This window comes from Comamonas fluminis (assembly GCF_019186805.1).
Lineage (GTDB): Bacteria > Pseudomonadota > Gammaproteobacteria > Burkholderiales > Burkholderiaceae_C > Comamonas > Comamonas fluminis.
Window position 1 is genome coordinate 1,952,979 of sequence record NZ_CP066783.1, and the last position, 457,996, is coordinate 2,410,974.

The 457,996-nt window shown below is 60.4% G+C and carries 401 protein-coding genes, 4 tRNA genes, 3 pseudogenes and 1 riboswitch (2 of these 409 only partly in view); of the genes and pseudogenes, 226 read left to right on the top strand and 182 right to left on the bottom strand.

Features of this window, described 5'->3' with window-relative positions:
• Positions 1-1,998: the 3' portion of a penicillin acylase family protein gene (locus tag JDW18_RS09355; protein ID WP_218243349.1), read on the top strand. Its footprint begins 546 nt before the window's first position; only the last 1,998 of its 2,544 coding nucleotides appear in the window; the start codon falls outside the window, past its left edge; its stop codon occupies positions 1,996-1,998.
• Between the two features lie 89 nt (positions 1,999-2,087).
• Here the strand turns inward: JDW18_RS09355 and JDW18_RS09360 are convergent, their stop codons facing one another.
• Positions 2,088-3,053 (bottom strand): alpha/beta fold hydrolase, encoded by a 966-nt coding sequence (locus JDW18_RS09360; protein WP_218243350.1) that lies wholly within the window; start codon positions 3,051-3,053, stop codon positions 2,088-2,090.
• Positions 3,054-3,220: 167 nt separating this feature from the next.
• Here JDW18_RS09360 and JDW18_RS09365 point away from each other — a divergent pair, with 167 nt between their 5' ends.
• The 7 genes from JDW18_RS09365 to JDW18_RS09395 all read left to right on the top strand — a co-directional run bounded on the left by JDW18_RS09365 (position 3,221) and on the right by JDW18_RS09395 (position 10,980).
• The gene (locus JDW18_RS09365) at positions 3,221-4,282 is read left to right on the top strand and encodes an aldo/keto reductase (protein WP_218243838.1); all 1,062 of its coding nucleotides are present in this window, start codon (positions 3,221-3,223) and stop codon (positions 4,280-4,282) included.
• Positions 4,283-4,341: 59 nt separating this feature from the next.
• Positions 4,342-4,842, top strand: a complete 501-nt coding sequence (ybaK, locus tag JDW18_RS09370) for a Cys-tRNA(Pro) deacylase (RefSeq protein ID WP_218243351.1) — start codon at positions 4,342-4,344, stop codon at positions 4,840-4,842.
• 86 nt (positions 4,843-4,928) lie between these two features.
• Positions 4,929-5,615 (top strand): glycerol-3-phosphate 1-O-acyltransferase PlsY, encoded by a 687-nt coding sequence (gene plsY, locus JDW18_RS09375; RefSeq protein WP_218243352.1) that lies wholly within the window; start codon positions 4,929-4,931, stop codon positions 5,613-5,615.
• A gap of 132 nt (positions 5,616-5,747) precedes the next feature.
• Positions 5,748-7,274: a DUF4178 domain-containing protein gene (locus tag JDW18_RS09380; protein WP_218243353.1), complete on the top strand. Its 1,527-nt coding sequence runs from the start codon at positions 5,748-5,750 to the stop codon at positions 7,272-7,274.
• Between the two features lie 30 nt (positions 7,275-7,304).
• Positions 7,305-7,520, top strand: coding sequence for a DUF350 domain-containing protein (locus JDW18_RS09385; RefSeq protein ID WP_218243354.1), 216 nt, complete (start codon positions 7,305-7,307; stop codon positions 7,518-7,520).
• 164 nt (positions 7,521-7,684) lie between these two features.
• Entirely contained in the window at positions 7,685-9,235 is a 1,551-nt protein-coding gene (locus JDW18_RS09390; RefSeq protein WP_218243355.1) for a polyamine aminopropyltransferase, read from the top strand.
• Positions 9,235-10,980: an FAD-dependent oxidoreductase gene (locus JDW18_RS09395; RefSeq protein ID WP_218243839.1), complete on the top strand. Its 1,746-nt coding sequence runs from the start codon at positions 9,235-9,237 to the stop codon at positions 10,978-10,980. The genes JDW18_RS09390 and JDW18_RS09395 overlap by 1 nt, the downstream gene beginning before the upstream one ends.
• Here the strand turns inward: JDW18_RS09395 and JDW18_RS09400 are convergent.
• From JDW18_RS09400 to JDW18_RS09410, 3 genes are all read right to left on the bottom strand, one after another.
• Positions 10,975-11,979 carry an HD-GYP domain-containing protein gene (locus JDW18_RS09400; protein ID WP_218243356.1) on the bottom strand — a complete coding sequence of 335 codons (1,005 nt, stop codon included), beginning with the start codon at positions 11,977-11,979 and terminating at the stop codon, positions 10,975-10,977. The genes JDW18_RS09395 and JDW18_RS09400 overlap by 6 nt on opposite strands.
• A gap of 27 nt (positions 11,980-12,006) precedes the next feature.
• Positions 12,007-12,621: a retropepsin-like aspartic protease family protein gene (locus tag JDW18_RS09405; protein WP_218243840.1), complete on the bottom strand. Its 615-nt coding sequence runs from the start codon at positions 12,619-12,621 to the stop codon at positions 12,007-12,009.
• A gap of 135 nt (positions 12,622-12,756) precedes the next feature.
• Positions 12,757-13,242, bottom strand: coding sequence for a YajQ family cyclic di-GMP-binding protein (locus JDW18_RS09410; RefSeq protein WP_218243357.1), 486 nt, complete (start codon positions 13,240-13,242; stop codon positions 12,757-12,759).
• Between the two features lie 104 nt (positions 13,243-13,346).
• Between JDW18_RS09410 and murB the strand changes: the two genes are divergently transcribed.
• The gene (murB, locus tag JDW18_RS09415) at positions 13,347-14,444 is read left to right on the top strand and encodes a UDP-N-acetylmuramate dehydrogenase (protein WP_218243358.1); all 1,098 of its coding nucleotides are present in this window, start codon (positions 13,347-13,349) and stop codon (positions 14,442-14,444) included.
• A gap of 58 nt (positions 14,445-14,502) precedes the next feature.
• On the opposite strand, the gene JDW18_RS09420 is transcribed toward murB, so the two are convergent.
• Positions 14,503-14,979, bottom strand: coding sequence for a hypothetical protein (locus tag JDW18_RS09420; protein WP_218243359.1), 477 nt, complete (start codon positions 14,977-14,979; stop codon positions 14,503-14,505).
• A 225-nt stretch (positions 14,980-15,204) separates the two neighbouring features.
• On the opposite strand from JDW18_RS09420, the gene phaR reads away from it, so the two are divergent.
• From phaR to JDW18_RS09435, 3 genes are all read left to right on the top strand, one after another.
• Positions 15,205-15,729, top strand: coding sequence for a polyhydroxyalkanoate synthesis repressor PhaR (phaR, locus tag JDW18_RS09425; protein ID WP_218243360.1), 525 nt, complete (start codon positions 15,205-15,207; stop codon positions 15,727-15,729).
• A 213-nt stretch (positions 15,730-15,942) separates the two neighbouring features.
• Positions 15,943-17,322, top strand: coding sequence for a DUF1329 domain-containing protein (locus JDW18_RS09430; RefSeq protein WP_218243361.1), 1,380 nt, complete (start codon positions 15,943-15,945; stop codon positions 17,320-17,322).
• A gap of 130 nt (positions 17,323-17,452) precedes the next feature.
• A complete protein-coding gene (locus JDW18_RS09435; protein ID WP_218243362.1) occupies positions 17,453-18,217 on the top strand; it encodes an SDR family oxidoreductase in 765 nt (254 codons plus the stop codon).
• Positions 18,218-18,269: 52 nt separating this feature from the next.
• On the opposite strand, the gene JDW18_RS09440 is transcribed toward JDW18_RS09435, so the two are convergent.
• Positions 18,270-18,360, bottom strand: a tRNA-Ser gene (locus JDW18_RS09440).
• A gap of 236 nt (positions 18,361-18,596) precedes the next feature.
• Here JDW18_RS09440 and JDW18_RS09445 point away from each other — a divergent pair.
• Complete coding sequence (locus tag JDW18_RS09445) at positions 18,597-19,217, top strand: hypothetical protein (protein WP_218243363.1); 621 nt, start codon at positions 18,597-18,599, stop codon at positions 19,215-19,217.
• A 166-nt stretch (positions 19,218-19,383) separates the two neighbouring features.
• Here JDW18_RS09445 and JDW18_RS09450 read toward each other — a convergent pair.
• The 3 genes from JDW18_RS09450 to JDW18_RS09460 all read right to left on the bottom strand — a co-directional run bounded on the left by JDW18_RS09450 (position 19,384) and on the right by JDW18_RS09460 (position 21,004).
• Positions 19,384-19,474 (bottom strand) — tRNA-Ser (locus JDW18_RS09450).
• A gap of 92 nt (positions 19,475-19,566) precedes the next feature.
• Positions 19,567-20,487, bottom strand: coding sequence for an SPFH domain-containing protein (locus tag JDW18_RS09455; protein ID WP_218243364.1), 921 nt, complete (start codon positions 20,485-20,487; stop codon positions 19,567-19,569).
• Positions 20,488-20,578: 91 nt separating this feature from the next.
• Positions 20,579-21,004, bottom strand: a complete 426-nt coding sequence (locus tag JDW18_RS09460) for an NfeD family protein (protein WP_218243365.1) — start codon at positions 21,002-21,004, stop codon at positions 20,579-20,581.
• Positions 21,005-21,145: 141 nt separating this feature from the next.
• On the opposite strand from JDW18_RS09460, the gene JDW18_RS09465 reads away from it, so the two are divergent.
• Together JDW18_RS09465 and JDW18_RS09470 are read left to right on the top strand one after the other, a co-directional pair.
• Positions 21,146-23,629: an arginine/lysine/ornithine decarboxylase gene (locus JDW18_RS09465; RefSeq protein ID WP_218243366.1), complete on the top strand. Its 2,484-nt coding sequence runs from the start codon at positions 21,146-21,148 to the stop codon at positions 23,627-23,629.
• Between the two features lie 158 nt (positions 23,630-23,787).
• Positions 23,788-24,237, top strand: coding sequence for a VanZ family protein (locus JDW18_RS09470; RefSeq protein ID WP_246610411.1), 450 nt, complete (start codon positions 23,788-23,790; stop codon positions 24,235-24,237).
• Positions 24,238-24,312: 75 nt separating this feature from the next.
• On the opposite strand, the gene JDW18_RS09475 is transcribed toward JDW18_RS09470, so the two are convergent.
• Together JDW18_RS09475 and JDW18_RS09480 are read right to left on the bottom strand one after the other, a co-directional pair.
• Positions 24,313-25,536, bottom strand: coding sequence for a CaiB/BaiF CoA transferase family protein (locus JDW18_RS09475; protein WP_218243368.1), 1,224 nt, complete (start codon positions 25,534-25,536; stop codon positions 24,313-24,315).
• Positions 25,537-25,562: 26 nt separating this feature from the next.
• Positions 25,563-26,516 (bottom strand): hydroxymethylglutaryl-CoA lyase, encoded by a 954-nt coding sequence (locus tag JDW18_RS09480; RefSeq protein ID WP_218243369.1) that lies wholly within the window; start codon positions 26,514-26,516, stop codon positions 25,563-25,565.
• Positions 26,517-26,697: 181 nt separating this feature from the next.
• Here JDW18_RS09480 and JDW18_RS09485 point away from each other — a divergent pair, with 181 nt between their 5' ends.
• The gene (locus tag JDW18_RS09485) at positions 26,698-27,423 is read left to right on the top strand and encodes an IclR family transcriptional regulator (protein ID WP_218243370.1); all 726 of its coding nucleotides are present in this window, start codon (positions 26,698-26,700) and stop codon (positions 27,421-27,423) included.
• Between the two features lie 73 nt (positions 27,424-27,496).
• Here the strand turns inward: JDW18_RS09485 and JDW18_RS09490 are convergent, their stop codons facing one another.
• The 3 genes from JDW18_RS09490 to fabI all read right to left on the bottom strand — a co-directional run bounded on the left by JDW18_RS09490 (position 27,497) and on the right by fabI (position 30,021).
• Positions 27,497-28,372: a DNA ligase gene (locus JDW18_RS09490; RefSeq protein ID WP_218243371.1), complete on the bottom strand. Its 876-nt coding sequence runs from the start codon at positions 28,370-28,372 to the stop codon at positions 27,497-27,499.
• 121 nt (positions 28,373-28,493) lie between these two features.
• Positions 28,494-29,027 (bottom strand): superoxide dismutase family protein, encoded by a 534-nt coding sequence (locus JDW18_RS09495; RefSeq protein WP_218243372.1) that lies wholly within the window; start codon positions 29,025-29,027, stop codon positions 28,494-28,496.
• A gap of 193 nt (positions 29,028-29,220) precedes the next feature.
• Positions 29,221-30,021, bottom strand: a complete 801-nt coding sequence (fabI, locus tag JDW18_RS09500; RefSeq protein ID WP_218243373.1) for an enoyl-ACP reductase FabI — start codon at positions 30,019-30,021, stop codon at positions 29,221-29,223.
• 120 nt (positions 30,022-30,141) lie between these two features.
• Between fabI and JDW18_RS09505 the strand changes: the two genes are divergently transcribed.
• The 5 genes from JDW18_RS09505 to JDW18_RS09525 all read left to right on the top strand — a co-directional run bounded on the left by JDW18_RS09505 (position 30,142) and on the right by JDW18_RS09525 (position 36,150).
• The gene (locus JDW18_RS09505; protein WP_218243374.1) at positions 30,142-32,007 is read left to right on the top strand and encodes an extracellular solute-binding protein; all 1,866 of its coding nucleotides are present in this window, start codon (positions 30,142-30,144) and stop codon (positions 32,005-32,007) included.
• A gap of 12 nt (positions 32,008-32,019) precedes the next feature.
• Complete coding sequence (locus JDW18_RS09510; RefSeq protein ID WP_218243375.1) at positions 32,020-33,048, top strand: microcin C ABC transporter permease YejB; 1,029 nt, start codon at positions 32,020-32,022, stop codon at positions 33,046-33,048.
• A 49-nt stretch (positions 33,049-33,097) separates the two neighbouring features.
• Positions 33,098-34,168 carry an ABC transporter permease gene (locus JDW18_RS09515; protein WP_218243376.1) on the top strand — a complete coding sequence of 357 codons (1,071 nt, stop codon included), beginning with the start codon at positions 33,098-33,100 and terminating at the stop codon, positions 34,166-34,168.
• Positions 34,165-35,793, top strand: a complete 1,629-nt coding sequence (locus JDW18_RS09520) for an ABC transporter ATP-binding protein (RefSeq protein ID WP_218243377.1) — start codon at positions 34,165-34,167, stop codon at positions 35,791-35,793. The genes JDW18_RS09515 and JDW18_RS09520 overlap by 4 nt, the downstream gene beginning before the upstream one ends.
• Positions 35,794-35,988: 195 nt before the next feature.
• A complete protein-coding gene (locus tag JDW18_RS09525) occupies positions 35,989-36,150 on the top strand; it encodes a hypothetical protein (RefSeq protein ID WP_003056362.1) in 162 nt (53 codons plus the stop codon).
• 95 nt (positions 36,151-36,245) lie between these two features.
• On the opposite strand, the gene JDW18_RS09530 is transcribed toward JDW18_RS09525, so the two are convergent.
• Positions 36,246-36,584, bottom strand: coding sequence for a chaperone modulator CbpM (locus JDW18_RS09530; protein ID WP_218243378.1), 339 nt, complete (start codon positions 36,582-36,584; stop codon positions 36,246-36,248).
• A 10-nt stretch (positions 36,585-36,594) separates the two neighbouring features.
• The gene (locus JDW18_RS09535) at positions 36,595-37,581 is read right to left on the bottom strand and encodes a DnaJ C-terminal domain-containing protein (RefSeq protein ID WP_218243379.1); all 987 of its coding nucleotides are present in this window, start codon (positions 37,579-37,581) and stop codon (positions 36,595-36,597) included.
• A 199-nt stretch (positions 37,582-37,780) separates the two neighbouring features.
• Between JDW18_RS09535 and JDW18_RS09540 the strand changes: the two genes are divergently transcribed.
• The 7 genes from JDW18_RS09540 (at position 37,781) to typA (ending at position 46,659) form a co-directional block, all read left to right on the top strand.
• Positions 37,781-38,161 carry a thioredoxin family protein gene (locus tag JDW18_RS09540; protein ID WP_218243380.1) on the top strand — a complete coding sequence of 127 codons (381 nt, stop codon included), beginning with the start codon at positions 37,781-37,783 and terminating at the stop codon, positions 38,159-38,161.
• 181 nt (positions 38,162-38,342) lie between these two features.
• Positions 38,343-38,939, top strand: coding sequence for a ribosome maturation factor RimP (gene rimP / locus JDW18_RS09545; RefSeq protein WP_218243381.1), 597 nt, complete (start codon positions 38,343-38,345; stop codon positions 38,937-38,939).
• An 84-nt stretch (positions 38,940-39,023) separates the two neighbouring features.
• Complete coding sequence (nusA, locus tag JDW18_RS09550; RefSeq protein WP_218243382.1) at positions 39,024-40,511, top strand: transcription termination factor NusA; 1,488 nt, start codon at positions 39,024-39,026, stop codon at positions 40,509-40,511.
• A gap of 23 nt (positions 40,512-40,534) precedes the next feature.
• A complete protein-coding gene (gene infB, locus JDW18_RS09555; protein ID WP_218243383.1) occupies positions 40,535-43,366 on the top strand; it encodes a translation initiation factor IF-2 in 2,832 nt (943 codons plus the stop codon).
• 96 nt (positions 43,367-43,462) lie between these two features.
• Positions 43,463-43,840 (top strand): 30S ribosome-binding factor RbfA, encoded by a 378-nt coding sequence (gene rbfA, locus JDW18_RS09560; RefSeq protein ID WP_218243384.1) that lies wholly within the window; start codon positions 43,463-43,465, stop codon positions 43,838-43,840.
• 3 nt (positions 43,841-43,843) lie between these two features.
• Positions 43,844-44,836, top strand: coding sequence for a tRNA pseudouridine(55) synthase TruB (truB, locus tag JDW18_RS09565; protein ID WP_218243385.1), 993 nt, complete (start codon positions 43,844-43,846; stop codon positions 44,834-44,836).
• Positions 44,833-46,659, top strand: a complete 1,827-nt coding sequence (gene typA / locus JDW18_RS09570) for a translational GTPase TypA (protein ID WP_218243386.1) — start codon at positions 44,833-44,835, stop codon at positions 46,657-46,659. Before truB ends, typA begins: the two co-directional genes overlap by 4 nt.
• Before the next feature lie 190 nt (positions 46,660-46,849).
• Here the strand turns inward: typA and JDW18_RS09575 are convergent, their stop codons facing one another.
• Positions 46,850-47,155: a c-type cytochrome gene (locus JDW18_RS09575; protein ID WP_218243387.1), complete on the bottom strand. Its 306-nt coding sequence runs from the start codon at positions 47,153-47,155 to the stop codon at positions 46,850-46,852.
• 109 nt (positions 47,156-47,264) lie between these two features.
• Here JDW18_RS09575 and JDW18_RS09580 point away from each other — a divergent pair, with 109 nt between their 5' ends.
• Complete coding sequence (locus JDW18_RS09580) at positions 47,265-47,501, top strand: TIGR04438 family Trp-rich protein (RefSeq protein WP_218243388.1); 237 nt, start codon at positions 47,265-47,267, stop codon at positions 47,499-47,501.
• A gap of 78 nt (positions 47,502-47,579) precedes the next feature.
• Here the strand turns inward: JDW18_RS09580 and JDW18_RS09585 are convergent, their stop codons facing one another.
• The 5 genes from JDW18_RS09585 to JDW18_RS09605 form a co-directional block, all read right to left on the bottom strand.
• On the bottom strand, positions 47,580-49,031 hold the full coding sequence (locus JDW18_RS09585) for an efflux transporter outer membrane subunit (RefSeq protein WP_218243389.1): 1,452 nt from the start codon (positions 49,029-49,031) through the stop codon (positions 47,580-47,582).
• Positions 49,024-52,209: an efflux RND transporter permease subunit gene (locus JDW18_RS09590; RefSeq protein ID WP_218243390.1), complete on the bottom strand. Its 3,186-nt coding sequence runs from the start codon at positions 52,207-52,209 to the stop codon at positions 49,024-49,026. Before JDW18_RS09590 ends, JDW18_RS09585 begins: the two co-directional genes overlap by 8 nt.
• Before the next feature lie 27 nt (positions 52,210-52,236).
• A complete protein-coding gene (locus tag JDW18_RS09595; protein ID WP_218243391.1) occupies positions 52,237-53,472 on the bottom strand; it encodes an efflux RND transporter periplasmic adaptor subunit in 1,236 nt (411 codons plus the stop codon).
• 115 nt (positions 53,473-53,587) lie between these two features.
• Entirely contained in the window at positions 53,588-55,069 is a 1,482-nt protein-coding gene (locus JDW18_RS09600) for a sensor histidine kinase (RefSeq protein WP_218243392.1), read from the bottom strand.
• Positions 55,066-55,731, bottom strand: a complete 666-nt coding sequence (locus JDW18_RS09605) for a response regulator transcription factor (RefSeq protein ID WP_218243393.1) — start codon at positions 55,729-55,731, stop codon at positions 55,066-55,068. Before JDW18_RS09605 ends, JDW18_RS09600 begins: the two co-directional genes overlap by 4 nt.
• 162 nt (positions 55,732-55,893) lie before the next feature.
• On the opposite strand from JDW18_RS09605, the gene ilvD reads away from it, so the two are divergent.
• The 8 genes from ilvD to JDW18_RS09645 all read left to right on the top strand — a co-directional run bounded on the left by ilvD (position 55,894) and on the right by JDW18_RS09645 (position 66,078).
• Positions 55,894-57,753: a dihydroxy-acid dehydratase gene (gene ilvD / locus JDW18_RS09610; RefSeq protein WP_218243394.1), complete on the top strand. Its 1,860-nt coding sequence runs from the start codon at positions 55,894-55,896 to the stop codon at positions 57,751-57,753.
• A gap of 115 nt (positions 57,754-57,868) precedes the next feature.
• Positions 57,869-58,882, top strand: a complete 1,014-nt coding sequence (locus tag JDW18_RS09615; protein ID WP_218243395.1) for a Bug family tripartite tricarboxylate transporter substrate binding protein — start codon at positions 57,869-57,871, stop codon at positions 58,880-58,882.
• Between the two features lie 261 nt (positions 58,883-59,143).
• Positions 59,144-60,298 carry an SGNH/GDSL hydrolase family protein gene (locus tag JDW18_RS09620; RefSeq protein WP_218243396.1) on the top strand — a complete coding sequence of 385 codons (1,155 nt, stop codon included), beginning with the start codon at positions 59,144-59,146 and terminating at the stop codon, positions 60,296-60,298.
• A gap of 150 nt (positions 60,299-60,448) precedes the next feature.
• Positions 60,449-61,291: a prolipoprotein diacylglyceryl transferase gene (gene lgt, locus JDW18_RS09625; protein WP_218243397.1), complete on the top strand. Its 843-nt coding sequence runs from the start codon at positions 60,449-60,451 to the stop codon at positions 61,289-61,291.
• 149 nt (positions 61,292-61,440) lie between these two features.
• Positions 61,441-62,856 (top strand): malonyl-CoA decarboxylase, encoded by a 1,416-nt coding sequence (locus JDW18_RS09630; RefSeq protein WP_218243398.1) that lies wholly within the window; start codon positions 61,441-61,443, stop codon positions 62,854-62,856.
• A 159-nt stretch (positions 62,857-63,015) separates the two neighbouring features.
• Positions 63,016-63,975: a Bug family tripartite tricarboxylate transporter substrate binding protein gene (locus JDW18_RS09635; RefSeq protein WP_246610523.1), complete on the top strand. Its 960-nt coding sequence runs from the start codon at positions 63,016-63,018 to the stop codon at positions 63,973-63,975.
• Between the two features lie 191 nt (positions 63,976-64,166).
• Entirely contained in the window at positions 64,167-65,720 is a 1,554-nt protein-coding gene (locus JDW18_RS09640; RefSeq protein WP_218243842.1) for a malonate--CoA ligase, read from the top strand.
• A gap of 13 nt (positions 65,721-65,733) precedes the next feature.
• Entirely contained in the window at positions 65,734-66,078 is a 345-nt protein-coding gene (locus tag JDW18_RS09645) for a hypothetical protein (RefSeq protein WP_218243399.1), read from the top strand.
• A 268-nt stretch (positions 66,079-66,346) separates the two neighbouring features.
• Here JDW18_RS09645 and JDW18_RS09650 read toward each other — a convergent pair whose 3' ends face one another.
• Positions 66,347-66,790, bottom strand: coding sequence for a universal stress protein (locus tag JDW18_RS09650; protein ID WP_218243400.1), 444 nt, complete (start codon positions 66,788-66,790; stop codon positions 66,347-66,349).
• 112 nt (positions 66,791-66,902) lie between these two features.
• Between JDW18_RS09650 and JDW18_RS09655 the strand changes: the two genes are divergently transcribed.
• From JDW18_RS09655 to JDW18_RS09695, 9 genes are all read left to right on the top strand, one after another.
• Positions 66,903-69,362, top strand: coding sequence for a heavy metal translocating P-type ATPase (locus tag JDW18_RS09655; RefSeq protein ID WP_218243401.1), 2,460 nt, complete (start codon positions 66,903-66,905; stop codon positions 69,360-69,362).
• Complete coding sequence (ccoS, locus tag JDW18_RS09660; protein ID WP_158385622.1) at positions 69,362-69,499, top strand: cbb3-type cytochrome oxidase assembly protein CcoS; 138 nt, start codon at positions 69,362-69,364, stop codon at positions 69,497-69,499. Before JDW18_RS09655 ends, ccoS begins: the two co-directional genes overlap by 1 nt.
• A gap of 126 nt (positions 69,500-69,625) precedes the next feature.
• Positions 69,626-70,999: a cytochrome-c oxidase, cbb3-type subunit I gene (ccoN, locus tag JDW18_RS09665; protein WP_425514799.1), complete on the top strand. Its 1,374-nt coding sequence runs from the start codon at positions 69,626-69,628 to the stop codon at positions 70,997-70,999.
• A 19-nt stretch (positions 71,000-71,018) separates the two neighbouring features.
• Positions 71,019-71,651 (top strand): cytochrome-c oxidase, cbb3-type subunit II, encoded by a 633-nt coding sequence (ccoO, locus tag JDW18_RS09670; RefSeq protein ID WP_218243403.1) that lies wholly within the window; start codon positions 71,019-71,021, stop codon positions 71,649-71,651.
• A 16-nt stretch (positions 71,652-71,667) separates the two neighbouring features.
• Positions 71,668-71,808 (top strand): cbb3-type cytochrome oxidase subunit 3, encoded by a 141-nt coding sequence (locus tag JDW18_RS09675; RefSeq protein WP_218243404.1) that lies wholly within the window; start codon positions 71,668-71,670, stop codon positions 71,806-71,808.
• 27 nt (positions 71,809-71,835) lie between these two features.
• The gene (gene ccoP, locus JDW18_RS09680) at positions 71,836-72,747 is read left to right on the top strand and encodes a cytochrome-c oxidase, cbb3-type subunit III (RefSeq protein WP_218243405.1); all 912 of its coding nucleotides are present in this window, start codon (positions 71,836-71,838) and stop codon (positions 72,745-72,747) included.
• Between the two features lie 82 nt (positions 72,748-72,829).
• Positions 72,830-74,275, top strand: a complete 1,446-nt coding sequence (gene ccoG / locus JDW18_RS09685) for a cytochrome c oxidase accessory protein CcoG (RefSeq protein WP_218243406.1) — start codon at positions 72,830-72,832, stop codon at positions 74,273-74,275.
• Between the two features lie 84 nt (positions 74,276-74,359).
• On the top strand, positions 74,360-74,665 hold the full coding sequence (locus JDW18_RS09690) for a FixH family protein (protein WP_218243407.1): 306 nt from the start codon (positions 74,360-74,362) through the stop codon (positions 74,663-74,665).
• 287 nt (positions 74,666-74,952) lie between these two features.
• Complete coding sequence (locus JDW18_RS09695) at positions 74,953-75,216, top strand: hypothetical protein (protein ID WP_218243408.1); 264 nt, start codon at positions 74,953-74,955, stop codon at positions 75,214-75,216.
• An 85-nt stretch (positions 75,217-75,301) separates the two neighbouring features.
• Here the strand turns inward: JDW18_RS09695 and fnr are convergent, their stop codons facing one another.
• Positions 75,302-76,024, bottom strand: coding sequence for a fumarate/nitrate reduction transcriptional regulator Fnr (gene fnr / locus JDW18_RS09700; RefSeq protein WP_218243409.1), 723 nt, complete (start codon positions 76,022-76,024; stop codon positions 75,302-75,304).
• A 272-nt stretch (positions 76,025-76,296) separates the two neighbouring features.
• Here fnr and hemN point away from each other — a divergent pair, with 272 nt between their 5' ends.
• From hemN to JDW18_RS09725, 5 genes are all read left to right on the top strand, one after another.
• Positions 76,297-77,679: an oxygen-independent coproporphyrinogen III oxidase gene (gene hemN / locus JDW18_RS09705; RefSeq protein ID WP_218243410.1), complete on the top strand. Its 1,383-nt coding sequence runs from the start codon at positions 76,297-76,299 to the stop codon at positions 77,677-77,679.
• 3 nt (positions 77,680-77,682) lie between these two features.
• Positions 77,683-78,399 (top strand): sulfite exporter TauE/SafE family protein, encoded by a 717-nt coding sequence (locus tag JDW18_RS09710; protein WP_218243411.1) that lies wholly within the window; start codon positions 77,683-77,685, stop codon positions 78,397-78,399.
• Between the two features lie 88 nt (positions 78,400-78,487).
• On the top strand, positions 78,488-79,753 hold the full coding sequence (locus tag JDW18_RS09715; RefSeq protein ID WP_246610414.1) for a cyclic di-GMP phosphodiesterase: 1,266 nt from the start codon (positions 78,488-78,490) through the stop codon (positions 79,751-79,753).
• A complete protein-coding gene (locus JDW18_RS09720; protein ID WP_246610415.1) occupies positions 79,750-82,257 on the top strand; it encodes a sensor domain-containing protein in 2,508 nt (835 codons plus the stop codon). Before JDW18_RS09715 ends, JDW18_RS09720 begins: the two co-directional genes overlap by 4 nt.
• 222 nt (positions 82,258-82,479) lie before the next feature.
• Positions 82,480-83,733, top strand: a complete 1,254-nt coding sequence (locus tag JDW18_RS09725) for a helix-turn-helix transcriptional regulator (protein ID WP_218243412.1) — start codon at positions 82,480-82,482, stop codon at positions 83,731-83,733.
• Between the two features lie 390 nt (positions 83,734-84,123).
• Here JDW18_RS09725 and JDW18_RS09730 read toward each other — a convergent pair whose 3' ends face one another.
• Both JDW18_RS09730 and JDW18_RS09735 read right to left on the bottom strand, forming a co-directional pair.
• A complete protein-coding gene (locus JDW18_RS09730; RefSeq protein WP_218243413.1) occupies positions 84,124-84,504 on the bottom strand; it encodes a cell division protein ZapA in 381 nt (126 codons plus the stop codon).
• A 40-nt stretch (positions 84,505-84,544) separates the two neighbouring features.
• Complete coding sequence (locus JDW18_RS09735) at positions 84,545-84,754, bottom strand: DUF904 domain-containing protein (RefSeq protein WP_158385648.1); 210 nt, start codon at positions 84,752-84,754, stop codon at positions 84,545-84,547.
• Positions 84,755-85,009: 255 nt separating this feature from the next.
• A riboswitch (cobalamin riboswitch) is annotated at positions 85,010-85,252 on the top strand.
• A gap of 68 nt (positions 85,253-85,320) precedes the next feature.
• Between JDW18_RS09735 and JDW18_RS09740 the strand changes: the two genes are divergently transcribed.
• The 15 genes from JDW18_RS09740 (at position 85,321) to cobT (ending at position 100,005) form a co-directional block, all read left to right on the top strand.
• Complete coding sequence (locus tag JDW18_RS09740) at positions 85,321-87,195, top strand: TonB-dependent receptor domain-containing protein (RefSeq protein ID WP_246610417.1); 1,875 nt, start codon at positions 85,321-85,323, stop codon at positions 87,193-87,195.
• 3 nt (positions 87,196-87,198) lie between these two features.
• Positions 87,199-88,620: a cobyrinic acid a,c-diamide synthase CobB gene (locus JDW18_RS09745; RefSeq protein ID WP_246610419.1), complete on the top strand. Its 1,422-nt coding sequence runs from the start codon at positions 87,199-87,201 to the stop codon at positions 88,618-88,620.
• Positions 88,621-88,640: 20 nt separating this feature from the next.
• Positions 88,641-89,252, top strand: a complete 612-nt coding sequence (locus JDW18_RS09750; protein ID WP_218243414.1) for a bifunctional adenosylcobinamide kinase/adenosylcobinamide-phosphate guanylyltransferase — start codon at positions 88,641-88,643, stop codon at positions 89,250-89,252.
• Positions 89,249-90,163: an ABC transporter substrate-binding protein gene (locus JDW18_RS09755; protein ID WP_218243415.1), complete on the top strand. Its 915-nt coding sequence runs from the start codon at positions 89,249-89,251 to the stop codon at positions 90,161-90,163. Before JDW18_RS09750 ends, JDW18_RS09755 begins: the two co-directional genes overlap by 4 nt.
• A gap of 20 nt (positions 90,164-90,183) precedes the next feature.
• Positions 90,184-91,191 carry a FecCD family ABC transporter permease gene (locus JDW18_RS09760; RefSeq protein WP_246610525.1) on the top strand — a complete coding sequence of 336 codons (1,008 nt, stop codon included), beginning with the start codon at positions 90,184-90,186 and terminating at the stop codon, positions 91,189-91,191.
• Positions 91,188-91,976, top strand: a complete 789-nt coding sequence (locus tag JDW18_RS09765) for an ABC transporter ATP-binding protein (RefSeq protein ID WP_218243417.1) — start codon at positions 91,188-91,190, stop codon at positions 91,974-91,976. Before JDW18_RS09760 ends, JDW18_RS09765 begins: the two co-directional genes overlap by 4 nt.
• A 50-nt stretch (positions 91,977-92,026) precedes the next feature.
• The gene (gene cobO, locus JDW18_RS09770) at positions 92,027-92,596 is read left to right on the top strand and encodes a cob(I)yrinic acid a,c-diamide adenosyltransferase (RefSeq protein WP_218243418.1); all 570 of its coding nucleotides are present in this window, start codon (positions 92,027-92,029) and stop codon (positions 92,594-92,596) included.
• Between the two features lie 36 nt (positions 92,597-92,632).
• Positions 92,633-93,388, top strand: coding sequence for a 5,6-dimethylbenzimidazole synthase (gene bluB, locus JDW18_RS09775; protein WP_218243419.1), 756 nt, complete (start codon positions 92,633-92,635; stop codon positions 93,386-93,388).
• Positions 93,385-94,470 (top strand): adenosylcobinamide-phosphate synthase CbiB, encoded by a 1,086-nt coding sequence (gene cbiB / locus JDW18_RS09780; protein ID WP_218243420.1) that lies wholly within the window; start codon positions 93,385-93,387, stop codon positions 94,468-94,470. Before bluB ends, cbiB begins: the two co-directional genes overlap by 4 nt.
• Positions 94,463-95,458: an aminotransferase class I/II-fold pyridoxal phosphate-dependent enzyme gene (locus JDW18_RS09785; protein WP_218243421.1), complete on the top strand. Its 996-nt coding sequence runs from the start codon at positions 94,463-94,465 to the stop codon at positions 95,456-95,458. The genes cbiB and JDW18_RS09785 overlap by 8 nt, the downstream gene beginning before the upstream one ends.
• A gap of 46 nt (positions 95,459-95,504) precedes the next feature.
• Complete coding sequence (locus JDW18_RS09790; protein WP_218243422.1) at positions 95,505-96,317, top strand: HipA family kinase; 813 nt, start codon at positions 95,505-95,507, stop codon at positions 96,315-96,317.
• Positions 96,304-96,717, top strand: a complete 414-nt coding sequence (locus JDW18_RS09795) for a DUF3037 domain-containing protein (RefSeq protein WP_218243423.1) — start codon at positions 96,304-96,306, stop codon at positions 96,715-96,717. Before JDW18_RS09790 ends, JDW18_RS09795 begins: the two co-directional genes overlap by 14 nt.
• Positions 96,718-96,720: 3 nt before the next feature.
• Entirely contained in the window at positions 96,721-98,196 is a 1,476-nt protein-coding gene (locus JDW18_RS09800) for a cobyric acid synthase (protein WP_218243424.1), read from the top strand.
• A 108-nt stretch (positions 98,197-98,304) separates the two neighbouring features.
• Positions 98,305-98,724, top strand: coding sequence for a hypothetical protein (locus JDW18_RS09805; protein WP_218243425.1), 420 nt, complete (start codon positions 98,305-98,307; stop codon positions 98,722-98,724).
• 159 nt (positions 98,725-98,883) lie between these two features.
• A complete protein-coding gene (gene cobT / locus JDW18_RS09810; RefSeq protein WP_218243426.1) occupies positions 98,884-100,005 on the top strand; it encodes a nicotinate-nucleotide--dimethylbenzimidazole phosphoribosyltransferase in 1,122 nt (373 codons plus the stop codon).
• Positions 100,006-100,058: 53 nt separating this feature from the next.
• Here the strand turns inward: cobT and nth are convergent, their stop codons facing one another.
• The 3 genes from nth to JDW18_RS09825 all read right to left on the bottom strand — a co-directional run bounded on the left by nth (position 100,059) and on the right by JDW18_RS09825 (position 104,581).
• Positions 100,059-100,715, bottom strand: coding sequence for an endonuclease III (nth, locus tag JDW18_RS09815; protein WP_218243427.1), 657 nt, complete (start codon positions 100,713-100,715; stop codon positions 100,059-100,061).
• Positions 100,716-100,807: 92 nt separating this feature from the next.
• A complete protein-coding gene (locus JDW18_RS09820; RefSeq protein ID WP_246610421.1) occupies positions 100,808-102,472 on the bottom strand; it encodes a ShlB/FhaC/HecB family hemolysin secretion/activation protein in 1,665 nt (554 codons plus the stop codon).
• Between the two features lie 207 nt (positions 102,473-102,679).
• Positions 102,680-104,581 (bottom strand): collagen-like triple helix repeat-containing protein, encoded by a 1,902-nt coding sequence (locus tag JDW18_RS09825; protein WP_218243429.1) that lies wholly within the window; start codon positions 104,579-104,581, stop codon positions 102,680-102,682.
• Positions 104,582-104,885: 304 nt separating this feature from the next.
• Between JDW18_RS09825 and JDW18_RS09830 the strand changes: the two genes are divergently transcribed.
• Both JDW18_RS09830 and JDW18_RS09835 read left to right on the top strand, forming a co-directional pair.
• The gene (locus tag JDW18_RS09830; RefSeq protein WP_218243430.1) at positions 104,886-106,082 is read left to right on the top strand and encodes an aminotransferase-like domain-containing protein; all 1,197 of its coding nucleotides are present in this window, start codon (positions 104,886-104,888) and stop codon (positions 106,080-106,082) included.
• Positions 106,079-106,321, top strand: a complete 243-nt coding sequence (locus JDW18_RS09835; protein ID WP_425514788.1) for a SlyX family protein — start codon at positions 106,079-106,081, stop codon at positions 106,319-106,321. Before JDW18_RS09830 ends, JDW18_RS09835 begins: the two co-directional genes overlap by 4 nt.
• 114 nt (positions 106,322-106,435) lie before the next feature.
• Here the strand turns inward: JDW18_RS09835 and JDW18_RS09840 are convergent, their stop codons facing one another.
• Positions 106,436-106,585: a DUF3149 domain-containing protein gene (locus tag JDW18_RS09840; protein WP_218243431.1), complete on the bottom strand. Its 150-nt coding sequence runs from the start codon at positions 106,583-106,585 to the stop codon at positions 106,436-106,438.
• A gap of 235 nt (positions 106,586-106,820) precedes the next feature.
• On the opposite strand from JDW18_RS09840, the gene JDW18_RS09845 reads away from it, so the two are divergent.
• A complete protein-coding gene (locus JDW18_RS09845) occupies positions 106,821-107,309 on the top strand; it encodes a DUF2721 domain-containing protein (RefSeq protein ID WP_218243848.1) in 489 nt (162 codons plus the stop codon).
• Between the two features lie 123 nt (positions 107,310-107,432).
• Here the strand turns inward: JDW18_RS09845 and JDW18_RS09850 are convergent, their stop codons facing one another.
• Positions 107,433-108,341 (bottom strand): HTH-type transcriptional regulator ArgP, encoded by a 909-nt coding sequence (locus JDW18_RS09850; protein ID WP_218243432.1) that lies wholly within the window; start codon positions 108,339-108,341, stop codon positions 107,433-107,435.
• A gap of 68 nt (positions 108,342-108,409) precedes the next feature.
• On the opposite strand from JDW18_RS09850, the gene JDW18_RS09855 reads away from it, so the two are divergent.
• Positions 108,410-109,054 carry a LysE/ArgO family amino acid transporter gene (locus tag JDW18_RS09855; RefSeq protein ID WP_218243433.1) on the top strand — a complete coding sequence of 215 codons (645 nt, stop codon included), beginning with the start codon at positions 108,410-108,412 and terminating at the stop codon, positions 109,052-109,054.
• A 26-nt stretch (positions 109,055-109,080) separates the two neighbouring features.
• Here the strand turns inward: JDW18_RS09855 and JDW18_RS09860 are convergent, their stop codons facing one another.
• Both JDW18_RS09860 and JDW18_RS09865 read right to left on the bottom strand, forming a co-directional pair.
• Positions 109,081-109,392, bottom strand: coding sequence for a hypothetical protein (locus tag JDW18_RS09860; RefSeq protein ID WP_218243434.1), 312 nt, complete (start codon positions 109,390-109,392; stop codon positions 109,081-109,083).
• An 81-nt stretch (positions 109,393-109,473) separates the two neighbouring features.
• A complete protein-coding gene (locus JDW18_RS09865) occupies positions 109,474-109,962 on the bottom strand; it encodes an Lrp/AsnC family transcriptional regulator (RefSeq protein ID WP_218243435.1) in 489 nt (162 codons plus the stop codon).
• Positions 109,963-110,049: 87 nt separating this feature from the next.
• On the opposite strand from JDW18_RS09865, the gene JDW18_RS09870 reads away from it, so the two are divergent.
• Positions 110,050-110,949, top strand: coding sequence for an EamA family transporter (locus tag JDW18_RS09870; RefSeq protein WP_218243436.1), 900 nt, complete (start codon positions 110,050-110,052; stop codon positions 110,947-110,949).
• On the opposite strand, the gene JDW18_RS09875 is transcribed toward JDW18_RS09870, so the two are convergent.
• Positions 110,891-111,244: a hypothetical protein gene (locus JDW18_RS09875; protein WP_218243437.1), complete on the bottom strand. Its 354-nt coding sequence runs from the start codon at positions 111,242-111,244 to the stop codon at positions 110,891-110,893. The two genes, JDW18_RS09870 and JDW18_RS09875, sit on opposite strands and share 59 nt — an antisense overlap.
• A gap of 163 nt (positions 111,245-111,407) precedes the next feature.
• Between JDW18_RS09875 and JDW18_RS09880 the strand changes: the two genes are divergently transcribed.
• The 3 genes from JDW18_RS09880 to JDW18_RS09890 all read left to right on the top strand — a co-directional run bounded on the left by JDW18_RS09880 (position 111,408) and on the right by JDW18_RS09890 (position 116,298).
• Positions 111,408-113,330 carry a PrkA family serine protein kinase gene (locus JDW18_RS09880; protein ID WP_218243438.1) on the top strand — a complete coding sequence of 641 codons (1,923 nt, stop codon included), beginning with the start codon at positions 111,408-111,410 and terminating at the stop codon, positions 113,328-113,330.
• Positions 113,331-113,407: 77 nt separating this feature from the next.
• The gene (locus JDW18_RS09885; protein WP_218243439.1) at positions 113,408-114,676 is read left to right on the top strand and encodes a YeaH/YhbH family protein; all 1,269 of its coding nucleotides are present in this window, start codon (positions 113,408-113,410) and stop codon (positions 114,674-114,676) included.
• On the top strand, positions 114,673-116,298 hold the full coding sequence (locus tag JDW18_RS09890; protein ID WP_218243440.1) for a SpoVR family protein: 1,626 nt from the start codon (positions 114,673-114,675) through the stop codon (positions 116,296-116,298). Before JDW18_RS09885 ends, JDW18_RS09890 begins: the two co-directional genes overlap by 4 nt.
• 125 nt (positions 116,299-116,423) lie before the next feature.
• Here the strand turns inward: JDW18_RS09890 and JDW18_RS09895 are convergent, their stop codons facing one another.
• Positions 116,424-117,206: a MetQ/NlpA family ABC transporter substrate-binding protein gene (locus JDW18_RS09895; RefSeq protein WP_218243441.1), complete on the bottom strand. Its 783-nt coding sequence runs from the start codon at positions 117,204-117,206 to the stop codon at positions 116,424-116,426.
• A 159-nt stretch (positions 117,207-117,365) separates the two neighbouring features.
• On the opposite strand from JDW18_RS09895, the gene JDW18_RS09900 reads away from it, so the two are divergent.
• On the top strand, positions 117,366-117,605 hold the full coding sequence (locus tag JDW18_RS09900; protein WP_218243442.1) for a DUF3820 family protein: 240 nt from the start codon (positions 117,366-117,368) through the stop codon (positions 117,603-117,605).
• Positions 117,606-117,675: 70 nt separating this feature from the next.
• On the opposite strand, the gene JDW18_RS09905 is transcribed toward JDW18_RS09900, so the two are convergent.
• The 6 genes from JDW18_RS09905 to mfd form a co-directional block, all read right to left on the bottom strand.
• On the bottom strand, positions 117,676-118,197 hold the full coding sequence (locus tag JDW18_RS09905; protein ID WP_218243443.1) for an ABC transporter substrate-binding protein: 522 nt from the start codon (positions 118,195-118,197) through the stop codon (positions 117,676-117,678).
• Between the two features lie 316 nt (positions 118,198-118,513).
• Positions 118,514-119,071, bottom strand: a complete 558-nt coding sequence (locus JDW18_RS09910; RefSeq protein WP_218243444.1) for an NADPH-dependent FMN reductase — start codon at positions 119,069-119,071, stop codon at positions 118,514-118,516.
• Between the two features lie 148 nt (positions 119,072-119,219).
• Positions 119,220-119,933 carry a phosphoserine phosphatase SerB gene (serB, locus tag JDW18_RS09915; protein ID WP_218243445.1) on the bottom strand — a complete coding sequence of 238 codons (714 nt, stop codon included), beginning with the start codon at positions 119,931-119,933 and terminating at the stop codon, positions 119,220-119,222.
• Positions 119,934-120,101: 168 nt separating this feature from the next.
• A complete protein-coding gene (locus JDW18_RS09920; RefSeq protein WP_246610423.1) occupies positions 120,102-121,100 on the bottom strand; it encodes a Bug family tripartite tricarboxylate transporter substrate binding protein in 999 nt (332 codons plus the stop codon).
• A 147-nt stretch (positions 121,101-121,247) separates the two neighbouring features.
• Positions 121,248-121,919: a hypothetical protein gene (locus JDW18_RS09925; protein ID WP_218243446.1), complete on the bottom strand. Its 672-nt coding sequence runs from the start codon at positions 121,917-121,919 to the stop codon at positions 121,248-121,250.
• A gap of 116 nt (positions 121,920-122,035) precedes the next feature.
• Positions 122,036-125,527: a transcription-repair coupling factor gene (gene mfd, locus JDW18_RS09930; protein WP_218243447.1), complete on the bottom strand. Its 3,492-nt coding sequence runs from the start codon at positions 125,525-125,527 to the stop codon at positions 122,036-122,038.
• A gap of 235 nt (positions 125,528-125,762) precedes the next feature.
• On the opposite strand from mfd, the gene ispD reads away from it, so the two are divergent.
• Positions 125,763-126,563 carry a 2-C-methyl-D-erythritol 4-phosphate cytidylyltransferase gene (ispD, locus tag JDW18_RS09935; protein WP_218243448.1) on the top strand — a complete coding sequence of 267 codons (801 nt, stop codon included), beginning with the start codon at positions 125,763-125,765 and terminating at the stop codon, positions 126,561-126,563.
• A gap of 66 nt (positions 126,564-126,629) precedes the next feature.
• The gene (ispF, locus tag JDW18_RS09940; protein ID WP_218243449.1) at positions 126,630-127,109 is read left to right on the top strand and encodes a 2-C-methyl-D-erythritol 2,4-cyclodiphosphate synthase; all 480 of its coding nucleotides are present in this window, start codon (positions 126,630-126,632) and stop codon (positions 127,107-127,109) included.
• 48 nt (positions 127,110-127,157) lie between these two features.
• Here the strand turns inward: ispF and JDW18_RS09945 are convergent, their stop codons facing one another.
• Positions 127,158-128,657 (bottom strand): sensor histidine kinase, encoded by a 1,500-nt coding sequence (locus JDW18_RS09945; protein WP_218243450.1) that lies wholly within the window; start codon positions 128,655-128,657, stop codon positions 127,158-127,160.
• A 193-nt stretch (positions 128,658-128,850) separates the two neighbouring features.
• Entirely contained in the window at positions 128,851-129,582 is a 732-nt protein-coding gene (gene ompR / locus JDW18_RS09950) for an osmolarity response regulator transcription factor OmpR (RefSeq protein ID WP_218243451.1), read from the bottom strand.
• A 312-nt stretch (positions 129,583-129,894) separates the two neighbouring features.
• On the opposite strand from ompR, the gene JDW18_RS09955 reads away from it, so the two are divergent.
• Positions 129,895-130,653: an SIMPL domain-containing protein gene (locus tag JDW18_RS09955; protein ID WP_218243452.1), complete on the top strand. Its 759-nt coding sequence runs from the start codon at positions 129,895-129,897 to the stop codon at positions 130,651-130,653.
• 143 nt (positions 130,654-130,796) lie between these two features.
• Here JDW18_RS09955 and JDW18_RS09960 read toward each other — a convergent pair whose 3' ends face one another.
• Entirely contained in the window at positions 130,797-131,579 is a 783-nt protein-coding gene (locus JDW18_RS09960; protein ID WP_218243850.1) for a 3-hydroxybutyrate dehydrogenase, read from the bottom strand.
• A gap of 75 nt (positions 131,580-131,654) precedes the next feature.
• Here JDW18_RS09960 and JDW18_RS09965 point away from each other — a divergent pair, with 75 nt between their 5' ends.
• The 9 genes from JDW18_RS09965 to JDW18_RS10005 all read left to right on the top strand — a co-directional run bounded on the left by JDW18_RS09965 (position 131,655) and on the right by JDW18_RS10005 (position 142,378).
• Positions 131,655-132,671 carry an alpha/beta fold hydrolase gene (locus tag JDW18_RS09965; protein ID WP_218243453.1) on the top strand — a complete coding sequence of 339 codons (1,017 nt, stop codon included), beginning with the start codon at positions 131,655-131,657 and terminating at the stop codon, positions 132,669-132,671.
• Positions 132,668-134,899 carry a RelA/SpoT family protein gene (locus tag JDW18_RS09970; protein ID WP_218243454.1) on the top strand — a complete coding sequence of 744 codons (2,232 nt, stop codon included), beginning with the start codon at positions 132,668-132,670 and terminating at the stop codon, positions 134,897-134,899. The genes JDW18_RS09965 and JDW18_RS09970 overlap by 4 nt, the downstream gene beginning before the upstream one ends.
• 80 nt (positions 134,900-134,979) lie before the next feature.
• Positions 134,980-135,056: transfer RNA gene (locus JDW18_RS09975), tRNA-Val, on the top strand.
• Between the two features lie 554 nt (positions 135,057-135,610).
• On the top strand, positions 135,611-136,486 hold the full coding sequence (locus tag JDW18_RS09980; protein ID WP_218243455.1) for a branched-chain amino acid ABC transporter permease: 876 nt from the start codon (positions 135,611-135,613) through the stop codon (positions 136,484-136,486).
• A gap of 62 nt (positions 136,487-136,548) precedes the next feature.
• Positions 136,549-137,625 carry a branched-chain amino acid ABC transporter permease gene (locus JDW18_RS09985; protein WP_218243456.1) on the top strand — a complete coding sequence of 359 codons (1,077 nt, stop codon included), beginning with the start codon at positions 136,549-136,551 and terminating at the stop codon, positions 137,623-137,625.
• On the top strand, positions 137,622-138,443 hold the full coding sequence (locus JDW18_RS09990) for an ABC transporter ATP-binding protein (RefSeq protein ID WP_218243457.1): 822 nt from the start codon (positions 137,622-137,624) through the stop codon (positions 138,441-138,443). The genes JDW18_RS09985 and JDW18_RS09990 overlap by 4 nt, the downstream gene beginning before the upstream one ends.
• Entirely contained in the window at positions 138,440-139,210 is a 771-nt protein-coding gene (locus tag JDW18_RS09995) for an ABC transporter ATP-binding protein (protein WP_218243458.1), read from the top strand. The genes JDW18_RS09990 and JDW18_RS09995 overlap by 4 nt, the downstream gene beginning before the upstream one ends.
• A gap of 7 nt (positions 139,211-139,217) precedes the next feature.
• Positions 139,218-141,089, top strand: coding sequence for an AMP-dependent synthetase/ligase (locus JDW18_RS10000; RefSeq protein ID WP_218243459.1), 1,872 nt, complete (start codon positions 139,218-139,220; stop codon positions 141,087-141,089).
• 128 nt (positions 141,090-141,217) lie between these two features.
• The gene (locus JDW18_RS10005) at positions 141,218-142,378 is read left to right on the top strand and encodes an ABC transporter substrate-binding protein (RefSeq protein ID WP_218243460.1); all 1,161 of its coding nucleotides are present in this window, start codon (positions 141,218-141,220) and stop codon (positions 142,376-142,378) included.
• A gap of 99 nt (positions 142,379-142,477) precedes the next feature.
• Here JDW18_RS10005 and JDW18_RS10010 read toward each other — a convergent pair whose 3' ends face one another.
• The 4 genes from JDW18_RS10010 to JDW18_RS10025 all read right to left on the bottom strand — a co-directional run bounded on the left by JDW18_RS10010 (position 142,478) and on the right by JDW18_RS10025 (position 144,316).
• Positions 142,478-142,867 carry a hypothetical protein gene (locus tag JDW18_RS10010; protein ID WP_218243461.1) on the bottom strand — a complete coding sequence of 130 codons (390 nt, stop codon included), beginning with the start codon at positions 142,865-142,867 and terminating at the stop codon, positions 142,478-142,480.
• 213 nt (positions 142,868-143,080) lie between these two features.
• Positions 143,081-143,512 carry a YeeE/YedE family protein gene (locus tag JDW18_RS10015; RefSeq protein WP_218243462.1) on the bottom strand — a complete coding sequence of 144 codons (432 nt, stop codon included), beginning with the start codon at positions 143,510-143,512 and terminating at the stop codon, positions 143,081-143,083.
• Between the two features lie 19 nt (positions 143,513-143,531).
• Positions 143,532-143,975, bottom strand: a complete 444-nt coding sequence (locus JDW18_RS10020) for a YeeE/YedE family protein (protein ID WP_218243463.1) — start codon at positions 143,973-143,975, stop codon at positions 143,532-143,534.
• A complete protein-coding gene (locus JDW18_RS10025) occupies positions 143,972-144,316 on the bottom strand; it encodes an ArsR/SmtB family transcription factor (RefSeq protein ID WP_218243464.1) in 345 nt (114 codons plus the stop codon). Before JDW18_RS10025 ends, JDW18_RS10020 begins: the two co-directional genes overlap by 4 nt.
• Before the next feature lie 104 nt (positions 144,317-144,420).
• On the opposite strand from JDW18_RS10025, the gene JDW18_RS10030 reads away from it, so the two are divergent.
• A complete protein-coding gene (locus JDW18_RS10030; protein ID WP_218243465.1) occupies positions 144,421-145,344 on the top strand; it encodes an MBL fold metallo-hydrolase in 924 nt (307 codons plus the stop codon).
• Positions 145,345-145,437: 93 nt separating this feature from the next.
• Here the strand turns inward: JDW18_RS10030 and JDW18_RS10035 are convergent, their stop codons facing one another.
• Both JDW18_RS10035 and JDW18_RS10040 read right to left on the bottom strand, forming a co-directional pair.
• Positions 145,438-146,847: a DUF1254 domain-containing protein gene (locus JDW18_RS10035; RefSeq protein ID WP_218243466.1), complete on the bottom strand. Its 1,410-nt coding sequence runs from the start codon at positions 146,845-146,847 to the stop codon at positions 145,438-145,440.
• Between the two features lie 187 nt (positions 146,848-147,034).
• The gene (locus JDW18_RS10040) at positions 147,035-147,442 is read right to left on the bottom strand and encodes a hypothetical protein (protein ID WP_218243467.1); all 408 of its coding nucleotides are present in this window, start codon (positions 147,440-147,442) and stop codon (positions 147,035-147,037) included.
• A 346-nt stretch (positions 147,443-147,788) separates the two neighbouring features.
• Here JDW18_RS10040 and JDW18_RS10045 point away from each other — a divergent pair, with 346 nt between their 5' ends.
• From JDW18_RS10045 to JDW18_RS10060, 4 genes are all read left to right on the top strand, one after another.
• Complete coding sequence (locus tag JDW18_RS10045) at positions 147,789-148,835, top strand: methionine ABC transporter ATP-binding protein (protein WP_218243468.1); 1,047 nt, start codon at positions 147,789-147,791, stop codon at positions 148,833-148,835.
• 5 nt (positions 148,836-148,840) lie between these two features.
• Positions 148,841-149,506 (top strand): methionine ABC transporter permease, encoded by a 666-nt coding sequence (locus JDW18_RS10050; protein WP_218243469.1) that lies wholly within the window; start codon positions 148,841-148,843, stop codon positions 149,504-149,506.
• 144 nt (positions 149,507-149,650) lie between these two features.
• Positions 149,651-149,959: a single stranded DNA-binding domain-containing protein gene (locus JDW18_RS10055; RefSeq protein ID WP_218243470.1), complete on the top strand. Its 309-nt coding sequence runs from the start codon at positions 149,651-149,653 to the stop codon at positions 149,957-149,959.
• Between the two features lie 181 nt (positions 149,960-150,140).
• Entirely contained in the window at positions 150,141-150,941 is an 801-nt protein-coding gene (locus JDW18_RS10060) for a MetQ/NlpA family ABC transporter substrate-binding protein (RefSeq protein ID WP_218243471.1), read from the top strand.
• 254 nt (positions 150,942-151,195) lie between these two features.
• Here JDW18_RS10060 and JDW18_RS10065 read toward each other — a convergent pair whose 3' ends face one another.
• Genes JDW18_RS10065 through JDW18_RS10090 form a run of 6 tightly spaced genes read right to left on the bottom strand, consistent with a single transcriptional unit; the run spans position 151,196 to position 156,574 of the window.
• Entirely contained in the window at positions 151,196-151,909 is a 714-nt protein-coding gene (locus JDW18_RS10065; RefSeq protein ID WP_218243472.1) for a nitroreductase, read from the bottom strand.
• A gap of 27 nt (positions 151,910-151,936) precedes the next feature.
• On the bottom strand, positions 151,937-153,154 hold the full coding sequence (locus JDW18_RS10070; RefSeq protein WP_218243473.1) for a thiolase family protein: 1,218 nt from the start codon (positions 153,152-153,154) through the stop codon (positions 151,937-151,939).
• Positions 153,142-154,635 (bottom strand): AMP-binding protein, encoded by a 1,494-nt coding sequence (locus tag JDW18_RS10075; protein WP_218243474.1) that lies wholly within the window; start codon positions 154,633-154,635, stop codon positions 153,142-153,144. Before JDW18_RS10075 ends, JDW18_RS10070 begins: the two co-directional genes overlap by 13 nt.
• Positions 154,635-155,237 (bottom strand): biotin transporter BioY, encoded by a 603-nt coding sequence (locus tag JDW18_RS10080; RefSeq protein ID WP_218243475.1) that lies wholly within the window; start codon positions 155,235-155,237, stop codon positions 154,635-154,637. The genes JDW18_RS10075 and JDW18_RS10080 overlap by 1 nt, the downstream gene beginning before the upstream one ends.
• 10 nt (positions 155,238-155,247) lie before the next feature.
• On the bottom strand, positions 155,248-155,841 hold the full coding sequence (locus tag JDW18_RS10085) for an energy-coupling factor transporter transmembrane component T family protein (protein WP_218243476.1): 594 nt from the start codon (positions 155,839-155,841) through the stop codon (positions 155,248-155,250).
• Complete coding sequence (locus JDW18_RS10090; protein WP_218243477.1) at positions 155,834-156,574, bottom strand: energy-coupling factor ABC transporter ATP-binding protein; 741 nt, start codon at positions 156,572-156,574, stop codon at positions 155,834-155,836. The genes JDW18_RS10085 and JDW18_RS10090 overlap by 8 nt, the downstream gene beginning before the upstream one ends.
• Positions 156,575-156,816: 242 nt before the next feature.
• Here JDW18_RS10090 and JDW18_RS10095 point away from each other — a divergent pair, with 242 nt between their 5' ends.
• Entirely contained in the window at positions 156,817-157,002 is a 186-nt protein-coding gene (locus tag JDW18_RS10095; RefSeq protein ID WP_218243478.1) for a hypothetical protein, read from the top strand.
• A 195-nt stretch (positions 157,003-157,197) separates the two neighbouring features.
• Here the strand turns inward: JDW18_RS10095 and JDW18_RS10100 are convergent, their stop codons facing one another.
• From JDW18_RS10100 to JDW18_RS10110, 3 genes are all read right to left on the bottom strand, one after another.
• On the bottom strand, positions 157,198-159,327 hold the full coding sequence (locus tag JDW18_RS10100; protein WP_218243479.1) for a TonB-dependent receptor family protein: 2,130 nt from the start codon (positions 159,325-159,327) through the stop codon (positions 157,198-157,200).
• Between the two features lie 115 nt (positions 159,328-159,442).
• A complete protein-coding gene (locus JDW18_RS10105) occupies positions 159,443-159,901 on the bottom strand; it encodes a hypothetical protein (RefSeq protein WP_218243480.1) in 459 nt (152 codons plus the stop codon).
• 221 nt (positions 159,902-160,122) lie between these two features.
• On the bottom strand, positions 160,123-160,740 hold the full coding sequence (locus JDW18_RS10110) for an FMN-dependent NADH-azoreductase (RefSeq protein ID WP_218243481.1): 618 nt from the start codon (positions 160,738-160,740) through the stop codon (positions 160,123-160,125).
• Between the two features lie 201 nt (positions 160,741-160,941).
• Between JDW18_RS10110 and JDW18_RS10115 the strand changes: the two genes are divergently transcribed.
• The 7 genes from JDW18_RS10115 (at position 160,942) to JDW18_RS10145 (ending at position 167,778) form a co-directional block, all read left to right on the top strand.
• Positions 160,942-161,856, top strand: a complete 915-nt coding sequence (locus JDW18_RS10115; RefSeq protein WP_218243482.1) for a LysR family transcriptional regulator — start codon at positions 160,942-160,944, stop codon at positions 161,854-161,856.
• Between the two features lie 164 nt (positions 161,857-162,020).
• Entirely contained in the window at positions 162,021-162,614 is a 594-nt protein-coding gene (locus JDW18_RS10120) for an RBBP9/YdeN family alpha/beta hydrolase (protein WP_218243483.1), read from the top strand.
• Between the two features lie 250 nt (positions 162,615-162,864).
• Entirely contained in the window at positions 162,865-163,860 is a 996-nt protein-coding gene (locus JDW18_RS10125; RefSeq protein WP_218243484.1) for a sulfate ABC transporter substrate-binding protein, read from the top strand.
• Positions 163,861-164,025: 165 nt separating this feature from the next.
• Positions 164,026-164,883 (top strand): sulfate ABC transporter permease subunit CysT, encoded by an 858-nt coding sequence (gene cysT / locus JDW18_RS10130; protein WP_218243485.1) that lies wholly within the window; start codon positions 164,026-164,028, stop codon positions 164,881-164,883.
• 149 nt (positions 164,884-165,032) lie between these two features.
• A complete protein-coding gene (cysW, locus tag JDW18_RS10135; RefSeq protein ID WP_425514800.1) occupies positions 165,033-165,923 on the top strand; it encodes a sulfate ABC transporter permease subunit CysW in 891 nt (296 codons plus the stop codon).
• Between the two features lie 29 nt (positions 165,924-165,952).
• Positions 165,953-167,080 (top strand): sulfate/molybdate ABC transporter ATP-binding protein, encoded by a 1,128-nt coding sequence (locus tag JDW18_RS10140; RefSeq protein WP_218243487.1) that lies wholly within the window; start codon positions 165,953-165,955, stop codon positions 167,078-167,080.
• 194 nt (positions 167,081-167,274) lie between these two features.
• Entirely contained in the window at positions 167,275-167,778 is a 504-nt protein-coding gene (locus tag JDW18_RS10145; protein WP_218243488.1) for a disulfide bond formation protein B, read from the top strand.
• Positions 167,779-167,849: 71 nt separating this feature from the next.
• Here the strand turns inward: JDW18_RS10145 and JDW18_RS10150 are convergent, their stop codons facing one another.
• Positions 167,850-168,527 (bottom strand): glutathione S-transferase, encoded by a 678-nt coding sequence (locus JDW18_RS10150; protein ID WP_218243489.1) that lies wholly within the window; start codon positions 168,525-168,527, stop codon positions 167,850-167,852.
• 121 nt (positions 168,528-168,648) lie between these two features.
• The gene (locus JDW18_RS10155) at positions 168,649-169,578 is read right to left on the bottom strand and encodes a LysR family transcriptional regulator (RefSeq protein ID WP_218243490.1); all 930 of its coding nucleotides are present in this window, start codon (positions 169,576-169,578) and stop codon (positions 168,649-168,651) included.
• 108 nt (positions 169,579-169,686) lie between these two features.
• Between JDW18_RS10155 and bla the strand changes: the two genes are divergently transcribed.
• Entirely contained in the window at positions 169,687-170,592 is a 906-nt protein-coding gene (gene bla, locus JDW18_RS10160) for a class A beta-lactamase (RefSeq protein ID WP_218243491.1), read from the top strand.
• Positions 170,593-170,752: 160 nt separating this feature from the next.
• Positions 170,753-172,291 (top strand): chloride channel protein, encoded by a 1,539-nt coding sequence (locus JDW18_RS10165; RefSeq protein ID WP_246610427.1) that lies wholly within the window; start codon positions 170,753-170,755, stop codon positions 172,289-172,291.
• Positions 172,292-172,349: 58 nt separating this feature from the next.
• On the opposite strand, the gene JDW18_RS10170 is transcribed toward JDW18_RS10165, so the two are convergent.
• From JDW18_RS10170 to JDW18_RS10190, 5 genes are all read right to left on the bottom strand, one after another.
• On the bottom strand, positions 172,350-172,673 hold the full coding sequence (locus JDW18_RS10170) for a hypothetical protein (RefSeq protein WP_218243492.1): 324 nt from the start codon (positions 172,671-172,673) through the stop codon (positions 172,350-172,352).
• A gap of 30 nt (positions 172,674-172,703) precedes the next feature.
• Positions 172,704-175,109, bottom strand: a complete 2,406-nt coding sequence (locus JDW18_RS10175; protein WP_218243493.1) for an adenosylcobalamin-dependent ribonucleoside-diphosphate reductase — start codon at positions 175,107-175,109, stop codon at positions 172,704-172,706.
• 184 nt (positions 175,110-175,293) lie between these two features.
• Positions 175,294-176,988 carry a hypothetical protein gene (locus tag JDW18_RS10180; RefSeq protein ID WP_218243494.1) on the bottom strand — a complete coding sequence of 565 codons (1,695 nt, stop codon included), beginning with the start codon at positions 176,986-176,988 and terminating at the stop codon, positions 175,294-175,296.
• Positions 176,989-177,283: 295 nt separating this feature from the next.
• Complete coding sequence (argA, locus tag JDW18_RS10185) at positions 177,284-178,630, bottom strand: amino-acid N-acetyltransferase (protein WP_218243495.1); 1,347 nt, start codon at positions 178,628-178,630, stop codon at positions 177,284-177,286.
• A gap of 282 nt (positions 178,631-178,912) precedes the next feature.
• Positions 178,913-179,371 (bottom strand): hypothetical protein, encoded by a 459-nt coding sequence (locus tag JDW18_RS10190; RefSeq protein ID WP_218243496.1) that lies wholly within the window; start codon positions 179,369-179,371, stop codon positions 178,913-178,915.
• Between the two features lie 234 nt (positions 179,372-179,605).
• Between JDW18_RS10190 and JDW18_RS10195 the strand changes: the two genes are divergently transcribed.
• Genes JDW18_RS10195 through JDW18_RS10210 form a run of 4 tightly spaced genes read left to right on the top strand, consistent with a single transcriptional unit; the run spans position 179,606 to position 184,454 of the window.
• Positions 179,606-181,039, top strand: coding sequence for a TolC family protein (locus JDW18_RS10195; RefSeq protein WP_218243497.1), 1,434 nt, complete (start codon positions 179,606-179,608; stop codon positions 181,037-181,039).
• Complete coding sequence (locus JDW18_RS10200) at positions 181,036-182,115, top strand: HlyD family secretion protein (RefSeq protein ID WP_218243498.1); 1,080 nt, start codon at positions 181,036-181,038, stop codon at positions 182,113-182,115. Before JDW18_RS10195 ends, JDW18_RS10200 begins: the two co-directional genes overlap by 4 nt.
• Positions 182,112-183,296, top strand: coding sequence for an ABC transporter permease (locus JDW18_RS10205; RefSeq protein ID WP_246610429.1), 1,185 nt, complete (start codon positions 182,112-182,114; stop codon positions 183,294-183,296). The genes JDW18_RS10200 and JDW18_RS10205 overlap by 4 nt, the downstream gene beginning before the upstream one ends.
• Before the next feature lie 3 nt (positions 183,297-183,299).
• Positions 183,300-184,454, top strand: coding sequence for an ABC transporter permease (locus tag JDW18_RS10210; RefSeq protein WP_218243499.1), 1,155 nt, complete (start codon positions 183,300-183,302; stop codon positions 184,452-184,454).
• Between the two features lie 55 nt (positions 184,455-184,509).
• On the opposite strand, the gene JDW18_RS10215 is transcribed toward JDW18_RS10210, so the two are convergent.
• A complete protein-coding gene (locus tag JDW18_RS10215; RefSeq protein ID WP_218243500.1) occupies positions 184,510-185,706 on the bottom strand; it encodes an MFS transporter in 1,197 nt (398 codons plus the stop codon).
• 121 nt (positions 185,707-185,827) lie between these two features.
• Between JDW18_RS10215 and JDW18_RS10220 the strand changes: the two genes are divergently transcribed.
• Positions 185,828-187,120, top strand: a complete 1,293-nt coding sequence (locus tag JDW18_RS10220; RefSeq protein WP_246610431.1) for an XAC2610-related protein — start codon at positions 185,828-185,830, stop codon at positions 187,118-187,120.
• 81 nt (positions 187,121-187,201) lie between these two features.
• Here JDW18_RS10220 and JDW18_RS10225 read toward each other — a convergent pair whose 3' ends face one another.
• On the bottom strand, positions 187,202-188,992 hold the full coding sequence (locus JDW18_RS10225; RefSeq protein ID WP_218243501.1) for an acyl-CoA dehydrogenase: 1,791 nt from the start codon (positions 188,990-188,992) through the stop codon (positions 187,202-187,204).
• A 184-nt stretch (positions 188,993-189,176) separates the two neighbouring features.
• Positions 189,177-189,797, bottom strand: coding sequence for a TetR/AcrR family transcriptional regulator (locus tag JDW18_RS10230; RefSeq protein ID WP_218243502.1), 621 nt, complete (start codon positions 189,795-189,797; stop codon positions 189,177-189,179).
• 182 nt (positions 189,798-189,979) lie between these two features.
• On the opposite strand from JDW18_RS10230, the gene JDW18_RS10235 reads away from it, so the two are divergent.
• The 7 genes from JDW18_RS10235 to JDW18_RS10265 all read left to right on the top strand — a co-directional run bounded on the left by JDW18_RS10235 (position 189,980) and on the right by JDW18_RS10265 (position 199,516).
• The gene (locus tag JDW18_RS10235; protein ID WP_218243503.1) at positions 189,980-191,758 is read left to right on the top strand and encodes an ABC transporter ATP-binding protein; all 1,779 of its coding nucleotides are present in this window, start codon (positions 189,980-189,982) and stop codon (positions 191,756-191,758) included.
• Positions 191,752-193,527 carry an ABC transporter ATP-binding protein gene (locus JDW18_RS10240; protein WP_218243504.1) on the top strand — a complete coding sequence of 592 codons (1,776 nt, stop codon included), beginning with the start codon at positions 191,752-191,754 and terminating at the stop codon, positions 193,525-193,527. The genes JDW18_RS10235 and JDW18_RS10240 overlap by 7 nt, the downstream gene beginning before the upstream one ends.
• Complete coding sequence (locus tag JDW18_RS10245) at positions 193,527-194,468, top strand: ABC transporter permease (RefSeq protein WP_218243505.1); 942 nt, start codon at positions 193,527-193,529, stop codon at positions 194,466-194,468. The genes JDW18_RS10240 and JDW18_RS10245 overlap by 1 nt, the downstream gene beginning before the upstream one ends.
• Entirely contained in the window at positions 194,468-195,427 is a 960-nt protein-coding gene (locus JDW18_RS10250; RefSeq protein WP_218243506.1) for an iron chelate uptake ABC transporter family permease subunit, read from the top strand. Before JDW18_RS10245 ends, JDW18_RS10250 begins: the two co-directional genes overlap by 1 nt.
• Positions 195,424-196,191, top strand: coding sequence for an iron ABC transporter ATP-binding protein (locus JDW18_RS10255; protein ID WP_218243507.1), 768 nt, complete (start codon positions 195,424-195,426; stop codon positions 196,189-196,191). Before JDW18_RS10250 ends, JDW18_RS10255 begins: the two co-directional genes overlap by 4 nt.
• A gap of 3 nt (positions 196,192-196,194) precedes the next feature.
• Entirely contained in the window at positions 196,195-197,136 is a 942-nt protein-coding gene (locus tag JDW18_RS10260; RefSeq protein WP_218243508.1) for a siderophore ABC transporter substrate-binding protein, read from the top strand.
• Positions 197,137-197,371: 235 nt separating this feature from the next.
• Positions 197,372-199,516 carry a TonB-dependent receptor gene (locus JDW18_RS10265; protein ID WP_218243509.1) on the top strand — a complete coding sequence of 715 codons (2,145 nt, stop codon included), beginning with the start codon at positions 197,372-197,374 and terminating at the stop codon, positions 199,514-199,516.
• Between the two features lie 195 nt (positions 199,517-199,711).
• Here JDW18_RS10265 and JDW18_RS22570 read toward each other — a convergent pair whose 3' ends face one another.
• From JDW18_RS22570 to JDW18_RS10280, 3 genes are all read right to left on the bottom strand, one after another.
• The gene (locus tag JDW18_RS22570) at positions 199,712-200,440 is read right to left on the bottom strand and encodes a hypothetical protein (protein ID WP_246610433.1); all 729 of its coding nucleotides are present in this window, start codon (positions 200,438-200,440) and stop codon (positions 199,712-199,714) included.
• Between the two features lie 34 nt (positions 200,441-200,474).
• Positions 200,475-200,551: transfer RNA gene (locus JDW18_RS10275), tRNA-Val, on the bottom strand.
• Positions 200,552-200,633: 82 nt separating this feature from the next.
• On the bottom strand, positions 200,634-201,557 hold the full coding sequence (locus JDW18_RS10280) for a Dyp-type peroxidase (RefSeq protein ID WP_218243510.1): 924 nt from the start codon (positions 201,555-201,557) through the stop codon (positions 200,634-200,636).
• A 139-nt stretch (positions 201,558-201,696) separates the two neighbouring features.
• Between JDW18_RS10280 and JDW18_RS10285 the strand changes: the two genes are divergently transcribed.
• A complete protein-coding gene (locus JDW18_RS10285; protein ID WP_218243511.1) occupies positions 201,697-202,284 on the top strand; it encodes an NUDIX domain-containing protein in 588 nt (195 codons plus the stop codon).
• Positions 202,285-202,398: 114 nt separating this feature from the next.
• On the opposite strand, the gene JDW18_RS10290 is transcribed toward JDW18_RS10285, so the two are convergent.
• The 5 genes from JDW18_RS10290 to lptF are packed head-to-tail and all read right to left on the bottom strand — an operon-like array spanning position 202,399 to position 207,242.
• Complete coding sequence (locus JDW18_RS10290) at positions 202,399-203,565, bottom strand: pyridoxal phosphate-dependent aminotransferase (protein ID WP_218243512.1); 1,167 nt, start codon at positions 203,563-203,565, stop codon at positions 202,399-202,401.
• A gap of 37 nt (positions 203,566-203,602) precedes the next feature.
• The gene (locus tag JDW18_RS10295) at positions 203,603-204,544 is read right to left on the bottom strand and encodes a CysB family HTH-type transcriptional regulator (RefSeq protein WP_218243513.1); all 942 of its coding nucleotides are present in this window, start codon (positions 204,542-204,544) and stop codon (positions 203,603-203,605) included.
• A gap of 51 nt (positions 204,545-204,595) precedes the next feature.
• Positions 204,596-205,030 (bottom strand): sirohydrochlorin chelatase, encoded by a 435-nt coding sequence (locus JDW18_RS10300; protein WP_218243514.1) that lies wholly within the window; start codon positions 205,028-205,030, stop codon positions 204,596-204,598.
• Between the two features lie 2 nt (positions 205,031-205,032).
• Positions 205,033-206,136 carry an LPS export ABC transporter permease LptG gene (gene lptG, locus JDW18_RS10305; RefSeq protein WP_218243515.1) on the bottom strand — a complete coding sequence of 368 codons (1,104 nt, stop codon included), beginning with the start codon at positions 206,134-206,136 and terminating at the stop codon, positions 205,033-205,035.
• Positions 206,133-207,242: an LPS export ABC transporter permease LptF gene (lptF, locus tag JDW18_RS10310; protein ID WP_218243516.1), complete on the bottom strand. Its 1,110-nt coding sequence runs from the start codon at positions 207,240-207,242 to the stop codon at positions 206,133-206,135. Before lptF ends, lptG begins: the two co-directional genes overlap by 4 nt.
• Positions 207,243-207,265: 23 nt before the next feature.
• Here lptF and JDW18_RS10315 point away from each other — a divergent pair, with 23 nt between their 5' ends.
• The 3 genes from JDW18_RS10315 to JDW18_RS10325 are packed head-to-tail and all read left to right on the top strand — an operon-like array spanning position 207,266 to position 210,160.
• On the top strand, positions 207,266-208,813 hold the full coding sequence (locus JDW18_RS10315) for a leucyl aminopeptidase (protein WP_218243517.1): 1,548 nt from the start codon (positions 207,266-207,268) through the stop codon (positions 208,811-208,813).
• A 51-nt stretch (positions 208,814-208,864) separates the two neighbouring features.
• Positions 208,865-209,296, top strand: a complete 432-nt coding sequence (locus tag JDW18_RS10320) for a DNA polymerase III subunit chi (RefSeq protein ID WP_218243518.1) — start codon at positions 208,865-208,867, stop codon at positions 209,294-209,296.
• Between the two features lie 3 nt (positions 209,297-209,299).
• On the top strand, positions 209,300-210,160 hold the full coding sequence (locus JDW18_RS10325) for a hypothetical protein (protein WP_218243519.1): 861 nt from the start codon (positions 209,300-209,302) through the stop codon (positions 210,158-210,160).
• 49 nt (positions 210,161-210,209) lie between these two features.
• On the opposite strand, the gene JDW18_RS10330 is transcribed toward JDW18_RS10325, so the two are convergent.
• Complete coding sequence (locus JDW18_RS10330) at positions 210,210-211,229, bottom strand: D-2-hydroxyacid dehydrogenase family protein (protein WP_218243520.1); 1,020 nt, start codon at positions 211,227-211,229, stop codon at positions 210,210-210,212.
• 310 nt (positions 211,230-211,539) lie between these two features.
• Here JDW18_RS10330 and JDW18_RS10335 point away from each other — a divergent pair, with 310 nt between their 5' ends.
• Entirely contained in the window at positions 211,540-212,766 is a 1,227-nt protein-coding gene (locus JDW18_RS10335; RefSeq protein WP_218239608.1) for an IS256 family transposase, read from the top strand.
• A gap of 251 nt (positions 212,767-213,017) precedes the next feature.
• Here the strand turns inward: JDW18_RS10335 and JDW18_RS10340 are convergent, their stop codons facing one another.
• The 3 genes from JDW18_RS10340 to lexA all read right to left on the bottom strand — a co-directional run bounded on the left by JDW18_RS10340 (position 213,018) and on the right by lexA (position 214,901).
• Positions 213,018-213,473: a universal stress protein gene (locus JDW18_RS10340; RefSeq protein ID WP_218243521.1), complete on the bottom strand. Its 456-nt coding sequence runs from the start codon at positions 213,471-213,473 to the stop codon at positions 213,018-213,020.
• A gap of 151 nt (positions 213,474-213,624) precedes the next feature.
• On the bottom strand, positions 213,625-214,071 hold the full coding sequence (locus JDW18_RS10345; RefSeq protein WP_218243522.1) for a hypothetical protein: 447 nt from the start codon (positions 214,069-214,071) through the stop codon (positions 213,625-213,627).
• Between the two features lie 155 nt (positions 214,072-214,226).
• Complete coding sequence (gene lexA / locus JDW18_RS10350; protein ID WP_218243523.1) at positions 214,227-214,901, bottom strand: transcriptional repressor LexA; 675 nt, start codon at positions 214,899-214,901, stop codon at positions 214,227-214,229.
• Positions 214,902-214,980: 79 nt separating this feature from the next.
• Here lexA and JDW18_RS10355 point away from each other — a divergent pair, with 79 nt between their 5' ends.
• A complete protein-coding gene (locus JDW18_RS10355; RefSeq protein ID WP_218243524.1) occupies positions 214,981-215,997 on the top strand; it encodes an asparaginase in 1,017 nt (338 codons plus the stop codon).
• Positions 215,998-216,086: 89 nt separating this feature from the next.
• Here the strand turns inward: JDW18_RS10355 and adk are convergent, their stop codons facing one another.
• The 7 genes from adk to JDW18_RS10390 form a co-directional block, all read right to left on the bottom strand.
• Positions 216,087-216,743, bottom strand: a complete 657-nt coding sequence (gene adk, locus JDW18_RS10360) for an adenylate kinase (RefSeq protein ID WP_218243525.1) — start codon at positions 216,741-216,743, stop codon at positions 216,087-216,089.
• Between the two features lie 533 nt (positions 216,744-217,276).
• Positions 217,277-218,053, bottom strand: a complete 777-nt coding sequence (kdsB, locus tag JDW18_RS10365; protein WP_218243526.1) for a 3-deoxy-manno-octulosonate cytidylyltransferase — start codon at positions 218,051-218,053, stop codon at positions 217,277-217,279.
• Between the two features lie 52 nt (positions 218,054-218,105).
• Entirely contained in the window at positions 218,106-218,294 is a 189-nt protein-coding gene (locus JDW18_RS10370) for a Trm112 family protein (RefSeq protein ID WP_218243527.1), read from the bottom strand.
• A 107-nt stretch (positions 218,295-218,401) separates the two neighbouring features.
• Positions 218,402-219,412 carry a tetraacyldisaccharide 4'-kinase gene (lpxK, locus tag JDW18_RS10375; RefSeq protein ID WP_218243528.1) on the bottom strand — a complete coding sequence of 337 codons (1,011 nt, stop codon included), beginning with the start codon at positions 219,410-219,412 and terminating at the stop codon, positions 218,402-218,404.
• 171 nt (positions 219,413-219,583) lie between these two features.
• Positions 219,584-220,999, bottom strand: a complete 1,416-nt coding sequence (locus JDW18_RS10380; protein ID WP_218243529.1) for a hypothetical protein — start codon at positions 220,997-220,999, stop codon at positions 219,584-219,586.
• A 50-nt stretch (positions 221,000-221,049) separates the two neighbouring features.
• A complete protein-coding gene (locus JDW18_RS10385; RefSeq protein ID WP_218243530.1) occupies positions 221,050-221,475 on the bottom strand; it encodes an ExbD/TolR family protein in 426 nt (141 codons plus the stop codon).
• Between the two features lie 16 nt (positions 221,476-221,491).
• Positions 221,492-222,127: a MotA/TolQ/ExbB proton channel family protein gene (locus JDW18_RS10390; protein WP_218243531.1), complete on the bottom strand. Its 636-nt coding sequence runs from the start codon at positions 222,125-222,127 to the stop codon at positions 221,492-221,494.
• Between the two features lie 424 nt (positions 222,128-222,551).
• Between JDW18_RS10390 and xseA the strand changes: the two genes are divergently transcribed.
• Both xseA and JDW18_RS10400 read left to right on the top strand, forming a co-directional pair.
• Complete coding sequence (gene xseA / locus JDW18_RS10395; protein ID WP_218243532.1) at positions 222,552-223,886, top strand: exodeoxyribonuclease VII large subunit; 1,335 nt, start codon at positions 222,552-222,554, stop codon at positions 223,884-223,886.
• Positions 223,887-224,234: 348 nt separating this feature from the next.
• Positions 224,235-224,819, top strand: coding sequence for a superoxide dismutase (locus tag JDW18_RS10400; protein WP_218243533.1), 585 nt, complete (start codon positions 224,235-224,237; stop codon positions 224,817-224,819).
• 146 nt (positions 224,820-224,965) lie between these two features.
• On the opposite strand, the gene JDW18_RS10405 is transcribed toward JDW18_RS10400, so the two are convergent.
• Complete coding sequence (locus tag JDW18_RS10405; RefSeq protein WP_218243534.1) at positions 224,966-225,283, bottom strand: hypothetical protein; 318 nt, start codon at positions 225,281-225,283, stop codon at positions 224,966-224,968.
• Positions 225,284-225,486: 203 nt separating this feature from the next.
• Between JDW18_RS10405 and JDW18_RS10410 the strand changes: the two genes are divergently transcribed.
• Positions 225,487-226,347, top strand: coding sequence for a DODA-type extradiol aromatic ring-opening family dioxygenase (locus tag JDW18_RS10410; RefSeq protein ID WP_425514789.1), 861 nt, complete (start codon positions 225,487-225,489; stop codon positions 226,345-226,347).
• A 125-nt stretch (positions 226,348-226,472) separates the two neighbouring features.
• Here the strand turns inward: JDW18_RS10410 and JDW18_RS10415 are convergent, their stop codons facing one another.
• From JDW18_RS10415 to JDW18_RS10430, 5 genes and pseudogenes are all read right to left on the bottom strand, one after another.
• Positions 226,473-228,383 carry a zinc ribbon domain-containing protein gene (locus JDW18_RS10415; protein ID WP_218243535.1) on the bottom strand — a complete coding sequence of 637 codons (1,911 nt, stop codon included), beginning with the start codon at positions 228,381-228,383 and terminating at the stop codon, positions 226,473-226,475.
• A 130-nt stretch (positions 228,384-228,513) separates the two neighbouring features.
• Positions 228,514-229,209, bottom strand: coding sequence for a hypothetical protein (locus JDW18_RS10420; protein WP_218243536.1), 696 nt, complete (start codon positions 229,207-229,209; stop codon positions 228,514-228,516).
• A gap of 17 nt (positions 229,210-229,226) precedes the next feature.
• Positions 229,227-229,850, bottom strand: coding sequence for a zinc ribbon domain-containing protein (locus JDW18_RS22575; RefSeq protein WP_246610593.1), 624 nt, complete (start codon positions 229,848-229,850; stop codon positions 229,227-229,229).
• Positions 229,851-230,264: 414 nt separating this feature from the next.
• Positions 230,265-230,444: pseudogene (locus JDW18_RS22580) on the bottom strand (zinc-ribbon domain-containing protein); the annotation flags it as partial.
• Positions 230,445-230,925: 481 nt separating this feature from the next.
• Positions 230,926-232,002 carry a metallophosphoesterase gene (locus JDW18_RS10430; RefSeq protein WP_246610435.1) on the bottom strand — a complete coding sequence of 359 codons (1,077 nt, stop codon included), beginning with the start codon at positions 232,000-232,002 and terminating at the stop codon, positions 230,926-230,928.
• Positions 232,003-232,400: 398 nt separating this feature from the next.
• On the opposite strand from JDW18_RS10430, the gene JDW18_RS10435 reads away from it, so the two are divergent.
• The 4 genes from JDW18_RS10435 to JDW18_RS10450 all read left to right on the top strand — a co-directional run bounded on the left by JDW18_RS10435 (position 232,401) and on the right by JDW18_RS10450 (position 239,082).
• Positions 232,401-232,781, top strand: coding sequence for a YXWGXW repeat-containing protein (locus JDW18_RS10435; RefSeq protein WP_218243538.1), 381 nt, complete (start codon positions 232,401-232,403; stop codon positions 232,779-232,781).
• A 74-nt stretch (positions 232,782-232,855) separates the two neighbouring features.
• Positions 232,856-236,935 (top strand): ATP-dependent RNA helicase HrpA, encoded by a 4,080-nt coding sequence (hrpA, locus tag JDW18_RS10440; RefSeq protein WP_218243539.1) that lies wholly within the window; start codon positions 232,856-232,858, stop codon positions 236,933-236,935.
• Between the two features lie 92 nt (positions 236,936-237,027).
• Positions 237,028-238,452, top strand: coding sequence for an MBL fold metallo-hydrolase RNA specificity domain-containing protein (locus JDW18_RS10445; protein ID WP_218243540.1), 1,425 nt, complete (start codon positions 237,028-237,030; stop codon positions 238,450-238,452).
• A gap of 96 nt (positions 238,453-238,548) precedes the next feature.
• Positions 238,549-239,082 carry a hypothetical protein gene (locus JDW18_RS10450; protein WP_218243541.1) on the top strand — a complete coding sequence of 178 codons (534 nt, stop codon included), beginning with the start codon at positions 238,549-238,551 and terminating at the stop codon, positions 239,080-239,082.
• Here JDW18_RS10450 and JDW18_RS10455 read toward each other — a convergent pair.
• Entirely contained in the window at positions 239,048-239,578 is a 531-nt protein-coding gene (locus JDW18_RS10455) for a pyridoxamine 5'-phosphate oxidase (RefSeq protein WP_218243542.1), read from the bottom strand. The genes JDW18_RS10450 and JDW18_RS10455 overlap by 35 nt on opposite strands.
• Positions 239,579-239,753: 175 nt before the next feature.
• On the opposite strand from JDW18_RS10455, the gene JDW18_RS10460 reads away from it, so the two are divergent.
• The 11 genes from JDW18_RS10460 to JDW18_RS10510 all read left to right on the top strand — a co-directional run bounded on the left by JDW18_RS10460 (position 239,754) and on the right by JDW18_RS10510 (position 251,157).
• Positions 239,754-241,442: a long-chain fatty acid--CoA ligase gene (locus JDW18_RS10460; protein ID WP_218243543.1), complete on the top strand. Its 1,689-nt coding sequence runs from the start codon at positions 239,754-239,756 to the stop codon at positions 241,440-241,442.
• 182 nt (positions 241,443-241,624) lie between these two features.
• The gene (locus JDW18_RS10465) at positions 241,625-242,131 is read left to right on the top strand and encodes a hypothetical protein (RefSeq protein ID WP_218243544.1); all 507 of its coding nucleotides are present in this window, start codon (positions 241,625-241,627) and stop codon (positions 242,129-242,131) included.
• A gap of 360 nt (positions 242,132-242,491) precedes the next feature.
• Complete coding sequence (locus JDW18_RS10470) at positions 242,492-243,169, top strand: substrate-binding domain-containing protein (RefSeq protein ID WP_246610437.1); 678 nt, start codon at positions 242,492-242,494, stop codon at positions 243,167-243,169.
• 163 nt (positions 243,170-243,332) lie between these two features.
• Positions 243,333-244,688: an MFS transporter gene (locus JDW18_RS10475; protein WP_218243545.1), complete on the top strand. Its 1,356-nt coding sequence runs from the start codon at positions 243,333-243,335 to the stop codon at positions 244,686-244,688.
• 100 nt (positions 244,689-244,788) lie between these two features.
• On the top strand, positions 244,789-245,817 hold the full coding sequence (locus tag JDW18_RS10480; RefSeq protein ID WP_218243546.1) for an amidohydrolase family protein: 1,029 nt from the start codon (positions 244,789-244,791) through the stop codon (positions 245,815-245,817).
• Between the two features lie 137 nt (positions 245,818-245,954).
• The gene (gene ligK, locus JDW18_RS10485; RefSeq protein ID WP_218243547.1) at positions 245,955-246,638 is read left to right on the top strand and encodes a 4-carboxy-4-hydroxy-2-oxoadipate aldolase/oxaloacetate decarboxylase; all 684 of its coding nucleotides are present in this window, start codon (positions 245,955-245,957) and stop codon (positions 246,636-246,638) included.
• Between the two features lie 58 nt (positions 246,639-246,696).
• Positions 246,697-247,614 (top strand): amidohydrolase family protein, encoded by a 918-nt coding sequence (locus tag JDW18_RS10490; RefSeq protein ID WP_218243548.1) that lies wholly within the window; start codon positions 246,697-246,699, stop codon positions 247,612-247,614.
• A gap of 83 nt (positions 247,615-247,697) precedes the next feature.
• Positions 247,698-248,156, top strand: a complete 459-nt coding sequence (gene ligA, locus JDW18_RS10495) for a protocatechuate 4,5-dioxygenase subunit alpha (protein ID WP_218243549.1) — start codon at positions 247,698-247,700, stop codon at positions 248,154-248,156.
• Positions 248,157-248,159: 3 nt separating this feature from the next.
• On the top strand, positions 248,160-249,029 hold the full coding sequence (locus JDW18_RS10500) for a class III extradiol dioxygenase subunit beta (RefSeq protein ID WP_218243550.1): 870 nt from the start codon (positions 248,160-248,162) through the stop codon (positions 249,027-249,029).
• A complete protein-coding gene (locus JDW18_RS10505) occupies positions 249,029-249,988 on the top strand; it encodes a Gfo/Idh/MocA family oxidoreductase (RefSeq protein ID WP_218243551.1) in 960 nt (319 codons plus the stop codon). Before JDW18_RS10500 ends, JDW18_RS10505 begins: the two co-directional genes overlap by 1 nt.
• 146 nt (positions 249,989-250,134) lie before the next feature.
• Entirely contained in the window at positions 250,135-251,157 is a 1,023-nt protein-coding gene (locus JDW18_RS10510) for an aldo/keto reductase (protein WP_218243552.1), read from the top strand.
• Between the two features lie 13 nt (positions 251,158-251,170).
• Here the strand turns inward: JDW18_RS10510 and JDW18_RS10515 are convergent, their stop codons facing one another.
• The 4 genes from JDW18_RS10515 to JDW18_RS10530 form a co-directional block, all read right to left on the bottom strand.
• Positions 251,171-252,343: a tetratricopeptide repeat protein gene (locus JDW18_RS10515; protein WP_218243553.1), complete on the bottom strand. Its 1,173-nt coding sequence runs from the start codon at positions 252,341-252,343 to the stop codon at positions 251,171-251,173.
• Between the two features lie 46 nt (positions 252,344-252,389).
• A complete protein-coding gene (locus JDW18_RS10520) occupies positions 252,390-254,099 on the bottom strand; it encodes a DUF4384 domain-containing protein (RefSeq protein WP_218243554.1) in 1,710 nt (569 codons plus the stop codon).
• Positions 254,100-254,191: 92 nt separating this feature from the next.
• A complete protein-coding gene (locus JDW18_RS10525; protein WP_218243555.1) occupies positions 254,192-254,590 on the bottom strand; it encodes a hypothetical protein in 399 nt (132 codons plus the stop codon).
• A gap of 98 nt (positions 254,591-254,688) precedes the next feature.
• Positions 254,689-255,465, bottom strand: coding sequence for a hypothetical protein (locus JDW18_RS10530; RefSeq protein WP_218243556.1), 777 nt, complete (start codon positions 255,463-255,465; stop codon positions 254,689-254,691).
• Between the two features lie 367 nt (positions 255,466-255,832).
• Between JDW18_RS10530 and JDW18_RS10535 the strand changes: the two genes are divergently transcribed.
• The gene (locus JDW18_RS10535; RefSeq protein WP_218243557.1) at positions 255,833-256,633 is read left to right on the top strand and encodes a LuxR C-terminal-related transcriptional regulator; all 801 of its coding nucleotides are present in this window, start codon (positions 255,833-255,835) and stop codon (positions 256,631-256,633) included.
• Positions 256,634-256,650: 17 nt separating this feature from the next.
• Here the strand turns inward: JDW18_RS10535 and JDW18_RS10540 are convergent, their stop codons facing one another.
• On the bottom strand, positions 256,651-257,538 hold the full coding sequence (locus tag JDW18_RS10540) for a CoA transferase (protein WP_218243558.1): 888 nt from the start codon (positions 257,536-257,538) through the stop codon (positions 256,651-256,653).
• Positions 257,539-257,801: 263 nt separating this feature from the next.
• Here JDW18_RS10540 and ygiD point away from each other — a divergent pair, with 263 nt between their 5' ends.
• Complete coding sequence (gene ygiD, locus JDW18_RS10545; protein ID WP_246610439.1) at positions 257,802-258,677, top strand: 4,5-DOPA-extradiol-dioxygenase; 876 nt, start codon at positions 257,802-257,804, stop codon at positions 258,675-258,677.
• Between the two features lie 174 nt (positions 258,678-258,851).
• On the opposite strand, the gene JDW18_RS10550 is transcribed toward ygiD, so the two are convergent.
• On the bottom strand, positions 258,852-260,048 hold the full coding sequence (locus JDW18_RS10550; RefSeq protein ID WP_218243560.1) for an amino acid aminotransferase: 1,197 nt from the start codon (positions 260,046-260,048) through the stop codon (positions 258,852-258,854).
• 177 nt (positions 260,049-260,225) lie between these two features.
• Between JDW18_RS10550 and uvrB the strand changes: the two genes are divergently transcribed.
• The 11 genes from uvrB to JDW18_RS10605 all read left to right on the top strand — a co-directional run bounded on the left by uvrB (position 260,226) and on the right by JDW18_RS10605 (position 270,690).
• A complete protein-coding gene (gene uvrB / locus JDW18_RS10555; protein ID WP_281421616.1) occupies positions 260,226-262,292 on the top strand; it encodes an excinuclease ABC subunit UvrB in 2,067 nt (688 codons plus the stop codon).
• A gap of 227 nt (positions 262,293-262,519) precedes the next feature.
• Positions 262,520-263,056: a Fe-S cluster assembly transcriptional regulator IscR gene (gene iscR / locus JDW18_RS10560; protein ID WP_003054211.1), complete on the top strand. Its 537-nt coding sequence runs from the start codon at positions 262,520-262,522 to the stop codon at positions 263,054-263,056.
• 178 nt (positions 263,057-263,234) lie between these two features.
• A complete protein-coding gene (locus JDW18_RS10565) occupies positions 263,235-264,455 on the top strand; it encodes an IscS subfamily cysteine desulfurase (protein ID WP_218243561.1) in 1,221 nt (406 codons plus the stop codon).
• Positions 264,456-264,489: 34 nt separating this feature from the next.
• Positions 264,490-264,885 carry a Fe-S cluster assembly scaffold IscU gene (gene iscU / locus JDW18_RS10570; protein ID WP_099736699.1) on the top strand — a complete coding sequence of 132 codons (396 nt, stop codon included), beginning with the start codon at positions 264,490-264,492 and terminating at the stop codon, positions 264,883-264,885.
• Between the two features lie 2 nt (positions 264,886-264,887).
• Entirely contained in the window at positions 264,888-265,211 is a 324-nt protein-coding gene (iscA, locus tag JDW18_RS10575; protein WP_218243562.1) for an iron-sulfur cluster assembly protein IscA, read from the top strand.
• Between the two features lie 156 nt (positions 265,212-265,367).
• Complete coding sequence (gene hscB / locus JDW18_RS10580) at positions 265,368-265,886, top strand: Fe-S protein assembly co-chaperone HscB (protein ID WP_218243563.1); 519 nt, start codon at positions 265,368-265,370, stop codon at positions 265,884-265,886.
• A gap of 93 nt (positions 265,887-265,979) precedes the next feature.
• Entirely contained in the window at positions 265,980-267,842 is a 1,863-nt protein-coding gene (gene hscA, locus JDW18_RS10585) for a Fe-S protein assembly chaperone HscA (protein ID WP_218243564.1), read from the top strand.
• Between the two features lie 17 nt (positions 267,843-267,859).
• The gene (fdx, locus tag JDW18_RS10590; RefSeq protein WP_218243565.1) at positions 267,860-268,198 is read left to right on the top strand and encodes an ISC system 2Fe-2S type ferredoxin; all 339 of its coding nucleotides are present in this window, start codon (positions 267,860-267,862) and stop codon (positions 268,196-268,198) included.
• A 153-nt stretch (positions 268,199-268,351) separates the two neighbouring features.
• Positions 268,352-269,083 (top strand): DNA polymerase III subunit epsilon, encoded by a 732-nt coding sequence (gene dnaQ / locus JDW18_RS10595; RefSeq protein ID WP_218243566.1) that lies wholly within the window; start codon positions 268,352-268,354, stop codon positions 269,081-269,083.
• A gap of 265 nt (positions 269,084-269,348) precedes the next feature.
• The gene (locus tag JDW18_RS10600) at positions 269,349-269,909 is read left to right on the top strand and encodes a hypothetical protein (protein WP_218243567.1); all 561 of its coding nucleotides are present in this window, start codon (positions 269,349-269,351) and stop codon (positions 269,907-269,909) included.
• 325 nt (positions 269,910-270,234) lie between these two features.
• Positions 270,235-270,690 (top strand): Lrp/AsnC family transcriptional regulator, encoded by a 456-nt coding sequence (locus tag JDW18_RS10605; RefSeq protein ID WP_218243568.1) that lies wholly within the window; start codon positions 270,235-270,237, stop codon positions 270,688-270,690.
• A gap of 20 nt (positions 270,691-270,710) precedes the next feature.
• Here JDW18_RS10605 and JDW18_RS10610 read toward each other — a convergent pair whose 3' ends face one another.
• The 4 genes from JDW18_RS10610 to JDW18_RS10625 all read right to left on the bottom strand — a co-directional run bounded on the left by JDW18_RS10610 (position 270,711) and on the right by JDW18_RS10625 (position 276,416).
• Positions 270,711-271,700 (bottom strand): TauD/TfdA family dioxygenase, encoded by a 990-nt coding sequence (locus tag JDW18_RS10610; protein ID WP_218243569.1) that lies wholly within the window; start codon positions 271,698-271,700, stop codon positions 270,711-270,713.
• A 238-nt stretch (positions 271,701-271,938) separates the two neighbouring features.
• Positions 271,939-273,315: a DUF1329 domain-containing protein gene (locus JDW18_RS10615; RefSeq protein ID WP_218243570.1), complete on the bottom strand. Its 1,377-nt coding sequence runs from the start codon at positions 273,313-273,315 to the stop codon at positions 271,939-271,941.
• 179 nt (positions 273,316-273,494) lie between these two features.
• Positions 273,495-274,970: an amino acid permease gene (locus JDW18_RS10620; RefSeq protein WP_218243571.1), complete on the bottom strand. Its 1,476-nt coding sequence runs from the start codon at positions 274,968-274,970 to the stop codon at positions 273,495-273,497.
• A 555-nt stretch (positions 274,971-275,525) separates the two neighbouring features.
• A complete protein-coding gene (locus tag JDW18_RS10625) occupies positions 275,526-276,416 on the bottom strand; it encodes a LysR family transcriptional regulator (protein WP_218243572.1) in 891 nt (296 codons plus the stop codon).
• Between the two features lie 332 nt (positions 276,417-276,748).
• Here JDW18_RS10625 and JDW18_RS10630 point away from each other — a divergent pair, with 332 nt between their 5' ends.
• Positions 276,749-278,242, top strand: coding sequence for an MFS transporter (locus tag JDW18_RS10630; RefSeq protein ID WP_218243573.1), 1,494 nt, complete (start codon positions 276,749-276,751; stop codon positions 278,240-278,242).
• 87 nt (positions 278,243-278,329) lie between these two features.
• Here the strand turns inward: JDW18_RS10630 and JDW18_RS10635 are convergent, their stop codons facing one another.
• From JDW18_RS10635 to JDW18_RS10650, 4 genes are all read right to left on the bottom strand, one after another.
• Positions 278,330-279,124, bottom strand: coding sequence for an ABC transporter ATP-binding protein (locus JDW18_RS10635; protein WP_218243574.1), 795 nt, complete (start codon positions 279,122-279,124; stop codon positions 278,330-278,332).
• 21 nt (positions 279,125-279,145) lie between these two features.
• Entirely contained in the window at positions 279,146-280,030 is an 885-nt protein-coding gene (locus JDW18_RS10640) for an ABC transporter permease (protein WP_218243575.1), read from the bottom strand.
• 113 nt (positions 280,031-280,143) lie between these two features.
• Entirely contained in the window at positions 280,144-281,112 is a 969-nt protein-coding gene (locus tag JDW18_RS10645; RefSeq protein WP_218243576.1) for an ABC transporter substrate-binding protein, read from the bottom strand.
• A 545-nt stretch (positions 281,113-281,657) separates the two neighbouring features.
• Positions 281,658-283,361 carry an electron transfer flavoprotein-ubiquinone oxidoreductase gene (locus JDW18_RS10650; protein WP_218243577.1) on the bottom strand — a complete coding sequence of 568 codons (1,704 nt, stop codon included), beginning with the start codon at positions 283,359-283,361 and terminating at the stop codon, positions 281,658-281,660.
• 261 nt (positions 283,362-283,622) lie between these two features.
• Between JDW18_RS10650 and JDW18_RS10655 the strand changes: the two genes are divergently transcribed.
• The 7 genes from JDW18_RS10655 to JDW18_RS10685 all read left to right on the top strand — a co-directional run bounded on the left by JDW18_RS10655 (position 283,623) and on the right by JDW18_RS10685 (position 291,016).
• Positions 283,623-284,048 carry an acyl-CoA thioesterase gene (locus tag JDW18_RS10655; RefSeq protein WP_218243578.1) on the top strand — a complete coding sequence of 142 codons (426 nt, stop codon included), beginning with the start codon at positions 283,623-283,625 and terminating at the stop codon, positions 284,046-284,048.
• Positions 284,049-284,398: 350 nt separating this feature from the next.
• Complete coding sequence (locus tag JDW18_RS10660) at positions 284,399-285,691, top strand: dicarboxylate/amino acid:cation symporter (RefSeq protein WP_218243579.1); 1,293 nt, start codon at positions 284,399-284,401, stop codon at positions 285,689-285,691.
• Positions 285,692-285,732: 41 nt separating this feature from the next.
• Positions 285,733-287,604 carry a sensor histidine kinase gene (locus tag JDW18_RS10665; RefSeq protein WP_246610441.1) on the top strand — a complete coding sequence of 624 codons (1,872 nt, stop codon included), beginning with the start codon at positions 285,733-285,735 and terminating at the stop codon, positions 287,602-287,604.
• A gap of 13 nt (positions 287,605-287,617) precedes the next feature.
• Positions 287,618-288,937 carry a sigma-54-dependent transcriptional regulator gene (locus tag JDW18_RS10670; RefSeq protein ID WP_218243581.1) on the top strand — a complete coding sequence of 440 codons (1,320 nt, stop codon included), beginning with the start codon at positions 287,618-287,620 and terminating at the stop codon, positions 288,935-288,937.
• Positions 288,938-288,972: 35 nt separating this feature from the next.
• Positions 288,973-290,088, top strand: coding sequence for a saccharopine dehydrogenase family protein (locus tag JDW18_RS10675; protein ID WP_218243582.1), 1,116 nt, complete (start codon positions 288,973-288,975; stop codon positions 290,086-290,088).
• Positions 290,085-290,630, top strand: coding sequence for a DUF4166 domain-containing protein (locus JDW18_RS10680; RefSeq protein WP_218243583.1), 546 nt, complete (start codon positions 290,085-290,087; stop codon positions 290,628-290,630). Before JDW18_RS10675 ends, JDW18_RS10680 begins: the two co-directional genes overlap by 4 nt.
• Positions 290,627-291,016: a thiol-disulfide oxidoreductase DCC family protein gene (locus JDW18_RS10685; protein ID WP_218243584.1), complete on the top strand. Its 390-nt coding sequence runs from the start codon at positions 290,627-290,629 to the stop codon at positions 291,014-291,016. Before JDW18_RS10680 ends, JDW18_RS10685 begins: the two co-directional genes overlap by 4 nt.
• Before the next feature lie 91 nt (positions 291,017-291,107).
• Here the strand turns inward: JDW18_RS10685 and JDW18_RS10690 are convergent, their stop codons facing one another.
• On the bottom strand, positions 291,108-291,668 hold the full coding sequence (locus JDW18_RS10690) for a hypothetical protein (protein WP_218243585.1): 561 nt from the start codon (positions 291,666-291,668) through the stop codon (positions 291,108-291,110).
• A 150-nt stretch (positions 291,669-291,818) separates the two neighbouring features.
• Between JDW18_RS10690 and JDW18_RS10695 the strand changes: the two genes are divergently transcribed.
• A complete protein-coding gene (locus tag JDW18_RS10695) occupies positions 291,819-293,222 on the top strand; it encodes an RtcB family protein (protein ID WP_218243586.1) in 1,404 nt (467 codons plus the stop codon).
• A gap of 50 nt (positions 293,223-293,272) precedes the next feature.
• On the opposite strand, the gene JDW18_RS10700 is transcribed toward JDW18_RS10695, so the two are convergent.
• The 5 genes from JDW18_RS10700 to JDW18_RS10720 form a co-directional block, all read right to left on the bottom strand.
• Positions 293,273-293,590 carry a hypothetical protein gene (locus tag JDW18_RS10700; protein ID WP_218243587.1) on the bottom strand — a complete coding sequence of 106 codons (318 nt, stop codon included), beginning with the start codon at positions 293,588-293,590 and terminating at the stop codon, positions 293,273-293,275.
• A 210-nt stretch (positions 293,591-293,800) separates the two neighbouring features.
• A complete protein-coding gene (locus JDW18_RS10705; protein ID WP_218243588.1) occupies positions 293,801-294,046 on the bottom strand; it encodes a hypothetical protein in 246 nt (81 codons plus the stop codon).
• Positions 294,047-294,076: 30 nt separating this feature from the next.
• A complete protein-coding gene (locus JDW18_RS10710; protein ID WP_218243589.1) occupies positions 294,077-294,394 on the bottom strand; it encodes a MafI2 family immunity protein in 318 nt (105 codons plus the stop codon).
• The gene (locus JDW18_RS10715; protein ID WP_218243590.1) at positions 294,394-294,975 is read right to left on the bottom strand and encodes a peroxidase-related enzyme; all 582 of its coding nucleotides are present in this window, start codon (positions 294,973-294,975) and stop codon (positions 294,394-294,396) included. Before JDW18_RS10715 ends, JDW18_RS10710 begins: the two co-directional genes overlap by 1 nt.
• Positions 294,976-295,109: 134 nt before the next feature.
• A complete protein-coding gene (locus JDW18_RS10720) occupies positions 295,110-295,781 on the bottom strand; it encodes a LysE family translocator (protein ID WP_218243591.1) in 672 nt (223 codons plus the stop codon).
• A 114-nt stretch (positions 295,782-295,895) separates the two neighbouring features.
• Between JDW18_RS10720 and JDW18_RS10725 the strand changes: the two genes are divergently transcribed.
• Positions 295,896-296,876 carry a LysR family transcriptional regulator gene (locus JDW18_RS10725; protein ID WP_246610443.1) on the top strand — a complete coding sequence of 327 codons (981 nt, stop codon included), beginning with the start codon at positions 295,896-295,898 and terminating at the stop codon, positions 296,874-296,876.
• A gap of 53 nt (positions 296,877-296,929) precedes the next feature.
• Here JDW18_RS10725 and JDW18_RS10730 read toward each other — a convergent pair whose 3' ends face one another.
• A complete protein-coding gene (locus JDW18_RS10730; protein ID WP_218243592.1) occupies positions 296,930-297,385 on the bottom strand; it encodes a helix-turn-helix domain-containing protein in 456 nt (151 codons plus the stop codon).
• 81 nt (positions 297,386-297,466) lie between these two features.
• On the opposite strand from JDW18_RS10730, the gene JDW18_RS10735 reads away from it, so the two are divergent.
• Together JDW18_RS10735 and JDW18_RS10740 are read left to right on the top strand one after the other, a co-directional pair.
• Positions 297,467-297,958, top strand: coding sequence for a DUF2938 family protein (locus JDW18_RS10735; protein ID WP_246610445.1), 492 nt, complete (start codon positions 297,467-297,469; stop codon positions 297,956-297,958).
• A gap of 79 nt (positions 297,959-298,037) precedes the next feature.
• Entirely contained in the window at positions 298,038-298,529 is a 492-nt protein-coding gene (locus JDW18_RS10740) for a DUF6882 domain-containing protein (RefSeq protein WP_218243593.1), read from the top strand.
• A gap of 61 nt (positions 298,530-298,590) precedes the next feature.
• Here the strand turns inward: JDW18_RS10740 and JDW18_RS10745 are convergent, their stop codons facing one another.
• Positions 298,591-300,486 carry an esterase/lipase family protein gene (locus JDW18_RS10745; protein ID WP_246610447.1) on the bottom strand — a complete coding sequence of 632 codons (1,896 nt, stop codon included), beginning with the start codon at positions 300,484-300,486 and terminating at the stop codon, positions 298,591-298,593.
• A 103-nt stretch (positions 300,487-300,589) separates the two neighbouring features.
• Between JDW18_RS10745 and JDW18_RS10750 the strand changes: the two genes are divergently transcribed.
• A complete protein-coding gene (locus JDW18_RS10750; protein WP_218243595.1) occupies positions 300,590-301,702 on the top strand; it encodes a DUF6892 domain-containing protein in 1,113 nt (370 codons plus the stop codon).
• A gap of 3 nt (positions 301,703-301,705) precedes the next feature.
• Positions 301,706-302,029, top strand: coding sequence for a low molecular weight protein tyrosine phosphatase family protein (locus tag JDW18_RS10755; protein ID WP_218243596.1), 324 nt, complete (start codon positions 301,706-301,708; stop codon positions 302,027-302,029).
• A 105-nt stretch (positions 302,030-302,134) separates the two neighbouring features.
• On the opposite strand, the gene katG is transcribed toward JDW18_RS10755, so the two are convergent.
• Together katG and JDW18_RS10765 are read right to left on the bottom strand one after the other, a co-directional pair.
• Positions 302,135-304,336: a catalase/peroxidase HPI gene (gene katG, locus JDW18_RS10760; RefSeq protein ID WP_218243597.1), complete on the bottom strand. Its 2,202-nt coding sequence runs from the start codon at positions 304,334-304,336 to the stop codon at positions 302,135-302,137.
• A 306-nt stretch (positions 304,337-304,642) separates the two neighbouring features.
• Positions 304,643-305,185, bottom strand: coding sequence for a PAS and helix-turn-helix domain-containing protein (locus tag JDW18_RS10765; protein WP_218243598.1), 543 nt, complete (start codon positions 305,183-305,185; stop codon positions 304,643-304,645).
• Positions 305,186-305,259: 74 nt separating this feature from the next.
• Between JDW18_RS10765 and JDW18_RS10770 the strand changes: the two genes are divergently transcribed.
• Positions 305,260-305,967, top strand: coding sequence for a CoA transferase subunit A (locus JDW18_RS10770; RefSeq protein WP_218243599.1), 708 nt, complete (start codon positions 305,260-305,262; stop codon positions 305,965-305,967).
• Between the two features lie 2 nt (positions 305,968-305,969).
• A complete protein-coding gene (locus tag JDW18_RS10775; protein ID WP_218243600.1) occupies positions 305,970-306,608 on the top strand; it encodes a 3-oxoacid CoA-transferase subunit B in 639 nt (212 codons plus the stop codon).
• 112 nt (positions 306,609-306,720) lie between these two features.
• Here JDW18_RS10775 and JDW18_RS10780 read toward each other — a convergent pair whose 3' ends face one another.
• From JDW18_RS10780 to JDW18_RS10795, 4 genes are all read right to left on the bottom strand, one after another.
• Positions 306,721-307,572 carry a hypothetical protein gene (locus JDW18_RS10780; protein ID WP_218243601.1) on the bottom strand — a complete coding sequence of 284 codons (852 nt, stop codon included), beginning with the start codon at positions 307,570-307,572 and terminating at the stop codon, positions 306,721-306,723.
• Positions 307,569-309,155, bottom strand: a complete 1,587-nt coding sequence (locus JDW18_RS10785; RefSeq protein WP_218243602.1) for a hypothetical protein — start codon at positions 309,153-309,155, stop codon at positions 307,569-307,571. Before JDW18_RS10785 ends, JDW18_RS10780 begins: the two co-directional genes overlap by 4 nt.
• A 24-nt stretch (positions 309,156-309,179) precedes the next feature.
• Entirely contained in the window at positions 309,180-310,901 is a 1,722-nt protein-coding gene (locus JDW18_RS10790) for an OmpA family protein (RefSeq protein WP_218243603.1), read from the bottom strand.
• 466 nt (positions 310,902-311,367) lie between these two features.
• A complete protein-coding gene (locus JDW18_RS10795; protein WP_218243604.1) occupies positions 311,368-311,907 on the bottom strand; it encodes a hypothetical protein in 540 nt (179 codons plus the stop codon).
• 129 nt (positions 311,908-312,036) lie between these two features.
• On the opposite strand from JDW18_RS10795, the gene JDW18_RS10800 reads away from it, so the two are divergent.
• On the top strand, positions 312,037-313,002 hold the full coding sequence (locus tag JDW18_RS10800; RefSeq protein WP_218239880.1) for an IS481 family transposase: 966 nt from the start codon (positions 312,037-312,039) through the stop codon (positions 313,000-313,002).
• Here JDW18_RS10800 and JDW18_RS10805 read toward each other — a convergent pair.
• On the bottom strand, positions 312,958-313,344 hold the full coding sequence (locus JDW18_RS10805) for a glycosyltransferase family 25 protein (protein ID WP_218243605.1): 387 nt from the start codon (positions 313,342-313,344) through the stop codon (positions 312,958-312,960). The genes JDW18_RS10800 and JDW18_RS10805 overlap by 45 nt on opposite strands.
• Positions 313,345-313,502: 158 nt before the next feature.
• Here JDW18_RS10805 and JDW18_RS10810 point away from each other — a divergent pair, with 158 nt between their 5' ends.
• Positions 313,503-314,822 carry an HD-GYP domain-containing protein gene (locus tag JDW18_RS10810; protein WP_218243606.1) on the top strand — a complete coding sequence of 440 codons (1,320 nt, stop codon included), beginning with the start codon at positions 313,503-313,505 and terminating at the stop codon, positions 314,820-314,822.
• 11 nt (positions 314,823-314,833) lie between these two features.
• Here JDW18_RS10810 and JDW18_RS10815 read toward each other — a convergent pair whose 3' ends face one another.
• Positions 314,834-315,439 (bottom strand): hypothetical protein, encoded by a 606-nt coding sequence (locus JDW18_RS10815; RefSeq protein ID WP_218243607.1) that lies wholly within the window; start codon positions 315,437-315,439, stop codon positions 314,834-314,836.
• A gap of 172 nt (positions 315,440-315,611) precedes the next feature.
• Between JDW18_RS10815 and imuA the strand changes: the two genes are divergently transcribed.
• The 4 genes from imuA (at position 315,612) to JDW18_RS10835 (ending at position 323,171) form a co-directional block, all read left to right on the top strand.
• Positions 315,612-316,481, top strand: coding sequence for a translesion DNA synthesis-associated protein ImuA (gene imuA / locus JDW18_RS10820; RefSeq protein ID WP_246610449.1), 870 nt, complete (start codon positions 315,612-315,614; stop codon positions 316,479-316,481).
• A 2-nt stretch (positions 316,482-316,483) separates the two neighbouring features.
• Complete coding sequence (locus JDW18_RS10825) at positions 316,484-317,923, top strand: DNA polymerase Y subunit UmuC family protein (protein WP_218243609.1); 1,440 nt, start codon at positions 316,484-316,486, stop codon at positions 317,921-317,923.
• Positions 317,916-321,344: a DNA polymerase III subunit alpha gene (gene dnaE, locus JDW18_RS10830; protein ID WP_218243859.1), complete on the top strand. Its 3,429-nt coding sequence runs from the start codon at positions 317,916-317,918 to the stop codon at positions 321,342-321,344. The genes JDW18_RS10825 and dnaE overlap by 8 nt, the downstream gene beginning before the upstream one ends.
• A gap of 276 nt (positions 321,345-321,620) precedes the next feature.
• The gene (locus JDW18_RS10835) at positions 321,621-323,171 is read left to right on the top strand and encodes a methyl-accepting chemotaxis protein (protein WP_218243610.1); all 1,551 of its coding nucleotides are present in this window, start codon (positions 321,621-321,623) and stop codon (positions 323,169-323,171) included.
• A gap of 124 nt (positions 323,172-323,295) precedes the next feature.
• Here JDW18_RS10835 and JDW18_RS10840 read toward each other — a convergent pair whose 3' ends face one another.
• The 3 genes from JDW18_RS10840 to JDW18_RS10850 all read right to left on the bottom strand — a co-directional run bounded on the left by JDW18_RS10840 (position 323,296) and on the right by JDW18_RS10850 (position 327,939).
• On the bottom strand, positions 323,296-325,539 hold the full coding sequence (locus JDW18_RS10840) for an AsmA family protein (RefSeq protein WP_218243611.1): 2,244 nt from the start codon (positions 325,537-325,539) through the stop codon (positions 323,296-323,298).
• A gap of 151 nt (positions 325,540-325,690) precedes the next feature.
• A complete protein-coding gene (locus JDW18_RS10845) occupies positions 325,691-326,110 on the bottom strand; it encodes a hypothetical protein (RefSeq protein WP_218243612.1) in 420 nt (139 codons plus the stop codon).
• Between the two features lie 125 nt (positions 326,111-326,235).
• Positions 326,236-327,939 (bottom strand): amidohydrolase, encoded by a 1,704-nt coding sequence (locus JDW18_RS10850; protein ID WP_218243613.1) that lies wholly within the window; start codon positions 327,937-327,939, stop codon positions 326,236-326,238.
• 227 nt (positions 327,940-328,166) lie between these two features.
• Between JDW18_RS10850 and JDW18_RS10855 the strand changes: the two genes are divergently transcribed.
• The 5 genes from JDW18_RS10855 (at position 328,167) to JDW18_RS10875 (ending at position 334,780) form a co-directional block, all read left to right on the top strand.
• Complete coding sequence (locus JDW18_RS10855) at positions 328,167-329,078, top strand: pseudouridine synthase (protein ID WP_218243614.1); 912 nt, start codon at positions 328,167-328,169, stop codon at positions 329,076-329,078.
• Between the two features lie 94 nt (positions 329,079-329,172).
• Complete coding sequence (locus JDW18_RS10860) at positions 329,173-329,721, top strand: TetR/AcrR family transcriptional regulator (protein WP_218243615.1); 549 nt, start codon at positions 329,173-329,175, stop codon at positions 329,719-329,721.
• Positions 329,722-329,726: 5 nt separating this feature from the next.
• Positions 329,727-331,988: an MFS transporter gene (locus tag JDW18_RS10865; RefSeq protein WP_218243616.1), complete on the top strand. Its 2,262-nt coding sequence runs from the start codon at positions 329,727-329,729 to the stop codon at positions 331,986-331,988.
• Between the two features lie 30 nt (positions 331,989-332,018).
• On the top strand, positions 332,019-333,251 hold the full coding sequence (locus tag JDW18_RS10870) for an HlyD family secretion protein (RefSeq protein WP_218243617.1): 1,233 nt from the start codon (positions 332,019-332,021) through the stop codon (positions 333,249-333,251).
• Between the two features lie 56 nt (positions 333,252-333,307).
• A complete protein-coding gene (locus JDW18_RS10875) occupies positions 333,308-334,780 on the top strand; it encodes an efflux transporter outer membrane subunit (protein ID WP_218243618.1) in 1,473 nt (490 codons plus the stop codon).
• Between the two features lie 89 nt (positions 334,781-334,869).
• Here the strand turns inward: JDW18_RS10875 and JDW18_RS10880 are convergent, their stop codons facing one another.
• Positions 334,870-335,505, bottom strand: coding sequence for an SDR family oxidoreductase (locus tag JDW18_RS10880; protein ID WP_218243619.1), 636 nt, complete (start codon positions 335,503-335,505; stop codon positions 334,870-334,872).
• Positions 335,506-335,557: 52 nt separating this feature from the next.
• On the bottom strand, positions 335,558-336,478 hold the full coding sequence (locus JDW18_RS10885; protein WP_218243620.1) for an alpha/beta hydrolase: 921 nt from the start codon (positions 336,476-336,478) through the stop codon (positions 335,558-335,560).
• A 103-nt stretch (positions 336,479-336,581) separates the two neighbouring features.
• Between JDW18_RS10885 and JDW18_RS10890 the strand changes: the two genes are divergently transcribed.
• Positions 336,582-337,487, top strand: coding sequence for a LysR family transcriptional regulator (locus JDW18_RS10890; protein WP_218243621.1), 906 nt, complete (start codon positions 336,582-336,584; stop codon positions 337,485-337,487).
• Between the two features lie 95 nt (positions 337,488-337,582).
• Here JDW18_RS10890 and JDW18_RS10895 read toward each other — a convergent pair whose 3' ends face one another.
• From JDW18_RS10895 to JDW18_RS10910, 4 genes are all read right to left on the bottom strand, one after another.
• Positions 337,583-337,894, bottom strand: coding sequence for a YdhR family protein (locus JDW18_RS10895; RefSeq protein ID WP_218243622.1), 312 nt, complete (start codon positions 337,892-337,894; stop codon positions 337,583-337,585).
• Positions 337,895-338,038: 144 nt separating this feature from the next.
• Positions 338,039-339,484 (bottom strand): efflux transporter outer membrane subunit, encoded by a 1,446-nt coding sequence (locus JDW18_RS10900; RefSeq protein WP_218243623.1) that lies wholly within the window; start codon positions 339,482-339,484, stop codon positions 338,039-338,041.
• Between the two features lie 33 nt (positions 339,485-339,517).
• A complete protein-coding gene (locus tag JDW18_RS10905; protein ID WP_218243860.1) occupies positions 339,518-340,975 on the bottom strand; it encodes an MDR family MFS transporter in 1,458 nt (485 codons plus the stop codon).
• A gap of 92 nt (positions 340,976-341,067) precedes the next feature.
• Positions 341,068-342,213 (bottom strand): HlyD family secretion protein, encoded by a 1,146-nt coding sequence (locus JDW18_RS10910; RefSeq protein ID WP_218243624.1) that lies wholly within the window; start codon positions 342,211-342,213, stop codon positions 341,068-341,070.
• 76 nt (positions 342,214-342,289) lie between these two features.
• Between JDW18_RS10910 and JDW18_RS10915 the strand changes: the two genes are divergently transcribed.
• A complete protein-coding gene (locus JDW18_RS10915; RefSeq protein ID WP_218243625.1) occupies positions 342,290-342,913 on the top strand; it encodes a TetR/AcrR family transcriptional regulator in 624 nt (207 codons plus the stop codon).
• Between the two features lie 26 nt (positions 342,914-342,939).
• On the opposite strand, the gene JDW18_RS10920 is transcribed toward JDW18_RS10915, so the two are convergent.
• From JDW18_RS10920 to JDW18_RS10930, 4 genes are all read right to left on the bottom strand, one after another.
• A complete protein-coding gene (locus tag JDW18_RS10920) occupies positions 342,940-343,674 on the bottom strand; it encodes a ribosomal protein L7/L12 (protein ID WP_218243626.1) in 735 nt (244 codons plus the stop codon).
• Positions 343,675-343,704: 30 nt separating this feature from the next.
• Positions 343,705-344,097: a DUF1963 domain-containing protein gene (locus tag JDW18_RS22780; protein WP_343216765.1), complete on the bottom strand. Its 393-nt coding sequence runs from the start codon at positions 344,095-344,097 to the stop codon at positions 343,705-343,707.
• Between the two features lie 78 nt (positions 344,098-344,175).
• A complete protein-coding gene (locus JDW18_RS22785; protein ID WP_343216766.1) occupies positions 344,176-344,469 on the bottom strand; it encodes a DUF1963 domain-containing protein in 294 nt (97 codons plus the stop codon).
• 131 nt (positions 344,470-344,600) lie between these two features.
• On the bottom strand, positions 344,601-345,425 hold the full coding sequence (locus tag JDW18_RS10930) for a type 1 glutamine amidotransferase (protein ID WP_218243627.1): 825 nt from the start codon (positions 345,423-345,425) through the stop codon (positions 344,601-344,603).
• Between the two features lie 187 nt (positions 345,426-345,612).
• On the opposite strand from JDW18_RS10930, the gene JDW18_RS10935 reads away from it, so the two are divergent.
• Entirely contained in the window at positions 345,613-347,511 is a 1,899-nt protein-coding gene (locus JDW18_RS10935; RefSeq protein ID WP_218243628.1) for a potassium transporter Kup, read from the top strand.
• A gap of 83 nt (positions 347,512-347,594) precedes the next feature.
• Here the strand turns inward: JDW18_RS10935 and JDW18_RS10940 are convergent, their stop codons facing one another.
• Positions 347,595-347,924 (bottom strand): carboxymuconolactone decarboxylase family protein, encoded by a 330-nt coding sequence (locus JDW18_RS10940; protein ID WP_218243629.1) that lies wholly within the window; start codon positions 347,922-347,924, stop codon positions 347,595-347,597.
• A gap of 132 nt (positions 347,925-348,056) precedes the next feature.
• Here JDW18_RS10940 and JDW18_RS10945 point away from each other — a divergent pair, with 132 nt between their 5' ends.
• From JDW18_RS10945 to JDW18_RS10965, 5 genes are all read left to right on the top strand, one after another.
• Positions 348,057-348,665 (top strand): hypothetical protein, encoded by a 609-nt coding sequence (locus JDW18_RS10945; RefSeq protein ID WP_218243630.1) that lies wholly within the window; start codon positions 348,057-348,059, stop codon positions 348,663-348,665.
• 63 nt (positions 348,666-348,728) lie between these two features.
• Positions 348,729-350,462, top strand: coding sequence for a VRR-NUC domain-containing protein (locus JDW18_RS10950; protein WP_246610451.1), 1,734 nt, complete (start codon positions 348,729-348,731; stop codon positions 350,460-350,462).
• Positions 350,459-352,957, top strand: coding sequence for an ATP-dependent DNA helicase (locus JDW18_RS10955; protein WP_218243631.1), 2,499 nt, complete (start codon positions 350,459-350,461; stop codon positions 352,955-352,957). The genes JDW18_RS10950 and JDW18_RS10955 overlap by 4 nt, the downstream gene beginning before the upstream one ends.
• A gap of 126 nt (positions 352,958-353,083) precedes the next feature.
• Positions 353,084-354,214 carry a suppressor of fused domain protein gene (locus tag JDW18_RS10960; RefSeq protein WP_218243632.1) on the top strand — a complete coding sequence of 377 codons (1,131 nt, stop codon included), beginning with the start codon at positions 353,084-353,086 and terminating at the stop codon, positions 354,212-354,214.
• A gap of 78 nt (positions 354,215-354,292) precedes the next feature.
• Complete coding sequence (locus tag JDW18_RS10965) at positions 354,293-354,553, top strand: hypothetical protein (protein ID WP_218243633.1); 261 nt, start codon at positions 354,293-354,295, stop codon at positions 354,551-354,553.
• Between the two features lie 6 nt (positions 354,554-354,559).
• Here the strand turns inward: JDW18_RS10965 and tsaA are convergent, their stop codons facing one another.
• Positions 354,560-355,060, bottom strand: coding sequence for a tRNA (N6-threonylcarbamoyladenosine(37)-N6)-methyltransferase TrmO (gene tsaA / locus JDW18_RS10970; protein WP_218243634.1), 501 nt, complete (start codon positions 355,058-355,060; stop codon positions 354,560-354,562).
• 10 nt (positions 355,061-355,070) lie between these two features.
• A complete protein-coding gene (locus JDW18_RS10975) occupies positions 355,071-355,496 on the bottom strand; it encodes a TOBE domain-containing protein (protein ID WP_218243635.1) in 426 nt (141 codons plus the stop codon).
• A 152-nt stretch (positions 355,497-355,648) separates the two neighbouring features.
• Here JDW18_RS10975 and JDW18_RS10980 point away from each other — a divergent pair, with 152 nt between their 5' ends.
• Both JDW18_RS10980 and JDW18_RS10985 read left to right on the top strand, forming a co-directional pair.
• A complete protein-coding gene (locus JDW18_RS10980; RefSeq protein WP_218243636.1) occupies positions 355,649-356,182 on the top strand; it encodes a GNAT family N-acetyltransferase in 534 nt (177 codons plus the stop codon).
• Between the two features lie 151 nt (positions 356,183-356,333).
• Entirely contained in the window at positions 356,334-356,621 is a 288-nt protein-coding gene (locus JDW18_RS10985) for a YkvA family protein (protein ID WP_218243637.1), read from the top strand.
• A 63-nt stretch (positions 356,622-356,684) separates the two neighbouring features.
• On the opposite strand, the gene JDW18_RS10990 is transcribed toward JDW18_RS10985, so the two are convergent.
• A complete protein-coding gene (locus JDW18_RS10990; protein ID WP_218243638.1) occupies positions 356,685-358,358 on the bottom strand; it encodes a 2-isopropylmalate synthase in 1,674 nt (557 codons plus the stop codon).
• A 307-nt stretch (positions 358,359-358,665) separates the two neighbouring features.
• On the opposite strand from JDW18_RS10990, the gene JDW18_RS10995 reads away from it, so the two are divergent.
• Entirely contained in the window at positions 358,666-359,481 is an 816-nt protein-coding gene (locus JDW18_RS10995) for an AraC family transcriptional regulator (RefSeq protein ID WP_218243639.1), read from the top strand.
• Here the strand turns inward: JDW18_RS10995 and JDW18_RS11000 are convergent.
• On the bottom strand, positions 359,478-360,551 hold the full coding sequence (locus JDW18_RS11000; RefSeq protein ID WP_218243640.1) for a linear amide C-N hydrolase: 1,074 nt from the start codon (positions 360,549-360,551) through the stop codon (positions 359,478-359,480). The genes JDW18_RS10995 and JDW18_RS11000 overlap by 4 nt on opposite strands.
• A gap of 144 nt (positions 360,552-360,695) precedes the next feature.
• On the opposite strand from JDW18_RS11000, the gene JDW18_RS11005 reads away from it, so the two are divergent.
• The 3 genes from JDW18_RS11005 to JDW18_RS11015 all read left to right on the top strand — a co-directional run bounded on the left by JDW18_RS11005 (position 360,696) and on the right by JDW18_RS11015 (position 362,629).
• Positions 360,696-361,490 (top strand): hypothetical protein, encoded by a 795-nt coding sequence (locus JDW18_RS11005; protein ID WP_218243641.1) that lies wholly within the window; start codon positions 360,696-360,698, stop codon positions 361,488-361,490.
• A gap of 93 nt (positions 361,491-361,583) precedes the next feature.
• On the top strand, positions 361,584-362,051 hold the full coding sequence (locus tag JDW18_RS11010) for a hypothetical protein (protein ID WP_218243642.1): 468 nt from the start codon (positions 361,584-361,586) through the stop codon (positions 362,049-362,051).
• 71 nt (positions 362,052-362,122) lie between these two features.
• Positions 362,123-362,629 carry a GNAT family N-acetyltransferase gene (locus JDW18_RS11015; RefSeq protein WP_218243643.1) on the top strand — a complete coding sequence of 169 codons (507 nt, stop codon included), beginning with the start codon at positions 362,123-362,125 and terminating at the stop codon, positions 362,627-362,629.
• On the opposite strand, the gene JDW18_RS11020 is transcribed toward JDW18_RS11015, so the two are convergent.
• The 5 genes from JDW18_RS11020 to JDW18_RS11040 form a co-directional block, all read right to left on the bottom strand.
• Positions 362,568-363,245 carry a TetR/AcrR family transcriptional regulator gene (locus JDW18_RS11020; protein WP_218243644.1) on the bottom strand — a complete coding sequence of 226 codons (678 nt, stop codon included), beginning with the start codon at positions 363,243-363,245 and terminating at the stop codon, positions 362,568-362,570. The genes JDW18_RS11015 and JDW18_RS11020 overlap by 62 nt on opposite strands.
• A gap of 54 nt (positions 363,246-363,299) precedes the next feature.
• A complete protein-coding gene (locus JDW18_RS11025) occupies positions 363,300-364,493 on the bottom strand; it encodes an aromatic ring-hydroxylating oxygenase subunit alpha (RefSeq protein WP_218243645.1) in 1,194 nt (397 codons plus the stop codon).
• Between the two features lie 162 nt (positions 364,494-364,655).
• A complete protein-coding gene (locus JDW18_RS11030; protein WP_218243646.1) occupies positions 364,656-365,042 on the bottom strand; it encodes a hypothetical protein in 387 nt (128 codons plus the stop codon).
• A gap of 29 nt (positions 365,043-365,071) precedes the next feature.
• Positions 365,072-366,124 (bottom strand): aldo/keto reductase, encoded by a 1,053-nt coding sequence (locus JDW18_RS11035; RefSeq protein WP_218243647.1) that lies wholly within the window; start codon positions 366,122-366,124, stop codon positions 365,072-365,074.
• Positions 366,125-366,155: 31 nt separating this feature from the next.
• Positions 366,156-367,331 (bottom strand): MFS transporter, encoded by a 1,176-nt coding sequence (locus tag JDW18_RS11040; protein ID WP_218243648.1) that lies wholly within the window; start codon positions 367,329-367,331, stop codon positions 366,156-366,158.
• A 274-nt stretch (positions 367,332-367,605) separates the two neighbouring features.
• On the opposite strand from JDW18_RS11040, the gene JDW18_RS11045 reads away from it, so the two are divergent.
• On the top strand, positions 367,606-368,559 hold the full coding sequence (locus JDW18_RS11045) for a LysR family transcriptional regulator (protein WP_218243649.1): 954 nt from the start codon (positions 367,606-367,608) through the stop codon (positions 368,557-368,559).
• A gap of 201 nt (positions 368,560-368,760) precedes the next feature.
• On the opposite strand, the gene JDW18_RS11050 is transcribed toward JDW18_RS11045, so the two are convergent.
• Positions 368,761-369,516 carry an alpha/beta hydrolase gene (locus JDW18_RS11050; RefSeq protein ID WP_218243650.1) on the bottom strand — a complete coding sequence of 252 codons (756 nt, stop codon included), beginning with the start codon at positions 369,514-369,516 and terminating at the stop codon, positions 368,761-368,763.
• A 595-nt stretch (positions 369,517-370,111) separates the two neighbouring features.
• Entirely contained in the window at positions 370,112-370,624 is a 513-nt protein-coding gene (locus JDW18_RS11055; RefSeq protein WP_218243651.1) for a DUF1697 domain-containing protein, read from the bottom strand.
• Positions 370,625-371,820: 1,196 nt separating this feature from the next.
• On the opposite strand from JDW18_RS11055, the gene JDW18_RS11060 reads away from it, so the two are divergent.
• Complete coding sequence (locus tag JDW18_RS11060) at positions 371,821-372,750, top strand: hypothetical protein (protein ID WP_218243652.1); 930 nt, start codon at positions 371,821-371,823, stop codon at positions 372,748-372,750.
• A gap of 150 nt (positions 372,751-372,900) precedes the next feature.
• Here the strand turns inward: JDW18_RS11060 and JDW18_RS11065 are convergent, their stop codons facing one another.
• From JDW18_RS11065 to dsrO, 3 genes are all read right to left on the bottom strand, one after another.
• A complete protein-coding gene (locus JDW18_RS11065; RefSeq protein WP_218243653.1) occupies positions 372,901-376,092 on the bottom strand; it encodes a tetrathionate reductase subunit A in 3,192 nt (1,063 codons plus the stop codon).
• Positions 376,093-376,213: 121 nt separating this feature from the next.
• A complete protein-coding gene (nrfD, locus tag JDW18_RS11070; RefSeq protein ID WP_218243654.1) occupies positions 376,214-377,248 on the bottom strand; it encodes an NrfD/PsrC family molybdoenzyme membrane anchor subunit in 1,035 nt (344 codons plus the stop codon).
• Between the two features lie 164 nt (positions 377,249-377,412).
• Complete coding sequence (gene dsrO / locus JDW18_RS11075) at positions 377,413-378,267, bottom strand: sulfate reduction electron transfer complex DsrMKJOP subunit DsrO (protein WP_246610453.1); 855 nt, start codon at positions 378,265-378,267, stop codon at positions 377,413-377,415.
• A gap of 460 nt (positions 378,268-378,727) precedes the next feature.
• Between dsrO and JDW18_RS11080 the strand changes: the two genes are divergently transcribed.
• The 7 genes from JDW18_RS11080 to JDW18_RS11110 all read left to right on the top strand — a co-directional run bounded on the left by JDW18_RS11080 (position 378,728) and on the right by JDW18_RS11110 (position 394,545).
• A complete protein-coding gene (locus JDW18_RS11080; protein WP_218243655.1) occupies positions 378,728-380,596 on the top strand; it encodes a PAS domain-containing hybrid sensor histidine kinase/response regulator in 1,869 nt (622 codons plus the stop codon).
• Positions 380,597-380,972: 376 nt separating this feature from the next.
• Complete coding sequence (locus JDW18_RS11085; RefSeq protein ID WP_218242117.1) at positions 380,973-381,917, top strand: transposase; 945 nt, start codon at positions 380,973-380,975, stop codon at positions 381,915-381,917.
• Positions 381,918-382,776: 859 nt separating this feature from the next.
• Positions 382,777-392,526, top strand: coding sequence for an ESPR-type extended signal peptide-containing protein (locus JDW18_RS22750; protein ID WP_218243656.1), 9,750 nt, complete (start codon positions 382,777-382,779; stop codon positions 392,524-392,526).
• A 16-nt stretch (positions 392,527-392,542) separates the two neighbouring features.
• On the top strand, positions 392,543-392,950 hold the full coding sequence (locus JDW18_RS11095; protein WP_218243657.1) for an outer membrane protein assembly factor BamE: 408 nt from the start codon (positions 392,543-392,545) through the stop codon (positions 392,948-392,950).
• 483 nt (positions 392,951-393,433) lie between these two features.
• The gene (locus JDW18_RS11100; protein ID WP_218243658.1) at positions 393,434-393,745 is read left to right on the top strand and encodes a DUF883 domain-containing protein; all 312 of its coding nucleotides are present in this window, start codon (positions 393,434-393,436) and stop codon (positions 393,743-393,745) included.
• A 25-nt stretch (positions 393,746-393,770) separates the two neighbouring features.
• Positions 393,771-394,172 carry a phage holin family protein gene (locus JDW18_RS11105; protein ID WP_425514801.1) on the top strand — a complete coding sequence of 134 codons (402 nt, stop codon included), beginning with the start codon at positions 393,771-393,773 and terminating at the stop codon, positions 394,170-394,172.
• Between the two features lies 1 nt (position 394,173).
• Entirely contained in the window at positions 394,174-394,545 is a 372-nt protein-coding gene (locus tag JDW18_RS11110) for a hypothetical protein (protein WP_218243659.1), read from the top strand.
• A 107-nt stretch (positions 394,546-394,652) separates the two neighbouring features.
• On the opposite strand, the gene JDW18_RS11115 is transcribed toward JDW18_RS11110, so the two are convergent.
• Positions 394,653-395,699 (bottom strand): quinone-dependent dihydroorotate dehydrogenase, encoded by a 1,047-nt coding sequence (locus JDW18_RS11115; protein ID WP_218243660.1) that lies wholly within the window; start codon positions 395,697-395,699, stop codon positions 394,653-394,655.
• Between the two features lie 34 nt (positions 395,700-395,733).
• Between JDW18_RS11115 and rpiA the strand changes: the two genes are divergently transcribed.
• Entirely contained in the window at positions 395,734-396,432 is a 699-nt protein-coding gene (gene rpiA, locus JDW18_RS11120) for a ribose-5-phosphate isomerase RpiA (RefSeq protein WP_218243661.1), read from the top strand.
• A gap of 121 nt (positions 396,433-396,553) precedes the next feature.
• On the opposite strand, the gene JDW18_RS11125 is transcribed toward rpiA, so the two are convergent.
• From JDW18_RS11125 to JDW18_RS11150, 6 genes are all read right to left on the bottom strand, one after another.
• Complete coding sequence (locus tag JDW18_RS11125) at positions 396,554-396,844, bottom strand: hypothetical protein (protein WP_218243662.1); 291 nt, start codon at positions 396,842-396,844, stop codon at positions 396,554-396,556.
• Positions 396,845-396,861: 17 nt separating this feature from the next.
• Positions 396,862-397,563, bottom strand: coding sequence for a glutaredoxin family protein (locus JDW18_RS11130; protein WP_246610457.1), 702 nt, complete (start codon positions 397,561-397,563; stop codon positions 396,862-396,864).
• 257 nt (positions 397,564-397,820) lie between these two features.
• Entirely contained in the window at positions 397,821-399,872 is a 2,052-nt protein-coding gene (locus tag JDW18_RS11135) for a M3 family metallopeptidase (RefSeq protein ID WP_218243664.1), read from the bottom strand.
• A 207-nt stretch (positions 399,873-400,079) separates the two neighbouring features.
• A complete protein-coding gene (gene folD / locus JDW18_RS11140; protein ID WP_218243665.1) occupies positions 400,080-400,934 on the bottom strand; it encodes a bifunctional methylenetetrahydrofolate dehydrogenase/methenyltetrahydrofolate cyclohydrolase FolD in 855 nt (284 codons plus the stop codon).
• A 147-nt stretch (positions 400,935-401,081) separates the two neighbouring features.
• Complete coding sequence (locus tag JDW18_RS11145) at positions 401,082-401,735, bottom strand: response regulator transcription factor (protein WP_218243666.1); 654 nt, start codon at positions 401,733-401,735, stop codon at positions 401,082-401,084.
• Positions 401,732-404,299: a PAS domain-containing sensor histidine kinase gene (locus tag JDW18_RS11150; RefSeq protein ID WP_218243667.1), complete on the bottom strand. Its 2,568-nt coding sequence runs from the start codon at positions 404,297-404,299 to the stop codon at positions 401,732-401,734. The genes JDW18_RS11145 and JDW18_RS11150 overlap by 4 nt, the downstream gene beginning before the upstream one ends.
• A 380-nt stretch (positions 404,300-404,679) precedes the next feature.
• Here JDW18_RS11150 and aceE point away from each other — a divergent pair, with 380 nt between their 5' ends.
• The 6 genes from aceE to JDW18_RS11180 all read left to right on the top strand — a co-directional run bounded on the left by aceE (position 404,680) and on the right by JDW18_RS11180 (position 414,706).
• Positions 404,680-407,394, top strand: coding sequence for a pyruvate dehydrogenase (acetyl-transferring), homodimeric type (gene aceE, locus JDW18_RS11155; RefSeq protein WP_218243668.1), 2,715 nt, complete (start codon positions 404,680-404,682; stop codon positions 407,392-407,394).
• An 18-nt stretch (positions 407,395-407,412) separates the two neighbouring features.
• Positions 407,413-409,128, top strand: a complete 1,716-nt coding sequence (aceF, locus tag JDW18_RS11160) for a dihydrolipoyllysine-residue acetyltransferase (RefSeq protein ID WP_218243669.1) — start codon at positions 407,413-407,415, stop codon at positions 409,126-409,128.
• Between the two features lie 116 nt (positions 409,129-409,244).
• A complete protein-coding gene (locus JDW18_RS11165) occupies positions 409,245-410,207 on the top strand; it encodes a hypothetical protein (RefSeq protein ID WP_246610459.1) in 963 nt (320 codons plus the stop codon).
• Between the two features lie 8 nt (positions 410,208-410,215).
• Positions 410,216-412,057, top strand: a complete 1,842-nt coding sequence (lpdA, locus tag JDW18_RS11170) for a dihydrolipoyl dehydrogenase (RefSeq protein WP_218243670.1) — start codon at positions 410,216-410,218, stop codon at positions 412,055-412,057.
• Positions 412,058-412,335: 278 nt separating this feature from the next.
• On the top strand, positions 412,336-413,535 hold the full coding sequence (locus JDW18_RS11175) for a Fic family protein (protein ID WP_218243671.1): 1,200 nt from the start codon (positions 412,336-412,338) through the stop codon (positions 413,533-413,535).
• A 40-nt stretch (positions 413,536-413,575) separates the two neighbouring features.
• Complete coding sequence (locus JDW18_RS11180; RefSeq protein WP_218243672.1) at positions 413,576-414,706, top strand: UPF0149 family protein; 1,131 nt, start codon at positions 413,576-413,578, stop codon at positions 414,704-414,706.
• A gap of 112 nt (positions 414,707-414,818) precedes the next feature.
• Here JDW18_RS11180 and JDW18_RS22840 read toward each other — a convergent pair.
• The 5 genes and pseudogenes from JDW18_RS22840 to JDW18_RS11210 all read right to left on the bottom strand — a co-directional run.
• Positions 414,819-415,255: pseudogene (locus JDW18_RS22840) on the bottom strand (transposase); the annotation flags it as partial.
• A 289-nt stretch (positions 415,256-415,544) separates the two neighbouring features.
• Complete coding sequence (locus JDW18_RS11195) at positions 415,545-415,901, bottom strand: zinc ribbon domain-containing protein YjdM (protein WP_218243673.1); 357 nt, start codon at positions 415,899-415,901, stop codon at positions 415,545-415,547.
• Between the two features lie 202 nt (positions 415,902-416,103).
• A complete protein-coding gene (locus JDW18_RS11200; protein WP_218243674.1) occupies positions 416,104-417,933 on the bottom strand; it encodes a vWA domain-containing protein in 1,830 nt (609 codons plus the stop codon).
• Positions 417,933-419,009, bottom strand: a complete 1,077-nt coding sequence (locus JDW18_RS11205; RefSeq protein ID WP_218243675.1) for an AAA family ATPase — start codon at positions 419,007-419,009, stop codon at positions 417,933-417,935. Before JDW18_RS11205 ends, JDW18_RS11200 begins: the two co-directional genes overlap by 1 nt.
• Before the next feature lie 126 nt (positions 419,010-419,135).
• On the bottom strand, positions 419,136-419,777 hold the full coding sequence (locus JDW18_RS11210; protein WP_218243676.1) for a DUF2621 family protein: 642 nt from the start codon (positions 419,775-419,777) through the stop codon (positions 419,136-419,138).
• On the opposite strand from JDW18_RS11210, the gene JDW18_RS11215 reads away from it, so the two are divergent.
• Positions 419,757-419,951 (top strand): hypothetical protein, encoded by a 195-nt coding sequence (locus JDW18_RS11215; protein ID WP_218243677.1) that lies wholly within the window; start codon positions 419,757-419,759, stop codon positions 419,949-419,951. The two genes, JDW18_RS11210 and JDW18_RS11215, sit on opposite strands and share 21 nt — an antisense overlap.
• A 39-nt stretch (positions 419,952-419,990) precedes the next feature.
• Positions 419,991-420,869, top strand: a complete 879-nt coding sequence (locus tag JDW18_RS11220) for a thioredoxin domain-containing protein (protein WP_218243678.1) — start codon at positions 419,991-419,993, stop codon at positions 420,867-420,869.
• Positions 420,870-420,974: 105 nt separating this feature from the next.
• Here the strand turns inward: JDW18_RS11220 and JDW18_RS11225 are convergent.
• Positions 420,975-421,805, bottom strand: a pseudogene (locus tag JDW18_RS11225) (LysR family transcriptional regulator); the annotation flags it as partial.
• 183 nt (positions 421,806-421,988) lie between these two features.
• On the opposite strand from JDW18_RS11225, the gene JDW18_RS11230 reads away from it, so the two are divergent.
• Both JDW18_RS11230 and JDW18_RS11235 read left to right on the top strand, forming a co-directional pair.
• Entirely contained in the window at positions 421,989-423,326 is a 1,338-nt protein-coding gene (locus tag JDW18_RS11230) for a DUF3100 domain-containing protein (RefSeq protein WP_218243680.1), read from the top strand.
• Between the two features lie 17 nt (positions 423,327-423,343).
• Positions 423,344-424,519 carry a M20 aminoacylase family protein gene (locus tag JDW18_RS11235; RefSeq protein WP_218243681.1) on the top strand — a complete coding sequence of 392 codons (1,176 nt, stop codon included), beginning with the start codon at positions 423,344-423,346 and terminating at the stop codon, positions 424,517-424,519.
• Positions 424,520-424,546: 27 nt separating this feature from the next.
• On the opposite strand, the gene JDW18_RS11240 is transcribed toward JDW18_RS11235, so the two are convergent.
• On the bottom strand, positions 424,547-425,653 hold the full coding sequence (locus JDW18_RS11240; protein WP_218243682.1) for an endonuclease/exonuclease/phosphatase family protein: 1,107 nt from the start codon (positions 425,651-425,653) through the stop codon (positions 424,547-424,549).
• 379 nt (positions 425,654-426,032) lie between these two features.
• Between JDW18_RS11240 and JDW18_RS11245 the strand changes: the two genes are divergently transcribed.
• Both JDW18_RS11245 and JDW18_RS11250 read left to right on the top strand, forming a co-directional pair.
• Positions 426,033-427,289: a cation:proton antiporter domain-containing protein gene (locus tag JDW18_RS11245; protein ID WP_218243683.1), complete on the top strand. Its 1,257-nt coding sequence runs from the start codon at positions 426,033-426,035 to the stop codon at positions 427,287-427,289.
• The gene (locus JDW18_RS11250; protein ID WP_218243684.1) at positions 427,279-428,394 is read left to right on the top strand and encodes a YbdK family carboxylate-amine ligase; all 1,116 of its coding nucleotides are present in this window, start codon (positions 427,279-427,281) and stop codon (positions 428,392-428,394) included. The genes JDW18_RS11245 and JDW18_RS11250 overlap by 11 nt, the downstream gene beginning before the upstream one ends.
• Positions 428,395-428,481: 87 nt before the next feature.
• Here the strand turns inward: JDW18_RS11250 and JDW18_RS11255 are convergent, their stop codons facing one another.
• Positions 428,482-428,814, bottom strand: coding sequence for a DUF2322 family protein (locus tag JDW18_RS11255; protein WP_218243685.1), 333 nt, complete (start codon positions 428,812-428,814; stop codon positions 428,482-428,484).
• 197 nt (positions 428,815-429,011) lie between these two features.
• Between JDW18_RS11255 and JDW18_RS11260 the strand changes: the two genes are divergently transcribed.
• From JDW18_RS11260 to JDW18_RS11275, 4 genes are all read left to right on the top strand, one after another.
• Positions 429,012-430,352, top strand: a complete 1,341-nt coding sequence (locus tag JDW18_RS11260) for a type II toxin-antitoxin system HipA family toxin (RefSeq protein WP_218243686.1) — start codon at positions 429,012-429,014, stop codon at positions 430,350-430,352.
• Positions 430,353-430,391: 39 nt separating this feature from the next.
• On the top strand, positions 430,392-430,676 hold the full coding sequence (locus JDW18_RS11265; protein WP_218243687.1) for a helix-turn-helix domain-containing protein: 285 nt from the start codon (positions 430,392-430,394) through the stop codon (positions 430,674-430,676).
• A gap of 208 nt (positions 430,677-430,884) precedes the next feature.
• Positions 430,885-431,955 (top strand): porin, encoded by a 1,071-nt coding sequence (locus JDW18_RS11270; protein WP_246610461.1) that lies wholly within the window; start codon positions 430,885-430,887, stop codon positions 431,953-431,955.
• A 99-nt stretch (positions 431,956-432,054) separates the two neighbouring features.
• Positions 432,055-433,635, top strand: a complete 1,581-nt coding sequence (locus JDW18_RS11275; RefSeq protein WP_218243865.1) for an esterase-like activity of phytase family protein — start codon at positions 432,055-432,057, stop codon at positions 433,633-433,635.
• 92 nt (positions 433,636-433,727) lie between these two features.
• Here the strand turns inward: JDW18_RS11275 and JDW18_RS11280 are convergent, their stop codons facing one another.
• Both JDW18_RS11280 and JDW18_RS11285 read right to left on the bottom strand, forming a co-directional pair.
• Complete coding sequence (locus tag JDW18_RS11280; protein WP_218243688.1) at positions 433,728-434,480, bottom strand: hypothetical protein; 753 nt, start codon at positions 434,478-434,480, stop codon at positions 433,728-433,730.
• A 121-nt stretch (positions 434,481-434,601) separates the two neighbouring features.
• Positions 434,602-435,456 (bottom strand): DUF2167 domain-containing protein, encoded by an 855-nt coding sequence (locus tag JDW18_RS11285; protein ID WP_218243689.1) that lies wholly within the window; start codon positions 435,454-435,456, stop codon positions 434,602-434,604.
• 207 nt (positions 435,457-435,663) lie between these two features.
• Here JDW18_RS11285 and JDW18_RS11290 point away from each other — a divergent pair, with 207 nt between their 5' ends.
• Positions 435,664-436,518 (top strand): aldo/keto reductase, encoded by an 855-nt coding sequence (locus JDW18_RS11290; protein ID WP_218243690.1) that lies wholly within the window; start codon positions 435,664-435,666, stop codon positions 436,516-436,518.
• 104 nt (positions 436,519-436,622) lie between these two features.
• Here JDW18_RS11290 and JDW18_RS11295 read toward each other — a convergent pair whose 3' ends face one another.
• Positions 436,623-437,306 (bottom strand): hypothetical protein, encoded by a 684-nt coding sequence (locus JDW18_RS11295; RefSeq protein ID WP_218243691.1) that lies wholly within the window; start codon positions 437,304-437,306, stop codon positions 436,623-436,625.
• 108 nt (positions 437,307-437,414) lie between these two features.
• Positions 437,415-438,437: a CDF family Co(II)/Ni(II) efflux transporter DmeF gene (gene dmeF / locus JDW18_RS11300; RefSeq protein WP_218243692.1), complete on the bottom strand. Its 1,023-nt coding sequence runs from the start codon at positions 438,435-438,437 to the stop codon at positions 437,415-437,417.
• A 45-nt stretch (positions 438,438-438,482) separates the two neighbouring features.
• Between dmeF and JDW18_RS11305 the strand changes: the two genes are divergently transcribed.
• From JDW18_RS11305 to JDW18_RS11315, 3 genes are all read left to right on the top strand, one after another.
• Positions 438,483-438,758 carry a metal/formaldehyde-sensitive transcriptional repressor gene (locus tag JDW18_RS11305; RefSeq protein ID WP_218243693.1) on the top strand — a complete coding sequence of 92 codons (276 nt, stop codon included), beginning with the start codon at positions 438,483-438,485 and terminating at the stop codon, positions 438,756-438,758.
• Positions 438,759-438,831: 73 nt separating this feature from the next.
• A complete protein-coding gene (locus tag JDW18_RS11310; protein ID WP_246610464.1) occupies positions 438,832-440,079 on the top strand; it encodes an MFS transporter in 1,248 nt (415 codons plus the stop codon).
• A 212-nt stretch (positions 440,080-440,291) separates the two neighbouring features.
• Positions 440,292-442,097 (top strand): amidohydrolase, encoded by a 1,806-nt coding sequence (locus JDW18_RS11315; RefSeq protein ID WP_218243695.1) that lies wholly within the window; start codon positions 440,292-440,294, stop codon positions 442,095-442,097.
• A 75-nt stretch (positions 442,098-442,172) separates the two neighbouring features.
• Here the strand turns inward: JDW18_RS11315 and JDW18_RS11320 are convergent, their stop codons facing one another.
• From JDW18_RS11320 to JDW18_RS11345, 6 genes are all read right to left on the bottom strand, one after another.
• Positions 442,173-443,252, bottom strand: coding sequence for an FUSC family protein (locus JDW18_RS11320; RefSeq protein WP_246610466.1), 1,080 nt, complete (start codon positions 443,250-443,252; stop codon positions 442,173-442,175).
• Positions 443,253-443,375: 123 nt separating this feature from the next.
• The gene (locus JDW18_RS11325; protein WP_246610468.1) at positions 443,376-444,782 is read right to left on the bottom strand and encodes an APC family permease; all 1,407 of its coding nucleotides are present in this window, start codon (positions 444,780-444,782) and stop codon (positions 443,376-443,378) included.
• A gap of 313 nt (positions 444,783-445,095) precedes the next feature.
• A complete protein-coding gene (locus tag JDW18_RS11330) occupies positions 445,096-445,581 on the bottom strand; it encodes an EVE domain-containing protein (RefSeq protein ID WP_218243696.1) in 486 nt (161 codons plus the stop codon).
• A gap of 36 nt (positions 445,582-445,617) precedes the next feature.
• Complete coding sequence (locus JDW18_RS11335) at positions 445,618-446,274, bottom strand: hypothetical protein (protein ID WP_218243697.1); 657 nt, start codon at positions 446,272-446,274, stop codon at positions 445,618-445,620.
• A 66-nt stretch (positions 446,275-446,340) separates the two neighbouring features.
• A complete protein-coding gene (locus tag JDW18_RS11340; protein ID WP_218243698.1) occupies positions 446,341-446,595 on the bottom strand; it encodes a GlsB/YeaQ/YmgE family stress response membrane protein in 255 nt (84 codons plus the stop codon).
• Positions 446,596-446,781: 186 nt separating this feature from the next.
• Positions 446,782-447,408, bottom strand: a complete 627-nt coding sequence (locus tag JDW18_RS11345) for a C40 family peptidase (RefSeq protein WP_218243699.1) — start codon at positions 447,406-447,408, stop codon at positions 446,782-446,784.
• A 371-nt stretch (positions 447,409-447,779) separates the two neighbouring features.
• Between JDW18_RS11345 and JDW18_RS11350 the strand changes: the two genes are divergently transcribed.
• From JDW18_RS11350 to JDW18_RS11365, 4 genes are all read left to right on the top strand, one after another.
• Positions 447,780-448,382, top strand: coding sequence for an isochorismatase family protein (locus JDW18_RS11350; protein ID WP_218243700.1), 603 nt, complete (start codon positions 447,780-447,782; stop codon positions 448,380-448,382).
• Positions 448,383-448,771: 389 nt separating this feature from the next.
• Positions 448,772-450,664, top strand: a complete 1,893-nt coding sequence (locus tag JDW18_RS11355) for a propionate--CoA ligase (RefSeq protein WP_246610470.1) — start codon at positions 448,772-448,774, stop codon at positions 450,662-450,664.
• A gap of 145 nt (positions 450,665-450,809) precedes the next feature.
• A complete protein-coding gene (locus tag JDW18_RS11360) occupies positions 450,810-452,198 on the top strand; it encodes a phosphomannomutase/phosphoglucomutase (protein ID WP_218243702.1) in 1,389 nt (462 codons plus the stop codon).
• Between the two features lie 24 nt (positions 452,199-452,222).
• Positions 452,223-453,566 (top strand): 3-deoxy-D-manno-octulosonic acid transferase, encoded by a 1,344-nt coding sequence (locus JDW18_RS11365; RefSeq protein WP_218243703.1) that lies wholly within the window; start codon positions 452,223-452,225, stop codon positions 453,564-453,566.
• A 119-nt stretch (positions 453,567-453,685) separates the two neighbouring features.
• On the opposite strand, the gene JDW18_RS11370 is transcribed toward JDW18_RS11365, so the two are convergent.
• The 4 genes from JDW18_RS11370 to JDW18_RS11385 all read right to left on the bottom strand — a co-directional run.
• Positions 453,686-455,116, bottom strand: a complete 1,431-nt coding sequence (locus JDW18_RS11370) for a TolC family outer membrane protein (protein WP_425514790.1) — start codon at positions 455,114-455,116, stop codon at positions 453,686-453,688.
• Between the two features lie 55 nt (positions 455,117-455,171).
• A complete protein-coding gene (locus JDW18_RS11375; protein ID WP_218243705.1) occupies positions 455,172-455,519 on the bottom strand; it encodes a rhodanese-like domain-containing protein in 348 nt (115 codons plus the stop codon).
• 90 nt (positions 455,520-455,609) lie between these two features.
• Complete coding sequence (locus JDW18_RS11380) at positions 455,610-456,320, bottom strand: protein-L-isoaspartate O-methyltransferase family protein (protein WP_218243706.1); 711 nt, start codon at positions 456,318-456,320, stop codon at positions 455,610-455,612.
• A gap of 22 nt (positions 456,321-456,342) precedes the next feature.
• On the bottom strand, positions 456,343-457,996 hold the 3' portion of the coding sequence (locus tag JDW18_RS11385) for an efflux RND transporter permease subunit (protein WP_218243707.1). The gene runs 1,601 nt beyond the window's last position; 1,654 of the gene's 3,255 nt are visible here — the last part of the coding sequence; the start codon falls outside the window, past its right edge — the gene reads right to left on this strand; it ends in the stop codon at positions 456,343-456,345.

A 457,996-nucleotide genomic window follows, 5' to 3' on the forward strand; every position in this document is an offset into this window, starting at 1 on the left:
GACACCGTGGGCTGGGCGCTGATGATGGCGCTGGATCTTGGGGGCAACTGGGGCAATGAGTTTGCCCGCCTCAATTTGCTGCAGACCCTGAGCACCGAGCAACTGTGGCAACTGATGCCAGCCTATCCGGGCGAGCAGCCCGCCACTAGCGTTGATCTGGCCGCGCTGTACAGGCAACTGGGCGTGTATCGCTCGGCGGATGATGCACCGAAAATCAGCCAGCCTGCGAAGTTGATGGAATCCGCGCTTCAGCAATGGGCCGCAGCCACGGTGCGCGATATGGGCAGCAACGATGGTCTGGGCAGCAACAACTGGGTGGTGGCGGGCAGCAAGACCCGCAGCGGCAAACCTTTGCTGGCCAATGACCCCCATCTGGGCCTGAGCGCGCCAGCCATCTGGTACTTTGCCCATCTGCAGGCTCCAGAAGGTAAAGCAGCCGATGGCACCAGTCTGAGCGCCATGGATGTGGTGGGTGCCACCTTGCCCGGCATGCCTTTTGTGGTGCTGGGCCGCACGGCCGAGGTGGCCTGGGGCTTTACCAATACCAACCCCGATGTGCAGGACCTGTATCTGGAGCAGATCAACCCGGCAGACAGCAGCCAGTACCGCACGCCCACGGGCTGGGAAAAGTTTGGCGTGCGCGAGGAAATCTTCAGGATCAAGGGCCAGTCCGATCAAAAAATCACGCTGCGCAGCACGCGCCATGGCCCGGTGCTCAGCGATGCGCAGGCGCAATACGGGCAGGTGATTGATCGCAGCCGCTATGCGCTGGCCCTGCGCTGGGCGGCGCTGGATACGGATAACCGCACGGTGGAGGCGGGCCTCAAGGCCAATGGTGCGCGCACGGTGCAGCAGCTGTTCGAGGCGTTTTCGGGCTACCACTCGCCCATGCAGAGCATTGTGGCGGCAGATGTGCATGGCGCCACAGGCTTCAAGGCCGCAGGCAAGGTGCCGGTGCGCGCCGCCGACAATGATCTGCGCGGCGTGGCCCCCGCACCGGGCTGGGAGGCCCGCTACGACTGGCAGGGCTGGCTGAGCTACGAGCAGACACCGCAGGATGATGGCGCGGCACGCGGCTTTGTGGCCACGGCCAACCAGCGCGTGACGGCGCCCGGTTACGCACATTTTCTGACCCAGGACTGGAGCCTGCCTTACCGCCACCAGCGCATAGAGCAGTTGCTGAACGCAAGCGACCAGCATGATGCGGCCAGCATGGCCGCCATTCAGAACGATGTGCAGTCGCTGGCCACACAGGCTTTGCTGCCGGCGCTGCGCAAGGCGCAATCCTCGCATCCACTGGCGGCCCGGGCGCTGCAGCTGATGGCAGGGTTTGACGGCAAGATGGACAAAAATCTGCCACAGCCGCTGATTTTTTCGGTCTGGGTGGATGAGCTGACGCGGGGCATTGTCATTCCCCGCATTGGCGAGCAGCGCTTTTTGATGACCTATGGCAAGCGCGACTTCCGCGCCGGTGTTGAAGGCATTCTGGCGCGCAATGATGCGGGATGGTGTGCGCCCAAAACATGCGATCAGCAAGTGGCTGATGCGCTGACTCGCACGCTGGACAAGCTGCAGGCCGCCTATGGCAGCCGTCTGCAAAACTGGCGCTGGGGTGACGCCCATCCTGCACTGAGCGCACATCGCCCCTTTGGTGCCGTTGCTGCGTTGGCTCCTATCTTCAACGTGAGCGTGGCGGCCAGCGGTGACAACTACACGGTCAACGTCGGCCAGTACAACCCCAACCCCGTGCCCGCAGATGCCCGGGGGGCGCTGGGCGGGCGTTTTGTGGACCGCCATGCACCATCGCTGCGCGCCATTTATGACCTGAACGATCTGGAGTCCTCGCGCTTTATCTACCAGACGGGGCAAAGCGGGCTGGCCCTGTCGGGCCGTTATGGCGATATGCGCGATGAGTGGGCCAGCGGCCGCTATCGCCCGCTGCAGATGCAGCCAGGCCGCTTTACCCATGTGCTGGCGTTGCAGCCCAGTGCACGTTGACGATGAGGTGTGTCTGGTACCTGCTTTTAAATTGATAGCTGAAAGCGCTTTAGGGATAGGCGCTTTGGGCTAAAAATTTAAAAATACTCTCAGGCGCCGCAGAAGTTCTCAATCAGCCGGGCCACATCCTCGGGCTGGTCGTGGTGCAGCATATGGCCTGCGTCCTGCACCACGGCCACTTCGCACCGCGGGATGTGCTTGAGGCGGTCGTGATACTGCTCCAGCGTATAGCGGCCCTTGTACCAGCCGCCCAGACTGTCGTCAGAAGCCTCTACCGACAATGTGGGCGCGGTGATGGCTGCCAGGCAGGCAATGGCTTCATCGGCACGGTACACATAGGGGTTGACCACTTTGTGCGAGGCATCGCCCAGAATATGCCAGCGGCCTTGCGCATCAGGGGCGGCCCAGTGGTGGGCCAGCCACAGGGCCTTGTCACGCGGCAGGCGGTGGTTGGTTTTTTGCAGGCGGTCGGCCACGGCTTCCACGCTGGCGTAAGGCGCCAGCGCCATCCCGCCAGCGCGCTGTTCACGCAGTTCATCCATCCACTGCGACAGGCGCTTTGGTGCTTGTTTGGCCGGGGTTTCAGGCATGCCAAAGCCTTCCAGATTCACAAAGCGGCGAATGCGTGCGGCTCTGGCTCCCGCATACCAGCAGGAGACATTGCCACCCATGCTGTGGCCGACAAGATCGACGGGGGCATCGGGCGAGAGCTGCTCCAGCAGCATGTCCAGATCGGCCAGATAGTCGGTGAAGTAATAGCTGTCGCAGGGGGCAGCCGGGCGGCTCAGGCCAAAGCCGCGCCAGTCGTGGGCCACGATGCGGCGGCCCTGTACAAAGGCCTGGCTGAAGGCATCCACCACAAATTGCCAGGAGGCGGCCACGTCCATCCAGCCATGGGCCAGCACCAGCACAGGCAGGTCGGGGTTGAGCTGTTCAGGCTCCCAGCTGCGCAGGTGGTATTGCATATTGCGCACTGGCAGCATCTGAGACTGCCAGTGGCGCTGCGGCTGATAGGGGGATGCGCTGGTCTGCAGGGAGGGGGTGTGGTCGCTCATGGTGTCTCCGTTTGCCTTCATTATTGCGGCAGCGGCATGCAGCGCCGTCCTGCGCGAGACAGATGACGCCCCCGCGCCTTCAAACACCGCGTGCAGCACATGGTTTTGGGGGCTCAGGCCATAAACTGGAGGCCATGACCTCTGTTGCTTCTTCCGCCCGCCTTTCCATGAACCCCGTTGCTCTGGGCCAGAGCGATCTGCGTGTCAGCCCCATCTGTCTGGGCACCATGACGTTTGGCGAACAGGTCGATGAGGCCGAAGCCCATCGCATCATGGACCGCGCGGTGGAGCGGGGTGTGGACTTCTTCGACACGGCAGAGATGTACGCCGTGCCCGCCCGCGAAGCCACATTTGGCGCGACCGAAACCATCATCGGCAACTGGCTCAAGGCCCGCCCTGGCATGCGTGACCAGATCACGCTGGCCAGCAAGGTGGCAGGCCCGTCGCGCGGCATGCCCTGGATTCGTGCCAATGCAGGCATGTCGGCCCAGGATATGGTTCAGTCCTGCGACGCAAGCCTCAAGCGCCTGCAGACCGAGGTCATTGACCTCTACCAGATTCATTGGCCAGAGCGTCATGTGCCTGCTTTCGGCAGCATGTACTACGACCCGAAAAAAGAGCACTCGCTCACGCCTATTCACGAACAGTTGCAGGCGCTGGCAGGTCTGGTCAGGCAGGGCAAGATTCGCCACATTGGGCTGTCCAACGAAACGCCTTATGGCGTGCATGAATTTGTGCGCCTGGCCGAGCAGCACGGCCTGCCGCGTGTGGCAAGCACCCAGAACCCGTACTGTCTGGTCAACCGCAGCTATGAAAATGCGCTGGATGAGACCTGCCAGCGGCTGGACGTGTCTTTGCTGGCCTACTCCCCGCTGGCCTTTGGCCTGCTGACGGGCAAGTTCGACCAGTTCGCGCCGACCGAGGCGGGCGCGCCCAAGGACTCGCGCATCGGGCGCTATGAATCGGTGCAAAAGCAGCGCTGGGGCCGCCCGGATGCGCTGGCTGCCGCACGCCGCTACAACGCGCTGGCGCGCCAGCATGGCATGACGCCGGTGCAGATGGCGCTGGCGTTTTGCTACACCAAATGGCAGGTGGCCAGCACCATCATCGGCGTGACTTCAGCGGCGCAGCTCGATGAAGACCTCAATGCCTGGGGAACCGAACTCAGCCCTGAGTTGCTGACCGAGATTGACAAGATCCGCTGGGAAATGCGCGACCCTGCGGTTTGATGCTGTAATTGGCCTCTAGCGTATATCAGTCATGCGCTAGCAGCTATCAAAATAGAACCATGGCAAAAAAAGACAAAAGCGCCCATGTGAGCGAGACACCGGCCACGCAGATGCTCAAGGCTCACAAGGTGGAATTTACCGAGCACCCTTATGAGTATGTGGAGCATGGCGGTACCGAGGAATCTGCCCGGCAGCTGGGGCTGGATGAGCACGCAGTCGTCAAGACGCTGGTCATGCAGGATCAGGATGCCAAGCCGCTGATCGTGCTCATGCACGGCGACTGCAAGGTGTCCACCAAGAATCTGGCCCGCCAGATTGGCGCCAAAAGTGTGGAGCCCTGCAAGCCCGAAGTGGCCAACCGCCACAGCGGCTATCTGGTGGGCGGCACTTCGCCGTTTGGCACCAAGCGCGACATGCCTGTCTATATAGAGGACACGATTCTGGAGTTGCCGCGCATTGCCATCAACGGCGGCCGGCGCGGCTATCTGGTGCAACTGGCTCCCAAGGTTTGTACTGATCTGCTCAATGCCCAGCCCGTGCATTGCGCGCTGGCAGAATAGGGACCTAGCCTGCCGGGGCGTGTGAGACGCCTGGCGGGAAAAGCTCAAACAACAATAAGGGCCAGTTTCTGGCCGAGGAATTCCTTTTGAACGCCCTCTATCCTGTGATTGCCGTCGTGGCGGCCTATCTGATCGGTTCTCTGTCTTTCGCCGTCATCGTCAGCCGCGTCATGGGCCTGAATGACCCGCGTACCTATGGCAGCGGCAACCCTGGCGCGACCAATGTGCTGCGCTCTGGCAGCAAGGCGGCAGCGGCTGTCACGCTGCTGCTGGACGCACTCAAGGGTCTGGTGCCCGTGCTGCTGGTCAAGCTCTTTGGCGAGCATTTCGGCCTGGGTGACAGCACGCTGGCGCTGGTGGCGCTGGCCGCGTTTCTGGGTCACTTGTATCCCGTTTTCTTCGGTTTCCAGGGCGGCAAAGGCGTGGCCACCGCACTGGGCGTGCTGCTGGGCATCAGTGGCTGGCTGGGTCTGGCGACAGCGCTGACATGGCTGCTGATTGCCGTGTTTTTCCGCTATTCGTCGCTGGCTGCGCTGGTGGCTTCGATTTTTGCCCCTGTGTATTACGTGCTTTGCAGCGGCATTGTGTGGAACGCTGAAACGCCAATTACCGTGGCCATTGTCGTGATGGCCATGCTGCTGATCTGGCGTCACCGCGAGAACATTCAGCGACTGATGGCGGGCAAGGAGTCCAAGCTGGGTCAGAAAAAGGCCGATGCGGGTAAACCTGCAGCCCCTGCCGAGCGAAATGCAAGCAAGGGTAAGCGTCGCTGAGCCCAAGCCTTGGGCGAGGGACTGCATGTAATACTCGGCATCACAGTCCTCTTGCACAGGGCTTGTGATGTTTTTTCACTCCATCCCCATTTCAGTCAACGCTTTAAGCTCTCAATAAAATAGCAAAACAGTATGGCCTCCAGCCCATCGCAGCGTGATTACAGCGCTCCCTGTCCTGGTTGTGGTGCACCGGTCCATTTCAGCAGTGCGCAGGCCAGCTTTGCCGTCTGCGAGTTTTGCCGCAGCACCGTGGTGCGTGATGGGGAAGTGCTCAGGCGCATTGGCTCCATGGCCGAAGTGTTTGAGGACTACAGCCCGCTGCGCATAGGCGCCTCGGGCATGTTCAAGCGTGACGGCAAGCCCGAACCCTTTACCCTGGTGGGCCGCGCCCAGTACAAAAGCGGTGCGGGCAACTGGTCCGAATGGATTGCCACTCTCAGCAATGGAGAGCTGGCCTATCTGAGCGAAGACAACGGCAGCTTCATCTTTGCGCTGCCCTGGACTCCTCCGGGCTGGGATGTCAAAGCCTTCTCACCCCAGCAGTGGCGCATGGGGCGCGAAGTTGCCGCAGGCGCAGACTCTTTCACCGTCACCAGCATTCAGGATGCGCAGCTGATGGCCGCGCAGGGAGAGCTGTCACAACTGCCAGAGCTGGGCAAAAGCTTCAAGCTGGTGGAGCTGCGCAACGACAAAAACCAGATTCTGTCGCTGGACTTCAGCGGCAAGCAGCCCAGTTTTACGCTGGGCGTGCCGGTGCAGCTGGAAGGCCTGCAGATGCAGGGGCTGCGCGATGCGGCCACCAAGAAGGAGGAGGGCCGTCACTTCAACTGTCCCAAGTGCGGTGCCGTGGTGCCGGTGCGTTTTGACAGCACCAAGGCCCTGAGCTGCCCGAGCTGCGGCAGCCTGATTGATATGTCTAAGGGCATGGGCAGCGAGCTGAGCTTTGCCGAGCAGCGCCGCAAGGTGCGGCCGCTGATTCCCATGGGCACCGAGGGCACGCTGGATGGCCTGAAATGGCAGGTGGTGGGCTTTCAGCGCCGCGAAGGCCGAGGACTGGGCGAGGATGAGGACGACAGCTTTGTCTGGGACGAGTACCTGCTCTATAACAAAAAGGCGGGCTTTTCCTTCATCGTGGATTCAGAGGACGGCTGGAGCACGGCCCGCGTGGTCAGCGGTGCCCCCAAGCTTTCCAAGAATGGCGGCACGGCGACCTATCTGCAGCGCAAATATCAGCGCGACTATGCCTATCTGGCCGAGACGCAGTACGCCGAGGGCGAGTTTTACTGGCCTGTCTTCAAGGGGCAGAAATCCAGCAATGTGGACTACGCCGATAGCGGCAAACAGTCCACACTGGCAATGGAGACGGCCAGCAACGAAACGACCTGGACCCATGGGCGGCGTGTGTCGGCAGATAGCATCAGCCTGGCGTTTGGCGTGGGCAAGCTCAAGGACCGCTCTCAGGTCGGCCCGGTCAGCGGCAGCGGCTTCAGCTGGGGCACGATTGTGTTCTGGCTGTGTGTGCTGCTGTTCCTGTCGCCCTTGCTGCGTGCCTGCATATCCAGCTCCAATTGCGACCCGCGCACCGACCCCGATTGCAGCTATAGCCGCTCCAGCAGCGGCTCCTATGGCGGCTATACCTCTGGCGGAAGCCACAAATAACGACCTGTATCTCATCAGAGGAGAGAGATTATGTTTGCCTGGTTCAACCCCCAGAATTTCTTTGGCTCCATCATTTACGCGCTGGTGGGCGTAGTGGTGTTCTGGCTGTGTTTCATCATCATCGACAAGATCACCCCCGTGGATATGTGGGCCGAGATTGTGGAAAAGCACAACAAGGCGCTGGCCATGGTGGTGGCTGCCATGTGTCTGGGCATCAGCATCATTGTGGCGGCGGCGATTCATTGAGGCACCCCCTGAGCGGCTTTGCCGCTTCCCCCTAGCCGGGCGCCCCTCTCTGCTTCGCGGAGGGGGACGACAGCTTTGCTGCGCGGCGGTGCTTGCTCGCTGCCTCTGAGTTGGGGTGTGCCAGTTTTGAGGGGGTGGCACGTTTTTGAAAACAAGGCGGATAGATGACTTCGACGGTGGCTGAGGCGGACGACGCTCGCCAGGGGCCACGGCCCATTGATGTGGCGCTGTTGTTCAGCGTGTTTGTGATTGCAGCCTGTGGCCTGCTTTATGAGCTGGCTGCTGGCGCACTGGCGTCCTATTTGCTGGGCGATTCGGTGCTGCAGTTCTCCACCATCATCGGCACCTATCTGTTTGCGATGGGCATTGGCTCCTGGCTTTCGCGTTATTTTGAAGAGCAGTTGCCCGCGCATTTTCTGCGGGTGGAGCTGATGGTGGCGCTGATCGGTGGTGCCTTGCCTGCCGTGCTGTTTCTGGCCAATGCCTACGCGCCAGGCGCGTTCCGGTTCTTGCTCTATGGCCTGGTGATGGTGGTGGGCACTCTGGTGGGGCTGGAGATTCCGCTGGTGATGCGCATCTTGAAGCGCAATGCCTCACTCAAGGATCTGGTCTCCAAGGTTTTGACCTTTGACTATCTGGGCGCACTGGCCGTGTCGCTGGCCTTCCCGATTGTGCTGGTGCCCAAGCTGGGGCTGGTGCGCACAGGCCTGCTGTTTGGCTTCATGAATGCGGCGATTGCCGTGTGGGCGCTGGTGCTGTTCAAGCAGGAGCTGCGCAACCTGCGGGCCCACGCCTGGGCCTGCGCCATTGTGATGCTGACGCTGGCGCTGGGCGTTTTCGGTGCCGATCATCTGACCCGACTGGCGGACGATCATTTCTACCAGGATCGCATTGTGCTGAGCAGCAGCTCCCCCTATCAGCGCATTGTGGTGACACAGGGCCGCCAGGGCGCGCGCCTGTACCTGAACGGCAATCTGCAGTTTGCCCAGAGTGATGAGTATCGCTATCACGAAGCGCTAGTACATCCCGCCATGGCAGCGCACGGTGCTCCCAAAAAAGTAGCGGTTCTGGGTGGTGGCGATGGCATGGCGGTGCGCGAAGTGCTCAAGTACCCCGGCGTGCAAGCAGTCACACTGGTGGAGCTGGACCCGGCCATGACAGACCTGTTTCGCGGCAACGCCATGATGACTGCGCTCAACAGCAATGCGCTCAACGACCCTCGGGTCAGCATCGTCAACACCGATGCGTTTCACTGGCTGCAGCAGGCCAGCGACACCTTTGACGTCATCATCGTGGACTTCCCCGACCCGACCAATTTCGCCATTGGCAAGCTGTTCACCAACAGTTTTTATGCCTTGCTGGACAAACGCCTGGCGGCCAGCGGCTATGCGGTGGTGCAGACCACATCGCCGCTGATTGCGCGGCGCAGTTTCTGGACGGTGGCCACCACCATCGAATCCGTGGGGCTGACGGCCACGCCGTACCACGCCCATGTCCCCAGCTTTGGTGAGTGGGGCTTTGTGCTGGCCAGCCACCGTCCCTGGCGCGAGCCAGAGGCGCTGCCTGAAGGTCTGCGCTTTCTGAGCCTGCCAACGCTGCGCCTGATGTTTGACTTTCCGCTGGACATGGCGCGCGTGCCCACCGAGGTCAATCGCCTCTCGAATCAGGTGCTGGTCAACACCTATGAGAGGGAATGGGGCAAGGTGGAGCATTGATGGCGGGCGATCTGCATCGCCGCGACTGGCTGAAAGTGGCCGGGGCCGGGCTGGCTGGGGCGGCAGGCATTGGCGTGCTGTCCGGCTGCCAGCCTGCAGCGCCCGCGCTGGCTGACTTACCCGGTGGTTTCATGGGCGTGGCGCTGGAGCGCGGGCATAGCCTGCGCCCCTTCTGGCAGCGACTGGCCCAGGGAATCGAGCTGCCTGCACCGGCGGCAGTGCACCGTGCCCCGGTGGTGATAGCGGGCGGCGGCATGGCAGGGCTGGCGGCTGCGCGGGCGCTGGAGCTGGCGGGCGTGCAGGAGGCTGTGCTGATAGACACCCAGACGGCGATGGGCGGCAATAGCCAGGGCGGTCAGCTCAAAGGCATTGACTGCCCGCTGGGGGCCCACTATCTGCCGGTGCCCGGAGATTCTGCGCAGGAAGTACAGGACTGGCTGCAGGAGCTTGGGCTGCGAAAGCAGGTTGCAGGGCGCTGGCAATACGACGAGCGCTATCTTTGTCATAGCCCTCAGGAGCGGCTGTATCTGGGCGGCCAGTGGCAGGAAGGCCTGCTGCCGGTGCATGGCGTGGGGGCGCGAACCCTTGCGCAATACGCACTTTTTGAGCGGTGCATGAATACGGCCATGGCCGAAGCCGCATTTGCCATGCCATCCATCCGGGTCTGGCAGCGTGAAGGGAAGCTGCCCGAGGCGCATGCGCGTCTGGATGCGCAGCGTTTTGACCACTGGCTGGCCCAGCAGGGGCTGGATGATGAATACCTGCTCTGGTATCTGAACTACTGCTGCCGCGACGACTTTGGCGCGGGCATTCACCGTGTGTCGGCCTGGGCGGGCCTGCATTACTTTGCCAGCCGCCATGGCTTTCATGCGCCGCGTGCGGCAGACGATTTCCACCCGGATGAAGATGGCGAGCAGGTGCTGACCTGGCCGCAAGGCAATGGCTGGCTGTCGCAGCAGCTGGTTCACAGGCTCAAGGCCACGCAGCTCAACACCGATTGCAGTGTGCTTTCCATCACCGATGGGCGAGATGGCGTGCAGCTGGATGTATGGCACCACGGCCGACAGCAGCACGAGCGCTGGCTGGCCGAGCGCTGTGTGGTGGCCCTGCCCAGCTTTGTGGCAGCGCGTGTGCTGCGCAACCCGCCAGATTTTTTGCGCACGGTTGCGCAGCGGCTGGACTGGGCGCCCTGGCTGGTGGCCAATATTCATATCGACCGCCAACTGGCCGACTATCCGGGGGCTGAACCCGCCTGGGACAATGTGCTGTACCAGGACGGGAACCAGGGCGGCCTGGGCTATGTGGATGCAGGAAGCCAGCGGCTGGACCGCATCAGCCGTCAGCCCACGGTGCTGAGCTATTACCAGGCGCTGGGAGACTGGGAGCAGGGGCGCCAGCAGCTGCTGGGCCAGCCCTATGAATTCTGGCGCGAGCGCATTGTGGGCACGCTCAGCGGGCCGCACTCTGATCTTTTGCTGCGCGCCACGCGCATGGAAATCACCCGTTACGGCCACGCCATGCCAATTCCGCGCGTGGGCGATCAGCAGGTTTTGAGTCAGATTGCCTTGCAGTCCAATAGCAATAAGCGCAGGGTGCTATTAAATGGTGAGCATTTGGAGCTGTTACCGGCACCGGTTTCGGGCCGGCTGGTCTTTGCGCATTCCGACTGGGCAGGCTATTCAGTGCTGGAAGAAGCCTTTACCCGTGGTCACCATGCAGGCCTGTGGGCCGCGCAGCTCTCATGAAGCGCCCAGAACCTTGCTGCCCGGCAGCTTGACCATGCGGTAGAGCGAGGCGCTGCCACGTGCGCTGTGCACACCCAGCTGGGCCATGGAACGCAGGTCCAGATCCAGCGTCAGCGACGAGCGTGACAGGCCTGAACTGATTTGCGGCTTGCGGCTGGCCATATGCAAGATGGGCGGGTACAGGCCATGGCCCTCGGGGTCGATCACACTGGCAATCTGCGGCTCAGCGGGGTTGGGGCCGCGCCGCAGCACCACGGCGATTTCGCCATTGTCCAGCTGCACATAAGTGCCTGGGGGGTAGAGGCCTACGACTTCGATCAGTGCCCGCTTGACCTCATCGGCATACTGCTGGCCTTGCTGCAGTATCTGCAGCGATTCGATGGCCGAGCGGCCACCACGCGTCTTGCGCGGGCTGATCAGGGCTGCATAACGATCGACAGTGCCCAGAATGCGCACCAGCCGCTGCACAGGCTGCAACTGCGCCAGCGGCACAGGCGGCAGAACTTCGTGGTGGTATTGCACGGTTTCCAGCCACAGCGCATCGCGCACCAGCAGGCGCTCCAGCAGCACGCGGCCTTCCATGGGGTGTAGCTTGACCTGCTCTGACTGCACGGAAGAAAGCGGCTCGCGCTGCTCGGCCAGCTGGTTTTGTAGGGCCGTCATGCCGATGTTCATGGTTAGCGCCGCCTGAATCAGCGTGTCGCGCTCTGTCTGCGGCAGGTTCAGCAGCTTGGACAGCACATGGCACAGGCTGGCGCAAACCAGCGCGTGAGAGGGGCTGTATCCCACGGTGGTGGACGCCGCGCGCTGAAACATCAGATACAGCGCTACATCGGTGTCGTGGCTGATCAGATCCTGCAGCCACAGGTCTATCTGCTGCAGCTTGGGCGTGAAGCCCGGCATGCGCAGCGGCTCGCTCAGCAGCACGGAAAGCGCGGATTCCAGGTCTGACCACAGACCCAGCAGATCTTCATAAGGCTCGTCGTAGCGTGCTTGCATGGAATGGCTAGCGTAACAGGCTGTGCATCAGCGCCGCTCCAGCACCATCTCGGTGCCCTTGCGCGTCATCTGAAAGTGAGAAAGCAGGCTGTTGCCCAGCAGCACATAGGGCATGGATTGCGGCGCGACGATGGCTTCCACGTCGTAGATATCCATCTCGCCAATGCGCACACTGGCCAGCTTGATGCGCCAGCCCTGCGCATTGCCATTGGCTGTGCGCATCATGACGGGCGTGCCTTGCTCAAAAGCCAGGCCCATGCGTTCGGCATCCGCTCGGCCGATGGCTACAGTGCTGGCGCCGGTGTCCACCATATACTGCATGGTCTTGCCGTTGATCAACCCCCGGTCAATGAAATGGCCGCGGGAATCAGCCTGAAGTACGAGTCGGTTTGAGCGCGAGGCTCCATTGGCACCACCCCGGCTGCCGATGCTGACCGGGGCTTCACCCAGGCGCAGCGTCTGGCGCTGGCCTTTGACATCAACCACGGCGCTGTCGCCGTTCAGCTGCAGCAGGCGCACACCCTGATGGCTCTCATTGGCTGCCAGCGCCTTGGGAGCACCGCCATCCACCACCAGCAAGGCCTTGCTGCCCAGCACGCCAGTCAGGGCCACGGATTGGGCATGGGCACTCATGGATGCCATGAACATGGCGATACTGATGCAGGCGATGCTTGGGCGAGAGATGCCAAGCAAGGGCCGTCCCGCCGCGTAGGCATCGTCCCCCTCCCGCGTAGCGAGAGAGGGGGAAGCAGCGAAGCTGCTCAGGGGGAGTTTCATTCAGTCTCTGAAGTTATTGAAAGACAGAGGATGCTCCGCCAGATCCTTGCGGATCAAGGCCATGGCAGCCTGCAGGTCATCGCGCTTGGCACCGGTCACGCGCACTTTGTCTTCCTGAATGGCAGCCTGCACCTTGAGCTTGCTTTCCTTCATCAGCTTTTGCAACTGCTTGGCCAGATCGGACTCAATGCCGTTCTTGACCTTGATGACCTGCTTGACCTTGTCGCCGCCCACTTTCTGGACTTTCTGGATATCCAGGAAGCGCACATCCACGTTGCGCTTGGTCAGCTTGTTGCGCAGCAGGTCTTCCACTTGCTGCAGCTGGAATTCGGCGTCACCGAACATGGTGATTTCCTTGTCCTTGAGCTCCACAGCGGCCGAAGTGCCCTTGAAGTCAAAGCGCGTGCCAATTTCCTTGGTGGCGTTGTCAACGGCATTCTTGACTTCAACGAAATCGGCTTCGCAAACGGTGTCAAAAGAAGGCATGAGGCATTTCCTATCAAATTCAATGTGAAACAAGTCACAGTGCGCTTACACAATGAACAAGTGCTTGTCTGCAGCAAGGCAGGCGCAGTGCGACAATTGGATGGATGTTAGTCGAGAAAAATGTTCCCCTGCAGCATTGCAACACCTTTGGCATTGCCGCGCGTGCTGAAACATTGGTGCGTATCCGCAGCCAGGAAGACATTCGCCAGTTTCTGAACGACCCTTTATGGGGCCGTCAGCCGGTGTTTGTGCTGGGTGGTGGCAGCAATGTGGTGTTGACCGGTGATGTTGCGCCTGTCGTGCTCAAGATGGAAATCATGGGCAAGCGGCTGCTTCGCGAGACGGAAAAGCACTGGATTGTGGAAATCGGCGCAGGCGAGCGCTGGCACGATATGGTGGCCTGGACGCTGGCGCAGGGCTACACAGGGCTGGAGAACATGGCGCTGATTCCCGGCACCGTGGGAGCTGCGCCCGTGCAGAACATTGGGGCTTATGGGCTGGAGCTTCAGGATCGCTTTGATTCGCTGGATGCAGTGGATCTGGCCACGGGCGAGCAGTTCAGTCTGGAAGCGGCTCAATGCGCATTTGGCTATCGCGATTCGGTGTTCAAGCATGAGCCTGCCCAGCCCAAATACTGGCCGGTGACTGCCGGCGCTGCCATGCCGCTTGGTCTGGGTCTCAAGGGCAGGGCCGTGATTACCCATGTGCGTCTGGCTTTGCCCAAGGCCTGGAAGCCTGATCTTGGCTATCTGGATCTGCAGCGCAAACAGGCTGAAAAAGGCATTGAGCAACCCAACGCGCAACAAATCTTTGAATGGGTCTGCGAGATTCGCAGTGCCAAGCTGCCCAACCCCGAGGTGATTGGCAATGCGGGCAGCTTCTTCAAGAACCCGACGGTGACGCCTGAGCAATGCGCGGACATCATTGCGCGGGAGCCCAAGATTGTGCATTACCCCATGGATGATGGCTCCATCAAGCTGGCTGCAGGCTGGCTGATTGATGCCTGTGGCTGGAAGGGCAAGACCATGGGCCGCGCTGGCGTTTATGACCGGCAGGCGCTGGTGCTGGTCAATCGTGGGGACCGCCATAGCGCCGATGGCAGTGTGACCGGGGGCGAGGTCATGACGCTGGCCAAAGCCATTCAGACCAGCGTGTACGAGCGCTTTGGCATCCGGCTGGAGCCTGAGCCTGTGGTGATCTGATACGCAGAATGCAAAAAAGGGTCCCGAGGGACCCTTTCGCATGGCTGCTGGGAGCGGCTTACTTCCAGAAAGCGGGGTGCAGCGAGATGCCTTCGATGCGATAGGGTGCCTGAGGCTCGATCGCGAACTCCAGGGGCACATAGCCCTTGGTGCAGTTCAGCAGCACGCTGGTGGCAACAGGGGTGCCAGTCTGCATGCGGCCAGCAACCTGGCAGCTGCCCACGCCGGTGCGCACGGTGTCCAGAGCCTTCTGAACGCTGTCCACAGGAGAGTTCTGCAGGAACTTCTCGGAGAAATTGTTGGCTGCAATCTTGGACTTGCCTTCGAGGGCAGTCGTAATGGCCTGCACGCGCTTGCGCAGCGCAGCTTCAGCCGCAGCGGCATCCACATTGACAGCAGGTGCTGCGTCAGCCGCGCCTTGGGCTGCATTGGCAGCTGGAGCTGCAGGCTGCTGAGCCTGCGCGGAAGTGATGAAACCAGCCGATGCCAGCAAGGCTGTCAGATAAAGCGCCTTGGATGTCTTGGAGAAAACCATTCGTTGAACCTTTCGTCAAACAACCCCGTCACTGTAAACCTTCTGCAAGCAAATCTGTGCAAGACAGAAGGCCGTTTTTGATACCAGCTGAAAGATAAATATGGCTGCTGTCCGACAAGTCAGGGTTACTGCCTGCAAAACTCGCCATGGCACTGCCTAAAATCTGCTGCAGTGCAATAGTTGAATTGAATTTGGGTTTTGCCCCATAACCACGGAGGAGTTCCGATGTCCGAAAGCCCTGAGGGTGCAGCCCAGCGCGTTATCAAAAAATACCCGAATCGCCGTCTCTACGATACAGATACGTCTTCCTACATTACCCTGGCAGAAGTCAAGCAACTGGTGATGGACAGCGAGCCAGTCATCATCAAGGACGCCAAGACTGGCGAGGATTTGACGCGATCCATCCTGCTGCAGATCATTCTGGAGGAGGAAGCTGGTGGCGCACCCATGTTTTCCGAGGCAATGCTGGCCAACATCATCCGCTTTTATGGGCATGCCATGCAGGGTTTCATGGGGACCTATATCGAGAAAAATGTGCAGATGTTCACGGACTTCCAGAGCAAGATGGCCGAGAACTCTCAGGGCATGAACCCTGAAGCCTGGAAGCAGTTCATGGGCATGCAGCCAGCCGCCATGCAGGCCATGATGGGGCGCTATATGGATCAATCGCAAAACATGTTTACGCAGATGCAGGAGCAGATGCAAAAGCAGGCAGACCAGATGCTGGGTGTGTTTGGTATCAAGCGCTGAGCCAGCAAGCTCAGACCGAACGCTGCAAGCGGGCCAGGTGCCCGCTTTTTTCATGCAATGGCCCATCTAGTCCCATTTGACGATGTTCTTGCCCAAGCGCAGCCGAACAATGGTTCGTCGCTGCAAGAGCTTTGAAGCAAAAGCCGCAGCTGGCAAAGAATGTTCGTTGGAAGAAGGTGCATCCATATGAGGATGCGCCAAAGGAGACTGAGGATGACGGTAGGAATGGGGTCACGTGTACTGGTGGCCTGCGCGGCGACGGTGTTGATGGGTTCGGTCTGGGCGAAGGCGTCGCCCGACGAGGTGGCAAAACTGGGCAAGTCTCTGACCTGTACCGGTGGTGAAAAAGCGGGAACGGCAAGCGGTGTTCCCGAGTTCACGGGTAAATGGCTGGGCACGCCACCGGGCGTGCAATACACGCCGCATGCGGGTCAGCATCCTGTAGACCCTTATGCGAATGAAAAGCCGCTGTTCACCATTACGGCTGAGAACCTCAGCCAGTACGCTGAGCGCCTGAGCCCGGGGCAGAAGGCCATGTTTGCCAAGTACCCCAAGACTTACCGCATTCCTGTGTATCCCGGTCATCGCGACTTCCGCTTCTCTGATGCGGTGTGCGCAGCAGCCAAGAAGAATGCTGAAAATGCCGTGCTGGATGCTGATGGACTCGGTACCGAAGGCGCAGTCAAGGGTGCGTTGCCCTTCCCGATTCCCAAGAACGGCCTGGAGCTGACGTTCAACAATCTGCTGCCATCGCGTGCGTTTACCGAGCACACGCTGCGCGACAACGCCAATGTGCTGGCCGACGGCAGCATCGTCTGGGGTCGTGCAGACAACAAGGCATTCAGCCAGGTCAATGACCCTGCCGCAGTTGGTCAGCCTCTGACCAGCCCCATGTCTCAGGGCACCAATGCCGTCAAGCTGCCTGAGCGCGAAAAAGGTGGCGTCAGCGTGGTTTCTGAGCCCGTGGAGTTTGGCAAGGAAAAGCGCCTGGGCTGGAGCTATGACCCCGGCACACGCCGCGTGCGTCAGATTCCTGAATATGGTTTCGACCAGCCTCTGTCTGGCACAGGCGGCAAGCTGACGATTGATTCGGACCGCCTCTTCAATGGCTCGCCCATTCGCTACAACTGGAAGAGCCTGGGCAAAAAGGAAATCTACGTTCCTGCCAATGCCTACAAGGTGCACTCCAATACCGTGAAGTATGCAGACCTGCTCAAGCCAGGTCACGAGAACCCCGACTTCATGCGCTATGAATTGCGCCGTGTCTGGGTGCTGGAAGCCACGCTCAAGGACGGCTACCGCCATATGTTTGGCAAGCGCGTGCTCTTCCTGGATGAAGACACCGGCCAGGCGCTGATGAGCGATTACTACGATGTGCGCGGCCAGCTTTGGCTGCATGCGCTGGTCAATCACTACTACGCGTTTGACGCCAAGATCTGGCATGCAGGCACCAGCTTCTATCACGACCTGAACTCTGGCAGCTATGTGGCATACAACCTGTTCCAGGAGCGTCCTCTGGGCCCTGTGCTGAACAAGGGCAATATGAATGCTTCCATGTTCACGCCCGAAGCGGCTCGCAACGCTGGCAACTGAGCACCATGGCAAGGCAGCACTCAAACCCTGTCTTGCCATGACACCGAGGAGGCGCAATGCGCCTCCTTTTTCGTGGGCATTGAATCAACAGGCCGGCCCGGGCCTATAACAACTTGTGAGGAGACAGAATATGGCAGATCGTCTGCAGGGAAAGATTGCATTGGTGACTGGTGGCGCCAGCGGCGTTGGGCTTGAAGTGGTCAAGCTGCTGCTGAGTGAAGGTGCCAAAGTGGCCTTCAGCGATCTCAATGAGAGCGCAGGTCAGCAACTGGCCACAGAGCTGGGTGAGCACGCATTGTTTTTGCGTCACGACGTCAGCAGCGAAGCCGACTGGAAAAGCGTGGTGGCCGCTGTGCAGCAAAAGCTGGGTGCCATCAATGTGCTGGTCAACAATGCTGGCATCCTGCTGCCAGGCGACATGGAAACAGGCCGGATTGAAGACTTCAGCCGCCTGCTCAAGATCAATACCGAGTCGGTCTTTCTCGGCTGCCAGCAGGGCATTGCTGCGATGAAAGATGGCGGCGGCTCCATCATCAATATGGCGTCGGTGTCCAGCTGGCTGCCCGTGGAGCAGTACGCGGGCTATAGCGCGAGCAAGGCCGCCGTTTCTGCACTGACGCGTGCCGCTGCACTCAATTGCCGCAAGCAGGGCTATGCAATTCGTGTGAACTCCATTCACCCGGATGGCATTTACACGCCGATGATGCAGGCTTCGCTGCCCAAGGGTGTCGTCAAGGAAATGGTGCTGCACAATGCCAAGAACAACCGTGGTGGTCGTGCTTACATGCCAGAGCGTATTGCGCAGCTGGTTCTGTTCCTGGCCAGCGATGAATCCAGCGTCATCAGCGGCAGTGAACTGCATGCCGACAACGCCATTCTGGGCATGGGACTCTAAGCGCTCTTAGAGCAAGAAAAAAGGCCTTGAATTTCTTCAAGGCCTTTATCTTTGGCGGAGCAGGCGGGATTCGAACCCGCGGTGGGCTATTAACCCACACACGCTTTCCAGGCGTGCGACTTAAACCACTCATCCACCGCTCCACGCGATATCTGGACACTTCTTTTGGAGAAGTAAAAAACCAAGCTCTGCAGCTTGGTTTTAATTTGAATGGAACAGGTGCAATTGTACACAGCTTTTGAGACGCTCCAGAGAAATTGCACGATTTGCGCTGCAAAGCGATGGATCGTTGTGTGAGTAAGGCGTGGCCTTGCCGACGAGGTGTAGCGATTTTTAACGGACGCCTGCACAGGCCATGGCGTAAAACTGCGCAAGTGCCATGAAACGGCTGAGATCGTTTCATGCTGATCTTCCATTAATTTCTTGGATTCACATGTCTGATTTCGTTTTTGCCCATGAGTTGAATGACGAGGCTTTTGAGGCCGCTCGCGCGCGTTTTGTGCGTGAAGAGGCGCAGAGCTGGGTACAGGTTCAGATGCGGCCTGCGGAGTATGCTGTGGCGGGCGTTTGCAGGATGCTTGGCCTCAGGCTGGATGCGCAAGGGCAGTCCATCACCATCGATGCTGAAGGATTCGAGCAGCAGTTGCGAGATGTATTGGCCGAGGGTGACGTAGTGCCTGATCGTTACGTCGCGTTGCTGCAGCAGCGACTGCCGCTGCTGGCAAAGCCGTCGGCGCAAACCTTGCAGCGCTTCTTTCCGGAGAGTCACGAGGATGATGTGATTGAAGTCACTCGTGTGCTGCAAGGCCTTGATCGCAGTGCGGAGGGCGAGGCTTTGCTGCAGGCGATTGCGAAGCGGTATGAGCACTATCTGCAAGCGGCCCGCAGCGACTATAGGCAGCAGACGGAGAGTCCGCGCTGGTTTATAGAACTGAGCAACGACTGGGAGATTAGCTATCACCAGGATGGCTCGGTTGCCGAGGACCCGCAACTGGATTGAAGCGCTTGGGTCAGGCTAGCCGCATGGAAGTGCTCTTGCCGGGAGATTTGCCAGAGCCGGTGTGGGTAGCTGGGCTTTGCTGCACCGAACCCGGTGAACATCCTGGTTGTTCTTGGGCACTCTGGAAATAGAAAAAGGCCTTGAGTATCAAGGCCTTTTTGAAATCTGGCGGAGCAGGCGGGATTCGAACCCGCGGTGGGCTATTAACCCACACACGCTTTCCAGGCGTGCGACTTAAACCACTCATCCACCGCTCCGTGTGTTGAAGCCGCTATTCTAACCAGAAATTACGGCCTCAAAAGGAAAGTGCAGCAAGTTCTTTGCTGCACCCACGGAAAAATCCAGTGAATCAGGCGCTCTTGCCGACCTGCACCATCTTCATGGCGGATGCAATGAGGCCTGAAACCTCGGTCATGTTGGCAGGGATGACCAGTGTGGTGTTGGAGTCCGCAGCCACCTTGCTATAGGCCTCCACAGCGCTTTCTGCCACCTTGAGCTGAACGGCTTGCTCGCCACCTGGCTGGCGGATAGCGGTGGCAACACGCTCCAGTGCCTGGCCAGTCGCTTCAGCCACGGTGGTGATGGCAGCAGCTTCACCCTGGGCCTTGTTGATGGCGGCTTGCTTTTCACCTTCGGAGCGAGCGATGAACGCCTCGCGCTCGCCAGTGGCGATATTGATCTGTTCCTGGCGGCGGCCTTCAGATGCTGCAATCAGTGCGCGCTTTTCGCGCTCTGCGGTGATCTGGGCCTGCATGGCGCGCAGAATTTCATTGGGCGGCGTCAGGTCCTTGATTTCATAGCGTAACACCTTGACACCCCAGTTCAGAGCGGCCTCATCAATGGCGTTGACGACCTGCGCATTGATCATGTCGCGCTCTTCAAAGGTCTTGTCCAGTTCCAGCTTGCCGATCACGCTGCGCAGCGAGGTCTGGGCCAGTTGCGTCACGGCCATGATGTAGTTGGACGAGCCGTAGCTGGCGCGCATGGGATCGGTTACCTGGAAATACAGAATGCCGTCCACAGTCAGCTGCGTGTTATCGCGGGTGATACAGACCTGGCTGGGCACATCCAGCGGGATTTCTTTCAGGCTGTGCTTGTAGGCAACGCGATCCACAAAGGGAATCAGAAAGTTCAGGCCAGGTGTGAGGGTGCCAGCGTATTTGCCCAGGCGTTCCTTGATCCATGCATGCTGCTGAGGCACGACTTTGATCGAACGCACGATGAAGATGATGGCAATGATGGCGATGGCGAGAGGGACTGCGAATTCCATATTGTCTCCAGCCCTTGAGGGCACTGATTTGAAGAAGAGGGTGAGCTTTTTCTAGAGGCCCAGCATAGCCTGTGCCTGGAGGCTGAAGTGCTCAGACTTTGTCAACAAGCAAACGGTTACCAATGACCTCGGCAACGCGGTGTATGCCTTGCAGGGGCAGTGCACCCGGGCGAACCATCACCGTCCAGTTGGCGCCGCGGTAACGCACCTGGGCAGTGCCGTCGGAGTTCCACTGTTCAATGTTGATGGTTTCCCCGACATCCATGTTGACGTCGCGATTGCTGGAGGCCGGCAGTCTGCGGGGGCTGCGTTTGCGCAGAAAGTAGCAGGCAAGTACCGCAACGGAGCCCAGCAGTGCGGCTGCCACAATCTGGGCCACAGTGCCGAGGCCGAGGTAGGAAGCCAGCGCCCCAACAATGGCGCCCACGGCCAGCATCAGAAGATAGAAAGTGCCTGTCAGCAGTTCTGCAATGACCAGCACGCCTGCAAGTAACCACCAAGCGGTGGAATGGTCCATATCCCGGCTCCTCTTGTATGCATGTATTTAGTCCGCCACATTCTGGGTTAAAAACGTCATGTTTCAAAGCCGCAATAAGGATATTCCTTACACTTCGCGGCTGTTTCGTTTTTTTAGGCCTGATTGGTACGGAGGCTGTCCATGAAGTTTCGCTTTCCCATCGTCATCATCGACGAGGACTATCGTTCCGAGAATACCTCGGGACTGGGCATTCGTGCCCTCGCACAAGCCATTGAAGAAGAGGGCTTTGAAGTTCTGGGTGTGACCAGCTACGGCGACCTGAGCCAGTTTGCACAGCAGCAAAGCCGTGCCAGTGCCTTCATTCTGTCGATCGACGACGAAGAGTTTCAGCTGGGTGGCGACAAGGATCCCATCATTCACAGCCTGCGCGACTTCATCGGTGAAGTGCGCCGCAAGAATGAAGATGTGCCCATCTACATCTACGGTGAAACCAAGACCAGCCGCCACCTGCCCAACGACATCCTGCGCGAGCTGCACGGCTTCATCCACATGTTTGAGGACACGCCCGAGTTCGTGGCCAAGCACATCATCCGCGAGGCCAAGAGCTACCTCGAAGGCGTGCAGCCTCCGTTTTTCAAGGCGCTGCTGGACTATGCCGAAGACGGCTCGTACAGCTGGCACTGCCCCGGTCACTCGGGCGGCGTGGCCTTCTTGAAGAGCCCTGTGGGCCAGATGTACCACCAGTTCTACGGTGAAAACATGCTGCGTGCTGACGTGTGCAATGCCGTGGAAGAGCTGGGCCAGCTGCTGGACCACAACGGCGCGATTGGTGAATCCGAACGCAATGCCGCGCGCATCTTCAATGCCGATCACTGCTACTTCGTGACCAATGGCACGTCGACCTCCAACAAGATCGTCTGGCACCACACCGTGGCCCCGGGCGACGTGGTGGTGGTGGACCGCAACTGCCACAAGTCCATCCTGCACTCCATCATCATGACGGGTGCGATTCCGGTGTTTCTGAAGCCCACGCGCAATCACTTCGGCATCATCGGCCCTATCCCGCAAAGCGAGTTCTCGGTCGAATCCATCCAGGCCAAGATTGCGGCCAACCCGCTGCTCAAGGGCGTGGATGCCAAGGCCGTCAAGCCCCGCGTGCTGACGCTGACGCAGTCCACCTACGACGGTGTGCTGTACAACACCGAAACCATCAAGGGCATGCTGGACGGCTATGTGGCCAACTTGCACTTTGATGAAGCCTGGTTGCCCCACGCCGCCTTCCACCCCTTCTATGGCAGCTACCACGCCATGGGCAAGAAGCGCGCGCGTCCCAAGCATTCCGTGGTGTACGCCACCCAGTCCATCCACAAGCTGCTGGCCGGTATCAGCCAGGCATCGCATGTGCTGGTGCAAGACAGCCAGACCGAAAAGCTGGACCACCCGTTGTTCAACGAGGCGTATCTGATGCACACCTCGACCAGCCCGCAGTACAGCATCATCGCCAGCTGCGATGTGGCCGCCGCCATGATGGAGCCGCCCGGAGGCACTGCGCTGGTGGAAGAGTCGATCGTTGAAGCGCTGAACTTCCGCCGTGCCATGCGCAAGGTGGAAGACGAGTTCGGTGACGACGACTGGTGGTTCGAAGTCTGGGGCCCCGAGGCGCTGGCCGAGGAAGGCATTGGCCGTGCGGATGACTGGATCATTCGCGGCAAGGATGCCTCTACCAAGACCAAGGCCAAGAAGAGCGGCAAGGAGTTCGACAACTGGCACGGCTTTGGCGATCTGGCCGACGGCTTCAACATGCTGGACCCGATCAAGTCCACCATCGTCACCCCCGGCCTGGATCTGGATGGCGACTTTGCCGACACTGGCATCCCCGCGTCCATCGTCACCAAATACCTGGCCGAGCACGGCGTGGTGGTGGAGAAGACGGGCCTGTACAGCTTCTTCATCATGTTCACCATCGGCATCACCAAGGGCCGCTGGAACACCATGCTGACGGCGCTGCAGCAGTTCAAGGATGACTACGACCGCAACCAGCCGCTGGCGCGCATCCTGCCCGAGTTCGTGCAGCAGCACCGCCGCTACGAGCGCATGGGCCTGAAGGATCTGTGCCAGCACGTGCACGAGCTGTATGCCAAGTACGACATCGCCCGCCTGACGACCGAGATGTACCTGTCGGATCTGAAGCCCACGATGAAGCCTTCGGACGCCTACGCCCACATCGCCCAGCGCAAGACCGAGCGCGTGGAGATCGACCATCTGGTGGGCCGCACCACTGTGGGTCTGGTCACGCCTTACCCACCCGGAATCCCGCTGCTGATTCCTGGCGAAGTCTTCAACAAGAAGATCGTGGACTACCTGCTGTTCGCCCGCGAATTTGCCAAGGTGGCCCCGGGCTTTGAGACCGATATCCACGGTCTGGTGGAGCTGGAAGGCGAGGATGGCGAAATCCGCTACTACGCAGACTGCGTGGCAGAGCCTAAGCCCAAAGCTGTGCCTGCCAAGAAGGCGTCTGCCAAAAAAGTAGCCGCCAAGACCGCGCCCAAAGCAGCGGCCAAGCCTGCAGTTAAAGCTCCCGCCAAGGTCGCAGCCAAAGCCGTGGCCAAGCCCGCTGCAAAAAAGGCTGCGAATAAAAAGGAGCCCACTGGCAAGGATGCGTAAGTCGCAATTGCCGCAGCCAGGCCTGCGCACAAGATTCAGGCGACTGTGCGGACCGGTAATTCCGGCCCGTTTGAGCGCATGATCTGAACGTCGTTTGCCGGTAGCGAAAAGCCCGAGGTGTTTGGCACCCCGGGCTTTTTTACGATGGATAAAGAATGATGGCTATTTCTTCTGCGAAACAAAAAGCGCTGCTCTGGAAAGGACTGGCTCTGCTGAGCATTGGCTGGGCCTTGTTTGTGCTGTGGGGCTGTCTCAACGAGACCGGTGCCAGCGGCGGTTTGATCCTGCGCCTGTTCCCGTTTTTACGTGGCTTTGGCTACACGGACAAACTGGTGCATGCAGGCTTGCATGGTGTGCTGGCCAGCCTGCTGTGGTGGACAGGTGTGACTTGGGCCGAGGCAAAAAATCGGCGCTGGACGCTGCGCCGTGCCCTGACTGTGGTGCTGCTGTGCGCCGCTTATGGCGGTGCCATTGAGCTGCTGCAGGCTGGCTTCACCACCACGCGTGGTGCAGAGTGGCTGGATGAGCTGGCCAACACCACGGGGGCGATGGTGGCTGTGCTGTTCTGGCAGACAGTGAAACGGTGGTGCTTCAAAAAAGATAGCTGATAGCGCATGTGGTGCAAAGGCTTCTGATCGAAATGATTTGAAACTCAATCTCGCCGCAAGCAGGCCGCTACCTTCTTAGATGTTTTCTGGCTGCCCCTGGGCCAGTGCCTGTGCCTGCTCAAGGCTGTAGCCCAGAGCGGTCAGAATCTCCAGGCTGTGCTCGCCCAGCTTTGGGGGTGACAGGCGCACCTCAAGGTGCTTTCCATTGAGCGTCAGCGGCAGCAGCACAGTTTTGCTGTCGCGCCCGTCGGGCAAGGTGATGGGAGCCAGCGCACCGGTGGCGTTCAGGTGGGGGTCGTCCATCAGGTCATGCGGGCGCTTGATGGGGGCAAACGGAAGACCTTTTTCTTCAAATACCTGGGCAATGTGTGCGGCGGTGTATTGCGCCATTGTTTCGCGCAGCAGTGGTATCAACCAGTTGCGCGCCTGCACACGGTCGTTGTTACTTCCAAGGCGCGGATCGTTGCGCAGTTCCTGCAGCTCAAAGGCTGCACAGAACTGACGCCATGCGCCATCACTGACCACGGCCAGGAAAATCTGTTCGCCGTCTTTGACTTCGAAGACGTCATAGATGGCCCAGGCCGAAATACGCGCGGGCATGGGGGCTGCGGGCTTGCCCGTCACCGCAAACTGCATCATGTGCTGGGCAATGAGAAACACATTGTTCTCGAACAGCGCACTTTGCACTTCCTGGCCTTTGCCTGTTTTTTCGCGCTGGGCCAGGGCCGCCATGGCACCCATGGCGCCAAACATGCCGCCCATGATGTCGTTGACGCTGGTGCCCGCGCGCAGCGGATCGCCGGGGCGACCGGTCATATAGGCCAGGCCCCCCATCATCTGCACGACTTCGTCGAGCGCAGTGCGGTGGTCGTAAGGCCCGGGCAAAAAGCCTTTGTGGCTCACATAGATCAGGCGGGGAAATTGCTCTTTGAGGCTGTCATAGTCCAGTCCCAGCTTTTTCATGGTGCCGGGTTTGAAGTTTTCGGTCACCACATCGGCCGTGGCGATCAGCTTGAGCGCGGCTTCTTTGCCTTCGGGCGTTTGCAGGTCCAGTGTCAGGCTTTTTTTGTTGCGGTTGAACAGCGGGAAAAAGCCCGCGCCTGACCCAAGCAGCTTGCGCGTGGCATCGCCATTGCGGCCATGGCCTACGGGCTCGACCTTGATGACCTCGGCACCCAGGTCGGCCAGCATCAGGCCGCAGCTTGGGCCCATGACCATATGGGTGAACTCCACGACGCGCACACCGGCGTAGGGCAGTGGGGCTGTGCTGTTTTCTGGGGATGGGGTTGAAGCGTGCATATTCATAACTGTTCTATTTTTGGGGTTCAGACGGCGCTGCGGAGGGCATAGGCGTGAGGCTTAAAGCCTTTGGGCAAGCCTGCAGGCGGCAGCATGCCGTACAGCGCCTCGCCGGGCAGGCCCCGGGCCAGCGTGTTTCGCGCAGTCAGCAGTCGCTCAATGTCTATGCCGGTGCGCAGTCCCATGGCTTCAAACATAAAGACCAGGTCTTCCGTGACCACATTACCCGAGGCGCCAGGCGCATAAGGGCAGCCGCCCAGGCCAGCCTGGGAGGAGTCAAAAGTGCGCACACCTGCTTCATAGGCAGCAAGGCAGTTGGTCAGACCCAGGCCGCGGGTGTTGTGCATATGGGCGGCGCCAGCCTGGTTGCCCAGCTCGCTGCGCAGCCGCGTAAACAGGCGCTTGACCTGCGCGGGGTTGGCCATGCCCGTAGTGTCCGAAAGGCCAGACTCATCAGCGCCAGCTTGCACGCAGGCCACCGCCAGGGCGATTACATCGTCTTCGGGCACCGGCCCCTGAATCGTGCAGCCAAAAGCCGTGGAAATACCGGCTTCAATATGCACTTGCGGCGCAATTTCATCGCGCAGGGCCGTAATAGCGCGCACCTGTTCCAGCATCTGCTCGGGTGTCTTGCGCACATTGGCCATGGAGTGGGCGGGGCTGGCCGATACCGGCAGGGTGATCTTGTGCGCACCGGCGCGCATGGCAGCTTCGGCGCCCTTGATGTTTGGCACCAGCGCCATGATGGTGACGCTCGCATGGCGTATGGCGTGCTGCACCACTTCGGCCGCATCGGCCATTTGCGGCAGCAGCTTGGGCGAGACAAAGCTGCCCACTTCAATCTCCTGCACGCCAGCCGCCACCAGCGCGTCAATCCACGCGCATTTATCGGCGGTGGCCATGGTGGTGGCAACGGACTGTAATCCATCGCGTGGGCCAACCTCACTGATGAGCAGGTCGAATTTATGAATTGTGGACATGGGGTGCCTGACGACTTTGGGTTGCAGTGCTTGTCTGATGCAAGCTGCAGTGCTTTAATGGCGTTCTATCTAATAGAACTAAATTCTTTCTATTGAAATATTGCAATGCGCTTCGCAAGGCTGTCAAGTCTTGAGCCGAGCTGCTTTGCTTTTTGCTTGTGCTTTTTCTGGAGCTCTATTCATGCCGCGCAAATCGCAGACGGAATCTCTGGCCGATGAAAACGCCGCCCCCGGTGGAGTGGCTGCAGTGGATCGGGTCTTGAGCCTGTTGGCGGCTTTTCAGGATGGCGATGCGGCGCTGAGTCTGGCGCAGCTGGCTGAACGCACGCGCCTGTACAAAAGCACGGCGCTGCGCCTGCTGGCTTCGCTGGAGCATGGGGGCTGGGTGCAGCGTCAGGACGATGGCCGTTACGCCGTGGGGGCGGCGGTGAGCCGGTTACATACGGTCTATGAGCAAAGCTTTTCGCTGGACAAGCTGGTGATGCCGGTGCTGAGGGCCTTGGTCAAAGCCACGGGCGAGAGTGCTGCCTACCATGTGCGACAGGGCCGTGAGAGGCTATGCCTGTACCGGGTCGATTCGCCGCACCCTGTGCGTGACCACGCTCGCGCTGGTGATCTGCTGCCGTTGGGCAAAGGGGCGGGCGGGCGTGTGCTAGTGGCTTTTGATGCAGAACTGGGCGACTGGCTCAAAAAGGACCGAAACCACTATGCGCGTGTGCGCGCCGACGGTTATGAAGCTCTGGTGGGTGACCGCCATAGCGAGATTGCGGGAATCTCTGCCCCCGTGTTTCGCAAGGATGGTGAGCTGGCGGCTGCGCTGACGCTGACCATGCCTGTGCACCGCTATGACGAGCGCTATGTCAAAAATGTGCTGGAAGCGGCGCGTGAACTGAGCGCGAAACTGTGATGAAAAAAGTGGCTCAAGTGCCTGTCTGATATGCGGTATCAGCTATTGATTTGAGAGTTATCTGTCTTGCTGGCTACTTCTCTGGCTCAAAACCGGGCTCATTACGCACGCGCATGAAACGTGCAAAGCGCGGCAGGCCGCTTTTCTCATGCAGACCCTGATAGCGGTAGGTGACCCAGCTGCCAAGGGCCGGCGGGCTTTTGCGCAGCTCGGCAGTCAAACCTGAGCCCAGCGCAAACTGGCGCCCATCGGGGCTTTGCACCAGCAGCGATCCCGTCATACCCTCCCACTGGCCGCGGCCGGGTTTGTAGCCAATCACGCGGGCTTCGGCATCTTCAAACGGTTTGAGCTTGAGCAGGTCGTCGCTGCGCCCTGAGCGATAGGGCGCCCTGCCTTTGTGTAGCATCAGGCCTTCTCCGCCGCCTTTCACAACTTGTGCAAGCCACTGCTGCAGTTCGGCATCGCTGGCCAGCTTGCGTTGCTCCACGGCCTGCACCCAGCTCTGGTTGATGGTACGCACCGTGCTTTGCAAAACTGGCAGGCGCTGGTCAAAGCTGCCCCCAGCGGCTGGCATGTCGAAGACCATATAGCACATCTTGCGCCAGGCAGCATCATCGGGCTGCGCCTGCGCCGTAGTCGATTGCGCATGACCGAATTGCCCACGCCCGGCCCACAGCTCGCCATCCATGGGTGTGCCCGGCCAGCCTGCGGTAAACCATGCGGGCGCGGCAATCGGGACGCCGCCCCGGCTGATGAGCTGGCGCCCATTCCAGTAGCCGCGTACCCCATCGTATTTTTCGCTAACCCAGTAGTCCTGCAGTGGCAGGTCCTTGCGCCAGACATGGGCGAGCATCAACGAGGGCGCGGCGGTTTGTGCACCAGCAAAACTGAGCCAAAGACCCAGGAATACAAGCAGCAAAAATTTGTGCAGCCAGGATAGTCGATGCATGACGGCTCCCGCGTAGTGGCCTTGGTGCATGGTAGGCAGTCGGGTTGGAGTTGTCGATCAGCCGCAGAAAACAAAAAAGCCGCCAGCACAATCGCAGGCGGCTTTTTGGGATGAGGGTGGTTTACTGCTCGTCGCGCACAATCACCGCGCAGCCAATGCGCCCACCAGCATTGCCAGTGGGCTGGGTCACGTAGTCATCAGGGTTGGCGTGCACGATCAGGCCGCGGCCCACGATGTTGCCGGGGCCGGCCAGCAGGGTCAGGTCGTTCGATTCCATGTTCAGCTTGGCCACGCCGTTGGAGTCGGCCTTGAGGCTGGGCAGGTCACCCATGTGGTGCATGGCGGCGTCATATTTGCCGTGCTGGCCTTGTGCGGGATTGAAGTGACCACCTGCGGCATTGCCGTTGTCGGCGCAGTTGCCCAGTTCGTGAATATGGAAGCCGTGCTCAGAATTGGGCTTCAGGCCGCTGATGACAGCGTTGAGCACCACTTTGCCGCCTGGCTTTTGCGTGAACACGACATCGCCCTCCACCTTGCTACCGCTGGTGGGCTGTACCTTGGCAACGGCCTTGGCGGGCTTGGGGTCGGTGGTGCTGCAGGCGGTCAGGGTCAGTGCTGCTGCGCTCAGTGCTAGAAGAATGATTGGGTTTGTCATGGTGCTCCCTTGCGTAGATGGTCAATAGTTAATGCTCACAAAGCCTGTTCACCATATCTGCTGCTTGCAATGGCCCGTGTAGGGCAAGGGCGGCGCTGTATTTCAGCCAAGTTCAGCCAAGCGACTTTCATGCGGGCATGAAAAAGCCCCGTCAGGCCGGTGGCGCTGACGGGGCTGGAAGGCTGGGGCAGACTCAGACTTGGTCAGCCGACAGGCCTGCAGTCTGGCTGAAGCCGCCATCCACATAGGTGATCTCGGCGGTCACACCAGAGGCCAGATCGGACAGCAGGAAGGCGGCCACATTGCCCACGTCTTCGATGGTCACGTTGCGGCGCAGAGGGGCAGCGTCGGCCACGCGGCCCAGCAGCTTGCCGAAGTCCTTGATGCCCGAGGCAGCCAGGGTCTTGATGGGGCCGGCAGAGATGCCGTTGGCGCGGATGGCGCGGCCGTCTTCGGTGCGGCCCACGGCTTCAGCCAGGTAGCGCACGGAAGCTTCCAGCGATGCCTTGGCCAGGCCCATTGTGTTGTAGTTGGGGATGGAGCGCAGCGCGCCCAGGTACGACAGTGTCAGCAGTGACGACTTGTCGTTCAGGTAAGGCAGAGCAGCCTTGGCCATGGCGGGGAAGCTGTAAGCGCTGATGTCGTGAGCGATCTTGAAGTTTTCGCGGCTCAGGCCATCCAGGAAGTTGCCGGCAATGGCTTCGCGGGGCGCAAAACCGATGGAGTGCACAAAACCGTCGAACTTGCCCCAGGTCTGGCCCAGGTCGGCAAACAGCTTCTCGATTTGCTCGTCGCTGCCCACGTCGCAGTCAAACACCAGCTTGGAGTTGAAGTCGGCAGCAAACTCGGTGATGCGGTCCTTGAAGCGTTCGCCCACATAGCTGAAAGCCAGCTCTGCGCCTTGTTCGTGGCAGGCCTTGGCAATGCCGTAGGCGATGGAACGGTTGGACAGAACGCCTGTGATCAGCAGCTTTTTACCGGCGAGAAAACCCATTGTTATTCTCCAAGAAGGATTGAAAGAGAGGCTGCGCCGTTTGTGGCAACGGCGCCATGCATGTGAAATGGATGCCTGCAAGCTGGACCGAAGCCAGCCGGGCTAAGGCAGAATTGTCGCATGCGCCATTGGATGATTTGTTCGGCCCTGATTGCCTGCAGCCAAGTTGCCACGTTTGCCCATGCGGAGCACGCGTATGCATTGTGGGGTCAGCCGCGTTATGCGGCTGACTTCAAGCACTTTGATTATGTGAACCCGCAGGCCCCCAAGGGCGGCGAGTTGCGCATGGTCAGCAATCTGCGCTATTCCACCTTCGACAAGTACAACCCCTTCACCATCAAGGGCTCGCCCCCCGCCTATCTGGCGGACATGCTGTTCGAGACCTTGCTCACACCCAGTCTTGACGAGACTGCCACGGGCTACGGCCTGCTGGCTGAGGATGTGCAGGTGCCGGCCGATGGCATGTCTGCCACCTTCAAGATCAGGGCCAAGGCGCGCTTTCACAATGGCAAGCCCGTGCTGGCGCAGGATGTGAAGCACAGCTACGAGACGCTGCTGAGCAAATATGTCTCCCCGGGCTACAAGACGCTGTTTGCCGAGGTGGAGGGTTGCGACGTGCTGGATGAGCGCACGGTGCGCTTTCGCTTCAAAAAGCCCAACCGCGATTTGCCGCTGACGGTGGGTGCGGCGCTGCCCATCTTCAGCCGTGACTGGGGGCTGGGTGCGGATGGCAAGCCCAAGCCTTTCGATCAGGTGGTGATGGATATGCCGATTGGCAGCGGGCCGTACAAGGTTGGCCCGGTGAAGTTTGGCAAGGACATCACCTATGTGCGCGACCCTGCGTACTGGGGTGCCAATTTGCCGGTGCGCGCTGGCGTGGCCAACTTCGATCGCGTCAGCATCAAGATCTACAAAGACAACACGGCGCGGCTGGAGGCGCTGAAGGCTGGCGAGTTCGACCTGATGCGCATCAACAGCGCGGGTGACTGGGCCAGGCGCCTGACAGGCAGGCGTTTTGACTCGGGTGAGCTGGTCAAGGGCAGCTTCGAGAACAAGCTGCCATCGGGCTTTCAGAGCTTTTTCCTCAATACCCGCCGTCCTCAACTGCAGGATGTGCGTGTGCGCGAAGCGCTGGGCCTGGCATATGACTTCGAGTGGATGAGCCGCCAGATGTTCTATGGCGCCTATCAGCGTGTGCATGGGCTGTTTGGCAACACGGCTTGCGAAACCCATGGCAGCCCCAGCGATGCAGAGCTGGCGCTGCTCAAGCCTTTTGAGGCCAGTTTGCCGCCGGGAACGCTGGGCCCCATCAGCCAGCCGCCGCGCACGGATGCCGAAAACGGCTTGCGCGGCAACCTGCGTAAAGCCCAGAAACTGCTGGCTGATGCGGGGTGGAACGTCAAGGACGGTGCGCTGCGCAATGCTGCGGGCGAGCCCATGGTGATCGAATATCTGGACAGCGGCGACGGTGCAATCAAGCTGGTCAGCAGCTGGATGCGCAATCTGGAAAAGTTGGGCATCACGCTCAAGGTGCGCAGTGTGGATTACGCGCTTTACCAGCAGCGCATGGACAAATACGACTTCGACATCGTCACGCTCAATGTGCCCGGCACGCACAACCCCGGTCAGGAATATGCCGAGCTGTTTGGCACGGCTTCTGCCGACCAAGAGGGCGGCTCCAACTATGTGGGCCTCAAGAGCCGCGCGGTGGATTCCATCATCGGCCAGATGGCCGCTGCCAAGTCCGAGCAGCAGATGCTGCCTGCCTGCCACGCGCTGGAGCGCATCATTGTGCAGGGCCACTATCTGATTCCGCAGTACTACTCGGGCACGCACCGCATGGTCTATGACAGCTGGCGGCTGGCGCTGCCCGGGCAGATTCCCGCCTATTCGCCGGGTGAAATGTGGGCTGTCTATACCTGGTCAGCGAAACAGCCGGCGCAGACCACGCCTCAGACCTCGCCTTCCCCCAAACCGCAGCCCTGATCTGAAGCCGCCATGTTTGCCTATATTCTCAAACGCATCTTGCTGATGATCCCCACGCTGCTGGGTGTGCTGCTGCTGACCTTTGTCGTCATCCAGTTTGTGCCCGGCGGTCCGGTAGAGCAGTACCTGGCCGAAGCCAAAGCTGGCGCAGGCCGTGGTGCCGAAGGTGCTTCCATGAGCTATCGTGGCGCGCAAGGAGTGGATCCCAAGCGGCTGGAGGAAATCAAGGCGCTGTATGGCTTTGACAAGCCGCCGGTAGAGCGCTTTGTGCAGATGCTGGGCCAGTTTGCGCGCTTTGATCTGGGCACCAGCTTTTTCCAGAACAAAAGTGTCTGGGCACTGGTCAAGGAAAAGCTGCCCGTCTCCATCAGTCTGGGTTTGTGGACCTTCTTCATCAGCTATCTGGTGGCCGTTCCACTCGGCATTGCCAAGGCGGTGCGCGCAGGCTCGCGCTTTGATCTGGCAACCACCATATTGATTCTGTTTGGCTATGCCATTCCCGGTTTTGTGCTGGGCGTGGCGCTGTTGGTGATTTTTGGCGGCCAACTGCAGTGGTTCCCGCTGCGCGGGCTGACTTCATCGAACTTTGATGAACTCAGCGCCATGGGCAAGGTGGCCGATTACCTCTGGCACATTGCCCTGCCGGTGACGGCCATGGTGGCTGGCAGTTTCGCCGTCACGGCCATGCTGACCAAGAACTCGTTTCTGGAAGAAATTCGCAAGCAATATGTGCTGACGGCCCGCGCCAAGGGTTTGTCGGAAAAGCAGGTGCTCTACAAGCATGTGTTTCGCAATGCGCTGATTCCCATCATCACCGGCTTCCCTTCGGCCTTTATCGGTGCATTTTTCGCGGGCGCGCTGCTGATTGAGACCCTGTTCTCTCTCGACGGTCTGGGCCTGCTCAGCTACGAAAGCGTGATTCGCCGCGACTTTCCGGTGGTGCTGGGCACGCTGTATCTGTTCACGTTGATCGGGCTGGTGACCAAGCTCATCAGCGATCTTTGCTATGTCTGGGTGGACCCTCGGGTCAAGTTTGATTGATTTCATGAAAAAACAGACTCAACCCAATATAGATCAAGCGCTATCAGCTATGAATTCAGGAGTTAAAAGTCGTTCTGAATCTCCGGGGCGCAGGGCCTGGCGGCGTTTCAAGGCCAACCGTCTGGGCTTTATCAGCCTGCTGGTGTTTGGCGCTCTGGTGGTGCTCAGTCTGTTTGCGGAACTGCTGTCCAACGACAAGCCGCTGATCGTGCGCTATGAAGGCCAGACCTATCTGCCGCTGCTGCACGACTACCCGGAAACCACGTTTGGCGGTGACTTTCATACGCCCACCGATTACCTGGACCCCTTCATCCAGCAAAAGCTACAGGCGGGCGATAACTGGGCCATCTTCCCCATCAACCGCTATGGCAAGGCCACCATCAACTACTTTGCCAAGCTGCCCAACCCCTCAGGTCCATCGGCTGACAACTGGCTGGGCACGGACGACCGTGGGCGCGACCTGCTGGCGCAACTGATCTATGGCTTTCGCGTCAGCGTGCTGTTTGGCCTGGCGCTGACGATCGTTGGCGTGTTGCTGGGTGTGCTGGCGGGGGCAGTACAGGGCTTTTTTGGTGGCAAGACCGATCTGGCCTTTCAGCGCTTTACGGAAATCTGGGGCTCCATGCCTGAGCTGTACCTGCTCATCATCTTCAGTGCGCTGTTCGCGCCCAGCGTCTCGCTGCTGCTGATCTTGCTGAGCCTGTTTGGCTGGATGGGGCTGGCCGACTATGTGCGGGCCGAATTCCTGCGCAATCGCCAGCTGGACTATGTCAAATCGGCGCAGGCGCTGGGTGCCAGCAACCAGTCCATCATCTTTCGCCACATCCTGCCCAACAGCATGACGCCGGTGATTACCTTTTTGCCCTTTCGCATGAGTGGTGCGGTACTGGCGCTGACCTCACTGGACTTTCTGGGTCTGGGTGTGCCGCCAGGAACGCCCAGTCTGGGTGAGCTGCTCTCACAAGGCAAAAACAATATCGATGCATGGTGGATTTCGCTGTTCACCTTTGGCGTGCTGGTGCTGACGCTGCTGCTGCTGACCTTCATGGGCGATGCACTGCGCGATGCGCTGGACCCGCGCAAACAGGCGGCCACCCCTGCAACGAAAGGCAAGGCATGAGCGAGAAGAAAAATCTGCTGAGCGTGCGCGACCTGGGGGTGCGCTTTGGCAGCAAGCTAGTGGTGCAGGGCGTGAGCTTTGACATGGCAGCTGGCGAAAAGCTGGCGCTGGTGGGGGAGTCCGGCTCGGGAAAATCCGTCACAGCCCTGAGTTTGCTACGCCTGGTGGGTGATGCCCAATTAAGCGGCCAGGCCATGCTGGACGGGCGCGACCTGCTACGCCTTTCAGAGCGTGAGATGCAGTCTGTGCGTGGCGACGACATCGCCATGATTTTTCAAGAGCCTATGACGGCGCTGAACCCGCTGATGATGGTGGGCGATCAGGTGGCGGAGGTGCTGCAGCTCAAGCAGGCGCTGAGCAAAGCGCAGGCGCGCAAGCAGGCGGTGGAGCTGCTGGCTACCACCGGCATTCCCGAGCCCGAGCGCCGTGCGCAGAGCTTTCCCCACCAGCTCAGCGGCGGCCAGCGGCAGCGCGCCATGATTGCCATGGCGCTGGCCAGCCGTCCGCGTTTGCTGCTGGCCGACGAGCCCACCACAGCGCTGGATGTGACGCTGCGGGGGCAGATTCTGGATCTGCTGGCTGATCTGCAGCGCCAGACCGGCATGGCCGTGCTGATGATTACCCACGACCTGAACCTAGTGCGACGCTTTGCCGATCGTGTGGCGGTCATGGAAAAAGGCCTGCTGGTAGAGCAGGGCGCGGTGGCTCAGGTCATGCAAAGCCCGCAGCACGCCTACACGCAAAAGCTGCTGGCTAGCCGCCCTGTGCGCAATGTGAATGACCAGCCACTATCCGCCGGTGTGGCGGATGTGGTGCAGGCCCGGGCGCTCAAGGTGAGCTATGCCACGCCGTTGCCGGGCATTCGTGGCTGGTTTCGCAAGGGGGAGTTTGTGGCCATTAAGGGCGTGGATATGGCACTCAAGGCGGGTCGCACACTGGGCGTGATTGGCGAATCCGGCTCGGGCAAATCCACACTGGCTCAGGCGGTGCTGGGCCTGCTGCCTCATGCGGGTGATCTGCAGGTGGTGGGCGTGCAGTGGCAAAAGCCCGCCATTCGTAACAGCGCTGGCAATTTGCAGATGCGCAAGCGCATTCAGGTGGTGTTTCAAGATCCGTTTTCTTCGCTGTCCCCACGTATGACGGTGGAAGAAATCGTGGGTGAGGGGCTGCAGATTCATGCGCCAGAGCTGAATGAAGTCCAGCGCAGCGAGCGCGTCATCCAGATGCTGGCCGAGGTGGGCATGACTGAAGAGCAGTTCCCCGGGCTGCTGCAGCGCTACCCGCATGAGTTCTCGGGCGGGCAGCGGCAGCGCCTGGCGATTTCGCGCGCGCTCATCATAGAGCCCGAGGTGCTGGTGCTGGATGAACCCACCAGCGCGCTGGATGTGACGATTCAGCAGCAGGTGCTGGCTCTGCTGCAGCGCTTGCAGAAAGAGCGCGGGCTGGCTTATCTGCTCATCACCCACGATGTGGACGTGATTCGTGCCATGGCCCATGAGGTGCTGGTGATGAAAGACGGACAGATCGTCGAGCAGGGCGAGATTCATCAATTGCTTAGCCAGCCGCAGCAGGCCTATACGCGTCAATTGATTGAAGCTGCAGGCGCGGGTGCCGCTGCCCTCTGAATTGATAGCGCACAGCGCATGACAGGCAAAGGCGGGGTCTTGTAAATGCCTGAAATGCTGTTGTGAAAAGGCCAGAAAACCCCGTGGAATGCAGAAAAACACTGAATCCACACGCGAAAGTTTGTCTATTTTGGGCGGGATTTCTCTGGCTGTGGCCTAATTGACTCTTTTCAACCTCCCAATTGAGAATTCGACATGGGCAATAAGATCGTTACCGAAGCAGACCGCAAGGCCACTCCCCGTCCTCAGGCACCCAATGGCGTGACCTTGCCCACTCCTGGCCGTGGCCAGCGCGTGAGCCTGGAGCGTGGTTCGCACACACGCAGCAAGAAGCAGCCCGGCAAGCGCCACGGCTAATTCATGCAGACTGCGCTTCACGCGCAGAAGTGCATAAAAAAACCTCGCCCTTTCAGCGAGGTTTTTTTATGGGTGAAAAGCGCGCAGTGCCAGTTTCAGCGCTGCAGGTTCTGCAACTGGCGCCGCAGCTGCTGCACTTCCTCAATCAGGTCGGTGGTCAGCGCAGCCAGCTGAGGGTCAGCATCAAAGCTGTGTTCCAGCTGGGCGATGCGCCGCGCGCGCACCAGGGTCTGGCTGCTGAAGCGCCATTGCTCGCTGGAGACTTGCACGGTGGTTGTGCTGCTCTCATTGTCATAGCTGAAAACGCCTGTCTGCACATGCTCAATCACCCATTGGGGGCTGGTGGCGCAGTGGCGTGCCAGCTCCTGCAGGCTCAGCATGGTCTGGTCCAGTAACTCAGCGGGCTCGTAGAAAGGGTAGTTCGGGTTGGTCATCAGCGGCCTCTCAACTCAGGCTACGGGCATCAAAGCCGGGGAATGCCTTGGCAAATTCGGCATAAGCCTGTTTTTGCTCGGGCGTGGCAGCGGGGGGGAACACCACATCCAGCACCAGATACAGGTCGCCGGGCACAGAGGCGGGCAAGCCCTTGCCTTTGACGCGCAGCTTGCGCCCGGAGCGGTAGCCAGCAGGTACGGTCACTTCCAGCTCGCCCGCCAGTGTCTTGAATGGCACGGGGCCGCCCAGTTCCGCCTCCCAGGGGGCCAGCGGCACACGCTGATAGACATCCTTGCCTTCGGACCACCAGCGCGGGTCGCTGCGGAAATGCACTTCCAGCAGCAAGTCGCCTGCAGCACCTTTGCCCAGCCCCGGGTTGCCCTGACCAGCCAGACGAATCATCTGGCCTTCGCGCACGCCCTTGGGAATGCTGACCTGCAATTCTTTATTCTTGTAGCTGGGCATGCCTTGCTCATCCAGCACCGTGCTGCGCAGGTGCAGTGAGCGCATGGCGCCCTTGTAGCTGTCCTCCAGATCCAGTTCGATGCTGGCGTGCTGATCCTGCCCGCGCATATCGGGCATTGCCCCGCTTTGGCTGCTGGCGCTGCTCTGGCTGCGTCTGGCGCGGGCACCCTGGCCAAACATCTGCGAGAAAAAGTCGCTGAAGTCGGCATCGCCAGCGCTGTTGCCATGGCTGTTGGAGTGAAAGCCCTGCTGGTCCCAGTCTGGCGGTGGGCGGAATCCACCCTGGCCCTGTGCACCGGCGCGCTGCGCGAACTGGGCTTCGCTGCCCATGGCGTCATAGGCGGCGCGCTTTTCTGCATCCGAGAGCACGGTGTTGGCCTCGTTGATCTCGGCCATGCGGGCAGCGGCGTCTTTTTCCTTGCTGATGTCGGGGTGGTATTTGCGGGCGAGCTTGCGGTAGGCCTTCTTGATATCGTCGGCCGAGGCGCTTTTGTCCAAGCCAAGTATCTTGTAATAGTCCTTGTAGTCCATGGAATCACCAGTTGTCGAGCCAAAACGTAGCAATGCCGGGCCTATTTCAGGCTGCACATTGCCAATGCACTACAGGAAAGAATAAGGGCGCAGGTCGGTCGGTTCAAGAGGGTTCTGCGCCGTTGATGCGTTTGGCGCTAATATGGGCGCCGCCCGCTGAAGCAGGGTCGGCAGCCGCCGGCTCCAGGGGTTTGAAGAGATGACGAAAGAAATGAACAAGGCCGATGAATGGCTGGTGGTCTGTCTGTGTGCTGCATGGTGCGGCACCTGTAAACAGTATCAGCAGCCGTTTGAGCAACTGGCTGCCCAGTTTCCGCAGATGCGATTTGTCTGGCTGGATGTGGAAGACCGTGAGGATGTGGCGGGCGATCTGGATATTGAAACCTTCCCATCCATATTGATAGCGCAAGGCGCTCAGGCCCGTTTTCTGGGGCCGGTTCTGCCCCAGCCGGGTGTGCTGGCGCGCATGCTGCAGTCGCTGCCTGAGGACGCTGCGGCAAAGCCCTCGGACGCGCAGGAGGCTCAGGATTTGCTGCAGCGCCTGTTAAAGGCTGATGACTTACAGGAAGTCTTGCGCTGAGAGCTGTTTTATGTCTGGCTCTTTTTGCGAAAACAATGGTTTGCGGCTACAATCACGGCTTCACGACCAAACGGGCGGGTACACACCGCCCGTTTTTTTTGGGCAAATCACGGCGAAGTGCTGCAAACAGCAACACTAAGTGCCTGATTTGACGGATTTTTCGGGACTGAACTGAATACACGTGGCATTACAGCAAATCGTTGAACAAACCGTGACAGGTCTAGGTTACGACCTGGTTGAAATTGAACGCACAGCGGGTGGACTGCTGCGCATCACGATTGATTTGCCTTGGCAGGCGCCGGAGGAAGCTGCGCCTGAGCTGCCTGAAGGGGTTGAAATCCCTGAACAGTTCGTGACAGTGGAAGATTGCGAAAAGGTAACGCGTCAGCTGCAGTTTGCGCTGGAAGTGGACGGCGTGGACTATGCCCGCCTGGAGGTCTCTTCTCCGGGTATCGATCGTTTGCTGCGTCATGAGCAGGACTTCACTCGCTTTGAGGGTGCGGTCGTTGATCTGACGCTCAAGCAACCCATCGGCGCCGCCGGTGGCGACAAGATCAGTGCAAACCGTAAAAAATTTCGCGGCACGCTGGAGCGTACTGAAGAAGGTGGCTGGCAGATCGTCTGGAGCGATGAGCCTCCCGTCAAGCCTGGCGTGCGAGTGAGCAAGAAACGTGAGCCTGCACCGCTGCAGGCCATGGGCTTTACGCTGGATGAACTGCGTGAAGCACGTCTGGCACCGATTGTGAATTTCAAAGGACGCGCGGCCAAGCCTGAGTGAGGCGGCTGGAGCGTTGGAATCTTTTGGGGCAAAGAGGCTGGAAGCTGAGTCCTCTTTGTGTGATTGAAATAGGAGAGTCGTCGCATGAATCGCGAACTGTTGATGTTGGTTGAAGCCATTTCGCGTGAAAAGAACGTGGAACGCGATGTGGTTTTTGGTGCCGTGGAATCCGCGCTGGCACAAGCCACCAAGAAGCTGTACCAAGGTGAAGTAGACATCCGCGTGTCCATCGATCGCGAAAGCGGCGACTACGACACCTTCCGTCGCTGGGTGGTTGTGTCCGATGACGCAGGCCTGCAAAACCCCGAGGCCGAAGAAATGCTGATGGATGCGGAAGACCGCGTGCCCGGTATTCAGGTGGGTGAGTTCATCGAAGAGCAGATCGAATCGCTGCCCATCGGCCGTATCGGTGCCATGGCTGCAAAGCAGGTCATCCTGCAAAAGATTCGTGATGCCGAGCGCGAAATGCTGCTCAACGAATTCCTGGCCCGTGGCGAAAAAATCTTCACCGGCACCGTCAAGCGCATGGACAAGGGCGACATCATTGTCGAATCCGGTCGCGTGGAAGGCCGTCTGAAGCGCGGCGAGATGATCCCCAAGGAAAATCTGCGCAACGGCGACCGCGTTCGCGCCATGATCATGGAAGTGGACGTCACACTGCGCGGCGCTCCCATTGTCCTGTCGCGCTCGGCCCCTGAATTCATGGTGGAACTGTTCCGCAATGAAGTGCCTGAAATCGAACAAGGCCTGCTGGAGATCAAGAGCTGCGCCCGCGATGCTGGCAGCCGCGCCAAGATCGCCGTGATCTCTCACGACAAGCGCGTGGACCCCATCGGCACCTGCGTCGGTGTGCGCGGTACTCGCGTGAACGCTGTGACCAATGAACTCGCTGGCGAGCGCGTGGACATCGTGCTGTGGTCCGAAGACCCCGCCCAGTTCGTGATTGGCGCTCTGGCTCCTGCCAATGTGTCGTCCATCGTGGTGGACGAAGAAAAGCACGCCATGGATGTGGTGGTGGACGAGGAAAACCTCGCGATCGCCATTGGCCGTGGTGGTCAGAACGTGCGCCTGGCGTCCGAGCTGACAGGCTGGAAGATCAACATCATGGACGCTGCCGAGTCTGCCCAGAAGCAGGCTGACGAATCGGCTGGCGCTCGCGCTCTGTTCATGGAAAAGCTGGATGTGGACGAGGAAATCGCCAACATCCTGATTGATGAAGGTTTCGAGACCCTGGAAGAAGTGGCCTACGTGCCGCTGCAGGAAATGCTCGAAATCGAAAGTTTCGACGAAGAGACAGTCAACGAGTTGCGCAGCCGCGCCAAGGATGCCCTGCTGAGCCAGGAAATTGCCCGCGAAGAAAACGTGAGCAAGGCATCTGAAGATTTGTTGTCACTGGAAGGTATCACGTCCGACCTGGTGGACAAGCTGGCGCAGGCTGGCGTGCACACCCGCGACGATCTGGCCGATCTGGCGATCGACGAGCTGACCGAAATTACTGGTCAGACCGCCGAAGAAGCCAAGGCTTTGATCATGAAGGCACGTGAACACTGGTTCGCCGATGGGCAAGAGTAAGGTCAGGGAGGTTCAGAGCATCTATGTCTAGTAATACGGTTGCAGAGTTTGCACAAGAACGCAATACGACCCCTGACACCTTGCTGCAGCAGCTCAAGGCGGCCGGGGTTGATAAAACCACCGCAACGGATGCGCTGACTGAAGGCGACAAGCAACGCCTTCTGTCGCATCTGCAAGCCAGCCATGGCAGCGGTGCCAAGAAAATTACGCTGACCAAGAAGTCCACCAGCGAGATCAAGCAGGCGGATTCCTCGGGCCGTGCCCGCACGATTCAAGTGGAAGTGCGCAAGAAGCGCACTTTTGTGAAGCGCGAAGACACACCAGCAGAAGTCCAGGCCAATGCTGAGAGCATGGCCAAGGCTGTGCAGGAGCGTGCCGCAGCTCAAGAGCTGGCACGTCGTGAAGAAGAAGCTCGCCGACAGGCAGAGCAGTTGCTCCATCAGGAAGAAGATTTGGCCAAGGAACGTCAAGAGCGCGAAGAGCGCGAGCGCCGTGAGCGTGAAGCCGAGGAGCGCGCAGCTGCTTATGCAGCAGCTGAAGCGGCCAAGGTAGCAGAAGCGAAGGCTGCCAAGGAAGAAGAAAAGCGCGAGCACAAGGCAGAAGCCGCCGCTCGTGTCTCCGCACAGGCTGAGGCTCGTGCAAAGGCAGAAGCAGAATCGCAGGCCAAGGCCGCTGAAGAAGCGACCCGCGCCAAGGATCTGGACGAGCGTCGTCGCAAGGCGCTGGCCGAAGCGGAAGCGATTCGCGCCATGATGGCTGCACCCAAGAAGGTGCTGGTCGCCAAGAAGCCGGAAGAGCCCAAGAAGGTTGCTCCTGCTGCTGAGGCCAAGAAGCCCGCCAATGCCAAGGATGGCAACAAGCCCGCTGGCGCAGCCAATGCAGGTGCCAACGCTGGCAACGGCGCACGACCAGGCAAGGAAGTCAAGTCCGCGAAGCTGTCTTCGAGCTGGTCCAACGACGCAGGCAAGAAGAAGGAAATCAAGACCCGTGGCGATAGCTCCGGTGGCGTGGGCCGTTCCAACTGGCGCGGTGGTCCGCGTGGTGGCCGTCGCGGCAATGACCGCAACGAACAGCACCAACAGCAGGCTCCTGAGTTCCGCCAACTGGAAATCTCGGTGCCAGAAACCATCACTGTGGCCGAACTGGCCCACAAGATGGCCATCAAGGCTTCCGAGCTGATCAAGGTGCTGATGAAGATGGGCCAGATGGTCACCATCAACCAGCCTTTGGACCAGGACACCGCCATGATCGTGGTGGAAGAAATGGGTCACACCGCCAAGGTGGCTGCACTGGACGATCTGGAAGCCTTCACGGATGAAGAAGTCTCCAGCGCCGAAGCCGAGCTGCTGGCTCGCGCTCCTGTGGTGACCGTGATGGGTCACGTTGACCACGGCAAGACCTCTCTGCTGGACTACATCCGTCGCACCAAGGTTGCGTCGGGCGAAGCTGGCGGCATTACGCAGCACATCGGTGCCTACCACGTGAAGACGCCTCGCGGCATCATCACCTTCCTGGACACTCCCGGTCACGAGGCCTTCACGGCCATGCGTGCTCGCGGTGCAAAGTCCACCGACATCGTGATTCTGGTGGCGGCTGCCGACGACGGTGTGATGCCTCAGACCAAGGAAGCCATCAAGCACGCCAAGGCGGCTGGTGTTCCTATCGTGGTGGCCATCACCAAGGCAGACAAGCCCGATGCCAACCCCGACCGCGTCAAGCAGGAACTGGTGGTGGAAGAGGTGCTGCCCGAAGAATACGGTGGCGACTCTCCGTTCATCGCTGTGTCTTCCAAGACTGGCATGGGCATCGACGAGTTGCTGGAGCAAGTGCTGCTGCAGGCCGAAGTGCTGGAACTCAAGGCGCCTGTGGACGCAGCTGCCAAGGGTATCGTGATCGAAGCCCAGCTGGACAAGGGCCGCGGTACCGTGGCTACGGTGCTGGTGCAGTCCGGTACGCTGAAGGTGGGCGATGTGGTGCTGGCAGGCCAGACCTATGGCCGCGTGCGAGCCATGCTGGACGAAGACGGCAAGCAGAGCAAGTCGGCAGGTCCTTCCATCCCTGTGGAAATTCAGGGTCTGAACGAAGTGCCCCAGGCGGGTGATGACTTCATGGTGCTGAGCGACGAGCGTCGTGCCCGTGAAATCGCCACCTACCGCGCTGGCAAGTTCCGCAACACCAAGCTGGCCAAGCAGCAAGCTGCCAAGCTGGAAAACATGTTTGCCGAAATGTCCGCTGGCGATGTGCAGACTCTGCCCATCATCATCAAGGCCGACATGCAAGGCTCGCAGGAAGCTCTGGCTGCCTCGCTGCTCAAGCTGTCGACCGAAGAGATCAAGGTTCAGCTGGTGTACTCCGGCGTGGGCGGTATCTCCGAATCCGACGTCAACCTGGCGCTGGCTTCCAAGGCCATCATCATCGGCTTCAACGTGCGTGCGGATGCTCAGGCCCGCAAGACCGCTGAAGGCAACGATGTGGATATCCGCTACTACAACATCATCTACGACGCCGTGGATGAGGTGAAGGCTGCGATGTCCGGCATGCTGGCTCCAGAAAAGCGCGAAGAGATCATTGGTATGGCCGAAATCCGTACCGTGTTCGTGGCAACGAAGATCGGCACCATTGCCGGTTCGTACATCACGCAAGGTCACGTCACTCGCAATGCACACTTCCGTCTGCTGCGCGACAATGTGGTCATCTACACGGGTGAGATCGAGTCTCTGCGCCGCATGAAGGACGATGTCAAGGAAGTCAAGGAAGGCTTCGAGTGCGGTATCAAGCTGCGCAACTACAACGACATCAAAGAAAACGACATGCTGGAAGTCTTCGAGATCAAGGAAATCGCTCGTACGCTGTAAAAGCTATAGCTGCTAGCGCTTGATAGACAAGGGTTTGAGGTTCAAAAGGCCTCAAGCCCTTTGCAGGTAGAGCGCTACAAGCTCCTTTTTTGATACATGGCAACCAAACGTAAATCTGCTGCACCGAACCGCAGCTTCAAAGTCTCTGACCAGATCCAGCGTGATCTGTCGGAGCTGATCGCCCGCGAGTTGAAGGACCCGCGCGTTGGCATGGTCACGCTGCAAGGCGTGGAGGTCACTCCTGACTATGCCCACGCTAAGGTGTTTTTCAGCGTGCTGGTTGGCGATCCTGAAGTGACGCTGCAAGCACTCAACCAGGCCGCAGGCTTTCTGCGCAACGGCCTGTTCAAGCGTCTGCACATTCACACTGTGCCCACGCTGCACTTCATCTACGACCGCACGACAGAGCGCGCTTCCGATATGAATGCCTTGATCGCCAAGGCAGTGGCGTCGCGCGGTCCCGAACAGGAATAGCACATGAACGCCCCTCGCACCCGGGTGCAGCGGCGCCCTGTGCATGGGGTGTTGCTGCTCGACAAACCGCTGGGATGGTCCAGCAACGATATCTTGCAGAAGGTCAAGTGGCTGCTGCGCGCCGAAAAGGCCGGGCATACCGGCACGCTGGATCCGCTGGCCAGTGGCGTGCTGCCGCTGTGCTTTGGCGCTGCAACCAAATTCAGCCAGCTTCAGCTCGAAGCCGAAAAAACCTACGAGGCCATCGCCCGCCTGGGCCAGACCACGACCACGGCCGACGCCGAAGGGGACGTGGTGCTGGAGCGTGCGGTCGATCTGGCCGCCATCACGCCCGAGCGTCTGGCGCAGGTTCAGGCACAGTTCACGGGCGATATCAAGCAGGTGCCGCCCATGCACAGCGCCTTGAAAAAAGATGGCAAGGCTCTGTACGAATATGCCCGCGCAGGCATTGAAGTAGAGCGCCCCGCACGCGATGTCACGATTCATGCACTGAATCTGTCGCTGGTGCAGGACGATCAAGGGCATCCAGCTATCAAGATGAGAGTGACCTGTAGCAAGGGCACTTATATCCGTACATTGGGCGAAGACGTGGGCGAGGCCTTGGGCTGTGGAGCCCACTTGCGTTTTCTGCGCCGTGTGGAAACCGGCGGCATCGATGTGTCGCGCTGCGTGACGCTGGAAGCACTGGAAGCCATGAACGATGAAGAGCGCATTGCACAGGTTGAGCCTGTGGATGCATTGCTGCATCGTCATGCCGTCGTCACGCTGGGTGAAGAGGATGCAGGACGCTATCTATCAGGCTTGCGCCGCCGAGGGTCTTGGGCAGATGCCCCGGCCGTGGCGGTGTATGGTGAGCGCCCGCATGCCCTTTTGGGGGTAGGCCGTGTGGTGAGCGGGGAGTTGATCCCCGAGCGCCTGCTCAGTCCGCTAGAAATTCAACAAATTTTGGAAGGAACGCCGCGTCCACAAGCAAGCGGCATTTTGGAAACATTATGAGCAAACAAATCCGCAACATTGCGATCATTGCGCACGTTGACCACGGTAAGACCACCATGGTGGACCAGCTGCTGCGCCAGTCCGGCACTTTTGCCGAGCACGAAAAAGTCGTCGATACCGTGATGGATAACCACGCCATCGAACGTGAGCGCGGCATTACCATTCTGGCCAAGAACTGTGCCGTGTCCTGGAAGGACACCCACATCAATATTCTTGACACACCCGGTCACGCGGACTTCGGTGGTGAAGTGGAGCGTGCGCTGTCCATGGTTGACGGCGTGGTGCTGCTGATCGATGCGCAGGAAGGCCCCATGCCTCAGACGCGTTTCGTGACCAAGAAGGCTCTGGCCCTGGGCCTGCGCCCCATCGTGGTGGTGAACAAGGTGGACAAGCCTGGTGCCAACCCCGACAAGGTCATCAACGCCGCTTTCGACCTGTTCGACAAGCTGGGCGCTACCGATGAGCAGCTGGACTTCCCCGTGGTTTACGCTTCGGGCATCAACGGCTGGTCTTCCAAGGTAGAGGGCGAGCCAGGTGCCAAGTGGGGTGAAGACATGTCGGCCCTGTTCGACACCATCCTCGACCACGTGCCTTCTGTGCAGGGCGATGCTTCGGCGCCCCTGCAGTTGCAAGTTTCCGCTCTGGACTACTCCACGTTCGTGGGCCGTATCGGCGTGGGCCGTATCACCCAGGGTACTCTGAAGCCCGGTCAGCAAGTGGCTGTGATGGCCGGTCCTGACGGCAAGAGCTACACCGGCAAGATCAACCAGGTTCACACCTTCCAGGGTATCGACCGCGTGCAAGCCACGGAAGCCGGTCCTTCGGAAATCGTGCTGGTCAGCGGTATCGAAAACATCGGTATCGGTGAAACCATCGTCGACCCCGCCAATCCCCAGCCTCTGCCCATGCTGAAGATTGATGAGCCTACCCTGACCATGAACTTCTGCGTGAACACCTCGCCTCTGGCAGGTCGTGAAGGCAAGTACGTGACCAGCCGTCAAATCTGGGACCGCCTGACCAAGGAACTGCGCTCCAACGTGGCTCTGCGCATCAAGGAAACCGACGAAGACGGTATCTTTGAAGTGTCCGGTCGCGGTGAACTGCACCTGACCATTCTGCTGGAAGAAATGCGCCGCGAAGGTTACGAGCTGGCAGTGTCCAAGCCCCGCGTCGTGATGCAGATGATCAACGGTGAAAAGCATGAGCCTATCGAGCTGGTGACTGCCGACATCGAAGATGGTCACCAAGGCGGCGTGATGCAAGCCCTGGGCGAGCGCAAGGGCGAACTGGTGAATATGGAACCCGATGGCCGCGGTCGCGTCCGTCTGGAATACCGTATTCCTGCCCGTGGCCTGATCGGCTTCACCAACGAATTCCTGAACCTGACACGTGGTTCCGGCCTGATCTCCAACATCTTCGACAGCTACGAGCCCTACAAGGGTGAAATCGGCGGTCGTAAGAACGGCGTGCTGATCTCCATGGACGACGGTGAAATCTTCACCTACGCCCTGGGCAAGCTGGACGACCGTGGCCGCATGTTCGTGAAGGCGGGCGACCCCGTGTACGAAGGCATGATCATCGGTATCCACAGCCGTGACAACGATCTGGTGGTGAACGCGACCCGTACCAAGCAGCTGACCAACTTCCGCGTGTCCGGCAAGGAAGACGCGATCAAGATCACGCCTCCTATCGAGTTGTCGCTGGAATACGGCGTGGAATTCATCGAAGACGACGAGCTGCTGGAAATCACTCCTACCAGCCTGCGCGTGCGCAAGCGCTTCCTGAAGGAACACGACCGCAAGCGCGCTTCGCGTGATGCGTAATTCACAGCCTGGCTGATGAATAGAGAAAGGCCCTCCGGGGCCTTTTTTCATGTCTGCTTCGTTCGTTTGCTAACTTGCTGAGGCCTTGCCGCTTACGGGAATGGCTGGCGGATGCAAGCGCAACAAAAAACCGCATGACTGGCATGCGGTTTTTTTGTTGGTTGGCAGCTTTCGCTGCTGCTCAAACAGATTACTTCTGCGACAGCACCCAGGCGACCAGCTTCTTGGCGTCTGCGTCGTTGACTTGGGGGTTGGCGGGCATGGGAACAGGGCCCCACACGCCGGAGCCGCCCTTGATCACCTTGGCAGCCAGCTTGTCAGCAGCGTCCTTTTGGCCTGCATACTTGGCAGCCACTTCCTTGAAGGCCGGGCCGACCAGCTTCTTGTCAACTGCGTGGCAGGCCATGCAGTTCTTGGATTGAGCCAGTGCCTGATCGGCCATGGCGGGAGCCACAGCAGCAGCGGACAGGGCGAAAGCGATCAAAATTTGCTTCATCATGAGTTCCCGGGGCAGTTTTAAACTGAGGTTTGAGTTTTACCGCATTGTAGTGCCCACATTGCATATTGTTTGATGTAGTCACTGTTGAGAAATAAAGGGAGGGTGTATGTATTTGTTAGGTCTGGCGATTCTGCTGTCACTGTTGAAGCTTGCCGAAATCGGTCCTGTGGCGTCATGGAGCTGGTGGTACATCATCGGGGTGTATGCCAGTGCGGCAGTCTGGTGGGCCTGGGCAGATGCTTCGGGCTATACCAAGCGCAAAGCTGTGGAAAGAATGGATCAGCGCAAACAGCAACGCATTCAGCGCCAGAAAGAGGCCATGCAGCCTGGCAAGAAGCGCTGAAAAAAGCCCGGCAGGCGCCGGGCAAGAGGGAGTGAGGTCAGAGGCTCTTGCGCAAGGCGCTGGCCTGAATTTCTCAGCCTATGGCGTTTCTGCTTTGGCAGCGGTGTTGAGCACGCCGCCGCCAAGCGACTGGTAGAGGGCCACAACGTCGCCGTAGAGCCCACCTTGCGCTGCCACACTGGCTGCGCGTGCCTGCAGCCATGACTGCTTGGCTGCCAGCGCCGTGGGCAGGCTGGCATATCCAGCCTTGAGCTGGGAGTCGCTGAGTTTCCAGGTGGTCTGGCTTGCGCTTTCGCTGTCCTGGCTCATTTGCAGTGCCCGGGTGTCCGTATCCACGGCATACAGGGCATTGGCAACATCTTGAAATGCGCTCAGTACGGTGCTTTTGTAGCTGGCGGCCGAGGCTTCCAGTTCCGCCTGCGCAGCTTTTTGATGCGCTTTCAGTGTGCCGCCATCAAAGATCGGCGCCAGCAGGCTGGCACCTAGAGACCAGGTGATATTGGCCGCCGAGAACATGCGTGCAAAGCTGGTTGCGCCGCCGCCATAAGCGGCAGAAAGGCCTAGTTGCGGCAGTCTGGCTGCGGTGGCAACACCGACGGCTGCGCTGGCTTGCTGCACCTGAGTTTCTGCGGCGCGGATATCGGGGCGCTGCTCAACCAGCTGAGATGGCACGACTTGCGGCAGCAGGGGCAGCTTGAAATCCGACAGCGGCAAGATGGCGGGAGCCTGGTCTGGAGAGCGGGCCATCAGCGTTGCAACCAGATTGCGTGTTTGCTCAAGCGATTTCTGCAGCGGCGGCAACTGCTGCTGCAACTGCAGCAACAAAGTTTGCTGAGTCGCAACATCCATGCCGCTGGCATAGCCGCTGGCTTGCTGCTTGCGCATATGTTGCAGCTGCTGTTGCGCGGCCTGCACGGCTTGCTCCAGCAAGCTGCTTTGCTCTTGCAGCATGGAGGTCTGAATGACCGCCGCGACCAGGTTGGCTGCGAGACTCAGCTTGGCCGCCTGCAACTGCAGGCGCTGGTTTTCCTGCGCAGCTTCAAGGCCTTCAACCTGGCGCCGGTTGCCGCCAAACAGATCGGGGTTGTACGAGACGCTGAGCTGTGAGGTGTGATAGGTGTAGAGCGAGTCGCCATTGTTCAGCGGTGCCGACATGGATTGCCCGGCATTCTGGCGCGAGGGGTTGTAGCCCACCTGTACAGAAGGAAGGAAGTAGCCGCGCTGCGCAATCACGTTCTGGCGCGCTGCACGCAAAGTGGCCTGGGCTGCCTCGATGCTGGGGCTGTTGTTCAGTGCCTCTTGCACCATGGCGTTGAGTGGCGCGTTGCCAAACGCCTGCCACCATTGGCTGCTGATTTCGCTGTCGCCGCTGGCAGGCAGGCTGCTAGCGATGGGGGCGCGTGTCAATGACTGCGGCGCTGTCAGCTCGGGGCGTTTGTAGTCAGGGCCTGCAGCGCATCCCGAGAGCAGCGCACAGCAGGCAGAGAGCACCAGCGCAACCGCAGGAGTGGATTGAAGAACTTTATGCACGTTTGCCTCCCAGACCTTGGCGGCGGGTATCGGGTTTCATGCGGCGCAGCACTACAAGGCGTAGCGCCGGAACGACCAGCAGCAGGAAAATGGGGCCAATCAGCATGCCTCCAACCACCACGGTGGCCAGTGGGCGCTGGACTTCACTGCCGATGCTGTGAGAGATGGCAGCAGGCAGCAGGCCGATACAGGCGGACAGAGCAGTCATCAGCAATGGGCGCATGCGGCTGCGATAGGCGTCGCCCACGGCGCGGGCGGGTTCATAGCCCTTGGCGCGCAAATCTTTGTACACGCCGAGGATGAGAATCCCGTCCATCACAGAAACCCCGAGCAGCGAGATAAAGCCGATGATGGCAGAGACACTGAGCACCTGCCCCGAGACATAGAGCGCCAGAATGCCGCCGATGACGGTAAAGGGCACAGACGCCAGAGTCAGCAGGCAATAGGTGAAGTTGTTGAACAGCGCATACAGCAGCGCAAACACCAGGCAGAAGGCCACGGGAATGGCAATCAGCATGCGGGCCTTGGCCTGTTGCAGGGCTTCAAACTCACCGGCATAGATGATGCGGTAACCCTGTGGCAGGTGCACTTCCTGTGCAACGCGGCGCTGCACTTCGCTGACGGTGCTGCCCAGATCGCGGCCACGGGCCGAGAACTTGATGGGGATATAGCGCTCGTTGCTTTCTCGGTAGATATAGGTGGCGCCTGTATCCAGCGTGATGTCCGCGATATCTGAAAGCGGAACATAGGAGGTGCCGCCCGAGGCTGTGGTGTAACCCACGCGCAGATTGCGCACGCTCTCGGGTGAGGCGCGGCTGGTTTCGGCAAAGCGCACGGTCAGGCCAAACTGCTTTTCGCCTTCCAGCACGGCAGTGGCCTGCGTGCCTGCCAGTGCTGTCTGGATGGTGTTGGCCACATCGCCGGTGTTCAGGCCATAGCGGGCAGCCTTCTGGCGGTCGATCTGGATGTTCATATTGGGCTGGCCCAGCACATGGAACACGCCCAGGTCGGCCACGCCATCGATATGCCCCATGACTTCATAGACATGATCGGCAATCTTTTCCAGAGTGGGCAGATCGGGGCCGATGATCTTGACGGAGTTGGCGCCCTTCACGCCAGACAGACCTTCCTGAACGTTGTCCTGGATGTACTGCGAGAAGTTGAAGCTGACGCCCGGAAACTCTGCGGCAAAGCGGGTTTGCAGTTCATTGACCAGGCGCTCCTTGGTCATGCCGGGGCGCCATTTCTCAAAAGGCTGCAGGGGGGCAAACAGCTCCACATTGTTGAAGCCGGAAGCGTCAGAGCCATCGTCAGGGCGGCCATGCTGCGACACCACGGTGATGACTTCCGGGTACTCATCAATGATGCGGCGCATGCGGTTGGTGCGGTCACGACCGGCTTCCAGCGAGATGGTGGGCGGCATGGAGGCACGAATCCACAGATTGCCTTCTTCCAGCGCTGGCAGAAACTCGCTGCCCAGCTGGGTGGCCATCAGTGCGCCACCAGCCAGAGCCACCATGCCCATTAGCACGACCAGACGCGCATTTTTGAGAACCCAGCTCAGTGCAGGTTCATAGATGCGGTGAATGGCGTGAACGACAAAGGTTTCCTTTTCCTCGATCTTGCCTGGCAGCAGATAGCTGGCCAGCACAGGGGTGATGGTGAAGGTGGCGATCAGTGCACCGGCCAGCGCATAGCCATAGGTGCGTGCCATGGGGCCAAAAATCTGGCCTTCCACACCCTGCATGGCAAACAGCGGAGTAAAGGCCGCAATCGTGATGCAGGTGGAGAACAGCACCGAGCTGTCCACCTGGGTGGCGCTCAGGTAGATCATGCGCAGCCTGGTAGTCCAGCCATCGCTGGGCTGGGTGCGGGCGCCGTCAGCACCCTTGGCCATATCTCTGAGCATGGCCGCTCGTATCGCGGGCTGGCGCTGGAAGTTGCGGAAAATGTTTTCCACCAGAATCACCGCCGCGTCCACGATGATGCCGAAGTCCACCGCACCCAGGGAGAGCAGGTTCGCGGATTCCCCGGTGAGCACCAGCATCATGATGCTGAAGAACAGTGCAAACGGGATGTTGATACTGACGATCACGGCGCTGCGCAGATCGCCCAGAAACACCCACTGAATGAAGAACACCAGCAGGCAGCCAAAGATCAGGTTGTGCAGCACGGTGTGCGTGGTCACGCCCACCAGAACGGCGCGGTCGTAGTAGGGCTCCAGCTGAACGCCTGCTGGCAGGGTGCCATCAGCGTTGATTTTCTGAACTGCTGCTTTGACCTTGTCGATGACATCGCTGGTGTGCAGCGTGCGGTTCATGATGACGACGCCCGTCACCACATCGTTTTCCTTGTCCCGACCGGCTTCGCCCAGACGCGGGATTGTGCCTTCCTTGATGTTGGCCACATCCTTGATCTGCACCGGCATGCCGTTTTTCTGGCCCACGACAATATTGGCAATATCGTCCAGATTGTTGACCAGACCCAGTCCGCGAATATTGACGGACTGGTCGCCCACGCTGATGGCACGGCCACCCACATTGAGGTTGGCATTGCCAATGGAATCCAGCAGATTTTTCAGCGTGATGCCATAGGCTTCAAGGCGCTTGGGGTCTGCATCGACGTGGTATTCCTTGGTTGTGCCACCCCAGGTCACCACCTGCACCACACCGGGAACGGTGAGCAGGCGTTTTTCAATCACCCAGTTCTGCAGCGTGCGCAAATCAGTCAGGCTGTAGTTGGAGTTGCCTTTGACCTGATAGCGCAGGATTTCGCCCACGAGGCTGGACGCCTGAATCTGCGGCTGCACCCCATTGGGCAGGTTGACGTTGGCCTGCAGATTATTGGACACTTGCGATAGCGCGAAATAGTAGTCGGTGCCGTACTTGAACGTGATGCGCACAAAGGACAGGCCGTAGAACGAGGTCGAACGGATGTTGTCCACATTGGGCGTGGTGGCCAGCCCGACTTCCATCGGGCGGGTGTAGTAACGCTCCATCTCTTCGGCGGACATGCCTGGCGCCTGCGCCGTGATTTCCAGAATCACGGGCGCAGGGTTGGGGTAGGCTTCCACATTGAGCCTGGAGAACGCAAACAGGCCTGCACCCATGAAGGCCAGCAAGGCCAGCAGGACAATGGGGCGGCGCGAGAGAACAAAAGCCAGTAAAGGTCGGAACACGGCAATACTCCTGAATCAGCCCTGGCTTTACTGGGCGTTGGTCTCGTACAGGCTGCTCAGGAACAGCGCGTTCTTGCGGGCAATCAGCTGATCGCTTTTGAGCCCTTCCTGAATCTGTACCCAGCCGTCAGCGGTCTTGCCGCGCACCACGGCCGCCTTGGTGAACAGCGGGCCTTTGGCGTCCTTGCCCATGGCCAGCCAGACCACATCGCGGCCACTGCCTTCGCGCACCACGGCCTGTGCGGGAACTGACAGGCTGTCTTCAGCCGCTGCCACAGTGATGTTGAAATCGGCCGTCATCTGCGGGCGCAGCACATGCTCGGGGTCGCTCACTTCAGCGCGCACCACAAATCTGCGGCTGTCGGCGTCCACACTGTCGCCCACATAGGAAACCTTGCCCTCGAAGCTCTTGTCAGGCCAGGCCGAGACACGCACTTGTACGGGCTGGCCAATGCGGTACTGGCTGAACTCTGACTCTGGCACATTGGCCACCATCCACAGCGAGCGCATGTCCGAGACCACCATGGGAGCCGGATCGCTGCCGGGCTGCACAAGCTGCCCTGGTTGTGCGGCGCGCTGCGTTACGCGGCCTGCAATAGGGCTTTTGACGGCGAATTCCAGACCGATCTTGCGGTCTTTTTCGATGCGGCTGATTTCGGCATCACCCAGGTCAAACAGGCGCAGATTCTGGCGCGCCGCATCGTAGGCGGCACGGGCCGTTTGTTGATCGGTCTGTGCCTGCAGATATTCCTTCTGGGGAATGCTGTTGTCCTTGGCCAAAGCCTCGGTGCGCTTGAGCGTTTCGTTGGCATTGCGCAAGGTGGCGCTGGTGCTGATCAGCGCGGATGCGGCCTGCGCCATATCGGGCACTGCCACGGTGTACAGCACCTGTTCCGCCTTGACATCATCTCCGGCCTTGACCAGAACCTGAGAGACACGGCCCTGGTAGGGTGAGTACACCTTGCTGGTGCGGTCCTGGTTGAAATCAATGACGCCGATGGAGTGCCGCACATTGCGAAACTCGTGGGTCTCTGGCTTGCCGATTTCAAAGCTGGCGACCTGGTCGGGTTGCACCCGCACAATGCCTTTGTCCACCTTCCCGGCAATGCTCTCTGCCGGGGCTTCCTCTGCCTGTGCGTTGTGGGTGCCCGCGTAGATCACGCCGCCGACTGCGGCAATGCAGATCAGGGCTGCGCCAGCAATGATGCCGAGGCGTTTGGATGACTGGGTAGGAGCTGGTTTTTGTGGGGCTGAAGCTGTCATGGCTGGCCATCCTTGGTTCGGGCTGCGGGGTAGCGCCGGATGGCCTCTGCGGGCCTGATCCAGCGACAGTGCAGCCGAACTTAAGTCCGGCAAGCTTTATGTCTGCTTGAAAACCTCAAGCTTGTGTCCCGTCTGCCTCCTCGATATCGCGGCTTGAAAAAGACTGGACTTCGCAGGGCAATGTGATCTGGAAGCAGGCACCCAGACCGGGCTTATCTGCCAGCGCAAACTGGCCGCCAAGACGTTCAATGATGCGCTGGGCAATGGACAGGCCCAGGCCAGAGCCCTCCGGCTGGCCATGGTTGCCGCGCCAGAAGGGTAGCAGCAGGTGCTCGCGTGCATGGGCGTCGAGCGCAGGCCCGTTGTCCTGCACCTGCACGATCAGGTCATTTTGGTGATGGTGCAACTGCAGTTCAATGTGTGAGCCGCCGTAGCGAATGGCGTTGTCCAGCAGGTTGGAGATCACCTCGCCCAGCAAAATGGGCGAGCCGTGCAGAAAAAATTCTTGCGCGGGGTCGACGTTGTTGACCACTTGAAGCGTTTTGCCAGCCGTCTGTGCAGCGTTGCGCCACCGGGTTGCTGGCTCCAGAACGGCATCTACGGCATCGAAGCGTTCCGGCTCGGCTGCCGAGTTTTCGGCAACGCGGGCAAAGGCCAGCAGTTGCTTGACCATGCGTGCACCGCGCGTAGCCACTTCATCGAGCTGCGCCAGCACCTCTGCATCCATGGGCTGGCTGGGGTCAGCCTTCTGGGTGCGCCGCATATCACCGACCAGCAGCCGGATGCCTGCCATGGGGGTTTGCAGCTGATGGGCTGCATCAGCAATAAAGCGGCGCTGCTCATTGACGGAAGACTGCAGCCGCTGCAGCAGCGAGTTGGTATGGGCGACGAGTTCACGCAGCTCTTGCGGCACCTGATCGACGGGTAAGGGCGAGAGATTGTCATCGCCATGGGCCACCACCAGTGCGCTGAGCTGGCGCGTGGGAGAGAGTGCGCTGCGAATGCTGTAGTAGAAGAGCGGAATGATGACAAAGCCGGCCAGAAGGGCCGGCAAAAAGATGGCGCTGGCGATATCGTTCTTGACCTGCCTGCGCTTTTCCTTGGATTCAGCAACGACGACCCAGACAGCCTCATCGGTGGGGGAGGGCTGTATGCGCTGGGCCACCACTCTTAAAGCCAGACCGCTGTGACGCCCTGTGTGGTCAAAAAAAAGAGCCTGCTTGTCCGTGCGGGCTTCAATTTCAGGAATCTCCAGATGCATATCCCCCATGAGCTTGCGCCCGTTGGCGGTGTGCACCGAGTAGTGACTCAGCGAAAGGGAGTCAAAGACCAGAGAGTCTGCGGTTTCCTTGTTGGCCACGAAGCTGGCGATGCCGTCGTTCCAGCGCAGCTGTGCTGACAGGGCCTGGGCATCGTCAGCAAGCAGGCGGTCAAACGAGGTGTTGGTGCTGCGCCCTGCCAGCAGATAGGCGGCGCTGGTGGCTAGAATGGCGCAGGCAATCCACAGGGAGACCACGGGCAGCATCAGCTGCTTGAGCAGGCTGGGGTTGATCCAGCCCAGCGGGTTGAGGTTATGCCGGCCCACGCGTGTGTTCACAGCTGCTCCAGCGCATAGCCCACGCCACGTATGGTGACGATATTGACCCCGGCTGGCGCCAGCTTGCGCCGCAGCTTGAGTACGTAAATTTCTACGGAATTGGCGCTGAAATTGCTCTCCCAGCTCGACATGGCCGAGATGATGCGGGCCTTGGGCACGGCACTGCCTTTGGAGGACAGCAGCAGCTCCAGCAGCGCAGCTTCACGCGGGCTCAGGGCCAGGCGCTCCTGATCGCAGTACAGCTCTTTGGTATCCGTGTTGAAGTGAAGCTGCCCCAGGCTCAGCATATTGCTGGCGTTGCCGCTGCGTCTGCGGGTGATGGCTCTCAGTCTGGCGACCAGCTCATCGGGCTCGAAGGGCTTGGCCAGATAGTCGTCTGCACCGTTGTTGAGCCCCTGAACGCGACTGCTGACACCGTCATTGGCGGTCAGTATGAGCACTGCCAGATCTTTTCCTTGTCCACGCCAGCGAGCCAGCACATCCAGGCCGCCGCGACGGGGCAGGCCCAGATCCAGCACCGCAGCGTCGTAGTCCTGCGTTGCTGTTGCGGAAAGGGCGTATTCGCCATCGGTGACGGCATCGACCTGCCAGCCTTCGGCCTGCAGCATGCGGCTAATGCCCAGACGCAGGGCGGGATCGTCTTCAACAACGAGAACACGCATGGCTTTTTTGTGAAAAGAAGAAATAGTTGACTGCCATTTTTGCGCCAAATGCGAAGCAGTGGTGTGCTGGCGCTGGTTTTATTCGCCAGTCGTGAGGGAGGCGCTGGGACATAATGGTCTGTTTTTGTCTTAAAACGTCTGATACAAGCAGACTTATCCCCCATGCCCGCATACCGTTCCAAGACTTCCACTGGTGGCCGCAACATGGCCGGTGCGCGCGCCCTGTGGCGTGCCACCGGCATGAAAGATGGCGACTTTGATAAGCCCATCATTGCCATTGCCAATTCCTTCACTCAGTTTGTGCCCGGGCACGTGCACCTGAAGGATCTGGGGCAACTGGTCGCCCGTGAGATTGAGGCGGCGGGCGGTGTGGCCAAGGAATTCAACACCATCGCGGTCGATGATGGCATCGCCATGGGCCACGACGGCATGCTGTACTCGCTGCCCAGCCGCGATCTGATCGCCGATTCGGTCGAGTACATGGTCAATGCCCATTGCGCTGATGCGCTGGTGTGTATTTCCAACTGCGACAAGATTACCCCCGGCATGCTGATGGCCGCCATGCGCCTGAACATTCCAGTGATTTTTGTCTCTGGCGGCCCCATGGAAGCGGGCAAGACCAAATTGGCCAACCCCGATACCAAGGTTATCGAGTTCAAGAAACTGGACCTGGTGGACGCCATGGTGATCGCTGCTGACCAGCGTTTCTCGGACGAGGAGGTGGCCCAGGTCGAACGTTCGGCTTGCCCCACTTGCGGTTCTTGCTCGGGCATGTTTACGGCCAACTCCATGAACTGCCTGACCGAGGCGCTGGGCCTGTCCCTGCCCGGTAACGGTACCGTGGTTGCTACGCACGCTGACCGCGAGCAGCTGTTCAAGCGCGCCGGTCGCCGCATTGTGGAGCTGGCCCGCGAATACTATGAAGGTGAAGACGAGTCCGTGTTGCCACGCTCCGTGGGCTTCAAGGCCTTCGAGAACTGCATCACACTCGATATCGCCATGGGCGGCTCCACCAACACCATCCTGCACCTGCTGGCCATCGCCCAGGAAGCCGGTATCGACTTCACCATGGCCGACATCGACCGCCTTTCGCGCGTTGTGCCTCAGCTGTGCAAGGTGGCGCCCAACACGCAGAAGTACCACATTGAAGACGTGCACCGCGCAGGCGGCATCATGGCCATCCTGGGCGAGCTGGACCGTGCGGGCAAGCTGCACACCGATGTGCCTACCGTACACGCCAAGACCATGGCTGAAGCTCTGGCGCAGTGGGATATCACCCGCACCAGCGACGAAGCCGTCAAGACCTTCTACATGGCTGGCCCTGCTGGCATTCCCACTCAGGTTGCGTTCAGCCAGAACACCCGCTGGCCCAGCCTGGATCTGGACCGCGCAGAAGGCTGCATCCGCTCTTACGAGCACGCTTTCAGCAAGGAAGGCGGCCTGGCCGTGCTGACCGGCAATATCGCCCTGAATGGCTGTGTGGTGAAGTCCGCTGGTGTGGACGAATCCATCCTGGTCTTTGAAGGCCCGGCCCATGTGGTGGAGTCGCAGGACGAAGCCGTGGAGCACATCCTCAACGACAAGGTCAAGGCCGGTGATGTGGTCATCGTGCGCTACGAAGGTCCCAAGGGTGGCCCCGGCATGCAGGAAATGCTGTACCCCACCAGTTATCTGAAGTCCAAGGGCCTGGGCAAGGCCTGCGCGTTGCTGACCGATGGCCGCTTCTCGGGTGGTACGTCTGGCCTGTCGATTGGTCACTGCTCGCCCGAAGCGGCTGCTGGCGGCAATATCGGTCTGGTGCAGAACGGCGACATGATCCGCATCGACATTCCCAATCGCACCATCAATATGCTGGTCAGCGATGAGGAACTGGCCAAGCGCCGCGAAGCGCAGAACGCCAAGGGCTGGAAGCCTGCAGAGGCCCGTCCCCGCAAGATTTCTGCGGCGCTGAAGGCCTATGCCAAGCTGGTGACCAGCGCCGATACGGGCGCCGTGCGCGACCTGTCTCTGCTGGACGACTAAGTTACGTCTGTTTCGTCATTTCGTCAGCACGGGTTTCCGTGCTGAAGGACAATCCTGCAGCCGCCCGATGCAAGTCGTGCGGCTGTTTTTATTGCCCAACCAGAAAGTGATTTCCATGTCCCGCGCCGCTCGCCCCTTCTTTTGGCTGAAGACAGCAGGGTTGCTGGCCATGCTGGGGGCGGTGATGACGGCGCAGGCCGCCGATGCCGGGCGCTATCCGCAGCGGCCAGTGCGGCTGGTGGTTCCCTTCACGCCGGGAGGCTCTACCGATATCGTGGCACGCCTGGTGGCGGAGGCCATGCACACCAGCCTGGGTCAGCCTGTGGTGGTGGATAACCGGGCCGGTGCGGGTGGCTTGATTGGCGCCGAATATGTGGCCCATGCGGCGCCAGATGGCTATACCCTGGGCCTTGGCACCATCAGCACGCTGGTAGTGAACCCCGTCATGCTGCCTCAGAGTGCCCGCCTGAATCCGGGCAAGGCATTTGTGCCGGTCGTGGCGCTGGCCTCCATCCCTTCTGTGTTTTCGCTGCACCCGGGGCTTGGTGCGCACAACTATGCGCAGTTCATTGCATTGGCGCGCAGCAAGCCCGACCAGCTCAACATCGGTTCATCGGGGGGGGGCTCCATCGGCCACTTGATTGCGGAACGCATCAATGCCGATCTCAAGATCAAGCTGCACCATATTCCCTACAAAGGCCAGGGGCCGGTGGTCAGCAGTGCGCTTTCGGGTGAGACGCAGGTGCTCAGCGACCAATACCCTTCATCGGCCGCCCATGTGGCATCGGGCCGGCTGATTCCCTTTGCCGTGGCTGCGCAACAGCGCCTGCCCGCTTTGCCACAGGTGCCCACTTTCAAGGAACTGGGCCACCCCACGCTCAATGAACTGGCTATCACCTGGTTCGGAATTGTTGCGCCAGCAGGCACGCCAGCCGCTGTGGTGCAGACCCTGAATGTGGCTGCTAATGCTGCTTTGCAGGATGCCGCGGTGCAGGAGCGCCTGCAAAGCCTTGGCGTGCAGGCTCTGGGTGGCAAGCCGCAGCGACTGCACGACATGATGGAAGAGACCGCGCAAAGCGTGCGCGAGACGGCGGCGGAGCGGAGCCTGCTGCCCTCATCCAGTCGCTGACGCCAGTCTGGAGTTGGCTGTGCGAGAGGCACGGCTGCAGTGTGTGGCTGATGCGGTGTGGCAGCAAGGACATTGGCCGCACAGTTTCTGTCATATATGGCGGTGCCTCAAAGCCGTGCGCAATGACTTGCGAGCCTTGCTTTCTCAGGACTTCTGTTTCAGACCTCCCATGGTTGAGGTGCGGCAATTGCAATATTTTTCAGTGGTATGTCCTGTGCAATTCCAACTTTCTGGACATTGAGAACTCGATTGGAGGAGAGCATGAAAGTCAAACTGAAACTGTTGGTGAGTGCCCTTGCGGCGACGGGCTTTTTGGCAGCCTGCGGTGGCGGTGATTCGGCGACACCTCCAGCACCTGTGCCAAAGCCGCAGGTCAAGAGCATCAAGGTGGTGGGCGACAGCCTTTCAGACAGCGGTACATTTGGTTTCAAGTTCACCATTCAAGGCAATGACAGCGATGGCAAGGCCTTCAAGGTCTGGACGGAGCGCATTGCCGCTTCGTACAAGCTGAACGATCTGTGCGCCCATTACCAGGGCAGCTCGGAGGCGATGAGCAGCTATAAAGAGGACGCCTCCTGCTCCAACTATGCAGTCTCGGGTGCCCAGGTCAACCCCGTGACGGCGAATGGCGAAATCATCACGACACCGCATTCCGTGCTCAAGCAGATTGAGGATCTGGCTAAAGCAGGGCTGAGTGAAGACGATTTGCTGCTGGCCGCGGCGGGCTCTAACGATGCAGCGGTTTTGATCGAAAACTTTATGACAGCCGCGCAAGGCAATGCAGTGCCGCTGATGATGCAGTTGTCATCGCAGCTCGACTCCACGACGCTGAATGCGCTGGTCGCCGAGGGACAGTCTGGCCTTGCCAAGGCGGGTGGGCTGTACATGCAGAAGATCGCCGCCACATTTGCAGCGCAGATCAAGGATCAACTACTGGCCAAGGGTGCCAAGCGCATCGCGCTGCTGAATATTCCCGCCATTACCTTGACGCCTGAATTTGCCCGGGTGCTGGCAGCGATTGAAAACGCACAGGGCAGCGAGCAGGCACAGGCGATGGCTGGTTTGTTTGATGGCTGGGTGCAGGCATTCAATGCCAGTCTGAAAGACGCGTTCAAGGACGAGTCACGTGTGGCCGTGGCAGATTTCTACAAGGACTTCCAGCAACAGATCGCAACCCCCGCAACGTACGGCTACACCAATGTGACGGTGCCCGCATGTTCGCTTCTGGGCATTGAGGGTGACGAGATCTACAAGTGCAGCGCCGATCTGCTGTCCAGCAATATTCCCAAGGGTGAAACGGCCAAGGACTGGTGGTCGAAATACATGTTCTCCAACGCCTTCCATCCCACGCCCTATGGCCATGTGAAGATGAGCGAGATCATGCTGGGTGCGCTGGCAGAAAAGGGCTGGAATTAAGCGTTAATCTGGCAAGCATCGGCCCGTGCTTGATTTGAGTGCGGGCCGCTTGTGTTTTAGGGCGTGCGCGCCGTGCCCGCCGCAAGAAGCTACCTTAGAACGTAAACACGTTCTTATTTCTTACTTCGGGTTTATGCGCAGTGCGGCACAATGCCAGCCATGCTGATGTATCCGCACATTGATCCTGTTGCCGTGCAGATTGGCCCGCTGGCCGTGCACTGGTATGGCCTGACCTATCTGGCGGCGTTTGCCCTGTTCCTGTTTCTGGGAACACGCCGCCTGCACCATCCCCCTTTCAAGTTCATGACCGGCGAGCGTGCCTGGTCACGCAAGGATGTGGAAGACATTCTTTTCCTCGGCGTGCTGGGTGTGGTGGTAGGCGGGCGCATTGGCTACTGCCTGTTCTACAAGCCCGGTTATTACCTCTCGCATCCGCTGGAGATCTTTTTTGTCTGGCAAGGCGGCATGAGCTTTCACGGCGGCTTGCTGGGAGTGATTGGTGCCATGGTGTGGTTTGCCCATTCGCGCAAGCGCAGCTGGCTGGAGGTTGCAGATTTTGTAGCGCCCTGCGTACCAACCGGGCTGGCTGCAGGCCGAATTGGCAACTTTATCAATGGTGAGTTATGGGGCCGCGCCGCCAGCGCCGATCTGCCCTGGGCCATGGTGTTTCCGCAAAGCGGCTCCATGATTCCTCGCCATCCGTCGCAGATTTATCAGGTGCTGATGGAAGGTCTGTTGCTGTTCATCATCCTCTGGATTTATGCCCGCAAGGAGCACAAGCCAGGGCAGGTGGCCGCTGTCTTCCTGCTGGGCTACGGTGTGTTCCGCTTTGTGGCCGAATACTTCCGTGAGCCCGATGACTTTCTGGGCATTCTGTCGCTGGGTATGAGCATGGGCCAGTGGCTGTGCCTGCCCATGATTGTGGGCGGCGTTGTCATGTGGCTGGTGTGCGGCAAGCGAGCGGCCTACGACGTGCCGCGTACAGGGGTCTGATTTCCATGGATTCATGACACAACGCAGACCACCCGGTCTGCGTTTTTTTATGTCAAAAACCTGCTCATAATGAGTTCAAAGCAAGACTGCATCTGCGGTATTAGCTTCGTGAATGAGAGCATCAAGCTGGAAGCAAACAGGAGACGGACATGGGTTGGGCAGCAGACTGGATTGAGCAGACCAAGCTCTGGGTGCGGGGCGCGGAAGGTGGCAAGGCCGATGAGCAGCAGCGCCCGCTGGCGCAGCGGCTGGATGCCACGCTCAGGCGCGGGCAGGAAGCGCTTTCGCCGCGTGAGCTGCGTCGTCTGCTGCAGGAAATGCAGCAGGTGGCCGATGCATCGCTCAGCGATGTGGAGGGCGGCCGCCATGCCCAGGCGCTGATGGAGTGGTATGCCAAGGCCGAGGCGCCCGTGCACAAGGATTTCTGGCTGCTGGCCATCGAGCAGTTTGGCCCCGATGCCAAAGCCCTGCAGGCCGCTCGCGAGCGCTATGACAAGGCCGCCAGCGATGAAGAGCGCAGCCAGGCCGAGGTGGCGCTGCGCCGTGCGCTGATCTCTTCGCGTACGCGGCTGCTGCAGCGCTTTGCCCAGCCGCAGGGCGGGCTGGAGTTTCTGGTCAATATGCGTGCGCAGTTGCTGGCACTGCCCAAGGCCGAACAGCGCTATGTGGCGCTGGATGCGGAGCTGGAGCATCTGTTTTCCAGCTGGTTTGATGTGGCGCTGCTGGAGCTGAAAAGCATCAACTGGGACTCGCCCGCATCGCTGCTGGAAAAGCTGATTCAGTACGAGGCGGTGCACGATATTCGCAGCTGGTCAGACCTGAAAAACCGGCTGGACAGTGACCGCCGCTGCTATGGTTTTTTCCACCCGCGCATGCCCAGGGTGCCGCTGATTTTTGTGGAGGTGGCGCTGCTGGACAAGATGGCGGGCAGCATGGCACCGCTGCTGGACGAGTCTGCGGCGGCGGCGGATCTGTCCAAGGCCAATACCGCCATCTTCTATTCGATCAGCAACACGCAGACCGGCCTGAAGGGTGTGAGCTTTGGCGATTCGCTCATCAAGCATGTGGTCGAAACGCTGACTGACGAGTTCCCCAAGCTCAAGAACTTCGCCACGCTGTCGCCCATCCCAGGTTTGCGCAGCTGGCTGGCCAAAAATGGCGATGCGGTGCTGGCCGATCTGGACGACAAGCAAAAAGCTGCGCTGGAGCAATCCGCTGGCGGGCTGACGGCTGCGCAACTGCTGGCGGCGCTGGATGACCCAGGCTCACTCAGTGAAAAGTCGGTGCTGCGCCAGGTGGCCGTGCATTGTGCGGCCCGCTATCTGGGGCGGGAAACTGCCAAGGGCAGACCGCTGGATGCCGTGGCACGCTTTCACCTGGGCAACGGTGCGCGTGTGGAGCGCCTGAACTGGGCGGCAGACCTGTCGACCAAGGGACTCAAGCAATCCATGGGGCTGATGGTCAACTATCTGTATGACCTCAAGCGCCTGGACAAGCACCGCAGCCTGCTGGCGCAGGGCAAGATTCCGGTCTCTTCGGAGGTGGAATCGCTGTGCAAGGGCTAAGTTTCTGAACTCTGTCTCCTGCGCAACCTGCGCTCATCATCAAAAGCCCGGCTTTCGCATGGCGGATGACCGGGCACGCAGGAGACATGCATGCAGGTTTTTTCATCGATGGGTGGGGCAGATCAGCACAATATGGAGCGCCGCCGCTGGCTGCAGGCCATGGCAGCCTTTGCAGGCGCGGGCGCTGCAGGATGGACAGGGCTGGCGCAGGCCGCAGGAGACTGGCCGAACAAGCCCGTGAATCTGGTTGTACCCTTTCCCGCAGGCGGCGGCACAGACACTTTTGCCCGGCCTTTCTCGGCGCAATTTGCCAAGATCGCAGGCAAGACACTGGTGATCGACAACCGGGGTGGTGCAGGCGGCACGCTGGGTGCGGGCATTGCGGCCAAGGCTGCGCCCGATGGCTATAACTTCTTCATGGGTGGCACCCACCATGTGATTGCGCCCTCGGTTTATCCCAAGCTGGAATACGACCTGGAGCGCGACTTCATCCCGCTGGCGTTGCTGGCCAGCGTGCCTCAGGTACTGGTGGTCAACCCCAAAAATGTGCCTTTCAACACCGTGCAGGAATTGCTGGTCGATATGCGCAGCAAGCCGGGCAAATACAGCTATGGCTCTGCAGGGGCTGGCAGCTCTCACCATCTGGCGGGTGAGCTTTTCAAGCTGCAGACCAAGACTAATATCCTGCACATCCCATACAAGGGCGCGGGCCCGGCGCTACAAGATTTGATAGCAGGCAATGTCGATATGGTGTTTGACGGGCTGGGCTCATCGGCACAGCACATCAAGAGCGGGCGTATCAAAGCGCTGATGATGGCGGGCAACCAGCGCAACCCTGCATTCCCCGATGTGTCCAGTGCCACCGAATCCGGCTTGCCCGACTATACCGTCAGCACCTGGTACGGGCTGTGGGCGCCCAAGGGCACGCCTGATGCTGCCCAGCAGCACATGCTGGAAGAGGTTCGCAAGATTGGCGCCAGCGATGAGATCAAAGCTGCCTGGGCCAAGAACGGGGCCGAGTACGGCAAGCTCAGTCAGCAGCAGTTCGCAGCCATGATTCACAGCGAAATTCAGCGCTGGGCGCAGGTGGTCAAGGCCTCTGGCGTGAAAATTGACTAACCCTCTGTGCTGCTGCGCGGCTTCCCCCTGAAAGGGGGCGACAGCTTCGCTGCGGGGCGAGGGGCCGCCTAGGCCCTTGCTTGGTGTCTTGCTCTCGCTTGTGACAGAAGTGCTTTCCCCCAGCCCCTATGATGGGGCTGCATTTTTTTGCCTCCACCGTTATTGAGTTCGACCGCATCACGATGACCGATATGCCTCAAGCCAATCTTTTCAGCGCCTTGCGCGCAGCCTTTCCTGCAGACCTGAAGAAAATCGCCGTGGAAGCGGTTGAGCCAGACGGTCAGAGCCTTTACTACACCTGGGCGGATCTGGATCACGGCAGCGCCCGCATTGCGAATTTGCTGGTGTCGCTGAATCTTCCGGAAGGCAGCCGCATTGCGGTGCAGGTGGAAAAGTCGGTTGAAGCCATGATGCTGTACCTGGCCACGCTGCGCGCAGGCCATGTGTTTTTGCCGCTGAATACGGCGTATCAGGCAGCCGAGGTGGAATACTTCATCACCAATGCCGAGCCGGCAGTCGTCGTCTGCGACCCCGGCAGCTTTGGCTGGGTTTCCAAGCTGGCCTTCAACAACGGTGTGGGCCATGTCTATACCCTGGGTGCTGACCGCACCGGCACGCTGCTGGAGCGCGCCACCCACCACAGCGATGAACAGGAGCCCGTGCAGCGCCGGGCCGATGATCTGGCCGCCATTCTCTACACCAGCGGCACCACAGGGCGCAGCAAGGGCGCGATGCTGACCCACGGCAATCTGCTGACCAATGCGGCCATGTTGAAGGTTTACTGGGGCTGGAAGGATGACGATGTGCTCATCCACGCCTTGCCCATCTTCCATGTGCACGGCCTGTTTGTGGCCATTCACGGTGCGCTGCTCAACGGCAGCCCCATGATCTGGTTTGCCAAGTTCGACCCGCAGGCCGTGATGGCGCGCTTCAAGGATGCCACCGTCTTCATGGGTGTGCCCACGCTGTATGTGCGCATGCTGGCCGATGCCAGGCTGGACCGCGACATGGCAGCGCATATGCGGCTGTTCATCTCGGGCTCGGCCCCCATGCTGATTGAGACCTTCCGTGCCTGGAAGACGCGCACTGGTCACACCATTCTGGAGCGCTACGGCATGAGTGAGACCATCATGCTGACTTCCAACCCCTATTCACCCGATCCTCGTTATGGCAACGAAGACGAGCGCCGTGGCGGCACAGTGGGCTTTCCCTTGCCCGGCGTGGGCGTGCGCATTCATGGTGACGACGGCAAGGCATTGCCCGCAGGCGAGATTGGCAATATCGAAGTGCAGGGCCCCAATGTCTTTGCAGGTTACTGGCGCATGCCCGAGAAGACGGCCGAAGAGTTCACGCACGACGGCTGGTTCAAGACCGGTGACGTGGGCATGCAGGATGCTCGCGGCTATTTCACCATCGTGGGGCGCAGCAAGGACTTGATCATCTCGGGCGGCTACAACGTCTATCCGGCAGAGATCGAAGGCTTTATCAACGATCTGGCGGGCGTGGACGAAAGCGCCGTGGTGGGCGTGCCGCACCCGGACTTTGGCGAGGTGGGCGTGGCCGTGATCGTGCCGCGCAAAGGTGCGCAGGTCGATGGTCAAAAGATTCTGGAGACCCTCAAGGCGCAACTGGCCAATTTCAAGGTGCCCAAGCGCTGCTATGTGGTGGACAGCCTGCCGCGCAACACCATGGGCAAGGTGCAAAAAAAGCTGCTGCGCGACCAGTACGCCCAGGAATTTGCGTAAACCGGTTTAAGCCATGCGCTCCATTCGTCTGGATGCTTGGGAGTTTGAGAGCAGCTGCAGCGAAGAGACGCTGCAGCTGGATATCAGCCGCCGCGATTCGGGCCAGTATTCCTCGCTGGCTGAATTCGCCCAGGAGTTGGGACTGACTTGGGCGCCTGAGCAGCTATCCGTGCCGCTGGGCAGCCTGAGCCAGTGGGGCATGGTCTGCGCGCATCTGCGCGAGCATGCACAGCTGGATCTTGGGGAGGGCGATCAAAGCCAAGCCTGGCTGCTGCAGGAGCTGGAGTGGAGCGAGGTGCATCTGCTGATAAGCACGGACGCGTTCTTTCTGCGCTACCAATGGTTTACCACTGCCTAGATTAGGTGGGTTTAAAGACTTTGACTTTGAACTTGACTCCTGAAATTGAAGCAGCTAGTGCAAGTCATTAAAGCCTTTCAGATTGGAATGAGGTCAAAACAAAAGCAGCTCTTGCGAGAGCTGCTTTTTATTTGTGAGCGCTAAACAGGCAGGCCTGCACCATCGAATAGCAGGAGCACCCAGCAAGGGCCTAGGCGGCCCCGCCGCCCCGCAGCAATGGTGCCGTCCCCCTCAGGGGGAAGCCGCAAAGCGGCTCAGGGGGAGCTGGTTAGCGCAGAACCAGCACGGGAACGGGCGAGTGCGTCAGCACATGCTGTGTTTCGCTGCCCAGCAGCAGGCGCTGCAGGCCCTTGCGGCCGTGGGAAGCCATGACGATCAGATCGCAGTCATGCTTCTTGGCGGCTTCCACGATGGACTCGGCCACCAGGTCGGAATGCGCAATCTCGGTCGTCACGCTCACCTTGCGCTCCTGGCCGAAGGCCTTGACGCCGTTGAGCAGCGTCTGTGCCTGTTCAGTCCACTGATCTTCGATGCGCTTGGCTTCCTTGATGTCCAGCAGGTCGCTGCCCTCCAGATAGCTGCGTGGATAGTGAGAGACCACTTTCAGTGCCAGAACCTGTGCGCCACACAGTGCAGCCAGATCCAGGCCTGCGTGCACGGCCTTGTCGGAGAGTTCGGTGCCGTCAGTCGCTATCAAAATGCGGTTGTACATAAGGTGCTCCTTTGCGCAGTTGTTCTGTAGGCCTATAAGCATAGTTCCTTGGGGCTGTTAACGGTTGATTAATGTCAAGGTGGGTATCATCCGCGCCAGTTACGCTTGAAACATGTACCAGACAAATCCTGATCAGCCCCACTTGGCCGAGCAGGCAGCTATTGAATCTGGTTCCCCCGTCCAGCCTCAAGCCTCAAGCCTTTTGCTGGACGACCCGCACGAATGGGGCTCTTTCGGCCGACCGGCCAATCAGAACCCCCAGGCTCCGCTTCCTGAGAATCCGACCGAATCGCCGGTCTGGGATTCTTTTGTGGTTTTGGAAGGCATGCACTGCGCTGCATGCGCGCTGACCATTGAGGAGGCCCTGAAAGCCGTGCCCGGAGTCGAGGGAGCCGAAGTCAGTGCCGCCACGCGACGTGCCCGGGTAGTGTGGCGGCACGCCCAAGTGCTTCCATCCCAGTGGATGGAGGCTGTGGCGCGTGCCGGTTACCGCGCCATGCCCGCGCGCGATGCGTTTGCGCGCGAGATTCGCCAGGCCGAAACACGCCGGGCGCTGTGGCGCTGGCTGGTGGCGGGCTTTTGCATGATGCAGGTCATGATGTATGCATGGCCCTCATACACGGCCAAGCCCGGCGATCTGGAGATGGAATACGAAACGCTGCTGCGCTGGGCTTCCTGGGTGATCTCTTTGCCGGTGGTGCTGTTTTGCTGTGGCCCGTTTTTCAAGAGCGCGCTCAAGGACATCAGCCAGCGCCGCGTGAGCATGGATTTGCCCGTGGCCATTGGCATGCTGATTACCTTTGTCATCAGCACACTGGGCACGTTTGACCCTGCTGGGCCTTTTGGCCACGAAGTCTTTTTTGACTCGCTGACCATGTTTGTCTTCTTCCTGCTGACCGGCCGCTGGCTGGAGCTGCGCCTGCGCGATCGCACCGCCGGGGCGCTGGAGGCCGTGATGAATCGTCTGCCCGACTCGGTGCTGCGCCAGCTGCCCGATGGTGTGGAGTACGAACGCGTCGCTATCCGCCGCCTGCGCGCGGGCGATGTGGTGCGTGTGCTCACAGGCGAGGCCTTCCCCGCAGACGGCACGATTGTGCGCGGCAGCACTCATGCGGATGAAGCCTTGTTGACCGGTGAATCTACCCCTGTTTTGCGTGCAGAGGGTGATGTAGTCACCGCGGGTAGCTATAACTTGGATAGCGTTGTTGATGTGCGCGTGGACAGCGTAGGCGAGGGCACCCGTTTTGCCCAGATCGTCAATCTGATGGAAAGCGCATCCATGCAAAAGCCGCGTCTGGCCCAGGTGGCTGACAAGGTGGCGCGTCCGTTTCTGGTGGTGGTGCTGCTGGCGGCGCTGGCTGCCGCCATCTGGTGGTGGCCGGTCGATCATGGCAAGGCCATGATGGTGGCAGTGGCGGTGCTTATCGTGACTTGCCCCTGCGCGCTGTCGCTGGCCACGCCGGTGACCATGCTCACCGCAGCAGGCACGCTGGCACGCGGTGGCGTGCTGGTCAAGAATCTTCAAGGGCTGGAAGCGCTGGCCAGTGTGGACACGCTGGTCTTTGACAAGACGGGTACTTTGACCCGTGATGGCCTGGTGCTGCGTGCGCAGACTTTGGCCGCAGGGCAGGGCGCAGATGAGGTGTTGGCGCTGGCCGCCTTGCTGGCCCGCCAGTCCATGCATCCGGCTTCGAAATCTCTGGTCAAGGCGGCTGAAGTGGCTCAACTGCCTGCCAGCAGCCCGTGGCAACTGGATACCGTGCAGGAAGTGGCGGGTAGCGGCCTGGATGTCTGGCTGGAATCTGCAGATCAAGCACAGCGTCGCCATCTGCGTTTGGGTTCGGCCGCGCACTGCGGCGTGGCTGAACTGGCCCCTGAGCAAGCAGGCCAGAGCGTGATGCTGGCTGAAGAAATTCAAGGTGGCTGGACGCCGCTGGTGCAGTTCCACCTGAGCGAAGATGTGCGCCCCGAAGCCGCGCAGGTCATCGCAGACCTGAAAAAGCACGGCGTAAGTGTGCAACTGCTTTCGGGTGACCGCGCAGCGGCTGTGCAGACGGTTGCGGCCAAGCTCGGTATCGAGCAGGCGCGGGGCGATTGCAAGCCGCAGGACAAGCTGGCGGCCATGCAGGCTGCGCAGGCCCGGGGCCATCAGGTTGCCATGGTGGGCGACGGTCTGAATGACGGCCCAGTTTTAGCTGGAGCGCATGTCTCTTTTGCGTTTGGTAGAGCAGTGCCGCTGGCACAATCGCGAGCAGACTTCGTGGTACTGGGAGACAGCCTGGAGTTAGTGCTGCAAAGCCTGTTGCTGGCCCGCCGGACCCTGTCCGTGGTGCGCCAGAACCTGGCCTGGGCAGCAGCCTATAACGCGATCTCTATTCCTCTGGCCCTGATGGGCTGGATGCCTGCCTGGCTGGCAGGGCTCGGCATGGCGCTGAGCTCCTTGCTGGTCGTCGCCAACGCAGCCCGTCTTGCACGTGCGTTGCCGATGCGGGCAACTGATAGCAACGCGTCAGACCCCGCGCATTCTGCGCCGCGGGGCACCGTCATGCCACTGACTCAAGGAGGCCATTGATGGACGTTCTGTATGTGTTGATCCCGCTTTCTGTCGTACTGGTCCTGGCCATTGTGGCTGCCCTGTGGTGGGCGGTTTACCGGGGGCAGTTCGAGAGCGTGGAGCAAGAAGGTGAACGCATTCTTCGAGACGATTGATTTGGCTCAACGAGCCTGATGAGAAACCAATGAACACTTTGCAAGAAATCTAAGAGGTGCCCGATGGAAGCAACAACTAAAAACACTGTCTATTACGACGATACCGTCGTAAGGCAGTTCTCTATCATGGCCGTGGTATGGGGGGTGGTAGGTATGGCTGTGGGCGTGTTTATCGCGTCCCAGCTGGCTTGGCCAGAACTCAACTTCGGCATTCCGTGGCTGAGCTATGGACGTCTTCGTCCGCTGCATACCAATGCCGTGATCTTTGCCTTCGGTGGCTCGGCGCTGTTTGCGACCAGCTACTACGTGGTGCAGCGCACCTGCCAGACCAAGCTGTTCATGCCCAAGCTGGCCAGCCTGACGTTCTGGGCCTGGCAACTGGTTATCGTCGGCGCAGCGATCAGCCTGCCTCTGGGTTACACCCAGGGCAAGGAATACGCTGAGCTGGAATGGCCTCTGGACATTCTGATTGCCGTGACCTGGGTGTCCTACGCGATCGTGTTCTTTGGCACCATCGGCATCCGCAAGGTCAAGCACATCTATGTGGCCAACTGGTTCTTCGGTGCCTTCATTCTGGCCGTGGCCCTGCTGCACATCGTCAACAACATCTCCATCCCTGCGGGCTGGATGAAGAGCTACTCGGCTTACGCCGGTGTGCAGGACGCGATGGTTCAGTGGTGGTACGGTCACAACGCCGTGGGCTTCTTCCTGACCGCTGGCTTTCTGGGCATGATGTATTACTTCATCCCCAAGCAGGCGGGTCGTCCCGTGTACTCGTATCGCCTGTCGATCGTGCACTTCTGGGCGCTGATCTTCACGTACATGTGGGCGGGTCCTCACCACCTGCACTACACCGCGCTGCCTGACTGGACACAGTCCGTGGGCATGGTGTTCTCGCTGATTCTGCTGGCTCCCAGCTGGGGCGGCATGATCAACGGCATCATGACGCTGTCGGGTGCATGGCACAAACTGCGTGATGACCCCATCCTGCGTTTCCTGATCGTGTCCCTGTCGTTCTACGGCATGTCCACGTTCGAAGGCCCGATGATGGCCATCAAGACGGTGAACGCACTGTCGCACTACACCGACTGGACCGTGGGTCACGTTCACTCCGGCGCTCTGGGCTGGGTGGGTCTGATCACCATGGGCTCGCTTTACTACCTGATTCCCCGTCTGTTCGGCCGCGAAAAAATGCACTCCGTGCCCGCGATCGAGCTGCACTTCTGGATGGCCACTATCGGCATCGTGCTGTACATCGCCGCAATGTGGATTGCCGGCGTGATGCAGGGCCTGATGTGGCGCGCTGTCAACCCCGATGGAACGCTGACTTACACCTTCGTGGAAAGCGTGAAGGCGACCTATCCCTTCTACGTGATTCGTGTCACCGGTGGTCTGCTGTATCTGGGCGGCATGCTGGTCATGGCCTGGAACACCTTCAAGACTGCTACGGCTGGTCGTTCCGTGAAGGTGGCCGTGCCTGCGGCCGTGGCCCACGCCTGAGCATTGAGGAGCACTGGCAATGTCTGATCAAAATAACGCAGCTCCCAAGAGCTTTTCTCACGAGAAGATCGAGACCAGCAACTTCTTGCTGATCGCGCTCACTCTGTTCGTGCTGGCCATTGGTGGCCTGGTGGAAATCGTGCCTCTGTTCTTCCAGAAGTCCACGACAGAAGCCGTTGCGGGCCTCAAGCCCTACACCCCGCTGCAGCTGATGGGCCGTGACGTCTATCTGCGCGAAGGTTGCTACAACTGCCACTCGCAGATGATTCGCCCCTTCCGCGCAGAAACCATGCGCTACGGTCACTACTCGGTGGCCGGTGAGTTCGTGTATGACCACCCCTTCCAGTGGGGCTCCAAGCGTACTGGCCCCGACCTGCACCGCGTGGGCGGCAAGTACAGCGACGAATGGCATCGCATTCACCTGAACAACCCGCGTGACGTGGTGCCCGAGTCCAATATGCCTGCCTACCCCTGGCTGGAAACCAGCAAGGTGGATGACACGGCGGTTGCCACGCGCATGACTGCGCTGCGCAAGGTGGGCGTGCCGTACAGCGATGCAGAAATCGCTGGTGCTCAGGCTGAAGTCAAGGACAAGACCGAGATGGAGGCTGTGATCTCCTATCTGCAGGTCCTGGGCCGCGCCGTCAAGTAAGACAGGAGGGCTGGAAATGGATATCACCACCATGCGTATCGTGGCCACGCTGGCTTCAATGGCGTGTTTCGTGGGCATCTGGTGGTGGGCGTATGCCCGCCGCAACCAAGCCCGTTTTGACGAAGCAGCTCAGGTCCCCTTCCTGCAGGAAGACTGAGTCTGACCACCATAACGAGAACATCTCATGAGCGATTTCATCAACAATTTCTGGTCGGTCTATGTGGCCGCCATCACGCTGATCGGCATCTTTGGCTGCTTGCTGCTGCTGATTCTGGTGGCGCGCAAGAAGGTTGTCCCCTCGGGTGATAACACCACTGGCCACGTCTGGGACGGTGACTTGCGTGAACTCAACAACCCCATGCCCAAGTGGTGGATGGGTCTGTTTGTGATCACCGTGGTCTTTGGTCTGGCCTATCTGGCGGCTTACCCAGGTCTGGGTGCCTTCAACGGCAAGCTGGACTGGAGCCAGACGGGCGCCTATGACAAGGAAGTGGCCAAGGCCAAGGCGGATCTGGAGCCGCTGTATGCCAAGTTCACCAGCATGCCCACCGAAGAAATGGCTAAGGACCCCCAGGCCATGGCCATCGGCGAGCGTCTGTTCATGAACAACTGCGCACAGTGCCACGGCTCTGATGCACGCGGCAGCAAGAGCTTCCCCAATCTGGCAGACGGCGACTGGCTGCACGGTGGCACCCCTGACAAGATCAAGGAAACCATCACCAACGGCCGCATCGGCATCATGCCCCCCATGGCCGCTGCCGTGGGCACGGCTGACGATGTGCGCAACGTGGCCAACTATGTGCTGAGCCTGTCGGGCGGCCCTCACGATGCTGTCAAGGCTTCGCTGGGCAAGTCCAAATTCGTGGCCTGCGCAGCCTGCCACGGCATGGACGGCAAGGGCAACCAGGCCATGGGTGCACCTAACCTGACCGACGACATCTGGCTGCATGGCTGGGGTGAAGCGGCCATCGTCAACATCGTCAACAACGGCAAGCACAACGAAATGCCTGCCCAGAAGGAAAAGCTGACAGAGGCGCAAATCGCTGTGCTGGCTTCCTATGTGTGGAGTCTCTCCAACGTGCAGACACAGAAATGATCTGAGTGAAAAGGCGGTGTCAGTGGCACCGCCTTTTTTGCGCTGGGAATTTCAGTAATTACAAAAATATTAAGGAACTGCGATGTCATGCGACCCCGGGAAACCGCGCAAGATCATCCCGATCACCCCCGAGCCTAAAGACGGTACAGAACCTGGTTATGTGCCTTTGTTTGCCTCTGAGCAAAAAGTTTACTCACGCTCCATCAGCGGTGTGTTTGCACGCTGGCGCTGGGTCATGGTGCTGTTGACGCAGCTGTTTTTCTATGGCATGCCCTGGCTGCAGTGGGGCGAGCGTCAAATGCTGCTCTTTGATCTGGAAGCGCGGCGCTTTTACCTGTTCGGGCTGGTGCTTTACCCACAGGATTTCATCTACCTCACCGGTCTTCTCATCATCAGCGCGCTAGCGCTTTTCCTGTTTACGGCCGTCGCCGGACGCCTGTGGTGTGGCTTTACCTGCCCGCAGACGGTCTATACCGAAATCTTCATGTGGATCGAGAGCAAGGTCGAAGGTGACCGCAGCGCTCGCATGCGCATCGACAAGAATGGCTGGACCTTCGAGAAAATCTGGAAGAAGTCGCTCAAGCAGTTTCTGTGGATTGCCTTGTCCCTGTGGACGGGCTTTACCTTCGTGGGCTTCTTTGTGCCCATTCGCGAACTGGCGGTTGAGCTGCTGTCCTTGCAAGGCAACTGGCAGATCTTCTGGGTGCTGTTCTACGGATTTGCCACCTACGGCAACGCAGGCTATATGCGCGAGCAGGTCTGCAAATACATGTGCCCCTATGCGCGCTTTCAGAGCGCCATGTTCGACAAGGACACCATGATCGTCAGCTACGACGCTGTGCGTGGTGAAGGTCGCGGTCCCCGCAGGAAGGGCGTGGATTACAAGGCCGAAGGTCTGGGCGACTGCATCGACTGCAAGCTGTGCGTGCAGGTCTGCCCTGTGGGCATCGACATCCGCAAGGGCCTGCAGTACGAATGTATTGGCTGTGGCCTGTGCATCGACGCCTGCAACTCCGTGATGGACAAGATGGAGTACCCGCGTGGCCTGATTCGCCTGACCACGCAGAACGCCGTGGCCAAGGCCTGGAAGCATGCGCAGATGATTCGCCGTATCTTCCGCCCCCGCGTGCTGATCTACTCCACAGTCTTGATCGCCTTGAGCGCGGCCATGATTGCCAGCCTGGTTCTGCGCGAGCCCGTCAAGGTGGACGTGATTCGCGACCGCGCAGCGCTCTCGCGCATCGTGGCAGGCGGCAAGCTGGAGAACGTCTATCGTCTGCAGATCATGAATGCGACAGAGTCCGAGCAACGTTATCGCATCACTGCGGTGGGCCTGCAGAGTCTGGAAGTGGCGTCCGAGCAGGAAGTCACCGTGGGCCCGGCAGAGACACGCGGCATTGCCGTGCGTCTGCAGATTCCTTATGGCTCGGCCGATGCGGGCTCGCACACCATCCACTTCAATCTGGATGCGGTGCAGGCCGGTGGTGGTCGCGTCTCCGAAAAAGCCGTCTTCCTCGTGCCGCGCTGAGCGGCAAGGTTATCGACTATCCGCAACAATAACTCTGCCTGCGGAGCCTCCCGGGCAGAGTTCATCGATTGAAAGAGGTCTGCCATGTTGGCAACATCAGCCCGCGCAGCAAGCGCAATCAAACCCAAGCACCCCGAGGACGGCAGGCCCTGGTGGAAGTACGCCCATGTCTGGCTGGTTTTTGCCGGCCCGGCGATTGTGGTCGTTGCCGGTTTTGTCACGGCCTATATCGCCATGAGCAAGCCCGATCCCGTGATTGACCCTGACTACTACCGTCACGGCATCGAGATCAACCAGCGCCTGAGCGAATCGCAAAAAAGCCTGGCGCCCGCTGTGACCGGTCGCAACCATGCGGCAACGCCCGCGCAGGATCACCCCACCGATCGCTGATGAATGGCTTGTCAGGCCCTCCTTCTGGCGGCCTGAAGCTTGACCAAGGCCGCTGAGCGGCCTTTTTTCATGCCCTGATTTTCAAAAAGAGGAGCTGTGGGCGGTTGATCCGCAAGGGCTTTCAAGACAATCTGGCTTGAAGTGGAGGATGGGAAGGCGCCAGTAGCTATCAAATCAAGAGTTCCTGCGGGTTTATCTGCTCGGGGCTTGCCCGCACTGGGGCTGTTCAGTGGCTGAAATTGCTGTGCAAAATGTGTTCATCCCCCGACAGCCCATGGAGATTCGTGATGGACACTCAGCGCTGGATGTGGACTGCCTGGCCTGCTTTTCTGGCCGCTGCAGTCATGGAAATGGTGGTTTTTGCCTTTGTGGACCCGCTGGATGTGCACTGGCTGGGTGCGCCGCTGGAATGGTCACGCAGCGCCATCTACACGGCGGCCTTCTTTGCCTTCTGGCTGGTCATGCTGCTGTGCAGCGTGATGACGCGCATGCTGGCGCGCTCGGCTCAGGATTTGAACGACGGCATTGTCTCGCAGCCGTTGCCCGAATGAGCTGGCTGCGGCAAGTGCGCCGCGCTCAAACAACAAAGCCCGCGTGATGCGGGCTTTTGTCATGGGCTCAGTCAGCGCTTGTCGATCAGTTCTGGCACTGCTGGCTGTTGACGATGCGCTTGAGCGCTTCGGTATCCAGAATGCGCAGATGGCGCTGCTTGACTTCCACAATGCCTTCCTCGGCAAACTTGGAGAAGGTGCGGCTGACGGTCTCCAGCTTCAGGCCCAGATAGCTGCCAATTTCCTCGCGGGTCATGCGCAGCACCAGCTCGGACTTGGAGAAGCCGCGTGCGGCCAGGCGCTGCACCAGGTTCAGCACAAAGGCGGCCAGGCGCTCTTCAGCGCGCATGCTGCCCAGTAGCAGCATGACGCCGTGCTCACGCACGATCTCGCGGCTCATCACCTTGTGCACATGGTTTTGCAGGGCGGTGACTTCACGCGACAGCTGCTCCAGCTTGTCAAAAGGCATCACGCAGACTTCTGCGTCTTCCAGCGCCACAGCGTCGCAGGTGTGGTGATCGTTGACGATGCCATCCAGACCAATGATTTCACCGGCCATCTGAAAGCCCGTGACCTGGTCACGACCATCTTCGGTGGCCACACAGGTCTTGAAGAAGCCCGTGCGGATGGCGTACAGCGAAGTGAACTCCTCGCCATTGCGAAACAGCAGACCGCCGCGCTTGATCTTGCGGCGCGTGGCCACGATTTCGTCGATGCGCTCCATTTGGTCGTCGTCCAGGCCCATGGGCATGCACAGTTCACGCAGATTGCAGTTGGAGCAGGATGCTTTGATGGTCTGAAGATTCATGGCTTTAAAGCAGCGGCACAGACAGACATGGGTATGAAGTCGCGCCGGTCATTGACCTCTAGGGTTGGTAATGAGATGGATCAAATTGTCGCAGCACTTGCCTTGTTATCCCTTGATGTGAATCAAGGACAGGAATTTTGCCTTGGGGCACATTGAAGAGACTGATTCCAATAACACGCGCTCACTGCAACAACAATAGGTGTCGGGCTTCGCTGCAAAACAGCCAGGCTCAGGCGCTGGCTGCAATGTGAGTACACCCTGACAGACAAGTTATGACCGCAGTTACGCCCGAGTTGCTAAGCCGTTTTGATATCGCGGGGCCTCGCTACACGTCGTTCCCTACAGCCGACCGTTTTGTTGAGGCTTTCGGTCCTGAGGACTATACCTTGGCGCTGCAGCAGCGCAAGGCACATTCTGGTGCCCGGGCCTTGCCTCTGTCGCTTTATGTGCATGTGCCGTTCTGCGAGTCGCTGTGCTACTACTGCGCCTGCAACAAAATCGTCACCAAGCACCACGAAAAAGCGGTGCAATACCTTGATTATCTGCGCCGCGAAGTTGCCATGCATACCGAGCATTGTGGCAAGGGCCAACTGGTCAGCCAGTTGCACCTGGGGGGCGGCACGCCAACCTTCTTCAGCGATGAAGAGCTGGGCCAGCTCATGGAGCTGCTGCGCGAGCATTTCAAGCTCGACCCCGCAGGCGAATACTCCATCGAGGTTGATCCTCGCACCGTGAGCAACGAGCGCCTGCTGGCACTCAAGGAGCTGGGTTTCAACCGCCTGAGCTTTGGTGTGCAGGACTTTGACCCTGATGTGCAAAAAGCCGTGCACCGTGAGCAGCCTGCAGACCAGGTATTTGCCTTGGTGGAAAAAGCGCGCGAGCTGGGCTTTGTCTCCATCAACGTGGACCTGATCTACGGCTTGCCCAAGCAGACTCCGCAGTCTTTTGCACGCACGCTGGAGCAGGTCAACAGCCTGCGCCCTGATCGCATTGCGCTGTATGCCTATGCGCATCTGCCAGAACGCTTCAAGCCGCAGCGCCGCATTGAGTCTGCCGATCTGCCCATGGGGCAGGACAAGCTCAATATGCTCTCGGGCGCGATTGATGCCTTCATGGAAGGCGGCTATGTCTATGTGGGCATGGACCACTTCGCGCTGCCCAGCGATTCGCTGGCCGTTGCCAAGCGCCAGGGGCGTTTGCATCGCAACTTTCAGGGCTACAGCACTCAGCCAGACTGTGACCTGATCGCGCTGGGGGTATCGGCCATCGGCAAGGTGGGCGCGACCTACAGCCAGAACGTCAAGACGCTGGAAGAGTATTACGACGCCATTGACGGTGGCCTGCTGCCCGTGCAGCGGGGGCTCGCACTGTCGCGCGATGACATGGTGCGCCGCGCCGTCATCATGGCTGTGATGTGCCAGGGTGCGGTGCTGTATGAGCCCATGGAGCAGGCCTGGCTGATTAACTTCCGCGAGTACTTTGCGCCTGAGATAAAGGCATTGGAAGAAATGCAGTCCAATGGCCTGCTGACGCTGGGTGAAGAGGGCTTTCAGGTTACGGCGCTGGGCTGGTTCTTTGTGCGCGGAGTAGCCATGCTGTTTGACCGCTATTTGCAGGCCGACAAGAACCGTACGCGTTTTTCACGCATCATCTAGCGCATGTTGTTTTCGCTGGTCTGGACTGCTTTGATCATGGGGCTCGTGGGTGGGCCCCATTGTCTTGTAATGTGCGCTGCGCCCTGCAGTGCAGTCACTGGCAGTCACGCTCTGGCGCCGGGCCAGCGGCCTGTGGTGATGCACGGGTTGCGCAAGCGCCAGTGGCTGCGTGCCAGCCTGTTTCACCTGGGGCGAATCGCTGGCTACGCGGCGCTGGGCGCGGTGGCTGCGGTGGCCATGGAAAGCCTGTCCTGGCTCACCAGCCAGACGACGGCGCTGCAAAAGCTCTGGACACTGATGCATGTGGCTGTCATGGCCTGGGGTCTGGCCATGGTGGTTCAAGCCCGTCAGCCCGTGTGGCTGGAGCGCGCAGGTCGTGCAGCCTGGGCCAGGGTTCAGCCTTGGGTTAGTGCGCCCGGCGGCAGTATGGCGGCGGGCTTTGCCTGGGCGCTGATGCCTTGCGGTTTGCTGTATTCGGCGGTGCTGGTGGCCGCTCTCAGCGGTGGGGCATGGCAGGGTGGCTTGTCCATGGCCGCCTTTGCGCTGGGCGGCGGTGCCTGGTTGGTGGGTGGCCCATGGCTGTGGAAGCTGAGCCAGAGCCGCATCAACCATTTCCGTGCCGAGTGGGGCACGCGCATTGCGGGCGTGATGCTGATAGCGGTGGCAGCCTGGGCGCTCTGGATGGATCTGGTCTACAAACCCAGCCTGTGGTGCAGATAAGCCTGCGGGTAGCAAAAAATATGTAGGGTCTTGTCTTACAAGAGGGTGTAGCTGCGCATAATGCAGCATTCTGTATGACTCGCTCACCGTGAATCGTTTCGTCGCTATTGATATCGGACAGCTGCGTATCGGCATGTATGTTCATCTGGAGATGGGCTGGCTCAGCCATCCATTTCCGGTCAATAGTTTCAAGATCACAACGCAGGAGCAGTTGCAGACACTGCAGGCCCTGAAGCTGAGCCACATTCAATACGACCCCAGACGCAGCGATGTTTCATTGCCGCCAGTCGATGGCGAGGCTGAGGCCGAGCAAGTTGCAGATGCACCCCGCCTTTCGGCCCATGCGCAGGAGATGGAGCATTGGTCGGCCAATATAGAGGTACTGCGCTCTGGCTTTCATGCAGCGCAGGCCAGTTTTGATGCCGTTCAGGCACTGGCGCAGACCCAGCCACAGCTGGCACGCTCGCGCAGCGATGCCGCAATTGATAACTATGTGACCCATCTGGCCGCGGAGCGCGACCTCAGCCTGCATCTGCTGTTCGATGAAAGTGGCGGCTCTGCCAGCGCACATGGCGTGAACACTGCAATGCTGGCCCTGCTGCTGGGCAAGACATTGGGCTTTGATGCAGGTGCCCTGCATGACCTGGGCGTTGCGGCGCTGCTGCATGATCTGGGCAAGCAACGACTGAATATTTTCCCCTCCAGCTGTGCGCTCAACGAGCTTGTGCCGGGCCGGGCGCAGCCCCCTCAGCCCTATGCCAGCCATGTTGGTGAAAGTGTTGCGCTGGCGCAGGCCATGGGTTATGCGCCTGCCGTCACAACGGCTATTGCCCAGCACCATGAATGCGCTGATGGCAGTGGTTTCCCGCTGGGCCTGCTGGCTTCGGATATGGACAGAAGCGGGCAGATTCTTGCGCTGGTCAACCACTACGAGCGGCTGTGCAATCCACCGGCTCGCGGCATGGTTGCGCTCACCCCCCATGAGGCATTGGCCAGTCTGTATGGTCCGTACCGACAGAGGTTTTCGCCAGAGCTGCTCAGCGCCTTTGTTCAGACCCTGGGGGTCTATCCGCCGGGTTCCTGGGTGGAACTTACGGACGGCAGGCAGGGCTTGATCGTCAGCGTGAATATGGAAAAAGTGCTCAAGCCCACTGTCATGGCTTATGGCGCAGCCGCCGGGCAAAGCGGGCAGCAACTGGTGGAGCTGCATCAGCAGTCTGAACTGGGCGTGCGGCGCGGCTTGAATAAAGACCAGGTTTTGCCAAAAGTGCTTGCTACCCTACAGCCCTATAAGCATTTGTGCTATTTTTTTGATAGTTCAGCAGTGGCTGGTGCAGAGAAGGTTTCATCGTGAGCTCACAGCCGTCGAAAGCCATTACAGATCGTTTGAACGAAACCCTGTTCAATGCCTTGCTCGACGGTTTGCAAGAAGCCGTCTGGCTGCTGGATGCCAGGACGCTGCAAGTCGTCTGCGCCAATGCAGCCAGTCAGGCACTCACTGGCTATTCGCCAGCTTCGGCCCTGGGTCAGCATGTTGATGTGCTGTGCGACACGCTGGTGCAAAAAGCCTTCTGGCAAGACGCAGGGAACTGGCAGCATGGAGCGCGCTTTCTCTCGCAGATATTGCGTGCGGACAATGTGTCCTGCGCGGTGGAAATGGCAGTGCAATGCGTGCATACGGCGCCGCCTCTGCTGCTGGTATCCATGCTGGACCGCAGCCAGCAAATGGCGCATGAGGCGGAGCTGGAGGCCTTGCTGGCTGAAATGCGTGCCACGCTGGAGTCCACGGCAGACGGTATTCTGGTTTGTGATCTTCAGGGCCGCATTCGCGCCTTCAATCACCGCTTTGCCCAGCTCTGGCAGCTGCCTGGCGAGCTGCTGACGCAGCGCGATGACGCAGCCATTTTTGGCCATCTGGAGACCCAGATCACCAGCAGTGGCAGCGAGTTCACGCTGCTTCAGGAAGCGCCCGACCTGTCAGCGCCAGAAACCACCGAAGTGCTGCAGCTCAGAGAAGGGCGTGTGATCGAGCGCCGCTCTGTGCCTCAGCTCAGCCGTGGCGTGGCGATTGGCCGTATCTACTCCTACCGCGATATCACTGCGGAATCGCTGGCAGCCAGCGAACAGCGTCTGGCCGCCCGTGTGTTTGAGTCCAGCCTGGATGGCATTTTCATTGCCGACGATCAGGGCCGGATTGTGCAGATCAATCCCGCAGGGCGACAACTGCTGCTGCATGAGCATGTGCTGGGCGAGTTTGCCTGCACCCTGTTTGAGTCTGATGCGGGCGAGATGGGCGATCTGCATGCACAGGCGCAGGCGCGCTGGGAGTCTGGTGGCTTCTGGGAAGGCAATCTGTGGCTGAAGCGGGGCGCAGGGCAGCAGCGCTGCGCCGTCTGGCTGTCCTGGGTTGCGCTGCGCGACGGCTATGGTTGCGTGGTGCAGAGCATGGGCTTTATCCGCGATATGACGCAGCAGAGAAAAGCCCAGCAAAAAATCGAGGAGCTGGCTTTTCAGGATGCGCTGACCGGTTTGCCCAACCGGCTCAGTCTTAACCGTCATGTGCAGTCCGCCATCGAAGTGGCCCAGCTGAGCCGTGAGAGCTTCAGCATTCTGTTTCTGGATCTGGACCGCTTCAAGATCATCAATGACTCGCTGGGGCATGATTTTGGGGACCGCGTTCTGCGTCTGGTTTCCGAGCGCCTGTCGGCCTCGCTGCGCCCCAGCGATTTGCTGTGCCGCCTTGGGGGTGATGAGTTCGTTCTTTATCTGCACAGTTGCAGCGGCGAAGGTGCGGCCAGCGTGGCCGAGCGCATTCTGGAGAGCATGCGTCAGCCCTTCATGCTGGATGGGCTGGGCTTTTCCGTTCAGTGCAGCATCGGCGCGGCGCAGTTTCCGGCGGATGGGCAGACGCTGGATGAGCTGATCCGGCAGGCGGATATCGCCATGTACCGCGTCAAGGAGCGTGGGCGCGGAAATTTCAGCTTCTATCAGCCCCAGATGAGTGCCGGCCTGCTGTCGCGCATGAAGCTGGAGCATGCGATGCGCCAGGCGCTGGACCGTGGGCATATGGAAGTCTTTTTCCAGCCGCAGGTGCATATGCAGACCCGCCAGATTGTGGCCGCCGAGGCGCTGCTGCGCTGGACGGACCCTGAGCTGGGTGTGGTGTCGCCCGCTGTCTTCATCCCCCTGGCCGAAGAGTCCGGCTATGTGGTGGCGCTGGATGCCTGGGTGCTCGATCAGTCCTTGCTGGAGGCTGCTCGCTGGCTGGCGCAGGGTACTCCGGTGAAGGTCTCCGTCAATGTCTCTGCGCTTGAATTCCGTCAGCCTGATTTTGTGGGGCGGCTGGTGAGTGCGCTGGAGCGCAGCACGCTGCCTGCGCAATGGCTGGAGCTGGAGCTGACCGAGAGCATCCTGCTGCAGGATGTGCAGGAAATGTCTTTGCGCGTGCAGCAGATTGCAGAGCTGGGCGTGGGCCTGGTGATTGATGACTTTGGCACCGGCTATTCCAATCTGTCGTATCTGAAGAAGCTGCCCATCTCCAAGATCAAGATCGACCAGAGCTTTGTGCGTGGCCTGCCGCATGAGGCGGAAGACAAGGCGATTGTGGGCGCCATCATCAGCATGGCACGTGCTCTGGGGCTGGAGACTGTTGCCGAAGGGGTGGAAACCCAGCAGCAGTGCGCAGCCATTGCCCAGATGCGTGGCGACTACTACCAGGGCTATCTGTGCTCGCCAGCACTGCCTGCCGGGCAGTTTCGGCAGCGCCTGCAGTCAAGGCATGAGGTGGTGGAGAGTCAATTGCTCAACCCGGAGCTGCAAGCGCCTGAGGCTCTTCGCTCCATGCAGCGCGTGGATTGAGAGCGGTTGGGAATTTCTATCGTCTATCTTGACGATGCAGGCGAACTTGTTGGCCGCAACAATCCTGTGTCAGCAGATTCTGCTGAAGTGCATGGGTTTGAGCACACCGCCAGATGCTATTTAAATCATAGCTTTCAGCGCTTGATATAGAAGCGGTAAGCCAGATTTTCTGAATAAGGGGCGCTGGCGCTCAGCGCTACTTGTTGTTTGTTTGAGGTGTGCATGGCTGAGAGCGCTTTTTCCAAAACCGGATTCTCCACCTACAAGACATCGGCGCAGGACTGTGTTTTGAAGGATGTACCAGTGGGCGGCGTGGCTCCATCTCAGCCGGTGGAGCTGCTCGATCCTGACCTGGAAATCTCTACCGAGAACTTCAGTCAGCTGGTTGGCGCGCTTTATCTGGCCGCGACAGATGCCGAAGCCTGGAAGTCGTTTCTGGAGCTGCTGCGCGTGCAGACCGGGGGGAATTACGGCTCCCTCATTGTTCGCGACACCATGGGGGACAACATCGGTCTGGTGATCTCGGCCGCCAGCACCCGCAAGGCCTTGCTGGCCCATGACCCCTATGGATATTGCAGCCCGCTGCGCGGCATTCCGCTCGATACCGCCGTCACGCTGGCCGAGCGAATTTCCGAGCGCGAATGGCGCACCTGCCGCTATTACACGGAATGGTGCAAGCATGTAGAAGTCTTTCACATCCTCGCCATAGACATCGAGACCGAAGACGGCTGCTGCTACGGCCTTCGTGCCACTCGCCCAGAGCAGGCAGAGCCTTTCGGCGCCCGTGAAAAAGCGCTGATGACGCTGCTGCTTCCGCATATCAAGCGGGCGCTCAATATGCACCTGGCGCTCAACCGTGATCGTCAGCTGATCTCTCTGTATGGCCGGGCCACGGCGCAGTTGATGGTGGGGGTGGTCATCCTCGATCAGAACGGCATGGTCATCGAGAGCAACCCAGCCGCCACCACCATTTTGAATAGCGGCGATGGCCTGCGCGTCAAAAACGGGGAGCTGGAAGCGGCCTATGCCAATGACAACCGCAAGCTGCAGCGCTTGATCAAGGACGCGCTGATGCACCCGCAGGATACCCAGCGCGTCATGACCGAGGGCATGTCGGTGGGGCGCCAGTCAGGCCAGCTGAACTGGGGTGTGGTGGTGCAGAACATATCGCCCGATGACTGGACCGAAGGCAAGCAGCGCCCCAGCGTGGCGGTGTTTGTGAGAGACACCACGGGCCGCCCTGATCCCCCGGTCAAACTTGCCCAGCAATTGTTCCAGCTCACACCCGCCGAGACATCGCTCGCCATTCAGCTGGCCAATGGCCTGTCGCTGGAGGAAGCAGCGCAAACACTCAACATTCGCCCGAATACGGCGCGGGCCCATCTGCGCTCGATTTTTTCCAAGACGGGTGTTCGCCGCCAGACAGAGCTGGTGCGACTTTTCCTCAATAGCGTGGCCTGGCTGGGCAATCATTAAGCCCGGCGCCATTCAGAAACCTCTGTTCACGGCATCAACCTGAAGTACCCATGAAAAAAGCCCGCATCAGCGGGCTTCAAATTCAGATCAGGCAGTTGTGTTCGTTGTCTGGATAGTCAACTGCCCTCAGAAACAAGGTGTCTGCAAACGCCACCGGTTCGTCATCCTGAACCGGGGGTTCAGGTGGGCGAGGGCAACCTATCGTTGGGTTCATCTGACGCGAGACGATCACGCTCAATAGGTGATTTACCAAGCCCGTGCTCAGTGAGCATTGGTTCAAGGAAATATAAAAACCGGCAGATTTGCAGACAGGTGCTATTTTAACGGGGAATGTTAAACCTGCAGTCGGCAAAACAGCTTTGCCCTGATGTTTTCAGGCTTTGACAGTTTTCAGAGCAGGCGTGCGTCGTTTTCCAGCGCGTGGTCGAGCTTGAGCACCAGTTGCTCAGCCAGTTCCTGCTGGCGCTGCTGCTCGGCCTTTGCGGCTTCGTCCAGCTCTGCGGGGGGCGCCAGCTCCTGCTGCATGGACTGCATCTCGGCCTGGGCTGCTGCCATGTGGGCCTGCTGGGCATCACGGTCCAGCACATCGAAGGCCATGTTCAGCGCTGCCAGCACCGCCACGCGCTCACGCGAGCGGACTTTGCCGGAGTCGCGTACACGGGTCATGGCATCGTCCACACGGCGGACGGCCTCCATCACGCGTTCTTCTTGGCCATCGGGGCAGGTCAGCACATAGCTTTGCTGCATGATTTGCACATCGATCTGCTTCATGGGCGTCTGTGACAGGGTCTGGAGGCGGAAGGTGACAGTGTCACTCTCCCTGGTTAGCGGGCAAGCGTTCGATCAGCGCGTCCACGCGGGCGCGTGCTGCCTGCAGGCGCAGGCGCAGCAAATCACGCTCCTGAGTAAGGGCGATGACCTGGTCGGTGAGCAAGGCATTGGTGCGCTGAAGTTCTTCATGGCGGACCAACAGACGCTCCACGCGCTCGGCAATGAGATCAAGAGAAGGCTGGGGGGTCATAGACTCTGCCATTGTAGGTCTTGCAGTCAGTAGGTGGGCATTAAATTGCACGCAAAACCTGACTTGTACATGTTTCGGGAGGGTTGCCGCACAGGGGCAGCGAATACCGGTGAAACCTGTCTTTTTGCAGATGAGTGCCTGATTTCGCAAAATCGTAGCGCCATACGCAGATTGCGTCTGCATAAACTGAGTTTTTAAGGTAAAAAATCGTCACCCGGCTCCTTCGAATGAAGGATGAGCACGGGTTGAACTTCATTACAATGCGCGGCTGTTGGTGCTCGATGCGGCTGCTCTGCCGCCTCAGTTCAACGGGAAGCAGGGAGGTGTTTGCCAGATTTGACTGGTGCGCCGGGCCTGCGCTGCCCCCGCAACGGTCGGCGAATGGAGTGCCATTGCATTCCTCCTTTTCCCTGATAGCCACTGGCGCTTGCGCGCTGGGAAGGCTGGCAAGAGGACGATTCGCCTAGCCCGGATACCGGCCAACTTGGGTGTGTCTGCTATTTGCGGACATGTGTTGCTCAGTGTCGGCGGGTAGGCTGGCGTGAGCGCTTTCTCGCTGATTTCTCATGTCCAGAAACTCTTCGTCCGCGCAGCTCTGCGTGGCGCCATTTGCCTGCACTCGTGTGGCAGCTGCGGCTGTGCTGTGCGCTATTTCTTCGTTTGCCGCCCATGCACAGGATGCGGGTGCACGCCAGATGGCAGAAACCGTGGTCACTGGTAGCCGCGCCGAAGCCTCCATTGAACAGCTGACGGCAGATGTGACAGTCATCGATGCCAAGCAGATCGAGCGCGCCGCAGGCAGCAGCCTGCCTGAGCTGCTGCAGCGTGAGGCGGGCCTGCAGATCACCAGCAATGGCGGTCTGGGCAAGGAAGCCAGCGTTTTCACGCGCGGCACGGAAAGCCGGCACACGATTTTGCTGGTGGATGGTGTGCGTTATGGCTCGGCAACCAGCGGCGGCCCTTCCTGGGCCAATATTCCTCTGGCATCCATTGAGCGCATTGAGGTCATCAAGGGCCCAGCATCCTCTTTGTATGGCAGCGATGCAGTTGGTGGCGTGGTGCAGATCTTCACCAAGAAGGGCACTGGCGCAAAGCCTTTCAATCCATATGCCAGTGTCACGCTGGGCAGTGACCACTATGCGCAGGCCGCCGCGGGTCTGAATGGCTCTCAGCAAGGCTGGAACTATTCGCTGAATGCGCAGCGCACGACCGAACATGGTTTTTCCTCCACCAATTCCAAGGTGGCCTACGGAAACTACAACCCCGACCGGGACCCGTTTCGCCAGAGCTCTTTGAATGCCTCGCTGGGCTATGAGATCAACTCTGACTGGCGTGTTGACGGCAGCGTGCTGTATTCGGAAGGCATCACCCATTTCGATGACGGCCCTGGCGTGGATACCCGCAGTGCTTTGCGCACGCAGGTCAGCACGGCTTCGGTGACTGGGCGAATCCTGAAGGACTGGAAGTCCAAGTTCACCATCAGCCATTCGCGTGATGAGAGCAATGCCATTGATTCCGCGCAGTCCTATAACCTGCCGGGCCTGTTTGCCACCACTCAGCGCCAGTACCAGTGGCAAAACGATATCGCCACGCCCGTTGGCCTGGTGGTTGCAGGCTTTGAACGACTGGAGCAGGAAGTCAACAGCAGCACCAAATATTCGGTGACGGAGCGAACAGTGAATTCCGGCTTTGTCGGTTTGACCGGTGAGCAGGGCGCACATAGCTGGCAGGCCAATCTGCGCCGCGATGACAACTCGCAGTTCGGCAGCAAGAACACCTGGGGCGTGGGCTATGGGTTTCGTCTGAACTCCCAGTGGCGCCTGCATGCCTCGCATGGCACAAGCTTTGTGGCGCCGACCTTCAATCAGCTGTACTGGCCAGATTATGGCTCGCCAGACCTGAAGCCTGAATTTGGTCGCAATACCGATGTGGGTGTGACCTGGAGCGAAGGTGGGCACTCCGTCAAGCTGGTTTATTTCGACAACCGCATTCGCGGCTATATCGCGAACACGACCAAGCCCGAGAACATCCCTCGCAGCCGTATCAAGGGCTGGACGCTGGGCTACAGCGGCCAGTTCATGGGCTGGAAGCTGCGTGCGGACTATGACCAACTGGATCCTCGCAACACTCTGACCGACACATTGCTGCCGCGTCGCGCCCGCCATGTCACGCGTCTGTCTGCAGACAAGGACTGGGGCGCATGGACCTTCGGCGCGTCGGCTCAGTCTGTGGGCAAGCGCTATGACGACGCGAAGAACTCGGCAGACAAGCTGATGGGCCAGTACACCACCGTGGATCTGTATGCCAGCTACCGTCTGGACAAAGACTGGACCCTGTCTGCCCGTATCGCCAACCTTACGGACAAGGACTACACCACGGCCTACGGTTACAACACGCGTGGCCGTGCTGGCTACCTGACCCTGCTGTGGCAGCCGCGTTAAGCCGTGGTTGAGGAAAAATCGGCATTGCCCGTGGCTGAGTCTGCCCGCTGCCCCGCCATTCTGATCAGCGCCCCGGCTTCGGGTCAGGGCAAGACCACCATCACGGCGGCGCTGGCGCGGCTGCATGCGCGTCAGGGGCGCAAGGTGCGGGTGTTCAAGTGCGGGCCGGATTTTCTGGATCCGTACTGGCATGAGCTGGCCAGTGGCCAGCCCGTGCATTCGGTGGATCTGTGGATGACGGGCGAGGCCGATGTGCGCCGCCGCCTGCATGAAGCCGCGCAGGATGCAGATCTGATTCTGGTCGAAGGCGTCATGGGTTTGTTTGATGGCAACCTCAGCGCGGCCGATCTGGCGCAGCGGCTGGGTTTGCCGGTGCTTGCGGTCATTGATGCTGCGGCCATGGCAGGCACTTTTGGTGCTGTTGCCTATGGCTTGCACCATTACCGGCCAGAGCTGCGCTGGGCCGGCATGCTGGCCAATCGCGTGGCCACCGCCCATCATGCAGAGCTGCTGCAACGCGGCATGCGCGAGCCGCAGTTGTGGCTGGGTGCCATGCCGGGTGTGCAACTGGGCGAGCCAGCACCCAAGCCCAAATCGGCTTCGCTGCTGCCTGAGCGGCACCTGGGGCTGATTGCGGCCCATGAGCTTGGCGATGCACTGCAGCGGCTGGATGCCGCTGCGGATGCCCTGGCCCAGACTCCGCTGGGGCAGCGCCTCTGGCAAGCCGAGCCGGGCCAGCCCAGCTGGCAGGACTGGTGTGTGGACTTCATGCCGCCTGCGCAGCATGAGCCGCAGCCAGAAATCAAGCCCTGGCTGGCGGGTAAGCGCATTGCCATTGCGCGGGATGCGGCTTTCTCATTCATCTATCCGGCCAATCTGGACTGCCTGCAGTCCATGGGGGCGGAGCTTTGCTTTTTCTCGCCTCTGGCGGGCGATGCGCTGCCAGCGTGCGATGCCATCTGGCTGCCCGGCGGCTATCCGGAACTGCATGCGCAGGCGCTGGCGGCCAATACCGGTTTGCGAGAAGCCCTTGCCCAGCATGTGGTCCAGGGCAAGCCGGTGTGGGCGGAGTGCGGCGGCATGCTGGCCTTGTGTGAGTCGATTACCGATTTGCAGGGCGCGCAGCAGCCGCTGTGGGCCGTGCTGCCCGGACGTGTGACCATGCAGAACCGGCTTGGCGGGCTGGGCATGCAACAACTGGTGCTGCCCATGGGCTTGCTGCGCGGGCACACCTTTCACTACAGCCGTCTGGATACGCCAATGGCCTTCAGCACCCGTAGCAGCCGACCCGGCGCGGAAGTGCATGCCGAGCGTGGCGAGGCGTTTTACGCGTCGGGCAGCGTGCGGGCCAGCTACTTTCACGCCTGGTTTGCCTCGTGCCCAGCGGCGGCGGCCTGGCTGTTTGGCGCAACAATCGAGGGCTAGCCAGTCCTTTTTCGCAAATCATGAGTACAGCTTCCACCTCCCATCCCTGCCTGCCGCGCAGCCTGTTTTTGCTGGGCGGCCAGAAAAGCGGTAAATCGCGCCGCGCCGAGTTGCTGGCCCGCCAGTGGCTGGAGGCTGACGCCCGCCATGAGGCGGTGCTGGTGGCCACTGGCCAGGCCTGGGATGCGGAAATGGTGGAGCGCATTGCCCGCCACCAGCGTGACCGCGCCGAGCGCGTGCCGGGCATGCAGACTCTTGAGGAGCCGCGTGAACTGGCCCGCGTGCTGGTGCAGCACAGCCAGCCAGAGAAGCTGCTGGTGATTGACTGCCTGACGCTGTGGCTGACGAACTGGTTGATGCCTGTTGAATCAACAGAATCTAAACAAAATCAGCCTCAAGTCCAGGACTGGAATGCGCAGCTAGCTCTCTTTTTGGAAGCGCTGGACGGTGCCAAAGGGCCCGTCATCATCGTGGGCAACGAAATTGGTCTGGGCGTGATTCCCATGGGCAAAGAGGTGCGTGCGTTTGTGGACGCGCTGGGCGTGCTCAACCAGCAAGTGGCGGCGTACTGTGAAAGTGTCACGCTGATGTGTGCGGGTCTGCCCGTCGCGGTCAAGGGAGTGCAGCCATGAAGCGCGCCCCATGGTTGAAATTTGCCGCTGCGCTGACGCTGGGCCTGAGCGGCGCACTGACCACGGTCAGCGCCCTGGCCGCCGTGCAAATTACCGATGCGCGTGGTGTGCAAGTCAGCTTGCCGCAGGCACCGCAGCGCATCGTCAGCCTGCTGCCCTCGTTGACGGAAAGCCTGTGCGCGCTGGATGCCTGCAAACGGCTGGTGGGGGTGGATCGCTACTCCAACTGGCCCGCCCACGTCAAAACCGTGCCCGTGGTGGGCGGCGGGCTGGATCCCAATGTTGAGGCCATCGTCGCGCTCAGGCCTGACCTGGTGCTGGTCTCCACCGCATCGCGGGCTGTGGGGCGGCTGGAGGCGCTGGGGCTGAAAGTGGTGGCGCTGGAGCCGCGCACGCAGGCCGAAGCCCGCGTGGTGCTGCAGAAAATTGGCACGCTGCTGCAACTGCCACCCGAGCAGGGCGCAGACAAAGTCTGGGCGGCGATTGAAGCCGATATGCAGCGCGCTGCAGACAGCGTGCCGCCCGCCATGCGCGGCAAGCGTGTGTACTTTGAAGCCAGCCGTGGCCCTTATGCCGCGGGTGAAAAATCCTTTATTGGCGAGACCTTGACGCTGCTGCATCTGCGCAATGTGATTGACGCCAAGCTGGGCCCGTTTCCGCGCATCAACCCCGAATATGTGGTCAAGGCCGACCCCGATGTGCTGATGGCGGGAGAGCGCAGCTGGAAAACCGGCGTGCCTGAATACCCGGGCTGGGCGCAGATGCGCGCCGTCAAAGCGGGTGCGATTTGCCAGTTCACGCCAGACCAGTCTGATGTGCTGGTGCGCCCCGGCCCGCGCATGGCCGAGGCCGCCCATATTCTGGCGCGCTGCCTGCAAGGGCTGGCGCAAAAACAGGGCGCTTCGAAATGAATGCAATGGCGTCAGCCAGGATGCGCGGGCTGGCCGCCCCATGGCTGCTGCTGTGGCTGGTGCTGGCCGGCATGGTGCTGGCCGTGCTGGGCGCAGGGGTTGGCAGCACAGGTTTTGAGAGTGTGTGGAAGGCCCATGCCGACCCACTGGCCTGGCAAATCGTGATGGAGATCCGCCTGCCGCGCACGGCCGGTGCTTTGCTGGCTGGTGGATTGCTGGGGCTGGCGGGGGCCATTGCACAGGGCGTTTTTCGCAATCCGCTGGCAGACCCCTATTTGCTGGGCAGTGCCTCGGGCGCATCGCTGGGCGTGGCGCTGGCCATGGCGGCGCTGGGAACATCGCCTTTTGCTCTGGGCGCGCTGGCGCTCTGGGGGGTGACGGGGGCAGCCTTCGTCGGCGCGGTGGCGGCGGTGATTTTGACGCTGGCTCTGGCCAAAGGCGTGCACAACACCATGCGCCTGCTGCTTGCAGGGGTGATTGTGGGCGTGGTGCTGGGCGCGGCGTCATCACTGGTGCTGATTCGCAACCCCGACATCATGCAGGCCATGCAGTCTTTCATGCTGGGCAGCACGGCGTTTGTGGGCTGGAATGCCTGCGCGCTGATGCTTTGGGTGCTGCTGCCCACGCTGGCGCTGGCCTGGAGCCTGAGCCGCGTGCTGGATGGCCTAGCGCTGGGCGAGGCCACGGCCCACAGCCTGGGCCTGCCACTGGGCCCGCTGCGCCTGCTGCTGATTGTGCTGCTGGCCATGGCCACGGGTACGGCGGTGGCGCAGACGGGGCTGATTGCTTTTGTGGGCCTGGCTGCACCGCACTTGGTGCGGTCGATGGTGCGCGCGCTGCACCGCTGGCTGCTGGTGCTGAGCTGCCTGATGGGCGCTGTGCTGCTGCTGGCCGCCGATTTGCTGGCGCGCTGGCTGGTGGCACCGCAAGAGCTGCCCATTGGCGTGCTGACCGCCGTGCTGGGTGGCAGCTACCTGCTGTGGCTGATGCACCGGCGCGGCGCGCTGCAAGGCGGGGAGGGCGCATGAGCGACATGAGCTCCGCACTGGCGGTTTCTGGCTTGCGCGTGCAACTGGGCGAGCGCGAAGTGCTGCGCAGCATTGATCTGCAAATTACGCCAGCGCGTTGGACCGCCATTGTCGGCCCCAATGGCGCGGGCAAATCCACACTGCTGCGCGCCATGGCAGGCATGCAGGCTGGCCATCAGAGCCAGAGCGGGCAGGTGCTGCTGCAGGGCCGCGCCTTGCAGAGCTGGGGCAGCCGTGACCGCGCCAAAGCGCTGGCCTGGCTGGGTCAGAACCAGACCGTGGCCGGTGAGATGTCGGTGTATGACGTGGTCATGCTGGGCCGTTTGCCGCACCAGGGCTGGTTGGCCCCGGCCAGCGCGGCTGACCATGCGGCGGTGCAGCAGGCACTGCGCGAAACCCATGCCTGGGACTGGCGTGCCCGCAGTCTGGGCCAGTTGTCGGGCGGCGAGCGCCAGCGCGTGCTGCTGGCGCGGGCGCTGGCCGTGCAGGCGCAGGTGCTGTTGATGGACGAGCCGCTGGCCAACCTGGACCCCCCGCATCAGACCGACTGGATGCTGACCGCACGCAAGCTGGTGCAGCAGGGGGCGACCGTGGTCAGCGTGCTGCATGAGCTGTCGTTTGCCCTGCTGGCCGACGAGATGGTCATCTTGCAGGACGGGCGCGTCATTCAACACGGCAGTTGCGCCGACCCCGTAACGCACCGCGCGCTGGAATCCGTTTTTGAAAACCGCATTCAGGTGCGAGCGCTGGACGGCCACTGGCTGGCCCTGCCGCGCCTTGCCTGATTTTTAAGTCTTTTTGCCTTGTAGCCATTGTTGGATAAGCGGGAGCAGCTATGAATATTGAAACACCACCCTCTGAAAAGCCCTACGAAAAACCCGAGGGCGAGCGCCGTGGCCTGGTCATTGTCAACACCGGCAATGGCAAGGGCAAAAGCACAGCAGCCTTTGGCCTGGCGTTTCGCGCCACGGGCCGGGGCAAGGCCGTCAAGGTCTATCAGTTCATGAAAGTGCCCACCGCCCGCTTTGGCGAGCATCGTCTGGCCGAGCAGGTCGGCCTGCCGATTGAAGGTCTGGGCGACGGCTTCAGCTGGAAGAGCAAAGACCTGGACCACTCTGCCCAGCTGGCGCGTGATGGCTGGGAAAAGTCCAAGGCCGATATTCTCTCGGGCGAGTACTTCCTCGTTGTGCTCGACGAGATCACCTACCCGCTGATCTATGGCTGGCTGCCGCTGCAGGAGGTGCTGGACACGCTGGCCGCCCGCCCCAAGGACGTGCATGTCTGCCTGACGGGTCGCCGCTGTCCCCAGGAAATCATCGACATCGCCGACACGGTGACCGAGATGACGATGGTCAAGCACGCCTTCCAGGCGGGTATTCCCGCGCAAAGAGGCATTGAGGATTAATGGCGTGCGCCGCACCAGCGGCGCGACAATAGACCCATGACCGAATCCACGACCAAGCCCTTCGCAACGATTGCCGCCACGCCTTTCACCGAGGCGGAGCGCGCTGCTGTCTATCGCGCCATTTATGAGCGCCGCGATATGCGCCACTTTGCGGGAGGCGAGGTCAGCGATGAGGTGCTGCTGCGCCTGCTGCGTGCGGCCCACCATGCGCCCAGCGTCGGCTTTATGCAGCCCTGGCGCTTTATCCGTGTGAAAAGCCGTGCGATGCGCGAGCAGATTCACGCCCTGGTGGAGGAAGAGCGCGTGCGTACCGCCCATGCCTTGGGCGAGCGTGAAGAAGACTTCATGAAGCTCAAAGTGCAGGGCGTGCTGGATGCGGCCGAGGTGCTGGTCGTGGCCATGCCCCCGGGCCGCGAGGCGCATATTTTCGGCCGCCGCACCTTGCCCGAGATGGACATTGCCAGCAGCGCCTGCGCCATTCAAAACCTGTGGCTGGCTGCGCGGGCCGAAGGGCTGGGCATGGGCTGGGTGTCGATTTTTGACCCGGTGGCGCTGGCGCATCTGCTGCAAATGCCCGAAGGTGCGCACCCGCTGGGCGTGCTGTGCCTGGGCCCTGTCGATGCCTATTACGCCGAACCCATGCTGCAGCAGGAAAAATGGGCCAGCCGCGCTCCGCTGGAAGACATGCTGATGGCCGATGTGTGGGATGACAGCCGCATGGCTGCGCACACCGCGAACACGACGCAAACGACGCAAACGAAGCAAGGGGCGAAAGGTAAGCCTGGCGCATGACGGTCATCAGCTGGTGGGAGATTTTTGCCTGGTCGTTCAGCCCGCTGGGCTGGCTGTGGCAGGCCGTCACAGCGGCTGATGCGCAATCGTTTTTGCCCTCTGCCCACAATCTGTGCAATGTGCTGATCGCCATTCTGGTGGCGCTGGCGCTGGACCGCCTCTGGGGCGAACCACCCGTGTGGCTGCACCCTGTGGTCTATATGGGCAAGGTGCTGGGCGCACTGGGGCGCGTGCTGGCACCGCGCACCGAGGTGGCGAACGATTACCTGCGTTTTGTGCTTGCAGCGCTTGTCTGGTGCGCGCTGGCAGCTATTGTTTTTATAGGTTATTGGATCATCCAGTTTTTTCTGCCCTATCAGCCCTGGTGGCTGCCGGGGATCTGCGTGGGTGTATTGCTCAAGCCGCTGCTGTCCTGGCGCATGCTCAAGGACGAAGTGCTGGCGGTGGAAGCCGCGCTGCAGCAGTCCTTGCCCGCAGGCCGCGAGCGCCTGAGCTGGCTGGTCAGCCGCGATACATCGCAGCTGGATGCTGCCACGGTGCGCGAAAGCGCCATCGAGACGCTGGCAGAAAACCTGGCCGATTCGGTGATTGCGCCACTGTTCTGGTTTCTGGTCGCCGGTCTTCCGGGCGCTGCTGTGTATCGGCTAGCCAATACGGCCGATGCCATGTGGGGCTACCCCGGCTGGCGCGGGCAGGGCGATCAGCGCCGCCACTGGCAGTGGGCCGGCAAATGGGCGGCGCGGGCGGACGATGTGCTGAACTGGATTCCTGCCCGCATCACGGCGGCATGGCTGGCGCTGGTGGCAGGTGGCGTGCACTGGCAAGGTCTGCGCCGCGATGCGCAAGTGACGCCGTCGCCCAACGGCGGTTGGCCCATGGGCGCCATGGCGCGGGCGCTGGGCGTGCATCTGTCCAAGCCCGGCGTTTACCAGTTGAATCCCGAGGGCAGGGTGCCAGAGTCGGCTGATTTGCAACGCTCTATCCATCTGGCATCGAAAGTGGTCGCAGTCCAGGTGTTCTGTGCGGTCGTAGCTATGATTTTGATGAGCATCTGGATGTGGAAGGTCAGCGCCCATGGCTGAAGTGACCCATGGCGGAACCGATGCGCTGGGCGTGCCCGCGCATGATTTTTCGACCAATCGCAACGCCTGCGGGCCATGCCCTGCCGCGGTGATGGCGCTGCGGGCTGCGCATGTGGCGCAGTACCCCGACCCGCACTACACCGATCTGCGCGCACAGCTGGCCGCCTTTCATGGCGTGGCGGTGCAGCGTATTCTCATCGGCGGCAGCAGCAGTGAGCTGATTCACCGCATCACCTTGCATGTGGTGCGCTGCGGCGGCAAAAGCGTGCAGTTTCCGCAGCACCACTATGGCGACTATCTGCAGGCGGCGCGGGTGTGGCGGCTGGCGCTGTGCAGCCGCACAGAAGTGGCAGCGCCGCCGCTGCTGAGCTGGGCCTGCGAGCCGTCGAGCCCGCTGGGTGCGCTGGAAGACATCTGGCCCGCGTGGCAGGCAGCGCCAGCGCCCAAAGAGTGGCGTGTGCTGGACTGCGCCTATCGCCCGCTGTGGCTGGAGGGGGAAGCGCCTGAGCGTGCACTGGATACCGTCTGGCAGCTGTGGACGCCGAACAAGGCACTGGGCATGACGGGCGTGCGCGCTGCCTATGCCATTGCCCCCACACATGCCACCGCGCATGAGCTGCAGGCCCTGCGTGATCTGGCGGCTTCCTGGGTGGCTGGCTCGCATGGCGTGGCCATGCTGCAGGCCTGGGTCAGTGAAGAGGTGCAGCAATGGCTGGCGCAAAGCCGCATGACGCTGCAGCGCTGGAAGGCGCAGCAACTGGCGCTGTGCCAGCGGCTGGGCTGGCAGGTGCTGCCTGGCCATCAAGCCAATTACTTTGTGGCGCGCCTGCCGATTGAAGATATGGCTGCAGCCTTGGCTGCCTTGCGCAAGCAGGGCGTCAAGCTGCGTGACTGCGCCAGCTTTGGCCTGCCGGGACATGTGCGGCTGGGCGTGCTGGCACCGGTATCGCAGGCGGCGCTGGAGCGTGCGTGGCTCAGCCTTCTATGACCTTGCCGCCCAGACTGCACATGCGCAAGGCGCTACTATTTCCTCTATGGACTCTGAAACACTGAAGCTGCGCTCTGTGCTGGTGGAGCGCTATGTCACGCCGCTGCGTGAAGGCGGCTCCATGCCCGCAATTGTCGAAGCCGATGACCTGGGCACCTATGTGCTCAAGTTTCGCGGCGCCGGGCAGGGCGTGCGTGCGCTTATGGCCGAAGTCATCTCGGGCGGCATTGCGCGGGCGCTGGGTTTGCCGGTGCCAGAGATTGTGCTGGCGCAGCTGAACGGTGACCTGTCCCGCACCGAATCCGACCCCGAAATTCAGGACCTGATTCGCGCCAGCGACGGCCTGAACGTGGCACTGGACTATCTGCCCGGGGCCATCAATTTCGACCCGGCGGTGGATGTGGTGGACAGCGACTTCGCCTCGCGGCTGGTGTGGTTTGACACGCTGGTCAGCAATGTGGACCGCACAGCGCGCAACACCAATATGCTGATGTGCAAAAAGCAGCCTTGGCTGATCGACCACGGCGCAAGCCTGACGTTTCACCACGCATGGAACGGTGTGGTGGCCGACCCGAGCAAGCCCTTTGCGCCCAGCAGCGAGCATGTGCTGCTGCCGCTGGCCAGCCAGATTGCGCAGGTGGATGCTGAACTGGCAGAAAAGCTGACGCCCGAGGTGCTGCGCGCTATTGTTGATGAGGTGCCCGACTGCTTTCTGGCGCAGGCGGCGAGTGAGCGCGGCGGTGACAGTGATGTGCTGAGCGATGTGCAGGCGCACCGGGCCGCCTATGTGAATTATTTTGTGGCCCGGCTTGCCGAGCGTGGCCGCTGGGTGCAAGGAGTGATTGATGCACGGGCATGAGGTGTACGACTACGCAGTCGTGCGAGTGGTCCCGCGCGTGGAGCGCGAGGAATTTGTGAACGCAGGCGTCATCCTCTCCTGCCAGCGCACGGGTCATCTGCAGGCTGCCATTGCACTGGATGAAAAGCGCCTGCTGGCGCTGGACCCGAATGTGGATCTGGAGACCGTGCACCGCCACCTGAGCGCGATTGTGGCGATTTGCGAAGGCGCGGCCCATGGCGGGCCGATTGCCCAGCTGCCCCTGCGCTCGCGCTATCACTGGCTGACGGCCAAGCGCAGCAGCATGATTCAGACCTCGCCCTCGCACATGGGGCTGTGCCTGCAGCCCGGTGAGGCGCTGACTCGCATCATGCAGCGCATGGTGCTTCCGATTTCTGTAGAACAAATATCCGAAAACTGAGACATGACAGCACGTTGCATCATGGTGCTGGGCACCAGCAGTGGCGCGGGCAAAAGCTGGGTGGCCACGGCGCTGTGCGCCTACTACCGCAGCCAGGGCCTGAAAGTCGCGCCGTTCAAGGCGCAGAACATGAGCAACAACGCCCGCGTGGTTGCCACCCCCGACGGAAAATGGGGCGAAATTGGCACAGCCCAGTATCTGCAGGCGCTGGCCGCAGGCGCGGTGCCTGATGTGCGCATGAATCCGCTGCTGCTCAAGCCCGAGGCCGATACACGCAGCCAGGTTGTGCTGTTCGGGCAGGTGGATGAGAAACTCTCCAAGATGCCCTGGCGCGACCGCAGCCTGAAGGTCTGGCCCCAGATCGCGCAGGCGCTGGACGAGCTGTGCGCTGAAAACGATGTGGTGGTGATTGAAGGTGCGGGCTCGCCCGCCGAGATCAACTTGCACGCCAGCGATGTGGTGAATATGCGCGTGGCCAAACATTGCAACGCGCATTGCCTGCTGGTGTCTGACATTGACCGGGGCGGTGCATTTGCCCATCTGTACGGAACATGGGCGCTGCTGCCGGAAGATGAGCAAAAGCTCATCAAGGGCTTTGTGCTCAACAAGTTTCGTGGCGATGCATCGCTGCTGGCCCCAGCGCCGCAGATGCTGCAGGAAAAAACCGGCGTGCCCACGGTGGCCTGTATCCCCATGCAGTTTCACCATGGCCTGCCGGAAGAAGATGGCGTGTTTGACGACCGTGGCAGCACGGGGGCGGGGCAGGCGGTGCACACCACGATTGCCATCGTGGCCTATCCGCGCATCAGCAATCTGGACGAATTCCAGCCGCTGCTTCAAGTGCCTGGCGTGCGCGTGGTGTGGGCACGCTCGCCCGCGCAGATTGCGGGTGCCGACTGGGTCATCCTGCCGGGCAGCAAGGCCACGGCGGCCGATCTGGCCTGGATGCGCACGCAGGGGCTGGATGCCGCCGTGGTGGCCCACGCCAGCGCTGGCAAGCGCGTGCTGGGCATTTGCGGCGGCCTGCAGATGCTGGGCGAGGCGCTGATTGATCTGCATGGGGTGGACGGCAATGCAGCAGGCCTGGGGCTGCTGCCGCTGGCCACCTTGTTTGCGCAAGACAAAACTGTGCAGCCCACCACCTTGACCTTGCCTACTGTGCAAGCGCCTTGGAATGCATTGACCGGTGTGCAAGCACGCGGCTATGAAATCCACCACGGCCAGACCCAGTTGCGCGCCGACATGCAGGCAGGCGCGGCCCAGCCTGCGCAGGAATTGCTGCCCGGCATGCTGTGGCAAGGCGGCAATCCGGCAGTGCTGGGCACCTATCTGCATGGCTTGTTTGAAAACGCCGAGGTCATCCACGCCTTGTTTGGGCAGGGGGCACCGAGTTTGGAGCAGGTGTTTGATCGGTTGGCGAAGGGCGTAGGCGAGTGGTTTGGCAGTGCAGGGTTTGCGCCAGAACAAAAGAGTTTGTAACTGCTGTAGGCCTCGCCTTGCATGGGCTTGTGGGCTGTACCGATAAGGCTGAATATGGTTTGGGTGCAAGCTTGCACAGTCATTCACTTACCGGGAACGGAGTTTCACATGGTTCATTCCGCAATGCGTACCTTGCAACTGGCAGTTGGTGCTGCCGTTCTGACGGCTGCAGGCTTTGCCAGCGCGCAGGCGCCCGCCGCTCCTGAGGCGGCTCAGGATGCTGCCAAGCCCGCAGCTGCAGCTGTGAAGAAGCACGGTGGTCACAAGCACCATCATCGCCATCACGAGGGCAAGCCTGCCTCGCGCGAAGCAGCCGCTGCCCGTGCAGAGGCACAGCGTGGCCGTCTGGATAACGGCCAGGGCGCGAATCAGTACGAGCGCAATGCATTTGCCCGCTGCGAAGTGTTCAAGACCGACATTGACCGCCAGGCCTGTGTGGGCCGCGTCAAGAGCGGCGCGGCCTCTGGCTCGGTGCAGGATGGCGGCATTCTGCGCGAAGGCACCATTCAGGTGCCTGTGAGCCGATAAATCCGGTGCATTGCACCACCAGGCCCTTCGGGGCCTTTTTTCATGCCTGCCCAGCTTGAGACGATCTCCAAAGCGCGATACTTGGGGCACAAAAAGGTGCTGGCTGCTTCCCGGTGGCGGCTGGTGTCTGGATCTGATGCACCGGGAAAGACTGCGTGCATGAGCTCTGTCATTTCCTCCGAATTTTTCGATTCCACTTTGTCCACTCTCTGGGCCTGCCCGCAGGTCGCGGATATTCACGATGCCGATTTGCAGGCACGCGTGCAGCACAAGCTGGACTTCAAGACCAAGCCCGTAGGCTCGCTGGGCGTGCTGGAGCAGCAGGCGCTGCGCATTGCCTGCATTCTGGGTACGGACTCCCCCCGGCTTGAGGCACCGCAGATGGTGGTGTTTGCGGCAGACCACGGCCTGGCCGCCAAGGGCGTGTCTGCCTATCCGGTCGATGTGACCTGGCAGATGGTGGAGAACTTTCTGGCCGGTGGCGCTGCGGTGAGCGTGCTGTCACGCCAGCATGGTATTGCGCTGAATGTGGTCGATTGCGGCGTGGCCCGAGACTTTGCGGTGCGCGAGCAAGACCCAGAGCACAAGCTGCCTGCAGCCAGTGAGCCGCGCCTGTGGCGCAGAAAAGTGGCCTATGGCACGGCAGACTGCAGCGAAGGCGCAGCCATGACGCCTGAGCAATGTGCCCATGCACTGCGCAATGGGGCTGAGCTGGTCAAGAAGCTGCCGGGCAATGCCCTGCTGCTGGGCGAGATGGGCATTGGCAACACCTCCAGCGCTTCTTTGCTGCTGGCGCATCTGTGTGGCGAACCCATTGAAGCGGTCACCGGCGTGGGAACAGGGCTGAACGCCGAAGGGCTGGCCCGCAAGATTGGCGTGCTGACCCGGGTGCTGGCCCTGCACGCAGAGCTGAAAAATCCTCTGGCCGTGCTGGCTGCCATGGGCGGGCTGGAAATTGCCACCATGACGGGCGCGGTGCTGCAGGCCGCAGCAGAGCGCCGCGTGATTGTGGTGGATGGTTTTATCACCACGGCCGCCGTGCTGGTGGCCAGCCTGCTGCAGCCCCATGTGCTGCAGCGCTGTGTGTATGCCCACCGCTCGGGAGAGCCCGGTCACCAGCGCATGCTGGCGCATCTGCAGGCTCAGCCGCTGTTGGACTGGCAGCTGCGTTTGGGTGAGGGATCTGGCGCGGCGCTGGCCTGGCCGCTGCTGCAATCGGCCTGCACCATGCTCAACGAGATGGCGAGCTTTGAGTCGGCGGGCGTCAGCACCAAAAGCTGATTTGTAAAAATGATAGATTGCAGCGCTTTGCAGATGGGCGCTGCAAGCTATTTTTATGCCTTTTTGCTGCTGGCTGGAGCCGGTGTTTTGGGAGAGAAGTCGCAGTACTGCGAAGCCACGCATTCCCAGCAGTGGGGCTTGCGCGCCTGGCAGACGTAGCGGCCCAGCAGAATCAGCCAGTGGTGCGAGTCCACGGCATATTCGGCGGGTACGCGCTTGAGCAACTGCTTTTCCACTTCCAGCGGGTTCTTGCCGGGGGCAAGGCCGGTGCGGTTGCCTACGCGGAAGATATGTGTGTCCACCGCCATGGTGGGCTGGCCGAAAGCCACGTTCAGCACCACATTGGCCGTCTTGCGGCCCACGCCGGGCAGGGCTTCCAGCGCTTCGCGGTTGTCGGGCACCTTGCTGCCATGCAATTCAACCAGCATGCGGCAGGTTTCCATCAGGTGCTTGGCCTTGCTGCGGTACAGGCCAATGGTCTTGATATAGCTCTCAAGCCCTTCCAACCCCAGGTCCAGAATGGCCTGCGGCGTGTTGGCAACGGGAAACAGCTTGCGCGTGGCCTTGTTTACGCCCACGTCGGTGGCCTGGGCTGACAGCAGCACGGCTGTGAGCAGTTCAAAGACGGTGGTGTATTCCAGCTCGGTCTGGGGTGTGGGGTTGGCGGCCTTGAGTGTGGCAAAAAAAGGCTCGATATCGCTTTTTTTCATGCCGCTATTGTGGCGTGACTTGCTGGCGAGGGCGGGCACAAAAACAAAGCCGCTGTGATGTTCAGCGGCTTTGTTTTGGCGGGAGACGGTGCTTATGGGTCCAGGTTGTAGCTCAGCATCAGGCTGTAGCGCAGCTTGCGGTCGGGGTTGTTGGTTGAGCGGTCGCCCAGAGGCTTGCTCATGGCCACATCCAGCGCGTAGTAGCGACTGTCCGAGACGCGCAGGCCCAGGCTGGCGGATTTGAGTGTGTGGCTGGCAACCGCACTGTTTTGCTGATGCGTGCGGGCCCATTCATACAGCAGATAGGGCTCGGCCGATTTAATCCAGGGCTGGTTGACCGGGAACTGGTAGTTGACTTCAGCGCTGGCGCCCAGCCCCGAGTCGCCCGCAAACTCACCGGCCTGATAGCCGCGCCCAAAGCGGTTGGAGCCAAAGGAGATGCGCTCAGGAGTCGGCAGGATGTCGGGGCTGTACTGACCACCCACGGCGAAAGCCGCTCCTACTTTGTTCGCAAAGCGGTGGCGCTGGCTGTAATCCGCCGTGATGCGGGTGAAGTTCAGCTTGGCCGGGTTGTCGTAAGTGGTCAGCTGCCCTTGCTCATAGAGGTCGGTGTTTTTATAGGCACCAAGGCCATCAAGTCCGTGCGCCAGCAAGACCGAAGCTGAGCGGGTGGAGGTGGGCGCAAAAGAGGACCAGGCCATCTGCGCATACAGAGTGCGTACTTTTTCCTCGCGCAGCAGAGAGGCGGTGCTATTCGCCAACTCGCGGCTGTAGTTGATGGCGTACAGGCCTGCGGTGGTGCTCAGCTGGGTGCTGCTGCTCAGAATCCAGGGGTGGCTGACATTGAGGTCCACCTTGCGCTGGCGCGTGAGGTCGTCAATGCCGGGTGTGCTTGTGGCGGGTGGGTTGAAGCTGCGATAGTCCGAATAGCTCACCCGTGCCTGTGTGCCTTCTGGTGTCAACTGCTGGGTCATGCCGATCAGGGCGTAGCGCTCCTTGTCCGGGTTTTGCAGCATGGCCGCCGCCTGCAACTGGCTGCCTTCCCATAGAGGGTCGTTGAGCGTGACCGTACCAATCAGGCGCGGCGTGGGCTTGCGCATCTCGCCGCCCAGGTTGACGGCAATGGGTTTGTGCTTGGATTTGATGACCAGAGGCACGGCGCCGTCGGTGGTGGTGGGAAGGCTGGCCGAAGCCGCTATCTGCACGCCGGGCAGACGCGCCATCAGCTGCGTCTGATGCTGAAAGGTCTTGGTCGTCAGCGGTCTTTCATTGAGCAGGGGCTGAGCCAGCTCGCGAATGCTGTCTTCGGACCGGCCAAAGTTGCCCTCCATCGTCAGGCTGGCGACATAGCCTTCCACCACATTGACCTGTACCACCCCATTGGCAAAGGACTGCGCGGGCAGATAAGCAAACGACAGGGCGTAGCCATGCTGCTGATAGAGCGTGCTGACCTTCTGCGCGGCGGCTGCCAGCTCACCCACGGTGTGGGTGCCGTTGATAAACGGCGTGAACAGGGCGCTGACTTCTTCAAAATTGATGGCCGTGCTGCCCTGCACATTCACGCCGCGCACGGCGACTTGCACGCTGGCCACGTCCTGCGGGCCGGTCTGGGGCTTTTCAATCTGCACCGGCACCTGGGGGCGCTTGTTGGCGTCAGAGGTGGCGGGAAGAGTGTTGAGTGGGTTGCCCGCCTGCGGCCAGACGGCAGCGCTGCCCATAAGCAGCGCTACGGCACAGGCCGTTCTGGCGATCGGCATTTTTTTCTTCTTATGCATGAATGCATGTCCCTCATTGACTTGATCTTGTTTTCTCATTCCGGCCTCTCATTCCGGCTGCACTATTGTTGTCTGACTACCTAGTTTTGGGTATTCGGGTCTGTCGTAAAAAAACCCGCACGGGGCGGGTTGGGGGGAATGCTGCAACCGCTGAGTTGCAGCATTGGCGTTGTGCCAGCAGGCGTTAACTTACTTGCGTGGGCTCAGAACACCGGTCACGCCGCCCAGCAGGCCACCCAGCAATCCGCCTGTGGCAGTGGACGTGGAGGTGGTTGCGCCAGCAGTGGCTGTGGTGGTTGTTGTTGTGCCGCTTGCAACGGAGGTGACGCCGCCCAGTGTGCCGCCCACGAGGCTGGTTACCGCACCGACAGTGCCGCCCACCAGACCGGTGACACCAGAGACCGGCGATGCTGCAGCACCTGTGGTGCTACCTGTTGCAGCGCTAGTCACACCACCCGTGACGCCACCCAGAGCGCCGGTCACGGTGCCCACCGTGCCACCGACCAGGCTGGTCACACCGCCCAGACCGCTTGCGGCGCCACCGGCTGTGGTTGCGCCAGTCAGGCCGCCGGTAACGCCACCAAGGGCGCCGGTAACGGTGCCGACAGTGCCGCCAACCAGACTTGTCACGCCACCCAGACCACCTGCAGCGCCGCCGGTGGTTGTACCGCCAGTAACGCCGCCGGTGACGCCGCCGAGAGCACCAGTGACTGTGCCAAGGGTGCCGCCAACCAGTCCGGTGACACCACCCAGAGCGCCGGTTGTTGCGCCGCCAGTGCTGCCACCGGTAACGCCGCTGAGGGCGCTGCCGCTGAGCACGCCGCCCAGCAGGCCGCTGCTGGCGGTGCCCGTGGCAGGGTTGTTCACCACGCCGCCCACGGCTGCCACCGTGTTACCTACGCTGCCCACCACACCGCCCAGTGGCGATACGATGGGTGTGCCGGTGTTGGCCAGTGCGTTACCCACATTGGTCACCACGCCGCCCACGGTGGCCAGAATATTGTTCACAGGCTGGCCCAGGCCCGTAGCCTGCGTAACCCCTTGCACAGTGCCCACAACACCCGTCAGCACGGGAGTTGCGACCTTGTCCACAGTCGTGGTCAGGCCGGATACCAGAGGGCTGCCAACCACCTGACCGACGGTGCCTTCCAGACCTTGAACCGTCTGACCCACGCCGCCAACCAGGCCACCGGCCAGACCGGCGACATCGCCCACTACGCCCAGTTCAGGCTTGTCCAGTGCGCCGACGGTGCTGCCCACAGAGGTGACTGCGCCACCCAGGTAGCCCACGGTGGGCGCCACGCTTTGCACGGTGGTGGTAATGGGTGTGGGGTTGGTACCAATCTGGCCCAGGCCGGCATAGACGCCGCCCGCCAGGTTGTTGATAGCGCTGTTGGTGTTGCCCAGAATGCCGCTGGCAGGCTGTGCAATACCCGACAGCGCGGTGTTGGCGGTCGCTGTTGTCAGCACATTGGTGACGATGGTGTTGGCGTCGCCTGTCACAGCCGTCAGGCCGCCGACGGTGTCTGCCGTGCGGGTCAGGGTCTCAGCGACAGGTGTCAGAGGGCCTGTAGTCGTTGTGGTGGTGCCGCCGCCCGTGTTGCCACTGTTGCCGTTATTGCCGCTGTTGCCACCGCCGCCGACGACGGTATCGCCACCGCCGGTGCCGCTGTTTCCGTTGTTGCCGCCATTGTTACCGCCGTTGGTGTTGCCTGTTGTGCTGCCGTCTGTGCCATTGGTGCCGCCACCGCCCACGACGGTACCGCCGCCAGAGCCGCTGCCACCCGTGCTACCGGAGCCGCCGCTGCCGCCGGTGTTTCCGGTGGTGCTGCCATCCGTGCCATTGCCGCTGCCGCCGCCAACGATGGTGCCCCCCGAGCCGCCACCGGAACCTGTGCCGGAGCCGCCGCCCGCAACAACGTCGCTGCCGCCAGTGCCGGTCGGGCCCAGGTCACTGCGCAGCGAACCGCTGGAGCCGCAGGCCGCCAGGCTGGTAACCAGAGCCACGGCGCACAGGCTGCGCAGGCCAAAAGATGTAGAGCCAGTCATGGCTGCAGACAGTGTCTTGCTGGTGAAACGAGTAGTGCGCATAAATCCTCCATCCCTCAAAAAAGTAAATTAAAAAATCCAGCGACGCAGCTGTCTGTGCATCGGTAGACGTATGTTCTTTTCAGGAGGGGGAGGCTGTCCAATTCAAAGTTTGTGACACGAAGTTACACGTAATTAACATTTACTATCAACTTTGAAATGTTGGTAGGAGTTTGATTACTTGACAGGTGGAATTCGTCCTACAAAAACATGACTACTTCCCTATGAGGCCTTGTGAGAGCCACAATAGACGTCTGCCGCAGCTGCGGCTTTGTGTTTTCTGTCGCGCCTTAACCAAAAAAAACGTATGCAATTTGCCAATCGACTCAACAACGTAGAGACCTCTGCGATTCGTGAACTGTTCAAACTGCTGGGCAAGCCCGGCATCATCAGTTTTGCGGGAGGCTTTCCGGACAGCGCCATGTTTGACGTGGCGGGCATCAGTGCCGCCTCGGCCAAGGCTCTGGAGCAAGAAGCCGGTGCAGCATTGCAGTACGGCGCGACCGAGGGCTACCAGCCCCTGCGCGAGCAACTGTCTGCCTTCATGGCCACCAAGGGCGTGCCCGATGTGGCGCCCGAGCAGCTCATCGTCACCACCGGCAGCCAGCAGGCGCTGGACCTGCTGGGCAAGACCATGGTGGGTGAGGGTGACAAGGTCATCGTTGAAGGCCCCACTTTTCTGGCCACCATTCAGTGCTTTCGCTTGTACGGCGCCGAAGTGATCTCCGCCCCGGTGGACGAGCACGGCGTCAAGACCGATGAGCTGGAAAAGCTGATTGCCGAACACAAGCCCAAGCTGGTCTATCTGATTCCCACCTTCGGCAACCCCAGCGGTGCAATGCTGAGTCTGGAGCGCCGCAAAAAAGTGCTGGAGCTGGCCGTGAAGTACCAGACGCTGGTGGTGGAAGACGACCCCTATGGCGATCTGTACTTTGACGCCGCGCCGCCTGCCAGCCTGCTGTCGCTCAGCCGTGAAGTACCCGGCAGCCGTGAATGGCTGGCGCATTGCGGATCGCTGTCCAAGGTGCTCAGCCCCGGCCTGCGCATTGGCTGGCTGATTGCCCAGCCAGAGCTGCTGGCCCGCGCCGTGATGTGCAAGCAGTTCAGCGATGCCCACACCAGCACCTTCGCTCAGGCCACGGCTGCGCAGTACCTGAAGTCTGGCGTCATGCCCAAGACCCTGGCCCATGTGCGCGAGGTCTATGCCAAGCGTGCCAAGGCCATGGGCGATGCACTGCGCGAGCAGCTTGGCGATGCCGTGGAGTTTGTGCAGCCTGCGGGTGGCCTGTTCATGTGGGTGCGCCTGACGGGTGCCCGCGGTCAGCTGGCCGATGCTGGAGCGCTGGCCAAGAAGGCCATCGAAGAGGGCGTGGCCTTTGTGCCCGGCGCACCGTTTTATGCCCAGAACCCGGATAACGCCACCTTCCGCCTGTCGTTTGCCACGGCCGATGAAGACAAGATCCGCGAAGGCATTGCACGTCTGGCCAAGGCACTTAAAGCATGAGTGAAGGCATGGGCGATACCCGCGAAGACCTGCACGCATTGCAGGAGCGCATCATGGAGCTGGAGATCAAGGCCAGCTACACCGAGGATTTGCTGGAGCAGTTGAACATGACCATCTATCGCCAGCAGGAGCAGATGGATGTGCTCATCAACGAGCTGCGGGAACTCAAGCGCCAGACGCCCGATGGCGGCTCTGGCGCCCCGCGCAATCTGCGCGACGAATTGCCGCCCCACTATTGAGCCGCTGCGGCTTTGCATGCAAAAAAGGGCCAGACATATGTCTGGCCCTTTTTTTGATTTCAACAATTCATTAGTGCTGTAGCCTAATAGCAGCAGGCGCTTTCAGCTATGAATTCAGGACTTCTGCAGCGGCTCGCTGGCCACATTCTTCATCTTGCCCATGAACAAGCGGGTAAAGAAAACCGCCATCACGATGACCAGGACAATCACGGCCAAGCTCATCAGTCCATAGTCGGTGGAAAACAGGTCGATCATCAGCTTCATGCGGCCCTCCTTGATGAATGCATTGAGCGTTGGGGCAACTATGGCGGCGAACCGGCCAGAGGCCTTTGTGCTGCATCAAGCTGGCGGGCTTGCCCATCTGCGCCAGATCAAGCGGTTGATCTTCGGGCTGGCTGGTTTGTTGCGATTTATTGTTGCCAATGTCAAAACAACCCTGACATTTAGCGATGAAAATAGCGGCAGCAAGCATTTACTGATGAGCCGACTTGAGGACACCATGAGCATCTGGTCCATTGACGCCCAGACCGTCACCCACAGCATTCAGCTGGCGGTGGCCCCCGTTTTCTTTTTGACAGCAGTTGCCGGGATGATTGGCTCGGTAGCGGGGCGGCTGGCGCGCATCATCGACCGCGCACGCAAGCTGGAAGAAAGCCTGCGCACGCTGGAGGACCATGATCTGGTTGCCCGCTATCTGAAAGAGCTGCACTTTCTGCGCGAGCGCGGGCGTCTGGCCAATGTGGCCATTGGCCTGCTCACGCTGTGCGGCATGTGCATCGGGCTGACCATCGTGCTGCTGTTTGTGGGGCAGGCCTACGGCGTCAGCGGTCACGGCTATGCCGTGTTCAGCTTTTTGCTGGGTGTGGTGGCCTTTGTCTCGGCGCTGTGCTGCTTCCTCTGGGAAACCGTCATGGCCACCCGCATTCTGGACTTCCACATGCTCACCCGCGCCAAGGCTGCGGTGCGTGATGTGGAGCGGGACAGCTAAAGCGACGCTTGTTTTGAGAGCGGGCTGTGCACGGTGTCTGCAGATTTTTGGATGGAATCGGCCTGAGGCCAAAGATGGATATGCGCAGCCAGCTATCAAAAATGAAGCTGCCTGCGTGAATCTTCAGCTCGCATCCTGCTCCAGCCAGGCCGCTGCGGCATGCAGCACGCAGTCCGTCAGCCGCTGCAGGCTGGCCTGCGCACTGCGCGTGTGGCACCAGTACAAGGGGGTGTAGAGGCTTTGCTCGGGCAGCAGCACTACCAGACTGCTGCGCTGCAACTCTGTCTCAATCATCTGCACGGGGTGCATGCCCCAGCCCATGCCCAGCTCCAGCGCGCGGGTGTAGCCCTGGTTGGAGGGCAGAAAGTGGCGCGCCGCATTGCGCCTGCCATCCACCCCCAGGCTTTGCAGCCACTGGTCCTGCAGGCTGTCCTTGCGCCCGTAGCACATCATGGGGGACCGGGCGATGGCCTGCGGCGTCAGCCCCTGCGAGAAATGCCGCTCCACAAACGCAGGTGATGCCACGGCCACATAGCGCATGCCGCCCAGCGGCCAGGTGTTGCAGCCGGTGATGGCCGAGCCCGTGGCCGTGACAGCAGCCATGACTTCGCCTTGCTTGAGGCGCTGCGCCGTGTGGTCCTGATCGTCAATGCTGATATCCAGCAGCTCATTGCTGTCCTGCGTGAAGGCCGCCATGGCATCCATGAACCAGGTGGAGAGCGAATCGGCATTGACCGCCAGCTTCAGCGAGGGCAGGGCGCTCTGGCCTTCGGGAATCAGCTCGGGGTTCTTGCGGCGCAAATCGTTTTCCAGCAGTGCAACCTGCTCCACATGCAGGCACAGGCGCCGCCCCGCATCGGTGCCCGTGCAGGGCTGGCCGCGCAGCACCAGCACCTGGCCCACGCGCTCCTCCAGCTGCTTGATGCGCTGCGATACCGCCGAGGGCGTGACATGCAGCTTGTGCGCTGCACGTTCAAAACTGCCCTCGCGCACCACGGCGGCCAGCGCTTCCAGTCCTGCGTAGTCAAGCATTAGAAATTCTTAATTTGATTGAGTAAATGTAATTTTACTTAACAAATGCTGCGCAGCACAATCGCGCCATGCTTTCCTCTGAATTCTCCTCTGCATGGCTGGCCGGCTTTACGGTCTGCATCTCCCTCATCGTCTCGATTGGTGCTCAGAATCTGTATGTGCTGCGACAGGCTGTTCAGGGCGAGCATGTGCGCGCCTGCGTGACTTGGTGTGTGCTCAGCGATGCGATTTTGGTGGCTGTGGGCGTGGCGGGCATGTCGCAGATGATGGCCCGCTATCCGGGGCTGGCCTACTACCTGACGCTGGGTGGTGCTATCTTTTTATTAGCGTATGGCCTGTTTGCACTGCGCCGCATGTGGCTGGCGCCGGATGCGGCCATGCACGCAGAAAAACGTGTGCTGGCGCCCCGCAGCCTGATGAGTGTGATGGCCGCGCTGGCAGCGATTACCCTGCTGAACCCGCATGTCTATCTGGATACCGTGCTGCTGATGGGCTCCATCGGCGCGCAGCAGCAGGGCGTAAGCCGCTGGAGCTACGTCATGGGTGCGGCCTGCGCAAGTCTGAGCTGGTTTGTGCTGCTGGCTTTTGCGGGCCAGCGCATGAAAGGCATTTTTGCCAACCCCAAGGCCTGGCGTGTGATGGATGGCCTGACAGGCGTGATGATGCTGACACTGGCCTGGTGGGTGGCCAGCGGCCTGACTCAAATGGATTGAGGCGCGGCGGGCCTGCCGTTTTGCGCTCAGCCCACGCGGGCGGGGCTGATTTCTTCGAGCAGCTCCAGCACTTCGATCAGATTCCAGCTGTTGCACTCTATGCGGTAGAGCGAGGTTGCTCCCGTCTTCTGGCTTACACCTTCGATCACCACCATATCCTTGCCCTGGCTGCGGGCGCTGCTCAGCGGACGGATTTTGTCGTAGTGGTATTTTTCGGCACGATCACCGCGAAACGCAAGGCTGACCTGGCCCAGACGAGGGAAGTAGTCCTTGGCGTATTTCTCCAGCGTGCGCTCTACCAGCAGCGAAGCCATATCGGGGGTGACAGTTCCAGCCATGTGCAACTCCGTGCGTCATTTATGAAGCTATTGTTGCATTTTGTGTTTCTGAAAACCAGCGTCCCCCGTCGCGCGCAAGCATCATGACGGTTGCAACTTTTCCGTCACTGGAATCTGTAATCCGGTTTTGATGCGCTCCAGCGCGATGGAGGTGCTGTAGCGGCGAATGTTTTCATCGCCTTCAAACAGGCGCTGGCAAATCGCCTGGTAATCATCCATATCGGCGGCCGTCACAACCAGGATGTAGTCCGTCTCTCCAGTCACAAAAAAGCATTGCTGCACAGAGGCCTCGGCGGCAATGCGTGCGCGAAAGCCCCGGGACAGGTCGGGCCTGTCGTTGATCAGGTGCACATTGATCACGGCAGTCAGTGAACGGCCTGCGCGCACCGGGTCCAGCACTGCCACATTGCCCGCGATGACCCCGGTTTCCTGCAGGCGCTTGATACGCCGCTGCACTGCGGGGGCGGAAAGATTGACCTGCTCGGCAATCAGGCGCTGGGGCATGAGATTGTCCTGCTGAAGCAGGGCCAGAATGGCGCGGTCAAAGAGGTCGAGGTCGGCAGCGGGCATGGAAAAAATACGAAGAGAGCGAAACTTGCAGATTCAGCCCGGAAAATGAGCGAATTCAGCGGGTGTCATGCAATATCTTATGCGCCTATGTCTAAAAACAGCTGGAATCATTGGTGGCCCGTGCTGGCCGTGTTGGGCTCGGTCACGGCGCTGGGTGTAGGTACGTCGCTGGCCAAGCAGCTTTTTCCGCTGGTGGGCGCGCAGGGCACATCGGCCTTGCGCGTGGGTTTTGCAGCCCTGATTCTGGTGTGCATCTGGCGGCCCTGGCGCTGGGCCTTAAACCGGCAGCAGGCGCTGTCGCTGCTGATTTTTGGCGGCGCGCTGGGCGGCATGAACCTGATGTTCTATATGGCGCTGCGCGACATTCCATTCGGGCTGGCCGTGGCCATCGAATTTTCAGGCCCGCTGGCAGTCGCCATCTATTACTCACGCCGCGCGGTGGATTTTGTCTGGCTGGCGCTGGCCGTGCTGGGGCTGGCACTCATCTTGCCCATTGGTAATCAGGCACAGGCCCTGCATCTTTCGCCGGTGGGCATTGCCTGCGCGCTGGGGGCAGCTATTTGCTGGGCGTCTTACATCGTGCTGGGGCGCAGGCTCAACCACATTCCCAGCGGGCAGGCGGTGTCGCTGGGGCTGCTGTGCGCGGCGCTGGTGGTGGTTCCTTTTGGCGTGGCCGAAGCGGGGGCCAAGCTGCTCACACCATCCATCTTGCTGTTCGGACTGATGGTGGCGGCGATCTCCAGCGCGCTGCCGTATTCGCTGGAAATGCTGGCGCTGCGCCGCCTGCCGCCCGCGACCTTTGGCATTGCACTGGCGACCGAACCTGCCATTGCCGCGCTGATGGGCATGTTGCTGCTGAGTGAGCATCTGACGCTGACGCAGTGGGCTGCCATCGCCTGCATCATGGCCGCAGCCATGGGCAGCGCATTCACACGCCCAGGCAGCAAGGCGGCTGAGCCTGATGCGTCGCCAGCGGCTTCCAGCTGAAGTGAGCTGCTATCGAAACAGGGGCTGCTAGCGCTGTTGCTGTAAGGGTTTGCAGACTTTTCTCTAGTGAAAAACCCTTGAAGCCAGCGCTGAAAGCTCTTTTTTCAGGAGCTGAAAGCCGCATGCTCAACACCTGCTGATGTGCTTGCAAAGGGCTGCAATACATCGGCATATCAGCAAGTATTTGCTCTTCAAAATCATTAAGTGGGGCGGCGCAATGGCTGCCGCAGCGCTTGAGTTTTTGCGTCAAAAGTTCATGCATCACCCCACCTGTTTCTGCGCGAAATAAAACCATCAGCGACTGTGTTTTTGCAGGCTATGAAGTGCGCAAATCTGTAGGAATCTCTTGCTGTTCAAATCGATAGCAAGGTGCTACAACGACCACACACGGTAATGAATGCCTTGCAACTTTGCGGCACTTTTTGCCCCTGGCTTTGGGTGCCGCCATGGGAGGTCTTATGGATGTTCTCAGCAACTCTGCCGCCCGTTATGTTCGTCTGCGCGAAGAGGAAATGTCGCTGGATGAATATCTGACGCTCTGCCAGCGAGACCCCATGGCTTACGCCAGTGCAGCCCAGCGCATGCTGAGCATCATTGGCGAGCCGGAAATGGTCGATACACGCAACGACCCGCAACTGTCCCGGTTGTTTGCCAACAAGGTCATCCGTCGCTACCCTGCTTTCTCCGAGTTCTATGGCATGGAAGACGCCATCGAGCAGGTGGTGAGTTTCTTTCGCCACGCTGCGCAGGGGCTGGAAGAGCGCAAGCAGATTCTCTATCTGCTGGGTCCGGTGGGCGGCGGAAAATCGTCGATTGCCGAGCGCCTGAAATATCTGATGCAGAAAGCACCGTTCTACGCGCTCAAGGGCTCGCCCGTGAACGAGTCGCCGCTGGGGCTGTTTGACCCTATCGAAGACGGCCCGGTGTTGGAAGAAGAATTCGGCATTCCGCGCCGCAGTCTCAATCACATTCTGTCGCCCTGGGCCGTGAAGCGGCTGGAGGAGTTTGGCGGCGATATTCGCCAGTTCCGCGTTGTCAAGCGCTACCCCAGCATCCTCAAGCAGATCGGCATTGCCAAGACCGAGCCGGGCGACGAGAACAACCAGGACATCTCCAGCCTGGTGGGCAAGGTCGATATCCGCAAGCTGGAAAATTTTGCCCAGGATGACACCGACGCCTACAGTTACTCGGGTGGCCTGTGCCTGGCTAATCAGGGCTTGCTGGAATTTGTGGAAATGTTCAAGGCCCCCATCAAGGTGCTGCACCCCTTGCTGACCGCCACGCAGGAAGGCAACTACAAGGGCACGGAAGGCTTTGGCGCGATTCCTTTCGATGGTCTGGTGCTGGCGCACAGCAACGAGAGTGAGTGGAAGGCGTTTCGCAACAACAAAAACAACGAAGCGTTTCTGGACCGCATCTACATCGTCAAAGTGCCTTACTGCCTGCGCGTAAGCGAAGAGGTGCGGATTTACGAAAAACTGATTCGGGAGTCGTCGCTGGCGCAGGCCGTCTGCGCGCCTGGCACGCTGAAAATGATGGCGCAGTTCTCGGTGCTGACGCGGCTGAAGGAGCCTGAAAATTCCAGCATCTTCAGCAAGATGCAGGTCTATGACGGTGAAAGCCTCAAGGACACCGACCCGCGTGCCAAGAGCTATCAGGAGTACCGCGACTATGCGGGCGTGGACGAAGGCATGGAAGGTATTTCTACCCGCTTTGCCTTCAAGATTCTGTCCAAGGTGTTCAACTACGACAGCACCGAGGTAGCGGCCAACCCTGTGCACCTGATGTACGTGCTGGAGCGCCAGATTGAGCGCGAGCAATTCCCTGCCGAGCTGGAAACCAAGTACGTGGGTTTCATCAAGGAATATCTGTCGCAGCGCTATGCCGAGTTCATCGGCAAGGAAATCCAGACCGCCTATCTGGAAAGCTATAGCGAGTACGGCCAGAACATTTTTGACCGCTACGTGACCTATGCCGATTACTGGATTCAGGACAGCGAATACCGCGACACCGACACGGGCGAGGTGTTTGACCGCAACGCGCTGAATGCGGAGCTGGAAAAGGTGGAAAAGCCCGCAGGCATTGCCAACCCCAAGGATTTCCGCAACGAAATCGTCAACTTCGTGCTGCGGGCGCGGGCCAATAACCAGGGCAAGAACCCCAGCTGGACCAGCTACGAAAAGCTGCGCGTGGTGATCGAGAAAAAAATGTTCTCCAACACCGAGGAGCTGCTGCCCGTCATCAGCTTCAACGCCAAGGCCAGTGCCGAGGATGCGCGCAAGCATGCAGACTTCGTCACCCGCATGGAAGCCAAGGGCTACACCTCCAAACAGGTGCGTTTGCTGTGCGAATGGTATTTGCGGGTGCGCAAGAGCAGCTGACAGCAGCGCCAGTGGCGGCAATGATGTGGCCACTGGCCTGACAGGCGTGACAACAGCCCCTGAAGATGGGAGCACAGATGACACTGCATATCATCGACCGCAGGCTCGCAGGCAAGAACAAATCGGTAGGTAACCGCGAGCGTTTTGTGCGGCGTTACAAGGCTCAGATTGCCGAAGCCGTGCGCAAGGCCGTCTCTGGCAGAGACATCCGCCATATTGACCAGGCGGAAACCATCACGATTCCGAAAAAGGACATTCAGGAGCCGGTGTTTCACCATGGGCAGGGCGGCATACGCGATATGGTGCTGCCCGGCAATCGTGAATATGTGCAGGGCGACCGCATTGCACGGCCACAGGGTGGGGCAGGCGGCGGAGGGTCACAGGCCAGCGACAGTGGCGAGGGGCAGGACGACTTCACCTTCACGCTGACCAAGGAAGAGTTCATGGAGCTTTTCTTTGAAGACCTGGCCCTGCCGCGCCTGCTGCGCACCCATATTGGTGACACCTTGCAGTACAAGACCCGTCGCGCAGGTTTCAGCCACGATGGAACGCCCAACAACCTGGCCGTGGTGCGCACCATGCGCGGGGCACTGGGCCGGCGCATCGCGCTGACCAAGGCCCCGCACCGCGAACTGCAGGTGCTGGAAGCGCAGCTGCAAGCGCTGCTGGAGCAGGGGGATTGCACAGACGAAGCGGTAGCCGAGCTGCAAAGCCGCATTGACGCCTTGCAGCAGCGCATAAAGCGCGTGCCGTTTCTGGAACCGCTGGATTTGCGCTTTCGCAACCGCAGCAAATTCCCGGTGCCCAGCAGCCAGGCCGTGATGTTTTGCGTGATGGATGTTTCTGGCTCCATGGATCAGGAACGCAAAGAGCTGGCCAAGCGCTTTTTTATCTTGCTGTATCTGTTTCTGACTCGGCACTACGACAAGATCGAGATCGTCTTCATCCGGCATCACACGCAGGCGGCCGAGGTCAGCGAGCAGGAGTTTTTTCACTCCACCGAAAGCGGTGGCACGGTGGTCAGCAGCGCGCTGGTGCTGCTCGATCAGGTCATTCGCGCACGCTACCCCGCTGGCGACTGGAATGTGTATGTGGCGCAGGCCAGTGATGGTGACAACTTCAGTGACGACGGCGGCAAATGCGGCAGCTTGCTGACCGAAAAAATACTGCCCATGGTGCGCTACTACGCCTATCTGCAGGTGGTGCTGGAGGAGCAAAGCCTGTGGGAAGAGTACTGCCGCGTTCAGGAGCAGTGCGCGCATTTCGCCATGCGCAAGGTTTCGCAGGCCAACGAGATCTACCCGGTCTTCCGTGATCTGTTCAAGAAAGATGGGGTGACGATATGAACCTCAATCTCTATCCGGTTCTGGATGTCACCAGCACCCGAAAGGCCTGGAATCACGGGCCGCAGGGCGAGCGTCTGCGTGAAGTGCCCCAGGCGCCGCTGCAGGCCGGGCAGCGGCCCGCCAGCCCCTTGCCTGCCCCCAGCGACTGGACCTTTGAGCTGATCGAGCAGTACCACGCGGCCATTGCTGCCACGGCGCAGCGCTACGGGCTGGACACTTATCCTAACCAGCTGGAGATCATCACCGCCGAGCAGATGATGGACGCCTATGCCAGCGTGGGCATGCCCGTCAATTACCGGCACTGGAGCTATGGCAAGGAGTTTTTGGCCACCGAGCGCCGCTACCGCCGTGGTCATATGGGGCTGGCCTACGAGATCGTCATCAATGCCAACCCCTGCATCAGCTATCTGATGGAAGAAAACAGCACGGCCATGCAGGCGCTGGTGATTGCCCATGCGGCCTACGGGCACAACAGCTTTTTCAAGAACAACTACCTGTTTCGCATGTGGTCCGATGCGGGCAGCATCATCGACTATCTGGTCTATGCCCGTGACTATGTGGCGCAGTGCGAAGAGCGCTATGGCGTGGACACGGTGGAGCAGTTGCTGGATTCCTGCCACGCGCTGGCCAACTTTGGGGTAGACCGCTACTGCCGCCCCTCACACAAGACGCTGGCCCGCGAGCGCGCAGAACGCGAGGAGCGCGAGGCCTATGTGCAGCAGCAGGTGAATGTGCTGTGGAGCACGCTGCCCGCCCGCAAGGACAAGGAAAGCATTGCCCCCGGCAGCGAGCGTTTCCCCAGGGAACCTGAGGAAAACATTCTCTACTTCATCGAGAAAAATGCCCCTTTGCTGGAGCCCTGGCAGCGGGAGCTGGTGCGCATCGTGCGCAAGATTGCCCAGTACTTCTATCCACAGCGCCAGACCCAGGTGATGAACGAGGGCTGGGCCACCTTCTGGCACTACACCTTGCTCAACACCCTGTATGACGAGGGTTGGCTTACCGACGGCGTGATGATGGAGTGGCTTTCTTCGCACACCAATGTGATTTACCAGCCACCCGCTGGTCACCCGGCATTTAGCGGCATCAACCCCTATGCGCTGGGTTTTGCCATGTACCGCGATATTCGCCGTATCTGCGAGAGCCCGACCGGGGAAGACCGGCAGTGGTTTCCTGACTTGGCAGGCACGCCGTGGCTTCCGGCGCTGCATCACGCCATGCGCAATTACAAGGATGAGAGCTTTGTGGGCCAGTACCTGAGCCCGCACCTGATGCGCGAGATGCGCTTGTTTGCCCTGCATGACGACACCGCCGAGCGGGAGATGCTGGTCAGTGCCATCCATAACGAGGAGGGTTACCGAAGCCTGCGCCAGCTGTTGTCACAGCAGTACGACCTGGGTACGCGAGAGCCCAATATTCAGGTCTGGAATGTGAACCTGCGCGGAGACCGCTGCCTGACGCTGCGCCACACCCAGTACCAGGGCCGCCCGCTGGCCGGTGATGCGCAGGAGGTGCTCAAGCATGTGGCGCGCCTGTGGGGTTTTGGCGTGCATCTGGAGAGTGTGAAAGCCGATGGTGATGCGCCGCTGCTGCTGCACTCGGTAGCCGCGCCTTCATATTGAATGGAAATTGCTGAGAGCCTTTATAGATAAAGCGCAATCGGCTATCAAATTGAAAGCAAAAAGCGCTGCAGTTGCAGCGCTTTTTTGGGGAGGGCGAGGTGCATCAGCACCTCAGCGGTCCGGCATCAGAATGCGGGAACCACAGCACCCTTGTACTTTTCCTGGATGAACTTCTTGGTGTCTGCAGAGTGCAGCGCGCCCATCAGCTTGGCAATGTCAGCACCGTTGGCGCGATCCTTGCGGGCGGCCACGATGTTGGTGTAAGGCGAATCCGCACCTTCGATGAACAGCGCATCCTTGGTGGGGTTGAGCTTGGCTTCGATGGCGTAGTTGGTGTTGATCAGCGCCAGATCGACGTCAGCCAGTGCGCGGGGCAGCAGAGGAGCTTCCAGTTCCTTGAACTTCAGCTTCTTGGGGTTCTTCACCACGTCCAGGGCTGTAGGTGTCAGGCTCTTGGGGTCCTTGAGCTCGATCAGGCCATGCTTGGCCAGCAGAATCAGGGCACGGCCGCCGTTCGAGGGGTCGTTGGGAATGGCCACGGTAGCGCCGTTCTTCAGATCCTTGATGTTCTTGATCTTGCTGGAGTAGGCGCCAAAGGGCTCCACATGCACCTTGCCGTTGGGCACAGCCACCAGCGAAGTCTTGCGGTCCTTGTTGTAGCTGTCCAGGTAAGGCTGGTGCTGGAAGAAGTTGGCATCCAGCTGCTTGTCTTCCACGGCGGCGTTGGGCTGCACGTAGTCGCTGAATTCCTTGATTTCCAGATCAATGCCCTGGGCCTTCAGCGCGGGCTTGATGTGGTTGAGGATTTCAGCGTGGGGCACAGCAGTCGCACCCACCTTCAGCACTTCGGCTTGAGCCGACAGGGCCAGAGTGGCAATCGCGATCGCGGAGAGAGCTTTCTTCAACATTGGTTCTGACTTTCTTCAGCAGGTTGCAATAAATTCCCTTGGCCTGAACTGCGTGCAGGCCTCAGTAAGGTGCATAGTCTAGTGCGCTGCAGCAAAATCTGCAGGACATTTTTCTTATTTGGTTATAAGAGCGTCGTTTTTTATACAAAATCCAAGGCCATGAATCCTGAAATGCTCGAACGCCTCATCCGCGTGCAGATGCCATACGGCAAATACAAGGGCCGATTGATTGCCGATCTGCCCGGCAATTACCTGAACTGGTTTGCGCGCGAAGGCTTTCCCAAAGGGGAGGTGGGCCAGTTGCTGGCGCTGATGCAAGAACTGGATCACAACGGCCTGAGCGGGTTGCTGGAGCCACTGCGCCGTGCAGCGGGTTTGCCGCCACGGGCGCAGGAATAAGCGTCAGCACATGAAAAAGGGCCGCATCAGCGGCCCTTGGCGTTTCTGCGTGCAGCAGATGCGGTGCAGCTTACTTGACGGCTGCGCGGGCAGCTTCAGCCTTGGCCTTGGCTTCGTCCAGCTTCTTTTGCAGGGCTGCAGCTTCGGCTTCAGCCTTCTTGGCCTCTTCTTCCTTGGCCTTCTTGGCTTCAGCTTCCTTGTCGCCACCCATGGCGCCAGCAATCGCATTGCTAGCCATGGAACCGGCTACGGCGCCCACAGCGGCACCAGCCATGGTGCCCATCATGCCGGAGCCACGAGCGGGAGTGGCTGCGGCAGCGGGGGCTGCGGCAGGGGCAGCAGCTGCGGGTGCCGCAGCAGGTGCTGGAGTTGCAGGAGCTGCTGCCTTGGGCGCTGCGGCGGCGGGAGCCACGGGCGCAGGCTGGGCGGGAGCTTTGCTGCCGATGCTGGCAGGACGCACGGACTTGCTGCTGCCCATGCGCTTGGCCTGAGCCAGCGAAGGCACGGTCAGCGATGCGATGGCAATGGCGATCACGGAGGCGGCAGCACGGTACGAAGTCTTCACAGTTGTTTTTCCAATCATGGTTGTCATAGAGGCCGCCTGCATTGAGGGAATGCAGACTGCCAGCATGCCTTGGGACGCATGTCCAAAAAGGCTTGCTTGCTATGGTATTTGGAGCTAAGAGGAGAAATTTCAAGAGCTTGCGCTGAAACTGTCCGTAAAAGAACAGGGCGCGGCCCCCGGCAGCTGGTGTTGTGATGTGTGTAGCGCTGCGTTGCTATTGTAGGAACAGTGAAGGTGGCAAAAGTTCCTTCGCCCGTGCATTGGCCCAAAAATAGGCATGAAAAAGCCCCGCAGCGCTAGATGCACCTGCGGGGCCTGCTATGAAATCAGCGAAACTGCTGGTTTACTGCTTGGGATGCTTGCGCACCCAGGCCAGGAAGCGGGTCATGTATTTGTTCAAGAAATCATGGCTGCCAGCGCCGATATTGCCCTGGGCGTCAATCAGCTCGTCATTCCAGCGCACAAAGCCTTCGGGCTGCTGCATGGTGGGCATGTCCAGAAACACAAAGACATTGCGCAGGTGCTGCTGGGCCATGGCCGTAGCGGGGCCGCCGGGGGATGTGCCGATGACGGCGGCCGGAATGCCACCCCAGGCGGCCTGACCGTAGGGGCGGCTCAGCGCATCGAGTGCGTTTTTCAGCACTGCGGGGATGGAGCGGTTGTGTTCGGGCGTGATGAACAGCAGGCCATCACAGTTGCGTACCTGCGCCTTGAGGTCTTCAAAAGGCTGGAATTCGGGGGTGCCATCAAAGTCGCGGTTGTACAGCGGCAGGTGGCCAATATCGATAAAGGCCACATCGGCCTGATCCTGAATCAGCTTGGCCAGCCCTTCGCCCAGCTTGCGGTTGATGGAATGCTTGCTGTTGCTGCCCACGATCACGCCGATTTTCAGTTTGCTCATCACAGACCTTTCATGTCAGTGGAAAAAAAGAGCTTCACTCTAATGGACATGCTGTGCGGGCGAAGTCAGAGAGCATCGATCATGCAGGCGCAAAAAAGCCGCTGTGGCAGTGCGGCAGCGGCTTTCAAGGGGGCTGAAATGACAGTGCTTATTGCAGCACTTCCAGCAGACGATCCAGACCGCCTTCGTTGATGGCAACCTTGGCCTCGTTACGCACGCGGGGCTTGGCGTGGTAGGCCACGGACAGGCCTGCGGCCTGCATCATGGGGATGTCGTTGCTGCCATCGCCTACGGCAATGCACTGCTTGGCGTCGATGCCGATCAGGGACGCGACTTCCAGCAGAGTGCGGCGCTTTTCGGCACCGTCGCAGATGTCGCCCCAGGCTTGCTCGATCAGGCCGCCGGTCAGCACGCCGTTCTGAATTTCCAGCACGTTGGCGCGCACAAAGTCGATGTTCAGCAGGCCGCGCACATGTTCGGCAAAGTAGGTAAAGCCGCCGGAAACCAGCAGCACCTTCAGGCCTGCAGCCTTGGCCGCCTTGACCAGCGTGTCGGCGCCGGGCGAGAGTTTCAAGCGCTCGGCCAGCACGCGGGCCATGTCAGCCTCGGTCACGCCCACCAGCTTGCCCACGCGCTGGCGCAGGCTGTCCTTGAAATCGGTGATTTCGCCGCGCATGGTGGCTTCGGTAATCGCTGCCACTTCGGCCTTCTTGCCCGTGGCGTCGGCAATCTCGTCAATGCACTCGATGGTGATCAGGGTCGAGTCCATATCGAAGGCGATGAGCTTGTAGTCAGCCAGCTTCTGAGGAGCGGTCATGCCGCGGATCATCAGGCCGGGAGCGAATTCGGTGGCGTCAGTCATTGCGATTGAGGGCAAAGGGTGCAGGGGTAAGAGCGGCAAGGAGTTCATCTTTGCCGCTGCTGAAGATGGGCGCCATTATCCGCTGTTGTGGTGCTGGCAGGATGGCGATTCACCCCATGTGTTGACCCCGGGCATTTACCCCGGGCGCTCCTCCGCTGGCTTCAAGGCTTATTGCGGCTGAATGCCCGCAGCCTTGACCAGTTCGGCATGCAGCTTGATGTCCTGAGATACGGTCTGCCGGAGCTGCTCGGGCGTGGAGGGCGCGACTTCCATGCCGTTTTCACCCAGCTTGGTCTTGATGTCACTGTCCAGGGCGGTGCGCACAGCGCGGTTGAGCTTGTCGATGACGGGCTGGGGCGTTTTTGCCGGGGCAAACAGGCCGACCCAGGCCGAGAGATTCAGGTCGGCAAAGCCGCCTTCGGCCATGGTGGGCGTATTGGGCAGCGTGGCAACGCGCCTGGGGGCCATCAGACCCAGTGCATGCAGCTTGCCTGCCTGAATGTGCGGCAGGGCTTCGGGCAGCACGGCAAACAGCATGTCCACATTGCCCGCCAGTGTGTCGTTGACAGCCGGTGCACCGCCTTTGTAGGGGACGTGCAGCATCTTCGCTTGTGTGCGTGTCTCGAACATCAGGGCAGCCAGGTGCTGTGGGCTGCCGTCACCCGATGAGGCGAAGGTCAGCTTGCCAGGTGCGGCCTTGGCTGCGGCCACTACGGCGGCCACGCTGGGGAATTTCTGCTTGTCCTTGACCACCAGCACCATGGGCTGGTTCACCAGCTTGCTGATGGGCGCGAAGTCGGCCTCTGGGTCATAGGGCAGAGATTTGAAAATGCTCTTGTTGGTGGTCAGAAAGGATGCGGGTGACACCATCAGCGTGTAGCCGTCGGGTGCTGCGCGGGCCACGGCGGGCGTGCCGATCTGGCCAGAAGCTCCGGCGCGGTTGTCCACCACAAAAGGCTGCTTGAGCTCGGCAGCCAGCTTCTGGCCCACGACACGGGCAATCATGTCGGCGCTACCACCTGCGGGCAGGGCTACGATCACTTTGACCGTGCGCTCGGGGTAGGCGTCCTGCGCCTGGGCGGTGGTAACAAAACCGGCAAGCAGTGCGCAGCCCATGGCGGTGCGTGCGGTGGCCTGAGCGGTGGTGCGAATGGTCTGAAGCAGCATGCGGTCCCTCTCTTTATCAAGCGATGCACCACGCTGGTGAATGGGGTGGTGCTATAGCGATGATGAGCAAGCTCTGTGCCAGGGTGATTGGCGTTTAGCCTGATGGGAAAGATGCGGTTTGCGCAGGTGCGAGGAAACGGGCAGGGGCTAGTTTTTGGGTTGAATCGGCGGTCGCAGATAGATGGCATCTGACCATGTGGCCACCCACTGCGGTCTAAACACCACAAAGACGGCGGTGAGCATGCCGGTGGTGACGCCATCGCTCCAGGCCATCAGCCAGCGGGCCATGCGCGAGAGTTCATCGTTGACGTTGGGCAGTACGTGCCCCGCCCATTGGCCCAGCAAAGAGGCGATAAACAGGCACAGCACTGTGCCCAAAAAGCCGCGTAAAAGAATAAATACAAAAATGTGATGCCAGCACCAGCGGCGCACTGCCGCGCCCCAGAGCATGGCCAGCGTGGCTGGCACCAGTCCTTGCCAGACGGTCATGCCCAGAGCTTCGGGCATGGAGAGGCCCGGAGAAATTGCAAAAGCAATAGCGCCCACCGCAAGCAGGGTGGGTACTGCAAGGGGCCAGCCCAGCAAGATAACGACCAGCGGCGCTGCAGACCAGTGCAGTTGCAAAGGCAGCTTGTGCAGCGTGGGCAGAGCCCAGGCCCAGGGCAGCAGCACCAGCACAGCGAGCAGCGGCGTAATCAGTGCCGATGCCACGGGGTCTTGCATGCCGCCGGGCCCCGGCTTGCTGCCCAGCATGCGCCAGGGGCGGCAGAGCAGGGCCAGCAACAGGCTCAGCAGGGCAAGGGCGGCTTCAAGATACATGGCGGCGTGGGTGATTCAGTGCAGCCTGCATCTTGCACCGCCAGCGTTATCGGCGCCTTAACCTTTGCCAAGCTTCTGGCAATTGGCGTCTCTCATGTGGCGCCTGTCATGCAGCCTTACGCATGGGCCTCGGCTTCGGTCTTGAGCGGCTGGCCCAGGCTGCGCAGCACGTCGCGCACCATCTGGGCGCGGGCCTTGGGGTCTTCCAGCTCTTTTTCGATGCGCAGCTTTTCGTTGCCCGCCAGCTTGATGTGCTTGTTCTTTTGAATCAGATGAATGATGTTCATCGGGTCAATCGGTGGCTGGGGCTTGAAGGTGATGTTGATGACGCCGGGCGCCGCATCGACCTTGACCACGCCGTAGGGCTGGCTCAGCACGCGCAGGCGGTGCACGTCGATCAGGGTCTGGGCCTGGGGCGGCAGCTTGCCAAAGCGGTCCACGATTTCTTCGAGCAAGGTGTCGATCTGGTCGGCCGTCTTGGCCGTGGCCAGCTTTTTGTAGAAGGACAGGCGCAGGTGCACATCGCCGCAATAGTCGTTGGGCAGCAGGGCGGGGGCATGCAGATTGATATCGGTCGATGCCGACAGCGGTGAGAGCAGGTCGGGTTCCTTGCCGTTTTTGAGGCTGCGCACGGCCTCCGACAGCATTTCGTTATAGAGCTGAAAGCCCACTTCCAGCATATTGCCGCTCTGGTTTTCGCCCAGCACCTCGCCCGCACCGCGAATTTCCAGGTCGTGCATGGCCAGATAAAAGCCGCTGCCCAGCTCTTCCATCTGCTGAATCGCTTCCAGCCGCTGCTGGGCCTGCTTGGTCAGGCTGTCCAGGTCCGGCACCATCAGATAGGCATAGGCCTGGTGGTGGCTGCGGCCCACACGGCCACGCAACTGGTGCAGCTGGGCCAGACCGAATTTGTCGGCGCGGCTGATCAAAATGGTGTTGGCCGAAGGCACGTCGATACCGGTCTCGATGATGGTCGAGCACAGCAAAATGTTGTAGCGCTGGGCCACAAAGTCGCGCATGACTTTTTCCAGCTCGCGCTCGGGCATCTGGCCGTGGGCCACAGCAATGCGGGCTTCGGGCAGGATTTCTTCCAGCTTTTGTTTGCGGTTCTCGATGGTCTCGACTTCGTTGTGCAGAAAGTAAATCTGCCCGCCGCGCTTCAATTCGCGCAGCACGGCCTCACGAATCACGCCCGTGCCTTCGTTACGCACAAAGGTTTTGATAGCAAGACGTCTTTGAGGGGCGGTGGCTATGACCGATAAATCCCGCAAACCTTCCAGCGCCATACCCATGGTGCGCGGGATGGGGGTGGCCGTCAGCGTCAGCACATCGACTTCGGCACGCATGGCCTTCATGGCCTCTTTGTGGCGCACGCCAAAGCGGTGTTCTTCGTCGATGATGAGCAGGCCCAGGTTCTTGAACTGTGTGGATTCGGAGAGCAGCTTGTGCGTGCCGACCACGATGTCGACCGTGCCGTCCGAGATGCCCTTGATGGCGGCGGTGATCTCCTTGCCCGAGCGAAAACGCGAGACCTCGGCCACCTTGATAGGCCACTTGGAAAAGCGGTCGACCAGCGTCTGGTAATGCTGCTCAGCCAGCAGCGTGGTGGGCGCGAGGAAAGCCACCTGCTTGCCACCCATGGCCGCCACAAAGGCCGCACGCAGCGCCACTTCGGTCTTGCCAAAGCCCACATCGCCGCAGACCAGGCGGTCCATGGGCTGGGGCGAAATCATGTCCTGCACCACGGCGTGGATGGCGGCACGCTGGTCGGCGGTTTCTTCAAAGCCAAAGTCAGCCACAAACTGTTCGTAATCCGCCGTGGGGAAGCGAAAGGCATGGCCCTGGCGTGCGGCGCGGCGGGCGTAGATATTGAGCAGCTCGGCAGCGCTGTCGCGCACCTGCTCGGCGGCCTTGCGCTTGGCTTTTTCCCACTGGCTGCCGCCCAGCTTGTGCAGCGGCGCATCGTCGGGCGAAACGCCGGTGTAGCGGCTGATCAAATGCAGCTGGCTCACGGGCACATAGAGCACGGCATCGGCCGCGTATTCCAGGTGCAAAAACTCCTGCAGCGCGGGCGTGCCGTCGGGGTTTTTCTGTCCCATGTCCATATTGATCAGCCCGCGATAGCGGCCAATGCCATGGTCGGAGTGAACAATCGGGTCGCCCACTTTCAGCTCGGACAAGTCCTTGATCAGCGCTTCCACATCGCTGACCTGCTCCTGCCTGCGGCGTTTGCGGCCGGTGGGGCTGGTGGCAAACAGCTCGGTCTCGGTAACAAAGTCCAGACCTTCTTCCACCCAGGCAAAGCCGTTCATCAGGCCTGAGGTGGCAATGCCGACTTTCTCCGTGCTGTCCGCCTGGAATTCGGCCAGCGAATCAAACACCGGTGGGTTCACGCCCGAGGCGCGGAAAAAGTCCAGCAGGCTTTCGCGTCTGCCGTCCGATTCGGCCAGCAGCAAGGTGCGGCTTGAGGATGCTGCTATATGTTTTTGCAGCTTGGCCAGCGGGTCTTCGGCACCACGCACCACGGCCAAGTCTTCGAGCTTCTGGAAGATGGCGCTGTCGGCCACATCTTCGGTGCCGGGGCGCAGGGCCAGCTGGGCGTGTTCCTTGCTGCGCGTATAGAACTGGTCGGCGGTGAGGAACAGGCTCTCAGGCGGCAGGGCCGGGTGGTCGGGGTCGCCCTGCACCAGACGGTAGCGGTCTTTGGTGTCTTGCCAAAAGCGCTGAAAGGCGGGTTCCAGGTCTCCGTGCAGCACCACGGTGGCGTCATCGCCCAGATAGTCGAAGACGGTGGCGGTTTCGTCAAAGAACAGCGGCAGGTAGTACTCGATACCGGCGGTGGCAATGCCGGCGCCCATGTCCTTGTAGATGCGGCTGCGCGTGGGGTCGCCCTCCAGCAGCTCGCGCCAGCGGTGGCGGAACTTGGCGCGGGCATCCTCGTCCATGGGGAACTCACGCCCGGGCAGCAGGCGCACCTCGGGCACGGGGTAGAGGCTGCGCTGGCTGTCGGGGTCAAAGGTGCGAATGCTGTCGATCTCGTCGTCAAACAGATCGACGCGATAGGGCTGAGGTGAGCCCATGGGGAACAGGTCAATCAGCCCACCGCGCACGGCATATTCGCCATGGCTCACGACCTGCGAGACATGCTGATAACCGGCCAGCGTGAGCTGGGCCTTGAGTTTGGCTTCATCGAGCTTTTGCCCGGTTTTGAACTCAAAGGTATAGCCCGCGAGGAATGAGGGCGGGGCCAGGCGGTACAGCGCGGTGGTGGCGGGCACGATGACCACGTCGGCGCCTTGTTCCTTATCGCGCTGGTTGATGCGCCACAGCGTTGCCAGCCGCTCGCTGATCAAATCCTGGTGGGGTGAAAAGCTGTCATAGGGCAGGGTTTCCCAGTCGGGAAACAGGGCGCAGCGCAGCTCGGGCGCAAAAAACGCCATCTCTTCCATCAGGCGGTGGGCGTCGGCCGCATCGGCGGTGATGATGGCGGTCACCCGGCCATCGTGCTTTTCGCGCTCGCCCAGCTTGCCCAGCAGCAGCGCGTCGGCGCTACCCACAGGGCGGGGCAGATGAAAGCGTTTACCAGGAGTGAGCTTGGGCAGTTGCATGGCGAGTGGAAAGGGGGCGGTGCGGCCAGAGCAGGGCGCTGGCGCGGTGCATAAAACGGGGACAGATTGAGTGTGCGTGAGCCGTGCCATGAGACGTGGTGTTCATGGGCCCGTTCGCCAGCAGCGAGCGGGGAGCTTCGCATTCACTCAAAATGGGGGCACCTCACGGTGATGCAAGCCGAGGGTCGTTCAGGGAACGACTTTCGGGCGAAGCCGCAATTTTAAAATAGAGTGCATGACAGATTCGTTTTCTTCGCCTGAGCCCATGCTGGACGCCCAGACAAACCCGGTACCAGCGTCACCTTCGCAGCCAGAAAGCGTGCGCTGCTGGGCGCTTATTCCTTGCGCCGGTGTGGGCTCTCGCGCTATTGCGGCTGATGCCCCGGCGCCAGAGCTGCCCAAGCAATATCAGCCCGTCGCTGGCCAGCCCATGGTCATGCACACGCTGGCGGCCATGGGGGCGGTGCCCGCGCTGGCCCAGGTGCTGCTGGTGATTTCGCCCAGCGATGCGTTCTGGAAGGAGCGCGAAACCCCTGACTATCTGCGCATTGCCGCATGCGGCGGTGCCACCCGCGCAGAAACCGTGGGCAATGGCTTGGCCGATCTGCTGGCCCACGGCGCAAGCCCTGAGGACTGGGTGCTGGTGCACGATGCCGCACGCTGCCTGCTGACCTCACGGCAAGTGCAAAGCCTGATGGATGCCTGCCTGCCGGATGCTGTGGGCGGGCTGCTGGCGCTGAAGTTGCCCGATACGCTCAAGCAGCAGACGGCTGGTGGCGAGGTGGCCCGTGTGGCGCAGACCGTGGACCGCAGCGATAAATGGCTGGCGCAGACGCCGCAGATGTTCCGCATTGGGGCATTGCAGGCCGCGCTGCAGGCTGCTGGCGATGCGGTGACCGACGAAGCCAGTGCCATGGAACTGGCGGGGTTCGCACCCCGATTGGTGCCCGGCGGGGCGCAGAACTTCAAGGTGACCTATCCCGACGACTTTGCGCTGGCCGAGGCGGTGCTGATGCAGCGCAAGGCACGTGTCTAGGTTTTAATTGCTCATAATTTAATAGCTGCTTGCGTTTGATTAGCAATGGCTTGATAAGGATTTGATATGAATTTTCGTATAGGTGAAGGCTGGGACGTGCACGCACTGGTGCCAGGCCGCAAGCTGATTCTGGGTGGGGTGGAAGTGCCACACACGCTGGGTCTGCTGGGTCATTCAGATGCCGATGTGCTGCTGCATGCCATTACCGATGCCCTGTTTGGCGCAGCAGCGCTGGGTGATATCGGGCGCCATTTCTCGGATACGGATGCGCAGTTCAAGGGCGCCGATTCCGCCGTTTTGCTGGCCGAAGCTGTGCGCCGTGTGCGCGCCAAAGGTTTTGAGATTGGCAATATCGACAGCACCATCGTGGCTCAGGCCCCCAAGCTGGCGCCGCATATCGAGAAGATGCGCGAGCGCATTGCGCAGGTGCTGGCGCTGGATGTGGAGCAGGTCAATGTAAAGGCCAAGACGGCAGAGAAGATGGGCCCGGTAGGCCTGCAGCAAGCCATGGAAGCGCGTGCCGTGGCGCTGCTGTACAAGCCCTGATTCGGCGTTGAGGTTTTGGGTTGGAGGGCAAGGCCTGCCCCCCAGACTTCAGTCCTCGGAGTCTTCGTCTTTTTTGTCGCGTGGCAGGTTGCGCAGAATCTGCGGGCGCTGCAGCCGCTTTTCAGGCGCAGCAGCGGGGCTGACGCCCATGGCGCGCTGCAGTTGAAGATGGGCCACCAGCCCGCCCGATGAAGAGTTGGACAGCGCCAGAATGCCGCCCATGCGCTGCACGGTCTTGTCCACAATCGACAGGCCAAGCCCGGCGCCAGCGGCGGCTGTGCGGGCTGAGTCTCCCCGGAAAAAGGGCTGCGTCAGGCTGGAGAGCTGCTCGGGCGGAACGCCTTTGCCGTGGTCACGAATGCGGATGACCACCCATTTCTCACTTTCCTTGGCAATCACATCGACCAGTGTGGTGTCGGTGTCAGGCGATTTGCCGTAGCGGCGTGCGTTTTCAAACAGGTTGGACACCACGCGAGCCAGCTCCACCTCATCGGCCATGACGAAAATGCCTTCGGGCACATCCATGGAAATCTGCAGTTCGCGGTGGTCTTGCACGGCATAGACGCAGGAAGCCACGACGGCGTGCAGATCAACAGGGCTGAGCGTGACACGGTGGTCAGGCCGGGCGTAGTCCAGAAATTTGTCGATAGTGGCATCGAGCTGAACAATATCGGCCACCATGTGTTCACGGGCCACATCGTCATACACGCTCATTTCGGTTTCCAGGCGCAGCCGTGCCAGCGGCGTGCGCAGGTCGTGCGAGATGCCTGCTAGCATCACGGCGCGATCCTGTTCGAGCTTGGCCAGCTTTTGTGCCATGCGGTTGAAGCCGATGTTGACCTCGCGGATTTCGCTGGTCACGGCCTCTTCGTCGAGCTGACTGGCGTCAAAGTCACCCTCGCGCACCCGGTTGGCGGCATAGGACAGCTGCTTGAGCGGCCGGTTGATAAGGCGCGCAATGGCTGCGGCGCCGACCAAGGAGAGCAGGGCGGCGGTAATCAGCCAGATCAGCCAGGTCTGGCCGCTGGCCGGGGTGAAGCGGGACTGGTCCATCAGCAGCCAGTTGCGATCCCCGTTGATATTGAAGCCCACCCAGAGGCCGGGTTCGTTGTTGACGCTGCGGGCAACAACGGTGCCGTAACCCAGGCGCTGTGTCAGCTCTTCGGTCAGCCGCAGACCCATGGCATTTTGTTCCAGCGGCTCGAAGGTGTCGCCAGGCTCACGCGGCAGAATGCGCACGCCTTCCTGGTCGGCCATGGTCTTGATCAGCGAGATGCGATTGATGGCGTCTGAATGAACCAGTGCGGCACGGCTGAGGTTCACCAGTGATGCCACCTGCTTGGCCGTCTGCAAGGCGCGAGGTTCAAAGTCCAGTGCCCTGAGGGTCTGCAGCCAGGCCAGAATGCTGCCCACCAGCAGCAGGGCCAGCAGGCAGAAAGTGCGCCAGAACAGGTTCAGGCCCACGGGGGAACGCGCCGTCGAACGCCGCTCGTACTCCAGAGGTACGGGGCTGGTAGCGTCGGGCGGCGTGTTGGGATAAGCGCTCATGAGCAGCGAAACAATCTAAGACAGCAAGTCTGCAAGCGTACGCTCAATATGACTTGCCTGAGTTACGGGTTGTCCAAAAAGACGCAATCTTGTGTCTGCGCAATTGCAATGGATGGTTGCAGCTCAAGACTGAGTGCAATAAAAACAAGCCGCAGGGAGCGGCTTGCTGGGTTTCGTGCGTTGGCTGCAGCGCTTAGTTCATGCCATCGGGTACGAACACATAGCCCACGCCCCAGACGGTCTGGATATAGCGGGGGGCGGCGGCATCTTCTTCAATCAGCTTGCGCAGGCGGGAAACCTGCACGTCCAGGCTGCGGTCAAAGGGCTCGAACTCGCGGCCACGGGCCAGCAGGGCCAGCTTTTCACGCGATAGCGGCTGGCGTGGGTGGCGCACCAGGGCTTTGAGCATGGCAAATTCACCAGTGGTCAGAGGCAGTTCTTCGCCATTTTTTTGCAGCACACGGGTGCCCAGGTCGAAGTTGAAGGGGCCGAAGGTGACGACTTCATTGTCGCCCGATGGCGCTCCGGGGGCTTCCTGTGGAGGGCGGCGGCGCAGCACGGCGTGAATGCGGGCCAGCAGTTCACGGGGGTTGAAGGGCTTGCCCAGGTAGTCATCGGCGCCCACTTCCAGGCCCACGATGCGGTCCACATCTTCGCCCTTGGCCGTCAGCATGATGATGGGGGTACGGTCATTGGCAGAGCGCAGACGGCGGCAGATGGACAGGCCGTCTTCCCCGGGCATCATCAGGTCCAGCACGATCAGATCGACAGTTTCGCGCAGCAGGATACGGTTCAGAGCCTTGCCGTCTTCGGCAATCATGATCTCGAAGCCTTCCTGCGTCAGATAACGGCGCAGCAGGTCGCGGATGCGTGCATCGTCATCCACTACGAGGATCTTGTCGGTACGGGTGCTCGTCGTTGCCATGATCGTCCTTGTCGATTTATTTGTAACAGCCAGATTGTTATCGCTTGGAGAAAAAAATCCAGTGAAAACGCATCGAGTTTTTCTGCTTGTTACGAATGTTGCATATATGAATAGAACAATAAATGTTTCTTCGTAGAATTTTACTTTGATTGGAACTTCTGATGCAATTGTTGTTCTATTGGTGTGTTTAATATCTGTAATTCGTACAGCAAGAGCCTCCCGTGGCTGACATGGGCTCCGTCTGTGTTGCGCTGTGATGGCTGCCTTGAACTTGTTTCAGTGACCGTCCATATATTTCCAAGGGTGAACCGCATGAATTCGTTTTCCAAATCCTTCCCAATGCGTTCCGGTGCCCGGTCAGCTTTGCTGCTGGTGGCCGTGCTGGCTGCGGGTTCCCAGGCCTGGGCGCAGAACGCTGGCAATAACGCGCAGCGTCCCATGAACGTGGTGCAACTGGCCGCGCAGGGCGTGGTGGAGGTCAAGCAGGACTGGATGACGGCGACCTTGTCAGCCACCAAGGATGGGCGCGATGCCGCGACAGTGCAGACGCAGCTGCAAAAAGCCGTGGAGGCAGCTATGACCAGCCTGCGTGCTGATGCGCAGGCGGGGCAGATGGAAGTGAGCACGGGTAACTTTTCGATCTCGCCGCGCTATGGCAACAACGGCAAGGTGGAAGGCTGGCAGGGCCAGGCCGATATCGTGCTGCAGGGGCGTGACTTTGTGCGTATCACTCAGTCTGCAGCCAAGGTGCAGGATATGACGCTGTCGGGCATGGGCTTTGGCCTGTCGCGCGAGGCGCGTGAAAAAGTCGAGGGCGAAGCGCAGGCCAAGGCCATTGAAAACTTCCGCCAGCGTGCCACGGCTATTTCCAAAAGCTTTGGCTTTGCGGGCTACAGCGTGCGCGAAGTCAGCGTCAACGCCAGTGGTGGCGGCATTCGCCCTATGCCGCGTGCCCGTGCGGCGAGCCTGAACATGGCCAAGATGAGCAGCTATGACGCAGCGCCTGTGCCGGTCGAGTCTGATCGCGCCGAGGTCAGTGTCAGCGTCAATGGCGCTATTCAGATGCAGTGACCCTGTCAGGCAGGCTGGCGTGTTGGTATGAAAAAAGGAGCGGCTTGCGCGGCTCCTTTTTGATTTTCATCATGCAATCACGTTGAAACATCCAGCTGACCAGCGCTGGCTGCTATCTAATTGATGATCGCATTTGGCATGGCTTACTGCGCTGTCCAGCCGCCGTCCATATTCCACGCCACGCCACGCACGTTATTGCTGGCTGCGGAGCAGAAGAAGACGGCCAGCTCACCCAGCTCCTCAGGCGTGGTGAACTGCATGGAAGGCTCTTTTTCGCCCAGCAGCTGCTTGGTGGCTTCTTCGTTGGAGATGCCTTGCGCAGCGGCCTTGGCATCCACCTGTTTTTGCACCAGCGGTGTCAGCACCCAGCCGGGGCAGATGGCATTGCAGGTCACACCAGTAGTGGCGTTTTCCAGAGCGGTCACTTTGGTCAGGCCCACAATGCCGTGCTTGGCGGCCACATAAGCAGCTTTTTGCGCGGAGGCAACCAGGCCGTGAACCGATGCCACGTTGATGATGCGGCCCCAGTTGGCTTTCTGCATGGCGGGCAGGGCCAGGCGCGTGGTGTGAAAGGCGCTGCTCAGATTGATGGCAATGATGGCGTCCCATTTCTCCGCAGGAAAGTCTTCCAGCTTGGCGACATGCTGAATGCCTGCGTTGTTGACCAGAATGTCTACGCGGCCAAATTCTTCGGCAGCATATTTCATCATGGCTTCAATTTCAGTGGCCTTGCTCATGTCGGCGCCGTGATAGCCGACCTTGATGCCTGCGGCTTTGCCGGCTTCCAGAATCTGGGCCTTGGGCGCTTCAACGTCGCCGAAACCATTGAGAACAATATTGGCACCCTGGCGTGCCAGTGCAACTGCGATACCTAGGCCGATTCCGCTGGTCGATCCTGTCACGAGAGCGGTTTTGCCTTTCAACATGGACATACAAGGTCTCCGAATGAATTACGATGCGACGACAGCCATTATCGGCCCCGGCTTCCAAAACGCGTTCCCATGAATCAACCTACGCTGAACTACGTATCGTGTCCCGGAGCTTCTGCAGTGGCTCCCAGCTGGGCCAGTGCCCAGCGTCGTCAAGAAATTTCCAGTCAGCCGCAGGGCATGCACCGCATGGCGTACTGGGAGTGGAACCATACCGGCAATCCAAGGCATCCGCATGTCATCGTTTGTGTGCATGGCCTGTCGCGTCAAGGGCGCGACTTTGATGTGCTTGCCCGTGAACTGAGCCGATTTGCCCGTGTGATCTGTCCCGATGTGGTCGGGCGCGGCCAGAGCGACTGGCTGGCAGACCCCATGGGCTATCAGGTGCCCATGTACGCCGCAGACATGCTGGCGCTGCTGGCACAGGTTCACGCCCAGGCTCCCATCGAGACGCTGGACTGGGTGGGCACCAGCATGGGGGGGCTGATTGGTATGGGCATTGTGGGTCAGCCGCAGTTGCCGCTGCCTGTGCCCGTGCGCAAGCTGGTGCTCAATGATGTGGGGCCGGTGATTGAGTGGCAGTCGCTGGAGCGCATTGGCTCTTACCTTGGTAAAAGCTTGCATTTCCCCAACTTTGAGAGCGCTGCCGCCGCCATGCGCTTGATATCCGAAGGATTTGGCCCACATAGCGATGAGCAGTGGGCAGAGCTTTCACGGGCGATGGTTGAGCCTGATCCGCAAGGTGGCGTGGTTCTGCATTACGACCCTCGTATTGCTGCACCTATGGCGCAGATGACGCGAGAGGCCGCTGAGGCTGGAGAAGCGCTGCTGTGGCAGCTGTATGACCAGATCCAGGCACAAGTTTTGCTTGTTCGTGGCGCAGACTCTGATCTGCTGTCCAGCAGCACTGCCAAGGCGATGGCCGAGCGCGGACCCCGTGCACATTGTACGGAACTGGAAGGCGTGGGGCATGCTCCTACGCTGGTAGCGCCTGGGCAGGTCGCTTTGATACGAGAATTTTTACAAGGGGATAAGGGTTTGCCAACAAGCATCAGTCTTGAACAGCAAGCCCAAGAGGAAGCTGAATGAAGACCAGCGATATCGCAACAACAGTCTCTGACGCCGCACCCAAAATTACGGATCCGACGCCGCATCTGATTACCGCCACTGCCGAGGTCCTGCCGGGGCAGGCCAACGCGCTGGTGCGCGCCCGCGCCTTTGCCGAACCCCTGATTGCTGGCGAAGTCATGGAAACTGGTGAGAACACGCTGGCCCACGCAGATGCCGTGGCCGCGATTCTCAAGAAAATTGGCGGCTCAGAAACTATTCAGGCTGCTATCTATCTGGTGCACGCCAGTGTGCATCTGAACAAACCGCAGGAAGTCATTGCCAAAGCGTTTGGCGAGAACTTTGCCACCCTGGCGGTGGAAACCATCAAGCTCATCCGCGTTCAGCAGCAAGCGCGTGATGCGGAGCTGAGCACCCAGCATGTCGATGGTGTGGCCACCCAGACCGAGAATGTGCGCAAGATGCTGCTCGGCTTCTCGCGCGATCTGCGCGTGGTGCTGCTGCGCCTGGCCTCGCGCCTGCAAACGCTGCGCTACTACGCGTCGCAGAAAGCAACGGTTTCGCCCAGTATTGCGCGTGAGGCGCTTTATGTATTTGCACCGCTGGCAAATCGTCTGGGCATCTGGCAGATCAAATGGGAGCTGGAAGATCTGTCCTTCCGTTTCCTGGAGCCAGATACCTATCGCCAGATTGCCCGTCTGCTGGATGAAAAGCGTGTCGAGCGCGAAGCTTATATGGAGCAGATGCGTGCCCGGCTGGAGGCCGATCTGCGCGCGCACAGCATCAGCGCATCGGTTCAGGGTCGGCCCAAGCACATCTACAGCATCGTGAAAAAGATGCGCGGCAAGTCGCTGAACTTCGAGCAGCTTTTCGATATTCGCGCCATGCGCGTCATCGTGCCCACGGTCAAGGACTGCTACGCAGCTCTTTCATGGGTGCACGAGCAGTTCACACCATTGGAAAAAGAGTTTGACGACTACATCGCCAAACCCAAACCCAACGGCTACCAGTCGCTGCACACCGTGGTGCGTGATGAAACTGGCCGCACGATAGAAATTCAGATTCGCACGCAGGCCATGCACGACCATGCCGAGCATGGCGTGGCAGCGCACTGGGCCTATAAGGAAGCGGGCACCAAGGGCTATGCGGGCGTTTCGGCGACCAGCGAGTACGACGCCAAGATCGCCGTATTGCGCCAGTTGCTGGCCTGGGGCAGCGATTTGACGGGCTCCGCGCAGCGTGGCTTGTTTGAAGACCGCATCTATGTGCTGACGCCTGATGCCGCCGTGATCGAGCTTCCGCAAGGCGCCACCCCTGTGGACTTTGCCTATTCGGTGCACACCAGCCTGGGTCACCGCTGCCGTGGGGCGCGCGTGGACGGTGCCATGGTGCCGCTCAACACCGCACTGCAAAGTGGTCAGACCATCGAGATCAATACGGCCAAGGAAGACCGCCCATCGCGTGACTGGCTCAACGCGGACCTTGGTTATTTGGTCAGCAACCGTGCCAAGGCCAAGGTGCGAGCATGGTTCAATGCACAGGCCACGCACGAAACGGTTTCGCGAGGCCGCGAAGCGGTTGAGAAACTCTTGCAGCGCGAAGGCAAGACTGCTGTCAAGCTGGAAGATTTGGCAGCGCAACTGGGCTTCAAGTCTGCGGATGCGTTGTTCGAGGTCGTTGGCAAGGACGAGTATTCGCTGCGCAATATCGAGACGGTGCTGCGCCCTGCGGAAGAGGCGCCCACTGAAGACGAATTCACTCCTGTGCGCAAGGCCAGAAGCACTGACTCGCCCAAGGGCGGTGTGCTGGTCGTTGGCATGGGGTCGCTGATGACGCAACTGGCCAAATGCTGCCGACCTGCGCCACCAGATGAAATCGCTGGCTTTGTGACCCGTGGTAAAGGCGTCAGCGTGCACCGCTGCGATTGCTCCAACTACCGCGAAATGGCCGCAAAAAATCCCGAGCGAGCCATCGAAGTCGGCTGGGATTTGCCCAAGAACGTGGAAAAGGGCGGGGCGGTCTATCCCGTAGATGTCTCCGTTGAGGCTGCGGACCGCCAGGGACTGCTGCGTGACATCTCGGATGTCTTCGCCCGCGAAAAGACCAACGTGATTGGCGTGCAGACGCAGTCGGTCAAGGGAACCGCCTGGATGACTTTCACGGTGGAAGTTGCCGATTCCGGCCGCCTGAGCAAAGTGCTTGGCATTGTGGCAACCGTATCGGGAGTTCGATCCGCCAGAAGACGCTGACAGAGCTTGATGACAAGAAAGTTTCAGCTCTCAAAAAATGAGTGAAAACCCGTGCTACAATTCATTCATCGAACGAACACAGGCGCGTAGCTCAGCTGGTTAGAGCACCACCTTGACATGGTGGGGGTCGTTGGTTCGAGTCCAATCGCGCCTACCAAAATTGGCAAGCAAAACCAGAGCTTGCAACGAAAGTGCCCGCTAACAAGCGGGCATTTTTGTTTGTGGAGTATGAAAAAAGTACGGAAAAGCACTTCTTGAGTGCAGGCGGTCGCAGCGCTTTTCATATGTGCGGACCGTTAGGCCTATTCTGCGCCAGAGTAAATCTTGTTTTATCCCTGCTCGGATCCGCAGGAAGAGCTGCCTGCTCCAATTTTGCGCACTGGCAATGCTTGCTGAACATCAGCCGAGGCCTTCGTTATGGGAGTCTCACGCATTTGCCTTGAAGCCATGTCTTGTTGGCATTTGATGTGCCGAAGAAGAGCGAGCCTCAGATCAAAGATGCTAGCCGTCATAGCGAGATTGCAAGGGTTTCCCATTGAGTATTTCAAGATATCAGGGGTCGCCCCACCCATGTTTCCCCGCTCGCAGGCAGTGACTCATCCACGTTGAATAGCAATCTAAACGTCAGATTCGGGGGCCAGAAATCAAGACGTTTAGTGCGGAGAGGCTTTTGCAAGTTCTCTGCAGTTCTTGACTATGACGGGGTGATGAATGCAGGTGCTTCAGTTACTCGTTTCAGGTGTTGCGATCGGCTGTATTTACGGATTGATTGCGCTGGGCTTTGTGCTGATTTACAAGGCCACGGAAACTGTCAATTTTGCGCAGGGTGAGTTGATGATGCTGGGCGCTTTTGTGGCTTGGCTGGCGATGAGCGCATTTCAGTGGCCATTTTGGATGGCTGTGCTGGCTGCGTTGGTTGCATTGGTGTGCGTAGCAATGCTGCTGGAGTTGGCGGTCATCCGGCCAGTACTGGGGCAGCCTCAATTCACTGTGGTCATGCTAACGATTGGCATTGGCTATGTCATGCGCGGGGCGGTGACCATGGTGCCAGCAGTGGGCACTGAAACGCATGCGCTTGAAGTCCCGTACCGTAATCAAGTGCTCAAGCTGGGTGAGCTGGTGATCAATGTTGAGCACTTGGTGATCATCGTGGCGACGCTGCTTCTCAGTGGCTTGCTGTATGCCATGTTCCGTTTCAGCAAGCTTGGGATAGCAATGCAGGCCTCATCTCAGAATCAGCTCGCAGCCTATTACATGGGAATTCCTGTGAGGCGCTTGAACGGGCTTGTCTGGGGCTTGGCCGCTGCGGTCGCCACGATTGCTGGCATCTTGCTGGCTCCCATCACCTTCGTGCACGCCAATATGGGCTTGATTGGGCTGAAGGCTTTTCCTGCCGCAGTTGTCGGTGGGTTTGGCAGTCTGCCGGGTGCGATTGTCGGAGGCTTGGTTATCGGACTTGTAGAGGCATTTGCAGGCTTCTATTTGCCAGATGGATTCAAGGACACCGCACCTTACATCGTTGTCTTGCTCATGTTGATGATCAGGCCCAACGGCTTGTTTGGAGAAAAGCTCAGTAAAAAAGTCTGAACCCGCTTTGCTCCCAGAACGCCCATTTCTTGTACTTGTTCGCTTCTTGATCGATACCAAGCATGCGTTTCATCTTTAAGACTTCGTACGACCAGGACATCAACCTGGCAAAGCATGCAGGACAAAAGGTGCTGTACAGCATGCTGGTGCTGGCTTTGGTGGTTGCGCCATGGCTTCTCGACGGCTACTGGCTGTCTCAGCTCAATTTTGTGCTGATTTACGGAATAGTGGGTTTGGGAATCATGCTGCTGGCAGGGTTCACCGGGCAGTTTTCCATTGGTCACGCAGCATTTCTGGGGGTAGGCGCTTATACCCAAGCGGTGCTGATTAGCCATGGCTGGCCGTTTTTGTTGTGCCTGCTGGTTTCAGCAGTTTTGGCGGCTGTGGTGGGGGTCATCATTGCAATGCCTGCTTTGAGGCTCAAGGGCATTTACCTCGGTATCGCCACCTTGTCATTTGGTTTTATTGTGGAAGAAGTCTTTGCGCGATGGGAGTCCGTGACAAAAGGAAATTCGGGCATGGCAGTGCCCTCGCCGGAGATGTTTGGGTGGGATTTGAATGCAGGATCAGGCTTTTATTGGGTATGCCTTGCGCTGGCGGTGCTCAGTACGCTGGGGGTGCTGAATCTCTTAAGGTCGCCCACTGGGCGGGCGTTTGTCGCCATTCGCGACTCGGAAATTTCTGCGCAAAGCATGGGTATCCATTTGGCCCGCTACAAGACGCTGTCATTTGCAGTGTCTGCTGCACTGGCTGGCTTGGCGGGGGCGCTGTATGCCCACAAGCTCAGTTTTATCTCGCCAGAGCAGTTCGGCATCATTCAGTCGATTGACTTGCTGCTTCTCGTAGTGATTGGCGGTTTGGGTTCTGTGCATGGAGCTTTTTTAGGAGCTGTATTTCTGATCACCATGCCGCAGTTGATTGCCATCAGCAAAGACTATTTGCCAGATGCCATTGGGCAGGCACCGGGCTTGCAGTCCGTGGTGTATGGCTTGGTTCTGATCGCTTTTGTGATTTTTGAGCCACTAGGCTTGTATGGACGCTGGGTCAAGGTGCGAACTTACTTTGAGCTTTTTCCCTTCTATCGCAAAGGAATGTTCAAGCGTCAGAAGTCCTTCACCAAGTCGGATCGCCTGAAATGAAGCAAGACTCCACTATTTTGCTGTCGGCCCATGATCTGACCGTGCGCTTTGGTGGCGTGCTGGCTGTCAACGGGGTGTCGTTCGATGTGCGTAAAGGTGAGGTGTTCACCCTCATTGGCCCGAATGGCGCGGGTAAGACGACGGTGTTCAACCTCATCAGCCGCATCTACCAGTCCACGCAGGGCAAAATCATCTGGCACGGCTCAGACCAGCCGGTGGAACTGACCAAAGTGCCTGCACACAGGGTGGCAGCGCTGGGCATTGCACGCACATTTCAAAATATCGAGCTCTTCGAGCATGCCAGCGTGTTGCACAACTTGCTGGTGGGCTATCACACCCATCGCGCCACCAACTTCTGGCAGGACCTGCTGTTTACCGGGACTGCACGGGCTTGCGCCAGACAGGCGCGCCTGAAGGTGGAAGAGATCATTGAACTGCTGGACTTGCAGCGCTACCGGGATGCGCTGGTGGCTGGGTTGCCGTACGGTGTGCGCAAGGTGGTGGAGCTGGCGCGGGCGCTGTGCGCCGAGCCACAACTGCTGCTGCTGGATGAGCCATCGTCTGGCCTGAATGTCGAAGAGACCGCTGACATGGTGTTCTGGATTCGTGATATTCAGAGGGTTCTGGGTATCTCGGTCTTGATGGTGGAGCATGACATGAGTCTGGTTAGCAAAGTCTCTGATCGGGTGCTGGCCATGAATCAGGGACAGGAGCTTTCGACAGGAACACCGCAGCAAGTGCAGTCAGACCCGAGGGTGGTGGAGGCCTATCTGGGCACGATTGACGATGTATCGAATTTGCGCAGGGAGCATGTATGACTGCGGTGCTTGAACTTCGCAATGTAGAGAGCGCATATGGCCCCATCAAGGCTATTCGGGGCGTGAGCCTGCAGGTCAAGCAGAGCGAAATCAGCACGGTGCTGGGCGCCAATGGCGCGGGCAAAACCAGTATCTTGAAGACGATTTCAGGAATTCTGGATCCGAACAAGGGGCAGGTGATGTTTCTGGGGGAGGAGATCACCGCACTGGACCCCTCCCAGATTGTGCGCAAAGGGCTTTCGCATGTGCCCGAAGGCCGCGAAGTGTTTCCTTTGTTATCGGTGCAAGACAACCTGCTGATGGGGGCTTACACCCGCAAGGACAGAGACACCGTGGCGCGGGACATGGAGGACGTCTATGCCTATTTCCCTATCCTGAAAGAGCGTGCCGTACAGGATGCAGGGCTGCTGTCTGGTGGGCAGCAGCAGATGCTGGCTATTTCACGCGCCATTATGGCCAAGCCATCGCTGATTTTGCTGGATGAACCCAGTCTGGGCCTCAGCCCCAAGCTGACCAAGGAAATTTTTGAAATCGTGGTTCGAATCAACCGCGAGCGTGGGACCACCATTTTGCTGGTTGAGCAAAACGCCAACATGGCGCTCAATGCATCCGACTATGGCTACGTGCTGGAGAACGGACGCATCGTGATGGAGGACACCTGCGCCCGATTGCGGGAAAAGGACGATATCAAGGAGTTTTATCTTGGCATGCAAGACGACGGCGTGCGGGGTGAGCGCCGCTGGAAAAAGAAAAAGAACTGGAGGTAACCCGCTTATGCGCAACCGATCTCCTGCAGGCCTGTGGGCTGCTGAAAAACTGGCGGTGACAGCAAACTTGCCGGGTGAAACCATGGCTGAAGTTTTCTGGAATGCGGTGCAGCAACGCGCCGGGCAGGTCTGGATGCGTCAGAAAGAGCTGGGCATCTGGCAAAGCTGGACCTGGCGGCAGGTGGGCGACATTGTGGAGGAGATCGGCCATGGCTTGCTGGCTTTGGGGGTGAAGCCGGGCGACTGCATTTCGATTCTTGCGAACACCAAGGCCGAGTGGATGTGGAGCGACATGGCAATCCTCAGTTGTGCAGCAGTCTCCAATGGCATCTACCCCACAGATGCGTCTGAGCAAGTCAAGTATCTGTGTCAGGACTCTTCAAGCGTGGTGCTGTTTGTGGAAGATGACGAGCAGCTGGACAAGGCTCTGGAGGTGCGCCAGCAACTGCCCTTGTTGCGCAAGATTGTCGTTTTTGACATGGAAGGCCTGCAGGATCTGGATGATGCACAGGTCATGAGCTTTGATGCATTGAGAGCGCTGGGGCGCGAACACATGCGGGTAGCGCCTGATGCACTGACACAGCGCTGGGGTGCCATTGCACCGCATGATCTCGCCATTCTGATATATACCTCTGGAACCACCGGTAAGCCCAAAGGTGCAATGCATAGCCATGGCGGGCTGGTGTATAGCGTGCGGGGCTATGCGCAGTTGTTGCCTCAGGACGAAGATGACGAACGCATGTGTTTTTTGCCTCTGTGCCATGTGGCGGAGCGTTTGGGTGGGGCCTTTTTTGCGCTTTACACCGGCACGAAGCTCAATTTCGTAGAGAACCCCGAAACTGTGCCAGAGAACGTGCGCGAGATTGCGCCGACTGTGGCAACAGCCGTACCACGCGTGTGGGAGAAGTTCTATTCCGCTGTCACCATTGCCCTGAAGGAGGCTGGCTCACTTCAGCAGGCGGCCTATGGCTGGAGCATCGGGATTGGGCATGACATTGCGGATAGGGTGCTGCGAAAGGAGCCTGTTGGCGGCTTGTTGAAATGGAAGTTTCGCGTGGCTCGCGTGATGGCGCTCAACAATGTTCGCAAGCTGATTGGCGTGCACCGGGCACGTCTGCTGGTAACAGGTGCGGCGCCTATCTCGCCAGAGCTGGTGCGCTGGTACCTGGCTTTGGGTATTCCCATGGTTGAAGTCTGGGGCATGACGGAGACTTGCGGGGCTTCTACCGCGGTGCCGCTGACGGATATTCGACCTGGCTCGATCGGCCAAGCGGTTCCCTATAACGAGGTCAAGCTGGCGGAAGGCAGCAACGAGATTCTGGTGCGAGGCCCCAATGTGTTCAAAGGCTACCTGAACTTGCCGGATAAAACAGCCGAAACGATCGATGCTGACGGCTGGATGCATTCGGGCGATGTAGGAGCTGTCAGCGAGGACGGGTTCTTCCGTATCGTGGATCGAATGAAGGACATCATCATCACGGCAGGCGGCAAAAACATTACTCCCAGTGAGTGGGAGAACGCACTCAAGTTCAGCCCCTATGTCACTGATGCGGTGGTAATTGGCGATGCACGGGCGTACCTCACGGTCATCATCATGATTGACCATGAAAACGTGGAGAAATTTGCGCAGGACAGCGATGTTCCGTTCAGCAACTACGCCAGTCTGACGCGTGCGCAAGAGGTGCAGGAGCTGATTCAGCAAGAGATTGACCGCGTTAACACCAAGTTTGCGCGGGTAGAGCAGATCAAGAAATTCTTCCTACTTGATACCCAGCTCAGCGCAGAAGACGAGGAGTTGACACCGACCATGAAACTCAAGCGCAAGCTGATTCAGCAGAAATACGCAGCCCAGATTGAGGCGATGTACAGCGCGGCTTGATGGGGAGTGAGCAGGTATTTGAAGGGTGCCGTAATGAGGTGCTGGCGCGCAGACCAAAGAGCCCCTGCGCGGCGGCTGCCTGTCAAGGGTGGGGATGGGGCTTCTGCTTAACTTGAATGGAGACAGTTATGAAACCATGGATTCGTTTGAGTGTGACAGCCTGCGCGCTGGCCTTAGCTGGCATGGCTAGCGCCCAGCAAGGCATCAGCAAGGATGAGATACGTATCGGCACGATTCAAGACTTGTCCGGGCCTTTGGCGGCCTTTGGCAAGCAGTCGCGCAATGGTATGCAGATGCGGGTTGATGAGATCAACAAGCAAGGAGGGGTGCATGGACGCAAGTTCAAGTTGTTTGTTGAGGACTCTGGCTACGACCCCAAGAAGGCGGTTCTTGCAGCGCAGAAGTTGGTGAACCAAGACAAGGTTTTTACTGTTGCAGGGCAAATCGGCACAGCTACCAATATGGCGGCCATGCCCATTCAGTTTTCAAAAAACGTCATCAACTGGTTTCCCATCACTGCAGCACGTGAAATGTATGAACCATTTCATCGCTTGAAGTATTCATTCGCTGCTACCTATTACGACCAGATTCGCCTGGGGTTGCCCACGCTGATGGACAAAACCAGCGCGAAAAAGGTTTGCGCCATCTATCAGGATGATGAATTTGGTCTGGAAGTGCTGCGCGGTGCTGAAGCAGCATTGAAAACCCGAAATCAGGCGCTGGTGGAAAAAACTTCTTTCAAGCGCGGTGCTACTGACTTTAGCTCGCAAGTCGCCAAGATGAAGGCAGCGAGCTGCGATTTTGTAGTGCTTGGAACCCTGATTCGGGAGACGGTGGGAACAATTGGAGAGGCGCGAAAGACGGGGTTCAGCCCAGTCTTCTTTGGCTCTAGCGGTGCCTACACGGACTTGATTCACAAGCTTGGCGGCAAGCCTATGGACGGACTGTATGCGGCCATGACTACGCAATTCCCCTATGCGGACGAAGCAGAACCCAAGGTGCGGGAGTGGGCCACGCAGTACAAAGCCCAGTTTGGCGAGGACGGTACCGTGTTTTCTGCCTACGGCTATATGCTGGTCGACACGCTGGCCCAGGCCATGCAAAAGACGGGGGCCAATTTGAGCACCGACAGCTTCATCAAAACCATGGACAGCATGACCTTCCCCCGAGATTTTTTTGGCAACCCGGAGATGAGCTTCACGGCCACCAAACGTCTGGGGAACGAGCACTCCCGCATGTCTCAATTGATCGACGGGCGCTGGAAAGTGGTGTCTGACTATACGAAGTAGTCATTCCACAGATCTTGGCACTCCAAATCAGGGTGGCGAAGGCCACCCTGAATGCTTTCAGCCGAGGTGAAAAAGGTCGATTGCGCGTGCCCCTGCTATTCAGACCATGGGATTGGAGCGTGGGCTGGTGCGGATGGCTGCAACGAAGCGGTGGGTTTTGCCGGGCACTGCATAGAGCACCTCGGGGCGGCAACTGCCCATGCGCTGAATGACGATGGCGCCGTTGGCATGCAGGTTCACGCGTGTTGAGGGCGCCAAAAATGAATCCACATAGCAGGGGTCGGCTTGCAGGTCTTCCCAGCCGTGATCGGGCGACATGCAGCGTTTGCGGATGTGCTCAATCTGGGTTGGAGGCATGCCTGCGCGTTCGTTGACCTGTAGCCAGGTTTCGTGCAATACCTCATAGGCTTGCAGGCGCGACTCACAGGGGGATAGCTCTGCGAGATTGCAGATCAGCTGGTTGAGCAGAAGTTCAGATGAATACTGCATGGTCAAACCCCGTGGCCTTGTGCGAACAAATGATTGAGTGGACCCATTCTCCTGTGCTTGCAGGGGCTAGTTCAAGCTCAATCAATGGGTTTTCAAAGGTGATAGCCTTGGTGTTCTATGCGGGGTTTGGCATGAGATGGGTCAAAACTTTCGCGTAGCTTACGCAGATTGCTATTGTTTTGTGAGCAATCCTGCGAAGAGAATAATTGCAAACTATTGTTTGCGGCCCTCACTTCGTGCTGCCCAGGCATGCTGCAGCACCATGCCTGCAAGCATGGCTGCGACGAAGATCCAGACTTCCGCTTGCAAAGTGGCGAGATTCATGAGGGCTGGCCCTGGGCAAAAGCCTGCCAGCCCCCAGCCGACGCCGAACAGGGCTGAGCCTGTGAGCAGTTTCTTGTCGATGGCGGTGTTGCCTGGCAGTTGCATGGGCTCACCCAGCAATGCTGTGCTGCGAGTTTGGGCCCAGGCGAAGGCGATCAGGCCGATGGCAATGGCGCCGCCCATGACCAGGGCCAGAGATGGATCCCACTGGCCGAAAAAATCCAGAAAATTCTGTACTTTGGCGGGGTTGCCCATTCCCGAAAGAATCAGGCCCAGACCGAAGATCAGGCCACAGGCTAGGGCTGCGATGGAAGAAAGCATGAGGTGACTCCTGAAAGGCTTAAGCCACGACGTGACGCATCACAAACACGGTGATGGCGCCAGTGGCAATAAAGGTCAGCGTGGCCGTCAGCGAGCGAATGGAAAGGCGGGAAAGGCCGCAGACACCGTGGCCACTGGTGCAGCCAGAGCCCAGTCTTGTGCCAAAGCCCACCAACAAGCCTGCAATGATGATGAGCACTGGGCTGGATGGCATTTGCATGGCTGGCAGTGGCGCAAATAGCTGCCACACCAGCGGCGCTGCCACCATGCCAACGATGAAGGCCAGGCGCCAGCCCCATTTCTGCACCGAACTCCAGGTCGGCAGTTGAAGCAGCGCGCCGGTGATGCCGCTGATGCCAGCAATGCGTCCCAGCAGTGCTATCAATAATGCCGCAGACAGGCCAATCAGCATGCCGCCTGCAAGCGATGACCAAGGGGTGAATTCACTCCACAAAATACTCATGCCGCTTCTCCTTGTGGGCAAAAAAGTTGATGAACAGCCTGCATGAGCTGCAAGGCGCGGGCGTCAGCCAGCTGGTACCAGATGAACTTGCCTTCGCGCCGGGTGGATACGAGGCCCTCCCGCCGCAGAACGCCCAGTTGCTGTGACAGGGTGGGCTGACTAATGCCGGTCAATTGTTCAAGCTCGCCCACGGTGCGCTCCTGCGTCGATAGCTGGCACAGCAGCAGGAGCCGGTCTTCATTGCCCAATAGCTTGAGCATGGCGACAGCCTCTCCTGCGTGGGAGCGCATGGCTGCAATGTCCAGTGGCGGTGGCGACGCTTCAGAAACGTGGGAAGACATGGTCTGGTTCATCAGAATAATTTCATATATTATATAAAAAAGTATATTGATGTGTTGATTGAGTTTTGAAATCAGTTTTTGCTTATCTGGGATAAGGAGTTGCCATGACAGACAGCACCATGCATATCGAACCGTTTTTTGACAGCGCCACAGGAACCGTGAGCTATGTGCTTGCGGATGTGGCTAGTGGCGCAGCGGCTGTGATTGACCCGGTGCTGGACTTTGAACCCCGGTCCGGCACGCTAAGCAGCGAGTCGGCGGACAAGCTTATTAGCTATGTGCGCGAGCGCGGCTGGACGGTGCATTGGATTCTGGAGACCCATGCCCATGCGGATCATCTATCCGCCGCCCAGCATATTCGCCACCATCTGGGTGGCAAGGTCGCCATTGGCGCCCATATCAGAGAGGTGCAGGCGGCCTTTCGCAAGATCTATCACTTCGAGCGCAGCTTCCTGCCTGACGGCAGCCAGTTCGACCACCTGGTGGAAGATGGCGAGCGCTTGCCGCTGGGAAGGCTGGCACTGACCGCAATGCATGTGCCGGGCCACACGCCAGCAGACATGGCCTACCGTGTAGAGGACGCCGTGTTTGTTGGCGATACCCTTTTCATGCCCGATGTGGGAACCGCACGGGCGGACTTCCCTGGCGGAGATGCCAGCACGCTGTACAACTCCATCCACCGCATTCTGGTGCTACCGCTGCAGACGCGAATCTTCGTCTGTCACGATTACCCGCCTCAGGGGCGGGAACCCGCGTGGGAAACCTCTGTGCAGGCCCAGCGTGCTCACAACCTTCATGTGCGTGACGGCATTGACGAGGCCGCTTTTGTGCAGATGCGCACAGCCAGAGATGAAACCCTGGCCATGCCCACATTGATTCTGCCATCGGTACAAGTCAACATTCGCGCAGGCAAGCTACCACCGGCGGCAGACGATGGGCGCACTTATGTGCAGTTACCCATCAACGCCTTCGGCAAAAGCAAGGCCATGCCGCAAGGGGTGTGGCAAGAGGCTCACACCCCCCGCTAGCAAACGATCGATTGCCACTGGGGGCGTGCCGGGCAGACACGCTACGGATCGCGTTGCATGTTGGCGCGGGCGATGTCTTTTCTTGCTGGCTGCTTATTCCGGCTTGATCAGCTCAACAGGCTCCAGAACCCATGACGGGTCCAGAACTTCCGGCCACGGCTGGTAGGCGCGGGCCATCAGGTAGAACAGATTTTTTTCTGGCGTGGGCAGCCAGTTGGCGCGTTTTTCCGGGCCGGGGTCTGTGGGCTGCAGCCAGATGTCCAGACTGCCGTCCGCGTTGCGCTTCATGCCCTGGGTGCGGTCGCCGATGGAATAGCGGTTGATCGGGTTTTCGACCATGTACTGGCCACCGGTCACAAACTCATAAAGAGAGATGGACCAGAAGGCATCGGCGGGCAGGCGGCCATCGGGCAGGTGCAGGCGGTAGCTCTGACCTTTGCCCAGTGGCTGGTTGTTGCCGTCCACGCTGGCGGCGAAGTAGGTGGCTTCTGCCGCTTCCAGGCCCAGAATGCCGCCCGACATGGCTGCCGACTGGGCGCGCATGGCGTAGTTGCTGCCAAAGCCGTCGGGCAGGCGATAGGGGGTCCAGCCATTGCGGCGGTTCGGGTCGGCGGTTTTGCGGTCGGCGTTCAGGCGGTTTTTGAGTTCGTTTTTCTCGATATTCGGAGCCAGAGTCAGCCAGCGCTGCTGCACTGAGGCTGGCAGCTTGTCCCATTGGCAGCCTGCGCCGCAGATGCCCACGCTGGCAAAGCGCTGCAGCAGCTTCTGCTCAGCCCCGGGTGGTGGGTTGCGCACCAGCGCTTCGTTGGCGACATCGACAAAGCGGCCCCAGTCCTGGGCCTGTGGTTTGATTTTGGGGTTGTCCTCTGCTGTCTTGAGTACAGGTTCTACGCGAAAGCCGTCCTGCACTGCATGCGCGGCCTTGAGGTCGTCTTCGCCGGTGACCAGTACGCGCAGGTTCAGGTACACATCACGGGTGGGGGCGCGCACGATCTGATCGACCTTGGGGATCTCGCCCTTCCAGTGCGGCCCCACCAGCGCAACCTTGCGTGCGGCGGTTCCGCCAATGCGCCGCCCTACATAGGAGAAGGTGTTGAGATCGGCCCCTATCATGGCGATCACGTAATAGCGACCATGGGTTTCGGGCAGGGTCAGCAGCAGTGGCGAGTGTTCCAGATCCAGCCAGTTGGTGGAATAGAAGGCGTCGCGGATGGGGCCGTTGGCCCAGCGGTCCTTGGGTGTGGCCAGATGGCGCGAGTGGCGGAAATGGTTGAGCGTGGTGGCTGTGGTGGAGTCTTTGACCTCCAGGGCTTCATGGCGCATTTTCATGAACTCCTGATAGGGGTAGGCGTACAGCATCGCTTCGCGGATCAGGCTGTCCAGTGCCTGGCCTTGCAATGGCTCTGCCGCAGACGCGGCAGGCTGGGCGTGAGCAGCACTCAGGCACAGCGCCAATGCGGTGGCGGTCAGGGCACTTCGCCCAATATTCACGCTGATCTTCATCACGATTCCTCAAAGATGTATGTCTGAATTGCTTAAGGTCTTAACAGGCGTGCCGCTACCTGGCGGGTAGCGGCCAATTCATTGTTCAGGTGAGGCCTGTGAAAGCCCATCGTTCTTTTGGACTAAGGCGCAAGCCCTATAGGAGGGCACCAATGCCCGGCGATGAGAGGGCGCTCAGCGGGGCTAGTCAGATGCCCGGCATGCCAAAGAGATCGTGCGCATCCAGCAGCGCCCAGGCAATCTCCGGCGTTCTCTCCATGCCTTTGCGAATGGCGGCGGGCAGGCTTTGGCGGGTTTTGCGGCACAGGCCGGGAATGTCAGGCATATCAATCTGTATGCCGCGCATGGTGCGCACTTCATTGCTGCCGGGGGCAATCTGTATGGTCACCCCCAGTTGCTGCTCAATGCGTTGCAGCATGTGCTCCAGATCACCAAGGCTGCTGATGCGCTCCAGGCGCTCGATCAGCTTTTTCTCTTCCTCGCGCGTCAGCATCAGAATGCGCAGATCGGCTCCGGGCTGGCTCAGCAGCGACTCGCGCTCGCAGGTGCAGGCGCCAGGCGGGCATTCAATGCGGATCGGAAAGCTGGGCTGCATGAAAAAGCACGTAGCAGGTAATGGCAGAGCAGGGCGAAGCCCAGGCTGCCATGCTAAGCCCAGTCAGCGTTTCGCGTCATCAGGGGTTTGGCCTGCTTTTGAGGGCTGTACAGCACGCTCATTGCCCGACTACTACGTGAATTCACTTGTCCCGGTTGGCCTCAGGTTTGCCTAGATTCAGGCATCATTGAGGGTTACTACTAAAAGTAGGCTGGCTTGATCTGCCTGCTTCTACAAGAACGAAGGCTCGCGTTGCCGGTGCTCAGCGGCGCTGCGGGCGGGATGGGATCAATCACTTTTTTATAGCTGTATCCGCACTATTCGTGCGCGATAAGCGATATTTTTCATGATAGAAATTCGGGACTTATCCCTGACATACCAAGGCCCCAAGGGCCCGGTGCACGCGCTGCGTGGCATCAATCTGGAAATTGCCTCTGGCGAGGTGTTCGGCATCATTGGCCGCTCTGGTGCGGGTAAAAGCTCGCTGGTGCGCTGCCTGAATCTGCTCAACCGCCCCACCGAAGGCAAGGTCATCGTCAATGGCCGTGACCTGATGGCACTGTCCGATGCAGAACTGCGGGCCGCACGCCGCGACATTGGCATGGTGTTCCAGCACTTCAACCTGCTGTCGTCTCGCACCGTGTATGACAACGTGGCCCTGCCACTGGAGCTGGCCGGCATTTCCAAGGACGAGATTTACCAGCGTGTGACCCCGCTGCTGGAGCTGGTGGGTCTGGACCATCTGGCTGACCGCTACCCCGCACAGATCTCGGGCGGCCAGAAGCAGCGCGTGGGCATTGCCCGTGCCCTGGCCAGCAACCCCAAGGTCTTGCTCAGCGACGAAGCCACTTCGGCACTGGATCCTGAAACCACGCGCTCCATTCTGGATTTGCTGCGCAAGGTCAACCGCGAACTGGGTGTGACTGTGGTGCTGATTACGCACCAGATGCTGGTCATCAAACAGATTGCTGACCGCGTGGCCGTGATTGATGGCGGTGAAATTGCCGAACTGGGGCCCGTCATTGACGTGTTTACCAAGCCTCAGCAGAGCATTACCAAGAGCCTGATTGATGAGATCGTGCCCCAGCAGTTGCCTGAATCGGTGATGACGCGCGTCAGCCAACTGGCGGCCCAACTGCAGCCCGGCCAGCAAGGCCAGCTGCTGCGCCTGTCCTATGCGGGCGAAAGCGCCTATCAGCCCATTCTGTCGCACCTGATTCGTGAACTGGGTCTGGACCTGTCGATTCTGCACGGCCAGATTGATGAAATTCAGGAGCAGACCTTTGGCTCGCTGGCTGTGTATGCCAGCGGTGAGGCTGCCAAGATTGACGCTGCCGTGACCCATCTGCGTGCCAGCGGCGTGCAGGTGCAGATTGTGCCCAGCAAGGATTAAGAGCGATGTTTGAGAATTTTTCGGAAATGATGCTCCAGCTGCTGCTGGATTCCTTCTGGGAGACGCTGATCATGGTCGGCGTCTCGGGCCTGATTGGCGGCCTGATCGGTATTCCTCTGGGCGTGTTCCTGCGCCTGACGGACCATGGCGGCATTTTGCAGAACGGCCCCGCCAACAAGATCGTGGGCTGGATTGTGAACGCGCTGCGCTCCACGCCATTCATCATCTTGCTGGTGGCCATCATCCCGCTGACGCGCTTCATCACCGGCTCCTCCATCGGTACCTGGGCTGCCGTGGTGCCGCTGACGATTGCTGCCGCGCCTTTTGTGGCACGTCTGGTAGAGACTGCATTGCGTGAAGTCGATGGCGGCCTGATTGAAGCGGCCCAGTCCATGGGCGCCAGCACCAGCCAGATCGTCTGGAAGGTGCTGTTGCCCGAGGCGCTGCCCGGTATTGTTGCTGGCCTGACCATCAGCTTTGTGAGCCTGACCGGCTACTCGGCCATGGCGGGCGCCATTGGCGGTGGCGGCCTGGGTGACCTGGGCATTCGCTATGGCTACCAGCGCTTCTTGCCGGATGTGATGCTGGTCGTGGTCATCATCCTGATCTTCTTTGTGCAAGCCATTCAAAGCCTGGGCGACTGGGCTGTGCGCCGCCTCAGCCACCGCTGAGCACAGGCCTCAACATTACGAAATATTAAGGGATGGCCTGCAGAAATGATGCGGGCTGGCCCCTAAAATGCAGATACCAATTTTTTTGACAGGCCACTTGCGCAAAGCAGGTGGCCGCTATTTTTTCTGGGTAGATAAAAGCAAATGATGGATGGTCTGATTACCGGGCGACTGACCGGCATTCCCGAAAGCCGCGTGGACCGCAACCGCCGCCCCTACATGGTGGCCCGTATGCGAGCTAATGCGGGAGATGGTTCTTCGATTCCTGTGAATATTGTGGCGTTTGATAACGCACCCTGCGCTGTGCTGCGTAGCTTGTCCGAGGGCGACGCGATTGCCTTGCGCGGCAGCTTCACGCCCAAGGTCTGGATCGACCGGCAGGAAGAGTCGCACGCCGTGCTGGACGTGGTGGCCCAGCAGGTGCTGGCAGCGCCTACGCTGTCTGATCTCTGATCGTGCATGCCGCTCAAGTCAAGCCCGCTACCTTTCCGGAGCGGGCTTTTTTGTAGGCGGCTTTTGCCAAATAGTCATTCTGTAGTTTGCATCTGCGCAAACTGTCTAAGAGGCAGGTCTGCGGCGTGCCGAACAGGCGCTACAGTCATAGCCACTTCAATTTTCTCCGCAAGGAATCTCCATGCTGAACAAGCGCTCGCTTTTGCGCACGACTCTGGCTGTGGCTGCTGCCGCCACGCTGGGCTTTACGGCTCAGGCCCAGGAAAAGACCATCAAGATCGGCGTGACGGCTGGCCCCCACGCTCAGATCATGGAAGTGGTCAAGAAGGTGGCCGTCAAGAACGGTCTGAACCTCAAGATTGTGGAGTTTGGTGACTATGTGCAGCCCAATGCGGCGCTGGCCTCGGGCGATCTGGATGCCAACAGCTACCAGCACCGCCCCTATCTGGACGCGCAGCTCAAGGACCGTGGCTACAAGATCAGCTGGGTGGCCGATACGGTGAATTTCCCCATCGGCATCTACTCCAAGAAGATCAAGAAGCTGGCGGATCTGCCCAGTGGCGCCAAGTTCGGCATCCCCAACGACCCCACCAATGGCGGCCGTGCGCTGCTGCTGCTGCAGGCCCAAGGCCTCATCAAGCTCAAGGAGGGCGCGGGTCTGAAGGCAACTCCGCTGGATGTGGTGAGCAACCCCAAGAAGCTCAAGTTCGTCGAGCTGGATGCCGCGCAGCTGCCGCGCTCGCTGGATGATCTGGATGCCTCTACGGTCAATACCAACTTCGCCATCTCTGCGGGTCTGAACCCCAAGACCGATGCGATTGCGCTGGAATCGGCCAAGAACCCCTATGTGAACATCATGGTGGTGCGCGATGCCGACAAGAACCAGCCCTGGGTGGCGCAACTGATCAAGTCTTACCACTCTGAAGAAGTGCGCCAGTTTATTGACAAGGAATTCAAGGGTTCGGTGTTCCCGGCGTTTTGAACGCTCCCCCTGAGCCGCTTTGCGGCTTCCCTAGCCGGGCGCCCCCTGAGGGGGACGGCGCCATCGCCGCGAGGCGGCTCTTGCTTGGTGCCTCTTTGTTGGGGTGTGCCTGTTTGGGCTGGATTTAACTAAGCGCTGCACTTGCAGCGCTTTTTCTTTGGCTCTTGATTTGGTAGCTTCTCGCGCTCGTCATTTCTTAGGTTCATGGGGGAAATGCCTTGAAACCTATTGCTTTTGTGCGCTGGCAGCTATCTTTATTCAAGTGTCTGAAACCACTCGCCCAGCGGTGCGCGGGTGGTGTGGGTCTGGTTGACGGGGGCGGTTTCATCGGCCCAGCCAATGGCCAGGCCGCAGACGATGTGCTGGTGCTCTGGCAGCTCCAGCACGCGGCGCACGGTGGCGGGGTAGGAGGCCAGAGCGCCGATAGCGCAACTGCCCAGACCCATGGCGGCTGCGGCCAGTTGCAGGCCGTATAGCGTCATGCCCAGGTCCATATAGCCGCCGGGGCCGTAGTGGGCGTCGATGGTGACGACCAGCGCCACGGGGGCGTCAAAGAACTGGTAATTGCGCGCAAACTGGGCATCGCGCCCGGCGCGGTCGTCGCGGGCTACGCCTAAAGCACCGTACAAGGCCTGCGCGGCTGCGACCTGGCGTTTGCGCAGTTGCATGGGCATGGGGCGAGGGAAGTAGGCGTAGTCTTCCTGCTCCGGGGCCTGGCTTTGAAAGTCTTGCAGCAGCGCATCCGTCAGCTGCTGGCGGCGCTGGCCTTGCACTGCAATCAGGCGACCGGGCTGCAGATTGCCGCCACTGGGCGCGCGTCTGGCGGCCAGCAGCAACTGCTGCAGCAAATCATGGGGCACAGCATCGGGCCGGAAAGCACGGGTAGAGCGGCGCTGCAGCAAGAGTGCCAAGGCTTCTGGTGCTGCAGTATTTAAGTCTGGAAAATGGCTATGGCCTAGGTTGGGCATGCGGTGGTTGCTATCAAAATTTATAACTTAAAGTGCGCGCGCTTCGGCACCCAGCCACTGCACCAGCGTGGCCGCGCCAATGCCCCCGGCGCCTGCAATGGCCGCCATGCTCAGCGCACCGGGCTGGCCGGATGCTTGCAGCTGCGCCAGGCTGCGCACCAGCGCAATTGCGCCCGATGCACTAATGGGGTGGCCGCGTGCCAGGCCGCCGCCCTGCGTGTTGATCTGTTCGGGCTGCAGGCCCAAAGCTTCGCAAAAAACCAGGCCTTGCACGGCAAAGGCGTCATGAAGCTCAACCGCAGACAGGTCTTGCGCTGATAGCTCTGATGGTTGTAGCGCCTGTGCACCACGCTGAAGCAGTTTTTGCGTGGCTGCAATGGCAGCCAGCATGGGTGTTTCAGGCGCTGCGCCCACGGATGCGCTGGCCAGCCATTGCGCGCGTGGCTGCAGCTGCCACTGCGCGCAGGCTTCGGGCGTTGCCAGCAGCAGCAGGGCGGCACCGTCTGCCTTGGCAGAGATGGTTAGCGCGCTTAGGCCATAAAGCTCACCTTTTTCGTCCGCCGCGCTGTGCGCCACGATGGGCATGCGCGCAGCGCGACTGGCGGTCAAGGTTCGGGGATAGCTGTCGTGGTCTAGGCCCGCCACGGGGGTGATTTCTGCGCGCAACGACTGCTGCGCTGCAACGGCACGGTTGTGGCTTTGCAGGGCGTAGCTTTCCTGCGCATGGCGAGGGTAGGTGTGTTGGCAGGCATAGTCAGCCGCTGACTGCAGCATGTCGGGGTCGCGTGCGGGGTCTGGAGCAAAGGGTGGGCGCTCGTAGCTTTGGGGAAGCTCATCGGCATGGCGCGGGCGGGTCTGGCGGATGGGGGCACGGCTCCAGGCTTCTGCACCGCCGGCAATCACGATTTGCGCCTGGCCCGATTTCAGCAGGCCCACGGCCATGGCAATGGCATCCAGGCCCGAGCAGCATTGGGTGTCGATGCTGTGCGCGGCGCAGCTATCGGGCAAGCCTGCAGCCAGCGTCAGCATGCGGGCGGGGTTGCCACCTGCACCCAGGGCATTGCCCAGCACCACAGCGTCTATGGCCTGAGGCGGCAGGCCGGTTTGTGCCAGCAATGATTGCAGCAGGGGCGCGCCTATCTCGTGGCTGTGTAACTGGCCCAGCGCGCCGCCTGTGGGGGCGACGGGGCTGCGTGCCCAGGCTAGTATGGGCACGGCGTGGGAGGCTGGGGCTAGCTTTGCCATGGCTGTATTTCTGGCAAGTCGCCCGGGCTGGGGTCAGCACGCTGCATTTGCTGCAGCGCTTGGCCGATGCGGCCATGGTCGGTCTTGCCGCTGGCGGTTTGCGGCCATTCTTCGCACACCCACCACTGGCGCGGCACTTTGAAGGCTTCGGTGCGCTCGCGCAGCCATTGCGCCAGTTGCAGGGCGGTTGGGGGCGTGCTGCCTGCCTGCCATTGCAGCACCGCATGCACCTGCATGCCGCGCAGCGCATCGGCCAGGCCGTGCAGTGACACCTGAGCAATCGCAGGATGGCTGACCAGCAGGTTTTCCACCTCTTCGGGAAACAGGTTCTTGCCCTGCGTGACGATCATGCGGCTTTGCCGCCCCGCAAGGCACAGCATGCCACGCAGGTCGATATGGCCCATGTCGCGCACGGACAGCCAGTCCCCATCGCGCAGCACGGCCGTGGGGTCATGGGCGTCGCCCACATAGTCCATGAACAGCATGGGGCTGCGGATATAGATCAGGCCGTCTTCGGCAGCGCTCAGGGTGGGCTGTGCGATAGAGTGGTCAGCGGTGCGGCGAATGTCGATTTCCACATTGCTGAATGGGCGGCCCACGGCCTGTGGGCTGCTGGTTTCGTCAGCGTCCATCCAGGCTACAAAGCTGGCTTCGGAAGCCCCGTAGAACTCAATCAGGCGGGCATTGGGGAACAAGGCGCGCAGGGCCGGTGTGTGGTCACGCATCCAGCGCGCACCGCTGATGGTGATGAGCTGCACCTGCGGAATCGGCGCCAGCTTGCGATGCTGTGCCCATTGCAGCATCAGCAGCAACTGGCTGGGTACGGCCACCAGACAGGGCGTTTCGCCCTGGGCCAGCGTGGCCAGGCAGCGCTGGGCCGAGAATTTTTCCTGCACCACGGCGCCACATCCATACCAGATGCCTTGCATGGCCCCGAACAGAAACAGCGAGTGCGAGATGCGCCCCGGCGCCAGTGTGCGCTGGGCTACGACAGGGCCAAAGTCCTGCAGACCCACGCGAAAGCTCTCTGTCCACGACTGGTGGTGGCGCTTGAAGCCCTTGGGCAGGCCTGTGCTGCCAGAGGTAAAGCCGGTGTAGAAAGCATCCAGCGGCTGGGCTGTCTGGCTGTCAGAGGGCTGCAGCGGCATCCAGCCTTCGATGCGCTGGCGCACTGCGGGTTGCCAGTCGGGGTCGGCCACGGCGGCGCAGCGCCCGCTGGCGATGATGGCCAGAAAATCCACCAGGCGTTCCAGCGTGGAGAGCCTGGCATCCATCAGCACCATTTGCGGCGCGCGGCCAGCAACCAGCTTGGCGCGGCGCCTTTGCACTTCGGCATGCAACTGGGCAAAGGTCCAGCTGGCATCCTCGCTTTGCAGCGCAATCGCGTCAGGGCGCTGTTCGGCCCAGTGCGCCAGTGGCCCATGAACCAGCTGCCAGAAGTCCTGCAGCGGCGAGGTCACTGGCAAGTCATGGGCGCTCATTATTGGCGTCCGCCAAAGCGCCAGTCCGGCATGCCGCGTGCCACGGTGTGGACGATGATGGCGCACAGAATGCACTTGATGAAGTCGCCGGGCACAAAGGCCAGGGTCACCTTGAAGGCCTGGCTCAGGCTCATGCCTGCAATGCCCATCAAGCCCATGACGCCAAAGGCATGCAGACACAGCAGGCCACCCAGCAGCGATGCGATAAAAGCGCTGAGTGCCGTGCGGCGCGGTGTGCTTTGCGGCAGGGCGGCCATGATGGCGCCCGTAATACCGGCGGCCAGCGCGTAGCCCACCAGATAGCCGGCAGACGGCGCCATGAACACGCCAATGCCGCCGCGCCCGCCGGACAGCAGGGGCAGGCCCACAGCCACAGCCGCCAAAAACAAGAGCATGGACTGCAGGCCGCGCCAGGGGCCGAGCATGACGCCCGCCAGCATCACACCCAGCGACTGGATGGTGATGGGCACGCCCAGGGGCAGGTCAATCTTGGGAATCAGGCCCATGACGGCCATCAGCGCCGCAAACAGCGACACCTGAGCCATGGAGCGCGCGCCGCTGCGCGAGAGTGTGTGGGAGGGGGTGTTGGAAGGGGTAGCCATCATCAATCTCCTAAAAACCTAATCTGGCCCAGAGGGCATCGGCCACGCGGCGCGTGGCTTGCAGCATATGAATCGTCAGCGGTGCAATCAGGCGCAGACCGCCACTTTTGCCGGTGCGCAAGCGGTGCGCATCGTCCAGCTTTTTCCATTGCACAAAAAAATGCTCGGTAAAGCGCAGCATCAGCGCAATCTGCATGGCAACTCGCTCTACCGGAATGCCCAGCCGGGCCAGTGGTGACAGCAACCATTCCAGCACCTCCACCAGATCACTGGGGCGGGTGGTAATCGTCAGCGCAACACCCAGCGTGGACGCGCAGATCAGGCGCAGCGCGCTGACGGCGGCCAGCTCATGGTTGCCCATGAACACATGAAAGCCCGCCACCAGCAGCGCAGCAATGATGACCGAGCGCATCAGCCGCCGGGCCACCTGGGTGGCCTGGCCCAGAGAAAACCACAGAATCAGGCAAACCAGCCCAGCGCCCGCCAGCAGCATGGGGGAGGTTGTCAAAAACAATAGCGTTCCGCCGATGGCCAGCAGCAAGAGCTTGAGGCCTGCACGCCAGCGGTGCAGCCAGGTGGGGAATTCGCTGTAGAGACTACCCATGCAGCGCTCCACCTTGCGTGCCTGCGGCGTTTGCGGTGATTTCGCTCAGGCGCGCAGCGACATCGGCCTCATAGGTGCGGCAGACCTCGGCGCCGGGACCATCACCACGGATACGGCCTTGCTCCAGCCACAGCACGCGCTCAAAGCTGCGCACATGGTCCAGCACATGGGTAGAGACCAGAACCTGCTGCGGTGCGGCGGCAATATCCTGCGCTAGCCGGGCCTGACCGGGCAGGTCCAGACTGGCAAAAGGCTCATCCAGCAGCAGCACGCTGGGCGCGGCAATCAGCAGCGACAGCCAGCACACCTGCTGGCGCTGGCCCTGACTCAAGCTGCTGACAGCGCGTTCAGCCCAATGCGCCAGCCCGCGCTGGGCCAGCAGCTCCCGTGCAGCTGCCTTGGCCTGCTGTTTGTTCAGGCCTTTGGGGCGCAGGCCCAGTGCCAGCTCTTCCTCCACCGTGGGGAAAATGATCTGGTCGTCGGGGTTTTGAAACATCAGGCCCACCAGCCCCGGCTTGCCCTGACGGGCTTGCAGCAGCGGCGTGCCATCGATCCGAATTTCACCTGCCACTGGAAGTTCCAGCCCGCACAGCATGCGAAACAGGCTGGACTTGCCCGCCCCGTTATCGCCAATCACGCCAATGCGCTGCTGGCTCAGGTGCAGGTTCAGCCCGTCAAACACCGTGGTCTGCCCGCGCTTGAGCTGCACATCAATGATTTGCAGCTCGGTCATAGGCCTTGCAGCCGCAGGGCGGCGCTCCAACAGGGATGCAGACGGGTGGACAGCATGGAAACCAGAAACCTCGAATCAATTCAAACCATGGACACCCATGGCGTGGCGGATTCTAGCCCCGGGAAATTGCCTTTAAAAGCTTCCAAATTTGCAGCTTTTTATGTGAATTGCATATAAGAAATCGCATCTTCAATTTCGCATCTTTGAAGGGCTGCGAAACCCAGAATTTGGCGTCAGTTGCCATGCAGTTGCTGAAATTTGGCATGGGGTTTCAAAACTCTGCGCTGATTGCGCTGTCTTTATCGGCTAACGTCTGCGAAATCAAAAAACATCGGTTTGAAAAAGATCGCCAGTTCACGAAATTTGGCGCGAATTGGCCGATGTTGCAGGGCTTGCATGCCGCGGCCGCTGAAAAGGCTGTGATTTGACCGCTGAGCTCAGGCATTCAGACCGGGACTTTGCCGGTTTTGCGCCGGTTTGCCGCTTTGAAATAGAGGGAAAAAATTTCAAAAAAGCTGCAAAAAGAGTTTTGAGAGCCTGTGAAAGGCGGGCTGCAGCGCCTTTGGACGTAAAAAAGCGGGCACGAGGCCCGCTTGTGGTTAGGAAAACAATCAGCTGTCAGCTCAGAACTGGTAGCTGAGGCTGGCCCCCGCCATCCACTGGCGGCCTGGGGCTGCTTCGTAATAGCGACCATTGCCCTCGTTGACGATGACCGAGCCGACATAGTTCTTGTCGGCCAGATTGTCGACACGGGCAAAGGTATTGAGCTTCCAGGCGCCAAGGCGCTTGGTGTAGCCCACACTCAGGCTGGCCACGTTGTAGCTGGGGGCGTAGACGGTGTTTTTGTCGCCCGCTGCAATCTGGCCCATGCGGCGCCAGTCCAGGCCCACGCGCCAGTCGGTGGCGGGCTGCCACTCCAAGCCGACATAGGCCATGTTCTGGGCGGTGCCTGCGATGCGGTTGCCAGCTGCGATGCAGTCCGCGCCGCTGGCATTGCAGTAGCCGCTGCGCAGACGGGCATCCAGCAGAGTCAGCGCACCATTGACGCGCAGCTTGGGGTGGAGCCAGGCATTGGCGCTTAACTCCAGACCCTGGCGGCGGGTCTTGCCTGCGTTTTGATAGGAACTGCGGCCATTGTCATTGCTGGCCACCACGATTTCATCATCGGTGTGGGTTTGGAACAGTGCGACAGACCAATCTCCGCGCATGCCCGCAGCATTGAAGCGCTGCTTGATGCCTAACTCTGCACTGGTCGATAGCGCAGGTTTGAGAGCGAAGTTCAGCCCAGATGGGGGAGGAGTGCCTGGGCGGTAAGAACTCTCATTGAACGTGGGCGTCTCCATGCCGCGCCCCAGTGAGGCATAGACATTGGTGTCCTGAGTGAGTTCGTGCTGCAGTGAAACAACCGGCAAGAGCTTATGGAATCCGGTGCTGCCGCTATCGTCTTTATCCGCCAGAAAATGGTCACTAGATTTGAATTGCACATTGCTCCAGCGCAGGCCTGCATCCAGTTTCCAGCGGGGGGCAAACGCCCAGCTGGCTTGCAGATAGGGGTCGATATTGGTGAGCGTGTTGCGCTCGTCGCGCACCAGATCACCAACCACGCCTAACTGAGTGCCCACGAAGTTCTTGTAGCCCTTGCGGTCTTCCTTGACGGTGTTGGCAGCAAGGCCTGCGATCAGGCTGAAGTCGCCGCCGCCCAGCTGGTATTTACCGCTCCAGCGGGCATCAAAGCCACCGTAGTCGCGTTGCAGGCCGATGACGCCGCCTTTGTACCCCGTCTGGGAGCCCTTGGGGGTGGACTGAAACTGCATCATCTCGCGCTGACCGGCATAGGCCATGAAGCGCAGGGCATTGCTGCCGTCCAGTTGGCGCTCGTAGGTCAGGCCCGCCTGTGTCTGCTTGACGCTTTTGCGAGAGTTGTAGAGCAGGGCATTGGGGGTGGTTGCCTTTGGATCTTTTGTCCAGTCGGCAGGGGAGATACCACCGGGGTCATTCGCATCAATGTCCACATGATTGGCCACCAGCGTGAGGTGGCTGTATTCATCGGGTTTGACGTCGATGCGGGCATTGAACAGGTTTTTGTCGGCGGCGCTTTGTGCGCGGTAGCCATCGGTCAAAAAGCGGCTGGCGCTGAGCACATAGCCAATGCCGTTGGCTTCACCCTTGGCTTTGAGGCCCAGGCGCTTCTGGCCATTGCTGCCCAGCGCGAAAGTGCTTTCCACCTGCGGCTTGCCTTCGCCTTGCTCGGTGTAGGCGTTGATGACGCCGCCAGAGGCATTGCCATACAGGGCAGAGTACGGCCCGCGCAGCACTTCCATGCGCTCCAGCGAGCCTATGTCGATGTTGTTGGTCTGGCCCTGTCCGTCAGGCATGGTGGCCGGGATGCCATCCACATAAATCTGGATGCCGCGCACGCCAAAGGTGGAGCGTGCACCAAAGCCGCGAATCGACAGCTGCAGGTCTTGCGCGTAATTCTGGCGGTTCTGCAACTGCAGGCCGGGCACGCTGCTCAGCGTTTCAGAAACGTTGACCTGCCACTGGCGGTCGCGCATGCGCTCGCCGTCAATCAGGCTGATGGCCGCAGGTGTCTGCTCCAGCGTGCTGGACTGCAGGGTGCTGCGGACGGTGACTTCGGAGAGTTGGGGGGCTGCTGGCTCTTGCGCCTGAGCTTGGGCAAGTGGGGTGGTGGTCAGCAGGCTGGCTGTGATGACTGGCCAGCCGGCCAGACCACAGAGGCGTGAGAAACGCATTGAGATACCTTGAAAGAGTCACGAAAAGCGGCCGCTAGCTTAGCGATCTGCTTTCATCCTGTCTGGCTAGCGGGTATGAGTCACGAGGGCTAACCAGCAGTGACAGCAAGCTATATCAATGAGAACGGGCGTTGGCCTGTGCCTGATCCATGGCGTCGATGATGGTGACGCCGGTTTGCTGAACGCCGGGGGCATCGAAGCCGGGGCCGGGGGTGACTGCAGGGTGGCTCAGCAGTTTTTGCGCCATGGTGGGCTGGGCTGCTGCAGTGGCCGGGGCTTCTGCCGGGGATGCAGCCTTGGCAGGGTTCGTATTGGTGGCGGCCTCGGTGTCTGCATCCGTGCTGGCGGCAGCGGGCTCCTGGTTCGATTTCAGGTAGTCGTTGTAGCGCTGATAGGTCTGGCGCTCTTCTCGGGCCTGGTCCTGCTGCTTGGAATATTGCAGATACTGGTAGCCACCCGTTGCCACCACAAGCAAGCCGACCAGAAAGACCGCCACGGCTGTAAAGGCCCAGTTTTCATCAGAGCGCTGAGCGGGCTGTCGTAGAGAGTGTGGCTGAGAGGGAAGACTGGGCATGGGTGAGGCAGAGCATCGTGCACTTGTGGTGACTGATGTGTCTGAAAGTATCTAATTGCTTCAAGAGTAGCAAAAAAACATTCATGACAGGCTTGCCACGACAATGTTTTGCAGATATTGAACCCCGGTCTTGTGCAGACGCAAAAAAGCCGGGCGCTGCATGGCAGGCCCGGCCAGTATGGCTTGATGCTACTTTAATCGTAGCTGCCAGCGCTGATGAATCAAGCGGTAGCGGCTTCCAGCGCTTCAATCTGCGCCTTGGCGCCTTGCACGGCGGTTGCGCGGGCTTCGGGGCCCATGCCAATGCCTTCGGCGCGCACAAAGTTCACATCAGTCACGCCCATGAAGCCGAAGATGACCTTCAGATAGCTTTCTTGGTGTTCCATGGCCTGGCCCGCTTCGCTGGTCGAATAGAAGCCGCCGCGTGTGGATGCCACGATGACTTTCTTGTCACCCGCCAGGCCGACGGGGCCGGTTGCGGTGTACTTGAAGGTGCGGCCTGCCTGAGCGATGCGGTCGAACCAGGCCTTGAGCTGGGTGGGAATGCTGAAGTTGTAGAAAGGCGCGCCGACCACGATCACATCAGCAGCCAGGAACTGGCTGACCAGTGCCTCGGAGATGGCGTTTTCCTGGCGCTCAATTTCGGTGGAAGCGGCCTGGCCGGTGCGAAAACCCATGGACTGGGCATTCAGGTGGCTGGGGGCGTTCACGGCCAGATCCAGATAGTCCACATGGGCTTCGGGGTTGGCTTGCAGCAGGTTGCTCACGATATCCGCAGTCAGTTCACGCGATACGGAGTTGGCGCCGGTAATTGCCGAGTCAATGTGCAGAATTTGCATGATGTTCTTTCAATCGCTGTCTAAAAGACGTGTTTCGGGGCTAAGAGGGGTTAAGAGGCCTTGGCCTGCAAGCCGCAGATCAGAAGCCAGATTCGTTTGTCGATGGGATAGATTATGGATTTGGAGAGATTGGGCGATAAGCCCGCAAAAATGCGATAGATTGTCCTGAATATCTACCCAATAGAAGCAAAGGAACTGTGCATGGTCGATCTCAATGACATGCTGTACTTCGTCGAAGTGGTCGAGCGTGGCGGCTTTGCGGCTGCGGGCCGTGCGCTGGGTATTCCCAAGTCCCGCCTGTCGCGGCGTGTGGCTGAGCTGGAGGAGCACTTGGGTGTGCGCCTGCTGCAGCGCACCACGCGCAAGCTGTCATTGACGCAGGTGGGTGAGACTTATCTGCGCCATTGCCAGGCCATGCGCGATGCGGCCCTGGCGGCATCGGATGCGGTGGCCGAAGTGCAGACCGAGCCACGCGGCACGATTCGCGTGAGCTGCCCGGTAACTCTGGCACAGACGGTGGTGGGCGAGCTGATGCCCGACTTTCTTCAACGCTGCCCGCTGGTGCATGTGGAGATGCAGGTGACCAACCGGGTCATCAATCTGGTGGAAGAGGGTGTGGACGTGGCGCTGCGTGTGCGCCCCAGCCTTGAAGAAAGCGGCTCCATGGTGGTCAAGCGGCTGGACAGCTCGCACCAGATTCTGGTGGCCAGCCCCGGTTTGCTGGAGCGTCAGGGCACGCCCAGCACGCTAGAGGATCTGCAGTTGCTCGACAGCATGTCCATGTCGGCCGTGGATGGCCACTCCAACTTGCTGCTGGTCGGGCCCGAGGGCAAGGAGCACCGCCTGCAACTGCAGCCGCGCTATGTGGTGGATGATTTGCTGACGCTGAAATTTGCGGCGCTGGCAGGCAGCGGCATGTGCTGGCTGCCTGACTATATGTGCCACCAGGAGCTGCAGCAGGGCGCGCTGGTGCAGTTGCTGCCCCAGTGGGCGCCGCCGCCGGGCATTGTGCATGCCGTCTTCCCCTCGCGCCGTGGGCTGGCGCCAGCGGTTCGGCATTTTCTGGATTTTCTGGGCGAGCGCATGCCGGGCAGCAGCGTTGCAGCCATGCAGTAGGGGCGGCTGAGATTCAGGTGTGGGGCTGGATTCAGCCCACGCGCAGGGCGAAGCAGGTTCTTTGCATTAGCTTCTGCCCATAAGGAAAGAACAAAACATTCGTTGGGTTTTGCACGCTCCACTTTCACAATGCGGCGTATCGAACAAGAGCCTCAGGAGGCCGCATGAATTCTCCCTATCGCATCGTCATCGTGCCGGGCTGGCGCAACTCCGGTCCCGGTCACTGGCAAAGCCTCTGGGCAGAGCAATTGCCGGATGCCGTGCGTGTGCAGCAAAAAGACTGGCTGGTGCCGCACCGCGATGCATGGGTGGGCGCGCTGGAAGAGCTGCTGCTGGCCGATGAGCGCCCCGCTGTGGTGGTGGCCCACAGTCTGGGCTGCATCACCACGGTGCATGTGGGTGAGGAGGCCGCTTCCCGCATTCATGGCGCGCTGCTGGTTGCCCCGGCAGACCCGGAGCGCCGCGCGCAGCTGGCCGATTTTGCGCCCGTGCCATACGCTCCCTTACCGTATCGCAGCGTGCTGGTTGCCAGCAGCAACGACCCGTTTTGCCCCATTCGCCGCGCTGGCGCCTATGCCCGGGCCTGGGGCAGTGAGCTGGTGCGTCTGCAAAACGCGGGTCATGTCAATGTCGAGTCGGGCTTCGGGGCCTGGCCTCTGGGCCTGGCGCTGCTGCAATCCTTGACAGAAGCGCAGGGATGGCAGGGCGCGCAGGCCAGAAACCCGCGGGAACTGGCGCCAGAGGCCATAGGCGCATGAAAGGCATTGTGTTTTCCAGGCCGGGGTGAGAGGGATTCAAAGCAGCAGTAGCTGCTTTTTTTATAGCTGCCTGCGCTTTATGGATGGGCACTTGAACCACTTTTGGGGCTCAATCATCAAGCGTTCATTTTCTATATATAAATTTCAAGCAAAACAAAGAAAAATATATTCTTTTGAGTTTTAAGAATGCATTCGCACAATCTATACATCTCCAAACACATTGCACTAGTTGCATAAAAGGCTGCGAACCATGCATTCCGTGAAGCTCAAGACATTGCTGGCATCTATTGCACTGGCCGCCGCCGGTGCCGCATCGGCCCAGACCCAGTTGCTCAATGTCTCTTATGACGTGGCGCGCGAGTTCTACAAGGACTACAACGCGGCTTTCATCGCTCATTACAAGAAGACCAAGGGTGTGGACATCAAGGTGGACCAGTCGCATGGCGGCTCCAGCGCCCAGGCGCGTGCCGTCAACGACGGCCTGGCCGCCGATGTGGTGACCTTCAACACAACCACCGACGTGGACTTCCTGGCCCAGAACGGCGTGGTTGCCAAGGACTGGAACAAGAAGTTCCCCCACGATGCATCGCCCACCACATCGACCATGCTGTTCCTGGTGCGCAACGGCAACCCCAAGAACATCAAGGACTGGTCGGATCTGGTGCGCCCCGATGTGAAGGTTGTGGTCGTGAACCCCAAGACCGGCGGCAATGGCCGTTATGCCTATCTGGCAGCCTGGGGCTCTGTGCGTGAAAAGGGTGGAACTGATGCCCAAGCTGCCGAGTTTGTGCAAAAGCTCTACAAGAACGTGCCTGTGCTGGGCAAGGGCGGGCGCGACGCGACCAGCATCTTCCTGCAGCGCAATATTGGCGACGTGCTGATTACCTTTGAATCCGAAGTCGTGTCCGTGGACCGTGAGTTCGGTCAGGGCAAGGTTGATGCGGTCTATCCATCGGTCAGCATCGTGGCTGAAAACCCCGTGGCCGTGGTGGAGCGCACCGTGGGCAAGAAGGGCACAACCCAGCTGGCCAACGACTATCTGCAGTGGCTGTATTCCGATGAAGCGCAGGAAATTGCAGCCAAGCACGCCATCCGTCCTCGCTCCGAGGCTGTGCTGAAAAAGCATGCTGACCAGTTCAAGCCCATCAAGCAGTTCACCGTGGCCAAGTATTTTGGCTCGCTGACCGAAGCGCAGAAGGTGCACTTCAACGATGGCGGTCAGTTTGACAAGCTGTATGGGAAGTAACTAGCACCCCCTGAGCGGCTCTGCCGCTTCCCCCTCTCTCGCTTTGCTTCGCAATGCGGGAGGGGGACAACATCCTCGCTGCGGGACGGCCCTTGCTTGATGTTTCTGAGCTGGGCCGTGCTTGTTTGATCGGCAGTGAATCCTTTTCCCGTTCTGTCTTTGAATATGTCTTCTGCTGCTTCAGCCCCACGCAAGGCGCGTAGTGCCAAGCGCGTGCTGCCCGGTTTCGGGCTGACACTGGGCTACACGATCTTTTATCTGAGCATCATTGTGCTCATCCCGCTGGTGGCGCTGCTGTCAGCCACCTTCACCATGACCTGGGCGCAGTTCTGGGAAGCGGTGTCGGCTCCGGCTGTGCTGTATTCCTACAAGCTGTCGTTTCTCATGTCTTTCGTCGCCGCCTGCATCAATGCAGTGTTCGGCCTGCTGATTGCCTGGGTGCTGGTGCGTTATTCCTTCCCCGGCAAGAAGATTGTGGATGCGCTGGTGGATCTGCCCTTTGCGCTGCCAACGGCGGTGGCGGGTATTTCGCTGTCGGCGCTGTATGCGGGCAATGGCTGGATTGGTCAGTACTTTGAGTCTCTGGGCATCAAGATGGCCTACGACGCCAAAGGCATTGCCATTGCGCTGATCTTTATCGGCCTGCCATTTGTGGTGCGTACCGTGCAGCCCGTGCTGGAAGACTTTGAAAAAGAGCTGGAAGAAGCGGCAACCAGCCTGGGTGCATCGCGCTGGCAGATTTTCTACAAGGTCATCCTGCCCCATATCGGCCCGGCTCTGCTCACAGGCTTTGCCATGGCGTTTGCGCGGGCGGTGGGCGAGTATGGCTCGGTCATTTTTATCTCCAGCAATATTCCCATGGAGTCCCAGATCACACCGCTGATCATCATGGGCAAGCTCGACCAGCATGACCTGCCCGGCGCGACCGCTGTGGCCGTCGTCATGCTGCTGATTTCGTTTGTGCTGCTGCTGTTCATCAATGCACTGCAGGCCTGGCAACGCAAGGCTCAGGGAGGCCGTTGATGCAAGAACTTCATAACATTGCAGATGCGCTGTTCCCCAACAGTCTGTCGATCTGGAGCTATCTGCTCATCGGTGTGGTGCTGGCGCTGATCGTGCTGGTGCTGCTCTACAAAATTACGGCCCCACCCAAGAGCACCAAACTGGGCAAGATGACCACCACCGAGCCGCGCTGGGTGCGCTGGGTGCTGATCACCACCTCGTTGCTGTTCATGCTGGTGTTTTTGATCCTGCCTCTGCTGTCCGTGTTTGGCGAAGCGCTGCGCAAGGGCTGGGATGCTTATCTGACCGCACTGGCCGAGCCGGATGCGCTCTCGTCCATCAAGCTCACCTTCATCACTGCGCTGATCTGCGTGCCGCTGAACTTGGTGTTCGGCATTGCCGCAGCCTGGTGCATTGCCAAGTACGAGTTCAAGGGCAAGGCCTTCCTGACCACGCTGATTGATCTGCCGTTTTCCATCTCCCCCGTGGTTGCGGGCCTGATGTATGTGCTGGTCTTTGGTGCCAATGGCTGGCTGGGCCCGTGGCTGGCGGAAAACAAGATTCAGATCATCTTTGCCGTCCCCGGCATTGTGCTGGCCACCATCTTCGTGACCTTCCCCTTCATCGCCCGTGAACTGATACCGCTGATGCAGGCGCAGGGCAGCGACGAGGAATATGCCGCCGTGGTGCTGGGCGCCAGTGGCTGGCAGACCTTCTGGCATGTGACCCTGCCCAATATCAAGTGGGGTCTGGTCTATGGCGTGATTCTGTGTAACGCCCGTGCCATGGGCGAGTTCGGCGCGGTGTCCGTGGTCTCCGGCCATATCCGGGGGCAGACCAACACCATGCCGCTGCACGTAGAGGTGCTCTACGGCGACTATCAGGGCGCAGCCGCCTTTGCCGTGGCCTCGCTGCTGGCTTTGCTGGCGCTGGTGACTCTGGTCATCAAGTCGATTGCCGAATGGCGTGCCGAGCAACTGGCCAAGGCCGCTGCCGAAGCACCGCCCGAGCGCCCCAGCCAGACCAGCATTCCATCGAATAAAACCGCCAAGGCAGCCTGAGCTGCCCGGATCAGAACAAGAGATTCATCATGAGTATCGAAATCCGTAACGTCAGCAAGCAGTTCGGCGACTTTCAGGCCCTGCGCGATGTCAGCCTCGATATCAAGTCAGGCGAGCTGATTGCCTTGCTTGGCCCCTCGGGCTGCGGCAAGACCACGCTGCTGCGCATCATTGCCGGCCTGGAAACGGCCGATGTGGGCAGCATCCACTTCAGCGGCGAAGACACGACCGATGTGCATGTGCGTGACCGCAACGTGGGCTTTGTGTTCCAGCACTACGCGCTGTTTCGCCACATGACCGTGTTCGACAACGTGGCTTTTGGCCTGCGCGTCAAGCCCCGCAAGGAGCGCCCCAGCGAAGCCGTGATCAAGGAAAAGGTCATGAAGCTGCTCAAGCTGGTGCAGCTGGACTGGATTGCTGACCGCTATCCCTCGCAGCTCTCTGGTGGCCAGCGTCAGCGTATTGCGCTGGCCCGCGCTCTGGCGGTGGAGCCCAAGGTGCTGCTGCTGGACGAGCCCTTTGGTGCGCTGGATGCCAAGGTGCGCAAGGAACTGCGCCGCTGGCTGCGCCAGTTGCACGATGAGCTGCATGTGACCTCCATCTTCGTGACCCACGACCAGGAAGAAGCGCTGGAAGTGGCCGATCGCGTGGTCGTCATCAACCAGGGCAAGATCGAGCAGGAAGGCACACCGCAGGAAGTGTGGGACAACCCGGCCACGCCTTTTGTCTATGGCTTCCTGGGCGACGTGAACCTGTTCAAGGGCCGCGCCAGCGATGGCCGCGTCTATCTGGACGATGGCATGCAGCTCGACAGCGCAGACGCACGCGGTGCGAATGACAGCCAGGCCTTTGCCTATGTGCGCCCGCACGATCTGGAGGTGGAGCGTTACTCGCCCGGCCAGAACCTGGACGCACACGGTCGCCCCACAGGCATCGTGGCCCAGCTCTCTCGCGCCATTGTGGTCGGCCCCATCGCAAGGCTGGAACTTATTCCCTCCGAGAACACACCAAGCTCGGGTGAGGCGGGGGAGGAAGCTTTGATCGAAGCCCAGATCCCTGCCCAGCAGTTCAAGGAAATGGGCCTGCGCGAAGGCGAAACGCTGGTGGTGACACCGCGCCGCGCCAAAGTCTTTCTGGATGAGGCGGCGGGGATTTGATTGCTCCCCCTGAGGCGCTACGCGCCTTCCCCCTCTCTCTACGCGCTGCGCGCTAGGGGAGGGGGACGACAGCATCGCTGCGAGGCGGCTCTTGCTTGCTGTCTCTTGCGAAAGAGGCGGTGCATACAGCCGGGATGAAGGCGTAGACGTTATCCTTGGCTTTGGCACGACTCGAAAATTTCGCAGAAAGAAAATTGATGCTTCAATGGTTTGAAACCGCGCCGCGGCGCATTCTGGGCTTGATCTGTCTGGCCTGTGTGGCCATGCTGGCCTTTGGCCTGTATCTGCAGCATGTGGTGGGGCTGGAGCCATGCCCGATGTGTATCGTGCAGCGCTATGCACTGATTTTGGTAGCTATCTTCACAGGCCTGGCAAGCGTCAGAGGCCAAAAAGGCTGGTGGATGAGCTTTGGCGTGCTGGCGCTGCTGATGAGCGGCTTTGGCGCATTTGTCGCCGCCCGCCAGACCTGGCTGCAGTGGTATCCCCCCGAGTTTGCGACCTGTGGCCGCGACTTTTACGGGATGATCGAGCACTACTCTTTCAGCCGTTCCATCCCCATGATCTTCCAGGGCTCGGGCGACTGTGCGGCCATTGACTGGACCTTTCTGGGCGGCTCCATCGCCAACTGGTCCTTCATCTGCTTTGCCGCGTTCTTTGTGATTCTGGCAACGCTTTTACTCAAGGCCTGCAAGCGCTGATCTGCTGCTCTCAGACAAAACAAAACCCCGAAGCGTTTTCACTCTTCGGGGTTTTGTGTTTTTGGGGAGCGTTAAAGGCTTTCCACGCTCTCGCCGACAAATGTCGGGCCCGTGCTGCCGGGAACCCAGCCTGGATAGGTTTCCATGACTTCGGCAAACAGGGCCGAATCAATCCAGCGCTGCAGCCAGTCTTGAAGATGGGGCCAGGGCTGCTCGTTCCACTGGGCTTCATCGATACGGGCGTACTGGCGCACAAAGGGGCGCAGCGCCATATCGGCCAGGCTGGGGTTCAGACCAAACAGATAGCCGGTTTCTTCCAGCAGGTCGTTGAGTTCGGACAGCCAGGTCAGCGCATCGGCCTGGGCCTGATTGACGGTCTCGGCATCGTGGCGCTCGGGGTATTTGCAGCGGTCCAGCGCCTGTTTGAAGAAGCCGTCATTGCGCTCGATCAGCGCCAGCATGTCTTCCAGACTGCCTTGTGTGGGCTGCAGCCAGCCATCGGGGTCGTGGCTGCGCAGCGCGTGCAGCATGACTTCCAGGCTCTGGTCTATCACTTTGCCGTCCTGCAGCACCAGCACAGGCACCGTGCCCTTGGGCGATGCATCCAGCAGCGCCTGGGGCTTGTTGCGCAGATTGATCTCACGCAGCTCGCAGGCCAGGCCCGCGTGGGCCAGCGCCAGACGGGCACGAATCGCGTAAGGGCAGCGACGGAAGGAATACAGAACGGGCAAAGTGGTTGCAGCGGTCAAGGCAGAAGGTGTGAAAAAGAAAAACAAAAGCGCCTGAATGCGGCGCGGGCTGGAGCGCTACTGTACCCGCAGCGCTGAAGCCATGTGCGGGTATGCGGCATCGTTCAGACTGATTCGCTCTTTATTTGATAGCTTCTTGCGCATTGATATCAATGGCTGCGGCGCTATTTGACGGAGATTCTGCCGCCGCATCGGCCTGCAGGCAGTGCAGCAGCCATTGGCGAAAAATCTGCAGCGCCTGGCTGTCGCTGCGGGATTTGAGGTGGGCCAGCCAGTAGGCTCCGGTATCCACCTCGTGTGCAAACGGGCGCACCAGCCGCCCTTGCTGCAGCATATGGCCGAACATGCGCGTGGGCAGCAGGGCCACGCCAGCGCCCTGGGCCGCGGCTTCGGCCAGCGTCAGTGATGAGTCAAACATGGCGCCACAGGCCATTGGCGCGGGCTGGTTCAGCGCCGCAAACCAGCCTTCCCATTCTTGCGTGCGGTAAGAGCGCAGCAGCGTGTGGCGGGCCAGATCGGCAGGCTCGCGCAGTTGCGCGGCCAATGCGGGCGCGCACATGGGCGAGAGCGGGGCGCGCAGCAGCATCTGCGCATGCGTGCCATGCCAGGCACCATCGCCAAAGCGTATGGCGGCATCCAGTCCTTCGCCCGCCAGATCCACGCGGTTGTTATGGGTCAGCAGGCGCAGGTCGATATGGCTGTGCAGTTGCTGAAACTGGCTCAGGCGCGGAATCAGCCAACCAATGGCGAAGGTGCCGACCACGCCCACCGTCAGAATCTCGCGCGGGCGCGGCGCGGCAACCTGCTGCAGCGACTGGGCAATGCGCTCGAAGCTTTGCGACACCGCAGGCCACAGGGCCTGGCCTTCATCGGTCAGCGCCAGCCCGCGTGGCAGGCGGCGAAACAGCGGCTTGCCCAGACGCTCTTCCAGGTTGCGAATGTGCTGGCTGACGGCCGCCTGGGTGACATGCAACTCCTCGGCCGCGCGCGTCAGGCTCAGGTGGCGCGCTGCGGCGTCGAACATGCGCAGGGCGTTGAGGGGAAGCTGCATGGGTATGTATAAGTTAATCTAATGGGTGATGGCAATTATTGTCGCTGGTGGCTTGTTTGATTCATTCATAGACTGCGTTTTATTGCGAACCAACATAAAGAGGAACTTATGCAAAGACGCCATCTGCTGACAACTGCCGCTGCACTGGGGCTGGGCGGCTGGGGCATGACGGGCTGTGCCATGGGCAGCAAGCAGCAGGTGCACGCCAATATGCTGCCCACGCGTGAGCTGGCCCGGCTGGAGACCCTGTCGGGCGGGCGGCTGGGTCTGTATATGCGCGATACGGCCACGGGGCTGGAGGCAGGCTGGCGCAGCCAGGAGCGCTTTGCCCTGTGCAGCACATTCAAGACTTTGCTGGCGGCCCACGCGCTGTCGGAAGTGCAGCAAGGCCGCCTGGCACTGGAGCGTACATTTCAATACCGCCGTGCCGATCTGGTGCCCTGGTCTCCGGTCACGCAAAAGCATGCGGACACCGACTCTGGCATGACGCTGCAGCAGCTGTGCGAAGCCGCCGTGGTGGTCAGCGACAACACGGCAGCCAATCTGCTGCTCAAGGCCACGGGCGGGCCGCAGGCGCTGACGGCCTGGCTGCGCCTGATGGGCGACCACCAGACGCGGTTGGACCGCTTTGAGCCTGAACTCAATACCGCGATGGCGGGTGATGAGCGCGATACCAGCACGCCCGCCGCCATGCTGGGCAGCTTGCAGAAGCTGCTGGTGGGCCCGGTGCTGGGTGAGGCGCAGCGCAGCCTGCTGCTGCAATGGCTGCAGGCCAGCCGCACGGGCGACAAGCGCTTGCGCGCTGGCATGCCTGCCGAATGGAAGGCAGGCGGCAAGACGGGCAGCGGCGAAAACGGTACGGCCAACGACAGCTTGATTGTCTGGCCCACGCCGCAGGCCAGGCCGCTGCTGGTGACGGCGTTCCTCACGGGAAGCCAGCTGGATGCGACGGGCCGCGATGCGGTGCTGCAGCAGGTGGGCCAGGTGGTAGCGCGCTGGTATCTGGCCCGTTGAAATGGGCTGAAGTGGGTTGAAGTGCGCTGAAGGGTGCCGGGCAGCGATTTACGCGCATTCTTCACGGTAATGCGGTGCGGCATGTGGCAATTGCAGATGTAACTGTCTTGAATGGGGCGCAGAATAGGCGGCTTGACCGCCAGCCCTTACTACCTCGCCCATGCAGCAAGAGCCCGATTTTTTCCATAACCTCAACGAAGAAATGCGTGATGGAAAGCGCTGGCTGGAGCGCACCATCGTGCTGGCCTACGCCGCTGCCGCCGGTCTCAGTGTGGTGGCCTTCACTTTGCTGGCCGAGGCGGCTTTTGGCCTGTTCGAGCGCATCTTTCACTACGGCGGTGGCTGGTGGGTGCTGCTGTGGATGCCTGCGGTGACTGCACTGGCCGTGTGGGCCACGCGCAAATGGGCGCCGGGCGCTGGCGGCTCGGGCATTCCGCAGGTAATTGCCACGCTGGAGCCATCGGTGGACGCCAGCTTGCGCAAGCGCTTTGTCTCGCTGTGGCTGTCGTTTGCCAAGATCATTCTGGCCAGCGCCGGTTTTATGGCGGGCCTGTCCATTGGGCGCGAAGGGCCGTCGGTGCAGGTGGCCGCAGGTGTCATGCACTCGGCGCGGCGCTGGCTGGGGCCCAATTCCGCCATCAACACCCATGCGCTGCTGGTGGCAGGCGGCGCAGCGGGCATTGCGGCGGCCTTCAATGCGCCGCTGGCGGGGGTGGTGTTTGCGATTGAAGAGCTTTCACGCAAGCTGGAGTCACGCTCCAGCGGTCTCATCATTGCGGCGATTGTGCTGGCCGGTCTGATGGGCGTTTCGGTATTTGGCAACCTCAGCTACTTTGGCCGTATCCGTGTGATGGAACTGAGCTGGCCAGACCTGCTGCCCTGCCTGATTGTGGCGCTGACCTGCGGTGTGCTGGGCGGTCTGTTTGCCAAGCTGATGACGATTTCGCTGACCTCATCGACCGAGCGGCTCAACAAACTCAAGTCGCGCTTTCCCATTCGCTTTGCTGCCGTGCTGGCTTTGCTGATTGCCGTGATCGGTGTGGTCACCGGCGGCGCCACCTTTGGTGCGGGCTCCGAAGCCGTCAAGCACATGCTGCAAGGGCAAGCCGATGTGCCCGAGTTCTATGTCACGCTCAAATTCATTGCCACCTGGCTGTCGGCCTGGGTGGGCGTGCCGGGCGGCATTTTTGCGCCTTCGCTATCGATTGGTGCGGGCGTAGGGAACAACGTTGCATCGCTTGTAGGGACAGCGGATATAGCTCCTGCCTTGATAGCGATGGGCATGGCCGCATTTCTGGCCGCTGTCACACAGGCCCCGCTGACGGCTTTCATCATCGTGATGGAAATGGTGGACGGCCATGCACTGGTGCTGAGCCTGATGGCATCGGCCATGATTGCCAGCATGGTCTCGCGCATGATTGCGCGGCCGCTGTATGAATCGCTGGCGCTGCATATGCTCAATGTGGCCCGCGCTGCAATGGCGTCGCCAGAGCCTGCTGCCGAGCCCGTCAGGCCGCAACCCACCTCGGATAGCGGCAAAGAAAGCCAGATCGATAGCGAAGTGCCTGACTCCAGGCAGTCAGAGCCGACAGCGCCACCGGCGCCGCCAGAGCCGCAACACCCCAGGCCCGCGCAAGGCGAGCTGGAGTTTGGAGATAAAGGCGGGAAGGAAGCTGGGGAAGCCGCGCCACGCAATTGATGGCGCGCGAAGCGTTGAGCTTGGCGGTGAGCCCAGCAGCGAACTCAACGGCGAGTCATCAGTTGTCCATCTGCTCGCGCTTTACCGGCGGCTGCTGGGCGTTTTTGCGGCTGGCTCCGGCGCGGCCCGCCTTGCTCCATTCATAGGCATGGCCATCAGGCGTGTGGCCATCTTCCACGGCAGCCACACCCACAGGGCCCACCATATCGCGCAGCTCGGACGAGATCGTCACATGCATATTGCGTGTGTCGCCGCGCAGCAGCTGGCACTGCTTGAGGGCCTCGCTCATCTGCGCATCCGTGTAGGGCAGGCACTGCGGCTGCCACTGGGGCTGCTCGCCCTCGGGCTGGTCATTGCGAAGGTAGTAAACAACGATGCTCATGCCAGCAAGGGTAACGCCAAAAGCAAGCCACTAGCCGCAGGAGCCCACATAGCCACAGGCCGTGCAGAAGTTGCAGCCGTCCTTGCGGATCATGGCGTGCGCGCCGCAGTCGGGGCATTTCTGGCCGCTGATTTGCCCGCTGATATGTCCGTTAATGGCCGATGGGCCATCGGGCGCTGACGCGGGCGATGCACTGGTGCTGGGCGCGGGCTGCGGCAGGCCCCGGTTGGCGATGATGCTCTGAATCGCATAGGCCAGCAGGGCGACTTCGCTGTCATGCCACAGCGGGATGCGGCTGCCGTCGTCTCGCGCCATGCTGCCGTAGCGAATGGGGCCACGGTCCCAGGCCACCTTGCGCAGGTCGGCCAGCGCCTTGTCCAGAAAGCCTCCGCGTGCAGCCAGGCTCAGGCTGCGCATGGTGGCGGTAATCCATTGCTGGCTCTCGCCCGTCTGGCCCACGGGCATGAAGAATTCGATGGGCCGCTCAATACCATCGACGATCATGAAGCTCACCACCAGATACAGCCGCCTTGCGCCGTCGTGGGTGAAGTATTCGATCTTGTCCACCACGGCGTTCAGCGGGCCTTCGGGGCGGCGTTCAATGACGGTTTCCAGTCCTGAATGTATAGCTGTCAGCGCTTTATCTGTCTTGGCTTGGGGCGGATTTTGTGCAGATTCCACCGATAGCACGGCGCCCAGCGTGTCGTTGGGGCGGTAAGTGGCGCAGCCCTTCAAGCCCGCCTGCCAGCATTCCATGTAGAGGTTTTTGAAGTCCTCAAACGGGTAGTCGGCCGGGATGTTGACGGTCTTGGAAATCGAGGTGTCGATATACGGCTGCACGCAGCGCATCATGGCCACATGCTCGCTGGCGCTCATCTCCAGCGCGCTGACGAAATAGTCGGGCAGCGGCGCGTCTTCACCATGCATGGCTTTGTAGAGCCGGTAAGCATGGTCTTGCACGGTGTAGAACTGCTCGCCGCCCTCGGCGCTGCGTTTTTTGCGGGTGTAAGTCCAGGAAAACGCTGGCTCGATACCGTTCGAAGCGTTGTCTGCAAAGGCCAGCGACACCGTTCCCGTGGGCGCAATCGACAGCAGGTGGCTGTTGCGCAGGCCATGCTTTTTGATGGCGGCGCGAATTTCCTTGGGCAGGCGTTTGGCAAAGCCGCTTTGCAGATATTGCTTGGCCTTGAACAGCGGGAACGCGCCTTTTTCCTGGGCCAGCTCTACAGAGGCCAGATAAGCCGCGTCGCGCATGGTGCGGGCGATTGCCTGGGCCTGCTCCAGACCCTCATCGCTGGCGTAGCGCAGGCCCAGCAAGATCAGCGCATCGCCCAGCCCTGTAAAGCCCACGCCAATGCGGCGCTTCTGGCGGGCTTCGTTTTGCTGCTCTGGCAGGGGCCAGACGGTGGCGTCCAGCACGTTGTCCAGCATGCGCACCTGAATCGCAACCGCAGCGCCAAACGCTTCAAGGTCAAAGCGCGCCTGGGCTGTGAACGGCTCACGCACAAAGCGCGTGAGGATGATGGGGCCCAGATCGCAGCAGCCATAGGGCGGCAGCGGCTGCTCGCCACAGGGGTTGGTGGCGGCAATCTGCTCGGCATACCAGAGGTTGTTGTCGGCGTTGATATTGTCCAGAAACAGAATACCGGGCTCGGCAAAGTCGTAAGCCGACTGCATGATGGCATTCCACAGCGTGCGTGCCGGGGTGCTTTGATAGACCCAGACGCCATCTTCACGCTGGTGCGCACCGGCTTGCATCTGCGCCTCGCCGGGGCGGGCGATGTGCACCAGCTCCCACGGCGCATCGTCTTTGACGGCTTGCATGAAGGCGCTGCTGACGCCCACCGAAACATTGAAATTGTTCCAGCGGCCCTTCTGGCGTTTGGCGGTGATGAACTCCAGCACATCAGGGTGGTCGATGCGCAGCACGCCCATCTGCGCGCCGCGCCTGGCGCCTGCGGATTCCACCGTGGTGCACGATGCATCAAACACATCAATGAAGGAGCAGGGGCCGGATGCATTGGAGTTGGTGCCCCGCACCAGCGCGCCGCGTGGGCGCAGATTGGAGAAGTCATAACCCACGCCGCCGCCGCGCCGCATGGTTTCGGCTGCCTGCGACAGCGCGGTGTAAATGCCGGGGTTGCCCTGGGCGTCAAAGCCGTTGGTGGCGTCGGCCACGGGCTGCACAAAGCAGTTGATCAGCGTGGCCTTGGTATCCAGCCCTGCAGCGGCCATGATGCGCCCCGCACCAATGGCGCCGCGCTGCAGATTGTTCAGAAACTGCTGCTGCCAGTGCGCCTGCAGCTCGGGCTTTTCCACAGAGGCCAGCGCCTGCGCGATGCGCGCAAACAGGTCTTGCTCGGTTTGCTCGCCTGCGGCCAGGTATTTTTCGGCCAGTACATCCTGGCTGATGGCTTGAGGGGGAAGATTCGTCATGGCATGCCTCATGCAACTTTCATACAGGCTTTGTAGCGCAGATGGGGGCAGAGTGCTGTGACGCAGCGCAACAAGGGGCTGATGGTCAGGGACGGTTGGTCAGCATTTTCTATTCGACTGATTGTTTCTAATCGAAGGGGACAGACCACCGCTCAGTCGACCAAAATTGGACTGGTTGCGGAGATTAACCGGACACCGCGACCTCTACATCTAGCCCTGGAAACCTCAGTTGCAATGAAGCAGCTTTCCAGCTGTCACTTCCCGGCCAAGCGTTGCGGTTTACTCCCTCAAAGGCGGTGGCGACATGCCGCAAAATGTCAACCTCGTGGGTGTTCAAGGTGGCGGCACGGACCAGTTCAGGCCAAGATAGCCAAGCGCCGCGGGAGTCGCATACCCCTGTTCCTGAAAAGCGTGCTGCATAGCGTGCTATGACCAGAATGACTGGCTTGTTAGTCTGCTGACATTCGATTGTGGGCATGTCGAATGCCTTTGCAATTTCTCTTGATGAGCGTTCTCCCACCCATGTTGCGACGCGCTCAACCCATTGGTTGGCAGCGAGAAGGTTGCGCTTTCTACTCTCTCGCTCTCGGAGCGAGTGGCCAAATATATCGTGCCATTTCAACTGTATGAGTGCCACTGTGCCGCTTACCCTGTCTTGCACGACGGCGTCAACGTCAGTTAACAGGGAGCCGTCTGTCCGACGAAGCGCGATGCCAGAAGGCAACACAACATAGCGAGGCTCTTTGAAAATTGTGGCGATATCTGCGCGAAAAACAGACTCTCGACCATCTACTGCACGATCCCAGTCGCTGCGGTAGCACGACCTCAGATGCTTTGTTACGCCAGCAAACGGGTTCAACAGCGCCGATAACGATGGCGCAAGGACAAAGTCGCGGCCCAAATCCACGTAGAAGGGCAACGGAGTATCGTGATGTTGCAGTACTTCCTCCACGGACTGGTAGTTCAGCGTCATGGCTTGCGAAACGGCTCCGATCAGTCTGGGTTCAAGTCCGCGCTCTAGCCATACGCGCTCAAGGTCATCGCGTCGAATGAACATCGTCAACAGGTTGCGGAGGTCGACGCTAGCATGCTTCGCCTTGAGGCGCGTCGAAAATTCAAGGTGGTGCAAAACAGCGGCTGAGGCGAGGCAGCAGGCATTCTTCCACTCGCGAAAGGTCTGCCCACCGATAGTCACCTCATCGGGGAGTGCTTCAGTCTCGTGCCAAATAGGCTCAAGGTTGTGTACCCGCTGACGACTCCGTTCAAATAGCTTATCGTCACCTGAATATCGAATGAACCAGCCACCCATGTCGAGCCCAGACTTTTTGTCGAGACGCCTTCGGATGCGCTTTAACTGCCCCTTAGCCAAGTCAAGCTCCCTTTGAACACCCGTAGCATCAAGCTTTTGTGAGCCTAGCCAATTCAATGATTCGCGATCAGCGGACTCGAGCTCGTCGGACGCCACTTCGATGCGAATCTTAGAAGCAGAAAGAGTCGTCTGACTAAGCCCGTATTTTTCCAAACTGGCTAGGCGAAGCAGCCAATTTAGTTGTCCGCAACGTGGTAGATAGCCTTCCACAATCCCAGTCCATTGGGCGGAGGATGGTCCCCAAGGCATGGGTCCATCAACCTTTGCGACAGATTTGAGCAGTGGTTTCAGCGCGGAAGCGGCACCCGCCAGCATCCAGTGACGTACCTGGTCGTGCTGCAGAAGGTATTCCCTGTTCGGGGCCATTCGGAAGGCATAGGCGCACATATCCAGAGACCGGAAAATCTCTGTAATTGCTAGTCGTTCATAGCCCGCAAAGTAGCTGGCAGCGTTTGATTGTTGGTCGATTAGCTTCTTCGCAAGGAGGTCTGTGGCTGGGTGTGTACTCATTCAGCAGAAAATATGGACTGTTCCTGTTGATTGTGTCGCTGATTGACCTGAATTCAACCTTTCTAAGCATTCAGAAAATGCGCTGAGCTTCGGGGGAGTTCAGTTCTACCGGGTTGATAGGTAAAAGGCCACTGCTTTGTGGACATAAGCGAAAGTGATTCGGCAGTTGAGAAGAGTCGACCGCTGCTATTCGCTTGGTATCTTTCATCTAATCTTTAGCGAATTTTTCTTTAAAAAATAGCTGCAAGCGCTTGATTGGCAAGCGCTGCAGCTATTTTTGATGGAGAAAGCTGATTTAAAGCTTCTTCACCAGCACCTGGCTCTTGCGGCTCCAGTTGTACTTGGCCTTGCGCGCCTCGGGCAGCCATTCGGGGTCCACGGGCTGAAAGCCGCGCTTGATGAACCAGTGCATGGTGCGGGTGGTCAGCACAAACATGGTCTCGCAGCCCAGTGCGCGGGCGCGCTGCTCGATGCGCTTGAGCAGCTTTTCGCCATCGCCCGTGCCCTGGCTCTTGGGCGAGACCGTCACGGCGGCCATTTCGGCGGTCTTGGCGTCGAGGTAGGGGTGCAGGGCGGCGCAGCCAAAGATCACGCCGTCGTGCTCGATGACGGTGTAGCTGGCGATGTCGCGCTCGATCTCGGTGCGGTCGCGCTTGACCAGAGTGCCGTCGCGCTCGAAAGGCTCAATCAGTTGGATGATGCCGCCCACGTCGTCAATCGTGGCTTCGCGCAGCTCTTCCAGCTTTTCGTCGATGACCATGGTGCCAATGCCGTCGTGCACATAAATTTCCAGCAGCAGCGCGCCGTCGGTGGCAAAGGGCAGGATGTGGCTGCGCTCCACGCCATGCTCGCAGGCGCGCACGCAGTGCTGCAGGTAAAAGCCCACGTCGGTAGGCTCTTGCGCCGGGGGCAGCTGGGCCAGCATGCGGCGGGCAGCGTCCAGCGGCAGCTCGGTGTCGATGGGGTTGTTTTCGTCTGCAGCAGCCATGGGGTCCATGCGGATGCCGGGCACTTCGGTCAGGAACAGCAGCTTGTCGGCCTTGAGTTCAATGGCCACGCGGGTCGCCACTTCTTCCATGCTGAGGTTGAAGGCTTCGCCGGTGGGGGAGAAGCCAAAGGGCGAAACCAGCACCATGGCTTCGGAATCCAGCGCGCTGCGAATGCCTTCCACGTCCACCTTGCGCACCAGACCCGAGTGCTTGAAATCCACGCCGTCCACAATGCCCACGGGGCGGGCGGTGAGGAAGTTGCCCGAGATCACGCGCACACGGGCACCGGCCATGGGGGTGTTGGGCAGGCCCTGGCTGAAGGCCGCTTCAATCTCGTAACGCAGCTGGCCAGCGGCTTCCTGGGCACAGTCCAGCGCGATGGAGTCCGTCACGCGCATGCCGTTGTAGTAGCGCGGCTCCTGGCCTTTCAGGCGCAGTTGCTCGTTGACCTGGGGACGGAAACCGTGCACCAGCACGATCTTGACGCCCATGGCCTGAATCATGGCCAGGTCCTGCACGATGGAGCTGAGCTTGCCGGCGTCGATGGCTTCACCGGTCAGGCCCACCACAAAGGTCTGGTGTCGGAACTTGTGGATGTAGGGGGCCACAGACCGGAACCAGGGAACGAATGTGAAGTTGAAAACGGTGGACATGGCAGTGCGCGAAAACCTCGAATAGCGGTAAAAAAGCCCGCGTTCCAGTTTTTCGTGGTCACGCAGGCCTGCGGCGCAAAGTGTAGCGGCTACTTGCGGCGATCAGCCGCTTGCAGCAAGGATTTGTGTGCGCAGATCGCGCAGTCTGTGGTGCGAAGCAAGCACTGCTTTCAAATAAATAGCAGCTTGCGCGCAATACAGCCTTGTTTGCAGTTCAATAAGTATTGAAGTCATTAACTGTAAAGCGCTAGCAGCTTTGATATTGATAGCAAGCCGCCAGCATCAACCTGCAGGTGGCACCGGCAACTCATGCATGCAGCCGCATTGCTCACAGGCAAAGGTGTAGAACAGCGGGCCGCTACTGGCTTGCAGGGCCTGCGCTGCGTTCACTTCCAGGTCAAAAAACCTGCCGCTGCCTTCGTCATAAATCGCCATGAAGCGGCAAGGCTGATCGCAGCAACTGTGCTGCAGCCAGTCCAGATGCTCCGGGCGGCGAAAGCGCTGGTAGCGATCGGCATGGCTGGCTGGGCGTATGGCGCGCAGCAATGGCCCGTGGGCTGGGTGCTGCGTGCGGGCTGTGAAAAGCACGCTGGAGGGCAGCAGGGCTTGGTCGGCGCCAATATCGTCAACACGTACCAGCGCGCCTTTTTCGTCCTGAGCCAGCAGCGTGAAGCCCTGGGTGTAGTAGCCGCCTTGCTTGCCCGGCTGGCTGAAGTCATGAGGAATGAAGAGCGTGACCATGGATAAAAGCGGGGTTGGCGGGATGCGGGCAAGGGTCAGAGAACTCGCACAAGGTCAGTAGCTGGAGTCTGAGGAAAGTCAGAGCCAGTGCCCAGAGTACGCAGATGGATAATGCCCTATCCGAAACAGCAGACCCCCGGCCGCCCAATGCGCTGACGGATTGCAAGGCATTGAGCCTGTTTTGCCAAGGCTGTTTTGTTCTATCTCTTTACACAAGTGAGCCTGTATCCCTTCATGACATTCAGCTGCTTACCCCTGACCTTGAGTTTGCTGATGGCGGGCGCAGCGTTGACGGCACAGGCGCAGACTGCCGCAGCCCCCCTGCCCATGAGCTTTGAGCAGGCCCGCGCAGCGCTGCTGGAGCGCTCCGACCAGCTGGCCGCATCCGGCAAAGCCGTAGAAAGCGCCCGTTTGCGCCGCGAGGGCATGCAGGGGCTGGGCGGCCCCTCAGTGGCCATCACCGGCATGGCCTACCGCTATTCGGCCAATGTGGATCTGGACCTGGACCCTGCCAAGCGGGCGCTGGGCACCGGAATTTCCTATCTGCCGCCGCAGCTGGGCGGTGCGGTGGCCCAGCTTCCCAGCTTGCCCTCCAATTACGACCTGCAGCGCAAGAGCAATGTGACATCGGGCAGTTTGTCTGCTGTTTGGCCTGTTTATATGGGCGGCCTGGGTGATGCGGTGCGTGGCGAGCTCGACGCCATGACGGATGAGGCCGTGGCCGATGCCGCCAGCAGCGCCGATCAGCTCAACACCTTGCTGGTGCAGCGCTATTTCACGGCGCAGCTGGCCGATCGTGCTGCAGCCCTGCGCCGCCGTGCTCTGGAAGGCGTGCGTGCCCATGATGATGCGGCCCAGCGCATGCTCAAGGCCGGTGTCATCGCCCAGGTGGAGCGTCTGCAGGCCAGCGCTGCACTGGCCGACGCGCAGCAGCAATCGCGCAAGGCAGATGATGATGCAAGGCTGGCCCGCAGTGCGCTGCTGCGCACCGTGCATGCGGCGAATGTGGCCGGCGGTGTGCGCCCCAGCTCGCCTTTGTTTGTCAGCAGCGAGGCCTTGCCGCCGTTGCTGCAGTTTCAGGATGCGGCACAGGCCCATCACCCGGGTTTGAGCAAGGTGGCAGCCAAGCGCCGACAGGCCGAATCTCTGCACGATGCCAGCCAGGCACTGCGCAAACCCCAGGTTCTGGCCTTTGGCATGCGCGACATCAATACCTCGGGCAAACCCAATTGGGTGGCCGGTGTGGCCGTGCGCTGGACGCTGTGGGACAGCATCGACCGCGACAAGCTCTCGGCCGCAGGCCAGCGCAAGGTGGAGCAGGCGGAGCTGACCGATGCCCAGGTGCGCTCCGACATTGCCCTGCTGGTGGAGAAAAACTGGCTGGCGGTGGAGCAGTCCCGCAGCCAGTATGTGGCAGGGCAGGCGCAGGAAAACCTGGCGCGTGAGCTGCTCAGGCTGCGCCAGGCAGGTCTGAAGGAAGGCACGAGCACGGCGCTGGATCTGATCGACGCCCAGCTCAATCTGGCCAAGGTGCAGACCGAGCGCGCTGCTACCGCCAATCAATATGTGCAGGCTTTGGCTGCCTTGCTGGAGAGCACGGGCCAGAGTGCTGAGTTCAGCCGCTATATGGCCCGCGCCGATATTCAGATCACCACAGACGCCCCATGAATACACCTGTACCGAATTCGCCCGCTCCCGCGCCTGGACTTGAGCCTGATGCAAAGTCTGATGCCCGTTCTTCGGGCCAGAAGAAAAAAGGGCCGCCCATTGTGGCGCTGCTGATTGCGGCGGCGGTGCTGGTCTTTATCGTCTGGGGCTTCTGGCGTTCCGCCCAGCCTGCAGCGCCTTATTTTCAGGGGCAGATGGAGGCCAAGGAGTCTGATATTGCTCCCAAGGTCACAGCACGCATCTCCAGGGTGCATGTGACCGAAGGCCAGACCATCAAGCCCGGCGATCTGCTGGTGGAGATGGACAGCCCCGAGGTACAGGCCAAGCTGGCCCAGGCGCAGGCGGCGCGTGATGCGGCGCAGGCCGTGGCTGCCAAGGCCAATAACGGTGCCCGCCCCGAAGAGGTGCAGATGGCACGCCTGACCTGGCAGCGTGCCCAGGCGGCGGCCGATCTGGCCAAGACCTCGTATGACCGTGTGCAAAGCCTGTTCAACCAGGGGCTGGTTTCCGCCCAGAAGCGCGATGAGGCCTATACCAACTGGCGTGCTTCGGATGCCCAGGCCCGCGCCGCCAAGGCGCAGGCCGACATGGCCGCCAGCGGTGCGCGCAGCGAAGACAAGAGCGCCGCCGCTGCGCAAGCCCGTCAGGTCGATGGCGTGGTGGCCGAAGTCAAGGCGGCCGAGGCCGAAACCCAGTTGCGCAGCCCCGTAGGTGGCGAGGTGGCCAATGTGCTGGCCAAACAGGGCGAGTTGTCGCCGCAGGGCGTTGCGGTGGTCACCGTGGTGGATCTGAAAGACCAGTGGGTGGTGCTCAATGTGCGCGAAGACCAGTTGCAGCGCTTTGCCATGAAGAGCCGCTTCACGGGCCGCTTGCCCGCGCTGGACAACCGCAAGGCCGAGTTTGAGGTGTATTTCCTGGGTGTGCTGCCGGACTTTGCGACCTGGCGCACCACGCGTGGCAGCCAGGGCTTTGATGCCCGGACGTTCGAGATCAAGGCCAGGCCGGTGCAGCCCATTGATGGAGCCCGCCCGGGTATGAGCGTCATCGTTGAGGGCTTTGGCGGAGCGGGCGCGTGAGCGTTTTTACCGTCAGCCTGCGCCGCGAATGGGCAAGGCTCAGGGCTAGTTCGTGGGACTGGGCGATGGTCAGCTGGGTGCCTTTGCTGGCCCTGGCCTTGATGTGCTGGATTTTTTCGACAGGCCAGCCCTACCGTTTGCCCATCGCAGTCTGGAACGAAGACCCTTCAGCGATTTCAAGGCAGCTGGTGCGCATGCTGGAAGCCACGCCAGGACTGGAGGTGCGCCAGATCGTGCTCAACCGCGGCGAGGCCGCCGACGCCCTGCAGCGCATGGAGGTTTACGGCGTGGTGCACATCCCGCCGGGTCTGGAAACCCAGGTCAAGCAAGGCAAGGGAGGTACGGTGACCTTGCTGCACAACGCACAACTGGCCACGGCATCCAGCTTGCTGCAACGCGATTTGAAGCAGGTGGTGGGTACCTTATCGGCGGGGGTGGAGATGCAGGCCGCCGCCAAGCGCGGCTCGCCCCGCCAGGTGCTGCAGGTGCAGATGGAGCCCATCAAGACGCAGTTGCTGGCGCTCTTTAATGTCTCCACCAATTACGAGCAATTTCTGGCGGCCACGCTGGTGCCCGCGCTGATTCATATTCTGGCGATGACGGCAGGTGCCTGGTCCGTGGGGCGTGAGCTGCGCGACCGTACTCTGGGGCAGTGGCTGAGCCCTGCGGGGCAATCCACCGGTTTTTTGGGTGTGGCGGCGGCCCTGGTAGGCAAGCTGCTGCTGCCCGCCGTGCTGCTGTGGGGCAGTGGCATGGCTGCGCTGATGTATCTGTCGCAACTGCGCGGCTGGGCTGTGGCGGGCAGCATGGCATGGATTGCGGTGGGGCTGGCTGCGCTGGTGGTGCTGAGCCTGGCTGCGGGCGCGACGCTGGCAGCGATTACGCTGTCGCTGCGCACGGCGCTTTCCGGCGCGGGGCTGCTGTCGGCTCCCGCCTTTGCCTTCAGCGGCGTGGGTTTCCCGCTGCTGGCCATGACCGGGAGCGCACGCGGCTGGGCTTTGTCCATGCCCTATACGCATTACGCCAGGCTGCAGCTGGAGCAGTGGCAGATGGGCGCACCCGTGGCGCAAAGCCTGCCCGTGGTTTGCGGCCTGCTGCTGGCGGCGCTGGTGCTGCTGACCTTGTCCAGCCTGGGTTTGCTGCGCGGCCTCAAGCGGCCCGACAAGTGGGGAGGGCGCTGAACCATGGCTACCTCATCTGAAACTAGCTTTTTGCGCCTGTGGCTGGCGAGCCTGACAGGCATCCTGCGCGACAAGGGCGCAGTGCTGCTGCTGTTCGGCGCGCCCGTACTCTATGGTTTTTTCTACCCCTGGTTCTACAGCCAGGAGGTGGTGCAGCGTGTGCCTGTGGCCGTGGTGGTGCAGGACAACTCCAGCCTTGCGCGGCAGATGCTGCGTTTTGCCCAGGCCAGCCCGCGCATCGACCCGCAACTGGTCACCGCCGATGAAGGCGAGGCGCGTGTAGCCGTGCTGCGCGGGGATGTCATGGGCTATGCCTTGCTGCCCAGAGACCTCAAGCGTGATGTGATCCGGCGCGCCAATGTGGTGGTGCCCATCTATGCCAATGGCGCTTATCCGCTGGTCAGCAAACAGGTGCAATACGGTTTTGCAGAAGCCTTTGGTACCGTGTCGGCGGGCGTAGAAATCAAGCGGCTGCAGGCAGGCGGGCAAAGTGCCGCGCAGGCGGCCGTCAGCCGCTCGCCGGTCAATGTCCAAGCGGTGGCCCTGTTCAATCCCACCGAAGGCTATGGCAGCTTTGTGGTGGCGGCGGTGGCTGTGCTGATCCTGCAGCAAACGCTGCTTATGGGCAGCTCCATGCTGGTGGGCACCTGGCGTGAGCAAGGCCAGGACTATGTGGGCGCACGGCAATGGCTGGCACGCATGCTGGCACTGTGCGTGCCCGGGTGGCTGGCGGGGCTGTTTTACTTCGGCTGGATTTTTATCTGGCAGGACTTCCCCCGCGGGGGCAACGCCGTGGGTGCCCTAGCGCTGCTGGCTTGCTTTGTACCTGCGGTGGTGGGCTGCGCCTGCCTGCTGGGCTGGTGGCTGGCAGAGCGGGAAAGAGCCTTGCAAGTGGTGCTGTTCACCTCGATCCCGTTGGCGTTCCTGGCCGGTTTTACCTGGCCAGTTGAAGCACTGCCCGAGCCGCTGCAGTGGCTGCGCTGGATCTCGCCCAGCACAGCGGGCATACAGGCTTCGCTGAAATTCAATCAGCTGGGTGCGCCCCTGGTTGCGGGCTTGCCGCACTTGGCGTGGCTGGCCTGCATGGCGCTGCTGAGCTGGCTGTCGGTTTGCTGGCTGGCAAGCCGACGGCCAGTGCGGGCTTTATCAGTGGTTTGATCGTTTATGAGGCTTAACTGCCCTTAACCCAGCTCGAATAAAGCGCAAGCAGCTATTATTTTGATAGAACTGCAGCTTTTGAGCGACGCGCCTGCAGCCCCAGCATGACCAGCACCACCGCGACCAGTGGGAGCATGCCGATATTGATGCCGTTCCAGCCCGCGCTGTGCAGCAGCTGGCCTGAGCCAAACGAGGCCACGGCCACCGTGCCAAACACCAGAAAGTCATTGAGCGCCTGTACCTTGGCGCGCTCCGACGGGCGGTAGCACTCGGTCAGCATGGCGGTGGCACCAATAAATCCAAAATTCCAGCCCACGCCCAGCAAAACCAGCGAACCCCAGAAGTGGAAGATGTCCAGTCCCATCAGGGCCAGCGCACCAGCCGCACCAATCATCAGCAGGCCCAGGGCCGTGATGGGGCGCTTGCCGAAGCGGGCAATCAGCTTGCCAGTAAAAAAGCTGGGCACAAACATGGCCAGCACATGCCACTGAATGCCCATGGCGGCCTTGCCCACGCTATGGCCGCAGCCCACCATGGCCATGGGCGCGGCGGTCATGAGAAAGGCCATCAGCCCATAACTGACGACGCCCGCTGCGCAGGCCACGATGAACTGGGGTGTGCGTGCAATCTCGCCCAGCGGCCGCGCATCACCGGCCGCAACCGTCTTGGCCTGAGGTGGCGGCAGGCGCAACCCTATCAGCAGCGGCAAAGCCAGCAGGGCCAGAGCCGCCTGGCTGTAGAAGCTGCCCGCAAATGGTGTGGCGGGCAGGGCGTCGCGCGTCCAGATCACCACCTGCGGGCCGATGATGGCGGCAATCAGCCCACCAATCATCACGCGTGAAATCGCCTTGGCCTGCTCATTGCTGGGCACCAGATCGGTGGCCGCAAAGCGGTAGCTCTGCACGCAGGCTGCATAAAAACCGGCCAGCGCTGTGCCAATGCAGAAGGTAATGAAGTTGCTGTGCGCAATGCCCTGCGCGGCGACGATGCCCGAGATGACGCCCAGCAGCGCACCCAGCACATAGGCAGCGCGGCGCCCCATGCGGTTCATGATCCAGGCAGCGGGCAAGGTGGATAAGGCCAGCCCCAGCTGATAAATGCTGACGGGCAGGGTAGATGCCGTGGGGTTGCTCGACAGTTGCTGGCCCACCAGCCCGCCCAGCGAAATGATGATGGGCGGTGAGGCACCGCCCAAAGACTGTGCGGCCACCAGCAGGCCCATATTGCGGCGGTTGTTGTTATCTGTGTTCATGAATTCGCCAAAACGTATTGCCAAAGGCAAGATGCAGGCATCTTGCCGCATGCAGATTGGCTTTGCATTAAGAAACAATCTGTTGCAGCGATCTTCCTTTGCTTTGGTCAAAGTTTTCACCATGCCACTGCGAATCTTGAATCTGTTGCCGCGTTTTCTTTGTCTGCTGGCGTTCACCGGTGCCATTGCCGCACAGGCCGAAGACATCGTGGTTTCCAATCCGCCGACCTTTAGTGTCACCAGCTGGACGGCCCGTTACGAGGGGCAGATTGCGGGAAAAAACGTCAAGGTAAAACTCTCGCGCCTGGGGGACTGGGTCAGCGGGCAGTACTGCTATCTGCCCTGCAGCCCTCAAATTGGTCGTATCGAGCTGTCCGGGCAGATCATGGGGCAATTGACGGAAACGCCTTTTGATTTGGCTAACTTGGCAAAAGGACGCAGCGCCCCCAAGCCCAGCGGACGCTGGCAGCTGGGTGCGTTGCCAGGCGTGGCTCCGCAGCAGTTGGGCGGGCAATGGTCTTCCATGGACGGCAAGCGGCGCTGGCCGATACAGCTGCAGCGCAAGCCCGATGCCTGGCCGCATGAGGCCGAGGCTGAGCTGCACCTGAGTGCCAACCGCTACATCCGCACGGCCAAGGATTGCGCTGCCGACAGCGAGCCGCTGCAGATATCAGCGATTCGTATTTATGAGCAAGGCCGTTTGCGGCAGACGCTGGACACCGCAGCCTATGGCAGCTGCAGCATTGTGCAGCCGCAATGGGTGGACGCGAATTTTGATGGATTGCCGGATTTGAGCCAGTCGCTGGAGCTGCCTGCGGGCCCGAACATCAGGCACAGCACCTGGCTTTTTAATGCAGCCAGCAAAAGATGGGAGCTGGGGCCGGAGGTGCTGCAGCAAATCAGCTCTCCCGTCTTTGATGCCAGGGCCAAGCGTATCTACAGCCCGTGGCGCGATGGCTGCTGTAGCCATGGCGTGGACATTTACGCCTGGCAGCAGGAAAAGCTCAAAAAAGTGGAGCAGGGCCAGAGCTATGTGCTGCCCGTGCGCAAGGCTGGCAAGCTGATGGGCTGCTACATCATGCCCAGCTACAGCGATGGTCATGTGGTCTGGCCCGATGCGCTGTACCGCAATGCGGATGGGCTGAGTCTGGGTAAGTCACCTGCAGACGACTGGTGTGATGTAAGCGTTGCCTCATCCATGCATATGGCGCAGTTGCAGGTGCTGGCGCCGCAGCCAGCGGGGCGTGAAGCCTCGGTACTGGCGGCCTATGGCATGAGCTATGCGCAAGTGGATACGCCAGAGGGAAAACGCTTTTGCCCCGATCTGATGGTGTTTGATGCCGATGCCCGCAAGCTGGTGCGAATGAAGTTGGATCAGGATGCGGCGAACACTTGCAGCGCCGAGCGGCCCTGAATTCAAATTAGCATGAAAAAAGCTGCTGACGCTTATCTATAAAGCGCTAGCAGCTCATATTTCAGTAGCTATTCAGTTGTCTCAGAACATATCCATGGGCAGCGCCATCACGCTGGCACCACCTTGGGTAATGGCATCGGCCTGACCGGGCACGCGCGTCAGAATATGCTCGGCATAGAACTGGGCTGTGGCCAGTTTCGCCTGCATAAAGGCCGCTTCCTGTCCCTTTTGCAACAGCGCTTGCGCCACCAGCACCGAGCGACCCAGTTGCCAGCCTGCGAACAGGTTGCCGGTCAGCATCAGATAAGGCACGCTGCCTGCGTAGGCGGCATTGGGGTTGGTCTTGGCATTCGCCACCATGAAATCCACCACTTGCAGGAATGCCTGGCGGGCTTCACCCAGATGCTTGGCCACGGCCTTGGCGGCGTCTGTGCCGCTGGCATTCAGCTCGGCTTCGGTTTTTTCAATTTGGGCGGCAATAGCCTTGGCAGTCTGGCCGCCGTCGCGCGTGGTCTTGCGGCCCACCAGGTCGTTGGCCTGAATGGCAGTCGTGCCTTCGTAGATGGTCAGAATCTTGGCGTCGCGGTAGTACTGGGCGGCGCCGGTTTCTTCGATAAAGCCCATGCCGCCGTGCACTTGCACGCCCAGGCTGGTGACTTCCAGACTCATCTCGGTGCTGTAGCCCTTGACCAGTGGCACCATGAATTCATAGAAAGCTTGGTTCTGCTGGCGCGTGGCGGCATCGGGGTGGTGGTGAGCAGCGTCATAAGCCGCAGCAGCCGTGGTGGCCATGGCGCGGCAGCCTTCGGTGCTGGCGCGCATGGTCATGAGCATGCGGCGCACATCAGGGTGATGAATGATGGTGGCACTGGCCTTGACCGAGCCATCGACCGGGCGGCTTTGCACGCGCTCCTTGGCGTAGGCGACGGCGTGCTGGTAGCTGCGTTCAGCCACGGCAATGCCTTGCACGCCCACGGCGTAGCGGGCGGCGTTCATCATGATGAACATGTATTCAAGGCCACGGTTTTCTTCACCGACGAGGTAACCGACAGCGCCACCATGATCGCCAAACTGGAGAACAGCTGTGGGCGAGGCCTTGATGCCCATCTTGTGCTCGATGCTGACGCAGTGCACGTCGTTGCGCTCACCCAGCGAACCATCCTTGTTCACCAAGAACTTGGGCACCACAAACAGGCTGATGCCCTTCACACCTTCCGGCGCCCCTGCCACGCGGGCCAGCACCAGATGCACGATGTTGTCTGCCATATCGTGCTCACCGTAGGTGATGAAAATCTTGGTGCCAAACACCTTGTAAGAGCCGTCTCCCTGAGGTTCTGCCTTGGTGCGCACCAGGGCCAGATCGGAACCCGCCTGGGGCTCGGTCAGGTTCATGGTACCCGTCCACTCACCCGTCACCAGCTTCTCCAGATAGGTGGACTTGAGGGAATCACTGCCCGCAGTCAGCAAGGCTTCAATGGCACCATCGGTCAGCAACGGGCACAGCGCAAAGCTCAGATTGGCGCTGTTGAGCATCTCGATGCAAGCCGCGCCAATGGTCTTGGGCAGGCCCTGACCGCCAAAGTCCGTAGGGTGCTGCAGGCCCTGCCAGCCGCCTTCGGCGTATTGCTTGAAGGCATTGGCAAATCCCGGAGTTGTGGTGACTACACCCTCCTTGAACGAAGACGGGTTCAGATCGCCCGCCACATTCAAAGGCGCAACCACGCCCTCGCACAGCTTGGCGCATTCTTCCAGCACAGCCTGCGCGGTTTCCAGACCTGCGTCTTCAAAACCGGGGATCTGGGCGACTTGCTCGATCTGGGCCAGATGCTCCATGTCGAACAGCATGTCTTTGATGGGGGCGGTGTATGTCATCGTTGAACTCCTGTACTGGCTGGCAAGACTGCAGCGGTCTTACCTTTTATATGACGTTTACGTAAACGGCAGCGATTTTAGGCCTGTGGCACAAAGGCCGAAATCACCATCCAGACTCGTACGCTGTTCAGCTTCACGCAAGTTCCAGCTGTTAGCGGTCTTGTGCTTCATGGTGTTCGCTGGCTTAGCGCTCTGCAGGTAATTGATGCACAAGTGCCAGAGCTCCCACAATGAGTGCCCTTGTTCCTTGCTCAAATTCGGCTTCCATTTCACGCTCTTCCTGCACCAAGTCTGTGTCGAGTACCGGCTCCAATCTGGCGGCGGAGTACACGGTATCAGCAGCTGAAATGCAGAAAAACGTCACCGTGGCAAGCAGCCATCGCGACTGGTCTTTGCTGATGCCATAAGCCTGGGCAATGTGGGACTGGTGGGCATCAATTTTCTCCAGCATTGCTGGTGTGGCCGCCATGCGCCGGATCACATAGGGTGTCACGCCGGGATGCGCTTTGACAAAGACCTGGACCGAGGCGGTGAATTCGGTCAAATACTCCTGCAGGCTCACATGGTCTGGGGCTGCGGCCTGGGGAAGTTGCCAGCGGCTGAAAATCTCTTCGGCCACCATGTGCTTGAGGGCTTCCAGGCTGGAGACATGCTTGTAAAGCGCCATGTGACTGACACCAAGTGCCGCAGCCATGCCCACGAAGGTGATGTTGGGTAAGCCCATCTCGATCCCTGCATCCGCAATTTTTTCACGCGTGATGGTGCGCGGTCTGCCACGCGTTGCTTTGGGCTTGGTGTCGGGCATTTTTTCTCTCATGTTGGCGGCAATTCTCGTTCATTCACTTGTCTGGTTCATGGGCAATCAGTCGAATTGCTTAATTAGTTTAGTATGATGCAACTAATTATCGTTTCCATTTGCATTCCTGCGACAAGAGAAGGTCGCTGCCGATGGATTTGCCAGCTCTGATTTCCTAGTTCCATTCCATCATGAGTGCCTCGTCTACGGCGACAAACGCCAGCCCAGCTGAAGACCCGATAAAAAGTGTATTGATTCCCATTCGTAGAAATTTATTGGCTGCTGGAACGCTGGCTGCATTGGGGTCTGCGCTGTGTCTGGTTCCGTTGGCGGTCATTGCGCATAGCGCGCGCACTGCGCTGGAGGGCGCGCCGCAAAGCCTGTGGCAAGGGTGGCTGTTGGGCATTGCGAGCTTGCTGCTGGGGGCGGTGCTTTTGCTGGTGGGGGAACTGGTGGCCCATTTGGCGGACAACCGGCTGACATTTGGGCTGCGCAAGGCTGCGACCCAGCGTCTGGCGCAGGTGCCGCTGGGCTGGTTCACCGAGCGTACATTGGGCGACGTCAAGCAGGCCCTGCAGGACGATATGGCGACCTTGCACAGCTTGACGGCGCATTTCTATACCGCTGTTGGCCGTGCTGCAGGGGCTGTGGTGGCATCCGCTGCCTATCTGCTGGTGCAGGACTGGCGCATGGCCTTGCTGGTTATGTTGCCGTTTGCGGGTTTTTTTGTGTTTCTTCAGCGGGCAATGAAGGCCAGTGGCGCCAACATGCAGTCCTTTGTCGAAAAGCTGGGGCGCATCAACAGTGCCACGGCCGCGTTTGCGGGCGGCATCCCGGTGATGAAGACTTTTGGCACAGGTGGCCAGACGCACCAGGCCTACCGCGAGGCAGTCGACGGTTTTGCGCAGGCGTTTACGGATTTCACGCGTCCGTTGGTGGTCTCCATGGCGCGCGCCCATGCGCTGATTGCGCCCGTGACCGTGCTGGGCGTGGTGCTGGCCTGTGGTCTGGTGTTTGTGGCCTTGGGCTGGTGTGCGCCGGTAGATGTATTGCCTTTTGCGCTGGTGGCACCGGGCGTCTGTGCTCCCGTGCTGTTGTTGCACACGCTGCTGCATGACTTGCAGGGCGCGCATGGCGCCGCGCAACGGGTACAGACTTTGTTGAGCACGCCCATACTGGCGCAACCCGAGCCCGCGCAATTGCAGCAGCCCGCCAACAACGCCATCCGTTTTGAAAACGTTAGCTATGCCTATGGCGATGAGCGCTCTGCGCTGCGCAATATCAGTTTTGAGCTGCCATCGGGAACGGTGACGGCCCTGGTTGGCCCATCGGGTGCGGGCAAGTCCACCGTGGCTCGATTGCTGCTGCGCTTCTTTGACCCGAGCGAGGGGCGCATCACATTGGGGGATGCCGATTTGCGCATGATGGACAGCAAGGCGCTGTACCAGCGCATCGGCTTTGTGCTGCAGGATGTGCAGCTGATCCATGCCAGCGTGCGCGAGAACATTGCGCTGGCACTGCCTGGCGCCAGTCAGCAACAGATTGAAACCGCAGCGCGCGCTGCTCAGATTCATGAGCGCATTCTGGCTCTGCCGCGCGGCTATGACTCGGTGGTGGGTGAAGACGCGCAGCTGTCTGGAGGTGAAGCCCAGCGCGTGAGCATTGCGCGTGCTGTGTTGCTCGACCCGCCCGTGCTGGTGCTGGATGAAGCCACGGCGGCGGCGGACGCGGAAAGTGAAGTTGCGATTCAAGAAGCGCTCTCGCAGCTGGCGCAAGGGCGAAGCTTGCTAGTGATTGCCCACCGGCTCGACACCGTCATGCATGCAGACCGCATTCTGGTGCTGGATGAAGGCGCGTTGGTGGAGCAAGGCAGCCACACGGAGCTGCTGGCTCAGCGCGAGCTATATGCGCGGCTATGGCACAGCGGTGGCTATGCAGATGCTGCAGAGCTTGGAGGCCACGCATGCTGAAAACTTTGCTGCAATTGCTGGGCGACGATGCATATCTGTTGCGCCGTTACACCTGGATGGCCACGGTCTACGGCCTGCTGTGCGGGCTGGCCATGGTGCTGCTGGTGCCGCTGCTTACCCAATTGCTGCTGGGCGAGTGGCGCAAAGCTGCGCTGTGGCTGCTGGCCTTGCTGGCTGGTGTGTGCACATGCTGGCTAGGCAGGCGTGTGGTGGAGCAGGCCGGTGTGCGTGTGGGCGTGGCGGTGCTGCAAACGGGCCGTCACAGGCTGGGGGCACATCTGGCAGGCTTGCCAGTGGGCTGGTTTGGCCCGCAGAACCAGGCGCGTATTGGCCATGCCATCACGCAAGGGATGATGAGTGTGGCCCAGTTGCCCGCCCATGTGTTCACGCCGCTGATTGCCGGGCTGGTGACGCCGATGGTGCTGCTGGTGGCGCTGTGGCTGATGAAACCTGTATTGGGCGCGATTGCATTGGTGGCGCTGCCTTTGCTTGCATTGGCGTTGGTGCTTACGTCGCGCATGGCCGGCCGTGCCGATGCGGTGTTCCAGCGCGATTTTGCGCATGCCAGTCAGCGCATGCTGGAGTTTGCCCAGGCGCAGTCTGTCTTGCGCGCCTTCAGCGGTGGGGGCGAAAGTGCGCGTTTTTTGGCGCAGGCTGTGGAGCGCCAGCGCCAATCCGGGGCGCAGTTGATGGTGGTGTCTGCACTGTCTGGCGTGCTCAATATCTGGGTGGTGCAAGCCGTCTTTGCCGCGCTGTTGGTGGCCGCGGTGAACGGGCTCGATCTTTATCCGCAAGGGGCAGTTGCAACGGCTGAGATGGTTGCTGTCATCGTCACCTTGCTGCTGGTGGTGCGCTTTACCGAGCCCTTGCTGGAAGTCGCGGCCTATGCCGATGTGCTGCGCAGCGCACGTGCACAACTGGCTGCCATGGCGGAGTTGTTTGCCGTGCAGCCCTTGGCGCACGTTGAAGCGCCGCATGGCGTGCAGACGCCAGCAGACAACTCCTTGGAGTTGCGCGACGTGCATTTTCGCTATGACGAGGCAGCCCCCGAAGTGCTGCATGGCGTGAGTCTGCACATCGCACCCGGCAGCATGACGGCCTTGGTGGGGGCGTCTGGTTCCGGAAAATCCACGGTCATGCGTTTGATGGCGCGCTTCTTCGATGCGACGCAAGGCCAGGTGCTGCTGGGCGGTATGGATGTACGCCAGATGAGCGAGGCGCAACTGGCCGCGCAAATCAGCCAGATTTTTCAGGACAGTTATCTTTTTGCCGGCAGCATTGCTGACAACATCCGCATCGGGAAACCCGATGCGAGCGAAGCCGAGCTATTGCACGCTGCGCAGCAGGCCGGTGTGGATGCGATGCTGGCGCGCCTGCCGCAGGGCCAGGATACGCAGGTGGGCGAGAACGGTGCGCGCTTGTCGGGTGGCGAGCGCCAGCGCATTGCAATCGCGCGTGCCTTGATAAAGGATGCGCCAATCCTGCTGGTGGATGAAGCCACTGCCGCGCTGGACGCGGAAAACCAGGCCATCATCACCCAGACCCTGGCGCGGCTGCGCGGCCAGCGCACGCTGGTGGTAATTGCGCACCAGCTCTCAACCGTGACCATGGCTGACCAGATTGTGGTGCTGGAGGCCGGGCGGGTGGTCGAGCATCGGACACCGGCAGAGTTGCAAGCTGCTGGTGGGCGTTACGCGCAGTTTCTGCGCCAACGCCAAGCGTCCAAGGGCTGGCGCATTGCGCCGTCGGCGCAGCGGGAAGTATCTTGATGCGCGCACGCTGGATGTTGGTATTTGCGGCGCTGTGCCTTGCCTCACTGCTGATCGGTGCGCGGCAGATCAGTTGGACGCAACTCTTCGATCTTTCGGCAGATCTGTGGCTGACGTTGACGGCCAGCCGCCTGCCGCGCCTGGTGGCGCTGGTGCTGACGGGCGCGGGCCTGGCGGTCTGCGGCGTGATCTTGCAGCACATTGTGCGCAACAAGTTTGTGGAGCCAGGCACCTCGGGTGGACTGGACGCCGCCAAGTTGGGCATTCTGGTGGCGCTTGGCTGGCCGCCCGCAGCCAGCACTGCCAGTCGCATGCTGTTTGCCATGGTGTTTTGCCTGGCCGCGAGCCTGCTGTATGTCGCCATCATCCGTCGCATCCAGTTTCGCAACACGGTGATGGTGCCGGTGGTGGGGCTGATGTATGGCAGCGTTTTGGCCGCCGTTGCGGAGTTCTATGCCTATCAGCACAACATTCTGCAAAGTATGCAGGGCTGGCTGTTGGGTGACTTTTCGCGCGTTGTGCAAGGGCACTACGAAATTCTCTATCTCATCTTGCCCGTGGTGGTGCTGGCCTATGCCTACGCGCACCGGTTCACGGTGCTGGGCATGGGTGAAGACATGGCTTCCAGCCTGGGGCTGAGCTACGCCGCGACAGCAGCCATTGGCTTGGTTCTGGTGTCGGTCACCGTGTCGGCCACGGTCATTGCGGTGGGGGCCATTCCCTTTGTGGGACTGGTCGTTCCGCAGTGGGTGGCCTTGCGTCGTGGCGACAACCTGAAGAACACCTTGCCCTTGGTGGCCCTGGGCGGCGCATCGCTGCTGCTGGTGTGCGATATCGCGGGGCGGCTGCTGATCTATCCGTTTGAAGTGCCCATTGGCCTGACCGCGGGTGCCGTGGGCGGCGTGTTGTTTCTGCTGCTCATCGTGCGGAGGATGCGCTGATGCGTGCACGTTTTCAACGGTATGGCGTGCCGCTGTTCTGGCTGTTGGTGCTGGCCTTGGCCACCAGCTTTGTGCTGCTGGACTCGGGCATGGACTGGGACTATGTGATCCCCAAGCGTCTGGTGCGGCTGGCCGCCGTGGTGATTGGCGGCATTTGCGTGGCCCTGTCTTCGATTGTTTTTCAGACTTTGGTGGGCAATCGAATTCTGACGCCGGCCATCATGGGCTACGAGGCGGTTTATTTGCTGTGGCAATCCTTGCTTCTGTGGCTGCTGGGGGGCAGCGGACTGTCTTTGCTGGGCGTCAGCGGGAATTTCTTTGTCAGCGTGGGCTGGATGCTGGGCTACTCTTGGTTGCTGCATCGGTGGCTGCAGCGCAAAGGGCAGGGCGATGTCTTTGTGCTGCTGCTCTTGGGGCTGGTGCTGACCATGGTGATCGGCACTTTCACGCAGTTTGTGCAACTGCGCATCAGTCCCGGCGAGTTTGCGGTGTTTCAGGGCTTGAGCTATGCCTCGTTCAATCGCGCCCGTCCCGAAACCTTGGCCTATGCCGCCATCGCCGTGCTGGTCGTGTGTGTGGTGGTGCGCAAGACCTTGCCGGTACTGGATGTGCTGGCGCTGGGGCGCGACCAGGCCATGTCGCTGGGGGTGCCCCATGCGCAGTACCTGCGCCTGTATCTGGCGTTGATTGCGGTGCTGGTGGCAGTGTCCACCAGCTTGATCGGTCCCACGGCATTCATGGGAATTTTTGTCGCCAACATCGTCTACGCCCTGGTGCCCAGTGCCCGGCACAAGCGCATGTTGCCGCTGGGCTGTGGCCTAGCGATTGCCATTTTTTTGGTGGCGCAACTACTGGTGGAGCATGTCTTTAACTACAAGACCACCGTCAGCATTCTCGTCAACCTGGTGTGTGGCCTGTACTTTTTTGTGCTGATCCTGCGCAGCAGAGGTAATCCATGATCACCGTTCGCAATCTCCACAAATCCTACGCTGCCAAGACCGTGTTGTCTGGCGTAAGTGCCGAGTTTCCTGTGGGCCAGATCACCTCGCTCATCGGCCCCAACGGTGCGGGCAAGTCCACCTTGTTGATGCTGATAGCACGGCTGCTGGAGCCGTCGCAGGGAAGCATCACGCTGCAAGGCCAAAGCCTTGCCGATATCCGCACCGCCGACTTTGCCAAGCGGGTGGCTACTTTGCGCCAGTCACCGGGTTTCAACATGCGATTGACGGTGGAAGAGCTCGTCGCGTTTGGGCGCTTTCCGCACAGTCGTGGCGTGATGACGGCACTAGATCAGCAAGCCGTCGATGACGCCATCGCCTTTTTATCGCTGGATGCGCTGCGCCACGCCTTCATTGATGAAATCAGCGGTGGCCAGCGGCAAATGGCTTTTCTGGCCATGACGATTGCCCAGCAGACCGATGTGCTGCTGCTGGATGAGCCGCTCAACAACCTCGACATGAAGCATGCGGTGCAGATCATGCAGGCGCTGCGCCGGCTGTGCGATGCCCAAGGGCGCACGGTGGTGCTGGTGATCCACGACATCAACTTCGCTGCGAACTACTCCGACCACCTGGTGGCAATCCAGGGCGGCGCGTTGCGCTTCAGTGGCCCAGTGGCTGAGGTGCTGACCGAGGAACGCCTGGCCGATCTGTACGGCCTGGACTTCGAGATCACGCGCAGCCGCAAAGGGTGCTTCTGCAATTACTTCACTTCCAAGGACTGATGAATGCCCATTCAACGACGCCATTTTTTGCATTGCACCGCTAGCTTGGCGGCCCTGTCATCGCTGCCGAGTATGGCCAGCGCCTATGCACCGGTCACGGTGCAGCACAAGCTGGGTACCACCGTCATCCGCAAACTGCCGCAGCGCGTGGCCGCACTGGAGATGAACGAAGTGGATTGCCTGGATCGGCTGGGCGTGCCGATTGCCGGTATGGTCAAAGACTTTGTGCCGCATTTCTTAAGCAAGTACAAAGACGACAGCAAGATCAAGGACCTGGGCGCCATCGTCCAGCCCAATCTGGAGCGCGTGCATGCGCTGCACCCCGACCTGATTTTGATTACCTCGCTGCAGGCCAACCATTACCAGGAGCTGAGCGAGATTGCCCCCACGCTGCATTACGACGTGGACTTCAAGAACAGCGAAAAAGGCCATCTTGAAGTGGTCAAAAACCATGTGCTGACCTTGGGTCGCATCTTTGAAAAAGAGCAGCAGGCCCGCAGCCTGGTGGCGCAGCTCGATACCCAGGTGGCACAGGCACGCCAAATCACCGCCAGCCGCAATGACAGAGCCCTGATCGTGCTGCACAACAACGGCGCGTTCAGCTCGTTTGGCCAGCAATCGCGCTATGGTTTTGTTTTCAGCGCGCTGGGCGTCAAACCCGCCAGTGCTGCGGTGGAAACCAGCTTGCATGGTCAGCCCATCTCCAGCGAGTTCATTCAACAGGCCAACCCCGACATCCTGTACGTGGTGGACCGCACAGCGGTCATGGAGCGCCGCCCCGTGATGACAGCCGAGAACTTGGCTAATCCGCTGCTGCGCCAGACCAATGCCTGGAAAAACGGCCGTGTGGTGTTTGCCGATGCCGACGCCTGGTACACGACCGGCGCCAGCCCCACCTCGTTGCAACTGTTGATAGCCGATGTGCTCAAGGGCTATCGCCGCTGATTGTCCACAGCGAATTCACTTTTCTCTCTCAAGTAGCCAGGTTCACACCCAGCCAAAGCGCATGTACAGGCACGGAACTCCATGCAGAGGTCGGCCTGATTTCTAGGAACCTGGTATGTCCAAACAACTTCAAAAATCTTGCGATATTCGCGTCCACTCGGTTTCCAAACTGAGTACTCCTCCATTTGCACGAAACAGCAGTGGAATCGCGCAACATGCACTGTGGGGGCTGGTCATGAGTGGCTTGCTGACTGCTGCTGCCCAGGCGCAGACGGATCAGGCATCGGCGGAACAGAAGGCCACACAAAAAGCGACTGAAAAGGCCAAAGCAGAAGCCGAACTACCGCAGGTGACGGTGCAAGATTCAGCCGCATCGGTCACGGCGCCGTATGCGGGCGGTCAGGTCAATAGCGGGGGGCGCATAGGTTTTCTGGGTGACAAAGACTTCATGGAAACGCCTTTCAGCACCATGAGCTACACCGAAAAATTTGTGCAAGACCGGCAGGCGCAAACCATTACCGATGTGATTGCCGCCACCGACCCCACGGTGTTCAGCAACGGTGTCTCGGGCGCATGGAGCGAGAATTATTCGATCCGGGGCTTTTCTTCCAACACCTATGACATGACCATGGGCGGTCTCTACGGCATGGCGCCGTACTACCGCACCACACCCGAGATGTTCGAACGCATCGAGGTGCTCAAAGGACCTTCAGCGCTGCTCAATGGCATGCCGCCCGGTGGCTCGGTGGGCGGTTCGGTGAACCTCGTGCCCAAACGTGCAACCAATGAGCCCATCACGCGCCTGACCACCAGCTATATGTCCGATGCGCAATTTGGTGGGCATGTGGATCTGGGACGCCGGTTTGGAGAGCGCAAGCAATTCGGCATTCGCTTCAATGGCCTCTATCGCAATGGCGATGGCGCCGTCAATGACCAGAAAAAGAAGTCGCAGCTGGCATCGCTGGGCCTGGACTGGCGTGGCGACCGAGCGCGCGTATCAGCAGATTTCTACACCAGTGATGACAGAGTCAACGGTGTGACCCGTGGTATCAATCTGGCCACAGGTGTGGCGATTCCTACGCCGCCCAAGGCCGATACCTTGCTCAATCCCGACTGGTCGCATGTGCGCAACAAAGACAAGGCGGCCATGGTGCGCGGCGAATTCGATCTGAATGACCAGACCATGGCGTATGTAGCCTTGGGTACCAGCAAGACCGATTACGAGTACAACGGCGCCATGTCGGCACAGGTGCTCAATGCTGCAGGGGATTTCAAAACAAGCATGGGGCAGCTGGCTTTCACGCAAAAAAAGCAGTCTGCAGAAGTGGGACTGAAGGGCAAGCTGCAAACCGGCGCCATCAAGCACCAGTGGGTGGTGAATGCCACGCACTACTCTCATAAGCAAGATGACTATGGTCGCCGCAGCGTACCTGGCGCGGACTGGACCACCAATATCTACAACCCGGTATGGGGCACAGAGGCGCCTTTTGTTGCGCCGCATATTTCACACACCGAGGTGCGTCTGGCCAGCTATGGGCTGGCGGATACCTTGTCGTTTGCCGAAGATCGTGTACAGCTCACGCTGGGTGTCCGGCGCCAACAAGTGGTCAGTGATACCTATAACGTCACGACCGGCGCACGGACCTCGCGGTATGACCAGGGTGCCACCTCTCCTGCTGCAGCCCTGCTGGTCAAGGCAACAGAGCATGTCTCGCTTTACGCCAACTACATCGAGGGCTTGAGCCAGGGCGCGACAGCGCCAATGACGGCGGCCAATGCGGGAGAAGTGTTTGCGCCATACAAGAGCAAGCAAAAAGAGGTTGGTGTGAAGTTCGATCTGGGCGAGTTTGCGCACACCATCAGTGCGTTTGAAATCACCCGCCCCAGCAGCTACACGGACCCGGTCACCAACATCTTCGCCTTTGGTGGCGAACAGCGTAATCGCGGCGTGGAATGGGGCTTCTTTGGCTCGCCCATGCGCGGTGTGCGTTTGATGGGCGGGATTGCGTACACCACGCCTAAACTGACGCAAACGGCGGGTGGCGTGAACCAAGGCAAGGTCGCCACAGGGGTGCCAAAACTGCAAGGCAAGCTGGGTGCGGAATGGGATGTGCCAGCTCTGCAAGGCCTGACCTTGACAGCTAACGCTACCGCAGTGTCCAAGCAGTACATCAGCGCTGACAACAGCCTGTGGGCGGCAGGGCGCACTACCTATGATCTGGGTGGTCGTTACGCGACGAAGATTTCCGGCAACCCGGTCACCTTCCGCGCAACGGTGCTCAATGTCACCAACAAGGCTTATTGGGGCATGCCGCTGCTGTCCAGTTTGGCCTTGGGGGCGCCACGAACTTTTGCACTATCGGCGACGATGGATTTTTGATCTCTAAGGAAGCTCTGCATAAATCCCCAGCACGCATGTGCTTGCACATGCGTGCTGGGGGCGCAAGCATCCGGGCCTAAGCAGCAAACTGATCTCGGCTTGAGCCTCTCCACCAAGAAAACTCGCAAACGCGAATTCCTTGAGCGGGCGTGTCCAAATTTTTGTGTGAGCGGTTCAGACTTCAGCGGCGCGCGCTCAGACCTTGGCGAGGAAAGCCGCCGCATCACCGGCCTCACACTTCCAGTCTGCGAAGACTCCAACCAGATTGCATTCCACGCAGTGGCAAGCGATGTAGTACCAGCGCACGTCATGTGTGCCCTCGTACACTGAGACGCCGGACACCAACTCGAACGCTTCGTTCTCGCACACGCACTCGTGTGCCTCGGGGGTAGCCCCTTCAACATATTCCGCGCTGTCGCCCATCAGGTGTTCCTGCCCGCAGTCGGTGCAGGTGCGGATTGCCACGCCGGCTTCTTCATCGGTCTGCAGTGCAAAAGTCCGGCACCCGCAATCGCATTTGGATGAGGCAAACCGGACGGCCTCATGGCGATTCGCAATGCTGTAGCTGCGTAGCTCGGCTTGGGTGTCGCCGGACGTCGTCCCGTACCAGAACTCGCCCTTCTTTGTCAGTGCCATTGATGCTGTTCCATTCTTCAAGGTGGGCTTCCCGGCAGAATTGACGCCAAGCTTGCCCAGATCATCTGGATTTTGCCTGAAGGCACGATCCATCGCCGTCAGGGGGATGGGTCGGCTGGCCTCTGACAAGAGCTGCGGGAATTCTTGAATGCCGATTCTTGGCGATAGCAGCCGGAGGTGTTTATGTAAGTTGTGTGCTGCAAAGAGCTTTGTAAAGGACTCTTCGTAGAAGTTTTCCGTACTTCTTCCGTATTTCGCACAAAAAAATGCCCGCTTGTTAGCGGGCACTCCTGCTGCAAGCCCTGGTTTAGCTTGCGAATTTTGGTAGGCGCGATTGGACTCGAACCAACGACCCCCACCATGTCAAGGTGGTGCTCTAACCAGCTGAGCTACGCGCCTGTCGTTGAAGCCTCAAGTATAACAGTGTGAATTTGCTGTTTTGGAAAGAACGCGATTTTTTGCGTAATTTGCGGCAAAAAGTTCAAGAGGGAATATGAAGCAGGCTCAGGTCGAGCTTGCCTTGCTTGACTGGGGGGCACCAGAAGTAGCTGCCGGTCAGCGGCTTGGAGAAGCCAAAGAGCGCGTCGCTGATGCCGTCGTCCATACCCAGCATGCGGCGCATCTGGGCTTCGAAGGCATCGAAGCTACAGCCAAAGGCGGAGAACATCAGACCCGACTGATCACGGCTCTGGGGGCTGACTTGCCACCAAGGCATGGAGCGGCGCAGCACAAAGGCTTCTGGCTCAAAGCTTTCCTGTGCGGTGCGTTTGACGTGGGCGGACTCGGGGGCGTCGTCCAGTTCTTCGTTGTCACTGAGGCGGCGGCCAATGGCATGGTCTTTGGCCTGGCTGGACAGCTTGCTGAAGGCACTGAAGTCGTGCTGCCACTGCTGCAGCGCCCAGAAGCTGCTGCCATCAAGGCCTGCACTTTGGCCTTGCGTGATGGCGCAGGCGATGGCTTCGCCGTTTTCGGGGTTCTCGGTGCCGTCTTCGTAACCGGTCAGGTCGCGGCCATGGTCGTTTTGACCGCGCTGGTGCACGAAGGTATCGACCACATGATTGATCTGCAAAGCCGGGGCCAGCAGATGGCTGAGTTCGCTGGTGCGCGCAATCAGCTCGCCACGTTCATTGCCGCGCAGCCACAGGCACAGTGCAGCAGGAGTGGAGGGCGCTTCGAATTGAGGCCCTTTGAGCTGAGGAAATTCGCGCAGCAGAGGGATGCGGGAGCGAAGGTGGTCAACGAGCTGGGGGCCCAAGCCTGCAACCACGTTTTGACCATCGACGTGAGCCTGCAGGTGGCTGAGTGCGCTGCGCAGCTCATCTGGGCTGCAGGCGCCAAGAGAAAAAAACACATAGCGCGCTTGCGCGGGGACGGGGGCCAGAATGCCTGCTTGTGCTTGGGTCATGAGTACGGTGGGTCGAAAAAGATTGCCTGAAAGTTTAGTGTGTAATCTTGGCATGTGCGGCTTACCGACTTTGTGAGCAATAGCGCCGGGGGTAGTACCGCGCAGGTTGAGTTGCCCGAGAGGCAGGAAAGCAGGAGATATGACAGAGATTGCAGACAGGCACTTGGTGGAGCAGTACATTCGCAGCGAGCTGGTGCATCAAGGCAGCTTTCTTCAGGTGCGAAAGGATGTGGTGCGACTGCCGAACGGTGGCGAGTCCTCGCGCGAATATGTGTTGCACCCCGGTGCGGTGGTCGTCATTGGCTTGCTGGATAACGGGAAGGTGCTGCTGGAGCGCCAGTTTCGCTATCCGGTGGGGCTGGTGATGACGGAGTTTCCGGCGGGAAAGCTGGATGCTGGCGAGGCGCCGCTGGTGTGCGCGCAGCGTGAGCTGCTGGAGGAGACGGGCTATACGGCACGGGAATGGGCGTATGCCGGGCCCATGCATCTGGCCATTGGGTACTCCGACGAGGTCATCCATGTGTTTTTTGCACGCGGCTTGGCTGCGGGCGAGCGTCAACTGGATGCCGACGAGTTTCTGGATGTCTGCAGCATGACGCCTGAGCAATTGCTGGCCGGTGTGGCTGCCGGGCAGGTTACCGATGCGAAGACGCTGAGCTGCTGCCTGTGGCTGCAGAATGTGCAAAGTGGTGCCTGGCGACTGGAATGGCAAGCGGTGCAGAGTTGATTTTGATAGCTGTCAGCGCTTGATTTCTGTGGGCTCCACTGCAAAACAAGCCTGAAAATACAAAAGGAGCACGCAGGGTGCTCCTTTTTTTTGCTTGGGTGAATGGAAGCTGTTTTACAGCTTGCACAGACGCTCGGTGGCTGCGATCAGGGTTTCATCTTTTTTGGCGAAGCAAAAGCGCACCACCCGCTGATCGAATCCATCACCATAGAAGGCCGACAGAGGGATGGCTGCGACACCATGCTCCTTGACCAGCCATTGGCAGAACTCGGCTTCATTGAGGTCGGAGACCGAAGAGATGTCAGCGCAGACAAAGTAGGTGCCAGCGGTGGGCAGAATCTTCAGGCGTGAGCCGGCCAGACCTTGCACGAACAGGTCGCGCTTGGCCTGGTAGAACGCCGACAGATTCAGATACGGCGCGGGGTCTTGCATGTACTGCGCAAGTCCGGCTTGCATGGGGGTGTTCACCGTGAACACATTGAACTGGTGCACTTTGCGGAATTCGGCCGTCAGGGCCGCGGGTGCGGCGACGGTGCCAACCTTCCAGCCGGTGACGTGGTAGGTCTTGCCAAAGCTGGAGACGATGAATGCCCGTTCTGCCAGACCCGGGTAGCGGGCGCTGCTCAGGTGCTGGGCGCCGTCATAGACCATGTGCTCATACACCTCGTCGCTGATCAGCAGCACATTGGTGGGGGCAAGCAGGGCTTCAAGCTGGCGCATTTCCGCATCCGTCCAGATGGTGGCGCTGGGGTTGTGCGGGCTGTTGATGATGAGCAGGCGCGTGCGCGGCGTGATGGCCGCGGCGATTTTGGCAAAGTCAGGGCGGAAGGTTCCAGGTGTCAGGGGCACGCGCACCGGCACGCCGCCTGCCAGTTCGATATTGGGCACATAGCTGTCGTAGCAGGGGTCGAGAACGATGACTTCATCGCCCGCATGCACGGTCGCCAGAATGATGGTCAGAATCGCCTGCGTGGCACCTGCGGTAATGGTGATTTCGCTGCCAGCGTCATAGCGGCGCGCGTGCAGTGCTTCGATTTTGGAAGCAACGGCTTCGCGCAAGGCTGGCCACCCACTCATGGGGGGATACTGGTTGTGGCCTGCGCGCATGGCGCTGTCCACGGCATCAAGCAGCTTGGGGTCGCAGCCAAAATCAGGAAAGCCCTGGCCCAGATTGACGGCCTTGTGTTCGGCAGCCAGTGCCGACATGACGGTGAAGATGGTGGTGCCCACATTGGGCAGCTTGCTGGGGAAAGTAGGAGTCACGGTAGTCTTGCAATGCATGGGGCAGGCGCAATGCCTGACCCGGATACGGGCTCGCTCAGAGCCCGAAATCGTCCACGCTGCCACTCATGGCGCGCATGATGAGGTCGCGTGAGAGGCGGTCGCTGAGCAGTTCGGCAAATTTATAGACGAAGTTGCGCAAGTATGCGCCTCGCTTGATGGCAACACGCGCCACGCTGGTGCCGAAAAGGTGGCCGACAGGGCGCACCACCAGGTCGTTGAAGGGGTCGTCGCGCATGGCCATTTCAGCCACGATGCCCACGCCCAGGCCCAGACGTACATAGGTTTTGATCACGTCGGCATCAATGGCTTCCAGCACGATGTGCGGGTGCAGACGGCGCATTTCGAAGGCGTGATCGATCTTGCCGCGCCCTGTGAACGAAGGGTGGTAGGTAATCAGCGATTCCTGCGCGATGTCTTCGATAGTGATGCGCTCTTTTTGGGCAAGTGGATGACCCGTCGGCAGGACAAGTACGTGCTGCCATTCATAGCAGGGCAGGGTGACAAGATCCGGGTAGTCGGCCAGTGACTCGGTAGCCATGCCGATTTCGGCCACTTCATCAATCACCATCCGTGCCACTTCAGCCGGTGTGGCTTGGTGCAGGCTGATGGTGACCTTGGGGTACATCTCGCGCAGGCGCGCCACGGCGGGCGGCAGCACATAGCGGGCCTGCGTGTGCGTGGTGGCAATGCTGAGGGTGCCGGTGTCCTGGGCGCTGTACTGCTCGCCAATACGCTTGAGGTTGCCCACCTCGCGCATGATCAGTTCAATGCTTTTGAGAACTTCCTGGCCGGGCTCGGTGATGCGCTTGAGGCGTTTGCCGTGGCGGGCAAAGATGTCAATGCCCAGCTCCTCTTCCAGCTCGATGATGGCCTTGGAGACACCAGGCTGCGAGGTATGCAGGGCCTTGGCGGCTTCAGTGAGGTTGAGGTTGCGGCGTGCGGCTTCTTGAACAAAGCGAAATTGATGCAGGTTCATGACGGCATGGACTAAGAACTTGCATCATTATGCTTCAAATATCTAAAGAATCTATTTTTTATCTTGATTCTGTAGGTTTGAGGCATATAGGGCTTGGCTGGCTTCGATTGCAAGCTGTGCCAACAATGCGGTGACGCGGGGATTTTCTCCAGCAGCTTGCGTCAGTTCGAAGGTGCACTGGGGGTGCTGCACACGCAGTTGCTGCAACAGACGCGGGATGTCTTCCCGCGCATGCTTTCCCGTGCCCAGAAACAGAGGCACGATAGTCAGATGCCGCACGTTTTGATCGATCAGTGTTTGTGCAGCGCTGGGCAGGTCCGGGGCGCAGGCGTCCAGATAGGCACACAGGCAAGGCAGAGCCGGCTGGCTAGCCAGCACAGCCTCGCGCACGGCTTCTATGGGCTGGCGCCAGAGGGGGTCTCTGGAGCCGTGGGCCAGCAAGATCAAACCATGTGTGCTGGCCGCCGGGGCTTGCGTGGTGCCCATGACTACCGTCGCAAGACCAGCCAGCCAAAGGCAGACAGTGACAAGGCGGTATAGAGCAGGCCGGGCGCTGCGGCCGCCAGCCAGGGCCACCAAGACTGCAGCGTGCCGATGTAGCCGAACACGTTGTTGAGTAGGAAGAAGCTGATGCCCGCCATCACCCCGCCAAACACATAGGCCGTGATGCCGCCCGAGCGGAAGTGCAGATAGGCAAAGGGCAGGGCCAGCACCACCATCACCAGGCAGCTAAGGGGGTAGAACACCTTGCGCCAGAACTCGATTTCGTACTTTTGCGCTGCCTGGCCGTTGTCCTGCAAATGCTGGATGAACTGGAACAGCGCAATCGTGGTCATGCGGTCGGGCTTGAGCAGGGCACCGGAGACCATGGCTGCCGTCACCTTGGTGGGCCAGTTCATCGTTGCTTCGTTGATGCGGCTGAGCTTGGTGATATCGCCTTCCTGGGTAACACGGGTGGCCTGCACGTCATGCAGCGTCCACAGATCGTTGTCTTCGTCCACCTGGGCTGACTGCGCGTTGATCTGGGCCGCAATGCGTCCGTTGTGGTCAAACTCGAAAATGCGCACGCCCACAAAGTCGCCAGGCGTCTTGATTGCGCCGACGTTGATGGCAATGGAGTGGTCGCCCTGCTTTTCCTTGAGCCAGGCGCCAGTAGCGCCGCTGGAGATCTGGCCCTTGGTGACAACGCGCATTTTCTGGGTGAGGCGGTCGGCTGCCGGCGCAATATAGTCGCCCACCACAACCGTCAGCACCACAAAGCTCAGTCCAAGCAGCAGCAGGGTGCGCAGTGCCAGCCAGGGGCCCATGCCACTGGTGCGCATGATGGTGAATTCCGAGCTTTGCGCGAATTTGGCCATCACGAAGATGGCACCAATCAACACGGCAATGGGCATCAGCTCATACAGATGTCCGGGAATGGCCAGCGCCACAAACATCAGGGCATGCGTGGCGGTATAGCCTGCATTGCCACTGCCAACCCAGCGCATTTCGTCCACCAGGTCGAAGAAGAAGAACAGGGCCAGGAATGCAAGCGACACATAGATGACGGCCTGAATGACCTCGCGATAGATCAGGTTGCGTAGAACTTTCATCGCGCAGCCTCCTGGGCCTGAGCCGGGCGGCGCAGCAAATCGCGTGGTGACCAGCGGAAGTGGCGTGCGGCAAGGACCGCGATGCTGGCCAGCAGAATGCCGCCATGCAGCAGGCCCAGAATGCCCCACATGCTGATCTTGTTCGCGCTGACCCAGCTTTCACCCAGCGTCATGAGGTTGTAGTACACGATGAAGGCAAACAGGGCAATCATCAGGCTGGAGCTGTTGCCAGCACGCGGGTTCACGCTGGAGATGGCCAGCCCCAGAATGACAAAGTTCAGTGCGGCAAAGGGCAGGCCCAGGCGCCACGCCAGTACGGAGCGGGCAATCGGCTCATCGCGGCCAATCAGCTCTTTGGTGGGCATGCTGCGTGCCGCCATTTCCTGCATGGAGACAGGGTTGTCGTTGTCGATCTGCACGCCGTATTCCTTGAATTCGGTAACGCGCACAGATCCATCATCGCTGCGGGTTTCCATGCGCTGGCCATCTTGCAGGATCACCATGCGCTGCCCGTTGATGACTTGCAGATGAGCGCCCTTGGCCGATGTCACAGACTCTTTGCCCGGGTCACGAGAGACAACAAACACATTGCTGGCCACCATGTCCGAGGGGGAATCCTTGTCCACAAAGAACACCCGTGTGCCGCCAGCAGACTCCTGAAACTCGCCAGGGGCAATGCGATCGAGGTCGCTGCGCTGCTGAAACTGGGTTTTGATCTGCTCAATTTGCTGATACGACCAGGGCAGGACGCCCAGTGCCAGCACAGCGGTGATCAAAATGATGGGCCATGCAAAGCGCAGCAAGGGCTTGAGCAAGCTGGCCAGACCCTGGCCTGCGGCAAACCAGATGACCATCTCGCTGTCGCGATACATGCGGGACAGCGAGCCCACAATGGCCACAAACAGACTCAGGCCCAGAATGGTGGGAAGTTGACCAAGCACGGTGAAGCCCATGACCAGCATCACGTCAGAAGGGCTGACACTGCCCTTGTAAGCCTGACCCAGTGTGCGAATCAGCATCATGGTCATCACCACAGTGATCAAGACCACAGCCGTCGCGCCAAAGCTGCGGGCCAGCTCTTTGCGTATGGATGAATCGAATAACATTGGCTAAAAGGAAAACACCGATTATGAACTTTGAACTGAAGGCTTTGACCGCAGCTGCTGCAGCGCGTGAAAAATGTGATCTGCTGTTGGTGCTGGTTTCCGAACAGACTGCGCTGGGCAGTGATGCGATTGGCACCATCGTCAGCCATGCGGTCAAGCAGGGGGATTTTGCCCTGTCTTGCGGCAAGCAACTGGCTTTGTACCAAGTGCCCGCTGTTGCGGCTCGCCGTGTACTGCTGCTGGGCGTGGGCGCGGGCTCTGCGAGGGATGTGCGCAATGCGCTGCAGGGCTGTGCTGCGGCCCTCAAGGCGGAAGGCCTTGAAAAGGCCGCCCTGCATTTTGCCTTTGAGGCGGATGCAAAGGCAGTGGCCTGCGCGGTTCAGACGCTGGGTGATGCGACTTATGCCTATACCCATACCAAATCTCAGGCCAAGCCCCTCAGCCTCAAGAAGGTGACACTGGGCGTGCCCTCCAAGACGGCGGCGGTTGCTGCGGCATTCGAGATCGGCGTGGCCCAGCAGGAAGGCGTGGCCATGGCTCGTGAGTGGGCCAACCGTCCTGCCAACCATGCGACCCCCACCATGCTGGCCAATGCGGCCAAGGGCATTGCCAAAGCCGCTCGCATGAGCTGCAAGATTCACGGCCCTGCCGAAGTGGCCAAGCTGGGCATGGGCGCGTTCATGGCGGTGGCTCAGGGCTCGCGTGAGCCGCTGCGTTTCATCGAACTGCACTACAACGGTGGCGCCAAGGGCGATGCGCCGATTGTGCTGGTGGGCAAGGGCATTACTTTCGACACGGGCGGCATTTCGCTCAAGCCTGCTGCCGAGATGGACGAGATGAAGTTCGACATGGGCGGCGCAGCCAGTGTGCTGGGTGTGTTCCAGTCGCTGGCCAAGCTGCAGCCCGCAATCAATGTCGTTGGCCTGATCCCTGCATGCGAAAACATGCCCGATGGCGCAGCCGTCAAGCCCGGCGATGTGGTCACCAGCATGAGCGGTCAGACCATTGAAATTCTGAATACCGATGCCGAAGGCCGTCTGGTGCTGTGCGATGCGCTGCACTATGCCGCACGTTTCAAGCCAGCAGCGCTGGTCGATATGGCAACCTTGACCGGTGCCTGCGTAATTGCGCTTGGCGGCCTGCGCAGCGGCCTGTTCTCTGCCAATGATGAACTGGCGTCTGCCCTGCAGACGGCCGGTGATGCGGCGATGGACCCCTGCTGGCGCATGCCTCTGGATGATGAATATGCCGATGGCCTCAAGAGCAATTTTGCCGATATGGGCAATGTGGCCGGACGTGCTGCTGGCGCTGTGACAGCAGCCAAGTTCCTGCAGAAGTTTGTGGGCGATATTCCGTGGGCACACCTGGATATTGCCGGTACCGCATGGAAGAGTGGAGCTGCCAAGGGCGCAACGGGCCGACCCGTTGGCCTGCTGCTGCAGTTCCTTTTGAGCAAGGCGGCTTCTGCCAAGCCGGTGAAGACAGCCAAGGTCGCCAAGGCTGCACCCGCGCCTCGCTCGGCATCTACGCGCAAGCGCGCTGCCTCCACCGCGTCCAAGGCTGGAGCCTGATGAAAACGGCGGGCATGATTCCCTCAAGCCTCATGCCTGCCGGAGTGTGATGTGACTGAAATCGCTTTTCATTTCAATGCGCCCGACAAGCTGGCCTATGTTTGCCGCTTTGCGCGCAAGGCTTTGCGCCACGGTGCAAAGCTGATAGTTCTGGGAGAGCCGCCGCAACTGGCGCGCCTGTCCACCCAGCTCTGGGGGGTATCACCTGTGGATTTTCTGGCCCACGCCTCGCAGTCTGACGGGGCGGAGCTGCTGCAGGTCTCTCCGATTGTGCTGGCCCAGCATCTGCAGGATTTGCCGCACCATGATGTGCTGGTCAACCTGACCTCTCTGGTGCCTGCGGGTTTTGAACAGTTCGCACGGGTGGTGGAGATTGTTTCCTCCACCGACGAAATGGACCGCCATGAAGCTCGTGCTCGCTGGCGTGACTATGCAGCACGTGGTTTTGACATTGTTCGGCACGACTTGAACCTCAAAGGCTAAGCCATGAACCAATCACCCAAGGTTCCGCCTCGTTTTGTGCCTACGTTGACAGAGGTTGTGCCAATTGAGCCAGTGGATGAGCCTGCGGAAGTCGCCAAGCCCTCAGCCGGTCTGGATCAGGCGCTGGCCCAGGTAGAGCGCTCATTTGGCCTGCAGACTGAGATCGAGCACGCCGCGCCTGCCGAACCCGCAGTGACGCCTTCTGCTGCTGCCACTGTGCCAGTCGTTACTGCGCCAGCCGTCGCTGCGGCAGCCGTCGCTGCGCCGCTGGTGTCTTTTCACTCTCCCTGGCTGGCTGACGGGCTGTATGCGCGCGGCAAGCCTGCATCCATCCCGCATGAGCTGCCACCTCTGCCTGCATCGCTTCCGCCGCAGCAGCCTTTTGCCGATGCCTCTGCTCAGCTTGATGCACCACAAGGCCTGCATGTGGAGCAGGCGGCAGAGCTTCAAGAAATAGCGGCGCCACAGGAAAGCTCGCCCGTTGAGCATGCCCAGCAGAGCGAGCTTGCCGCGGAGCTTGAGCAGGCTGCTGCGGAGGCCGTTTCTGGCCTTGATGCTGGCAGTGATGGCGATGCAAAGAGTGCTGCTTTAGCGGATGACTCCGCGCATCTTTCGGGGCAGCAGGGGCAGGTAGCAGCACAGCCTTTGCCCATTGACGAAGAGCAGCTCACGCGCCAGTTGATGGCGCATGTGGATCAGTTGCTGGAGCAGCGAATCAAGGAGGCGGTGGAGGCTGCAGTGCAGGAGCAGACTCAACTGCTGGTCAGCCGCCTGCGCGAAGGCGTGGAAGCTGCGGTGCGGGCCTCAGTGCACCAGGCGGTTGAGGCTGCAGCACTGACATCGACGAGCAGCAACAAGGCTTGACGGGCTCTGGCAAGCCCTAGCAACCACTCAAGCTACTCTTGAAAGTTCTTCAGCGCCCCATGCGCACGGGGCCGCTGAAGACCTCTGGATTCAGAATGTGGGTGGGCTCGCCATTGACAAAGTTCACCACATTTTCGAAGGCAGCCCGGAAGTACATCTCGTAGCTGTCCTGCTCCACATAGCCAATATGAGGGGTGCAGATGCAGTTTTCCAGGCGCAGCAAGGCATGGCCTTGCAGAATGGGCTCGCTCTCGAACACGTCGATGGCTGCCAGCCCGGGGCGACCGCGATTGAGTGCGCATAGCAAAGCCTCAGGCTCCACCAGCTCTGCACGAGAGGTATTTACAAACAGCGCCGTGGGCTTCATGCGTGCAAGATCTTGCGCTGTGACTGCATTGCGGGTGGCATCGTTCAGGCGCAGATGTACGGAAAGCACATCGCACTGCTCGAAAAAGGCTTCCTTGGACACAGCGGTCAGATAGCCGTCACTTTCAGCCTTTTGGCGGGAAGTGGCGCTGCCCCACACGCAAACCTGCATGCCGAAAGCGCGCCCGTAACTGGCAACCAGCTGACCGATGCGGCCATAGCCCCAGATGCCCAGCATGCGGCCACGCAGCACATTGCCCAGCCCAAAGTTGGCCGGCATGGAGGCTGCCTTGAGGCCCGATTGCTGCCATGCCCCATGCTTGAGGTTGGAGATGTATTGAGGCAGGCGACGCATGGCCGCCATGACCAGTGCCCAGGTCAGCTCGGCAGGTGCCACCGGGGAGCCCACGCCTTCGGCGATTGCGACGCCGCGCTCCGTGCAGGCTTGAACGTCAATATGGGCGCCAGCCTTGCCCGTCTGTGCGATGAGCTTGAGGCGAGGCAGCTTTTCCAGCAACTGGCGTGAAATCTGGGTGCGTTCACGTGTCAGGACAATCACATCCGCATCACGCAAACGAACAGAGAGTTGGCCCACGCCTTTGACGGTGTTGGTGTACACCTTGGCGTTGAAAGGGTCGAGCAGCTTGGCGCAGTCGAGCTTGCGAACAGCGTCCTGGTAATCGTCCAAGATAACAATATTCACCACCGGAGTCCTTTAGTAAGTGGCTGAATTCATGGGTGAAAAATCCAGGGTGGTCAATCGACCGTGCATTTGCCTGCCCGGATTTGCGCCAGAACCAACGCCACTCAGCAGTCACGAAATGGCTTGCACAGAGGTCGCAGGGCTCAGCATTTTTCAATGCGCGCAGCTGCCCACTGCCTGTTGCAGTTCCATGTCATGCTGTCAAAGCGTTGCCAGCGTTTGCCTCTATTGTCGTTCATGGGAGGGTGTGCAGAATTTTGTGTAAACGGACAATCCACCGCCGGCGCAAGCCGGCCTATCCGTAAGCACAATGAGCACCAAGAAACACGACGTACCCGAAGAACTGCTGTCTGGCCTGCTGGCCAACTACAAGAAACCCGAAGACCTCATCGGCGAGAACGGCCTGCTCAAACAGTTGACCAAGCTGCTGGTGGAGCGAGCCCTGGACGCCGAACTGACCGAGCATCTGGGCCACGAACGCAACGAAGCGGTAGCCAACACCACTGGCAACACCCGCAATGGCAAGAGCAAGAAGACCCTCAAGGGCGATTTCGGCGAGTTGCCCATCGAGGTGCCACGTGACCGCCATGGCAGCTTCGAGCCCCAACTCATCCCCAAGCACCAGACCCGCTGGGCCGGCTTCGACGACAAAATCATCTCGCTGTACGCCCGCGGCATGACGGTGCGCGAGATACAGGCCCACCTAGAGGAGATGTACGGCACCGAGGTCTCGCCCAGCCTGATTTCCTCGGTGACCGACGCCGTGGCCGATGAGGTCAAGACCTGGCAAGCCCGCCCGCTCGATGCAATCTACCCCATCGTCTATCTGGACTGCATCCATGTGAAGGTGCGCGAGGGCGCTGTGCGGGTCAAGGCGGTGTACCTGGCCATCGGCATCACCATGACGGGCGAGAAGGAGGTGCTGGGCCTGTGGCTGGCGCAGACCGAGGGGGCCAAATTCTGGCTGCAGGTCGTGACCGAGCTGCGCAACCGGGGCGTGCATGACATCTTCATCGCCTGCGTCGATGGCCTCAAGGGCTTCCCTGAAGCCATTGAGGCCGTGTTTCCCAGGACAGTGGTTCAGTTGTGCATCGTGCACATGGTGCGCCACAGCCTGAACTACGTCTCGTGGAAGCGTCGCAAAGAAGTGGCCGCAGACCTGAGACGCATCTACACGGCCGCCACCGCCGAGGAGGCCGAGCTGATGCTCGGTGAATTCGAGCAGCGCTGGGATGCCGAGTACCTGCCCATCGGCCAGTCCTGGCGCAGGAACTGGAGCCGCTTGACCCCGTTCTTTGACTACCCGCCGGAAATCCGCAAGGTCATCTACACCACCAATGCCATCGAGTCGGTGAACATGGGCCTGAGGAAGCTGACCAAGAACCGGGGCTCGTTCCCCAGCGACGAGGCGCTGACCAAGCTGTTCTACCTGGCCCTGCGCAACATCAGCCAGAAGTGGACCATGCCCATCCGGGATTGGAAGGCTGCGCTGACCCGCTTTACCATTCAGTTCGGAGACCGCATTTCCATCAATTGAAGTCCGAACCGTTTACACAAAAATTCGGACACGCCCGTTCATGGCTGCGCTGCTTTCGTATTGCGGGTCGCTCAGCTTGCGAAAAGGTGCTGCCTGCAGCTTGTTATTGGCTTGCCGTTTTGACGGCTTTGGCTCAGGCAGGTGACTATTTCACTGATGAAAAAGCCTCTGGGTGCTGGTCACCAGAGGCTTTGTATTCATCGTCCCTGAGAGTCAGGTGCGTATTTCGATGGCACCGAAGCTTTGGGGCATCAGGCGCTGGCGGCCAGTCGATGCACCAGAACGGGAATGCTGCTATGGGTCAGAACCTTCTGGGTTTCGCTGCCCAGCAAAATGCCGCTCAGGCCTTTGCGGCCATGTGAAGCCATGCAGATCAGGTCGCAGTGGCTATCCTGCGCCTGCTTGATGATGGTTTCGCTGATGGACGTGCTGGTGCTGCGAACACCGTTGAGCGAAACGCCTTCGATTTTTGCCAGCTCCTGGGCAAATTGCAGCACTGTATCGGCTTCGGCCTGTGCGCTTTTCTCAAACTCGCTGGCGTCATAGGCAATCATGGCGCGCGAGCCGTAGATCAGGGCGCGAAAATCGGGCATGACGAACAGGGCCGTCACCTGAGCGCCTTGCTCCTTTGCGAGCTGTATGCCAGCGCGCAATGCTGCTTCAGAGAGCTGGGAGCCGTCGGTGGGGATCAGTATGTGCTTGAACATTTCAGCCTCCTCGCGCATCGTTGCGCTTTGCTTGCAAGAGTGGAATTCCTTGAACAGATATTCCCACTGCGCAAAGGCGAGGGCAACGCCCGGGTGAGGTGAACTTCACTGTGTTTGATGCGCATCAAACCCGGGGTGGCGACGATATTTGTCAGGCTTGCAGCGCACGCTCGTTGCGGGCCATGCGCTCAAGCGCAGCGCATACATCGGCCATGCGGCCAGAGATCAAAAGGCACTCGGGTTGCTTGCGTGGCTCGCGCTGAACGATTTTGAGTGTGCGTACTACCTGTTCTTCCTTGTCTGCCTCCTGCGTCAAAGGCAGGCATAACTGTGCTTCATCGACAGCCGCTTTACGCGCTGGCTGCTGGCGGCTACTGCTGCGGGTTCGGCTTTTGCGCATGGTAAAGACATTGGGGTAGCGGAATGGATGGGTGGCACTGTCAGCTGCAGGGCTCTGAAAGGCGAGGGGTGGGGTGTCTGGCTTGGTGTCTGGTGCTGGATACAGGTACGGCAGGTTTGGCAGATTGGCGGCGGCGCACACCTGAAAGATCTTGAGTTTCAGCTGGGTCAGCGACAGCAATGGTTTGGCGAATTCCATGAGCAACTCCTTGAAAGCCTTGAGGCCTGGATCGGGCAGGATTGCGGATTTCGGGCAAAGCTCCGCCCAGGGCGAAGCAATCTGGCTTCGCGCCTACCACCTGGGCTGGAGGGGACTGTGAGGCGTTGCAGTCCCGTAGGCTGCAGCGCCTGTTCTTACATGAACATGGTGTTGCGAATCAGACCCACTGCGAGGCCTTCAATGGCAAAGGGTTCGTCAGGGCTGACGTGAATCACCTTGTAGTCGGGGTTCTCGGGCAGCAGTTCTACGCCCTGCGGTGTGCGCTTGAAGCGCTTGACGGTGACGTCATCGCCCAGGCGGGCTACGACGATCTGGCCGTTGCGGGCTTCGTGGGCCGATTGCACAGCCAGCAGGTCGCCATCCATGATGCCCGCGTCGCGCATGGACATGCCACGCACCTTGAGCAGGTAGTCGGGCTTGGCGGCAAACAGGCTGGGTTCGACGGAATAGCTCTGGTCGATATGTTCCTGAGCCAGAATCGGGGAGCCCGCAGCAACACGGCCCACCAGAGGCAGCACCAGTTGCGACAGGGCAGTCAGGGGCAGGGCAAAGCTGGTGCCACGGGCTGCGTTGATGTTGCGCACGGTATCGGCGCGCAGACGAATGCCGCGCGAGGTGCCGCTGACCAGGTCAATCACGCCTTTGCGGGCCAAGGCCTGCAGGTGTTCCTCGGCCGCGTTGGCAGACTTGAAACCAAAGGTGCTGGCGATCTCGGCCCGTGTTGGAGGTGCGCCTGTGCGCGCAATGGTGGACTGGATCAGGTCCAGAATCTGCTGCTGGCGGGGGGTGAGCTTGGGGTGGTCTAGCATGTCTGGCTTCCGGTCAGCTAATTTGATCTGTTGGTTTATACAGTACCTGTATTTTTAACCAGTTTTATGTGGAGAGCAAGTGCCAAGTCCAAAGATTGTGATTTTGGGAACCGGTGGAACGATTGCGGGGCAGGCGGATGCCAGCACGCAAGGCGTGGGCTACAGGGCGGGGCAGATCACCGTAGAGGGGCTGATTGGCGCTGTGCCTGATTTGCCACAGATTGCCGCTGGCCGCACCGGCGCGGTTCTGCAGGCGCAGCAACTGGCGCAGATTGATAGCAAGGATATGGACTGGAGTGTGTGGCGCAGCTTGCTGCAGGCGGTATCCGAAGGGCTGGCGGATGCATCGGTGCAGGCGCTGCTGATTACGCATGGAACAGACACGCTGGAGGAAACTGCGTGGCTGCTGCATGCCGTGCTGCAGCCGCACAAGCCTGTGGTGTTGACCTGCGCCATGCGCCCCGCTACCTCGTTGCAGGCCGATGGGCCGCAGAATCTGCGCGATGCAGTGGCCGTTGCTGCTGCCGGGCGTGCTGGCGTGTGGGTGGTGGCGGCAGGAGAGGTGCATGCGGCAAGCGAGGTGCTCAAGGTTCACCCGTATCGTCTGAATGCTTTGCGCTCTTATGAGGGCGGGCCTTGCGCTTGTGTGGAAGAGGGGCTGGTGCGCTGGTTGGTCAGTGAGCCGGTGATGCAGCAGGCATGGACGCCCGAGCAGCTACAGGCTTTGCTGGCGCGCCACGATTTGCCCTGGGTAGAGGTTTTGCAGTCTGGCGCGCTGCAGGGCAGGCGGGCTGTGCATGCACTGCTTGCGGCGGGTGTGCAGGGGCTGGTGATTGAAGCCACGGGCAATGCCACGGTGCATCTGGATTTGCAGAGGGCGCTGAATGCTGCGCGTAGTCAGGGCGTCAAAGTCTGGCGCAGCACCCGCTGTCTGGAAGGCCGGCCCGTGGGGCAGGGCGTGGTTGCCGAGAATGCCGATGACGCGATTGCTGCCCGACTGGCGGTGGCCGTGGATGCGCAGGAGCTGGATTGCGTGCTGCTGCCGCCCAGCAAAGCCCGTGTGGCCATGATGCTGGAGCTGGCCAGGAACTCCTGAAACCATAGCTGGAAGTGCTTGATGTATAAGCGTGAAGCAACAAAAAAGCACCCGAGGGGGTGCTTTTTTGTTGAGGGCGAAAGCCGAGCTTACTTGGCCAGAGCAGCCAGAGCGCGTTCGGTGATTTCTTCCACGGAGCCCATGCCGCTGATGGCGCGGTATTGGGGGGCGCTGGCAGCGTCCTTGGCAGCCCAGTTCTGGTAGTAATCGACCAGAGGGCGGGTCTGGCTGCTGTACACATCCAGACGCTTCTTGACGGTTTCTTCCTTGTCGTCTTCGCGCTGCACCAGGTCTTCACCGGTCACGTCGTCCTTGCCTTCCACCTTGGGGGCGTTGAACTTGATGTGATAGGTGCGGCCCGATGCGGGGTGGCTGCGGCGGCCGCTCATGCGTTCGATGATGGCTTCGAAAGGCACGTCGATTTCCAGCACGTAGTCCAGCTTCACGCCGGCTGCCTTCATGGCATCAGCCTGAGGAATGGTGCGGGGGAAACCGTCAAACAGGAAACCATTGGCGCAATCGGCCTGGGCAATGCGCTCCTTGACCAGATTGATGATCAGATCGTCGCTGACCAGCTGGCCAGCGTCCATCACGGCCTTGGCTTGCAGACCCAGAGGGGTGCCAGCCTTGACGGCAGCGCGCAGCATGTCGCCAGTGGAGATTTGAGGGATACCGTACTTTTGGCAGATGAAGGCGGCCTGAGTGCCTTTGCCGGCGCCGGGAGCACCCAACAAAATCAGTTTCATGGAAATCCTTGAGGAGAGTAGAAATTCTTGCGGACCAGAGCAGGCGGGTGGACGCCTGTCATCCTCGGGCCATATTTTTCGCGGGCAAGGATAGCACGCACAAGACCAACACAGGCTTACAGACCTGGGTCAAGACTGTCACAAGTGCGGCCATGACCCGCGCAGCATTTATCGCCTGCGCGACTGCTGTAGTTGTAATCCAGTCTTGCCACGCAATGCATGCGCTATTTGGACTAGATAAAAGTATAGCTGTCAGCGCTTGACTGGTATGGCGCAGGGGTCAAAAAGAGCACTGCAGCACCCCAGAAGCTTTTGCTGCCATGTATTCCGGGCATCCCTGTTAACCCGGATATCTGCCCACAGCCCCGCGTTTCAGAGGGCAGGCGGCGATGAGGCATGACAACTCATCACCAGATTGTCTGAATCCGTCAGCTTGCGGTGGGCAGGGCCCAGCCTGCCGAAAACTCTGCCAGCTGCGGCCAGCGAACGGGCTTCAGGCAGGCGCTTTCGGCAGGCGCTTTCAGCGCGCAAGCTCAGCCCGCAAACAGGGCGCGCACGCGCTCCAGGTCTTCTGGTGTATCCACACCGGCGCCCGGCGCATCGGGTGTGATGTGCACGGCAATGCGGTGGCCATGCCACAGGGCGCGCAGTTGCTCCAGCTGTTCCATGGCCTCGGTTGGCGCGGCGGACAGGCGGGGGAAGTCGCGCAGAAAACCGGCCTTGTAGCTATAGATGCCAATATGGCGCAGCGGTGTGAAACCTGCGTGACCATTGCTGGCCGTCACGGTCTTCCACCACGCTTCATCGGCATGGTCGCGCGAGAAGGGGATGGGCGCACGGCTGAAATAGCTGGCCAGACCGCTGGCATCGCACACGACCTTGACCACATTCGGGTTGCGATAGTCGGCCAGCGTCTCGATGGGGTGGGCGGCGGTGCCCATGCTGGCTTCGGGGCGGGCCAGCAGCAGCTGGGCCACGGCGTCGATCAGTTGGGGGTCGATCAGCGGCTCGTCGCCCTGCACATTGACCACCACATCGTCGCCCGAGAGGCCTAGTTGCTCGCAGGCTTCGGCCAGGCGGTCGCTGCCGCTGGCGTGGTCCTTGCGGGTCAGGATGGCTTCAATACCGTGCTGGGCGCAGGCCGCAACAATGCTTTCATCGTCACCGGCCACCACGCAGCGCGCAGCACCAGCCAGGGCTGCACGCTGGGCGACGCGAACCACCATGGGCAGACCGCCGATATCGGCCAGCGGCTTGCCGGGCAGGCGGCTGGAGGACAGGCGGGCGGGAATCAGTACCGTATAGGACATGGGAATAGGAAACTGTTCACAGAGGGCTGGTCAGGGGAAGGCACGAAGCCGCTCAGAGGCTGTCTTCCAGCTCATCATCCGTCAGCGTGCGGGCTTCGTTTTCCAGCAGCACAGGAATGCCGTCGCGCACGGGGTAGGCCAGACGTGCGCTGTGGCTGATGAGTTCCTGGTGCTCGCGGTCGAAACGCAGCGGGCCTTTGGTGACGGGGCAGACCAGCAGTTCAAGAAGTTTGGCGTCCATGAGAAATCCTGCAATCAATAGTGGGCGCGGTCCGGAGGGTGGACTGCGAAATTTGGAAACTGGCGCTAATGATAGTCAGCCCGGAGAGGCTGGCAGACCAATGGTGTTCAAACACTGGCGAGTTTGGCGTCCAGCAAGGCCCAGAACGCGGGCGGCAGCGACAGTTGCAGCGGCACAGCCCAGGCTTCGGGGTGCGTGTGCCACAGCTTGACAGCATCTTTTTCGGTGCAAATCAAGGCTGAGCCACTGTCCAACTTACGTGAGAAGCTCTCGAAATCATAGTGATCTGGCAAAGACTGGGTGGCGCCCAGCGTCAATCCCTGCGCCCCGAGCATGGCGAAAAAAGATTCGGGTCTGGCCACCGCAGCCACGGCTTCTAGGGGCTGGCCTTGAAGGTCGCGCAGTGCGCAGCGCTGGCCCAGGCCATTGCGGGCGTGGTCTGCCAACTGGCGCTGCAGGGCAAAAGCGGGGGCCGTGCCAGCGGGCTGCGGCGGCTGGCCTGCGTACAGCGTGGCCGTTACATCGCGGGGCCAGGGTTCGCGCAGCGGGCCAGCGGGCAGCAAAAAGCCGTTGCCCACGCCTTCGTCGTTGAACACGCACAGCTCTATATCGCGGGCCATGGCCAGGTGCTGCAGCCCGTCGTCACTGACGAGAACATCCACCTGCGGATACTTCTGGCGCAGCGCGCGGGCGGCCTCCAGTCGCTGGGCCGCCACAAAGACGGGCACGCCAGTGCTGCGGGCCAGCAGGGCGGGCTCGTCCCCCACTTCGCTGGCGGGGGTGTCCGGCAGGGCTTCGCGGCAGTCGTCGGTCTTGCGGCCATAGCCGCGAGAGAGGATGCCCGGCGTCCAGCCTGCCGCCTGCAGATGGGCCACCACGGCCTGGGTGACGGGGGTTTTGCCCGCGCCGCCCGCAATCACATTGCCCACCACGATCACGGGCAGGCCTGTGCTTTGCTGGCGGCGGCGCATGCGGCGGGCGTTCCAGCCTTGCAGCGCACCATACAGGCCGGATAACGGCCACAGCAGCCATGCGCCCAGCCCCCGATGGCGCCAGACAGCACGCAGACCCGTCTGGGGGGCGGTGCGTTGGGTGCTGGGCGAGGAGGTCGATGGCATGGAAAGCGGGGTGGTGAGTGCGAGAGTACAGAGCCTCGATCATACCGTCAGCAAGCCACGCGCTATGGAGATGAGAGCGCCTTGCGCAATCACTATCTGCGCTTGAAGCGGATTCAAGTCTGCAGCCCGCACCCTGCACCCTCAGTGCAGCGCAGCGGCACAGACCTGGGTTCAGCTGAACGGGCGGGTCATGGTGGTGGAGAGGCTGCCATCCTGGCGCAGCATCCAGCGCTGCTTGCCACGGGTGACGACGATCTGGCCGCCGCCAATCAGCTCCGCTGTATCAAAGCTGCGCTCCGCAATGTCGGCGCCCTGCGGCGTAACCAGTCGGTAGGTGGGCTGTGATGTCTGCTCGCCGGATTGCAGCAGCAAGGCGCCGCTGTCCAGTGGGTAGATCAGCTTGCCTTTGATGTTGCGGCCAACGCGCTGCAGAGTCAGCAACTGGTCGCTGCGCTGCTTGAGAAAGACCTGGGTGCCTGCCGCGGTGGAGTAGGCGAAATACGGGCTGTCACGGCCGCTGCGCCGCGGGCAGTAGCTGCCGGGCACTGGCTCATCGACCAGTGGCTGCAGGGCTTCGTTGTACAGGCGGCAGCTTTGCGGCGTTTTGTCTGCCTTGAGTTCCTGCGTCTGAATCAGCAGGGGCGGATTGTCGGGCGCTTTGCGCTTGCCATTTCCATTGCCATTGCCAGCAGGGCTTGGTAGCCAGTTCGGCCACATTTCAATATGGTCAAAGCGTGGCAGTGCAATGGGCTGGCCCTGCGCCGTGTGAAGGTGCAGACCCTGGCTATCCATGGCCAGCAGAAATCTTGGTGTGAGCTGGCCGTTTTTATCGACCTTTCCCAGCGCATTGATGACCTGTCCCACACCGCTCCAGCGCGGCTGCAGCAGCTCGTGCAGGCTGGCCAGGTCCAGAATGCCTGCGCCAACCGGCTCGCTGATGTGAACGGCGCGCAGGTTGCTGGCGTCGAGCTCGCTATTGGCCGAGCTGATGGAGGCCAGTCCATCCCCCAGCAAATACTGGTGGGGCGAACTGGCTACCAGCTTGCCCCGCGTGAAGCGCACATAGGAATTGGCGGTTTCGGGCTCGGCCCCCGGCTTTGTGACAACAACGGTGCGCTTGAGCAGCACACTGTGGGGCAGGTCCCGGCTGGGGAGGTCGACTTGCAGCGCGTCGAAAGCTGGAACGCCCAGTGACTGTCCCTTGGCATCCAGCAGTTCGCCGCAGCCCTGGCGATAGGCGATAAACCCCACGGCCTTGCCACCCAGGGCCAGGGTTTCGATGGATTCAAAAGCGATCTGGGGTTTGGCGGGCGCATTGCGCAAGACAAAGCGCTTGCCGCCATTGGGCAGGCTCACCGTCTTGACCGCGGCAAACCAGGCCTTGTCAGGCTCCATCGAGCCTTTGTAGCCCGTGGCCTGGTAGCCGTCGTAGGGCTCGGTAATGGCAGCGCTTTGCGGGTTGGGGGTGCAGGCGGTGATGCTGCCCGCTTCGGGGCCAAGGGGCTGGGCTGCAGCCGCAAAACTGAGGCCCAGGCCCATTTCCATACCAACACCCAGCAGCATCAAGGTGCCCAGCCATTTCTGCATACCCGCCCCAGCAATGTGAATGGCCCATGATAGGCCAGAGCTGTGGGCAATCAGGGCTTGGCGCCTGTGGACTTTTGTGTCGCAAACGTAATTTGTGACAGGCCCGCACGGCGTGCGGCTTCCATCACCGTCACCACCGACTGGTGGGGGGCGGTGGCATCGGCGCTGATGATGACCACACTGTCCTTGCCTGCTGCAGCGGCGCCAGCGAGGGCGGCGGCCACGGCATCCATGGTGCGGTCGTCCAGCGTCTGCTTGTTGACGGCGTAACGGCCATCAGCGGCCACGGCCACAATGATTTCCTTGGGCCGGTCGCGCTGCAGCTCGGCGTCTGCCACGGGCAGCGTCAGCTCCAGCTCGGTGAACTTGCTGTAAGTGGTGGAGAGCATCAGAAAGATGAGCACCACCAGCAGCACGTCGATGAAGGGGATCAGATTGATCTCGGGATCATCGCGGTGACGGGGACGGAAGTTCATGGTGAGCGCTTTCCGCTTACTTGGCCAGTTTCAGGCGGCCCAGGTGGCGCACAAACTGCTCGGACGCCAGCTCCATGCTCAGCAGATAGCCGTCAACACGGGCGCGGAAATAGCGCCAGAAGATCAGCGTGGGGATGGCCACGATCAGGCCAAACGCCGTGTTGTACAGCGCAATCGAGATGCCGTGCGCCAGTTGCGCAGGGTTGCCGCCGCCGACAGCGCCGCCGCCAGTCTGCGAGCCAAAGATCTCGATCATGCCAATCACGGTGCCCAGCAGTCCTAAAAGAGGAGCTGCAGACGCAATGGTGGCCAAGGCGCTCAGGTATTTTTCCAGCTTGTGGGCGGCAGCGCGGCCCGCGCCTTCCATGGCGGCGCGCAGCTCGTCTTCGCTGCTGTCGGGGTGGGCTTGCAGCGTGTTCAGGCCCGAAGCCAGCACCCCACCCAGCACCGAGCTTTGCGCCAGCTGCTGTGTGGTTTCGCTGCTGGGCAGGCTTTTGGCGGACACCGAAATCGCTTCATTGAGCAGATTGGCTGGGGCGACCTTGCTGGCCTTGAGCGCAGCAAAGCGCTCAAAAATCAGGGCCAGGGCCAGAATCGAGCAGGCAATCAAAGGCCAGATGGGCCATCCTGCGGCTTGTATGATTGACAGCAACGTTGCTCTCCCTCGTCGTTCGAAATTGCAGTCGGCGATTATGACCCAGCGCCGCACCGCCTCAGCCTGTATTTGTGTTGCGGATGACCCTCGGTTTGCGCCAGCGCAGTCCGCATGCAGGCAAAGGGCTGGCGTCATGTCCTGCAGGCGGCCAGCAAGCAGTCTCACGCGCCTATAACACATATTTCTGTGGATAACTTTGTGTGCTAGTGCGTCCTGCCCATCGATGCTGTTGCGCAGTCGCAGGCACATGACAATTTTGGCAGGCGTGTGAATAGTGATAACTCAATAAAAATCAATAACTTGCAATTTGTTGTTGCCTTGCTGGATTCATTCTTGTTTACATTGCCCATGCTGGCGCTGGGCAGCCCGATCTGTGGAAAAATCCGCCCGCGCAAATCTTGCTTAACACCGCATGAATTCAATGTTTGAAAGTTCCAGGCCAGTGCCCACGCCACATGTGTGGGAAGTTGGCGCGCTGTGCCACGCCATTGGTGATGCCTTGCAGGCGCGCTTCAACCCGGTTGCGGTGCGCGGGGAGTTAAGTGGCTTCTCGCGCGCAGCCAGCGGGCATTGTTACTTCAACCTCAAGGACGCCAGCGGCCAGATTCGCTGCGCCATGTTTCGCCGTGCTGCAGAGCATGTGGGCTTTGCGCCACGCGATGGCGAACTGGTCGAAGTGCGCGGCCGTCTCGGGGTCTATGAGCAGCGCGGCGACCTGCAGCTGGTGGTGGAGACCATGCAGCGCGCAGGCCAGGGGGCGCTGTTTGAGCAGTTTCTGCGCCTGAAAGCCCAGCTGGAGTCCGAAGGCCTGTTTGACGCCGGGCGCAAGCGCAGCCTGCCGCCGCTGCCCCGGGGCATTGGCGTGGTCACGTCGCTGGGGGCGGCCGCTTTGCATGATGTGGTCACGGCCTTGCGCCGCCGCGTGCCGCATATTCCGGTGGTGATTGTTCCTGCGCTGGTTCAGGGCGCGCAAGCACCTCAGTCGCTGGTGCAGGCGCTATTAAAAATGTATCGCATGGCGCTTGATGGGCAAGCGCTTGAGGCGGATTCGGTGCCTAATTCCAGCCGCCCCATCATTGACACCATCTTGCTGGTGCGCGGTGGTGGCTCGCTGGAAGACCTCTGGTCTTTCAACGATGAACAGCTGGCGCGCACCATTGTGCAAAGCCCGGTGCCGCTGATTAGCGGGGTGGGGCACGAGACAGATTTCACCATTGCCGATTTCTGCGCCGACCTGCGTGCGCCCACGCCCACAGCCGCAGCCGAACTGGTGGCCCAGCCGCGTGAGGTCTGGCTGGGGGCGCTGGCGCTGATGCAGGACCGGCTGGAGAATGCCGCCCAGCGCCTGCTGGATCGGCAGGCCCAGCGTCTTGATCTGGCAGGGCAGCGCTTGGGCAGGCCCAGCCAGCAACTGGCGCGAGAGCAGTTGCAGCTATCGCGTCAGGCACAGCGGCTGCGCCATGGAATGCTCATTAAATTGCAGCAGATGTCGCAGAACCAGAAAGCGCTGCAGGCGAATTTGCCACAGGTTTTGCAGCGCAGTCTTGAGCAGCAAAAGCAGCAACTGGACCGCATGGACCTGCGCCTGCAATTGCTGGACCCGCGACTGGTGCTGCAGCGCGGCTATGCCCTGCTGACCGACGACGCTGGCAAGCCCGTGACCAAGACGGGGCAGGCCAGTGCAGGCAGCGCGCTGAAGGCGCAGCTGTCTGACGGCACTCTGGACCTGGTCGTTACCCAGCCACGTCTGCTGTAGGTCGGCAGCCCTGCATACCCTGCAGCGGGCGCTGGCTTCTGCATCAGATCACTTTTGCGCAAGAGATGTGCAAGAGGCTTTTGTCAGCCTTCATTCAAGGCCACATGGCCTGTAGGCGGTGAGCATGTGCTTTGACCCTGTCATGCAATAGTCTTGTTGAACGGCGACCATGGCCTCATTTGTTTCTACAATGGCCCGGTTAGTGCAATACTTGACGGCTGTAGTACAGCAATGAGCTCGCCGCACGGCGGGCCCACAAGCAGGCACAACGGCTTTATCGCCAGCGGCTGCGCAGCCCCGCAAGGGGTGCGTGGCAGCACCACAATTTCAACCACGAGGAAAACCATCATGGAACGCACTCTGCCCCCACTGCCATACGCCATCGACGCCCTGGCTCCTGCCTACAGCCAGGAAACTCTGGAGTACCACCACGGCAAGCACCACAATGCTTATGTGGTCAAGCTCAACGAGCTGCAAGTGGGTACCGAGTTTGAAAACATGGACCTGGAAGAAGTCATCAAGAAGTCTTCCGGCGGCATCTACAACCAGGCTGCCCAGATCTGGAACCACACCTTCTTCTGGAACTGCATGACCCCTAACGGCGGTGCAGAACCCACAGGCGCCCTGGCTGACGCCATCAACAAGAAGTGGGGCTCCTACGCCGACTTTAAGAAGGCTTTCGTGGCTTCCGCCGTCGGCAACTTCGGCTCTGGCTGGACATGGCTGGTGAAGAAGGCTGACGGCTCCGTGGACATCGTGAACATGGGCGCGGCTGGCACCCCTCTGACCACTGGTGACAAGGCTCTGCTGACCGTGGACGTCTGGGAACATGCCTACTACATCGACTACCGCAATGCACGTCCCAAGTTTGTCGAAACCTTCTTCGACAAGCTGGTGAACTGGAAGTTTGCCGAGTCGAATTTCGCGGCTTAATTTGAATCGCTGAAAAGCGCTTTCAATCAAGGATGGCTGCTGCCGAATGGGTAGCAGCCATTTTTGTTTGCGGTGCAGTAGCCGCCTCTGCTGCCGTCGCGCAGCCATTTGCGCCCAGGCCTTTGGGGATTCTGAACCCCTGGCCCTTAACTTTGATCGGGGTTCTGTTTCTGGTCGGGGCTTTCATCAGCCTCACCATCCGCCAGAAACGGGTTGAACGTCACGCGGTCTTCCGGCAGCGGCTTTTGAATGCCATGCACCTGGGTGTCAGAGCTTTCGACCTGCCAGTCAACGCGGCGATCATTGCCGAGTTCGCGTGCGGCGGCAAAAAGCTTGTCGGTATTCAGGCGGTGGCTGCCATCGGCCTCTTGCCTCAGCAGCTCTTCGGTAACGGGAACGGAGACATAGGCGTCCAGCACCACAGTGCGTTGCAAATGGACGAGAACAGAATAGGTTTCACTCATGAGTCGGGAAGGCTGAAGCCGGTGCATGCCAAGGGTGATGCAGTATCGCAGCACTTGCTGCATGGGCTGTAAATGAGGTTGCAGCAACGAGGCACATGGTCAGGCTGGCATGGATGAGACAGAAAGCGCCGCCCCCTCTGTTTGGACGGTGCGCGGCACATCGCAACCGGCTTAGGCTGCTGAATTATGGAGAGCAGCCTGTCATGAACGATCCACAGACCAACGCGGTTTCCGGCCAGGGCCCAGAGGCCGCTGACGGCCATGCCCAGGTCACCATGCCTGTGTACTTTGTCACCCACGGTGGCGGCCCCTGGCCGTGGGTGCCGCAGTGGCTGCCCTGGCATGCGCAGCTGGCCCAGTCGCTGCGCGCCATGCCTGCCCAGATCGGGCAGAGGCCCCGCGCAGTGCTCTTGATTTCCGCGCACTGGGAAGAGGCCGAGTTCACGGTGCAAACGGCCGCCCGGCCCGCCATGCTGTATGACTACAGCGGCTTTCCTGCGGATACCTATGCCGTGCAATACCCGGCAGCCGGAGACCCGGAACTGGCCTCGCAAGTCACAGCCCTGCTGCAAGGTGCAGGCATGGTTTGCGCGCAGGATGGGCAGCGTGGCTTCGACCACGGCGCGTTTGTGCCCCTGCACCTGATTTACCCGCAGGCTGATGTGCCGGTGGTGCAGCTCAGTCTGCGCGCCAGCCTGAATGCCGGTGAGCACCTGGCGCTGGGGCGCATTCTTGCGCCGCTGCGCAAGCAGGGCGTGCTGATTTTGGGCAGTGGCGCCAGTTACCACAATATGCGCACCTTTGGCCCGGCGGGCCATGCGCCTTCAAAGCTGTTTGACGACTGGCTGGCCCGCACCTTGATGGAGTTGCCAGCTGCGCAGCGTAGCCAGCAGCTGGCGGAATGGACCCGTGCGCCTGCCGCCCGCATTGCGCACCCGCGTGAAGAGCATTTGCTGCCGCTGATGGTGGCTGTGGGGGCTGCCGGAGAGGATGCGGCGCAGCGCGTGTTTCATCAGCATGGCTTTATGGATTCGGCCACGGTTTCCAGCTATCGGCTGGGTTGAGGGGCGAGCAGCACGCGCTGGTGCGCAAAAAAATACCCGCGCAAGGCGGGTCGTGTGTAAAAAAGGGGCTGAGGCATTCAACATGCGTCAACCCCTTTATTGTTCAGCGCATGGCGCTATGCTTTTTACTTAAGCCGGTGTCCGCATTCGCCGCAGAACATATCGTCTGCAGTGACCTGAGCGTGGCAGGACGGGCAGCTGGGTGAGGCTGCCGCCAGCTTGGCTTTAGCTTCGGCTTCCGCTTGTGCCCTGACTCGGGCTGCTTCACGTTCAGCGGCCTCGCGTTCAGCCTGCTGCCGGGCTTGTGCCTCTGCTTGCTCACGCAGGCGGGCTTGTTCCGCCGCCTGTGCTGCAGCCTGCGCTTCGGCGCGTTCGCGGGCAGCTTGCTCGGCCGCTTGTGCTCGTTCACGGGCGGCGCGCTCAGCGGCTTCAGCCTGCTCGCGCAGGCGTGCCTGTTCGGCGGCCTGCGCAGCAGCTTGTTGTGCCGCTTGTGCTTCGGCATTGCGGCGGGCTTCTTCGGCGGCAGCCTGGGCCTGGGCTTGTTCACGGGCAGCGCGCTCAGCGGCTTCAGCTTGTTCACGCTGGCGTGCCTGTTCTGCGGCCTGTGCAGCAGCTTGTTGTGCCGCCTGTGCTTCGGCATTGCGGCGCGCTTCTTCAGCGGCAGCCTGGGCCTGTGCTTGTTCGCGGGCTGCTTGCTCTGCAGCCTGGGCACGCTCCTGGGCGGCACGTTCAGCTGTGGCTCGTTCAGTGGCGGCGCGTTCGGCAGCTTCGGCTTCGGCACGCTGGCGTGCAGCCTGGGCTTCTGCTTCAAAGCGTGCTTTTTCTGCCGCCATGGCTTGCTCGCGTGCCATGGATTCCAGGTGCGCACTGTCTGCGGCCGATGGCTGGGTGCTGCTTATGCTACCCGCTGCAAAGCCTGCGGCTGCTGTGCTTGCGCCGTATGCCGCAGGGCTGTGCTCTTGCGGAGTCTGAAAGCCCTGGGCTGGGGCTGCTGCGGGCGGTGTTTCAGCCGCGTTGTCGTTGCCATTTTTCTTGGCCGACAGGTCTTGCGCAGTCTGGCGTGCCAGGTCCTTGGCTTCTGCGGCCTTTTTGCGCATATCGCCCATAAAGTCGTTCAGCGCGCCTTCGGCGTCTTCCGGGTTGAGGTTGCCACGGGCCTGCAGGTAAATCAGGTTCATGCCCATGATGGCCACTTGCGTCAGCAGCGCACCCACCACGCAGTACAGCACGCCAAGACCTGCCACCAGGCCCCAGCTATTGCCACCGGCATACAGCATGCTTGCGGGGTTGAAGCCGCCGCCACCCATACCCATAGCCATGCCCATCAAGGCATTGGAGTCAGCCATGATGGATATGCCCATGCTTGTGAGCGAAGCGGTGGCGGGCACCAGGCCTGCAAACAGCAGCACGCAGATCAGCGTCAGGATGACGTAGAGCACCACTTCCATCAGCACCACTTCAATGAGGCGCTTGCGGGCAATGGTAATCACATTGCCCAGGGCTGCCTTGACGGGCAGGCCGCTCCACAGTGCCGGTGCCATCAGCGGGCCAATGACCCAGATAAAGGCCACCAGAACAGCGGCAAACACCAGCACCAGAACCGGGTGGGCAATGAAGGCAATGACACCACCAATGAATGGAATCTTGCCCAGGAAGTAAAAGATCGCCGCCACGATCATGTAGGCGATGAAAACCACGGTCATGACCAGGCCGATGAGCAAAAACCGGGGCAGGCACAGCAGACCGGCGGATGCGGCTGCAGCGAAAGAGCGCACGGGCTGCTCTTTGGCCTTATCCATGAGCATGATGCCCACGCCCGAAAAGCCGGCCATCATCACCACAAACGCCAGCACCATCATGATGAGGGCAAAAATGGCCGACACCTTGATAGCCAGCAATTGACCCAGCCAAACGGTTATGCCAGTGAGCAGCAGAGTCAGAAAACCCAGCAGCAGCGGGCGCCACTGCGTCAGACCTTCGGCAGCACGGGCCAGCGTGCCAAAGCGAATATCTCCCAACGATTGAACTTCTTTCATGTCTGTCCTGAGGGTGGTTGATGGTGGTCTAGCCCCTGCGGGCTATGGATATGCAGCGCGAAGATGGCGCAGAAACTGGTGTGAAAAGCCATGGTGTGCACTGCAGCACACCAGTGGCGCATCTCTGGCATTACAGCTTGCCGCGAATTTCTCCGGCTTCGATGGTGTAGCGCTCGACCCCGGCAGGCAGATTGGAGTCCAGCTTCTTGCGCACGGTGACGGGCTTGTTGTTCTTGGTCTGGGTGGTGCCGGAGGCGGTGTTGACACGTCCGGCAGTCACATCGGCTTCAGCCTGCTCGACCAGAATCGTCGATGAGCCGCGGTTGTCCGCCAGATCATTGGCCAGTTCCTTGAGTGCATCCATGGCGCGGGTGTACTCAGGGCGGCCCTTGGCGGCCAGAGGCATATCCACGCTGAGCGAGGAAAACGCCTGCAACTGGCTGGTCATGCCGCTTTGGCCATCGGTAATGGGCACGGGGCGGGTGCGCACAGGGCCTGCCACGGCGCGCTGGCGCACAGGCAGCTTCTGCATGGCCTGTACTGCCTGCTTTTGCAGATCAGTGGCCTGTGCTGCTTCCTGGTCCAGCACAGTTTGCAGGCGGGCAAAGCGATCATTCTGCCCGCCCGAAGATTGAATGGGTGGTGCGCTGGCGCCGCCAGTGACGATGGGGCCGCCGCAGCGCGGGTCGGGGGAGTTGGTCACGCGGGAGAGCATGCAGCTGAAAGAGTTGGATGCCTCTTCCATGGTGGCACAGCCGCTGACAAGGGCCGTAGCCAGGCCCAGTGTGGTGAGCTGAACCCAGCGCGTGAATTTGAAGTTTTTCATGGTCTCAATCATTCGGTTCAGTCCAGCAGATCATCCAGCGAGGGGCCGCCGCGGCGGGGCTGCGCAGGGGGGCGCTGTGCGGGCTTGGGCTGCACTGGATTGGGGGCAATCTTGACGTCAGGCGTGGTGTTGGCGGTTCCGGGCTGCGTCACCTGCACGCTTGCAGGTGGTGGCTCGGGCAGGACGGGTGCCTGAACTGGTGGCGGAGGAGGGGGCGCCAGGGGCGCTGGTTGTGCGGCAGGTGCAGCCGGGTCGGCACTGCCTGCGGGCGGGTTGATGGTGACTACGGACGGGTCGTTAGCCCGGCTGCCACCCTGAGGGCCAACCAGTGCTTCAGCCTTGGCCTTGTCTTCAGGGGAGATGGCATTTTTGTCAACGGCTGGGGCCGAGGGGCTGGGCGCACCGCCCATGCCGGGGAATGCGCCCATATTCTTGGCCAGCAGTACACCGCCGCCAATGGCCGCAATGATCAGAACCAGAACCACCCATTTGATCCAGGACTGACTGCGCTGCGCTGGCTCCTGTGGCAGGGCGGGCGCATTGGCGTAGGCCGGGGCAGGCTTGTCGGTGAATGCGGGTGGTGGCGCGTACTGCGTGGCAGGGCTGCTGAAGTGCTCTGCCGGGCTTGCTGAGCTAGCCATGGGTTCGATGCGAGGCGGCTGTACCGGTGCCGATACGGGGGCGGCTATGACGGGGGGGGCTGCTGGAGCAGGCGCCTGTATTGGGGCTGGCGCAGGCTGTGGAACAGGTGTTGCTGAGTTCCAGCTGGCGGGTGCACCGGGCACTTCAGGTGGTGCTGCGGGACTGGCTTGCGCAGGCATGGGGGCGATGGACGGCGCTGCTGCCGTAGCCAGAGTGGCTGCAGTACTTGCAGTTAGCCCTGTGTGGATGACGTTGCTTTGCTCCACAGCGGGAGCGTGGGTGGGAGCTGGCGAACCGGAACTGGCTGGCAGCTCTGAAATAGCGGGCGCTGAGGCTTCGGAAGCAAATGATCCCCCGCATTTCGGGCAGAACCTGGCCTGGGGTTTGCAGGCTGCCTGGCAGTGAGGGCAGGTTTTGGCGGCAGAGGGCGCCTCAGCAGTAGTAAAAGCCGTGCTGGCTGGTACGGATGGGGCAGTGGCTGCCGCAGAGGGAAGCGTTTCTGAGGCAGGGCTTGCAGGTGTTTGCCGTGATCCACAGCGATTACAGAATTTGGCGTTTGCAGCCAGCGCGTTACCGCAGTGAGAACAGTTCATTGTCTGCAATAAGTAAATAGTGTTGCGGGCGATGAGCGGATATCAATGAGAGAGCCGTCACATTCTTGGCAGCATCTTACTGGGGCAATGCAGGGTGGTGAATATTGGCGCCCGCCAGATTGTCAGCAAATGGTGGTCATCTGGCTGTGCTAGTGCTTAGGTGCGCAGGCAATTCGGCTTTTTAATGGGCGGCGATTGCTGGTTTTAATAGATTTAAGTATTTGTTTTAAAAACAGATATTTTCTTATGCTGATCTTTGCAAGCCCAGTTACAGAGGGTATGAGAAAAATTGTGTTTCGTTTAAAGCTAATGCCACAGATTGAAGGTATTTTGCGGAATCAATCTATATTTGCCTGCATTTGTTTCATCTCGAAACCATCTTTTTAAGGCTTTGCCGCCTCACGTTGCAATTTCAGAATTTCAATATGGGGCGCAACACCCAGCCTGACAGCAAAGCCAGCCCACAGGCCTGCGCCGGAACTCACAAAAAGCTGCATTTTGTCCACCGCATAGCTGCCGCGCACAAAACCATTGTTGACGGGGCAACCAGCCAGCGGTCCATGCCGCGAATCAGGCCTCCGTGTGTGTGGCCGGAGATTTGCAGATCCACACCATGGTCGGCGTTTTCTCTGGCGAACTTGGGCTGGTGGGCCAGCAGTACATGAAAATCTGCCTTGGCCGCGGCGGCCTGGCGGGCCACGGTGCTGACATCGGGTGCAATGCCTTCGGGTACCGAAGGATTGCTGTTGTAGGGCGAGGTGCGGCCATACACCGGGTCACCAATGCCGGAAAGTGCCAGCTTGGTGCTGCCAATTTCAATCAGCTGCATGCGGTTTTCCAGCACATTAAGACCAAGGTGGCGAAATTCGGCCATCCAGCTGTCGTAGCCGCTGTAGTACTCGTGGTTGCCAGGGGCTACCCACACGCCATGCGGCGCACGAAGTTGCGCCAGCGCTGCAATGTTCTGACGGCCGCTGGCAATATCACCATCCACCATGTCGCCGGGCAGCACGATCAGGTCCGGCTGCGCGGCCAGTGTGCGGTCTACCACGGTTTGCACATAAAGGGCGTTGTTGACCGGGCTGGCGTGGATGTCGGCCAGCACGGCAATGCGCAGCCCTTCCAGCGCTTGCGGCAGTTGGGGCATGACGATGTTCACTTCCTTGATCTGCGGCGGCTGCAGGGCGTTGTAAACGCCCAGGCCTGACAGCGCGCCGCTCATCGCCAGTGCTGCGACGGTTGGCAGCGCGGAATGAGCACTCAGGCTCCAGCGGGGCCTGGCCAGCAGCTTGCCCATCAGCCAGATAGCATCGCGCAGCAGCGCAAGCACAGCCATCATCAGCAGCGTTGCCAGCACCCAGCCACCGGGAACCTGCAGCGGCGCGATATCGGTATAGGCCATGGCGCCGGTTTGCACGGCCTTGAGCAGCAGGGCCGGGAAAATTCCGGCCGCAGTGGTCAGCAGCACCAGTGCGATGCGGGCCAGCCGGCTCATGCGGCAGGGCCACCAGAGCCAGAGCGCAAGCAGGGGAATGACCAGGGCAGCGGTGGTAACCATGAGGCTCTTCTGACGTCTTCAGCAAAACAAACCCGCAAGCATAGCAAGGGCCAAGCCTCTTTTTGCCCGCTTGCCAGGGGGCGACGTCAGTGGCGCAGCCAGCGGCTGAGCAGGTCTTCCAGATATTCGGGTGGAATGAACACATCCTTGATCAGCAGACTCAGCAAGAGGACGCTCAGTATCAGTGCCGTGCGCTTGAGTTCCATGAGCATCTCCAGTGGGTTTTCCAGCAGTCTAGAAACGGCTGATTTCACAAATATGGCTGGCAGGTAAAGCACTGCCAAAGTTTTGTGATCCGCTGGCGGCATTCAGCTTTTCATAAGTCTTGAAGGTGTTCAATGCCTGCTGTTCAGGTTTGGCCCAGGTAGTTCACTGGGTTGCTGAAAGGAGTTGAGATCATGCAAGGCAAGCTATTCGTCAAGACCGCCAAGTCCCATTCCGCCGCCTGGCTGGCGGCGGCAGCCATGGGCGCAGCCGCTCTATCGGGCTGTGTGGTGGCACCCGTGGGGCCAGCCTATGGTGGAGGTGGCTACTACGACTCCAATATGGTCGTAGCCAATGTTCCGCCGCCCGCCCCTTATGTGGAAACAGTGCCAGTGGCGCCCTTTGTGGGTGCGGTCTGGATCGGGGGCTTCTGGGATTGGTCCGGTGGTCGCCATGTCTGGCACCCCGGGCGTTATGAACGACCACGGCCCGGTTTCGCCTATCGCCAGGGTGGCTGGAGCCATGGGCCGGACGGGCGCTGGATGCTGCACCGTGGAGGCTGGGAACGACACTAAAGTTCAGACCCGCGGGGTGCTGATCGCCCGTGAAAGCGCGCAAAGTGCCAAGGGCTGGGATAATCCCAGCCCTTATGTCTTTGAAGATCACCTTTCCCGAGTCGCTTCCCGTATCTGGCCGCCGCCAGGAAATCATGGAGGCCATGGATCGCCATCAGGTCATCATCGTCTGTGGCGAGACGGGCTCGGGCAAGACCACGCAGCTGCCCAAGATCGCGCTGGCGTTGGGGCGCGGCAAGCTCAATGCAACGCCTGACGATAAAGGGCAGGTGCGCGGTCATTTGATTGGCCATACCCAGCCGCGCCGGATTGCGGCCAGCTCGGTGGCCAAGCGCATTGCCGAAGAGCTGAACACCCCGCTGGGCGAGGTGGTGGGCTACAAGGTGCGCTTTCAGGACAATCTGCAAAAAGGCGCCTCGGTCAAGCTGATGACGGACGGCATTTTGTTGGCCGAGACACAGACCGATCCGCTGCTCAAAAACTACGACACGCTGATCATCGACGAGGCGCACGAACGCAGCCTCAACATCGACTTTTTGCTGGGCTATATCAAGCAGATATTGCCCAAGCGCCCCGATTTAAAGGTGGTGGTGACATCGGCCACCATCGATGCCGATCGCTTTGCCAAGCACTTTGAAGGCAAGGACGGCCCGGCTCCGGTCATCATGGTCTCTGGCCGCACCTACCCGGTGGAGATGCGCTACCGCCCGTTCGAGGGCGAAAAAGACAAGGATTTGAACGACGCCATAGCGGACGGTGTGGACGAGCTGTGGGCCGGCGGCAAGGGTGGGGACATCCTGATCTTCTTGCCCGGTGAGCGTGAGATTCGCGAAGCGGCCGACCATGTGCGCAAGCATTTGCAGAACTCGCCCACGCTGCGTAGTGCCGAAGTGCTGCCGCTGTTCTCGCGCCTGTCGCAGGCCGAGCAGGACCGCATCTTTGACGGCCACACGGGCCGCCGCATCGTGCTGGCCACCAACGTGGCCGAGACCTCGCTGACGGTTCCTGGCATCCGATACGTCATTGACGCAGGCACGGCGCGCGTTAAGCGCTATTCCTTCCGTAGCAAGGTGGAGCAGCTGCTGGTCGAGCCGATTTCGCAGGCTGCCGCCAACCAGCGTGCCGGCCGTTGCGGCCGTGTGGCCAACGGTATCTGCATCCGCCTGTATGACGAGGTGGATTTCAACGGCCGCGACAAATTCACCGACCCGGAAATCCTGCGTTCGTCGCTGGCCGGGGTGATCTTGCGCATGAAGGCGCTGGGTCTGGGCGATGTGGTGCATTTTCCGTTTCTGGAAGCGCCTTCGGGCCGCGCCATTGCCGACGGCTACCAACTGCTGGCAGAGCTGGGCGCAGTGGATGACCATGGTCAGTTGCTGCCCATGGGCAAAGAGCTGTCGCGCCTGCCGCTGGATCCGCGCGTGGGCCGCATGATTCTGGAAGCGCGTGAGCGCGGCGCGGTGGCCGAGGTGCTGATCATTGCCTCGGCGCTTTCTGTGCAAGACGTGCGCGACCGGCCTATGGAAGCGCAGCAGCAGGCCGACCAGGCACACGCCAAGTTTGACGACGACAAAAGCGAATTCACCGGCTATCTGCGCCTGTGGAAATGGCTGATGGATGCGCGTGGCGGCAAGGTGGTGGCCAAGACGCGTGCCGAGATGGCCGCGCAAAACAAGCCTGCTGCCAAGCCATCGGCGCGCAACCAGGCCTTCTTGCCCGTCAGCCAGCGCACGAGCGGGTCTATGGGCGCGCAGGTCGAAGGCACGGTGGAGGAGCGGCTGGCGCTGTTTAACCCGGCCGAGCCGCAGGTGGAAGCCACGCACAAGATCAGCAACCGCCAGTGGGAGCAGTTGCTGCGCCAGAACTTCATCAACATCCGCCGCGTGCGCGAATGGCGCGACACACACAGCCAGTTGCTGACAGTGGTGAAGGAGCAGAAATGGCTGCTGAACAACGAGGCCGCTGGGTATGACGCGGTGCACCTGTCCATGTTGTCCGGCCTGCTGGGCAATATTGGCTACAAGGGCGAGGAAAGCGAAGCCTATCTGGGCGCGCACGGCATCAAGTTCCACCCGCACCCCGGCGCACATCTGAGCAAAAAGCCGGGCCGCTGGATTGTGGCGGCCGAGCAGGTGGAAACCTCGCGCCTGTATGGCCGGGGCATTGCGGCGATTGAGCCGCAGTGGCTGGAAGAGGTGGGCGGCCATCTGCTCAAAAAGCAGTTGCTGGACCCGCACTGGAGCAAAAAGCAGGCCGATGTGGTGGCGCTGGAACGTGCCACGCTCTACGGCTTGGTGGTCTACAACGGTCGGCGCGTCAGCTATGGTCGCGTCGATCCGCACGAAGCGCGTAATTTGTTCATCCGTCAGGCGATGGTGGAGGGAGAGTGGGAAACCAAATGGCATTTCCTGCCCGCCAATTTGAAGCTGATGCGCAAGGTGGAAGAGCTGGAACACAAGAGCCGCCGCCAGGACGTGCTGGTGGACGATGAGCTGATCTTTGCCTTCTACGACCAGCAATTGCCGCACGATGTGTACAGCGGCGCCACATTTGATAAATGGTTCCGTGCCGAAAGCAAGGCCAAGCCCGAGCTGCTGCGCCTCTCTAAAGACGAGTTGATGCGCCATGAGGCGGCAGGCATCACTACCGACAACTTCCCGAAGACCGTGAAGCTGGGCGGTGTGGATTGCACCGCCACCTATCTGCACAGCCCCGGTGATGCGCGTGACGGCATCACCGTCACCGTGCCGCTGTTTGTGCTCAATCAGGTGTCGGAAGATCGTGCTGAATGGCTGGTGCCCGGCATGCTCAAGGACAAGATTCAGGCCCTGCTCAAAAGCCTGCCCCAGCGCCCGCGCAGCCGCTTTGTGCCGCTGCCCGAAAGCGCGACGCGGCTGGCTGAGCTGTTTACTCAGCCCGATCGCTGGTTGCAAGGCGGCTTGATTGACGCACTGCTCAAGCAGGTGCGCGATGAAACCTCGCTGGACGTCAAGCGTGCCGACTTCAAGCTGGACATGCTCAGCCCGCATTTGTTCATGAACTTCCGCATCACGGACGAGCATGGCCGCCAGCTGGGCCAGGGCCGCAATCTGGGGGCGCTCAAGGCCGAGTGGGGCGTCAAGGCGCGTGGGGCGTTCCAGGCGCTTGCGTCATTGAAAGTGGCCTCCGTCGTGGCAGAACAGGCGGATTTGGATGGAAAACAGCCTGAAGTCAAGAAAAATAGCGGACCTTCTGCTTCAAATAAAGGAGCGCCTGTTTCGCGACCCGAAGCAGCGGCCCCTGCGGTATCTCCTGCGCAAAAGCATGACGCCCGCTACAAGGAATGGAGCTTTGGCGAGCTGCCCGAGCTGATGGAAATCAAAAAGGGCGGCACCACGCTGATCGGCTTCCCCGCGCTGATCGACCATGGCGACAGCGTCGGCATCGAAGTGTTTGACGAGCCCGAAGCCGCAGCCGCCAAGCACCGTGTGGGCCTGCGCCGCCTGTTTGCGCTGCAGATCAAGGATGCGCTCAAGTACCTGGAAAAAAACATTCCAGACCTGCAGAAAATGGCTGTGGCCTATATGCCACTGGGCACGCAGGAAGAGTTGCGCGGCCAGATCATCGATGTGGCCATCGACCGCGCCTTTTTGCAAGACCCGCTGCCCGCCAACGAAGCGGACTTTAAACAGCGCGTGCAGGATGGCCGTGGCCGCCTGACCTTGATTGCCAACGAAGTGGCGCGTATGAGCAGCACCATACTGACCGAGTACGCCGCTGCTGCACGCAAGATCAAGGACACTAAAAACGCACCGGAAGCGACCAAGGATGCGGGCGAGCAGCTATCAAAACTGGTGCCCAAGAAATTCATTGCCGTGGCCCCCTGGAGCCAGCTGGGCCATTACGCCCGCTATCTGAAGGCCATCACCACGCGCCTTGATAAATACCGCGCAGACCCGGCCCGTGACGCCGCCAAGCAAAAGGAGCTGCAGCCGCTGGAGCAGCGCTACTGGCGTTTGGTAGCAGAGCGCAAGGGCGCGGTGGATGCCCGCATGCAGGAATACCGCTGGATGCTGGAAGAGCTGCGCGTGAGCTTCTTCGCGCAAGAGCTGCGCACGCCATATCCTGTCAGTTCCAAGCGGCTGGACAAGGTGTGGGCACAGCTGCAGAACTGATGTAGATCAAGCCTGCCTGCAATGGGCAGGCTGTTTGGCTCAGGCGGTGCTAGATTCATTGGCGATCCATGTGGATCGTCAATGAGTGCTTCATGAACATCACATTTCACGGTGCTGCGCAGTCGGTTACAGGTTCTTGTTTTCTGGTGGAGGCGCACGGCTGTCGCTTCCTGATTGATTGCGGCATGGCGCAGGGCGGGCGCGAGGCCGATGAGCACAATCACAAGGCGTTCGCCTTTGATCCCTCGCGCATTGATTTTGTGGTGCTGACGCATGCACACATCGACCACAGCGGCCTGTTGCCCAAGCTGGCCGCAAGCGGCTTCAAGGGGCCTGTGTACTGCACGCTGGCCAGCAAGGACTTGCTGGATGTTCTGCTCAAGGACAGTGCGCATATTCAGCAGATGGAGACTGAGCGCTACGCCAAGCGGGCGGCCAGGCACCACCAGGACTCGAAAAAGCACGGCGCTGACCGCAGCCCCTGGGAAGGGCAGCCGCTGTACACCCTGGCCCATGTGGCACGCGTGATGGAGCTGGTGCAGGCCAAGCCTTATGGCAAGACCTTCGAGCCACATCCTTCGGTCAAGCTGTGCTTTCAGGATGCGGGGCATATTCTGGGCTCGGCCATCGCCGAGTTGTGGCTGGCCGATGGCAAGGGGCACAGCAAAAAGCTGGTGGCCAGCGGCGATCTGGGCCAGCCGGGGCGTGTGATCTTGCGCGACCCCACACCGATTGCTGAAGCTGATGTGCTGCTGATCGAGTCCACGTACGGGGACAGGCTGCACAAGAACACCGACGACACACTGGATGAGCTGGTGGATGTCGTCACGCGCACGGCGCCGCATGGCAATGTGATCATTCCTGCGTTTGCCGTGGGGCGCACGCAGGAGCTGCTCTATCACTTCATGCAGCTCATCGAGCAGGGCCGTTTGCCGCCGGTGGAGATTTTTGTGGATTCGCCCATGGCGGTGGCGGCCACGGAAATCACGCTCAAGCATTTTTCCTTGTTTGACGATGAAGCTCAGCAATTGCTGGGCAGCGCCAGGCAGCTCAAGGAATCGGCCCACATTCATTTCATCAGTGAGGTGGAGGACTCCATCAAGCTCAACCGCATCAAGAATGGTGCGGTCATCATCTCGGCCAGCGGCATGTGCGATGCGGGGCGGGTGCTGCACCACCTGCACAACAACCTTTCACGCCCCGAGTGTGCGGTGGTGATCTGCGGCTTTCAGGCCGAAGGCTCACTGGGCCGCAGGCTGGTGGATGGCGTCAAGCAGGTGCGCATGTTTGGCGAAGAGGTCAATGTGCGTGCCAGTGTGCATACGCTGGGTGGCTTCTCGGCCCATGCCGATCAAAAGGCTTTGCTGGACTGGGCTGGCGCCTTCAAGGTGCCGCCAGCGCAGACCTTTATCGTGCACGGCGAAGAGCACTCTGCCCAGGCCCTGGCTGCGCTGCTGCGAGAGCGTTTGCACCATCAGGTGACCGTGCCGGAACTGGGCCAGCGCTGCGAAATTTGAGAGGCCGGGCCTGCCCCAGCGCATGACGCCACTGATGCCAGGGTGGGCTTGAGAGCTGTCTGAAAGCGAGCAGGCAAAAGGCGGCACACTGAAAGAATGTTCTGGAGTCGTTCGCTATTGCCCGAGGAAGTTGCGTTTGTGCGGCGATTCTTTGGCGCCTCTTTGAATGCACTGCTGCCGCGTTTGCGCATCTATCTGCGGCGTATTGGGGATACACGGCGGGCCTTGTCCATGAATGGTGGCAGGCTTTATCTGCCCGCCAGCTTTTTTGAAGGCCGTGACCCGCGCAAGCTGCTGCACCTGTCCCATCCTGCGGTAGCTGGAATTTTTGCCCATGAACTGCTGCACCAGTGGCAGCGCCTGCAAGGGCGTGCGGTGACGCGCGAGGCCATGCTGCTGCAGCTCAAGGCACTGTGTCTGCGGCACGACCCTTATTCCTATTCGGCCTGTGATGATGCGCAGGCCATGCTGAAAGTGTTTCTGCAGGCCTCGGTGGAACAGCAGGGCCAGATCTGGGAAGACCATGTGCGAGCCGCCGTGGCGGGGCGGCCATTGGCCTGCATGCAGGCGCTGCACAGCCATATCTGTGCAGACGTCAATCTTGTCCATCCGTCTGCGCTGCAGGGTTGAAGGCGGCAATCAGGTCCTGATCGGAAACCTCTCGCGCCGCGCCGAAGCCCGCAATATGCCTGCCCTTGCTGGGCGTGATGCACATAAAGCGAAAGTCGCCCAGCATGGTCATGGGCTCTGCCTCGGGAAAGCGCGCCAGATAGCGGCGCCTGGCTGCCTCATACAGCACGCTTTCACGCGGTGGGGTGGAGGCCACACCTTGAATGCTGACTCGCTCCAGCGCATGCACGCCCTGACCGGGCACTTCAGTGGCCACCATCATCAGGCTGATGGCCGCGTGCTGCTGCATGGCGCTGGTGTGACTGGCCAGCCCGCTGACATGAATGACCAGACACGCAAAATCAGTACACCAGGCCCAGGGAACAAAGGACAGCTCCGGGGCTGGCAATTGCGCAGGGCTGGAAAAATCTGCCAAAGGCTGAACGGCCAGCGCCGCCGTGCGCTGGCTGGAAAGCAGGGCACGCAAAGAGAGCTGAAGTCTTGATTCATGGAGCATGCGGACATCCTAAGCCAGCGTCGCCTGCGCGACCAGATCTAGGGAGCAGCCCGGATGCCTGAACACAGGTGCAGGCCTAGTCTTGCGCTCAAAGTGCTCCGCCCGGGTTGGAGTGCTTTGTCCTGTTTTTTCGGGCTTGCCCGCCTGTGTTTTCTTCCATCTGCTCTGTACCACCATGCTTGCTCACCATGCTTTCTGGCCCAAGCGGCTGCCTCAATCCCTGACGGTTCCTGATTCCAGCGTCTGGGACAATCTGGATATCAATGCCCGTCGCTACCCGGACAAGACGGCATTGCTGTTTCTGGGGCGCAGGACCAGCTATCGCGAACTGCGTGACGGTAGCGTTCGAATGGCGGCCTATCTGCATCAGCTTGGTGTGCGCAAGGGTGACCGCGTTATTTTGCTGATGCAAAACACCTCGCAGCTGGTGCTGGCGCATTACGCCATCCTGCGCGCCAATGCGGTGGTGGTGCCGGTCAACCCCATGAATCTGGCGCAGGAGTTGGAGCATTACATCCTGGATTCTGGAGCCAGGGTTGCCATTACCACCGCCGATCTGGCCGCTGAACTGGGCAAGGCCAGCAATGCGCTGGCCAGCGCTGATGCGTTGCAACATATGCTGGTCACCCAGTTCAGCGATGGCTTTGATGCCAATGTGCAGGGCATTGATGCGCCGCCTCAGTCCTGGCGCGACTGGCTGCTGAGCGCGCGCGAGCCTGCAGTGCTCAATGCCGGAAAGGTACATGCCTGGCGTGATGCGCTGGCCTGCACGGATACTCCGCCGCCGCATGAGGTGGGACGCGATGATCTTGCTGTGCTGCCCTATACCAGCGGCACCACCGGCCAGCCCAAGGGTTGCATGCATTTGCATCGCAGCATCAATCACAACGCCATTGCCGGGGCGGTGTGGGGCAATTGCACCAGCGAAAACGTGGTGCTGGGCGTGGTGCCCATGTTTCATATCACGGGCATGGTCTCTGTGCTGCACTGCGCCATCTATATGGGCGCCACGCTGATCATCATGCCGCGCTGGGACAGGGAGCTGGCGGGCCGCCTGATTTCGCACTATCAGGTCACGACCTGGACCAATATTCCCACCATGGTGATTGATCTGCTGGGCAGCCCCAATTTCGCCTCGTTCGATCTCTCCAGCCTCAAGTACATAGGCGGCGGTGGCGCGGCCATGCCTCAGGCCGTAGCCCAGCGCTTGCTGGAGCAGTATGGCCTGCGCTTTTGCGAAGGCTATGGGCTCACTGAAACCGCCGCGCCTTCACACTCCAACCCGCCCGATGACCCCAAGCAGCAGTGTCTGGGCATTCCCTTCATGAGCACGGATGCGCGCGTGGTCAACCCGGACACGCTGGAAGAAGTGGCGCAGGGCGAGCAGGGCGAAATCATCGTCAATGGCCCGGAAGTGTTTGAAGGCTACTGGCAGCGGCCAGAGGCGACAGAACAGGCCTTCATGGAACTGGACGGCAAGCGCTTCTTTCGCACAGGGGATCTGGGGCGAATCGACGAAGACGGCTATTTCTTCATCACCGACCGCCTCAAACGCATGATCAATGCCAGCGGCTTCAAGGTTTGGCCCGCCGAGGTGGAGTCGCTGATGTTTCGCCATCCGGCAATTCAGGAGGCCTGCGTCATCTCTGCCAAAGATGCCTATCGCGGTGAGACGGTCAAGGCCGTGGTGGTGCTGCGGGCGGGGCACGAAAGCACGACCGCTGAAGACATCGTGCAGTGGTGCCACGACAATATGGCCGTCTACAAGGCGCCGCGTATTGTTCAGTTTGTGACTGCCTTGCCCAAGAGCGGCAGTGGCAAGGTGATGTGGCGGCTGCTGCAGGAAAAGGAAGCCGTCGCCTGATGCAGACCGGTTGCAGCTGAGCTGCGACCGGGTTGTAAAAAGTGTGAGCGTCTGCCCCCGCACCTTTGGGGCTGTCAGCCAAAAGAGGGCCTTGCGCGTTAGACGGTAAGTGCTGCTTCTGGCACTTTCGGGCAGGCCTCGCTGCGTTGAGAAGTGAGGATGAGTCCAACTACCCACGACTTATGCATTTATCACGTACATCGTTTCGGGCTGTGGCCGCACTGGCCTTGACCTGTGCAGCAGGTTTTGCCCAGGCCCAGGCCTATATCAGCGGCTCCATTTCGGGGCAACTGGCCCCTGGCGTCTATGGCCAGGTCAATATTGGTAATGCTGCGCCGCCTGCGCTGCTTTATGGGCAGCCCATGTGGGGCGGGCCTGTGGTGCAGCAGGCCCCACCTGTCTATATGTGGGTGCCGCCCGGTCATGCCAAGAACTGGCGCCGTTACTGTGGCCGCTATAACGCCTGCGGTCGCCCCACTTACTTTTTGCGTGACGCACCGCCTCAGTGGCGTGGCGGGCCTGCACCTCGGCAAGAGCGTCACTGGGACCGCGATGACCGTGACGACCACAGGCACTGGGACAGGGATGATCGCCGTGACCGTCATGAGCAGCGTGGCTGGGACCGACGTGACCGGGAGGATGACCAAGGGCATGGCCGGGGTCGCGGCCGTGGGCGCCATGACGACTGATCTGAAAATCTAGGGTTAACCACTAAATTTTCTGTTGCTTAACTGCAGCACTCAAGGCTTTTAGCTATTTAATTGATAGCTGAAAGCCTTTTTTATTTGGGCGATTGATTCATGTTTCATTGTTATTTGCTGCTGGCATGGGCTGCTGGGTAGATATGTGTATCTGGTATAGCTGCTAGCCGGGTGCATGGCTAGGGAAGGGGCGGGGGCATGGCCACAATAGATGCTATTCACATTGTTTGGACTTTGCGCCCTTCGCCATGTTGAGTGGATGCCTGCAGATATGTCATTTCTGCAGCTTGCATCTCTCAAACTGGGAAGCACAGCGCCAGGGGTTCAGCACAGCTAGGAGATTCAGGCATGAAGGGCATTTCGTCCATGGCAACCCGCCAGGTTCTGGCAGAACTCGCAGCGGCCTGGCAGGCACAGGGCGGCGAGGCGGTGGACATCGAATCCGTGGGCGGCGTGGACGCAGCCCAGCGAGTGCAGGCTGGTGAGGCTTTTGATCTGGTCTTTCTGGCCTCCAATGCCATTGACAAACTGCAGGCGGCAGACCGTGTGCTGCCCGGCAGCAAGGTGGACCTGATGCTCTCCAGCACCGCCGTGGCGGTGCCTGCAGGGGCAGTACAACCTGATATCAGCACAGAAGACGCCGTGCGCGCTGCTGTGCTGGCTGCACCCAGCGTGGGCTTTTCGACAGGGCCTAGCGGCGTGGCGCTGCAAAAGCTGTTTGAGCGCTGGGGCATTGCCGAAGAGATCAAGCCCCGCCTAGTGCAGGCCCGCCCCGGCGTGCCTGTGGGCTCCATGGTGGCTTCGGGCGAGGTGGCACTGGGCTTTCAGCAACTGAGCGAGCTGATTCACGTGCAAGGCATTCAGATTGTGGGCGCGCTGCCTGAGGCGATTGCCATTGATACGGTTTTTTCTGCGGCGGTGGTGAACGGCGCGGGGGATGCTGCAGCGGCCCAGCGTTTGCTGGCTTTCATGGCTTCGCCCGAAGCGGCCGAGGCCAAGCGCCGCCAGGGCATGGAGCCCGCATGATTTTTTTGCAGTGCAAGGCGGGGGCCGGGCACTGCTGACAGCATATCCATGAAAAGGGCAGTCATAGCCCTTCGTGACAGACGTACAGGAGCCACAAGGCTTTGGCGCCAGCCGCGAGACAGGAGTGAAGAGGCGACAAAGAGAGGCAACTGAGATACCAAATATGACTTCGCAAGCTAGCAAACAATCAACCGACAAGACGGTCGCCAATGTGCAGACCGTGTTGAACGATCATCCGTTCTCCGGTTACCAGTGGGTGATCTTCGCCCTGTGTTTTTTCATCGTTTTGCTCGATGGCTTCGATACCGCTGCCATCGGCTATATCGCTCCCTCGCTGATTGCCGAGTGGGGCGTGGCCAAGCCTGATCTGGCCCCGGTGCTGAGTGCCGCGCTGTTTGGCCTGGCCGGTGGTGCCATGTGCTCCGGCCCCCTGGCCGACAAATTTGGCCGGAAGGCCGTGCTGGTGGGCTCGGTGGCGGTGTTTGCCGTGGCCTGCATGGCTTCCGGCTACACGCATGACCTGACCAGCATGACGGCCTGGCGCTTTGTGACCGGCCTGGGCCTGGGCGCTGCCATGCCCAATGCCGTGACGCTGATGAGCGAGTACTGCCCGGAAAACCGCCGCGCCACCATTACCAACGCCATGTTCTGTGGCTTCCCGCTAGGCGCCGCTTTCGGTGGCTTTCTGGCCGCGTGGATGATTCCCCACTTTGGCTGGCGCAGTGTGCTGCATCTGGGCGGTATTGCTCCGATGCTGCTGCTGGTCTTGCTGGTGCTGCTGCTGCCTGAGTCTGTTCGCTATATGGTGGCCAAGGGCTACTCGGCAGACCGCATTCGCAAGCCGCTGGCGCGCATTGCGGGCAATGCCGTGGCAAGCGTGCAGAAGTTCGTCATGACCGAGAACAAAGCCACGGTTGAAGGCAAGAGCGGCATGGGCGTGGTGCTGTCCAAGCAATACGCCGTGGGCACCATCATGCTGTGGATTGCGTACTTCATGGGTCTGGTCATCTTCTATGCGCTGATGAACTGGATGCCTGTGCTGTTCAAGGAAGGCGGCCTGGACCCAAAGACCGCCACGCTGGTGGCTGCGCTCTTCCCGCTGGGCGGCGTGGGTGCCGTGTTCTTCGGCTGGCTGATGGATCGCTTCAACGCCAACCGCATCATTGCCGTGGGCTATGCGTTGACAGCGGTTTCGATCTGGTGGATTGGCCAGGAGGCTGGCAACCTGGGCTGGCTGGTGGTTTCGGTTTTTGTGGCCGGCACCATCATGAACACCGCCCAGTCGTCCATGCCTGCACTGGCTGCTGCTTACTACCCCACCAGTGGCCGCGCCACCGGTGTGGCCTGGATGCTGGGCATTGGCCGCTTTGGCGGTATTGCTGGCTCCTTCCTGGTGGCTGAGCTGACGGTGCGCAACCTGGGTTTCAGCCAGATCTTTACCGTGGTTGCCATTCCCGGCCTGATCGCCGCAGCGGCGCTGGTCATCAAGCAGATGGCCAGCCCCAAGTCTGAACGCTAAGTCTCCAAGTCCTTAGCGGAGTTTTTCAAATAGCGGTCGGCCCGCAGTGGCCGACCATCCAGTCAACTGTTGATTTCCAAGTTTCAAGAGGGGTTTCTTCATGATTATTGACGTACACGGTCACTACACCACGGCACCTGCTGCACTTGGCGCATGGCGCGATCTGCAGATCGCCGGCCTCAAGGATCCGAGCAAGACGCCTTCGGCGGCTGACCTGAAGATCAGCGACGACGAGATCCGCGAGACCATTGAAACCAACCAGCTGCGCCTGATGAAGGAACGCGGCTCGGACCTGACCATCTTCAGCCCCCGTGCCTCGTTCATGGCCCACCACATTGGTGACTTCCAGACATCGAGCACCTGGGCCGCGATCTGCAATGAGCTGTGCTTCCGCGTCAGTGAGCTGTTCCCCGAGCACTTTATTCCCGCTGCCATGCTGCCCCAGTCGCCTGGCGTGGACCCCGCGACTTGCATCCCTGAGCTGGTCAAGTGCGTGGAGCAGTACGGCAACGTCGGTATCAATCTGAACCCCGATCCTTCGGGCGGCCACTGGACTTCGCCCCCGCTGTCTGACAAGAGCTGGTACCCCATCTACGAAAAGATGGTGGAGTACGACATCCCCGCGATGATCCACGTCTCCACCAGCTGCAACAGCTGCTTTCACACCACGGGCAGCCACTATCTGAATGCGGACACCACCGCTTTCATGCAGTGCCTGACTTCGGATCTATTCAAGGACTTCCCGACCCTGAAGTTCCTGATTCCCCATGGCGGCGGCGCTGTGCCTTACCACTGGGGCCGTTTCCGCGGTCTGGCGCAAGAGATGAAGAAGCCGCTGCTGGAAGAGCATCTGCTCAACAACATCTACTTCGACACCTGCGTGTACCACCAGCCCGGCATCAACCTGCTGACGGAAGTGATCCCCACCAAGAACATTTTGTTCGCCAGCGAAATGATTGGTGCCGTGCGCGGTATCGACCCGCAGACCGGCCATTACTACGACGACACCAAGCGCTACATCGAAGCCACGCAGAACCTGACGGCCGACGAAAAGCATGCTGTCTATGAAGGCAATGCCCGCCGCGTGTTCACGCGCCTGGACAAGGCCTTGAAGGCCAAGGGTCTGTAATTCATTGAAGAAAAGAAGAGCTGCTGGCGCTTGATCTGCCTTGTTTTTAAAGAAAAAAACACATCAGAGCCCAAGAAATAAAAGCGCTACCAGCTCACTTTTTAGATTCAACAACGTCTAAGCAAAGAGGTATTTCCATGTACGAACTGGGAGTTGTTTACCGCAATATCCAGCGCGCCGATCGCGCTGCTGCTGACGGCCTGGCTGCCCTGGGCTCTGCCACCGTGCACGAGGCCATGGGCCGCGTCGGTCTGCTCAAGCCCTATATGCGCCCCATCTACGCGGGCAAGCAAGTTTCCGGCACGGCAGTCACCGTGCTGCTGCAGCCTGGCGACAACTGGATGATGCACGTGGCTGCCGAGCAGATTCAGCCCGGCGACATCGTGGTCGCTGCTGTCACCGCCGAATGCACCGATGGCTACTTTGGCGACCTGCTGGCCACCAGCTTCCAGGCCCGTGGTGCCCGCGCCCTCATCATCGACGCCGGTGTGCGCGATGTGAAGACGCTGCAGGAAATGGACTTCCCCGTGTGGAGCAAAGCTATCTCCTCCAAGGGCACGATCAAGGCAACCTTGGGCTCGGTCAATATTCCCATCGTCTGCGCTGGCATGCTGGTCACGCCCGGCGACGTGATCGTGGCCGACGACGACGGTGTGGTCTGCGTGCCCGCCGCCCGTGCTGCTGAAACTCTGGCTGCCGCGCAAAAGCGCGAAAGCTTTGAAGGCGAAAAGCGCGCCAAGCTGGCCAGCGGCATTCTGGGCCTGGACATGTACAAGATGCGCGAGCCTTTGGCCGCCGCCGGTCTCAAGTACATCGACTAATAAATCAGGAGCAGGGTGCCCTTGCTGCGTGCGGGCATCCAGCCAAAAGGATTCAAACATGAGCCAATTTGAAAAGACTCCAGGCTGGATGGATTGGTACGCCAACCCCAGCAAGCCCCAGTTCAAGCTGCCTGCGGGCGCTGTCGATGCGCACTGCCACGTATTCGGCCCCGGCAGTGAATTCCCCTTTGCGCCCGAGCGCAAGTACACCCCTTGCGACGCCAGCAAGGCCCAGCTGTTTGCGCTGCGTGACCACCTGGGTTTTGCACGCAATGTGGTGGTGCAGGCCACTTGCCACGGTGCGGACAACCGCGCCATGGTCGATGCCTGCAAGGCCTCGGGCGGCAAGGCGCGTGGCGTGGCCACTGTCAAGCGTTCCATCAGCGATGCCGAGCTGCAAGAGCTGCATGACGCAGGCGTGCGCGGCGTGCGTTTCAATTTCGTCAAGCGTCTGGTGGACTTCACGCCCAAGGACGAGCTGATGGAAATCGCTGGCCGTATTGCCAAACTGGGCTGGCATGTGGTGATCTACTTTGAAGCCGTGGACCTGCCAGAACTGTGGGACTTCTTCACCGCGCTGCCCACGACGGTGGTGGTGGACCACATGGGCCGCCCCAATGTGGAAAAAGGCGTGGACAGCGAAGAGTTCGCTCTGTTCCTGAAGTTCATGCGCGAGCACAAGAATGTGTGGAGCAAGGTTTCCTGCCCTGAGCGCCTGTCCGTCACCGGCCCCAATGCGCTCGATGGTGAGCAAAACGCCTATCAGGACGTGGTGCCGTTTGCGCGTCGCGTGGTCGAGGAATTCCCCGACCGCGTGCTGTGGGGCACCGACTGGCCACACCCCAACCTGAAAAACCACATGCCCGACGACGGTCTGCTGGTGGACTTCATTCCGCATATCGCGCCCACGGCTGAGCTGCAGCAAAAGCTGTTGGTGGACAACCCGATGCGTCTGTACTGGCCCGAAGAGGTCTGACGGATTTCCGGCAAGACATACACCCGGAAACAGACTGGAGCTTGCTCGCGCAGGCTCTGGTTTTCGTAATTGAGGAGAAACTTATGGCTTTGGAAAAACCCTATCTGGATGTGCCCGGCACCATCATTTTTGATGCCGAGCAGTCCCGCAAAGGCTACTGGCTCAACCAGTTCTGCATGAGCCTGATGAAGGCCGAGAACCGCGACCGTTTCCGCGCTGACGAACGTGCCTATCTGGACGAGTGGGCAATGACGGAAGAGCAGAAGCAGGCCGTGCTGGCCCGCGATCTGAACTGGTGCATGCGCACTGGCGGCAATATTTACTTCCTGGCCAAGATCGGCTCGACGGACGGCAAGAGCTTTCAGCAAATGGCGGGCTCCATGACCGGCATGACCGAGGACGAGTACCGCGCCATGATGGTTGCCGGTGGCCGCTCGGCCGAGGGTAATCGCTATGTGGGCGAAGACGGCGATGCGCAGGCACACCGCCAGCCACAGGGCGCAGCTGGCGCCGCAGGTAACCAGAATAAGGAAGGCAACTAAGTCATGGCTCGCATTACCGCATCCGTCTTCACTTCGCACGTTCCCGCCATCGGCGCGGCCATGGACATGGGCAAGACCCAGGAAGCCTACTGGCAACCTGTATTCCAGGGCTACGACTTCTCCCGCCAGTGGATGAAGGACAACAAGCCCGATGTGATCTTTCTGGTCTACAACGACCACGCCACGGCTTTCAGTCTGGACTGCATTCCCACGTTCGCCATCGGCACCGCAGGCGAATATCAGCCCGCTGACGAAGGCTGGGGCCCACGCCCCGTGCCCAAGGTGCAGGGCCACCCCGACCTGGCATCGCACATTGCCCAGTCCGTCATTCAGCAGGACTTTGACCTGACCATCGTCAACAAGATGGACGTGGACCACGGCCTGACCGTGCCGCTGTCGCTGATGTGCGGCGAGCAGGACCCCAAGACCGGCTCCTGGCCTTGCCCGGTGATTCCCTTTGCCGTCAACGTGGTGCAGTACCCTGTGCCCTCGGGTCAGCGCTGCTTCAACCTGGGTCGCGCCATTCGCAAGGCCATCGAGAGCTACGACGAGGACATCAACGTCCACATCTGGGGCACAGGTGGCATGAGCCACCAGCTGCAGGGTGCACGCGCTGGCCTGATCAACAAGGAATGGGACAACCAGTTCCTGGATCTGCTGATCGAGAACCCACATGGCCTGGCCAAGATGCCGCATATCGACTATGTGCGCGAAGCCGGCTCTGAAGGCATTGAGCTGGTCATGTGGCTGATTGCCCGCGGCGCCATGTCTGACGTGGACGGCCCTGCGCCTCTGCCTAAAGTGGCACACCGCTTCTACCATGTGCCTGCATCGAATACCGCTGTAGGCCATCTGATCTTGGAGAATCAATAATGAGCAAGACCATCAAAGTCGCTTTGGCTGGCGCTGGTGCCTTTGGCATCAAGCACCTGGACGGCATCAAGAACATCGACGGCGTGGAAGTCGTTTCCCTGGTCGGTCGCCGCTTTGACCAGACCAAGGAAGTGGCCGACAAGTACGGCATCAAGCATGTCTGCACCGATCTGGCCGAGTCTCTGGCGCTGCCCGAAGTCGATGCCGTGATTCTGTGCACCCCCACGCAAATGCACGCCGCACAAAGCATTCAGTGCCTGAAGGCCGGCAAGCATGTGCAGGTGGAAATTCCTCTGGCAGATGCCTTGAAGGATGCGCAGGAAGTGGCCGAGCTGCAAAAGCAGACCGGTCTGGTGGCCATGGTGGGCCACACCCGCCGTTTCAACCCCAGCCACCAGTGGGTGCACAAGAAGATTGAAGCGGGCGAGTTCAACATTCAGCAAATGGATGTGCAGACCTATTTCTTCCGCCGCACCAACATGAACGCGCTGGGCCAGGCCCGCAGCTGGACCGACCACCTGCTGTGGCACCACGCTGCCCACACCGTGGATCTGTTCGCCTACCAGGCTGGCAGCCCCATCGTGAAGGCCAACGCTGTGCAGGGTCCCATCCACAAGGAACTGGGCATTGCCATGGACATGAGCATCCAGCTCAAGGCCGCCAACGGCGCGATCTGCACCTTGAGCCTGTCGTTCAACAACGATGGCCCTCTGGGCACGTTCTTCCGCTACATCGGCGACACCGGCACCTATCTGGCCCGTTACGACGATCTGTTTACCGGCAAGGATGAAAAGATCGATGTGTCCAAGGTCGATGTGTCCATGAACGGCATCGAGCTGCAAGACCGCGAATTCTTCGCCGCCATCCGCGAAGGCCGCGAGCCTAACTCCAGCGTGCAGCAAGTGTTCAACTGCTACAAGGTTCTGCATGACCTGGAGCAGCAACTGAACGCTGAATAAATCCTGGTGATTTATTGAGGCAGACAAAAGGCTGGGGCTTGCCCCGGCCTTTGTTGTTTATTGCTTCTAAAACAATAGCTGTAAGCGCATGACGTTATTGGGCTATCGGCTATAAATGCTTTAACTTCTCTCTTCAAGGAATACCCGTGCAAAACCGACCACTAGGCCCTTTCAGCGTTGCCAATGTTGCGCTGGGCTGCATGAATTTCTGCCACGCTTACGGCAGTCCTGTGTCCACCGAACAATCTCACGCTGTGTTGCATGCCGCGCTGGATGCGGGCGTGACGCTGTTTGATACCGCCGCTCTGTATGGCTTTGGCGCCAGCGAATCGCTGATTGGTCCCGTGCTCAAGCCGCATCGCAACCACATCACGCTGGCCAGCAAATGCGGCATGGCGGGTGTGCGCGGCGACGATGGTGTGATGCGCCGCGTCATTGACGGTCGCCCCAAAACCCTGCGTCAGAACTGCGAAGACAGCTTGAAGCGCCTGGGCACGGACGTGATCGACCTTTACTACCTGCACCGCTGGGACAAGAACGTACCCATCGAAGAATCCGTGGGCGAGATGGCGCGCCTGAAGGAAGAGGGCAAGGTGCGCGCGCTGGGCCTGTCGGAAGTCGGTGTCGATGCGCTGCGCCGCGCTCACAAGGAACACCCGATTGCTGCACTACAAAGCGAATATTCGCTGTGGTCGCGCAATGCCGAGCTGGGCACGCTGCAGGTCTGCAAGGAACTGGGCATTGCCTATGTTGCCTTCAGCCCCATGGGCCGCGCCTTTTTCAGCGGCAAGCTGAAGCAGGTGGACAGCTGGGTCAAAGGCGATATCCGCGCCACCATGCCGCGTTTTGCGGCGGACGCCTATGCGCAGAACCTGCGCCTGCTGGCCCCCATGCAGGCCGTGGCTGAAAAGGCCGACTGCACGCTGGCTGAGCTGGCCATCGCCTGGGTGCTGCACCAGGGCGAGCATGTGATTGCCTTGCCCGGAACGACCAGCGTGGACCACCTGCACGAAGACATTCGCGGCGGCAGTGTCAAGCTCAGCGCCGAGCTGCTGGCGGAACTCGATGATATCTTCAGGCCAGAATCCATTGCGGGTGACCGCTATGCGCTGCAAGGCCAGGGCGAGGTGGATACCGAGAAATTCAGCTTTGAATCTGGCCGAGCCTGAGGCGCTCACGCCCTTATGGCGTGACTTTTTGCAGTCGCGCCTTCCAGCGCGCAGCGAGCAGGTCAGACAAAGGGCTGACCTCTCGCTGCAACTGCTGGGAGGTAATGCCTGCCGCAATCATGGAGGCGGGGCGCGTCAAATCTGCTTTCGCAAGCTGCTGCATCCAGACGGGGTCCAGCACCCCTCTGGGACTTGAGAAAATCAGCTCAATCATGCGGTGGGCCTCTGCGCTGCCGCGCTGCTCGGCCAGCCGGTAAAAGCGCAGTGCTTCGGCGTAATTGGCAGGCACCCCCTCACCGCGGTGGTACATGCGCGCCATATTCAGCGCGGACTCGGCAGAGTCGTCAGTGGACGATCCCCGGGTTGCGCTGGTTGCAGGTGCTTTGATGGTGCGCAGGCGCTGCAGATTGTCTGCCGCAATGGACGAGCGCGAGGCTACGCGGCTGAAAAATCCCTCTGCCTGAGCGTTTTGCTGGCGGGCGAAGGCCATGATGCCCAGTTCAATATTGGCTTGCACATCACCACGATCAGCAGCTCTGTTCAGAAGTTGGCGCTCCGCAGTGTCGGCTGGACTCGATTGCCCGGGCACGGTAATTTGCAGGGGCTTGAGTCTGGTGGCCTGTAGCCAGGCGAGATAGTCGGCCCTTGCCGCATGCTCGCTCCGCAAACGGTTGATGGCCTGGGTGGCCGCTGCTGGGTTGGGTGGGCCGGTGCAGCCATCAATTGCGCACCAGGCTAGTCCCGCAAAGGCCCAGGGTTCACGACCCTGACTGGCTGCGCGTTCAAACCATTGTTGTGCCAGCGGCCTGTCTATGCGCACACCCGCACCATGCAGGTAGATCAGCCCCAGCTGCCAGGCGGCCTGTGCAGCAGCTGCAGTGCTGCCATAGCCACTGCTTGGGGTGGCTGTGCGCTGCAGGCGCTGAAGCTCGTCCTGAATGGATTTGATGTCAGGGGTTGGCTGCAGCGGCATTGAAGATGGCGAGCCTGCTGCCTTGCTGCGCTGTGCAGGCGCGACTTCTATGCGCGGCACAGTGGGGGTGAGCTGAGGGATGGCCGCGCTGTTGACAGGATTGCTCTCGATAGGGGCTAGGCTGGGTTGCGATATCTCCATCGGCGCTGTTTGAGTGGACTGGGTATCGGCAAGTGCCAGAGAGCAGCAGGCGGCCACCAGCGCCAGCAGCATGACGGACCCTGTTGAACGTGCATGCCTGCGCTGTGGCCTGGGCATCTTATTTGCCCCCCGCTTCGCCAGTTGCGGCGGTTTGCTCCTTGCGTGCCGTCACACTCCACTGGATGGCTTGGCTGGTGTGCGCCTCAGTGCCCAGTGCTTGCTGGAAGCGCTGCTGCACGCCTTGAATGCCATGGATGTCCTTCATGACGGTCAAAGCAGGGCCTTGCATATCTGCGCCAAGTCTGGGCATGACGTTTTCGGCGGTGGCAATGCAGAGAACGCCCTCGGTACCCGGCTTGCCTGCATCCAGAATGAAGCCAGGGTTGGCATTCATCCAGTCGGGTATGCGTATGGCCTGATCTGCCGTGACCAGCGTGTTTGTTTGCAGCGCATTGGGCAGCAGCCGGGTCACGGCACCCGCGCTATCCGCGTAGTAGCAATAGAGATGCGATGTTCTGGAAACCGTGGCCGAAAGAAAGACCTGTTCCCCTTCGCTGAAAGCAGGGCGGGTGCCTGCGGGCTGTGGGTTTTCCAGCTGCAGATTGATATACCAGCCGGGCGGTGCGCCCTGGTTCAGGCTCGCGGTCATGGTTTGGGGCGCAAGCTCTTCCTTGTTCCAGCCAATACGCGTCAGATTGCCATCTTCACCAAGGCCCACAAAGTTGCGCAAAGCGGCTTCGTAGGTTGAAAAATTCACCACGCCGCTGACGACGACGCCCTTATCCGCCTGAAAGCGTGCAATGGCGTTGCGCAGCGCAGGGTCGGTGGCGCTCAGATGGCCTTGATCGGCACTCAGATAGCCGCGGCTGATGAGTGAGGAGCGAATCAGCTGCAACTGTCCTGCAGGGCCGCTGGCGTTGAACCAGTCGCGCATCTGGCGTTGGAAGCTGGGGTTGGTCTGGTCCAGCATCAGGCATTGCCAGTAGGGCACGCGTGCCCATTTGCCCACCAGTTCAATCATGGCCAGGTCCACCAGGGTGCGCAATGCGCCGCCAGTTCCCATGGCGTAGTCGCGTCCCACATTGAAGCGCACGCCGTAGGTGCCGATGCGTCCCGCCAGGTCCAGGCCATCGCCTGCGCCGCCAATGACGACTTCGTTGGCCGAATCCAGTCCGGGAATGATGGTGCGCGTGCGGAAGTCGCCCAGGTGGGCTTCCAGTGCGACCACGGTGGCGGAGCTGCTTTTGCTGTAGCCCGCGTCCAGGCGATCACCAGAGACACCGGCGGTATTGCGCACGTTGGATACGTTCTGATCGACAAATGCAATGGCACCCGAGACATAGAGGGCAGGGCGCTGCAGCTGCATCTGATTGTTGTTGAGCAAAATGGTGGTCAGGTTCTGCACGGTGTCCTGACGGGCGATGTCGACTTCGTAGTCCACATAGCGAAAGGCATTGCTCAGGTGGGACATCTGGGACAGGGAGGTCACCACCATGTCTTTGACGGCCACAGGAACCTTGCCTGAGAAGTCGGGAAATTGCTTGCTGCTGATGAGGGTGGTTGGAAGCTCTGCCGCACGCAGCATGTAGTCCATGCAGCTCAGTGATTCGGAAAAGCTGGAGATGGAGCGCACAGGGCGCACCACAGGCCGGTTCATGGCATAGGCGGCTTCGTGGGCTTCGATGTGCTTGCGCGCATCAAGCTGTCCGCAGCCGGTGCTCAGCAACGAAGCCGTGACACCGATCACGGCCCATGCGCTGAACAGGCGGCCGCAATGCGCGCGCACTCCATTCTTGAGCGCCTGCAGCTCCAATATGGCTTGCTTCATGATGACCTCTCCCTGTCTTACCGGCGAATGCGCGTGTTGTTCTGGTGGCGGATCACTCGATGCAGCCACTGCTGCCCTCTGCAGCGCAGACTTCAGTTGCAGATATTGATGACGTCACCGCGCAGAACCACGACTTGTTCGTTATTGCCTGCAGTGGTGGGGCCCGATGTGCTGCCGATGGATTGATAGCAAGTCGTTTGCGTGCCTTTGGTCTGCACGGTCTGCACCACGTCTTTTTCGGTCTTGATCTGGCCGAGATTGGCGCTGTAGGCTTTTGCGGTGTAGCGGCTGACTTTGGCTGCTGCGTCATCCGGCATTTGCTGCTGGTACTGGATGCTGGTCGAGCGAGTGGCCGCTGCGGTGGGCAGCTGCAGATAGCTCACGCGGCCGTTGATGACAACAGGATCTTCGCCTGGAGCCGCCTGGGCCGGTAGCGCGGCGATCGTTGCCAGCACTGCAAAGACCCAGAAGCTGCGAGTTAGGCAAGTCATGACAGTCCTCCTGACGCGTATTGATGGGTGAGCGGCACCGGGAAACATGCCCCCGTGCTGCGAACCAGCCCCTTTCGGGGCTGGCTGGGCAGGCGGGCTTAGCGCGAAGCGTAAGGACCGCAGGCAGGACCTACGCAGACCACGGGTGGTGGATCGCAGGAGTCGTTGGAGGCCAGGTTCTGGTAGGCGTGGGCCAGAGTGCCCTTGGCCAGGTTGGCCACGGTAGCGCCACCGGCAATGCTGGTGATCTGGGTGGAGTTACCCGCGACCGTCACCTTGCCGTAGTTGGAGGACATGTTCTGCACGGCGACAGCACGAGTGCCCTGGGCTGCGTTGGACACCGAGGTGGTGCTGCCCGAGATACCCAGAGTCTGCTCGCTGTGGCCAGAAATGGTCACATCACCCATATTGCTGGCGCCGTTCTGATAGGCCAGAGCTGCATCGGCGCAATCCGGGCCGGTACAGCCGCTGCCAGAACTGTCGGCCAGGTTCTTCAGGCTAGCCTGAACAATGTTGGCTGTCTGCTTGGATGTCCCGATGATGTTGGCGCTGGCATCCACGCCGACATTGCCGACGTTGGAGGCCAGGTTCTGTACGGCGGCGTCACCGGCGGATTTGGCTTCGTTGGAAACCTTGGCCTGCTCCAGAATGGATCCTTGCGTGGAGTTGCCACGAATCGTGATGCTGCCCTTGTTGGACGCAACGTTCTGATTGGCATAGGCCCGGGTCTGGGCCGTGTTGGTCAGGCTGCCGCCGTTGACGGAGGCCGTCTGGTTGGAGTTGCCGGTGATGCTGATGCTGCCCACGCCCGAGGGGCTGGCCGCCATAGCCGCTGTTGCTACCAAAGACAGAGCAAAAAATGCAATCGATTTCATGATGAATCTCCCCGCCGAAGTTGAAATTACCTTTGGCCACTATGGCTAAAGACAGAGCGTCTCCTTGCTTGCCTCCCTGATATGTCGGCCTCTTGGGTTTCGCTCAATTCCAGTTTCTTAGCGAAGTTCCATCTCCGAAATCACCTCCAGTTACTACCTTTCCTTCAGCACGCACTAACCCCCGGCTTTTTGCAGATTGCCTTTGACAGCATGTTTAAAACTGAAACATAAGGAATTTTTATAGGAGGTAGTGAGTATTTGTAACCTAAGCAAGATTTGTAATTTGATATTCATTTCTGCGCCTGATCTCTTACTGTTCAGCCGTGGATAAGTATTGTTTACATTTGATTTTTCAGGAGCGCGGACTATGAACTTCTTTAAATTGGGAGCAAAGTCTGTTGCAGATGCAAGTAAAAGTGTTGAACCGGAAGGGGCAAAAGGCGGCATTTTTGATGTCTTTCACAGCCCTCCCACCATCTGGCCTTCCTTCTTGGTCGGACAGCGTGGCAGCCCGGTGCGTGTCGCGATGGTGGATGCGGATCTTCATTTTTTAAATGTGCTGCAGCAGGATCTGTCGCAGGACGAGCGAATTCAGGTGGTGGGTAAAGCCCAGGGCCTGAAAGACGGCAAGCGGCTGTGCCGCAGCCTGGAGTTTGATGTGCTGCTGCTGGATGTGAATCTGGCCGATGGCTCAGGGTTTCAGCTTTTGAGCTATTTGCAGCTGCACAGGCCGACCAGCCAGAGCATTGTGATTACGGCAATGGATGAAGACGAGAATGTGATCAAAGCCCTGGAAATGGGGGCGGCGGGCTATCTCGTTAAGCACTCCTGGTTTGGCAACGCGGCGCAAGCGATTTTGCAGGTTGCCAATGGTGGGGCGGCCATTGCGCCGCATGTGGCCAAAAGACTGATTCGGAATTTCGATGCGCGAATATCTTCGCTGCGGGGGCATTTGGGGGAGCGACCCAAGCTCTCTGAGCGCCTGTCGGACCGGGAAAAAGATATTTTGCGCATGGTTGCTGCGGGCTATACCAGTGCCGAAATTGGCAAGCGCCTTGAAATCAGTGGGCTGACGGTAAATACGCACGTGAAAAATATTTACCGCAAGCTGCAGGTCAGATCGAGGGCGCAGGCCGTCAACCACGCATCGATATTTGGAATGCTCTGAGCAGTTATTCCAAATAATCAAGAAATAACGAGCAGCGGAATATCTTTCTCTGAAGAAAGCCGAGTCAGCTCGGCTTTTGTTGATTTAGAGAGAAATTGTTCAATCGCCGCATGTGTTTCGGGCTTGCGCATATCTGCTGGTGCCGTCATGGGCACGCCTGCTGCCTCACACAGCCGTTTTGCAAAATGCGGCTCCAGTGCAGCCACGGCCACAATGCCGTCCGCGCAGGGGTAGATGCGATAGCCCGCATGCGCGCCGCCCACATCGCCTGTGGGCTGGGTCAGGCCCCAGTGCCAGGGCAGAGAAAGCCACTGTGCGGCCTGGGCCAGCCCGATTTCGCGCAGAACTCCGCGCCCGCTGCGGCTGCTGAGCAGAACGGCTTGCAAAACGGCTTCGCTAGTCATCAGCGCACCCGCCATATCGGCAAACAGGCTGGGCGGCAGGGCTGTGCTTTGCACAAGGCCTGCTTCGGCCTGATAGGTGAGGTCATGGCCGGGCACATCGGCCAGCGCCCCTTCGCTGCCTACCACGCGCACCAGACTCAGGCGCGGATAGCGCTGCTGCAGGGCATCCCAGCCCAGACCCAGCTTGGTCAGGGCCGAGGGGCGAAACGAAGTCAGCAGCACATCGGTTTGGGCCAACTGTTCGTGCAGCAGGGTCTGACCGGCTTCGGTCTTGAGGTCCGCCTGCATGAGGTGCACGCCCTCGTGCATTTGCGCATATGCGCCGGGGCAGTACAGGCCCATGGGGTCGGCACCACCGCCGCCCGGGGCCAAAGGCTCCAGCTTGGCACACTGGGCGCCCATATTGACGCAGCGCCACAGGGCTGCGGGGCCGGGCAGGTTGAGCGCCAGACTCAGAATGCGAACGCCCTGCAGGGGCTCAATGGCGGTGTGGTCGGTCATGCGTCTGTGTCTCCTTGAAGGGCTTTGTGTTTCTTTGTAGCGGATGAGCCCGGCAAACACTGGCACTTTCAGGACAGTCTGTTGCGCTGACAAGCACAGCAAGGGCTCTTGCGATGTGGCAAGCTTGCTCCATCTTCAAAAAGCGCCTGTGCAGAACGTGAATCCGTTCGCCGGGCGATACCACAATCGTCATGCGTCGACGAACGCTTTTATCCCTGGCTGGCGCTGGTCTGGCGGCCGCCGGGGGCTGGATGGCTTATTCCATGACCTCTGCTTCCTCTTCCCTGTTGCCAGAGCATCTGCTGCAGCAACTCAAACCCTCGCCCCGCATGCCGGTGATGTTCATTGGCCACGGTAGTCCCATGAATGTGATCGAGGACACGCACTGGCGCCAGAGCTGGAAGGCGCTGGGTCAGGAGCTGACGGCCAAGGGCATTGCGCCGCAGCTGATTCTGTGTATCTCGGCCCACTGGCTGACCGAATCCGACTGGGCGCTGACTGGCATGGCGCAGCCGCGCACGATTCATGACTTTGGCGGCTTCCCGCAAGAGCTTTTCGATCAGCAATACCCGGCGCCCGGTGCGCCCGAGGTGGCCAAACAGCTGGCGGCAGAGCTGCATTCGCCTTTTGATGCCTCGCCCTTGCTGGTGGATCAGAAATGGGGTTTTGACCACGGCACCTGGTCGGTGCTGCTGCCCATGTTTCCCGAGGCGCAGATTCCCGTCATGCAGCTGAGCATGCCCTATGGCATGGCACCTGAGAAGCACTTCGAGATGGGGCGCCAGCTGCGCGCCTTGCGTGATCGCGGCGTGCTGATTGTGGGTAGCGGCAACATCGTGCACAACCTGCGCGCCATGCAGCGTGGTGCGGCAGACAATCAGGCCTACGACTGGACGATTCAGTTTGACTCCGAAGTGCAGCAACGTTTTGACAGCGGCAATCTGGCAGACCTGAGCACTTTTCTGGAGTGGGGCCCGCAGGCGCGAATGGCGCATCCCACGCATGACCACTATTTGCCCCTGCTTTATGCCGCAGGCGCAGTGCAGGATGGCGAGGCGCCGCGTGTGTTCAACACGGCCTACCAGTACGCGGCCCTGTCCATGCGCTCAGCCATCTGGGGTTTTTGCAGGCTTGATTGAAATTGATAGCTGCTTGCGCTTGATTCTGATGGGTTTCAGCTAGATAGTTTTCTGAAACCATTATTGAACAAGCGCTAACAGCTATCAAAAAATTGAATGCGCATAAAAAAAGAGCAACGGATGAAAAGTCCGTTGCTCTTTTGGCATTCAGGGCCGAAGCCCTGAACCCTGACTTTAGATCACAGCGGCGATGGCCTTGCAGACATAGTCGATGTTCTTGCTGTTGAGAGCAGCCACGCACATACGGCCGGTGTCTGTACCGTACACGCCAAATTCGGAGCGCAGGCGAATCATCTGGTCCTTGGACAGGCCGGAGTACGAGAACATGCCGATCTGGGTGGTGATGAAGCTCATGTCTTGCTGCACACCAGCAGCCTTCAGGCCGTCCACCAGCTTTTGGCGCATGGCCTTGATACGCACGCGCATCTCACCCAGTTCCTTTTCCCACAGGGCGTGCAGTTCTGCGTTGTTCAGAACAGCGGCCACCACGGCACCACCGTGTGTAGGAGGGTTGGAGTAGTTGGTGCGAATGACGATCTTCAGCTGCGACAGCACGCGAGCGGCTTCGTCCTTGTCGGAGGCCACCACGGACAGGGCACCCACGCGCTCGCCGTACAGGCTGAAGCTCTTGGAGAACGAAGTGGACACAAAGATGTTCAGGCCAGCAGCCACGAACTTGCCAATCACAGCGCCGTCTTCGGCAATGCCGTGGCCAAAGCCCTGGTAGGCCATGTCCAGGAAGGCCACCAGGCCCTTGGCCTTGACGACAGCAATCACTTCATCCCACTGGGCAGCGGTGATGTCATAGCCGGTGGGGTTGTGGCAGCAGGCGTGCAGCACAACCACGGTGCCTGCAGCGGCAGCGTTCAGGTCGGCCAGCATGCCGGCGAAGTCGATGGAGCGGGTGGCTGCATCGTAGTAAGCGTAGGTGCCGACTTCAAAACCAGCGTTGGTGAAGATGGCCTTGTGGTTTTCCCAGCTGGGGTTGGAGATCAGAACCTTGGCGTTGGGGTTGAGCTTCTTCAAGAAGTCAGCGCCAATCTTCAGGCCGCCGGTGCCGCCAATGGCTTGCACGGTGGACACGCGGCCAGACTTGACCACGTCGGACTCAGCGCCGAACACCAGAGCCTTGACGCCGTTGTCGTAGGCAGCGATACCGTCGATAGGCAGGTAGCCACGGGCTGTGGGCTTGTCCATCATGGCTTTTTCAGCGGCCTGCACGCACTGCAGCAGAGGCAGCTTGCCGTTGTCATCGAAGTACACGCCCACGCCCAGATTCACTTTGTTGGGGTTGGTGTCGGCATTGAATTGCTCGTTCAGACCCAGGATGGGGTCGCGGGGGGCCATTTCGACGGCGGTAAACAGAGACATGAAAAAATCCTTGAGGGATAGAAATAAGTCAGGTCACCCCCAGCTACTGTTTCCGGGAGCGTGTTGACGGGCAGGGCATGGGCCAGTGCTCGAAAAAACGCATCAGCCTAGGTTAGGCTTGAGGGTTGGGTTGCCATTCTACTCCGCGCTAACCCTATGCGTCATGGACATGACATCATGCAAGAACAAAATATGACTGCTGAGCCGCAAGGCCGTTTTGTGCAATATCCAGACTCGCCGTTTGAGCTGTTTCAGCCCTACCCACCGGCGGGGGATCAGCCTGTGGCCATCGAGAAGCTGGTGGAGGGCGTCAACGACGGTGAGTCCTTTCAGACCCTGCTGGGTGTGACGGGCTCTGGCAAGACCTTCACCATGGCCAATGTGATTGCGCGCCTGGGCAAGCCGGCCATTGTTTTCGCGCCCAATAAAACACTGGCTGCGCAGCTGTATTCAGAGTTTCGCGAGTTCTTTCCCAATAACGCGGTTGAATACTTCGTCAGCTATTACGACTACTACCAGCCCGAAGCCTATGTGCCTCAGCGCGATCTGTTCATTGAAAAGGACAGCGCCATCAATGAGCACATCGAGCAGATGCGCCTGTCCTGCACCAAAAGCATCATGGAGCGGCGCGATGTGGTGATTGTGGCTACGGTCTCGGCCATCTACGGCATTGGCGAGCCCGAAAGCTATCACCGCATGGTGATGACGCTGCGCGCAGGCGATACGCTGAACCAGCGCGATGCGATTGCGCAGCTGATTCGCATGCAGTACCAGCGCAACGACCAGGATTTCTCGCGCGGTACCTTTCGCGTGCGTGGCGACACGATTGACGTTTTCCCGGCCGAACACTCAGAGCTGGCCGTGCGCATCGAGCTGTTTGACGACGAGGTTGAGAGCCTGCAGTTGTTCGACCCGCTCACGGGCCGTGTCAAGCAAAGCATCCCGCGCTTCACTATCTACCCCCGCAGTCATTACGTCACCCCGCGTGACAAGGTGCTGGCAGCCGTGGAAACCATCAAGGAGGAGCTGGCCGAGCGCCTCAAGCAACTGGTGGGCATGGGCAAATTGGTGGAGGCCCAGCGGCTGGAGCAGCGCACGCGGTTTGACCTGGAAATGCTCAGCGAGGTGGGGCACTGCAAGGGTATTGAGAACTACACGCGGCACCTGTCGGCCTCCAAACCGGGCGACCCACCCAGCACACTGACCGACTATCTGCCGCGCGACGCCATCATGTTTCTGGATGAGAGCCACCAGATGATCGGCCAGCTCAACGCCATGTACAACGGCGACCGGGCGCGCAAGACCACGCTGGTGGAATATGGCTTTCGCCTGCCGTCGGCACTGGATAACCGCCCGCTCAAATTTGAAGAATTCGAGCAGCGCATGCGCCAGGTGGTCTTTGTCTCGGCCACGCCTGCTGAATATGAAAAGACACATGCCGGACAGGTGGTGGAGCAGGTGGTGCGCCCCACAGGTCTGGTGGACCCAGAGATCGAAGTGCGGCCTGCCATCCACCAGGTGGACGATGTGCTGCAGGAAATTCGTTTGCGCGTCGATCTGGAAGAGCGCGTGCTCATTACCACGCTGACCAAGCGCATGGCTGAGCAGCTGACCGAATACCTGACCGACAACGGCGTGAAGGTGCGCTATCTGCACTCTGATGTGGACACCGTAGAGCGCGTGGAAATCATCCGCGACCTGCGCCTGGGTGCTTTCGATGTGCTGGTGGGCATCAACCTGCTGCGCGAGGGGCTGGATATTCCCGAAGTGTCACTGGTGGCGATTCTGGATGCCGACAAGGAAGGCTTTTTGCGCGCCGAACGCAGCCTGATTCAGACCATAGGCCGTGCGGCGCGTAATGTGCACGGCAAGGCGATTCTGTATGCGGACCGCATGACAGACTCCATGAAAAAGGCCATTGGTGAAACAGAGCGTCGTCGTTCCAAGCAAATTGCGCATAACGAAGCGAATGGCATTGTTCCAAAACAGATTGTCAAGAGGGTGAAAGACCTGATTGATGGCGTTTACAGCGAAAAAAGCGGTAAGGAAGCGGATCGTCTGCAGGCGCAGGCGCTTCAGCAGGCGCGTGTCGAAGACATGTCCGAAAAAGACATTGCCAAAGAGATCAAGCGTCTGGAAAAGCAAATGCTGGAGCACGCCAAGAATCTGGAGTTCGAGCAGGCCGCCCGCGTGCGCGACCAACTGTCACTGCTCAAACAACAGTTGTTTGGAGGCGGCGCGTAGGAAAGATTCACCGGTTTTGTCGGGGTTATTACGAGCGCACACGCTGTTACCCGACAAATTTAATGGGGAATGTGATATACTCGGTTCAAACACTCAACAACAAACTTCCCTCACAGAAGGGCTCTGAACCTAATCACAGGACGGAGTAAGGGCGGAGACTGTGCTCGTCAGGGATGAAGACCAGACGAGTGTTTCTGTAACGAACAATCCTGACTGAAGGAGCTCGTATGCGTCTTACGACCAAAGGCCGCTTTGCGGTCACCGCGATGATCGACCTGGCACTGCGCCAGAACAATGGCCCTGTGACTCTGGCTGCTATCAGCCAGCGTCAACAGATTTCGCTGTCCTATCTGGAACAGCTGTTTGGCAAGCTGCGTCGCCACGAACTGGTGGAATCCACCCGTGGTCCTGGCGGCGGCTACACCCTGGCACGCAAGGCGACGGACATCACCGTGGCCGACATCATCGTGTCCGTGGATGAGCCTATTGATGCCACGCAATGCGGCGGCAAGGAAAACTGTCTGGGCGAAGCAGGTCGCTGCATGACCCACGAACTGTGGGCCGCACTGAACCAGCGCATGGTGGAGTTTCTGGACTCTGTGACCCTGCAAAAGCTGGTGGACGAACAGCTGGCCAAGGGCATCCAGATTGAGGATAAGCCCGTGGTGCGTCGTGCCATCTCCACAGCCCCTGTGGTCAAGCCTATTCGCGTCAATGCACCTAACTCGGTGTTTGCGCTGGGCAACGCCTTCGCCAAGTCCTGATTTGGGTGCTGCTTCTGTCTGAAGCAGCATTTGGATCGGCCTCTGGCCGGATACACCCGATACCGATTCAGGGCTGGGAGCATGCATGGCTGTGCGGCATGTTTCTTCGCCCGGATGGCGCCTGACAGGCGCATCGATTTCCTCACGATTTGTCAGCCAAAAACAAGACGAGCCAGTCATGGACATGACCCCGCACTTTCCCATTTATCTCGACTACGGCGCAACCACTCCTGTGGATCCCCGCGTGGCGGACGCCATGATTCCCTGGCTGCGTGAACATTTCGGCAACGCTGCATCGCGCAGCCATGCCTGGGGCTGGGAAGCTGAAGAAGCTGTCGAAAAAGCCCGCAAGCAAGTGGCCGATCTGATCGGTGCTGACCCCCGCGAAATCGTCTGGACCAGCGGTGCCACCGAGTCTGACAACCTGGCTATCAAGGGCGCAGCGCACTTCTACCAGGGCAAGGGCAAGCACCTGATCACCGTGAAGACTGAGCACAAGGCTGTGCTGGACACCATGCGTGAGCTGGAGCGCCAAGGCTTTGAAGTCAGCTATCTGGATGTCAATGAAAACGGTCTGCTGGACATTGAAGTGTTCAAGGCTGCGATTCGCCCCGACACCATTTTGGCCAGCGTCATGGCGGTGAACAACGAAATCGGTGTGGTTCAGGACCTGAACACCATCGGCGCCATCTGCCGTGAAAAGGGCATCATCTTCCACGTGGATGCAGCGCAGGCCACCGGCAAGATCGAGCTGGATATGCAAACCATGCCCATCGACCTGATGAGTCTGGCTTCGCACAAGACTTATGGCCCCAAGGGCATCGGTGCTCTGTATGTGCGCCGCAAGCCCCGCGTGCGTCTGGAAGCCCAGATGCACGGTGGTGGTCACGAGCGCGGCATGCGTTCGGGCACGCTGGCAACTCACCAGATCGTGGGCATGGGCGAGGCTTTCCGCATTGCCCATGAAGAAATGGCCAAGGATCTGGAGCACGCACGTGTTCTGCGTCAGCGTCTGCTCGATGGTCTGAAGGATCTGGAACAGGTGTTCGTGAACGGTGACATGGAGCACGGCGTGCCCCATTACCTGAACATGAGCTTCAACTTCGTCGAAGGCGAGTCGCTGATCATGGGTATCAAGGGCTTGGCTGTGTCCTCGGGCTCTGCCTGCACATCCGCCAGCCTGGAGCCCAGCTATGTGCTGCGCGCTCTGGGCCGCAGCGATGAGCTGGCACACAGCTCGCTGCGCATGACGTTTGGCCGCTTCACCACCGAAGAAGAAATTGACTACGCGATCAAGACGATTCGCGAGAACGTGCTCAAGCTGCGTGAACTGAGCCCTCTGTGGGAAATGTACAAAGACGGCATTGACATCAGTTCCATTCAATGGGCTGCACACTAAGCACAGATTACAAAGAGTTCAAGAGGTAGACACCATGGCTTATTCTGAAAAAGTTGTTGACCACTATGAAAACCCCCGCAACGTGGGCTCGTTCGACAAGAGCGATGACTCCGTGGGCACGGGCATGGTGGGCGCGCCTGCCTGCGGCGACGTGATGAAGCTGCAGATCAAGGTCAACCCCGCTACTGGCGTGATTGAAGATGCACGTTTCAAGACTTATGGCTGTGGCTCTGCCATCGCCTCGTCTTCGCTGGTGACCGAATGGGTCAAGGGCAAGACGCTGGATGAAGCAGCAGCACTGAAGAACAGCCAGATCGCTGAAGAGCTGGCTCTGCCTCCCGTCAAGGTTCACTGCTCCATCCTGGCTGAAGACGCCATCAAGGCCGCTGTGAACGACTACCGCGCCAAGCGCACCACGACGGAAGCCTGAGCATGGCCATCTCTATGACCGAGGCGGCAGCCCGGCATGTGAATCGCTATCTCTCGCGTCGTGGCAAGGGGATTGGCGTCCGTCTGGGCGTCAAGACCACCGGCTGCTCCGGTCTGGCTTACAAGCTGGAGTACGTGGATGACGCAGAACCCGAAGACATCGTGTTTGAAAGCCACGGCGTCAAGGTGCTGATTGATCCCAAGAGCCTGGCTTATATCGACGGTACAGAGCTGGACTTTGTCCGTGAAGGCCTCAACGAAGGTTTCAAGTTCCACAACCCTAACGAGCGTGATCGTTGTGGATGTGGTGAGAGTTTTCGGATTTGAAGCTCCCCCTGAGCCGCTTTGCGGCTTCCCCCTGAGGGGGACGATGCCATCGCTGCGAGGCGGCTCTTGCTCGGCATCTCTGGCACAGTCCAGCGCTCATTTGAGTAGTGATAACAGTAACCGCCTCAGCCATGCTGCAGGCGGTTTTTTAATGCCATGAATCTGCAATCTGACGACTTTGAATTGTTTGGCCTGCCGCGCAAGTTTGCGCAGGAGCGCAGCCAGATCGATGCACGCTGGAAAGAGCTTCAGCGCGAGGCGCATCCTGATCGCTTTGCGGCGCAGGGCGCGGCTGCGCAGCGTGTGGCCATGCAATGGTCGGTGCGCATCAATGAGGCCTATCAGCGCCTTAAAGACCCGCTCAAGCGCGCAGCGTATCTGTGTGAACTCAATGGCGCGCCAGTCCGTGCCGAGGACAACACTGCTATGCCGACTGCATTTTTGATGCAGCAGATGGAGTGGCGTGAGTCTCTGGAAGACGCCCGCAGCGAGGGTGAACTGGACGCGCTTGACGATGAGGTGATGGCTGCCAAAAAGCGCATGCTGGCTGAATGTGCGCGTCTGCTGGATGAAGCAGGCGATGCCGCGGCCGCTGTGCAGCAGGTGAGAGCCCTCATGTTTGTTGCGCGATTTGCGCAGGATGTGGAGCGTCGCCGCGATCAACTGGGACAATAGAACCAGAGCATCCCGGATTCATCGTCTGCGGATGCGTACCCATCTTGAGCAGGCCAGTCGCACTGGCCTCTGATATTTCAAAAGAAGAATTTCATGGCGCTTTTGCAGATTTCCGAGCCCGGTCAATCTCCCGACCCCCATCAGCGACGCATCGCCGTCGGTATCGACCTGGGTACAACGCACTCTCTGGTGGCGGCCGTGCGCAGTGGCGTGGCGGAATGCCTGCCCGATGATCAGGGCCGTGTGCTGCTGCCTTCGGTGGTGCGCTATATGGAAATGGGCCGTCGCCAGATTGGCTTTGATGCCAAGGCTTCGCAGGCAGCGGATGCGGCCAACACCATCAGCTCTGCCAAGCGCTTCATGGGGCGCAGCCTCGGTGATATCGAGTCGCCCGAAAAGTTGCCCTACCACTTCAAGGCCGATGGCGACACCAGTGTGATCGCGATCGAGACGGTGGATGGCGTCAAGACGCCCGTGGAAATCAGCGCCGAAATTCTGGCCACGCTGCGCTTTCGTGCGGAAGACACGTTTGACGATGAGCTGTACGGCGCCGTCATCACCGTGCCTGCATATTTTGATGATGCACAGCGTCAGGCCACCAAGGATGCGGCCAAGCTCGCTGGCATCAATCTGCTGCGCCTGATCAACGAGCCCACGGCGGCGGCGATTGCCTATGGTCTGGACAACGCGGCAGAGGGTGTTTATGCCGTGTATGACCTGGGCGGTGGCACTTTCGACATCTCGGTGCTGCGCCTGTCGCAAGGCGTGTTTGAAGTGATCGCTACCGGCGGTGACTCGGCTCTGGGCGGTGACGATTACGACGATGCGCTGGCGGCCTGGGTGGCTGAGAAGACCGGCACCCAGCTGCAAAGCGCAGCCGACAAGACCACCTGGCGTCTGGCCGCTCGCCAGTGCAAGCAGGCTTTGACAGATTCAGAAACTGTAGCGTTCAGCGCTGATCTGTCTTCGGGTTCGGTGACATTTGATGTCAAGCGCGAGGAATTCATTGCGCTGACGGCGCACTTAACTGCAAAGAGCCTGTCTGCCGTGCGCCGCGCACTCAAGGATGCGGACCTGGGCCGCGATGAGGTGCAGGGCGTGGTCATGGTGGGTGGATCCACCCGCATGCCGCAGATTCGTCAGGCCGTAGCCGACTTCTTTGGCAGCGAGCCATTGACCAACCTCAATCCTGACGAAGTGGTGGCGCTGGGCGCTTCCATTCAGGCCAATCAGCTGGCAGGCAACAACACCGCTGGCGATTTGCTGCTGCTGGATGTGATTCCGCTGTCGCTGGGTGTGGAGACCATGGGTGGTCTGGCCGAGCGCATCATCACGCGCAACGAAACCATTCCTACGGCGCGTGCGCAGGATTTCACCACCTACAAGGACGGCCAGACCGCCTTGGCCATTCATGTGGTGCAGGGTGAGCGTGATCTGGTGGCCGATTGCCGCTCGCTGGCGCGCTTTGAGCTGCGCGGTATTCCGCCCATGGCGGCTGGTGCAGCGCGCATTCGTGTAACCTTCACCGTAGATGCCGACGGCCTGCTGGCCGTCAGCGCCAAGGAGCAGATCAGCGGCGTGGAAGCGCATATCAACGTCAAGCCATCGTACGGCCTGTCGGACGATCAGATTGCCGCCATGCTGCAAGACGGTTTTGCCACGGCGCAGGAAGACATGAAGGCCCGCGCACTGGTAGAAGCCCGTGTGGACGCTGACCGCATGCTGCTGGCCACCCAGAGCGCGCTGGATGTCGATGGCGATGTGCTCAGCGCCGAGCAGCAAGCCAGCATCGACGCCCTGATGGCCGCGCTGCGCGCTGCAGTCAGCAGCGACGACCCCGCTGTGGTGGAAGCTGCCACGCAGGATCTGGCCAAGGGAACAGAGTCGTTTGCGGCCGAACGCATGAACCGCAGCATTCAAAAGGCGCTGGCCGGTAAAGACCTGAACTCCATTTAATTCATAAGCAGAACAATATGCCCATCATCAAAATTCTTCCCCACGCTGAATATTGCCCCGAAGGCAAGGAAATCGAAGTCCCTGTTGGCACATCGATCTGCGAAGCCATGCTGGATAACGGTGTCAACATCGAGCACGCCTGCGACATGAGCTGTGCCTGCACGACTTGCCACGTCATCGTCAAGGAAGGCTTCAACTCTCTGAACGAGGCAGAAGAAGAGGAAGAAGACCTGCTGGACAAGGCCTGGGGCCTGCAGCCTCAGTCGCGCCTGTCCTGCCAGGCCATTCTGGCGCGCGAGAATGTGACGGTGGAGATTCCTAAGTACTCCATTAACCACGCGAAGGAAAATCACTGACCCCCTGAGCGGCTGCGCCGCTTCCCCCTCTCTCTACGCGCTTTGCGCTACGGGAGGGGGACGACACCAGCGCGGCGGGGCGGCCCTTGCGCGGTGTCCTGGTTTGGGTTGTGCCAGTTTTGGCGTGTTGTAGCCTCAACGGAAAGAAATTGAATGTCGCGCCAAATTGTTCTGGATACGGAAACAACGGGCCTGTCGCACATAGATGGCGATCGCCTGATTGAGCTGGGCTGTGTGGAGCTGGTCAACCGAAAGTTGACAGGCAACAACCTGCACCTGTACTTCAATGCCGGCCGTGACAGCCACCCGGATGCGCTGCGTGTGCACGGTATCACCACCGAGTTCCTGGCCGACAAGCCGCGTTTTGAAGAGAAGATCGACGAGATCTGGGAGTATCTGCAGGGCGCGGAGCTCATCATTCACAATGCGCCGTTTGACGTGGGCTTTCTGAACAGCGAACTCAAGCTGGCCAAGCGCCCATTGCTCAAGCAATGCGTGGGCAACATCATTGACACCCTGGTCATGGCCAAGGAGATGTACCCCGGCAAGCGCAACTCGCTGGATTCCTTGTGCGACCGTCTGGGCGTTGATAACACCAGCCGCACCTTGCACGGCGCTTTGCTGGATGCGGAGCTGCTGGCCGATGTCTATATCAATCTGACACGCGGGCAGGATGCGCTTCTGATGGCCGAGGAGCCTGAGCAGGCTGCTGGCGCCGGTGCGATTGCCATGCCTTCGCTGGATTTGAAGAGCATCAAGCTGCCAGTGCTGCGGGCCAATGCGCAGGAGCTGGAAGCACACGACGATGTACTCAAGCAGATGGACAAGTCCAGCGGCGGCAAAGTGGCCTGGAAAAAGTTCGAAAGTGAGAGCGTGGCTCCCTGATTGGGTAATGGCTTCAGGCCTTTTTTACTGAATTTGGCGAAGTCCGGGTTGAAGAAATCGGTCCTCGCAGTGAAATCCTCCAGGAACATGGGTTCTGGAGGATTTTTTCGTTCTGGGGTCGCGTAAACAAGTTATTTCAAAAACTATCGAATTTTTATATTGATTTGTTATTTGAATAATGGAGACTTGGGCTTTCCCCGTCTCTTTCCGTCGTGCACAGCGGATGAAAGGGCAGGCATTACGTTCTATACATAAGGATGACGAAATGAAGACATTGAAGTTGTGGCTGGCTCCTGCGATGGTGGGCGCTGTGGTGGCGCTTTCGGGATGCGGAGACTCGGCAACCTCCAAGGTGGCAGAGCAAATCAAGACGAGCTACGACTTCAATGGAAAGCAGGTGGAAATGGTGGGCTATCTGAAGCCCACCCGCTTCACGCTGGTCTCGAATGGCGTGGCCCCGCTGGTGCTGGTGCCCAGCTCGATGAGTGATCCTGTCAATGCCACGCTGGAAAACATCATGCTGCCGTTTGGCAAGAACGCCAATTCGATCTTCATGCCAGAGCGCTACAAGAGCTCCGAGATCGAGCTGCGGGACGCCAGCGCCAAGGTCCACAGCGTTGACACCCAGTTCAAGGTCACAGGCACCGTGGTCTATGACTCCACCGAAAAAATTGCGCCGCCACAGCCGCCCAGCGGAAAGATGGTGCTGGAGATTCAGCGACAGAACTACGAAAAAGCCAAAGCCGCCTATGAAGAGCGCGTGAAGAAAGGCGATGTCTACAGCTACAACTACAAGGTGGTGAACGTGGTGCTGACCCCGCAGTAAACCTCTGGCTGGGCGCGTGAAGCTGCAGGCCGCACATCGGCGCGCCAGGGCTTCGCTGCTGTGGATCATCGTCCCCAAAGCAACAGGCCGCACCACTGTGCTTAAGTGGTGCGGCCTGTTGCGTGTGCGGGCTGCAGATCAACCAACCAGATGCTGACGATAAACAGCGGGGCATGTTGAATGGGGTTGCTGCGTCGGTAAACGTGCTTCCATGGACTCAAGTGTGCATGTTGCAGTGCAGAAAATGTTGCTTTAAATTCTGCAAATATTGGCTTGCTACAGAAAAATATTCTGTCCATGAAGAAATGGCGGTAAATTCACGGATATGGATAGCTTGGATAAAAAGATTCTTTCTGTTTTGCAGGCCAATGCACGTGCCAGCCTGCAAGAAATCGGTGCAGCCGTTGGCCTGAGTGCATCGCCGTGCTGGACACGAATCAAGAAGATGGAAGAGCTGGGTGTGATCGAGGGCTACACCGTGCGCCTGAACCCACAGGCGCTGGGGCTGGCCGATTCCGTGCTGGTGATGGTGACGCTGGACAGCCACTCAGACAACACGCTGGAGAAGTTTGGCGAGGTGCTGGCCACCATTCCCGAAGTGGTGGAGGCGCATCTGGTCTCTGGTGAATATGACTATCTGCTGCGCGTGGTGGTCAAGGACACGCGGGACTACGAGCGGCTGCTGCGTGAGAAACTCTACAAGATCAAGGGCATCAGGCACAGCCAGTCTTGCTTTGTGCTGCGTACCCTCAAAAAAGCCGAGCTTCCGCTCGGCGTTTAGAGGGACGGGTAGCAACAGGTTCAGGCGGTCTGCTGCTCTGCTTGAGGAAACCCATTGCGGCCCGGAAACTCTGGCGCCAGCGGGCGCGCATTGGGCATCTTCAGCCACAGGCGCAGCATTTTGCGGCGCTGTTCCTGGGCCTCGTAGTCTTCAAAGCCATTGCGCGAGTGCAGCACGGCATAGTTGTTGGCAAACTGCAGATCGCCGGGCTCCAGCATCATGTCCAGCTTCAGGGCCGGGTCGTGAATCAGGCTGTCGAACAGATCCAGAGCTTCAACCTCAACCTGCGACAGTGGCAGCTGGCGAATCTCGTGGCCCAGCTCGATGTACTGGCGCAGATAGCGGCAGCTGAGCTTGCCCTGGTGAAAGCTGAAGATGGGCGAGAGGCTGGGCTGGGGCTCGCACAGATGCTCGAAATACCACTGGCGGTAGTACAGGCCCAGATACTCAGGGTGGGTGCGCAGAATTTCGTTATAGATGGCGGCCACGCTGATGAGGCTGGACAGGCCACCACTCTTGGCCTTGCGCACGCACAGCAGGCCTACGACGTCCGAAGGATCCGAGTGGTAGGGCAGGTAGAGGTTGGTCTCATACACGCGGGTGGTTTTCTTGCTGGCGTCACCCACATGCATGACCAGACCCAGCAGATCGCCGCGTGGGTTCTGACGCACGGGCTGGCCCATGTGCAGGCCGAGGCCGTAATAGACGATGTGGATGTCTTCGTCCGTATAACGCTCTACGGGCAGGCCACGCAGTACCAGAAAGCCTTTGCCGTTTTCCAGTTCTTCAGAATGCGCTCTTAACTGCTGTTGAACCGCTTCGGGCAGAGGAAAGTCTTCCCGTGTGAACTGCGGAAAACTCAGACCGCGCTGCTTGACCTGGGCCAGCGCTGCATCAATGGCGGCAATGGTTTCTGCGCAAAGCGGATGAATCCAGGAGTGGTCGCCCGCCAGGTCTGCACCGCGCCAGGCGGCAGGGCCGGTCAAAGGCTGCTTGAGAATGATGCTCACGTTGAAATCCGCTTGATCGTATATTGGGTATGCGCCGAATGCTATGAATTTGAAAGCATTTATGTGCTTCTATCCTAGCATCGCCATTGGCCTAAATGGGCGTTAGACGTCGCTTTCGACCTCGTTTCCGGGATGGGGAGACATAAAAAAAGAGAGGCCAGTGGCCTCTCTTCCCACCGGGGCGGTAAAGCCCGGTGTCGTGCGCGCAGTGGTGGTCCACCGGCTTTTTATGTCTGCATCAGTTGCCCAGATTGCGGATGGCTTCTGGTGTGTACTGGCTGGGCTTGAGGTTGTCCTTGCCCAGAATTGGCGCCTTGGGGCGTTCCTGGAACAGGTTGTATGCCACGTAGGAGCCAGAACTCAGGTCGTAGTAGAACGAGGTGCCGGCGTGCCACTTCTTGATGTCGTAGGCGTAGTAGTAGTTGATCTCGCCGTGCTGCCACAGCTGGCCGCGTGCATCGTAGAAGTCACCCGAGACGGCGTGGCCGGTGTCTTCGTCAATGAACATCACGCGCTTGGAGTAAAGGTGACGGTAGTTGGGCTTGAGCTTGCCTTCCAGTACCAGCACGCGGCGCAGTTCGTAGCGGGTGTAGGCGGGGTTGGGGTGGCCGGGCTTGATCAGGTCGGCGTACTTGATCTGCTGGTGGATGCGGAAAGCATTGGCGGGCACGAACATTTCGCGCTTGCCTTGCATGCTCCATTCATAGCGGTCGGGTGCACCATTGAATAGACGGTCCGAATCGATGGTCACTTTGCCACTGGAGCCGGGAGAGGGCTGGTCATAGCCAAACTCGGGCAACTGGCGTACGCGGCGGGTGCCGGGGTCGTAGTTCCAGGCCAGACGCTTGTCGGTGCCAAAGTTCATGGGCTCGATGGACAGAATCACACTGCCCTTTTCACGCTCGGGCAGGATGGTGAAGTTGGTCACCCAGGCGTATTTACCTTCGTTGGGCTTGCCCAGGCTTTCTTTGGAGTCGTAGCGGCTCAGCTGCACATAGTTTGTGCGACCCCAGGCCACATCGCCACCTGCGCCGACCAGCGCCAAATCACGTTCCACGTCTTCCGTACTGGCACGACTGGGAATCATGTTGTTCCAGAACAGCTCCAGCCCGGTTTTGGGGATGGGGAAGGGCAGAGCGCCCATGAAGCCCTTGACGCCGTTGCCGTCGTTGACGACTTCAGCCTCCAGCGCGTTGTGCTTGACGACGGCGCAGATCTCGTCGTCATAGCGGAAGTCGCGGTGTCCGGGGTAAACCGGAATGCGCATGGTGGTGGGGAATTTCTTGAGCAGCGCCTTCTGGCCATCGCTCAGCTTGTCGCCGTACTGCGCCATATTGGCTGCGGTGATCTCGAACAGCGGCTTTTCATTGGCGTAGATATCGGGCTGGAACTGGCCCACCGATTTGGTGAACTTCACGCCGGGTGGCACGCCCAGAATCTTGCCGGTGAAGGCGGGGATGCTGCCATCGGCATTGCCAGCTTTGGTGGCGCCGGTGCAGGTCAGCTCTTTGCCCAGCTTGTCGGCTTCGGCGGCAGGTACTTTGGCGAAGGCGGCTCCTGCAGCCAGCAGACCCAGGCTCACAGCCAATACAGCACTCAGTTTCTTTTGCTTCATGTCTCTTGTTGTGTGAAGTAGCGACGATCTGATTCTTTGGTTATTTGCTTATTTCCGAATCGTCTGACAAGACTACATAGCCTGCATGTATAGCTATATGGCTTGAGTCAGGTCAACAAAAAAGGCAGCACCGTTTGCCAGTGCTGCCTTGTGAGAGAAGGAAGGGGTAAGAGGCGTGCTCAGCGGCTGCCCCGCAGATCCATATCCTTGTAGGCCACGATCTTTGTGCCCTTGCGCCACTTGTAGCCAAACCAGATGATCAGGAACAGAGGCAGGCCGATATAGGTGGCAATGGCACCCACCCAGTCGATCTGGTCCTTGACCAGGTTCTCGTAGTTCTGGCCCAGCGTGATGACCAGACACAGCACAAACGCAAAGAGGGGGCCGAAGGGGAAGGCTGCGGCCTTGTAGGGCAGCTTGTTCATATCGTAGTTCTGCACCTCGCAGCCCTTGCGGAAGCGATAGTGGCTGATGGCAATGCCCAGCCAGGCCACAAAACCGCACATGCCCGACAGGTTCAGCAGCCAGACGTACACCACCTCTGGGCTGAAGATATTGGTCAGGAAGCACAGGGCAGCAATCACCGTGGTGGCAATCAGTGCCAGCACGGGCACGCCGCGGGAATTGACCTTGGCGAAGATCTTGGGCGCCATGCCCTGCTGCGCCAGCGCATACAGCATGCGGGTAGAGGCATACATGCCCGAGTTACCGGCGGACAGCACCGAGGTCAGCACCACGGCATTCATCACCGCCGCTGCACCCAGCAGGCCGGCACGCTCGAAGACCAGTGTGAATGGGCTGACGGCGATGTCGCCCAGGTCATTCTTGAGCAGCTTGGGATCGGTGTAAGGAATCAGCAGGCCGATGATGAGAATGGCAAAGACGTAGAACAGCAAAATGCGCCAGAACACCTTGCGCACAGCGCGTGGCACGTTTTTGGCGGGGTCTTCGGATTCCCCAGCGGCAATACCGATCAGCTCGGTGCCCTGGAAGGAGAAACCCACCACCATAGCCACGCCAATCAGCGCTGCAAAGCCGCCGACAAAGGGGGCATCGCCCGCAGTGAAGTTGGCAATATTGCCCCAGATGCCATCGGGTGCACCGCCTTGCAAAATGCCGAAGATCATCATCACGCCAATGGCGATGAAGATCAGCACCGTGGTCACCTTGATGGCGGCAAACCAGAATTCCGACTCACCAAAGCCGCGTGCGGACAAGGCGTTCAGCCCAAACATCAGCGCCAGAAACAGCGCACTCCACAGCACGCCATTGATATCTGGGAACCAGTAGGCCATGACCAGTTGCGCGGCCACCAAGTCCACCGCGATGGTCACAGCCCAGTTGTACCAGTAGTTCCAGCCCAGGGCGAAGCCAAAGCCTTCGTCCACATATTTGGCGCCATAGGTGGCAAACGAGCCGGACACGGGCATGTGCGCGGCCATTTCGCCCAGGCTGGTCATCAGAAAGTAAACCATCAGGCCCACGATCATGTAGGCCAGCAGGGCGCCACCGGGGCCAGCCTGCGAAATGGTTGCGCCAGAGGCCACGAACAGGCCCGTGCCGATGGAGCCGCCAATGGCGATCATCGACATATGGCGGGCCTTGAGGCTGCGGTGAAGCCCACCGCTGGCAGTTGTTGATTGGCTATCGCTCATGAAGGATGTTGGTTGTGGGCGGAACTTCAAGCCGTGCGAAGTGCCGGTCAGAAGAAGTCCGCCGATCAGAGTTCAACGCTGTACGCGCAATCGGCGATGACAAGCATCGCTTTCAGCGGCTACCGAATGGGTGCAGATTGTGAGCGATTTGCTGAAAGCCTGTGCGCTGGCGGCGTCTGCGAGGGCTGGGCTTGATCTGTGGAAATACCTAAGTGATTGATTTATTGCTGCTTTATGGAAATTTCTGACGATGCAAATCTTGTTTAAACCATCGTCAAATCGTCAGATTTCAGACATAAACCAGCAGGTGTCTGGGGTTTCATATTTTGTCGATATGAACTATTTATTCGTCATATTGAATGTATTCATTCGCTGAAACGATGAATGCGAATGGCGTTTGATGATGTTTGAATAGGGAAAAGGCCTGTATCCGTTTTAAATAAAGCGCTGGCAGCTATGATTTTTGATAGCAGTGAGCGGAGCTGCTTGTACGCAGGACTTTGGGGCCAAGGTAAGAAGGCAGGCAAGGGCATGCATGGCGCTGCCCGCAGAGCACTACCACTGCTCGCGCGCCAGCAGCACTTCTGCCAGCGCCTTGATCTTGGGCGATGCATGGCGGGTGCGGGGGTAGACCAGCGATAGCTCGCGGCTGCGGCCTTCGAGCTGGGTCAGCACGGGGGTCAGCTTGCCGCTGGCTATGTGCTCGCGCACAGCAAACTCCATGACCTGTGCCACACCCAGCCCGGCCAGAGAGCCTTCAATCAAGGGGTCACCGCTGTCAAAGCGGATGGAGTGCGGTGGCACCCAGTCCAGCGGTTGCTCGCCCTCGGCCTGGAACTGCCAAGGCACCAGAAAGCCCCGGTAATGGTTATAGACCGACAGGCAGCGGTGCTGGGCCAGCTCCTGCAGCGTGTACGGCGTGCCATGGGCTAGCAGATAGGCGGGGGAGGCCACGGTCACCCAGCGCAGCGGCGGCAGACTGCGCGCAATCATGCGGCTGTCGGCCAGCGGGCCGATGCGCACGGCGGCGTCATAGCCTTCGTCCACCATGTCCACCACGCGGTCGGTAAAGCTGGCGTCAATCTGCAGTTCGGGATAGCGGTCCATCAGCGCCCCCAGCAGTGGCGTCAGCACCACGCGCCCCAGCACGGATGGCGCGCTCATGCGCAGCACGCCGCTGGGTTCGCAGCGGCGCTCCAGCAGCAATTCGCGGGCCTCCTGCAGTCCGGCAATCAGCGCCGCACTGCGGTCCACAAGGGTGCAGCCGTCGGGTGTGAGTGAGACATTGCGCGTGTTGCGATGCAGCAGCCGCGTGCCCAGTTCGGCCTCCAGCTGCGCAATCGTGCGCGAGATGCGGGACTGCGTGGTGCCCAGACTGTGCGCAGCCTGGGTAAAGCTTTTGCACTCGGCCACCTTGACCAGCATGTGTACGGCGTTCAGATCCATGGCTATGGCGCTTTTGGCCCGCTAACACAACCCTTGATACGTCGTAACGAAGCCTTGTCGTACTTTTGTACTGCCTGCGGCTTCGCACCTCGTCTCAACCGCAAACCTTCGGTTTGCTGGGTGGTGTTAGCGGCTCTTATTGATGCGTATATGCATTAGTTAAACATGATTTTTATATTTATCTTTGAATTTGAATTAAATACGATGCCTGCCTGACCGGTCATTTCTGCTGCACCTGCAATGCAGCACGCTCTGGAGCTGTTTTCACGGATCTCGCGCCGCACGGCGGCTGGGCCCGTAGCTGCTCCTTTTCGAGAAGAAGGACCGATGTGATGGATCACGCAAACAACCTCCCACCCCGCCAGCAGACTGGCGCAGCAGCCACTGCGCCGCCCCGGCTGAACTATCCGCGCGCCGCGCTGGCGCTGCTGTCACTGGCCCAGCTCATGATTGCGCTGGACGCAACGATTGTTTTTGTGGCGCTGGACGCCATGGGGCATCACCTGCAACTGGCGCCGCACCATCTGCAATGGGTGATCAGCGGCTACAGCGTGGCCTTTGGCGGCTGCCTGCTGCTGGGCGGGCGCTGCGCCGATCTGCTGGGCCAGCGCCGCATGTATGTGCTGGCCATGGCGCTGTTCGGCCTGGCATCTTTGGCGGGCGGTTTTGCCACGGAGGCATGGCTGCTGATTGCGGCCCGGGCCGCCCAGGGCGTGGGGGCAGCGCTATTGTTTCCGGCAACCCTGGCCATGATTAACACGCTGTACCGCCCTGGCGCCGAGCGCAACCGGGCGCTTGCGGTGTGGAGCATGGCCAGCGCGGCAGGTCTGGCAGCAGGCGCTTTGCTGGGTGGTGTGCTGACGCAATGGCTGGGCTGGAACTGGGTGCTGTGGGTGCTGGTGCCGGTGGCCTGGCCTTGCGCGCTGGCGGCGCTGCGCTATCTGCCCGCCATGCCCAGTGTGCTGCGCCAGCAGCGCCGCTTTGATGTGGCAGGCTGTATCAGCGTCACGCTGGGCAGCAGCCTGCTGGTGACGGGGCTGGTGCAAGGGCCTGAGTGGGGCTGGCTGGATGCGCGCACGCTGGCCGTGCTGTTGGTGGCAGGGCTGGCGCTGGCCGCCTTCTTTGCCATTGAAAAACGGGTGGCTGCCCCACTGATGCCGCTGGCCATGCTGAAAGTGCGCGGGCTGCAGCAGGCCATGCTGCTGACGCTGCTGTTCATGAGTTGCTATGGCGTGCAGTACTACTTTCTGGGCTTGTATTTTCAGCAGGTACTGGGCTGGAGCCCGCTGCAGGCGGGGCTGGCCTTTGTGCTGCCCACCATTGTCTGCACCGCAGGTATTCGCTGGGCGGAACGTGGCCTGGCGCGCCGCAGCGCCCGCACCGTGCTGATGGCGGGCTGGGCTGCGGGTCTGCTGGGCTTGGTCTGGACGGCTGCTGTGCTGCCGCTGGCAGGCAACTACTGGTGGCTGGTGCCGGGCTTTATCGTGATGAGCATTGGTCAGGGCGCCAGCTGGACAGGCATGTGGGTGCTGGTGGGCGAGGGCATTGCGCCCCAGCAGCAGGGCGTGGCTTCTGGCGTGGCGGCTACGGCCCAGCAGGTGGGTGCGGCGCTGGGGCTGGCAGTGCTGGTCATGGTGGCGGCGCGGCCGGTGGCGCAGTTGCGGGCGGCAGGCGAAGTCAGCGCACAGGCCTTGGGTCAAGCCAATGCGCTGGGCCTGCAGCATGCGGAATGGGGCACGGCGGTGATTGCGCTGGTGGCGCTGCTGGTCTGCGCCGCTATGGGGCGCAAGCCGCAGCTTAAGGCTCTGAAACCGCAAACTTGCTGAGAACCCGTTTGATGTGAAAAGAGCTTCCAGCGCTTGTTGGATAAGCGCTGGAAGCTCTTGTTTTGATAGTAATGGCCGGGCTTGGGTTTAGCTCAGCAGCAGGGCGTCATCCGCCAGCTTTTCACCGCGCACCTTCTCGAACATATGCAGCAGGTCGGGCACATCCATCTTGGCGCGCTCTTCACCGCTGACGTCCAGCACCACATTGCCCTGGTGCAGCATGACAGTACGCGTGCCCACGTCCAGCGCCTGGCGCATGCTGTGCGTCACCATCATGGTGGTCAGCTTGGCTTCCTTGACGATACGGTCTGTGAGCTGCAGCACAAAGTCTGCGGTGCGCGGGTCCAGCGCGGCGGTGTGCTCGTCCAGCAGCAGAATGCGCGAGGGCTGCAGCGCCGCCATCAGCAGGCTCACGGCCTGACGCTGGCCGCCCGAGAGTAGGCCGATACGGTCGGTCAAACGGTTTTCCAGGCCTAGGCCCAGCGTGGCCAGACGCTCGCGGTACAGCTCGCGGTTGGAGGCTTTGACTGCCTTGGACAGGCCACGGAAATTGCCGCGCTCATGCGCCAGAGCCATGTTTTCTTCGATGGACAGGTCTTCGCAGGTGCCCGCCATGGGGTCCTGAAACACGCGGGCCACTTGTTTGGAGCGGTTCCAGACGGGCATGCGTGTCATGTCGATACCGGCGATTTCGATCTTGCCCTTGTCCACGCTCTGGTCGCCAGAGACGCAGTTCAGAAACGTTGATTTGCCCGCGCCATTGGAGCCGATGACGGTGACGAACTGCCCGTCAGGGATGGACAGCGACAGGCCGCGCAGGGCACGCGTCTCAATGGGCGTGCCGGGGTTGAAGGTCAGTTCCAGGTTTTGTGCGTTCAGCATGGTGTTCTCCGCATTCCTTCTTTACTTGCGCTTGCCCATTTTTTTCTTGATTTGCGGAATGATCAGCGCAATGGTCACCAGCACGGCAGTTACCAGGTTCAAATCCTGTGCCTTCAGGCCAATGGCGTCGATATTGAGCGCTGCGGCGATGAAGAAGCGATAGACCACCGCGCCCAGCACCACGGCCAGCGTGGCCCAGATGATCTTGCGCGAAGGCAAAATGGTTTCGCCCACGATCACGGCGGCCAGGCCGATGACGATGGTGCCGATGCCCATGGAAATATCAGAGCCGCCCTGGGTCTGCACAAACAGTGCGCCTGCCAGGCCAACCAGACCGTTGGAGATGGCCATGCCCAGCAAGATCATGGCGCCGGTGTTCACGCCCTGGGCGCGGGCCATGCGGGCGTTGGAGCCGGTGGAGCGAATGGCCAGACCGCGTTCGGTGGCAAAGAACCAGTCCAGTGCCAGCTTGGCCACGATGACAAAGCCCAGCATGATGATGGGGCGCATCACATAGTCAGGAACGCTCTCGGGCTGCAGCATGGTGAACAGCGTGGGTTCATTGATCAGCGGCACATTGGGGCCGCCCATGATGCGCAGGTTGACGGAGTACAGGCCAATCATCATCAGGATGGAGGCCAGCAGGTCCATGATCTTGAGCTTGACGTTGAGCCAGCCGGTAATCAGGCCTGCAACAGCACCCGCCGCCGTGCCAGCCAGCGTGGCAAGCCAGGGGTTGGTGCCCGTGGAAATCAGAATGGCGCAGACAGCGCCGCCCAGCGGGAAGCTGCCATCGACCGTGAGGTCGGGAAAGCGCAGCAAGCGAAACGAGATGAAGACGCCCAGCGCCACCAGGCTGAAGATCAGGCCAATTTCAATGGCACCGAGTACGGAAAATAAAGACATAGAGAGAGCGACAGGCGCGGCAGACGTCTAAAAAAATCGGCAGGGCCATGTTGCCACGGCACCTGCCGCTGTGCTGGCGCTGCACGGGGCAACGCTAGCGACAGGTTGGGGGTTTACTTGACCACCGTAGCAGCGGCCTTGACCAGGGCGTCGGACAGTTTCACGCCTTGCTTTTCAGCAGCGCCGGGGTTCACGAACAGTTCCATCTTGGTGGAGACTTCGGGCTTGATGTCGCCGGGCTTTTCGCCCTTCAGAATGCGCACCACCATGCGGCCGGTCTGCTCGCCCAGATCACGGTAGTTGATACCGTAGGCAGCCACGGCGCCGCGCTTGACGGAGTCGGTGTCAGAAGCCACCAGAGGAATCTTGGCATCCTGACCCACCTTGACCAGCGACTCGTAGGCCGAGACCACGTTGTTGTCGGTGTTGGTATAGATCACATCCACCTTGCCCACCAGCGAGCGAGCGGCGCTGGAGACGTCCACCGAGCGGGGAGCTGCAGCGGTCACCAGTGTCCAGCCCATCTTGGGCAGCAGGGCTTGCAGTTCCTTCACGACCACAGCGGAGTTGGCTTCGCCGGGGTTGTAAACCATGCCAATGCGCTTGGCGTTGGGGGCCACTTGCTTGACCAGATCCATCTGCTTGTCCAGCGCCAGCAGGTCGGACACGCCAGTCACATTGTTCTTGGAGGGCTCCCAGCTGGGCACCAGCTTGGCGGCCACGGGGTCGGTCACGGCGGAGAACACCACGGGCACGGACTTGGTCGAAGCGATCACGGCCTGTGCGGAAGGTGTGGCGATGGCAACGATGGCGTCAGGCTTGTCGCCCACGAACTTGCGGGCGATCTGAGCGGCGGTGCCGGTGTTGCCCTGGGCGCTCTGGTACTGCCACTTCAGGCTCTTGCCGTCTTCGTAGCCGGCGGCCTTGAGGGCATCTTTCACGCCATCGCGCACGGCGTCCAGCGCGGGGTGCTCAACGATGGCGGTCACGGCCACCGATTTGGTGTCGGCTGCATAAGCGCCGGTGATGGCGGAAATTGCCAAGGCCACTGCACCCAGACGGGCCCAAGACTGCTGCTTCATGTGTATCTCCAGCGTTTGTTGTGTATTCCAGATGAATTAAGACCGCTGCGATTGGATACACAGCGCCTTGCGGCAAAGTCTACTGCACCGCTTCGCCTGTCTTGCGCCCGCACATAACCCGGTTTATCCCTATACAGAATTTGCCAAAAAATGGCATGAAAGCTGCAGAAAACAGGTTTTTTATGGTTTAAGAGTGCGGCAATGCGTGGAATGTGAATGCAATTTTGCGTCGTCAAAGGCATTTATGGCGTTGTGGTGTGCATTTTTCCTGCGCGTCGGTGCGCTGGATGGCTGAATTTCATACGGGTTGCTTATTTTTTGAACATGCAAGGCTAAGCTGGGCGTTGGCGCCTGACGCTGCAACCCGGCTTGAGAGGCCGGATGCTTGCGGTAACAAAAATTCACTCAGTGCCAGATTGGGGTGACGGATTCCGGCATCTCGGTCATGCCCAGCTCTGCACAAAATGGCCGCGCATGAAAAAAGCCTGTGCGGCAACAGCAGCACAGGCTTTTTGAGGGAGGGCAGAGGCCAAATAGCCAGGCGTTTACATGCCCGAGTAGTTCGGGCCACCGCCGCCTTCAGGCGTCACCCAGACGATGTTCTGGGTGGGGTCCTTGATGTCGCAGGTCTTGCAGTGCACGCAGTTCTGGGCGTTGATCTGCAGGCGTTGTTTGCCAGCGGTGGCTTCGTCTTCCACAAACTCGTACACACCAGCGGGGCAGTAGCGCTGCTCGGGGCCGGCGAACTTGGCCAGGTTGACGTTGACGGGAACGCTTGCGTCCTTGAGCGTCAGGTGCGCAGGCTGGTTTTCCGCATGGTTGGTGCTGCTGATGAACACGCTGGAGAGGCGGTCAAAGGTCAGCTTGCCATCGGGCTTGGGGTACTCGATAGGAGTGCACTCGGCCGCAGGCTTCAGGTAGGCGTGGTCGGGCTTGTTGCGGTGCAGCGTCCAAGGGATGTTGCCGCGCAGCACGAACTGCTCCAGGCCGTTCATGATGGAAGCGGTAGTCAGGCCCTTCTTGAACCAGGCCTTGAAGTTGCGCGCCTTCCACAGCTCTTCATACAGCCAGCTGTTTTCAAAGGCGTGGGTATAGGCGTTCAGCTCATCGTGCTGGCGGCCAGCCACCAGGGCGTCATAGGCGGCTTCGGCGGCCAGCATGCCGGTCTTGATGGCTGCGTGGCTGCCCTTGATGCGGCTGACGTTCAGGAAACCGGCTTCGCAGCCCACCAGCGCGCCGCCGGGGAAGACAAAGCGTGGCAGGCTGGAGATGCCGCCCGCCGTGATGGCACGGGCGCCGTAGCTGATGCGCTTGCCGGGCTTGATGCCCTTGGCTTCGTCGCCTTCCAGGTAGTAGCGGATGTTGGGGTGGGTCTTCCAGCGCTGCATTTCCTCGAAAGGAGACAGGTAGGGGTTGGAATAGTCCAGACCGGTGATGAAGCCCAGCGTGACCAGGTTGTCTTCCAGGTGGTAGAGGAAAGCGCCGCCGTAGGTGTCGCTCTTCATGGGCCAGCCAGCGGTGTGCACCACCATGCCAGGCTTGTGACGGGCGGGGTCGATTTCCCACAGTTCCTTGATGCCAATGCCGTAAGTCTGCGGGTCGCGGTTGGCGTCCAGCGAGTACTTGGCAATGACTTGCTTGCCCAGGTGGCCGCGTGCGCCTTCGGCAAACACGGTGTACTTGGCGTGCAGTTCCATGCCCAGCTGGAAGTCGCCGGTAGGCTCGCCATCCTTGCCCACCCCCATATTGCCGGTGGCCACGCCCTTGACGGAGCCGTCTTCGTTGTAGAGCACTTCGGCAGCCGCAAAGCCGGGGAAGATTTCCACGCCCAGGGCTTCAGCCTGCTCGGCCAGCCACTTGGTGACATAGCCCAGGCGCACGATGTAGTTGCCTTCGTTGTGGAAGCACTTGGGCAGCAGCCAGTTAGGCGTGCGCAGCGATGCTTTCTCGCCCAGGAAGACCATGGCGTCTTCGGTCACGGGCTGGTTCAGCGGCGCGCCTTTTTCCTTCCAGTCAGGGATCAGCTCAGTCAGGGCGCGAGGGTCCATGATGGCGCCGGACAGCGTATGGGCGCCAGGCTCGGAGCCTTTTTCCAGCACGACAACGGAGACATCCTGGCCTTTTTCTGCCGCCAGCTGCTTGAGGCGGATGGCGGTGGCCAGGCCACCGGGGCCGCCGCCCACTACCACCACGTCATATTCCATGGCTTCGCGCGGGCCGAACTGGGCCAGGATTTCTTCGTTTGTCATCGGGAGAGTCTCGCTTGAATAATGAATTGGGAAAGCTGGCTGCGCGGTCAGGTTGCAAAGATGTTGCAAAAACCGCAATGCGGGCGATTCTATGCTGTGACACCCGCACGCACGTGCAGAACAGGGGACAGTCTCTGACTCGCAATTGCGGCAAAGTCTCTAGGCTAGTGGCGCGGCAAAGCGGCGCCATCCCTCAAAGCAACTAGAACGGGCGGAGTATGCAAAACTGCTCAAGCTCAATGAATAAGGAGGCAGGCTGCTATGAAAATTGAGATTCCTGAGCACAAAAAACTGGTCTATGAAACGCGGTTTGTGGTGCGCTGGGGCGATATGGATGCCATGGGGCATGTCAACAACACTCAGTATTTTCGCTATATGGAGACGGCGCGTATTGACTGGATGAGCAGCATCGGCGTCAACCCCGATCCCGGCGCGCAGGGGCCGGTCATCGTCAATGCCTTCTGCAATTTCTATCAGCAGCTCAGCTATCCGGACGAGGTGTTGCTGCGCATGTTTGTCAGCAACCCGGCGCGCACCACCTTTGAGACCTGGGCAACGATGGAGCGCGTGAACCAGCCGGGCGTGATCTGCGCAGCGGGTGGCGGGACGGTGATCTGGGTGGACTTCCCGCGCCAGAAGGCGACAGAGCTGCCAGAGGACGTGCGCGCCATGGTTAGCGCTGATTGAGTGTTCGGAAATCCGAACTGGATGCGCTGAGCCTGTTCGAAATTTCGTTGCAGGTTATGCGCAAAAGTATGGTGCGCATAAACAAATCATGGGTTTAGGGTTTGCGAATGGGCTGGCACGGTCTGTGCTTTAACAGAGGCAGGCCGCGTACGCGCGGTTGCTGAAGGACGGGTGCGTGGGCTGGAGGTTTCTCTGGCCCGCGCACCGGTCCGGAACCGGGGCAGGGCGACTAGGTGAATGGTGATTCGCTCAGATCGTCCTCCCCGGTTTTTGTTGCTGCCTGTGCTGCTTGTGAGTTGCGTGCTCACAGGCGCGCAGCGGCACAGAAACTGCAAACCAAGACTGAAACAATGAAATCCAATCGCTTGACCATCATGGTCCTTGCAGCCATGGTTCTGGGCGTGGTTGTGGGCTATCTGGTCCACATCTACGCTGCCTCGCCAGAGCAAGCCAAATCCATCGCCGCTTATCTGAGCATTCTTACGGATGTGTTCCTGCGCATGATCAAGATGATCATCGCGCCGCTGGTGTTTGCCACGCTGGTGGCGGGTCTGGCCAATATGGGCGATGCCAAGTCCGTAGGCCGCGTGGGCACGCGTGCGCTGGGCTGGTTTATTGCGGCCTCGTTCTGCTCGCTGTTTCTGGGCCTTTTCTACGCCAATGTGCTGAGGCCCGGTCATGGCCTGAATGTGGAACTGCCCACCAGTGCCGATGGGCTGGAGCTCAAGACATCGGCCTTGAACTTCAAGGATTTCATCACCCATGTCTTCCCCAAGAACATCTTTGAAGCCATGGCCACCAACGAGGTGCTGCAGATCCTGGTGTTTGCGCTCTTCTTTGGCATTGCGCTGGGCTATCTGAACCACCAGAAAAAGCACATGCTGGTGGGCCTGATGGAAGAGACCTCGCATGTCATGCTGCGCGTGACTGAGTATGTGATGCGCTTTGCGCCTCTGGGGGTGTTTGGTTCCGTGGCGGCCACGATTACCACCCACGGCCTGGGCATGCTGCTGGTGTTTGGCAAATTCCTGCTGGGCTTTTACATCGCACTGGCCACGCTGTGGGTGCTGCTGACGATTGCGGGCTATCTGGTGCTGGGCAAGGACGTGTTCCGCCTGCTGTCGCTGATCCGCGGCCCTTTGCTGGTGGGCTTTTTCACGGCCAGCAGCGAATCGACGCTGCCCAAGCTGATGGAGCAGCTGGAAAAATTCGGCGTCAAGTCGCGCATCACAGGTTTTGTGCTGCCTCTGGGTTACTCGTTTAACCTGGATGGCTCCATGATCTACACCACGTTCCTGGCCATCTTTATTGCACAGGCCTACGGCATTGAGATGTCGCTGGCGGCGCAGATCACCATGCTGCTGGTGCTCATGATCTCCAGCAAAGGCATTGCGGGCGTGCCGCGTGCTGCACTCGTGGTCGTGGCCGCAGTGCTGCCCATGTTCGGCCTGCCTGAGGCCGGCATCATGCTGATTCTGGGCATCGACCACTTCCTCGATATGGGCCGCACCCTGACCAATGTGCTGGGTAACGCCATTGCCACTGCCGTGGTGGCCAAGTGGGAAGGTGAAGAGGGCATGGAGCCCGCTGGCGCTGGTGGTGCACACCTGCCTGCCGCCTCTGGTCAGACAGGCCAGGCCTGAAACGCATAGTGCGGCTGGGCGCTGATACCATGGGCTGCACCATGCCAGCCCCGCCCAAGAACCGTCTGCGCACCAGCCTGCTGATTTTGCTGTGGCTGGGCCTGAGTGCGCTGGCAGGCTGGGGCAGTTATCACGTCGCACGCGATTACGCGCTGGACAGCCTTCAGGTCGATGGCAATCACAGGCTGGACCTCTACACGGCCAGCCTGCAGCGAGAAATCGACAAATACGCATTTCTGCCCGGGGTGATGGCCCTGCAGCCCCAGGTGCAAAGCCTGCTGCAGGTGCCCGATGATGCGGGCCTGACCCTGTACGTCAATCGCTATCTGGAAGCGCTGAGCCAGAGCGCAGGCACCCTCAGCGTCTATTTGCTGGACCACTCCGGCCGCGTGCTGGCCGCCAGCAACTGGCAGCGTGCCGACAGCTTTGTGGGCGAAGACCTGAGCTTTCGCCCCTATGTGCAGCAGGCTCTGAGGCAGGGCTACGGGCGCTACTTTGGCATTGGCACCACACGGGGTGAGCCGGGCTACTACCTCACCACCCCGCTGGGGCAGGGCGAGCAGCGTGGCATTGCCGTGGTCAAGGTTGGTCTGTCGCTGCTGGAGCATTCCTGGGCTGCGGCAGAGTCCCCCGTCTTCGTGAGTGACGAGAACACCGTGCTCATGCTCAGCAACGTGCCGCAATGGCGGTTTACAACGCTGGATGTGCTGGACGACGCGCAGCGCGCCAGACTGAAAAGCTCTCTCAAATACAACCAGCAGGCCCTGCAGCCGCTGAACTGGAAAATACTGGACTCTTCGCTGCAAGGGAATAGCGCGGTTCAGCTGGTAGAGCTTCCTGGCGGTGTGGATGCTTCACCGGGCTATAGCTCCGGCCAGTTCCTGGCACTTTCGCGCACGCTGGCGGGCTCGCCCTGGAAGATGACGGTGCTGCTGCCACTGGCATCCGCCTTGCCACTGGCGCAAAGCCGGGCATGGCTGACAGCCGTCATGGTGGCGCTGGGGCTGATGCTGCTGGCGCTGCTGCTGCAGCGGCGCAGCCACCTGCGCGAGCAACTGGCCGCCCGGCAAGCGCTGCAGCAGGCCCATGATGCGCTGGAGCGTCAGGTGCAGCAGCGCACCGCCCAGCTGCAAAGTGCCAATACTGCGCTGCAGCAAGAGGTGGCCGAACGCATGCAAGCCGAGGTCACGCTGCGTGCCGCGCAGGATGAGCTGGTGCAGGCGGGCAAGCTGGCCGTGATTGGAAAGCTCTCGACCGAAGTGGCCCATGAGCTCAACCAGCCGCTGGCGGCCCTGCGCGCCCTGGCAGGCAACAGCCAGCGCTTTCTGGAGCGCAGCCAGACCGATATGGTGCAAAGCAATCTGCAGCGCATGGCCGATCTGTCGGACCGCATGGGACGCATCACCGGGCAGCTGCGCAACTTTGCGCGCAGATCGCTGGACATGCCACAGGCCGTGCCGCTTGCCGATGTCATGGAGCCAGCGCTGGCGCTGATGCAGCCGCGCATGGACCGTTGCGGCGCTGAAGTGGTGTGCGATATTCCCGCGCAGCTCAGGGTTCTGTGTGATACCAACCGCGTGCAGCAGGTGCTGATCAATCTGCTGGGCAATGCCCTGGATGCCATGCTGCAGCAAAGCACGCCGCGCATTGAAATTGGCGGTGAAGTGAAAGACGGGCAGGCCCATATCAGCGTGCGAGACCATGGACCGGGCTTGAGCGAGCAGGCTCTGGCCCACCTGTTTCAGCCCTTTTTTACCACCAAGCTCAAAGGCGAAGGTCTGGGCCTGGGCCTGTCGCTGTCTTCTGATATTGCCAAAGCCAGCGGCGGCTGCCTGCAAGGGCGCAATCACCCCGAGGGAGGGGCCGTCTTCACGCTAAGCCTTCCCTTGGCGGATACTCAGCCGCTTCTCTGAAAAGTCTGTGCCCATGAATTCCCAGCTCCATGTTCTGATTGTTGAAGACGACGCCGACGTCGCCATGGCCTGCGAACAGGCCTTGCAGCTGGAAGGCTATGAGTGCGGGTGCATGAGCAGTGCGGAGATGGCGCAGAAACACCTGTCGGCCGACTTCGCTGGCGTGGTGGTCAGCGATATTCGCCTGCCGCGCATGAGCGGGCTGGATTTGCTTGCCGCGGTGCACGCCATGGATGCGGAACTGCCCGTCATCCTCATCACCGGCCATGGTGATATTTCCATGGCCGTGCAGGCCATGAAGGATGGTGCGCAGGACTTTCTGGAAAAGCCGTTTGCCCCCGAGCGCCTGACCGAAGCCGTGCGCCGCGCGCTGGAGCGCAGGCGGCTGGTGCTGGAAGTGCGCGCCCTGCGCGAGCAACTGCAAAGCCGTGACCTGATGCAGCAGCAGCTGCTGGGCCAGTCGCCCGCCATGCAGCAGCTGCGCCGCACCGTGCAGAGTCTGGCCAGCAGTGAGGCCGATGTGCTGATCTGGGGCGAAACCGGCACCGGCAAGGAAAAAGTGGCGCGCAGCCTGCACGAAGCCAGCCGTCGCAAGGATGGCAATTTCGTGGCCATCAACTGTGGCGGCTTGCCGGAAACTTTGTTTGACAGCGAAATCTTTGGCAGCGAAGCCGGGGCCTTCACCGGCGCTGGCAAAAAGCGCATTGGCAAGATCGAGCACGCCAGCGGCGGCACACTGTTTCTGGACGAAATCGAGAGCATGCCCATGGCCATGCAGATCAAGCTGCTGCGCGTGCTGCAGGAGCGCGTGCTGGAGCGTCTGGGGTCAAACACCTTGATTCCCGTGGACTGCCGTGTGATTGCTGCTACCAAAGTTGATTTGCTGGCCCTCAGTCAGCAAGGTCTGTTTCGTGCCGACCTGTACTACCGCCTCAACGTCATCACCGTGAACCTGCCGCCGCTGCGCGAACGCCGGGAAGACATTCCGCTGCTGTTCGAGCACTTTGCCCTGCAGGCAGCGGCGCGCCACCAGCGGTCCGTGCCAGAACTCACACCGCAGCGTCTGCAAACCCTGATGGCCCACGACTGGCCCGGCAATGTGCGTGAGCTGCGCAATATGGCAGAACGCATGACGCTGGGCATAGACATGGGCCTGCAAAGTGCGCAGGCCCAGACGGCAGAGCCATCGCTGGCGGCGACCGTGGAAGCCATTGAGCGGGCATTGATTGTGGACGCGCTGCGCAGCCACGACGGCAGCCTGACCCGCGCCGCACAGGCCCTGGGTACGCCCAAGACCACGCTGCACGACAAGATGCGCAAATACGGCTTATGAAACAGCGCTGAACGGCTGCCCCGCTACACTGGGGCATGCGCGAATTCAGAGTTCTGGTTGTTGGTGCTTATGGCTTTTTCGGCAGCCGTCTGGTCACCCGACTGGCGCGGCAAAGCGGTTTGCATATCGTGCTTGCGGGTCGCTCTGCAGCCGCAGCCCGCGAATTGGTCGAGCGCCTTACCCCCGAAGCCCGTTCCAGCCTGAGCCATGAGGCGCTCGATGTGATGGCACCGGGCTTGGCAGATCGCCTCAAGGCGCTGGCTGTAGACGCTCTGATTCACACCAGTGGCCCGTTTCAGGGGCAGGACTATCGCGTGGCCCAGGCTTGTGCGCAGGCCGGTGTGCACTATGTGGATCTGGCCGATGGACGTGATTTTGTCTGCGGCATTCAAGCGCTTGATGCACAGGCCAGGGCCGCAGGTGTGCTGCTGGCCAGCGGTGTCAGCTCGGTGCCTGCACTGTCCACCGCTGTGGTCGATACGCTGGCCCAGGGCATGACCCGCGTCCAGAGCATCGATATCGGTATCAGCCCCGGCAACCGCACGGATCGCGGGCTGTCCACCGTTGCTGCCATCCTCAGTTATTGCGGTCAACCCTTGCCGGGTTCTAGGTTTGAGCCTGTGATCGGCTGGCTGCGCAGCTATGCGCATCACTACCCGCAGCCGGTGGGGCGCAGGCTGCTGTCGGCCTGTGATGTGCCTGATCTGGCGCTGCTGCCGCTGCGTTATGAAAACCGCCCTGTGGTCAGATTCGGTGCAGGGCTTGAGCTATCGTTTTTGCAGAGAGGCATGAGCATCATGGCCTGGCTGGCGCATAAGGGCTTGGTGCAGAACTGGTCAGCCCATGCCCGCTGGCTCAAGCGCATGGCAGACGGGTTCAAAAACTGGGGCAGCGATGTCGGGGCCATGCATGTCACCATCAGCGGTCTGGATGCGCAGGGCCAGCCCAGTCAGCGCAGCTGGGTGCTGATTGCGGGTTCGGGCGACGGCCCTTATGTGCCCACGCTGGCCGCAAGTGCACTGGTGCGCAAGCTGGCCGCAGGTGCACAGCTTCCACCCGGCGCGCGGCCCTGCATGGGGCTGCTGACGCTGCAGGACTTTGCGGCAGAGGCGCAGGGGCTCGATATTCAGATGAAGGAGCTGGCTGGATGACGCAAAACGCTTCCTTGTTTCAGCAAGTCATGGGTGATGAGTTTCGCAAACTCGACCCTGTGCTGCAGCGCTTTCACAGTCTTCAAGGCCAGCATGAACTGGAGGGCAGGGTACAGACCAATGCGCCTCAGACCTGGGCGGCCAGACAGCTGGCGCTGACCATCGGCACGCCGCGCACTGCGACCGAAGGGGCGATTCATTTTGAGCTGCAGGCCAGTCCACAGGTCGAAACCTGGACGCGCATTTTCCCCACGCAAGTCATGCGCTCCACCATGCAGGTGCACAAGGGCTATCTGATCGAAAAGCTAGGCGCAGCATGGTTGCGCTTTGAGTTGCTGGCGGTGGATGGGCGGTTTCGCATGCGGCTGCAGCGCCTGTTTTTTCTGGGCATCCCTTGCCCAGGCTGGCTTGCGCCACGCCTTGTGGCAGAGGAAACAGGTGCGGGTGACAGGCTGCAGTTTCATATCGAGGCCGCTGTACCCCTGATTGGCGTGGTTGCCAGTTATCGCGGCTATCTGCTGCTGCCCAAGGAGAGCGCATGATTGTGGTGTTCGACGCGCAATGCCTGCTGTGCAACAGCTGGGTGCAGTTTCTGCTCAAGCACGACAAGCAGGGCATTTTTCAGTTTGCGGCCATACAGGGCCAAGTTGGCAGCCAGTTGCTGGCTGAGGCGGGACTGAAGATTGAAGGCCTGCAGACCTTGCTGCTGGTGGATGGCCCGCAGAGCTGGCAGCACACGGACGCGATCTTGCGCGTGCTGCATGCACTGGGCTGGCCGTGGCGGCTGGCTGGGGTCGCTAGGCTGATACCCGCAGCACTGCGCGATGCGCTGTACCGAGTGATTGCCCGCAACCGCTACCAGTGGTTTGGCAAAAGCGAGCAATGCCTGATGCCCGACCCGGCAGTCGCGGCGCGCTTTCTGGATTGACGGGTTCTGGATTGAATTTTAGAGATTTTTGAACCAAACAAGCCTTTAGCCCATTAAATACATAGGCTTGATGCTATCAATCTGAGAGTTTTTATTCATCCGCAGGCATGGGCGGAATATCCAGCAGTGCACCGTACTTTTGCTGCAACTCGGCAAAACGCGCCAGCGTAGGTGGCACGGGCTGGATATTCAGCGCCTTGCGCAGCAGTGGCAGCTGCTCTGTGCCAATGTCACCAAACGTGGGGCTGGGCTGGCGAAAATAGGCCTCGCCTTCTTCCTCTTCGTAGTACAGCTGCTCCAGGCTGAACCAGCCCACGTAGTAGCCGTAGTCAAAGAATTCCTGAAAATTCTCGGCAATCACAAAGCTCTGTGCATCGGCGCAGGGCAGCGTCATGACGATGGGGCAGACATCTGCAGGCAGGCGCTCATCCACCAAAAAGCTGTAGTGCACGCTGTCGCCGCCCGTGGTGGCAAAGGTCAGCACATTGCGCGGCGTAGCCCAGTCGATGTAGTCGCGCTGCGGCGGAATTTCCAGCAGCAAGCCGCAATAGTCCAGCACTGCGTCGGCAGACAGATTGAACTGCGGGCCAATGGCTTCGGCTGCGTCATACAGCGCCTGCAGCGGGGCGGGAATGGGGGCGTCGTTTTGCATTGCAGCATCTTAGCAACGCGGCATTTGGCGGCTTGTCGGCCATTTGATTAGAATTCGCCGCTTATCTCCTTCTTGAAGCTGCTGCTCGAAGGTACCTGGCTTCCCCACACAACGGGAGGCTGCATTGGCGTACCTCAGCATTTCAGCATCATGTCTACTGTTTCCGGGAAGCTTTCCCGACTGCAAAAAGCCCTCGCACGCGATGGCATCCAGGTCTCGTACCGAGACAGCATTTACCAAATCCATAACGAGCAGGCGGCTGCCACCATCTTGCTGCCCGACAGCTTACCGCTGGAGCACAAGGCCGTCAGCCAGTTGCTGGACTTTGCCTCGGTGGCCGATCCCGACGGCCACGGCGCGGTCTGCAAAGCCTGTGCCACACCGGACTTTCACCCGGGCAGCATTGCGCCCGTGGGCTCGGTGGTGGCCACTTCGCCAGACTTTGTGATTCCCGCCGCCATTGGCACGGATATCAACTGCGGCATACGCCTGATGACGACTGGCTTGAACCAGACGCAGGCCGAGCTGCACAAGAGCACCATCGTGAGTCGGCTCACCCAGGCCATTCTGAAAAACGGGCGCGATGTGCCGGTGAGGACAAAGGGTTTCAAGGCGCTGTTTGACGATGGCCCATCGGCCTTTATCGACGAGCTGCCCGCGCTGGGCCTGTGGCAGGGCGTGAACCGTGACCGCCTGCAGCGCGAGCTGGCTGCCTGCGTGGGCCTGCAAGGCTTTGCGGGCCAAAGCCGCTACGCGCCCGAGGCATTGCTGCAAGAGCGCGAAGTCGTGCGCCCGCCGTCGGCAGCGGATTTAGGCAGCGGCAACCACTTTCTGGAGTTCTGCGTGGTCGATGAAATCTACGACCGTCACGCCGCCTATGCCGCAGGGCTGAAAAAAGGTGATGTGACGGTGATGATTCACACCGGCTCGCGTGATGTGGGCTTTTATGTGGGCCGCCGCTGGATGGATCTGGCCAAACAGCAATGGCCGCAGGGCATGAAGCACCCGCAGCACGGCCTGTATGGCCTGAGCGGAGCGCTGGCGCAGGACTATCTGCACGCCATGGGTGTGGCGGCGCGCTACGCCTGGTTCAACCGCATGGCGCTGGCCGAGCTGGTGCGCAAGGAGTTGACCGATATGGCTGCGCTTGATGCGTCGCAGCTGATTGTCGATGTGCCGCACAACGTGGTGATGCGCGAGGGCGAGTTCAACGTGCACCGCAAAGGCTCGACCCCTGCGCATGATGGGCAGTGGGCCTTGATTCCCGGCTCCATGGGCGACTACTCGTTTCTGGTCAAGGGCCTGGGCAATGAGGACTGGCTGCAGTCCTGCAGCCACGGCTCGGGCCGTCAGGTGCGCAGGCAGGACACGCGCCGCATGAAGCAGCCGCTGGTGGAATCCGTCTGGCAATGCATCACCTTGCGTGAGGAGCGTTTGATCGAGGAAGCTCCCAGCGCTTACAAGCCGGTGGGCCCGGTGCTGCAAGCGCAGGAAGAAGCGGGGCTGATTCGCGCCAGTGTGCGGCTCAAGCCTTGGCTAACCTTCAAGGCCTGAGCTTTGGATTGAATGGTTGCCAGCGCTTTAGCCAAAAGCGCTGACAGTTATCAAATCTGCAGCAGATTCAGCAGTGCACCAAACGCATGAAGAGGCAGCCAGCAGATGGTGCTATCGACCATTCCATACCAGTGGCAACTGACCCAGCCAAATGGCATGCACAGGGCGGCCAGTACCAGCAGATCTGCCACGACCAGAGCAGGCTGGTGCTTGACTAGCTGAACCACCAGGTCCACCAGATAGCCGACAAGCAAAGCAAAACATAGAAAGCCCAGCACGATGGCGACGCCCAACCCGGTATCGCCACGGTGCTCTCTGCCCGCATTGGCCGAGGTCGAAAGGCTGGCAAAGCCATAGAAGACAAGCATCGCTGCGACTGGCAGAGCGAGCCTGAGAAAAAACTTCCAGCCGAGGCGATTCATATAAAGCCCGGGTTGAGCCAGTTGCCAATAGTTGGGTAGCGCTGGCTTTGGTTGCGTGATGTGCCCATCATAGTTGTTGGCGGAGAGAGGCAGCCAAGCGGCAAATTGGGAGCGCGTGATTCCTTGCTGCAGGGTGTTTTTGTGCGCTGAACGGTTCTATAGCTCGCTAATCTGCACCGCTGCGCCATGGCGCAGTCCTTCGTCTATCAAAACCCGCAGCGCCCGGGCGACGACGGCGGCATCGCCCATATGGTCGATAAAGTAAAAACCATCGGCCTCCAGCGCGAAGTCATAGTCGGGCATCTGGCCCGGGGCGGTTTGAACCACAGGCAGCCTGCGCTGCACCGCTTGGGTGTCAAAGCCTTGAGGGACGGGGAAGTGGATTTTGTATTCGATGCCCATCGCTCGATTGTCGCTGCAGCAGGGCTGGGGTCACCCACCTTCCCAGCGGCGGTAGCCAATATGCGCCAGGCCCGTCAATCGCTGAGGCAGGGGCGCGGCGCGATGCTCTTCATCCAGCGTCCATGGGCCTTGCAGGTCAGCCAGCACTTCGGCGGCAGCAATGGATGCGGCTTCGCGGGCTTCTTCGTCTGGTGCTCCATCGTATTCAAAGAGCAAGCGCAGGTGCAGGGCTGCCGTATCCGCTTCGACGCAGGCCTGGCGCAGCTGCGGGTGCACTGCGCCCAGCAGTGCGCGCTGCAGCGACAGCAGCAGAAAGCGGTGGTCAATGGCCGGGGCTGGGGTGGGCATCAGGCTTTTTTCTCGCGTGGCACGCGGCCCATCAGATAGAACTCGGGGTTGGGCTGCATGCCGGCAAAGCTGGCCATGCGGTTGGACAGTCCAAAAAAGGCGGTGATGGCCGCAATGTCCCAGATGTCTTCATCGTCAAAGCCGTGGGGGTAGAGGGCTTCGTAGTCGGCGTCGTCAATTTCGTGGCTGCGCTGGCAGACCTTCATCGCAAAGTCCAGCATGGCGCTCTCGCGCGGGCTGATGTCGGCCTTGCGGTAGTTGACGGCGACCTGATCGGCAATCAGCGGCTTTTTCTCGTAGATGCGCAGGATGGCGCCGTGGGCCACCACGCAATACAGGCACTGATTGGCCGCGCTGGTGGTGGTGACGATCATCTCGCGCTCGCCCTTGGTCAGCGAGCCTTCTTCCTTGGCCATCAGCGCATCGTGATAGGCAAAGAAGGCCCGCCATTCCGCCGGGCGGCGCGCAAAGGCCAGAAACACATTGGGAATGAAGCCGGACTTTTCCTGTACCTCGGCAATGCGCTGCTTGATGTCTTCGGGCAGGCTGTTCAGGTCGGGGAAGGGGTAGCGGTTTTTCATGGCGACAGTCTCCTTGGGCGGTAGTGGCCAAGCATGGCATGGCGCACGGCTCGCAAGCTGTCGTTTGTGTTGCAGATCATGCCGTTTGAAGGGTATTTGGCCTGCAGCCTATGTTTGATAAGCGCTGTAAGCTATTAATTTAAAAGCGTTTGTGGCGCGTTGGTGCCTATCAGCAGCAGGCCCAGGCCCAGCAGCACGCAGCCCAGGCTGCGATCCACCCAGGGGCGAATGGCCTGGACTTTAGGCTGCAGCACCGGGGCCGAGAAAAACCAAGCCACCAGCGTAAACCACAGAACATGGGCTGCGGCGATGAAGAGGCCATAGGCCAGTTGCGTGAGCATGGGCACCGAAGGCCCGGCAACCTGCGTGAACAGGCTGATGATGAACAGGGCCGTTTTGGGGTTGAGTGCATTGGTCAGAAAGCCCAGCCGCCAGAAGGACCAGAGGCTTTGCGCAGGCTGCTCTTGCACAGTAGTAGTCTGTGCGGCTGGGGCATTTGCTGTTGGGGCATTCGCGGCGGTGTGGCTGCCTGCCTCGCGCCACAGCGATATGCCCAGCCAGACGAGATAGGCGGCACCGGCCCATTTCAGCAAGGTGAACAGCCAGGGCAGGCTTTGCAGCAGCACGCCCAGCCCCAGCAAGGTGTAGCCGACATGCACCAGCACGCCGCAGCCAATGCCCAGCGCCACCCACAGGCCTGCGCGGCGTGATTGCATCAGGCTGGTGCGCGTGACCATGGCGAAATCCGCACCGGGGCTGATGACGGCAAGTGTGGTGATGAGAATCACAGTAGGCCAGGCATTCATAAAATTAAAAGTTGAATGGAAATCATGTTTCTGCGCAGTCGTGCGTCAACAAAAAATGACCAGGAGCGCTTTGAATACATACACTTTAGAAAATTCAAAGGCATTTGAATAACGATGATTTCTCAAGAAACTGGTGATTCAGATTCACAGATAGACGGACTGAGTAGCCTGAGTCCATCGCGCCGCATGCCTTCGCTGATGGCGCTGCGCTGCTTTGAAGCGGCGGCCCGGCTGGAGAGCTTTAGCCGCGCTGCTGATGAGCTGCACCTGACCCATGGCGCCGTCAGCCGTGCGGTGCGGGCCGTGGAGGAAGAATTGGGCACGCCGCTGTTTGAGCGGCGCAATCGCCGTGTTTTCCTCAACGACCATGGTCGTGTGCTGTTCGACGGCGTGCACGCCGGGCTGGCGCAGATGGCGCAGGCCGCCGATGCCGTGCGCCAGCGCGTGGCCAGACATGCGCTGCTGCTGTCTTGCGAGCCCACGCTGCTGATGCGCTGGCTGATTCCGCGCTGGGGCGACTTTCAGGTGCAACACCCGGACATCACCGTGCACCTGGTGGCAGGCGGCGGCGCCGTGGACTGGGGCAGCGGAATTGATCTGGCTTTGCGCCGCAATGACTTTGACTGGGGCCGCAGCACCCACTCCGTGCCTTTGCGCGAAGAGCGGATTGGCCCCGTCTGCCAGCCGCAAAAGCTGGTGCAGCTTTTTGCGCAGGCTGCAGACGGCCGTTATCAGCTGCGTGCAGATGCCACTTTGCTGCACAGCAAGACCCGTCCGCATGCCTGGCAGGACTGGCAGAAATACACATCAAACAGCCCCAAAGCCTATGTGCAGCAAGTGCCAGCAGCTATCAATTTGGTATTCGAGCACTTCTATCTGAGCCTGCAGGCCGCCAGTGCCGGGCTGGGCGTGGCCGTGGGGCCGCAATTGCTGGTGCAGGACGAGATGGCCGCCGGGCGGCTGGCGGCGCCGCTGGGCTTTGTGGCCGATGGCTCTCAATACTGTTTGCTGGCCCCGTACGCCTGGGGCGCAGGCAGCGCGCAGCAAAAATTGTGCGACTGGCTGCTGCAGCAGATGGCACAAGAGGGGGGCTAAGCTGCTACGAAAGGGCGGTGAAGGGCGGTGAAGGGCGGTGAAGGCCCCGCCGCTTATGGCGAAGTTTTACGCGGCTTGCGCTGCGGGCTGACGGATGGTGCCAGTGTTTGAATTTTGCCTGCCCCCACATTCGCGCTGGCGGCGCGCATCAGTCGCCTGAAAGTATCGCAGTTCAGGTGGCTGGTTTCTGGGCAGACAGCTGCGTGGCGCAGGCCATCGCGCACGGCTTTGAGGCGGCGAATCTGCTGCTCCAGCGCATCGGCCTTGGCGGTCAGCATCTGGCGATCTATCTGCGGCGTTTGCCCCGGCGGCAGCATGGTGGCGATCTCCTGCAGTGAAAACCCAGCCGTGCGCCCCAGCGCGATGACGGCCAGTTGATCGAGAACCTGGGGGGCGAAAATGCGCCGCTGCCCCTGGCGGCCTAGGGACTGGATCAGTCCTTTTTCTTCATAAAAACGAATGGCGGAGGCGCTGAGCCCGCTGCGTCTGGCGACTTCTGTAATGTCCATGGCTTACCTCTTGCGTTCAAGTGCACTTGAACTTCTACAGTCTGCTTGAACTGTAGTGGCAGAACTGAAAGAGGTGCGGAAATGATGGAGCTGAATGGGGTGATGCAGCCCATGGTGGTGGCAACGGCTGTGGGCGCTGGGGCGACGGTGCTGATGGATGCATGGTGCTGGTGGCTGCGGCGGCGAGGCATTGCCACGCTGGACTACGCCATGCTGGGGCGCTGGTGTGGCCACTGGCTGAAAGGGCGCTGGTTTCATGCGCCGATTCAGAAGTCTCCTGCCATCCGGGCTGAAAAATGGCTGGGCTGGCTGCTGCATTACCTGACGGGCGTGGTGTTTGCCGCACTCTGGCTGGCGCGGTGCGGGCCTTGGCCCAGCGTTGTCTCAGCCTTGGTCTTTGGCGTTGCGACGGTATTGCTGCCCTGGTTGGTCATGCAGCCCGCGCTGGGAGCGGGGCTGGCGGCATCCAGAACGGCAAGGCCCTGGCAAAGCCGTGGCATCAGCCTGGCTACGCATGCGGTCTTTGGCCTGGGAATGTGGGGCGCGGTCTGGCTGCTGCAGGTGTTTGCATAGCAGTTTCAGGCAGAGCCTTTCGCTCGGCACTCTCACGTCTTGGCAGACAATGGCGGCCATTGAAGAACAAGGAAGCGCTATGAGCGAAGAAAAGCAAGCCACCGACTGGGCCGCCTGGAGCCGCGAGGCCGTGGAAATGATGGTAGCCAAGAACGCTGAGTGGCCGCGCCAGTTCGGGCTGGAAGGCTCTCCTGCCTATCGCTGGGATCTGGATAGCGCCACGCTGGTGTTGCAAGGGGCGCTGCATGAGGTGGTGGCCACGGTGTGCCTGGTGGGCACGACCAGCGAGGCCGAAGGCAGCTTTGTCTGGAGCTGGGCCAATGAAGCCATTCCCAGACAGCATGGCGAAGCGCTGGAGGTGGTGCACGACTTTGGCCGCGAAAACCATCTGGCCCTGTTGACTACAGCCCGTATTCAGGGCGGCCGCCCGGAGGCGACCGAGTGCCTGTGCATCGCCGCCCGCCTGCAGCGCGCCATGGGCACGTTTATCGACAAGCAGGGCGATGTGACGCTGTACTTCACCTTGCTGCATGCGCGGCTGGCGTCCATGGACGACGCCTTGCCGAATTGATGGGCTGCAGTGCTGGCTAAGCTGCTCAATTGGTGCTCAGTGGGTGCTTAGTGGGCGCTGCTCAGTTTGCGCCGCTGAGCCCGGCGCGCAGAATGCGGCGCAGTTCAATGATGGCCTGCGGCGTTTCCTGCACGCTGTGGCCTGAGGCAATCACCAGCTCTGAAGCGGCTGCGTCCAGGTGTGCGCTGCTATAGGGCACGATGCCGTCGCTGCTTTGCGCCAGCGGCACATCGGGTGTGTTGTTGCCGATGATGGAGTGGTAGCGCACATTGGCCGCCACAGGCAGGTCTGCCGTGGCGCGCAGAAACAGGTCTTTATCGCTGAGGTTGTCGATGCTGTTGGGAATGTGCAGCTCCCGGGTATTGATGCGCGGCGATGCATTGGCCACGGCCAGTGCCGTGTCGGTAAATTTTCCAATCATCGAAAAAGGCAGGGTGATCAGGTTCGATGCCCAGCGCACGATGCGATGGTTGGCAAAGTCTGTGCCGCGATGCGGTGCAGCGATAAAGATCGCGTGCCGCACCTGAGGCAGCGGCGCGAATTCCAGCAGCGGGGCCATCTCGCCCTGCAGCTGTTTGCGGGCACTAGAGGGCAGCTCCAGCTCCATGGCGACAGCATCCATCACCTTGCCATTCGTTCCGCTGACCATCAGGCGCGCCAGAACTCCGCCCATGCTGTGCCCAACAAGGGTGATGTTCCGGCTGGCGACGGCCTTGCCTTGCGGGTCAAAATGCGACAGGGTTTGCTGCAGCGCCTCACGTATCGTGTAGTTGTTGAGCATGATGGGCGCATTGGTGGGGTAGTACACCTGCCAGACTTGGTAGTTACGGCGAAGCTGCTCGTCCCCCAGCACTTCATTGGCCACATTGATCCAGGCTTCCGGGCTGCTGGCCAGGCCGTGCAGCATGACGATCAGGCGGCGATTGGGGTCATAGGGCTGCATCAGGTGGATCTGAGGCTTGCCAATGCCATCGCGTTTGCCCAGCAGGGTTCGCAGCGCCTGGGTGGAAAAATTGGAGCGCGCCAGCCACAGCCCGTAGCCAGAGGTGAAATTGCCCGCCAGAGGAACGACAAAGCCGCCCAGCTTGACTTCGCTGCGGCGATAAGGGTCGTGCAGACGCACTGTCAGTTGCTGGGTGTTCAGCACCTGTGCCAGCGTGTCGCCATCAAACTCCAGCATTGCCGTGACGGCAGGGATACGGGCTTCTTCAAAGACGTCAGAAGGCGTGGCCGTCTCTGCAGGCATCTGGCTTTTATCAAACACGGCAACCAGTTCAGCGCCAAAGCCATCGCGGCGATAGATGTTTCGCAGCCCGGAAAAACTCAGCGAACTGGCGGCAATCAATTCCTGCGGAAGCGCCCGGGTGGAGAGCTGGTTGATGTCGGACAGGTCAATCGACATCTGCCAGTTACGCCACTGAACGCGGTCCCCATCGACTTGTGCCAGCTCAGCGCGCTCGCTCACGCCCCGGCGCAGGCGGAACATTTCAGTGATGGCCTGCTGGGTGGCAAAGTTGTAGTAGTCACGCACCTGGGTTTGGCGGTCTTCAAATGCGCGCTTGACGGGGTCTTTTGCCGTAAAAAACAGATAGGCCCAGGCGTGGCGTGCTGCTTCCAGCCAGGCGGCAATGGCTTCGTCCGATTCCTGCTTGTCCAGCAGCATGCCCTGATGTGTCCACAACTCCGCCAGCGCAGCCAGGCGCTGCTCGTCGCTGAGGCCTGATGCATCGCGCAGACTGCTGCGGCAGCGTGCTGCGTCGGCAAGACAGGGCTTGGTTTCGCTGCCGATGACGCGCAAAGACTCACGCGTTGCAGCGCTGAGCGTGCCGTTGGTGAGCACGTCAGCGCGGCGCTGAGTCAGATACTCGGAGGGCTCGATGGAGCTGACCTTGACGCCCGCACAACCAGTGAGCAGCACCAGGGCGCAAAGAGCAATAAAACGATGGCTAAGCAGCACGGGAAAAGCAGCAAATGACAAAGCGCCATTGTGCAGGAGGATGCTTGCGCGGCGCAGACGGTTAGCATGTCTGCACTTTGGAGTTTTGCAGGAGCTGCTTGTCATGGGTATTCTGAACTGGTTCAAGCCCCGCGCTCAGGCAACGGAATCCGCACCCATCCCTATACCAGTACCAGCACGCCCGCTGGATATTGATCTTGGCGATGAAGGGCTGCGCATCAACGGGCAGTTGCTGCCCGAGATCACACGCGATGCGCTGGCAGGCTTGCTGGGCGAGCCGCGCATCATCCCGCCCAAGAAAGGCAAGCCCGACGACAGCAAGACGCTGGTGATATGGGATGAGGCGGGCATTTACGGTTTCAGCGCTGATGGCCAGCAGATATCCGAGCTGGCTTTGCGCCTGGCCGATGACCCCAAATGGCAATCGAGTGTGAAGTTTGATTTTCAGCAGATGCGCCCGCATGCCATCTTCCCCGGGCAGTTCACCGTGGCTGGCCAGCCCTTGATGGCGTTGATTTCCGACGATGAGCTTGGCGAGGCTTATCTGTTTGTAGAACTCAAGCGCGGTAACTGGCAAATTGATTTGAGTCTGTGCGAGTCGGTACAGGCGCAGATTGCGGCGCTGTCGTTTGGGGAACGCAGCCAGAGTGCCGGGCGCGAGAAGGTTGCGCGTTTGCTGCGCTCGTCGCCCGCGCCGTTTCGGGATGTTGAAATCAGCCGCAAGCCCGCCAGAAAAGCCAAAGCCGCCAAAGCCTCTTCAGATAAGTGGAAGCTGCCGCAGCCCGTGGGTGAGCAACTGGTGTTTGAGCATTTGCCCTTCAAACTGGCCGTGGTGCAGGAGCTGATGTATGGGCAGGGCTTGCTCAAGCCCGAGTTCGACGTGCATGACTTTGCGCGGGACTTCGCCGCGCGTGAGATCGACCCCGATGATTACTACGACGAGATGATTCCCGAGGTTGAGGCATGGTTCACGGCCTTGCCGATTGCCAAATCGCTGGCCGCGCATGTGCAGCGCCTTTATTTCGACGGCGGCAACGACATTTATCTGCAGCTGATTCCGCAGTGGGACGGCGAGGACGAACAGTTCAATATCACGGCGCTCTCGCCACAGGAATTGGCGCAGTTTCCGATGCTGCGTGAAGTGGTCGGCACACATTGGCTGTCTGAAGCGGCGCAGCAGCTATTGCGAGAGCGCGGTATTGCGGTGCTGGATTGAGCCATGCCAAACGTTCTTTTTATCTGTAGCCGCAACCGTTTGCGCAGCCCCACTGCCGAGGTGCTGTTTGCGGAACTGGCGGGCGTGGAAACCGATTCTGCCGGGCTGGCACCCGATGCGGATTGCCCGCTCAGCCCCGATCAACTGGAGTGGGCAGACTTGATCTGCGTGATGGAAAAACGCCATCGCAGCCAGTTGGCGCAGCGCTTCAAGCCTTATCTGTCGGGTAAGAAAGTAGTGTGTCTGGATATTCCAGATAATTACCAGTTCATGCAGCCAGAGCTGGTGTCTTTGCTCAATAAGAGGGTGCTTGCGCATCTGCGATAAGAGCAAAGATGGGTTGGTAAAACTGCAGGTTTTGGGCATGAAAAAAGCGCTCCGTAGAGCGCTTTAGAGAAAGGGGGCAAGGCTTTCCTTGCCCCGATTTGCAGATTACTTCTTCAGATCAAAACGATCCAGATCCATCACCTTGGCCCAGGCGGCAACGAAGTCTTGGTAGAACTTCTGCTCGTTGCCCTTTTCGGCATAGACCTCGGCCACGGCGCGCAGCACGGCGTTGCTGCCGAAGACCAGGTCCACGCGGCTGCCGGTCCACTTCTTGGCGCCGGTCTTGCGGTCCACGCCTTCGTAGTTGCCGCCTTCCACGGCCTTCCACTGCGTGCCCATGTCCAGCAGGTTGACGAAGAAGTCGGTCGTCAGCTTGCCGGGTGCCTGGGTCAACACACCGGTGTTGCTGCCATCGCTGTTGATGTTGATGGCGCGCAGGCCACCGATCAGCACCGTCATCTCGGGCGCAGTCAGCGTCATCAGCTGGGCTTTGTCGATCAGCAGGGCCTCGGCAGGCGCGGCAAACTTGCCTTGCAGGTGGTTGCGGAAGCCGTCGGCCTTGGGCTCCAGGTACTTGAAGGATTCCACATCGGTCTGCTCTTGCGATGCATCGCCACGGCCTGCGTTGAACGGCACGGTGATTTGCACGCCAGCGTCTGCAGCGGCTTTTTCGACACCGGCATTACCCGCCAACACGATCAAATCGGCCAGCGAAATGCGCTTGTCGCCGTCGGCAGCCTTGTTGAACTCGCGCTGAATGCCTTCCAGCGCGGCCAGCACCTTGGCCAGTTGCGCTGGCTTGTTGGCAGCCCAGTCCTTTTGCGGAGCCAGGCGAATGCGGGCACCGTTGGCACCGCCGCGCTTGTCCGAGCCGCGGAAGGTCGAGGCCGAGGCCCAGGCCGTTCCCACCAGCTCTTGCACGGAGAGGCCCGATGCCAGCACCTTGGCTTTTAGGGCAGCCACGTCAGCCGCGTCGACCAGCGGGTGTTTGACGGCAGGGATCACGTCTTGCCACAGCAGCTCTTCCTTGGGCACTTCCGGGCCCAGGTAGCGGGCACGCGGCCCCATGTCGCGGTGGGTCAGCTTGAACCAGGCGCGGGCAAAAGCGTCGGCAAAGGCTTGTGGGTTCTCCAGGAAGCGGCGCGAGATTTTTTCGTAAGCCGGGTCTTTGATGAGCGAGATGTCGGTCGTCAGCATGGTGGGCTTTTTGTTGGGGCCACCGTGTGCGTCGGGGATGACATCGCCTGCGTCCTTGGCTACCCACTGGATGGCGCCGGCCGGGCTCTTCTCTTGCACCCATTCAAACTTGAACAGGTTTTCAAAGAAGAAGTTGCTCCACTGCGCGGGGGTCTGCGTCCAGGTCACTTCCAGGCCGGAGGTAATGGCGTCGCCACCCTTGCCGGACTTGTAGCTGCTGGCCCAGCCCAGGCCCTGGGCTTCCAGGCCAGCGGCTTCGGGGTCGGCACCCACGTTGGTGGCTGGGCCTGCACCGTGGGTCTTGCCGAAGGTGTGGCCGCCAGCGATCAGGGCCACGGTTTCTTCGTCGTCCATGGCCATGCGGGCGAAGGTGTCGCGGATGTCATGGGCGGCGCTGATGGGGTCGCCATTGCCGTCCGGGCCTTCGGGGTTCACATAGATCAGGCCCATCTGCACGGCGGCCAACGGGTTTTCCAGATCGCGTTCACCGCTGTAGCGGCTGTTGGGCTTGTCGCTGGTGGCCAGCCATTCTTTCTCGGCACCCCAGTACACGTCCTGATCGGGTTCCCAGCTGTCCACGCGGCCACCGGCAAAGCCGAAGGTGCGAAAACCCATGGTTTCCAGCGCCACGTTGCCGCACAGCACCATCAGGTCACCCCAGGACAGGGCCTTGCCGTACTTTTGCTTGATGGGCCACAGCAGGCGGCGCGATTTGTCGATGTTGACGTTGTCGGGCCAGCTGTTGAGCGGCGCAAAGCGCTGCTGACCACGGCCTGCGCCGCCACGGCCGTCTTGCACGCGGTAGGTGCCGGCTGCGTGCCAGGCCATGCGGATGAACTGGGGGCCGTAGTGGCCAAAGTCGGCAGGCCACCAGTCTTGCGAGTCGGTCATCAGTGCGCGCAGGTCGCGCTTGACGGCTTCGTAGTCGAGCTTGCCGAAGGCTTCGGCGTAGTTGAAGTCGGCACCCAGCGGGTTGGATTTTTCGGAGTGCTGGCTCAGCAGGTCAACGCGCAGCTGGTTGGGCCACCAGTCCTTGTTGGTGGTGCCATTGCCTTCGGCCGCAGTTTCGCTGTTTTTGCCTTGATGGAAGGGGCACTTGGATTCGGTCATGGGTTCTCCGTTTCAACGTTTCCGACAAGTCGGTGGGATGGTGCTTGATACCTGCCGATATCAATCAATAGAAATCAATAGTCATCAGCAATGGCGTGAGATGAATTATGGCCGCAGCCTTTGTGCAAAGGGCGTTTTTTGCTATTGAAATGATTAAGCAGCGCCATAGAGAGAAATGTGCAATGGGGTGTTGCCAGTTCAGAATCCAAGCGTAGGTCAGGCTGGCGGCGTGCACAAGACAGCCAGATCAAAAGTCGGGTTTGACCTACCGAGGTTTTGCGCTTTCGGGAGCCGCTTTTGCCGTATTTAACCTGCGACCAGTTTGTGCACCAGGTCGGCAGCGGTGGATGCACCATATTTGCGCATCAGCCGTGCGCGATAGATTTCAACAGTGCGATGGCTGATGTCCAGCGCACGGCCAATTTCCTTGGAGGTCAGGCCTTCGAGCAGGCGGGCGGCGACTTCGCGCTCGCGCCCGGTCAGCTCGGCCTTGACGGTACGCTGGGCACTGAGGTCTTCAAAGCTCCAGATGCCCGAGGCATGGGGGTCATCGCGGTCCAGTGTGCGGCCTGACACATGACACCAGAAGGTGTCGCCATTGGCGCGCTTCATGATGCGGTTGTCGCTGTAATAGCCCTTGGTGTTGAGAATCGGCGCGATGCGCGCACCCAGACGCTCGTATTCATCCACGCTGGGGTAAAGCACCTGGAACGACTGGCCTATGAGTACTTCCCGCGAGGCATGGAACATTTCACACAGTTGGCGATTACAGTCGATCATGATGCGGTTGCGCGAGATGACAAGACCTACAGGGGCTGCGTCAAACGCCAGCCGGTAATCGACAACCATAGTGATGCTCTTTACGAAAAACTACCTACTTGAGTACGTAGTATCGTAGCGCATCCCATCTAAAGGAGACATGTGTGAAAAAGCTCTATCCATCCGCAGAAGCGGCGCTCAAGGGCGTTGTGGCTGACGGGCAATTGCTGGCTGTGGGCGGCTTTGGCCTCTGCGGCATTCCCGAAGCGCTGATCGAGGCTCTGCGTGACAGCGGCGTCAAGAACCTGACGGTGGCATCGAACAATGCGGGCGTGGACGGCTTCGGTCTGGGCAAGCTGCTCGAAACCCGCCAGATCAAGAAGATGATCGCCAGCTATGTGGGCGAGAACAAGGAGTTTGAGCGTCAGTATCTGGCCGGCGAGCTGGAGCTGGAATTCACCCCCCAAGGCACTCTGGCCGAGAAGATGCGCGCTGGCGGCGCTGGCATTCCCGCTTTCTTCACCAAGACCGGCGTGGGCACACTGGTGGCAGAAGGCAAGGAACTGCGCGAGTTTGACGGCGAGACCTATGTGATGGAGCGCTCCATCGTGGCAGACGTGTCACTGGTCAAGGCCTGGCGCGCTGACAAGAGCGGCAATCTGCAGTTCCGCCTGACGGCGCGTAACTTCAACCCAGCTGCAGCCACTTGCGGCAAGGTCTGCATTGTGGAAGTGGAAGAGCTGGTGGAGATTGGCGAGATCGCTCCTGACGATATCCATCTGCCTGGCATCTATGTGAGCCGCATTGTTCACAACGCCACGCCTGAAAAGCGCATCGAAAAGCGCACGATCACTGAGAAAGCAGGAGCCTGACCATGCCTTGGACCCAAGACCAGATGGCCGCACGCGCGGCCCAAGAACTCGAAGACGGCTTCTACGTCAACCTCGGTATCGGCATTCCCACGCTGGTGGCCAATCACACGGGCGACAAGGAAGTGTGGCTGCAGTCGGAAAACGGCATGCTGGGCATTGGCCCCTTCCCGACCGAAGACCAGGTGGATGCCGACCTGATCAACGCGGGCAAGCAGACCGTGACGACCATCCCTGGCTCGGCCATTTTTGGCTCGGACCAGTCATTCGCCATGATTCGTGGCGGCAAGATCAATCTATCCATTCTGGGCGCCATGCAGGTGTCCGAGAAGGGCGATCTGGCCAACTGGATGATTCCCGGCAAGATGGTCAAGGGCATGGGCGGCGCCATGGACTTGGTGGCTGGTGTCAAGCGTGTGATCGTGCTGATGGAGCATGTGGCCAAAAAGAAGGACGGCACCACCGACCTGAAGATTTTGCCCAGCTGCACCTTGCCGCTGACAGGCCTTGGCGTGGTGGACCGCATCATTACCGACCTGGGTGTGATGGATGTGACGCCCGAAGGCCTGAAGCTGGTGGAACTGGCAGATGGCGTGAGCTTTGACGAAATCCAGTCCAAGACGGGTGTGACGCTGATGAAGTAAGCAGCTGGGGCCGCTTTGGCCCTGGCGACTTCACGAACATCACATCAGGCAATGATGAAAAAAGCCGCTGAAACAGCGGCTTTTTTGTGGGCGCTTGCAAGCAAGCCTGGGTTTACTGGATTCTGCCCAGCAGGTCAGGCATGCCGAAGTCCACCAGCTTGGCCTGTGATGCTGTGAAGTACTGCTCCCAGAAGCCGCGCAGGGCATTCATGGTCTGCGGGTCGCGGTACACGCCATTTTTCTGGGTGTCGGTGTCGATCAGACCTGCGCCCAGCACATAAATCTGTGCGCCGCCAAAGTTGGCTTGCAACTGGTTGGCTTCTACCTTTTTCCACTCGGCAGCGGCATCAATCTTGCGCACAGCCTTGTTGCTGTAGAAGCTACTGATGGAAGAGTTTTCCAGCATGTCAGACGCAAGCAGCACCACCTTGCGCTGTGCGGGCGAGGCCTGCACCTGTGTGGCGATGTCTTTGAGGCTGCCCAGCACATCGGATTTGGCGATGCTGGAGCTGCCCTGGCTCAGCGCCTTGACCAGCGCTTCCTGCGTCAGCTTCTGAATGCCTTGCTTCTGAAAGGTCAGGCATTGGTCAAACTTTTGCAGCAAGGCCTTGCCGGAGTCATCGCGTGCGCTGGCGGGCATGGGCGCATCCATGCGCGCATGCAGCATGCGACGTGTGTAGTAGCCCTGTGTATAGGCTGAGAAGGCAAACACTGTCAGTGCATTGCCGGGGCTGAGCAGGGGGGAGATCTGCTGCGCCAGAGACTGACGCAAATCGCTGTTGAACGGCGTAGTCTGGTCAATGACCACAAACAGCTCGGTCTGCACAGTGGCCGGGGCCTGGCGCTTGAGCTGAGCGTACTGATAGCAGTCTGGCAAAGCGTTGGTCGCAGGCTCGGCCTGCGCGTGGGCTGCGCACAAGGCCATGCCCACGCCTGCAAGCCATGGGTGCAGGCGTTGCATCATGGCTGGTTTCCTTCCAGGTTGGCCAGCTCGCGTTTGACTTGTTCGATCTTGGCCAGGCGCTGAGCCTCCTTGCGCTGAGCGAGTTCGCGCTCAAGGCGTGCCAGTTCATCGTCTTCAGACAGTGGTGCGGCCATGGGTGAAGTGACTGCGGGCGCGGGAGCCATTGCGACAGGAGCCGCAGGGGCGATAACCTGGGGTGCAACGGGTGCAACGGGTGCAACGGGTGCAACGGGTGCAACGGGTGCAACGGGTGCAACGGGTGCAATGGGTGCGGCATACACAGCAGGGGGGGCGACAGGAGCGGCCTGCGGTGCTTCACGGTACACCTGTGTGTGGTTGCGCTGGCTGTGCAGATCGCGGGCGTCTTCGTTGCGCTCGTTGTCCATGAATTCCTTGAAATTGGTCTTCCTGGCTTGCGCAGCGCTGCTGGTGCCGCTGCCGCCCTTTTCCTGGCGGCGCTGGTCCAGACTGCTCAGCTGTGCCTGAGCGGCATCGGCCACATTGCGGTAATGGGCGCGCACATCTTCATAGCTGGTGAAGCGGCCTTTGCCAATGGCGCGGAAGGCATCAGCACTTTGCTTACCTGCGAAGCCCCATTTGTAGCCAAACAGCACCCCCAGGAACTGCAGGAACACAAAGATCACGGCCAGCACGATGAAGGTGCCCCAGCCGCCGCTGCGGTCCAGATCCTGGGCGTCCTTCACCACCTTGTCCTTGGTGTCCTGCACCTGGGCCTGGTCGTGCGTGGGCAGTACCAGTCCGTCGAGTTTGAGTTCGCCGCTGCCTGCACCTGCGTCAATGCTCAGGCTCATGCTTGCGACTTCCTGGGTCAGCATCTTCTCCAGCACCTTGCCGCGAACAAAGGTTGCACCCACGGCCACAACGGCCACAAAGATCACGGTGGCAATGGTGATGGCGTACTGGGGGTGTGCGCCCACGCGGTTGATTAGCTGTGTATAGACGGGCAGCGGGTCATCCACGTTCTGGGGTTCAGCCAGCGCGACTTCCTTGGTGAACAGATCGCTTTTACGGCCCGCATCCAGCCAGCTGCGGCGCGCCTGCTTGATCTTGCCGGAGCGGTACAGTTCATGGCCGGAGAAATGGGTCAGCGCCACCAGCAGCACCGAGATCAGAAAGGCAATGCCCAGCGCGCCCATTTGCTGTGTGTTTTCGCTGGCGCCGGGGATGGTGTAGCCCGCCAGCACATAGCTGAAACCCATGGCTTCCACAAACACCAGCAAGGTGGTCAGCAGCCATATGAAGACGGGTGTGCCGCTGCGGCCCAGGTCGCCAGCCTTGGTCAGGTAGCTGATTTTTTCATTGAAGTCATGCTCATTGCGCAGCTGAATGAACTTCTTGTAGTCGCGGCACAGTTTCAGGTCACCCTGAAAAGCGCCAGACTGCTGGTCGATGCTCACATCCTTGGACAGGCGTGCCACATGGCCGATCAGCGGAAAGCTGTACCAGGTGTTCATCCACCACCATTTGACTTTGTCCCAGAGGGCCGAGATGACGATGGCGGCGAGGAGGACGCTGACAATGCTCCACACGGCGACCGGGTAAGTGCTCAGAATTTCTTTCATGTTGCAGTGATTGAGTTGTGTTTTTTAGAGCTGTTGACGAGGTTTGAAGTCGGTGGCGAGCAGTTGCCCGACATTGCCGTAGATGAGCTTGCCGTCGCTGGCAGTGGTGCCGCCACCCGATGGAAAAAGAATGTCCATGCAGCGCGCGCCCTGCGGGCTGTTGGCGAACACGCGGTACAGCAAGCCGTTGTTGCCCTGGTAGACGTTGACGGCGGGGCGGCCGCTCCAGACAGGCTTGGCGCTGGCGGCTTTGCTGGAGTCGTAGTTGGCGTAGAAATTCAACTCAGGCGACTGGGGCGAAGTGCCGTCGCGCAGCACGGCCACCTTGTTGAGTACCACCAAGTGCCCATTGATCTGCTGCGCCCAGGTGGTGCCATACAGGCCCTTGATGTGCTCGCTGGTGCGATAGGTTTTGCCTGCCAGCGACTTCACATCGCCAATCTTGCGGGGACGGTCCTGGTCGCAACGAGCGATAAAGGGGGCGTCGTTGCTGGCGTGCGCGGTGGAGATCAGGCCAAACGCGCTTTTCTGAGGCGTCTGGGCGCCCAGGCTCACCATGCGAGTCTGTGCGTTCAGTGGCGAGCCACCAAAATCCAGCGCGCCAGAGGGTAAGGCGGTGGCTGCGGCTTTGGCGGCGGCCGGTGCAGGCTCTGCAGCCGACACCACGGCAGCGGCGGCTGCTGCAGGCGCTGACTTGCTTGCAGTGGTGATTGCAGGGGATGGCGCTGTTGTTGAAGTTGTCGCCGAAGTTGTGCCTGGGGCCGTGGGGGCGGCAGCAACTGGCGCTGCAGGGGTGGTTGCCTGCGCAACCACAGGCGCGCTCTGTTTGCTGGGGCGGGCCTTGGCCACTTTGCTGCTGCGCGCAGCAGGCGCAGTTGAAGGTGAGGATGCGCTTGGCTCTGAAAATGCAGTGCCCGATGGTACAGAGCGGTACAGTGCGTAATTGGCACGGCGATTTTCAATGTAGTAAGCCAGCGCTTCGTCGCTGAAAACCTCCACAAACTCTACGCGGCGGTTTTGTCCTCGGCCTTGCTCGGTTGCATTGTCGGCAATGGGGTAACCTTCGCCCGCACCTTGAAAATACAGTTGTTCCTGAGGAACCCCATTTTGGCGCAGCAACTGCGCCACGGTTTTTGCACGGCGCTCTGACAAATCGGCATTGTGGGCAGAGCTGCCGGTATCGTCCGTATGACCAATCAGCAAGAGGCGGCGGTTACGCATGGCATCCTGCCAGGCCTTGGCCTGTTCAGGTTTTGCGCCTTCTGGCGGTTTTGTCTGCGCATATTGCTTGGCAATCTGCAGAAAATACTCACGGGCGCGGGGTGTCAGCTGTTCGGAGTTGGGCAGGAATTGCGCAGAATCCCCTTGCGCATCGCGCAGCGTCATGGAAAAGGCCTGAGCTGCTTCATCTTTTTGCGATTGGGCTGACACCGCAACAGGCGTGAACTCCATATCCAGCTGATATTGCTTGGCGATTTTGGAGAGTTCGCAGCGCTTTTGGTCAATATTCGCGCCAATCAGCCCGCCCACCAGTGCACCAGCTGCTGCGCCTGCAATGGCGGGGCCAATTTTGGCATCCAGTACCTTGGCCAGAACAAGGCCGCCCACCGCGCCCACTGCTATCCCGATATTGCGTGCGTTATTGGCGCAGGGGTCATCGCTGGCAAAAGTGTCCGTCAGTGTTTTCTGAATACCACTGCTGCCACCGCCTGTGGTGGTGGCGCATCCTGCCAATGAAAGAGCCATTGCCAAACATGTCAATCGATGGAAGGTCTGAGGTTTCCCTGTCATTTTTTCTTTGGATATGGGTTAAGAGCGATACGTCAGTCGTGCGCTTGAATCAACGAGATTCATCGCAGATGGAATGGGGCGGGGAATGGAATGGAGATGGCTGGGTAAATCAGCGGAGAAATTTATGGCAGCGATAAGTCGTCGTGAAAATGAGGATTTATGGCCGCAATAAGTCAAAGCCAATATCAATCAGGAAAATATCTGATAGTAACAAAAGTTTACATAAATTCAAAATGAATTTTTGAATATTTAAATAGTGTGCGCTCGCTCATTGAATAAGTGGATGGCTGAAATCAATTTGAAATGAGTGTGGAATCTCCCGCCTCTCTATGACGTCGGGCCTTTGAGGGCTGCAGGTAAATGCCTTTCGCACCCTCTGAAATGGGATGACTTCGGTTTTTATGGAGCCTGGGTGTTTTTGTCAGGACTGGCGAGTCTTGCGCCAGTTATTGACGGCATCGATAACTTCCAGCGCCAGAAGTCGCTCCGGGGGCGGCCCATATTGCTCAAGCAGGGGGGTGACCATGGCCCGCAGCTCTTGCGCATGGCAGTCTCCTGCGAACAACAAACGCCTCAGGGCAAGATGTCCCGCCACGATTTCGGGTGGTTCACTCCAGTGATGTCTTGCATCATCGGTAAGCGTCGAGACCTGGGAGAGACTGACCGAGGGAGTGGCCAGATAGGGCAGAAAGATTCGCGCATGCAACTGACCGCTTTGAATGAGGCCTGCATAGAAATGATCAATGGCAACTGCGTGCGTGGACGGCAGTTGCGCGAATGCTGTTTTTAACCGTTGCTTGCCGTGCGGCGTGACGATGTAGGCAGCGGCTGCGACAGCGTAGTTCTGATGGGCATCGATAATGTTGACGGTGGGGACGCGTCTTCTTTCTGTCGTACTTTTTTCCAGGGCTGCCTTGCCATAAGGCATATAGGCTTGCGCGGCATCCTGCAGAAGCTGCATGCTATTCAGATAGGCTAGGTGTCAGGTCCCGGATGATTGGCTGCTTACAACCAAGCGCCCGTTGCTCCATAGCAGACAAGTGCTGCAGGCTGTTGTGGCAACATGGCAATCGTCTTTCAAGGAGCCGCTATGTTGATTGCTCTACACAAGAACGCAACGACCACGCCTGCTACACGACGTGCATTGCAGCAAGCCAGTGGCACGGACCGGGAGTTGGCCCAGCAATACGGCATTGGCCTGGACACGGTGCGCAAGTGGCGTCATCGCACTACGGTGCACGATGCCAGTCATACGCCGCACCGATTGCAGACCACGCTCAATGCGGCACAGGAAGAATTGGTGGTCTATCTGCGCACCCAACTGCTGCTGCCGCTCGATGATTTGCTGGCAGTGGTGCGGGAGTTTATTGAGCCTGCCATGAGCCGTTCTGCGCTGGATCGCTTGCTGCGCAGACGAGGCCACTCCAGATTGCCCATACAGCCCAAGCCTGAGGGCGAGCACAAACCCTTCAAGGCGTATGAGCCTGGCTATGTACATGTAGATGTGAAGTACCTGCCCCAGATGCACGATGAGGACAAGCGCCGCTATGTTTTTGTTGCCATCGATCGAGCTACACGCTGGGTGTTCATTGATATCAAGCAGCACAAGACGGCAGCATCCGCCAAAGCCTTCTTGGCTGCCGTACGCAAAGCTGCAGCGTTCAAGATCCACACCATCCTCACCGACAACGGCAAAGAGTTCACAGACCGATTGTTTGGAAGCCGCACACGTCAGCCCTCAGGCGAGCACGAATTCGACCAGTTATGCCAAGCATTGGGGATAGAGCATCGGCTGACCAAGCCAAAGACGCCGCAAACCAACGGCATGGTTGAGCGCTTCAATGGCCGCCTGAGCCAGGTGCTGCGCTCGCATCACTTCAACAGCGCAGAGGATTTGGAGAAGACACTGCACAGGTTTGTCTGGCTGTACAACCACCACTTGCCACAAAAGGCACTGGGGCATGAAGCCCCAGTCCAAGCACTCAAAAAATGGAAGATGAAAGCACCTGATTTATTCGTCAAGAACGTGCGTAATCATCCGGGACCTGACAGCTAGGCAATCCAGAAAAATGATGTCAACTTCTGGCTGGCTGTTCACAAAATGAGTCAGAACATCGGCTGTCAGGATGGCGGGCAGGCTGGGGCTGAAATCGACATCGTCTTCCAGCACAAGCAGCAGGCTTTCGGGATTGCTTTGCTCAATGAGCATGCGGTGTGAGAGGAAGCAGCCCTGAATACTGGCGATTTCGCGGTTGGTTTCAGGAGCCTGCTTGCGTCCATCAATGGCATCAAACCGCTGAATCCAGGTATCAAGCTGCAGATTCTGGATTTGTTGCTCCATATGCGCGCGGCGCTCAAGACTTCTATCCAGATTGATGTAGTAGCCTTCAAGAATCATGGCGGAACCCAATAGATTGGTGGAGTGTCGGCATTATCTGAAAGTGTTGGGGTTTTCATTCGCGGGAATTCACGGCTTTGCTGCATGTTTCAATGCTGCACTGGTGTTTCTATCTGCAACAATCAGGTGTTGTTGAGCAGAAGGTAAAGAGCACTTTGATGAGCGAGAACGAGGGAGCGTCGGGCAGCACGAATGACATGCATTTTTTGCGTGCTGTCACGGATATGGCCGAGCGCCTGCCGGTGGTGACGGGCGATGCCATCTATACCGATAAAGGCATCAAGCTCGTGGACAAGGGCGCGCGGGTGGATCAGCGTCTGTACGACAGGCTGGTCAGCCACAAGCTGCGTGACCCGATTGATGAAAGTCTGGTGGCAGACAATCTGGTCGATGCCCCGGCACTGCTGGCGCTGGCCAGAAGCCAGTGCGAGGGCATGGATCTGCTGCGCAGGCTGGTGGCTGACCTGGGCGATGTTGAACGTCTGCTGGCCCCGCTGCAGGGGCTGCTGCTGCCGCGCTCCATTGCGTTCAAGCTGACGGTGATGCGCGAGCAGCGCAGCGAGCTGTTTGAGCACAGCGTGCAAATGGCGCTGGTATCCATCTTTCTGGCGCTGAAAAACGGCTGGAACGAGCGCGAATGCGTGTCTCTGGCCACGGCTGCGCTGCTGCACGATGTGGGCATGCTCTATATGGACCCAGCCTGGACGGACCCGGACCACCGTTTATCCACCACGCAGCGCAAGCATCTGGTTGCGCACTCCGTCACAGCCATGCTGGTGGTGCGCGATGCCAAGGTTTATTCGCAGGCCGTGGAAATGGCGGTGCTGGAGCACCATGAGCGCATGGATGGCAGCGGCTATCCGCGTGGCGTGCAGGGCGCGGTGATCTCGCCCATGGGGCAGGTGCTGCTGCTGGCCGAAGTGGTGTCGGCCTTTTTCGAGAAGTTCAGCGACATGCCGGGCCAGCGACTTTCGTTGATGCTGCGCATGAACCACAAAAGCTATCCCGCTGATCTGGTGCACCATATTCTGCCGCTGCTGTATGACGAGATGCTGCCCGGCCTGCCGCTGGCGCCCATGCAGGCCGAAGTGGCGCACAGCACCGCCGCGCTGGAAGCTGCGCTGACCATGTGGTCCCAGCTGCGCGCAAACTTTCCCGCAGGCTGGAGCCAGCTGCCCGAGGCATCCAGCGCGAATTTTGTGGAGCAAAGCCTGCAATTGCTACAAAAGCAGCTGGCGGAATCTGGCTCTCACCCCAGTCAGCAGCTGCATGTGCTCAGCTACCTCAAGGACGACGCGCAGGGCATGGGCGAGTTGACGCTGGTCAACCGCGAAGCGCTATGGAAACTGCAGTCCATCATCAACGACTGCCTGCGCCGCTGGCCGCTGAGCACGGCCAAAGGTACGCCGCTGGAGGGCGCTGTAGCCCAGTGGTGCGACGCCTGTGCGCGCATCGCGCCTGCGGCGCCCAAGGACTGAGGTCGGCGCAGTCAGGTGCTGGCGCTTGATGGACCATGCAAATAGACCGCCAGCTTGCCCAGGGGCAGCGTGCCTGACTTCAGCCAGCCCTTGGGTGGATAGACGTAAGCGCCTTGCCAGCCCACGGGCGCGCCGCCGCTCTCCAGCACCTGCAGCCACCAGACATGCATGGGCAGCAGCAGCCCGGCATGGGCGTAATAGCTGAAGATCACATCCATCAAGACCTCCAGGGGGGCGGCCAGCGCAGGAGTCAGGCCCCGCTGCGGGCCGATGTGGTGCAGCAAAGGCATGGCCACATCGGCGTTGAACTGCTCGCACTGGCGTTGATACAGCGGCTTGCGAAACTGTGGGTGGCGGGCCTTGCCTGGCAGCGTCAAATGGCTCATGTCTTCCAGAATCTCGGTCCAGGCATAAAAGCCCAGGCAGCGCTCGTCATTGAGAAACTCGAAATCCTGCTGCGTGGCCAATAGCTGGGCCAGTTGCGGATCCGTCACGACTTGCTCATGCAGCGTAGGCGGGTGTTGGCCGCTGAGAAACACCTCGCTGCGAATCAGCGTCGCCATGCGATTGATCAAGGCCTGTGTGTCCTGCTCCAGATGCGAAGTGCGCTTCTTCATGAGGGCAAGATTAGCAGATTGAATGCTTTCAATTTTGTAGCGGATAGCGCTTTGCAGTGAAGCGCTACAAGGCTTTTTGATGCCTGATACCCGGTCCGGGTCAGGCTGAATGCGGCTGCGTTTGTTTTCTCGATGCTGTATATTTGTACAGTATTTTGGAAATGCCATCACCGTGCAGCCACATCGCATCACTCGCAGCACCAACTGCGACACCACCCACAGGGCCGACCCATCGGCTTTGCTCGGTGCTGCGCGTCTGCATGCGTTACAAGCGCTGCAGCTGGACGGCGTGTGGCGAGGCAGCGACTGGCATGGGGTGCAGATGCAGAAAGTCTGGCCCAGCGGCCATGTGGCGCTGGATGCCGAGTTGCCCGGCGGTGGCTGGCCGGGCAATGCGCTGGTGCAGATTCAGCAGCCGCAGCACACCCATGCGGAATGGCCGCTGCTGCTGCCCGCGCTGGCGCGCCAGGCCGGGCTGCAGCCGGGAAAGCTGGTGCTGATAGCCCCGCCGTATCTGCCATTTACTCCGGCGCTGCAGGCTGTGGGCATTGCGGCCCAGCGCCTGTGCTGCGTGCCGCAGTTGCCGGGGCAGTCACCTCAGGATCTGGCCTGGGCCTGCGAGCAAGCCCTGCATTGCCGCGATGTACTGGCTGTGCTGGCCTGGTTGCCAGACTTGCCTATGGCGGCCCTGCGGCGTTTGCAGCTGGCCGCCGCATCACAGGGGCGGCCGCTGTGGCTGTGGCAGGGCCTGCAGCAGGAGCAGCACAACTCGCCCGCAGCCCTGCGTTTGCGCCTGCAAAGAACGCCGCAGGATGCAGCCAGCCTGCAGGTTCAGATACTCAAGCGCCGTGGGCCAGCCCTGGATAAGCCATTGCAGCTATCACTTTCGCAGTGGGCCTGGGCGCCAGTACTGCAGGCTCAGGCCAGCCGCCATGCGCGCCAGAGCGAGGAGGCCGCCTTGCTCATGCAGGGGCGGGCCATATCGTCTGCGAGCACATCAGCAGCCACGTCGGCAATCGTGGCACAGAGCATGGCGGGCTGAAGATGCAAGGGCGCGAGCACTGGCTGGCCTGGCCTCTGGAGCGGCTGAATCAGGGGGCGGCCTTGTCATCCCGCCATGACAGCCTTTACTGGTGGGCGCTGGAGTTTTCTCCACGCGTGGCCGTGCTGGAAGAGGCTTTGCTCATTGAAACTAGCATGGTGCAGCGCCTCTGGGGTGGGCTGCAGCCCATGCTGGAGCGGCTGGATGAGGCTTTGAACATGGCCTGCATGGCCTGCACGGCAGCACCACCTGTGCGCGCACAGGCGAATACCGCATGGCTGGCGCTGGCGCGGCTCAGGCTGCTGCAACACAGCCGGGCACAGGGCGTGCCAGAGCCTGAGGCCATGCCTGCGGATGCGCTGCCGCTGTGGACGCTGACCGCGTTGCAGCCCCACAGTGCCATGCTGATGCGACTGGGCTGCCAGACTTGGGGGCAGGTGCGCGCCTTGCCGCGTGCCGGGCTTTCGCGGCGCATCGGGGCCAGGGCTTTGCGGGCGCTGGATGAGGCTTACGGCCTGCAGCCCCAGACCCTGAACTGGCTGCAACTGCCCGAGCAGTTCGTGCTGCGCCACGATCTGGGCTATCCCGCCCACAACGCCGATGTGGTGCTGCATGCGGCCCAGCCCCTGCTGCGTGCGCTGCAATTTTGGCTGCAGGCCCGCCACCACGCGGTGCTGGCGCTGGAGCTGCGCTGGCACCATGACCTGCGGCGAATCGATGGGCAGGCGCTGCCCGCCTGGGAAAGCCTGCTCATACGCACGGCCCAGCCCACGCAGGGCATGGCGCATTTGCAGCGCTTGCTGCGTGAGCATCTGCATCAAAGGCGCTGGCGGGCACCGGTGGACATGCTGGAGCTGAAGGCGCCAGACACTCAGGCCTGGGCTGCGGCCTCGCTCAGCTGTCTGCCAGATCTGGCCGCACAGCAAAGCGACAGCCGCAGCCTGGCATGGCATGAATGGGTAGAGTGCCTGAGCGCCCGCTGGGGCGAGAGTGCTGTGCAGCAGCCCGAGGCTTGCGCAGATCACCGGCCTGAAGCCATGCAGCGCTGGCGCAACGTGGCTGCCGGTGCAGCAGATCAGGCGCCGACCGCAGCCGCCAGCCCCGCGCCCCGCAAAAAGCCGGCGGCCCGCAGCGAATGTGCAGACCCCTGGCAGGCGCTGTGGCCGCCCTGGCTGCTGCCCCAGCCGCTGGCGCTGACAGTGCAAAACAACCGCCCCCACTGGCACGGGCCGCTGCAGCTGCGTGCCGGGCCTTACCGGCTGGAGTCTGGCTGGTGGGAAGGCGGGCAGACCCAGGCGGGCCTGGCGGTGCGCGATTATTTTGTGGCCTTCAATGAAGTGGTCGGCCATGTCTGGATTTACCGCGAGCGTGCGCAGACCCGTGCCTGGCTGGTGGCTGAAGCACATTCGCCCTGCTGGTTTGCGCAAGGTGTCTATGGCTGAGGTTGATGTGCAAGAGATCACTCAGACCCGGCTGGCCGCGCCGCCGCCAGCGGCCACGCCTGCCGTGCCCGTGGCCAGTGGGGCGGGCAAGGGGCCACTGGCTTATGCGGAGCTGCATTGTCTGTCGAGCTTCAGCTTTCTGCGCGGGGCCTCGTCACCGGCAGAGCTGGTGCACCGTGCCAAAAGTCTGGGCTATGCCGCGCTGGCGCTGACGGATGAATGCTCGGTGGCCGGTGCCGTGCGCGCCTATGAAGCCGCGCGGGACTGCGGGCTGCACCTGATTTACGGCAGTGAATTTGTCTGGGGGCCGCTCAAAGTCGTGGCGCTGGCCCGCGATTTGCAGGGCTGGGGCAACCTTTGCGAATTCATCACCGCGGCCCGCAGCCGTGCAGAAAAAGGCGCTTATGTGGTCGATGAAGCCAGCCCCTGGCAACTGCTGCAGCGGGGCTGCGAATGCCTGCTGCTGCCCCAGCGCAGTGAACTGGATGCTTCTGATTTGGTAGCTATCAACGCTTGTATATCAAAGGCTTCAGGCTGTTTTGATGCTAATTCTCTATGGCTGGGCGTGGAACTGCACCTCGCGCCCGACGATAGCCTGTGGCTGCAGACCTTGCAGCAAGTGGGTGCCGATTTGGCCCTGCCGCTGCTGGCTTGCGGCGATGTGCATATGCATGCCCGCTCGCGCAAGCCGCTGCAGGATGTGGTGACCGCCATCCGCCTGGGCCGCACCGTGGCCGAATGCGGTTTTGCGCTGCAGCCCAATGCTGAGCGGCATCTGCGCTCGCGCCTGCGGCTGGCGGCGCTCTATCCCCAAGCCATGCTGGATGCCACGCTGCGCCTGGCCCGGCGCTGCCAGTTCAGCCTGAGCGAAATTCGCTATCACTACCCGCAGGAAAGCGTGCAGCCCGGCATGACGGCCACGCAGACGCTGGCCTGGCTGACCTGGGAGGGCGCGGCGGGCCGCTATCCCCAGGGCATTCCTGAAGATGTGGCCAGGCAGCTTAGGAAAGAACTGGCGCTGATTGCCGAGCAGCAGTACGAGATGTACTTTCTGACCGTGCACGACATCGTGCGCTATGCGCGCAGCGTTGGCATTCTCTGCCAGGGCCGTGGCTCGGCGGCCAACTCTGCGGTGTGCTACTGCTTGGGCATTACGGCCGTGAACCCCGACGGCAACCATCTGCTGTTTGAGCGCTTTATCAGCAAAGAGCGCAGCGAGCCGCCCGATATCGATGTGGACTTCGAGCACGCGCGGCGCGAAGAGGTCATTCAGTACATCTACAGCAAATACGGGCGCGAGCGGGCTGCCATCACGGCGGTGGTGAGCTGCTGGCGCAGCCGCGGTGCGCTGCGCGATGTGGGCAAGGCGCTGGGCCTGCCTGCCGATTTGATCGACGCACTGGCCAAGGGGCAGTACTGGTTCAGCGAGCACGCCAAGGCGCAGGCTGAAAAAGCAGAGCATTCAGCGCAGGCTGGCGCTGCGTTTGGGGCAGAAACTGCGGATGAGGAAGGCCCTGAGGCATTGCCCGAAGACTGGGTAGAACGCAAATTCAAGGAAGCCCAGGTGCTGGCCGGGGAGATGGGCAGCGCCATCAGCGCCCACCTGTTGCGGCTGTGGGTAGAGCTGGCCTGGCAGCTCAAGGACAGCCCGCGCCACCTCAGCCAGCATGTGGGGGGCTTTGTGCTGACCGAGGGCAAGCTCACGCGGCTGGTGCCGGTAGAGCCTGCCAGCATGGAAAACCGCTCTGTCATTCAGTGGGACAAGGATGATCTGGACATCGTGGGCCTGCTCAAGGTCGATGTGCTGGCGCTGGGCATGCTCACCATGCTGCGCAAGGCCCTGGACGAGCGCACCCGCTGGCGCGGCGAGGGCATGGAGCTCTACCAGATTCCGCAGGAAGACCCGGCCACCTACGCCATGATCTGCAAGGCTGACACCGTGGGCACGTTCCAGATCGAAAGCCGTGCCCAGATGAGCATGTTGCCGCGCCTGCAGCCGCGCACGTTTTATGACCTGGTGGTGGAAGTCGCCATCGTGCGGCCCGGGCCGATTCAGGGCGGCATGGTCCACCCCTATCTGCTGGCGCGAGAGCGGCAAAGGCGCGGCCTGCCGCTCAAGCTGGAAAACGCCGAGCTGAAAAACGCGCTGGCGCGCACGCTGGGTGTGCCGATTTTTCAGGAGCAAGTCATGCAAATTGCCATGGATGCGGCCAAATTCTCGGCCGGCATGGCCGATGAGCTGCGCCGATCCATGGCGGCCTGGAAGCGCAAGGGCGGCGTGCACAAATTTGAGCGCCCGCTGGTGGACACCATGATTGCGCGCGGCTACAGCAGTGAATTTGCCAACGCCATCTTTCAGCAGATGCTGGGTTTTGGCGAATACGGCTTTCCTGAAAGCCACGCCACCAGCTTTGCGCTGCTGGCCTATGCCAGCGCCTGGCTCAAGCGGCACGAGCCCGCGATTTTTCTGCAGGCCTTGCTCAACGCCCAGCCTATGGGCTTTTACACGCCTTCGCAACTGGTGCAGGATGCGCGCCGCCACGGGGTGCGCGTGCTGCCTGTCGATGTGTGCCACAGCCACTGGCAATGCACGCTGGAGGCGCCCTTGCAGCCCCTGCGCGGTGTGGCCCATCCCCAGCCTGCGGTGCGACTGGGGCTGAACTGCGTGGCGCATCTGGGCAAGGCCGCTGCGCTACGCATTCAGGAGCAGGCAGCGCAATCCCCCTGGAGGGATGTGGCCGATTTGGCCATCAGGGCGCAGCTGGACAAGCAGACAATGGAAGCGCTGGCCGCTGCCGATGCGCTGCGCAGCCTGGCCGGGCACCGGCGCCAGCAGATGTGGGATGCGGCGGCGCAAACCAGCCTGCCGCCCATCTTTGCCCAGAGCGCGATTCATGAGCCCCGGCTGGTGCTGCCCGAGGCGAAAGAGGGCGAAGAGATCATGTTTGACTACGCCGCCACGGGCCTGAGCCTGCGCCGCCACCCGCTGGCCCTGCTGCGCGACAAGCTGGCGCGCCATGGCTTGAAGACGGCGGCAGAACTGCGCCAGATGCTGCCGGGCCAGAAGGTGCGCGCCTGCGGCATCGTCACCGTGCGCCAGCGCCCGCCCACGGCCAATGGCACGCTGTTCATCACGCTGGAAGATGAAACCGGCACCATCAACCTGGTGGTGTGGAGCCAGACCTTTGCGCGCTGGCAGCCCGCGCTGCTGCAGTCACGCCTGCTGGCCGTAGAAGGCGTGTGGCAGCGCAGCACCGCCCCGCAGCTGAAGGAAGGGGAGGAATCCTCATCAAATCAGCCTTCAGCCCAAGAGTATCAAGCGCCAGCAGCTCATCATTTGGTAGTGATGCGGGCAAAGAACATGACGCACTGGCTGGGGCGTTTTGCCGCAGTGGGGCTGAGCAGCCGGGACTTTCATTGATGGCTGGCATGGGCGTGGCGCAGTTCCGCCTGACGATCACTCTGGCTCACTAGAAATAGCCTGTGAGGGGCCAGGTTTGAAGGGCGCAAGAGTGAATGCGCTCTGAAAAGCCAGGCTGCCTCACGGTTCTGTGCAGAAACTCCCAGTTTCTGGCCACTTCAGTCTGATGAGGTGGCTTAAGCACTCGATAATACTAATTACATTCTGTTTCGTTCTGCGATAGGCGGCGCATCACAAAGACTGCGCCGAGTGGTTTTTTGTGAATGGATGAGAGCGATGAGATTGACCAAGCTGAACATTGGTGCCCGCCTGGGCCTGGGGTTCGCCGTGGTGCTGGCTTTTGCCGTGGTTATCACGGCAATTGGCATGTGGCAGCTGCATTCCGTGGGTAACGCCACGCAGCAGATGATGGAGGAGCCCCTGAGCAAGGAGCGCCTGATCAGTGACTGGAATAGCAACGTCAGTGTGGCTGTGGCGCGCACCACGGCCATTGCCAAGAGCAGCGATGCAAGCCTTGTCCCATTCCTGGCAGCGGATGCTGCTGCCACGGCCAAGGGCACGGCAGATGTACTCAAGCAGATCGAGCCTTTGATTTCTCAGCCTGCGGAGCGCGAGATCATGGCCAAGATCATGCTGGTGCGCAAAACCTATATTGCCAGCCGCGATCAGGTCAGCCAGCTCAAGGCCGAAGGCCGGGCAGAAGAAGCCGAAGCGACCCTGGTCAATAGTTTTGTGCCAGCGGCTCAGGGCTATCTGAAGCTGCTGGGCGAGTTGCTGAGCCTGCAGCGCGCCAGTCTTGATGCCAAGGCGGCAGAGGTGGAAAGCATTGAAAGCAGTAGCAAGCACTATTTCCTGATTCTGGCGGTGCTGGCGGTGGCCATTGGCGCCATCAGCGCATGGCGCCTGACGGTGGGCATTACCGAGCCGCTCAAGCACGCAGTCGGTGTGGCCCGCCGTGTGGCCGATGGCGATCTGAGTACCAATATTCGCGTGACTGGCAGTGACGAAACAGCCCAGCTGATGCAGGCGTTGCACGATATGAACACCAGCCTCGATCGTCTGGTGGGCCAGGTGCGCCAGGGCACGGACAGCATTGCCACGGCGTCCAGCCAGATTGCCTCGGGCAATCATGACCTTTCTGCACGCACCGAAGAGCAGGCCAGCTCTTTGCAGCAGACTGCCGCCTCGATGGAGCAGCTGACTTCCACCGTCAAGCAAAACGCTGACAACGCCAGTCAGGCCAACCAGCTGGCCATGTCGGCATCTGAGGTGGCGGTCAAAGGCGGCATGGTGGTCTCGCAGGTGGTGGAGACCATGGATGCCATCAGCCAGTCTTCACGCAAGATTGCCGACATCATTGGCGTGATTGACGGTATCGCTTTTCAGACCAATATCCTGGCGCTGAATGCCGCCGTGGAAGCAGCACGTGCGGGTGAGCAGGGTCGTGGCTTTGCCGTGGTGGCCTCAGAGGTGCGCTCTCTGGCTGGGCGCAGCGCAGAGGCGGCCAAGGAGATCAAGCAGCTGATTCAGGCCTCGGTCACCAAGGTGGAAGAGGGCAGCGCGCAGGTCAGCCAGGCGGGCCAGACCATGGATGAAATCGTCTCCAGCGTGCAGCGCGTGACGGACATCATGGGCGAGATTACCTCCGCCAGCCATGAGCAGACCAGCGGTATCGAGCAGATCAACCGCGCAGTGGCGGAAATGGATCTTGTCACTCAGCAAAATGCCGCACTGGTGGAAGAGTCAACGGCTGCCGCTCAATCCATGCAGCAGCAGACCAGCGACTTGTCGCAAATGGTCAGCGTGTTCAGGCTCAAGCGCGGCTGAGGGTGCGGGGGTCTCAGAGCATGGGCATGCTCTGAGACTTGTATCGCGCAGCAGTCGTCGCAATCCGGTTTGGGCGAATGGCTGACCTGACCGACAGGCTGAGGCTGCGCGACAGCCGCAACGGCTATTTTTTTGCGTGAACGGCTGCCAGCAACTGCTTGCAGTTCACATCGTCATCGGCGGCGGGCACGGTCAGTGGCACCAGGGCCAGCGCAACCGGTGCAAAAACTGCAGCAGCTACCGCAGCACCGGCGCGGGCTGCCAGCGGCCCGGGTTCCAGGCCCACATCGGGCTTGGCAAAGCTACCGCGCACATACAGCGGGGTGCGCAGCGAGAAGAATTTCCACTTCAGCGACTCTGGGACGATGCGCAAATTCATGCTCTCCTGCGCCAGGCTGATCTGACCCGTGGCTTCCACAATGGCTTCCGTGGTTGCGAGCTTGGCAATACGGGGTTTTGCCAGACCGTTTTGCACATTGAAGTCGGCCACTGCGCAGCGCAACTGCACTTCCTTGTCGTTGCCAAACAGCTTGGATACCAGAATCGATCCTACGTTGAGGCCCGCCATGTCGAGCAGTTGTTTGCTGAAGGTTCCGTCTCGCACAAAGAGCTTGACGGAACCATTGCCTGTGCCCAGCCACTGGGCCAGAGATTCACCATGGCCGTTGAGAGAGATGGCCCCATCCAACCGCCCCAGGCTTTTTTTCATCTCTTCAACCTTGGGGAACAGTGCCGAGAGTTTGAGTGCCTGAACCTGTCCTTTGATTTGCGCGGCCACGGGTTTGGCGTGACTGTCAATGCTGGCGTCCAGGCTGAGTGCGCCTTCGGCCAGACCAAATTTAAGCGGTGCCAGCACCAGTTTTCCATTGTTTAGCAGGGCATGAACGCTGAGGTTTTGCACGGGCAGAGCCTGAGGGCGAATGATGTGGGCGCTGTCGTATTGCAGGTCCATGTCCATCTTGTCCCAATGGGCGGTTTCGAACTGGATCTGCGGTAGGACTTTGCCATTGCTGGTCTTTGGGGCCGCCGTGCTGCCCGAGGGCGCTGCACCGACAAGCGGCCCCAGATCGACCAGACGCAGCTGCCTAGAGTGCATTTTTCCAGTCAGTTTGGGGCGCGGCTTGCCTGAGCTGTACTGAATGTCGCCGCTCAGATCGCTTTCGCCCACCTTGCCCTGAAATTTTTCGTAGCTCCAGATGGCCTTGCCCGGTTGCAGACTGCCAACCAGATGGCCGCTGGTTTCAAACGGTGGCGTGGCGGGCAGCAGCAGCCCTGTCAGGTCAAACAGATCGGCCATGCTCCGGCCGCGCAGCCGCACCTGAAAGTCCAGGCCATCCAGGGTTCTGGGGTTGTCCAGAAAACCTTCGGCGAAGGCTTGCAGATTGCCCGCCTTGGCAACCAGGCGCAGTGGAAAGTGCAGCTTTTCCTGGCGCAGGTCCAGCGTGGGGCCCATTAGCCCCTGTGCCTGAATCTGCGCATGGGCCTTGCCCTGGTTCATATAGCCGCTGAGGCCTATGCGTGTGCCGTAGGGCTGTGTGGCTGAAACAGGTTTGCGCAGGCTGTCCACCCGGGCGCGCAAAGCCATGTTTTTGACGCCATCGGACCAGCCCAGCGCGCCATCATCAATGCGCAGTTGGCCAATGTCGAAACTCCAGCGTGGCCCATCGTTTTGCGAGGGCGTAAACGTCCAGTTGTTGTCGCCACTTTTGCTGCGGGCCAGCACAATATCAGGGCCTTGCAGTCGCAGGCTATCCAGTTGCACATGGCGGGCCAGCAAAGGCCACAGGCGCAGGCTGGCGCTGGCCCGCGCCACGGTTGCCATGGTGCCCGGGCCGCGCTCGGGCGGGGGCAGCGAAGCCTGGGCAATGCTGTCCTCGTCTTCATCTTCAGAAGGGACGGCAGGCTTGGCATCTTTGGGCGGGTGGCGCTGCTCGGTGGTGTGGCCGGTGATACGACCGGTGTTGAGTTCCTTGGGCACGGCAGGCAGGGCAGGGTGGTCTGCACTGCCTTTGTCGGGCTGCTGCGCAATGCTCCAGCCTGCAGGCTGACTCAGCGACAGGTCAGAAGCCTGAATAATGACGCCAGGAATCCAGTGCCTCCACCCGTTATCGAGCGGCTGAGGCCAGGTCCAGTGCACTCGCAGATCACCGTTGATGGCAAACTCGCGCCCGGTTGCAGTGCTGACTTTTTCATTGACCCAAGGCTTGAGGCGGTTCCAGTCCATCAGCGCAATGATGGCAATGACCGCCAGCACCACAGCCAGCCAGATGCCCAGAGCGATCAACAGCCAGCGCAGCCAGCGGCGGCGCGGGGCCGCTGTAGGTGTGGTGCTGGGGGTATCAATTGGCGTGGCGGCAGTTTCAACCATGAGCATGAGTCCTTGTGGCTACATGCTAGCGCGGGCCAGGCAGCGGGCTGCGTCATCCAAGGCCGATGATGAATGATGCGCTGTTTGCTATTGTTTGGATAGCTGTAAGCGTTTGATGTAAAAGCGCTTGCAGCATGAATGATCTGAAGTCTCAGAGGCTGTAGGGATAGCGCAGGCCCAGCCCGGGGCTGATCTGCTCCATCAGGCTGGTCAGCAGTGCGCTGAAGGCTTCGTCGTCCAGTGCTTCCCATTGCCTCAGCAGGTCGGCCAGTTGCAGCCATTGGCCAAAGTCCAGGTCCATGGGGGTAGCCACTGCGTCAGGGCCGTCATCATGATCGAGAAAGCCGATGTGCTGCTGGCCATCCAGAGACATCAGCCAGGCATCACCAGTGCCAGATACGGCGAACACCCACCACTCTTGCCCGAGCTGCGCCCGTGGCGCATAGCGCCCCTGCGTTTCGCTGGACGCCTGCTGAGCATTGAGAAATACGCAATCGCCGGAAATCTCCCGCGCGGGCCAGCGGTGGCGCGGCTGCACGTGCGTAATATCGCTGGATTCAAACAATTCCAAGGCTATGGCTTGAGGGCTTCGCAGTGAGAGCATGAAAAGTCCGGGGAAATAGCTCATAGCCTAACGCAGCTTGCAGGGCCTTTGCAGGTGGCGGTCGGGCTTTCTGGTGGCCACCTGCTTGTCTCTCAGCGTTTGAACACGGTCTTTCCCTCGACTATCGTCTCCAGCACCTGAATGTCCTTGATCGTGGATTTATCCACGCTGAGCAGGTCGGCGGAGAGAATGGCCAAGTCGGCATATTTGCCTTTTTCGAGAGAGCCGCGCTCTTTTTCTTCAAAGTTCTGATAGGCCGCATTGATGGTGGTTGCGCGCAAGGCTTCCAGCGGGGAGATGGTCTGGTCTGCACCGAGAACCTGACCGCTGGTAGTGAGCCGGTTGACTGCCGACCAGATCAGCTTCATGGGCTCCATGGGAACCACGGGGGTGTCGGTATGAATGGTGAACTTCATACCACGCTGCAGGGCTGAACGGGCTGGGCTGATACGCGACGCGCGCTCCTTGCCCAGAAAAATATCGCGATGGCGATCGCCCCAGTAGTAGGTGTGCAGCACAAAGAAGGAAGGAATGACACCCAGTTTTTTCATATCATCCAGCTGCGACTCGGTACCCATCTGAGAATGGATGATGGTGTGTCTGGCATTGGGTCTGGGCAAGGTGGCCTGCGCATTGCTGTAGGCGAAAAGTATGTCTTCTATCGCCTGGTCGCCGTTGCCGTGCACCAGCATTTGTTTGCCTTCCTGGTGCACTTGCAGCACATGCTGGCTCAGCGCTGTTCTATCTGTGCGCGCAGTACCAGCATAGTTGGCATCGCCGTGAAATGGTGTGTGATAAGGGTGCGACAGATAGCCGGTGTAGCCTTGAATGGAGCCGTCAGAGAAATCCTTGATGCCTGTGATCTTGACCTTGCCGCTTTTGAGTGAAAGCTGGTCAACACCCTGGCGATAGCCAAACGTGGGCAGGGCCATTACGCGGATGGGCAAAGCCCCTGACTGAGCGGCCGTTTCCAGTGCGGCGATGGCTGGCGCATAAGAGGCACCCTCGCTGGCTGTCGTAACGCCTTGCGAGGCATATTGCCTGGCGGCGGCTGCAATACCGGCTTGCACCTGGGCTGTGGTGTAGCCGGGCTTATAGGCGCTTACCAGTTGTACTGCGGTCTCATCGAGAACCCCCGTGGGCTCGCCAGATGCATCGCGGCGTATGGCTCCCCCTGATGGGTCTGGCGTATCTCTGGTGATACCAGCCAGCGCCAATGCAGCGCTATTGGCCACGGCAAAGTGGGCAGAGATATGGTTGATGAAAATGGGCTGGGTCGTTGAAATCTGGTCCAGATCGTCTCGCGTGGGGTGGCGCTGTTCCTTGATCTGTGTATCGTCATAGCCCCAGCCGACCACCCAGTCACTGGCTCCAACCTTGGCTTTTTGCTCTCGCAGGCGGTTGAGCAGTTCATCCATGGTGGTGATGTCGCCAATGGGCTTGCTGTTCAGGTTGGCGTCATACAGTTCATTGGTACCAGCCATCGTGAAGTGGCTGTGTGCATCGTAGATGCCGGGAATCATGGTCTTGCCAGCGAGGTCGATGACTTGTGTCTGGCTACCTATATAGCGTCTGGTTGCTGCATTGCTGCCAATATCCAGAATTTTTCCGTCTTTGACAGCCAGACTTTGCGCCACAGAGCCTGCATCGTCCACGGTGATGATGTTGCCGTTCTGATAGACAGTCTGGGCCTGTGCTGCACTATGGGCATTGTCTCCGTCGCCGCATCCCGAGAGCAGAGTGAACGGGGTGAGTAGGGCTAAAAGGCTTTTGCGAAATGGTTGTTGTGTTGGCATGTATCTGAAACAGGGTGAGCGCTTGAGGGGCTACTCTTAAAGTGATAGCTGCATACCCATTGAATAATTGGATATGCGCCGTTTTTATGCGCAGATGATCAGAGTGCCAAGCTAGCAATTTGCATTTGCTTATGAGCTTGTCGTGCAAGCGAAGTTGGCTGGGGGCGTCTCATGCACATGGTCGTTTTGCGGATAGTGAGCACTGTCAGCCACTAAAATTTCGGGCCATGCATAACGCACACGATCCCAAAGTTTTGCCTGTCCGCGAGGGTGTCAGCCCCAGCTGTGTGGTGCTGCCGAGTCAGGGGCAGGGCTTGCTGATCGACTTTCTCTGCGAGCGTTTGTCGTCGGTCAGCCGTTTTGACTGGCTCAGGCGCATGCAGGCTGGGGAGGTGGTCAGCGAAGCGGGGGACAAAGCCGGGCAGGCCACGGCGTTCATGCCGGGCATGCGCTATTACTACTATCGTGAACTGGCGGCTGAGCCACTCATTCCGTTCGAGGCGCAAGTCATTCACCGTGATGCGCATCTGCTGGTGGCGGACAAGCCGCATTTCCTGCCTGTGGTGCCTGCGGGGCAGTATTTGCAGAACACGCTGCTGGTGCGCCTCAAGCGTGAGTTTGATCTGCCCGAGCTGTCTCCCATTCACCGCATAGACCGCGATACCGCCGGGCTGGTGGTTTTCTCCGTTCAGCGCGCCACACGCGGTATTTATCAGGGCTTGTTCAGAGATCGCGCCATTCACAAAGTCTATGAGGCCGTGGCGCCATACCGCGCCGATCTGGTGTTCCCTCGCGAGCATGCCAGTCGCATGGAAGAAAGCGGGCATTTCTTTCGCATGCATGAAGTGGCGGGCGAGCCCAATAGCCGCACGGCCATGGAAATCATGGAGCACAACGAACGCTGGGCCCGCTACCGCCTGACGCCGGTTTCCGGCAAGCGCCACCAACTGCGCGTGCACATGGCAGCGCTGGGCTTGTCGCTGAAGGGCGATGCTTTTTACCCGGAAGTCAACGACCCTGAGCCGGGTGACTACTCCAACCCGCTGCAACTGCTGGCGCGCAGCCTGGCCTTTGAAGATCCGCTGACCGGGCAGACACGAGAGTTCTTCAGTCGCCGCAGCCTGCTGCCCTTGCCTTGATCTGACGTTTTAGCGCTGAAATTCCTTGGCTGAAAGCAGGGCAGCAGCGATGAGTTTGCTGCATATCGGACAAATTTGTCCGATAATTGCGCCCATGTCTTCACCACGCCCATCGTCAGCAGAGCGCCGCGCCCAGTTACTGGATGCGGCGGATGCCATTTTTGCCGAGCACGGGGTGACGGCCCCGCTGGACTTGATCGTCGAGCGCGCCCAGGTGGGCCGCGCCACGCTGTATCGCCAGTTTCCGGATCGCAGAGCCATCATGCTGGCCTTGCTGGAGCGATCGCTGGAAAAAACCACCGCTGCTGCCGTGCACTGGCGCGAAGACGACGAGGCTTTTTTCAAGCTGCTCAATCTGGTGGCCGAGCGCATCGCGTATTCGGCTACGCTGGTGGATTACTGGCGCACGGTGGATCAGGGTGACGACGAAATTCGCCATGCGCGCCACCGTATGTGGCAGGTGTTTGAAGAACCCATGAAGCGTGCCGTGGACAAGGGCTTGTGCAAGCAGGTGCTCAGTTCCAAGGAGTTGTCGCTGGTGTTTGGCATGCTGGGCGGTGCGCTGCGCGGAGAAACACCGGCGCAGCGCAAGCAGCTGGCACGTCGTGCCCTGCAAATTATTCTGGATGGAATCAAGGCCTGAAATTTATGAGTCAAGCTGCTGCACAGGCCCCGGGAGGCGCAACAAATCAAGCAAGCCAGAGCGCGGCGCCCCCACCACCAGCAGCCCCGGCCATTCCCATGGGCCCTGTCATTTTGCTGCGCCGCCCGCCAGACTGGGCCGAGCATGAAAAGCCCGCCCTGCCGGGCTCGCCCGCCATGGTGCACCACGAAAACTGGGTGCGTGTGTGTTATGGGTTGATTGCGGCGCTGGTGGGGCTGACGGGCGGTCTGGGCAATGCCTTGTTCACCGCCAACCTGCCCACGATTCAAGGGCAGATGGGGCTGACTTCCGTTGAAGCGGCCTGGCTGACGGGCGCCTACGTCATGTTCAATATGACGGCCAATTTGCTGGTGTACAAATTTCGCCAGCAGTTTGGCATGCGTCTGTTTGCCGAGATAGGGCTGGGCTTTTACGCCATGCTCAGCGTGCTGCACCTGCTGCTGGGCAGCTACGAAAGCCTGATCTTGCTGCGCGCAGCCAGTGGTCTGGCGGCGGCTACCTGCTCTTCGCTGGGCACTTTGTACATGCTGCAGGCCGCGCCGCGCACCTATGTGCTCAAGATGCTGGTCATTGGCGTGGGCATTGCCCAACTGGCCACGCCGCTGGCCTGGGTGCTGTCGCCCAGCCTTCTGTACAACAGCGAGTGGCACAACCTTTACCTGTTTGAAGCCGGGCTGGCGCTGCTGTCCTTTGCGGCCGTGGTGGTGCTCAAGCTGCCGCCCGGCCTGTATATCAAGACCTTCGAGAAGCTGGACTTCGTGACCTTCTGCCTGATGGTGCCGGGCCTGGGCCTGCTGATTGCAGTGCTGGTGCAGGGCTACACGCGCTGGTGGACGGATTCGCCCAGTCTGGCCTGGATGCTGGTGGGCGCGATCTCGCTGCTGAGTGTGTCGCTTTATATCGAGCATCACCGTGCCAACCCCATGTTTCACACGCGCTGGTTTGTGCAGATGCCCACCATTCGCTTTGTGATCGGGGCCATCCTGCTGCGTTTTCTCACGTCTGAGCAAAGCTATGGCGTGGTGGGCCTGTTGCGCACCTTGGGCATGACATCAGACCAGATGCAGCCGCTGTTTATGGTGATTCTGGTCGGAACGCTAATTGGCGTTGTGCTGTCTGCTATCACTTTTGGTGTGCCTCATATGGGCAAGCAGATTCTGGCGTCGATTGCATTGTTTGCCGTGGCCGCATTTCTGGACCACCACCGCACCAGCATCGACCGGCCTTCTGACTTCTTCTTCAGCCAGTTTCTGCTGTCGGTAGGCGCGGGTATTTTCATGGGGCCGCTGATGCTGACCGGCGTGATTCAGGGGCTGAAGTACGGCGCCAACCATATGCTGACGGCGGTGGTCACCATCTCCATGACGCAGGCCATGGGCGGGCTGCTGGGCTCGGCGCTGCTGAGCACCTATCAGACGCACCGTCAGCAGGTCTATTCCGTAGCGCTGGTGGCACAGATGAACCCCACCGACCCTGTGGTGGCCGAGCGGCTCAAGATTCAGAACCAGATGTACGGCAAGGTCACTGTGGACCCCGTCATGCGCGCCAGTCAGGGCACGGTGCAGCTGTCGCAGATCGTGCGACGCGAGGCCAGTGTGCGCGCGTACAACGATGTGTTTGCGCTGACGGCGGGCATTGCCCTGCTGTATTTGCTGTGGTGTCTGGGCGCATCGGCCCGCGTGCGTGAAGCTGCGGCCATGGTGCGTGCCATGACGCGGCAAAGCGGCAATCAGGCCACGGCGGCGGCCGCCACCGACGGCACACCCCAAGGCGCAGCGACTGTGAAGGCCAGTGCCGGTGATGCGGCGGAAAATGAGCAGGCCAACGAGCAGGCCCAGGAACAGGCCGAACCCAGGGCCAGAATCATTGTGGAAACCAGCGCCACCGATGCCTATGGCGATGAGCCCGTGGGCCGCCAGAGCGCCGATGCAGCGCAGACGCGCACGCTGCTGCTGGCTGGCGAGGCCATGCGCCGCATCAGCGAAGCCGCCTGGGCTGCAGAAGCCAGCGAGCAGGCGGTGCTGGCCAGCAAAGACCCGCTGCAGGACAACCCACAGGCGGAACAACTGGCCGAACAGCTCGCAAGGCAGCTGGCCGAACATCCTGAGCAGCCGCTGCAAGGCGGGCTGCAGAACCCATCCCAAGAAGCATCCCATCAGGATGCCAACCATGCACCCAGCGCCGATAACGATCGGCCCGTGGTGCCGCCACAAGTGTCTGCACAGGACCGTGACGGCAAGCAATGAACTCAAACAGATAACAGCAAGAGATTGAGTATGAGCAATAGCCAGAACACCAGTACCTCCACCCCGCCACCGTCGCCAGCACCCGCTGCCGCCCCCGCAGCTCCGGCGGCTCCGGCACCGGCGCCAGCGGCCCTGCCGCCCACGCCCAAGAAGATCAAGCCCTCGCTGCCCAGCGTCCTCATCATGGTGGTGGTGGCGCTGGCGGGCATTTTGCTGGTGTTGCGCGCCTGGAATCAGTGGCCCTTCAGCAGTTCTGTGGTGGCGACCGATAACGCCTATGTGCGCGGCGCTGTCACGGTGCTGGCGCCGCAGGTCAATGGTTATGTGACGGAAGTGCTGGTCAAGGACTATGAACAGGTCAAGGCCGGCCAGCCGCTGGTGCGCATTGACCGCCGCACTTATGAGGCGTCTCTGGCGCAGGCGCAGGCACAACTGGCCAATGCGCAGGCGCAGCTCAGCAATGCCGACCAGACCCAGGCGCAAAACCGCGCCACGCTGGGTGCCAGCCGCGCCGGTCTGGCAGCCGTGCAGGCCGAGGCCGAGCGCTCTCAGGCTGAACTCAAGCGCGTGCAGGAGCTGGCCGAACGCGGCTCGGTCTCTTTGAACGAGCGCGACAAGGTCAAGGCAACGTCCCGACTGGCCGCTACCAATGTGGCCAAGGCACAGGCTGATATTGAGATCAATCAGGAAAAGATCAAGGCCACAACGGTGGGCCGTGATTCGCTCAAGGCGCAGGTGCAGATGGCAGAGGCCCAGTTGCACCAGGCCCAGATCAATCTGGACAACACGGTGGTTTATGCGCCCAGCGACGGTCAGGTGAGTGAGGTTTCGGTGCGCAAGGGCCAGTACGTGGCCGCTGGCACGCAACTGCTGTATGTGGTGCCGCCCACATTCTGGGTAGTGGCCAATTACAAGGAAACCCAGACTGCCCATGTGCAGATCGGTCAGCAGGTCAGCTTCAGCGTGGATGCGCTGGGCGGTGTGCACCTCAAGGGCCATGTGCTGGAGATTGCGCCCGCCACGGGTTCGGAGTTCAGCGTGCTCAAGGCCGACAACGCCACGGGCAACTTCACCAAGGTGGTGCAGCGCCTGCCCATCAAGATTTCGATTGATGAAGGCCAGCCTGAAGCTGCACGCCTGCGCCCCGGCATGTCGGTGATTGTGCGCTTGGATACCGCGCAAAAAGTAGAGCGCCCCGCGCAAGCGCAGCAGGGGGTCAAGCCTGATGTGGCTGCAAACCCGGCAGAACAGGCAAAGCCATGATGAAGACTGCCATCAAGAGCCAGATGCGATCACGGACACCAGTCCGTATGCTTTGCATGGCACCCAGGGCCAGCCTGTCTGCGCTGGCGGCAGCTTGCCTGCTCAGTGCCTGCAGTGTGCCCAGTCTGAGTCATGCGCCAGACCTTGCGCAGCCCGCCGTACCCCAGGCCTGGAGCCAGTCCGGGGGCAGCGCAGCCCCTGCGGTGCAGGCGGACTGGTGGAAGGCGTTTGGCGACAGCGCGCTCAGCGACTGGGTAGAACTGGCCTTGCTGCGCAACAACGATGTGCTCACGGCCATGGCGCGTGTGGATGAGGCCAGAGCCAATCTGGACATCGCAGGCTCAGCCTCGGCGCCGCAAGTTTCGCTCAGCGCACCGGGATCGGCCAATCGCAGCATGAGTGCCCGCACCGGGCAGATGGTGCATGTGCGCTCGGCACAGCCCGTGCTGCAGGCCAGCTGGGAGCTGGATTTATGGAATCGTCTGGGCTCGCTGAGCCAGGCCGCGCAGCAGCGTTTGCAAGCCAGTCAGGCCGATCAGGATGCTGTGCGCCTGACGGTGTCAGCCACCACGGCGCAGACCTATATCGGCCTGCGATCTTTGCAGGCCCAGCAGGCGGTGGCGCAGTCCACGGTCAAATCGCGTGAAAACGCTGTACGCCTGCTGGGCGATCAGGTGCGCGTGGGCTATATCTCGCAGCTGCAGCTGAGCCAGGCATTGGCAGAGCTGGAGAGCGTCAGGCAGTCGGTGCAGCAACTGTCGCTGGCGACAGAACGCCAGCGCATTGCCCTCATGCAACTGGTGGGTGGGGCGGGGGATGAGCAGGCGCAGGCTCTAATGCAGCGCACGCTCCATGGCATGTCATCGGTCACGCCCGAACAACTGGGTACCAAGGTGCTTGACCGCATTCGACTGCCGGAAATGCCCGCGACCGGATTGCCTTCGGCCTTGCTGGAGCGACGCCCTGACATTGCACGCGCACAGTTGCAACTGGCCGCTACCGACAGCAATCTGGCAGCGCAGCGGGCCGCGTTTTTGCCGCAAGTCAGCCTGAGCGCCAATTTCGGCAGCCTGTTCATCAACGCACTCGATTACAACCCTGCACGCGTGTGGTCGCTGGGCGGCAGCATTCTGGCGCCGCTGTTCACGGGGGGGCGCCTGCAAGGGCAGTTTGATGCGGCCAGTGCCCAGCGCGATCAGGCAGCCTATGCCTATCGCGGCGTGGTCATCAAAGCCTTTGGTGATGTGGAAACCGCGCTGGTCAGCAGCCAGCAGCTGCAGTCGCAATGGCAGCACGCCAAGGAGCGCGAGAAAATTCTGAGCGCGACTCTGGGCTTTGCCAAGGACCGCTATGACGCTGGCTATGCCAGCTATCTGGAAGAGCTCGATGCCCAGCGCAACCTGTTCACCGTGCAGCAGGAAGTGGTGCGCCTGCGCCAGACCCAGTTGGAAAATGCCGTGGCCCTTTATCAGGCACTGGGTGGCGGCTGGCAGCGGGCCGCTGATGGCAAGGCCGATCCGCAGCCCTGAATATCGCTCTCTGTAGCACTGGCGGGGCAGAAAAGCCTGCGCCAGGGCGCTATGCGCCTTGACGCACTTCCCACTGCGGCCGCTGCCAATCAGGCAAACGAAGGTTTATCGCCCTCGGTGCCCGGTTTGCTGACACCGACATTGGCTCTGGTCCATTTCTGCGGGTGCAGCGCTGCATCCACTGCCAGCGCTGCCACACTTTTGCGCGAGACTTCCGTGCCCTTGAAGGGCTGGCTGCGGCTGGTGGTCTCGTAGCTGACCTCGTCCTCATCTTGCAGCCATGCGGCGCGCAATATGGTGTAGTTCGTGTCAGAGGCCTCGATCAGATCGGCTGAGCGTCGGTAGGGCGGCAGGTAAGAACCGATTTCGCGGCGATTCCATTCACCAAACTGGCCCGGCACTTCGTCATAAATGCCCAGCGAGTTCACAAAAATCAGGCGTTTGAGACCCGTCTTTTTCATGGCTTGCAGGATGTGCTCGGTTTGCGTATCCACATCGCCCGCCAGGTTGGCATACACCACGTCCTGGCCCTGCATGCTGGTGGCCAGCAGTTCGGCATCCAGCACATCGCCCACCACCACCCTGGCGTTGGCGGGTGCATCGCCGTTGAGCTTTTGGGCATCCCGCACCAGCAAGGTTTGCTCCACATCCGGATGCTCGCCAAACATCTGCACGGCCCAGCGCGCAATCTGGCCGGAGGCACCTAGTATCAATACTTTGGTCATGATTCGATTTCAGCATTCCGGCGCAGTGTCACTGCGCCGGGTACAGCGTTGATTACAGGTTGTCCTGGTAAAAAGGGATCAGCTTGGCCAGCGCCATGCCCACGGGCTCTGGCTTGTCGTACAGCTCGTAATGCGACCAGCCTTCCAGCACTACCAGCTCTTTTTTCTTCGAGGCGGCACGCCCGATGATTTCGCAGCCATCGCGGTAAGCGCCGAACGCGCCTACCTGGTCGCCCACCACCACCATCAAAGGCTGGGTGAGCAGGGTTTCGCACAGGTGAAAAGCATCCCAGCCAATGGCTGCGGCCTGGTGCGAATACAGGGCGCGGTTCAGGCCGTGGGGGGCGCGGCCACGGTCGGTGCGGTAATAGTCGGTGGCGCCCAGCACATCAATTTCCTTGATGCCAGCGGCCTTGGCCGCTTCTGGCGATGCGGGCAGCAGGTCATCCACCCGCAGAGCGGCGCCGCGTGCTTCGGCTGTGCGTTGTTGGGCCATGGCTTCCAGTGCGGCCAGCGGGTCAAAGCCGCTGAAACCTTCGCGCATCAGACGGCCATAGTTGGCGCCGGTGATGGTGCCTACGGCCTTGATGCGGCGCTCGGTCATGGCTGCGTTGATGGAGTAGCCACCGCCGCCGCAGATGCCCAGCACGCCGATGCGATCTTCATCAATGTAGGGCAGGGTGACCAGGTAGTCGCACACCACACGGAAGTCCTCAACGCGCAGGGTGGGGTCTTCGATAAAGCGCGGCTCGCCGCCGCTGGCTCCTTGAAAGCTGGCATCAAACGCGATGACCACAAAGCCCGCAGCGGCCAGGGCCTTGCCATACACATTGCCCGAGGTTTGCTCCTTGCAGCTGCCAATGGGGTGGGCGCTGATGATGGCGGGGTACTGCTTGCTTTCGTCGAAATCGGGTGGGAAATACAGGTCTGCTGCAATGTCCCAATAGGTGTTTTTGATGCTGACGGATTTCATGGCTGGCTCCGGTGAAGTGATTTGATGGAGCAAAGTTTAGAAGCGCAATTGCATCCGATAAATAGCCCAACACCTACATCAGCAGTAAGTTAAGCTTATCAATATGTCACTGGACCCCAGCCTGCTTCCCTCTCTCGTCTGGTTCGCCCGCGTGGTGCGTCACCGCAGCTTTACCAAGGCTGCGGCAGAGTTTGATGTCTCGCGCGTAGCCGTCTCGCTGCAAATCAAAACGCTGGAAGAAAAGCTTCATGTGCGCCTGCTGCATCGCACCACCCGAGATATGTCGCTGACCGACGACGGCATGCGCTTGTGGGAAAGCATTCAGCCTGCCTTGAGTGCCATTGAGCAGGCGGTGGTGCAAGTTCATGAAGCGCGTGATGAGCCCGCTGGCGTGATCCGGATCAACACCTCGCGCGTAGCAGCACGCACGCTGATAGAGCCGCACCTGCAGGAGTTTCTGGCGCTGTACCCCAAGCTCTCGGTGGAGCTGGTGCTGGACGATGGCCTCTCCAACATCATTGCCGATGGCGTGGATGCCGGGATACGGCGTGGGGAAAGTGTGGCAGAGCATATGGTGGCTGTTCCCATTTCGCCCCCCATCCGCTATGCCGTGGTGGGCTCGCCCGCCTATTTTGAAAAGCACCCTGCACCATTGCACCCGGAAAACCTCACCCAGCACCACTGCGTGCGCTACCGCCTGGCTTCCAGTGCAGCGCTGCTCAACTGGTCATTTACCGACCCCCGAACCAGGCGCGAGTTTTCGGTGGAGCAGACAGGCAACTACATCACTAATGATGATCTGGCCATGGTGAATGCGGCGCTCAATGGCGTTGGGCTGGTGCAGCATCTGGATTTGGCCGTGCAGCAGCATCTTGCCGATGGCACTTTGGTGAGGGTGCTGGAGAAATGGTGCCCGGCCATGGCAGGCTTTTACCTCTACATTCCAACGCGTGAGCAGATGTCCAGCAAGGTGCGGGCGCTCATGGATTTTCTGATGGCCAAGCGGTGATGCGGGCTGCTATGGCCCAGTGGCTCCATGGCTTCACGCTACCAATGGCTCATTACCCATAAAAAATGCCCGCGTGTTGCGGGCATTTGTAGCTTTCAGCTTCGTTGAATGACGCCTGCGACGTTATCTACGATGACGGGGGTGTTGAAATAGGTCACGCTGGGTTCGGTCTGGTATTTCCCGCGAACAAACTCTCGCCAGGCCTCTGTGTACAGGGCTTCGGCATCTGCGCGGTTCTTCCATAGATAGACTCCGCCGACGGTTTTGCCGTCTTCGGTCAGCATGTATTGCTTGCGCACCAGGCCGGGGAATGTCTGATATTTTGGGGCGGTGCTCTCAAAAATGGCGCGGGCCTCGTCCAGCGATATGGCTTCAGGCAGATTGAAGGTCGTGATGGTGGTGATCATGTCTTCCCTGTCATTTCAAGTAAATGCAGTCTGCATGGTAGCCGAGGCGGCGCGAGTGGCTTGCTTGCGAGGCAGGCGGTTGCGCCGCATGGCTGTCAGTCAGGTGGCCACGGCTGTGCAGGTCGTGACCGTACAGGATTTGACTTACGAGCTTTGTGCGGGCTGCACTTCTCCCCAGCCCAGCCCCAGTGCTTTTTGCAGCGTGATGTAGTCGCTGGACAGTCCGGCCAGCGCGCTGAGCAGGTTTTGCTCGGCCTGAATCTGCTGGCGCTCGGCGTCCAGCAGGTCCAGCGTACTGGCCGTGCCGCCGCGCTGGCGCTGGGCGGTGAGGGTCGTGGCTTCGTCGGCACTGGTTTTGGCACGGGCGTAGCTGGCAACGGCCATGCGGCGGTGGCCAAAGCGCGAGAGTGCGTTTTCTGCATCCTTGAGCGCGGCAAGCACCTTGGCGCGGTACTGGGCAGCGGCTTCGTCGCGGCTGGCTTCGGCTTGCGAGACGCGGGCGGCGTTGCGGCCAAAGTCCAGAAAGCTCCAGCTGATCTGCGGCAGCAGGGCAATGGTGGCATTGCCCAGGTGGGTGAGGTCAGAGATATCGCTGCCGCCCAGACCCAGCATACCGGTGAATTTGAGCTGGGGGAATCTGGCGGCTTCGGCCACACCGATTTGCGCACTGCGCGCAGCCAGCGTGCGTTCGGCGGCACGCACATCGGGCCTGCGCTGCAGCAGGCTGGCGGGGTCGCCAATGGCGACTTGGGCAGGGGGCAGTGGCAGCTCAGAGGCCTTGGCGCCGGCAAGCTGTGCATCCAGACTGCCCGGAGCCTGTCCCAGCAGCGCGGCCAGGGCGTTGCTGTAGGTGTCAATATCGGTTTGCTGGGCAGGCAGCTCGGCCCGGGTGACTTCCAGCTGGGTGCTGAGCTTGCTGACATCGAGTCTGGAGGCCGTTCCGCCCTGGTAGCGCTGGCGCTGCAGGGCCAGCATTTTTTCCTGGCGGGCAATGGCGTTCTGGCTCAGCTGCAGCCGCTTTTGCGCGGCGCGCAGCGCCACGTAGTTCTGCGCCACTTCTGCGGTGAGGCTCAGTTGCACATCGGCCAGATTCGCTTCGGTGGCTTCAGCGCTGGCGTGGCTGGCCTGCACGCTGCGGGTGTGAGAGCCAAACAGATCCACTTCCCAGGAGGCATTGGCGCCCAGGTTGTACATGCTCAGCCACTGGGAGTTAATGGTTTGCTCGCCCATATTGATTTCGGGCACGCGCACCTTGGCCGCCATGGCGCTGAGGCTGGCCGAGGGCATGCGGTTGGCTTGCTCCAGATCGACCGCCACGCGGGCATTGCGCAGGCGTGCGCGGGCAGCGTCCAGATCAGGGTTGGCGGCCAGCGCCTGTTCCATGAGCTGGTTGAGCGTGGTGTCGTTCAGGCTTTGCCACCAGTGGGCCAGCGGGGCAGCGGTTTGAAAAGCGGGGTCAGTCGCAGCGCGGGCAAACTGGCTGGAGGCCGCTGCATGGCCTGGGCCTGCATAGTCGGGGCCCAGTGCTGTGCAGGCTGAAAGTGCTGCCGCGCACAGCAAGGTGATGGAAAACAGAGGAAGACGGGGCATGGAAAACTCTTGATTGGGTCTGCGATGAACGGCTCAATGCCCGGACGCCATGGGCGCATTGCGGTTGAGCGGGCGCAGAAACAGCACCAGCGGAATCACGCAGGCAATGGCTACGCTCATGATCCAGAACAGGTCGATATAGGTCATGGTCAGCGCCTGTGTCTGGATGATGGATTCCAGCTTCATATAGCTCAGCGCGCCGTTGTGCTGCACATATTCCTGCACGCGCTCGCTGTTGGCCTGCAGGCTCTCTTCTAGGCGGCGACCGTGGAACCACAGGCGCTGATCCTGCAGGATTGCAATGGCCGCCAGTGCGAATGAGCCGCCCAGATTGCGCGCTGCGTTGAACAGGCCGGCGGCATCGCTGGCATTGGCCACGGGCACAGACTGAATGGCTGCCTGATTCAGAAACAGCATGGCCAGCACCGAACCCACGCCGCGCATGAGCTGTGATTCGATAAAGGCCGAGCCATCAGCCACGGCGGTCAGGCTGGTTTCATGCCAGGCGCTGAATGCCAGGATAAACAGGCCCAGGCCCACGGCAAGGCGAATGTCGAAGCGCCGAATCATCAGCGGCACCAGCGGCATCATCATTAGCGACGGAATGCCTGACAGTGCCACGATGGCGCCAGCCTGCATGGAGTTGTAGTTGGAGATATTGGCCAGAAACTGCGGAATCATGTAGGAGGTGCCATAGACCACCATGCCCACCACCATGCCCATGACCACCACGCTGCCAAACTGGCGGTTGAGCAAGATGGAGAGCCGGATGACGGGGCGCACACTGGTGCGCTGGCCAATCAGCAACAGCACCAGGCCTATGGCCGAGATGGCAAACATCCAGCAGATAAAGGGCGAGGACAGCCATTGATCGCGCTGCCCTTCTTCCAGTGCAATGGTGAGGCCGCCCAGAAAGGCGGTCAGGCCCACAATGCCCAGCCAGTCGGCCTCGCCAATCAAATTGAGCTTGGCTTTCTGATGCGGCAGGCCGATGAACAGCAGCGCCATCAAGGCCATGCAGATAGGAATGTTCAGGAAAAACGCATAGTGCCAGCTCATGTTCTCGGTCAGCCAGCCGCCCACATAGGGGCCGACCACGGGGCCGAGAATGGCGGTGGCGCCGAACATGGCGGTGCCAATGGGCTGCTGCGAGCGCGGCAGCCGCGTGGCAATGATGGTGTGGGCCGTGGGAATCATGGCGCCCCCGGTCAGCCCCTGACCGACGCGGCCCGCAATCATCATGCCCAGACTGGTGGACATGCCGCAGACCACAGAGAAAAGCGTGAACAGCGATGCAACCATTAATAGCAGGGTACGCAGGCCCAGCAAGCGCTCCAGCCATCCAGCAAGCGGAATCATGATGATCTCGGCGACCAGATAGCCAGTGGCAATCCAGGTGCCTTCGGTGCCGCTGGCGCCAATTTCACCCTGAATACGTGGCAGGGCCGAGTTGACGATGGACACATCCAGCGTCGCCATCAGCGCGCCCATGGTGCCCGCGGCCACGGCCAGCCAGGCGGCGGCATCGGCTTTTTGCACTGGCTGGGCTTGCCCGGCGGCAGGCACAGGCAAAGCGGCGCTGCTCACTGCGCACCCTTGGCGCTAACTGTTTCGGGGCGGTTTCCCGCAGCCTCTCGGGTGTTGACTTCCACAACGACCGACAGGCCAGGCACCAGCACCTGGCGAGTGGCGGCATCCACATCCAGCGCAATGCGCACGGGCACGCGCTGCACGATCTTGGTGAAGTTGCCTGTGGCGTTTTGCGGCGGAATCAGCGAGAACTGTGCGCCGGTGCCGGGTGCAATGCTTTCCACATGGCCTTTGAGCCGGGTGCCGGGCAGGGCGTCAATGCGAATATCGACGCTCTGGCCTGCGCGCATGGGGCCAATCTGCGTTTCCTTGAAATTGGCCGAGATATAGAGCTTGTCCATGGGCACCACGCTCATCAGCCTTGTGCCTTGCTGCACAAACTGGCCCACGCGCACGGTTCTGTCGCCCACACGGCCATCGGTGCTGGCGGTGATGACGGCGGCATCGGCGTTGACCTGCGCCGCATCGCGCTGTGCCTGGGCCGATTCGGCCTGTGCCAGTGCCTGCTTGACCTGGGCGTTGATGGCGCTGACACGGCGCTCCACCGCCTGCAGATTGGCGCGCTGCGCGGCCAGCTGGCTGGCGGCCTGTTGCTCCTGATTGCGCTTGATGGCCAGTTGCTCTGCGGGCTCGGCGCCCGTCTGCACCAGGGCCGCAAAACGGCGCATTTCTGCAGAGGCAAACTCGGCCTGCGACTGTGCAGCGCTGAGCTGTGCCTTGGCCTGGGCAATGGCGGCATCCTGCTCGTGCCCCTGGGCACGGCTGGCTTCGGCATTGGCCTGGGCCACATCAATGCTGGCCTTGGCCTGCGCCACCTGGGCGCGGTAGTCGCGGGCATCAATGCGCACCAGCGGCTGGCCGGCCTTGACGTCCTGGTTGTCCTTGACCAGCACTTCCTCGACATAGCCCGAAATCTTGGGCGCAACCGTCACCGCATCGGCCTGCACATAGGCGTCGTCCGTGCTCTGCACATACTGGCCGTGGGTTTTGTACTGATAAAACCACCAGCCCCCGGCGATCAGCACGGCAATCAGCAAACCGCTGCCAATGGTGCGCAGGCGCTGGTTTTTGGGAGGTTTTGGGGTGGCCGAAGGTGTGACTGGTGCGGCGTTAGTATCCGCAGACTGACTGGATGACATGGAAGCTCTGTTGTGATTTCTTATGCAGTCTCAAATAATATTGCACTGAGTGCAAAAAAGTCAATGAAAGGATGGCATGGCTGTAGCCAAGGATGAGCGAGCACCTGGCGTGCGCGAGCAAAAAAAGCGTGAGACCCAGAAGCTGCTGACGCAGACGGGCATGCGCCTGTTTCTGGAGCAGGGCTATGGCGAAACCACGCTGGACCAGATTGCGGCCGAGGCCGGGGTTTCCCGGCGCACGATTTTTTCCTACTTCGCCAGCAAGGAAGACATCCTGGTGGCCAGCTCAGACACAGGCTGGGAAGACATTCTGGGAGACATTCGGGCGGCCTCGCCCGAGTCCACGCCTTTGCAGGTGGTCTGCAACTGCCTGCTGCAGCGCGTGGGCGCGCGCACGAATGAAGACCTGCTGGCGCTGCGCCAGCTCATGCTGCTCAGCGCCACATTGCGCTCACGCGGGCAGACGGTTTTTGTGGAGCGCGAGCTGAGCGTGGCGCAGGCGCTGGCCCAGGTGTGGCCTCAAGCGCAGCGGCAATGGGAGCTGCGCATGGCCGCCATGGCGGCCATTGGTGCGTTTCGTCTGGCGGTGGATACCTGGCGTGACAGCCCGCAGCAGTCGCTGTTTGCACTGGCCCAGCAAAGCTTTGCCCAGTTGCAGCAGCTTCTGACCCCAGAGCCTGCAGAACTCCTGAAAAAGTAGCTGCAGGCGCTTTCAGATCAAGGGGTTCATGGCATTTTGAAGTAAAACCATGCGCCCAGACACAGGGCTGCCGCCAGCAGCAGCCACCAGAGCCAGCCCTGGCTGCGCGGCACTTCACCCGGAGACGTGGCCCCGGCGGGAATACCGGGCGGCATGCTGCTGGTAGCGGTTGCCCTGACGGATTGCCGCTGCAGGGTTTGCCAGTCCAGGGCAATGCCATCCATGGCGGCGTCGATATGGTCTTTGGCCTGCCCCAGTCCCAGACCCGTGGCTTCGCGCAGCAGGGTGATGGCTTCAAGCTTGTTGCCGCCCGCCACGGCCTCCTCGATGCGCGCCTGAACCTCATCAGGCACAGCGCCTGCGCCAGAGAGCAGCGCTTGCACCGCCTGCGCATGATCGCCGCTGGCAGTGATGGTGGTTGTGGTCTTGCCGTTGACTGTGGTGGTGACGCGCTTGATTGAGGTGTAGGAGCTGCCGCCACTGCCATGGGGGTTGGCACTATTGAGCTGCTTGATCAACTGCGCGGCGTCTTGCATGCCCAGACGTTTGAGCTGCTCCTGCAACTGGGTCATGGCTTCGGTCTGGCTCAGTTCTGCACCCTGCGTGCCGGGGGCAGCGAGCAGGGCCTCGTCCACGGTTTCCAGCAAATCCTTGGCTTCCTTGAGGCCCAGGCCGTTTTGCTCGCGCAACTGCTTGATGGCTTCAATCTTCTGGCCGCTTTGCCAGAGGCTGAGCACGGCGGCAGGAATCTGTTGGCGCATGGCGGGCCTCCTTGTTTTTGGGATATGGGCTTAGCCGCAATCGACCTGAAGGCGGCTGAAATCCTGGGCGCGCAGTTTATCGTCCTCGATGAAGGCCATCAGCCGCGCGCCGTCTTGCCAGCACCAGTGGAAATCGTCATGCGACTGCAGCGTCAGCAGCGAGCGCCAGTGCGAGCTGCTGGGATATTCCTGCGGATCGGGCGTGGGGTCGTATCCCAGGCTGTCCCAGCTTGGGCGGCCCAGCAGATAGTCGCGCGGCAACTCGCCGCTTTCTTCCAGTGCGTCAAACCAGTCGTACAGATCGTCAAAATCCACAGGCCAGTCGCTGCGCAGCTCTTCGTGGCGTGGAATGTCGATGCTGTTTTCAAACTGCAGCGCACGACTGGCCGTGGTCCATTTGTGGGGTGCCTGAATCTCATGCATATCGCTGGTATCCGGCCAGTAAAAAGCCTTGAGGTAGTCCGCATCGCGCCAGAAGATGCTGTCATCCTGGCTTAAGCCCTAGAACAGCGATAGCAGGCCGCTGCCGGGCAGCTCGGCCGGGCGGCCCGGGCCATCGGGTAGTTCAGCAAAGTTGATCTGCCCGACAAACAGATAGTGGCCATCCGGGTGCTGGGGCCACGCAAAACCGGCGGGCACCATGGGCTGGCCGCCAAAGCGGCTTTGCAGCGGCTTGCCACGGGCTTTGTCCAGCCGGATAGCGACCGCTGGCTGGGCCAGATTCAGGAAATATGATTTGTGCTCTCGCAGCAGAGGCGAGGCATCCAGGCGTTGTTCAAGCGTCTTGAGATCCATGAGACTTTGGGCGGTGGCGGTGCAGACCATTCTGGCCCAGACTGCGGCCCAGTCCGGCTGTGAGCCGCCTGCGAGGTGCAACAAATCGTCAGCCAGCAGTCATCACCATCCATGTCTTGAGACTACTGAAGTCATAGCCGCATGCGCAGATAGGCATTGGATTTGAGGTGAAAACGGTTCAGAGTTCCTGCGGTGGTGAACTGTGATGCTGACACGGGGTCAGGCCTTGATGCCGGCACAGATACCGGAACTGATACAGGCCGCTCCAGCTGATCCGTCCAGGCGCGGTAGGTATGCAGCGCCATGGCGTGCAAGGGGGCGATGTGCTGGGGCAGCTGGGCCAGGATTTGCGCCTCGGTCTGCACGGCTGGGCCGCTGGCTTGCAGCAGCTCCTCATGGCCATCGCGGCACCACTGGCGCACGCTGGCTTCGGTCACTTCCAGGTGCCCCTGAAACGCCCAGTGGCGGCCGCGCACAAAGCCTTTGTTCAGGCAGTGCTGGGCATACATGGTGCGGCTGGCGCCTTGCGGAATCTCAAACGTGTCGTAATGCCAGTTGAACAGCATGGCCTGCGCGGGCAGCTGCATCAGCGACTGGGCACAGCGGCTGACCCAGACCGGGCTCCAGCCAATATGGGCGCAGGGGTTGCGCCACACGCGTGCGCCCATGGCGCGGGCCAGCATCTGGGCGCCAAAGCAGTGGCCTAGCACGGGCACATCATGCTGCACTGCGCTTTGCAGCAGGCAACGCTCTTGCTCAATCCAGCGCAGCTGCTCATTGGCGCAGTGGTTGCTGCCCAGCACGATGATGCCGCGGTAGTCGCGGGCATTGGCCGGGGCCGAGCCTTGCGCGCAGGGGGCCAGCAGCACATAGGGAATGCTTTGCTGGCACAGATGGTCCAGCAAAATGCCGGGGCCTTGCGATGCTTCGTGCTGGAGGATGGCGACAGGTTTCATAGATCTGGCTTGTGCGTGCAAGCCTGTGATGGGGAAGCCCTGACTCTAGGTTTTGCCCCCTCAAAACGGCGTAGGGATTGGGGCGACTGGCATCAAGCTGATATCAAGCCTGTTGGGTGCATGCTGATGATCAGGAGCGAAGCCGTCATGCCAGAATGGACGGGCATTACAAAGAAAAGACAGCCTCATGCAGCAAAGCCACGAAAGCAAATCTGGTCACGGTAGCAGTCAGTCCGCATTGACCCTGGCGGCACTGGGCGTGGTGTTTGGCGATATCGGCACCAGCCCGCTTTATGCGTTCAAGGAGGCGTTCTCGGGAGCGCATGGCCTGGCGGTCTCGCCCGAGAACGTGCTGGCCGCACTGTCGGCCTTGCTCTGGGCCGTCATCATCGTGGTGGCCATCAAATATGTCTGGATTGTTCTGAGCTACGACAACGATGGCGAGGGCGGCGTGCTGGCGCTGACGGCGCTGGTGCACCGCGTAATGGGCGATCGTTCAAGACGTTCGCGCATTGTGGTGGGCGCAGGCGTCTTTGCAGCAGCCCTGTTTTATGGCGATGCCATCATCACCCCAGCCATTTCCGTGCTCTCGGCCGTTGAAGGCATGAGCATTGCCACGCCGAATTTCGAGCACTTCATCGTTCCCATCACCATTGGCATTCTGATCGGGCTGTTTTCCATCCAGATGAAGGGCACCAGCGTGGTGGGCAAACTGTTCGGCCCCGTCACCATCATCTGGTTTGTCTGCCTGGCCTGGCTGGGCGTCAGCAGCATTGTTCAGGCGCCCATGGTGCTGCAGGCCGTCAACCCCATGCATGCGCTGCGTTTTGCCGTGCAGCACACGGACAAGGCCTTCTTCCTGCTGTCTGCCGTGTTTCTGGCCATGACTGGCGCCGAAGCGCTGTATGCCGACATGGGGCATTTCGGCAGCCGCGCCGTGCGCCTGGGCTGGTACGGGCTGGTGTTTCCGGCGCTGATGGTCAATTATTTTGGCCAGGGCGCGCTGCTGCTGCGCAATGCCGATGCCGCCAGCAACCCCTTCTTCCTGCTGGCTTCCAGCTCATGGCTGCTGGTGCTGGTGGTGCTGGCAACCGCGGCCACGGTGATTGCCTCGCAGGCCACTATCTCTGGCGCTTATTCCATGACGCTGCAGGCCAGCCGCCTTGGCTATTTGCCCCGCGTGCGCGTGCTGCACACCTCTGACCGTGAGCAGGGCCAGATCTACATCCCCAGCGTGAACTGGCTAATGCTGCTGTCGGTGATAGCGCTGGTGCTGGCCTTCAAATCCTCTGGCGCGCTGGCAGCGGCTTATGGCATTGCGGTGTCGGGCACCATGCTCATCACCACCATGCTGGTGGGCTTTGTGGTGTATCTGGGCCGCAGCACCTATCGCTGGTTGACGCTGGCGGCGCTGGGCTGTTTTGCGCTGCTGGAAATAGGCTTTTTTGCTTCTAACCTGACCAAGCTGGAGCAGGGCGGCTGGCTGCCCCTGAGTCTGGGCGCGCTGATTTTCATTGCGCTGACCACCTGGAGAGACGGCACGCAACTAGTGGCCGAGCACCGCCGCAAGATGGACATTCCCATGGAGGATTTCATGGCCTCGCCCATGACCGGGGTGCCCGTGGTGTCTGGCACGGCGGTGTATCTGACCTCCGACCCCAAAGTCGTGCCCAATGCGCTGTTTCACAATCTCAAGCATTTCAAAGTCATGCATGAGCAGACCGTGTTTCTGCATGTGATCAATGAAAACACGCCCTATGTGCATGACGCCATGCGCTCGCAGCTGCACCGGCTTTGCAACGGCGTCTGGATGCTGGACATGCATTTCGGCTTTCGCGAGCAGCCCAATATTCCGGCGGCCCTCAAGCTCATTCGGCCCGATGAAGAGGGCGAGACCCCGGATCTGGACCCCATGCGCACCAGCTTTTTTGTGGCGCGCGCCCAGGTGGTGGACGGGCCGGGCGGGCTGTCTGCCTGGCGCTGCGCCCTGTTTGGCTGGATGACCCGCCAGTCCGCCAGCGCAGCCAGTTATTACAAGCTGCCCGCCAACCAGGTGGTGGAGCTGGGAACCCAGGTCGTCCTGTAATCAACGACTGAAAGAAAAATCAGCCTGCAGCCCTTGATGGGCATGCGCAGGCTGCTCTCTTTTTTGGAGGGGTGTTTTGCGGCTTATTCGCCCAGCGCATCCAGCGCGCGGGCGGAATACACCATGGACGCGCCTGCATTCAGCGCCACTGCCACGCCCAGCGCTTCGGCAATTTCTTCCCTGGTAGCGCCAGCGGCTTTGGCAGCCTTGGTGTGCACGGCAATGCAGCCGTCGCAGCGTGTGGTCACGCCCACGGCAATGGCAATCAGCTCGCGGGTCTTGGCATCCAGATGGCCAGTCTTGCTGCCAGCGGTGGACAGCGCCTTGTAGCCTTCCATGGTGCCCGGAGAGAGTTGCGAGAACTCACCCAGACGTCCAGCCAGTTCCTTGCGGTATTCGTTCCAGTCCAGCATTGCATGCTCCTTGTGTTGATGCAGCTATTGTGTGGCGCAGCAATATGCCGCCCGGCGTAGGTGTTTTTCGAATTTGCGCTGCCTGAGCAGAGACCGCCAGCTGACCCTTATAGTCATCGCATGAAGAAATGGATGTTTTTTCCTGCTGCGCTGGGGGCGAGCCTGGGGCTGAGCGCAACGCTGCACGCGGCCCAGCCCCGCGCCGTGGATGTGCTGGGCTTTGACATCGCTGGCGTGAAGCTGGGCATGGAGCTTGCTCAGGCCAGAAGCGCCATGGCCGCCTATTTCGGCATACCGCCTTCAGCCGTAGAGCTCGAATATCAGGCACAGCCCAGCCCATTGACGGGAACCGAGCTGCCCATGCGCCTGCGCTATGAAAAAGAGGGCGAGGAAGTGTTGGTAAATCTGGAGCCCAGGCTGCCCATCAACGCCAAGGCGACAACCTTTGCCAGCACCCAGGTCGTGCGCCACTGGCCGCAGGGCTCGCGCAGCAAAGAGCAGGTTTTTGAGGGGGCACGAGCGCGATACGGGGTGCCCTCTGGCGTGGTGGATCAGCGCATGCTGTGGTGCGCCAGGCCGTCGGCAGACCCTGCGGTGGTCTGCCTGCAGGGCAACCCGGCAGTGCTGGCCGTCTCTGCCAAGGGGGAGGCACTGTTCGATATCCGCAGGGTTGATGCGCGTGTGGAGGCAGAAATGGCTGCGAGGGCAGGCAGTGGCCGAAATGCCCAGCAAAGCCCGTAAATTTCCAAGCCCTCAAAGCCTGAGCAGGCAGCGTGAACTTTAAACTGTATAAAAATACAGCCAATGTCAGGCGTCTTGATAGCTCCCCACCGTTTTTACTATCTGCACAACTTCCAGCAGGCGCTGGACTGGTTGGGCCAGCGTTATGGCGATCTGCTCAGCGCTGAAGAATGGCAGTTTCTGCAGCAGTTTCCCCGGTTGCCGCAAAGTGCGCAGGCCTTGCTGGTACGCATGGTCATGCGCAAAGGGCCGTGGTTCAGGGCCAGCAAGCTGGCCTATGAAGAGATTGCGGACACTGTGCAGGCAGCGGCGCCGCTGCTTGAGGCGGGCTGGATCAGCGCTGATGCGCCCATGCCGCTTTCCGAGCTGTTTGGCCTGCACACCAAGCCCGAGCTGCTGCAGATTTTCAAGCAAGCGGGGCTGAGTGCCACGCTGCGCAAGCCCGAAATGCTGGCGTGGGTGCAAGAGCGTATGCAGGAGGATCAGAAGCAGGACCAAGTGCAGCTACTTTCGGCACTGGATGCGCAGAGCAGGCCCTATGCCCGCTGGAACGCGCAGCCGCAGGAACCCGTCTGGCGCGTGATGGTGGGTGAGTTGTGCGAGCGCCTGCGGCTGATGTTCTTTGGCAATCTCTACCAGGACTGGTCGGAGTTCGTGCTGGCCGATCTGGGCATTTTCCGCTATGAGGCTGTGCCGCTGGACGCGGCCTCACGCGCTTTTCAAAGCCGTGCTGATGTGGACTTTTACCTGTCGATTTCCGCCAGCCGTCAGGCGCTGGATGAGGGGGCTGATGCAGTGCAGCTGCTGCAGTCGCTTATCGAAAATAAGAGCGCCAACCCATGGCTGGATCAGCGCCGGGCCAAGGTTTTGCTGCGCATAGGCCAGGCCAGCGAGCGTGCTCAGAACTGGCCGCTGGCAGCGCAGGCCTACACCGCCAGCGGCTACCACGGTGCGCGCCACCGGCATATTCGTGTGCTGGAGCGCATGCAATGTTTCGATCAGGCGCTAGCCCTTGCTGAGCAAGCGCAGGCTGCTCCTGAAAGTGAAGAAGAGCGCCAGCGCGTGGCCCGCATGCTGCCGCGCTTGCGGCGCAGTCTGGGGCACAGCAGCAGCCGCCAGAGTGCACTGGCCCCGGCTGTGGCGGCGCTGCGCTGTGATGTGGAGCTGGACCTTCCCCAGGAAGCCACGGCGGTGGAATACGCGCTGCGAGACCACTGGCATCGCAATGAGGCGCCCGTGTTCTACGTGGAAAACGCCCTCATCAACTCGCTGTTTGGCCTGCTGTGCTGGCCGGCGATTTTTGCGCCACTGCCCGGGGCATTTTTTCACCCCTTTCAGAGTGGCCCGGCAGACTTGAGCGCCCCGGATTTTGCGGCGCGCCGTCAGCCGCTGTTCGATGCTTGCCTGGCAGAGCTGGAGGACGGACGCTACCGCGCCACCATCCGGGCGCGCTTTGTGCAGAAAGAGGGCACGCAGTCGCCTTTTGTCTTCTGGGGCACGTTGACGCAGGAACTGCTGGATCTGGCGCTGGAATGCATTCCCGCCCAGCATCTGCAACAACTGTTTGCACGGCTGCTGCGCGATGTGAAAGCCAACCGCACCGGCTTTCCCGATCTGGTGCGCTTCTGGCCGCAGCGCACCGAGGCGCAGGGCCGCTATGAGCTGGTGGAAGTCAAAGCCCCGGGCGATAAGCTGCAGGACAACCAGATTCGCTGGCTGACGTATTGCACCGAGCTGGGCATGCCGGTGCGCGTGTGCCATGTGCAGTGGCGCGGGCAGCAGACAGATCAGCCATGAAAGCGCCGCTGACGGTGGCCGTACGCGCACTGTGCGAATTCACTGCGCGCAGCGGTGATCTGGACCTGCGCTTTACCCCCGCGCCCAGTGCGCTGGAAGGCATGGAAGGCCACGCCGTGGTGCAAAAACGCCGGGGCGAGAAGTACGAGGCTGAAATGGCACTGAGCGGCAGCTATCAGGACCTGCAGGTGCGCGGCCGCGCCGATGGTTTTGATGCGCGGTTGCAGCAACTGGAAGAAATCAAAACCTACCGTGGCCCGCTGGAGGGCGTTCGCCCCCATCACCGTGCGCTGCACTGGGCGCAGGCCAGGGTTTATGGCCACCTGCTGTGCCAGGCGCGGGGGCTGGCGCAGATCAAAGTGGCGCTGGTCTATTTTCAGATCGGCACCCAGCAGGAAACCGTGCTGACCGAAGATTGCAGCGCGGCCGAACTGCAGCAATTTTTCGAGGACCAATGCCAGCGCTATCTGGACTGGGCGCGCAGCGAGGCCGCGCATATTCAGCAACGCAGTGCGGCACTGGCGGGGCTGGCCTTTCCCATGCCCGCCTTTCGCACGGGCCAGCGGCAGCTGGCAGTGGCGGTGTACCGCACGGCCAGGGCTGCTGAGCCCGGAGCTTGCCTGATGGCGCAGGCGCCCACGGGAATTGGCAAGACGCTGGGCACGATCTTTCCCATGCTCAAAGCCATGGTGCCGCCCGACGAGAAGCAGGCTCGGGACTCTGAAAAAGAGAGCGCCTCACGCAAGCTACAGGCGCTGGATAAGCTGTTTTTCCTCACAGCTAAAGGTACAGGCCATGGCCTGGCACTGCATGCGCTGGCCCAGATTCAAGGGGCGCTGGCGCTGTCGCCTGAAAGCAAGGGCGCCCCATTGCGTGTGCTGCAGATGCGCGGCAGAGACAAGGCTTGCGAGCACCCGGACAAAGCCTGCCACGGCGATTCCTGCCCGCTGGCACGCGGCTTTTTTGACCGGCTTCCCGCAGCGCGGCGCTCTGCCGCGGCATCGTCTGCTGACCGCACGGTCTGGGATGGCCCGGCGGTCAGAGCGCTGGCGCTGCAGCATGGCATCTGCCCCTATTACCTGTCGCAAGAGCTGGCCCGCTGGGCCGATGTGGTGGTGGCCGACTATCACTACTTCTATGACAGCTCTGCCATGCTCTATGCGCTGACCCAGCAGCAAGGCTGGCGCGTGGGTCTGCTGGTGGACGAGGCGCACAACCTGCTGGAACGCGCCCGCAGCATGTACACGGCGCCGCTGTCGCAGTTTGACTTGATGGCCGCGCGGCAGGCGGCTGAAGGGGCGGTCAAAAAAGCGCTGGATGCCTTGCAGCGCCAGTGGAATGCGCTAAACAAGACGCAAAACGGCCAGATCTCTGACGAAGGTGGTGCGGCAGAAGACACACAAGAGGCGGAGCTGCCACTTTTTGCGCAGACCCCGCGAGTGGCGAAGCTGGCCTCGCGGCCATCTCAGGCCAAGGCCTATCAAAGCTGCGAAGCCATCCCGCCAGCGCTGCTGGCCGCTGTTCAGCGTGCGATTGCTGCGATTGCCGATGTGCAGGCCGACCAGCCCCTGCCGCCCGGCGATGCGGTGCTGAGCTTTTACTGGGAGCTGCTGCACTTTCAGGCGCTGGCCGAATCTTTTGGCCCGCATGCGCTGTTCGATATTCAAAGCCTTGCATCGCCAAGGCACAGCACCGCACGCAAGCCATTGCCAGCGCTGTCCACGCTGTGCATACGCAATGTCATTCCGGCGCCGCACCTGGCTGAGCGCCATGCGGCGGCGCAGGCCACGGTGCTGTTTTCGGGAACCCTCAGCCCTCCACAGTTCTACCGCGACCTGCTGGGTCTGCCGCCCGAGACGGCCTGGCTGGAGGTGGACGCGCCGTTTGCCGCCCATCAGCTGCAGCTGCAGATTGCCCGCCATATCTCCACGCGGTGGCGCGACCGGGAGGCTTCTCTGGTGCCCATGGCAAACCTGATTGCGGCCCAGTTTGCGCGCCAGCCGGGCAACTATCTGTGCTTTGTCAGCAGCTTTGACTATCTGCAGCGCGTGGCCGCCACCTTGCAGCGCCTGCACCCGCAGCTGCCGCTGTGGCAGCAGGAACGCAGCATGGACGACGCAGCGCGCAGCGCATTTCTGGCGCGCTTTGCAGCAGACGGGCAGGGTGTGGGGCTAGCCGTGCTGGGCGGGGCTTTTTCTGAGGGGGTGGATTTGCCTGGCTCGCGTCTGATCGGCGCATTCATTGCCACGCTGGGGCTGCCGCAGGTCAATCCGGTCAATGAGGCCATGCTGCGCGTCATGAACGATGTGATGGGCGAAGGCCTGGGCCATGACTACACCTACCTCTACCCGGGGCTGCGTAAAGTGGTGCAGGCGGCAGGCCGGGTGATTCGCACCGAACATGATCGCGGCGTGGTGGTGCTGATGGATGACCGCTTTGCGCGGGCGCAGGTCAGGGCGCTGCTGCCAGTCTGGTGGCAGGTTTCGGGCCAGTAGCTGTGCAGCACTGGGGCATGGCAGCAGGCATGTGAGGGCTGGGAAACGCTCGCTCACATTTTGTGTTGGATTCTGACGAATCGCGCTGCGCGCTGCCCGGATACTCGTGCTCAAAGGAGAGTCCCCATGAACACCCACGACATTCAGAACAGCACAGCGCAGGGCCATCTTGCGGCGGAAGACGCCGCAGAAGGCTGGGATGCCATGGATGCCGCACTGGAAAATCTCTACGGTGACCAGCAAGCCGCGCATTACGGCACCTTGATCAAATTCAGGCTGGGGGGCGACGATCCGCTGGACGGCATCAGCGTCTATCGCAGCGAACATGGCCAGCCCCACTGGCACTATGTGACTTATGGCTTCAGCGACCTCTACGGTGATCTGGACGACAGCCGCGACATCGAGCCGGACAAGCCCAGTGGCTATGGCTTTGAGCTGACCTTTCGGCTGGCGCGTGCCGCCGATGAGCAGGAGCCACCGCGCTGGCCGCTGAACTTTCTGCAGAACATCGCCCGCTATGTGTTTCGCACCGGCAACGTCTTCGCGCCCGGCCACTGGATGACGGCCAACGGCCCCATTGCCGCAGGCACAGACACCTTGCTGACCGAAATGGGCTTTGTGCAGGACCCGGAGCTGCCGCCCATCCACACACCATTTGGTGACCTGATGTTTCTGCAACTGGTGGGCCTGACCGCTGATGAGCTGCGCGAAGTGCGCCGCTGGAATGTTGCCGGTGCACTGCAGGCCATGCAGCCCCATATGCCGCTGTGGGTGGCCGATCTGTCGCGCCCCAGCTTGCATGCGCTGCCCGATGTGCAGGCCGCCATTGATGCGGGCGCTGCCCGCGATGGCTCTAAAACCGGAGTGCTCTACAACGATGTGCTGGCGTTTGAGCCTCGCAAGCGCCTGCTGCGCAGCAACCAGACCGTCATTCGCCTGGGCAGCCTTGCCGTGCGTGACCTCAAGGCCATGCTGCCCGCACGTCTGCCGCATGGCCGCAGCCTGATTCTGGCGGGCGATGGTGCCAGTCTGGAGTTCGTTGCCGCAGAGGATTCAGCAGCGGGTGTGCTGGAATTTCCTGGCGAACACGAGGCCCGACTCAGCCTCAGCCAGACCCAGCTACAAGCCTGGGTCAACACCGTCAAAGGCCGTGATGGGGAATACCACGTGCCGGGGCTGGACGCCTTGGTCTGGCAGGTCAAGACCAGCATCATCACCGACAGCGAAGGACGCGTTACCGGCAAGTACGAGGAATAGCTTTTTCTGATTGCTATTTATTGGGTAGCTCTAAACGCTTGAGATATAAGCGCTGCAAGGCTTATTTTTGAAAACCTCATGACAGACGAACAACTGCGCAGCCTGGCCCGGCAGATCGAAGCACTGGCGGCAGGGCAGCAGCCCACGGCCAGTTTGCGTGCCTTTGGAGAAGTGGCGCTATACGCCAATCGCGCAGGCTATCTGCAACTGGCGGCAGCCATGTTGCGCTGTGCGGGGGCAGAGCATGCAGACATTGGTGCGCTCTTTGCGGTAGACAGCGAATTTGCCATCGATCATCTGGCGTTGAGTGAGGCAGAGTTCGATCAGCTGTCGAGCTGAGAGCGCTTACCGCATACGGTCATCCGAGAGCTTGCCTGGCAATTGCATCAGGCCTTTGGCAAACCAGCCAATGCGTTCAGTCGAGCGTACATCCAGGCGGGGAATATACGGCTTGATGTCGAGTACGGGCGTTCCGTCCAGCATGTCGTTGCCGCGAAATTCCAGTCTGCAGCCATCCAGGCGTAGCAGCTCGATGATGGACAGGCCGATGCGATTGGGCCGTGCCGGGGCGCGTGTGGCAAACACACCGTGGCTGGCCGTGTCCATAAAGGGTGTGACCTCCAGCTTTTCCACGGCCTCGTGCAGATGGGTGAGCACGATCAGGTATTGAAATTCCTGCACATCGCGCAGGCCCGCCGCGAAAGATTCGAAGATTTCAATATGCCCGCAGTGCTCAGCAGCTGCCACGGTCTGTATGGGCATGCCCACAGTGCTTTTGAAAGGGCTGTGCACGCGGCCAATCGGGCGCATGGTGATGGTTGAGCCGTCCTGGCCTGTGCTGTTCATGGGCTTGACCTCAGGCCCGCACCGCCAGCACTACCTGTGAAGCCTTGAACAAGGCCGTTGCTGTCTTGCCGGGCTCAAGCCCCAGATGGGTTGCGCTGTCATTGGTCACGATAGCGACTACCTGCAAGCCCTGGGCGTCGATGCAGACTTCGGTATTGACGCTGCCTGTCTTGACCTGTGTGACCTTGCCTGTGAGCTGGTTGCGCGCTGAAAAACGCATGCCTTCGGCGTCTGTCACCACGATGACCGAGGGAGCCTTGATCATGGCAATCACCTGACTACCCGCCTGAATGCCCAGACCGATGGCGCTGCCATGTGTGATGGTGGCAACCAGCTGGGCGTTGTGCTCGGTGCGAATCTGCACCTCATCGGTCACCACACCATGGCTGATGTGGGAGACGGTGCCGGGAAACTGGTTGCGTGCGCTGCTTTGCATGATGGCTCCTGAAGAAAATAAATTTATAGCATCCCGCGCAGTGCAGGTAATCTGTGCAGCGTTTATGGATGGTGCAGGCTGGCGCTGATAATCGCTGTCAGCCATGTTGCAGCAGACAGCAACGACCGGCCATTCCTGCAGGAACGACATCCATGAGTGATTTGAAAATTGTGCAGTGCACACACGAGCGCCACGCCGCCGCGATTCTGGAGATATTCAACGACGCCATCGTCAACTCCACCGCGCTCTACGACTATCAGCCCCGCACCGCGCAGAACATGGTTGCCTGGTTCGAGGCCAAGCGTGCAGGCAACTGGCCCGTGCTGGGGCTGGAAGATGCGCAGGGCCAACTGCTGGGCTTTTGCAGCTACGGCAGCTTTCGCGCCTATCCCGCCTACAAATACACGGTAGAGCACTCAGTCTATGTACACCCTGACCACCGAGGCCGTGGCCTGGGTCGCCAGCTCATGGATTTGCTGATTGCCGAAGCACGCCGCCGGGGTGATGTGCACGCCATCATCGGCGCCATTGATGCGGCCAACAAGGGCAGCATTGCGCTGCACCAGCGTCTGGGCTTTGTGCATGTGGGGCAGATGCCCCAGGTTGGCTTCAAGTTTGGCCGCTGGCTGGACCTGGCCTTCTACCAGCTGACGCTGGAGACCCCGCTGAACCCGGTGGATGGCTGAAGCCAGAGCAAAGCAGGGCTAAATAAGGCTGTACGGGCTGATACATCCTGCAGCCAGAAAATTTTGACATTGTCTTGTCATCCCCAGCGGCGGCCCCACGTTAAGGACTGGCTGATCTCTTGTCAGCGTCTCACTTGAAGGAGTGTTTGCCATGTGGAAACTCGGTCGTCTGCTGACGATGTTTCGCAAGGAATTGCTACTGGCCTGGGCTGTGCTGCGCGATCCGCGCTCGCCCAAGGCGGCCAAGATCGCCACCGTGCTGGCGGCGCTGTACGTCATCAGTCCCATTGATTTCATCCCGGACACCATTCCCATTCTGGGCTGGCTGGATGACGGCATGATTGGTTACCTGCTGCTGCAGCTGGCATTCAAGTTCCTGCCCGATGAGCTGCTGGCCTCGCTGCGCGAGCGTACCGGCGGCACGGCCAAGGCCCGCTGAGTAGTTTTAAAACCATAGCGGCCAGCGCTTGTCCATCAAGCGCTGGCCGTTGTTTTTATTGAATCAAACGGATTCAAAGCGTGCTGCCGCATTCACCACTGCCAGCACCGAGGCCGTGATGATGTTGGCATGCTTGCCTACGCCAAAGCGCGAACCGGGCACGCCGGGCAGGGCGGCTTCCACAACGGCGATGGCCTGCGCATCGGCGCCCTGGCCCAGACTGCGCTCTTCATAGCTGTCAATGCGCAGCGGCAGGCCCAGCGCGGCGACGGTTGCAGCGAGCGTGGCCGAAATAGGCCCATTGCCCGTGCCCCGGCTGATCTGATGCTGGCCCTGAGCATCCGTCCATTGAATCTCTATGCCTTGACCAGGTTCACCTTCAAACAGGCGGTGCCCTGCATAGCGCGAGCTGGTGGCGTTCACATGCGCTTGCAGATAGGTCGCATCAAACAAATCCCAGATCTGCTGGCTGCTGAGTTCGGCCTCGCTGGAGTCGGCCAGACCCTGCACGATGGCGCTGAACTCGATTTGCATGCGCCGTGGCATGACGATGCCCCAGTCGCGCTGCAGCAAAAAGGCAATGCCGCCTTTGCCCGACTGGCTGTTGACGCGCACGATGCTGTCATAGGTGCGGCCCAGGTCCTGCGGGTCCACGGGCAGATAGGGCACGCGCCAGGGGGCATCGCTTTTCTGTGCGGCAAAGCCCTTGGCAATCGCATCCTGGTGCGAGCCGGAAAAGGCCGTAAACACCAGATCACCCACATAGGGGTGGCGCGGGTGAATCGGCAAGGCTGTGCATTCCTCGGCAATGCGCGCCACGGCGGCGATATCGGAAAAATCCAGCCCCGGCGCAATGCCCTGGGTGTAGAGGTTGAGCGCCAGCGTCACCACATCGAGGTTGCCGCTGCGCTCGCCATTGCCGAACAGACAGCCTTCCACGCGCTGGGCGCCAGCCAGCAAGGCCTGCTCGGCACAGGCCACGCCCGTGCCTCTGTCATTGTGGGGGTGTACGGACAGCACGATGTGCTCACGCCGCGCCAGGTGGCGGCTCATCCACTCGATCTGGTCGGCAAAGACATTGGCCGTCGTCACCTCCACCGTGGTCGGCAGATTGACAATCATGGGCCGTGCCGGGCCTGCATCCCAGGCGGCGATGGCGGCATTGCACACGGCCAGCGACACCTCCAGCTCGGCCATGCAAAAAGTCTCGGGCGAGTATTGCAGCACCCATTCGGTTTCGGGGTGCTGGTCGGTCAGGCGCTTGAGCAGACTCACATGGTGCTCCACCATGGCAATGATCTGCGGCACCTCCATGCCAAAGACGATTTCGCGGAAGGCTGGCGCAATTGCGTTGTACAGGTGCACGATCACGCGGCGTGCCCCGACGGCGCTGCGCACCGTGGTCTCTATCAAGTCCTCGCGCAGCTGGGTGATGACCATGGGCGTGACGTCCCGGGGAATCAGCTGTGCATCAATCAGATGGCGCACGATGTCAAAGTCCGTCTGCGAGGCCGAGGGAAAGCCCACCTCGATCTCCTTGAAGCCTATGCGCACCAGCTCATCAAACAGGCGCAGCTTGCGCTCGCGGTTCATAGGCTCGAACAGCGCTTGATTGCCGTCGCGCAAATCGGTGGACAGCCAGATGGGCGCTTGCGTCAGCGTGCGCGCAGGCCACTGGCGGTCTGGCAGATCGACGACGGGGTGGGGGCGGTATTTGTGAGAAGGGTTGGCCAGCATACGAAACCTTGAAATCAGTGAAGAGATGTCCTGATTTCCCTGCCTGGCCACTGGGGGCAGGCTGCTCAGGTCGGGGTCTGGGGAAACCAGAGTGGGGCCGTTCGCACGGCAATGCGCGGACCCCGACCAGAAGTCAGAGTCACTAGGCATAGCAAATACGGGTGCAAACAAGTCATGGTCAAGCGGTGCTGAAAGGGCTTGTGGAAGTCAGTACGAGCACTTTAGACTGCAGGCCTTATGGGCTTCTATCAAAAAATAGCCATTCGCTTTACCGATTTGGACATTGCCGCGAAAGCGGCTGCTTGCCATGGCCTACGCATCGCCTGAGCGCGGCGGGCAGTCGCTGAATCTGCAGGGCTTTGCGCAGCCCGTGGCTGGCGTGGTTGAGCACTACCCCGCAGGCCACCGGGTGCCGCTGCACAGCCACCCCTATGGTCATCTGATCTATGCCACCCAGGGCTTGCTGCTGGTGCAGGCCAGTTCAGGCCAGTGGCTGGTGCCGCCCACCACGGCCGTGTGGCTGCGCCCCCATGTGCAGCACAGCCTGACGGCGACCACGGCTGTCAGCGCCTGTGGCATCTTTATTCAGCCCGATCTGGCCGGGCCGTTGCCCCAGCAGGATTGCGTGCTGCATGTCACGCCGCTGGTGCGTGAGCTGATTGCGGCTTTGGTGGGCCTGGATGCCGAGGCTGCAAGCCAGCCACGCAGCCGCCTGCTGGGCCAATTGCTGCTGGAAGAGTTGAAAGCGCTGGCGCCGCTGCCGCTGCACCTGCCCTGGCCGGAAGATGCGTTGATGCGCCAGATTTGCCAGGCGCTGGTGCAAGACCCGGCACAGCCCGCCACGGCAGAGCAAATAGCCAGCCAGCATGCGCTGACCACCAAGACGCTGCACCGGCGCTTTCTCAAAAGCACGGGCATGAACCTGGGCAAATGGCGCCAGCAGATGCGGCTGATGGCCTCGATTCAGCAGCTGCTGAAAGGGGCGCCCATCACAAGCGTGGCGCTGGAAAGCGGCTATGAAAGCCATAGCGCTTACACCGTGGCTTTCAAGAAGAACTTTGGCTGCCCGCCCTCGGAGTTTGTGCTGTTCTCAAAGGGCGGGGCGTTGGCTACGTTGCCTTAGATTCCCAGAAACTGGAAAGGCTTGGCGGGCTTGAACTCCGCAGTGGCATCGCCAGAGAAGGTGTGGCTCTGATCGGCGCCCAGATCCAGCTTCATCACCTTGCCGCTGCTGGGGCTGAAGTCGATCTTTTTCAGGTCCACCCAGAAAGTGTTGGGCGTCAGGGCCGACTCAAAGAAGTACAGCTTGCGCTTGTGGTCGAACACGGTGCGCCAGCGGGTCGATGAAATATTGGGCTCGCCCGGGGTGCTGATGCCGTAGGGCACGGAAACATTGCGAATCACGCTGAACACGCTGGCCAGCGCCTTGTTGGCATCGGGCTCCTTGGGAATGGCATTCACGTAAAAGGACGCGCGGGCAAAGCGGTCTGCAGCGCGGTTGGTGCCGGGCAGCATGGTGGTGCCGCCGATTTGCTGCCAATAGCTGTTCAGCGCCAGTTGCTGGTCAAACGTGGGCGAGTTGGTCATCACCTGAAATTCGCGGCCATGGTGAATGACTTGCTTGCCGTTGATGTATTCGACGATGGCGCTGTCGCCGCTGGCGTCCGACATGGACAGGTGCAGCGTGGCCAGGCGGTTTTCACCGGGAACGCTGTCGGAGACGATGGTGAAGGGCTGCTCCTTGAGCGCGGCCACGGCTTCCTTGACGGTGGCAAAGTTGTCCAGCACGTACTGCGCCCAGGCGGCAATCGTCAGGCCCGGCTTGCTGCTGGCGTCAAACTGGGGATATTGAGATTCGACCAGCCACAGCAAATTGGCGTTCAGGCCTGCTTCGTTCACGCCGTCCGTTGTCGAAATGTCATATCCCGAGGTGATGACGCTGCCGTATTTGGAAGTCCAGCGCAGCGTGTTCTTGCCCGTCTGGCCTGTGCGCTCCATACCGCGCGGCATGACCCACAGGTTGCTGACGATATCGCTCTTCCAGTCCATGGACCGCGCAGTGACGACCTGGCCTTCAGCCCCCAGAAAAACCAGACGGGTGCAGGCCCAGGCGCTGGTGGTGGCAGCAATTCCAGATGCGGCCAGCAGCACGGCGGCCAGTGCGGGGCGAATACGTGGCATTTTTGCTTTCATCAAACCTTCCTTTGCGAATAACGACTCAAACAGAAGCGGGCCACAGGGAATCTGACGCCGCCAATTCCATCTTGAATGGTGAACAGCGTGAATCATTAATAATGTGAATCACGCTTTACATACAGATACTAACCTTGCTGAGCCATGTCTATTACGAACCCCGTCTTTTCCAGCCGTCTGAAAACACTTGCCACCCTGGGCGCGGCCCTGTTTGTCAGTGCCGGGGTAGCGGCTCAGACGGTGGTGGATCAGACAGCGGCGGCTCAGACTGCTGAACCCCAGGCCTGGCGCACGCAGCTCACACCCTATGTCTGGATGACGGGCCTGCAAGGCTATATCCAGCCCGTCAGTGGCGCGCCTACCGTGCATGTTGATAAATCCTTCTCGGATGTGCTGGAGAACCTGGACGCCGCCTTTTTTGTCTCCGGCTCGGCGCGCAAGGACCGCTGGGTGCTGCATGGCGACTTCAGCCACGCCTCCACTTCAGACGGTGCATCGCTGCCCCTGGGTCTGTCGGCCCGCGCCAAGGTGCGCCAGTCGTCGCTGACGCTGACCGGCGGCTACAACTGGCAACTGGCCCCGCAGTCCAGCGTGGACCTGATGGGCGGTGTGCGCCTGTGGGACATTCACGCCCATGTGCAGGTGCCCGGCGTGGCAGCGGCGCAGTCCAATACCTCGTTTGTGGACCCCGTTGTTGCCGTGCGCTGGCGCTATGACCTGGGCAGCCAGTGGTCCTCGCTGCTTTATGCGGACGCGGGCGGCTTTGGCCTGGGCTCGGACGCCACATGGCAGGCGCTGGCCTCCATCAACTACCAGTGGCGCGACAACATCTATCTGTCTCTGGGCTATCGCCACCTGAGCGTGGACTACCGCAGCGGCGGCAAGCGGCTGGACTTTTCCCAGTCCGGGCCGCTGCTGGGCGTGACTCTCAAATACTAAATCGGGTACTAAATTCGGCACGAGTCTCCGACTCTTCATACCTCGGAGAGCCTGCTTTGGAGGCCAGGACGGCGAGGGCGGCATACTAGCTCCATGCCCATCAAGCCGCGTTCTGCCCGCCAGCTTCCCTTGCTTCCCCTGCTTCTCCTGCGTCCCATGTGTGCCGCGCTATGGCTGCTGAGCCTGTCGGGCTGCGATTGGCAGTCCGGCACTGAGCAGGCCCCAGGCGCTGAACTGAGCAAAGAGGCCATCGCCACCCGCAATGCCTTGCCCGAGGATGTGTTCAAAGGTGAGTTGAACGGTCAGTCCGCACACCTGCTGCTGCACGATTGCGAGGTTTTCAGTGTGCAAATGCTGCCCGGGGGCGAAGTGCAATGGGAAAGCGTGCTGGCCCCCGAGCCTTATCCGTTCCCGACTGCCTGCGAGCGCCAGAGCATGAAATTTGATAGTGGCAGTCTCACCGTCACACTGGGCCGCAGAGCGTTGGGTGCAGGTGGCTGCTGCGCCAGTGGTGGCACTTACAGCTCTACGGATGGCAGGCGCTGGAAGAAAATTTCCTGAGGGTGCCGTCCCAGTTTTTCAGGCCATTTCACTCACTCGCATATTTCCGCAGACCTTTTGCTGAGCATTTCATGTCCTTCCAGATTCGCCCAGAAACGCCCGCCGACAGCGAAAGCATTGCAGCCGTCACCCGCGCTGCATTTCTGAACGCGGCGCATACCGACCACAGCGAAGAATTCATCGTCGCAGGCCTGCGCGCCGCCGGGGCGCTGACGGTGTCGCTGGTGGCCGAGGTCTCAGGCCAGGTCGTGGGGCATGTGGCCCTGTCGCCGGTTTCGATCTCTGATGGCGCCACAGGCTGGTTTGGCCTGGGGCCCATTTCCGTGTTGCCAGCGTTTCAAAATCAAGGCCTGGGCGCAGCCCTGATGCAAGCCGCCTTGCAGCAACTGGCGCAATTGGGTGCGGCGGGCTGTGTGCTGCTGGGCGACCCTGCTTACTACCGCCGCTTTGGGTTTGAGTGCCATGCGGGGCTGGTGCTGCCAGGCGTGCCGCCCGAATACTTCATGGCCCTGGCCTTCAAAGGCGCGGTTCCCTGCGGCGCTGTGAGCTATCACCCGGCATTTGCCGCGACGGCCTGATTGGGCGAACGGGCGAACCCACCGGCGCCTGCAGCAGCTGCAGCAGTTGCTCTGCCATGGTCTGCATCCATTTCGCTGGCTCGTGCAAGGGCGGGTGGTCGAAGGCCCGCGCAAACGTGGGGCGCGCCACATGGGCGTAGTTCAGGCTGCCCAGAGTCACGGTCAGCAGCGCAAGTGGTGGCATATCACGGCGGGCGTGGCCGGTGGCTTGTGCGTCTGCAATCAGCGTCAACGCAGTGGTCAGAAACTGTTCCAGTGGCCGGGTCTGGGCGGTGGCAATGCGCTCGCTGTTGTCCAGCAGCTCGCGGGTAATGAGCTGGGCGGCCAGGGGGCGCTGGCGCATCCAGTCCAGTTGCAGCGCAATAAAGCCTTGCAGCCGCTGGGCGGGGGCTGGGGTCTGGTCCAGCATCTGGTCCAGGCGCAGGGTCAGGTCTTGGGCCAGTGTCTCGAGCAATGCGCGATACAGCAGCTCTTTGCTTGCAAAGTGGTGCAGCAGGCCGGGGTTGCCCAGCTCGCAGTCACGCGCAATGGCCGAGAGCGACGCGCCCGCAAAGCCGTGCTGAGCAAAGTGCCGTTCAGCCACTTCCAGAATCTGCGCTTTGCGGGAATTGCTCATGGGATTTTGCTATGTAATCAGAAGCTGGTAGCGCTTATGGATATTGGACTTGAGTCACTTTTTTGCTTTTTTGTTTGAATTTTCCAGCGCCTGCTGCAGCTGCGCATGAAAGCGGCCAATGGCGTATTCAAAGCTGGCATAGCGAAAGGCATCATTGGCACCGCTGGCCAGCCCCTGCTGAATCGACTCGGCCAGCGCGTAATCCTCGGCCAGGGTGCGGCGGTACAGGTCCACATTGGCCTGCCAGTATTTTTCGGCTTTTTCGGTGGACGGGGCCTGCGGCAGCAGCGTGATTTCGTGCACGCGGGTGCGGTCCGGGGCCAGCGGCTCCAGCCAGCTGAACTGGGCATGGTCAGGCTGCACCAGCATGGTGCTGGCGGGGAAGAAGAAATACGTCAGATTGCCGTATTGGCGCGGCTCAAAGTCGGGCTGCGCAGGCTGCTCGCGCGCAAAGTTGGCTTTGAGCAGGTACAGCCGCCGGTTCAGCCCCGCTTCATCCACCAGTTGCACATTGCCCGCAAACATGGCGGCAATCGTCTTCTGGTGCGCAATCTTGAAGTGATAGGCCTCGAAAGAGCCGTCCACCAGCAGCTTCCAGTTGGCCGCCACCTCATACGAGCGCGGCGCATAGCCCAAGGGTGACTGCAGACCGGCCAGCGCACACAGGTCCTGCATCAGCGGCCCCAGAGTGCTTGCAATGTCCTGCGCCTGCTGCTCAGGATCCAGCACCACCCAGACCAGCCCCGCTGCCTCGTGGCAGGCTAGGCGGCGCAGGCCTGAATCTTCCTGGCACAGATCGCCAAACCCTTCGGCCTGCGGCACGCCGCGCAGCGCACCATCGGCCTGGTACGTCCAGGCGTGATAGGGGCAGGAAAAGCCGCGCGCCTGATCGCCCGCGCCTTCGGCCACCACGCGTGCGCCCCGGTGGCGGCAGACATTGAGAAAGGCGCGCAGACTGCCATCCGTCTGGCGCACCAGCAGCAGCGGCGTACCCATGCGGGTGAGGGACAACCAGCTGCCCGGCTGCGGCACATCGCTGCTGGCCACCACGGCCTGCGGGTGCTGGCGCAGCAATTGCCGCTCTTGCGCAAAGCGCTCGGGGCAGCGGTAATGCGCCACGGGAATCTGGCCGCCCTGGCCCTGGCGATCTGCCTGCGCATATTGCACTGCCTGCTTTGCCCGCTCATAAAGCGCAGAAGGGCTGCACAAGGCAGCGGGGTTGGCAGGGTCAAAAACGCTGGCAGTCATCGCGGCTCCTTCAGGCGTGGGCGGGATGACTCAATGTACCGACTGAGTAGTCGGTATCGACTGGGTATTTGTACTGCTGCGCAGAGTTTTCTGCTATCAAAATAGAAACGCCAGCGCTTGATCGGTAAGCGCTGGCGGCGAATTCCTTGTGGATCGAGAGAACTACTCGGTCAGCGGCTGATTCCCAAAATCGCCTTCCACCCAGCCATGAAAACCCATGCACATGCCGTCACCCAGTTGCAGGTCAACGGCATGCAGCACGCTATCGTCACTGCTGCGGCGCAGCTCGGCAGTGGTGCGCAGCGCCACATAGTGCACATCGTTGGCAAGAGGGTCTGTCACGCCGTCCAGCAGTTGCATCAGGCCATAAACGGCGTCATCAATCGCCTGCAGCGCGGCGGCGCGGGCCTCGTCGCTTAAATGGGAGGGCAGCTTGCTGCGCGCCCGCTCGCGGGTGGCATCCAGCAGCAGCTTGCCTGCCGCGTGCTGCAGCCAGAGTTCCAAGTCTTGCTCATCAGATGGTGGTGGGGCGAGGGTGCTGGATGGCATGGGGATGTGCTGTTTGGCGTAATAGGCCTTTATAGCTTCTGCACGCTAGACCTGACCGCAGGAGGTGCTAGTTCGCTGAACTGGCCGTTCCAGTACGGGTAGTAGGGGTAGGGGGGCATCACGGCGCTGGCGTCGTCCAGCAGTTGCATGTGTTCGGCGCTCAGCCGCCAGCCTACGGCGCCCAGGTTGGCTTTGAGTTGCTCCTCATTGCGGGCGCCAATCAGCACGCTGGCTACGGTGGGGCGTTGCAGCAGCCAGTTGATGGCGATTTGGGGCACGGTTTGACCGGTGTCTTGGGCCACGGCCTCTAGCGCGTCCAGCACTTGGTAGAGCTTGTCGGCGGCTACCGGCGGGGCAAATTGCTCCGTTTGGTGCAAACGGCTTTGCGCGGGCAGGGGCTGGCCACGGCAGATTTTGCCGGTGAGCCGCCCCCAGCCCAGCGGGCTCCACACAATGGTGCCCACGCTTTGGTCTTGGCCCAGCGGCATCAGCTCCCATTCAAAATCACGGCCGACGAGCGAGTAGTACGCCTGGTTGGCGGCATAGCGCGTGAGGCCGTGCTGGTCGGCCAGTTGCAGCGATTTCATCAGCTGCCAGCCGCTGAAGTTGGACACGCCGATGTGGCGCACCTTGCCCGCTTGCACCAGGTCGTGCAGGGCGCGCAGGGTCTCTTCGATGGGCGTGTGGGCGTCAAAGGCGTGCAGTTGCAGCAGGTCGATGTAGTCGGTTTGCAGGCGCGCCAGGGCGGCGTTCACACCCGCGTGCAGGTGCTGGCGCGAGCTGCCCCAGTCGCCCGCGCCGGGGCCGGTGCGCAGGCCGATCTTGGTAGAGAGGATGGCTCGGCTGCGGCGGCCTTGCAGGGCGGCGCCCAGCACGGTCTCCGATGCGCCGTCCGAATACACATCGGCGCTGTCAAACAGGTTCAGGCCAGCGTCCAGGCAGATGTCAATCATGCGGCGGGCGTGCTCTACCCCGCTGTCGCCCCAGGCGGAAAACAGCGGCCCTTGCCCGCCAAAGGTGCCGGTGCCCAGGCCCAGGGCGGGTACGTAGAGGCCGGATTGGCCGAGTTGGCGTTGTTCCATGGTGTGGCTCCTGTAGTTTGACGAGATAGGGCTAAAGCGCCGCACAAGCAGGCTTAGTGCACGTGGCGGCAGTGCGCAGGCTGGCGCCCACCAGCACCAGGCCCACAGCCGTCAGCGCAGCAGCGCCCCAGGCAATCGACAGCAGACCGGCGCCCGCAATCAGGCAGCCGCCCACCCAGGCGCCCAGCGCGTTGCCCAGGTTAAACGCCGCAATGTTGAGGCTGGACGCCAAGGTAGCGCCCTGGCTGCCCACGCCCTGCATCACCCGCATCTGCATGGGGGCCACGGTGGCAAAGGCGACGATGCCCAGCGCGGTGACGTAAGCCATGGCCACGGTGCCTGAGATACCAAACGCCCAGCGGCCCGCCAGCAGCACGGCCACCAGTGCACCCAAGGTGATCCACAGCGCGCGCACCACGCCCCGGTCGGCCAGCTTGCCGCCCGCGATATTGCCTACGGCCGAGCCTGCGCCAAACAGCAGCAAGGTGACAGCCACGCCGGTGTTGCCCATGTGGGTGATTTGGGAGAGCAGCGGCTCCACATAGGTGTAGAGCGCAAACACGCCGCCAAAGCCAAACACCGTCATGCCCAGGCCCAGCCACAGCGGGCGGCTGGCCAGCACCGACAGCTCATCGCGCAGCGCCACAGGTGCCGATTGCGGCAGCTGGCGCGGCACAAAGGCGGCCAAAATGGCCAGCGCCACCACGCCCACCGCGGCCACGCCCGCAAAAGCCATGCGCCAGCCAAAGTGCTGGCCAATCCAGGTGCCCGCAGGCACGCCCAGCAAGGTTGCCAAGGTCAGGCCTGAGAACATCAGCGCAATCGCGGATGCCTGTTTGTCCTTGGCCACCAGACTGGTTGCCACCACGGCGCCCACGCCAAAAAACGTGCCGTGGGTGAGCGATGTCAGCACGCGCGCCGCCATCAGCGCCGCATAGTTGGGCGCAAACACGGCGGCGATGTTACCCGCGATAAAGATCAGCATCAGCGCCAGCAGCAACTGCTTGCGCGGCCAGCGGCGCGTGGCCAGGGTGAGCACGGGCGCGCCCACGGCCACGCCAAAGGCATAGCCAGAAATCAGCGTGCCCGCCGTGGGGATGCTGATGTGCAAGTCTTGGCTAACCTGGGTGAGCAGGCCCATGATGATGAATTCCGTCGTGCCAATGCCAAAGGCGCCGGCGGCAAGTGCCAGTAGGGATACGGGCATGGTGGGTAGTCCTTTCAAAGCCGTTCATTCCACGGATGAACGTAGTGCAGCAATTGTGCGGCGCAGCACAATTGCTGGGTAGGTGGAATAATGGAACTGCATTTGTGCTGTAGTGGCACAAATAATTCCACTTCTAAATCATCCTTGTCGTTGTTGCTTGGTAGGGGGCGCCTAGAACTTGTCGTGCTACAGCACTGCCTGCGGCTTCGCGCCTAGACAGAAATGATTTGGAAATGGAATAAGCAATCACCATTCGCCCTATGGAGCCAACCCAATGCCCACAATCCGCAACGCAGACGCCCCGCAGTTCGAAGTCAACCGCTCGGGCGAGCTAGAGGTTTTTGTGAAGGTGGCGGAGAAGGGCAGCTTCTCCGCCGCCGCGCGCCAGCTGGGTGTGTCGCCCTCGGCGGTCAGCAAAATCGTGGCGCGTATGGAATCGCGCCTGGGCGCCCAGCTGGTGTTGCGCAGCACGCGGCGCGTGCAGCTCACGCCCGAAGGCTGTCAGTTGTATGAACGCGGCCAGCGCGTGCTGGCCGATCTGAACGAGGTGGAAAACGCCGCATCGCTGCGCAGCGTGCCCAAGGGCGTGGTGCGCATCAACTCCAGCACCTCCATCAGCCAGCTGCTGGGCCCGCTCATCCCGCAGCTGATGCGCGCCTACCCCGAGCTGGTGCTGGATTTGAGCTGCACCGACCAGGTGGTCGACTTGATGGAAGCCCAGGCCGACATCGCCATCCGCTGGGGCAAGCTGCCTGCATCGGACATGGTGGCGCGCTTATTGGGCTACACGCGCCAGGTGATTCTGGCCTCTCCCTCCTACCTGGCCGCCCACGGCACGCCGCACACCCCGGCCGATTTAGATGCCCACATCCGCATCGGCTGGAACTACCAGCGCACCGTGCCGCACTGGCCGTTTGCGGTGGACGGCAAAGCCGTAGAAGTGCCGATTGGCGACGTGCTGCGGGTGAACGACGGCGACGTGATGCGCAAACTCGCCATCCAGGGCGCAGGCCTGGCGCGTCTGTCGCTCTACCATGCCTGGGACGACATTGCCGCAGGCCGCCTGCAAGTGGTGCTAGAGCAGTTCAACACCGGCGTGCTGGAGCCCATCCACGCCGTGTACCTGGGCAAGCCAGACCAACTGCCGCCCAGAACGCGGGCAGTGCTGGACTTTTTAAAGCAGCATGTGGATTTGGGGCATGCGGAGCAGTTGCCGGATGGCTGGTAACGGCTAATCAGGCCGATGGCGATGCGCTGCACCTGGGGTGAGAAAGAGCAGCGAACGCAGCAAACTATCGATTGAGATTTCAGCAGAGGCGCGGCCACATTAGGCAAAGCCGCAAGCCACGCGTGCGTGCTTCAACACCCTCAAAGATGAGCGCCACTGGCGGGGTGGAAAAGGGCCGAAGGCATTTTCGGCCCCGAGTGCTTACAGCGCCTGCTTGAAGAAAGTGCGCACCGATGTGTGAATCAGATCTGCATCGTTATCCAGCGTGGCGACGTGATAGGACTCCTGCAGCAGCACCTGCTGGCGCTGCGGGCTGCGAATGCCGTTCAAGATCATGGCTCCGTTGACGGCGGGCACGATATGGTCGTCGGGCGAGGTCAGCACCAGCGCGGGCGCCGTCACACGGGGCAGCAAATCCTTGGTCACGCTCATCAGGCCGTAAATCTGCTTGATGGCGGGCACGGGCACATCGGCATAGACGATTTCTTCAATACCCGGCTTTTTGATGTCGCTGCCCACCCCCGGCACCGTGGCGGGCGCGCTGTGGTCAAAGGCCAGCAGCGCGAGATCTGGGTTCTGAAACTCCACGCAGGCATTGATGGGCGCAATCGCCTTGAAGCGCTGCGGGTAGCGGCCCGCCATATACAGCGTCAGCGTGCCGCCCATCGACAAGCCGCTGATAAACACATGTTTGCAGCGCGATTCCAGCAGTTGCAGGCCTTCCTCTACCGAATCAATCCAGTCCTGCGCCGTGGTCTGCGCCATGGCGGCAGGCGTTTCACCGTGGCCTTTGAGGCGCACGCCCAGCACCGTCCAGCCCTCGGTACGGTTCAAATACTCGCCCAGCGGCTTCATGCAAGACGCAGTGCCGGTAAAGCCGTGCGACAGCAGCACGCCGACTTCGTTGCCTTCGAAGAAAAAGGGCTTGCCGCCCTCGATGATGTCCTGTGCTTGCAAGATGGCCTCCTGACTATGACGGTGACAGAGATCATAGACCGGCCCATTCAGCCTTTTCAGCGTGGCGAATGTCTTGGCTTATGAGTTGCGACCTGAGCGAGAGCCGGCGTCTTTCGTGTGCGACAACGCAACATTAATCTGATAGCTGCCAGCGCTTGCTGTGGTTGGGCTGGATGCTGATTTGGCTCATAGAGGACCATCAGTCAGCGCAGTAAACAAAGCAAATGACATGCTTGATTTGTTAGCAGGAGGCGGGTCTCGGCCCGCCAGCCGACCTACTTTCTTACACAAGAAAGTAGGCAAAGAGCCAGCCCCGATGCCCACGACCCTCCGCTTCGCTGCGGGCAACCTGCGCCGTCAAGCTCTTGGGGCTGTGCGGCAAAACTCACTGCGCGCCGTTGGCGCTTCGTTCAAACAGTTGCCGCAAATATGTTGACGATGCAGTTGCACTCTGCGGTGCAACTGCCAGCCCCAAGAACTTGCCGTCACAGGCGTGGTTACAAGGGGCAATATCGGGTGCGGGATAGCTTCTTTACTAAATTGATAGCTGCTAGCGCGCGGCTGGTGGGCGCCAGCAGCTGTTTTGATTTAAAGCCTACAGCGCCGCCGCCATAGCGGCCAGCTTGGCGATGGTGTTGAGATTGCGGGCCGTGCCCTGGGCGGCGGCCGGTATTTTGAGCTTGGAGCTGCCCATGCCTGAGCCATACGCCACATAGATTTCGCGCAGGCCCAGCTGCAGCCGTTCATCGCTGTGGCCTTTGAGCTGGCCCAGCGCATCGGCGGGCGGCGCGGCATCCAGAAAAATGGCCACAGCCCGGTTGCCCGGCGTGTCGGGGAATGGGTTGGCCGCCAGCACCTCTGCCATCTCCTGCGCCGTGCGCACCAGCACACCCATCGGCTTGCCCGCGTAGGCGCTCAGGCGCTGGCCCAGCGCGGCCTGCACTTGCTGCGCAGTGCCAGCAGCTGCAAACACCACATTGCCGCTGGCGATATAGGTCTGCACGCGCTCAAACCCTGCTGCCTCGCACATGGCCTTGAGTTCGGCCATGGGCAGCTTGCCGGTGCCACCGACATTGACGGCGCGCAGGAGGGCGATGTAAGTGGGCATGGAGCTTGGGATTTTTGACGGATGGGTTTTGCGAGCTAGTGCCGGGGGCTAATTGGGCCTGAACTCTGGTGTTGGCGAAAGTGCGAGATCGGTTTTGATAGCTGGTTGAGCTTGATTTATATGCTCAGAAGCCTATTTATGCTTATGTTTTTTGCGAGCGTTTCGCCTGCTTTTTGTTCAGAGGGCGGGTCTCGGCCCGCCTGCCGACCCACTTTCTGAGGCCAGAAAGTAGGCAAAGAGCCTGCCCCTGCTGCCCCCGACCCCTTCGCTACGCTACGGGGCAACCTGCGCCGTCAACCTCTTGATGCGCTTCGGCCCAACTCGCTGCGCGGCATGGCCACTACGCTCATACAAACGGCCGCAAGTCGGATTACGAGCGTCTGCACTCTGCGGTGCAGCCGAGCGCCCCAAGAGGCCGCCGTCGCAGGCGTGGGCAAAAGGGGCGATGCCGGGCACGGGATAGCTCAGTGATGTTTTGATAGTGCCTCGAGCCTGATTTTCGGGCTCAAGAGGTATAAAACACTCCGAGTTTTTGCCTCGTCACAGTACTCGCTGGTTTTCCGTGCCCGCATTCACCCGTGTGTCAGCGCCTGCGGCTCGCGGTTCAGGCTGCGGGCAACGCTGCCGCAGGACAGCGTTGCTTCGTGCTCTGACATGCCGCCGTTTGTTTGAGCAGAGCGCCGCAAGCGCGAAGCGAGTTGGGCGGCGCCGCAGACTGAATTGCGTGACGCAGGTTTGCCCGGAGCGCAGCGCAGGGACGCAGACAGTCGGGTCGCCTTTTCTTTGGGTACTTATCTTTTGGCGAAGCAAAAGAAAGTACCTCGGCTGACGGGTCGAGACCCGTCCTCTGTCGTTGACGACAAAGCGAATGCTGATTTTTTAACTTCTAATGCATGTTAAATAAGCGCTTGAGGATAACTCTTCAAAAATTGAAATGTGCTGTGGGAATCTGCAACTGAGGATGACAGGATCTAGCTTTGTGCAGTCATTCGGCATTTGGTCTTATAGAATCATCACCGACTGCCAAACTTAAAATTTCTGATTGATAACGAAATCTATAGTAATTAAAGGATGTTAGTTTGTTGTAAAAATAAGTGAGATAATTATATTTATTTAATATTTTACTTAAATAGGCACTCAAACGAATCTGTTTAAGGCACGAATTTGGATTTTTATTAACTACATAGGCACACTTCATGGCGAAACAGATTTCACCAGCAGGCATTATGGCTCTCAAGGAAGCCCTCTGTTCAGTCTATTGGTATAAATCAGAACTTCGGGGATTTCTTCAGCTTTGTCTTAATAAGCCAGGAATTTTGAATAATTTCAATTGGGAAAACTACAAACGTCAAATTGCTTCGGATGTCGTTGATTATTTGGTTTCAAGGTCAGAAATTCATCTTGGTGATTTAACGAAAATTTGCTACGAACTTTGCAGAATCACAGATTTTTCACATCTAAAACCGTTAGACGATGGGCCGCAAAAGGTCGAAAAAGCAAGGAGTGCTGTCAACCAGTTGAAGAAATTGGTTCAGCCACACCAAGAAATTCAAAAAGAGCAGGATGCAATTAAGCAGCGGCAAGCACTAGCGGCGAAGAAGCTTCGGGAAAATACTGCCGTACGGCAGAAGCTAGAGACGATCAAGAATCGGTATATGGCTTTGGCGGGATCAGAAAACGCGCAAAGCCGAGGCTTTGAGTTGGAACGTGTGATGTATGAACTCTTCGAATTGTTCGATCTAGATCCGAAAGCCTCCTTCAAGAACCTTGGGGAACAAGTAGATGGTGCATTCTCTTTGGAGGGGACTGAATATCTATTTGAAGCTAAGTGGCAGAAGGATCTCGTCAACAAAGCCGACCTAGCGGTGTTTACAGACAAGGTTCGCACCAAGCTAGAGAACACACTGGGGGTCTTCTTGTCCATCAACGGCTTTTCAGCAGACGGTGTAACCGCACATCAAGCCGGTGGAGCATCCATACTTTTAATCGACGGCGCAGATCTCATGGCCGTTTTTGAAGAACGGATCGACTTCATCAGCTTGCTACTTCGGAAGAAGCGACATGCGGCGCAGACTGGAAACATTTACTTTAGCTATTACCAGATGGTTGCAGCAGGTGGCGCATAGCCTTTCTGTCCACTGGGAAGCTGGGGTGCCAGTTCTCGTGTGTTGGTGACTGTCTGCGAAGAGGGGTTAACTAAAAAAGCCCATCGCTCACGCGATGGGCTTTTTTAGTTTTCAACACCTGCATCCTCAGACACAGGCATCAACCAGCCATCAAACCTTAGTCACTTTGACCGGCAGACCTTGCCTCACCACCGCCCCCGACACCCAATCAATCCAAACATTGTCTTTGCCAGGCCGCGTAGGGTCCGCAAAGCCCAGCATATTCAGATTCACGCCATTGCCGTGCTGCGGGTTGGCGTGGGTGGGCTTGCCGTCCACCACGTGGGCCACGGTGCCCAGCTGCTTGTGGCCGTAGCCATGTTCAATAGCGATAGCACCGGGTGCAATTCCGGCGCGCACCAGGGCCACGCCTTGCAGTTTGCCGCCAGGGGTGCTCAGCTCGATATGGTCGCCGTTGGCGATGCCCAGGCGTGCCGCGTCGTCTTTGTGCAGGCTGACGGGGTTGTGCGGGTGCACCTGGCGCAGGCGGCTGGCGGCGATGGACATGCTGCTCATTAGGTTGGATTTGTAGCTGGTCATGGTCAGCGGCCAATCCTCGGTGTTGAACACGGCGCGCATGTCGCTGCCGTCGGCCAGGCGGGTGGGGTACCAGGTGGGGCAGCCGCTGTAGCGTTCGCCGGTCATGGAGTGCTTCATTTTGCTCAAGCCCTCATGCCAGAAGGTGGCGGGGAACTTGGCTTGCAGCTTGAGCTGGTCGCCCTTCCAGGCGTCGTCTTGCTTGTCAAAGCGGCCGCCCCGGCTCATCACCATGGCGACGCGGCGCACTTCTTCGGGTTTGACGGATTTTTCTACCGAGGGCATCCACTTGGTGAGGCCGGTGATGGCGATGTCGTCGTCGCTGGCTTCTGGCACGGGCTTGCCGGCCTGGTAGGCGATGTTGCACATGCCGCGCAGGTAGAAGTCTTCGGCGTTTTTCAGATCAAGCGGTTCGCCTTCCTTGGTACTCATCGCGTTTTTGCCAAAGCCGGGCAGGCCCAGTTGCTTGGCCACGGCAAAGACAAAGCTTTCAAAGCTGATGGCCTGGCCGTCTGCGGTTTTGGCGGTGGCGGCATCCACTGTGGGCCAGCGCACGGTGCTGCTTTTGGCCACCACGTCGGCCCAAGGCGCGCCAATGCCCCAGCTCTCGTAGGTGACGGTGTCGGGCACGATGTAGTCGGCCAGGGCCGAGGTCTCGTTGATGAACGGATCGACCGAGACAAACAGCGGCAGCTTTTTCGGGTCTTTGATGGCCGTGGCCAGCGTGTTCTCGAAACCGCAGATGGCGTAGATCGGGTTGCTCATGTGGTTGATCCAGGCCTTGACCGCGTAGGGGTAGCCCAGCAGGCCTGCGGCCAGCATTTCGCTACTGAGCCCACCGGGGGCGGGGTACCAGGGCGCTTTGGCGGGGTAGGGGTTTTGGCCGGTTTCCTTTTTGCGCTTGAACTCGCTGGTCTTCTCGTACGGGAACTTGGTGCGCGACAGCGCCACGCCCACGGGTTTGACCGCCCCTTCAAACTGCGCAAAGTTGTAGCGCGGGCCGGGGCCAAAGGGGCCGAAGGGGCCTGCATCCATGACCCAGCCACCCTTGACGTTGAGGTTGCCGATCAAATTGTTGAGCATGGCAATGGCAAAGGCGGTGTAGAAGCCCGAGCCGTTCATGGTGCCGCCGTGCGAGTTGGCCACGGCCTGCTTGCCATGGCTGGTGAACTCGCGCGCCAGGTCTGCTATCTCTTTGGCGGGCACGCCGCACAGGGCTGCGTATTCGTCAATCGTCTTTTTGTGCGCTTCCGCACGCAGCTTGACGAAGGAGGTGCAGACTGCGATGGGTGTGGGTTCTTCGATCGCGTCTGCAGCCTTGATGGGCGTGAACTCACGCTCCACGATCAGCTCGGCAGGCGTGGCCACGGTGTGCGGGGCTAATTTGAAGCCGCCCTTTCCATCGGCCAGTTGCACCACGTACACGTCTTCGGCGGGCGTCTTTTCATCAACCGGCTCGGGCATGGGCAGACCAATGTCCGCACCGCGCAGGAACTGGCCAAAGCGCGGGTGCTTGGGCTCGTTAATCAGCAAATGGGTGGCGTTGCTCCACGATGCCTCGCCCATGGCGGCCATGGCGGCGGGGCCGGGCTGGGTCAGAAACTGCTTGTCGTAGCGCTCGTTGTCGATGATCCAGCGGATCAGGCCCATGGCCAGCGCCAGATCAGAGCCGGGCTTGACTGGCAGCCAGCGGTTGTTGTCGCCCGCGGCAAAGCTGGACGAGGTGGGCAGCATGGGCGAGACCACCACGTATTGGTAGGTGTTCTCATTGCGCGAGCGGGCCTCGGCCAATTCACGGCCCACGCGCTGGAAGGGGTTGCCCGATTGCGCGGGCGAGGTGCCGATAAAGAGGCCAAAGCGCGAGTTTTTCCAGTCCGGCTTGCCGTGGGGCATGCCCGCCATATCGCCCAGCGCCGCGCCCGTGCCCACGCGGTAGGTTTGGCCGCAGTACGAGCCGTGGTTGGAGACGTTGATGGTGCCAAACGCCTGCTTGGCAAAGCGGTTGACCAGGGGCGTGCGGCCTTCGTTGGCGGCCTCGGTCACCAGCAGCTGGTTGGATTTGGGGCCGTACTCGGGGTTGGCTTCGTCGATCAGCGTTTTCACATCGCGGATGGCACGCAGGCCGTCCACATGGCCTTCGCCAAACAGATCGCCGCCTTCGCAAATCTCTTTGACCAGCTCTTCCAGCGAAATCGTCTTCCACTGGCCAGAGCCGCGCGGGCCCACGCGCTTCAAGGGCTTGAGCACGCGGTGTGCGGCGTTTTGATGCTCCAGCATGGCCGAGCCGCGCGCGCAACTGGTGGCGCGGCCTTCCAGGCCGTTGTCGCCGCCCAGCATGGCGTAGACCTCGCGCACGGGCGTTTCCATGGGCGCGGGGTTGGTAGTGGCCAGCGGGTGGTAGGGGTTGCCAGCGATGCGGATGATCTGGTTGTGGTCGGTGTCGACGCGCACGCGCACGCCGCACTGCGTCCAGCAGCCTAGGCACGACGAGGGGCTGACCACCTGGCCGACTTGCGTGCTCAGCTTGCCGGTGGCGGGGTCAATGCGGAACTCTGGCGTGAGCGAGTTGCCGCGGGTGGCGCTTTTTGTCGTCTTGCCGGAGGTGCCCGTAATCAAGCCCTTGGCACCCTTGGCCACGGTTTCGCCATAGCCTGCGGCAAAAGCGGCCAGGCCACCTGCCACGGCACCGCCGCGCAGCAGCATGCGGCGGCGCGCGATGTTGGCATCTTCAGGGGAGAGTTGGGGAGCGTTTTTTTTGTCTGTCATGGTCTTGCCCTTAGTCCCTTTGTGAGGGGGGAAGTGCAAGCGCTGGCAAATACTATATTTTTGATAGCTGCTAGCGCTTGCTGGTATTGCGGTAGAGGCCTATTTGATCTAAAGGGCCTAATTAAGCTGTGGCTTGGCGTTGGGGGAACAGCTCCAGCGCCCAGGTCGCCATGGCCAGCAGTGCCACGCACAGGCCCGCCACGCCCAGCATGCCCATCAGGCCTTCGCCGCCCAGTGGCATGCTGTACAGATACAGGCCCGCGCCAAACTTGGGCACGCCTTGCACGCCCATGAACAGCGCCCAGCGGAAGGCCCAGGCGCTGGCGGCTAGGCCCGTGCCCAGCACCAGGGTGTAGCCCTTGGCGCCCAGGCGGCGCTCGCCGCGCAGCAGGGCAATCACCACGGCTGCACCAAAGATGGCCGAGCCCAGCATGGAGATGCGCCAGACGGGGAAATCCTTGAACAGGCGCACGGCCAGATCAAACGAAGGGCTGTGGCCTGCAATGCCGTACAAGGCCCAGGTCAGCGCAGAGATCACCAGACCAGTTGCTACCCACAGGCCCAGGTTGCGCAGGCCGTGCAGGGTTTCAAAATCGGGCTGCAGCTTGGCAGGCAGAAAGCGGAACAGTACAAAAGCCATGCCCACGGTGGCCAGCCAGCCGCTGAGCGCCAGGTTGATCGGCACCCACAGCGTGTTCCACAGCGGACGCGAGCGGATCACCATGATTTCGGCACCCGAATACAGCACGATGGAGAGCGTGGACAGCACCAGCACAGGCACCAGCGCCCGCATCAGCGCAGGCTTGCCCAGCCACCACAGCGCGCACATCAGCACGCACAGGCCCACAAAGGTAGGCATCAAAATCGCGCCCAGGCTCATCCACGACCAGGGGGTGAGGTGGGCGTAGAAGTGCCAAAAGCGGGCGGGCTGGTGCAAGTCAGCCAGCAGGGCGACGGGGGCGGCAATCGCGCTCATCGCCAGCACCAGCACGGCCGTGGGCAGCAGGCGCTGGCGCAAGCCATTGGCTGGGCCAAACACACAGGCCGATGTGAGCAGCGCAGCGCCGGTAGCTACGCCGACCAGGAAGAAATACTGCACAGCCCAGGGCAGCCAGGCGGCTTCGTAGGCGGGGGTCAGGAGTTCGATGATTTGCATCTGAAAGTCCTTTTTGATCTTTTATTCATGTGACTGGGTGACCGTTTCTGGCATTGCATGGCCTAAGCCAGCAACTCCGAGCAAGGGCCGTCCCGCAGCGAGGGAGTTGTCCCCCTCCCGCGTAGCGAGAGAGGGGGAAGGCGCGCAGCCGTAGGCGTAGCGACTCAGGGGGTGGCTACCAGCCTCACAGTGGCTTGACCGTCCACGCCGTTCACAAATTCATCAGGCAGGCCGATGTAGAAGACGTGCGGCTTGGTCTTCATGCCGGGCTTGAGGACCTTGATCTCGTCCTTGTGGGCGTTGATGCGCTGGTTGATCTCGCTGTGCGCGTCGTTCAAATCGCCAATCACGCGTGCGCCGCCCACACAGCTCTCCACGCAGGCGGGCAAGAGGCCGGCTTCCAGGCGGTGCTCGCAGAAGGTGCACTTGTCGGCGGTCTGTGTCTCGTGGTTGATAAAGCGGGCGTCATACGGGCAGGCCTGCACGCAGTAGCCGCAGCCCACGCAACGCTCGTTATCGACCAGCACAATGCCGTCGGTGCGCTGGAAGGTGGCTTGCACGGGGCACACGGGCACGCAGGGTGGCTCATCGCAGTGGTTGCACAGGCGCGGCAGGCTGACCATGGCAGGGGCGGCATCGCCCTGATCCACCTCGTACTGCAGCACGCTGGTGCGGAACTGGCCAATGGGCGGCTGGTTTTCGACAGAGCAGCTCACCGTGCAGGCCTGGCAGCCAATGCACTTGCGCATATCCACCAGCATGCCAAAGCGCTTGCCCTCCATGCCGGGGCGGCGCGTGGGTTGAAAGCTGGGGTCGCCGGGCAGGGCCGCACGGGCGGAACCGGCCAGACCAAAGCTGGCGGCCACGGCAATCAAATCCTGCAAAAAGCCGCGCTTGGCTTGCACAGGGGCGGATACGGCCTGGCTGGAGGCCGCCTTCTGAGGGCCGGAAGACGCGGTGGCGCAAGCGCAGGCACTGCCGGCAGTGCAGCTGGAAGATTCTGGAGTGTGAAGTGGCATCGCCCTTCCTTTCATCGTCGCAATGGCATCAGATCGGGTTCTGATGTTTTATGCATAAAAGAGTATTTAATTAATATCTTTTATGTGTAATTGACTATATGAATGGGGCGTATGCGCCTGGTTGATTTGAATCAAGTCTTACGTGCTTCTGTCCGTTTCAGAGGGGCAATAAAACCTGAATCAATCCAATGCCTTAAGCATGAAGTTGATACATTAATAAACCATTAAAAATTGCATATATTGCAGTTACAAATGGCTGCATCTGAAAGCGGCGGGCAAGGCAGCTTTTGTTTTTTCGGCAGAGCGCAAGCTGTCACAGGCTTGTCCTACAACTTGTTGCAGATTGGGCTGCGCAGAATCCTGGGTTTCCTGTTTGCGTAGTTGGCGCTAGTTAACGTTGGAATTTGATCTGATGAATATGTCCGGCCATGAATTGATGGATGCGATAAAACAATCCCACATGGCTTGGGGCTTGATCGATGCGGATAGCCACAGTCTTCTGTGCGCCAGCAGTGAGCTGACGCGCCTGATCAAGCAAAAGCAGATGGAGTCCGGCCTCAACCCGCTGCGCGACTGCCCTGAAATGCTGGCCCGGCTGCAGCAGTGTGCGCAGCAGCAGAGCTTTCTGGCTTTTGACAGCGAACTGCTGCACGCCCATATAGAACTGCTGCCCGTCAAAGCGCCGGACGGACAATCAGCCCAGATTCAGATTTTCTGGATGGAGCTGCCCCGCACCAGCGTGCAGGCCGGTGCTGCGGTGCAGCAGCAGGAAGCGGTTTACAGACAACTGGTGGACGAATTTCCCCACAACGTCTTTCTCTGCAGCCCCGGGGGCGAGATTTTCTGGACCAACAAGACCTCCAACCAGTTCAAGTTTGGGGCAGACGATATTGCAGACTTCGCCAGCACCGCCTGGATAGACAAGATCCACCCTGACGATCAGGACATGGCGTTTCGCAATTTTTCCACCGGTATGGCGGTGGGCTGCATAGAGCCCTACCGTGTCCGCCTGAAAAAGCACAACGGCGAGTTTGAGTGGTATCTGTTCACCGGCGCCCCCATGTTCGACGAGGCCGGGAAGATCAGGCACTGGGTAGGCGTCAATATCAATATCGACAAATTCAAGCGTGCGGAAGAGGCCGCTGAGGCGCATACACAGGCGCTGTATGCGCAAATCAACGGCTATGTGCGGCGTCTTGAAGAAGCCCAGAAGCTGGCATCTCAGAACCAGAAGCAAGACCTGCTGAGCAACCTGGCCGGCAGCGTGGCCCATGAACTGAACAATCTGCTGTTTGTGATGGGGCTGAATGCCGAAGTGCTGCAGCGGCGCATTAACGACGAGGGAATGAACGACAACCTCAAGGCCGTGCGCGAGAGCATTCGCAAGGCCGCTCGCCTTTCATCCCAGCTGGCCGGTTTTTCCGGGCGCACGCCGCAAGCCCGCTCCGTCATCAACCCCACGCAGCTGATCAAGGAGCTGCAAGAGCTGCTGCGCAAGGCCGCTGGCGCCGAGGTGGATCTTCGCATCGCAGTGGATGCCGAAATAGCCAACCTGGAAGCGGACAAGGCCTATCTCGAAAACTCGCTGATCAATCTCATCATCAACGCCCGCGACGCGGTGGAAGGGCGCGGTAGTGTGCAGCTTTCGGTGCGCAACGAAGTCGTGCTGCGCGATGGCAAATCGCAAGACTACGTGGCCTTTCATGTCACAGACAACGGCTGCGGCATCGCGGAGCAGGCGCGCGAACAGATCTTCAACCCCTTCTACACCACCAAGCCCGCAGGCGGCGGTGCCGGTCTGGGGCTGCCCATGGTCAAGAGCTTCATGGAAAGCTCGGGGGGCTACATCGACGTGCGCTCTCAGCCAGCGCAGGGCAGCACGTTTTCGCTGTACTTCCCGCGCTCGCAGCAGGCGCAGGAAAACAACTTGCCCGCACAATCGCTGCGCGGCGAAGAAACCGTCATGGTGGTGGAAGACGACCCCGCCGTGCGCGAAGCCGTGGCCGCCGCGCTGTGCGCCCAGGGCTACAAAATCGTGACCGCCAACAACGCCGAGCACGCCATCCTCTTTATCCAGAGCGGCATCAAGATGGACCTCATCGTCTCCGACGTCAGAATGCCAGGCAAGCACACCGTGCTCGACATGATCGCCTGTGTGGAACAAAAGCTGCCGGGCATGCCCATCATTTTTGCGACCGGCTACTCGGCAGACATCGTCGTCCAGCAGGGCCTGATCAAAGACAAATACCCCGTGCTGTTCAAACCATTTACGGCGCAGGAACTCAACAGCAAAGTTCGCAGCCTGCTGACCCCCAAAAACGCTGCCTGAATTTCAGCAGTTGCCAGCCCCTGCAATCGACTGCAATCCAATGCAACGCCCTGCAGTCTCCGCCTCATCTCAACAGGCTCGGCATAAAAATGGCTGCAGTCAATAGCGGGCATGCGGTAGCTGCTATTGTTTTTGAAAATGTAGCGCTTTAGAGCCGCTTGTATGTTTACGGTGTCGGGGTGAGGGACAAGAGTCGCTATCGGCTGTTTGCGCAGACCGACTGAGTTAGATCCCTCCCACCCCACCTCATAGCGTCGATAAGGAACTGAGCAGCACGTAGCCATCAGGCTGCGTGACTGCCGATCTGAAGGCAAGCCAACGCACGTAGGTGGAACAGGCACCCCGACAAGCCATTGTCTTTGTTGGAGGTGCTGTTATGCAAACGACCTTTATCGGAGTGGATGTCTCCAAAGCGGAGTTGGTCATCAGCGTTGGCGATCAAGCTGCCGTGAGCGTGACCAATGACACATCTGCGATCATGCGCTGGTTGGCCTCGTTACCCCAAGATTGCTCTGTCGCCATGGAATCTACAGGGCGCTACCACTTGCTGCTCGCACAACTGGCTTTGCAAGCAGGGCTGAATGTGTATGTGCTCAATGCCCGGGATGTGTTCTTTTATGCCAAGGCACTGGGCGCCAGGGCTAAAAGCGATGCTCTGGACTGCGTGGTGATTCGGCGCTATCTGCAGGAGCATGTTCAAAGCCTGTATCCCTGGCAGCCTGGCACACCCGTTCAGCAGCAGCTCCATCTCTTGCTGACTCGACGTGCGCAGCTTAGCGCGCACCAGGCAGCCTTGAAGCAGACGCTCAAGGCGGTTGACTTACCCGGGCCGCAGATGGTGCACTTGATGGAATCGTTCAAAGCCCTGCTGCAGGCCATTGATGAGCAGGTTGTGCACCTGATCTCCAGTGACGACGCCATGCACCAAGGCTGCCAGCGACTGCAGTCGATTACAGGGATTGGCCCACAAACCAGTGCACTGCTGACAGAGCTTTTAAGTCGCCTGCACTTTGCCAACTCGGACGCACTGGTTGCCTATAGCGGGCTGGACCCTCGTGCCAATGACTCTGGCACAAAGCGTGGGAGGAGGCGTTTAAGCAAACGAGGCCCAGCCTTGCTGCGCAGGCAGATGTATCTGGCCGCATTCGCTGCCAGCCACAGCAAAGCGCTCAAGCCGCTTTATGCGCATATTCGCGCTAAGGGCTTCTCAACGACAGAGTCGATGGTGATCTTGGGGCGTAAGCTGCTTCGAGTGGCCCTTGCTGTTTGGCGAGGCAATACGGTGTTCAACCCCGAGCAATTGCTGCCGAAAACTGCTTGACGCGAAACATAGAACCTAACGCCACCCAGCAAACCGAAGGTTTGCGTTTGAGACGAGACGCCGGGCCGCGCAGGCGAAGCCGCAGGCAGTACAAAAGTACGACAAGGCGAAGCAACGACGTATCAAGGGTGGCGTTAGCGGGTCTTAAAGGCCTGCAGCAACAGTGCGAGAGGGTGATCGGCAATGACCGCCGAGCATGGCGGCTCTGATCCGCTTGACCGTAAGCCCTCTGTCACATCACTGCTGTAGCGGGTGCATGCATGAAGGCTGGGCGCAATCGGTTCGGCCCCAGCCGCTATTTCCGGCTGGTCCCGGTGTTTCAGCGGCAGCCTGAGTTGTGCCCATGTCGTAAAGCCTGTGCAGTAGGGCCTGACAGCCACAGTCTTGCAGTCGCGTGAGCCCACATTTCCCGCTCCAGAACAGCCCAAACAGGCGTCAACCACCGCAGTTTTGTGCGTAGAAAAGCTTAATAAAAGCTTGTCTAATCTTGACAAAACTATAGGTTAAGAGCCTTTTACGACAAAAACATACCTATTTGTGGGTAGTCATCGGGTGCCCTTAATCAGCATTCTTGTAGGTCAAATTCCCTCGCTCTCGTCTGAATTTCAGAAATGTCGCGTGAGCCTTTGAGAAAATTTTTTGCGCATTGTAAGAAAAATGCTATCGCAACTGTAAATTCAATCAATTTGTAAGTATTGACGCACAAGATTTCATCACCTTTGCCTGCTAGCAATAGTTTTAGTTGATTGGAGAATCCATCCCAAGACGCTGCTTCTATTGACTAGCGATAGAAGAGCCCCGGAAACAGCTGCCCATGAGGTGGCATCAAAGGGTACCCCTTAGGGTTGGAGGAAACACCATGAACCGCAGCTATCGCACCATCTGGAATGAATCTTTAGGCGCCTGGGTCGCTGCTTCCGAGACCACCAAGGCCAAGGGCAAAAAAAGCAGCTCTGCGCTGCTGAGCAAGGCTGCAGCCCCATTTGGCGTGGCCATGCTGGCAGTCTTTGGGGGTCCAGGGGCGATGGCGGCGGTTTGGAATGACCAAGCGACCGGTACGGTGTGCGGCATACCAGATAATCAGCCTGGTGCTCTTTGGGTTTGCCAAGTGCCTAACCAGAAGGGCGGTTTCTCCACCATTTCTGGGGTTGGTACTGTCACCACTCAATGGGGAACTCCCGCCCCTGACATGTCCGCTATTACTCCGTTTGCGGTGGATCAGGGCAAAGATGCAATTGCGCTGGGCAACATGAACACTTTTGCAGCGGGTGACAACGCGGTGGCAATTGGCGCTGGCGCGCAGGCTGTTGGTGCGAGCAGTGTCGCTTTGGGTGATTCCGCCTATGTGGATGCGCAACAAGCGATTGCCATTGGTTCTGGAGCGATGGTTGCAACTAAGGCAACAGGGTTTAACAGCAATGGTGATGCATCTATTGCGCACAGCGACGCTTCAACAGCGGTTGGCCCTGGTGCCTACGTCTATGCAGAGGCTGCCAGCGACCCCAGCCTTAAAGGGTTGGGCACTGCGGATGCGTCGGCCTCAACAGCCTTGGGTGTCAGCAGCCGCGTGATCGCCGATGGTGCTGGTTTTTCAGCTCTGGCGGGTCAATCCACAGCACTGGGTGGCGGCGCCGTCGTTGCTGTGGCCCATGATGCAAATGCCACAGCGGAAGGGTCGCTCGCGTTGGGCCCTAGAGCCAGTGTGCAGGCGATTGCAAGTGGCTCGGCCGGCGGAGATATTTTGGCCAATGCGCAAAGAAGCATCGCCATTGGCAATGGCGCCAGTGTTGGTGCCATCAATAAGGACCAGCAATACTACTCGACAGCAGAGGATGCAATTGCTATTGGCACGAATGCACAAGCTGTTGCTGCAGGAAATATCAACAGTGTTGCCAGATCCATTGTGGTTGGGCGCAATGCAACCGCGAATGGGGAAGATAGTATTGCGCTCGGTACTGATGCCGGTGTCGGCGGTGCTACAGATCCCAATATCTCCACAGGTGACAATATTGCCATTGGTGCGGGATCGGGCGGACAGGTAAATGGTTCTGGAAACTTATCCATGGGCCGTTTAGCGGGTTATGGGGTCACTGGCCAAAATAACTTGGCTTTGGGGCAGCAGGCCGGTAATGATGTAGAAGGTAATCGCAATATTGCACAAGGTTATCAATCCGGCCAGACTTTGCGGGGTATTGGTACAAATCCGGCATTAGATAATGTGGCTGTTGGTTCTTACTCGGGTCAAAATGTGACCGGTGATGAGAATGTAGGCATCGGTAAAAATGCCACCTCACAGTCGTTTGGCAGCTACAATGTAGGTGTTGGCTCGCAAGCAGCCTTCAATACCACTGGTAACTCGAATTCCGCAGTGGGCCATGACGCAGGAAGCTACACCACCGGAAACTTTAACTCTGCTCTTGGCTTTTCAGCGGGTACTGGCACGAAAGGTGATTACAACCTGGCAGCAGGTTACGCAGCAGGTGACTCCACAAACGGCACCGGAAATATCCTGATGGGTCTGGGTGCAGGGAGCCAGACAACGGGTAATGGGAACGTTTCGATTGGTGCGGGTGCGGGTGTTAGCACGGCAACAGTCAATGACGCGATTCGCATCGGCACCGCAGCAGGTACATCTGTGCTGGGTATTCAGGCGATGCACGCAACAGATCCCAGTGGCGCACCTGCAGCAATTCTGGCTCGTATGGACCGCTTTGTGGTGCCACTGCTTGGGCAGTCTGCACTTGATATCAATAACAAAATTGTTGCAGGTGAATATGTCTATTTAAATGGAGCGTTGGTTGATGCTGCAGATACTTCCAAAGTAATCATGACTGCTGCCCAAGGTCAGCAGCTCCAGGATTACCTGACAAATTCATCTAGCGGCGAGCGCTCCATTAGCGTGGGCAGGCTGTCGCAAGGCGAAGGCGTAGACTCGGTTGCCTTGGGCACAGCTTCTTATGCAGCCAGTGCCAATGCAGTTGCTATAGGCTCATCGACCCAGGCATTGGGCGCTAACAGCATGGCCGTGGGAAATTCGGCCGTTTCGAAGGGCGAAAATGCCATTGCGCTGGGGAATAAAACTCACGCAGATTACTGGTCCATTGCCATTGGTGCAGAGGCCAACGCTATTGGTAACAACGGCGGTGCGATTGCCATCGGTAATCGCGCCAATGCAATGTCTGATCCCATTGCAAACACCGCCATTGCCATTGGTGATGACTCCTATGCACGCCACTCTGGTGTGGCCATCGGTCGCAACGCACAAGCCCCGCAAAACGGTGCAGTTGCCATTGGCTGGGGTGCAAACACGACAGGCGCGGCCTCCGGCGTCGCCATTGGTGACCGCGCTTCTGCGGTTGGAAATAATGCAATCGCCATCGGCGGCAACGCCGACCAAACCGCCACGGTAGCGGCAGGCTCTGGCGCGTTTGCCGCAGGCTCGGGCGCCAATGCCACAGGCACTGGTGCAGTGGCAGTTGGTGGACTGGGTGGCACGGCAGGCGGCTCCATCGCCAGCAGCGACCATGCCGTGGCCATTGGTGCCATGGCGCAAGCCACGGGCAGTGGCGCCATGGCCCTTGGCGGAAACCTGGCAGCCCCTTCGCTGGCTCAAGGCGCCAATTCGTTCGCAGCAGGTACAGGTGCTGTAGCGGCGCGTGATGACGCAGTTGCCTTGGGCCACACAGCCAAGGCACTGGGTGCCAACAGCATTGCCATTGGACGAGATGCAGTCGCAACAGGCTCAGTGGCACTGGGCGCTGCTGCACTAGCAGGCAATGGTGGCACTGCACTGGGCGATGGCGCCGTTGGCACCTATATGAATGGCACGACCACGGCTGGCACCGTGGCAGGCACTGCAGTCGGCCAGAATGCTGTGGCAGATGTCAGCGGGGCAACAGCGCTGGGTACAGGCGCCCAGGCAACTGCTGCGAATAGCGTAGCAGTGGGCGCTGGCAGCAAGGCCGATGGGGCCACTTTTACTACAGCAGCTTATGCGCCTGCTGGGGCAACAGTTGCGGGTAGTGCTTCCACAGCCGAAGTCTCTGTGGGCAGCGCTGGCAACGAGCGCCGCATTACCAACGTAGCGGCTGGCGGTGCGCCAACCGATGCGGTGAATGTTTCGCAACTGAAGGCTGCGCAGGCTGCTGCGACAACACATTTCTACAGCGTCAAATCCACGAATCAGTATGCTGGCAATTATCTGAATGATGGTGCCCAGGGGCTAAACTCCCTGGCTGCAGGTGTCAATGCCAGCGTCAATGCTAAATCTGAGGATTCTGTGGCCATTGGAAGTAACTCCAGTGTGAAGGATTCCAATAAATCCTTGGCAATTGGCTATAACAGCAGCGTTACAGGTAATGGTCTTCTTTCCTATGACAATGGTATTGCTATTGGGAATGGCAATAATTTAGCCACTTCTGGTAATGCTGCAGCAATTGGTAATTTTAACTCCATTGACGGTAGCGCCGTTTCTTATGTGCTGGGTGCCTCTAATACTCTTAAGAACGCAGGGGGGTCTAATGTTGTAGGGTCTGGAAATACCCTTTCAGACCTTACTAAGGGTAATAGCAATGTGATGGGCGCTAACAATACGCTCACTAATGCGGGTGTGACTTCGGTCAATGGTGGCTGGAATACCATTTCCAATCAGGATGGCTCTGTAGTTATGGGGTCGTTTAATACGCTGAATGGAGATGTCAATTCGGATGGTTCAGCTGCATCAATAGCCAATAGCGTGGTTGGCTACGGTAACAGGGTTGGTAAATCTAGAAATGCTGCAGTAGTTGGTCGATCCAATATTGTTGGTGATGGTGGTATTGGAAATGTCGCTTTGGGTAATTCGATCACAGTTGGCGATAATTTGAAATTCACGGTTGCAATTGGTCAGCAAGCGGCTAGCGCAAGCAGCAACGCAATTGCAATAGGGACAATAGCAAGTGCATCGGGTGCGAATGCAGTTGCCATGGGACTTGGTACCAAAGCAACGGTGGCTGACTCTGTGGCATTGGGTTTTGGCTCTAATGCTTCTGCTGCTGCAGGCCAGGCAGGTTACGTTCCTGCAAATGCCAATGGAGCCCAATCTGCTGCAGTTACTGCCACAACCAGTACTTTAGGAGCAGTAGCTGTTGGTGATGCTTCTAGAAATCGGCTCCGCCAGATCACCGGGGTAGCAGCAGGTACCGCTGACTCTGATGCTGTCAATATTGCCCAGCTGAAGGCAGTGCAGGGGCATTATTACAGCGTCAATTCCACCAGCCAGGCAGCAGGTAGCAACTATTTGAATGATGGAGCGACAGGTGTTGATTCGCTGGCAGCGGGTGTGAGTTCCATCGCTGCAGGGAATGCTGCAACAGCAGTGGGAAGTCGCTCCAATGCGTATGGCACCAGCAGTGTTGCTATCGGGGATCAGGCTGTAGCAGGTGATTCAGGCGTGGCGATTGGTAGCAAACGTTCTGTAGCTGCTACGACTGCATTTGCTCAATCGATCGCCATTGGTTCGGGTGCGCGTACATGGGGTTCGGATGCGATCTCGATGGGTACATACTCAAACGCAGGCGCTGGTAGTATTTCCCTTGGATACTCAGCCGATTCAAGTCAGGCTAATACCATTGCAATTGGCAACAATGCGTACTCCGGGGTTGAAGCTGTTCAAATTGGCTCATCCTCTGTCGGTGCACAGGGGGGATTCCGTGGAGCCTTCCGTCGTGGCACGACATTGATTGGTACCGAAGCGGCTTCGCAGTCGCTGTATAGCACGATTATTGGTAATCACTCGCAGCTTTTGGCAAATCAGTATGCAAAAAGTGGTGGCATTTTTGGCTTGGGTCAGTTCGCTGCACAAGGTGCATTCAGCAGCGCTTTAGGTGCCTATAACACCATTGGAAATAACACCTCGACGAATGCTTACAACAGTGTTGCGGTTACTGTTGTTGGCTCTGCCAACGATGTTCAAGATAGCAATGGTGTTTTCGTAAATGGCTATGGAAATACTGTCAAGAACTCCTATAAAGGTCAGATCGACTTGACAGGAGTTGGCGATGTAAACTCCAGTTCTATTGCGACATTGGTGAAGAATCCAAATACTCAGCTGGGGCAAGTGGGAGTAATTGGTGCAGGCAACACGGTAGATGGCGCAAATAACAGCTTCTTGGTGGGTATGCGCTCGACCCTGACCACTGCTGATAAAGTGTCTGCTCAAGGCTTTAATTTGAACGTGAGCAATGCGACCAATACATTCCTGGCGGGTGCAGATAACACTGTATCGAATACAAGCAATGTTTTTGCAGCGGGCAGTAACTCCTCTATTAATAAGGCAAGCAACGTACTCGCCCTTGGTAATAATCAGGTTATTGGCAGTGCTTCGACAACTGCAACAAACAGCATCTTGCTGGGTGATCGCATTCAGTTCGCCAATACAGCCAATGCTACTGATGCGGTCGCAGTAGGTGGTGATGCCAAGGTAGCCAGCGGCGCAGTAGCGGTAGGTAATAAGGCGCAGGCCCTGGGTGCGAATAGCATTGCGATTGGTAATGGCGCTATTGCAACAGGTTCCCAGGCCTTTGGTAGCGGAGCACTGGCTGGCAATGGTGGCTCTGCCTTCGGCGATGGTGCGGTGGCCACTTATTTGAATGGCGCTACAACGGCAGGTACCGTCGCAGGAACTGCCATGGGTAAGAACGCTATTGCGGATGTGTCAGGTGCAACCGCCCTGGGTGCAGGTGCACAGGCATCTGCTGTCAATAGCGTAGCGCTTGGTGCAGGCAGCAAGGCTGATGGCAGCACTTTGCTTCAAGCGGCTTACGGGGGGGCTAGCGTTGCGGGCTCGACACCAGCCGGTGAAGTGTCGGTTGGTGTGGCCGGTGGTGAGCGTCGCATTACCAACTTGGCCGCAGGCTCGACACCAACGGATGCTGTCAATGTGTCTCAGTTGAGGAGGGTAGCGGATCTGGCCGGCGCCGGCTGGAACATTGGTGCCAACGGTGAAGCTACCGGTGCCAACGTCGCTCCCGGTGCCAAGGTGGACTTCAGCTCCTCCAACGGCAACCTGACCGTGACGCGCGCTGGCACGGACATCAAGGTCGGTTTGGCCAATAACATTAACCTGGGTACCGCTGGCAGCGTCACCACGGGCAATACCGTGCAGAACAACAACGGCGTCACGGTCACCAACGGCTCCAATGTGAGCACTGTCACTAGTGCTGGCACCAGCGTGACCGATGGCACCAGCACCACCGCTACAACGGCTGCGGGCACCACGGTGACCAATGGCACCAACGTCAGCACCCTGGGTGCGGGCACCGCCAGCGTCACCAACGGCACGCAAACCACCGTGATCAACCCCGGCTCGGTTGTGGTGGGTCAGGGCGGTGCAACGCCTGTCACCATCAGCGCTACCACGGGTGATGTGACAGGTCTGACCAACAAGACGCTGACCGGCACAGGCTTTGGTACCGCAGGCCGTGCTGCAACTGAAGAGCAGTTGAGCCTGGTCAACCAGAAGGCAAACGCTGGCTGGAACATTGGTGCCAACGGTGAAGCCACTGGTGCCAACGTTGCTCCCGGTGCCAAGGTGGACTTCAGCTCCTCCAACGGCAACCTGACCGTGACGCGCACTGGCACGGACATCAAGGTCGATCTGGCCAATGCACTGGATCTGGGGACTGCTGGCAGCGTCACCACAGGCAACACCGTGCAGGACACCAATGGCGTCAAGGTGACCAACGGCACCAACGTCAGCACCATCACAAGCGCTGGCACCAGCGTGACCGATGGCACCAGCACCACCGCAACGACGGCTGCGGGCACCACGGTGACCAATGGCTCCAACGTCAGCACCCTGGGTGCGGGCACCGCCAGCGTCACCAACGGCACGCAAACCACCGTGATCAACCCCGGCTCGGTTGTGGTGGGTCAGGGCGGTGCAACGCCTGTCACCATCAGCGCCACCACGGGTGATGTGACAGGTCTGACCAACAAGACGCTGACCGGCACAGGCTTTGGTAACGCAGGCCGTGCTGCAACTGAAGAGCAGTTGAGCCTGGTCAACCAGAAGGCAAACGCTGGCTGGAACATTGGTGCCAACGGTGAAGCCACTGGTGCCAACGTTGCTCCCGGTGCCAAGGTGGACTTCAGCTCCTCCAACGGCAACCTGACCGTGACGCGCACTGGCACGGACATCAAGGTCGATCTGGCCAATGCACTGGATCTGGGGACTGCTGGCAGCGTCACCACGGGCAACACCGTGCAGGACACCAATGGCGTCAAGGTGACCAACGGCACCAACGTCAGCACCATCACCAGCGCTGGCACCAGCGTGACCGATGGCACCAGCACCACCGCTACAACGGCTGCGGGCACCACCGTGACCAATGGCACCAACGTCAGCAGCATCACCAGCGCTGGCACCAGCGTGACCGACGGCACCAGCACCACCGCTACAACGGCTGCAGGCACCACGGTGACCAATGGCACCAACGTCAGCACCCTGGGTGCGGGCACCGCCAGCGTCACCAACGGCACGCAAACCACCGTGATCAACCCCGGCTCTGTCGTGGTGGGTCAGGGCGGTGCAGCGCCTGTCACCATCAACGCCACCACGGGTGATGTGACGGGTCTGACCAACAAGACGCTGACCGGCACAGGCTTCGGCACCGCAGGCCGTGCAGCGACTGAAGAGCAACTGAGCCTGGTCAACCAGAAGGCAAACGCGGGCTGGAACATTGGTGCCAACGGCGAAGCCACCGGTGCCAACGTCGCTCCCGGTGCCAAGGTGGACTTCAGCTCCTCCAACAGCAACCTGACCGTGGCTCGTAACGGCACGGACATCAAGGTCGATCTGGCCAACACGCTGGATCTGGGAACTGCTGGCAGTGTCACCACGGGCAATACCGTGCAGGACACCAATGGCGTCAAGGTTGCCAACGGCACCAACGTCAGCACCATCACAAGCGCTGGCACCAGCGTGACCGATGGCACCAGCACCACCGCTACAACGGCTGCGGGTACGACCGTGACCAACGGCGCTAACGTCAGCACTATCACCAGCGCTGGCACCACCGTGACCGACGGCACCAGCACCACCGCTACAACGGCTGCGGGCACGACCGTGACCAATGGCTCCAACGTCAGCACCCTGGGTGCGGGCACCGCCAGCGTTACCAACGGCACGCAAACCACCGTGATCAACCCCGGCTCTGTCGTGGTGGGTCAGGGCGGTGCAGCGCCTGTCACCATCAACGCCAATACCGGCGAAGTGACAGGCCTGACCAACAAGACGCTGACAGGTGCAGGGTTTGCAACAGCAGGTCGTGCCGCGACTGAAGAGCAGTTGGCTCAACTGGCAAGTGACACCAAAGCAGCTGAGACTCATTACTACAGCACGAGCGATGGTGGTCAGCGAGGCAGCAACTATGCCAACCAAGGCGCGGTAGCTGGTACCAAGGGCTCGCTGGCGGCTGGTGTCAATGCCTCGGCAAAGGCTGATGGCGCTGTGGCTCTGGGTGATGCCTCGGCCGAAGAGCAAGACTCTGTTGCGATTGGCATGGGCGCCAAGGCGACGGACAAGAGCAGCGTTGCTCTGGGCGCTGGTTCGACCACGCAGGCGGCGCGCACTATCGCTAGCGATAGCACGACGGTTCCAGGCGCAACTCTGGCGTTTGCGGGTGCGACCAATGTGCTGGGTGTGGTGAGTGTTGGCAGCGCAACTGGCGGAACACGCCAGATCGTGAATGTGGCACCAGGTCAAATCTCGGCAACCAGCACCGACGCCATCAATGGCAGCCAGTTGTTTGCGGTGGCCAAGGGCTTGAACGACCGCATTGATAACATCCCCGCTGGCTCCGGCACCGTTGGACCTGCAGGCCCTCAAGGTCCTAAGGGGGACAAGGGTGATCCAGGTCCAGCGGGCCCAGAAGGCAAGCCAGGAACTGGCACTGGTTCGGGCAGCCAGTGGATTGATGGCAATGTGGCCAACTTCACTGCACCGAGTGTCACAGGCTCTGAGTCCTTGGCAGCCGGTAGCGGCTCGCAGGCAACTGGCAGTAACTCCACCGCCATCGGCAACGGGGCTATTGCTACGGGCAGCAACTCAGTGGCTATGGGTCAGGGTTCTACTGCTTCGGGCAATGGTGCAACGGCTCTGGGTCAGGGCGCGATGGCAACCGGCAGCAACTCTGTGGCCATCGGCAATAACTCCAACGATGCTGGGCGCGCCAATGTAGTGTCTATGGGGTCCACCGGTGCTGAGCGTCAGATCACGAATGTTGCAGCGGGTACAGAAGGGACAGATGCCGTGAATCTGAACCAGCTCAACCAGATGGGCGCGCAGATCAACAACCAGTTTGGCAATCTGCAGCACCAGATCGATGTCAACCGCCGTGAAGCGAATGCGGGCACTGCTGGCGCGATGGCCATGGCTGGCATGCCTCAGGCCTACCAGCCCGGCAAGAACATGGTGGCAGCCGGTGCGGCTACCTACCGTGGCGAAACAGCGCTGGCGGTCGGCATGTCCCGTATTTCGGACAATGGCCGCTGGGTGACCAAGTTCACAGGCTCTGCCAACTCGCGTGGTCAGGTCGGTGTGTCGGTCGGTGCTGGCTATCAGTGGTAAGAGGGAGGAATTTCAAATGAAACGCAAACATGTTCCCAGCCTGCTGGCAGGTGCCGTGGCGGTATCGCTGTTGATGATGCTTGGCGGTTGCGCCAGCACCATCAGCAAAGGAGTGGATGAGCAGGGGCGGGCGCAGGAAGTGATCTTCCCTGACCCGACCAAGGATGCCACCCAGCCCGAGGGCAGCTACCCCAATAGCGAGAGTCTGAGCAAATTGCGGGTTGGCCTGACCAAGACCCAGGTGCAGCAACTGATTGGCACGCCTCACTACAAGGAGGGCTTTGGCGCCCGCGAGTGGGATTACCTGCTGCACATGCCCAGCAGCGATGTGGTCTGTCAGCTCAAGCTGATCTACAACAAGCAGATGCAGGTCGGCAGCATTCATTCCTTGCCAGCGCAATGCCTGAAGGTCAGCGGCCAATAACGGAGCTCATTGCTTCAATCAAACGCCCGGCGGTAATGCGCTGGGCGTTTTTTATTGCGGCTGCGATATGTAGCGGGCTCGATCAAGTGCCAATGCAAGCTGCACGCTGCAGGCGCTTGCGGGGCAGACCCAAGTAATAGCATCTTGGTTTCTTGATTTGACTCAAGAGATTGATGCGAGCTGGCGTGCGCCCTTCATGGCAGTGATGACTGAAATTCGTGCGCCATCTGCGATGCCAGAATGAGCGCTAGCAATAGAGCATCTTGCGAAGCATGCTCCTGTTTTTGAGCTGCGGCGCTGGGGGAATGTCTGACAGCAGACTGAGAGCACGAGACGCTTGGAGCGCATTTCTTTTGGGTAAGATGGTTACATGCTGTGAGAGTGGCGTTGTTTGTCTTCGTTGCTCGGGCTCAGTCGTCAGCGCAGTACTGCAACGTTGCTTTGCGCTTGATTCCTATCAATCGTCATCTTGAAAGGTTTGATATGTCCCGTTCTATTTCTGATACCGTCTCCAACGCCCAAGAAGATCTGGAAAAGCTGGTTGGCGATCTGCGCGGTCTGCTGTCTGCTCGCGAGCTGGACAAAGTGCCTGAAATCAGCGCACTGCGCCAACGCATTGATGACAGCATGAACGTGGTGCGCGACTCTGCTGTGCGTGCAGCTCAGGATGCCGCTCGCCAAGCACGCGACGCTGCTGACAAGGCAGACCGCTATGCTCATGATGAGCCATGGCGCGTTGCTGGTGCAGCCCTGGCTGTGGGCGCGCTGGTGGGCTTCATGCTGGGCCGTCGTTGATGCAAGCGGCTCAACGCCAGGACTATTGCCTGTGAACTGGATTTCACTACTCGGTCTTGACGCATTGCTGGCGCGCTGGCGCGCCAGCCTGAATGAAGTTGCGCTGGCTGCGGAGGATCGTGTTGATCTTGCGCAGCTGGAGTGGCAGGTGCACAAGCGCAGCCTTCAGACTTTGCTGATACTGGTGGTCGCGCTGGGTGGCCTGACAGTGGTGGTGTTGACCGTGCTGTCCATCGCACTGATGGTGCAGTTTTGGGATACCGCGCATCGCAACACGGTGGCATGGTGCCTGGCGGGTGGCTGGCTGTTGATCTGGGTGCTGGCACTCTGGCGCTTGCTGGCCGCGGTCAAGCAACTGTCTGAGCCATTCAAGCTCACCCGCAGCGAACTCAAGGTGGATTGGAAAACTCTGAAGGAGAAGCTCTAGCATGAATGCTCTTCGTCAGCCGGAAACCGAAGTCACCAAGCCAGTGGGCTTTGATGCGCAGCTGTGGGAAGGTGCCACGCAAGAGCAGCAACTGGTGCTCAAGCGTATTGCCAAGCAGCGTGCACGCCTTCAAGCGCGTTCTGCGGCCCGGGCGCAGGCCTTGACGCTGCAGCAGCAGGCCAAGGGTGCAGAGCAGGTTTCGCCTGACGCGCCGCTGGCAGATCGGGCTATTGCGTTTGTGCGCCTGCACCCGATTGCCACGGCTGTTGCGGGCGTGGCTCTGATGGCGCTTGGCCCGCGCAAGCTGATGCGCTGGGGCACGATTGCATGGCCCTGGGTCATGAAGCTGCAACAGCAGCGCAGCCGAAGCTGATTTCTGCAGATTTTTCAGCGATCGCTGTGAAATTTGCGTCAAATAAAACAGCCCGTGAAGCTCAAGGCTTGCACGGGCTGTTTTTATGTGTATTGCAATGAAGTGAATCAGTGCATGTGCGCAATGGCTTGGGCGGCTTCAGTCACCAAGTCAGGGCCGCGATAGATCAGGCCGCTGTAGATTTGCACCACGTCTGCACCTGCACGAATCTTGCTGACAGCATCCGCACCGCTCAAAATGCCGCCAACGCCGATGATGGGGTAGCGGCTGCCCAGCGCAGAGCGCAATTGGCGAATGATCTGGTTGCTGGCTTCCAGCACGGGCGCGCCCGACAGGCCGCCAGTTTCTTCGGCGTGCTGCAGGCCTTTGACGGCTTCACGGCTGATGGTGGTGTTGGTGGCAATCACACCGTCCATGCCGTGGCGCTGCAGTGTGGCGGCGATCACGCCCACTTGCTCTTCGTCCAGATCGGGGGCGATTTTCACAAACACGGGTGTGCGCTTGCCGTGCTCGGTGGCCAGTTGCTCGCGGCGATTGGCAATGGCGCCCAGCAAGGCATCCAGCGCTTCATCGCTTTGCAGCGCCCGCAGGTTCTTGGTGTTGGGTGAGCTGATGTTCACCGTCACATAGTCTGCGTGAGGATAGACGCCATCCAGCGCCTTGATGTAGTCGCTGGTGGCTTCTTCGATAGGCGTGGTGGCGTTCTTGCCGATGTTCAAGCCTAGGAGCATGGGTGCTCCGTTGGCACGTACTTGCGAGCGGCGCACATTGGCCAGGAAGGCGTCCAGCCCTTCGTTGTTGAAACCTAGCCGATTGATCAGCGCATTTTTTTCAGGAATGCGGAACATGCGAGGCTTGGGGTTGCCAGGCTGAGGGCGGGGCGTGACGGTGCCCACTTCCACAAAGCCAAAGCCCATGGCGGCCAGCGCATCAATGCAGCGCGCATTCTTGTCCAGGCCTGCAGCCATGCCCACGCGGTTCGGAAACTTCAGGCCAGCCAGCTCAATGGGGTCGCTGACCAGCGGGCGTGCCCAGGCCTTTTGCAGCAAGGTGTTCTGGCCCTTTGCCATGAGATTCATGGTGAAGTCGTGGGCGGCTTCGGGGTCCATGCCGAAAAGAAGTGGACGGGTCAGTGAGTAAGGAATAAGAGACATGGAGATAATCGCAGGATTATCTGGATTTTCCCTCATGACGACATCTGCTGCACCTCTCTCTCAAGATGAACTGAAAACTTTGGTCGGACAAGCTGCCCTGCAATATGTGGTAGCTGGCGAAATCGTGGGCGTGGGCACCGGCTCCACGGTCAACAAATTCATTGATGCACTGGCCACCATCAAGGACCAGATTCCCGGCGCAGTCTCCAGCTCCGTCGCCAGTACCGAGCGCCTGAAGGCTCTGGGCATCAAGGTATTTGATGCCAATGAAGTGCAGCGCCTGGCGGTGTATATCGATGGTGCAGACGAGATCGACGGCCAGGGCTATATGGTCAAGGGCGGCGGTGCGGCCCTGACGCGCGAGAAGATTGTGGCGGCGCTGGCTGACCGCTTTGTCTGCATTGCCGATGAGTCCAAACTAGTGGACGCGCTGGGCAACTTTCCCTTGCCCGTGGAAGTGATTCCCATGGCAGCAGGCCAGATTGCCCGCCGTTTTGAAGCCATGGGCGCTGGTGTGACTGCCCAGATTCGCATGAAAGATGGCGCGCCGCTGGTGACGGACAACGGCCAGCACATTCTTGATGTGCGTGGCCTGAAGATTGCAGAGCCTCTGGCTTTCGAGTCTCAGGTCAACCAATGGCCTGGCGTGGTGACTGTGGGCGTGTTTGCCCATCAGAAAGCCGCAGTTTGCCTGCTGGGTACCGCAACCGGTGTGAAGACGCTGACGTACTGAACGCTTCAGACTCCAAGAAAAAGCCACTTGCGTTATGTAAGTGGCTTTTTTGTTATGAATTTGATAGCTGATGGTGCTTTATATATAAGCACTAAGGGCTTGTTTCATTGAAATTTGAGCGCTAGAAAAAATTCTCATAAAGGTTGGCAAAAACCAGCCAGATGAGAAACAGCGCAAAGCTCCAGCCGATCAGCCGTATGTTGAACGCGCAGGCCTGCTTGCGCCAGCGGTTGATGATTTCTGCGGCAGACCAGAAGATGCCGTGACCGATGAAAAACAGGCCCATCACCACCTCGTAGCCGAAGCGGTTCAAGCCATTTTGCAGACCACCATCTGCCACAAACCAGGCGGTAATCAGTACAGGCCCGAGCAGCAGCAGTGAAGACTTCAGAAGCTGGTGGGTCTGGGGCATATTGATCAGGCGGAGCTTTAGAAGCGCAGGCCCGCAGGATTATTAGGCGTGGGGGTGCCGGGGCGCGGTGCGGCCTGTGGGCTGGCGGGAGCAGCGCTGCGTGTCGCGTTGTTCTCTGCAGGTTTGGCTTTTTCCGCTGGGGCAGGCGTTGTCAGCGGCCGCGCGGTAGGAGCGCGGTAATTGGCGGGCAGGGCGGACTGCGCCGGATAGCCTGCAGCTTTCAGATATTGTGCCCAGCTGTCTTCGCCAAACCCTTTGAGGTGCTGGCTGCCAATGGTGGCAAAAGGCAGGTTGTCCTGACCGCTGAGCTTTTTCAGGGCCTCAAGGTCTGTGTTGGTTTCTACCGTGCGTTCGCTGAACGGTACGCCACGGCCTTTGAGGTAGTTGCGTGCCTCATCACAGGGCTGGCATTCCTTGGCCGAATAAAGTGTGACGGGATAGCGCGTGGCAGTCTGGCGCAGCTCATAAGGCAGTTGCGCCAGCGGTACGGTATTACCAGATGCACTGCCTTCCGAGCTGACAGAGCCGGAAACAGCGCTCTGGCTATTGGCTTGCGGAGGGCGGTCAGAGAAGGTTACACGGCCATCTGGCCCGACCACGCGGTACACGCCCTGGGCAGCCACAGGGCCTGCGACCAATGCGCCCGAGCCCAGCATGACAGCCGTCAGCACGCCCAGAAGGCTGCGAGATGAAGTGGTATCAAAAAAGGAGCAATGCATCGGCGCAATCATCAGGTTCTAGCAATGCGGCAAAGCATAGCGTGATTGCACGGCCTTATGTATAGATTTTGCCCCTTGCTGCGCACACAAGCCTTGGTACACCGTTGCCTGGTTGAGCGCTGGGCCTTGTGGCCGCTGTGTGCTGTCGGGGCTGGCCAACCTTGGGTTTGCTGAGAAACAGGTTGGCGCAGGAATGAAAAACGCCCGCTAGGCGGGCGTCTGAACGACTGGTGCGCAGGCTGGCTGCGTCAGCGCATTCAGTGGGTCTGGGCCATGCCCTGGTGGCGCAGCAGAGCGTCGATCTGTGGCTCGCGGCCACGGAAGGCCTTGAACGACTCCATGGCGGGGCGGCTGCCACCAGCTTCCAGAATTGATTCGCGGTACTTGCGGCCCGTTTCTGGGTTGGGCGTGCCGTCGGCCAGCGTGGTTTCTTCAAAAGCTGCATAGGCGTCAGCGCTCAGCACCTCGGCCCACTTGTAGCTGTAGTAACCCGCTGCATAGCCGCCCGCAAAAATATGGCTGAAGGTGTGGGCCATGCGGTTGTAGGCCGGCGAGGGCAGCACGGCCACTTCACTGCGCACCTTTTTGAGCAGGGGCATGAAGTCTTCGGCGGGGTTGTGCTCGGTGTGCAGCAGCATGTCGAACAGCGCAAACTCGATCTGGCGCAGGGTCTGCATGCCCGACTGGAAGTTCTTGGCCGCAATCATCTTGTCGTACAGCGCGCGGGGCAGGGCCTCGCCGGTATCGACATGGGCGGTCATGTGCTTGAGCACATCCCATTCCCAGCAGAAATTTTCCATGAACTGGCTGGGCAGCTCCACCGCGTCCCATTCCACGCCTGCAATGCCCGAGACATCACGCTCGTTCACCTGGGTGAGCATGTGGTGCAGGCCGTGACCGGTTTCGTGGAACAGGGTGATGACGTCATCGTGCGTGAGCAGCGCGGGCTTGCCATCCACACCGGCCGCGAAATTGCAGACCAGATGGGCTACAGGCGTTTGCAGCTGGTGCGTATCGGGGCGCAGCCAGCGGGTGCGCACATCGTCCATCCAGGCGCCGCCACGCTTGCCTTTGCGGGCCTGGGGGTCCAGATAGAACTGGCCGACCAGTTGCGGACCCTGAGCAGTAGCGCGCTCGATGCGGTAGAACTCCACGCAGGGGTTCCACACCGGTGCCTCATCGCGGCGGATGGAGACTTCAAACAGCGTCTCGACAATCTTGAACAGACCGGCCAGCACCTTGGGGGCGGGGAAGTATTGCTTGAGTTCCTGCTCGCTGAAGGAGTAGCGCGCTTCCTTGAGCTTTTCGCCAATAAAGGCCCAGTCCCAGGGTTGAGGCTCGGCAATAGCGAGTTCGGCCTTGGCAAAGGCGCGCAGGTCGGTCACGTCTTTTTCGGCATAGGGGCGGGCACGCTGGCCTAAGTCGCGCAGAAAGTCGATGACCTGTTTGGGTGAGTCGGCCATCTTGGTGACGACCGAGACTTCGCCAAAGCTTTGATAGCCCAGCAGCCTGGATTCTTCCTGGCGCAGTGCCAGGATTTCCTTCATCACGGCCGTGTTGTCGAATTTGGCGGCATCGCCTTCGGCCTGATCGGAAGCGCGGGTCACATAGGCGTGATAGAGCTTCTCGCGCAGCGCGCTGCTTTGGGCAAACTGCATCACGGGCAGATAGCAAGGCATCTTGAGCGTGAGCTTGTAGCCTTCCTTGCCATCGGCTTCTGCGGCAGCCCTGGCCGAGGCGATCACATCGCTGGGCACGCCGTCGAGTTCTTCGAGCTTGGCGTAGTAGGCAAAGGCGTCGGTGGCGTCCAGCGCGTTTTCGCTGAATTTTTGGGCCAGTTCGGCAGAGCGGGCCTGAATGGCAGCAAAGCGTTCTTTGGCGGCGCCTTGCAATTCCGCGCCCGACAGCACAAAGCCGCGCATGGCGTGGTCCCAGGCGGCGCGTTGCTCATTGTTCAGGCTGGCGGGGTCAATGGCCTTGTACTTGGCGTACAGGCGTTCATCGGCACCCAGGTTGGTCCAGAACTCTGTGACGCGGGGCAGGGCTTCGTTGTAGGCGGCGCGCAGCTCGGGCGTATCGGCCACGCTGTTGAGGTGGTTGACGGCAGACCATGCGGTGCCCAGCTTCTCGGTGGCCACATCGAGCACGGCCGAAATGGCTTCCCACTTCGCCGGGAAGTCGGGTGTGACCACGGTCTCCAGCGCCTCGCTGGCGCGTGCCAGCAGCACATCAATGGCCGGGCCCACATCCGCAGGCTGAATGCGGTCAAACAGGGGCAGGGAGGAGGATTCGAGGAGTGGATTGCTCATGCTGTATTAGGTGCCGGCAAGGTCGAGAAAATCAAGCACTGCCATCGCAATGTTTTGCTATGGCAGTGATAGCGTCAGCCATTGGTCAGTACTGGTACTGTGCCAAATCAGGGATGCCAAGCAAGGGCCGCCCCGCAGCGAAGGCATCGTCCCCCTCCGGCGCGTAGCACCAGAGAGGGGGAAGGCGCGAGAGCGCCTCAGGGGGTGTTACCCCACCGTTCTTTCAGCAGACTCCATAGTGTTGACCAGCAGCATGGTAATCGTCATGGGGCCAACACCACCGGGCACAGGGGTGATGTAGCCAGCGACTTCCTTGACGCCGTTGAAATCCACATCGCCGCACAGCTTGCCTTCGGCATTGCGGTTCATGCCCACGTCGATCACCACGGCACCGGGCTTGACCATGTCGGCCGTCAGCACATCGACCTTGCCCACGGCGGCGACGATGATGTCGGCCTGGCGCGTCATGGCGGCCAGATCGGCGGTACCGCTGTGAGTGACGGTGACGGTGGCGTTGGCGGCCAGCAGCATCATGGCCATGGGCTTGCCCACGATGTTGGAGCGGCCGATCACCACGGCGTGCTTGCCGCGCAGATCCTTCATGCCGATGGATTCCAGCATCTTCATGCAGCCGTAGGGCGTGCAGGCCTTGAAGCCGACTTCACCCACCATCAGTGCGCCGGCGCTGGCGACGTGGAAACCGTCCACATCCTTGGCGGGGGAGATGGTTTCGATGACCTTGTGGTCGTCGATGTGCTTAGGCAGCGGCAGTTGCACCAGGATGCCGTGGATGCTGGGGTCGTTGTTGAGCGCTTCCACGCGGGCCAGCAGTTCGGCCTCGGTCATGGTGGCATCGTACTTTTCCAGCACGGAGTGGAAGCCCACGTCTTCGCAGGCCTTGACCTTGTTGCGCACGTAGACCTGAGAGGCCTGGTTGTCGCCCACCAGAATTACGGCCAGACCGGGCGTGACGCCCTTGGTCTTGAGGGCTGCTGCACGCGTGGCGACTTCCTTGCGCAGTTGTTCGGAGAGGGCTTTGCCGTCGATGATTTGGGCTGTCATTGCTGGATTACCAATAAAAAATGCTGCTAGCCCTTGATTTACAAGCACTAGCAGCTATCAGAATAGGAGTTCACTAAGGCGTTCGCCTGAGCAGTGCTCCTTCAATTATCTCGCGATTGAAGAGGCCTCCAATCACGTGTGCATCTCTTAGTTCATTGCGGCAGCGGCCTTGGCGGCTGCTGCTGTCTGGCCTTGGCCCAGGGCGATCTTGAGCAGATCGGCCACGGTGTTGGCGTTGAGCTTTTCCATGATGTTGGCGCGGTGCGCTTCCACGGTCTTGATGGAAATGCCCAGATCGTCAGCGATCTGCTTGTTCAGGCGGCCGGCGACGATGCGCTCCAGCACCTGGGCTTCGCGGCCGGTGAGCTTGGCCAGCAGCGCATCGCGGCTGGCAGCTTGCTGGTGGCCTGCGAAGGCTTCGCGGGCGTGGTCCAGCATGCGCTCGACCAGACCCAGCAGCTCTTCTTCATTGAAAGGCTTCTGGATGAAGTCCAGCGCGCCCTTCTTCATGGTGTTCACTGCCATGGGCACATCGCCGTGGCCGGTAATGAAGACGATAGGCAGGGGAGATTTGCGCTCGATCAGGCGATCCTGCAGCTCCAGCCCCGTCATGCCGCCCATGCGGATGTCAACGATCAGGCAGGCAACTTCGCGGGGGTCGTAACGTGAGAGAAAAGTCTCGGCGGAATCAAAACAGCGAACGCGGTAGTCCTTGCCTTCCAGCAGCCATTGAAGCGAATCGCGCACTGCCTCATCGTCATCAACTACGTAAACCGTGCCTTTTTTGGGTATCAAACTCATGCAATCGTCCTCTTTATGGGTTCGCTTGTCGTGTTGAGTGTTGTCGTCTCCACACCCGTTGCCAACGGTAGCCAGAATGAAAACCGGCAGCCAGTGACCTCGGAACCATTGTAGAGGTTCTCGGCGTGCATTCGACCATGATGGGACTCAACAATGGATCGGCAAAGGTTCAGGCCAATGCCCATGCCTTCACTTTTGGTGGAGAAGAAAGCTTCAAACAGGTGCTCCAGCACCTCGGGCGGCAGGCCCTTGCCGGTGTCTTCGACTATAAATTCAACGCCCTGGCGGCCTTCAAACGGCTCGGGGCGCACGCGTAGCTCCACGCTGCGCTGGCCGGTGGGGCGCTCAGACATGTCGATGGACTCAGCACTGTTTTTCATCAAATTGATGAGAACCTGCTCAATCAGGATCGTGTCGGCCATCACCGGGGGCATGCGTTCGGCCACATGGGAAGCCAGTTGGACATTGCGGCGGCGCAGCTCAATGCCTGCCAGCTCGACGGCTTCGTCCACCATGTCCGAGACCTGAGCCAGCGTGCGGTTGGGCTCGCTCTTTTTCACGAACGAGCGAATGCGCTGAATGATCTGCCCGGCACGCAGGGCCTGATGCGCTGTCTTTTCCAGTGCGAACTTCATCTGTTCAGGCGTCAGCGTGCCGTTTTCCAGGCGCGTGAGCATGCCGGAGCTGTAGTTGCTGATGGCCGTGAGCGGCTGGTTCAACTCGTGCGCGACGCTGGAAGCCATTTCACCCATGGTGATGAGACGGCTGGCGGTCTGGGCCTTTTCGGCCTGTGCGGCGGCCTGGTCTTCAGCCAGACGGCGCTGGGTAATGTCGGTGGCAATCACCATCTGGGCCAGGCGCCCGTCCACCCAGCTCAGATAGCGCGAGCGCACTTCCAGCCACTTGCCCAGACTGGGCACGAAGATTTCGGCGTTTTCGCTGCGGGCGGCGGTCAGGGTGTCCGTGGGCAGGCCCATCAGGCCATCTTCGTCTTCGGCCTCGGGCTGGTGGCGAATGGGCAGCTTGCCCGCCTGGGCCACCAGTTGCAGATGCCCTTCGGTGTGTGAGCCAAACCACTGGCGATAGAGCTTGTTGGCAAAAAGCAGCTCAGCACTGCCCAGAGGTGCTACAGAAACCGAAGCATCCAGCGCTTCCAGCACAATGGTAAAGCGCTCATATGATGCGGAAAGCTGCTCGCGGATGCGATTGGGCTCGGTAATGTCTGTCATGGAAGACATCCAGCCCGTGTGCTGGCCGTGGGCGTCAATCAGCGGCGAGACATACAGGCGCGCATCAAAGAGCGAACCGTTCTTGCGCTTTACGCGCACCTGAAAGCCGCCGACGATGGTTTTGCCCGACAGCTCTTCGCGCAGTTGCGACTGCAGATTGTCGTAATCGTTATCGGGCCAGTAAGAGTAGGGCGGCACCTGACCCACCAGCTCTTTCTCGCTCCAGCCCGTCATCTGGCAGAAAGCCGCGTTCACATAGGTAATGCGGCCATTCAGGTCAAGGGCGCGCATGCCGGTCAGCACGGAGTTTTCCATGGCGCGGCGGAAATTAGTCTCGGCCACCAGGGCCTCTTGCGCACGCTGGCGGCGGCGCGTGTGGCGCCAGGTGGCCAGCAGCAGCCAGGCGGTCATGGCAGACAAGGTGCCCACCAGCCAGAACAGCCCGCTGCCCACCACGCCCAGAGAGGTTCTGTAAGCCTGCGCCCGCAGCATCAAGGAAATGCCCACGGGCGATACCGGCACCTCGTATTCATTGGCAATGGCGCGCCAGTGCAGCAGCTCGCTGGGGGTTTTGCGCGGCGCCAGCGGTGTGCCTGCCAGGACCTGGCCCTGGCTGTCCAGCATGGTGATGGCATAGCGGGCCATCACCTCGGTGGGTGTGCCATAGCGCAGGATGCTGTCCACCGAGAATTCGGCCAGCAGCTCGCCGCTGTAGCGGCTGTTGTTGCTGATGGGGACGTGCAGCTGCAGCAGAGGGGGTGGATCGCTGGGCGTTGCTTTTTCCTGCACATAGATAGGCTGCAGCATTTCCTTGGCCTGCTGGAAGGCGTGCAGGGTCTCGCCCTTGTGCAGCACTTCACCGGTTACGCGTAGCTGGTCGGTGCTAACGGTGGGGGCAGACTGGCTTTGCAGAATCTGGCGCTTGTCGTCCACCCAGGTGATGGACTGCAGCTCGGGGTATTGGCTGATCAGGGCTTCGGCGCGGTTGTCAAAGTCGGTCTTGCGCATATCGCGGGTGCCCACGTCGCGGGCCATGCGCATCAGCTGCTCCTGGCGCTCCAGCAAACGCAGGCGTACCCGCTGCTGCGCATATTCCACGTCACGGCGCAGAGCTTCCTGCTCGCGGTCGACTTCCTCCGTGCGCAAGTACCAGAAAGACGCAATGATTGCAGCCATGAACATCAGCACCGACGCCAGCGGCGCCAGCGCGGCGTAGCGATCCTGACGGGTAGGTGACAGGCTGCGCCACCAGCTTCGCCACCAGCGCACAGGCGAGGCAACGGATTGCGCGTTTTCGGCGTTTGTTTTTTCTGGTTCGAAAGTGCTTGGTTGCATGTTGTCAGTGTAGGGGAGAGACCCACTGCTTTAGCCGAGTATTTTTGTCGCGAGGGCGACTGTTTTTGGGTGCTTCAGAGTATGTGCATTTGCAGCATTTTTTTAAATAGTGAAATCACGCGGCACCATTTGAAATTCAAAAAAAATGTGCGAAACTCCGCTGGCATCGAGACAGTGAATCGGTTTAATCCGGGGAGCGCCTGACCGGGGCTGTGCCGCGCAATGCGTGGTGTGGCACTTGCCACCATCGCGTGATTGCCGCACTCACTGATTCGGTTTTGAGAATGAACTTACCTTTTTTGCTTCTGTGTACAGCGCAGTGTGCAGAAAATGTGTGAGTAGTTCTGATAGCGACCCCTCTCTCGAAGGAGACACACACAATGACAGCTCAGACTGACCCACAAGGCGCTGGCATGCCCGCCGGCCTGGACCAACAAGAATCCCGTGAGTGGATGGATGCTCTTTCCGCGGTGATCGACCGCGAAGGCGCAGATTACGCACACAAGCTGATTGAGGAACTGCTGGAACACGCTCGCCAGAGCAGCGTGGACATGCCTTTCTCCGCCAACACCGGCTATGTGAACACCATCGAAGCTGACCAGGAAGAAAAGTGTCCTGGCAACCTCGAAATTGAAGGCCGTCTGCGTGCCTACATGCGCTGGAACGCCATGGCCATGGTGGTCAAGGCCAACCGCATTCACCCCCCAGAAGGTGGTGACCTGGGCGGCCACATCGGCTCCTTCGCTTCGCTGGCCAATATGTTTGCCGCCGGCTTCAACCACTTCTGGCACGCTGAAAACGAAAACCACGGTGGTGACTGCCTGTACATCCAGGGTCACGTCTCGCCTGGCATCTACGCCCGCGCCTACCTGGAAGGCCGTATCTCTGAAGAGCAACTGCTGAACTTCCGCCAGGAAGTGGACGGCAAGGGTCTGTCCAGCTACCCCCACCCCAAGCTGATGCCTGACTTCTGGCAGTTCCCCACGGTGTCCATGGGCCTGGGCCCGCTGATGGCCATCTACCAGGCACGCTTCCTGAAGTACCTGCACGCACGCGGCATTGCCAACACCGAAAACCGCAAGGTCTGGGTGTTCTGCGGCGACGGTGAAATGGACGAAGTGGAATCTCTGGGCGCTATCGGTCTGGCTTCCCGCGAAAACCTGGACAACCTGGTCTTCGTCATCAACTGCAACCTGCAGCGCCTGGACGGCCCTGTGCGCGGCAACGGCAAGATCATTCAGGAGCTGGAAGGCGAATTCCGCGGCGCTGGCTGGAACGTCATCAAGCTGCTGTGGGGCAAGGGCTGGGACGAGCTGCTGGCCAAGGACAAGGACGGCGTCCTCAAGAAGATCATGATGGAGTGCAACGACGGCGACTATCAGGCCATGAAGGCCAACGATGGTGCTTTCGTGCGCAAGAACTTCTTCGGCCGCGATCCTCGCGCCCTGAAGATGGTCGAACACATGTCCGACGACGAAATCTGGAACCTGCGCCGTGGTGGCCACGACTCCCAGAAGGTCTATGCAGCTTTCGCCGCTGCCAACGGCCACAAGGGTCAGCCCACTGTGCTGCTGGTCAAGACCGTCAAGGGCTTTGGCATGGGCAAGGTCGGTGAAGGCAAGAACAACGTTCACCAGACCAAGAAGCTGAGCGACGAGGACATTAAGGCCTTCCGCGACCGTTTCAACATCCCAATCCCCGACAGCCAGATCGCGGACATTCCTTTCTACAAGCCTGCAGACGACACGCCCGAAATGCGTTACCTGCACGAGCGTCGCAAGGCGCTGGGCGGCTACCTGCCACACCGTCGCCAGCAGGCTGACGAGCAGTTCACAGCGCCTACGCTGGACACCTTCAAGGCCATCCTGGAGCCCACTCCAGAAGGTCGTGAAATCTCCACCACTCAGGCTTATGTGCGTTTCCTGACGCAGCTGCTGCGTGACAAGAACATCGGCCCCCGCGTGGTGCCCATCCTGGTGGACGAAGCCCGTACCTTTGGTATGGAAGGTCTGTTCCGTCAAGTTGGTATCTACAACCCTCACGGTCAGCAATACACCCCGGTCGACAAGGACCAGGTGATGTACTACCGCGAAGACAAGGCCGGTCAGATTCTGCAGGAAGGCATCAACGAAGCTGGCGGCATGTCCAGCTGGATCGCTGCGGCCACCAGCTACAGCCATAGCAACCGGGTCATGATCCCGTTCTATGTGTACTACTCGATGTTCGGCTTCCAGCGCATTGGCGATCTGGCCTGGGCAGCGGGTGACCTGCAAGCGCGCGGCTTCCTGCTGGGCGGCACTTCGGGCCGCACCACACTGAACGGCGAAGGCCTGCAACACGAAGACGGTCACAGCCACATTCTGGCCAACACCATTCCTAACTGCATTACCTATGACCCCACCTTCGCTCACGAAGTGGCCGTCATCATGCAAGACGGTCTGCGCCGCATGGTGCAGAACCAGGAAAACGTCTTCTACTACATCACGCTGCTGAATGAAAACTACCCCATGCCTGGTCTGACCGAAGGCACGGAAGAGCAGATCATCAAGGGCATGTACATGGTCAAGCCTGGCCAGAAGGTGCCTGAGAGCGGCCTGCGCGTTCAGCTGATGGGCTCGGGCACCATCCTGCGCGAATCCTTCTTCGCACAGGAACTGCTGGAAAAGGACTGGGGCGTTGCTGCCGACGTCTGGAGCTGCCCATCGTTCAACGAACTGACCCGCGAAGGCCAGGAAGTGGACCGCTTCAACATGCTGCACCCCATGGAAACCGCCAAGGTTCCATTCGTGGCCCAGCAACTGGCTGCCCACCCAGGCCCCGTCGTCGCTTCGACCGACTACATGAAGGCCTACGCCGAGCAGATCCGCCCCTACATGCCCAAGGGCCGTACCTACAAGGTGCTGGGCACTGACGGCTTCGGTCGTTCGGACTTCCGCGCCAAGCTGCGTGAACACTTCGAAGTCAACCGCCACTACATCGTGGTTGCGGCTCTGCGCGGTCTGGCCGATGAAGGCAAGATCAACGCCACCACCGTGGCCGAAGCGATCAAGAAGTACGGCATCAACGTCGACAAGATCAACCCGCTGCACGCCTAAAAAGGGGAGACAGATAACATGGCATTGACAGAAATCAAGGTCCCCGATATCGGCGACTTCTCCGAAGTCGGCGTGATCGAAGTGCTGGTCAACGTGGGCGACACCATCAAGGTGGAACAGTCCCTGCTGACCGTGGAATCCGACAAGGCTTCCATGGAGATTCCTTCCAGCCACGCTGGCGTTGTGAAGGAAATCAAGGTTGCTCTGGGCGACAAGGTCAAGGAAGGCTCCCTGATCGTGGTGCTGGAAACCGCTGACGCGGCTGCCGCGCCCGCTCAGGCTGCTGCCCCTGCTCCCGTGGCAGCAGCACCCGCACCTGTGGCTGCCCCCGTGGCCGCCGCTCCTGTAGCTGCTGCTCCGGTCGCTGCTGCACCTGCTGCATCGTCCACCGTGGACATCAAGATTCCCGATATCGGCGACTTCAAGAACGTGGCCGTGATCGAGATGCTGGTCAAGGTGGGTGACACCGTGGCTGTTGAGCAATCGCTGTTCACCGTGGAGTCCGACAAGGCTTCGATGGAAATTCCATCGCCATCGGCTGGCACCATCACGGCGCTGACCATCAAGCTGGGCGACACCGTCAACGTGGGCGACGTCGTCGGCCAGATGACAGTGCAGGGTGCTGCGGCCCCCGCACAGGCTGCGGCTCCAGTCGCTGCTGCTGCACCCGTTGCCGCCCCCGTGGCTGCTCCTGTGGCCGCCGGTCCTGTCGCAGCGCCTGTGGCTTCGGCACCTGTGGCTGCACCGGTTGCCGCACCTGCTGCGCACAACCCCACCGTGGCTCCTTCGGGTCAACTGCCCCATGCATCCCCTTCCGTGCGCAAGTTCGCTCGTGAACTGGGCGTGCCTCTGGCAGAAGTCAAGGGTTCGGGCAGCAAGGGCCGTATCACTCAGGACGACGTGCAAGCCTTCACCAAATCGGTGATGGCTGGTGCCGTGCAGACGCTGGCGCAGCAAGCCGCCGCTCCCAAGTCTTCTGGCGGCAACGTCGGTGGTCTGGAAGTGCTGGCATGGCCCAAGGTCGACTTTGCCAAGTTTGGCCCTGTCGAGCGCAAGGACCTGTCGCGCATCAAGAAGATCTCGGGCGCCAACCTGCACCGCAACTGGGTGATGATCCCCCACGTCACCAATAATGACCTGGCCGACATCACCGACCTCGAAGCCTTCCGCGTCAGCACCAATGCTGAAAACGCCAAGGCCAAGAGCGATGTCAAGGTGACCATGCTGGCTTTCGTCATCAAGGCGCTGGTGGCTGCACTCAAGAAGTTCCCCGAGTTCAATGCCTCGCTGGACGGCGACACTCTGGTCTACAAGCAGTACTTCAACATCGGTTTTGCCGCTGACACACCGAACGGCCTGGTCGTTCCCGTGCTCAAGGATGCCGACAAGAAGGGCATCATGCAGATCAGCCAGGAAATGGGTGAGCTGGCCAAGAAGGCGCGTGACGGCAAGCTGGGCGCTGCCGACATGCAAGGCGGCTGCATGTCCATCTCGTCGCTGGGCGGTATTGGCGGCACCCACTTCACGCCTATCGTCAACGCACCTGAAGTGGCAATTTTAGGTCTGTCCAAGGGCCAGATGACGCCGGTGTGGGACGGCAAGCAGTTCGTGCCCCGCCTGATGCTGCCGCTGAGCCTGTCGTACGACCACCGTGTCATCGACGGCGCTGCCGCAGCCCGCTTCAACGCCTATCTGGGCGCTGTGCTGGCCGACTACCGCCGCATCCTGCTGTAAGCAGCCAACGGGCAGGCTGGTTTTGAAAGAAATCGGCCTGTAGCGCTTACCCATTGTGCGCAAGCAGCTATCAAAACTGATGAGCTTGCGCTTCACCTTACTGCCCTGTGAGTGAGATGAAGAACCTGAGACAGCACCCCATCGAGCATCTGCGTGGCGTCATCCCCGGCATCCGGCCTTTTCCGGAAGCCGCTGACGTCTTTGCCGAGCCCGTCGAGAAATACGCGCGGCACCTGCTGCCGCTCGTCACCATCGATCTTGCGCTGCTGGATGACGCCTGGAGCGGGCCGATTCATCTCCTGGCACCTTGCGAGCCCTATGAAGGGCAAGTCGGGGAGTGGGGCGGGCATGAGTTTGGGAATGCACTGCTCAAGCCCGACTGGCTGGCTTTCAAGCTGAGCGAAGCAGGCAAGTACGAGCTGCTGGGCGACTGGCGCTACTTCATGCTGGAGCAGGACGACCGTGCCGACTGGCTGGAAAAGTCACTCGACTGGCGCGAGGTTCGCACCCAGCATCGTGAGCTGGTCAAGCTGGGCGTAAAGCCACCGTTTGAGCTGCACCACGAGTCCAAATACTCATGGCGCGATGTGATGGAGCTGCACTATGCAACCCAGCACGCCGTGTACGACCAGGCCAAGCGGGACTTTCTGGCCCATGGCTGGAATGCTGCGAACGCATGGGATGACCCCGCCGAAGTCGCCAAGCTGCCTTTGTTTGAGGCAGGCACTGATTGCTATGAAACCACCTCCGGGCGCTATCTGCTGGGTGTGCTGGGCGGTCCCTCCTGGGGCGGCAACTGGAGCAATCTGACCAATGAACTGCTGAGCGACACGGGCACGGAAGATGGTGTTCACCCCATCCACCCCGAGACCGGCGCGCACTTCGAGTTCATCTGCAGTGCCAATGCTGATGCTTTTACTTCGACAGGGACTGAAACCCTGCTGTTCTACGAGCCCGAGAGCCGCACCGTGCTGCAGACCTTTGATTGGAGCCAAGGCGACACCGCCCGGCTTCAAACCGAGAAAAACCGTTTTTGCTGCCTGATGCTTCAGGCGGCGCAGAGACAAAAACCAAGATAGGAGCGCATATGAGCCTCATCGATATCAAGGTGCCTAACATTGGCGACTTCGCCGAAGTGGGCGTGATTGAACTGCTGGTCAACGCTGGCGACACCGTGTCCGTGGACCAGTCCCTCATCACCGTGGAGTCTGACAAGGCCTCTATGGAAATCCCCAGCAGCCACGCTGGCGTCGTGAAGGAAATCAAGGTCAAGGTCGGCGACAAGGTTGCCGAAGGCTCCATCGTGCTGTCGCTGGAAGTGGCTGCTGATGCGGGCGCTTCTGCTGCTCCAGCCCCCGCCGCAGCGGCTCCTGCTCCTGTTACTGCACCCGTGGCCGCGCCTGTCGCTGCTGCTCCTGCTCCCATCGCCAGCAACTTTGCTGGCACCGTGGACATGGACTGTGATGTGGTCGTGCTGGGCGGTGGCCCTGGCGGCTACTCCGCAGCCTTCCGCGCTGCCGATCTGGGCCTCAAGGTCGTGCTGGTCGAGCGTTACAAGACGCTGGGCGGCGTCTGCCTGAATGTGGGTTGCATCCCATCGAAGGCACTGCTGCACGTGGCGGCCGTGATGGACGAGGTCAAGCACCTGGAGGTGGCAGGCGTCAAGTTTGCCGCTCCCGAAGTGAACATCGACCAGCTGCGCGGCCACAAGGAAAAGGTCATTGGCAAGCTGACCGGCGGTCTGGGCCAGATGGCCAAGATGCGCAAGGTCACCATCGTGCGCGGCTATGGCAACTTCGTGTCGGCCAACCACATCGAGGTCGAAGAGACCACGGGTGACGGCCAGGACAAGACCGGCAGCAAAAAGGTCGTTCAGTTCAAGAACGCCATCATTGCTGCAGGCTCGCAAGCCGTGCACCTGCCCTTCATGCCCAAGGACCCGCGCGTGGTGGACTCCACCGGCGCGTTGAATCTGAAGGAAGTGCCAAAGCGCATGCTGATCTTGGGCGGCGGCATCATCGGCCTGGAAATGGGCACCGTCTACAGCACGCTGGGCGCACGCCTGGACGTGGTGGAAATGATGGACGGCCTGATGCAAGGCGCTGACCGCGATCTGGTCAAGGTCTGGCAGAAGATGAACGCGCCACGCTTTGACAACATCATGGTCAACACCAAGACCGTGGGTGCCGAAGCCACGCCCGAAGGCATCAAGGTCTCGTTTGCACCCGCCAAGGATGGTGTGACCGTGCCCGAACCCCAGACCTACGACCTGGTGTTGCAAGCCGTGGGCCGCACGCCCAATGGCAAGAAGATCAGCGCTGACAAGGCTGGCGTGGCCGTGACCGACCGTGGCTTTATCGACGTCGACATCCAGATGCGCACCAACGTGCCCAACATCTTTGCGATTGGCGACATCGTGGGTCAGCCCATGCTGGCACACAAGGCCGTGCACGAAGCGCACGTGGCAGCTGAAGTCATCGCTGGCGAGCTGCAAGGCAATAAGGAGCTGGCTTCTGCCGCTTTCAATGCCCGCGTGATTCCCTCGGTCGCCTACACCGACCCCGAAGTGGCATGGGTGGGCCTGACGGAAGACCAGGCCAAGGCCCAAGGTATCAAGGTCAAGAAGGGCCTGTTCCCCTGGGCCGCCTCCGGCCGCGCCATCGCCAACGGCCGCGACGAAGGCTTCACCAAGCTGCTGTTTGACGACTCCCCCGAAGCCCACGGCCACGGCCGTATCCTGGGCGGCGGCATGGTCGGCACGCACGCGGGCGACATGATTGGTGAAATCGCTCTGGCCATCGAAATGGGCGCAGACACCGTGGACATCGGCAAGACCATCCACCCCCACCCAACCCTTGGCGAGTCCATCGGCATGGCGGCGGAAGTTGCGCATGGTTCCTGCACGGATGTGCCGCCGGCGCGCAAGTAAGCGAACAGGTCTTTGGACTTGTCAAAAGCAAAGGCAGCCTAAGGGCTGCCTTTTTTCATTGGCGTTCATGGTTTTGATAGCTGCTTGCGTGCGCTGTGTCTGCGTAAACCACTGATTTGGTCGCATAGATAGGTGCGGCAGATGACCTGTGTGGTGCATCCCCTAGTTCGGTTCTGAACTTGGCACGGAGCTTGGCATTTATCTTGGCAAAATAGTTGGCAATATTTCGAATTTATCTTTGATAAACAAAGAGATGCTACTTGTGTAGACTTGGCAATATGACTGCGCTCTACACATCGCCCCACCAGTTCGAGCCCTTGATGCCGTCCGATGCCCGCATCGAGCCTTTGCTCTCCAAGGCCGGTGATCTGGCGCGGGCTGCCACCACGCTGGCGGGCAAGCGCGTGCCGCCCGAGCTGCGCACTTTGCTGCGCAGCATGAACTCCTACTACACCAACCGCATCGAAGGTCAGCACACGCGCCCGCACGAGATTGAATTGGCGCTGGCTCAGGACTTTTCCGCCAACAAAGAACTGGCCGCCAAGCAGCGACTGGCCGTGGCCCATATCGAGGCCGAAGCCGCGCTGGAGCAGCGCTACCAAGGCGAGCAGGGCGTGCAGGCGCTCTACAGCCTGGATGGGGTGCAAGACCTGCACCGCGAGCTGTTTGGCCGACTGCCCGAAAGCGACTGGGATGTGGCCGAAGGCCACACCGTGCTGCCCGGCCAGCTGCGCAGCAAAGAAGTCAGCGTAGGGCTGCACATTGCCCCTGCTGCGGCCAGCGTGCCGGTGTTTATCGAGCGCTGGGCCAGTCGCTATGCCCATGTGCGCCGGGGCGAGGCCGCGCTGGTCGCCATGGCCTGTGCCCACCAGCGCCTGGGCTGGATTCACCCGTTTATGGACGGCAATGGCCGCGTCATGCGGCTGCATACGCACACGCTGCTCAGCAGCCTGGGTTACACCAACGGCCTATGGTCGCCGTTGCGCGGCTTTGCACGCGGGCAGGAGCGCTATTACGCCTTGCTGGCCGATGCCGACAGCGCCCGCCGTGGTGATCTGGATGGGCGGGGAAACTTAAGCGAGCAGGCGCTGATCGCCTGGGCCGACTATGTGCTGGATATCTGCCTGGACCAGGTGCAGTTCATGGGCCGCATGCTGGACTTTGACCTGATCAAAGACCGCATCGAAGCCGCGCTGGTGTTTGAGTCTTCGGTGCTAAAAACCGGTGTGCGTAAAGAAGCACTGCGCCCCTTGCACTATCTTTTCCTGAGCGGTGAAGAAATCCCGCGGGGGGAATTCAAAACCATGCTGGGCCTGGGCGACCGTATGGCCACCGACGCACTGGGCGCACTCGTCAAGCGCGGCCTGCTGAAAAGCGATAGCCCGCAAGGCAAGGTGCGCTTTGGGCTGCCGCAGCATGCACTGCGGTTTTTGTTTCCGAGGTTGTGGCCGGAGGCGGAGGTGGATTCGGCGAGATGAGAGTGGGCGCGGACGTGCTGCCAGGGCACAAGTAAAGCCGGTGAACAACGGCATCCCAAAGTTTGAGGAAAGCCTGTTCGAGCTTTTTTGCTGTTCCAATGGCGCATCCCTGTCGCTGACTTTGTGTTGCCCATCACCGACCACGAAAACTTTCCCCATGACTGACGAAGTTGAACTTATCCATTCCGCATTGACGCAAATATACGAGGCGGATGGCTATCGCTTACAAATCCAGATTTACCGCTTGAGCAACACCCTGTGGTCGTTGGAGGTCGTCGATGAAAACGGTACTTCGACCGTATGGGACGAGTTGTTTGACACCGACAAAGCGGCGCTGGAGCGCGCGTTTTTAGACATTGAAAAGGACGGCGCTGCGCAGTTTGTGGAAGAAGCCTTGCAAGAGGCGAAGGCCGCCGGGCCCGAGTTGCAGCGCAAACTGGCACAGCTCAAACAGCCACACTTGCCCGATCTCGCAGCGCCCTTGTCAGATGCTGAGCTACAGGAGCTTGAGCAACTGCTGCTGGAACTTGATTCCGATGAGGGCATGTTGCTGGAAATGCTGGATGGCTTTTTGTATGCCATTGCCATCGGGCCAGAACTGGTAATGCCCAGCCAGTGGCTACCCATGGTCTTGGGCGAGGCAGACGCGGGCATGATGCCTGCAGTGGAGAGCGAGGAAGCAGCCCAGCATCTGCTCGGATTGATCATGCGCCACTACAACAGCATCATCTCGGGCTTTGAGCAGACCCCGCGTTTGGTCACTCCCATCTGGGGCGCCACGGAATATGCAATAGGCACTTTTGAAGATGCTGAGATCTGGGCCCATGGTTTTTGTGAAGGCGTCAATCTCAGCCGAGCCGCATGGCAGCCACTGTTGGATGACTTGCAAGGCAAGCGCTGCTATCTGCCTATCGGTTTGCTAGGAGAGGCTGAACTGTCGCCCGAGCAAAACAAGCTGATTCGGACGCCTGCGCAGCGCCAGGCGCTTGCTCAACAAATACCAGAGGCGCTGCTGAATATGCATGCGTTCTGGCTGCCGCACCGATACGCGATGAACTTGCCTTCACAGGCTCCGCACATCAGCACCAAAGTAGGTCGCAACGAGCCATGCCCTTGTGGCAGCGGTAGAAAGTTCAAAAAATGCTGCGGCGGCGCAGGTGAGCCGCATTGATGCGCATGCAAGCATAACGATCAGGTCTCAGCACTTGCTCAAAACAAAGGCAGCCCCAGGCTGCCTTTTGCCATTTTGTTCATGGTTTTGATAGCTGCTTACGGCTTCTGTAATCAATGCCGATATGTAGTTTGCGCCATTGGCGTCGGCGCTCAGGGACGTGTTTTTTGCACTTCCATTCGCATTCGCCCAAGAACTTGATGCCAGTGGAATAAACCAGCAAATGCAGCCCCGCCTGGCTTGCCCTTCGGGTTGTGCCGCCTTGGGCTGTCTGCGGCGTTGGCGGCTCTCGCAAGGTACCTACCTTGCTTCGAGCCACCGCCTTGCATCCCATCCCAAGGCGGCACAACGCGATCCCCGTGCGTTATGTGAACAGGCCCTAGAGCGATAGGGCACATGGACTTGCAAACTGCGCTGGCGACGACAGACGGTGCTGAAGTTGGGTGCTGACCAATCCAACCCTGACAAATGCAAAAGGGATTCGACAAAGCCCATCGCCAGACGCAGCGCCAGAGCGAACAAATTTTTGATGGTCAGGCAAAACTGGATGGCAGCATCTGAGAACTTCGGGCTACGCCCGCGCTTAAGCGGCCGTAACGCTGCAGCTAGTTACCGAGTTACCCGCCATCGCCCGCCAATTGCAGGCGGCACCTCCACATGGTTTTGCAGGCAATGCGGTGGTTGAGCAAATCGCACAACTGATTGAGCAGCGCTGCGCGCTGACATGCCAACGCTTGGGGGAGTGAAAATTCCCGATCGGTAAATATTGATCTCTATTCGTCAAGCTTGCATAGAAAATTTACCGAACGGGAATTTTTAAAGGCTGCTGCTCCGAAGATCAGGCCTTTTTCAGAAACTCGGACTTGAGGATGAACGGGCCTTGATCCGTCTTGCAGTCCACGTCGTGGTCGCCGTTGTCATAGACCAGGCGAATGCCTTTGATCTTGGTTCCCTTTTTGATGACGGTGGACGAGCCCTTGACCTTCAAGTCCTTGACCAGCAGCACGCTGTCGCCGTCGGCCAGCGGGGTGCCGTTGGCGTCTTTGATGATGCGCGGGCCGCTGTCTTCATCGGTGGCGGCTTCGGCCTGGGGCGACCATTCATGGGCGCAGTCGGGGCAGATCAGCAGGTCTCCATCGGGGTAGGTGTTGTCCAGGCCGCATTGGGGGCAAGAGGGCAAAGAGGTCGTGCTCAAGGATTCGCTTTCAGTCAGAAAAAGGAAGCAAGCACTGCTGCCAGTGAAGAACTGGAGTGGTGCGGATGGGTGAGGTTGGCATTGCCGCCTGCGTATTTGCCAGCGGCTGGCAGGCATGCGCGCATTCTATGGTTTTGATAGCTGATAGCGCTGGATGAATAAGCGCTAAAGGCTGTTTTGGCTCAATAGATGCTCAACGAGATTAGCCCATGGCAAACACGGGCGCGCTGGTGCGAAACGGCAGCTTGCGCCCGGGCGAGAGCAGATAGGCATGTTCGCGCGGCACGCGCAGCACATCGCATTCACCGTCGGTGATGATGAGGATGGGGCCGTCTTTGGGAAAGTCGTCGGCCTGCTGCAGCAGATCGATACCCGGCTGCAGCACCGTGCCGCCCCGGCCTTTGAGGGCGATGCGCTGGGCAATGTCGGCGGCGGGCAGATAGCCCAGGTCATAGGCGGCGGCGTCGCAGCAGATCAGGCGCACGGCGGGCACATCTTTGGCCTCGGCATAGCTGGCGATGGCGCCCAGCGCCTTGGCCAGCACATGGCGCTCCATCGAACCCGAGGTATCCAGCACCACGCCAAAGGTGCGGCCTTCCAGCCAGCGGCTGTCGGCCTGAATGCGCGGGCGGGGAATATCGGGCGTGGCGCTTTGGCGGCGGCTGATGCGTGCATAGCTGCGCCGGGTTTCGATGGGCGGAAAGTGGTGGTCAAACCAGCGCGCCAGCTCCACCTGCCAGTCAATCGGCGGTTGCAGCAGGGCGCGGATTTCTTCGATGAGGCCCGCAGGCAGCAGGCCGCGCCCGCTTTGCTCGTGGCGCAGCAGGCCTTTGCCCAGCTGGGTGCGGCAGAACTCGTCAATATCGGTGAAATGGCCTTCTGCACGAAGGTTGCCCACGCGGCGCTCCAGCATATCGCCCTGGCCGCCCGCCAGCGTACGCAGCTTGCGCAGGCGGCGCAGGTCGCTGGCGATGCGGTCGTAGACCTCTTCAGCGCTCAGGCCGCGCAGCTCGGGGTCGTGCAGCAGGCCAATGCCGGGTGGCTGGCCCACATCCATCTGAATCAGCCAGTCGTTGATGACAAAGTCGCAGGCCACGTTCCACAAAAATGGCTCGCGCCCACGGCGGCGCGGCAGATGGCGCAGGGCCACATGCAGCACTTCGTGGGCAATCACAAAGCGCAACTCCTGCTCGGACAGGCGTGGGCCGGGGTTGATGTAGATGGTGCGCAGCACCTCATCGACGGCGGCAACGGAGATGTCCTCGCGCTCGCAGACGCTGGCGTCTTCAATGATGTCGAACGCCGCAACCATGCTGGCCAGCAGCGGAAAACTGTCCAGAAACCAGTGACGGGCACGGTCCAGCGCGCTGCTGGTGCGGGTGCTGTGGCCAAAACCGCTGCGCACACCGGCGGCAATCTCTACCGACTGGGTGACAGAGCGCGCCAGCCCGGCGGCAAACAGGGCGGGCCAGTGATAGCTTCTGCGCCACGAAGGCAGGGTGGATGGATCGGGCGGCCATGTCTGTGGCAGGTGCAGGCTGGGCTGCTGGCCCGCAAGACTCAGGCTCTGCGCCCAGCCGGGAATGCCTTGTTCGCAGAACTGTGCGTACCACTGGGCTTCGTCGCGCTGGGGCAGGCTGGCGGGCAGCTCCATGCCTTCGGGTGGGCTGCCCAGTTTGATGGTCTGGATAAAGCGGGCGGTGATCACATCGCAGGCGGCAGACCAGCAGGCCCACTGGGCGCGGTCGCGCTGAAAGTGGGCCAGCGCAAAGCTGAGCAGGCCGCGTGCGATGCAATAGGCCCATTCCTCAGGGGCGGCCAGACGCCGGGGGTGAACGTCAAGCTGGGCGGTGCCGTATGAATTTTCCAAAAAGGCTTGCAGCCAGCCATCTGCCGGACATTGCGAGTGATCGTTGCGCCGCACACTCAGGACGCGAAGCATTTCCGAAAAAATCGGGTGGGCCTGCACGCTTGCCAAGCCTTGGTTGTAGGCCTGCGTGGCCGGGTTTTCGCGGGCGGCGGGCTTGGCCATCAGGCTTTGGAGGTTTCGCGCGAGTCGCGGGCTTCCACCAGACGGGGCAGATCACGCACGATTTCAACCATATACCAGGCGGGCAGGGTCTGGCCGTCGCTCTCGGCGGTCACGATCTGGGCCATCTCCAGGCTGATCTGCGCCAGGTCTTTGAGCATGGCTTTGGAGCGGTGCACGGTCTGCTGCAGCTCACCGCCGCTCTGATGCTTGTCCTCAGGCAGGATTTTGAGCAGCCGTGCACGGAAGGCCTGGGCCAGAAAGTACAGCACATCGCGGTCTTGCGGGGCGTGGGGCCAGTTGGCATCGCCCTTGAGGATGGCATCCAGCCGGTGGCGGTCGTCGGCCAGCTTGTAGAAGGCCTTGAACTGCGCCGCATGCTGGGGCGTGAGGCAGCCACTGCTCAGGGCTTCCAGCGTGTGCAGATTCAGACCGTCGCCATAGGACTGCAGCGCGTCGCTGAGCATATGCCAGGAGCGCGGCGTGGAAAACGCCTCTTCATGCTTGGGCGGCTGGCTCCACAGATGGTCGGGGCGCTGGGCCAGATATTCCAGCACCAGCGGGTGCAACGGGGCCTGCTGCGCCCACTGCAGCCATTCGCTGGCGCTGACCTTGAGCTGCACATGAATCATGCGGTTGATGAGCGCCGAAGACATGGTGCGCACAATGGCAGAATCCTGCGCGCGGTTGCCTGCGGCGATGACGATGGAGCCCTCGGGCATCACATACTCACCCACGCGGCGCTCCAGAATCAGGCTGTAAAAGGCCTTTTGCACATCCTGGCTGCAGGCGTTGAGCTCATCCAGAAACAGACAGTAAGGCTGCTGGCGCGCAATCATGGCTGGCGGGCAAAAGCGGGTGATGCCGTCTGCAATCTGCGGCACGCCCAGCAAATCCTCGGGCGCCAGCTGGCTGCCCAGCAGCGAGACGCAGTCCAGCCCCACGCTTTGCGCCAAGTTCTGCACCAGCGCCGATTTGCCAATGCCCGGCGGCCCCCAGATAAACACGGGGCGCACGGTGGCAACGTTGAGAAGAAATTCGCTGAGCTGCGAGGGAGTGAGAGCCAGACTGGTTTGCATGTGGCAAGCAGTCTAAGCCAAGGCCGCGCAGAGATTTGTCAGCCGGTGTTGGTGCTGTGTTTTTACTCCTGATATGAGAGCTGCTTGCGCTTGTCCAATAAGGGCTGCAGCCTCATATTGTCTAAATCACTCGTAATCAAACTCGGCCTGATACTGCGCCGGGTCTATGCCCTCGGCCTTGAGCGGCTCCACCAGCCGAAAGCGCGTGACCTTGGCCGATGCGGTGATATAGCCCTTGATGACCAGATCGCGGGTAACGGGGCTTTGCGCTTCCTGCGCCAGCTGCTCAATCACCCGCGTGGTTCTGCGCCGCGCCAGCATGCGAAAGAGGGCGGGCACATGGGCCAGCAGGCGCTTGAGCAGGTCTTCAGCCTCAGGCAGCCACTGGCCTTGCTTGGGCAGGTCGGGCACAAAGCCCCATTCGTCCTCGCTCAAGGCACGCCACACGGTGATGGCGTGGCCGTCTGCATCGTTCACGCAGGCCATTTCTTCGAGCTGCGGTGTTTTCACGGGCGCATAGCGCGATGTGGCACCGGCTGCCAGCAGCGCGGCATAGGCAGCTGCCACATCACTTACCTGCAGGCGCAGCGCCACGCTGGCTTCGACGTTTTGCACCTGCAGCAATCGCAGGCTGGCGCTGCCGGTATCAATATCCACAAAGCCATCGCCGCGCTGCACGGCGGCAAAGCCCATCACATCGCACCACAGGGCGGCGCTGCGCTGCAGATCGGTGACGGGGACGACAAGGTGGCTGATTCCAAAAAACATGATGCACTTCACAAAAATAGTAGCGGGCCCGGCATTGCGGACAAGGGCTGGGATGATAAAGCGCTGCTTGCAGGTGGTAGCGCGGATGAACGGGGCAAAGCACCGCTGTCTACAGATCAAGATACAGATCAGGGGAAAGAAGTTTTGAACGCCAAAGCCCCGGCCAGCGAATAACGCTATGTCGCAACAATTTCAATCATCAAGAGGGAAGACATGGCTATCTGGAATCGTCGGGAGCTGGTGGCAAGAGTGGGCGCGGGTGCCGGTGTGCTGGGAGTGGCGTCGCTCTCAGGCTGTGCGTTGGATCAGCAACTGCGAAATCGTGTTCAAGTGGGAGGGGCTGGCAATGCACAGTCTGCTGCAGGCAATGCAGCTGCGGCTGGCTTGAATACTCCCGGCACACCGGAATATGCGGCGCGCCAGCAGTTGCTGGCACGTTTCCCTCAAGGCTTGCTCAAGGACGACTATGTGGCGCGCACCGAGTTCGATAGCGTGTGGGCCATTCGCAATACCACCAAGACCTTGCCGCGCTACTTCGGCGCAGATATGAAGTGGTACATCAACGTGCCCGAGCCATATGGTTTCATGGAAACCCGTGAACAGCCGCTGGGCAAGGCCGGTTTTGACGCCATGCGCAAAGGCCTGGCTGCCCAGATCGATACCAAGCCCTGGCACCTGGTCAAAGGCAAGGGCCGCCCGGTGCTGGTGGTGTACTCCGCCTGGGACTGCCCGCATTCACGCAACATGGAGGCAGCGCTGCGCCGCGCAGGCATCAGCTACTACCTGGTGCCATCGGGTCTGGAAGAAAAAAGCACTGCGCTGGCCAGACGCATCTACGCCACGCCCGAGTTTGACCGGCAGTGGCAGGAGCTGCTGACCAAGGGAAGCATCAGCGGCAAGCTGGGCGTGCAGGCGCAGCCCTATCCTGAAGACAGGGCGACGGATCTGATTTTTATTTTCAAGACCGTCAGCGGCATTCCTTCACCGGCACCATCGACACCGCTGTTTATCTTCAAGGACGGACGCAGCGGCGAAGGCTGGAGGGCAGAGAGCATGCTGCCCTTGATTCGCAAGGCGAATCAGTACTTCTGACCCGTCTCATACCCTTGGCGCATGCTGCTGCGCCTGAAATGCCTGCATTCCCTGTACGCAATATTGCAAAAAGCGGTTGGCCGCCGGGGATAGCTGGCGCCCCGTGCGGGTAATGAGCTGCATCTGCGCATGCTCAAACGCCGGGTTGCTGACGGGAATGGCGCACACGCGGCCCTGCGCCAGCTCGGCCACGACGGCGCAGCGCGGCAGCAGGGTCACGCCTTGCTCGGTGTTCACAAAGCTGATGAGCACGCTGATGAGGTTGCTGGTCAGCGCGGGCGAGAGGCGAATGTGGTCCGTCTGCTCGGCCGTTTCCACCAGCTGGCGTATGCCGTAAACGCCTTGCAGCAGAGCGATGGGCCACTTTGTCAGCTCCTGCAGCGAGGTCTGGGTGGCCCCGGCCAGCGGGTGTTTGGGGTGAACAATGGCCTGCATGGGCTGGCTGGCCGAGCCGCGCGCGGTGATGTGGCTGTCGGCAGGCGGGTAGTAAACGAGGCCGATCTCGGCCTCATCCTCGCGCACGCGGCGCATGATTTCGTTGGTGCCGTAAATCTCCAGTGCGATGGACACGCCCGGGTGCTGCTGGCGAAACTGGCGAATCGGGCCGTCTATCAATTCCTGTGCAAAGCCCTCGCCGCTGACCACGCTGACCGAGCCGCTGTGCAGGCCGCGCAGCGCATCCATCTTGGCCAGCATATCGTGGCGATGGGCCAGGTTCTGGCGGTGGAAGTCGAGAATGAGTTGCCCAGCCTCGGTAGGCACCACGCCGCTGCGGTGGCGCTCCAGCAGGGCCACGCCCAGCGAATCTTCCAGCAGGCTGATCTGGCGGCTGACGGCCGAGGGCACGATGCCCAGCTTTTCGGCTGCCGAACGCACCGAGCCGCAGACCACGGCTTCATACAGATACTGAGCGCGTGAATCCTGAAATGCGGGCATGGGTGTTGAGCTAGCTGATGAAACAAGCCGCTAGTGTGCAGTTTTTTAGAACAGAAAACACAAAGTCATGCAATATACGCATTGATATATTTGTTGGAAGTATCAGGTGGATCGTCGAGCCGGTCTGCCTTTGGCTGAAAGCAAGCGCTATCTGTATCTATATACAGTGGCTAAAGGATATCAATGAGTACAGAGATGCGGCCCGGCAAACAGGGGCTGGAGATGCGCAGCGTGCTGCAGGTTTTTGCGCTGGCGCTGGTGATTGCGGCCTTGTCCGAATGGCTGGGCCCGCTGTCCATTGCGCTGGGTGTGGGCAAGGTGGTGCTGCTGCCCATGATCTGGGCGCTGCTGATGGGCCTGGTGCTGGGCCTGCTGCGCAAACGCATGCCCGCGCCGCTCAAGCTCAGCTTGCCTAGCCAGCATCTGGCGGCGGCCATTCTGTCTTGTGCGCTGTTTTTGTTCATTGCCAAGCTGGGCCTGCTGGTGGGCGGCTCGCTGCCCAAGCTCGCGGAAGTGGGCTGGGGTCTGGTGCTGCAGGAGCTGGGCAATCTGGTGGGCTGCGTTGCTTTAGGCATGCCGGTGGCGCTGCTGCTGGGCATCAAGCGCGAGGCTGTTGGTGCGACGTTCTCCATTGGCCGCGAACCGGGCCTGGCCATCATTGGCGAGCGCTTTGGCATGGATTCGCCCGAAGGCCGTGGCGTGCTGGCCGAGTACATCACGGGCACGCTGATTGGCGCCATCTTCATCTCGCTGCTGGCGGGCTTTGTCTCCAGCCTCAATATCTTTCACCCGCTGGCGCTGGGCATGGGCGCGGGCGTGGGTTCCGGCTCCATGACGGCTGCCGCCGTGGGCGCGATTGCGGCCCAGCACCCGGAAATGAGCGACCAGATCGCCACCTTTGCCGCAGCGGCCAATCTGATTGCCACCACCGTTGGCACGTATCTGACGCTGTTTATCTCGCTGCCCGTGGCTGTGTACGCCTACCGCGTGCTGGAGCCGATTTTGGGCCGCAAGCGCAAAGCGGTATCTGTGGAAAAAGCTGCAGCCCAGCCCGAGGCTGAGCCCGTGGTGCACGGCCCCGTGCTGACCTTGCCCATGCGCCTGCTGTGCTGGGTGTGGGTGGGTGTGATGGTGCTGGTGGGTAACCGCATTGGCTACGGCACTCCTGTTTTGGACGCGCTTCCCGGCGTGCTGCTGATGATTGTTGCCGTTTTGATTGGTGATCTGATCTATATCGCCACGCGCCGCAAGCTGCCTGCTGTGTGCTGGATTTCCTTCATCGCCATGGCCATGACTTTCCCGCAAACCCCTTATGCGGCTGAAGTGGCGGCGTTGACGGGCAAGGTGAACTTTCTGGCCATGATTACGCCCATGCTGACCTTTGCGGGCCTGTCGCTGGCCAAGGACATCCCGGCCTTTCGCCGCCTGGGCTGGCGCATTGTGGTGGTCTCGCTGCTGGCCAATGCCGGCGTGTTTCTGGCGGCCACGATGATCGCCCAGACTTTTGTTCATACCCTTTAATCAGGGAAGAAGAACCCATGTTGAACACCATCCAATGGCCAGGCCAGCAAGAGCTGCAAGCCTGGCGCCATGACTTTCACCGCCACCCTGAAACGGCATTTCAAGAGCACCGCACCAGTGCCCGCGTGGTGGAGTTGCTGACCAGCTTTGGCCTGGAAGTGCATACCGGCCTGGCGGGCACCGGCGTGGTTGCTGTGCTCAAGGGCAATATGGGTGATGGCCCATCCATCGGCCTGCGCGCCGATATGGACGCGCTGCATGTGACCGAGCTGAACACCTGCGAGCACGCCTCGCAGAACGCGGGCCGTATGCACGCCTGCGGGCACGACGGCCACACCAGCATGCTGCTGGGCGCCGCCAAGACGCTAGCTGCGCACCCGGATTTCAAGGGTACGGTGCACTTCATCTTCCAGCCCGCCGAAGAAAACGAAGGCGGCGCGCGCGCCATGATTGCAGACGGGCTGTTTGAGCGCTTTCCCATGGATGCCGTCTACAGCATGCACAACTGGCCCGGCCTGCCAGTGGGCACGGCGGCGGTGCACAGCACGGCTGTCATGGCGGCTTTCGATATTTTTGACCTGACACTCAGTGGTAAGGGTTGCCACGGCGCCATGCCGCATCTGGGCAAAGACACGCTGCTGGCCGCCTGCCAGCTGGTCACCCACTTGCCCGCGCTGATCGCGCGCGAGCAGGAAGTGCACAAGCCCGCCGTGCTCAGCGTCACCAGCTTTAACGCGGGCGACACCTATAACGTGCTGCCAGAGCAGGTCAAGCTGCGCGGCACCGTGCGCTGCTTTGACATGGCACAGCGCGCCAAGATCGAGCAGCGCCTGCGCGATGCTATCAACGCCACCTGCCTGCTGCATGGGCTGGAATCGCATCTGGACTACCGCGTAAGCTACCCAGCCACCATCAACGACCCGCGCCACGCTGAGGTCTGCGCTGATGTGCTGGCGCAGGTACTGGGCGAAGGTCAGGTACAGCGCGATCTGAAGCCCAGCATGGCCTCGGAAGACTTTTCCTTCATGGCCCAGCAATGCCCGGGCGTCTATATCTGGCTGGGTAATGGGGAAGACAGCGCCTCGCTGCACAACCCCAAGTACGACTTCAACGACGCCAATCTGCCGCTGGGCGTGCGCTACTGGGTGGAACTGGTCGGCTCGCTGCTGCGCGAAGGCAAATTGCCTGCTTGAGCCTGAGAATGCGTCTGGCGAGGGCTGTCAGCCCTTGGCCAGCGGCTCTGGCACATCGCCTGGGTCGGCGTTCTTTTCGTCCAGCAGCTCCTGGGCTTCCTGTCGGTCTTCGGCATCGGCTTGCAGGCCTTCCTGAATTTCATCGTTTTCAGGGTGGTATTGCAGCTCCAGAAACACGGGGAAATGGTCAGACCCCATGCTGGGCAGGCGTTCGATGCGCACGACCTGAAAGTGGTCGCTGTGAAAAAAGTGGTCCAGCGGCCAGCGCGCAAACGGGTAGCTGGCATGAAAGCTGTTGAACATGCCTCGGCCCACACGCGGGTCCAGCAGGCGGCTGATCTTGCGAAACAGGCGCGTGGTCGGCGACCAGGCCACGTCATTGAGGTCGCCGGTCACGATGATGGGCGTGTTTTCATCCTGCAGGCTTTTGGCAACCATCAGCAACTCCACATCACGCTCGGTGGATTCTTCGTTCTCAATGGGGCTGGGCGGGGCAGGGTGCAGAAAATGCATGCGCACGACCAGATCCTGATTCACATGCACGCTGGCGTGAATGCTGGGCACGTCGTGCTCAACCAGATAGCTGACTTCGGTGTGCGACAGCGGCAGGCGTGAGTACACATGCATGCCATAGAGGTTGTCCAGCGGCACCGCCACGCGGTGGGGGTAGGCCGCGTTGATGGGCTGCATTTGTTGCTGCCACCAGTCATCGGTTTCCAGCAGTACAAAAACGTCGGGCTGGTATTGCCCGATCAGCGCCAGCAGCTTGGCGGATTCGCGGTTGGGCGTGAGCACATTGCAAGACATGATCTTGAGATGTGGCCGTTCCTTGCGGCTGCTTTGCGCTTTGGGCGCGTCATGCACTTCCTTCTTCCACAGCGGGGTGTAGGGAAGAATCCACCAGGTTTGATAGAGCAGCGTAGCCACAAAGCAGGCTATCAACGCATAGCCCGCGGGGCTGGCGGGCACCAGCAGAGCACTGAGCAGCAAGCCAGCCAGGGACAGCAGTGCCAGTTGCAGCCTTGGAAAGTCCCAGATTCTGACCCACCATGCGGGATGCTTGAGCAGGGGCAGCAACGTTACCGTCATCAGAAATGTGGCCAGCGCCAGAAGTAGCCAGAAGGCAGTGGTCATGCAAAAAATGTGCTGAAAAAAGAAGCAGGCGAGTTTTGATCTTAGCCCTGGCCTTGCGGTGGCCCTGTAGGTCTGGGCCGAGGTGAGTTTGCTGACAGCCGGTTTTGATGCGTTGCAGCATGCGCTTATCATGGTTTCTGCGCCCTGCATGCACCGTGCTGCACAGGGCCAGCTCGGTGGTTGCCTGTGCATTACAGGCCATGGCAGGTTTTTGAGCCACCACTCGCAGGTGTTGCAACACAGGGCTTTCGGCCTCATTTCTGACAGCCTCCATCGCTTTTCATCGCTGTCCATACCGCAACGCTGTCGGCCTCAGTTTTGGGGCGTCTGAGTCAGAGGGCTTGGCTGCCTGACTCGGCATGGAGACAGGAGGGCGTCGATGTCGCAGGCATCGCAAACGATTCTGAACTGGTGCGTGCTGATCTCGGCAGCGGCATTGCTGGGCCATCTGGTGCACCGCATTTCGGGCTTTCCGCGCATTCTGGGCTACACAGTGGCGGGCTTGGCTGCTGGCTGGTTTACGCAGTTCATGGGCTGGAACGATCTGCCCTGGCCGCTGCAGGGCGGCACGGTGCTGATGCTGGAGCTGGCGGTGGGCACCAGTCTGCTGCTGGCGGCGTCGCAGGTATCGCTGCGCTGGTTGCTGCGCCAGCCCTGGCTGCTGCTGCAGAGTCTGGCGGAATCTGTGGCGGCGCTGGGCCTGACCACGGCAGTGCTGCTGGCGCTGGATATGGGCTGGGCAGTGGCGTTGGGCGTAGGCGTGGTTTCCATGGCCGCATCGCCCGCCGTGCTGCTGCGCATTGCCCATGATTTGCATGCACGCGGCGCAGTGACTGATCGCAGCTTGCTGCTGGCGACGATGAGCACCACGCTGTCCTTGCTGGCCGCGATGGTGCTGATGCAGGTTTTTGCACCGGATGCGCAGGGCGATTTGCAATTTTTGGCAGCCCAGTTGCTGCCACTGGGCTGGAGCCTGGCGCTGAGCCTGCTGTGGGCCGCATTGCTGGCGGCAGCGCTGTGGCCTGTGCTGCGCTGGCGGTCTTCGCGCAGCGACTCTGCCGCGCTGTATTTGCTGGCAGCGCTGACGGCAACTTGTATTTTGGCTGCCCACTTGGGCGGGTCTGCCGCGCTGGCCTTTGTGGGCGCGGGCTTGCTGCTGCGCAACCTCAGCCCCAGGCCGCTGCTGTGGCCGGTGGCTTTTCAGTCGGCCAACACCATGCTGAACCTGCTGATGTTTGTGCTGGTGGCCACCATGGTGTCGCAGGTCACGCTGTCATTTGCTCTGATTTCTATAGTGGCTAGTGTCATACTGGCAAGGGCTATGGCCAAGTTTTGCATGATATTGCTGCTGGGTCACGGCACGGCCATTGGCTGGCGCAGGCAGTGGCCCGTGGCCTGCGCGCAGCTGCCGCTGTCGGGCGTGGCGCTGTGGATGGTGTCCGCATTGTGTTTGAACTGGATGGACATACAGGAATCCAGCGCGCAGCAACTGGCGGCGATTGCGCTGCCACTGATTGTGGTGTGCGAACTGCTGGGCGTGCTGCTGGCATCGACCGCGCTATGGCGCTGCGGCGACGCCCATCGCGGCATTGGCCGCGCCGCGTTGCAAAGAGGAGAGAAGCGCCATGACGCTTGAAGCCTTTCAACCATCGCAGCCATTGACGCTGGGCGTGGAGCTGGAGCTGCAATTGCTCAGCACCCATGACTACGATATGACGCCCTATGCCCCCGACATGCTGGCGCTGCTGAAAAACGCCGCCGTGCCCGGTGCCATCGTTCCCGAAGTGACGGCCAGCATGATCGAGATATCGACCGGTATTTGCCAGGACGCGCAGGACGCCTGGCAGCAGCTGGCACTGACGCGGGACGCATTGATCAAGGCCGCAGACCGGCTCAACATTGCGATTGCGGGTGGCGGCACGCACCCGTTTCAGCAGTGGCACCAGCAGCGCATTTACGACAAGCCGCGCTTCAAGGAGCTGACAGCGCTGTACGGCTATCTGACCAAGCAGTTCACCATCTTCGGCCAGCACGTACACATCGGCTGCCCCGATGCGGATGCCGCGCTTTTGATGCTGCATCGCCTCTCGCGCTACATCCCGCACTTTATTGCGCTGTCGGCGTCCAGTCCCTTTGTGCAGGGGCAGGACACAGCATTTGACTCAGCACGGCTCAACTCCGTGTTCGCCTTTCCGCTCTCGGGCCGCGCCCCGTTTGCGCTGCACTGGGAAGACTTCGAGCGCTATTTCGACAAGATGGCGGCCACAGGCGTCATTCACAGCATGAAGGACTTTTACTGGGACATCCGCCCCAAGCCCGAGTTCGGCACCGTGGAAGTGCGCGTGTTCGACACGCCACTTTCCATAGCGCGCGCCGCACAACTAGCGGCCTATGTGCAGGCGCTGGGTGCCTGGTTCTTGAGTGAGCAGCCTTTTGAGCCGCAGGAGGACGACTACCTCGTCTACACCTACAACCGCTTTCAGGCCTGCCGCTTCGGGCTGGACGGCAGCTATGTGCACCCGGCCAGCAGCGAGGCGTTTTCGCTGCGCAGCCATATTGCGCAGACGCTGCAGCAGGTCATGCCCCATGCGGGCGCAGAAGGCAAAGAGGCTTTGCAGCAACTGGCCCAGGTGCTGAACAGCGATGACGGCAACGACGCCAGCTGGCTGCGCGCACGCTATGGCGCAGTGCGCCAGCTGCCCGAAGTCGTGCGTCAGGCCGCGCTGCGCTTTCGGGCATAAATATCAGTCAAATATGCTGCTAACGCTTATTTAACAAGCGCTGATAGCTATGATTTTTGATGGTTTGGCAAATCAAACCAATAAGAATCAGGCCGCAGGCGCATCAGACTTGCTAATCACAGCCACTGCATAGCCCTGGCCGCTGGCAATGACTTGCAGCAGTCGGTCGATATTGGGGTGAGAGCCGGGGTGCACCTTGGCGTCGGCGGTGTGCTCGGCAAACAGTTCAAGACCTTCTTCCGCTGCGGCAACGTTGATGCTGCCGTGCTTGGCATACAGCGCGTTGTAGAGGGTGACCGAGCCAGCCTTGCCCGGCACGTTGGGAATGGTGGCGGCCAGCTGGCCCTGTGCATCGAGCAGTTGCAGCTCGGCAATATGGGCGATGGAGGGAAGCTGTTGGAGGTTGTCTGCGAAGGCCATGGTGTGTGTATCCGCTGCGCCGTTGGGCGAAATTCAAAGGCTTGCTATTTTGGGGCTGAACGCCAGGGCAGTCGCAGAACTGTTCTCTGGCAAATATCGCGTGTGCCCAGCCAGCGATTAATTTATCTTGTAAAAAGTAGTTTTTCTATACATAGTAAACTTTGTTTGGTTATTAATTTGTATAGAAAAACTGCAATATGGCTCAAGAATGCATTTTGCAACTTCATGCCGCAGGCCAATGGCATGAGGTCGCTTCGGTGGCGCTCTGGGGGCAGGAAGGCGAGGGCTGGCGCGCCAAAACCTATGCGGGGTATGGGGTGGACTGGTCGGTCGATCAGTTTGGCAAGCGTGATGCCCATGCCGTTAGCGTGAACTGGCCTGTGGGGCTTGAGCCGCTGCAAAGCGAGCATTGGCCTGTGTGGCTGATGGACATGCTGCCCCAGGGCTTTGGCCGGGCAGAGCTGCTGCGGCGTCTGGGTCTGCCTGCCGCGCTGGAGCAGGGGGCGGACTGGCGTCTGCTGATGGCTGGTGCAGGAAACCCGATTGGGCATTTGCGCGTCAAACAGGCGGCTGAGTGGCTGCAGGCGCAAACGCAGCAGCTCAAGGCGGATGCCGGAGCTGGAGCGATCATGCGCGGCTTTGAAATCGGAGAGGTTTCGGCGCGCGTCGAGGAGTTCAGTGAGCACCTGGCCCAGCATGGCTTGTTTGTTGCAGGCTCATCCGGCGTGCAAGGCGAGTGGCCCAAGCTGCTGTTGACGCAGGACAGGCAGGGCTTGCTGCATCTCGATCACACATTGGCTGATAGCGATACAAGTACCCATTTCATCGTCAAGTTCAGCCGCGGCAGCGATGCTGCACTGGCGCAAATTCTGAGACACGAGCCTGTCTATATGCAGTTGGCACAGCGGCTGGGCCTGCGAGTGCATGGACCGCTGCGGCTGGAGCAAGGGCGTGTGCTGTTCATCCCCCGCTTTGACAGGCAGGTGCAGGCCGATGGTTCGGTGCTGCGGATGGCGCAGGAAAGCATTGCGTCGCTAACGGGCCATAGCGGCTTTGACTCTGTACCCAGCCATGACGAGGTCTGCCGCGCCTTGCTCGCGCACTGCACAGATCCGCAAAGCGAAGTGCTGGAATATCTCAGGCGCGATGTGGCTAACCTGGCTCTGGGTAACAAGGACAACCACGCCCGCAATACCGCGATTCAGCGGGACTTTCAGGGGCAGGTGCGGCTGACGCCCTTGTTTGACTTTGCGCCCATGTATCTGCACTCCGAAGGCATTGCCCGTCGCATTCGCTGGGAAGACAACGATTACGGCCAGCCGGACTGGCGCAAAGTGCTGGGTACCGTATGCAGCCCACAGATAGATAGCGCGCAGGTGCTCAATCGTCAGGCACTGGCACAGGGCTTGGCCTGCATGGCCGAACCATTGGCGGAATTAGCCCGCGATGGTGTTGCGCTGGGGCTGGAGCCAGACGTTCATGGCTATTTGCAGCGAGGGCTGCAGGAGATGGCGGTACGTATGGCCGCGCTGGTCTGATAAGACGGGCAAGAAAGACTGACCAAAGGAGTTCATGCCATGGATAAACGCTATGCAGCGCTGAGCATGGGGGAGCAGCTGATGCTGCGCAAGCAGGCTATAGACGATGTGCTGGAGCACCCGGAATGGACGCTGCAGCAGTCGGTGCGTCATCTCAAGCGCAGCATGCGCCTGACCAGTGCCGAGCTGGCGAAGATGGCGGGCATTAATGCTCGCACCTTGCTGGATATAGAGCAGGGGCGCAGCACAGGCACTGTGCAGACGCTCAACGCTATTTTGGGTGTGCTGGGATTGAAGCTGGGCGTGGTCAAGGCTCAGAAGTGACTGCGCTAGGTCGTGGTGCCCATGGCACACCGCGCAGCTGTCATGGGCATGACTTATGTGTTGCTTAGAGTTTCAGTGGCGGAGGCAAGAAAGCCGCCGCCCCTGTCTTTGACCAACTCAGTTCGCATCTCCCGCAATGGAAACTCAAAAAACGCGCTCACGCACTCTGGCCCTCGTGATGGGTACTGTCCTCACCTCTGCTTCAAGCGTGGCGCTTGCACAATCTTCCGTCACTGTCTTTGGTGTGGTGGATGTTGGTATTACCAGTGCCAAAGCTGGCGGCAACAGGCTCAATGCGCTGAACTCCAGCCAGGGTAAGACCAGCCTGATCGGATTTCGCGGCAAGGAAGATCTGGGCGGCGGCAATCAGGCTGAGTTCTGGCTTGAAGGGGGCCTCAACCCCGACGCCGGTACCGGTGGCAGCAGCGGCTCTCTGGGTTTCGAGCGCCGCTCGACCATCGGGCTGAGCAACAATGCCTGGGGGGAAATCCGCCTGGGTCGTGACTACACCCCCAGCTACAACATCTTCACGGCTTTCGGCGGACCAGACACCACCACCGGCGTGCAGGCCAATTTGTTCCAGACCATTCGCCAGACTGCCTATAACGCCGCCAGCCAAAGCGGCACGGTGGACCGCACCCGCATCAGCAACTCCGTGGGCTACTTCCTGCCGCGCAACCTGGGCGGTGTCTATGGCCAGTTCTCGGTTTCCTTCGGGGACGAAAACCCTTCTGGCACGGCTGCAAGCAAAGCCCGCAGATATATCGGCGGCAATCTGGGCTATCGCTCCGGCCCGCTCAACGTCGGTATCGGCTACGGCAAGATGGAGGGAACCCGCGCCGTGACTGCGCCCAGCGCGATTGCTGCCACCAGCGACCTGGAAGACCTGACCCTGGGCGCCTCGTACAAGTTCAGCAGCTTTGAGATCAATGGCGGCTACAACAGCCTGAAATGGAAACCCGTTGGCGGCGCCACCTCTGGAAAGGTGGATGGTTTCTACCTGGGCGCAACCATCCCCGTGGGGCAAGGCAGTTTCCGCCTCAAGTACGCCACGGCTGAGTTCAGTGGCAACGCCACAGCCCTCACGCGCAGCGGCGGCAAGGCTGACAAGTATTCGGTGGGGTATGTCTACAACCTCTCCAAGCGCACCTCGCTGTACGGCGGCGTGGCGCATGTCAGCAACAAGAATGGCGCAAGCGTTGGCCTGATCGGCGGCCCTGCTGGTGTGGCCAACGCCAGCTCGACCGGTGTCGATCTGGGTATCAGCCATTCGTTCTGAATGGCGCAACACGGCTTCATTTAATAAGTCTCCAAAATGGAACAGGCCCACCCGCAGGGCCTGTTTTCCTGGGGCGTCTCTCTTCTTTTCAGTCTTGCCATGCGCCACCTTCATTTTTCATCCGGCCTGATGGCCGTGGCCGCCGCTGCAGCTGCTTTGCTGGGCGGCTGCGCCGATACCCGCTCGCTTCAGGTTGGCAGCGCTGAAACGGCCACGCAGACCACTGGCGTTGGCCCCATCAGCGCCACCGTCACGCGCCAGGATGTGCAGTTTGACGACCGTTTTTACTTCCCCTACGAAGGGCAGCACCCGGCCACCAAGGCCGATTTTCCCAAGGGCTTTCTGCCCGCTTATGGCTCTGGACTGGCCTTCAAGGGGCGGCGTGCTGACGGTACGCTGGAGTTCTACGCCATCACCGATCGTGGTCCGAACGCCACCACCGGCCCGGTCACGCAGATCACTGATGGCTCCAACGCCACGGGCTTTGCCAGCTCCACCGTGTTTCCTTCGCCCAACTTCACGCCCTCTATTGGCGTGATCACCGTCGGCAAGGAGGGTGCCAAGCTTGTCTCGACCCTGCCTATCAAGTTCAGCGCCACCCAAAATGCCAATGGCCGGGTTCAGCCACGCGGCATTACTGGCAACACGGGTGAGCAGGTTCTGGATGACAGCTTCACCTACCCCGGCAAGGCCAAGGGCTACAGCGAATTCGGTCTGGACACCGAATCGGTGGTAGTCGATGCTGCGCGCAATGCGCTGTGGGTGTCGGATGAATACGGTCCCTTTATCGTGAAGATCGACCCCGCCACCGGCATCATTCAGAAGAAGTATCAGCCCGGCACGGGAGCGGCGGATCTGCCCGCCATCCTCGCCAAGCGCCGCGCTAATCGTGGCATGGAAGGGCTGAGCATTGATGTGGCCAGTGGCAAGCTGCACGGCTTTTTGCAAAGCCCGCTGAACGACGGCAAGGCCGACTACACCACGGCTGCCATTCCCGGCGCCACGGGCAAGTCAGAAAACGTGCGTGACTACGCGCGCTTTGTGCGCTGGGTGGAGTTTGACCCTACGACCGAGAAAACCCGTTTGTTTGCCTTGCCCGTGGACGGCAGCTGGTACAGCCAGGGCAAGACCGGCAATGCGAAATTGGGTGACGTGGTCTCGCTGGGCAAGGGCAAGTTCATTGCCATCGAACAAGGCACGGGCAAAGACAAAAAAGTCTTCAACGATCTGGTGCTGATCGAGTTTCCCAGCAACGCCACCGACATCACCGCGCTGGGCTCCGATCTGGAGAAAAGCAGCCTGACGGGCAAGCCCGTCAACGGAGCCGACTATTCCAAGGTGGTGACGCTCAAGAAGACCCGGCTCTTCAACCTGAACGCCACGGGGTGGAACGCTGAGAAGGCTGAAGGGCTGGCGCTGGTTGATGACTACACCCTGGCGCTGACCAATGACACGGACTTCGGCGTCTCGCTGGCTGTGCTGGACGCCAGCGGCAAGGAGATCGAAGGCTCGGACGTCACCAAATGCATGGTGGACGCCGAAGGCAAGATTGTGAACGACGGCAATTGTGCCAAGGGCGCGGCGAGCCTGCGCTTTACCACCAATGATGTCAACGATCGCGCACAGCGACTGTGGACCTTCAAGTTCAGCAAGAAGTTGAGCGAATACGGTGCACCCTGAGTGACTGAGACAGTGGCAGAGATGGCGGGAGCAGGCGGTGATATCTGATACACAGCTCGCTCCCGGCTTCCCGGCTCACTCCGTGCTGCTATTTAGCGTGAGGTGCTGGTGCTCTGCAGCACCTCAAGCGAGCGATGCATTCCCGCCAGATATTGCGCATGCTCAGGCAGCTCTGCAATTTCCTGCATTTCGCGTTGCATCCATTGCTCGGTCTGCCCGGCAAGCCATTGCCATTGCTCGGGTCTCATCAGGGCGTAAGAGGTTTGCAGCAAATCAGCGCTGGAAGCATAGGCTAGAGACAGCTTGCGCACCACATTGAGCGCAAACGGCGGGCACAGCAAAATCTGCAGCGCAGTCGATCGCGCCAGACTGCGGGGGCTGTGGCCCTGCCTGCCGTGGCGCAGGGTCAGCAGGCTCAGCACGGCGGTGCACAGATAAATCAGGCCCAGGCAGACCAGTTGCGCCAGTTCTGAATGCAGCACCAGCATGGAAAGCGGCAGTGCCACAAAGAGCAGGGCGGCCAGCAGATACAGCGGCAGCGCAAAGGCTTTGAAACTGGCCGCATGGGCTTCTAGTTCACGCGCTTGCTGTACATCGCCGGGTAGCGTGATCTGCGCCGCATTCCAGCGCAGGCGATACACCGGCTGATGCAGAACGAAAACAGGCGGCCACAGCAGCCATTGCTGGCGCAGCTCAAAGCCTTGGCTGGCAAGCATTCCTGACCAGCCATTGCGCAGACGGCGCAGCAGCCCTTCATCGCTTTTGAGCAGCAGGGCGGCGTCATACAGATAGAACAGGCAGATGGCCAGAACGATCTGCCACTGGATGCTGATGGAGAAATACAAGGTGAATGCTGCTTTCGGCCTGAAATGACAAACCCCGCGATCTTAGCGATGCACGGGGTTGGGTTGTGGGGTGAGCCTGAAGCAGGGCAGCTAGCTGCCCTGGGCCAAGGCATGTAGAGGATTATTCAGCCGCCTTTTTGCGACCAAACAGTTTGCCGATACCTGCAAACAAGGCGACGGCTGCAGCTGCGATCAGCTTCCAGCCAGCGGCCAGTGCACCAGCAATAGCGCCCCACAGCCCCTTCTTGGTGGCAACGGCGGCGGCTCCGCCCAGCACCAGAGCGCCCAGGCCAATGGCGGCGACCTTGTCACCGTTCTTGAACTCGGCATAGGTCTGGCCGTTGTTGTAGTTAAAGCCAGCCAGTACCTTTTTGAACTGATCGGTGTTCTGGGTCAGCGTGTCTGTGTCTGACACCAGCGTGGCCGTCATCACACCGCCACGGCCCAGGATGCGGGAGGTGTAGTTCACATTCTTCTCACCGGCTTCATCGCGCAGACGCAGGCCCCATTCCAGGCGCTTGGTCGAGGTGTCGTAATGCGGGGCAACCTGCCAGCCGTCGGTGTAGAGCGCTTCCAGACCCAGCTTCTTGCGCTCTTCATTGCCTGCCTTGTCGCCGTCCTGCATGGACTTGAGCAACTCGGCAGCGTCGATTTTTTCGTCATCCTTCACATAGCCGGTGTCGTCATAGGAGAAGACGGCAAACCAGTCCAGCGACTTGGGGGCGATCAGAAAGTGATCGCTGCTGGGAGGGTTGCCAAAGGCCTGCAGCAGCTTGGAGGTGTCGGACTGGCCCAGAAACCCGTAACCAGAAGGAATATTGATGCTGGCCTTGCCTGCAATTTCACCCTTGCCGCTTTCCTGCCAGTGCAGGGCTTTGATTTCGGCGGGCATCTCTTGCTGAGTGCTTTCGGTTTTGGCCCACAGACCCAGAGACAGCGACAGGCCGAGCACGGCGGCGGCAACAGACTTGAACATGGTTGGAACTCCCGTGTTATGTGGTTATTGAGAAAATCTATAAAAACAAAAGAAAAGATAGTTTTGCACAAAGATGTGACGCCTCAAGCCCTCGTGTGGGACAAGTGCTACAGACAGCCGCGGAAACAGAGCAGACCAAAACAGCAATATTGATAGCGCTAAGCCCACGTAGCATATGTGCTGTAGCGTATTTTTGAAAGAAATTCCATGGGCTTGAGCACCGCGCAGAACGCTTTGTCTTTTTTGCAACCGCATGCAAGTCTGGGCATGGGCAGCTGGAATCTGGGTCAGGGCAGACGCAGCTGGGAGGCTGAAAAGACCGCCTTGCTGACCGGCCTGCAACTGGGCATGACACTGATCGACACGGCCGAGATGTATGGCGATGGCCTGTCCGAAGAGCTGATTGGCGACGCCCTGCGGGACTGGCCCGCGCTGCAGCCTCTGCCTTTTCTGGTCAGCAAGGTGCTGCCCATGAATGCCAGCCGTCAGGGGGTGATGCGCGCGTTTGAACTCAGCCGCCAGCGGCTGGGCGTGGACTGCATTGACCTGTACCTGCTGCACTGGCGTGGCCATACGCCGCTGGCGGAGACGGTTGCGGCGCTGGAAGTCTTGAAGGCCGCTGGCAAGATTCGCCACTGGGGTGTCTCCAACTTTGACACCGACGATATGCAGGAGCTGTGGCAGGTGCCGGGCGGGCGTAACTGTGCGGTCAATCAGGTGCTCTACAACATCGGCTGTCGCGGCATTGAATATGAGCTGCTGCCCTGGTGCGCAGACCATGGCGTGGCCGTCATGGCCTATTGCCCGCTGGGCCACGGTGAGCTGATTGACGAGCCGCTGCTGCGCGACATAGGGGATGCGCACGGCGCAAGTGCCTGCGCCGTGGCCCTGGCCTGGGCCATGCGCAGCGGCCATGTGCTGGCCATTCCTGAAAGCGGCTGCGCCGACCATGTGCGCGATAACGCCAAGGCGCTGACGCTGAAGCTCAGCGCCGGGGAGCTGGCGCTGATTGACCAGACCTGGCCTGCGCCGCGCGATAAGCAGCCGCTGGATATTCTGTAATGCAGCAGGCTTTGCACAAAAAAGGCGGCTAGCCCTTGATAGATAAGCGCTGGCTGCTTTGAAATTGAGAGTGAAACAAGGCGGCTGGCACAGCTCGGCAGGTTTTAGACGCCATCATCGTGGTGCCCTCGGCCCAGACCGGCACCCAGGCCCAGTCCGCCCGCACCGCCCATCCCCATGCCTGCGCCGCCGCCACCAGATCCGCCGCCAGACCTTCCAGAGGCCTCCCCGTTTTTGCGGTTCGCATTGCCACCGGCGGCAGGCCGGGTCGGGCCTTGCGCGGGAATGATGACGCTGGCGGGAATCGGCTCCAGATCCAGCGCCTGCCGTATAAAGGCGCGCAAGGAAGTCACCAGCGCGCCGGTTTCTATCGGGCGGCCCGCCACCATTTCCTGCGCGGCATGGGCCGCCAGAGCGACTTGCTCTTCGGTGCCCAGCAAAATAATGTCGGACAGCGCGGCTTCCACTGCATCACGAACGCGGCGGCGGCGCTCTGCTGCACTTTCGCTGATGCTGGCTGCACCGCCTTGCGCTTCGCTCTGGTTCAGATGGCGCCGGTGCTCGGGGCTCACACTCAGCGTGCCTGTGAACGAGCCGCCCAGCGTCTTGTAGGCCGCAATCAAGGTCTTGAGCCGTTCATTGATCTGCCGGTTTTCACGCTCGCGCCGTTTTTGCACCGTCTGCATGAAGATCAGACGAATGCCCATCATCAGACAGGTAACCAGCAGCAGACCCAGCACCGTAGAGAGCAAGGATGACCAGGAGCTGAAATCCAGAGAGGAGCGCATGGGGGCTTTCGGGGGCAGGGAGGTGCGCCTATTGTGAGCTTCCTTTGATGCGGGGGTATGGCTGCTGGCGCTGCTTGCCCCTATCGCTTGATGCCCTTGAAGGGCTCATTACGAAGCCAGCTTTGCGGATGACGGCGCATTCACTTCCACCGAAACATGGGCCAGTTCCTCATGAATGCTGAGAAGCTGGCGAATGTAGTCGGGGCTGACGCCTGACGCAGCTTCCACGGCAACGATGCAGGCATATTTGTCCTTGCCCACGCGCCAGACATGCAGGTCAGTAATTAGCGCCGGGTATGGGCCTTCGGCAATCGCTTCCCGAATTTCCTGGGCTACGGGGGCATCCATTTCGGCGTCCAGCAGCACTCTGGCGCTTGCGCGCAGCAGGCCAAGAGCCCAGACAGCGACCAGCGCGGCGCCTGCCAGGCCCATCACGGGGTCCAGCCATGAAAAGCCCCAGAGCATTCCGCCCAGCAAAGCCGCAATGGCCAGCACCGAGGTTGCGGCATCGGCAATGACGTGCAGATAGGCAGAGCGCAAGTTCAGATCGCTGTGAGCGGCGTGTTGCTGATGGTGTTCATGGGCATCGTGACTGCCATGGGCGTGCCCATCAACATGAGCGTGGCTGTGACCATGGTCGTGGTGATGGTGGTGATGCCCGTCCTTCAGCAGCCAGGCGCAGGCCAGGTTCACGATCAGGCCCAGAGCGGCCACCCCCATGGCTTGCTCATAGTGAATGGCGGACGGAGACAGCAGGCGCTCTATCGACTGAAACACCATGACGCAGGCCACCAGCAGCAAGAAGATGGCGCTTGTATAGCCCGCAAGAACTTCGATCTTCCAGGTGCCGAACGTAAACCGGGAGTCTCTCGACAGACGCCGCGCTGCCACGTAGGCGCCTGCAGACAGGCCCAGCGCCAGCGCGTGAGAGCTCATATGCCATCCATCCGCCAGCAGCGCCATGGAGTTGTAGTAATAGCCTGCGGTGATCTCGAGCACCATCATGGCCAGTGTCAGCAGCGCGGCGAGCTTGGCATTCCTTTCTGCCAGAGGGTTGCCGTCGTCGAAAACATGGGAGTGCTGTCTGGCAGCAAATGCCGTTGCCTGATGGGGTGCTTGTATTGAGTGCATTCAGATACTGTACCCCAGTATATTTGCGGCTCTAAAATGGCCCTTATGTCACATACAGTTCAGAACAAGAAGCCGCTGCTTGCGCGAATTCGGCGTATCAAAGGCCAGACCGAGGCTCTTGAGCGCGCTCTGGAGAACGCCGAGGACTGCTCTGTCATCCTGCAGCAACTGGCCGCAGTGCGCGGCGCCGTCAACGGGCTGATGCTGCAAGTCATGGAAGGCCATGTTCGTGAGCATCTGGGCGACGCCAATGCCTCTGAGGCCCAGCGCGAAAAAGACCTGGAGATGGTGGTTTCCGTGCTGCGCAGCTATGTGAGGTGAGCTTTTTCCGGCTCACTTTTGTTCTATGCTTGGTAGTTGACATATCAGCTAACCAGAACAAAGAGACATGCCGGTGGCCCAGTTTTTCAGCCCAGACCCTTCTTCCTCGCCGCATCAGCGCCTGAATCCTTCGTGGATCGTGGTGGCGGCGGGCGTCAGCGCATCGCTGCATGTGGGCAAGCTGCCGCCAGCGGTGCCTGTGCTGCAGCAGGAGCTGGGCGTGTCGCTGGTGCAGGCGGGTTTTTTGCTGTCCACCGTGCAGGTGGCGGGCATGGCGCTGGGGCTGGTGGTGGGCCTCAGTGCCGATAAATGGGGGCTGCGCCGCAGCATGCTGGCCGGGCTGCTGCTGATGGCGTTTTCCAGCATGGTGGGGGCCGCAGCCACCGGTTTTGAATGGCTGCTGGCGCTGCGCGTGCTGGAGGGGCTGGGCTTTTTGCTGGTGGCCATGCCCGCGCCGGGGCTGATTCGGCGCAATGTGCTGCCGTCCGAGCTGAGCGGCCGCATGGGCTGGTGGGGCTCGTATATGCCGATTGGCAGTGCCGTGGGGCTGCTGCTGGGGCCGTGGGTGCTGCAGGCCACATCCTGGCAAAGCTGGTGGATTGCACTGGGCACCAGCTCTTTGCTGGCAGCGGTGGCCGTCTGGAACCGCGTACCTGCCGATGGCGCGAACTCCCAAAGCACGGCTGCCGCCCCGGTTCAGGAGGGCTGGCGGCCGCGTCTTGCATTGACGCTCAAAAGCCCCGGCCCCTGGCTGGTGTCGCTGGCCTTCATGCTGTATTCGGGCCAGTGGATGGGCGTGGTGGGCTTTTTGCCAACCATGTACGCGCAGGCTGGTTTGACGGCCAAGCTGGCCGGCACGCTGACTGCGGTGGTGGCTGCATCCAATATGGTGGGCAATATTGCATCGGGCAAGCTGATGCAGCGCGGCTGGAGCGCCGGGCGCTGCCTGCAGGTGGGTTATGTGGCGATGGGGCTGTGCGCCGTTCTGGCCTATGTGCAGGTGGGCGGGCAGCCGCTGGCGCCGCTGTGGCTGCGCTTTGTGGCGGTGGCGCTGTTTTCCGCTGCGGGCGGCCTGATTCCGGCCACGCTGTTCACGTCTGCCATGCATCTGGCGCCCAGTTCGGGCACGGTTTCCACCACGGTGGGTTTCATGCAGCAGTGGTCTTGCGTAGGGCAGTTTGCAGGCCCGCCCCTGGTGGCTGCCGTGGCCACCACCGTGGGCGGCTGGCAGTTCACCTGGGTGGTGACCGCCTGCATGTGCGCGGGCGGGTGCCTGCTGGCCACGGGCATTGGCCGGTGCTGGATGGGCTTGAAGCGCTGAGATATCACAACTATTGATTTGATAGCTGCTTGCGCATGATATTCAAAGGGTCAAAGCTGTTTTGATGCAGATTGACGCAGGGGTGAAAAATGCGCCAAACGCACTGTGAGTTGCCCTGTCAGCCCGTCGATGGGGGCAAACGCCCTTAGTCCACTTGATGGGCGGTGCTGGCCGAGTTTGCGGTTAGGCTGTGCTCTCTTTGAGGAGAGAGCATGCAAAAACGACAGTTTCTGAGGACTGCCGCATCCTGGACGGCCGCTGTATCCACCCCCTGGTTGGCCGGTTGCGCCGCCCCTGCCACCCCTGCCGCAGATAAAACGATGACAGCTGAGGGCGCCTCCCCTGAGACGTCAGCCGCCGCCACCCCGGTTTTTGCGGATGCGATCTATTTCGGTGGCCCGATTCTGACCATGAACGACGCTCAGCCCCAGGTGCAGGCACTGGCCGTGCGTGGCGAGCTGATTGCGGCGGTGGGTGACCGCCAGGCCATCGAGGCGCTGCGCGGCCCGGCCACGCGCATGGTGGATTTGCAGGGGCGCACGCTCATCCCCGGTTTTGTGGACCCGCACGGCCACCTGGGCGGGGTGGGGCTGCAGGCCATTTCTGCCAATCTGCTGCCGCCGCCCGACGGGCCCAATGCCTCTATTGCCCAGTTGCAGAAGACGCTGCGCGAATACATCAAGACATCGCCCGAAGTGGCGCAGCTGGGCATGGTGTTCGGCTTTGGCTACGACGATTCCCAGCTCAAGGAAAAGCGCCACCCCACGCGTGATGATCTGGATGCTGTCTCGCGCACGCTGCCCATTGCCGTGATTCACCAGTCAGGCCACTTTGGCGCGCTCAATTCTGTGGCGCTGGAAAAGGCGGGAATCACGGCGGCTACGCCCAACCCCGATGGCGGTGTGATCCGTCGCAAAAAAGGCAGCCAGCAGCCCGATGGCGTGCTGGAGGAAAACGCTTTTTTCTTCACGCTGGGCAAGATCATGCCCAGGCTCACGCAAGAGCAGTCCATTCAGTGGCTGGAAAAAGCGCAGGAGCTGTATCTGCAATACGGCTACACCACGGTGCAGGATGGCCGCACCGATGCCGGCGCTGTTGCCACCTCGATTGCCGCGGCCAAGGCTGGGCGGCTGAAGGTGGATGTGGTGTCCTACCCTGACATCACGCACTTCGCTGAGGGCAAGGCCGAGTTCATGAATGGCCCGTACTACAGCCGCAGCTACAGCGGGCATTTCCGCATTGGCGGCGTGAAGCTGACGCTGGATGGCTCGCCCCAGGGCAAGACGGCCTGGCTGACCCAGGCCTATCTGGTGCCACCCCAGGGGCAAAAGAAGGGCTACCGGGGTTACGGCGTGCTGCCCGATGCCAAGGTCAACGAATATGTGGCCAGGGCCGTCAGCAACGGCTGGCAGATCTTGATGCACGGCAATGGCGATGCTGCCATCGACCAGATGATTGCCGCCGTGCGTGTCAGCGGTCCGGTGGAAAAGGCCCGCGCTGTGCGCCCGGTGCTGATTCATGGTCAGACCCTGCGCCGTGACCAGATTCCGCAGCTCAAGGAGCTGGGCATCTTCCCCTCGCTGTTTCCCATGCACACCTTTTACTGGGGCGACTGGCACCGTGACTCGGTGCTGGGCAACCCGCGTGCGCAGAACATCTCGCCCACGGGCTGGGTGCTGGAGCAGGGCATGCGTTTTACCTCGCACCACGATGCGCCCGTGGCCCTGCCATCGTCCATTCGCGTGCTGGACGCCACCGTCAACCGCGTCACGCGCAGCGGCAAGGTGCTGGGCGCTGAGCACCGCGTCTCGCCCTGGATTGCGCTGCAGGCGCAGACGCTGTGGTCGGCCTATCAGCACTTTGAAGATGACCGCAAAGGCTCGCTGGAGGCAGGCAAGCTGGCCGACCTGGTGATTCTGTCCAACAACCCGCTGACGATGGAGCGCCGCAAGCTGGCTACGCTGGAGGTGCTGGAGACCATCAAGCAAGGCCGCAGCCTCTACAAAAAAGCAGCTTGATGCATAGAGAAAGCTCCTGATTCAGGAGCTTGCTGCGCAATTCAGAGCCGGGCTGGAGCCTGTTTTGAAGAGGAATCAGGCATCGCGCGAGCCTATCAATGCGCGAAGCGCGCTCTCAAGCTGCTGGGCGTTTTCATGGGCCGCGTGCCAGTCTGGTGGCAAGGCTGCAGTTTCATCGCCTGGCTGCGGCTGCGGCTGCCACAGCGCCATCTGCGCCAGAGGATCATCACTTTTCAGCGCCACCACCGTGGGCTGATTGGCCAGATCCTGGCAGCTGCTGATGAGCCAGCGGCAATAGCGGCTGAGCGCTGGCGGCGGCGGGGTGTGGGTGTGCGAGGCGGCGCGGTTCAGGCTTTCGGCCAGCAACAGGGCCGTGGCATACACGCGCAGCGCATGGCGGTCATAGCGGCGGGTGACAAAGGCCAGCCGGTCTGCATTGAGCCGCCCGCGCAGCGACCAGCGGCGCGAGGCATGGGCCTGGCCCACGGCGGCACTCAGCGCGGCCAGTGATTCCTGGGCCAGAGAAAGCTGACCGAGCGCCGCCTCGGCGGCATCGGCTTTTTGTGCTTCGCAGGCCCGCACAATCAAGTCCAGCCCGTTGGCCAGTTGCTTGAGAAATGTGGATGCGGCCCGCCCCATGTCCTTGATGGGGTTGGAGGTAAAAAGCACCTGGCTGAAGATCAGGCCCACGGCTGCGCCCACCAGCACATCCAGCAGCCGGGTGCCGCCCGCAGCACTGGGGCCCATGGCCAGCACCAGCACCACCGAAACACCAGACTGAATCGGCACCACGGGCGCCGGGCCCACCACGGCCCCCAGCAGCACGGCCAGAAAAATGCCCGCGCTCAGGCGTATGAGTAAATGCTGATCGGGCAGTTGCCACAGCAGATCGCCAATGACAATGCCCAGCGCACAGCCAATCACCAGGCTCTTGGTTTGCTTGAGGTGGCTGGGCAGACCGGGGGCCAGGCAGACCACCGCTGTTACCACCGCAAAGGCCGGGCGCTGGTGCTGCCACAGTTGCTGGGCAATGACCCAGGCGCAGATGCTGGCCAGCGCGGCCGCAATGGCGTCGCGCGCCGCGAGGCGGGCGCGTGAGGGTAAGGTCGTCTTGGCCCGCCGCCAGGCCAGCATGAAAGGGGTGCTCCAGCGCAATTCAAAGTCTCCGTGGTCAGAGGTCTGATGTTAGGGCCCGGCGGGCTGCTGGACTGTCGGTAAAGCGCTGACTATGCAAAAAGTAGCACTTAGCGCATGCCCAGCAAGGGCTGGGCATGGTTTTTACTCAATATCTTCGCGGTACTGGGGTGCCGCGTTGCGAAAGCCGCTGGTGATGATGGCCAGATAGGCCAGACCCACACTGCCCCAGATCAGGCCCGAGGTCAGCGAGGTGGGTTCCACCTCCAGCCACATGGCGCCCACGCTCATAAAGCCCAGCACCGGCGTCACCACATAGCGCAGCACATCGCCCATGGTGTGCCAGCGGCCCTGGCGCCACACATATTCGGCCAGCACCGACAGGTTCACAAAGCTGAAGGCGGTCAGCGCGCCAAAGCTGATGAGCGCCACCACGTATTCAAGGCTGAGAAAACCCGCCGTCAGCGCCACAGCGCCCACCAGCAGAATGTTGTATGAAGGCGTGAAGGTCTTGGGGTCGATATGGCCAAAAAAGCGCTTGTGAATCACGCCGTCGCGCCCCATCACATACATCAGGCGCGAGACGCCCGCGTGCGCGGCAATGCCCGAGGCCATGACGGTGACGATGGCAAAGGCCAGCACCACAGACTTGAACAGCGCGCCACCCACCAGGAACAGAATCTCGGGCTGGGTTTCGTCCACGGCCTTGAAGTACTGCTGCGGGTTGCCGGGGAAGTACAGCTGCATGAAATAGGTGGCCACAATGAAAATCAGGCCAGAGATCAGCGCCGTCAGAAAAATGGCCTTGGGCAGCGTTTTTTCGGTGTTGTGGGTTTCTTCGGCAAGCGATGACAGCGAATCAAACCCCGTGAACGAGAAGCACAGAATGGTGGCCCCCGTAATCAGCGCGCCAACATCGGCCTGCTTGCTCCAGAAGGGCGACAGGCTCCACAGGCCCTGAGCACCGTTTTCTGCAATTGCGCCCAGTGCGTTCTGGCCGGCGTGCAGCTCGCGCCAGACCATGAAGGTGAAGATGGCGATGATGAGCAGCTGAAACAGCACGATCAGCCCGTTGAAGTTCGCCACAAAGCGAATGCCGCGCAGGTTGACCACCACCATGATGGCCGTCAGCCCGACGATCCAGACCCAGTGGTTGACCTCGGGGAACATATCGGTCAGATAGATCTTGGCCAGCAGGATGTTGACCATGGGTGACAGCAGATAGTCCAGCAGCGAAGACCAGCCCACCATGAAGCCCACATTGGGGTGAATGGCCTTTTGGGCATAGGTGTAGGCCGAACCGGAAGACGGATAGCGCCGGATCATGTGCCCGTAGCTCAGCGAGGTGAGCAGCACCGCCAGCAGGGCCACGAAGTACGAGGTGGGCACATGCTGCAGCGAGTCGCGCGAGACCATGCCGAAGGTGTCCAGCAGCGTCATGGGCTGGATGTAGGCCAGGCCAATGATGATCACATGCCAGAGCAGCAGCGTTTTTTGCAGGCTGGCAGGGCTGGATGTGGCCGAAGCCGCGGAAGGCGGGCGATCAGTCAATGGGTCTTCCTTCTCAAGAACAAGAGCGCCGGGCGGGGTTTCTGGCTTGCATGTGGCCGCGCAAGGCGCGTAGCCACTGTGGTTATCTGTTGTGGTGGCACACCCTGACACAAGGGTGCCGTTCTTGGCTTTTTCGCTTTTTGCTTCAGCCTTCAGCCACTGTCTGGGGCTGGCGCGAAAAACGCGACATTATCGGCGTTTGGGTAGTCTGCGGCCGATTGCCCAGAAAATTGCCTTCCAGTTCAGGCGGAATATGCGCTGTCTGCTATGAAATGAGAAGTGAATGAGCTGTGATTAGGAAGGGCTGCGAATTTCAGCGCCCTTGCAGCAGGCCATTGATGCAGGTCCATTCCGCTTCGGTGACCGGTGTGATGGACAGGCGGTTGCCTTTTTGCAGCACGCGCATCTCGGCCAGCTCCGGTTGCTCACGAAGCTCGGCAATCGACACCAAGCGAGTCTTGTGCAGCGCCTGCACATCCAGCATCAGCCAGCGGGGCTTGTCCTGCGGCGATTTGGGGTCGTAGTAGGGGTCTGCAGCATCGAACTGGGACGGGTCCACACGCAGATTGCCAGCAATGCGGGCAATGCCGTAAATGCCAGGCTCTGCGCAGCTGGAATGCCAGTACAGCACCCCGTCGCCCACCTGCATGTCGTCACGCATGAAGTTGCGTGCCTGGTAGTTGCGCACCCCGTTCCAGCCCATGATTTGATCGGGCGCGGCCAGGGCGTGATCGATGGAGTATTCGTCAGGCTCGTTTTTCATGAGCCAGTAGCGGCGGGCTTTGGAGGTGTCAGTCATGTGTGCATTCTCTCAGCCCTGTCCGGGGCTATCCCTCTAGCTCTCGCCAGCGCCGCCCTTGGGGGAGTTTCGTTTCCAGGGGCCGCGATCGGCCTGGCTCCAGCGGCTGGGGCGCATGACCCGCTGACGCAGCTGCCCCCATTGGGCTGATTCCTGCGCATTTTGCTGAACTTGATCGCGTGCGCGGCGCAGGCGCTGTGGAATATCCAGCTCGGCTTGCTCCACCACACGGATACAGTCCTGAATATGGCGCTCGCCCAGATAGCACAGCGTGGCATAGCCAAGGGCAGCCGCAGCCGCCTGACCTGCCAGCGGAACGTATTTTGCGGCCTGCTTGGTGCTCAGACGCATGCCCACCATGCGCGTCAGGCGCAGCACCATATCGCGGGTAATGAGCTTGCCAATCAGCACCGAGCCGACCATGGCAATGGCTTTTTGAACCTGCTCGCGTTTGCCGGGTGTCAGGCTGTCGAGCTGCTCGGGGGTGAGGCCGAATTCGGCATTGATACGTGGATAAAGACGGGACAGCAAAGCCGCATCAGCCGCCCAGTCAAGACCGGGCACCGGAATGGTGCTGGCGGCCGCGCTGATCAACGCTCTTTGCTTGAGCAGCTTGCGCGAGCGCTGTGCGGCAGCCGCCACATCAATGCGCTGGACAGGAGCGGGAGGCTGTCGGGTGTCTTTTTTCCACATGAGGCGCAATCCATGAAAGAAGGCAGTGCAACGGCAAAAAAGGCAGTGCGCTGCACTGCCTTTGCATCAACCCTGCGTCTTGCTGCGGATGAAGTTGTAGATAAAGAGCACGATGATGGCGCCAATAACCGAGGCAATCCAGCCAGCGGCTTCACCAGCCTTGTACCAGCCCATGGCAGTGCCCAGGTAGGTTGCGACAAAGGAGCCCACGATACCCAGCAGAATGGTCATGATCCAGCCCATGCTGTCGTTACCGGGCTTGATGGCGCGAGCAATCAGACCCACGATGAGGCCGACGATGATGGTGCCAATAATGGACATGTTGAATTCCCTCTGAATGAACAATAAAACCTGACTCTATAAGTGGCCCCCAGGGTCACCCTGTCGGACAGGGGAGAGTGTGAGCGCGAGTCTGATTCTTCCACACTTGTATGCACTGCCGATGAACCACGGCAAAACAAAAACGCCTGCACGAGGCAGGCGTTTTGGGGTGTCCGATGACAGCGCTCAGGGCTGAAGCGGTGACAGCGCGCTGTAAGCGGCTGCAGTGGTGGCGGAGGCGTCAGCGCCTTCAACGCGGCGGGCTCCGTCAAAGCGGCGAGCCCAGTAGGCCGTCTGCATGCTTTCCACACGAACGCTGGCACCAGTGCGGGGGGCGTGGATGAATTTGCCATCGCCCACATAGATGCCCACGTGGCTGAAGGTGCGGCGCATGGTGTTGAAGAAGACCAGATCGCCGGGCTTGAGTTCTTCGCGGTCAATCTGCTTGGTGGCCTGGGCCTGCTCGGCAGCGACGCGGGGCAGAACCTTGCCAACGGTCTGGGAATAGATGGCGCGCACAAAACCGCTGCAGTCAAAGCCGGTTTCAGCACTGGTGCCACCCAGTCGATAAGGAACACCCAGGAAACCCATGGCCGTGACGACCAGATCGGAGGTTTTCTCTGCCACGTTCTGGCGGGCTTCGCGCACGAAGTCCGTCGTTTTCTCGGCCACGGTGTGGCGAGCTTCACGCAACTGGGTAATGAGACCGCGGTTGACTAGCAACTGGGTCATGTCGTCGTCACGCTGTTCGCTGGGCGCCGCATGAGCGGAGGTGACGCCGACAAATAGTAGTGCAATAAGCCATCTGGACATGGGGCGTGAGGGTACCACGTTAATTTGTAGGATAGTGCCGCTATTACCCGATTGCTACCCGGGTTTTTGATCCAAAGCATTAAATGACTTTGGCTCATGAGCTTATTGCGTGGGCTGCTCCCAAATTTGCAGCACTCTGGACCCCGTATTTTCCCTGTTCTGGTCACTATCTAGAAGTATTGTGTCAATTTGTGCTAAGTATGTGAAAGCTGACTTTTGCGGCCTTGGCCGGGGCATTTGCGGCTTGCGGCGACAATAGGGGCATGCGTGGCAGGTCAGCGTCAGCTAGCCGGTCACCGTGTCTTGATTAAATACAGGCGATGGCTGCACAGCGCTGCAAGCCGTCCCATCCATTCGAAGAAAGAAATCTCATGCTGCTGGAAGCAACCGAGTCGCAACTGGTGCTGGTCGATTACCAGGAAAAGCTCATGCCCGTGATTCACGAAGGCCGTGAAGCGCTGGCCAATGCCGTCAAGCTGGCCAAGATGGCGCAACTGCTGGAAGTGCCGGTCTGGGGCACGGAACAGAACCCATCGCGTCTGGGCACCAATGATGCCGAGCTGAAGGCGCTGTGCACGCGCACGCTGGAGAAGATGTATTTCAGCGCTGTGCCCGAAGGTCTGGGTGAGTGGCTGCGCCCGCCCGCAAAGCCCCAGGGCGGCAATGCGCGCAGCCTGCCCAAGCATTTGCAAAAGCCCCAGCAACAGGCGCCTGAGCGCAATATGGTGGTGATTGCAGGCTGTGAAACCCATGTCTGCCTGCTGCAGACGGCGCTGGAATTGCTGGAAGACGAGTTTGATGTGTGGGTGGTGACGGATGCCTGCGGCTCGCGCACCGAGCGCAACCGCGATGCGGCGTTTGACCGCCTGGCTGGCGCGGGCGCCGAGCTGGTGACCACCGAGATGGTGATGTTTGAATGGCTGCGCACTTGTGAAGACCCAGCCTTCAAAGAGATGCTAGCTATGGTGAAATAAGCGCTGGCAGCTATCGAATGAAGAGCGCCCCAGGGCGCTTTTTTCATTTGCGCATGACGGCGATGCAGATGACCACGGCGACAACAATGAGGGCGGCGATGATCAAGATGCTCGGGGAGATGTACATGGTTTGAGAGGAAATGCGTTGAACAGCGCTTCACTGTGCCACCGGTGCTTGAAGTGCGTGCGAAGTTTGTGAGGGCGGTGTGAAGTGGTGAGCCAATCGCTGTCATGCAGATTGGCCAGCAAGGCCCGCTGGCAATGGCGGGCGACAGGGGAAAATGCGGGGGAAATTGATGGTGCTTTGTCAGTTTTTGGCAAGTAGCTTATGAATAATTATGAATTCAGAAGGCTCTTCGCAAAGGATGGAGAGCCAAGGAGACATAGACATGAACACGCGTTTCGAGGATTTCCATCGCCGCTCCATTGAAGAGCGCGACACATTCTGGGCTGAGCAGGCTGAGCTGATCGAGTGGCAGCAAAAGCCCACGCAGATCTGCGATTACAGCAATCCTCCGTTTGCCAAGTGGTTTGTGGGCGGCACCACCAATCTGTGCCACAACGCCGTGGACCGCCATCTGGCCGCCCGTGGCGATCAGAACGCGCTGATTGCGATCTCGACCGAGACAAACACCGAAAAAACCTATAGCTACAAAGAACTGCACGCCGAGGTCAACCGCATGGCGGCTGCTTTGAAAGCGCTGGGCGTGGAAAAGGGCGACCGGGTTCAAATCTATATGCCCATGATTGCCGAGGCCTGCTTTGCCATGCTGGCTTGCGTGCGTCTGGGTGCCATTCATTCGGTGGTCTTTGGCGGTTTTGCTTCGGGTGCGCTGGCTTCGCGTATTGATGATGCCCAGCCCAAGGTCATCGTCAGCGCCGATGCCGGCTCGCGCGGCGGGCGTGTGGTGCCCTACAAGCCTTTGCTGGATGAGGCTCTGCAGTTATCCACCCACCAGCCAGCCGCCGTGCTGATGGTGAACCGGGGCCTGGCCCCCATGCCCATGAGCGAGGGTCGCGATCACGACTGGGCCGCGCTGCGTGCCCAGCATCTGGATGCCAAGGTCGATTGCGTCTGGGTGGAGTCCACCCACCCCAGCTACACCCTCTACACCAGCGGCACCACAGGCAAGCCCAAGGGCGTGCAGCGTGACACCGGTGGCTACACCGTGGCGCTGGCAGCCAGCATGCCGCATATCTTTGATGCGCAAGCGGGCCAGACTTTCTTTTGCACCAGCGATATTGGCTGGGTGGTGGGCCACAGCTACATCATCTATGCGCCGCTGATTGCTGGCATGGCAACGGTGATGTATGAGGGCCTGCCCGTGAACCCCGATGCGGGCATCTGGTGGAGTCTGGTCGAGAAGTACAAGATCACCCATATGTTCTCGGCGCCCACGGCCATTCGCGTACTCAAAAAGCATGATGCCGAGTACCTGAAGCGCTATGACATCTCCAGCCTCAAAGCCCTGTGGCTGGCGGGCGAGCCGCTGGACGAGCCGACGGCTGCATGGATCAGCGATGCGATCAAAAAGCCCATCATCGATAACTACTGGCAGACGGAAACTGGCTGGCCCATCATGACGCTGTGCAACGGCGTGGAGCAGCAGGCCACGCGCTTTGGCAGCCCGGGCAAGGCCGTCTATGGCTACAACGTCAAGCTGATTGACGATGCCACGGGCGAAGAGCTGACAGGCGCCAATCAAAAGGGCGTGCTGGCCATTGACGGCCCGCTGCCGCCGGGCTGCATGCAGACCGTCTGGCGTGATGACAACCGTTTCGTCAACACTTACTGGAAGAGCATTCCCGGTCGAATGATCTACAGCACGTTTGACTGGGGCATCCGCGACGAGGATGGTTACTACTTCATCCTGGGCCGTACTGACGACGTCATCAATGTGGCAGGTCACCGCCTGGGCACCCGCGAGATCGAGGAAGCGATTTCTGCCCACGCACAGGTTGCCGAAGTGGCCGTAGTAGGCGTGGCAGACAACCTCAAAGGGCAGGCTGCCCTGGCGTTTGCCGTGGTACGCGACGCCAGCGCAGTGGCCGATGCCGCCGCCACCAAGGCGCTGGAAGCCGATGTCATGAAGCTGGTGGACTCGCGCCTGGGCGCGGTGGCCCGTCCCTCGCGTGTGATTTTTGTCACCGCCTTGCCCAAGACCCGCAGCGGCAAACTGCTGCGCCGTGCACTGCAGGCAGTGGCCGAAGGGCGTGATCCTGGTGATCTGAGCACTATGGAAGACCCGGCTGCACTGGCGCAGGTGCAGGCCAAGCTCTGAGTTGCGAACTGATTGAGAGCGTCAGTGATTGCAAAGCCCGGGGTCTGAAGCCTCGGGCTTTGTTGTTTGCGGCCTAAAATCCACCGATTACGCTGCGCCGGGCCAAGTTCGGCGCCATGGATTGAAAACTTCAGAAAGAGCCATCGTGCAAGTTGCATCTTCCATCTTCAAAGCTTATGACATTCGCGGCATCGTGCCGACCACGTTGACCGAAGACGTTGCCCGTGGCATTGGCCGTGCGTTTGGCATGGCGGCACTGGTGGCCGGTGAAAAGACGGTGGCTGTGGGCCGTGATGGCCGTTTGTCCGGCCCTTCGCTGTCTGCCGCGCTGATGCAGGGCCTGACCGATGTGGGCGTGAACGTGATCGATATCGGCATGGCCACTACGCCCATGCTGTACTTTGCGGCGGCCACACTGTGCACCAGCGGTATTCAGGTCACAGGCAGCCACAACCCCAAGGATTACAACGGCTTCAAGATGGTGCTGGCTGGCCGCGCTATTTATGGCGATGAAATTCAGGCCCTGCGCGTGCGCATGGAAAACGAAGACTGGACCGTCACCGGCGCAGGCCAGATCAGCCAGGCCGATGTACTGGCCGATTACACCGCCCGCATCGTGGGCGATGTGAAACTGGCTCGCCCCATGAAGGTGGTGGTGGACTGCGGCAACGGCGTGGCCGGTGCGTCGGCCCCTGCCATCTTCCGCCAGCTGGGCTGCGAAGTGGTCGAGCTGTTCTCGGAAGTGGACGGCAATTTCCCCAACCACCATCCCGACCCCAGCAAGCCCGAGAACCTGCGCGATGTGATCCATGCGCTGCAGACCACGGATGCCGAACTGGGCCTGGCTTTTGACGGTGACGGTGACCGTCTGGGCATTGTTACCAAAGATGGTCAGAATATCTTCCCTGACCGCCAGATGATGCTGTTTGCCAAGGACGTGCTCTCGCGCGTGCCCGGTGGCTCCATCGTGTTTGACGTCAAGTGCACCCAGCGCCTGGCGCCCGAGATCGAAGCTGCGGGTGGCAAGGCTGTGATGTACAAGACTGGCCACTCGCTGGTCAAGGCACGCATGAAGGAACTGGGGGCACCGCTGGGCGGCGAGATGAGCGGCCACATCTTCTTCAAGGAGCGCTGGTACGGCTTTGACGACGGCACTTATGCCGGTTGCCGTTTGCTGGAAATCGTCAGCCGCGAGGCCGACCCCAGCGCCGTGCTGAATGCACTGCCCACCAGCTTCTCTACACCTGAGCTCAATGTGGCCTGCGCTGAAGGCGAACCTCACCGTCTGGCGGCCGAGCTGCAAGCGCTGGCAGCTACAGAATTTGAAGCGCCTGCCCAAGTCAGCACCATTGACGGCCTGCGCGTGGACTGGGCTGATGGCTTTGGCCTGATTCGTGCCAGTAACACCACGCCTGTGCTGGTGCTGCGTTTTGAAGGCCACAGCCAGGAAGCACTGCACCGCATTGAAGCGAAGATGCTGGCCTTGCTCAAGCGCGTCAAGCCTGATGCGCAAGTGGGATCTGCATCGCACTGACAGGCGCAAGGTATTGCTGCGTTCATGACCCGCAAAGTTCGCATGACTCCGGCCCGTGGGCTTTTCAGCCTGCTGGCCTGGGCGGCGCAGCCCCTGCTGCGCCGCAAGCTCAGGCGCCGCGCCGTGGCTGAGCCGGGTTATGCGGTGGCCGTGCCTGAGCGCTTTGGCCACTACCAGCCGCCTGATCTGGGGCGCGATGGCCTTGGCCAGTGGCTCTGGATTCATTCTGTATCGCTGGGCGAGACTCGTGCAGCTGCGATCTTGGTCAAGGCGCTGCGCGAGCGCATGCCGCACATGCGCCTGCTGCTGACCCATAACACGGCAACGGGCCGCGAAGAGGGGGCAAAGCTCCTGAAGGCGGGCGATGTGCAGGTCTGGCTGCCCTGGGACACCCTTGACGCGACACAGCGCTTTATTGCGCAGTTTCGTCCCGCTCTTGGCGTGCTGATGGAAACCGAGATCTGGCCCAATCTGATTGCGAACTGTACGAACGCAGGCATTCCCATGGTGCTGGCCAATGCACGGCTCAATGAAAAGTCGGAAAAAGGCGCGCTGAAAATGGGGCCGATTGCGCGCCCCACCTATGGCGCGCTGGCCGCCGTATGGGCGCAGACCGAGGAAGATGCGCGGCGCCTTCGCAATGTAGGCGCCCAGGTCACAGCAGTGCTGGGGAATCTGAAATTTGATGTGCAGCCCGATGAGGCCTTGATGCACTGCGCTGCACAGTGGCGGGCAGGCCTGCAAAGGCAGCAGCAAAAGCCCGTGGTACTTTTCGCCAGCAGCCGCGAGGGTGAAGAAGCGCTGCTGCTGGAGCAGCTTCAGAAGCAGCCCGCAGCGCTGAATGCCGCGCAGTGGCTGATTGTGCCGCGCCACCCCCAGCGTTTTGATGCGGTGGCGCAGCTCATCGCGGATGCGGGTTTTGGCGTTTCACGGCGCAGCCAGTGGGGTGATGAACCACCTTTGCAAGAAGGCAGCCTGTGGCTGGGTGATTCGCTGGGCGAGATGCCGCTGTATTACGGTTTGTCGCAGGTAGCGCTGATGGGCGGCAGCTTTGAGCCGCTGGGGGGGCAGAACCTGATTGAGTCGCTGGCCTGTGGTACGCCGGTGATTCTGGGGCCTCATACGTTTAACTTCAGTCAGGCGTCTGAGCTGGCAGTGCAGGCGGGGGCAGCGTTTCGCTGCGATGACATGGTGCAGGCCATGCAGCTGGCATGTTCGCTGGTTCAGGATGCGCAAGGTGTATCGGGCCTGCTGGCTGCGCAAGAACAAGCGAGCCGTTTCATGAGTCAGCACCGGGGTGCCGCAGCGGCCACGGCAGATGCGATTGTGACGCTGATGCAAGCGAACGGACACAGCAGCAGACTCTGAATTCAGAGCGGGCAGGGCTGTTTCTGATTGGGTTTCAGGCAGATTTGATGCTGCAGCACTTATTTATCAAGCGCTTACAGCTATGAAACTTGAAGCGGTTTGAGGGCTAAAAGGTGTTTTCAGCGCTTCTTGCGCAGGTCAACCGTTTTGCTGGCCGCAGGCTTGGCGGCAGTTTCTGCTGCCACTGGGCGCTCTACCGCAGCAGGCGCCAGTGTCAGGCTGTCAATGCTGCGCAGATCATCGTCAGCCAGCACACCGGCGGCTTGCTTGAGTTTGAGCTGACCCAGCAGCACCTGATAGCGGGCATTGGCCAGGTCGCGTTGGGTCTGATAGACCTGACTCTGGGCATTGAGCACGTCGATGTTGACGCGCACGCCCACGTCATAGCCCATCTTGTTGGCTTCCAGCGCGCTCTGGCTGGAGGCGAGAGCGGCTTCCAGCGCCTTGACCTGGGCTTGGCCGGATTGGACGCCCAGGAAGGCTGTGCGCGTGGATTGCTCCACATTGCGGCGCGCATCATCGAGCTGCGCGCGGGCCTTGTCTTCCAGGGCCAGGGTTTCCTTGACACGGTTTTGCACGGCGAAACCGGCAAACAGCGGCACATTCATCACCACGCCAATTTGGGCGGAGTTGGTGCGCGTGCCCGCAGGAAGGCTGGGCGTCATATAGCCATTGGGATAGCGGTTGATGCCGTAGCCCGCCTGCAGATCGACCGTGGGCTTGTGACCGGCTTCGGCTTTCTGGGTTTCGAGCTTGGCCACATCCAGAGCAAGCTGGGCCTGGCGCAGCTGTGGCTGGCTGGCCAGGGCGGTATCCACCCACGATTGCATATTGTCTGGCGTGATGCGGGGCAGCGTCAGGGGCGCGGCCAGCGGTGTGGGTTGAATGCCGACGCGGCCTACCAGCTGGTCGAGCACCACGCGCTTGACCTGCAGGTCGTTTTGCGCCGCGATTTCCTGTGCGGTGACCAGGTCGTAGCGGGACTGCGCTTCGCGCGAATCGGTAATGGTGGCCGTGCCAACTTCAAAATTGCGCTTGGCCATCTCCAGCTGGGTGCTGATGGCTTGCTTTTGCGAGAGGGCGACCTGCACACTGTCCTGTGTGGCCAGTACGTCGAAATAGGCTTGAGACACGCGCACGATCAGGCTTTGCGCGGCGGCATCCAGCTGGGCCTGCGCCACATCCACTCCGCGCTTGCCTTGCTCATAGGCAATTTTGTTGGCAGGGCGGTACAGCGGCTGCTGGGCGCTGAGCTGCAGGTTCTGCACGGTGGAGCTGACGCTGGTGCTGACCTGGGGCAGGTTCAGCTCCGTATGCGTGCGGTTCACGCCGCCTTGCAGCCCTACGCTGGGCAGCAGCCCGGAAAGAGCCTGATCGGCACGGCTGCCAGCGGCGCGGGAATCGGCTTGCTGGGCTTGCCAGGTGGCGTCATAGCCGCGCGCTTGCTGCACCAGCTCTGATAGCGTCTGCGCCTGCGCCAGACCTGTCAGCCCTCCAAGCAAGACTCCCAAAGAAATAGCGCGAAGCGCAAGAGCAGGGCGGGTTTGCATGGACTGTGGCTGCTGGGTCATAGACGTCGTAATGGGCAGTCGCTATCGTGGAATTTCAGTAACGGGGCACGCTGGGGTCTGCACTCAGCGACCAGGCATCGATGCCGCCGGTGATGTTGCTGACATCTTCAAAGCTGTGGTTGACCAGAAAGGCCGCCACGCTCATGCTGCGTGCGCCGTGGTGGCACAGGCAGGCGATGGGGTGGTCGGGGTCCAGTTCCTGCAAGCGGCCGGGAATCTCGTGCATGGGAATGCAGCGCAGTTCAAAGTCGTCACCGGGCTGGATGCTGGCCTGGGCAATTTCCCAGGGTTCACGCACATCAAGCACCACGGGCTTGATGCCCTGAGCGGTGTAAGAAGCCAGCCACTGCTGGAACTGTGCGGGCAAAACCTGGGTCAACATAAAAATCCTTGGAGGCTGGCGATGGATAAACGCCAGCCGTCAACTGAACAGAAGGCCCTGCGAATGGCTTCGGCAGGGCCTGGTCGTTTTTTAGAAAGAGAAGCGCGAAGGCTCATTAAAGCCAACCAGACGGCTGGCGGCGGTGTCCCAGGGCTGCTTGACTTCGAAGTTGTTGCCGTTCTTGGTCACCAGTGTGAAGCGCATCACGGGCATGTGGCCGACGATGGCGGCAATGCGGCCACCTTCGTTGAGCTGGGCGTAGAGCGCATCAGGCACCACGGCCACCGAGCCACTGAGCACGATGACGTCAAAAGCGCCCTGGGCCAGAGAAGTGGTGGCGCCGTTGGCCAGCTTGACTTCCACATTCTTCACACCGGCGCTGAGCAGGTTTTCGCGGGCCATTTCGGCCAGTTCTGGGTCGATTTCCAGCGTCACGACTTCCTTGGCCTTGGCGGCCAGCAGGGCAGCCATGTAGCCAGAGCCGGAGCCGATTTCCAGCACGCGGTCGGAAGGCTTGATCTGCAGGTCTTGCAGCACGCGGGCTTCGATCTTGGGGGCCAGCATGTGCCAGCCGTGCTTGGCGGCCTGTTCGGCATCGGCCTTCAGGGGCACTTCCAGATCCATATAGGCCAGCGACTGGTGCTCGGGCGGCACGAAGTCTTCGCGGCGAATCTGGCCCATCAACTCCAGCACACTTTCGTCCAGCACGTTCCAGGGACGCACTTGCTGTTCGATCATGTTGAAACGAGCCTGCGCGTGCACGTCGCGCGGGTCCACTTGGGCGTTCATTGGCAGGGCCATGGTATCTCCGGGAAAAGACTTATCAGGACAAACCGTCGATTCTACGAGCCTCGGAGGCTTCGTGCGGCGGCTCATCGCGTTTTGAGGGGGCTCCAGACCATTTACGGCGCATCCAGTTCGCAAAATCGTCCAGATAGCAGTACACCACGGGCACGACCACCAGGGTCAGCAGCGAGGAGGTGATGACGCCGCCAATCACGGCCTGGCCCATGGGGGCGCGCTGCTCCGAGCCTTCGGACACCGCAAAAGCCAGGGGCACCATGCCAAAAATCATGGCCAGCGTGGTCATCAGAATAGGGCGCAGGCGCACACGGGCAGCCAGCAGCAGCGCTTCAGAGCGGGGCAGGCCGGGGCGCATTTCGCCCGTGACCTCATCCGGGTGCGGCTCGCGGGCGCGGATGGCAAAGTCCACTAGCAAGATGGCGTTTTTGGTGACCAGGCCCATCAGCATGACCACGCCGATGATGGAGAACATGGACAGGGCCGAGCCGAACATCAGCAAGGCCAGCACCACGCCAATCAGCGTCAGCGGCAGCGAGGTCATCAGCGCCAGGGGCTGCAAAAAGCTCTTGAACTGGCTGGCCAGAATCATGTAGATGAAGATGATGGCCAGCGCCAGGGCCGAGCCCGCATAGCCAAAGGACTCCGCCATGTTCTTGGCGGCGCCGCTGAACTGGTAGCTGTAGCCGGGCGGCAGGGGCACCTGGGCCATGGCGCTCTTGATATCGCCGGAGACTTCGCCCGCGCTGCGCTGGTAGACGTTGGCGTTGATGGCGACTTCACGGTTCAGATTGCGGCGGTTGATCTGGCTGGGGCCGGTGCTTTCCACCACGCTGGCTACTTGGTTCAGACGCACGATATGTATGCTGGCGTCTTTGGCTGTCAGCGCAAAGGGCAGGCGCTCCAGATCCTGCGGAGTGCTGCGCGCCTCGGGTGCCAGGCGCACGTTGACGTCATAGGTCTGGTCATCGCTGGCACGCCAGTTGCCCACGGTCTGGCCGGCCACCCAGGTGCGCAGGGCGCTGCCCATGCTGCCCACGGAAAGGCCCAGGTCAGACGCTGCATCCCGATGCACCTCAATATTGACCATGGGCTTGCTGGCCTTGAGGCTGGAGTCCAGATCGACCAGCCCCGGCACATGGCGGATGCGGTCCTGCACGATACGGCTCAGGCGGGCCAGCTCGTCCAGATCAGGGCCCATCAGCGAAAACTCCACCTGTTTCTGGCCGCCCACAGGGTCGCGCAGGCCGACGTGGGTGACGGTAATGCCTGCCACGGCGCGCAGCTGGGTGCGCAGCTGGGCCGAAATTTCGTCCACATTGCGCTGCCGCAGGTTTCTGTCCACCAGCCGCACATAGACGCTGGCGTAGTTCTTGCCATTGGCGTTGCCGGTGTTGATGGTGGTCAGCGAGTAACGCACCTCGGGCATGGCGGCAATGATGGCGGTAACTTGCCGTGCCTTGGCCTCGGTGGCCTCAATGGATGAGCCTTCGGGCGTGTTGAAGCTGATCTGGGTTTCCGAGAAATCAGCCTTGGGCACAAATTCAGTTCCAAGCAAGGGTACGAGCGCGATGCTTGCTATGAAAATGAAGAGCGCCAGAAACAGTGTCAGCAGCTTGTGCGCCAGCGACCAGCGCAGCAGCGACTGGTAGATATCGGACAGTTTGTCGCTGCTG

Excerpts from the sequence above, each read along its gene's own strand:
- JDW18_RS09360 (WP_218243350.1), bottom strand. The coding sequence starts at position 3,053 with ATGAGCGACCACACCCCCTCCCTGCAGACCAGCGCATCCCCCTATCAG.
- JDW18_RS09365 (WP_218243838.1), top strand. The coding sequence starts at position 3,221 with ATGAACCCCGTTGCTCTGGGCCAGAGCGATCTGCGTGTCAGCCCCATC.
- ybaK (WP_218243351.1), top strand. The coding sequence starts at position 4,342 with ATGGCAAAAAAAGACAAAAGCGCCCATGTGAGCGAGACACCGGCCACG.
- JDW18_RS09380 (WP_218243353.1), top strand. The coding sequence starts at position 5,748 with ATGGCCTCCAGCCCATCGCAGCGTGATTACAGCGCTCCCTGTCCTGGT.
- JDW18_RS09385 (WP_218243354.1), top strand. The coding sequence starts at position 7,305 with ATGTTTGCCTGGTTCAACCCCCAGAATTTCTTTGGCTCCATCATTTAC.
- JDW18_RS09390 (WP_218243355.1), top strand. The coding sequence starts at position 7,685 with ATGACTTCGACGGTGGCTGAGGCGGACGACGCTCGCCAGGGGCCACGG.
- JDW18_RS09395 (WP_218243839.1), top strand. The coding sequence starts at position 9,235 with ATGGCGGGCGATCTGCATCGCCGCGACTGGCTGAAAGTGGCCGGGGCC.
- JDW18_RS09400 (WP_218243356.1), bottom strand. The coding sequence starts at position 11,979 with ATGCAAGCACGCTACGACGAGCCTTATGAAGATCTGCTGGGTCTGTGG.
- JDW18_RS09405 (WP_218243840.1), bottom strand. The coding sequence starts at position 12,621 with ATGGCATCCATGAGTGCCCATGCCCAATCCGTGGCCCTGACTGGCGTG.
- JDW18_RS09410 (WP_218243357.1), bottom strand. The coding sequence starts at position 13,242 with ATGCCTTCTTTTGACACCGTTTGCGAAGCCGATTTCGTTGAAGTCAAG.
- murB (WP_218243358.1), top strand. The coding sequence starts at position 13,347 with ATGTTAGTCGAGAAAAATGTTCCCCTGCAGCATTGCAACACCTTTGGC.
- JDW18_RS09420 (WP_218243359.1), bottom strand. The coding sequence starts at position 14,979 with ATGGTTTTCTCCAAGACATCCAAGGCGCTTTATCTGACAGCCTTGCTG.
- phaR (WP_218243360.1), top strand. The coding sequence starts at position 15,205 with ATGTCCGAAAGCCCTGAGGGTGCAGCCCAGCGCGTTATCAAAAAATAC.
- JDW18_RS09430 (WP_218243361.1), top strand. The coding sequence starts at position 15,943 with ATGACGGTAGGAATGGGGTCACGTGTACTGGTGGCCTGCGCGGCGACG.
- JDW18_RS09435 (WP_218243362.1), top strand. The coding sequence starts at position 17,453 with ATGGCAGATCGTCTGCAGGGAAAGATTGCATTGGTGACTGGTGGCGCC.
- JDW18_RS09445 (WP_218243363.1), top strand. The coding sequence starts at position 18,597 with ATGAAACGGCTGAGATCGTTTCATGCTGATCTTCCATTAATTTCTTGG.
- JDW18_RS09455 (WP_218243364.1), bottom strand. The coding sequence starts at position 20,487 with ATGGAATTCGCAGTCCCTCTCGCCATCGCCATCATTGCCATCATCTTC.
- JDW18_RS09460 (WP_218243365.1), bottom strand. The coding sequence starts at position 21,004 with ATGGACCATTCCACCGCTTGGTGGTTACTTGCAGGCGTGCTGGTCATT.
- JDW18_RS09465 (WP_218243366.1), top strand. The coding sequence starts at position 21,146 with ATGAAGTTTCGCTTTCCCATCGTCATCATCGACGAGGACTATCGTTCC.
- JDW18_RS09470 (WP_246610411.1), top strand. The coding sequence starts at position 23,788 with ATGGCTATTTCTTCTGCGAAACAAAAAGCGCTGCTCTGGAAAGGACTG.
- JDW18_RS09475 (WP_218243368.1), bottom strand. The coding sequence starts at position 25,536 with ATGCACGCTTCAACCCCATCCCCAGAAAACAGCACAGCCCCACTGCCC.
- JDW18_RS09480 (WP_218243369.1), bottom strand. The coding sequence starts at position 26,516 with ATGTCCACAATTCATAAATTCGACCTGCTCATCAGTGAGGTTGGCCCA.
- JDW18_RS09485 (WP_218243370.1), top strand. The coding sequence starts at position 26,698 with ATGCCGCGCAAATCGCAGACGGAATCTCTGGCCGATGAAAACGCCGCC.
- JDW18_RS09490 (WP_218243371.1), bottom strand. The coding sequence starts at position 28,372 with ATGCATCGACTATCCTGGCTGCACAAATTTTTGCTGCTTGTATTCCTG.
- JDW18_RS09495 (WP_218243372.1), bottom strand. The coding sequence starts at position 29,027 with ATGACAAACCCAATCATTCTTCTAGCACTGAGCGCAGCAGCACTGACC.
- fabI (WP_218243373.1), bottom strand. The coding sequence starts at position 30,021 with ATGGGTTTTCTCGCCGGTAAAAAGCTGCTGATCACAGGCGTTCTGTCC.
- JDW18_RS09505 (WP_218243374.1), top strand. The coding sequence starts at position 30,142 with ATGCGCCATTGGATGATTTGTTCGGCCCTGATTGCCTGCAGCCAAGTT.
- JDW18_RS09510 (WP_218243375.1), top strand. The coding sequence starts at position 32,020 with ATGTTTGCCTATATTCTCAAACGCATCTTGCTGATGATCCCCACGCTG.
- JDW18_RS09515 (WP_218243376.1), top strand. The coding sequence starts at position 33,098 with ATGAATTCAGGAGTTAAAAGTCGTTCTGAATCTCCGGGGCGCAGGGCC.
- JDW18_RS09520 (WP_218243377.1), top strand. The coding sequence starts at position 34,165 with ATGAGCGAGAAGAAAAATCTGCTGAGCGTGCGCGACCTGGGGGTGCGC.
- JDW18_RS09525 (WP_003056362.1), top strand. The coding sequence starts at position 35,989 with ATGGGCAATAAGATCGTTACCGAAGCAGACCGCAAGGCCACTCCCCGT.
- JDW18_RS09530 (WP_218243378.1), bottom strand. The coding sequence starts at position 36,584 with ATGACCAACCCGAACTACCCTTTCTACGAGCCCGCTGAGTTACTGGAC.
- JDW18_RS09535 (WP_218243379.1), bottom strand. The coding sequence starts at position 37,581 with ATGGACTACAAGGACTATTACAAGATACTTGGCTTGGACAAAAGCGCC.
- JDW18_RS09540 (WP_218243380.1), top strand. The coding sequence starts at position 37,781 with ATGACGAAAGAAATGAACAAGGCCGATGAATGGCTGGTGGTCTGTCTG.
- nusA (WP_218243382.1), top strand. The coding sequence starts at position 39,024 with ATGAATCGCGAACTGTTGATGTTGGTTGAAGCCATTTCGCGTGAAAAG.
- infB (WP_218243383.1), top strand. The coding sequence starts at position 40,535 with ATGTCTAGTAATACGGTTGCAGAGTTTGCACAAGAACGCAATACGACC.
- rbfA (WP_218243384.1), top strand. The coding sequence starts at position 43,463 with ATGGCAACCAAACGTAAATCTGCTGCACCGAACCGCAGCTTCAAAGTC.
- truB (WP_218243385.1), top strand. The coding sequence starts at position 43,844 with ATGAACGCCCCTCGCACCCGGGTGCAGCGGCGCCCTGTGCATGGGGTG.
- typA (WP_218243386.1), top strand. The coding sequence starts at position 44,833 with ATGAGCAAACAAATCCGCAACATTGCGATCATTGCGCACGTTGACCAC.
- JDW18_RS09575 (WP_218243387.1), bottom strand. The coding sequence starts at position 47,155 with ATGAAGCAAATTTTGATCGCTTTCGCCCTGTCCGCTGCTGCTGTGGCT.
- JDW18_RS09580 (WP_218243388.1), top strand. The coding sequence starts at position 47,265 with ATGTATTTGTTAGGTCTGGCGATTCTGCTGTCACTGTTGAAGCTTGCC.
- JDW18_RS09595 (WP_218243391.1), bottom strand. The coding sequence starts at position 53,472 with ATGACAGCTTCAGCCCCACAAAAACCAGCTCCTACCCAGTCATCCAAA.
- JDW18_RS09605 (WP_218243393.1), bottom strand. The coding sequence starts at position 55,731 with ATGCGTGTTCTCGTTGTTGAAGACGATCCCGCCCTGCGTCTGGGCATT.
- ilvD (WP_218243394.1), top strand. The coding sequence starts at position 55,894 with ATGCCCGCATACCGTTCCAAGACTTCCACTGGTGGCCGCAACATGGCC.
- JDW18_RS09615 (WP_218243395.1), top strand. The coding sequence starts at position 57,869 with ATGTCCCGCGCCGCTCGCCCCTTCTTTTGGCTGAAGACAGCAGGGTTG.
- JDW18_RS09620 (WP_218243396.1), top strand. The coding sequence starts at position 59,144 with ATGAAAGTCAAACTGAAACTGTTGGTGAGTGCCCTTGCGGCGACGGGC.
- lgt (WP_218243397.1), top strand. The coding sequence starts at position 60,449 with ATGCCAGCCATGCTGATGTATCCGCACATTGATCCTGTTGCCGTGCAG.
- JDW18_RS09630 (WP_218243398.1), top strand. The coding sequence starts at position 61,441 with ATGGGTTGGGCAGCAGACTGGATTGAGCAGACCAAGCTCTGGGTGCGG.
- JDW18_RS09635 (WP_246610523.1), top strand. The coding sequence starts at position 63,016 with ATGGCAGCCTTTGCAGGCGCGGGCGCTGCAGGATGGACAGGGCTGGCG.
- JDW18_RS09640 (WP_218243842.1), top strand. The coding sequence starts at position 64,167 with ATGCCTCAAGCCAATCTTTTCAGCGCCTTGCGCGCAGCCTTTCCTGCA.
- JDW18_RS09645 (WP_218243399.1), top strand. The coding sequence starts at position 65,734 with ATGCGCTCCATTCGTCTGGATGCTTGGGAGTTTGAGAGCAGCTGCAGC.
- JDW18_RS09650 (WP_218243400.1), bottom strand. The coding sequence starts at position 66,790 with ATGTACAACCGCATTTTGATAGCGACTGACGGCACCGAACTCTCCGAC.
- JDW18_RS09655 (WP_218243401.1), top strand. The coding sequence starts at position 66,903 with ATGTACCAGACAAATCCTGATCAGCCCCACTTGGCCGAGCAGGCAGCT.
- ccoS (WP_158385622.1), top strand. The coding sequence starts at position 69,362 with ATGGACGTTCTGTATGTGTTGATCCCGCTTTCTGTCGTACTGGTCCTG.
- ccoN (WP_425514799.1), top strand. The coding sequence starts at position 69,626 with ATGGCCGTGGTATGGGGGGTGGTAGGTATGGCTGTGGGCGTGTTTATC.
- ccoO (WP_218243403.1), top strand. The coding sequence starts at position 71,019 with ATGTCTGATCAAAATAACGCAGCTCCCAAGAGCTTTTCTCACGAGAAG.
- JDW18_RS09675 (WP_218243404.1), top strand. The coding sequence starts at position 71,668 with ATGGATATCACCACCATGCGTATCGTGGCCACGCTGGCTTCAATGGCG.
- ccoP (WP_218243405.1), top strand. The coding sequence starts at position 71,836 with ATGAGCGATTTCATCAACAATTTCTGGTCGGTCTATGTGGCCGCCATC.
- ccoG (WP_218243406.1), top strand. The coding sequence starts at position 72,830 with ATGTCATGCGACCCCGGGAAACCGCGCAAGATCATCCCGATCACCCCC.
- JDW18_RS09690 (WP_218243407.1), top strand. The coding sequence starts at position 74,360 with ATGTTGGCAACATCAGCCCGCGCAGCAAGCGCAATCAAACCCAAGCAC.
- JDW18_RS09695 (WP_218243408.1), top strand. The coding sequence starts at position 74,953 with ATGGACACTCAGCGCTGGATGTGGACTGCCTGGCCTGCTTTTCTGGCC.
- fnr (WP_218243409.1), bottom strand. The coding sequence starts at position 76,024 with ATGAATCTTCAGACCATCAAAGCATCCTGCTCCAACTGCAATCTGCGT.
- hemN (WP_218243410.1), top strand. The coding sequence starts at position 76,297 with ATGACCGCAGTTACGCCCGAGTTGCTAAGCCGTTTTGATATCGCGGGG.
- JDW18_RS09710 (WP_218243411.1), top strand. The coding sequence starts at position 77,683 with ATGTTGTTTTCGCTGGTCTGGACTGCTTTGATCATGGGGCTCGTGGGT.
- JDW18_RS09725 (WP_218243412.1), top strand. The coding sequence starts at position 82,480 with ATGGCTGAGAGCGCTTTTTCCAAAACCGGATTCTCCACCTACAAGACA.
- JDW18_RS09730 (WP_218243413.1), bottom strand. The coding sequence starts at position 84,504 with ATGAAGCAGATCGATGTGCAAATCATGCAGCAAAGCTATGTGCTGACC.
- JDW18_RS09735 (WP_158385648.1), bottom strand. The coding sequence starts at position 84,754 with ATGACCCCCCAGCCTTCTCTTGATCTCATTGCCGAGCGCGTGGAGCGT.
- JDW18_RS09740 (WP_246610417.1), top strand. The coding sequence starts at position 85,321 with ATGTCCAGAAACTCTTCGTCCGCGCAGCTCTGCGTGGCGCCATTTGCC.
- JDW18_RS09750 (WP_218243414.1), top strand. The coding sequence starts at position 88,641 with ATGAGTACAGCTTCCACCTCCCATCCCTGCCTGCCGCGCAGCCTGTTT.
- JDW18_RS09755 (WP_218243415.1), top strand. The coding sequence starts at position 89,249 with ATGAAGCGCGCCCCATGGTTGAAATTTGCCGCTGCGCTGACGCTGGGC.
- JDW18_RS09760 (WP_246610525.1), top strand. The coding sequence starts at position 90,184 with ATGCGCGGGCTGGCCGCCCCATGGCTGCTGCTGTGGCTGGTGCTGGCC.
- JDW18_RS09765 (WP_218243417.1), top strand. The coding sequence starts at position 91,188 with ATGAGCGACATGAGCTCCGCACTGGCGGTTTCTGGCTTGCGCGTGCAA.
- cobO (WP_218243418.1), top strand. The coding sequence starts at position 92,027 with ATGAATATTGAAACACCACCCTCTGAAAAGCCCTACGAAAAACCCGAG.
- bluB (WP_218243419.1), top strand. The coding sequence starts at position 92,633 with ATGACCGAATCCACGACCAAGCCCTTCGCAACGATTGCCGCCACGCCT.
- cbiB (WP_218243420.1), top strand. The coding sequence starts at position 93,385 with ATGACGGTCATCAGCTGGTGGGAGATTTTTGCCTGGTCGTTCAGCCCG.
- JDW18_RS09785 (WP_218243421.1), top strand. The coding sequence starts at position 94,463 with ATGGCTGAAGTGACCCATGGCGGAACCGATGCGCTGGGCGTGCCCGCG.
- JDW18_RS09790 (WP_218243422.1), top strand. The coding sequence starts at position 95,505 with ATGGACTCTGAAACACTGAAGCTGCGCTCTGTGCTGGTGGAGCGCTAT.
- JDW18_RS09795 (WP_218243423.1), top strand. The coding sequence starts at position 96,304 with ATGCACGGGCATGAGGTGTACGACTACGCAGTCGTGCGAGTGGTCCCG.
- JDW18_RS09800 (WP_218243424.1), top strand. The coding sequence starts at position 96,721 with ATGACAGCACGTTGCATCATGGTGCTGGGCACCAGCAGTGGCGCGGGC.
- JDW18_RS09805 (WP_218243425.1), top strand. The coding sequence starts at position 98,305 with ATGGTTCATTCCGCAATGCGTACCTTGCAACTGGCAGTTGGTGCTGCC.
- cobT (WP_218243426.1), top strand. The coding sequence starts at position 98,884 with ATGAGCTCTGTCATTTCCTCCGAATTTTTCGATTCCACTTTGTCCACT.
- nth (WP_218243427.1), bottom strand. The coding sequence starts at position 100,715 with ATGAAAAAAAGCGATATCGAGCCTTTTTTTGCCACACTCAAGGCCGCC.
- JDW18_RS09820 (WP_246610421.1), bottom strand. The coding sequence starts at position 102,472 with ATGCCGATCGCCAGAACGGCCTGTGCCGTAGCGCTGCTTATGGGCAGC.
- JDW18_RS09825 (WP_218243429.1), bottom strand. The coding sequence starts at position 104,581 with ATGCGCACTACTCGTTTCACCAGCAAGACACTGTCTGCAGCCATGACT.
- JDW18_RS09830 (WP_218243430.1), top strand. The coding sequence starts at position 104,886 with ATGCAATTTGCCAATCGACTCAACAACGTAGAGACCTCTGCGATTCGT.
- JDW18_RS09835 (WP_425514788.1), top strand. The coding sequence starts at position 106,079 with ATGAGTGAAGGCATGGGCGATACCCGCGAAGACCTGCACGCATTGCAG.
- JDW18_RS09840 (WP_218243431.1), bottom strand. The coding sequence starts at position 106,585 with ATGAAGCTGATGATCGACCTGTTTTCCACCGACTATGGACTGATGAGC.
- JDW18_RS09845 (WP_218243848.1), top strand. The coding sequence starts at position 106,821 with ATGAGCATCTGGTCCATTGACGCCCAGACCGTCACCCACAGCATTCAG.
- JDW18_RS09850 (WP_218243432.1), bottom strand. The coding sequence starts at position 108,341 with ATGCTTGACTACGCAGGACTGGAAGCGCTGGCCGCCGTGGTGCGCGAG.
- JDW18_RS09855 (WP_218243433.1), top strand. The coding sequence starts at position 108,410 with ATGCTTTCCTCTGAATTCTCCTCTGCATGGCTGGCCGGCTTTACGGTC.
- JDW18_RS09860 (WP_218243434.1), bottom strand. The coding sequence starts at position 109,392 with ATGGCTGGAACTGTCACCCCCGATATGGCTTCGCTGCTGGTAGAGCGC.
- JDW18_RS09865 (WP_218243435.1), bottom strand. The coding sequence starts at position 109,962 with ATGCCCGCTGCCGACCTCGACCTCTTTGACCGCGCCATTCTGGCCCTG.
- JDW18_RS09870 (WP_218243436.1), top strand. The coding sequence starts at position 110,050 with ATGTCTAAAAACAGCTGGAATCATTGGTGGCCCGTGCTGGCCGTGTTG.
- JDW18_RS09875 (WP_218243437.1), bottom strand. The coding sequence starts at position 111,244 with ATGGTTTTATTTCGCGCAGAAACAGGTGGGGTGATGCATGAACTTTTG.
- JDW18_RS09880 (WP_218243438.1), top strand. The coding sequence starts at position 111,408 with ATGGATGTTCTCAGCAACTCTGCCGCCCGTTATGTTCGTCTGCGCGAA.
- JDW18_RS09885 (WP_218243439.1), top strand. The coding sequence starts at position 113,408 with ATGACACTGCATATCATCGACCGCAGGCTCGCAGGCAAGAACAAATCG.
- JDW18_RS09890 (WP_218243440.1), top strand. The coding sequence starts at position 114,673 with ATGAACCTCAATCTCTATCCGGTTCTGGATGTCACCAGCACCCGAAAG.
- JDW18_RS09895 (WP_218243441.1), bottom strand. The coding sequence starts at position 117,206 with ATGTTGAAGAAAGCTCTCTCCGCGATCGCGATTGCCACTCTGGCCCTG.
- JDW18_RS09900 (WP_218243442.1), top strand. The coding sequence starts at position 117,366 with ATGAATCCTGAAATGCTCGAACGCCTCATCCGCGTGCAGATGCCATAC.
- JDW18_RS09905 (WP_218243443.1), bottom strand. The coding sequence starts at position 118,197 with ATGACAACCATGATTGGAAAAACAACTGTGAAGACTTCGTACCGTGCT.
- JDW18_RS09910 (WP_218243444.1), bottom strand. The coding sequence starts at position 119,071 with ATGAGCAAACTGAAAATCGGCGTGATCGTGGGCAGCAACAGCAAGCAT.
- serB (WP_218243445.1), bottom strand. The coding sequence starts at position 119,933 with ATGACTGACGCCACCGAATTCGCTCCCGGCCTGATGATCCGCGGCATG.
- JDW18_RS09920 (WP_246610423.1), bottom strand. The coding sequence starts at position 121,100 with ATGCTGCTTCAGACCATTCGCACCACCGCTCAGGCCACCGCACGCACC.
- JDW18_RS09925 (WP_218243446.1), bottom strand. The coding sequence starts at position 121,919 with ATGTATCTTGAAGCCGCCCTTGCCCTGCTGAGCCTGTTGCTGGCCCTG.
- mfd (WP_218243447.1), bottom strand. The coding sequence starts at position 125,527 with ATGCAACTGCCCAAGCTCACTCCTGGTAAACGCTTTCATCTGCCCCGC.
- ispD (WP_218243448.1), top strand. The coding sequence starts at position 125,763 with ATGACAGATTCGTTTTCTTCGCCTGAGCCCATGCTGGACGCCCAGACA.
- ispF (WP_218243449.1), top strand. The coding sequence starts at position 126,630 with ATGAATTTTCGTATAGGTGAAGGCTGGGACGTGCACGCACTGGTGCCA.
- JDW18_RS09945 (WP_218243450.1), bottom strand. The coding sequence starts at position 128,657 with ATGAGCGCTTATCCCAACACGCCGCCCGACGCTACCAGCCCCGTACCT.
- ompR (WP_218243451.1), bottom strand. The coding sequence starts at position 129,582 with ATGGCAACGACGAGCACCCGTACCGACAAGATCCTCGTAGTGGATGAC.
- JDW18_RS09955 (WP_218243452.1), top strand. The coding sequence starts at position 129,895 with ATGAATTCGTTTTCCAAATCCTTCCCAATGCGTTCCGGTGCCCGGTCA.
- JDW18_RS09960 (WP_218243850.1), bottom strand. The coding sequence starts at position 131,579 with ATGTTGAAAGGCAAAACCGCTCTCGTGACAGGATCGACCAGCGGAATC.
- JDW18_RS09965 (WP_218243453.1), top strand. The coding sequence starts at position 131,655 with ATGAATCAACCTACGCTGAACTACGTATCGTGTCCCGGAGCTTCTGCA.
- JDW18_RS09970 (WP_218243454.1), top strand. The coding sequence starts at position 132,668 with ATGAAGACCAGCGATATCGCAACAACAGTCTCTGACGCCGCACCCAAA.
- JDW18_RS09980 (WP_218243455.1), top strand. The coding sequence starts at position 135,611 with ATGCAGGTGCTTCAGTTACTCGTTTCAGGTGTTGCGATCGGCTGTATT.
- JDW18_RS09985 (WP_218243456.1), top strand. The coding sequence starts at position 136,549 with ATGCGTTTCATCTTTAAGACTTCGTACGACCAGGACATCAACCTGGCA.
- JDW18_RS09990 (WP_218243457.1), top strand. The coding sequence starts at position 137,622 with ATGAAGCAAGACTCCACTATTTTGCTGTCGGCCCATGATCTGACCGTG.
- JDW18_RS09995 (WP_218243458.1), top strand. The coding sequence starts at position 138,440 with ATGACTGCGGTGCTTGAACTTCGCAATGTAGAGAGCGCATATGGCCCC.
- JDW18_RS10000 (WP_218243459.1), top strand. The coding sequence starts at position 139,218 with ATGCGCAACCGATCTCCTGCAGGCCTGTGGGCTGCTGAAAAACTGGCG.
- JDW18_RS10005 (WP_218243460.1), top strand. The coding sequence starts at position 141,218 with ATGAAACCATGGATTCGTTTGAGTGTGACAGCCTGCGCGCTGGCCTTA.
- JDW18_RS10010 (WP_218243461.1), bottom strand. The coding sequence starts at position 142,867 with ATGCAGTATTCATCTGAACTTCTGCTCAACCAGCTGATCTGCAATCTC.
- JDW18_RS10015 (WP_218243462.1), bottom strand. The coding sequence starts at position 143,512 with ATGCTTTCTTCCATCGCAGCCCTAGCCTGTGGCCTGATCTTCGGTCTG.
- JDW18_RS10020 (WP_218243463.1), bottom strand. The coding sequence starts at position 143,975 with ATGAGTATTTTGTGGAGTGAATTCACCCCTTGGTCATCGCTTGCAGGC.
- JDW18_RS10025 (WP_218243464.1), bottom strand. The coding sequence starts at position 144,316 with ATGTCTTCCCACGTTTCTGAAGCGTCGCCACCGCCACTGGACATTGCA.
- JDW18_RS10030 (WP_218243465.1), top strand. The coding sequence starts at position 144,421 with ATGACAGACAGCACCATGCATATCGAACCGTTTTTTGACAGCGCCACA.
- JDW18_RS10035 (WP_218243466.1), bottom strand. The coding sequence starts at position 146,847 with ATGAAGATCAGCGTGAATATTGGGCGAAGTGCCCTGACCGCCACCGCA.
- JDW18_RS10040 (WP_218243467.1), bottom strand. The coding sequence starts at position 147,442 with ATGCAGCCCAGCTTTCCGATCCGCATTGAATGCCCGCCTGGCGCCTGC.
- JDW18_RS10045 (WP_218243468.1), top strand. The coding sequence starts at position 147,789 with ATGATAGAAATTCGGGACTTATCCCTGACATACCAAGGCCCCAAGGGC.
- JDW18_RS10050 (WP_218243469.1), top strand. The coding sequence starts at position 148,841 with ATGTTTGAGAATTTTTCGGAAATGATGCTCCAGCTGCTGCTGGATTCC.
- JDW18_RS10055 (WP_218243470.1), top strand. The coding sequence starts at position 149,651 with ATGATGGATGGTCTGATTACCGGGCGACTGACCGGCATTCCCGAAAGC.
- JDW18_RS10060 (WP_218243471.1), top strand. The coding sequence starts at position 150,141 with ATGCTGAACAAGCGCTCGCTTTTGCGCACGACTCTGGCTGTGGCTGCT.
- JDW18_RS10065 (WP_218243472.1), bottom strand. The coding sequence starts at position 151,909 with ATGCCCAACCTAGGCCATAGCCATTTTCCAGACTTAAATACTGCAGCA.
- JDW18_RS10070 (WP_218243473.1), bottom strand. The coding sequence starts at position 153,154 with ATGGCAAAGCTAGCCCCAGCCTCCCACGCCGTGCCCATACTAGCCTGG.
- JDW18_RS10075 (WP_218243474.1), bottom strand. The coding sequence starts at position 154,635 with ATGAGCGCCCATGACTTGCCAGTGACCTCGCCGCTGCAGGACTTCTGG.
- JDW18_RS10080 (WP_218243475.1), bottom strand. The coding sequence starts at position 155,237 with ATGGCTACCCCTTCCAACACCCCCTCCCACACACTCTCGCGCAGCGGC.
- JDW18_RS10085 (WP_218243476.1), bottom strand. The coding sequence starts at position 155,841 with ATGGGTAGTCTCTACAGCGAATTCCCCACCTGGCTGCACCGCTGGCGT.
- JDW18_RS10090 (WP_218243477.1), bottom strand. The coding sequence starts at position 156,574 with ATGACCGAGCTGCAAATCATTGATGTGCAGCTCAAGCGCGGGCAGACC.
- JDW18_RS10095 (WP_218243478.1), top strand. The coding sequence starts at position 156,817 with ATGCAGTTGCTGAAATTTGGCATGGGGTTTCAAAACTCTGCGCTGATT.
- JDW18_RS10100 (WP_218243479.1), bottom strand. The coding sequence starts at position 159,327 with ATGCGTTTCTCACGCCTCTGTGGTCTGGCCGGCTGGCCAGTCATCACA.
- JDW18_RS10105 (WP_218243480.1), bottom strand. The coding sequence starts at position 159,901 with ATGCCCAGTCTTCCCTCTCAGCCACACTCTCTACGACAGCCCGCTCAG.
- JDW18_RS10110 (WP_218243481.1), bottom strand. The coding sequence starts at position 160,740 with ATGCAAATTCTGCACATTGACTCGGCAATTACCGGCGCCAACTCCGTA.
- JDW18_RS10115 (WP_218243482.1), top strand. The coding sequence starts at position 160,942 with ATGGTCGATCTCAATGACATGCTGTACTTCGTCGAAGTGGTCGAGCGT.
- JDW18_RS10120 (WP_218243483.1), top strand. The coding sequence starts at position 162,021 with ATGAATTCTCCCTATCGCATCGTCATCGTGCCGGGCTGGCGCAACTCC.
- JDW18_RS10125 (WP_218243484.1), top strand. The coding sequence starts at position 162,865 with ATGCATTCCGTGAAGCTCAAGACATTGCTGGCATCTATTGCACTGGCC.
- cysT (WP_218243485.1), top strand. The coding sequence starts at position 164,026 with ATGTCTTCTGCTGCTTCAGCCCCACGCAAGGCGCGTAGTGCCAAGCGC.
- cysW (WP_425514800.1), top strand. The coding sequence starts at position 165,033 with ATGACCACCACCGAGCCGCGCTGGGTGCGCTGGGTGCTGATCACCACC.
- JDW18_RS10140 (WP_218243487.1), top strand. The coding sequence starts at position 165,953 with ATGAGTATCGAAATCCGTAACGTCAGCAAGCAGTTCGGCGACTTTCAG.
- JDW18_RS10155 (WP_218243490.1), bottom strand. The coding sequence starts at position 169,578 with ATGCAGCTTCCCCTCAACGCCCTGCGCATGTTCGACGCCGCAGCGCGC.
- bla (WP_218243491.1), top strand. The coding sequence starts at position 169,687 with ATGCAAAGACGCCATCTGCTGACAACTGCCGCTGCACTGGGGCTGGGC.
- JDW18_RS10165 (WP_246610427.1), top strand. The coding sequence starts at position 170,753 with ATGCAGCAAGAGCCCGATTTTTTCCATAACCTCAACGAAGAAATGCGT.
- JDW18_RS10170 (WP_218243492.1), bottom strand. The coding sequence starts at position 172,673 with ATGAGCATCGTTGTTTACTACCTTCGCAATGACCAGCCCGAGGGCGAG.
- JDW18_RS10175 (WP_218243493.1), bottom strand. The coding sequence starts at position 175,109 with ATGACGAATCTTCCCCCTCAAGCCATCAGCCAGGATGTACTGGCCGAA.
- JDW18_RS10180 (WP_218243494.1), bottom strand. The coding sequence starts at position 176,988 with ATGAGTACACACCCAGCCACAGACCTCCTTGCGAAGAAGCTAATCGAC.
- argA (WP_218243495.1), bottom strand. The coding sequence starts at position 178,630 with ATGTCCACCGTTTTCAACTTCACATTCGTTCCCTGGTTCCGGTCTGTG.
- JDW18_RS10190 (WP_218243496.1), bottom strand. The coding sequence starts at position 179,371 with ATGGTCACGCTCTTCATTCCTCATGACTTCAGCCAGCCGGGCAAGCAA.
- JDW18_RS10195 (WP_218243497.1), top strand. The coding sequence starts at position 179,606 with ATGACATTCAGCTGCTTACCCCTGACCTTGAGTTTGCTGATGGCGGGC.
- JDW18_RS10200 (WP_218243498.1), top strand. The coding sequence starts at position 181,036 with ATGAATACACCTGTACCGAATTCGCCCGCTCCCGCGCCTGGACTTGAG.
- JDW18_RS10210 (WP_218243499.1), top strand. The coding sequence starts at position 183,300 with ATGGCTACCTCATCTGAAACTAGCTTTTTGCGCCTGTGGCTGGCGAGC.
- JDW18_RS10215 (WP_218243500.1), bottom strand. The coding sequence starts at position 185,706 with ATGAACACAGATAACAACAACCGCCGCAATATGGGCCTGCTGGTGGCC.
- JDW18_RS10220 (WP_246610431.1), top strand. The coding sequence starts at position 185,828 with ATGCCACTGCGAATCTTGAATCTGTTGCCGCGTTTTCTTTGTCTGCTG.
- JDW18_RS10225 (WP_218243501.1), bottom strand. The coding sequence starts at position 188,992 with ATGACATACACCGCCCCCATCAAAGACATGCTGTTCGACATGGAGCAT.
- JDW18_RS10230 (WP_218243502.1), bottom strand. The coding sequence starts at position 189,797 with ATGCCCGACACCAAGCCCAAAGCAACGCGTGGCAGACCGCGCACCATC.
- JDW18_RS10235 (WP_218243503.1), top strand. The coding sequence starts at position 189,980 with ATGAGTGCCTCGTCTACGGCGACAAACGCCAGCCCAGCTGAAGACCCG.
- JDW18_RS10240 (WP_218243504.1), top strand. The coding sequence starts at position 191,752 with ATGCTGAAAACTTTGCTGCAATTGCTGGGCGACGATGCATATCTGTTG.
- JDW18_RS10245 (WP_218243505.1), top strand. The coding sequence starts at position 193,527 with ATGCGCGCACGCTGGATGTTGGTATTTGCGGCGCTGTGCCTTGCCTCA.
- JDW18_RS10250 (WP_218243506.1), top strand. The coding sequence starts at position 194,468 with ATGCGTGCACGTTTTCAACGGTATGGCGTGCCGCTGTTCTGGCTGTTG.
- JDW18_RS10255 (WP_218243507.1), top strand. The coding sequence starts at position 195,424 with ATGATCACCGTTCGCAATCTCCACAAATCCTACGCTGCCAAGACCGTG.
- JDW18_RS10260 (WP_218243508.1), top strand. The coding sequence starts at position 196,195 with ATGCCCATTCAACGACGCCATTTTTTGCATTGCACCGCTAGCTTGGCG.
- JDW18_RS10265 (WP_218243509.1), top strand. The coding sequence starts at position 197,372 with ATGAGTGGCTTGCTGACTGCTGCTGCCCAGGCGCAGACGGATCAGGCA.
- JDW18_RS10280 (WP_218243510.1), bottom strand. The coding sequence starts at position 201,557 with ATGACCCAAGCACAAGCAGGCATTCTGGCCCCCGTCCCCGCGCAAGCG.
- JDW18_RS10285 (WP_218243511.1), top strand. The coding sequence starts at position 201,697 with ATGACAGAGATTGCAGACAGGCACTTGGTGGAGCAGTACATTCGCAGC.
- JDW18_RS10290 (WP_218243512.1), bottom strand. The coding sequence starts at position 203,565 with ATGCATTGCAAGACTACCGTGACTCCTACTTTCCCCAGCAAGCTGCCC.
- JDW18_RS10295 (WP_218243513.1), bottom strand. The coding sequence starts at position 204,544 with ATGAACCTGCATCAATTTCGCTTTGTTCAAGAAGCCGCACGCCGCAAC.
- JDW18_RS10300 (WP_218243514.1), bottom strand. The coding sequence starts at position 205,030 with ATGGGCACCACGCAAGCCCCGGCGGCCAGCACACATGGTTTGATCTTG.
- lptG (WP_218243515.1), bottom strand. The coding sequence starts at position 206,136 with ATGAAAGTTCTACGCAACCTGATCTATCGCGAGGTCATTCAGGCCGTC.
- lptF (WP_218243516.1), bottom strand. The coding sequence starts at position 207,242 with ATGTTATTCGATTCATCCATACGCAAAGAGCTGGCCCGCAGCTTTGGC.
- JDW18_RS10315 (WP_218243517.1), top strand. The coding sequence starts at position 207,266 with ATGAACTTTGAACTGAAGGCTTTGACCGCAGCTGCTGCAGCGCGTGAA.
- JDW18_RS10325 (WP_218243519.1), top strand. The coding sequence starts at position 209,300 with ATGAACCAATCACCCAAGGTTCCGCCTCGTTTTGTGCCTACGTTGACA.
- JDW18_RS10335 (WP_218239608.1), top strand. The coding sequence starts at position 211,540 with ATGAGCACCAAGAAACACGACGTACCCGAAGAACTGCTGTCTGGCCTG.
- JDW18_RS10340 (WP_218243521.1), bottom strand. The coding sequence starts at position 213,473 with ATGTTCAAGCACATACTGATCCCCACCGACGGCTCCCAGCTCTCTGAA.
- JDW18_RS10345 (WP_218243522.1), bottom strand. The coding sequence starts at position 214,071 with ATGGAATTCGCCAAACCATTGCTGTCGCTGACCCAGCTGAAACTCAAG.
- lexA (WP_218243523.1), bottom strand. The coding sequence starts at position 214,901 with ATGCTAGACCACCCCAAGCTCACCCCCCGCCAGCAGCAGATTCTGGAC.
- adk (WP_218243525.1), bottom strand. The coding sequence starts at position 216,743 with ATGAAACTGATTTTGTTGGGTGCTCCCGGCGCCGGCAAAGGCACTCAG.
- kdsB (WP_218243526.1), bottom strand. The coding sequence starts at position 218,053 with ATGTCCTATACGGTACTGATTCCCGCCCGCCTGTCCTCCAGCCGCCTG.
- JDW18_RS10370 (WP_218243527.1), bottom strand. The coding sequence starts at position 218,294 with ATGGACGCCAAACTTCTTGAACTGCTGGTCTGCCCCGTCACCAAAGGC.
- lpxK (WP_218243528.1), bottom strand. The coding sequence starts at position 219,412 with ATGCCATCGACCTCCTCGCCCAGCACCCAACGCACCGCCCCCCAGACG.
- JDW18_RS10380 (WP_218243529.1), bottom strand. The coding sequence starts at position 220,999 with ATGCAGAAATGGCTGGGCACCTTGATGCTGCTGGGTGTTGGTATGGAA.
- JDW18_RS10385 (WP_218243530.1), bottom strand. The coding sequence starts at position 221,475 with ATGAACTTCCGTCCCCGTCACCGCGATGATCCCGAGATCAATCTGATC.
- xseA (WP_218243532.1), top strand. The coding sequence starts at position 222,552 with ATGTTTGAAAGTTCCAGGCCAGTGCCCACGCCACATGTGTGGGAAGTT.
- JDW18_RS10400 (WP_218243533.1), top strand. The coding sequence starts at position 224,235 with ATGGAACGCACTCTGCCCCCACTGCCATACGCCATCGACGCCCTGGCT.
- JDW18_RS10405 (WP_218243534.1), bottom strand. The coding sequence starts at position 225,283 with ATGAGTGAAACCTATTCTGTTCTCGTCCATTTGCAACGCACTGTGGTG.
- JDW18_RS10410 (WP_425514789.1), top strand. The coding sequence starts at position 225,487 with ATGAACGATCCACAGACCAACGCGGTTTCCGGCCAGGGCCCAGAGGCC.
- JDW18_RS10415 (WP_218243535.1), bottom strand. The coding sequence starts at position 228,383 with ATGAAAGAAGTTCAATCGTTGGGAGATATTCGCTTTGGCACGCTGGCC.
- JDW18_RS10420 (WP_218243536.1), bottom strand. The coding sequence starts at position 229,209 with ATGAAAAACTTCAAATTCACGCGCTGGGTTCAGCTCACCACACTGGGC.
- JDW18_RS22575 (WP_246610593.1), bottom strand. The coding sequence starts at position 229,850 with ATGGCTAGCTCAGCAAGCCCGGCAGAGCACTTCAGCAGCCCTGCCACG.
- JDW18_RS10430 (WP_246610435.1), bottom strand. The coding sequence starts at position 232,002 with ATGGTTACCACCGCTGCCCTGGTCATTCCCCTGCTTGCGCTCTGGCTC.
- JDW18_RS10435 (WP_218243538.1), top strand. The coding sequence starts at position 232,401 with ATGCAAGGCAAGCTATTCGTCAAGACCGCCAAGTCCCATTCCGCCGCC.
- hrpA (WP_218243539.1), top strand. The coding sequence starts at position 232,856 with ATGTCTTTGAAGATCACCTTTCCCGAGTCGCTTCCCGTATCTGGCCGC.
- JDW18_RS10445 (WP_218243540.1), top strand. The coding sequence starts at position 237,028 with ATGAACATCACATTTCACGGTGCTGCGCAGTCGGTTACAGGTTCTTGT.
- JDW18_RS10450 (WP_218243541.1), top strand. The coding sequence starts at position 238,549 with ATGTTCTGGAGTCGTTCGCTATTGCCCGAGGAAGTTGCGTTTGTGCGG.
- JDW18_RS10455 (WP_218243542.1), bottom strand. The coding sequence starts at position 239,578 with ATGCTCCATGAATCAAGACTTCAGCTCTCTTTGCGTGCCCTGCTTTCC.
- JDW18_RS10460 (WP_218243543.1), top strand. The coding sequence starts at position 239,754 with ATGCTTGCTCACCATGCTTTCTGGCCCAAGCGGCTGCCTCAATCCCTG.
- JDW18_RS10465 (WP_218243544.1), top strand. The coding sequence starts at position 241,625 with ATGCATTTATCACGTACATCGTTTCGGGCTGTGGCCGCACTGGCCTTG.
- JDW18_RS10470 (WP_246610437.1), top strand. The coding sequence starts at position 242,492 with ATGAAGGGCATTTCGTCCATGGCAACCCGCCAGGTTCTGGCAGAACTC.
- JDW18_RS10475 (WP_218243545.1), top strand. The coding sequence starts at position 243,333 with ATGACTTCGCAAGCTAGCAAACAATCAACCGACAAGACGGTCGCCAAT.
- JDW18_RS10480 (WP_218243546.1), top strand. The coding sequence starts at position 244,789 with ATGATTATTGACGTACACGGTCACTACACCACGGCACCTGCTGCACTT.
- ligK (WP_218243547.1), top strand. The coding sequence starts at position 245,955 with ATGTACGAACTGGGAGTTGTTTACCGCAATATCCAGCGCGCCGATCGC.
- JDW18_RS10490 (WP_218243548.1), top strand. The coding sequence starts at position 246,697 with ATGAGCCAATTTGAAAAGACTCCAGGCTGGATGGATTGGTACGCCAAC.
- ligA (WP_218243549.1), top strand. The coding sequence starts at position 247,698 with ATGGCTTTGGAAAAACCCTATCTGGATGTGCCCGGCACCATCATTTTT.
- JDW18_RS10500 (WP_218243550.1), top strand. The coding sequence starts at position 248,160 with ATGGCTCGCATTACCGCATCCGTCTTCACTTCGCACGTTCCCGCCATC.
- JDW18_RS10505 (WP_218243551.1), top strand. The coding sequence starts at position 249,029 with ATGAGCAAGACCATCAAAGTCGCTTTGGCTGGCGCTGGTGCCTTTGGC.
- JDW18_RS10515 (WP_218243553.1), bottom strand. The coding sequence starts at position 252,343 with ATGCTGCTGGCGCTGGTGGCCGCCTGCTGCTCTCTGGCACTTGCCGAT.
- JDW18_RS10520 (WP_218243554.1), bottom strand. The coding sequence starts at position 254,099 with ATGAAGCAAGCCATATTGGAGCTGCAGGCGCTCAAGAATGGAGTGCGC.
- JDW18_RS10525 (WP_218243555.1), bottom strand. The coding sequence starts at position 254,590 with ATGACTTGCCTAACTCGCAGCTTCTGGGTCTTTGCAGTGCTGGCAACG.
- JDW18_RS10530 (WP_218243556.1), bottom strand. The coding sequence starts at position 255,465 with ATGAAATCGATTGCATTTTTTGCTCTGTCTTTGGTAGCAACAGCGGCT.
- JDW18_RS10535 (WP_218243557.1), top strand. The coding sequence starts at position 255,833 with ATGAACTTCTTTAAATTGGGAGCAAAGTCTGTTGCAGATGCAAGTAAA.
- JDW18_RS10540 (WP_218243558.1), bottom strand. The coding sequence starts at position 257,538 with ATGACCGACCACACCGCCATTGAGCCCCTGCAGGGCGTTCGCATTCTG.
- ygiD (WP_246610439.1), top strand. The coding sequence starts at position 257,802 with ATGACCTCTGCTTCCTCTTCCCTGTTGCCAGAGCATCTGCTGCAGCAA.
- JDW18_RS10550 (WP_218243560.1), bottom strand. The coding sequence starts at position 260,048 with ATGTCTCTGTTTACCGCCGTCGAAATGGCCCCCCGCGACCCCATCCTG.
- uvrB (WP_281421616.1), top strand. The coding sequence starts at position 260,226 with ATGCAAGAACAAAATATGACTGCTGAGCCGCAAGGCCGTTTTGTGCAA.
- iscR (WP_003054211.1), top strand. The coding sequence starts at position 262,520 with ATGCGTCTTACGACCAAAGGCCGCTTTGCGGTCACCGCGATGATCGAC.
- JDW18_RS10565 (WP_218243561.1), top strand. The coding sequence starts at position 263,235 with ATGGACATGACCCCGCACTTTCCCATTTATCTCGACTACGGCGCAACC.
- iscU (WP_099736699.1), top strand. The coding sequence starts at position 264,490 with ATGGCTTATTCTGAAAAAGTTGTTGACCACTATGAAAACCCCCGCAAC.
- iscA (WP_218243562.1), top strand. The coding sequence starts at position 264,888 with ATGGCCATCTCTATGACCGAGGCGGCAGCCCGGCATGTGAATCGCTAT.
- hscB (WP_218243563.1), top strand. The coding sequence starts at position 265,368 with ATGAATCTGCAATCTGACGACTTTGAATTGTTTGGCCTGCCGCGCAAG.
- hscA (WP_218243564.1), top strand. The coding sequence starts at position 265,980 with ATGGCGCTTTTGCAGATTTCCGAGCCCGGTCAATCTCCCGACCCCCAT.
- fdx (WP_218243565.1), top strand. The coding sequence starts at position 267,860 with ATGCCCATCATCAAAATTCTTCCCCACGCTGAATATTGCCCCGAAGGC.
- dnaQ (WP_218243566.1), top strand. The coding sequence starts at position 268,352 with ATGTCGCGCCAAATTGTTCTGGATACGGAAACAACGGGCCTGTCGCAC.
- JDW18_RS10600 (WP_218243567.1), top strand. The coding sequence starts at position 269,349 with ATGAAGACATTGAAGTTGTGGCTGGCTCCTGCGATGGTGGGCGCTGTG.
- JDW18_RS10605 (WP_218243568.1), top strand. The coding sequence starts at position 270,235 with ATGGATAGCTTGGATAAAAAGATTCTTTCTGTTTTGCAGGCCAATGCA.
- JDW18_RS10615 (WP_218243570.1), bottom strand. The coding sequence starts at position 273,315 with ATGAAGCAAAAGAAACTGAGTGCTGTATTGGCTGTGAGCCTGGGTCTG.
- JDW18_RS10620 (WP_218243571.1), bottom strand. The coding sequence starts at position 274,970 with ATGAGCGATAGCCAATCAACAACTGCCAGCGGTGGGCTTCACCGCAGC.
- JDW18_RS10625 (WP_218243572.1), bottom strand. The coding sequence starts at position 276,416 with ATGGATCTGAACGCCGTACACATGCTGGTCAAGGTGGCCGAGTGCAAA.
- JDW18_RS10630 (WP_218243573.1), top strand. The coding sequence starts at position 276,749 with ATGGATCACGCAAACAACCTCCCACCCCGCCAGCAGACTGGCGCAGCA.
- JDW18_RS10635 (WP_218243574.1), bottom strand. The coding sequence starts at position 279,124 with ATGCTGAACGCACAAAACCTGGAACTGACCTTCAACCCCGGCACGCCC.
- JDW18_RS10640 (WP_218243575.1), bottom strand. The coding sequence starts at position 280,030 with ATGTCTTTATTTTCCGTACTCGGTGCCATTGAAATTGGCCTGATCTTC.
- JDW18_RS10645 (WP_218243576.1), bottom strand. The coding sequence starts at position 281,112 with ATGAAGCAGCAGTCTTGGGCCCGTCTGGGTGCAGTGGCCTTGGCAATT.
- JDW18_RS10650 (WP_218243577.1), bottom strand. The coding sequence starts at position 283,361 with ATGACAAACGAAGAAATCCTGGCCCAGTTCGGCCCGCGCGAAGCCATG.
- JDW18_RS10655 (WP_218243578.1), top strand. The coding sequence starts at position 283,623 with ATGAAAATTGAGATTCCTGAGCACAAAAAACTGGTCTATGAAACGCGG.
- JDW18_RS10660 (WP_218243579.1), top strand. The coding sequence starts at position 284,399 with ATGAAATCCAATCGCTTGACCATCATGGTCCTTGCAGCCATGGTTCTG.
- JDW18_RS10665 (WP_246610441.1), top strand. The coding sequence starts at position 285,733 with ATGCCAGCCCCGCCCAAGAACCGTCTGCGCACCAGCCTGCTGATTTTG.
- JDW18_RS10670 (WP_218243581.1), top strand. The coding sequence starts at position 287,618 with ATGAATTCCCAGCTCCATGTTCTGATTGTTGAAGACGACGCCGACGTC.
- JDW18_RS10675 (WP_218243582.1), top strand. The coding sequence starts at position 288,973 with ATGCGCGAATTCAGAGTTCTGGTTGTTGGTGCTTATGGCTTTTTCGGC.
- JDW18_RS10680 (WP_218243583.1), top strand. The coding sequence starts at position 290,085 with ATGACGCAAAACGCTTCCTTGTTTCAGCAAGTCATGGGTGATGAGTTT.
- JDW18_RS10685 (WP_218243584.1), top strand. The coding sequence starts at position 290,627 with ATGATTGTGGTGTTCGACGCGCAATGCCTGCTGTGCAACAGCTGGGTG.
- JDW18_RS10690 (WP_218243585.1), bottom strand. The coding sequence starts at position 291,668 with ATGCAAAACGACGCCCCCATTCCCGCCCCGCTGCAGGCGCTGTATGAC.
- JDW18_RS10695 (WP_218243586.1), top strand. The coding sequence starts at position 291,819 with ATGTCTACTGTTTCCGGGAAGCTTTCCCGACTGCAAAAAGCCCTCGCA.
- JDW18_RS10700 (WP_218243587.1), bottom strand. The coding sequence starts at position 293,590 with ATGCTTGTCTTCTATGGCTTTGCCAGCCTTTCGACCTCGGCCAATGCG.
- JDW18_RS10705 (WP_218243588.1), bottom strand. The coding sequence starts at position 294,046 with ATGGGCATCGAATACAAAATCCACTTCCCCGTCCCTCAAGGCTTTGAC.
- JDW18_RS10710 (WP_218243589.1), bottom strand. The coding sequence starts at position 294,394 with ATGCCCACCCCAGCCCCGGCCATTGACCACCGCTTTCTGCTGCTGTCG.
- JDW18_RS10715 (WP_218243590.1), bottom strand. The coding sequence starts at position 294,975 with ATGAAAAACCGCTACCCCTTCCCCGACCTGAACAGCCTGCCCGAAGAC.
- JDW18_RS10720 (WP_218243591.1), bottom strand. The coding sequence starts at position 295,781 with ATGAATGCCTGGCCTACTGTGATTCTCATCACCACACTTGCCGTCATC.
- JDW18_RS10725 (WP_246610443.1), top strand. The coding sequence starts at position 295,896 with ATGATTTCTCAAGAAACTGGTGATTCAGATTCACAGATAGACGGACTG.
- JDW18_RS10730 (WP_218243592.1), bottom strand. The coding sequence starts at position 297,385 with ATGGACATTACAGAAGTCGCCAGACGCAGCGGGCTCAGCGCCTCCGCC.
- JDW18_RS10735 (WP_246610445.1), top strand. The coding sequence starts at position 297,467 with ATGATGGAGCTGAATGGGGTGATGCAGCCCATGGTGGTGGCAACGGCT.
- JDW18_RS10740 (WP_218243593.1), top strand. The coding sequence starts at position 298,038 with ATGAGCGAAGAAAAGCAAGCCACCGACTGGGCCGCCTGGAGCCGCGAG.
- JDW18_RS10750 (WP_218243595.1), top strand. The coding sequence starts at position 300,590 with ATGGGTATTCTGAACTGGTTCAAGCCCCGCGCTCAGGCAACGGAATCC.
- JDW18_RS10755 (WP_218243596.1), top strand. The coding sequence starts at position 301,706 with ATGCCAAACGTTCTTTTTATCTGTAGCCGCAACCGTTTGCGCAGCCCC.
- katG (WP_218243597.1), bottom strand. The coding sequence starts at position 304,336 with ATGACCGAATCCAAGTGCCCCTTCCATCAAGGCAAAAACAGCGAAACT.
- JDW18_RS10765 (WP_218243598.1), bottom strand. The coding sequence starts at position 305,185 with ATGGTTGTCGATTACCGGCTGGCGTTTGACGCAGCCCCTGTAGGTCTT.
- JDW18_RS10775 (WP_218243600.1), top strand. The coding sequence starts at position 305,970 with ATGCCTTGGACCCAAGACCAGATGGCCGCACGCGCGGCCCAAGAACTC.
- JDW18_RS10780 (WP_218243601.1), bottom strand. The coding sequence starts at position 307,572 with ATGATGCAACGCCTGCACCCATGGCTTGCAGGCGTGGGCATGGCCTTG.
- JDW18_RS10785 (WP_218243602.1), bottom strand. The coding sequence starts at position 309,155 with ATGAAAGAAATTCTGAGCACTTACCCGGTCGCCGTGTGGAGCATTGTC.
- JDW18_RS10790 (WP_218243603.1), bottom strand. The coding sequence starts at position 310,901 with ATGGCTCTTTCATTGGCAGGATGCGCCACCACCACAGGCGGTGGCAGC.
- JDW18_RS10795 (WP_218243604.1), bottom strand. The coding sequence starts at position 311,907 with ATGCAGCTTCTGCAGGATGCCGCGCAAGCCTATATGCCTTATGGCAAG.
- JDW18_RS10800 (WP_218239880.1), top strand. The coding sequence starts at position 312,037 with ATGTTGATTGCTCTACACAAGAACGCAACGACCACGCCTGCTACACGA.
- JDW18_RS10805 (WP_218243605.1), bottom strand. The coding sequence starts at position 313,344 with ATGATTCTTGAAGGCTACTACATCAATCTGGATAGAAGTCTTGAGCGC.
- JDW18_RS10810 (WP_218243606.1), top strand. The coding sequence starts at position 313,503 with ATGAGCGAGAACGAGGGAGCGTCGGGCAGCACGAATGACATGCATTTT.
- JDW18_RS10815 (WP_218243607.1), bottom strand. The coding sequence starts at position 315,439 with ATGAAGAAGCGCACTTCGCATCTGGAGCAGGACACACAGGCCTTGATC.
- JDW18_RS10825 (WP_218243609.1), top strand. The coding sequence starts at position 316,484 with ATGCAAGGGCGCGAGCACTGGCTGGCCTGGCCTCTGGAGCGGCTGAAT.
- dnaE (WP_218243859.1), top strand. The coding sequence starts at position 317,916 with ATGGCTGAGGTTGATGTGCAAGAGATCACTCAGACCCGGCTGGCCGCG.
- JDW18_RS10835 (WP_218243610.1), top strand. The coding sequence starts at position 321,621 with ATGAGATTGACCAAGCTGAACATTGGTGCCCGCCTGGGCCTGGGGTTC.
- JDW18_RS10840 (WP_218243611.1), bottom strand. The coding sequence starts at position 325,539 with ATGGTTGAAACTGCCGCCACGCCAATTGATACCCCCAGCACCACACCT.
- JDW18_RS10850 (WP_218243613.1), bottom strand. The coding sequence starts at position 327,939 with ATGCCAACACAACAACCATTTCGCAAAAGCCTTTTAGCCCTACTCACC.
- JDW18_RS10855 (WP_218243614.1), top strand. The coding sequence starts at position 328,167 with ATGCATAACGCACACGATCCCAAAGTTTTGCCTGTCCGCGAGGGTGTC.
- JDW18_RS10860 (WP_218243615.1), top strand. The coding sequence starts at position 329,173 with ATGTCTTCACCACGCCCATCGTCAGCAGAGCGCCGCGCCCAGTTACTG.
- JDW18_RS10865 (WP_218243616.1), top strand. The coding sequence starts at position 329,727 with ATGAGTCAAGCTGCTGCACAGGCCCCGGGAGGCGCAACAAATCAAGCA.
- JDW18_RS10870 (WP_218243617.1), top strand. The coding sequence starts at position 332,019 with ATGAGCAATAGCCAGAACACCAGTACCTCCACCCCGCCACCGTCGCCA.
- JDW18_RS10875 (WP_218243618.1), top strand. The coding sequence starts at position 333,308 with ATGGCACCCAGGGCCAGCCTGTCTGCGCTGGCGGCAGCTTGCCTGCTC.
- JDW18_RS10880 (WP_218243619.1), bottom strand. The coding sequence starts at position 335,505 with ATGACCAAAGTATTGATACTAGGTGCCTCCGGCCAGATTGCGCGCTGG.
- JDW18_RS10885 (WP_218243620.1), bottom strand. The coding sequence starts at position 336,478 with ATGAAATCCGTCAGCATCAAAAACACCTATTGGGACATTGCAGCAGAC.
- JDW18_RS10890 (WP_218243621.1), top strand. The coding sequence starts at position 336,582 with ATGTCACTGGACCCCAGCCTGCTTCCCTCTCTCGTCTGGTTCGCCCGC.
- JDW18_RS10895 (WP_218243622.1), bottom strand. The coding sequence starts at position 337,894 with ATGATCACCACCATCACGACCTTCAATCTGCCTGAAGCCATATCGCTG.
- JDW18_RS10900 (WP_218243623.1), bottom strand. The coding sequence starts at position 339,484 with ATGCCCCGTCTTCCTCTGTTTTCCATCACCTTGCTGTGCGCGGCAGCA.
- JDW18_RS10905 (WP_218243860.1), bottom strand. The coding sequence starts at position 340,975 with ATGGGCGCGCTGATGGCGACGCTGGATGTGTCCATCGTCAACTCGGCC.
- JDW18_RS10910 (WP_218243624.1), bottom strand. The coding sequence starts at position 342,213 with ATGTCATCCAGTCAGTCTGCGGATACTAACGCCGCACCAGTCACACCT.
- JDW18_RS10915 (WP_218243625.1), top strand. The coding sequence starts at position 342,290 with ATGGCTGTAGCCAAGGATGAGCGAGCACCTGGCGTGCGCGAGCAAAAA.
- JDW18_RS10920 (WP_218243626.1), bottom strand. The coding sequence starts at position 343,674 with ATGCGCCAACAGATTCCTGCCGCCGTGCTCAGCCTCTGGCAAAGCGGC.
- JDW18_RS22780 (WP_343216765.1), bottom strand. The coding sequence starts at position 344,097 with ATGCATGAGATTCAGGCACCCCACAAATGGACCACGGCCAGTCGTGCG.
- JDW18_RS22785 (WP_343216766.1), bottom strand. The coding sequence starts at position 344,469 with ATGGATCTCAAGACGCTTGAACAACGCCTGGATGCCTCGCCTCTGCTG.
- JDW18_RS10930 (WP_218243627.1), bottom strand. The coding sequence starts at position 345,425 with ATGAAACCTGTCGCCATCCTCCAGCACGAAGCATCGCAAGGCCCCGGC.
- JDW18_RS10935 (WP_218243628.1), top strand. The coding sequence starts at position 345,613 with ATGCAGCAAAGCCACGAAAGCAAATCTGGTCACGGTAGCAGTCAGTCC.
- JDW18_RS10940 (WP_218243629.1), bottom strand. The coding sequence starts at position 347,924 with ATGCTGGACTGGAACGAATACCGCAAGGAACTGGCTGGACGTCTGGGT.
- JDW18_RS10945 (WP_218243630.1), top strand. The coding sequence starts at position 348,057 with ATGTTTTTTCCTGCTGCGCTGGGGGCGAGCCTGGGGCTGAGCGCAACG.
- JDW18_RS10950 (WP_246610451.1), top strand. The coding sequence starts at position 348,729 with ATGTCAGGCGTCTTGATAGCTCCCCACCGTTTTTACTATCTGCACAAC.
- JDW18_RS10955 (WP_218243631.1), top strand. The coding sequence starts at position 350,459 with ATGAAAGCGCCGCTGACGGTGGCCGTACGCGCACTGTGCGAATTCACT.
- JDW18_RS10960 (WP_218243632.1), top strand. The coding sequence starts at position 353,084 with ATGAACACCCACGACATTCAGAACAGCACAGCGCAGGGCCATCTTGCG.
- JDW18_RS10965 (WP_218243633.1), top strand. The coding sequence starts at position 354,293 with ATGACAGACGAACAACTGCGCAGCCTGGCCCGGCAGATCGAAGCACTG.
- tsaA (WP_218243634.1), bottom strand. The coding sequence starts at position 355,060 with ATGAACAGCACAGGCCAGGACGGCTCAACCATCACCATGCGCCCGATT.
- JDW18_RS10975 (WP_218243635.1), bottom strand. The coding sequence starts at position 355,496 with ATGCAAAGCAGCGCACGCAACCAGTTTCCCGGCACCGTCTCCCACATC.
- JDW18_RS10980 (WP_218243636.1), top strand. The coding sequence starts at position 355,649 with ATGAGTGATTTGAAAATTGTGCAGTGCACACACGAGCGCCACGCCGCC.
- JDW18_RS10985 (WP_218243637.1), top strand. The coding sequence starts at position 356,334 with ATGTGGAAACTCGGTCGTCTGCTGACGATGTTTCGCAAGGAATTGCTA.
- JDW18_RS10990 (WP_218243638.1), bottom strand. The coding sequence starts at position 358,358 with ATGCTGGCCAACCCTTCTCACAAATACCGCCCCCACCCCGTCGTCGAT.
- JDW18_RS10995 (WP_218243639.1), top strand. The coding sequence starts at position 358,666 with ATGGCCTACGCATCGCCTGAGCGCGGCGGGCAGTCGCTGAATCTGCAG.
- JDW18_RS11000 (WP_218243640.1), bottom strand. The coding sequence starts at position 360,551 with ATGAAAGCAAAAATGCCACGTATTCGCCCCGCACTGGCCGCCGTGCTG.
- JDW18_RS11005 (WP_218243641.1), top strand. The coding sequence starts at position 360,696 with ATGTCTATTACGAACCCCGTCTTTTCCAGCCGTCTGAAAACACTTGCC.
- JDW18_RS11010 (WP_218243642.1), top strand. The coding sequence starts at position 361,584 with ATGCCCATCAAGCCGCGTTCTGCCCGCCAGCTTCCCTTGCTTCCCCTG.
- JDW18_RS11015 (WP_218243643.1), top strand. The coding sequence starts at position 362,123 with ATGTCCTTCCAGATTCGCCCAGAAACGCCCGCCGACAGCGAAAGCATT.
- JDW18_RS11020 (WP_218243644.1), bottom strand. The coding sequence starts at position 363,245 with ATGAGCAATTCCCGCAAAGCGCAGATTCTGGAAGTGGCTGAACGGCAC.
- JDW18_RS11025 (WP_218243645.1), bottom strand. The coding sequence starts at position 364,493 with ATGACTGCCAGCGTTTTTGACCCTGCCAACCCCGCTGCCTTGTGCAGC.
- JDW18_RS11030 (WP_218243646.1), bottom strand. The coding sequence starts at position 365,042 with ATGCCATCCAGCACCCTCGCCCCACCACCATCTGATGAGCAAGACTTG.
- JDW18_RS11035 (WP_218243647.1), bottom strand. The coding sequence starts at position 366,124 with ATGGAACAACGCCAACTCGGCCAATCCGGCCTCTACGTACCCGCCCTG.
- JDW18_RS11040 (WP_218243648.1), bottom strand. The coding sequence starts at position 367,331 with ATGCCCGTATCCCTACTGGCACTTGCCGCCGGCGCCTTTGGCATTGGC.
- JDW18_RS11045 (WP_218243649.1), top strand. The coding sequence starts at position 367,606 with ATGCCCACAATCCGCAACGCAGACGCCCCGCAGTTCGAAGTCAACCGC.
- JDW18_RS11055 (WP_218243651.1), bottom strand. The coding sequence starts at position 370,624 with ATGCCCACTTACATCGCCCTCCTGCGCGCCGTCAATGTCGGTGGCACC.
- JDW18_RS11060 (WP_218243652.1), top strand. The coding sequence starts at position 371,821 with ATGGCGAAACAGATTTCACCAGCAGGCATTATGGCTCTCAAGGAAGCC.
- JDW18_RS11065 (WP_218243653.1), bottom strand. The coding sequence starts at position 376,092 with ATGACAGACAAAAAAAACGCTCCCCAACTCTCCCCTGAAGATGCCAAC.
- nrfD (WP_218243654.1), bottom strand. The coding sequence starts at position 377,248 with ATGCAAATCATCGAACTCCTGACCCCCGCCTACGAAGCCGCCTGGCTG.
- dsrO (WP_246610453.1), bottom strand. The coding sequence starts at position 378,267 with ATGCCACTTCACACTCCAGAATCTTCCAGCTGCACTGCCGGCAGTGCC.
- JDW18_RS11080 (WP_218243655.1), top strand. The coding sequence starts at position 378,728 with ATGGCTTGGGGCTTGATCGATGCGGATAGCCACAGTCTTCTGTGCGCC.
- JDW18_RS11085 (WP_218242117.1), top strand. The coding sequence starts at position 380,973 with ATGCAAACGACCTTTATCGGAGTGGATGTCTCCAAAGCGGAGTTGGTC.
- JDW18_RS22750 (WP_218243656.1), top strand. The coding sequence starts at position 382,777 with ATGAACCGCAGCTATCGCACCATCTGGAATGAATCTTTAGGCGCCTGG.
- JDW18_RS11095 (WP_218243657.1), top strand. The coding sequence starts at position 392,543 with ATGAAACGCAAACATGTTCCCAGCCTGCTGGCAGGTGCCGTGGCGGTA.
- JDW18_RS11100 (WP_218243658.1), top strand. The coding sequence starts at position 393,434 with ATGTCCCGTTCTATTTCTGATACCGTCTCCAACGCCCAAGAAGATCTG.
- JDW18_RS11110 (WP_218243659.1), top strand. The coding sequence starts at position 394,174 with ATGAATGCTCTTCGTCAGCCGGAAACCGAAGTCACCAAGCCAGTGGGC.
- JDW18_RS11115 (WP_218243660.1), bottom strand. The coding sequence starts at position 395,699 with ATGTCTCTTATTCCTTACTCACTGACCCGTCCACTTCTTTTCGGCATG.
- rpiA (WP_218243661.1), top strand. The coding sequence starts at position 395,734 with ATGACGACATCTGCTGCACCTCTCTCTCAAGATGAACTGAAAACTTTG.
- JDW18_RS11125 (WP_218243662.1), bottom strand. The coding sequence starts at position 396,844 with ATGCCCCAGACCCACCAGCTTCTGAAGTCTTCACTGCTGCTGCTCGGG.
- JDW18_RS11130 (WP_246610457.1), bottom strand. The coding sequence starts at position 397,563 with ATGCATTGCTCCTTTTTTGATACCACTTCATCTCGCAGCCTTCTGGGC.
- JDW18_RS11135 (WP_218243664.1), bottom strand. The coding sequence starts at position 399,872 with ATGAGCAATCCACTCCTCGAATCCTCCTCCCTGCCCCTGTTTGACCGC.
- folD (WP_218243665.1), bottom strand. The coding sequence starts at position 400,934 with ATGACAGCCCAAATCATCGACGGCAAAGCCCTCTCCGAACAACTGCGC.
- JDW18_RS11145 (WP_218243666.1), bottom strand. The coding sequence starts at position 401,735 with ATGAGTTTGATACCCAAAAAAGGCACGGTTTACGTAGTTGATGACGAT.
- JDW18_RS11150 (WP_218243667.1), bottom strand. The coding sequence starts at position 404,299 with ATGCAACCAAGCACTTTCGAACCAGAAAAAACAAACGCCGAAAACGCG.
- aceE (WP_218243668.1), top strand. The coding sequence starts at position 404,680 with ATGACAGCTCAGACTGACCCACAAGGCGCTGGCATGCCCGCCGGCCTG.
- aceF (WP_218243669.1), top strand. The coding sequence starts at position 407,413 with ATGGCATTGACAGAAATCAAGGTCCCCGATATCGGCGACTTCTCCGAA.
- JDW18_RS11165 (WP_246610459.1), top strand. The coding sequence starts at position 409,245 with ATGAAGAACCTGAGACAGCACCCCATCGAGCATCTGCGTGGCGTCATC.
- lpdA (WP_218243670.1), top strand. The coding sequence starts at position 410,216 with ATGAGCCTCATCGATATCAAGGTGCCTAACATTGGCGACTTCGCCGAA.
- JDW18_RS11175 (WP_218243671.1), top strand. The coding sequence starts at position 412,336 with ATGACTGCGCTCTACACATCGCCCCACCAGTTCGAGCCCTTGATGCCG.
- JDW18_RS11200 (WP_218243674.1), bottom strand. The coding sequence starts at position 417,933 with ATGGCCAAGCCCGCCGCCCGCGAAAACCCGGCCACGCAGGCCTACAAC.
- JDW18_RS11205 (WP_218243675.1), bottom strand. The coding sequence starts at position 419,009 with ATGCAAACCAGTCTGGCTCTCACTCCCTCGCAGCTCAGCGAATTTCTT.
- JDW18_RS11210 (WP_218243676.1), bottom strand. The coding sequence starts at position 419,777 with ATGTTTTTTGGAATCAGCCACCTTGTCGTCCCCGTCACCGATCTGCAG.
- JDW18_RS11220 (WP_218243678.1), top strand. The coding sequence starts at position 419,991 with ATGGCTATCTGGAATCGTCGGGAGCTGGTGGCAAGAGTGGGCGCGGGT.
- JDW18_RS11230 (WP_218243680.1), top strand. The coding sequence starts at position 421,989 with ATGAGTACAGAGATGCGGCCCGGCAAACAGGGGCTGGAGATGCGCAGC.
- JDW18_RS11235 (WP_218243681.1), top strand. The coding sequence starts at position 423,344 with ATGTTGAACACCATCCAATGGCCAGGCCAGCAAGAGCTGCAAGCCTGG.
- JDW18_RS11240 (WP_218243682.1), bottom strand. The coding sequence starts at position 425,653 with ATGACCACTGCCTTCTGGCTACTTCTGGCGCTGGCCACATTTCTGATG.
- JDW18_RS11245 (WP_218243683.1), top strand. The coding sequence starts at position 426,033 with ATGTCGCAGGCATCGCAAACGATTCTGAACTGGTGCGTGCTGATCTCG.
- JDW18_RS11250 (WP_218243684.1), top strand. The coding sequence starts at position 427,279 with ATGACGCTTGAAGCCTTTCAACCATCGCAGCCATTGACGCTGGGCGTG.
- JDW18_RS11255 (WP_218243685.1), bottom strand. The coding sequence starts at position 428,814 with ATGGCCTTCGCAGACAACCTCCAACAGCTTCCCTCCATCGCCCATATT.
- JDW18_RS11260 (WP_218243686.1), top strand. The coding sequence starts at position 429,012 with ATGGCTCAAGAATGCATTTTGCAACTTCATGCCGCAGGCCAATGGCAT.
- JDW18_RS11265 (WP_218243687.1), top strand. The coding sequence starts at position 430,392 with ATGGATAAACGCTATGCAGCGCTGAGCATGGGGGAGCAGCTGATGCTG.
- JDW18_RS11275 (WP_218243865.1), top strand. The coding sequence starts at position 432,055 with ATGCGCCACCTTCATTTTTCATCCGGCCTGATGGCCGTGGCCGCCGCT.
- JDW18_RS11285 (WP_218243689.1), bottom strand. The coding sequence starts at position 435,456 with ATGTTCAAGTCTGTTGCCGCCGCCGTGCTCGGCCTGTCGCTGTCTCTG.
- JDW18_RS11290 (WP_218243690.1), top strand. The coding sequence starts at position 435,664 with ATGGGCTTGAGCACCGCGCAGAACGCTTTGTCTTTTTTGCAACCGCAT.
- JDW18_RS11295 (WP_218243691.1), bottom strand. The coding sequence starts at position 437,306 with ATGCGCTCCTCTCTGGATTTCAGCTCCTGGTCATCCTTGCTCTCTACG.
- dmeF (WP_218243692.1), bottom strand. The coding sequence starts at position 438,437 with ATGCACTCAATACAAGCACCCCATCAGGCAACGGCATTTGCTGCCAGA.
- JDW18_RS11305 (WP_218243693.1), top strand. The coding sequence starts at position 438,483 with ATGTCACATACAGTTCAGAACAAGAAGCCGCTGCTTGCGCGAATTCGG.
- JDW18_RS11315 (WP_218243695.1), top strand. The coding sequence starts at position 440,292 with ATGCAAAAACGACAGTTTCTGAGGACTGCCGCATCCTGGACGGCCGCT.
- JDW18_RS11330 (WP_218243696.1), bottom strand. The coding sequence starts at position 445,581 with ATGACTGACACCTCCAAAGCCCGCCGCTACTGGCTCATGAAAAACGAG.
- JDW18_RS11335 (WP_218243697.1), bottom strand. The coding sequence starts at position 446,274 with ATGTGGAAAAAAGACACCCGACAGCCTCCCGCTCCTGTCCAGCGCATT.
- JDW18_RS11340 (WP_218243698.1), bottom strand. The coding sequence starts at position 446,595 with ATGTCCATTATTGGCACCATCATCGTCGGCCTCATCGTGGGTCTGATT.
- JDW18_RS11345 (WP_218243699.1), bottom strand. The coding sequence starts at position 447,408 with ATGTCCAGATGGCTTATTGCACTACTATTTGTCGGCGTCACCTCCGCT.
- JDW18_RS11350 (WP_218243700.1), top strand. The coding sequence starts at position 447,780 with ATGCTGCTGGAAGCAACCGAGTCGCAACTGGTGCTGGTCGATTACCAG.
- JDW18_RS11355 (WP_246610470.1), top strand. The coding sequence starts at position 448,772 with ATGAACACGCGTTTCGAGGATTTCCATCGCCGCTCCATTGAAGAGCGC.
- JDW18_RS11365 (WP_218243703.1), top strand. The coding sequence starts at position 452,223 with ATGACCCGCAAAGTTCGCATGACTCCGGCCCGTGGGCTTTTCAGCCTG.
- JDW18_RS11370 (WP_425514790.1), bottom strand. The coding sequence starts at position 455,116 with ATGCAAACCCGCCCTGCTCTTGCGCTTCGCGCTATTTCTTTGGGAGTC.
- JDW18_RS11375 (WP_218243705.1), bottom strand. The coding sequence starts at position 455,519 with ATGTTGACCCAGGTTTTGCCCGCACAGTTCCAGCAGTGGCTGGCTTCT.
- JDW18_RS11380 (WP_218243706.1), bottom strand. The coding sequence starts at position 456,320 with ATGGCCCTGCCAATGAACGCCCAAGTGGACCCGCGCGACGTGCACGCG.